The following is a 461,373-nucleotide window of genomic DNA, read 5'->3' as shown; positions in this document are numbered from 1 at the left end:
CTGGCTGGTCACCGATCCGGCCAGGCCCTACTGGATGTTCCTGGCCGCCGCGGCCACGGCCGGGCTCGGCGGCGGCAACTTCGCCTCCTCCATGGCCAACGTCTCCTACTTCTACCCGGAGCGGCGCAAGGGGTTCGCGCTCGGCGTGAACGCGGCCGGCGGGAACCTGGGCGTGGCGGTCGTGCAACTGCTGATCCCGCTGGTGGCGGCGGGTGGCCTGGCGTACGCCGGGCTGGTGTGGATGCCGCTGGTCGTGGCCGCCGCGCTGTGCGCGTACCTGTTCATGGACAACCTGGCCGTCGCCAGGACCGGCTTCGGCACCCAGGGCAGGGCGTTCCTGCGTCCGCACACCTGGGTCATGTCCTTCCTGTACATCGGCACCTTCGGCTCGTTCATCGGTTACTCGGCGGCGTTCCCGCTGGTCGCCCGGTCGGCGTTCGCCGAGTCCGCCTCGCCGTACCTGGCCTTCCTCGGGCCGCTGGCCGGGTCGCTGGCGCGGCCGGTCGGCGGCTGGCTGGCCGACCGGCACGGCGGCGCCAGGGTCACCTCGTGGTCGTTCGTCGCCATGGCCGCCGGGGCGGTGGCCGCGCTGGCCGCGCTCGGACGGCACAGCTTCCCGCTCTTCCTGGGCGCGTTCCTGCTGCTGTTCGTCGCCTCGGGGGCGGGGAACGGGTCCACGTACCGGATGATCCCGGCCATCTTCACCGCGCAGGCCCGGCACGGGTCGCCGGACGCGCGGCTGCGGGCCAGGCGCGAGGCCGCGGCGGCCATCGGCATCGCCTCCGCGGTCGGCGCGTTCGGCGGGTTCCTCATCCCCCGGGGCTTCGCCGTCTCGCTGGCCGGGTCGGGTTCCGTCGCGCCCGCCCTCCAAGTGTTCATCGGCGCCTACGCCGTCTTCCTGGCCACCAACTGGTGGTTCTACCGCCGCCGGGTGCTGGCGCGGGTCCCGAGCCTCGCTCACAGCCGGATCTGAGCATCGACGACCAAGGAGTGACCCATGCCCGCCAAATCCCTGCGTGACCTGATCGACTTCGCTCGGCGGCACTCGCCGTTCTACGCCGAGCTCTACCGCGACCTGCCCGACGGCGTGGACGACCTCACCGCGCTGCCGATCATCGACCAGAACGCCTTCTGGGCCGCCAACACCTATCCGGACAACAGGCTGCTGACCGGCCCCCTGACCGACGCCGGCGTCTACGCCTCCGGCGGCACCACCGGAGCGCCCAAGTTCTCCCCCTGGACGCGCGCCGAGCACGCCGACTCGGTGACCGCGTTCGGCGCCGGCATGGTGCGGGCGGGCCTGCGGCCCGGCCACCGGGTGGCGAACCTGTTCTCCGCCGGCGAGATGTACGGCGGCTTCCTCTACATCGAGCACGCCCTGCACAACGCCCCCGTGGAGAACGTGCGCCTGCCCATCGCCTGCCACGCCGAGGACGGCTACATCGCCGACCTGATCGAGCTGTTCGGCGTGCACGTGCTGGCGGGGCCGCCGATGAAGCTCGGCAAGGTGGCCGAGGCGGTGATCGCGCGCGGGCGCAGCGCGGACACCGTGGAGCTGCTGCTGTTCGCCGGCGACCTGCTCTTCGACGACCTGCGTCCGCAGCTGGCCAAGGCCTTCCCCGGCGCGGCGATCGCCTCGCTCGGCTACGCCTCCGTGGACGCCGGGCTGATCGGCGGCCCCGTGGCGGGCGCGGACGTGCGGGTGCACGAGGCGTTCCCCGACCGCACCCTGGTGGAGCTGATCGACGAGGTGACCGGCGACCCGGTCACCACGCCCGGCGTGCGCGGGCGGGTGGTCGTCACCAACCTGTTCAGGACGCTGATGCCGGTCATCCGCTACCCGGTCGGCGACCTCGGCGAGTGGACCGACGCAGAATGCCGGGCCTTCCGGCTGGTCGGCAGGACGTCCGAGGGGGCCAGGGTGGAGACGGTGGCGATGTCCAGCGAGGCCGTCCGGGCCGTGCTGGTCGCCGCCGACCCGGACCGGGCGATGTCGGCGATGCAGATGGTCCAGCGCCGCTGGGACGGCAAGGACGGCCTGCTGCTCCGGCTGGCCTGCGCGCAGGAGCCGCCGCCCGGCCTGACCCAGCGCCTCGTGGACGCCGTGTACGCGGCCAAGCCGCTCTACCCGAAGTCCGTCGCCGAGGGCCTGGTGCACCCGCTGACCGTCGAATGGGTGCGGCCGTCGGAGCTGGTGACGCACCCGCGTACCGGGAAGGTGCTGCAGGTGGTGGACGAGCGCCCGCACCCCTGACCCGGGCCGGAGCCTCCGGCCAAGGCCGGAGGCTCCGGATTCCTCCGGATTTTTCCGCGTCGTCCGATGTTTCGTTTCTATGATGGAAACGAGCGTCCGCGGGGCGATGCTCACTCGGGCACGCACCAGCTGACGACGACCCGGCAGGTTGCTGCGATGGCGGATTCGTTCAACGACGCTCACCTTCGCCTGGTGACGAAGGAGTGCCTCCCGCTCGGGAGCGGCGACCGGCTCCCGGTCATCGTGCTGCTCGGCCCCGACGGCACCGACCGCGAGGTGTGCCTCACCCGCGTCTGGAGGAGCGTCACCAGGCCCGAGTCGCCCCGGGTGCGGGTGGACTTCCGGCTGCCGGGGCTGCGCGACGCGCCAGTGGTCAAGACCGTCGAGCGCATCGCCCACGACCTGATGGAGACCTCCAGCGTCCGGCTGCCCCGGGTGGTCTTCGCGCTGCACGTGCTGGCCCTGGACCCGCGGGACCGCTCCGACAACGAGCTGGCCGGCGAACTGGACGACCTCGTGGACGGCGGCGACCCCGAGCGGCTGTCCGACGCCCTGTCCCTGCTGCGCGACCTGCTCGGCCGCATCCCGGGTGCCGAGCCGCTGGCCGCGCTCACCTCGGTGCTCCAGTACGCCGCGCGGGGCCAGCGCCGCCGCGTGGTCAGGCTGCTCAACGACAAGGGCAGGACCTGGCTGGCCGCCCAGATGGCCAACGGCAACGTGATCGACCTGGCCAGGCGGCGGGACGGCCACGGCGGCGACCCGTCCGGGTCCGCCGGGGCGATCCTGTGCCGGGCCCTCGTGGCCGACCTCACCGACTCCTGGTCCAAGAGCCACCGCCACGCCCGCAGCTGCCTGCTGCTGCTGGAGGGGGCCGAGACCGCGGCGGGCCGCGCGCTGCTCAGGGCGCTCGGCCCGGCCAAGGGCGCCGATCCGCTGCTGGTGGTGGCGGAGTCGAAGGAATGGCTGCCGATGGGCGGGTCGTGGGCGCGTCCCGGCACGGTCGTGCCCGGCGCGGCCCACCCGCCCACGCTGGCGGAGGCGAGCTACCGCGACTGGCGGGCCGGCTACGACACCCGGGAGCAGCCGTGGTGGTACCCCGTGCTGATGCCGCCGCTGGAGGCCGACCGGTCGCGCGCCTACGCCTCGGCCGTCCGGGAGCTGACCGGCGGCCATCCGGCCGTGACCCGGCGCCTGGGCAGGCTCGCCGCCGCCGCCCAGGACGACGACGCCTTCCGCGCCGTCGTGTGCCGCGAGGACCTGCTGCGCTGGCCCGACCGGCTGCACCTGGCCCACCTGGACGAGCTGACCGACTGGGCGGCGGCCAGGAACGTGGACGACGCGGAGAGCGCCCTGCTCAAACGGGCCGGCCGGACGCCGAACCTGCGCAACGAGCTGGCCGACCAGCTCTGGCTCGACCGCCGTCCGGAGGAACGGGACCCGCACGGCCGCTACGAGGGGGCGCGCGGCCACCAGGTCACCGTGATCCATCCATGGCTGCGGCGGCTGCTGCTGCACCGGCTCGCCGTCACCGGCCGCTGGGACGACGTGCACCGGGACCTGGAACGTTTCCACCTCGGCCCCGGAGGCGAGGAGACCCCGCGCAGCCTGCACCACCGCCTGGCCCGCGTCCGCCGGGACGACCCCGAGGGCCGTCTGACCCACGTGGCCGAGCACCTGCACCGGCTCTTCGACCGGCTCGACGTGCGCGAGGACGGCCGCAGCCGGTTGCCGGAATGGCTGGCCGGCTTCAACGAGGTGACCACCGCCCCCAACCGGCTGCCGCTGGTCACGCCCCTGGACGAGCTGTACGACTCCTTGGTGGCGACCGCCGCCCCGCACGAGCGCGGGGACTGGCTCACCGTGGTCAGGGCCCTGGTCGTGGACCGCTGGTTCTGGCTCGACCCGCTGCTCGACCCGTCCGGGAGCCGGGCCGAGCAGGTCGCGCGCGGGCTGCGGGACCTGGCCAGGCGGTCGACCACCAGTCCGGCGATCTTGTTACGGGAGGCCGACAGGTATGAGCGAAGACGCTGACGACCTCGGCACGGCCGGTGCGGGCGATCCGGCGCCGGCGGAGGTCGGTGCGAACTGGGCGGCGGGCCGCCGCAACCGCCTCCTCCTGCGCAGGGCGCTGGCGGGGGTGCTCGTCGTGGCGGCCGTCGTCGTCCTCGGGCTCTACGTCAGGACGTCGCGGCTCACCGACGACGGCGACGCCTTCGGCCCCGACCTGGCCCCGGTCATGAGCCTCATCGCCGCCGAGAACGCCGCGGTGGAGAAGGAGCACCCGGACGACTACGTGACCGTCGTCGCGATGTTCCCGATGACCGGCTCACTCACCGACATCGCCCTGAACCGGGAGAGCATCAGGCACGGCCTGGAGGGCGTCCATCTGGCGCAGGTGTGGCGCAACCGGCAGCCGTCCTCGCCGCCGTACGTGCGGGTGCTGGTCGCCAGCGACGGGCCGCAGGACTGGGAGCCGACGGTCGAGGCCGTCCGGGACCGGACCGCGGAGGAGCACATCGTGGCGGTGACCGGGCTGGGCGCCAGCACCGGCGCGACCCGCGGCACGGTCGCGAGCCTGAGCGCGAGCCGGTACGCGATGGTCTCGGCGGTCATCACCTCCGACGAGCTCACCGGCTTCCCCGGGCTGGCCCGCGTCGCGGCCCTGAACAGCGAGCAGGCCCAGGCCGGGGTGGTGCACGCCAGGAAGGTCAACCCCGGGCTCAAGGCGGTCGTGATCAAGGACCTCAACCCGGCCGACAGCTACGTCAAGACGCTCGCCCGGTTCTACGCCGGCTCGCTGGCCGGCCGGGAACGCGTGATGGAGCTGTCGTTCGACTCCTCGACCAGGTTCTCCGGCACCGTGCTCGACGTCATCGCCGAGCGCGTGTGCAACTCCGGCGCGAACACCGTCCTGTACGCCGGGCGCAGCGAGCAGCTGCCCGCGCTGATGCAGGCGCTCAGCCAGCGCGAGCGGTGCGTCCGGCCCGGCGTCACCGTGATCACCGGCGACGACGCCAGCGAGATGAACCGCAAGGTCGACCTCGGCATGTGGGGGGACACCCGGATCCGGCTCTTCTACACGGCCCTGGCCCACCCGGCGAGCCTCACGCTGCCCGGCGGCGGGGTGCTCACGGCGATCCGGGCCAGGTTCGAGGGCGACGACCCCGACAGCTTCCGGCGCATGTTCCCGCACGAGAGCCTCGACGACGGCATGGCCATCATGCACCACGACGCCATGTTCGTGGCCCTGGAGACGGCCAAGGCGTTCGCCCGGGAGCCGGACGTGCCCTCGCCGCAGGACATGGCGAACATGCTGACCAGCGGCACGGTGACGGTCGAGGGCGCCAGCGGCCCGATCAGGATCGTCGAGGGCGGCGCCCGCCAGACCAAGGAGATCCCGATCCTCCAGCTCAACCCGGACGGCACCTCGGCGTACTCGGGCCGGGTCACGGTGACGGACGGCGGCCCTGGCCGGAGCTGACCGTCTTTCATGTATTACCTATTGCTTTTGTGGGAAATTTCGCGCAGGATCAGAGGCGTGAAGAGCCTTCTGGTGGCCCGCCTCCACGTCGACCTCCGGCGGCAGGCGAGCGCGCTCTGTGCCGTGCGGTGACCTCCGGGTCCCCGCTCTCCTCGGACGCCCGAGCGTCCTTCCCCCAGATCTTCCCCGAAGCTCAGAGGAGTGGCCGAACCATGTCGACCCCCACCAGCGTGCTCACCGTCCGGCGCGTCGCCGGGCACATCGGCGCCGAGATCACCGGCGTCGATCTGGCCCACCCGCTCGACCCGTCCGTGGTCGAGGAGATCCGCCAGGCGCTGCTCGCGTACAAAGTCGTGTTCTTCCGCGGGCAGGAGCTCGACCACGCCGCGCAGATCGCCTTCGCCCGCCAGTTCGGCGAGCTGACCCACGCCCACCCGCACGAGGACGCGCCGCCCGAGGAGTTCCCGCAGATCCTGACCATCGACCCCCGCCGGTACGAGAAGCGTTACGGCGTCAACTACCGCGAGCTCTACCAGAGGAGGCGCTACTCCTACTTCTCCGGCTGGCACACCGACGTCACCGCCGCCGTCAACCCGCCCGCCGCCTCGATCCTGCGGGCCGAGACCGTGCCGGAGTTCGGCGGCGACACGCAGTGGACGAACCTGGTGGCCGCGTACGAGGGCCTGTCCGCGCCGCTGCGCGACCTGGTGGACGGCCTGCGCGCCGAGCACCGCTTCCTGGCCGGCTACCAGGCCGCCGACGAGGACGGCAAGCTGGTCAAGCGCATCAACGACAACCTGCTGATCTCCGTGCACCCGGTGGTGCGGGTGCATCCGGAGACCGGTGAGCGGGCGTTGTTCGTCAATCCCGGCTTCACCGACCACATCGTGGGCCTGTCGGCCGTGGAGAGCCGCCGCATCCTCGACCTGCTGTACGAGCAGCTCACCCGGCCCGAGTACACCGTGCGGTTCCGCTGGCAGCCCGGCAGCGTCGCCTTCTGGGACAACCGCGCCACCGCCCACCTCGCCCCGTCCGACCTCGACCACCTCGACGTGCCGCGCAGGCTGCACCGGGTCACGCTGATCGGCGACCGTCCCGTCGGACCCGACGGGTTCGTCTCCGAGATCGTGGCCGGAAGGGAGTTCAGGGCGCAGTCACTCGTGGTCGCCTGACGGCGGCGGCCACCTCCGCGAGCGGGACCCGCTCGCGGCACCGGACGCGCGGGCGGGGGCTGGGGGGTGCCCGCCCGCGGCGTCGGTCCCTACTTCCGGACGGGGGCGCGCGACCCGCTCAGCCGGCGGCCGAGCCGCTGGGCCGGGGCCTCGATGACGTGGTACGTCACCAGGCACAGCGGGATCAGGACCAGGTAGTACAGCACCAGGTTCGGCAGCAGGCGCAGCAGCAGGGGATGCAGCAGGTAGACGGAGAAGCTGATCACGCCGAGCCGGGTCAGCACGCGCGGGAACGCCCTGTGGCGCATCGCCAGCCCCACCCCGAACACGGCGAACGCGAGCACGAGCGCGGGCGCCCATCCCGGGTCGTCCTTGGCGGGGACGCCGCAGGCCACCACCGCCAGGCAGGCGAGCCCGGCGGTCCGCCAGGAGATCACGCCCTGCTCGGCGCGGTGCACCGCGGTCCCGGCGAACATGGCGGCCAGGATGATCACGCCCTGCCAGGTGCCGGCCCGGCTGCCCAGGACCACCAGCGCCAGCCCGAGCAGCCCGCCCGCCGCGGCGGCCGCCGTACGGGCCCGGCCGTCCCCGAGGACGGTGACCGCGATCGCCGCCACGACCGCGAGGGCGAGCAGCGCGGCGGTCAGGTCGGCCCCGCCGTTGATCGACGCGCCCGGCAGCAGCAGCCCCGCCGGCACGGCCAGCGCCGCCAGGGCGACGGCGATCCCCGCCGACCTGCGGGACTGGCCGGTCGCGAACAGCGCCACGCTGATCAGGTAGAAGGCCATCTCGTACGACAGCGTCCAGGTCACGCCGATGACGGGCGGCAGGTTGAGCAGCTCCTGCAACATCGTCAGGTTGCCGAGCGCGACCAGGGGCGCGGGACGTTCGCCGAGGCCCGGATCCAGCGGGAACAGGCCCGCGAGGGCGAGCAGGAACGCCAGGCCGAGGGCGGCGAGCAGCAGCGGCAGCAGGCGGAAGGCCCGCCCGGTCCAGAAGGCGCGCAGGTCGCCGCGCCGTTCCAGGGAGGCCGGGATGATGTAGCCGCTGACCAGGAAGAAGACGAAGACGCCCCACGTGCCGAGGTCGATCCTGCGGTCCACGACCGCCCACGCGGCGGGGACGAACGACCAGCCCGCGTGGTGCGCGGTGACGGCCAGCGCGGCGGGCCCCCGCAGGGCGTCCAGCCAGGCCAGCCGGGCGGAGGCGGGGGACATCTGTCGGATTCTAGGCCATTTGCGACAGAACCCTCCGTGATCGCCGCCGCGCTCAGCGGGACGGCGAACGCCGCAGGCGCAGGCCGATCACCACGACGGCGACGCCCACCAGCAGGACCACCGGCCCGATGACCGCCCAGGTGGTGTCGCCGGTCATCACGCTGCCGCCCACCACGCCCAGTCCCTGGAGCGCCCAGAGCCCACCGACCAGGGCCAGCAGTACGCCGACGACGATGAGGATCCAAGAGGTCATCGTTCTTCCCGTCTCTCGTCCCGCCGCTCTCGTTCCGCCGCGGGGGCTCCGTGTGCGTGTTGATCGCGTGGCTCCCGCAGAGTAGCCGAGCCTTTGTCACGATATGCGGATTTTTCTGGTCACCTCTTGGCGGCGGCTTCCCGCCGTCCTAGTGTTCAGTGCAATGCCACACATTACTGAGCCCTATGGAAGGAGTGATCATCCGTGCGTGACGGCAGGCCCCCGAAACTGTCCGAGATCCCCGCTTTCGCCGCGTACATGAACACCGGCTGGGGCGCCGCCGACCGCACGCCGCGCGTCGTGCCCGGCGCGGCCGAGGCCGCCGCAGCCCACCGGGCCCGGCTGGCCGAGACGCTGCCCGGCCGGACCGTCGTGCTGGCCGCGGGGCAGGCCCCGATCCGCAGCAACGACATGGCCTACGACTTCCGCGCCGGCAGCGACTTCGTCTGGCTGACCGGCTGCCAGATCGAGAACGCCGTCGTCGTGCTGGAGGGCGCCGAGGCCACCCTCTACGTGCCGCCGCCCGCCGGCCCCGGCGACCCGGCGTTCTTCACCGACTCCAGGTACGGCGAGCTGTGGGTGGGCGCCGTCCCCGGCCTGGACGACTGGGCGAAGGCACTGGGCGTGCGGGTCCGGCCGCTGGCCGAACTGACCACGGAGGTGACCGAGGACCAGGAGGCCGCCCGGGTCCTGGCCGAGCTGCGCATGTACAAGGACGACTGGGAGGTCGGGCAGCTGCGCGAGGCGGTGGACCGCACCGTCGAGGGGTTCGCCGCCGTCGTCCGCGAGATCCCCGCCGCCGTGGCCGGGCGCGGCGAGCGGTGGCTCCAGGGCACCTTCGACCGGTACGCCCGCGCCTACGGCAACGGCCCCGGCTACCCCTCCATCGTCGGCGGCGGCCCGCACGCGCCCACCCTGCACTGGGTGCGCTGCGACGGCCCGGTGACCCCCGGCGAGCTGCTCCTGCTCGACCTCGGCGTCGAGGCGGAGAGCTGCTACACCGCCGACGTCACCCGCACCTTCCCCGTCTCCGGCCGCTTCACCCCGGCGCAACGGCAGGTGCACGACCTGGTCGAACGGGCCCACCGGGCCGCGCTCGCCGCGGTCGCCCCCGGCCGCCGCTTCAGCGACTTCCACCACGCCGCCATGGAGGTGGTCGCGCACGGCCTGGCCGACTGGGGCCTGCTGCCGGTCTCGGTGGACGAGGCGCTGTCCGACGCCGGCCAGCACCACCGCCGCTACCTGGTCTGCGGCGTCGGCCACCACCTCGGCCTGGACGTGCACGACTGCGGCCGGGCGAGCCAGGAGTCCTACCAGGACGCCGTCATGGCCCCCGGCATGGCGCTCACGGTGGAGCCCGGCCTGTACTTCCATCCGCACGACCTCACCGTCCCGCCGGAGCTGCGCGGGATCGGCGTCCGGATCGAGGACGACCTGGTGGTCACCGAGCAGGGCGCCGACGTGTTGTCGGCCGCGCTGCCTCTCGACGCCGACGGGCTGGAGAAGTGGATGGCCGCCGGGTAGGTAGTGGCTGTGACATTGCACCGCATAATCTCTCGAATATCCCCATGTGAGGAGACCTCAGCATGACCACCTCCGCCACGCCGTGGCGCGGCATCCACGTCGCGACGGCCCTGCCCTTCGCCGACGACCTCTCCGTGGACTACGACGGGTTCGCCGAGCACGTGCGATTCCTGGCCGAAGGCGGCTGTGACGGTGTGACGCCCAACGGCTCGCTGGGCGAGTACCAGACGCTCACGCCGGAGGAGCGGGCCCGCGTCGTCGAGACGGCCGTCCAGGCCGCGCCGGACGGGTTCGGCGTCATGCCGGGCGTGGCCGCGTACGGCGCCATGGAGGCCCGCCGCTGGGCCGAGCAGGCGGCCGAGGCGGGGGCCACGTCCGTGCTGCTGCTGCCGCCGAACGCCTACCGGGCCCCGCGCGAGGCCGTCGTCGCCCACTACCGGGAGGTCGCCAAGGCCGGGCTGCCGGTCGTGGCCTACAACAACCCGTTCGACACCAAGGTCGACCTGACCCCCGCCCTGCTGGCCGAGCTGTACCACGAGGGCCTGATCGTCGGCGTCAAGGAGTTCACCGGCGACGTGCGCAGGGCGTACGAGATCGCCGAGCTGGCGCCGGAGCTGGACCTGCTCATCGGGGCCGACGACGTGCTGCTGGAGCTGGGCCTGGCCGGGGCCGTCGGCTGGATCGCCGGGTACCCGAACATGATCCCGGAGTCCACGACCCGCCTGTACCGGCTGGCCACCTCGGGCGACCCGGCCGACCTGCCCGAGGCGCTGCGCGTCTACCGCGACCTGCACCCGCTGCTGCGCTGGGACTCCAAGCCCGAGTTCGTGCAGTCGATCAAGCTGTCCATGGACCTGGCCGGGCGCAGGGGCGGCGCCTGCCGTCCGCCGCGCCTGCCGCTCGCGCCCGAGCTGGTCGCCCGCATCACCGCCGACACCGAGGCCGTCCTGGAGAAGGGCTACAAGTGAGATCACGTCGCACCTTCCACGCCGTCGACTCCCACACCGAGGGCATGCCCACCCGCGTGATCGTCGGCGGCGTCGGCACCCTCCCGGGGGCGACCATGGCCGAGCGCCGGCTGTGGTTCATGGAGAACAGCGACGACGTGCGCACGCTGCTCATGTACGAGCCGCGCGGCCACGCCGCGATGAGCGGGGCGATCCTCCAGCCGCCCACCCGGCCCGACGCCGACTACGGCGTGCTGTTCATCGAGGTCTCCGGGCTGCTGCCGATGTGCGGCCACGGCACGATCGGCGTGGCGACCGTCCTGGTGGAGACCGGGATGGTGCCCGTGGTCGAGCCGGTCACCACGATCCGGCTCGACACGCCGGCCGGGCTCGTGGTGGCGTCCGTGGCGGTCGAGGACGGCGCGGCGACCTCGGTGACCATCCAGAACGTGCCCTCCTTCGCGTACGCGCTGGACCGCAAGGTCGAGGTGCCCGGCTTCGGGGAGATCGGCTACGACCTGGCCTTCGGCGGCAACTTCTACGCCTTCGTCGAGCTGGCCGAGCTGGGGCTGCCCTTCGACCGGGCCCGCGCCGGCGACCTGCTGTCGGCCGGGCTCGCGATCATGGACGCCGTCAACGAGCACGACCGCCCGGTCCACCCCGAGCGGCCCGACATCAACGGCTGCCACCACGTCTACCTGGCCGCTCCCGGCTCGACGGCGCAACTGTCCAGGCACGCCATGGCCATCCACCCCGGCTGGTTCGACCGCTCGCCGTGCGGCACCGGCACCAGCGCCCGCATGGCCCAGTTCCACGCCAGGGGCGAGCTGGCACTCGGCGACGACTTCGTCAACGAGTCGTTCATCGGGACCCGCTTCACCGGACGGCTGCTCGGCGAGACCACGGTCGGCCCGCTGCCCGCCGTGCTGCCCTCGATCACCGGCCGCGCCTGGGTCACCGGCACCTCGCAGTTCCACCTCGACCCGACCGATCCCTTCCCGGCGGGGTTCCTGCTGTGAGCCGTCCCGCCCAGGCACCCGGCCCGCGGGCGGGCGGCGCGAAGGGCACGCCGTGAGCGCCGACCTCGTCGTGGTCGGCGCCGGCGTGGTGGGCGCGGCCGGCGCGTACTTCGCCGCGCTGGCCGGGCTGCGCGTGGTGGTCGTCGAGCGCGGAGCCATCGCCGGGGGCACCTCCAGCGCGGGCGAGGGCAACCTGCTCGTGTCCGACAAGGAGGCCGGGCCCGAGCTCGACCTCGCGCTCTACTCCCAGCGGGTGTGGCGCGAGGACCTGGCCGAGCACGCCGGGCTGTGGGAGTTCGAGGCCAAGGGCGGGCTGGTCGTCGCGGCGTCCGGGCCCGGTCTGGCCTCGCTGCGCGAGCTGGGCGAGCACCAGCGCCGCCACGGCGTCGAGGTGCGCGACGTGGCGGAGGAGGAGCTGCGCGACTATGAGCCGCACCTCGCGCCCGGACTCGCCGGAGCCGCCTTCTACCCCCAGGACGCGCAGGTCCAGCCCATGCTGGTGGTCGCCCACCTGCTGCGCCTGGCCCGCGCGCACGGCGCCGAGGTGCGCACCCGCACCGGCGTCATCGGCTTCCTGCGCGACGGGAGCCGCGTGACCGGCGTGCGCACCACGGCCGGCGACCTGCCCGCGGGGGCGGTGCTCAACGCGACCGGCACGTGGGCCGGTGACGTCGCCGCCCTGGCCGGGGTGCACGTGCCCGTCCTGCCCCGGCGTGGGTTCGTGCTGGTCACCCAGCCCATGCCGCCCCGGACGATCCGCCACAAGGTCTACGCCGCCGAGTACGTCGGGGACGTGGCCAGCTCCGACGCCGCCCTGCAGACCTCGCCCGTCGTGGAGGGCACCGGCAGCGGCACGATCCTCATCGGCGCCTCCCGGGAGCGCGTCGGCTTCGACCGCACGTTCTCCCCGCAAGCGGCCGGCGCGCTGGCGGCCAAGGCGATCGCGCTGTTCCCGATGCTGCGGGACGTCCGGGCCATGCGCACGTACCTGGGCTTCCGGCCGTACTGCCCGGACCATCTGCCGGTGATCGGGCCCGACCCGCGCGCGCCCGGGCTGTGGCACGCCTGCGGGCACGAGGGCGCCGGCATCGGACTGTCCGCGGGCACCGGCAAGCTCGTCGCCCAGGCGCTCACCGGCCGCACCCCGGACCTCGACCTCAAGCCGTTCGCCCCCGACCGCTTTCCCACCCCCGACCACATTCCCGGCACCGAGTTTCCCGGCACCGGGTCCGCCGCGACCGGGGAGGGGCCCCGATGACCCACCAGATGACCTTCCGCGGCGCGAGCGTCCCCGCCGAGCCCGGCCAGAGCGTCGGGGCCGCCCTGGTCGCGGCCGGCATCCTCGACTGGCGCACCACCCGCGAGGCCGGCCGGCCGCGCGGCCTGTTCTGCGGCATCGGCATCTGCTTCGACTGCCTCATCACCGTCGACGGTGTCCCCGACCTGCGCGCCTGCCTGGTCCCGGCGCGCGACGGCATGCGCCTCGGCGACGAGGCCCCCGCAGACGGCGAGCCGGGAGGTCCACATGCGTGAGACGCACGACGTCGCCGTGGTCGGCGCGGGCCCGGCGGGGCTGGCCGCCGCCGTCGAGGCCGCCGAGGCCGGGCTGGACGTGGCCCTCGTGGACGGCGCCCGCCAGCCGGGCGGCCAGTTCTGGCGGCACTACGACGAACGCCACGCCCGCCCCGAGGACGCCGCCGGGCACCACGACTGGCCGGTCTTCACCCGGCTGCGCGACCGGCTGCGCGCCCTGACCGCCGCCGGACGGGTCCGCTACCTGCCCGGCCACCAGGTCTGGCTGGCGACCCGCGACGGCGCGGGCACGTTCACGCTGCGCACCACGCCCACAGTCCCCGAGGAGGGGGCCGCCGGCACGACGGTGACCGCCCGCGCGCTGATCCTGTGCCCCGGCGGCTACGACAGGCAGCTGCCCGTCCCCGGCTGGGACCTGCCCGGCGTGATGGCCGCCGGGGGAGTGCAGGCCCTGCTCAAGGGGCAGCGCACGCTCGCGGGCCGCCGCGCGGTCGTCGCCGGGACCGGGCCGTTCCTGCTGCCGGTCGCCACCGGCCTGGCCGCGGCCGGGGCGCGGGTGGCGGCGGTCGCCGAGGCCAACGCCACGCTCGGCTGGCTGCGCGACCTGCGCGGCGCCGCGTCCGTGCCGGCCAAGGGGCTGGAGGCGCTGCAGTACGCCGCGCTGATGGCCCGTCACCGCGTCCCGTACCGCACCGGGACCGTGGTCACCGAGATCCTGGGGGAGAACCGGGTCGAGGCGGTCCGGCTCGCGCGGCTCGGCCGCGACGGCCGCCCGGCCGGGCCGGCCCGCGAGATCCCCGCCGACCTCGTCGCGCTCGGCTGGGGCTTCACGCCGTCCCTCGAACTGCCGCTCATGCTCGGCGCGGACACCAGGAAGGACGTCGACGGCTCGCTCGTCGTGACCGTGGACGCCTTCCAGCGCACCGGCGTCCCCGGCCTGTACGTCGCGGGCGAGGCGACCGGCGTCGGCGGCGCCGTGCTGGCCCGGCAGGAGGGCCGGCTGAGCGCCCTGGCCCTGGTCCGTACGCTGGGCCGCCGGGCCGACCCGGCGCTCATGGGCCGGTTGCGCCGGTCGATCGCCCGCGGGCGGCGCTTCGCCGCGGCCATGCACCGGACCTACCCCGTGCCGCGCGCCTGGACGTCCTGGCTGCGGGACGAGACGCTGGTCTGCCGCTGCGAGGAGGTCTCCTACGGCGACCTCCGCCGCGCCCACGACGACCTGGGCGCCGACGACCCGCGCACGCTGAAGATGCTGGCCAGGCCGGGCATGGGCTGGTGCCAGGGACGGGTGTGCGGGTTCGCCACCGCCGGCGTCGCGGCCTGCCTGAGCCGCCGCGAGAGCACGGCCGGCGACCTGCGCCCGCTGTCCACCCGGAGCCTGGCGGCCCCGGTGTCCCTGGGCGAGCTGGCCGCGCTCGCCGACGAAACCCCTGACGAGAACGACGAAAGAGGACGAGACCGTGAGTGACGTGCTGAGCGTCGACCCGCGTACCGGACAGGCCCGCGAGCGCGTCGCGGCGGAGTCGACGCCGCAGGACGTGGACCGCGCCGTGCGCGCCGCTGCCGCCGCCGCCCCCGCGCTGGCCGACCGGTCCGTACGCGCCGACCTGCTGCGTACCGCAGCCGCGCTGCTGGAGGAGGGCGGCGAGGAGATCATCGCGACCGCCGACGCGGAGACGGCGCTCGGCCGGGTCCGCCTCACCGGCGAGCTGGCCCGCACCTGCTACCAGCTGCGGGCCTTCGCCGACGTGGCCGAGTCGGGCGCCTTCCTGGACGTGATCATCGACCACGCCGACCCGGCCGCCCGCCCGGCCCCCGCCCCGACCTGCGGCGCTACAAGGTGCCGCTGGGCGTGGTCGCGGTGTTCGCGGCGAGCAACTTCCCGCTGGCCTTCAGCGTGCCGGGCGGCGACACCGCCAGCGCGCTGGCCGCCGGCTGCCCGGTCGTCGTCAAGGCGCATCCGGACCATCCGGCGACCAGCGTCCTGACCGCCCGCGCGCTGCGCGCCGCCGCGGCGAAGGCCGGTCTGCCGGCCGACGTCGTGGGCCTGGTCCACGGCTTCGCGGCGGGCCCGGAGCTGGTCCGGCACCCGCTGACCGCCGCCGTCGGCTTCACCGGCTCGGTACGCGGCGGGCGGGCGCTGCACGACCTGGCCGCCGCGCGTCCGCGGCCGATCCCGTTCCACGGCGAGCTGGGCAGCCTCAACCCGGTCGTGGTGACCGAGCGGGCCGCCGCGACCAGGGCGGCCGAGATCGGCGCCGGCCTGGCCGCCTCCTACACCCAGGGCCTCGGCCAGTTCTGCGTCAAGCCGGGCCTGGTCCTGCTGCCCGCCGGCCCGGCGGGCGACGCGGTGCTCGACGCCGTGGTCACGGCCACGGTGCCCGCCGGACCGCTGCTCGACCCGCGCATGCGGGCGGCCTTCCTGGACGGCGTGCGCTCCCGCGCCCAGCTGCCCGGCGTCACGCAGGCGCTGGCCGCGGGCGAGGACGACGCCGCGCCGCTGGCCGTCCGGCCGGGCGTGCTGACCGTGGCGGCCGAGCGGCTCGCGGACGGGGACGTCCACGCCGAGCTGCTGGAGGAGTGCTTCGGACCGGTCACCGTGGTGGCCCGGTACGGCTCGGAGTCCGAGCGGGACGCCGTGCTCGGCGCGCTGCCCGGCAACCTCACCGCGACCGCGCACCTGGGGGCCGACGAGCGCGAGGGCGCGGCGGCCGGCCTGGTGGCCAGGCTCGCCGGGCTGGCCGGGCGGGTCGTCGTGGACGGCTGGCCCACGGGCGTGTCGGTCGCGCCCGCGATGCAGCACGGCGGGCCGTACCCGGCCTCGACCAGCACCTCGACCTCGGTCGGCGGCACCGCGATCGAGCGCTGGCTGCGCCCGGTGTGCTTCCAGGACACCCCCGACCCCCTCCTGCCGCCGGAGCTGCGCGAGGCCAACCCGCTCGGCGTCCCCCGGACGGTGGACGGAGTCGCCTGACCTTTTATCTACACTTGTAGACGATCTGGGGCTATATTGCTCGTGTGTCCACCACCGATGCCACGGTCGTGGCCGTCACCGGCGAGGTCCCCGCGGCCTCGCTGGGCGCGGTCCTGCCGCACGAGCACCTGCTGAGCGACTTCGCCCCGCCCGACGACACGCCCGAGTCCTGGGCGCGCACCGGCCGTACCCGTCCCACGGCGGCCGGCGCCCTGTGGCTCTACCGCGCGCCGCTGACGATGGACCTGCTCGGCGAGGTCGGCATGGGCGCCGTCAACCGGGACGACCTGCTGCTCGGCGACGCGGGCCTGGCCGCCGCCGAGCTGGCCGCGTTCCGGGAGGCCGGTGGCGGCACGGTGGTGGACCTCACGACCGACGCGCTCGGCCGCGACCCGGCCGGGCTGCGCAGGCTCGCCGAGGAGACGGGCGTGACCGTCGTCATGGGCTGCGGCCGGGCCGCCGCCGGGCCGGCCGAGGAGCTGACCGAGGAGCTGGTCCGCGACCTCACCGAGGGAGTGGACGGCGTGCGGGCCGGCATCATCGGCGAGCTGGCCGCGCTCGACCCCGGCGTGCCCGCCGAGCGCGCGCTCCTGGTCGCCGCGGCCCGCGCGGCGGCGGCCACCGGCGCCGCCGTCTCGCTGGCCCGCAACGAGGACGCGGCCGTCCAGCAGCGCGTGCTCGACCTGCTCGCCGAGGAGGGGGCGGACCTCGCGCGGGTGGCCGTCGGGCACTGCGACGCGCTCTCCCCGCGGCCCGACGACCTCGAACCGCTGCTCGAACGCGGCGTCTTCGTGCAGTTCGACCGGCTCGGCAGGCTGCCCACCGCGCTCAGCGTCTCCGACGACCAGGACGTCGCCGCGGCCGTGCTCGAACTCGCCCGCCGCGGCCACGCCGGACGCCTCCTGCTCTCGCAGGGCGTACGGGCCAAGTCGCAGCTCCTCGCCTACGGCGGCGGCGGTTACGCCTTCGTCCTGCGGCAGTTCGTGCCGTACCTGAGGATGCTCGGCGCCGACGACCAGCTGATCGAGACCGTCACCGTGCGCAACCCGCGGCGGCTGCTCACGCTCCGGACCGAGGAGGCGGGCTCGTGAGCCGCTACCCCTTCCCCATCCCCGACCTGGCCGGGCAGGCGCTCACCGTCGCCGGCCCGGTGGACCCGGCGCTGCTCGGGCAGACGTCCATGCACGAGCACATCTTCATCGACCTGCGCAGGCCCGCCCGGTCCCGCCGGCCCGGCGAGGACGCCCCGGCGGCGGCCGAGCCGCTCACCCTGGCCAACCTCGCCCGTACCCGCCACGGCGGGCCGAACGCCGACAACGACCTGCTGGGCGACTTCGACGAGATGCTCGCCGAGACCCTCGCCTTCGCCCACGGCGGCGGGCGCACCATGGTCGAGGTCTCGCCCATCGGCCTCGGCCGCGACCCCGAGGCGCTGCTGCGGCTGTCCCGGGCCAGCGGGATGCACATCGTCATGGGCGGCGGCTGGTACACCCCGGCCTTCCATCCGGCCGACATGGACGAGCGCACCGTCGACGAGCTGGCCGACGTCATCGTGCGCGACGTCGTGCTCGGGGCCGACGGCACCGGGGTGCGCACGGGCATCATCGGCGAGGTCGGCGCGGAGTCGGTGCCGCTGACCGGCGGCGAGCTCAAGAGCGTACGGGCCGCCGGGCGGGCTGCCCGCGTCACCGGCGCGCCGGTCACCTTCCACGTCGGTGGCGTCGGCGAGGAGAAGTTCCGGGTGCTCGACATCCTCCAGGAGGAGGGCGTCGCGCCCGGCAACGTCGTCCTGGGCCACTGCATGGACGTCCTGTCCGGGCCCGAGTTCGCCGAGCGGCTGCTGGCCCGCGGCGTCTTCGTCGAGTTCGACTTCCTGGCCGCGCCGGGCAGCCCGTGGGGGCACCTCGTCCTGGGCAGCGACCACAAGGTCCTGCGCGGCATCGCCGACCTGGTCGAACGGGGCTACGCGGGCCAGATCGTGCTCGGCCACGACGTGTGCCAGAAGATCCAGCTCAAGAGGTACGGCGGCAAGGGCTACGACTACATCCCGCGGCACTTCCTGCCCGCCCTGCGCCGCCTCGGCGTCAGCCCCGAGGCCATCCACATGATCATGGTCGAGAACCCGGCACGGGCGCTCGCCTTCGCAGAACCGCAGTGACCAGGAGAACCATGCCCCCCACCCCTGTGCCCCCCACTCCTGTGCCGTTCGACCCGGCGCTGGCCTTGGTCCTGGACGGCATGCCCCGGCCGGACGGCCCCGCCCCCACCCTTGAGACCATCCCCCTGATGCGCGCCGCCGGCGCGGCCATGCCCATGCCGCCGGTCGCCGAGGTGATCGGCGGCCGCGAGATCGACGCCGAGGAGCTGCTCGTCCCCGGCCCGGCCGGCGCGCCGGACCTGGAGGTCACGGTGCTGCGCCCGCGCCGCCTGCGGGCCCCGGTCCCCGGGCTGTACAACATCCACGGCGGCGGCATGATCAGCGGCCACCGGACCATGGACACGCCGCGTCTGGTCGCGCTCGTCGAGGAGCTGGGCGTCGTCGCCGTCAACGTCGAGTACCGCCTGGCCCCCGAGCACCCCCACCCGGCGCCGGTCGAGGACTGCTACGCCGGGCTGGCCTGGATGTCGCGGCACGCCGCCGAGCTCGGCGTGGACCCCGGGCGCGTGGTGGTCATGGGCGGCAGCGCCGGCGGCGGCCTGGCGGCCGGGGTCGCCCTGCTGGCCCGCGACCGCGGCGGCCCGCGCCTGGCCGGGCAGCTCCTGCTGTGCCCGATGCTGGACGACCTCAACACCACCGTCTCCAGCCACCAGTACGACGGCCGCGGCACCTGGCCGCGCGCCCTGAACCTGCTGGGCTGGCGGGCCCTGCTCGGCGAGCGGGCCGGCGACCCGGACGCCGACGTGCCCGGTCACGCGGCCCCGGCACGGGCGGCCGACCTGTCGGGGCTGCCGCCCGCGTTCATCGAGGCGGGGGCCGCCGAGCTGTTCCGCGACGAGGACGTCGCGTACGCCACGCGGATCTGGGCGGCCGGCGGGCAGGCCGAGCTGCACATCTGGAACGGCGCCTTCCACGGGTTCGACATCTTCGCGCCGGACCACGAGATCACCCGCGCCGCCCTCGCCACCCGCCTCTCCTGGCTCCACCGCACCCTGACCCCCTGACCCCACCACCCCCACCCACCGGCCACCCGCGTCATGCGGCGGAGGGGTCAGATGGCCAGGATGCGTTGTAGCCAGGAGTGTTTGGTTTCCAGGGCGGCGCGGGAGACGCGGGCGCCGGGGGTGCCCGCGAAGCCGTGGTGGCCCCCGGCCCACACGTGCAGTTCGGCCTGCCCGCCGGTCGCCCAGATGCGGCCGGCGAACTCGACCGCCTCGTCCCGGAACACCTCGGCCGCACCGACCTCGATGAAGACCGGCGGCAGCCCCGACAGGTCGGCCGCCCGCGCCGGGACCTCGTGCGGCAGCACGTCCGGGCCGCCCCGACGGTCGCCGAGCAGGGCGGTCCAGGCGGTGTCGTTGTTGTTGCGGTCCCAGGCGCCGATGCCGTCGTACTGGAGGCTCGACACGGTCGAGTTCCGGTCGTCGATCATGGGCGCGCCGACGTAGAGCCCGGCGGCGGCCGGGCCGTTCCGGTCGCGGGCCATGATGCCGACGGACGCGGTGAGCCCGCCCCCGCGCTGAAGCCGGACACGAGCAGCCGCCCCGGATCGAACCCCAGCTCCTCGGCGTGCCCGGCGGTCCAGACGAAGCCCGCGTAGCAGTCCTCGGCCGCCGCCGGGGCCGGGTGCTCCGGGGCGAGCCGGTACTCGACCGTCACCCCGACCATGCCGTGCTCCAGGGCCGCCTGGATCAGGCCCTCGATGCCGAAGAAGCGGGTGCCGAGGATCATGCCGCCGCCGTGGATCTCGTACACGGCGGCCGCGCCGGGCGCGGGCCCGCCCTTGGGACGTACGACCGTGAGGGTGACGTCGGGGGCGCCCTCGGGGCCGGGCACGTCCACGTCCCACCACTCGACGGGACGGCCGGCGACGATCGCCTCCATGGGCGGGATGAGATCGGCGAAGATCTCGCGGTTGCGCTGGATGGTGTCCGCGCGCAGCGGAACGCTCTCGACCGCCGCCAGGAACGCCGCGAGACCTTCCGCCAGCTCAGGGTCGTAGGGAACGGGGACGTAGCTCATCGTGCCGCCTCTCGGAGCCGAACGGACGGCTTAAAGTCTACGAGCGTAGAAGCGGTCTGTCCTGATATACACGGGTACGCGATCAGTCTGACCATGTCCCCAAGGAGAAGACCATGGTGAAGAGACTTCTCGAAGCGACCCCGTTACGCGCGGGGGTCGTCGCCGCCGTCGCACTGACCGGCACGCTGCTGACCTCCGCCCCGGCCGGCGCCGCCACGGCGGGTCTCCAGGCCGCCGCCGCCCAGACCTCCTCGGCCGTCCAGGAGGCCGCCTCCCGCCCGGCCAACGGCCGGATCGTCTACGACCGTCTCAGCGGCGGCCGCGGCATACTCAAGATCAAGAACGGCACGTCGAAGGACGGCGTCGTCACCATCGTCAAGGGCCGGACCAAGGCGGTCAGCGTCTACGTCCGCGCGCGCTCCACGGCCCGCATCCGGGACGTCCGGGACGGCACATACCGCATCTTCTTCACCACCGGCTACCGGTTCAGCACGTCGAAGGGCCGCTTCACCAGGGGCGCGACGTACCAGAAGTTCAACGACCGGCTGCGCTTCCGCACGACCTCGACGCAGTACACCATCTGGACCCTGACCCTGAACCCGATCAGGGGCGGCAACGCCCGCACCAGCCCCGTGAACCCGAAGGACTTCCCCTGATCCGGGCCTGAGCGGGCGCGCCTCCCGGTCAGTCCTTGCCGGAACCGGCGAATCCACCGAAAAAGCTGAGAACGCGGTCGACCTGGACGTACACCCGGGGCGGCAGGTGCGGCAGCACCCGGGAGTGCCGCTGGCCGAGCAGCGCGATGAACTCGACCGGCGAGAGGTCGATGTAGCGCGTCAGGTTCTCGTACCACTGGGCGCTGAGCCGGGCCGACTTCTGGTGCGGACGGATCGCCTTGCGGCGTTCGCGGTCGTAGCGGGCCAGGGCGGCCGGGAGCTCCGGCTCCTGGTTCAGCGCGTTGACCAGGAAGGCGGCGTCCCCGAAGGCAAGGGCGGTGCCCGCGCCGATGGAGTAGTGGGTGGTGTGCGCGGCGTCCCCGAGCAGGACGAGGTCGTCGTGATACCACGTGCGGTTGGTCAGCGTGCGGAAGTTCAGCCAGTACGCGCTGCCGTCGGTGTGCGCCCGTCCGATCAGCGGATGGCCGTCCAGGACGTCGGCGAAGATCTTCTCCAGCAGCGCCAGGCCGTCGGCCTCGGCGGCCTGGTCGAGGCCGAGCCCCTTCCAGGTCTCGGGAGAGCACTCGACGACGCACGTGCTGTGGTCCCCGCTGTAGACGTAGCAGTAGCACCAGATCCAGCCGTGCGGGGTCTCGGTGAAGGCGAAGGTGAAGGCGTCGAAGACCTTCGTGGTGCCGAGCCAGATGTAGTGGTTGCGGCCGACCGCGATCTCGGTGCCGAAATGGTCGGCGTGCGGCTCGCGCAGCGTGCTGTTGATGCCGTCGCCGGCCACGACCAGGTCGGCGTCGAGCTCTTCGCGGGAGGCGATCTCGCGGCCGTGCTCGACGCACACGCCCAGGGAGCGGGCGCGGTCGGCGAGGATGTCGAGCAGGCGGTGGCGGCAGATGCCGAAGCCCTCGTCCGACTCCGTGAGCGTCACCGTCGCGCGGTCCTGGACGTGGGTGACCCAGCTGTCCCAGCGGATCGAGTTCTCCCGGATGGCGTCCGCCGACTCGGGGTCGGCGGCGCGCAGGTTCTTGAGCAGGTCGTCCCAGTAGGTCACGCCCCAGCCGTAGGTGGTGCCGGCCGGGTTGCGCTCGTAGACGGTGACCTCGTGGGACGGGTCGACCCGCTTCATCAGGATCGAGAAGTACAGATTGGCGGGCCCACCGCCGACGCAGGCGACCTTCACACTAGCTCCCCTAGCGACAGAAAGTAATCAATTCAGCACAGAGAGTATCAGAGGGTCTGTGCGAGGGGAGAAGGCACGCCCGCCGGACGGTCAGGCCGCCGCCCGCGCCGTACCGCGCAGGCCGAGGGTGAGGCTGCCGGCCAGCAGCACGACGCCGGACAGCACCCCGCTGACGACCGGCACCCACGCCACCGCGGGCGTGGCGGCCAGGACGAGCCCGCCGACGCCGAGCAGCGTGAGCGCGACGCCCGGCACGGCGATGCTCCAGTCCTTCCAGATGGGCGCCAGCGCGACGAAGTGCACGCCCACCACGAACGCCACCCACGCCACGTTCCCCTCCTCGGGACGCCCGAGCGCGGCCAGCACCCGCAGCCCGCCGAACAGCAGGACCGCCTCGACCACGACCACGGCCAGGTAGCCGGGCCCGAACATGCCCCGCCGGCCGGCCGGGGCGGGACGTTCCGCGCGCACGGCACGGAACCACATCGCCAGCACGGCCGCCGCCGCCAGGCACGCGACGGCCCGCAGCAGGTTCGCGGTCACGGGGCCGAGGGGGCCGTGCGCGTTGACGACGACGAACACCGCGCCGAACACCGCGCCGACCAGCAATCCAGTCATTTTCTGCATGACGTCCATAGAAGCGCCCGCCGCGGCCCGCCCGCACGGGTGCTGGGACGAGGACGGGGTAGCCCTGGCCCTACCTCACCACGCCGCGCAGGTAGGCCAGCACCGCCAGCACCCGCCGGTTGTCGTCGTCGGTCGCGGGCAGGTCGAGCTTGGCGAACACGGAGGCCACGTGCTTGCCGACGGCCGCCTCCGTGATCGACAGGGCACGGGCCACGGCGCTGTTGGAACGGCCCTCGGCGATCAGCGCCAGCACCTCCCGCTCCCGGGGCGAGAGCCGGTAGGCCGGCTCGGTGACCTCCCTGGCCCGCGCCCACGACAGCTCGAACAGGTCGATGAGGGTGGCGATCAACCCCTGCTGCCTGATCATCAAGGCGCCCGGCGTGTAGGCGATCGGGGTGATCCGGATGAACGCCACGGAGCGGTCGAAGATGAGCAGCTGCTGGATGGGCTCGTCGATGACCCGGTGCAGGTCGCCGGCGGCGTGCAGCTCTTTGATGCGGGCGGCCTTGCGCGGGTCGTCCAGCACGCTCGAATGGACGATCGTGCGCATCGCCAGGCCCTCGCGCAGGGCGTCCAGCACGGTACGCCTGCTGCGCTGCTCGTCCCGGCCCTGCTCGCGCGAGCCCACCGGGTGCATGGCCCGCAGCTCGGCCGACGACCGGGTGGCGCGCAGGATCTGCCGGCGGACGAGCTCGGGGTCCTCCAGCCGCTCGACGTCGACGGGGATGCCGCGCAGCTCGCCGACCACCTCTTCCAGGCGGCGGGCGAGGTGGTCAAGCGACTGGCTCTCGGTCACCGCTCCTCCTCCGCACGCGCAGCCCATTCTCCCCGCCCTGCGAAGGGATGCCCAAATCGGCGAAGGGGCGCCGTCCGGCTGGACGGCGCCCCGGTTCGCGGGACCGCTGGGCGGCGCTGATCAGTCGCGCGGGTCCCAGCCGTCGGTGTCCACGTCCAGGTCCAGCTCGTCGGCGATGTCGCCCCAGTCGGCGAACTTGAAGTTGGTGTTCTCCCGGTCCGCCGTGGCCGGCGTGTTCACGCCGTCGTGGGCGATGAACATGCCCTCGTCGAACTCGCCCAGCGGCACGTTGAGCACGGTAGAGCCGTCGCTCACCTCCGAGCCGTCGATGCCGTTCGCCTCACCGATCCGGAACTGGCCGAGGTAGGCGTTGGAGCCCTCCCTGCGGTAGACGGCGAAGGTGTTGTCGCCCTGGCTGGAGGCCAGCAGGTAGCCCTTGCCGTCCTCGCGGTAGTAGATGGTCAGGCCCTCGGCGTCCGCGGTGAGGTGCGTGCCGCCGTAGCCGGGGTCGGCGCCGGGGGTGCACTCCTCGGTCGCGGGGTCGTAGGTGCCCGGGACGCCGTACTCGCGGACCTTGTCCACCAGGACGGGCGTGCCGGTGAGGTCGGCGCGCATCCGCCAGATGCCGACGTCCTCCTGGGCGGCGTAGAGCACGTCCCGCTGCTGGTCCACGACCATGCCCTCGACCTGCGCCTGCTCGTCCGGCTCAAGGCAGGGGGACCAGGTCTGGCCGTTCGGCAGGGTGAAGGAGCCCGGCAGGGTCAGCGTCCGCACGAGCTGGTAGCCGATCTTGCCGCCCGGCTTGGCGAGCAGCTTGACCAGGCCGACCGAGGTCTTGTGCCGGCGGCTGACCAGCGCGTACGTGCCGGTGGAGTCCTTCCAGGCGGCCAGGCCGTAGGCCGTCTCGGCGTCGTTGACCTGCTGCTGCGTCGTGCTGAACACGAACGGCGCGGCCGGGTCGGTCACGTCGGTGAGGTGGCCGTGCGAGATGGCGTAGATGCGCAGCGTGTCCCGGCCGCGGTCGGAGACGATCGCCAGGTCCCTGCCGCCGAAGCCGTAGGCGACGTCGACGTTGTTGAAGCGGCCTGCCTCGTCGTCGGGCCCGGGGGCGGCGGGCGCCGGCAGATGCTGGAGCTGCTGCCCGTCGAGGTCGTAGACGTACAGGCCGCCCTTCTTGGCGGTGGCGATCACCACGCTGTCCTCGGAGTCGGACGGGTCGACCCAGATCGCGGGGTCGTCGCCGTTGGCGTCGCCGCCGGCCTCGTCGTCGTACAGGGAGGGGGTCTCGACTTCGGGGTACACGGTCGCCACGCCGGCACCGGCCGCGGGGACGGCGATCCCGCCCAACACGGTCAACATCAGGGCTGCCAGGGAGAGCCTGGACAGGGGACGCATTGCGCCTCCTCGTTCGGGGTGTTGATGTTGTCCCAAAAGGTAACGACCAGTTTACAAGAAATCAATAGGTCGTCCTTATGTCAGGACATTAGGTGTTGCACGGATGTCAGGGCATGCCGGAGCGCCCGGCCGGGGATCCTCCCGGCCGGGCTGTGCGACGGCCCGCGCTAGCTGCGGTTGACGCGCCAGAAGTCCGACATGGCCTGGCGGTTCTGCAGGTCGCCGAGCAGGCCCTTGGGGTCGGTGTGGAAGAGCTGGCCCTGCCAGTCCGACAGGCCCGGCGGGGTGACCATCGGCTTGACCGTGCTGTTGCCCGAGACGCCGCCCTCGCCGATCTCGTGCTTGACGCCCTCCTCGGTCATGATGAAGTGCACGAACAGCTTGGCCGCGTTGGGGTGCTTGCTCTTGGTGGCGATCGCCGCGTACTTGGGGTAGCTGAAGCCGGTGAAGGGGGTCATCCCCTCGCAGGCGGCCTGGTGGTAGCCCTTGTCCTCGTTGTTGCGGAACTTCGAGATCGACATGAAGCCGATCTTCTTGTCCGTGGCGGCCGGCGCGCCCACCGCGGCGGAGATGTCCTCGTCGGAGCCGGTCAGCACCGGCTTGTTGAGCGACAGGCGCTTGATCCACTCCTGCGCGGCGCTCTTCTCCTCGGTCTTCAGCGGCTTGCCGTACTTGGCCTGGTAGGCCTGTTCGAGCGCCTGGTTGCCGTACGCGTCGAGCTGGGTGAAGAACGACAGCACGGTCGGCTTGCCCAGCGGGTCCTGCATCACCAGCTTGCCGGACCACTCCGGATCGGTCAGGTCCCAGACGTTCTTCACCGGGCAGCCGCCGGGGGAGAGCTTGGTGTTGTAGCCGAAGACCGTCGCCTTGGAGAGCGCGAGCAGCGGGTTCTGGTTCTCGGCGGGGATCTGGTCCTTCAGGTCGCCGGGGATCCACGTCTGGGTGACGCCCTGCGGCGCCAGCTGGCCGACCAGGACGCCGCCGTCCTCGTACATGGCCGCGTCGATGGTGACGTTGTCGGCGGCGTGCTCCCTGGTCATCTTCTCGGCCGTCTGCGGGGTGTCCGACTTGACCCCCTCCATGGCGATGCCGTACTTCGCGGTGAACGCCTTGGCCACTTCCTCGATGTCGCCGCTGGAGTCGTAGACCAGGACGCTGCCTTCCTTCTTCGCCGCGGCGACCAGCGCCTCCAGGTCGAAGTTCGCATCGAGCGAGGGGCCGGGCAGCGCCTTGGCCGTCGCCGCCGCCGACGGTCCTCCGCCTGCGGTGGAGGGCGCGCACGCCACTGCGGCGGTCGCCAGCAACGCCATGGAGATGATCTTCCCGGTACGCCTCATGATGGCGTCACTCCTCTTGCCTCTCGGATTCGCAAGGCGCCGCGCCAGCCCCGACCGGCGCCATTGTGTGCTCACGATGAACGTCACGTGAATAATTTGTCAAGACATTCTTACGTGGATCTCCGGTCACGGACCCGCGTCCCAGCTACGACAGTTCATCCTTATGTCAGGACAAAGTCTTGACTGTTCATCTCCTGTTCATCTAGAACTGGAGGCCCCCCTGGATGAGGAGCGATCATGCGTGTGGGTCTGCTGGGCCTTGGACGTATAGGCATGTTCCATGCCACCACCCTGTCCGCCTTGGTTGACGAGCTCGTCGTGTCCGACGTGGACACGGCGAGGGCGGAGGAGGTGGCCCGGCGGCTCGGCGCCCGGACCGGCGATCCCTTCGACGCGGACGCGGTGGTGCTCGCGACGCCGACCTCCGCCCACGCCGAGGGCCTGCTGAGGGCGTGCGAGCGGGGAGTGCCGGCGTTCTGCGAGAAGCCGGCCGCGCCGACCGTCAAGGAGACGTTACGGGTGGCCGAGGCCGTCGAACGGGCCGGGATCGGCGTGCACATCGGCTTCCAGCGTCGCTTCGACGCCGGCTACCGAGCCGCCCGCGAGGCGCTGCTGGCGGGCGAGCTCGGCGAACTGCACCGCGTGCACATGCTGACCGGCGACCCCGCGCCGCCGCCCGCCGAGTACGTCGCCCAGTCCGGCGGCATCTTCCGCGACTGCCACATCCACGACTTCGACATCCTGCGCTGGGTCACCGGCCGCGAGGCGGACACGGTGCAGGCGGTCGGCGCCAACCGCGGCGAGCCGTACTTCGCCGCCGCCGGGGACGTCGACACCAGCGCCGCCCTGATCGTCATGGACGACGGCACGCTGGTCACCCTGCAGGGCTCCCGTTACAACGGCGCCGGCTACGACGTGCGCATGGAGCTGGCCGGCACCCTGGGCACCCGCGCCGTCGGGCTCGGCGACCGCGCCCCGTTGCGCTCGGCCGAGGGCCTGAGCCCGGACGGGCCGCCGTGGCCGGACTTCCAGACCAGGTTCGAGGACGCCTACGTCGCCGAGATGGGCGCGTTCCTGTCGATGGCCAGGGGCGAGAGCGAGAGCCCCTGCACCGTCCGCGACGCCCTGGCCGCCCTCTACCTGGCCGAGGCCGCCGACCTGGCGCGCCGCGAGGGCCGTCCGGTGCGCGTGCTGGAGGTGGCCAAGTGAGGATCGCCGCCGCACCCATCTCCTGGGGCGTGTGCGAGGTGCCCGGATGGGGACACCAGCTCACCGCCGACCGCGTGCTCGCCGAGATGGCCGAGCTGGGCCTGACCGCCACCGAGCTGGGCCCCGACGGCTTCCTGCCCGCCGACCAGGACCTGCTCGGCCGGTACGGGCTGCGCGCCGTGGGCGGATTCGTCCCCGCGGTCCTGCACGACCCCGCCCACGACCCGCTGCCCGCCCTCCGCGCCACCTGGGCCGCCTTCGACCCGGACGTGGTCGTCGTGCTGGCCGCCGCCACCGGCGCCGACGGCTACGACGCCCGTCCCGAGCTGGACGACACCGGCTGGCGCACCCTGCTCGGCAACCTCGACCGCGCCTTCCACGAGGCCAAGGGCGACGGCCGCGCGCTCACCCTGCACCCCCACGTCGGCACCATGGTCGAGACCGGCCAGGAGGTGGACCGGGTGCTCGGCGGCAGCGCCGTCCCGCTCTGCCTGGACACCGGCCACCTGCTCATCGGCGGCGGCGACCCGCTGGACCTGGTCACCCGCGTCCCCGAGCGGATCGCCCACGTGCACCTGAAGGACGTCGACGCCGCGCTCGCCGCCCGCGTCCGGGCCGGCGAGCTGACCTACACCGACGCCGTCCGCGCCGGGATCTACCGCCGGCTCGGCCGCGGCGACGTGGACGTCCGGGGCATCGTCGAACGCCTGACCGCCGCCGGCTACGACGGCTGGTACGTCATGGAGCAGGACGTCGTCCTCGACGCCGAGCCCCCGGCGGGCGCCGGCCCGGCCGACGACGTGCGGGCGGGCGTGGCGTTCCTGCGGGGCCTGGCGTGAGCGCCCTCGACGTGCTGACGATGGGCCGGGTCGGCGTGGACGTCTACCCGCTCCAGAGCGGCGTGTCGCTGCGGCACGTGGAGACGTTCGGCAAGTACCTGGGCGGCAGCCCCACCAACGTGGCCGTGGCCGCCGCCCGCCTGGGCCGCTCCAGCGCGGTGATCACGCGGACCGGCGACGACCCGTTCGGCGCGTTCGTCCGCGACGCGCTGCGCTCCTACGGCGTGGACGACCGCCTGGTCGGCGCCGTGCCCGGCCGGCCGACGCCGGTCACGTTCTGCGAGATCAGGCCGCCGGACGACTTCCCGCTCTACTTCTACCGCCAGGACGCGCCCGACCTGGAGATCGCGCCCGGCGACCTCGACCTGGCGGCCGTCACCGAGGCGCGGCTGTTCTGGGCCACCGTGACCGGCCTGTCGGCCGAGCCGTCCCACGCCGCCCACCTGGCCGCCTGGCAGGCCCGCGGGCGCGCCCGGCACACCGTGCTCGACCTGGACTACCGGCCCATGTTCTGGGCCGACGCGGCCACCGCCGGCAAGCGGGTGCGGGAGGCGCTCGCGCACGTCACCGTCGCGGCCGGCAACCTCGACGAGGTCGAGGTGGCCACCGGCACCCGCGACCCGCGCGCGGCCGGGGAGGCCCTGCTGGCCGCGGGCGTCGAGCTGGCCATCGTCAAACAGGGCCCGGACGGCGTGCTCGGCATGACCGCCACGGAGACCGTACGGGTGCCGCCCGTCCCGGTCGAGGTGGTCAACGGGCTCGGCGCCGGCGACGCCTTCGGCGGCGCGCTCTGCCACGGCCTGCTCGAAGGCTGGCCGCTGGAACGCACTCTGCGCTTCGCCAACGCCGCGGGCGCGATCGTCGCCGGACGCCTGGCCTGCGCGCCCGCGATGCCCACGGCGGACGAGGTCGAGGCCGTCCTGTCCGCCACCCTCTCGGAAGGAGCCGTCACGCATGCGTGAGCAGGACTACCGCCGGCTGCTCGACCAGCGCGCCTGGCAGCCGGAGCGCGTCGCCGAGGCGGCGGCCGCCCGCCGGCGCCGGCCCCTCAGGAACGGCAGGGAGCAGCTGCTCATCATCGCGGCCGACCATCCGGCCCGCGGCGCCCTCGGCGTGGCCGGCCACCCGATGGCCATGCGCAGCCGCGCCGACCTGCTCGACCGGCTCATGACCGCCCTGGCCAGGCCCGGCGTGGACGGCCTGCTGGCCACCCCCGACATCGTCGAGGACCTGCTGCTGCTCGGCGCGCTCGACGACAAGATCGTCATCGGCTCGATGAACCGCGGCGGCGTGCACGGCTCGGTGTTCGAGTTCGACGACCGCTTCACCGCCTACGACGCCCCCACCATCGCCGCGATGGGCCTGGACGGCGGCAAGATGTTGTGCCGGATCGCGCTGGAGGACAGCGCCACCGCCGCCACCCTGGCCAGCTGCGGCCAGGCCGTCACCGACCTGGCCAGGCACGGCCTGATGGCGATGGTCGAGCCGTTCTGGTCCAGGCGGCAGGACGGCGTGGTGCGGCACGACCTGTCGCCCGAGGCCGTGATCCACGCCATCAGCGTCGGCCAGGGGCTCGGCGCGACCTCCGCCCGCACCTGGCTGAAGATCCCGGTCGTGCCGGAGATGGAACGCGTCGTGGAGTCCACGACCCTGCCCGTGCTGCTGCTGGGCGGCGACTCCGGCCAGGACACCGGCGAGATGTACGACTCCTGGCGCAAGGCGCTGCGCCTGCCCGGCGTGCGCGGCCTGGTGGTCGGCCGGGCGCTGCTCTACCCGCCCGACGGGGACGTGGGCGCCGCCGTGGACACCGCGCTCGGCCTGCTGGAGGGCGGCGTGCCCGATCTCGTGCAAGGAGGTGCCTCATGAGGCTGACCACGGCCCAGGCGCTGACCCGCTTCCTGGCCGCCCAGTGGTCGGAGCGCGACGGCGTCGAGCAGCGGCTGATCGCCGGCGTGCTCGGGATCTTCGGCCACGGCAACGTCGCGGGCGTCGGCCAGGCGCTGGCCGAGCAGGGCGCGGGCACGGGCGACGCGCTGCCGTACTATCTGGCCCGCAACGAGCAGGCCATGGTGCACACGGCCGTCGGCTACGCCCGTACCCGCGCGCGGCTGTCCACCTTCGCCTGCACGACGTCCATCGGGCCCGGCGCCACCAACCTGGTCACCGGCGCGGCGCTGGCCACGATCAACCGGGTGCCGGTGCTGCTGCTGCCCGGCGACGTCTTCGCCACCCGCGCCCCCGGCACGGTGCTGCAGGAGCTGGAGGACCCCCGGTCCTACGACGTGTCGGTCAACGACTCGCTGCGCCCGGTGTCGCGCTTCTTCGACCGGATCAACCGCCCGGAACAGCTCCCGGCCGCGCTGCTGGCGGCGATGCGGGTGCTCACCGACCCCGCCGAGACGGGCGCGGTCACGCTCGCGCTGCCCCAGGACGTGCAGGCCGAGGCCCACGACTGGCCCGAGGAGCTGTTCGCCCGGCGGGTCTGGCACGTCCCCCGCCCGGTCCCCGAGCCGGCCGCGCTGGCCAGGGCGAAGGAGCTGCTGCGCGGCTCCCGCCGGCCGCTGATCGTGGCCGGCGGCGGCGTCCGGTACAGCGGGGCCTGGGCGGAGCTGACCCGCTTCGCCGAGAACCACGGCGTGCCGGTGGGCGAGACGCAGGCGGGCAAGGGCGCGCTGCCCTACGACCACCCCCGCGCGGCCGGCGCGATCGGCCACACCGGCACCGACGCGGCCAACACCCTGGCCCGCGAGGCCGACCTGGTCATCGGCGTCGGCACCCGCTACACCGACTTCACCACCGCCTCCAGGACGCTGTTCGGGCAGGCCGCCTTCCTCAACGTCAACGTCACCGCCTTCGACGCGGCCAAGAACGCGGGCGCCATGCTCGTCGCCGACGCCCGCGAGGCCCTGCGCGCCCTCGACGAGGTGGACTGGCGGGCCGACCCGGAATGGACCCACCGGGCCGCCGCCCTGGCCGCCGCCTGGCAGTCGGAGATCGGCCACACCTACGCGGGCGCCGAGCTCACCCAGCCCGTCATGCTCGGGATCCTCAACGAGGTCGCCGGAGGCGGCGTGGTGGTCAACGCGGCCGGCTCGATGCCGGGCGACCTGCACCGCCTCTGGCGGCCCGCCGACCCCGAGCAGTACCACGTCGAGTACGGCTACTCCTGCATGGGCTACGAGATCGCCGGCGGCCTCGGGGTGAAGCTGGCCGCGCCGGACCGCGAGGTGTTCGTGCTGGTCGGCGACGGGTCGTACCTGATGATGGCGCAGGAGATCGCGACCGCCGTGCAGGAGCGGATCAAGCTGGTGATCGTCCTGGTGGACAACCGGGGCTTCGCCTCCATCGGCAACCTCAGCGAGTCGGTGGGCGCCCGGCGGCTCGGCACCGCGTACCGCACCCGCGGGCCCGGCGGCGAGCTCGACGGCGAGCCCCTGCCGGTGGACCTGGCCGCCAACGCCGCCAGCCTGGGCGCCGACGTGCTGCGCGCCGACGGCCCCGAGTCGCTGCGGGCCGCCCTGGTCAAGGCCAAGGAGTCGGCCAGGACCACCGTCGTGCACGTCGAACCCGTCCCCGGCGGCGGCCCGGGCGCGCAGGCCTGGTGGGACGTGCCGGTCGCGCAGGTGTCCGGCCTGCCCGAGGTCCGGGCCGCGCGCGAGCGCTACGACGAGGCCAAGCGCGACCAGCGGCTCTACCTCTGATGGGCTGGACGCTGGCCTTCGCCGCGGTGGCCGTCCTGTTCGTGCTGATCAGCGGGGCCAACGACGGCGCCACGCTGATCGGCCTCGGCCTGCGGTTCCCGCGCACGCCCGGCTGGCTGGCCGCCGCGCTGCTCGTCGCGGTCCTGTTCGCCGGGCCGTACGTGCTGGGCGTCGCGGTCGCGCGGACCTTCACCGAGGGGCTCGCGGGGCTCGACTCAGGGAGCGGCGCGGCCGTGTTCCTGGCCGGCGTGGTGATCGCCGTCGTGGTGGTGGCGGCGCTGACCGGCAGAGGGCTGCCCACCAGCCTGACGCTGGCGGTGATCGGCGGCATCGCGGGCGCCGGGCTCGGCGCCGGCCTGCCGGTGGCCTGGCCGAGCCTGGTCACCGTCCTGGCGATCGGGGCGTGCGCGCCGCTGGTCGGGCTGGGGCTCGGCTACCTGCTGGGCACCGCGTCCCGGCGGGTGCCGTCCTCGCGCCGGATGCCGGGGCTGGTGCTGGCCGCCCACCTGGTGGCGTACGCGGCCCAGTGCCTGGCCTACGCCGTCAACGACGGCCAGAAGATGATCGCCGTGGTGAGCGTCGCCGTGGACGTGGGCCGCAACGGGCTCGGCCGGGTCGGGCCCGTCCAGCTCGCCCCCGGGTGGATGGCCGTGCTGGTGGCGCTGTTCCTCGCCGGGGCGCTGACCACGCTGCCCCGGGTGGGCGAGCGGGTCGGCCGCGGCCTGGTCATCACCCGGCCGCTGCACGTGCTGTCGGCCGAGACGGCGGCCACCGGAGCCGTCCTCGGCAGCTCGGCCCTGGGCAGCCCGGTGAGCATGACCCAGTCCGTGACCGCCGGGGTCGTCGGCGTGGTGGCAAGCGAAGGAAGCAGGAGGGTGCGATGGCAAGGAGTGCTGAACATGGGTACGGCGTGGCTGGTCACGCTGCCGTCGTCCATGGCCCTGGGCGTCCTGGCCGGGCTCGGCCTGAGGCTGCTGTGAGCGGCGGACGGCCCCGCCGGCTCGCCCGCGCCTGGGACGAGCTGCGCGGCCGGTCCGGGCGGCGGGTGATCGACCTGATCCGCGGCCAGGTCGCCGTGGCCAGGGAGGGCGCCGTGCTGGCCCGCTCGGCCGCCTCCGGCACGACCGGCCAGGCCGCCGCCCGCGCCCGCATGGCCGAGGTCGAGCACGAGGGCGACGCCGCCCGCGCCGAGCTCGTCCGGGCGCTGAGACGGGTGCTGGCCACCCCCATCGACAGGGAGGACCTGTTCCGGCTCTCCCGCTCGATCGACGACGTGCTGGACCAGCTACGCGACTTCGTCCGCGAGGCCGACCTGTTCGGGCCCGCCGACCTCACCTTCGCCGCCGAGCCGCTGCGCGCCGTCATCGACGGCCTGGACCAGCTCGAACGGGCCCTGCTGAAGATCACCGGCGATCCCGGCTCGGTCACCGTGGCCGTGCTCGCCACCCGCAAGTCCCGCAGCCGCGTCCGCCAGCTCTACCAGGCCCGGCTCACCGAGCTGTTCGCCGGCCCGCTGGACATGGACACCCTGCGCGAACGCGAGCTGCTCTCCCGCCTGGACGCCGTGGGCCGCCGGCTCGGCGAGGCCGCCGACGCCCTCGCCGACGCCATGCTCAAACGAAGCCACTGAAACCCCCGAAGGAAGACCATGGCTGTTCTGACCAAGACGGAACCGCCGCCTCGCCCGCCGAGACGGCGCCGACTCCGCTACCGCCTCCAGGTCCTGCGGCACGACCCGACCGCCGCGCTCGGCCTGATCCTCGTCGTCCTGCTCGCCTACCTCGTCGTCGCCCCCTGATCGCGGTCCTGTCGGACGCCTTCCGCCTCCAGTTCGGCGACGAGCTGCACGCCGGCCAGCAGCCGGGCGAGTGGACCGGCTACTACCTGTGGCGGGTCTTCCGCTCCCAGATCAGCGGCCTGCTGTTCTGGGGCCCGCTGGTCAACACGCTGGTCGTCGCGGTCGGCACCGTGCTGTTCGCGCTGCTGCTCGGCGGCGGGATGGCCTGGCTGGTGACCCGGACCAACGTGCCCGGCCGCAAGTGGCTGGCCGGGGCGCTGGTGGTGCCGTACATGCTGCCGTCGTGGACGTTCTCGCTGGCCTGGCTGACGCTGTTCAAGAACGAGCGGGCCGGGGGTCAGGTGGGCTTCCTGGAGTCGGCCGGCGTGCGCACCCCCGACTGGCTGGCCTACGGCCCGCTGCCGATCATCGTCACGCTCGGGCTGCACTACTACCCGTTCGTGCTGCTGCTGGTCGGCAACGCGCTGCGCAGGATCGACGTCCAGCTCGAGGACTCGGCCCGGATCCTCGGGGCGCCGCGGCGCGTCGTCGTGCGGCGGATCGTGGTGCCGCTGATGCTGCCCGCGCTCTCCTCGGCCGTGCTGCTCGTGGTCGGGCGGGTGCTCGGCACGTTCGGCACCCCGTACGTGCTCGGCCTGCCCGCCGACTACCAGGTGCTGTCCACCGGGCTGTTCCAGTCGATCAGGGACCGCAGCACCGGCGTGGCGTCCGTGCTCGCCACCGTCATCGTGATCATCGGCGTGCTGATCGTCTTCACCGACATGCGGCTGATGCGCGAGCAGCGCAGGTTCGTCACCGTCGGCGGCAAGGGCGCGATGGACCGGCTGGGCGACCTGCGCGGCTGGCGCTGGCCCGCCTTCGCGCTGGGCGCGGTGGTCTTCGTGGTCAGCGTGCTGATCCCGGTGCTCACGCTGCTGCTGTCCACGCTCACCCGAACGCCGCTGGACCTGTCGACCCTGACGCTCGACTACTGGATCGCCGACCGGCTCCCCGGCGCGGTCGGGTTCCCGCACGGCATCCTGCGCGGCTCCGAGCTGTGGCAGGCCGCCTGGAACTCGCTGCGCATCGTCGGCCTGGCCTCGCTGATCTGCGCGGTCGCCGGCCTGCTCATCGGGTACGTCGTGGTCCGCGGCACCGCGCCGCGCATCGCCGGGTTCCTGCGCCAGGTGTCGTTCCTGCCGTACCTCATCCCCGGCATCGCCTTCGCCGCCGCCTCGCTGTCGCTGTTCGCCGTCGCCCGCGGGCCCGTCCCGGCGCTGTACGGGACGACGTTCCTGCTGATCCTGGTCATGGCCGTGACGCACCTGCCGTACAGCTCGCGCTCGGGCATCGCGGCGATGATGCAGCTCGGCCGGGAGCCGGAGGAGGCCGCGCAGATCGCCGGGGCCTCCTGGTGGCACCGGATGCGGCGGATCATCTTCCCGATCCAGAAGGGCGCCCTGGTCACCGGGATCGTGTTGCCGTTCATCTCGGGGCTGAAGGAGCTCAGCATCGTCGTGATGCTGACCACCACCGGCACCCAGCTTCTCACGACGCTCTCCATCGGCCTGGTCGACTACGGATACACGCAGCTCGCCAACGGCGTCGTCCTCATGATCGCTTTGCTCTCCTTCACCATGACTTCCCTGACCCAGCGGCTGACCAAGAGCAGCCTGGCGTCCGGCCTAGGAGGATAGATGCCGAACATCACCTTGAGCGCAGTCTCCAAGAGCTACGGCGGCGGCGACTACGCGGTGAAGAACCTCGACCTCGTGGTCCCCGACGGCGCCTTCATGTGCCTGCTCGGCCCCTCCGGCTGCGGCAAGACCACCACGTTGCGCATGATCGCCGGCCTTGAGCAGCCCACCGCGGGCAGCATCGCCGTCGGCGAGCGCGTCCTGGACTCCGTCGAGCAGGGGGTCTACGTCCCGCCCGAGAAGCGGGCGATGGGGCTGGTGTTCCAGAACTACGCGCTCTGGCCGCACCTGTCCGTGCGCGACAACGTGGAGTTCGGGCTGCGCATGCGCAAGGTGCCGGCCCCCGAGCGGCGCTCGCGGGCCGAGGCGGCGCTGCGGATGGTGCACGTCGACGCCGCCATGGACCGTTACCCGTCCCAGCTGTCCGGCGGCCAGCAGCAGCGCGTCGCCCTGGCCAGGATGCTCGCGGTCAACCCGTCCGTGCTGCTGCTGGACGAGCCGCTGTCCAACCTCGACGCCCGGCTGCGCCTGGAGATGCGGGCCGAGCTCAAGCGCATCCACGAGGAGTCCGGCGCGACGATCGTCTTCGTCACCCACGACCAGCTCGAAGCCCTCACCATGGCCACCGACGTCGCCGTCATGAACGAGGGCGAGCTGCAGCAGCTCGCCGCGCCCATGGAGATGTACGAGCGGCCCGCCAACCGGTTCGTCGCCGAGTTCGTCGGCAGCCCGCCGATGGCCATCGTGGACACCGGCGCCGCGCCCGGCGGGCTGGCCGCGTCCCTGCTGCGGTTCGTCGAGGCGCGCGGCTCGGGGGTCACCCCGTCCGCCGTCGGCATCCGGCCCGAGGCGCTGCGGCTCGGCGCGCCGCCCGCCGCCGCCTGGAGCGAGGAGGCGCTGGTCGAGGCCGTGCTGCCGGCCGGCTCCTCCTGGACGGTACGGCTGCGCGTCCTGGACACCGAGCTGTTCGCCCTGTCGTACACGCCGGTGCGGGCCGCGCCCGGCGACGTGCTGCCCTGCTGGACCGAGCAGCTCCACCTGTTCGGCGCGGACGGCGCCCGCATCTCCTCCTGGGACCGGGCGGAGGTGACCGCGTGATCCGTCCCAAGGCGCTGCTCCTGGACTTCGGCGGCGTGATCGTCGAGACCGCCAAGCGGCCGTCCTGGGCGGCCGAGCTGGCCGCCGAGGTGCACACCATGCTGGCCAGGACCGGGTTCGACGGCCTGACCGCCGAGGACGTCGAGAGCGACATCCGGGCCGGGGCGCGGGCCGACAAGTACTGGAAGGACTCCACGTCCCGGCAGTTCGCGCCCGAGGAGATGACCCACCGCCGGTTCTGGGCCGAGTTCGTCGCCACCGACTGGCCCGAGCAGGCCCGCACGCTGGTCACCGTCGAGGCGACGCCCCTGTGCAAGCGCATGGGCGAGCTGCGCAGCGACAGGAAGCTGCGCACCGGCATGGCCGAGCTGCTGAACGCCTGCCTGCGCAACGGCGTCGTCCCCGCCGTCGTCAGCAACGCGCTGTGCGGGGCCGTGCACCGCGACTACCTCGCCGGGAGCGGGCTGGACCACCTGCTCGCCGCGCAGGTCTACAGCGACGAGGTCGGCGTGCGCAAGCCGAACCCCGAGATGATCCTGCTCGCCTGCCGCGCCCTCGGCGTGGACCCCGCCGACGCCTGGTACGTCGGCGACAACTACGACCGGGACGTGATCTGCGGCGCCCGGGCCGGGGCGGGGGCGACCGTCCTGATGGTCTCCGCGAGCACCGACAAGATCCCGTACCGGGTACGGCAGAGCCCTCAGGCCACGGTCGAGGACCCCCGCGCCCTGCTGACCCTCCTGGAGGAGACATGGACGTGAACACCTCGCGCGAGCTGGCCGCCATCGCGGCCGAGGCGGCCAGGGCGGTCGGCGACCGGCTGCGCGGCGCCTTCCGCTCCCGTCCCGAGATCCAGACCAAGCGCGACTTCCACGACCCGGTGACCGAGCACGACAAGGCGGCCGAGGAGGGCATCCGCGAGGTGCTCGACAGGCTCTGCCCCGACAGCGTCGTGGTGGGCGAGGAGGGCGGCACCAGGGGACAGGGCGCCATCAGCTGGTACGTCGACCCCATCGACGGCACCGCCAACTTCGCCGTCGGCCTGCCGTTCTTCTGCACCTCGATCGCCGCCGCCGTGGACGGCGAGGTGGTGGCCGGGGTGATCTACGACCCGGTGCGCGACGACGAGTTCACCGCCTGGCTCGGCGGCGCCGTCTGCAACGGCGAGCCGCTGCGCAGCGCGGGCGCCCGCGCCGACCGCGAGGCGGTGCTGCTGTCCAGCTATCCCACGCCGCGCGACCTGGCCGAGGACGAGGAGGGCGCGCTGCGCCGCTTCTCCAGGATGACCCAGTCGTTCGCGACCATCCGCCGGCCGGGCAGCGCCGCGCTCAAGCTCGCCCACGTCGCCGCCGGCTGGTCCGACGTCGCGTACGGCACCCGCGTCAACGCCTGGGACGTCGCGGCCGGATCCCTGCTGGTCCGGCAGGCCGGCGGCGTCTACATCCCGCTGTCGGGCAGCGTCTTCGAGCCGGGCGGCTACCTGGCCTGCGTCGGCGGGTTCGACCTGGCCTCCTCGGTGCTGGCCGACGTGGCCGCCGGGGCCGTCGGGGCTGCCGACGTCGCCGGGGCGGGGAGCGCGACGTGATCCGCTGGATCGTGACCGACCTCGACGGCACGCTCGTCGGGCGCGACCTGGCCATGGTGCCCGCCGCCCGGGACGCGCTGCGCCGCTACCGGGCCGCGGGCGGCGAGGTCGTCATCGCCACCGGCCGCATGGAACGCTCGGCCCGGCCCTACTACGACGAGCTGGGCCTGGACGGCCCGGCCATCCTCTACAACGGCGCCCGCACCGTGAACCTGGCGACCGGCGAGGTGCTGCGCTCCCGCCACCTGCCCGCCACCGCCTGGAAGACGCTGCTCGGCCTGTTCGGCGAGCTGCCCGCGGGCGTGTACCCGGTGGCCTTCTCCGGCGGGGCGGCGCTGGCCGTGGACGACGTCCCGGAGCTGCGGGACTACGCCCGGCGGGACGGCATCACGCTGCGCGACCCCGGCGACTGGGCGGCGCTGCCCCCGACGGGATCACCAAGTTCATGCTGATCGGCGACCGCCTGCCGGACCTGGACATCGCGGGCACGGTCACCGTCCGGTCGGAGGCGACGTACCTGGAGGTGCTGCCGGAGGGGGCGACCAAGGGCAGCGCCCTGCGCGAGCTGGCGAAGGCCAGGGGAGTGCCGCTCGACCAGGTCGCCGCCATCGGCGACAACCCCAACGACATCGACATGATCCAGGCCGCCGGCCTGGGCATCGCGGTCGGCGACGGCCACCCGGACGTCCTGTCGGCCGCGGACGTGGTCGCGCGTCCCTGCGCCGACGGCGCGCTCGTGGACGCGGTGGAACTGGCACTGGGAGAGGGAGAACGGTGAAGTCGGTCAAGCATTGGATCAACGGCGCCCTGACGGACGGCGGTGACCGGACGGCGGAGATCTTCAACCCGGCCACGGGTGAGGTCAGCGGTCACGTGGCGCTGGCGTCGGTGGCCGAGGTGGACGCGGCCGTGGCCGCCGCGGTGGCGGCCTTCCCGGCGTGGCGGGACTCCTCGCTGATCAAGCGCGGCCGGGTCCTGTTCCGGTTCCGTGAGCTGATGTACGCCCATCGGGACGAGCTGGCCGGGCTGATCTCGGCCGAGCACGGCAAGGTGCATTCGGATGCGTTGGGGGAGGTGGCGCGCGGACTGGAGGTGGTGGAGTTCGCGTGCGGGATCCCGCATCTGCTCAAGGGTGGTTTCTCCGAGGGTGTCTCGACCCGGGTGGATTCGTATTCGATGCGGCAGCCGTTGGGGGTGGTGGCGGGGATCACGCCGTTCAACTTCCCGGCGATGGTGCCGATGTGGATGTTCCCGGTGGCGATCGCGTGTGGGAACGCGTTCGTGCTGAAGCCGTCGGAGCGGGATCCGTCGGCGTCGTTGCTGATGGCGCGGTTGTGGCGGGAGGCGGGGCTGCCCGACGGGGTGTTCTCGGTGGTGCAGGGCGACAAGGTGGCGGTGGACCGGCTGCTGGAGCATCCGGACGTGGCGGCGGTGTCGTTCGTGGGTTCGACGCCGATCGCCCGGTACGTGTACGAGACGGGCAGTGCGCACGGCAAGCGGGTGCAGGCGCTGGGCGGGGCCAAGAACCACATGCTGGTGCTGCCGGACGCGGATCTGGATCTGGTGGCTGATGCGGCTGTGTCGGCGGGGTTCGGGTCGGCGGGTGAGCGGTGCATGGCGATCTCGGTCGTGCTGGCCGTGGACCCGGTGGGGGACGACCTGGTGCGCCGGATCGTCGACCGGGTGGACAAGCTGGTGCTGGGGCCGGGTGATGATCCGCGGTCGGAGATGGGGCCGCTGGTGACGGCGGCGCATCGGGACAAGGTGGCCTCCTACCTGGATCTGGGCGTCGAGGAGGGTGCCAAGCTCGTCGTGGACGGGCGGGAGAGCGAGGTGCTGGGGGGCCGGGGCGAGGGCTTCTGGCTCGGGCCGACGGTGCTGGATCATGTGCCGGTGGGGTCGCGGACGCACACCGAGGAGATCTTCGGTCCGGTGTTGTCGGTGGTGCGGGTGTCCTCGTACGAGGAGGGCCTGCGGGTGATCAACGAGGGTGTGTACGGCAACGGCACGGCGATCTTCACCAACGACGGCGGGGCGGCGCGGCGGTTCCAGAACGAGGTCGAGGTGGGGATGGTGGGGATCAACGTGCCGATCCCGGTGCCGATGGCGTTCTACAGTTTCGGCGGGTGGAAGTCGTCGTTGTTCGGTGACACGCATGTGCACGGCACCGAGGGGGTGCATTTCTACACGCGGGGCAAGGTCGTGACCTCGCGCTGGCTGGACCCGTCCCACGGCGGCGTGAACCTGGGCTTCCCCACGAACGGGTGACCCCGCGCCCGCCCTCCTCACAGGATCGACTCGAAGCCTGTGCGGCCGTTGCATGAGGGCGGGATGATCGGGTAGGCAGGGCGGCATGTCACTTTCGCACTGTGCGGGCTGGTTGCTGGCCGGACGCTACCGGCTGCTGTCCGAACTGGGCCGCGGTGGCATGGGCCGGGTCTGGCGGGCCCACGACGAGCTGCTCGACCGGCAGGTCGCGGTCAAGGAGGTCACCCTCGGGCACACGCTGGGGGCCGAGCGGGAGCGGCTGCTCGGGCGGACGATGCGGGAGGCGCGGCTGGCCGCCCGGCTGAGCCACCCGCACATCGCCGCCGTCTACGACGTGGTGGTGGCCGACGAGCGGCCGTGGATCGTGCTCCAGCTCGTGCCCTCGCGCAGCCTCGCCGACGTGATCGCCGAACGCGGGCCGCTGTCCCCGCCCGACGCCGCGCGCCTCGGGTTGCAGGTGCTGGAGGCGCTGAGCGCGGCGCACGCCGACGGCATCGTGCACCGCGACGTCAAGCCCGGCAACATCCTGCTGAACGGCGACCGGCACGCCCTGCTCACCGACTTCGGCCTGGCCACCACCCTCGACGACCAGGCCAACATCACCCAGTCGGGCATGGTGGTGGGCACGCCCGCCTACATCGCCCCGGAACGCCTGCGCGGCGGCCACGCGACCCCGCAGGCCGACCTGTGGTCCCTCGGCGCCACCCTGTACGCGGCCGTCGAAGGCCAGTCGCCCTTCCCGCACAGCGGCCACCTGGCGGCCCTGACGGCGGTACTCACCTCCGAGCCCGCGCCGTTCCACCTGGCCGGGCCGCTCGCGCCGGTCATCGCCGGTCTCCTGGCGAAGGACCCCGCCCGCCGGATCGACGGCGAGGAGGCCCGGCGGCGCCTGACCCGGGTGGCCGCGCTGCGCGACGAGGAACCCCACGACACCGCCGCCATCCCTTTGGCCGCCTCCCTGCCCAACACCGGCGACCTCCTTCCCCCCACCCTCTTCCCGCCCACCCCGGCCCCGGAGGTCTCCCTCCCCGCCCCGGCCCCCGTCCCCGCCGCGCGCGCCGACATCCCGTCGGAGGCCCCCGGCCCGCAAGCCGTTCCCGTGCCGCGCGCCCCCGCCCCGGACGCCAGGCGGCGGATCCCGGGGTGGGACCGCGTGGGACGCAGGACCAGCGAGCGGAACCACGCGGTGCGCCGGACCATGCCCGACGCCGCGCGAGGGCTGCGCGCGCACCGCGAGCTGCTGCCGTTCTCGGTGTCGATCCCGCAGCCGAGCAGGCCGCAGCGCTGGCGGCAGCTCACCGCCCTGGCCGCGCTCGTCACCAGCGTGCTGCTCACGACGTCCTGGAACGGCGACGGCGGCGGGCCCGCCACCCCCGCACCCCCCGCACCCCCTCCTACGCCGACCCGGCGCCGAACCAGGCCCCCGAGCACGCGGGCATCATGCACGCCGTCGCCGCCTCGCGCGACCGCACCCCGGAGGACGCTTCCGACCGCGCGGCCGAGCAGAGCGGCTCCCGCCGCCGTCCGCCCGCCCAGCCGCTGGCGCAGCCACCGGCCCAGCCGCCCGCCGTGACCGGCGCCAGGTCGGGCGCCACTTCCGCGGCCACTTCCGGCAAGGGCCGCAAGGTCGGCCATCAGGGCGCAAAGGCCAAACACGGCAAGGGCCGCGCCCGCGGCCACACCAAACACTAGGAACCCCGCGCCCCTGCTGCGGAGGGCGTCAGGCGAGGGGGAGGCGGAGGACGAAGCGGGCGCCCTTGGGGGAGTCCTCGATGGTCAGCGTGCCGTGGTGCGCCGTCGCGATCTCGCGGGCGATCGGCAGCCCGAGGCCGGTGCCGCCGGCGTCGCGGTTGCGGGAGTCGTCCAGGCGGGTGAAGCGCTGGAAGACGAGCTCGCGCTGGGCCGGTTCGATGCCTCCGCCGTCGTCCAGGACCTCCAGCACGGCCCTGCCGTCCTCCTCCCGGACCGTCACGGTGACCTGCGTCTCGGCGTGCCGCTCGGCGTTGTCCAGCAGGTTCGTCAGCAGACGGGTGAGCTGCAGCCGGTCGCCCATGACGACCACGCCCTCGTCAGGGCCGGTGACCACGCGCCTGGCCCGCGGCCTGGCGGTCTCGGCGGCGACCAGCTCGCCGAGGTTCACCGGCTCGCGGTCGCTCGGCGCCCCGGCGTCCAGCTTGGTCAGCGTGAGCAGGTCGGTGACGATGGCCTGCAGCCGGTCGAGGCTGGCCAGCACCTGGGTGCTGGTCTCCCGCCAGTCGGTCTCCTCCGGATGCAGCATGGCCTCCTCGATCTGCGCGCGCATGGCGGTGATCGGGCTGCGCAGGTCGTGCGAGGCGTCCCCGGCGAACCTGCGCTGCTGCTCCATCGCGGCCTCCAGGCGCGCCCGCGCGGTCTCCAGCCGTTCCAGCGTCTGGTTGGCGGTCTCGGCCAGGGCTCTGATCTCGTCGTCGGTGTCCGGGACGGGCACCCGCAGGCCGCCGCCGTCCGCGGTGATCTCGGCGAGCCGCTTGGTGATGCTGCTGACGGGGGCGAGCGTCCTGGCCACGACCCGCGACACCCCGAAGAAGGTCAGCCCGACCAGCAGCGCCGACACCACGATCTGGAACAGCACGACCTGCGGGCTGACGTACCAGGGGACCGCGGGGTCGAAGGCGTAGATGATCCAGGTGCCCTCGGGCTGGAAGGCGCGCAGGGCGACCACGAGCTCGCACCGGTCGGGAAAGGCCGGCAGGTCGCAGCTCCTGCTGACGTAGTTGGCCTGGTCGCGGGGGACATGGGCCGTCTGGCGGGGGGCGCCGGCCAGGTTGGGCGTCCAGGCGACGGCCTGTCCGGCCGGGTCGACGACCTGGATGCCGTCGAGGCCGAGGGGTTCCAGCACCTGGGGCAACTGGTTGCGCTTGACCATGAGGAGCACGCGCAGGGCTCGCCCGGACACGTCGCTGGCGCGCACGTCGGCGACGTCGTCGTGGATGCCGAACATGACGAAGCCGCTGACGACGACGTTCAGCAGCAACATGGCGATGCCGGCGAGCAGTGCCAGCCGCGTACGCAGCGACCGGCGCAACCGTGTTCTCACCCGTCTCCCCCGGGATCAGCAGAACACGGCTGGTGCGCCAGGCCCTAACTTAGGGAGATTCCTCGATAAATACGGTTACGCCGGGACGAGTCACCCCCGCTGCTACTCCTCCACCGCCTTCAGCACGGCGTCCGCGATCGACCGCGGGTCGACCCCGAAGTGCCTGCGCACGGCCTCCCGGGTGTCGGAGAGCCCGAACCCGTCGGTGCCGAGCGAGGTCCACGGCCGGTCGATCCACGGCCTGATCTGGTCGGGCACGGCCCGCATCCAGTCGCTGACCGCGATCACCGGCCCCTCGGTCCCGGCCAGCGCCTGCCGCAGGTACGGCACCCCGGTCGCCGACATGGCCTCGCGCCGCAGCTCGCTCCACGAGGTGACCGACCAGACGTCCACGCCCAGCCCGTACTCCTCGGCCAGCAGCCGCTGGGCCTCCAGCGCCCAGTGGATCGCGGTGCCGCTGGCCAGCAGGTGCGCGGCCCCGCCGCCGGCGGAGTAGCGGTAGATGCCCTTGACGATGCCCTCCTCGACGCCCTCGGGCATCGCGGGCTGGGGCAGCGGCTCGTTGTAGAGGGTCAGGTAGTAGAACACGTCCTCGGCGGCCTCGCCGTACATGCGCCTGAGCCCGTCGCGGACGATGACGCCGACCTCGTAGGCGAAGGCCGGGTCGTAGGCCAGGCAGGCGGGGTTGGCCGAGGCCAGGAGCTGGGAGTGGCCGTCGGCGTGCTGCAGGCCCTCGCCCGTCATGGTGGTGCGGCCGGCGGTCGCGCCGATCAGGAACCCGCGGCCGAGCTGGTCGGCCAGGGCCCACATCTGGTCGCCGGTCCGCTGCCAGCCGAACATCGAGTAGAAGATGTAGAACGGCACCATCGGCTCGCCGTGGGTGGCGTAGCTGGTGGCCGCCGCGGTGAAGGAGGCCATCGACCCGGCCTCGGTGATGCCCTCGATGAGGATCTGCCCGTCCACCGCCTCCTTGTACGCCAGCAGCAGCTCCCGGTCGACGGACTCGTACCGCTGGCCGAGCGGCGAGTAGATCTTCGCCGTGGGGAACAGCGACTCCATGCCGAACGTCCTGGCCTCGTCGGGCACGATCGGCACCCAGCGGCGCCCGGTCTCCGGCTCCTTCATCAGGTCCTTGACCAGCCGGACGAACGCCATCGTGGTGGCCACCTGCTGCGTCGAGCCCTTGGCCAGGGCCGCGAACGGCCGCTCGCCCGGCTGTGGCAGCGGCCGGCCGGCGACCGTGCGGTGGGGGATCGGGCCGCCCAGCTCCCGCCGGCGCTCGGCGACGTACCTGGCCTCGGCCGAGTCGGCCCCCGGGTGCAGGTACGGCGGCAGCTCCCCGGCCAGCGCCGAGTCGGGGACGGGCAGGCCGAGCCGGTCGCGCATGACGCGGAACTCGTCGAGGGTGAGCTTCTTCATCTGGTGGTTGGCGTTGCGCGCCTCGACGCCCGCGCCCAGCGTCCAGCCCTTGACCGTCTGGACGAGGACCACCGTGGGCGCGCCCCGGTTCTGGAGCGCCCGGTGGTAGGCGGCGTACACCTTGCGCGGCTCGTGCCCGGCCCGCGAGCCGCCGACGATGCGCCGCAGGTCGTCGTCGGAATGGGGCACGTCGAGCCCCTGGAACAGGTGCTGCCTGATGTAGGCGCCGTCGGCGGCGGCGAACGTCTGGAACTGGCCGTCCGGCACCTCGCCGAGTCTGGCCACGAGCTCGTCGGAGCCGAGCAGGCCGTCCCACTCGGCGCCCCACAGCGACTTGACGACGTGCCAGCCCGCGCCCCTGAAGACGCTCTCCAGCTCCTGCACGATCCGGGTGTTGCCGCGTACCGGGCCGTCGAGCCGCTGGAGGTTACAGTTGATCACGAAGGTGAGGTTGTCCAGCCCCTCCCTGGCGGCCAGCGTCAGCGCCGCCGTGGACTCCGGCTCGTCCATCTCGCCGTCGCCCAGGAAGGCCCAGACATGGCTGTGCGAGGTGTCCTTGATGCCGCGGTTGTGCAGGTAGCGGTTGAAGCGCGCCTGGTAGACCGCGTTGAGCGGGCCGATGCCCATCGACACGGTCGGGAACTGCCAGAAGCCCGACATCGCCCTGGGATGCGGGTACGACGGCAGCCCGCCCTGCGTCTCGCGCCGGAACAGGTCGAGCTGCTCCTCGCTCAGACGCCCTTCGAGGAACGCCCGCGCGTAGATGCCGGGGGAGGCGTGCCCCTGGAAGAAGACCTGGTCGTCCGTGCCGTGGAAGAAGTGGTTGAAGCCGACCTCGTACAGCCAGGCGGCCGAGGCGTAGGTGGCCAGGTGGCCGCCGAGGCCGAGCTTGCTGCCCCGGCTGACCATGACGGCGGCGTTCCACCGGTCGTAGGCCGCGACGCGTTCTTCGAGCTCCAGGTCGCCGGGGTAGGCGGGCTCCTCGGCGGTGGGCACCGTGTTGAGATAGCGCGTGCTCGTGGCGAGCCTGCGCAGCAGGTAATCGGCCCGATCAGGACCGGCCGCCCGCCGGACCGCCTCAAGCGATTCGAGCCATTCGGCGGTCTCCTGAGGATCCAGATCTTTCTCCATGCTTCCATTAAACACCATATGATCGATCATCCGATGAAAGGATTATCTGTGGAGCCCGTGGTGCGGCCGCCGTTGCGCGAGGAGATCAGGAAAGTGCTGCTCGACGGCCTGATCAGCGGCCGGTGGGAGCCCGGCGAGCGCATCGTCGAGCGGCGCCTGGCCGCCGAGCTCCAGGTCAGCCAGGCCCCCGTACGCGAGGCGCTGCGCGAGCTGGAGGCGCTCCGGCTGGTCGAGTCGGCGCCCAACCGCGGCGCCCGGGTCCGCGGCTTCACCCTCGACGACCTGCGCGAGGTCTACCAGGTCAGGGCCGGCCTGGAGGAGACCGCCACCCGCCTCGGCCGGCCTACGGCGGCGGCGCTGCGCGCCCACGTGGGCCGCCTGCACGCCGCCGCGGCCGCCGGCTCCCTCGACGACCAGGTGCGCCACGGCGTCGCCTTCCACCGGGAGATCGTGGCGGCCTCGGGCAACGCGCTGCTGGTGTCGGTGTGGGAGTCGCTCGGCGTCGAGGTCTGGACGCACGTGTCGATCCGGCTGTTCAGGATGCGGCCGCACGAGAACGCGGCCGACCACGAACCTCTGGTGGAGGCGTTCGAGCGGGACGACCCGCAGGTCGGCCGCCTGCTCCACGACCACGTCCTGGCCTACGCGCCCGACTGACCCGACAGCCCGTCCCCTGCAGCCGTACGCCGGTCAGGCGCGCCGCGCGGCGGGCTCGGCCCGCGGGGCGCGCAGGCCGGCGGCGGCGACGGCGACCAGCGCGCACAGGCCCAGCATCGTCAGCCACACCCCCTGGTACGCCCCGACCGCCCCGAGCCGGTCGCCCGACAGCACCAGCACCAGCGCCGAGACGCCGATGACGGCCCCGACGGCCCGCGAGGTCACCGACAGGGCGGTGCCGGTGGCCAGCCGCGCGGGCGGGATCTCGGCCACCGCCGCGCCGCTCAGCGACGTGATCAGCACGGCCACCGCGACCCCCGACAGCACCACGGCGGGCAGCACCACCGTCAGGTACGCCGGCCCGCCCCCCGTCGCGAACGCCAGGTACGCCGTGGACAGGGCCAGCAGCGCCACCCCGCACAGGGCGAGCAGGCGATGGCCGGTCCTGGCGGCCAGCCGCCCGGCGAGCGGCGCGGTCAGCACCTGGGCGAGCGCGCCCGGCGTGACGGCGAGCCCCGCGGCGGCCACGGAGTACCCCCAGATCCCGGTCAGGAACAGGATGTTGGCCAGCGGCAGCGCGAACATCACCAGCCCGACCAGGAACATCGCGAGGTTGGCCCGCTGCGTGCCGCGCGCCCGCAGCGCGCCCAGGTCCACGATCGGAGCGGGATGCGTGCGCGCCCGCCGGACGAACAGCACGGCCACGACGACGCCCGCGACCAGCGCCGCGATCGTGCCGGGGCTGCCCGGCCCCCACGCGTCGCTCTGCACGATCGCCAGCGAGGGCAGCCCGATGGCCCCCACCAGCAGCAGCAGCCCGGCGATGTCCGGCAGCCTGGACGTGGCCGCCTCGCCCGCCGCTCCGGGCACTATCCGCCAGGCGCCCGCCAGCACGGCCGCCCCGACCGGCAGGTGCAGGAAGAACACCGTCCGCCAGTCCCAGACGCCGACCAGCATGCCGCCGAGCGAGGGCCCCGACGCCGTCGCCACCGACTGCGCCGCGCTCCACAGCCCGATCGCCGTGCCCCGGCGTTCCGGCGGGTAGTACGGCAGGATCAGCGCGAGCGTCAGCGGCGTGATCACCCCGCCGCCCACGCCCTGCACGACCCGGGCGGCGATCAGCGCGCCCGCCGACGGCGCCACCGCGCACAGGGCGGCGCCGACCACGAACACCGCGAGGCCGGTCAGGAACACCCGCCGCGCGCCGAACCGGTCGGCCAGGCCGCCCGCCGGCAGCAGCGCCGCGGTGAACACGATCGCGTAGCCGTTGAACACCCACGACAGCTCGGGCAGGCTGCTGTCCGGGAAGCTGCGCAGGATGTCGGGGAAGGCGATGTTCGCGAGCTGCACGTCGATCGCGCCGAGGAAGGCGCTCCCGCACAGGACGGCGAGCGGGAGTGCCCGTGAACCGGCCACCTCAGTCCGACGCCGCGCCGAACCGCTCCCGCAGCTCGACCTTGCGGATCTTGCCGGTGACGGTCCGCGGCATCTCCTCGACGATCTCCAGGCGCTCGGGCCAGAACCAGTCGTTCACACCGGCCTCCTTGAGGTAGGCGCGCAGCTCCTCCAGCGTGGGCGGCTCGCCCGACGGCGTGACGACGGCGCACACCAGCTCGACCAGCGCCGGGTCCGGGATGCCGATGAGGGCGATGTCGCGGATCGCCGGATGCCGGCCGAGCAGCGCCTCGATGTCGCTGACCGGCAGCTTGAGGCACATGTTGGCGATGATGACGTCCTTGGTCCTGCCGGAGATGCGCACGCCGCCGTAGCCGTCGTCGCGGGCCAGGTCGCCGGTGTCGAACCAGCCGTCCGGGGTGATCGACTTGGCGTAGATCTCGTCGCGCAGGTAGTAGCCGAGGCACTGGGCCGCGCCGCGTACCTGGAGCGCGCCGATCTCGCCCTTCTCGACCGGCCTGTTCTCCTCGTCGACGATGCGCACCTCCATGCCGGAGATGACCGTGCCGTCGCTCTCGCCGGCCCGCTCGGGCGGGTCCTGCGGGCGGGTCATGGTGACGCCGCCGTTCTCGGTCATGCCCCACAGCGCGTACACGCGCACGCCGAGCGTCTCGGTGACCCGTTCCACCAGGTGCGGGGGGACGGGGGCCGAGCCGGAGACGAAGACGCTCAGGCTGGGCAGCTTGCGCGGCCGGGCCGCCTGCTCCTCGCTGATCTCCCGGGCGAACGGCGGCGAGCCGTAGTACATGGTGACGTCGTGGTCGGACATCAGGTCGAGGTAGACGCCTGGATCCCAGGCGTCGGCCGTGACCGCGGTGCCGCCCAGCGTCAGCGCCGTCAGGTACGCCATCACCAGGCCGACGTAGTGCATCGACGTCTGGGCCGTCATGATGACCAGGCTCGGGTCCAGCCCGAACGCCTCCCCGTAGCCCTTGATGTCGGCGTACAGGGTGTTCTGGCTGTGCAGCGCGCCCTTGGGCTCGCCGGTCGTGCCCGAGGTGAACAGGATGAGGAACGGGTCGTCGGGGCCCAGCTCGCGGCCCTCGATGTCGGCCGGGTCGCCCGGTTCCGGGGTGAGCAGCAGCTCGTCGAAGTCGAGCGAGCCGGGCGGGCCGCCGCCGCCGACGACGATCACGTGCTCCAGGCTCGGGATCTCCCGCGCCAGGGTCATCCCCGTCTCCGCCGTGTCCAGGTGGCCGATCCGGCTCGTGGTGACGAACAGCTTCGCCTCGGTCAGCCGGATCATGAAGTCCAGCTCGCGGTGCCGGTAGATGGGCATCTGCGGGGCGATGCGCGCGCCGATCCTCATGCACGCCAGCGCGAGGGGCAGCGTCTCCCTGCGGTTGGGGAGCTGGATGGCGACGAAGTCGCCCGGCCGCACGCCCAGCCGGACCAGGCCGTGCGCGATGCGGTCGGTCATCGCGCCCAGCTCGGCATACGTGACGACGTCGGTGACACCGTCGGCGACGCGCCGGCTGATCAGTGCTGCCTTGTCGGGAGACGCAGTCATGTTGCGGCGTAAGTCGTCCAGAAAGGTCTCGTCGCGCCACCAACCGTTGCGCCGGTATTCCTGGCTCGTGTCCGGCACGGTCACCGCCTTTCGTCGTTCTCGTTCTACTCGATTGCTAGGAAGTGGGAAATACTGTGTTTTCCCCGGCAGGGGTGACCAGGTAGAACAGTCCCGGCAGATGCACCGCGACGCCCTCGTACACCTCCGCGCAGACGGCCACGCCCGGCCGGGCGAACGTGCCGGGCGGCGGCTCGGCCACCCGGATCACCGAGCGGCGCGCGTCCAGCAGCCTGGCCGCCACGGAGATGTCGCCGACCAGGGCGTCCCCGGGGGCGACCCACCGGTTGCGGCTGACCTTCATGCCGTTGCCCTCGGCCAGCTCGGCCAGCAGCCCGCCCCGGCCGATCAGCCGGTGGTAGTAGTCGCGCGGGTTGACGATCATCGCGTGCGGGGTCGCGCCCGACTGCTCGATCTCGTCGCAGGCCGACAGCACGCCATGGACGTAGTCGTCGTACGGCAGGCGGGCGATCTCCGGATGGCCGAGCAGGGCGGTGGTCAGGGCCAGGTTCTCGGCCGTGGCCAGCCGTACCAGGAGGCGGTAGTCGAGGAAGGTGGCCAGGGCGTCCGGGTCCGCGGCCAGGCCGTCGGGGATCTGCACCCACGCCTGGATCGGATGCACCTTGGCCTCCGACATGCCGAACCTGAAGGCCGCCTCGCGCCGCACGTCCGAGTCGCGAACGGTCCGCCGCTCCTCCTCGCCGGGCGGCGACTCCGTCCAGAACCGGGCCCGGTCGCCCTCGACGGGGACGACCCTGAGCAGGTTGCGCACGGTCAGGCGGGGCCGGTCCTTGGTCGGCTCGTGCGCCTCGGTGATGGTGTAGTCGAAGGTCACTTCCGCGTGGGCGGGGTCCTCGGCGTAGGCCCGCGCGAACAGCCGGCCCGGTGACTCTGACATGGATACTCCCTATTCGTCCTGGACGAGGCGCTGGTAGAAGGGGAGATGGTGGTCGTAGAAGGCCCGCAGGGCGGGATGGTTGTCCACGGTCGCGGCGTAGACGTTGCCGCGGTCCTCGAACCCGGCGCTGCCGCTCGCGTCCAGGTGCCAGCGGCGGGTCCGTCCCCACTCCGGGCGGTCACCGGCGGCCCAGGTCAGCGAGCCGGGCAGGAAGGGCAGGCCGGTGTAGGCGCAGAACTCCTCGACGACCGCCGCCGGCTCGCGGATCAGCCGTTCGGTGCGGATCACCAGCGGCCGCCGGCCGGTGGCCTCCCGGACCAGCTCGTGCAGCAGGAACAGCCGCTCGTAGCCGATCTCGTCGCAGGTCACCGCCGGCTTGATCGCGTAGTGCGAGGCGATGGTCGGCCGCGGGTCGCGCACGATGAACGTGTGGACGATCCCCGCCAGGTCCTCCGGATGCTTGAACAGGTGCGGGTACTCGTAGTCGAGCACCTCCTTGACGAACACCGGCCGCGCCCGCGCCAGCTCGGCCAGCCGCACCAGCAGGTCCTTCTCCGAGCGGGCCGTCACCTGGCCGCCGTCCGGCGACGGCAGCGTCAGCGAGCCCTCCTCGGTCAGCGCCAGGAAGGGCTCGTGCAGCACGGCCACGTCGCCCCGCTCGATCATCATGCGCAGGAACGCGGTCGAGGCCGAGCGCGAGTGCGCCCACATGGCGACCAGCGGCCGGCTCACCCCGACCACCACGCCGGCACCCGGTCCCAGCGGTGCCGCCGCAGCTCGCTCAGCAGGCCGGGGTCGAGCGGCCGCCCGTCGGAGACGCCGAGGTTGGCCCGCACGTGCGCCGGCCTGCGCATCCCCGGGATCACCGTGCTGACCGCCGGGTGGTGCAGGACGAACCGCAGCGCGACCTCCGGCAGCGAGAGCCCCTCCGGGAGCGCCGCCTTGAGCCGTTCGGCCCGCTCGACGCTCGGCCCCAGGTTCTCCGGCCCGAAGTACGTGCTGCGCCAGTCCTCCGGCGGCCACGTGCTGTCCGCGGTCAGTGTGCCGGTGAGGGTGCCCTCGTCGAACGGCACGCGGGCGATGATGCCCACGCCCTCGCGCAGCGCCCGGTCGAACAGCTCGTCCTCGGGCGCCTGGTCGAAGATGTTGTAGATCACCTGGATGACGTCGATCAGGCCGGTGTCGAGCGCGGCGAGGCAGTTGGCCGGCTCCCACCGGTTGACGCTGATGCCGACCGCGTCGATCAGGCCCTCGCTCTTGAGGTCCCTGATCGCCTCCTGCCACCGCTCGTCACGGGCCCAGCGGTCCTCCCAGGTGTGGAACTGCATGAGGTCGATGCGCGAGACGCCCAGGTTGTCCAGGCTGCGGTGGGTGTACTCGCGGATGTGCTCGGCGGGGTAGGCGTCGTCGAGGGTGTCGTCCGGTCCAGGGGGCCATTCGCGGTTCTTCGGCGGGATCTTCGTGGCCACGTACAGCCGGTGGCCGGAGTGGCGGCGCAGCAGCGCGCCGAGCAGCTGCTCGCTGACGCCGCGGCCGTAGACCCAGGCGGTGTCGAAGAAGGTGCAGCCCAGTTCGACGGCCTCGTCGAGGCACCGGGGGGCGACGTCGTAGTCCCAGCCGGTGAAGCCGCCGGGGCCGCCGCCGATGCCCCACATGCCGTATCCGACCTCGCTGACCTCCCAGCCGAGGTTTCCCATCTTGCGGTAGCGCATTCCTGACCTTTCCTGATCAACCGGTGGGCACCCGCTGCCCGGCCGTGGCCGCCAGCCGGGCGTGATAGGCGGCGATCGGGCCGTCGAGGGTGCCCTCGCCGAGCCGCCATCGCTGTTCGAGCCTGTGGCACTCGTCCTTGCGGAACAGCGCGGGGTTGTCGGTGAGCAGCCCGCCGAACGCCCGGCGCAGCTCCTCCTCGTCCGCCGCGGCGGGCAGCAGGGAGGCGAGCGTGATCAGCTCGCGGTCCCCGCTCGCCCGGCCGGTCTCGCGGACGAGCCGCGCGAAGTCGCCGCACGGGATCGGCGTGACCGGCACGCCCGCCCGGGCCGGCACGTCGTCGATGCTGACGCTCTCGGCGCGGAAGACGTGCAGCGTACGGCCCCAGACCTCGGGGTCGGCCACGGCCGCCCCGACCCGCGCGGCGACGTAGTCGACCGGGGTGTAGTCGGTGCGCGTGGCGACGTCGGGACGCACGCCGAGCCGCAGGAACGCCGACAGCAGCAGGTGGGTGAAGGCGACCGGGTTCGGATAGCCGTTGTCGGCGCTCGGCATGATCTCGCCCAGCCGCAGCACGGTCACCAGCGCGCCCCGGCGCCGGGCCTCGGCCAGGTAGCGCTCGGCGATCCACTTGGACCGGCTGTAGCCGCCGCCCGGCGGCCTGGCCAGCGCCGGGTCGCAGTCCTCCGGGACGCGCTCGCCCCTGTGGAGCGCCTCCGTCTGCAAGGCGCCCAGCGTCGAGACGTAGTGCAGCGGCACCGGATGGTGGGCCATCGCCAGCCGCACCAGCTCGATCGTGCCGCGCACGTTGGCCTGACGGTGGGCGCGGTAGTCGAACAGGAAGTTCACCATCGCGCCGTTGTGCAGCACCAGGTCGCAGGCTCGGGCCAGATGCTCCCAGGTGGAGCCGTCCAGCCCGAGGCCGGGTAAGGCGAGGTCGCCCGCGTAGCCCTCCAGCCGGTCGGCGAAGCGCGGCTCCCACAACCCCCGCTCGGCGAGCGCCGCCACGACCCGGGCCGTGGCCGCCTCGTCGTCGGCCGCCCGCGCCAGGCAGCAGACCCGCAGCCCGCCGCGGCCCAGCAGCTCGTGCACCAGGCGGCTGCCGACGAACCCGGTGGCCCCGGTGACCAGCACCGTACGCAGCCGCTCCGGCCTGGACGCCCGCCGGATGGGCTCCCCGTCGGGCACCACGGAGTCGCGCGCCATCAGCACCGACTCCTCCTCGATCGCCTCGTGGTCCTGCCGCCGCCGCTCGATCAGCAGGGCCAGCGCGCCGGCCGTCGGGTGGTCGTACAGGTCCTTGACGTCCACGCGCACGCCGGTCTCGGCGGTGATCATGTGGACCACGGACAGGGCCTGGATGGAGTCGCCGCCCGACTCGGCGAAGTGCGTCTCGGCGGTCAGGCCCGGCCAGCCCAGCGCCGAGCGCATCGCCCGCAGCACCTGGTCGCCCAGGCACGCGGTCGGCGCGCTCTCGGCCAGCAGCGCGGTGTCCTCGGCCAGCCGGCCGTCGAGGATCTCCTGGAGCCGGCCGCGGTCCACCTTGCCGTTGTCGTGCAGCGGCATCTCGGCCAGCGGGAAGAAGTAGCGGGGGACGCTGGTCCGCGGCAGCGTGCGGCGCAGCTCGGCGGCCAGTGCGGCCTCGGTCAGGCCCCTGCCGGAGGCGAACAGCGCCAGCGCCTTGACGCCCGCCTGCTCGGCCACCAGGACCTCGGCCTGCAGCACGCCGGGGCAGCGCTGGGCCGCCGCGGCGATCTCGCCCAGCTCGATGCGCACGCCGTGGATCTTGACCTGGAAGTCCTTGCGGCCGGCGAAGAACAGGCGGCCGTCGTCGTCCAGGTGGCCGAGGTCGCCCGTGAGGTAGAGGCGCTCGCCCGGGATCTCGTCCGGGAACGGGTTGCCGACGAACGCCCTGGCCGTCCCGGCCGGGTCGCCCAGGTAGCCCGCGCCCAGGCAGACGCCGCCGATCGCGATCTCGCCGGTCGTGCCGGGCGGGACCGGGCGCAGGTCGTCGTCCACCACGACCGCGTAGCAGTTGTCGATCGGGCGGCCCAGCGGGACCGCGTCGCCGTCGGCCGCCGACACCCGGTGGAAGACCATCCCGATCGACGCCTCGGTCGGGCCGTAGCCGTTGGTCAGGTCGAGGCCGGGCAGCAGGGCCATCAGGCGGTGCACCGCGCGCGGGCTGACCGCCTCGCTGCCGACGACGAGCCGGCGCAGGGACGACAGCGCGGCCAGGGCGGCGGCGTCACCGTCCACGATGGCGACCAGGGCGTTGAAGACGCTGGAGACGAAGTCGGCGGTGGTGATGCCGTACCGGGCGATCAGGTCGATGGTGTGCCGGAGGTTGAGGAAGTCGCCCTGCACGGGCAGCACGGTGCGCCCGCCGGTGGTCAGCGGCCAGAACAGCTGCCACAGCGCGGAGTCGGAGGTGTGCCTGCTGTTCTGCAGCACGACGTCGTCGCCGGTCGCGGCGAAGTAGCGGGTCATGAAGCGCAGCCGGTTGGCCAGGCCGCCGTGCCGGTTCATCGCGCACTTGGGGGTGCCGGTGGTGCCGGAGGTGAAGTAGCCGTACGCCAGGTCGTCCGGGCCCAGGTCGACCGCCGGGCGTTCGGAGGTCGGGACGATCGTGTCGATCCCGACGGTGACCGCCCGATCGGCCGCGCCCGGCGGCAGCGGTTCGCCGCCCGCGCACAGGATCGGCCCGTCCGGCAGCACGTCCAGCGTGTCGCGCACGCGCTCGACCGGCCACGACGGGTCGAGCGGCACGAACGCCGCGCCCAGCTTCATCAGCGCCAGGTACGCGACCGGCAGTTCCAGCGAGTTGACCAGCAGGGCCGCGACCACGTCGCCCTTGCCCACGCCGTGCCCGGCCAGCGTCGCCGCCAGGCCGTTGACCAGGTCGTCCAGTTGCCTGTAGGTGAGGGTCCTGCCGTCGTAGGTGACCGCCGGCCGCTCGGGGCACCGGTCGGTCTGCTCCTCGATCAACGCCGGGACGGGACGGAACGGGCCGAAGTCGACCGCCCGGCCGGTGAAGCCGCGGGTGTTGCCGGTCATCTCCACCTCTCTGTCAGGAATGTACGAACGGCGACCGGCCCCCTTGCCCCACACGCCCCCGTCGCCTTCCTCATAGGCGTTCCAAGTCGTTCCAGAGCCGGCCCGGCGCGTACGCCGGGTCGGCGGCCCCGCCGATCGCCGCGGCGGCGGCGATCCGGCCCGCCTCGGGCGACGTCTGGACCCCGTAGCCGCCCAGGGCGGCCAGCCAGACGAACCCCGGGTCGTCGGGCGCCGGCCCGATCACCGGCGTCCCGTCGGCCACCTCGCTGCGCAGCCCGGCCCAGGCGTGCCGGACGCTGCGGATCTCCAGCGTCGTGGCCTCCTGGACGCGCCGCACGCCGACGGCGACGTCCAGGTCGTCGGGGCGGGCGTCGCAGGGCGGGACGGGCGTGGCGTCGGCGGGGGAGACCAGCAGCCGCCCGGACTCGGGCTTGAAGTAGAACGTGTCCGCCACGTCGGTGACCATCGGCCAGGACCGGGCGTCCGTCCCCTCGGGCAGGTCCACCAGGAAGGCGGTCCTGCGCAGCGGGCGCAGCCCCACCGGACGCACCCCGGCCAGCCCGGCGACCTCGTCGGCCCACGCCCCGGCCGCGTTGACCAGGGTCGGCGCGGCGTGCTCGCCCGCGTCGGTGACCGCCCGCCAGACGCCGGCCGTGCGCGACAGCGCCCGGACCCGGGCCGAGGTGACCACCTGCCCGCCCCGGGCCTTGATGCCGCGCAGGAAGCCCTGGTGGAGGGCGTCGACGTCGATGTCCATCGCGCCGGGCTTGAGCATCGCCCTGCTGAACCGGCCAGGACGCAGGATCGGGCAGTGCGCCGGGGCCTCGGCGGGGTCTATCTCCACGGCCGGTGCCGGGGCCCGCCGTCCTTCTGCCAGCACCTCGTCGAACAGCTTCTCGCCGCCGTGCGGGCACAGCGCGAGCACGCCGCGCGGGCTCAGCAGCGGGACGTCGGCGAAACCCGGCGGGGGCGCGGCGAGGAAGTGCCTGCTCGCCGCCGTGAGAGCCCGGACGGGCCGGTTGCCGAAGTACTCCGAGAAGAGCGCCGCCGACCGTCCGGTCGAGTGGTGGCCGGTGACCTGCTCGGCTTCGAGCAGGGTCACGGTGCCTGACCCGGCGAGGAAGAACCCCGCGCAGGCGCCCGCGACGCCGCCCCCGATAATGAGAAAATCTCTCACGTCCGTAAACTGATCACATTTCACCGTGTTTCGGCAAACAGTTTGTACGTCCTGACAGAAATGACTTGCCCGAAATAGGTAGTAAGTCAGGTCGTAAATGCTGTAATTCAAGCATTTATATAAACGATCTTGTGATTAGCGGCCTGTCACAGGCTCGGCGGCGGTGTCCGGGCGTCCCGGCGGCGTCAACCCCTATGTCAGAAACGGCGCAGGCGTGCGCTCCGAGTGTCAGATCCGGTCGCTGAGCGCGCGCAGCAGGCGTCCGAAACCGGGCGCCGCCAGGCGGGGCGGGACGGCGGCCATCAGCCGCATCAGGGGCTCGCTCTGCATGAGGGTCCTCGGGCCCGACACGGCGAGCAGGTTCGCGGCGACCGCCGAGGCGCGGGCCGCCCGCCGCCTGCGCCGCGCCGAGTACGCGTCCACGACCGCCGCCGGGTCCGGTGCGGCCCGCAGGCAGGCGGTCAGCGCGGCCACGTCCTCGAGTGCCTGGTTGGTGCCGTGCGCCCCGACCGGCGGCATCGCGTGCGCCGCGTCGCCGAGCAGCACGCACCGGCCCGCGCCCCAGCGGCGCGGGACCCGGTGCCGGGCGTGCGGGAACAGCTCGACGTCGCCGTCGGCCAGCGAGTCCAGCACCCGTGCGACCGGTGCGCCCCAGCCGGCGTACCGGCGGCGCAACATCTCCACCGGCTTGTCCGCCGGCGGGTCGGCCGGCGACCAGGACTGCTCGAAGAACCACTGCATGAGCCCGTCGCCCGCGCCCATGAAACCGAAGTCGCCCTGCCGCCCGATCATCAGCGTCGTGGTCGGGCCGGGGTCGAAGGGGGCGGGCGTCAGGCCCTGCCAGATCGCCGCGCCCGTCGGCGTCGCGGGGACGTCGCCCAGCACGAGCGCGCGGACCCGTGAGCGCACGCCGTCGGCGCCGACCAGGAGGTCGGCCTCGTGCTCGGCGCCCGCCGCGGTGCGCACGCGCACGCCGTCGCGGCCGGCCTCCACCTCCCGCACGCCCGCCCCGAACCGGACGGCGCCCTCCGGGAGGCCGGCGGCCAGGAGCCTGATCAGCGAGCCGCGCGGGATCACCCTGGGGGCCGAGCCGAAGCGGGCCGTCAGGGACTCCAGGTCCACCTCCATGATCCGGCGGCCCCGGGCCGTGCGCACGGATAACGTGGACAGCCGCCGGCCGGTGCCGGCCAGGTCCACGCCGAGGTCGCCGACGATCGCCGTCCCGTTGCACCACAGCGTGATCGCGCCGCCGCCGAGGCGCAGCCCGTCCGCCTCCTCCAGCACGACGACCTCGTGGCCGTCCGCGACCAGGCCGCGCGCGACCGCCAGCCCGCTGATCCCCGCCCCCGCCACCAGTACCCGCATGCGACAGCCCCCTCTACGAATCGTAGTACTACACGTTATAGAGGGATATGGCGGGTGTGAAGCGGCCCATCGGTGGTAGCCGAGCCTCGGGAAGCCGACGACTTTGGGGGCAACATGGCCGAGCGCCTGACCGATGAGGACATCGACACCGCCCTGGTGGCGCTGGAGGGCTGGCGGCGGGACGGCGACGCCCTGGTCAAGGACGTGCCGATCACGCCGGACAGCTACGGCTGGCTGAGCGAGGCGGTGCACAACGAGGGCGCCACGCTGGGGCACCAGGCCGAGATCGAGCGCACGGCGGAGGGCATCCGCTTCCGGCTCTCGACCGGCGAGGCCGGCGGGGTCACCGAGCGCGACGTCGAGCTCGCCGCCCACATCGACCAGGTCCTCGACGGCGGCGCCCGCGACCGCGGCTGACCTTCCGGCGGCCCGCGTCGCGACGGAGTTCGCCGCGCGGCCCCCTTTCCGCGACCGATCCGATGTGCAGGACGCACAGGTTGTGCAGGGAGCACATCCTGTGTAGGGTGCATTCGGACAATAGGGGGATAAATGGTGCATTCCGCGCCCGGCCCGCGCTCCGGCGGCGGGATCGTCAGCGTGCTCGCGGTGGCCGGCATCGTCGGCTCGCTCATGCAGACGCTGGTGGTGCCGCTCATCGGCGAGCTGCCGCGGCTGCTGCGGGCCAGTGCCGCCGACACGTCATGGGTGATCACCGTGACGCTGCTGGTCGGCGCGGTCGCCACCCCCGTGATCGGCAAGCTCGGCGACCTCTACGGCAAGCGCACCATGATGCTCGTCTGCTCGTTGCCGCTCATCGCCGGGTCGGTGGTGTGCGCGCTGTCCGGCTCCCTGATCCCCATGATCGCCGGACGCGGCCTCCAGGGGCTGGGCGTCGGCATGATCCCGCTCGGCGTCAGCGCGCTGCGCGACCTGCTGCCGCCCCAGCGGGTCGGCCCGGCCATCGCGCTGATGAGCTCGTCCATGGGCATCGGCGGCGCGCTCGGGCTGCCGATCTCGGCCGCGGTCGCCGAGTACGCCGACTGGCGGGTGCTGTTCTGGGGCTCGGCCGCGCTGAGCGCGCTGGTCGCGGTGCTGATCTGGCTGCTGGTCCCGGCCACGCCCACCGCCGCCGCCCGGGGCCGGCTCGACCTGGTCGGCGCGTTCGGCCTGGGCGCGGCGCTGGTCTGCCTGCTGCTCGGCGTGTCGAAGGGCGGCGACTGGGGCTGGTCGAGCGGCACCACCCTCGGGCTGCTCGGCGGCGCGGTGGTGCTCGCCCTGCTGTGGGCGCTGTGGGAGCTGCGCGTCCGCGACCCCCTCGTGGACCTGCGCACCACCGCCCGCCCCCAGGTGCTGCTCACCAACGTGGCCTCGATCCTCGTCGGCTTCGCCATGTACGCCCAGTCGCTGGTCCTCATGCAGATCCTGCAGCTGCCCGCGGCGCTCGGCCACGGCCTGGGCCAGTCGATGCTGGCCGCCGGGCTCTGGATGGCGCCGTCCGGGCTGATGATGATGGCGGTCTCCTCGCTCGGCGCCCGCCTGTCGGCCGCCCGCGGCCCCAAGACAAGCCTGTTCGTCGGCGCGCTGGTCATCGCCGCCGGCTACGGGGCCGCGCTCGGCCTGATGGGCTGGAGCTGGGGCCTGATGATCGCCGGTTGCGTCGGCAGCGCGGGGGTCGGCCTGGCGTACGGCGCGATGCCCGCCCTCATCATGGGCGCGGTCCCGAGGAGCGAGACCGCCTCCGCCAACAGCTTCAACACCCTGATGCGCTCCATCGGCACCTCGGTCTGCGCCGCCGTGGTCGGCGTCGTCCTGGCCCAGCTCACCGTGACGGTCGGCGGCCACACGCTGCCCTCGGAGACCGGCTTCCGCACCGCCCTGCTGATCGGCTGCGGCGTGGCGCTGGCCGCCGCGCTGGTCACCCTGACGCTGCCCAAGCCCACGCCCGCCGCCGCGCCGGCCCCGGCGCCCGCCGAGACCCCCGCGCCCGTCCCCATCCCTGAGCCGGTGGCCGGTCCGGTTCCGGCGGCCCTCGACGCCGCCCGGTCCGCCGCCCTCGGCCCCTGGGAGGACGCGTTCCGCTCGCCCGACCCCGCCCCGGAAGGCCGCCACCACCCGCGGCCGGCCCAGCCGGTGGAGACCGGCGTGCTCTCCCTGGCGGAGCGGGACGAGCTGCTCTGGCTGCGCCGCGAGAACGCCGAGCTCCGCCGTGAGCTGGACGTGCTCATGCGGGGCGCCGGCGTGTGGCTCAAGAACCTGGCCGACGACAAGGCGGGCTGACCTGCCGATCCACATGTCCGGCAAATAATGATTTGAACGAGCGAGTACTCACTCATTACGCTCGTCCGCATGACCAGAAGGCGACGGGTGCCCGCCATGGCGCCCGAAGACCGCCGTGCCGCCCTCATCGAGGCCACCATCCCCCTGCTGCGCGCGCACGGCACCGCCGTCAGCACCCGCCAGATCGCCGAGGCCGCGGGCGTGGCCGAGGGCACGATCTTCGGCGTCTTCCCCGACAAGGCCACGCTGCTGCGCGCGGCGCTGATGAGCGTGTTCGACGCCCGCCCGGCCGAGGACGCGCTCACCGCCATCGGCACGACGTCCGACCTGCGGGTCCGGCTGCGTGAGGCGGTGGCGCTGCTGCGGGCCGGCATGACCGCCAACGCCAACCTCTTCACCGCGCCCCGCGAGCTGATGGCCGAGGACACCGAGTTCCGCGAGCGCCTGATGGATCACCGCGCCCGCATCACCGCCGCTCTCGCCGCTCTCGTCGAGCCCGACCGCGACCGCCTGCGCCGCTCGCCCATGGCCACGGCGCACCTGCTGATCATGCTCGTCACGGTCAGCGTCCACCGCGGGTTCGGCCTGTCGGCCGACTTCGGCGACATGGACGACGAGGAGACCGTCTCGGTCCTGCTCGACGGGCTGCTGTTGCCCTCCGCCCGCACCCCCACCACAGAAAGCGTCCGTTGATGCTGCTACGCCTGCTGCGGGTCCAGCTCAGGCCGTACGGGAAGGAGATCACCCTCGTGGTCCTCTTCCAGTTCGTGCAGACACTGGCCACGCTCTATCTCCCCACACTCAACGCCGACATCATCGACCACGGCGTCATCACCGGTGACACCGGCTACATCATGCGCGTCGGGCTGGTGATGCTCGGCGTGACGTTCGTCCAGATCGTCTGCTCGATCGTGGCCGTCTACTACGGCGCCAGGACGTCGATGGCCCTGGGCCGCGACCTGCGCGCCGCGATCTTCCACCGCGTGCAGGGCTTCTCGGCGCAGGAGGTGAACAGGTTCGGGGCGCCGTCGCTGATCACCCGGACCACCAACGACGTGCAGCAGGTGCAGCTGCTCGTGCTGATGACGTTCACGATGATGGTGGCCGCGCCGATCATGTGCGTCGGCGGCATCGTGCTGGCGCTGCGCCAGGACACCACTCTGTCGTCGCTGCTGCTCGTCGTGCTGCCGGTGATGATCGTCATCGTCGGCCTGGTCGTCTGGCGGATGCGCCCGCTGTTCCGCACCATGCAGGAGCGCATCGACCGGATCAACCAGGTGCTGCGCGAGCAGATCACCGGCATCCGGGTCATCCGGGCGTTCGTCCGCGACCGGCACGAGCGCGAGCGCTTCGGCGTGGCCAACGACCGGCTCACCGACGTCTCGCTGCGGGTCGGCCGGCTGATGGCGCTGATGTTCCCCTCGGTCATGCTGGTCGTGAACGTCTCCAGCGTCGCCGTCATCTGGTTCGGCGGCCACCGCATCGCCGACGGCACCATGCAGGTCGGCGCGCTGACCGCGGTCATCTCCTACCTGATGCAGATCCTGATGTCGGTGATGATGGCCATGTTCATGTTCATGATGATCCCGCGCGCCGAGGTCTGCGCCGAGCGCATCGAGGACGTGCTGGGCACCGACCTGTCCGTCCACCCGCCCGCGGACCCCGTCACCCCCGACGGCCACCGGGGCGAGCTGGAGCTGCGGTCCGTCGACTTCCGTTACCCGGGCGCCGAGGACCCGGTGTTGTGCGGGGTGAGCTTCGCCGCGCGGCCGGGCCGGACCACCGCGATCATCGGCAGCACCGGCAGCGGCAAGACCACGCTGCTCAACCTCGTCCCGCGGCTGTTCGACGCGACCGCCGGCGACGTGCTGGTGGACGGCGTCAACGTGCGCGACCTCGACCCGGCGGCGCTGTCCCGCGCGGTCGGCCTGGTCCCGCAGTCGCCCTATTTGTTCTCCGGCACCGTGGCCTCCAACCTGCGCTACGGCCGCCCCGGCGCCACCGACGAGGAGCTGTGGCGGGCCCTGGAGATCGCCCAGGCCCGCGAGTTCGTCGAGGCGATGCCCGGCGGCCTGGACGAGCCGATCTCCCAGGGCGGCACGAACGTCTCCGGCGGCCAGCGCCAGCGCCTGGCCATCGCCAGGACCCTCGTGCACCGGCCCGAGATCTACCTGTTCGACGACTCCTTCTCCGCCCTCGACTACGTCACCGACGCCCGCCTGCGGGCCGCCCTGGCCGAGGAGATCACCGACGCCACGATCGTCATCGTCGCCCAGCGGGTGAACACGATCCGCGACGCCGACCTCATCCTCGTGCTCGACGAGGGACGGGTGGTGGGCAGCGGCGACCACGCCGAGCTCATGGAGTCCTGCCCGACCTACCGCGAGATCGTGCTGTCCCAGCTCACCGAACAGGAGGCCGCGGCATGACCGCCCAGGCTCCCGCGCGCCGCCCGCAGCCCGGCTTCGGACCGGCCAGGATGATGTCCGGGCCGGCCGAGAAGGCGCTCGACTTCGGCGGCACGCTGCGCAAGCTGCTGCGCCTGCTGCGGCCCGAACGCGCGATGCTCGGCGTCGTGCTGGCGCTCGGCACGGCCAGCGTCGCGCTCACCGTCACCGGGCCCAAGATCCTCGGCCACGCCACCGACCTGATCTTCTCCGGCATCATCGGCGCCCGGCTGCCCGCCGGGCTCACCAAGGAGCAGGCCGTGGCGGGCCTGCGCGCCAGGGGCGAGGACAACTTCGCCGACATGGTGGCCTCGATGACCGTCGTGCCCGGCCGGGGCATCGACTTCACCGGCCTGGCCCACGTCCTGGGCTGGGTGCTGGCCATCTACGTGGTGGCGGCGCTGCTCGGCATCGCGCAGTTCCGGCTCACGACGACCATCGTCCAGCGGGCGGCGTCGCGGCTGCGCGAGCGGATCGAGGCCAAGCTGGCGCGGCTGCCGCTCAGCTACTTCGACGGCCAGCCGCGCGGCGAGATCCTCAGCCGCGCCACCAACGACACCGACAACATCGCCCAGACCCTCCAGCAGACCATGAGCCAGCTCATCTCCTCGGTGCTGACCGTCGTGGGCGTGCTGGTGGTGATGTTCTGGATCTCGCCGATCCTGGCGCTCATCGCCCTGGTCACGGTGCCCGTGTCGGTCTACGTCACCACCGTCGTCGGCAAGCGGTCGCAGCCGCAGTTCGTCAAGCAGTGGTCGTCCACCGGCAAGCTCAACGGCCACATCGAGGAGATGTACGGCGGCCACACCCTGGTCAAGGTCTTCGGCCGCCAGCAGGAGGCCGCCGCCACCTTCGAGGAGCACAACCAGGCCCTGTACGCCTCCAGCTTCCGCGCCCAGTTCATCTCCGGCGTCATCCAGCCGGCGATGATGTTCATCGGCAACGTCAACTACGTGCTGGTCGCCGTCGTGGGCGGGTTCAAGGTGGCGTCGGGCTCGATCTCGCTGGGCGACGTGCAGGCGTTCATCCAGTACTCCCGGCAGTTCAGCCAGCCGCTGACCCAGGTGGCCGGCATGGCGAACCTCGTCCAGTCGGGCATCGCCTCGGCCGAGCGGGTCTTCGAGCTGCTGGAGGCGCCCGAGCAGTCGGCCGAGCCGGCCGAGCCCGCCCGTCCCGCCGAGCTGCGGGGGCGGGTGGCGTTCGAGAACGTCTCCTTCCGCTACGCCCCCGACCGGCCGCTGATCGAGGACCTGTCGCTGACCGTGGAGCCCGGCCAGACCGTGGCCATCGTCGGCCCCACGGGAGCGGGCAAGACGACCCTGGTCAACCTCATCATGCGCTTCTACGAGGTGACCGGCGGCCGCATCACCCTCGACGGCGTCGACACGGCCCAGATGTCCAGGGAGGAGCTGCGCGCCGACATCGGCATGGTGCTCCAGGACACCTGGCTGTTCGGCGGCACGATCGCCGAGAACATCGGCTACGGGGCCGAGGGCGCCACCCGTGAGCGCATCGAGGCCGCCGCCCGCGCCGCCCACGTCGACCGCATCGCCCACACGCTGCCCGACGGCTACGACACGGTGATCGACGAGGAGGGCGCCACGGTCAGCGCGGGTGAGAAGCAGCTCATCACGATCGCCCGCGCGTTCCTGTCCGAGCCGGCGATCCTCATCCTGGACGAGGCCACCAGCTCGGTCGACACCCGTACCGAGGTGCTCATCCAGCGGGCGATGAGCTCGCTGCGCGAGGGCCGGACCAGCTTCGTGATCGCCCACCGCCTGTCCACGATCCGCGACGCCAGCCTCATTCTGGTCATGGAGGAGGGCCGTATCGTCGAGCAGGGCACCCACGAAGCCCTCCTGGAGGCGGACGGCGCCTACGCCCGCCTCTACTCCGCCCAGTTCGCCCAGGCCGCCGTCGAGGTGGACTGACCGCCATTCTCCCGGGCCTTTGCTTTTGCCGTCATTGACGGCCGGACTATCTCCTGGTCAGCGGCGTTCTGACCAAAAAGCGAAGTGCCCGGGAGGCCATTCCCGGGCACGTGCTCTCGTTCGTTCTCCGCGTTTCACGGCCCGCCACGGTGAAGGGCGGACCTCTCAGGAACGTTCCGGCTCGTAGTGCAGGCCCACCACGCCGCAGTCGAACGCGCGCGCGCCGACCAGGCGCAGCCGGTGGTAGCCCTCGCCCGCCGGGAACAGCGGCAGCCCGGCCCCGATCGCGACCGGGTTGACGAACAGGTGCAGCTCGTCGATCAGCCCCCGCGAGATCAGCTGCCGGCCGATCGAGGCGCCGCCGGCCACCATCACGTCGCCGCCGGGCTTCGCCTTCAGCTCCTCGACGGTCTCGGCCGGGTCGCCGCCCGCCACGACGGCGTTCTTCCAGGGCGACTCGGCCAGGCTGCGGGAGATGACGACCTTCGGCGTGTTGATCATCTTGTCGATGCCCTCCTCGGTCTCGCCCGCCGGCCGCGACTCCCAGGCCGGGATGAAGCCCTCGGCCAGCTTGCGGCCCAGCACGATGGTGTCGACCGGCTCCCACAGCGCCGCGACGTGGGCGTTGATGTCGTCGGTCCAGGGGAACTTGACCCAGTCCATCTCGCCGTCGGGGCCGCCCACGAAGCCGTCCGTGGTGATCTGGAGCTGCAGCTTGACCTTGCGCATTTGATATGTCCTTCCGGTTCCGCTCTGTGTGGTTCCCAGCGTGCCGGAGCGTACTTACGGTCTGCTTCCGCCGGGCTTAAGGTCGCCCGACGGCTCGCCGCCTGGCCGACAACCAGGACGCCCCCCACAGGATCACGCCGATCACCAGCAGGATCCCGGCGATCTCGTACTGGCCCGCCGGACGCCCGGAGGACCACGGCAGCACCAGGTAGAGGCAGGTGACCGTGCCCAGCACGGGCAGCACGCGGCCCGCGTTGAAGTGCTCGGTGCCGGTGACGTCCCGGCGCAGGACGAGGACCGCCACGTTGACCGCCGCGAAGACGGCGAGCAGCAGCAGTGAGGTCGTGCCGCCCAGCAGCGCCACGACCGGGCTGTCGGGGACCAGCGAGACGAACGTGATGAGGCCGACGGCGATCACCGTGGTGAACAGGATCGCGGCGTGCGGCGTGCGCCGGGTGGCGTGCACCGCCGACAGGAACGGCGGCAGCACGCCCTGCTTGCTCATGCCGTACAGCAGCCGGCTGGCCATCAGCATGTTGATCAGCGCCGAGTTCGCGACCGCGAACATCGAGATGAACGGCAGCAGCGAGGCGATCGGCACGCCAGGAGCCGCCGTCTGCACCACCGTGACCAGCGGCGTCTCGCTGGCGGCGAGCTGCCCGACCGGGACCACGGCGACCGCGCAGATCGACACGAGCACGTAGATCACCCCGGTGATGCCGATGCCCGCGAACATCATGCGCGGGAAGATCCGGGTCGGGTCCTTGGTCTCCTCGGCCATGTTGACGGAGTCCTCGAAGCCGACCATGGCGAAGAAGGCCAGCGAGGTCGCGGCGCTGACGGCCAGGAACACGCCCTTGTCGGCGGGCGTCTCGAAGGCGACGACGCGGGAGAAGTCGGCGTGGCCGCCGGAGATGAAGTACCCGCTGAGCACGATGACCATCAGCAGCCCCGACAGCTCGACCGCGGTGAGCACGACGTTGAGCTTGACGCTCTCGCCGACGCCGCGCAGGTTGACGGCCAGGATCAGCAGCATGAACCCCACGGCGATCAACAGGATGACGCCGTTGCCCGCGTCGAGGCCGAACCCGGTGGCGAGGTTGGCGGCGAAGGCCCGCGAGGCCGCCGACGCCGACGTGATGCCCGAGCACATCACCGCGAAGCACACCAGGAACGTCAGCGCGTGCTTGCCGAACGCCTTGTGCACGTAGAGGGCGGCGCCCGCGGCCTCCGGATACTTGGTGACCAGCTCCAGGTAGGAGCAGGCGGTGATCAGCGCGACGACGAAGGCGATCGTGAAGGGCAGCCAGGCCGCGCCGCCCACCTCGCCGGCGACCTGGCCGGTCAGGGCGTAGATGCCGGTGCCGAGGATGTCGCCGACGATGAACAGCAGCAACAGGCCGGGGCCCATCACCCGCTTCAGGCTGGGTTGGCCGCTGCCGGCCTCGGGCGGGCTGGGGGGACTGATCTGAGCCATGGGGGTGGTCCTTCTCGTCCGTGAGGATGACGGCTACGTCATGTGCGCGACGGCGAGCCCCGGCCGGTCGCCGCGCGCCGCCGCGACCACGTGATCTCGACCGTCATCCTGACACTGTACGATCCCCGCTTGTCATCCGTGAACAGGTCGTCACGCTGAGCATCCGTCCCGGTACGCGAACGGCGCGACGGCCGTCCGGCCGCCGCGCCGTCAATGTGCGGGGGTAAGGGTTGCAAGTCCGGAGCAATCCCTGCGCAAGGGACAGGTCCTAGCGTCGGGGCGTGTCCAGACGACTGTTTCTCGGCGGCGCCGTCCTCGCGGCGGCCGCCACGCTGACGCTCGGCGTTCCCGCCGCCCCCGCGCTCGCCGCCGCCCCCGCGCCCGGCAAGGTGGCGGGCAAGCTGTTCCGCGCGTGGCTGGCCGGCGACCGCGCCGCCGCGGCCGGGGTCGCCACCCCCGCCGCGGTGCGCACGATCTTCGGCTACGCCTACCGCGCGCCCGACCGATTCGACGGCTGCTCGCGCGGCGTGTGCCGGTACGTGCACACCAGCGTGCGCGTGCCCGGCGGCCTCAACGGCATCGCGATGGCCGTGACCGGCTCCAAGGTCACCAAGGTCTACCTGTCCCGGCACGTCGTGCGGCCGTCCGCCGCGGCCGGGCACCTGTTCACCGCCTGGAAGCGCGGCGACCGGTACGCCGCCCTGGAGGTCGGCGCGCAGGACGCGGTGCGGACGCTGTTCCGGGTCAGGTACGACCCGCGCGGCGTCACCCACCACTTCCAGGGCTGCGCCAAGGAGCCGAAGGGCTACGCGTGCGCCTGGTCCTACGAGGGCGGCGCGATGTTCATGCACGTCCGCGGCTCCGAGGCGAAGGGCTACGACGTCCGGTCGATCAGCTACACGGCCGACTGACGGTCAGCCGCCGGCCAGGTCGTTCGCGGCCACGTAGCCGAAGGTCATGGCCGGTCCGATGGTCGAGCCCGAGCCCGCGTAGCTGTGGCCCATGACGGCGCCGCTGGCGTTGCCGGCGGCGTACAGGCCGGGGATCACCGAGCCGTCGGCGCGCAGGACGCGGGCGCGGGCATCGGTGCGCAGGCCGCCCTTGGTGCCCAGGTCGCCAGGGACGATCTTGAAGGCGTAGAACGGCGGCAGCCAGAGCGGCGCCAGGCACGGGTTCGGCCGGACGTACGGGTCGGCGTAGTAGTGGTCGTAGGCGCTGTCGCCGCGGTGGAAGTCGGCGTCCCGCCCGGCCAGGGCGAAGCCGTTGAAGCGGGTGACCGTGGCGCGCAGGGCGGCCTCCGGCACCCCGATCCTGCGGGCGAGCTGCTCGATCGTCGGGGCCTTGAACACGGCGCCGCTGTCGTACCAGGAGTCGGGGAAGGGCAGCAGCGGGGCGATGTCCTTGAACAGGTACTTGTTGCGGTACTGCTGGTCGATGATCAGCCAGGCGGGGATGTGCGGGTCGGACGGGGTGTTGCGGTCGTACATGACGTGCACGACGTCGCTGTAGGGCGCGGCCTCGTTGACGAAGCGCCGGCCGGCGCCGTTGACGATGACGCAGCCCGGCAGGGTCCGCTCGGCCAGGCAGAAGTACGGCTCGCCGGGCAGCGGGATCACCGGCCCCCACCAGGCGTCGTCCATCAGGTCCAGCGCGCCGCCGGCCTGCTCACCGGCCTCGATGCCGTCGCCGGTGTTCTCCTTGGCGCCGACCGTCCAGCTCGTCCCGATGGGCTGGCGCTGGAACTCGGCCCGCATCGCCGCGCTGTGCTCGAACCCGCCCGAGCCGACGATCACCCCGCGCCTGGCCCTGACCACCCCGGCCGGGGTGACGACGCCCGCGACCCGGCCGCCTTCGACGTGCAGGCCGAGCAGCGGGGTGTTCAGCCACACCGGCACCCCGGCGGCCAGCAGCCCGGCGCGCAGCCCGGCGGCCAGCGCCTGGCCCATCGTCAGCGGCTTCTCGCCGCGCAACGCCGCCTGCGTGCCCCGCAGCAGGCAGGCCGCCGACACCTCCGCGCCCTTCGGGTTGACCAGGGCGAGCGTCAGCCACTTGTAGTCGGCGCTGAAGACGACCATGCCCGCCGGGGTCGCCATGTACGGCGGGTTGAGCCGGGCCAGCTCCGGGCCGAGGAGGTTGCCGTCGAACTGGTCGGGCTCGATGGACCGCCCGCCCGGCATCCCGCCGGGGAACTCGGGGTAGTAGTCGGAGTACCCCTCCATGAACCGGAAGCGCAGCGGGCTGTTGCGCGTCACGAACGAGATCATCTGCGGCCCCGCGTTCAGGAACGCCTGCTGCCGCGCGGCCGGGACGGTGTCGCCCACCACGCGGGCCAGGTACGCGGCGGCCTTGGCGGGCGTGTCCGGCACCCCGGCGGCCAGGATCACCTCGTTGCACGGGATCCAGATGCCCGCCCCCGACCGCGCCGCCGACCCGCCGAACGTCGGCGCCTTCTCCAGCACGACGGTGCTCAGGCCGCGCTTGGCGGCGGTGAGGGCGGCGGTCATCCCGGCGGCCCCCGAGCCGACCACCACCACGTCGTAGTCGGCGTCGGCGTAGGCCGGGTCCTGGCCGAGCGCCGCGCCGGTGACCAGGATCCCGCCCGCGATGAGCAGGGTACGGCGGCTGCGCCCGCGGGGGGTGAGGGCGTCGGAGGCCGGTGAGGCTGGTCGCATCGATGATCCCTTCGACAGGGGAGAGCCGGTCGCCCCCCTCGCCGAAACGAGCATGCGCTTGGTTGGTTACCCTGTCAACGGGCCCGCCGCACGGCCAGATCCTTGACGTGGCCCGACGTGCCGGTCGCCGTCAGGGCGGTGGCGAACAGGATGAGCTGGTTGAGCACCTTCAGGAACAGCAGCATGCCCGCCGCGCCCGCGACCACCCGGTAGGCGGGGTTGGCGGCGGTGAGGTTGACGTAGACCTGGCCGATCGTCTTGAGGATCTCCAGCCCGGCGGTGATGACCAGCGCCGGCCCGATCACGCGGCGCAGCGGCACCCGCAACCGGGGCGGCGCGGTCAGCAGCGCCATGGCCAGCAGCGTGTTCACGCCGAGGCCGAGCACGATCCCGGCCGCGGTGAGCACCCACTGGGCCGGAAGGGCCGCCACGCCCACGGTGAGCACGGCCAGCCACGTCAGCAGCCGCTCGGCGGCGAAGGCGACGGCGAGCGACAGGGCGAGCAGCAGCCCGAGCCCGGCCATCACGCCCAGGTCGATGAGCTGGCGCAGGAAGAAGCGCCCCGGATACTCATCCAGCCCCCAGATCGCCCTGGTGGCCGAGCGCAGGGTGTCCATCCAGAACAGCCCGGTCATCGGCAGCGCGACGAAGGCCACCGCGCCGGCCGTGCCCCCGGCCTCCCGTAACGCCTGGACGTCGAGGCGCGGGAAGTTCTCGCTCAGGTAGTGCTGGACCGTGGCGAGGACCGTCGGGTCGTCCATGACGTGGCCGAGGATGCCGAACGCCAGCAGGGCCAGGGCGAAGGTGGCGAAGAAGGAGTAGTAGGTGAGGGCCGCCGACAACCGGCCGCCGTCGGCCTTGTCGTAGCGCAGCACGGCGCGGGACAGGTGGTCGAGCCAGCCGTGCCGGTCGCGGGCCCGCCGCCAGGCCGCCGCCGGGCCCTTGTCCGGTCCGGTGGCGTTCATGGTGCGGGGTTCCCTTCGCTGACGTCCCGGTGGCCGTACGCCGCCGGGTGCTCACCGTACCGCCCACCGGCCCGGCGGCGCGGTGGAGCCGGGGGAGACGGCGGCGGAGGCGGCCTGCCGGGAGGTCCGCGAGGAGACCGGGTCCGCGCTCGCCGCCGCGGACCTGGCCGGGCCGGTGGCCGTCAACTCGGGGGAGTGGTCGGTGCAGGGACACCGGTTCCACACCGTGCACACGTACTTCTTCGCCCGGGTCCCGGGCACGGAGCTGCCCGAGCCCGCTGACGACGGGCTCGGGCACCGGTGGTGGACGGCGGCCGAGCTCGGCCGCACCGCCGAGCGGGTCTTCCCGCCGGGAGGGTGTGGCTCCCGCCCGGCGGGCGGCCGCGGCCGACGCGGTCAGCGGAGGTTGAACGCGCGCAGGGTGGTCTGCCTGAGGCGGTTGCCCGCCGCGTCCCACGCCTCCACCTTCAGGCTCACCGCGCCCTTGGTGGCGCGGTAGGCCGGGTACTTCGCACCGGCGGTGTAGCCGCCGTCCCGGCCCCGCCTGAGGTCGGCGGGCTGCCAGGTGGCGCCGTCGTCGGTGCTGGTCCACAGCCGCACGCCCGCGATCGCCGGCATCTTCGCCGCCGACGGCCCGTGGTAGGCCTCCAGCTCGAACGTGTGCCTGCGCCCGGCCGCGACCGTGTTGCCGGCGGACAGGGTGTCACCGAGGTCGTAGCTGACGTAGACCGCGGGGGTGGTGCGGCACTGCTCGACCAGCCCGTCGACGAACCAGGCGTAGCAGTTGGCGCCCGGCCTGAGCTGGTCCTTGGACGGCGGGGCGGTGAACGTCCACTCGATGTCCGACAGGGCGTTCCTGGCCGTCAGCCGGTAGGTGCCCGGCTCCTTGGGCAGCGGGTAACGCGGCAGCGTGTCGAAGCCCGGCAGGGGGGCGTTCGGCAGCTCCTTGCCGTCGCGGTACAGGTGCAGCTCGTACTGGGGCACCAGGTCGCCGAACGAGACGCCGTCGTCACGCCGGTCCCCGACCCCGTTGACCATGGACGGCGTCACCCACAGGTTGCCGTCGTGCACGCAGATCGCGCACGGCACGCCGATCACGAGCTGCTTGAGCGGGGGCGCGTCCGCGGGGCCGCCGAGCGCGTACAGCTTGTCGGAGGCCGTCGAGGCGCCCGGCGTGCTCGGGGTGGCGAACCACTTCTGGACGGTGGTGCCCGGCCGGTCGAACACCTCGTGCCGGTAGCGGGTCTCCTGGACCTCCTCGCCGGGCGCGGAGGAGGCGAGCGCCGACAGGCCCGCCTCGCTCACGACCTCGGGGTCGAGCGGCCAGATCCACTGCGTCCTGCGCTCGGGCAGCGGGACCGACCACTGCAGGATGTTGGTGTTGGTCGTCGTGTAGGAGATGTCGTCGGTCCGCCACGAGGCCCGCCAGTTCATGTACTTCGTGTACGGCCCGGCGTGCACGTCGAGGTCGACCCGGTGGAGCTGGCGCTCGGTCACCTTGTACCGCATCGAGTCAGGGACGCGCCCGTCGGCGGACGGCCGGAACACGTACGAGTACGGCGTGTTCGGCGTGCCCTCGACCCGGACGGTCACCTTGCCCCGGCCGGCCTCCTCGCGGATCTTCAGGCCCTCGGCGTTGGAGACGTAGGCGACGGGGATGTTGACCGGCTGGAACGGGCCGCTGAACGGCTTCTGCGAGATGGGCAGCGGGATCGGGCAGGTGGCGGCCTTCTCGTTGAAGGCCAGGACGCCGGCGGCGCCCGCGTCCCTGATCGGGCCCACCCGCTCGATCTGCAGGCCGCACGCCACCCCGAAGATGCCCTCGGCGGGCTCGGCGTCGACCAGCACGAGCGCGCCGCGCAGGTCCTTGCCCGCGAGGTCCTCGGGACGGCCCTTGCCGGCGTCGACCACCCGCAGGTCCTTGGTGCCCTCGAACGGGACGTACCCGGGGTGGATCTCGCCGGAGTCGATCGTGCGGACCCGGGTGACCGGGTGCAGGGTCGTGCGCTTCGGCGTGCGCATGGTCATGGTGACCTCGGGCACGCCCAGCTCCCACTGGCCGGCGAAGCGGAAGCCGCCCTTGGTGACCTTCTTCGTCGGCAGCGCCCACACCTTCTCCCAGCCGCCGAGCGGGCGGCCGGACAGCAGCGTGCCGCCGAAGACCTTGCCGTTGGGCAGGGAGCGCTGGAAGAAGACGTCGTAGGTGTTGTTCAGCGGCTGCGCGGTCTTCGGCGCGCTGAAGCTGACCTCGGTGGCCTTGCGGGCGTCGAGGGTGATCTCCATGTCGCCGGTGACGGTCAGCTCGGGCTCGAACAGCCAGGCCCGGTTGGCGCGGTCGTCGGCGTCCACCCAGTCGAGCACCTGCAGCAGGCTGACGGTGCCGGCCGGGACGCGGCTCACGACCAGGCCCACGTCGTCGATGCGGTTGGGGCCGAGCTCGCCCTTGTTGCCGTCGACGTCCAGGACGCTCATGGCCGACGGGGTGCGCGGCTTGCCGTCCCGGTCGATGGTGTGGATGGTCAGGTCGTACTTGGGGACGTCCCGCACCGCGCCGAGCGGCGTGCTGAGCCGGACGCCGTCCGCCTCGGCCGTCACGGCCCCGCTGTAGGTGCCGACGGGCAGCTCGGCCGGGTCGAGGGTGACGGTGGTGGCGGCGGTGCCGCCGGCGGGGACGGTCAGCGTCGCGTCGGCGAGTACCGGCTTCGCGGCGCCCATCGCCGCCTTCAGCGTGAGCGTGACGGGCTGGTCGCCCAGGTTGCGGTAGGAGATCTCGCCGGTCTTCGGCGCGCTGCCGGTCTCCAGCAGGCCGAAGTCCACGCCGCCGCTCGTCGCGAACACCTGCTGCCTGGTCGCGCGGTCCAGGTCCACCCGGCCGGCGCCCTGCTCGTAGACGGTGAAGCCGTCGTCCTTGGAGGTGGACATCAGGGCGGCCTTGAGCTGCTGGGCCGTCCAGTCCGGGTGCTGCTGCGCCATGATCGCGACCGCGCCGGCCACGTGCGGCGTGGCCATGGAGGTGCCGGAGGCGCCGGTGTAGTGGTCGTCCACGGGGGAGCCCATGGCGGTGCCGGCCGCCCGCGCGGCCACGATGTCCACGCCGGGCGCGGCGATGTCGGGCTTGAGCCCGCCGCCGGGGCGCGGCCCGCGGCTGGAGAACGCGGCGAGCTTGTCGCTCTTGTCCACCGCGGCCACGGTCAGCGCGGCGTCGGCAGCGCCGGGCATGCTGATCGTCTCGGCCTCGTACAGGTTGCCCGCGGCGACCACGAACAGCGTGCCGGTCTCGGCGGTCAGGTCGTTCACGGCCTGGCTGAGCGGGTCGGTGCCGTCGCTGGGCGGGCCGCCGAGGCTCATGCTGACGGCCTTCGCGCCGCTGCGCGCGGCCCACTCCATGCCCTCGATGATCCACGACTCCTGGCCGGAGCCGGTGTTGTCGAGCACCTTGCCGACGACGAGCTGCGCGCCCGGGGCGACGCCCTTGAGCTTGCCGCCCGAGGCCGCGCCGGTGCCGGCGATGGTCGAGGCGACGTGGGTGCCGTGCCCGTGCCCGTCCTGGACGGGCTGGTCGGGGACGAACGACTTGCTGTCGGCGATCCTCCCGGCCAGGTCGGGGTGGCCGGTGTCGGCGCCGGTGTCCAGGACGGCGATCTTCACGCCGGTCCCGTCCTGGCCGCGTTCCCACGCCTTGGGGGCGCCGATCTGCGGGACGCTCACGTCCAGGTCGGCCTTGACCTTGGCGTCCAGCCACAGCTTGGCGATGCCGCCGCGCAGCGTGCCGGGTGACTTGGCCAGGCCCTCGCCGGCGGGCCGCCCGCCGCGCACCGCGTCCCAGAACGCGCCCGCCTCGGCCTTGGTGACGTCGAGGGCGGAGGCGTGGATGCTCTCCAGCGTCCGGGTGGGCTCGCTGGCGGGGACGGCGGCGGCCGAGCGCTTGACCGCGGCCTCGGCCTGGTCGCCCGGGTACTGCACGATGACCGGCAGCCGCTTGGCCACGTCGTCGGAGTAGCCGTTCTCGGCCAGGTACTTGACGTCGAACAGCCGCCTGTCCACCAGCCCCGCCTGGACGGCGGAGATCGCGTCGTCCGGCAGCACGAAGACGCCGTCCGGGGTGAACTGGGTGAACAGGTTGATCCGGCGGCCGTCCTGGCGCGTGCCGGGGGCCGGCTCCACGCGGTACCGGCCGGCGGCGGACCGGGTGAGCTGGACCTTGTCACCCGTGATCAGCGTGACGACGACCTTCTGGGCGCGCACCCCGGACAGGGTGACGTCCTTGGCGGCCTGCGTGGGGGCGGCGGGTGCCGTGGGAGCGGCGGGGGTGCCGGGGGCGCCGGGGGCGGGGGTGTCCGGTGTCGCGGCGGTCGCCGGTCCGGCGGTCAGCACGCCGGCGAGCGCGGTGACCGCGGTCAGCAGGACGCCTGTCCGGCGCGCCAGCGGGGGGCGGGGCAGTGCCATGGTGGCCTTTCTGGCGGGGAGGGATTCGGACGGCGGCGGTGGGCTCGTGGCCCGGAAGGGAGGGAACCGTCCGTGAGGGTGCGGACGGGCTCGTTGCCGTCCTGAAGGGGTCAGACGGGTTCGAAGCCGTCCGGCGGGCGGGGGGGCTCCGGGGTCTCCTCGTGCGGGGAGGGGACGTCGGGGGCCGGGTCGTCCGGGTCCGGCCGGTCGGGGTCTTGGATGGTGTCGGACATGCCGAAAGTGTCGCGGCAGACGTATGGGGAGGGGTATGGGGTGCCCTATGGGGAAAAATCCCCATTTTGGGGGTCAGTCGCTGGGGAGGAGGTGGCGGGCCAGCTCCGTCCGCGACCGCGCCCCCACCTTGCGCATGGCCGCGCTCACGTGCTTGTCCACCGTCTTCGGCGACAGGAACAGCTCCCTGGCGATCTCCTGGTTGGTCAGCCCCTCGGCCGCCAGCCGGGCCACCTGCTCCTGCCGGGCCGACAGGGCGTGGTCGTTCCCCGCCTGCGCGGGCGCGCTCTGCGCCGCCGGGCGGACGCCCCACCTGCGCCCCAGCCCGGTCGCCCGGTCGAGGTCCCAGCGCGCCCCGAGATCGGCGTACACCGTGACGGCCCGGCCGAGCCGGACGGCGGCCTCGGGGTCGTCGAGGGCGAACAGGCAGGCGGCGGCCTGCTCGCTCGCCTGGGCGGCCTCGTACCGTGCCGGGACCGTCTCGAAGGCGTCGGCGGCGGCGGTGAACTCGGCCGCGGCCCGCGCCCACTGCTCGCCGGCGGCCGCCAGCAGGCCACGGGCCTGCGCGAGCGCGGGCCCGGCCAGCGGCGCGTCGCGCCCGGCCAGCCGGGCGGCGTGCCCCGCGACGACGTCGGCGGCCTCCTCGGGACGGCCCGCGACGAGCAGCGCCTCGGTCAGCGCGGGCAGCGCGCGGACCGCCACGGGCCACAACTCGCTCGCCTCCCAGTGGCGGCCCGCCTCGACGGCCGCCTCGATCGCCGGCTCCGGCTCGCCCCGCGCGGCGCTCAGCCTGAGCGACATCGCCAGCGGCAGCACGAGGTCGTCGTACTGACCCCGGGTACGGGCCTCGGCGGCGGCGTCGAGCAGCGACGGCAGCGCGGCCTCCTGACGGCCCTGCACCGCGGCCAGGCAGGCGGTCACGATGTCGAGGAGGATGCGCTCGTGCGGCTCGTCGCCGAAGTGGTCGCGCAGCTCCTGGAGCCTGGCCGGCAGCCCCTGCCAGGAGCCCTCGAAGTAGTCGGCCGCGGCCAGGTTCACCAGGCAGCGCAGTTCCAGCCGCTCGCGCAGGTCGGGCTCGGCGCCGTCCTCGACCGCCGCGGTCAGCAGGCGGCGGCCCCTCTGGTGGTGCCCGCTGAACAGGGCGGCGCCCCCGATGGAGCGGTAGGCGTTGACCTCGCGGCGCAGCAGCCGCCGTCCGCCGGTCTCCCGCAGCAGGTCGTCGGCGAGCGCGGCCCAGCGTGGGTCGCCCATCACCACGAAGATCATCGCGATCTTGCCGAGCACCAGCATCCGCATGGCCGGATCGGCGACCGCGGGCAGGGTCGCGAGCGCCCGCTCCAGCCACGACCTGCTCTCCTCCGGCGGCAGGCCGCTGGGCGGGCGGCCGACCCCGGCCATGGCCCACGCCGCCAGGCCCGGCTCGCCGGCCAGGTCGTCGGCGGCCCGCGCGAAGGCCTCGCCGATGCGGGCGCCGTCGGTGCGGGTGCGCTCCAGGTGCAGCGCGAGCAGCAGGCGCAGGTGGCCGCGGAACGGCGGCGGCACGTCCTGCTCCAGCGCGCCGGTGACCAGGTCGGCGACCGGCGGCGGGCGCAGCAGCTCCAGCGCGGCCCAGCCCAGCTTCACCGTCAGCTCGGCCCGCCGGGCGGCGGGCAGGTCGGTGCCGCGCAGGACGTCCTCCAGCAGGCGGGCGGCCTCGGCGTCGTCACCCAGCCGGGACGCCTGCTCGGCCGCCTCGATCGCGGCCTGCACCCACTGCCCGGCCCGGCCGGCCTGGCGCAGGTGGTGGGCCAGGCGGCCCAGCGGCACCGGGCGCAGCTCGCGTACGGTGTCCGCGGCGGCGGCGTGCAGGGCCTGCCGGCGGCCGAGCGGGATCGCCTCGTAGACCGCCTGCGCCGCCAGCACGTGCCGGAACCCGACCAGGCCGCCGGTGTCGGCGAACAGCCCGGAGCCGAGCACCTCGTCGATCGCCCCGACGTCGGGGCCCGACAGCAGGGCGACGGGCACCGGGAGCTGCAGCACGGCGGCGCGCTCGGCCACCTCCTTGGCGCCGGGGGAGAGCCGGGCCACCCGTTCCTGCACCGAGGCGCGCACGCCGCTCGGCACGTCGAGCTCCTCCAGCGCCCGCCGCGCCCAGCCGCCCTCCCACCGGATCAGCGTGCCGCGGTCGCGCAGCAGCGCCAGCAGCTCCTGCACGGCCAGCGGCAGCCCGGACGCCCGCCCGCACAGGTGCTCGGCGAACTCGGCCGTCACCTCCTCGGCCCCGAGGATCGCCGAGGCCATCACCCGGGTCTGGGCGGCGTCGAGCGGCGGCAGCACCAGGTGCTCGGCCGTGATCGTGTCGGGGGCGCGGGCGGTGATCGCCCGTACCGCCCCGGACGCCTCCTCGCTCCGGTACGTCAGCACCACCCGCAACGTGCCGGGCAGCACGGACATCAGGTACGTCAGGAACTCGACCGTCTGCCCGTCGGCCCAGTGGAGGTCCTCCACGGCCAGGACGGCGGGGCCGAGCGCGGTCAGCACCTCGGCGAGCCCCCGGAAGACCCGGTGCCGCTCGGCCGCCCGGTCGTCGAGCGGCGGCGGCGTCTCCGGCAGCACCCCGGCCAGCTCGGGCAGCAGCTCGCGCAGCGCCCCCGCGACCGGCGACAGCGCCGCGCCGGCCAGCTCGGACGCCCGCCCGCGTAACGCCTCGACGACGGGCCCCAGCGGGAACGGCTCCCTGATCTGCACGCAGGCCCCGCTCAGCACCCGCAGGCCCGCCACCGCGGGACCGCCGAGCAGCTCGGCCGTCAGCCTGGACTTGCCGATGCCGGCCTCGCCCTCGACGACGGCCACGGCGGGCGCCCCGGCGACCAGCGCGACGAGCCGGGCGAGCTCCTTCTCCCGCCCAACCAGAACAGGAGACACCACCCGCCCAGCACGCACCCGCTCATTCAACTGCACACGAAGTCACAGATCAACGTCACACCCCCGCGGCACGTTCGTACCGGGAAGGGGAGGAGGTGGCGGCGGGCCCTGTTCTCCCGGTCCCAGGAGGGAGGAGGGGGCGGCGGGCCCTGAACTTCTGGTCCCGGGGGGAGAGGTGGGGGGCCTTGGGTTTCGGGCTTGGTGGGGCGCCGGGTGTGGTCAGGCGGGGGTGATGGCGTCGTAGTCGATCAGGAGGTGGCGGGGGCCGCGGAGCACCGGGCTGGGGCGGTACGGCGGCGGGTCGGCGACCAGCCGCGGATTGCGCACCCGGCGCACCAGCTCACCCAGCACGACCTGTGCCTCCAGCCGGGCCAGCGGCGCGCCGAAGCAGTAGTGGACGCCGCCGCCGAACCCCAGGTGCTCGTTGGGCCGGCGGCACGGGTCGAACCGGTCGGGCTCGCGCACGTGGGCCGGGTCGCGGCTGCCCGCCGCCAGCGCCAGCACGACGGGCGAGCCGGCAGGGATGGTCACGCCGCCGACGACCACGTCGTCGAGGGTGACCCGCGAGGAGACGAGCTGCACGGGCGGCTCGAAGCGCAGCAGCTCCTCGACCGTGGTGATGACGAGGTCGGGGTCGGCGCGCAGGCGTTCCAGCAGGATGGGGTCGCGCAGCAGGGTGAGCATGCCGTTGGCGATGAGGTTGATGGTGGTCTCGTGTCCGGCGATGAGCAGCAGCAGGGACGTGGCGACGACCTCCTCCGGCGTCATGCGGCCGTCCGGGCCCTCGTAGGTGACGAACCCGGACAACATGTCGTCGCCCGGCTCCCGCCGCCGCGCCTCGGCCAGCCCGGCGAGGTAGCGTTCCAGGTTCTGCGACACCGCCTGGCGCTCGCGGGCCCGCTCGGCGCGGTCCTCCTCGCCCGGCCCGAGCGTCTCGACGATCTGGTCCGCCCAGGCGTGGAACTGCTGCTCGTCCTCGGCCGGCACGCCGAGCAGCCGGCAGATGACGGCGATCGGCAGCGGGTAGGCGACCTCGTCCACGACGTCGGCCCGGTTCTTGCCGGCCAGGGCGTCGATCAGCTCGGTGGTGGTGGCCAGCATCATCGGGCGCAGCCCGTCCACCACGCCCGGCGAGTGCGGCGGGCCGAAGTGGCGCATGGTCAGGCGGCGCAGCCGGTCGTGCTCCGGCGGGTCGAGCCTGATGAAGGCGGGCGCGTGCTCGGGCTCCTCCGGCGCGTTCGCCAGGTTGCGCCGGTCGGAGCTGAGCCGCGGGTCGTGCAGCAGCTCGACGATCTCCCGGTACGTGCTGACGACGTACGAGCCGTCCGCCAGCCGCGTCACCGGGTTGCGGCGCAGCTCCCCGAGGAACGGGTAGGGGTCGGCGCGGCCGGCCGGGTCGAGGATGCGCTGCATGGCGGCGTCCGAGGTCATGTCCTGCACTCCTGTCTGGGTTCTTCCCGGGTCAGCTCTGCGGCGCGTGCAGCAGCGAGGCGCGCCGCTCGGCCGGGTCGTGGCCGGTCACCACGACCGTCGCCCCCTCGGCCGCGACCAGCCGCTCGGGCACCCGGGCCGGTACGGGCCGCGCCTCCCCCGCATGTCCATGTGCCGGAAGGCGGGCGGGAAGGGCGTGGCCCGCTCGATCAGCCGCTGGTAGAACTCCAGCCACATGCCCTGGTCGAAGGTGACCGCGGCGGTGATCCGGCCCTTGTAGCCGTAGACGGCGACGAAGCGGCGCTCGTCCGTCGAGCCCTGGGTGACGACGAGCTCGTCGGCGAAGGTGGGCACGCCCACCGACTTGATGTTGACCCCGAACTGGCTGGACCAGAACACCGGCACCGACAGGTGCGGCCAGCGGTGGGTCTGGTCGCTGACCATGTTGTGGGCCGCGATCTCGGCCTGGGTGACGGCGTTCCCCCAGTGCTCCAGCGTCATGAACTGGTACTGGTACAGCGGGTGCGGGAAGCGGGCGATGTCGCCGGCGACGAAGACGTCGTCGGTCACCAGGCCGTTGGTGTCCACGGCGCGGCAGCCGGCGTCGCAGGCCACGCCCCACACGCCGGCGGCCAGCCCCGAGTCGAGCAGCCATTCGACGTTGCGCACCGAGCCGAGCGCGACGACGGCGACCTCGGCCTCGACCGTGCTGCCGTCCGACAGACGGGCGCCGCGCAGCCGCCCGTGCCCGTCGCCCTCCAGCGAGGTGACCGTGGTGTCGCACCGCAGGTCCACGCCGTGCTCGCGGTGGAGCTGGGCGGCGACGTCGCCGATCACGCCGCCGAGGGCGTTGACCAGCGGGGCCGGACCGCGTTCGACGACCGTCACGGGCAGGTCCAGCTCGCGGCAGACCGAGGCGATCTCGCTGCCGGTGAACCCGGCGCCCAGGATGAGCACCCGGTTGGGGCGGGCGGCCAGCGCCTTCCGCAGGCCGGCGGCGTCCCGCATCGAGCGCAGCGTGTGGACGCCCGCCAGCCGGGCCTCCTCCTCGTGCGGCCAGGGCCGGGCGCGGGTGCCGGTGGCCAGCAGCACCCGGTCGAAGCCCACCTCGCGGCCGTCGGCCAGCAGGACGCGCTTGCCGGCCACGTCCAGGCCGGTCGCCCGGGTGCCCCACAACCATTCGGCCTCGACCTCGCGCAGGTGGGGCAGCATGACGTGGTCGGGCGCCACCTGCCCCATGAGCACCTGCTTGGACAGCGGCGGCCGGTCGTACGGCTCGGCGGGCTCGTCGCCGATCACCGTCAGCGATCCGGTGAAGCCCTCCCGCCTGAGCACGCCGGCGGCCCGCGCCCCGGCCAGGGACGCGCCGACGATGACGATGCGCCCGTCGGTCATCCCGCGCGCCGGCGGGCCGGGCGGCTCGGGCGTGAGCCGGGTGGCCGTCCAGTCGAGGTGGATGGCCTGGACGGGGCAGGCCGCCGCCGCGCGCAGCACGTGCTCGCGCCGCTCGTCGCCGGGATCGAGGTCGTACAGGAGGGACTCCTCGCGCATGGTGAAGACGTCGGGCGCGAGGAAGGCACACTGCCCGTACCCCTGGCAACGCGTCAGATCGACGACGACTTTCACCGGCCATCCCCCCGTCGAGCGAGCCGCGCGCCCGCTCCCCGGTCGGCGCGCCCGGCCCGGACTGGCCTACCCCGCCGTCCGCGCCCGTAGCCTGCGCGCGGCGATCCTGCCCTGCTCTTTAGGCGGTACCGACCGCCTGAAGACCGTCCGTCCCGGACGGCCCCGCTCGCCGAGGGGACCCGGTGCCGTAACCGGGCCGTCGAGCAGTCGGTAGGCATTTGTCAGTGATCGCCGATAACGTTCCGCGCAACGTGGCGGCGGGAGATCCGCGCCGCGACACATTCCCATGGCTTGACGGCATGGCTTCATGCCATGGCTGCACGAGAGGCGGCGGCAATTGGGTTGGCTGGCGGCGGGCGACGCGTACGAGGTCGCCCTGATAGAAGGCCGGGTCACGGCCAGGGCCACGGCCGGCCGCTCGGCCGGGCGGCAGCTGAAGACGCTGCCGAAGGCGGTGCGCGAGCACCCCGAGGCGGACCGGCTGCGCCGCTTCGCCGAATGGCTCGACCGGCACGCCGCGTCCTGCGTGGCGCACGTGGACGCCTGGATGGTGTCCTCGCTGCCGGTGCCGACCGAGCTGATCGCCCGGGTGTGGCCGGACGAGGCGTGGCGGACGGCGCTGCGTGACGTGGCGGTCGTCGGCGACGACCCCGACGAGGTGGGCTTCCTGCGCGACGCGACCTCCTCCGGCGAGCTGCGCATGGTCAACCTCGACGGCGAGACCGTCAGGCTCGCCCCGCGCACGGTGACGCTGCCGCACCCGGTGCTCCTGCCCGACCTCGACGACCTGCGCGAGTTCGCCGCCGAGCTGGGCATCACGCAGAAGGTCGAGCAGATCCACCGGGCCATCTGGCGCAAGCCCGCCGACCAGGGCGAAGGGGTGCGCCAGGTGAAGGACTTCGCGGGCGGCACGTACGCCTCCAGGTTCGGCGTGGCGGCCCGCGCCACCCAGCTCGGCTACCGCGTCTCCGGCGGCTTCGCCACCTGTCAGGTGCGCGACGCCGGCCGGCTCACCGAGGCCGCCGTCTGGATCGGCGAGCCCTACTGGGACAGCGAGACGTCCACGGGCGATCTCACCTGGCGCGACCAGGACGGCCGGACGCTCACGCTGCGCGAGGTCGGCCCGGTCGCCTGGTCGGAAGGCATGAGGATGGCCGCCGCGCTGCACGCCGGCCGGCAGGTCGAAGAGGGGAAGAGCGCATGACCGGCAACATCTCGCAGAACGCCGAGGCGCGGGAGCTGCTCGACGCCGGCGCGGTGCTGCCGGCCGGCACCGAGGGCGCGGGGGAGCGGGCCGTGCCGCTGGTCGCCCGCGCCTACCGGCACCCCGGCCTCGACGACCGGGTGATCGTGCGCCTGGTCACCGAGGAGCTGAGCGCCGCCGAGGACGCGGTGGGCGGCTTCCTCGGCCTGGTGCCCGAGGGCGAGGCCGCGGTGGTCGGCCTGGGTCTGCGTCGCTCGCTCGGCTTCCCCGAATGGGTGCTGGTCCACCACCCGCGGGACGGGCACCACGCCCTGGCCGTCGTTCCCGAGCTGGAGCGCGTCGCCCGGCAGGCCAGGACCAAGCCCAAGATGGCGCTCGACGCCTACCAGCGCCTGGCCGGGCAGCTCGCCGCGTCCGTCCCGCACTTCCTGCCGACCTTCTACGAGCAGGCCGCCCGCGTGTTCGCCGCGGCCGACAACGCCCAGTACGCCGGGCAGCTCTTCGCCGCCGCCCGCCGGGCCGAGGCCCAGCACGGCCTCGCCGTGGACGACGACCGGCTCGACGCGGTGTTCCTGGAGTTCGCGCTGGCCGGGGCGCTGCCGGTCAAGGTGCTGTCCGGGTACGCCAAGGAGCTGACCGCCCGCCTGCCCGCCGGTGAGGCGCTGACCAGGTACGCGCGGCTGTGCGTGCGCAGGACCGCCGGCGGCCTGGCCCCCTCGGCGCAGATGGCCGCCGACATCCGCAGGCTCGCCAGGGCCGCCGGCGTGGACGCCGAGGCGGCCGAGCAGGACTACCTGGCCGAGGTGCTGGCGCTGCCGGCCGCCATGCAGGCCCCGACCGGCTGGTGGAAGTCCCACGCCCCGGCCGTCGCGGCGCTGGCCAGGCAGCGGCCCGAGCTGCGGGGCACGCTGCTGAACGTCATCCCCGACAGCCACGACCGGGAGCTGCCGGGCATCTGGCTCGACATCCTGGAGAGCGCGGGCGCGACCGCCGGCCTGCACACCGACGTGCCCGAGGCGGAACGCTCGGCCGACGGCGCCGCCGGCTGGCTGCGCAGGTTCCTCGCCGCGCGGCAACGGGCCTGGGGCGTCGCGCCGCACCTGCCCGCGCTGCACGCCCTGATCGAGCGCATGGCCGACCGTCTGCGCGCCGAGCTGGCCGCGACCGGCGCGACGATCGCGGTCGACGACGAGGCCGACCTGATCGACCTGCTGCTGGCCCGCGGCATCCCCGTGGCCGACCCCGGCGACGGCGCCCGGCTCCGGCTGGCGCACTGGGCGGGGCACGACGACCGGCGCGACCTGCTCGCCCTGGCCGCCGACGGCCGCTTCCACACCGCCTTCCGGCGCGGCGCCGACCACCTCGACGCCGACGACGAGGGCAGGGCCACCGTCCGGGCCCTGGCCGCCTCCCCGGGCGGGCGTCCGCTGCTGGCCGAGTGGGTACGCCTGGTCGCCCGCCGTTCGGCCGTCGCCGGCCTGCCCAACCTGCCCGACGCCCTGCGCCGCCTGTCCTGGCTGCCCGGCGAGGCCCTGGCCCTGGCCGAGGACGAGGTGCGCCGGGCGGTGACCGACGCCGACGTGGCCGGGGTGCTGGCCCGCGCCCTGCGGTCCGGCATCATCGACGAGCTGGGCTGGCCCGCCTTCGAGCAGGCCGCCACCCAGCTCGTGCCGGAGAAGGACATCGACGACCTCGTCGTCTGCGACGCCTGGCCCAACCTGGTCGTCGCGGGCACCGCGCAGGCCCGGGTGCTCTCGGCCGACGGCGTCCTGCTCACCCACGACCTGCGCGTCCCCAGGGACGACACCTGGAGCGATCCCGGCTTCCACTACGTGGACGGCGAGCTGCTCGTCTACTGGGACTCCCGCGACCGCGCCAACGGCCTGCGCGGCTACTGGCACACCTCCGCCGACCGGGTGCGCGACCTGGACGGGACCGACCGGAGCCGGGGCACGCGGCTGGACTACTACCAGGGCGACGACCCGGTCAGCCTGGCCGTGCCCGGCGGCGGCCGCACCACCGGGTACGGCGTGCTGCACGCCGGTGACACGGCCGTCCCCGACGAGCGGCACCTGCTCACCGACGGCACGTCGTTCTGGACGTGGATCTGGTCGGAGCACGACAGCGGCTGGTACGAGTTCGACCCCGCCGGCGGCGGCGTCGGCAGGAAGTCGCTGCCCGGCTTCCTCAGCGGCACCCCGGACGTCCGGCCCGGCGAGGGCTGGTTGCTGCCCGCCCCCTCCACCGAGCCCACCCCGGTCGGCGCCCCCGTGGCCGGCCTGTACGGCCTGCGCGTGGCCAGGCTGCCCGACGGCTCCCACCGCGCCGAGGACCTGTCCGGGATCTCGGTGACGCTGCCGCCGGACGCCGGCGTGCCGGTGCGCGTGCTGACGTTCCCGGGCGCGGAGCGGGCCTGCGCCGTCGTGCGCACCAGCTACCGGATCAGCCTCGTGGACGGCGACGGCGTCGTCCTGGCCGAGTACCGGACCGACTTCAAGCCGGGCGCCTTCGGCGCGGGCACGCCCATCCTGCCGCCCGAGCGCTACTGGTACTGCCTGCGCCCCCGCGACCTCGAAGGCTCCGCGGCGCTGCGCCGCGCGGACCGCGAGACCGCCGCGGCCCTGCTCGAAGCGGCCGCGCCGCACGGCGCCGACCTGGCGGCGGCCGTCCGCGCGCTGCTGCCGGGCATCACCCACGAGGCGCTGGTGAAGGGCGTGGCCGGGATCGTCGGCTTCGCCGCCACCCAGCAGGACGCGGTGCGCACCGTCGTGGCCAACCTCAACCGCGCGCTGGCCGGCGACCCGGCCGCGGAGCGGGGCCCATCCGGGCCGACCGACGCGCTGCTGGACGAGGCGCTCAACGGCATCGGCGACGGCCGCGGCTACCACCGCCACAACGCCGACGCCGCCTTCCAGCAGATCCGCGCAGTGGGCCGGGCCGTGACCGACGGGCAGGACCGCCCGCAGGTGGCCAACCACCTCCGCCTGCCCGGACTGCCGGCCTCCGGCCTGCGGTGGGAGCGCCTGCTCGACCGCTGCGCCGCCGTGGCGTACCGGTGCGCGGCGCCGACCACCCCGGCCGAGCACCGGGACGCGCTGGGCGTGCTGCTGGGCGAGCTGCGCGACGGCGGCCTGCCGGTCGCGGCCGGCTCGTCCCGCTGGCGCCGCATGACGGTGACGCTCAGGCGCGAGCACCTGACAGGCGCGGACGGCGCTCCGGCGGAGGGCTCGCTCTCGGGCGTGCTGCCGCTGGGCGGCGGCGCGTTCGTCGCCTTCCTCGACCTGCGGGAGACGGACGTCGACGGGCTCGAATGGACGGCGCTGTGCCACGACCCCGCCGGGGCGTTCGAGGTGCCCGCGCCCTACACGGTCCGCGACACCTCGCCTGTCGGCGGGGACCGGGAGACGGGCTGGCTCGCGGCGTTCCTCACCGAGCTGGCCGCGCGCGGCCCGGCCCCCTGGCACGACGCCGCCGCCGAGGAGTTCGCCCGGCTCACCGGGGTCTCCCGGACCGCCGCGCGGCTCGTCGTGGCCGGGTTCCCGCAGGTGGACACCTACGAGCGGACCTTCCTCGACAAGGAGGCCCGCGCGACCGTCGGCGTGAAGGTGGCCGAGGCCGCCGTCGCCAAGGACGAGCTGCGCGCCCTCGGCCCCGGCGTGCGGCAGGCCGTCACCGCGGCGCTGCTGCCCGCCGACCCGGCCCGCCTGTGGACCGACGGCCCCGACGCGGCCACCGCCGCGCGGGTCTGGAACGAGCATGTCGGGCAGCGGCTCGCGCTGCCCGAATGGCTGCTCGGCGAGGCCGCCCGCACGCTGCGCACCGTCGAGGGCGACCCGGCGCACGCGCTGCGCACGATGCTCGACCCCGCCGCCGCTCCCGAGCTGAGCGTGGACCTGGAGTGGGAGGTGCGCGGCGACCGCGTCCACCCCGTCGGCCAGGGCACCGGGTTCGGCGGGCGGTCGCTGGTGGCGGCCGTCACCACGGCCGCCTGGCTGGCCCACCGGCTGCCGGCCGGGCATCCGCTGCGCGCCGGCCTGCCCGCCGCGCTGTCGGCGGTCCGCGACCGGCTCGCCAATCCCGGGCTGCTGATCGACCTCGACGAGTACGTCGGCCTGCCCGCGTTCAAGAAGGTCGCGGGCACGCCGACCGAGGTCGGCGACGGCTACGAGCGGTACGGCGCCGTCGTCATGGCCACCTACGACAGCCAGCCCTCGCCCGCCATCCGCCCCCACCTGCTCGACGCGGCCGGCGACGACCCCTATCTGCGGGCCCTGATCGGGCTCAACGGCTCGTTCCCCGCCGTGTCCGCGCTGCGCACCGCCCTCGACCCGCGCTTCGCGGCGCTGCTGGCCGACCCCGGCGACCCCGCCCAGGGCGACCGGGACGCCGACGGCACCTGGTGGCCGCAGGACCCCACCCGCTCGGTGCCCGACCTGGTGGTGGACGCCGCCAAGGCGCACGGGCTCGGCGAGGACGCCGCCGCCGTCTACCTGATGCTGCTGGCCATGCCCGACCCCACCGACCGCAACACCGCCCGGTGGACCGGCTGGAAGCCGGCCCGGCTCAAGGCCGCGCGGGCCGAGCTGGCCCGCACCGACCTGGTCGTCCAGGCCGTGCGCGCCCGCGCGGGACGCTCGTTGTTCCTGACCGGCGGCTGGTCGGAGGAGCGCACGCCGCGGCTCCCGCTGGAGCAGTGGAAGCTCCCCATGTTCCAGCCGAACGCGGGCCTCGACGGCCTCCTCGTGCCCGGCGAGCCCGCGGCCGACCTGTACGCCAGGGCCTGGCGGCGCGTCCAGGACGGCGACGTGCCCCGGTTCGAGCAGCTCGACGTCAAACGCGGCCGCCGCCGCTGACCCTGTCATCACCACACGAAGGACACGAAACCCCATGACCCTCACCGACGAGGCGACCCCCGCCACGCAGGTGGTCTCCGCCGAGCAGCGGTACGCCACCGAACTGGCCTTCCTCGCCGCCCACGACGACGGCCCCCGCCCGCCCGGCTGGCTGCTGACGCCGCGCGCCGTCGTGACCTTCATCTGCGGCAGCGGCGAGGAGACGCTCTCCCTGCCCGCCCGCGACGGCCTGCCGTCCAGGCTCAAGGTGGCGGCCAAGTTCGTCGGCGAACGCGCGCTGGTCGAGCGCTGCGTCGTGACGCTCGCCGGCGAGCGCGGCCTGCTGCTGGTCGGCGAGCCCGGCACGGCCAAGTCGATGTTGTCGGAGCTGCTGGCCGCGGCGGTCTGCGGCACCAGCGCGCTCACCGTCCAGGGCACCGCCGGCACCACCGAGGACGCCTTCCGCTACGGCTGGAACTACGCGCTGCTGCTGGCCCAGGGGCCGAGCCGGGGCGCGCTGGTGGACTCCCCGGTGCTGACCGCCATGCGATCGGGGCGGGTGGCCAGGGTCGAGGAGATCACCCGCTGCCTGCCCGAGGTGCAGGACGCGCTGGTGTCCATCCTGTCCGACCGGCGGGTCAGCGTCCCCGAGCTGGCCGGCACCGGCGACGCGCAGGTGGCCGCCGTCCCCGGGTTCACGGTGATCGCCACGGCCAACCTTCGCGACCGCGGCGTGTCGGAGATGTCGGCCGCGCTCAAGCGGCGCTTCAACTTCGAGACCGTCGATCCCATCTCCGACGCCGCGGCCGAGACGTCCCTGGTGCGGCGGCAGGCCACGGCGGTCGTCCAGCGCGCCGGCGCCGGGTTCGCCGTGGACGACGCGGTGCTGGAGGCGCTGGTCACGGTCTTCCGCGACCTGCGTACCGGACGGTCCGGCGAGGGCTGGGACGTGGAGCGGCCGGGCACCGTGATGTCCACCGCCGAGGCGGTGCAGGTGGCGGCCTCGCTCGGCGTCGCGGCCGCGTACCTGCCGGGCGGGGACGTCCTCGACCTGGTGCCGGGCCACCTGCTGGGCGTCGTGCGCAAGGACGACCCCGCCGACCACGGACGGCTGCTCGGCTACTGGGACGGGCCGGTGCGGCGGCGCGCCGAGGACGGCTCGGCCATGTGGCGCCGCCTCTGGGACCTGCGGGAGAACCTCCGTTGATCCTCCATACGCCGGGCCCGATCGACCCGGCCGATTCGGCCGATCCGCGGGTGGCGGTGGCCGGGCTGGCCGCCGCGACCCGGCCGTACCTGGTGGGGGTGCGGCACCACAGCCCGGCCCTGGCCGTGGTGCTGCCCGAGCTGCTGGAGGCGGCCGACCCGGAGACGGTGTGCGTCGAGCTGCCCGCCGACTTCCAGCAGTGGCTGCCCCACCTGGCCGACCCGGCCACCGTCGCCCCGGTCGCCCTGGCCGGGAACGGCGCGGACGGGCTCGGCTTCTACCCGTTCGCCGACTTCTCCCCTGAGCTGGTGGCGATCCGGTGGGCGGTCAAGCGTGGCGTGGAGGTGCTGTGCTGCGACCTCCCGCTGTCGGACCCGGGCCGGCTGGCCGCCGGGCCCGAGGCCGAGGCCGACGGCGCGCCCCGCTTCGCCGACGCGCTGGCCGCCTCGGGCACCGGGCGGGCGGGCGACGACATGTGGGACCGGGCCGTCGAGGTCCTGGCGCCGGGTTGCGAGCCGGAGGCCGTCCGCCGGGCCGCGCTCGGCGTCGGCTGGGCGCTGCGGCGCGACGCGGCGGCGGGCGGCGGCGTCCAGGCCAGGGACCTGGCACGGGAGGCGCACATGCGGCGCGTGGTGTCCGCCGCCGCGGCCGGTGGACGCCGGGTCGCCGCGGTCGTGGGCGCCTTCCACGCCCCCGCCCTGCTCGTCGCCGCCGAGTCCATCGAGCCCGCCGCCGCCGCGGCCCCCTCCGCCGGGCCGCCGGCCGTCACCTCCCTGGTGCCGTACGCCTTCGACCTGCTCGACTCCCGGTCCGGCTACCCGGCCGGGATCCGCGACCCGCGCTGGCAGCAGGCGGTGTTCGAGGCGGACGGCGTACCGGACCGGGTCAGGGACGGCGCCGCCCGCGCGATCACCGACCTGTGCAGGGAGCTGCGGGCCGCCGGGCACACGGCGGGCACCGGCGAGGCCGTCGAGACGCTGCGCCTGGCGTGCGACCTCGCCCGCCTGCGCGGCCTGCCCGCCCCCGGCCGTGGCGAGCTGCTGGAGGCGGTGACGACCGTCCTCGGCCAGGGCGAACCCCTGGGCCGCGGACGCGCGCTGGCCAAGGCGCTCGACACGGTGTTCGTCGGGACGGCCAGGGGCCGCACCGCCCCCGGCACCCCCGCTCGGGCCTCGGCCCGGCCGTCGAGGAGGAGCTGGCCGCGCTCAGGCTGCCCTGCCCGGACGACGCCGAGCCGCGCGAGGTACGCCTCGACCCGCTCCGCTCCGACCTGGACGCGCGCCGGGAGGTGCTGCTGCGGCGGCTGCACGTCTGCGGCGTCGGCTACGGCGAGCCGATCCAGGTCGCGGGCACCGGCGACGCCACCGCGCTCAGCACCAAATGGCGCCTGTCCTGGACGCCCGCCGTCCCCGCGCTGCTGGACCTGGCCGGCGTCCGGGGCGTGACCGCGGCCCAGGCGGCGGCGGGCACGCTGCGCGAGACCTACCGGCGCGAGTCCGCGGACGGCGGGCCCACCTGCCGCACCATCCTCGACGGGCTGCGCGCCGCCGCCCGCTGCGACCTGCCGGAGCTGGTCGGGCAGCGGCTGGCCGACGCCGCCGGCACGCTGCCCGCCACGGCCACCCTCCCCGAGCTGCTCGACGCCCTCGACCTGCTGGAGGCGCTGCGCCGCGAGCACCTTCCCGGCACCACGCCGGAGGGGCGGGAGCAGGCGGGCGAGCTGGCCGTCACGCTGCTGGAGGCCGCGGTCCGGTCGTTGCCCGGACTCGCGGGCAGCGACCGGCCCGAGGACGCGGTCGCGCTGGTCGCGCTCGCCACGCGGGCCGGGGAGGACCGGCTGGGCCTGCGGCTGGACGACGCGCTGGGCGCGCTGGCGAGCACCGGGGCGCCGCTCGTCCAGGGGGCCGCGCTGGCCGCCCGCCTGCTGCTCGACCTGGACGGCCCCGAGCTCCTCGGGCGCGCGGGCGGCCGGCTGGATCGACACCGCCACCACCCCCGACGGCCGCCGCCGGCTGAGCCTGCTGCTGACCGGCGTGCTCACGGCCGCCGGGCCGCTGCTCCAGGCGGCGCCCGCCGCGCTCGGCCCGCTGATGGACCGGGTGGACGAGCTGGCGGACAAGGAGTTCCTCGACCGGCTGCCCGCCCTGCGCGGAGGGTTCGACACGCTCGCCCCGGCGGCGCGCGGCCGGCTGCTGGCGGCGGTGTCCGAGCGGCTCGGGGACCGTCCGGACCTCACGCTCGACGCGCCGCCCGACCTGCTGGCCGCCTGGACCGCCGCCGACCTGGCCGGCCTGACGGCCCTGCGCACCCTCGGCCTCCTCACCCCGCACGACGCCCCGGCCTCGTATGACGGTCCGGTCCCGCCGGTGCCGTCGGTGTCCGGGCGCCGGGAGGAGGGCGGGCGCCGGGCGGAGGGCGGGCCGCGGATCGGCCCCGCCGACCGGTGGCGGCTGCTGCTCGGACGGGAACGCGAACGGCTTCCCGCCGACGCCCGCCCGTACGCCCGCGCCCTGGACGAGCTCTACGGCGCCGGCCGCGGCGAGGGCGCCGACGACTTCGAGCTGCAGGGCGACACCGGAGGCCAGGGCGACCCGTTCCCCACGGCCCGCGAATGGGCCGACGAGCTGGAGTCCCTGTTCGGCGGCGACGTACGCGAGGAAGTGCTGGCCAGGGCCGCCCACGCCGGACGGCACGACGTGCTGGCCGAGCTGGACCCCGCCGCGGTGCGGCCGTCCGTCGAGCTGCTGACGTCCGTGCTGTCCCTGGCCGGCGGGCTGCCCGAGCAGCAGGTCGCCAAGCTCAGGCCGCTCGTCCGCCGCCTGGTCGCCGAGCTGACCCGCGAGCTGGCGACCCGGCTGAGACCCGCGCTGACCGGCCTGGCCAACCCGCGCCCGACCAGAAGGCCCGGCGGCCGGCTCGACCTGCCGCGCACACTGCGCGCCAACCTGGCCCACACCCGCCGCCTCGACGACGGGCGGCTCGTGGTGGTGCCGGAACGGCCGGTGTTCAGCACGCGGGCCAGGAAGGAGGCCGACTGGCGGCTGATCCTCGTGGTCGACGTGTCGGGGTCGATGGAGGCCTCGGTCGTGTGGTCCGCGCTGACCGCCGCCGTCCTCGCGGGCGTGCCGACGCTCTCGACGCACTTCCTGACGTTCTCCACCCAGGTGATCGACCTGACCGACCGGGTGGAGGACCCGCTGTCCCTGCTGCTCGAAGTGCGGGTCGGCGGCGGCACGCACATCGCCGCCGGGCTCGCGCACGCCCGGACCCTGGTCACCGTGCCGAGCCGTACGCTCGTGGTCGTCGTCAGCGACTTCGAGGAGGGCTACCCGGTGGGCGGCCTGCTCGCGGAGGTGCGCTCGCTGGCCGGGTCCGGCGTCCACCTGATGGGCTGCGCGGCGCTCGACGACCAGGGCGTGCCCCGATACTCGCTGCCCATCGCCCAGCAGCTCGTCGCGGCCGGCATGCCGGTCGCCGCGCTCAGCCCGCTCGCCCTCGCCCGCTGGGTGGGGGACCGCCTCCGGGGAGAAGTCCGGTGAACACCTCTGCAACGCTCCCGCCCGCCGCGCCGCACCTGGTGGCCGCCGCCGTCGACGGCCTGACCAGCAGGTTGCGCAAGAAGCTGGACGCGGCCGTCGGCCAGTACGCCGCCCTCGACCGGGTGGCCGACGGCACCGACGTGGTGGTCACGTGCGGCGAGGACGCGGTGGTCACACTGTCGCCGGGGCCGTCGGGGGTGATCGCGGAGGAGGGGCAGGCCCGCTGCTCCTGCCTCCTCGCGCCCCGCTGCCTCCACCGCGCCGCCCTCCTCACCGCCTGCCCCCTGGCCGACCCGGCCGACACCCTGCCCCCGGACGACGAGACGGACACGCCCCCGTCACCGCCCGGCCGACCGGACACGCCCTCCGCTGACGGACATCCCACCCAGGGAACCGCGGAACCCGACCGGAGACCGGACGCCGGCCAGGCGGGTGCCGGGTCCGGCTCAGGGGCCGGACATGTGGGCGCCGGATCTGGACGGGACTCGGGGGAGGCGGTCGTTCCGGGCGCGGCGCAGGTGGCGGCGGCCGCGGGGTTGTGGCGGGCGGCGGCCGCCGTGCTGTCGGCGGGTGTGCCGGGCGCGGGCGCGGTGCCGCAGGCGGAGCTGCTCAGAGCCGCCCACACCGCCCGCCTGGCCGGGCTGCCCAAGGCCGAGGCCGCCACGCTGCGGGTGGTGCGCGGGCTGCGCGCCGCCCGCGCCCGGTACGACGGCCACCGGCTCGCCGACCTGGTCTCCGCCCTGCGGGAGCTGCTGCTCACCGCGGGCCGGCTGGCCGCGTCCGATCCCGACCCGGCGCTGGTCGGCACCGTACGGCGCGGCTACCGTCCGAACGGCGGCCTGAAGGTGTACGGCGTCTTCCGCGAGCCCGTGATCAGCAGCACCGGCTACGGCGGGGTGGTCACCCACCTCGTCACCGACGACGGACGCTGGTTCTCGGTGGCCGACGTCAAGCCCGGCGGCCCCGCCCGTGCCCGTGGCGCGGCCACCGCGACCGTCGCCATCGGGGCGGCCATGATGAGCCACGCGCAACTGGCCCGCGGCGGACTGCTGATCGCCGGGGCCACCGTCTCCCCGGACGGCCGCCTCGGCGCCGGCAAGGGCATACGGGCCACCCCGGTCACCGGCCTGGCCTGGACGGACGGGCCGCTCGGCGCGCTGTTCGCCAGGCCGCTGTCCGAAGCGGTGGGGGACCGGCTGGCGGCGGGGGCGTGGAGCGAGGAGGAGTCGGCCGAGCAGGTACGGGAGCCGGTCGGCTGCGACCTGGTGATCGTCGGCGCGGCGGGCGACCACGTCCTGGCCCGCCACCTCCCGCCCACCGGCCCGCCGCAACCGGCGGAAGCCGGGGGAGCGGTGGAGGCCGGGGGAGAGGCGATGGGCGGTGAGGGGCCGGTGGTCCGGCTGGTTCCGGCGAACCGTCATCCCGATCTCGGGTACGTCGAGAACCTGCGACGGCTCGCCTCGCGGCCCGGCCTGCGGGTGCGCGTGGTGGCCAGGGTCGAGCCCGGCCGGGCGGCGACGCTCGTCCCGCTCGCCGTGGGGCCGGTCGCGGGGGAGGAGGCGACGCTGAGGCTGCCCGCCGAGTGGCAGGGGCGGGCCGACCTCGGTTACGACCGCCTCCAGGGCTCGCACCTGCCGCCCGCCGACGCCTGCCCCCCGCCCGGCCAGGACGCGTACGCCGAGGGGGACCCGCTGGACGGCGCGCCGCTCTGGCGGGTGCGCCGGCTGGTCGAGCTGGCCGTGTCCGGCGGACGCCGGGCGGTCGCCGAGTCCGCGCGCGGCGGCGACGCACGGGGGCAGGCCGCGTCCCTGCGCCGCGCCGGGTTCCGCACGGCCGCCGACCTGGCCGTCGCGCTCGCCGACGAGGCCGACCGGCGTGAACGTGACGTGTTCGGCAGGCTGTCCGAGGCCGAACCGGACGGGTACGCACGGGCCTGGCTCGCGGCGGCGACACACCTGGCCGCCACCGAACGCGCCCTCGTCCGCACCTCCTGGCAGGCCACCCCCTGAAGAACCGGCGACCGGCCCGCTCCCTCAGGGCGCGGGCCGGTCGGTCAGCCGGGGTGGCGGGTCACCGGGAGGGGGATGCCGGTCGCCGCCTCCCGGGCCGTGACGGTGAAGGTCAGGTGGGCGTCCACGCCGAACGTCACCTCGATCCGCGGCTCCCCGCGCCGGGCGGCGGGGATGCCGCCCACCATGTACGTCCCCAGCACCGCGTTGAGCGCGGCCGTGGCCTGCTCGCCCTCGTAGACCTCGACCCGCAGGGACGACTGGTCGTCGGCGGTCGTGGTGAACGTGACCATCCGCTCGACCGGGACCGGGCTGTCGCGCTCGATGACCTTCCGCAGCACGCCGCCCTTGCCCCGCAGGCCGAGCGTCACCGGGGTCAGGTCGGCCTTGAGGACGCCCGCCTGCCGCGCCGCGCCGATGGAGGCGACCTCCTCGGGGCTCAGCCCCATGAGCGGGGTCATGCCGCCGGACAGCTCGGTGACCAGCGCCGTCACCGCGGGCATTCGGCTCGCGCCCCCGGCCAGCACCACGTGCGCGAGGTCGGTCACCTTGAGCCCGGAGTCCTGGAGCGCCCCCGGAACGGCCCGCGCAGCCGGGCGAGCAGGTCGGCGGTCAGGCTCTGGAACTCCCGCCGGGTCAGCGTCGTGTCCAGGTGGAGCGGGCCCTGCCGGCCCGCGGTGAGGTAGGGCAGGTTGACGTGCGCCTGCTGCGCGGCGGTCAGCTCGATCTTCACCCCTTCCGCGGCCTCGTGCAGCCGCTGGAGCGCCATCCTGTCGCCGGTCAGGTCGACGCCATGGGTCTCCCTGAACCGTCTGACCAGCTCGTCCACGATCCGCTGGTCCCAGTCGTCGCCGCCGAGCCGGTTGTCGCCGTGGGTGGCCAGCACCTCGACGTAGCCGTCCCCGATGTGCAGCACGGACACGTCGTAGGTGCGCCCGCCGAGGTCGAAGACCAGGACCGAGCGGTTCTCCTCCACGTCGAGCCCGTACGCCAGCGCCGCCGCGGTCGGCTCGTTGATCAGGCGCAGCACGTTGAGCCCGGCCAGCGTGCCGGCCTCGGTGACGGCCTGGCGCCGGGCGTCGTCGAAGTAGGCCGGGACGGTGATCACCGCGTCGGTGACCCGCTCGCCCAGGTACGCCTCGGCGTCCTGCTTCAGCCTGCCCAGCACGAGCGCGCCGACCCGGGGCGCGGAGTACCTGGAGCCGTCGATGGCCACCGACCACTCGGTGCCCATCTCCAGGACGATCGAGCGCACGGTCCGTTCCGGACGGGTGACGGCCTGCCGCTTGGCGACCTGCCCGACGACGACCTCGCCGTCGTCGGCGAAGGCCACCACGGACGGTGTGGCCCGCGCGCCCTCGGAGCCGGGGATGACGACGGGCTCGCCGCCCTCGACGACGGTGATGACGGAGTTGGCCGCGCCGAAGCAGATGCCGACCGCCCGGCCCGTCCGGCGGGCGGCCCCGGCAAGGCGGATCCCCGGCGGCGGGGCGGGGGCGGCCCGGGGGCTCCGGGGCGGCGTCCGGGGCGGCGTGCGGGGCGGCTCCGGCCTGTTCCGCACGAGCGGCAGCTCGTCGGCCGCGCCGGCCTGGCTGTACTCGGGCAGCGGCAGCCGCCGGTCGAGCAGCCGGTAGCGCAGCGCGCGGGTGACGTCCCCGATGGACAGGTCGGCGGGCCCGGCGGGGACGCCGTCCTGGAGGATCTTGAGCAGCTCGCCGGTGAAGGCGGTGTGGCGCTCGCCGGGCGGCGCGAGCGACAGGGTGTCCCTGGCCGAGGAGGTCAGGACGTACGCGCTGGTCGTGTCGATCAGCCCGCGCAGGGCCGGCCCGCTCATCCCGTGCGCCATGCCGCTGTAGCAGCAGTCGAGCACGACCACGGCGCGGGGCGCGCGGCGCTCGCGGATGATCTCCCGGATGACCGAGAACCGCACGCCGCCGATCCGCAGCCGGTCGGGCCGGGTGGTGGCGATCGGCAGCAGCAGGTCGTTCTCGGTCTTCTCGCCGTGGCCGGAGTAGTAGATGAAGACGGTGTCGGCGGCCTCGGTCGCCGCGTCGTGGATGAGGTCGAGGACGTGGTCGGAGCTGGCCGGGTCGATGAGCTGCGCGCAGTGGTCGCTTCGCAGGCCCCACGAGCGCGGGCCGGTGAGCACCTCGGCCAGGTCCGTGACGTTGGCCCGCACCGCCGGCAGGGCCGGCCACATGACCTGGTCGGTGTACGTCGTCGTGCCGACGAGGACGGCCCGGCAGCGGGCCGGGTCGGGCCAGGCGCTCATGGGGCGGGAGGCTCCAGCATCTCGGCCAGTTGCCGGGCCACCTTCATCACCTTGGCCGGGTCCTTGGCCGCCTCCACGGTCAGCTCCAGCGTGCGCTCGCCGTGGCTGACCTTGATCGTGAAGCTGTGGCGCCGCGTCCTGAGCCACCCGGCCAGCGCCTGGACGATCGAGACGCCCAGCCCGCCGGACGCGGCCGAGACCGCCAGCAGGAGGGCGTCGGCGGTGCCGTTCATCGCCCCGGGCTCGGGCGGGCCGGGCAGCGGCCGGATCTCCATGCCCCGGAAGGCGCTGTCGCCGCGGAGCTGGCGCTCCAGGGAGGAGAGGGCGGGGGCGGTCGGCGTCTCGCCGTCGAGGCGCACGATTACCTGCATGGCAGAAGTGTGGCCCGCACTCCGGTCCGGCACAACCGTCCGGCCGCTGATCCGCCGGTGGGCGCCCCTACTCGGGGGCGTGGGCGGTGAAGCGGGGACGCAGGCGGTTCTCGTACAGGGTGAGGGCGGCGGCAATGGCCATGTGCATGTCGAGGTACTGGTAGGTGCCCAGGCGCCCGCCGAACCAGACGTCCCGCTCGCCCTTGGTCAGGTCGCGGTACCGGCGCAGCCGGGCACGGTCCTGCGGCGTGTTGATCGGGTAGTACGGCTCGTCGGCCCGGCCGGCGAACCGCGAGTACTCACGCATGATCACTGTGGCGTCGGACGGGTACCAGGTACGTTCGGGATGCAGGTGGCGGAACTCGTGGACGCGCGTCCACGGCAGGTCCTCGTCGGCGTAGTTGATCACCGACGTGCCCTGGAAGTCGCCGGTCGGCAGCACGGACGTCTCGAAGTCGAGCGTCCGCCAGCCCAGCTCGCCCTCGGCGTAGCCGAAGTAGCGGTCCAGCGGCCCGGTGTAGACGACGGGCACCGCACCGGCCAGGCTCTCCCGCAGGTCGAAGAAGTCGGCGCCGAGCCGGATCTCGATGTTGGGATGGTCGGCCATGCGTTCCAGCCAGGCGGCGTACCCGTCGGTGGGCAGGCCCTGGTAGAGGTCGTCGAAGTAGCGCCCGTCGAAGGTGTACCGCACCGGCAGCCGGCCGATGATCTCGGCGGGCAGCTCGGCCGGGGCCGTCTGCCACTGCTTGGCGGTGTAGCCCCGGATGAACGCCTCGTACAGCGGCCGGCCGATCAGCGAGATCGCCTTCTCCTCCAGGTTGCCGGCGCTGGTCACCTCGGCGGCCTGCCGGGCGACCAGGTCGCGGGCCTCGTCGGGGCTGAGGTGGCGGCCGAAGAAGGCGCAGATCGTGCCCAGGTTGATGGGCATCGGGTAGACCTGCCCCTTGTGCACCGAGTAGACCCGGTGCTCGTACGGTGTGAACGACGTGAACCTCTGGGCGTACTCCCACACGCGCGCGTTGGACGTGTGGAACAGGTGCGACCCGTACCGGTGGACCTCGATGCCGGTCTGCGGCTCGCGCTCGCTGTAGGAGTTGCCGCCGACGTGGTCCCTGCGCTCCAGCACCAGCACGCGCAGCCCCAGCTCGGTCGCGCACCGCTCGGCCACGGTCAGCCCGAACAGGCCGGAGCCGACGACGACCAAGTCGGCGTTCATGCGGCCGCGGGGACGAGCCGGTCGAGCCATCGCCGCACGGGCAGCGCCAGCACGACCCCGGCCAGGGCGAGGTGGACGAGGAAGAAGATCACCGCCACGGCGACGCTGGGCGGCCCGCCGACGAACACCGCGATGTGGGAGGCCCACGTCAGCGTGCCGGGCCGGCCCTGCGGCCAGTCACCGAGCAGCCACATCGACAGGTCGTTCAGCCCGGAGATCACGATCAGCACACTGGCGAGCCCGACCTTCACCACGCGGTCGGAGCGCGCCCCGCCCAGCCGGTAGGCGAACAGCACGGCCAGCACGGTGAAGGAGTTCATGAAGAGCATGAACTGGTAGAGCTCCGGGAAGGCGGCCTTCTGGTCGGCGGACTCGGCGTACGAGAAGATGTGCAGCACGTTGACCGTGTCCAGCACGCCCATGTACCCCACGACCAGCGCGCACATCAGCGCCATCCCCAGCCCCGGACGCCGGGGGAACCCGGCCACGGCCAGCACCGCGAACACCAGCGGGCTGACCTTCCACAGGGCTTCGAGCGGGTTGTCCAGAGTACGGTCGGGCGGCAGGATCACCATGATCAGGGTGGCCGCCCCGGCGCCCAGAACCGCGGGCGCCAGCCACAACCAACGCCTCAATGAACGACCTTCTCCGTGAAGAACGGTCCCAGGGCCAGGGCGTCCATGTCGGTCTTGAGGTAGCAGCGCACGGCGTCCTCAGGGGTGCACACGATGGGCTCCTCGTTGTCGTTGAACGAGGTGTTGACCACCATGGGCACGCCGGTCAGCTCGGCGAAGCGGGAGATCATCGCGTGGTAGCGCGGGTTGTCGGCCGCCGAGACCGTCTGGACGCGGGCGGTGCCGTCCTCGTGCGTGATCGCCGGCACCTTGTCCCGCTGGTGCTCCAGCACGTCGAACACGAGCAGCATGACGGGCGAGGGGTAGCCGCTGGCGAAGTACTCGCCGGCGTGCTCGGCCAGGCAGGAGGGCGCGAAGGGACGGAACGGCTCGCGGTGCTTGACCTTCTCGTTGAGCCGGTCCTTGGCGTCGGCGCGGCGCGGGTCGGCCAGGATCGAGCGGTTGCCGAGCGCGCGCGGCCCGCACTCCATGCGACCCTGGAACCAGCCGACGATCTTGCCGTCGGCCAGCGCCTGCGCCGTCGTGTCGTTGATGTCCTCGGTACGCCGGTAGTCGAGGCCGGCGTCCTGGAGCGCCCGCTCCATCTCCTCCTCGCCGAACTGCGGGCCGAGGAAGATGTACTCCTCGTCGCGCGGGCGGCGCATGCCGTACTTCTCCACGCCCAGCAGCAGCGCCGCACCCAGTGCCGAGCCGTCGTCGGCGGCGGCGGGCTGGGCGAAGAAGTCCTCGAACGGCGTCTCCAACAGGATGCGGCCGTTCATGACGCTGTTCAGCGCGACGCCGCCGGCGGTGACCAGGCGGGTCTGCCCGGTCTTGGCCTGCAGCCAGCGCGCCACGTGCAGGCCGGTGCGCTCCAGCGTGGCCTGCAGCGCGTACGCGACGTCGGCGTAGTGCTGGTTGGGGATGGCGCGCTCGCGCGGCCTGGCCGGGCCGAAGCGCGCCAGGAACTTCGACGACATCTGGTGCTTGCCGGTGGCGTGGTGCCGGAACCAGCTCAGGTCCAGCTCGAAGTGGCCGTCGGGGCCCAGTCGGACCAGGTCGGCGAAGTCGTCCACGTAGCGGTCGGTGCCGTACGCGGCCAGGCCCATGACCTTGCCCTCGTCCCGGGTGGGGTTGAAGCCGAGGTAGCCGGTGACGCCGGCGTACATGGCGCCCAGCGAGTGCGGGAACTTGATCCGGCGGATGTCGTGGATCCGGCCGCCCTTGCCCAGCCCGAGGTAGGTGGAGGTGCCGTCGCTGCCGATGCCGTCCCAGGTGATGATCGCCGACTCCTGGTACGGCGAGATGAAGAAGGCGCTGGCGGCGTGGGCGCGGTGGTGGTCCATCAGGTGGACCTTGAACTTGGTCCGGCCCCGGAAGTTCTGCGACTCGCGCAGGATCTTCTCCAGCGTGAACCCGCGCCGCAGGTGCAGCAGCAGCGCGCCGCCCACGTTGTAGTCGTCCGGGTGGGCCTGGCCCTTCTGGTCGGACAGCGTCTCCAGCAGGCCGCTGGCCTTGTCGCCGTAGTCGCCGGCGTCGTTGCGGAAGACGGCCAGGGTCTGAGGCAGGTGCCGGGCGAAGTGGGTGAGCGCGTGCAACGTCTCACGGGGCGCCTGCCAGTAGTAGGCGACGTGGTCGACGTCGGCCAGCGTGATGCCGGCCTCCTCCAGGCAGTAGCGCACGGCCTGCGCGGGAAACCGGCCGTCGTGCTTGACCCTGGTGAACCGCTCCTCCTCGGCGAAGGCCACGATCTTCCCGTCGGCCACCAGGGCCGCCGCCGAGTCGTGGACCTGGCTGATGCCGAGCACAAACATGAATGCCCCCTGACAATGCGCATGACCCAGCGGCCCCGCGTCGGAGAACTTCCTAACAAACCGGCCGGAAAGAAATCAATACCTATCTTTTTTCTGACACGTGCCGATATATTCCGCAACCGGGGTCGTAGCCGGGTGGGAATGCCCGGGCCCTGTCACGGGGTGAACCGGGGTTGATACACGTGGTGAAGACCGTTCCATGAATGAACATCCGCTTCCGGTTCCGCCGGACGGCCTGGCACTCACCGTGGTCGTTCCGTGCCTGAACGAGGCCGACAACATCCCTGACACCTATCGCGAAATCGCAGACGCGCTGGGTGACCAGGGCGAACTCGAAATACTCTTCGTCGACGACGGCAGTACGGACGACACGCTCGCGCGCATTCGCGTGATCGCCGAGAGTGACAATCGGGTGTCGTTCATATCGTTGTCCAGGAATTTCGGCGTCGAGGCCGCCTTCTCGGCCGGTTATCGGTATGCCCGCAACCCGTGGGTGCTGCATCTGGACGCCGACCTGCAGTTCCCGCCCACCGAGGCCAAGCGGCTGATCGAGCGGGCGGCCGACGGGTACGACGCGGTGTTCGGCATCCGCGTGGACCGCAAGGACCCCTGGCCGCGGCGGACCGCGTCGATCGTGCACGACTGGCTGGCGCGGCGGCTGCTGGGCATCGAGATCCCGCCGCGCGCCACGACGTTCCGCCTGGTCCGTACGGAGATCGCGCGCCGGATCGTGGACCTGCGGCTCGGCACGCCGTACTTCCTGGCCACGCTGCCGCGCCTGACGCGCGCCTGGACGACCGTGCCGACCGCGCACCGGCCGCGGGTGCACGGCTCGTCCAAGGTGACCGTGCGCGGGCTGGCCAGGCACTCGCTGGACCTCTTCTTCGGCTTCTCGTCGCGGCCCATCTCGGCCGCGGTGTGGGCGGGCCTGATCGGCCTGCCCGTGGCGCTGCTGGCCGGGATCACCGGCAGCGCGCTGCTGTTCGGGCTGGCGCTGGCCGCCGCCCTGTTCGGGCTGACCATGATGGCCCGCACGCTTCTGCACATCTCTCGCGGTCAGGCCCGTCCGCCGCTGTTCCTCGTACGGGAGGCCAACGTGCCGGTCGATTCCGCTGACCTGCTCGCCGGGAGGCTCACGTGACCGGCGCCCGCCGCACCATCGCGGTCCTCGGCGGCGCGGACGGCGCCATCAGCACCATCCGCGCCGCGGCCCGCCTCGGCGTGCGCACGATCTGCGTGGACATGCGGGCCGACGCCCCCGGCGTCGCGCACGCCGACGAGTTCCTCGACCTCAGCACCCGCGACGTGCCGCGGGTCGCGCGGGCCCTGGCCGAGCGCGACGACCTGGCCGGCGTGGTCTCCCCGGCCAGCGACGTCAACCTGCCCTCGCAGCTCGCCCTGGCCGCCCGGCTCGGCCTGCCGTGCGGGCTGTCGGAGGGCGCGGTGCGCGGCTCGGTCGACAAGGGCTGGTTCCGCGCGATGTGCGCCCGGCTCGGCCTGCCCGGCCCCCGCCACGTGAGCGGCGCCGCGGAGGACGTGCTGCGCGACGCCCCTGACCTGGGCTTCCCGCTCATGGTCAAGCCGGTGGACTCCTCCGGCAGCCGCGGCGTGTCGCTGTGCCGCGCGCCGGACGAGCTGCCCGAGGCCGTGGGGCTGGCCAGGGAGTGGTCGCTGTCCGGCCGCGTCGTGGCCGAGGAGTTCCTGGAGGGCGCCCACTACACGGCCGAGGCGTTCGTGATCGGCGGCAAGGTGGCGCTGATCGGCCTGGCCGAGCGGGAGCTGACCCCGCCGCCGCTGTTCATCACCGTCCAGCACACCATGCCGGGCCCGGACCACGTCACCGACGCCGTGCGCCCGATGCTCGACGCGGTCTGCGCCGAGACCGGTCTGCGCGAAGGGCCGCTCAGCGCCGACGTGCTGGTCACCGGGACGGGCGAGGTCGTGCTCGTCGAGATGGGCGCCCGCCTGGGCGGCAACGGCCTGGCCGAGCTGCTGGGCCTGGTCCACGGCGTGGACGTGGTCGAGCAGTACGTGTTGTCGGCCATGGGCGAGACGCCGTCCCTGACCCCGGCGGCGACCCGGTACGGCGCGGTCCGCGTGCTCGGCGCGGAACGCGACGGGAAGCTGGTCCGGGTGCACGGCGAGGAGCAGGTCAGGGCGCTGCCCGGCGTCGTCGACCTGGTGCTGGCCGCCGCCCCCGGCGACCACGTGGAGCGCTACACGCGGGCGGGCGCCAAGCTCGGCTACCTGACCGCCGCCGCCTCCGGCCGGGACGCCCTGGCCGGCGTGCTGGCCGAGGCCACCGGGCTGCTCCGCTTCGAGATCGGGGACGGCCTGTGAGCCATGGACTGGGCGTCGCCGTGCGGGAGGTGCGGCACGTCGTGGACGCCTTCCGCGCCATCCGCCGCCCGCGCGCCGAGATCGACCGGCTCACCCTCGACGGCCTGCGCGACCTGCTGGCCTTCGCCCGCGCGCACGTGCCGCACTACGCCGACCCGCGCTACGACGTGCCCCTGCGCAGCCTGGCCGACCTGGCCGAGCTGCCGATCCTGGACAAGGCCACCGTGCTGGACGGCGACCTGTCCCGCTTCCACACGCCCGGCCTGGGCGCCAAGGACTACCGGCTGGACCGTACGAGCGGGACCACGGGCCGCGTCCTGGAGGTCCGGCACGACGTGGCCGCCTACGGCTACCACGGCGCGACCATCTTCCGCCGCTTCCTGCTGTCGGGTTACCGGCCGTGGTGGCGGATCGCGCACATCAAGCCGTTCCCCCGCCCGCTGCGCTGGTTCCAGCGGCTCGGCCTGTTCCCGCGCACGGTCATCGGCGCCGGGCAGGGCGACGCGAAGATCCTGGCCGACGTGCTGAAGGTGCGCCCGCACCTGATCATGGGCTATCCGGTGGTGCTGCGCGGGCTGCTGCGCGCCGCCTCCCCCGCCGACGTGGCCCGGCTGCGGCGCACGCTGCGCATGGTCATGACCGACTCCGAACTGCTCACCGACGAGGTGCGCGAGCTGCTGACGAACGGCTTCGGCGTCCCGGTGTACGACGAGTACTCGGCCTACGAGGTGCTGACCGTCTCCACCCAGTGCGACCGGGGCGCGATGCACGTGGACGAGGACCGCGTCCGCCTGGAGATCGTGGACGACGACGGCGCGCCCGTGCCCGACGGCCAGGACGGCGCGGTCGTGGTGACCCACTTCAGGGAACGGGCGATGCCGCTGATCCGCTACCGCCTGGGCGACCGCGGCATGATCGTGCCGGGGGAGTGCGGCTGCGGCAACCGGTTCGTGCGCATGCGGGTGACCGGCGGCCGGTCCGACGACTACATCACCTTCCCCGGCGGCCACCGCGTCTACACGGCCACGTTCCTGTCGCTGGCCATGTGGACGCCCGGCGTGGCCGAGAGCATGGTCCGCCAGGACGCCGACGGCAACGTCACCGTCCACCTGGTCCCCGAGGCGGGCCGGGACTTCGACGAGGTGGCCGCGGCCTACCGGAACGGCCTGGCCAAGCAGGTGGGCGGCCCGGTCGAGGTGCGCTTCGAGCAGGCCGAACGGGTCACGCTCACCCCCGGCGGCAAGGGCAGGTTCGTCGAGTCGGCCCAGGCCGGCCCGTGACCGTGAGCCTGCGCCGCAGGCCGCCGCCACGCCTCGTGGCGGTGACGGCGGCCCTGTTCGCCGGGCGCGGCGCGTTCCGCGCCGCCCTGTGGACCGCCAACCTGGTGCTGCTCGGCCTCTGGGGCGCCGACGAGTTCGCCCTGTACGCCACCGCCAACGGCGTGTCGGGCTGGCTGCTGGCGCTGACGTCCAGCGGCATCGAGAAGGCGGCGCTCGCGCTGGTGCCGCGGCGCGGCGGGCAGACGCTGCGGCCGCTGTTCATGCTGCTGGCGGCCACGCCGTTCGCGCTGGCCGTGCCCGTGTGGCTGGCCCTGGCGGCGGCCGACCCCGGCGGCGCGCCCGCCCGGTACGCGGCGGCCGCCGCCTACGCCTGCGGGCTGGGCTGCTGCGCGGTCATGGCGGCGCTGAACCGGCTGCGCGGGCGGGCGCGGGCCGACGTGTTCGCCTACCTGACGCTCGCCGTCGCGCAGGCGTCCGGCGTCGGGCTGGTGGCCCTGACCGGGATGCGGGCCAACGCGCTGCTGGCCCTGCACGTCGGCGTGCTGGTCGTGCTGAACGCCGTGCTGGCGGCCGGGCTGATCCGCGGGCGCTCCGGCAAGGCGGACAAGGGCGCCTACCGGCCGGCCGTACGCGCGGCGGCGCTGCTCAGCGTCGGCGAGGTGACCGCCGTCGCGGCCACCTCGGTGACGTTCGCGTACTTCGCGCACCTGGACGACGCGCAGAAGACCAGCGTCTTCTACGTGTGGTCGGTGGCGCTGTCCGTGGTCGTGATGGGCGTGTCCTACCTGCTGCGCATCCTCCAGCCGCGGGTGGCGGTCTGGATCGAGGGCACGGGCGAGGCCGGCGCCCGCCGGATGGCGCGGCGCATCCTCGCGCCCGCCGTGCCGGCCGGCGCCCTGGCGGTGGTCGTGCTCGGGGTGGTGCTGGCGGGCGGCCAGCGGGGCATGGTGGCGACCGGCGCCGTGCTGCTGGCCGAGGCGGCGCTGACGGTGGCCGTGCTGCCCGCGTTCCTGCTGGTGGAGAACACCGACGACCGGGGACGGCGGCTGGCCGCGGTGGCCGCGTGCCTGCAGTTCGTGGTGGTCGCCGCCGCCGGTTGGTTCCTGGTGCCCGCCGCCGCGGCGTTCGGCGCGCTGCTGGCGTACTGCGCGGGCGAGGTGGTCAAGGGCGGCGTCATGCTGGCCACGCTGAAGAAGGAGACCTCATGAAGGGCTTGCCCAGCACGATCCCGGTGGTGCCGGTGGTGCGGAACCTGTACCTGGCGCGCTCGCGGGACCGGATGGACCCGGCCCGGCTCCAGGTCGTGCAGGACCGGCTGCTGACGGGGCTCGTCCGCCACGCGCACGCCAACGTGCCGTACTACCGCCGCGTGCTCCCGGCCGACGCCGTGGCGGCGCTGTCCACCGCCGCCGACCTGGCCGCCCTGCCGATGCTGGACCGGACGACGCTCCGGGACCTGCCGCCCGCCGAGCTGATGGCCGCCGGGTTCACCCCCGACAACACCCGCGAGGCGCCCACCAGCGGGTCCTCGGGCGTGCCCATCCGCCCCTTCTACTCCGAGGGCGACCTCGGCTACCTGCGTGCCACCTACCTCCAGGACCTGCTGGCCTCGGGCCTGCGTCCCTGGGACCGGATCGGCTACTTCCGGGTGGGCGAGTTCCGGCCGCACCGACTGCAGCGGCTCGGCCTGGCCCGTACGGTCCACGTCAACACCAGCCGGAGCCTGGACGAGCAGGTCGAGGCGTTCCTGCGCGGACGGCCGACGTTCCTGTGGGGCTTCCCCGGCTGCATCGTCACCCTCGTCGACGAGCTGCGCCGCAGGAAGATCGCCTACCGTGGCGTGCACACCGTCATCTTCGCCGGTGAGACGCTCACCCCCGAGGCCCGCGAGCACGTGCTGAACTACTTCGGGGCGCGCGGCCACGAAGTGTACGCCTCGGTGGAGGCGTACACGATCGGCCGCACCTGCCCCGAGGGCGCGATGCACCTGCGCTCGGCCGACGTGGTGGTGGAGGTGCTGCACGACGACGGCAGCGTGTCGCTGGCCGACGGCGAGGGCGAGGTCCTGGTGACCCGGCTGCACGCCGAGGCGATGCCGCTGATCCGCTACCGGCTCGGCGACCGCGTGCTCATCGAGCCGGACGACTGCCCGTGCCGCGCCTTCCACACCCCGATCATCCGCCGGATCCAGGGACGGACCGAGGACCGCGTGGTGGCCGCCGACGGGCGCACGGTGCACGCCAACTTCCTCACCAACCCGGCCGTGATGCCGACGGCGGGCGTGCGCGGCGTGCAGGTGCTCCAGTACCGGCCGGGCGCGGTGGAGATCCTGCTGGTGCCCTCGCCGTCGGCCCCCGCCGACCTGGCCGGGCGGATCCGCGACGCCGTGGCCGCCGTCGCCACGGACTTCGAGGTGACCGCGCGCACGGTGGACAGCATCACCCCGGAGCCCAACGGCAAGGTGCGGATGGTCAAGATCATGCACAACACCCCCGCCTCCTGACGGCGGCCGTTCGCCGCGGGTCTTCCGCCGTCAGCTCGGTCCGAGCCATTCGCGCAGGTCGGCGAGGTGGCCGAGTTCGGACTCGACGCGCCGCCTGTCGTCGGGGGTGAGCTCGATGCCGCGCAGGTCGGCCAGCCACGGCTCGGCCGGCTCGCCGAGCGCCGTGGCGAGATCGGCCAGGTGGCACAGGGCGATGGCCCGCTCGGCCGCCGGAGCCTGCGGGCCGTGCCTGCGCACGGCCGACTTGAGCGCCCGGTAGGCCTGCAGGTCGTCGTTCTTGAACTCGCGCAGGATCCGGGCGTTGTCGAGCGCCTTGGCCAGCCCCGTCAGCTTCGTGGAGCCGCCGTACTCCAGCTCGGCCGGCTCGTCCCGCTGGATGAACATGATCGAGTTCCCGGACGGGTCCATCAGCGTGAACCTGGACGCGCCGGGCCGGTAGCGGGTGATCCGCGGCAGGCCCGAGCTCAGCACCTTGCCGTAGGCCCGGCGCATGGCCGCGACCAGCGCGGCGTGGTACGGCGCCACGGCGTCGACCAGGACCAGGCACGCCCCGGTCGCCTCCCGGGCGGGGTCGAGCCCCTTCGGCGCGGGGCCGAAATGCAGGTCGAATCCGCTCCAGCGCATCGCCAGGTAGACGTAAGGACGGGTCTGCCGGTGGGTGACGGTGAACCCGAGCGCCTCGAAGAACTCCAGGGTCTGCTCGGGAGCGGGGCAGGGCAGCACCGGAACCGTCGTCTCGTTGGGACGGATCGCGGGCTCGGACATGGATTCCACCTTTCGGGTCATCCGACGATGCTGGCATCCATGACGGCCTCTCGCATGTGGATCGTTCCACGACGGTTCCGCGACCCCACCCGCCTGAATGCCGGTGCGGAATTGACCGAACAATGCGCTTTTCCCGACTTATTCGAATAGCGGCCGGGCGGAGGTGAATTTCCGGCGGTCCGCCCGCCCCGAATTCGCCGAGGAATTGTTTCCCTTGGTTCATGCGCGGGACAAATAATAAGCGGGTCCGCTCCGGGAAAAGAAGCGCCGATCACGTTTCGGTGACTCCGGCGGGTGGAGGCGCGCATCGAGCCTGGTGGAGTCCCGTTCGCGGATGTCCCGGCGAATCGCCGCCGGAGCGTGGGGGGCGGACCTTCCTTGACACCGCCTCCGACGGCCTTCTCCGCATGGAGGCCACTTTATCGGCCGACCGAAATTCCGGCCGGACGCATCCTTGAAGATCAAAAAGGACGGCGTCGCCTGATCAGGTCCGCCCCCCACGACCGGCCGGTCAGACGGGCAGGGCCGGGTAGTCGGTGTAGCCCGCGGCGTCGCCGCCGTAGAAGGTGGCCGCGTCCGGGGCGTTGAGCGGCGCGCCGGTCGCCAGACGGCGGGGCAGGTCGGGGTTGGCGAGGAAGAGCCGGCCGAAGGCGATCAGGTCCGCGGTGCCGTCCTCGATCAGCGCGAGGTCCTCCGGGCCGGTCGGGCGGTCGCCGGTGTGCGGGTTGAGGACGAGCGGGCCGGGGAAGAGCCGCCGCAGGGCGCGCGTCAGCTCCCGGTCGGCGGCCTCCATGACGTGCAGGTACGCCAGCCCCAGCCCGGATGTCCGGCCCAGCAGCTCCTCGTAGACCGGCCGCGGGTCGGGCTCGTGCATGTCGTTGTTCGGCATCCCGGGCGAGATCCGCAACGCGGTGCGGTCGCCGCCGATCGCGCCGGCCACGGCGGAGACGACCGCCACGGCGAACCGGGCGTGCCCGGCCGCCGAGCCACCCCAGCCGTCGGTGCGCCGGTTGGTGCCGGGGGCGAGGAACTGGTGGATCAGGTAGCCGTTGGCGCCGTGCACCTCCACGCCGTCGAAGCCGGCCTCGACGGCGTTGCGGGCGGCGTCCGCGAAGTCGGCGACGGTCCGCTCGATCTCGGGCTCCGTCAGCTCGCGCGGGGTGACGAACTCCTTGACGCCGTCGGGGGTGAAGAGCTGCCCGCGCGCGGCCACCGGCGACGGCGCGACGGGGACCGCCCCCTCGGGCAGCAGCACCGGATGGCCGATCCGGCCGGTGTGCAGGAGCTGGGCGAAGATCTTCCCGCCCGCCGCGTGCACCGCGCCGGTGACCTCGCGCCAGGCGGCGACCTGCGCGGCGCTGTGCAGGCCGGGCGTGAAGGGATAGCCCTGGCCGATCACCGACGGCTGGACGCCCTCCGTGACGATCAGCCCGGCGGAGGCGCGCTGGGCGTAGTACTGCGCGGTCAGGCTCGTCACCAGCCCGTCGCGGGCGCGGCTGCGGGTCATCGGGGCCATGACGACCCGGTTGGCCAGCTTCGTGCCGCCCACGGCGATCGGATCGAAGGCGATGGACATGGAGGTCTCCTTGCTGGAAGGGGTGGGGGTGCGGGTGGATCAGGCGCGGCGCGGCAGCAGGAAGCCGCCCGCCGCGAGGGCCAGGCCGAGCCCGGCCGCGATGAGGAAGACCAGGCCGTACCCGTCGGCGAGGGCTTCAGGAGACCCGGCGGCGCCCGCGGCCGTGGCGAGGACCGCCAGGCCGATCGACGAGCCCACCTGGCTGGTGGTGTTGGCCAGGCCCCCGACGACGCCCGCCGCGCCTTCGGGCGCCTCGGCGGTCGCCGCGGACATGAGGGTGGGGAAGGTCAGCCCGATGCCGGCCGCGACGAGCAGCGTGGGCCCGAGGACGGCGGGAAGGTAACCGCTGCCGGCCTCGGCCAGGGACAGCCAGCCGAACCCGGCCACGAAGAGCGCGCCGCCGCCGAGCACCAGCGGACGCGCCCCGGCCCGCGGCAGCAGGGCCGCGGACACCCGGGCGACCAGCATGAACGTCACCGCCGCCGGCGTCTGCCCGAGCCCGGCGAGCAGCGCGCTGAAGCCCAGGACGTTCTGCAGGAACAGCGACGTGAAGTACCACATCGCGATGGTGATCCCGCCGAACAGCAGCAGCATGCCGTTCCCGACGGCCACCCCCGGATCAGGAGCAGCCGCAGGGGCAGCATGGGCCGGCCGGCGAAGCGCGCCTCGACCACGACGAAGACGGCGAGCAGCAGCAGCCCGGCGAGCACCGGCACGAGCACCCGTCCGGACGACCAGGCGTGGTCGGCGCTCTGCATGACCCCGTAGACCAGCGCCGCCAGGCCGGCCGTGCCGGTGACCGCGCCGGCCAGGTCGAGCGGCTCGCGCCGCGCGCTCCGCACGGTGACCAGCGCCGAGAGGGCCACGGCGATCAGCAGCGCGCCGACCGGCACGTTGATCAGGAAGACCCAGCGCCACGACAGGCCGGTGGTGATGGCGCCGCCGGCCACCGCGCCGATCATCCCGCCGACGCCGCCCGCGGAGGACCAGGCGCCGAACGCCCTGGCGCGCGCACCCGGCTCGGTGAAGTACGTGTTGATCACGGCCAGCGTGGCCGGGGCCATCATGGCGGCCCCGGCGCCCTGCGCCACGCGGGCCGCGACCAGGACCTCCGCCGCGGTCGCCAGGCCGGCGGCCAGGCTGGCGGCGGAGAACAGCAGCAGTCCGGCGACCAGCGTCCGGCGCGGGCCGAACAGGTCGGCGGCCCGGCCGCCCAGCAGCATGAAGCCGGCGAAGGCGAGCAGGTAGCCGTTCACCACCCAGGCGAGCCCGGTGGGGGTGAAGCCGAGCTCCGCGCGGATCGCGGGGAGGGCGACGTTGACGATGGAGGCGTCCAGGATGACCATGAACTGGCCGGCGCAGGCCAGCGCCAGGACCAGCCAGGACGGGATGGTCCGTGGGGTGGCCCGCCGGGCGGCGGTGCCGATGCTCGTCATGAGTGGTTCCGTTCTTGTCTGATTCGCGTCGCGGACGTGCGGCGTGCGGGCGCCGCGTCAGGGGGCCCTCTTCGCGATCCCGGCTTCGGCGGGCGCTGCCCGGCCGTGTAGGATTTGGTTACGCGGATAACTATTATGCAGATAACTAATTTTCGTCAAGGAGCGATCATGGACTTCGCGCAAGCCGACGCCGTCAACCAGGCGATCCGCCTGCTGAGCCTGCGCCACCGCGCCAGGGCCGCCGCCCTGCTCGCCCCGCTTGGCCTGCATCCCGGGCAGGAGGCGCTGCTGCTCGAACTCGCCCGCACCGGGCCGAGGATCCAGGCGCAGCTCAGCGAGGCGCTGGGATGCGAGCCGCCCAGCGTGACGCTCATGAGCCGCAAGCTGGAGGCCTCCGGCCACATCCGCCGCACGCCGGCGCCGTCCGACAAGCGGGCCAGCGTGGTCGAGCTCACCGACAGCGGCCGGGCGCTGGCCGAGCAGGTCAAGCGGCTCTGGGTCGACCTGGCCGAGGAGACCGTGGCCGGCCTGCCGGCCGAGACGGTGGCCGGGCTGCCCGCCCTGATCAACACCCTCACCGACAACGTGGACAGGCGCCCCGGCCGGCGGCACGGCCCGGCGGAGGCGGCCCGGCGGGCCGGGCAGGCCCCGACCGGCGAGTACGAGCCCAGCGCGTCGGACTGGGTCCGCGAGCACGTCGAGCAGATCATGCGCACCGGCACGACCGACGGCGTCACGATCAAGGACCTGCCCGTCGTGCTGATGACCTACCGGGGCGCGAAGACCGGCAAACTGCGCAGGACGCCGGTCATGCGGGTCGAGCACGAGGGGCGCTACGCGGCCGTCGCGTCCCTGGGCGGCGCCCCGGTCAACCCCCAGTGGTACGCCAGCGTGCTCGCCGAGCCCGTCGTCGAGCTCCAGGACGGCACGGCCACCGGCGTGTACCGGGCGCGCGAGGTGTCGGGGGAGGAGAAGGACGTCTGGTGGCGGCGGGCGGTGGCGGCCTACCCCGACTACGCCGACTACCAGACCAGGACCGAGCGCCGGATCCCGGTCTTCGTCCTCGAACCGCTCACCGGCGAGAGGTGACGACGGCGGCCTGTGGGTAGACGCAGGGGCACGCGCCGGCCCAGGAGGAGGGACACTCGATGATCGAGACGCTCGTCCCGGACAACGTCGCCGTCTCCACCGCGTACGGCGACCCGCCCGGCGTGCGGCTCTTCCCCGAGGAGCGGCACGCCGTCAGGAAGGCGGTCGCCAAACGCCGGCGCGAGTTCGCCACCGTCCGCCACTGCGCTCGCGAGGCGCTGGCGGCCCTCGGCATCCCGCCCGCGCCCATCGTCCCCGGCCGGCGCGGCGCGCCCCGCTGGCCGGCGGGCGCGGTGGGCAGCATGACGCACTGCGCCGGGTTCCGCGCGGCGGCCGTGGCCGACGCCGGCGACGTGCGCAGCATCGGCATCGACGCCGAACCGCACGAACCCCTCCCCGAAGGCGTCTTCCGCATGGTGGCCCGGCCCGAGGAGGCCGCGATGGTGCGCGAGCTGCACGACCTGCGCCCCGGCACCTGCTGGGACCGGCTGCTGTTCAGCGCCAAGGAGTCGGTCTACAAGGCGTGGTTCCCGCTGACCGGCGAGTGGCTGGGGTTCCACGACGGTTCCCTCGCCTTCTCCCTCGACGGCCGCTTCCGCGCCAGGCTGCTGCCGCCGGACGCGCCCCTGGCGGAGTTCGCGGGCCGCTGGACGGCCGCCCCCGGGCTGCTGGCCACGGCGATCGTCGTCCCCCGATAGGGTCAGCCGCGCCGGCCGGGCTCGACGAGCTGCTCGTGCTCGGCCCGGCGCAGGCGTTCCTCGGCGGTGAGCTCGACGCGTCTCATCGCGACGCGCAGGATCGGCGGCGCCATGAGCGAGGTGACGATCGCGACGACGATCACGATCGTGTACATCGCCGTGTCGATGATGCCGATGCGCAGGCCGACCATCGCCACGATCACCTCGATGACGCCGCGCGCGTTCATGCCGGCCCCCAGCGCGAACGCCTCCCACGCGCTCAACCGGCTCAGCAGCGCCCCCAGGTAGGCGCCCAGGAACTTGCCGACGATCGCCACCCCCAGCACGGCCCCGGCCGCCGCCAGCACCTCCGGCCTGGCCAGCAGCGTGAGGTCCATGCGCAGGCCGGCCGTCGCGAAGAACAGGGGAGCGAGCACGCTGAGGACGATCGTGCGCAACGGGGCCAGCCACGCGGCGTCGGCGTGGCCGGACCGCCCGATCAGCGCGCCGCAGACGAACGCGCCCAGGATGGCCTCCAGGCCGAGCGCGTGCGTGCCGGCGGCGGCCAGCAGCACCAGCACCACGGCGACGGCAACGGCCGGGCCCGGCTCGTCCGAGCGGGTGGCGGCCCGCATCGTCCAGCGGACCAGCGGCCGGCCCACCCAGAGCGCGAACGGCACCAGCGCGGCCAGGTAGACCAGCGACAACACGATCTGCCCGGTGCGCACGCCCGTGGTCGCCATGGCCGAGACGACCGAGAGCATGAACCAGCCGAACGCGTCGTCCACCATCCCCGCCGTCAGGCAGAGCTGGCCGACGTCGCGGTGCAGCAGCTTCATGTCCGTCAGCGTCTTGGCGATCACCGGGATGGCGCTGACGCACGTGGCCACGCCCAGGAACAGCGCGAAGACGGTCACGCTGGTGCCCTCGACGAGCAGGGAGGCGGGCAGCAGGAAACCGGCGGCCACGCCGAGCCCCAGCGGCACGACCAGACCGGCGACGCTCACCTTGACGGCCGTCGCGCCGCGCCGGCGGACCAGGCCGAAGTCGAGCTGGATGCCGGTGATGGCGACCAGCAGCAGCACGCCGACCTGGCCCACCGCGTCCAGCAGGTGGAGCTGGGTGAACTTCAGGGCGGGGGCGAGGTGGTTCAGCAGCGACGGGCCGAGCAGCACGCCCACGGTCAGCTCGCCGACGATGGCGGGCATGCGCAGGCGCACGGCCAGCCGGCCGAGCAGGACGGCGAGACCGAGGAGCAGGCCCAGCTGCAGCATGAAGACCAGCAGTTCGTGGGCTCCCAGAGGCATGTCAGGCACATGAGAGGCTAGGCCGATCGGGCCGTCGTCCTGCTGCTCAATATTGAGCCCGCCGGCGACGGGCACCCCGGGGGCCTGCTCAATATTGAGCGGAGGTTCCCGCGCCCGTGGGCGACATTCGGGGCATGACGAAGCCGGCGCAGTATCAGACCACCCTGCCCCCCGACCAGTTGCTGCACTCGGGCAACGCGGGCCTGATCATCCACCGTGTGGGGATGCTGGAGTACGGCATGGCCCGCGAGGGCCGCGACTTCAGCGTGGACCTGCTCGACTACATGAACCGCGCCCAGGCCGGCGTCGCCACGACCTTCTGCTACGAGGAGGTCTTCGGCGTCCGCGAGCGGCTGCACTGGTTCGTGCACATGAAGTCCCCCGAGAAGTACAGCAAGCTCATCGAGATGGTGGACCACGACGAGGCGTTCCAGCAGATCTCGCTCAAGGACCGGCTGCCCAAGAAGGGCGGCGGCAACTGGGAGAAGATGTTCGTCCACGGCAGTCTCCAGGAGACCGTCATGTGCCCGCAGCACGGGTTCACCGACGACGTGCACGACGTGCCCGGCACGTTCGTGCCGCCCGCGACGCACCAGACCACGCAGCGGGAGCAGCTCAACTCGGCGACCGCCGGGGCGATCGTGCTGCGCACCGCCGACGCGCGCTACGAGCTGCGCGAGGAGGGACGGCAGTTCCTCTACGACTGGTCCCGCTACCTCAACGCCAACCTCGAGGGCCGCGCCACCGCCTTCATCTACGAGCAGACGTGGGGCCGGCAGGACCGCCTGCACGCCCTCATCCACCTGCGCGAGCTGGACGACTACCAGGCCGTGCGGGAGCTGGACCGCGGCGAGGGCATGCGCAAGGAGGTCTACGACGTGGAACGGGTCCCGGAACGGCACGGCGGCGGGCAGTGGGACCGGCTGTTCGTGCCGACCAGCATCCACGACGTCCTGATGGTGCCCTAGGCCATGGCTCTCGGGATCGAGGCGATCAACGCTTACGTCGGCAGGGCGTACACGGACGTCCGCGCGCTGTTCGACGCGCGCGGCCTGGACGTCAACCGCTTCGGCAACCTGATGATGGAGCAGCGCTCGGTCAACCTGCCCTGCGAGGACCCGGTCACCAACGCGGTCAACGCCGCCCGGCCGCTGCTGGACGCGCTCACCCCGGAGGAGAAGGACCGGATCGAGCTGCTGGTCGTGGGCACGGAGTCGGGGCTCGACTTCGGCAAGCCGATCAGCACCTACATCCACCACCACCTCGGGCTGAACCCGGCGTGCCGCTCGTTCGAGGTCAAGCACGCCTGCTACGGCGGGACGGCCGCGCTGCAGTGCGCCGCCGCCGTCGTCGGCGCGAGCCCGATCCCCGGCGTGAAGGCGCTGGCCATCGCCACGGACGCGGCCAGCGGCACCGCCAAGTCCACCTACTGGGAGCCCTCCGAGGGCGCCGGTGCGGTGGCGATGCTGGTCGGCGAGGACGCGCGGGTGCTGCGGCTCGACCCGGGCGCCAGCGGCTACCACACCTTCGAGGTGATGGACACGGCCCGGCCGCGCCACGACACCGACGCGGTCGATCCCGACCTGTCGCTGCTGGCCTACATGCGCTGCGCCGAGGAGTGCTTCGCGGCCTACGGGCGGCGGGTGGCCGGCGCCGACATCGTGGACACCTTCGACTACCTGGCGCTGCACACGCCGTTCGCCGGGATGGTGAAGGGCGCGCACCGGATGTTGCTGCGCAAGCTCAAGGGCATGGGGGCGGCGGAGATCGAGGCCGACTTCGCGGCGCGGGTCGCGCCGTCCCTGGCCTACGGCGTGCGGGTGGGCAACACCTACTCGGCCGCGCTCTACCTGGCGCTGTGCTCGCTCATCGACCACGGCGCGTTCGACGCGCCGAGGCGGGCGGGGCTGTTCTCGTACGGGTCGGGCTGCGCGTCGGAGTTCTACAGCGGCGTGATCCCGGCACAGGGGCGCAGCGGCATCGGCCGGGCGCTGGACGAGCGGCGCGAGATCGGCGTCGCGGAGCTGGACGCGCTGACCGAGCTGAGCGCCGACCGCGCCTTCGGCGTGCGGGACGCGGTGCTGGACCCCAAACCGTACGGCGACCTGTACGAGGACGCCTTCGGCGGTCGCGGCCTGCTGGTGCTGGACCGCATCGCGGACTTCCACCGGGAGTACAGATGGAGCTGACCTCGGCGACCCTGCGGCACCGGCTGCGCAGCCGCACGATCGACGACCGCGCCATCGACGAGCTGGGCGCCGCCCTGGACGAGGCCGAGCGCGCGCCCGGCTGCCGCATCCTGCTGCTGGAGGGCGGCGACGGCGTCTTCTGCACCGGCATGGACCTGGAGGAGGCGGCCGGCAGTGACGTCGCCGACGGCGGCCGGGCGTTCTACGGCCTGCTGCGCCGCTTCACCGAGACGCCCGTGACGGTGGTGGCCCGGGTGGACGGCCGGGTGGCCGGCGGCGGCGTCGGCCTGGCCGCGGCCAGCGACTTCGTCTTCGCCAGCGAGCGCAGCACCTTCAGCCTGCCCGAGGCGCTGTGGGGGCTGCTGCCGTGCTGCGTGCTGCCGTTCCTGATCCGGCGCACGGGCTTCCAGAAGGCGTACGCGATGACGCTGAGCACCCAGCCGGTGAGCGCCGCGGAGGCCGCCGCCTTCCACCTGGTGGACGAGGTGTCGGACGACCCGGAGGCGCTCGTGCGGCGGCTGGCCTACCGGCTCACCAAGCTGGACCGGTCGATCGTCACGGACATGAAGCGCTACTTCCGCGAGCTGTGGATCCTGTCGGACGAGACCGAGCAGGTGGCGGTCAAGGAGTTCGGCCGGCTCATGTCCAGCCCCGAGGTGCGCCGCAGGCTCGTCGACTACGCGACCGAGAAGAGATTCCCCTGGGAACGCTAGAGAGGAACGCGCCTGATGTCCGTCGTGTGGGTTTTCCCCGGGCAGGGGTCGCAGCGCAAGGGCATGGGCGCGGGCGTCCTGGAGCGGTACCCCGACCTGTGCGCCCGCGCCGACGAGATCCTCGGCTACTCCGTCGCCGAGCTGTGCGACGACCCCAAGCGGCTGCGTGAGACCCGCTACGTGCAGCCCGCCCTGTTCACGGTCAACGCGCTGAGCTTCCTCGCCCGGCAGGACGAGGGCGGCCGGCCCGACTACCTGGCCGGGCACAGCCTGGGCGAGTACGCGGCGCTGTTCGCGGCCGGCTGCTTCGACTTCGAGACCGCGCTCGGCCTGGTCAAGCGGCGCGGCGAGCTGATGTCCGAGGCGGGCGGCGGCGCCATGGCGGCGGTGCTCGGCGCCGACCCGGAACGGCTGGAGGAGCTGCTGGCGGGCACCGGCGTCGACATCGCCAACTACAACTCCCCGGAACAGGTCGTCCTGGCCGGGCCCAAGGACGAGCTGGACGCGCTCAGCCGCGGCGGCCCCGGCAAGTGGGTGCCGCTGAGCGTGAGCGTGCCCTCGCACTCGCGCTACATGGAACCGGCCGCCGACGCCTTCGCCGAGGTGCTGGACGGCGTCCGCATCGAGGAGCCGCGGGTGCCCGTCATCTCCAACGTGACCGGACGCCCGTACCGGGCCGGCGAGGCGGCCGAGCTGCTGCGCCGCCAGATCTGCAACCCGGTGCGGTGGGTGGACGGCCTGCGCTACCTGATGGACCAGGGCGTGTCCGAGCTGGCGGAGATCGGCCCCGGCGACGTGCTCACCAAGCTGTGGACGGTCACCCGCCGCCACCCGCCCGAGCCCCCTGCCGTCCGGGAACCGGCCGAGACGCCCGCCGTCCGGGAGCCGGTCGAGGCGCCCGCTGTCCGGGAGGCCGGGATCGTGCTCGGCTCGGCCGAGTTCCGCGCCGACTACCGCGTCCGCCACGCCTACCTGGCCGGGTCGATGTTCAAGGGCATCGCCTCGCCCGAGCTCGTGATCAGGATGGGCCGGGCCGGGCTGATGGGCTTCCTCGGCGCCGGCGGCCTCACCCTGGACCAGATCGCCGACGCGCTGGACACCGTCCAGTCCGCCCTCGGCCCGGACGGCGCCTACGGCGTGAACCTGCTCTACGGCTTCGACGAGGAGGGCCTGGAGCGCGAGACGGTCGACCTGCTGCTCCGCCGCGACGTGCGGTACGTCGAGGCCGCCGCCTACCCGCACATCACCGCGCCCCTCGTCCGCTACCGCTGCAGCGGCGCGCACCGCGACCCGGCCGGGCGGCCGGTCGCCGTCCGGCACGTGGTGGCCAAGGTCTCCAGGCCCGAGGTCGCCGCCGCCTTCATGCGGCCCGCCCCGCAGGCCGTCCTGGACCGGCTCGTCCGGGAGGGGGCGCTGACCGCGGCCGAGGCGGAGGTCGCCGCGGAGCTGCCGGTCAGCGCGGACGTCTGCGTCGAGGCCGACTCGGCCGGGCACACCGACGGGCGCTCGCCGTACGCGCTGATGCCGGCGATCCTGCGGCTGCGCGACGAGGAGATGGCCGCCCACGGCTACGCCCGGCGCATCAGGGTCGGCGCGTCCGGCGGCATCGGCGCCCCGGAGGCGGCCGCCGCCGCGTTCGTGCTCGGCGCCGACTTCATCGTCACCGGCAGCGTCAACCAGTGCACTCCTGAGGCCGGGACGTCCGACGCCGTCAAGGACCTGCTCGCCGGGCTCGACGTGCAGGACACCGCCTACGCCCCGGCCGGCGACATGTTCGAGATGGGAGCGCAGGTGCAGGTCGCCAGGAAGGGCACGCTGTTCCCGGCCCGCGCCAACAAGCTCTACCAGCTCTACCGCCAGTACGGCTCGCTGGAGGAGATCGACGAGCGGACCAGGCGGACGATCCAGGACAAGTTCTTCCGCCGCTCCTTCGAGGAGGTGTGGGAGGAGACGCGGGCGTTCCTGGCCGCGCGCCGGCCGGCCGAGCTGGCCCGCGCCGAGCGCGACCCCAAGCACCGGATGGCGCTCGTCTTCCGCTGGTACTTCGTGCACACGATCAGGCTGGCGCTGCGCGGCGAGGCCGGGCGGCAGGTGGACTACCAGGTCCACTGCGGGCCGGCGATGGGCGCGTTCAACCGGTGGGTGGCGGGCACGGAGCTGGCCGACTGGCGGGCCAGGCACGTGGACGTCATCGCCGACCGGCTGATGGAGGCCGCCGCCGGGCTGCTCGAAGCCCGGCTGCGCGACCTGTCCAAGGACGGTTAGACGTTGAGCAGATGGCGGTTCAGGTCCTCCTGGACCGCCGTCAGCACCTCGGGCCGCGGGCCCTTGAGGTAGAAGTGGTCGCCGCCGAACACGCGCAGCGTGAAACCGCCGCCGGTGGCGTCGGCCCAGGCGCTGATCTCGTCCGGGTCGACCTCCGGGTCGGCGTCGCCGGTCAGCGCCGAGATCGGGCAGTCAGGACGCGGGCCGGGCAGCGGCGTGTACGACTCGTTCAGCTCGAAGTCGGCGCGCAGGCCCGGCAGGAACACCTCCAGCAGGCTGCGCTGGTCCATCACCTCCGACGGCGTGCCGTTCAGCTTGCCCATCTCGCTCAGCAGCTCGTCCTCCGACAGGTCGCTGAAGCGGCGGCGGCGGGTCGGCAGGTGCGGCGCGCGGCGTCCGGACACGAACAGCACCGCGGGCGGGAAGCGGCGGGCCGTCTCCCAGGCCACCACGGCCCCCATGCTGTGTCCGAACAGCGCGAACGGCCGGTCGGTGTACGGCTCGATGGCCTCCGACAGCGGCCCCACGAGCTGCTCCATGCGGTTGTAGGGCCGCTCGCGCAGGCGTGACTCGCGCCCCGGCAGCACCACCGGGCAGACGTCGACGTCCGGCGACAAGTGGTCGTCCCATTTGCGGAACAGCGCCGACCCGCCTCCCGCGTGCGCGAAGCAGAACAGTCTGATGCGGGCGTCGGGTCTGGGCTCGCCGCCCGCTATCCAGGAACCAGGCATGGTCAGAAAGCTACGGCCGATCGCCTTGCGCTGCCTGCTCAGTCTTGAGCAGGCAGCGCGCGCCGTCCTCACTAGCGTCGCAGTGAGGGAGGAGGCCCATGGAGCACGACGAGCGCGTGACGGAGACGGTCATCCGCCTGCTGGCCGAGGTGCTGCCCGGCGGTGCGGAGCTGACCCCCGACGCTTCACTCAAGGACAGCGGACTCGACTCGATCTCCGCGGTACGGGTGTGGTTCGAGATCCAGCGGGAGTTCTCGCTGGACTTCCCCGTCGAGCGGCTGGGCGGCTGCGCCACGCCGGCCGAGCTGGCCGCGCGGATCGCCGAGCTGGCCGGGACGGCGGAGCACGACACCCCCGCGACCGGGGCGGCGATCAGCCCGGCCCCCGGCGAGCGGCACGAGCCGTTCCCCCTGACGCCCCTGCAACAGGCGTACGTCATGGGCGCGGACGAGGACGCCACCCCCGACCCGGTCGGCTGCCAGGTGTACCGCGAGTTCGAGGTGCCCGGCGTGGACCCCGCCCGCCTGCGCGCGGCCTGGCAACGCGTCGTCGACCACCACGACGCCCTGCGCCCGGAGCTGGGCGAGGACGGCACCCAGCGGATCCTGGAGCGGGCCCCCTCCTGGGACCTGCCGGTGGACGAGCCCGGCGCCCGCGAACGCCTCGCGCACCGGCGTTACGAGCCCGGCGTCTGGCCGCCGTTCGCCGTCGAGGTCACCACGCCCGGGACCGTGCACTTCGGCATCGACGCGAGCGTGACCGACGGCCGCGGGCTCGACGTGCTGCTGCGCGACTGGTGGCGCTGTTACCGCGACCCCGGCCACGTGCTGGAGGACAGCGACCTGTCCGTCCGCGACTGCCTGCTGGCGCTGGACGCCCAGCGGCGCGGCCCCCGCCACCAGGAGGACCTGGACTACTGGCGGGAACGCCTGGCCGACCTGCCGCCCGGCCCCGCCGCCGGCGTGCCGGACGGGTCGCCGCGCTCCGCGCTGACCGGTTCGCTGACCGCCGCCCAGTGGGGCGCCCTGCGCACCAGGGCCGCCGAGCTGGACGTCTCGCCGACCGCCCTGGTGCTGACCCTGTTCGCCGAGACGGTCGGCAGGGGGGAGGACTGCTCCCTGGCCGTGACCACGACCGGCCGGGCCTGGCTGCCGCGTGAGGTGGACGAGGTGGTCGGGCCGTTCACCGGCACCGCCGTGTTCGCCGCCGAGAGCACGCTCGGCGAGCCGCTCCCGGAGGCGGTCCAGGAGGTGCACCGGCGGCTGTGGCGAGACCTCGGCCACGCGGGCGTCCCCGGCGTGACCGTCATGCGGGAGCTGCGCGAGCGCACGGCGCTGCCCGTCGTCTTCACCAGCCTGCTGGACGCCCGGCCCGACGAGGCCGTGCCGCCGGTGACGTACGCGCTGAGCCAGACCTCCGGCGTCGCGCTCGACCACCAGATGTGGGAGCACGACGGCGAGCTGCGGGTGCGCTGGGACCTGGTGCCCGGGTGCTTCGAGCCCGGCGAGCCGGAGACCCTGTTCGCCCGCTTCACCAACGCGCTGCGCGCCCTGGCCGCCGACACCGGCGAGGAGGAGATCCGGCCGCTCAACGAGCTGCAGAAGGCGTACTACGTGGCCCGCGCGGGCGGCGCGCACCCGTACGACGGCTGCCAGGTCCACCACAGCTTCCACGTCCGCGACCTGGACCGGGACCGGCTCGAACGGGCCTGGCTGCGCCTGGTGGCCGCGCACGACGCGCTGCGCTCGGAGGTCACCCACGACGGGACGCTGCGGGTCAGGCCGCACGCGCCGGAGAACTGGAGCATCCCCGAGACCCCCGGCGTCGAGGCCGGGGAGATGGCCGGGCGGGCGTTCCCGCTGGGCCGCTGGCCGCACTGGGAGCTGCGGGTCAGCGGCGAGACGGTGCACGCGGCCGTCGACCTCGCCGTGCTGGACGGCCGGAGCATCCACATCGTGCTGCGCGAGCTGTTCAGGCTGTACGCCGACCCGTCCGCCGAGCCGCGGCCGGCCGCCGAGGCCCCGGGCGCCCTTGAGCGCCCGCACGAAGGGGGCTACTGGGACGAGCGGTTCCGCGACCTGCCGCCGGGGCCCGAAGTGGCCACCACGCCGGCGCGCCGCGTCCGGCTGAGCGGCAGCGTCGCCGCGGTGTCCGACGAGACCGTCTTCGCCGCCCTGGCCGGCGCGCTGCGCGCGCGCTTCGCCGATCCGTTCAGCGTGTCCGTGGTGCGCTGGACCGCCGAGTCCGAGCCGCGGCGCCCCGGCGAGCACACCGCCCTGAGCTGGGTCACCGACGAGGAGTCCTACCCGGACCGGATCGCCGCCGACGCCGCCAACGGCGCCCTGACCGGCCTGGCCACGCTGCGCGGCCACGTCATGAAGGAACGCCGCCGCCGCGCCTACGCCTTCCCCGTCGTCTACACCAGCACCCTCGACCTGACCGAGCACCCCCTGCCGGACGGCGTCGAGGCCGGGCCCTGGATGACCTACACCCCGGACGTCGCGCTCGACTGCATCGTCATCAGGGAGGGCGACCGGCTGCACTACCACTGGGACGCGCTGGAGCCGGAGTTCCCCGACCTCGCCGAGCTGTTCGCGGCCTTCGAGGACCGGCTGCGCCCCGCGCACCGGCTGTTCGAGCGGCAGGCCGCCGCCGATCCCGACGCGGTCGCGCTGCGGCACGCCGGCGGCACCATGACCTACGGGGAGCTGAACCGGCGCGCCAACGCCGTCGCCTGGCGGCTGAAGGAGCTGGACGTGGGGCCGGGGACGGTGGTCGCCGTGCGCCTGTGCCGCGGTCCCGACATGGTGGCCGCCGTCCTCGGGATACACAAGGCGGGCGGCGCCTACCTGCCGGTGGAGCCGTCCCTGCCCGACGAGCGGGCCGCCGTCATGCTGGACGACGCCGCAGCCGGGATCGTGCTCACCTGCGCCGAGACGCCCGGCTGGGCCGTGCCCGAGGGCGTGCGCGCCGTCGAGCTGGACGCCGGCGGCGACGACCGCGGCGACCCGCCCCTCGCCGGCACCGTGGACGACCTCGCGTACGTGATCTTCACCTCGGGCAGCACCGGCAAGCCCAAGGGCGTCGAGGTCAGCCACCGGCCGCTGCTCAACCTGCTCGACTGGTGCTACCGCACCTTCGACTTCGACGCCTCCGACGTCGGGCTCTGCGTCACCTCGCTCGGCTTCGACCTGTCGGTGTTCGACATCTTCGGCCTGCTCGGCCGGGGCGCCTCGCTCTACATCGCCGACGAGGGCCAGCAGCGCGACCCCGAGCTGCTGCTGGACGTGCTCATCGACGAGCCGATCACGTTCTGGAACTCCGCGCCCACCACGCTCAACCAGCTCGCCCCGCTGCTCGCCGAGCGGCAGGGCGAGGAGGGCACCGGCGACCTGCGGCTGGTCTTCCTCAGCGGCGACTACACGCCGCTGCCGCTGCCGGACGCCGTGCGCGCGACCTTCCCGCGGGCGCGGGTGGTCAGCCTGGGCGGCGCCACCGAGGCCACCGTCTGGTCGAACTGGTTCGAGGTGGGCGAGGTCGACCCGTCGTGGCGGAGCATCCCGTACGGGCGGCCGATCGACGACGCCGTCTACTACATCCTCGACGAGGACCGGCGGCCCTGCCCGGAAGGCGAGGAGGGCGACCTGTTCATCGGCGGCAGGTGCCTGAGCCTCGGCTACCGCAACCAGCCCGAGCTGACCGCCGAGCGGTTCGTGCCGGACCCGTTCGCGGGCGGGCGCATGTACCTGACCGGCGACCGGGCCGCGCTGCTGCCCGACGGGAACATCACGTTCCTCGGGCGGGCCGACAACCAGGTGAAGATCCGCGGGTTCCGGGTGGAGCTGGGCGAGATCGAGCACCGGCTGCGGCAGCATCCGGGTGTGCGGGACGTCGTCGTCCTGGCCCGCGACGACCGGTCGGGGGAGCGGAAGCTGGTCGCGTACGTGATGGCCGAGGGCGCGGAGCCGGACGTCGGGGAACTGCGGGCGCACGCGGCCGGGACGTTGCCGGCGTACATGGTGCCCAACCACGTGGCGTTCGTCAGCACGTTCCCGGCCACCTCCAACGGCAAGCTGGACCGGGACGCCCTCCCGTGGCCGCTCGCCGACCGCGCCCCCGAGCCCGAGCCGGAGCCGGAGCCCGAGCCCGAGGTGGCGGGACAGACGGTGACGGAGATCGCCGAGCTGTTCGCCGAGCTGATCGGGGTCGAGGAGGTCGATCCCGGCCAGGACCTCTGGGACCAGGGCGTCACCTCCTTCACCATGGTCCAGGTCTCCAAGGCGCTGCGGAAGCGGTACGGCAGGCGCGTGCCGGTGGCGCTGCTGCTGGAGAACCCGACCGTCACCGGCATCGCCACCGTCGTCGGCGCCCCCACCGACAAGCCCGCGACGAACAAGCCCGCGACGAAGAAGCCCTCCACGGACAAACCCGCCGCGGAGAAGCCCACCGCGGAGAAGCCTTCCGCGGACCAGCCCGTCGAGCAGCCCGCGCGGGCCGACGTCGAGGCGGACGGGCCGGGGGAGGTCGACTTCTTCTCGCCCGAGGACCGGGAGGCGTTCAAGGCGGGCCAGTGGAACCTGCGTCCGCTGGAGCCGGACGCCAGCCTCATCCGCCTCGACCGCCTGGACGTGCCCGAGGAGCACTTCGCCTGGCGGGCCAGCGTGCGCGACTTCGCGCCCGGCTCGCTGCCGTACCGGTCGCTGTGCCGGCTGCTCGGGCTGCTGCGCGAACGGCGGCTCGGCGACCGCGCGCGCCACCTGTACCCGTCGGCCGGGGACACCTACGCCGTGCAGGCGTACCTGCACGTCACCAAGGGCGCGATCGGCGGCGTCGCCGAGGGGATCTACTACTACAACCCGGTCGAGCACGCCCTCCAGCTCGTGAACGGCCGCCCCGAGCTCGACCGTACGGCCCACTTCGTCTACAACCGCGACCTGTACGACCGCGCCGGCTTCAGCCTCTACCTCATCGGCCAGACCAAGGGCATCGAACCCCTGTACGGCGAGCAGAGCCTGCGCTACCTGACCCTGGAGGCGGGCTACCTCGGCCAGCTCCTGATGACCGGCCAGGCGGCCTGCGGCATCGGGCTCTGTCCCATCGGCGAGGTCGCCTTCGACCAGGTGCGCGACCAGTTCGACCTGGACGACGGCCACCGCTTCCTCCAGGCGTTCCTGGGCGGCCCCGCCGAGTACGCGACCGGCGACGCCGCCCCCGTGTTCGCCACTCCCGTGCTCTCCACACCCGAGACGGAACCGGCCCTCCGCACCGAGCCCGTCCGGCGCGAGGAGCCGACGCCCGAGGAGCGGCCGGCCGGGCTCGCCGTGATCGGCATGGCCGGCCGCTACCCCGGCGCCGACGACCTGGACGGCTTCTGGCGCAACCTCAGCACCGGCACCCGCAGCCTGGGCCCGAGCCCCAGGGGCGAGCGTCCCGGCGGCTACCTGGAGCACATCGACCGCTTCGACAGCCTGCTCTTCCACATCTCGCCGAAGGAGGCCGCGACGCTCGACCCGCAGCTCCGGCTCCTGCTGCACAGCGTCTGGGAGTGCCTGGAGCACGCCGGTCACACCCCCGGCTCGCTGCACGCGACCGCCCCCAGGGTGGGCGTCTTCGTCGGCTCGATGTGGCACGACTACCAGCACGCGGGGGCCGCCGCCTGGCGCGCGGGCGGCCCGGCCGTGGTCTCGGCGACCGCGTCCGACATGGTCAACCGCGTCTCGTACTTCTTCGGCTTCACCGGGCCGAGCATCGCCGTGGACACGTCGTGCTCGTCCACGCTGACCGCCCTGCACCTGGCCGCCCAGGCCATTCGTACGGGCGACTGCGACGCGGCCGTGGTCGCGGGCGTCAACCTGCTCGCCGACCCCTACCACGCCGGGCTGCTGGCCGGGCTGGGCCTGCTGGCCGAGGAGGCCGGCGCCGCCGCCTTCGACGCCGACCGGCCCGGCTGGACGGTCGGCGAGGGTGTCGGCTCCTTCCTGCTGCGGCCCGTCGCGGACGCCGTCCGGGCGGGGGACGCCGTCCACGGCGTGGTCGAGGCCACCTGGGTCGCGCACACCGGGCGTACCGGGCGGTTCACCGCGCCGAGCGCCGGCGCCATGGCGGCGTCCATGCGCCGTGCCCTTGAGCGGGCCGGCGCCGGGCCCGGCGACGTCTCCTACGTCGAGTGCGCGGCGGCCGGGGCGGCCCTGGCCGACGCGGCCGAGGCCGAGGCGCTGGCCGAGGTCTTCGGCGAGCGGTCCGAGCCCGTCGCGGCGGGCACGCTCAAGCCGAACATCGGCCATCTCGAAGCCGCGTCCGGCGCCTCCCAGCTCGCCAAGGTGCTGCTGCAGCTGCGGCACGGACGGCTGGCGCCCACTCTCCTCGCCGAGCCGCCCACCGACGCGGTCGCCGTGCCGGAGCAGCCGGAGCCGTGGACCGGCGAGCGGCGGGCGCTGATCAACGCCTTCGGGGCGACCGGCACGCACGCCCACGCCGTCGTCCGGGCGCCCCGTCCCGAGGAGACCCCGGGCAGCGCGGCCGAGGACGGCCGGGAACACGCCGTCCTGGTCTCCGCCGCGACCCGGGAGCGGCTGGTGACCGCCGCCCGCCGCCTGGCCGAGACCGGGGAGCGGGACGTGCGCCGGATCGCCTACACCACCCAGACCGGGCGTGCCGCCCTCGCGCACCGGCTCGCCGTCGTCTGCCGTGACGCGGCCGGGCTGCGGGAGGGGCTGGAGGCGTTCGCGGCGGGCAGGACGCACCCGTCCGTGCTCGCCGGGCGCTCCGGCGGGGGCGCCGGCCCAGCGGGCACGGAGGCCGAGGCGGCGGCCGCCTGGGTGGCCGGGCAGGACGTCGACTGGGCACGGTTCTGGCCGGAGCCGCCCGGACGCGTCGCGCTGCCCGCCTACCCGTTCGAGGCCGAGCCGTACTGGATCGAACGGGCGGAGCCGGTCGCGGCCCAGGCCGCCGCCGGGGACATGGAGGACTACCTCAAGGGCGTCTACGCCGAGGTCTCTGGCATCGACGCCGACCGGCTGGGGACGCGGGTGCCGCTGGAGCAGTACGGGCTGACGTCGTCCCAGATCGTCGAGCTCAACGCGCGGCTGGAGCGGGACCTGGGCGAGCGGTCGCGCACGCTCTTCTTCGAGCACAAGGACCTGGCCGGGGTCGCCGCCGCGCTGTCCGCCAGAACCCCCGCCCCGCCCCCGACGGACCGGCCGGATCGGACCGATCGGACCGAACCGCGGACCGAACCGCGGACCGACGGGCCGGACGGTTCCGGCGACGGTGCCGACGACGGCGCGATCGCCGTCATCGGGATCGCCGGGCGCTACCCCGACGCCCCCGACCTGGGCACGTTCTGGGAGAACCTGGCCGCCGGGCGGCACTCGCTCTCCCGCGTCCCCGCCGACAGGACCCGCGACGGCTGGCCCGTGGACCTCATGTGGGGCGGCTTCCTCGACGGCGTCACCGACTTCGACCCGCTGCTGTTCGGCATCACCCCGCGCGACGCGGCCCTCATGGACCCGCAGGAGCGCGTCTTCCTGGAGGTCGCCTGGGAGGCCCTGGAGGACGCGGGCTACCCGCGCACCCGCCTGCGCGACCGGCACGGCTCGAACGTCGCCGTCTACGCGGGCGTGATGTACAACGAGTACCCCTTCTTCGGCGTCGAGCAGAGCCTGCGCGGCACGCCCCAGGACACCGGCGCGACCCTCGGCGGCGTGGCCAACCGCGTCTCCTACCACCTGGACCTCAAGGGGCCCAGCATGTCGGTCGACACGATGTGCTCGTCGTCGCTGGCCGCGCTGCACCTCGCGGTCCGGTCGCTGCGCCAGGGGGAGTGCGAGCTGGCGATCGCCGGCGGCGTCAACCTCAACCTGCACCCGAACAAGTTCGTCCAGCACGCCCGCATGCGGCTCACCGCCGGCGACCGGCGCTGCCACAGCTTCGGGGCGGGCGGCGACGGCTTCGTGCCCGCCGAGGGCGCCGGGGTCGTCCTGCTCAAGCCGCTGTCCAGGGCCGAGGCGGACGGCGACCGCATCCACGCCGTGATCAGGGGCACCGCCGTCGTGCACTCGGGCCGGACGAACGGCTGGGTGGTGCCGAGCCCCGTCGAGGAGGGCGAGCTCGTCGCCCGCGCGCTCGCCGACGCGGGCGTGGACCCCGCCGGCATCGGCTACCTGGAGTGCCACGGCGCGGGCACCGCGCTCGGCGACCCCATCGAGATCAACGCCCTCATGCGGGTGTTCGGGCCGGCGGGGGCCGCGCCGGGCAGCATCCCGATCGGGTCGGTCAAGTCCAACCTCGGGCACGTCGAGTCGGGCGCCGGCATCGCCGGGCTCACCAAGATCGTGCTCCAGCTCCGGCACCGGCGGCTCGTGCCCTCCCTGCACGCCGACGAACTCAACCCGGACATCGCCTGGGACGAGATCCCCTTCCGGGTGCAGCGCGAGGCGGCCGACTGGCCCGAGGGGCCCGGCGGCGCGCCCCGGCGGGCGGGCCTCAGCTCGTTCGGCGCCGGCGGGACGATCGCGCACGCGGTGATCGAGGAGGCCCCGCCCGCCACTCCCGCCACTCCCGACGCCGGACCGCAGCTGATCGTGCTGTCGGCCCACGACGAGCGGCGGCTGCGCGCCATGGCGGGCCGGCTGGCCGGTCACCTGCGCGCGACGCCCGAGAACCTCGCCGACGTCGCCCACACCCTCCGGACCGGACGCGAACCGCTGCGCGAACGGCTCGCCCTGGTCGTCGCGGACGTGGCGGAGCTGTGCGAACGGCTGGAGCGGTTCGCCCGGTCGGAGCCCGCCGACGTGCTGCGCGGCCGGACACGTCCCGGCGCCCCGCCATCCGGGCGGCCCGGCGACCAGCTGTCCGGACGTCCCGGCGACCTGCTGGAGCTGGGACGGCACTGGGTGGACGGCGGCCACGTGGACCGGACGCCGCCGCCGGGCGCGCGGCTGGTGGGGCTGCCGTCGTACCCGTTCGACCGGATGCGGTGCTGGCCGTTCGAACCCGCCTCCGGCGACCGGGAACCGGCCGCCCCCGAGACGCCGCTCTTCGAACGGACCTGGGCGCCGTCCGGGCAGCCCGCCCACGACCCCGGGACGCTCGGCGACGGGACCGTGGTGTGCCTGTTCGACGCCGCCTCCGAGGAGCTGGCGCGCTCGCTCGGCGACCAGGTCGTGCCCGTACGAGTGGGCGACCCCGTCCCCGAGGAGTTCACCGGCTGGATCGACCTGCGCGACCTGGGCGAGGCCGACCCGGGGGGCGAGCTGGACCGGCTCGCCGTCCTGCGGGACGCCCTGGCCCGGCGCCGCCCGCTCCGGATCCTGCACGTCACCAGCGGCCTGCTGGACCTCGACGGCGCCTCGCCGAGCCTGGCGGGGGCGCGGCTGGCGGGGTTCGTGCGGATGCTCGCCGCCGAGTACCCGGCGGTCACGGCCACGGTGCTGGACAGCGACCGGCCCACGGCCGCGCAGATCCGCGCCGAGTGGGCGGCCGCGGAGCCGTACGGGGAGGTCTGCTACCGCGACGGCGAGCGGTTCCGTCCTGATCTGCGGGAGTTGTCCGCGCCGTACGCCGAGCCGGAGCTCGATCCCACGGCCGTCTACGTCGTGAGCGGCGGCACCAGAGGGCTGGGCGCGCTGGTGGCCCGCCACCTGGCCGATCGCGGCGCGCGCCGGCTCGCCCTGCTCGGCGTGCGCCCGCTGCCGCCGCGCGAGCAGTGGGACGGCTCCGGCGAGGAGGCCGTCGCCACCGTCCTCGACCTGGAACGCGCGGGCGCCCGGGTGGTCGTGCACACCGGGCCGCCGTCCGGGGTGGCCGCCTTCCTGGACGGCGTGCGGCGCGAGCTGGGCCCGATCGGCGGCGTCGTCCACTGCGCGGGACGCTCCAGCCAGGGCCGTCCGTCGCTGGCCCACAAGTCCGAGGACGACCTGCGGGCCGTGCTCGCGCCCAAGGCCGACCTGCTGGAGGCGCTGGACGAGGCGTGCGCCGGGGACCGTCCGGCCTTCTTCGTCACCTTCTCCTCCGTGTGCGCCGCCGTGCCCGCGCTGGCCGCCGGGGTGGCCGACTACGCGGCCGCCAACGCCTTCCTCGACTACTGCACCGGGGTCAGGCGGCGGTCCGGGCGGACCGAGTTCCGGTCGGTCGACTGGCCGCAGTGGCGGGAGTCCGGCGGGGCGCGCGGGAAGCCCAACGTCGGCGAGGCCGTCGGTCTGGCGTCCCTCGGCGACCGGGACGGGCTGCGGGTGCTGGACCGGGTGATCGGGCTGCCGCGCGGCGCGACCGTGCTGCCGTGCCCGCCGTCCGGCGCGTCCGTGGACGTCCCGGCGCTGATCCGGCTCCCCGAACGGGCGGACCACCAGCCGGCCCCCGCCGGCCCGGCCCCCACCAGTCCGGCCCCCGCCCGCCCGGCTCCCGAGCAGGCGCGGGCCGACGGGCCCGACTGGCTGGCCGTGCTGTTCTCCGAGACGATCGGCATCCCCGTGGACGCGCTGGACCCGACGGCGGAGTTCGGGGACCTCGGCGTCGAGTCGGTGATGCTGGCCGAGCTGGTGCAGCGCATCGAGGAACGACTCGGGGAGAGCCTGGAACCGTCGCTGCTGCTGGACTACCCCACGCTGGAGCAACTCCGCGACCGCCTGGGCCACCCCGAACCGGCCACCGACCATGTGGCCGCCCCCGAGCAGACCGCCGGTCATCCGGCCGTCCCCGAGCCGGGCGCGCGGGGGGAGGGCCGGGAGACCGCGCAGGTCGGCGCCCCCGAGCCCGCCCTCCCGGGGGCCACCGAGGATCGCAGGATCGCGATCATCGGCATGGCCTGCCGGTTCCCCGGCGCACCCGACGTGGCCGCGTTCTGGCGGAACCTCACCGAGGGCCGGTGCGACGTGCGCGAGGTGCCCGCCTCCCGCTGGGACCACCGCGAGCTGTACTCGCCCGAACCCGCGCTCGGCCGCAGCATCAGCAAGTGGGGCGGCTTCGTCGACGGCATCGAGGACTTCGACAACGACTACTTCGACCTGGGCGAGGACGAGGCCCGCGCCCTCGACCCGGCCATCCGCATGTTCCTGGAGTGCTGCGCGGCCTGCCTGGCCGACGCCGGATACGACCCCGCCGAGCTGCGCGGACGCCGGGCCGGCGTGTTCGCGGGGGCCCGCATGTCCGACTACGGGCGCCGGGTCGGCGTCCGGCCGGGCGGGCTGGCCTCCGACCAGAACTTCATCGCGGCCAGGGTCGCCCACCACTTCGACCTGCGCGGCCCCAACCTCGTCGTGGACAGCGCCTGCTCCTCCTCGCTGGTCGGCGTGCAGCTCGCCGCGCAGAGCCTGCTCGCCGGGGAGGCCGAGGTCGCCCTGGCGGGCGGGGTGGAGGTGCTCCTGGACGAGAACGACTACCTCCAGCTCAGCGCGGCCAAGGCGCTGTCGCCCACTGGACGGTGTCACACGTTCGACGAGCGCGCCGACGGGTTCGTGCCGGGGGAGGGGTGCGGGGTCGTCCTGCTCAAGCCGCTGCGCGCGGCGCTGGCCGACGGCGACCGGGTGCACGCGGTCATCGAGGCGGTCGCGGTGAACAACGACGGCCGCACCATGGGCGTCACCACGCCCAACCCCGAGGCCCAGGCGGACGTGGTCCGCCGGGCCCTGGCGGCGGCCGGCCGCACGCCTGCGGAGATCGGCCTGATCGAGGCGCACGGCACCGGCACGCTCATCGGCGACCCCATCGAGCTGCGCGCCCTGACGCGGGTGTTCGCCGAGGGCGGCGGCGACCCGGGGACGTGCGCGATCGGCAGCGTGAAGAGCAACATCGGCCACACGCTCAGCGCGGCCGGGATCGCCGGGTTGATCAAGGCGGCGCTGGCCGTCGAGCACGGGCGGATCCCGCCGACGTTGTCCTGCGAGCGGCCCAACCCGCGCTTCGACTTCGCCGCCTCGCCCTTCGAACCCGCCACCGAGCCGCGGGACTGGCCCTCGCCCAGGGTCGCGGGCGTGAGCTCGTTCGGGCTCGGCGGCACCAACGCGCACCTCGTGCTGAGCGAGCCGGACCCGCGGACGCGCGTGCGTCCGGAACGCGAGCCCGCCCCCGCGCCGGTCTTCCGGCGCAGGCGACTGTGGCTGGAGCGCGACCCTGCCCCGGCCCGCGACCCGGCTCCGGCCGGCGCCTCCGGCCCCGGTCCCGATCCCGGCCCGCCGGACGACGCCAGCTCGCTGCTCGACCTGAACATCACCACGGGGAGGCGCTGACTCCATGCCCGCGATCGAGTGTCACACCACGCTGAAGCACACCGACTTCATCATGCGGAACCACCGCGTGCACGACGTGTCCGTCATGCCCGGGGTGACGTTCCTCGATCTGGTGTTCCGCACGCTGATGGCGACCGGGCGGGACCCCGGGGACATCGTCCTGCGCGAGGTGCTGTTCACCGAGGCGATCGTCACCAAGCCGGAGGCCGACCGGGAGATCCGCGTCACCGTCGACGGCGCCGACGTGCGGGCGGAGAGCCGCTGGAGCAGGGACGGGACGCCGCTGTCCGGCTGGCGGCGGAACTTCACCGGCAAGGTGGGCACGCCGAGCGGCCCCGAGCCCGGCCCGATCGACCTGGACGCCCTCCGCCGGGGCGCCCGGCGGCACGGCGACATGGAGGACCTGTACGCCCGCGCCAGGGCCGAGGACATCAGCCACGGCGCCCCGATGAAGTGCGCCGGACGGCTGCACCACGGCGACGGCTACCTGCTCGCCGAGCTGCGGCAGGACGCGCCCGCCCCCGGCCACGAGGGCTTCCATCTGCACCCCGCCCGGCTGGACGCGGCCACGCTGGCCGGGCTGGGGCAGACCGAGGCGTCGGGGCGGGAGCCGTTCATCCCGGTCTACATCGCCGAGTTCCGCGCGCCCCGGCGGCTCGGCGCGGCCTTCCACGTGTACGCGCCGCGTCCGGAGAGCATCGCGCCGTCCGGCGACGTGATCACCAACGACTTCGGCCTCTACGACGAGCGGGGGCGCTTCGTCGCCGGGTTCGGCGGGCTGTCGTGCAAGCGCATCAGGTCGCCGCGGCTGATCGAGCGGCTGCTCGACGACCCGGCGCGTCCTGAGCAGCCGTCCGCCACCGGCCACAACGGCTCCGGCGACCTGGTCGGCCGCCTGCGCGAGCTCGTCGCCGGGCCGCTCGGCCGCCCGCCCGGCGAGGTGCCCACCGGGACCGGCTTCTACGACCTCGGCCTGGACTCGGTCACGCTCGTGGACATCAGCGAACGACTGGAGAAGATCGTCGGGCGGCGGCTCTACCCGACCCTGCTGTTCGAGTACGGCGACATCGACAGCCTCGCCGCCCACCTCTCCTCCGCCTACGACCTCACCCCGGGAGAGCCGGAGCCCGAGCCGGGCGAGACGCACTGCTTCCGCGACGTGTGGGTGCCGCAACCCCAGGACGGCGACGACCCCGGCGAGTACCGCGAGATCACCCCCGGCGCCCGGTACGACGGTTCCCGGCACCTGGTGATCCGGGCCACGCCAGGGCAGCCCGCCGACCCGTGCCTGGCCGTCTGGGAGACCGCGAAGGCCGTCCTCGCCGCGAAGCCGGAGCGACCGGTCACCCTCACCTACGCCCACACCGGCGACGACCCCGCCCACGAGGCCGTCGGCGCGCTGGCCAGGACGATCACTGCCGAGACCCCGCTGATCCGCTGCCGCAGCATCAGGCTGGACACCACCGCCCCCGCCGGCTCCGACGTGCTGCGGGACGCCTCCGCCGAGCCCGAGATCCGCTACGAGCGCGGCGAACGCCTGGTGCGCCGCTGGCTCCCGGCCGAGCCGGCCGGGCAGCCCGAGCCCGGCGGGCCCGTCCCGATCAGGAAGGGCGGCGTGTACGTGATCGCCGGCGGGACGGGCGGCATCGGCCGCCTCCTCGCCGAGCACCTGGAACGCCGACACCAGGCCACGGCCGTGCCCGTCAGCAGGAACGCGGAGATCTCCGCCGACCTGACCGACCCGGACCAGGTCGAGCGCGCCCTTGCCACGGTCCGGCAGCGCCACGGCCGGATCGACGGCGTCGTCCACTGCGCGGGCGTCAACCGCGACGGGCTCTACCCGGGCAAGCGGGCCGCCGACATCGAGGCCGTGGTGGCGGCCAAGGCCCTGAGCGTGCGCCACCTGGACGCCGCGACCAGGGACGACGACCTGGACTGTTTCGTGGTGTTCTCGTCGGTGTCGGCGTCGCTGGCCAACCCGGGGCAGGCCGACTACGCCTTCGCGAACGCGTACCTGGAGGAGTTCGCCCGGCGACGGGCGGCACGGGGGGACCGGCCGGGCCGGACCCTGGTGATCGCGTGGCCGTACTGGGCCGAGGGCGGGATGCGGGTCGGGCCGGAGACGGTCGAGCGCGCCCGCACGGCCACCGGGATGGTCCCGCTGCCCACCGAGGCCGCCCTCGACGTGTTCGACCGCGCCCTGAGCGGGACCGAGGACGTCCTGACGGTGCTGCACGGCGACGCGGACCGCATCCCCGCGCTGCTGCCGGCCGCCCCACCGCAACCCTCGCCCCGCCCGGCCTCCCGGCCCGCGGCGGTCGTGCCGCGCGCGGCGGAGCGGGTGGCGGGTGGCGAGCCCGGCGGGGTGCGCGTCGAGGAGCCCATCGCGGTCGTCGGGCTGGCCGGGCGCTACCCGCAGGCCCCCGACCTGCGCGCCTTCTGGCGCAACCTGGCCGAGGGACGCGACTGCATCGAGGAGGTCCCGGACGGCCGCTGGAACCACGACGAGATCTACGACCCCGAGAAGGGCGCCCGTGGCAGGACGTACGGCAAGTGGGGCGGCTTCCTCGACGGCGTCGACCGCTTCGACCCGGCCTTCTTCGGCATCTCCCGCCGCGACGCCGAACGCATGGACCCGCAGGAACGGCTGTTCCTCCAGACCTGCTGGCACGCGCTGGAGGACGCCGGCCACCCGCCGGAGTCGCTGTCGGCGCAGAACGTCGGCGTGTTCGCGGGCGTCATGTGGAACCACTACCAGCTCGTCGAGGGCGGGGAGGGCGGCGTCGCCCCCACGGCCATGCACGCCTCCATCGCCAACCGCGTCTCCTACACCCTCGACCTGCACGGCCCGAGCATCGCGCTGGACACCGCCTGCTCCTCCTCGCTGACCGCCGTGCACCTGGCCGTCGAGAGCCTGCGGCGCGGCGAGTGCGACCTCGCCCTGGCCGGCGGCGTGAACGCGACCGTCCACCCGCAGAAGTACCTGCAACTCGCCCAGGGACACTGGCTGTCGGAGGACGGCCGGTGCCGCGCCTTCGGCGCCGGCGGCAGCGGGTACGTGCCCGGCGAGGGCGTCGGGGCCGTCCTGCTCAGGCCGCTCTCGCAGGCCAGGGCCGACGGCGACCACGTCTACGGCGTCATCGCCGCCACCGCCGTCAACCACACCGGCCGGACCAGCGGCGCCACGGTCCCGAGCCCGCGCTCGCAGGCCCAGCTCATCGGCACGGCGATCCGCCGGTCCGGCTGGGACCCGGCGAGCATCGGCTACATCGAGGCGCACGGCACCGGCACCTCGCTCGGCGACCCGATCGAGGTCGAGGGCATGCGCCAGGCCCTGCCGGAGGGCGCGGACTGCGCGATCGGCTCGGTGAAGTCCAACATCGGCCACCTGGAGGGCGCGGCCGGGATCGCCGGGCTCACCAAGGTGCTGCTCCAGCTCCAGCACGGGCAACTGGTGCCGTCCCTGCACGCCGACGAGCTCAACCCGAAGATCGACTTCGCCGCCACGCCCTTCCACGTGCAGCGCGCGCTCGAACCCTGGACCCGCGCGGACGGCACACCCCGGCGGGCCGGGGTCAGCGCGTTCGGCGCGGGCGGCACGAACGCGCACGTCCTGGTCGAGGAGGCGCCGGAGCCCGCTCCCGGGCCGGGCGCGGACGGGCCCTGCCTGGTCGTGCTCTCCGCCCGTACGCCCGAGGCGCTGCGCGACTACGCCCGCGCCTGGACCCGCTTCCTGGCGGACACCGCCGCCACGGGCTCCGCGACGGCGAGCGGCTCCCCGGGCGGCTCCCCGGGCGGCGTCGAACGGGTGGCCGCGCTGCTCGGCATCCCCGCCGACCAGCTCGACCCGGCCGACTCGCTGGGCGACCTCGGCCTCGACCCGGCCGCGCTGATCCAGCTCGGTCAGGGCCTCTCGCTGGACGACACCGTCGCCTCCCTGGCCGGGCCCGGCACCGCCCTGGCCGACCTCGCCTACACCTCGCAGGTCGGCCGGACCGGCATGGCGGAGCGGCTGGCGCTCGTCGTGAACGACGTGGCCGAGCTGCGGGACGGCCTGGAGGCGTACGCGGCGGGCGCGAACCCCGGCCCCGGCGTCTTCACCGGCTCCGGTGGCGGCGAGGAAGGGACGCCGTCGGCGGCGGAATGCGTCCGGCTGTTCCGGGCCGGACGGCTGGCGGAGGTGGCGGCCGCCTGGGCCGGGGGAGCCGAGGTGCCGTGGCGCGAGTGCCACGACGGCGGGCGGCTGGTGTCGCTGCCGGTCTACCCGTTCCAGGAGGAGAGCTGCTGGCTCGGCCGCTGGCAGCGCGCCACCACGACCCCCGAGCCCCCTGCCGAGTCACCCGTCGAGCCGCCCACCGAGCCGTCCGCCGCGCAGACGCCGGAGGAGCAGGTCGTGGAGCTCGTGCCGGACGGGGAAGGGGTGCGGTTCGAGGTGCTGCCCGAAGGGGTGGCGCTGGTGGTGATGGGGTCCGGGGCGTCCATGTTCACCAGGGAGCTGATCGACGACCTCCAGGCCGCGTTCGCCGAGATCGCCGGGCGCGAGGACGTCAAGGCGGTCGTGCTCACCGGCAGCGGCAACGTCTTCAGCATGGGCGCCACCCCGGAGGCCCTGCGCACCCTCGCTGGCGGCGAGGGACGCTTCACGGACGTGCCCTTCCTGTACGAGGGGCTGCTGCGGTGCGACCGGCCGGTCATCGCCGCCGTCCAGGGGCACGCGTCGGGCGGCGGGCTGGCCTTCGGGCTGTTCGCCGACCTCGTCATCATGGCGGCCGAAGGGGTCTACAGCGCCAACTTCATGAAGTTCGGCTTCACGCCCGGGATGGGCGCGACGTACATCCTGGAGGAGCGGCTCGGCCGGTCGGCGGCGCACGAGATGCTCTACACCGGCCGGTCCGTCACGGGTGAGGAGCTGGCCCGGCGAGGGGCCGGGGTGACCGTCCTGCCGCAGGGCGCCGTGCTGAAGGCGGCGCTCAGGCACGCCCGCTCGATCGCCGCGCTGCCGCTGCCGGCCCTGCGGGCGCTCAAGTCCGAGCTGGCCGGACGGGTGCTCGACCGGCTGACCGGCGTCATCGCGGGAGAGTCGGGGATGCACGAGCGCGTGCTGGGGGAGGAGTCGCTGGCCCGCGTCGACGACTACTTCGCCAAGGTGGACACCTTCAGAGGCGCCGCCCCGAAGGCGGACACCGGCGGAAGCGACGCCTCGAAAGCGGACACCGGCGGAAGCGCGTCACCGAAGGCCGGCGCCTCCGAAGGCGGCTCCTCCGAGGAAGGGGCCTCCGAGCCCGGTCGTTCCCGAGGCGGTGCGGAGGGCCGTCCAGCGGAGGGCCGGCCCGTGGAAGGGCGTACCGCAGGGGCCGGGCCTGAGCCGGGGGAGGTGCGGCGGGTCATCGAGGGCACGCTCATGAGCCACCTCTACCTCCAGCCCCACGAGGTGGACGACTCGCTGAGCTTCAGCGAGATGGGGCTGGACTCGATCGGGGCCGTGGAGATCGTCCGGGACCTGAACCGGAGCTTCGGGCTCGACCTGGACTCCGTCGCCGTCTACGACCACCCGACCGTCCCCGCGCTGGTGGAGGCCGTACGGGAGGCCGTGGCCGCCGACGGGCTGACCGTGCCCCCGCCCCGTCCCGCTCCCGAGCAGCCGATCCGGCAGGAGAGCCCTTCCACACCGAGTCCCGCCCCTGAGCAGCCGGTCCGGGAGGAGAGCCCTTCCGCACCGCGTCCCGCCCCCGAGCAGCCGGTCCGGGAGGAGCGACCTTTCGTGCCCGAACAACCCACCCCCGCCGAGCGGGACGGGACGCCCGGACCGGGCGGCCCGGAGGAGCGGGCGGGCCAGGTCCGGCTGCCCTCGCTCGACGGCGACCGCGCCGAGCCGGACACCACGGCCGCCCGGCCTCCCGCGAACACCGGCACGGTCACCCTGGAGACGGTGCGCTCCCCCGAGGAGCCCCCCGCCCGGAACGAGCCCTCCGCCCATGAGGAGTCGGCCGTCCGTGAGGAGCAGGCCGTCCGTGAGGGGGACATCGCCGTCATCGGCATGGCCGGGCGTTTCCCGGACGCGCCCGACCTCGAGGCGTTCTGGCGGAACCTGGCGGACGGCCGGTGCAGCATCCGCGAGGTGCCCCCGGAGCGGTTCGACGTGTCGCGGGTGTACGACGCCGACCGCATGGCGCCGGGCCGGACGTACAGCAAGTGGGCCGCCATGCTCACCGACGTCGACGCCTTCGACGCGGCCTTCTTCAACATCTCGCCCCTCGAGGCCGAGACGATGGACCCGCAGCAGCGGCTGTTCCTCCAGGAGGCGTGGCACGCCCTGGAGGACGCCGGCTACGCCGCCAGGTCCGGCCGCAGGCCGTGGGGATGCTTCGTCGGCTGCGGCGCGGGCGACTACGCCGGCCTGCTCGCGGCGGCCGGACGCGACGACACCGGGCACGCCTTCCTCGGCAACGCCTCCTCGGTGCTGCCCGCGCGGATCGCGTACCTGCTGGACTTCGGCGGGCCGACCATGGCCGTGGACACCGCGTGCTCGTCCTCGCTGGTGGCCGTGCACCTGGCCTGCGAGAGCATCCGGCGCGGCGAGTGCGAGGCGGCGGTCGCGGGTGGGGTGGCGGTGATGAACACCCCGAGGATGCACATCTGGTGCAGCAAGGCCGGGATGCTCTCGCCCACGGGCACCTGCGCGCCCTTCGACGAGTCGGCCGACGGCATCGTGCTGGGCGAGGGCGTCGGCGTGGTCGTGCTGAAGCGGCTGGACCGGGCGCTGGCGGACGGCGACCACGTCCACGGCGTGATCCGGGCCAGCGGCGTCAACGGCGACGGCGCGAGCAACGGCATCACCGCGCCCAGCGCCTCCTCCCAGGCGGAACTGCTGGCCGAGGTGCACCGGCGGGCCGGGATCCGTCCCGGCGCGGTGGACTACGTCGAGACGCACGGCACCGGGACCGAGCTGGGCGACCCGATCGAGGTCAAGGCGCTGGCGAAGGTGTTCGGCACGGACCGCGAACGCCCGTGCCGCATCGGGTCGCTCAAGGCGAACGTCGGCCACACCACCATGGCGGCCGGGATCGGCGGGCTGCTCAAGACCCTGCTGGCGTTACGGCATGGGCAGCTGCCGCCGTCGCCGGGGTTCGTCCGGGCCAACCCGAAGATCGACTTCGCGGACGGCGCGCTCGAAGTGGTCACGGAGCTGTCGCCCTGGACGCCCGGCCGCTCGGGCGAGCGCGTCGCGGCGGTGAGCAGCTTCGGCTTCAGCGGGACGAACTGCCACGTCGTGGTCGCCGAGCCGCCCTCCCGCGAACCGCGGGCCGGCGGGCGCGAGGACGTCGTCGTGCCCCTGTCGGCCTCGGACGAGCAGGCCCTGGCACGGCTGCGCACCGGCCTGGCCGGCCACCTCGGCGCCCACCCGGAGCTGGACGTGCGCGACGTCGCCCGCACGCTCGCCGTCGGCAGGCCGCACCTGGCCGGGGCCCGGTGCGCGTACGTGGCCGGGGACCTCGCCGACCTGCGCGGCCAGCTGCGCGACGGCGCCCGCCCGGCACGCGGTGAGGCGGGACGCCTCGCCGAGCGGTACACGAGCGGCGAAGACCTCCCCTGGGACGACCTGACGGCGGGCGGGCGGCGGGTGCCGCTGCCCGGATACCCGTTCGCGGACGACCGGCGCCACTGGATCGACGGCGCCGGCCACCCCGCCGGGCCCGCCCCCGGGACGTGGATCCGCCCCGACGACCCGCTGGTCGCCGACCACCGGATCGGCGGCACCCCCGTGCTGCCCGGCGTGGCCTTCCTGACGATCGCCGCCGAGCGCGGCGGGCTGTCCGGTCCGGTGCGCTTCGAGCGGGTACGGTGGCTGCGGCCGTTCGAGGTGCGCGAGGCCCGTGCCCTGGACGTGGTCGTGCGCGACGACGGCGGCCTCGAACTGGACGGGCACGCCCGCGGCACCCTGCGGACCGGCGACGGCGCACTCCGGCGGCTGGACGTCGCGCAGGTCGAGGCCCGGTGCTCGGGCGGCCGTCCGGGCGACGACCTCTACCGCGCCTTCGACCGCGCCGGGCTGCACTACGGGCCCGGGTTCCGGGTGTTGCGCGAGGTCCGCGTCGGCGACGGCGAGGCGCTCGGCGTCCTGCGCGACGGCGCGCGCTGGGAGGCGCTGCTGGACGGCGCGCTCCAGACCGTCGCGGCGCTGCGTCCCGAGGACGGCGAGCCCGCGATGCCGTTCAGCGTGGAGTCGGCCGAGCTGGACGGCCCGATCACCGGCCCCGCCCACGCCCACGTGATCGACGAGGGCCGGGACGGGTACACGGTCCGCCTCGCCGACGCCGCCGGGCAGGTCAGGGCCGAGTTCCGGGGGTCGTCCTGCGGACCCGACCGGCCCGGCCCGCGGACGGCATGATCTTCGCCCCCGTCTGGCGCCGGACCGAGCCCGCCACCGAGCCCGCCACCGAGCCCGCCACCGAGCCCGCCACCGGGTCCGGTGCGGGCGGCGGGCGGGCGCTCGTGCTGCACACCCCCGCCGCCGAGCCGCTGGCCCGCGCCCTCCTGGACATCCACGAGGACGGCCGCCTGGCGCCGCTGGCCTCGCCCGCCCCGCCCGAGGGACGGCCGGAGGGGCGGTACGACACCGTGTACGTCCTCGCCCTGCCCGACCGGAGCGGCCCGCCGGCCGGCGACCCCACCACCCGCGACGTGTTCCGCCTGGTCAAGCGGCTTTCCGAGCAGGGGCGCGACTGGAGGCCCACGGTGAAGGTGGTCGTCGCCGGAGCCGTGCGGGTCGGGGACGAGGAGATCGTCCCGCACGCGGCCGGCGTGATCGGCCTGACCAGGGCGGTGGCCGCCGAGCACCCGCACTGGACCGTCGCAGTCATCGACGCCGGCGCCGAGCCGCCGCCGCCCGCCGACCTCGCCCGCCTGGTACGCGCCGAGAGCTGCGCCGACGAGCTGGTCGCCCTCCGCGACGGCCACCGCCACCTCCGCACCCTGGAACCCCTGCCCCTGACCTCCGGCCGCAGCCCGTACCGGGACGGCGGGGCCTACCTGATCGTGGGCGGGACCGGCGGCCTCGGACGTACCCTGAGCAGGCATCTGGCCGCCACCGCAGGGGCGCGGCTGGCCCTGGTCGGACGGCGGGAGATCAGCCCCGAGATCCGCGAGCAGCTGGCCGAGATCGAGTCGCTCGGCGGCCAGGCCGTGTACCTGCGGGCCGACGTGGCCGACCGGGCCGCGTTCGGCAGGGCCGTCGAGGCGGCCCGGCAGCGGTTCGGCGAGCTCCACGGCGCCTTCCACGCCGCTCTGGTGCTGCGCGACATGACGCTCGCCAACATGGACGACGACGCGTTCGCCCAGGTGCTCGCGCCCAAGGTCGCCGGTGCCGCCGTCTTCGCCGAGGCGCTGGCGGGACTGCCGCTCGACTTCCTGGCCTACTTCTCCTCGGCGGCCTCGTTCGTCGAGGTGGGCGGCCAGGCGAACTACGCGGCCGCCAGCACGTTCGAGGACGCCTACGCGCTGAGCCTGCCCGACCGGCCGGTCAGCGTGATCAACTGGGGCTACTGGGGCAGCGTCGGCGCGGTCTCCGGCGGCGGTTACGACGGCCGGTTCGCCGAGCTGGGCATCGGCTCGATCGAGCCCGAGGAGGGCATGGCGGCGCTGGCCGCCGTCCTGGGCTCGGGCGCGCGGCAGGCACTCGTCGTCAAGGCGGAGCCGAAGGGCCCGGCCCACATCGGCGTCCGCACCCCGGACGCCGCCACCGAGCCCGGCCGGACCGGCGAGCTCGCAGAGCTGGAACGGGCGCGGACGGCGTTCGCCGCGCTGGACGACCTGGCCCGCGGGCTGCTGCACCGGTCGGCCGACCGGGTGAGGGCGGTCGAGAACGTGCGCGCGGACCGCGGACGGCTGCGCGCCGCCGTGCTCGACCTGCTGGACGGGCCCGCGCCGGAGACGTCGCCGGCGGACGTGCTGGCCCGCTTCCCCGACCTGGAGCCGCACGTCAAGCTGCTGACCGCCTGCGTCGAGGCGCTGCCCGGCGTGCTGGCGGGCGACCGCGACCCCATGGAGGTGCTGTTCCCCGGCGGCTCGATGAGCCTGGTCGAGCAGGTCTACAAGGGACAGGCGGTCTCGGACCACTTCAACCGGCTGCTGGCCGGGGAGGTCGCCCGCGGCGGCCCCCGCCGCGTCCTGGAGATCGGCGCCGGTACGGGCGCGAGCACCGGCTTCGTGCTGGACGCCCTGGAAGGCCAGGACGTCGAGTACACCTACACCGACGTCTCACCCGGCTTCCTGCGCCACGGCGAGCGGGAGTTCGGCGCGCGCCGCCCGGACCTCGTCCTCGCCCTCTTCGACGTGGAACGCGACCCGGCCGAGCAGGGCTTCGAGACCGGCGCCTACGACGTCGTGCTGGCCACGAACGTCCTGCACGCCACCGCCGACGTCGGCCGGACGCTGCGCAACGCCGCCGCGCTGCTGCGTCCCGGCGGCCGGTTGCTGGTCAACGAGGTGACCAGGGCGGCCGACTTCCTGACCCTCACGTTCGGGCTGACCCCGGGCTGGTGGCGCTTCACCGACGAGGAGCTGCGCCTGCCGCACAGTCCGCTGCTCGGCGCGCCGCAGTGGCAGCGGGCGTTCCGGGAAGCCGGTCTCACCCCCGCCCGCACCCTGGGCATCCCCGGCACGCCCGTCGCGGAGCTCGACCAGTGCGTCCTGGTGGGCGAGACGACGCCCGCCACCGCCACCGGCACCGATGCCCGCGGCTACGTCAAGCGGGTGTTCGCCGAGGTGCTCAAGTACGGGACGACCGACCTGGACGAGCGCGCCACGTTCGAGACGTTCGGCATCGACTCGCTGGTGAGCCAGAACGTCATCCACCGGTTCGAGCAGGACCTCGGGCCGCTGCCGTCCACCCTGCTGTTCGAGAACCTGACGATCGAGGAGCTGGCCGCGTACCTGGAGAACGAGCACGGCGAGCGCCTGCGCGCGGCCCTGGGACAGGAACCCGCGCGGGCGGAGCCGGCGCGGCCCGCGCCGCGCCGCGAGCCCGCCGCGCAGGCGCTCGACATCGCCGTGGTCGCGGTGACCGGCCGCTACCCGGCCTCCCCCGACCTGGACGCCTTCTGGAACAACCTGGCGAAGGGCGCGAACTGCATCACCGAGGCGGACCGCTTCGACCTGGACGCCCTGTACGACCCCAAACGCGGACGCAAGCAGCGCACCTACAGCAAGTGGGGCGGCTTCATCGAGGGCGTGGAGCAGTTCGACGCGCCGTTCTTCGGCATCCTGCCCCGCGACGCCGAGATCACCGACCCGCAGGAACGCCTGTTCCTGGAGACCGCCTGGACCCTGCTCGAAGACGCCGGCTACCTGAGCGAGCACACCAGGCAGCCGAGCACCGGCGTCTTCGTCGGCACCATGTACGGCTCCTACGGGCGCATGGCGGCGGCCGAGGGCTGGCCGGAGGGCAGGTTCGCGGGAGCGCACTCGGCGTACTGGTCGATCGCCAACCGGGTGTCGTACTTCTTCGACCTGCGCGGGCCGAGCCTCGCCGTCGACTCGGCCTGCTCGTCGTCGCTGACCGCGGTCCAGCTCGCCTGCGAGAGCCTGCGGCGCGGCGAGTGCGCGCAGGCCATCGCGGGCGGCGTGAACCTGATCCTGCACCCCGCCCACTTCGTGGCGCTCTGCTCGCTGAACATGCTCGCCGCCGACGGCGCCTGCAAGGTGTTCGACGAGGCGGCCGACGGGTTCGTGCCGGGGGAGGGCGTCGGGGCGGTGCTGCTCAAGCCCCTGGCCGACGCCGAGCGGGACGGCGACCGGATCTACGGCGTCATCAAGGGCGCCTTCGCCAACGCCGGAGGGAAGACCGCCGGGTACACCGTGCCCAATCCGAGCGCCCAGGCCGACCTGGTCTCCGAGGCGGTCCGGCGGGCCGGACTGGACCCGCGGACCATCTCGTACGTCGAGGCCCACGGCACCGGCACCGCGCTCGGCGACCCCATCGAGATCGCCAGCCTGACCCGGGCCTTCGCCTCCCAGGGTGCCGCGGACGCGGACCGCGTGGACCGGATGGTCGGCTCCGTCAAGGCCAACATCGGGCACCTGGAGGGGGCGGCGGGCATCGCCGGGCTCACCAAGGTGCTGCTGCAGTTCCAGCACGGCCAGGTGGCTCCCTGCGCGAACCTGGAGACGCCCAACTCGAAGATCGACTTCACCGCGTCCCCCTTCCGGCCGCCGGACCGGCTGACCGACTGGCAGCGGCCCTTCCTGGACGGCGAGGCGTTCCCGCGCCGGGCGGGGGTCAGCTCGTTCGGCGCCGGCGGGGCCAACGTGCACGTCGTCCTGGAGGAGTACGTGCCCACCGCCGGGCCGCCGCCGGAGCCCGTCGACGCGGGCGAGCAGGTGATCCTGCTCTCGGCGCGTACCCGTGACCAGTTGCGCGCCATGGCGGGCGGGGTCGCGGACGTCGCGGCGAGCGGGCGGGCGGGGCTGGCGGAGCTCGCCTACACCACCCAGGTGGGCCGCGCCGAGCTGCCCGAACGGCTCGCCGTCCGGGCAGCCACCCTGGACGAGCTCGCCGCCCGGCTGCGTTCGTTCGCGGACGACGGCCAGGCCGAAGGCGTCCTCGTGGGGACGGCGGATCCCGGCGCCGGCCAGGCTCCGCCGGAGGGCGGCGCGGAGGGGCTCGGGGCCGGTTGGGTCGCGGGCGCCCGGGTGGACTGGGCCGCCAACTGGCCCACCCCCCACCCGCGTCGCGTGACCCTCCCGCCCTACCCCTTCGACCGCCGCCCCTACTGGCTCCCCACCCCCGCACCCACCCACCCCATTGGTGACCCCGTGGGCAAGCCCCAACCCAGCACCGCGCCCCGACCTCCCGACCTCCAGCCGACGCCCGCCGACGCGGCCGCCCTTCAGGCGGGCTCGGAGCTCGCCGCCGAGCCGGCGTCCGAGCCGACCTCGGGGCAGGCCCCCGAGGCCGCCCCCGCTCAGGGAGAGGGGGAGCCAGCGGACGGGCGTTGCACCTACCTGCGGCCCCGCTGGACGCCCGCCGCACTCCCCGAAGGCCCCCGGGAACCGGAAGCCCTCCTGGTGATCACCGACGACGACCGGCTGGCCGCAGCGCTCGGCGGCACCCGGCTCCGCCCCGGCGACGCCTTCCCATCGGACGGCACCCCCGACCAGGCCGCCCGACAGCTCGACGGCCTGGACGATCCCTCCGAGCAGGCCGCCGGACAGTTCGGCGGCCTGGGCCGGACCCCGGACGCCATCGTGATCGCACCCTCGGACCCGTTCCCCGGGACCGCCGCCTTCGACGTCCTGCTGCGCACGGCCACCGCCGTCCTGCGCGACGGGGGCCCGCTCAGGGTGGTGGTGTCCGCCGCGACCGGCGAGCCGCACCACACCGCCCTGGCCGCCGCCCTGAGGACGCTGGCCCTGGAGCACACGGCGTTCAGCGGCGTCTGCGTCACCGGCGCCACCCCGGCGCAGGTCGCGGCCGAGCTGCGGGCGCCCGCCGCCGGAACCGCTCCCGAGCAGCGGGTCTCCGAGGTCGCCTACCGCGACGGCGCCCGCCTGCTGAAGAGCATGGAGCCGTACGAGCCGCCGCCACCCGGGCTGGACGTCCGGCCGGACGGCACGTACCTGATCACCGGCGGCGCCGGGGCCATCGGGCTGGCGTTCGCCCGCTTCCTCGCCGGGCGCGGGGCGGCGAAGCTGGTCCTGATCGGACGGTCCGAGCCCGGCGACGACATCGGGCGCCGGATCGCCGGGCTGCCCGCCGTCTACGTGCGCGCCGACGTGTGCTCGGCCGCCGACCTGCGTGACCTGCGCGACCGGTACGGCCCCTTCCACGGCGTCATCCACGCCGCCGGGATCCACCGGGACGCGCGGGCCGTGCGCAAACGTCCCGAGGACACGCGGGCCGTGCAGGAGCCCAAGGTTCTCGGCACCGTCCTGCTGGACGAGGCCCTGCGCGGGCAGCCGCTGGACTTCCTGGCGCTGTTCTCGTCGGTGGCCGCCGAGACCGGCAACATCGGGCAGATCGACTACGCCTACGCCAACGCCTTCCTCAACCACTTCGCCGAGCGGCGCGCGCGGCTCGGGCACGGCAGGACGCTCGCCGTCGGCTGGCCGCTGTGGGAGGAGGGCGGCATGAAGGTGGACGACGCCACCCGCCGGCTGTTCGAACGCCGCTGGGGCAGCGTCCCGATGAGCACCGCCGCCGGTCTCGCCGCCTTCGCCCGAGGACTGGCCGGAGCCGAGACGAGCTTCGCCGTGGTCGAAGGCCCATCCGGGCCCGCCCCCGAACGGCCCCAGCCGCCCGCGAACCCCGAATCCGAGGTTATGGAGATGAGTGAGCCCATGTCCGCGACGGAGACGACCGGGTCCGACGACGATCTGATCGAGGCGGTCCGGGCGGAGCTGCGTCGCGCGGCGGCCGGATTCCTGCTGGTGGGCGAGGAGCACGTGGACCTCGACGCCGAGCTGATGGACATGGGGTTCGACTCGATCTCCATGGCCGAGCTGGTGGACCAGGTCAACGAGCGGTACAAGCTGGATCTGCTGCCGACCGTGCTCTTCGAGGCCACCGACCTGGCCACCTTCTGCGACCACCTGCTCGCCGAGCACCCGGCCGAGATCGCCGCCGCCCACACCCCACCCGCCGCCACCACCGCATCCGCTCCCACCACCACCCCACCCGCCCCGGCCACCACCAACCCCCCGCCCCCGCCGCAGAACCTCTCGCCGCCCCCGCCGGGCGGCAGGAGGACGCCGAGCCAGGCCCGGCGCCGGAGACCGTGACCTCGCCCCCACGGCCCGGCGCCGGGACCTCCCCACCCGCCCCTGACAACCCGACGACCGGAACGACGGCTGGGACCGCGACGGGCGACCTGGCAACGGGGGGCATCGCGATCGTCGGCATGGCGGGCATGCTGCCCGGCTCCGCCGACCTGGACGACTTCTGGCGCCACCTGGCCGAGGGCCGCGACCTCACCCGGCCGGTCCCCGAGGACCGGCGCGAGCTGCGCGAGAACCCCGAGACGGCGAACGTCCGCGCCGGTTTCCTGGACGACGTACGTTCCTTCGACGCCGCGCTGTTCGGCATCTCGCCCAAGGAGGCGGCGATGATGGACCCGCAGCAGCGGCTGTTCCTGCAGACCGTCTGGCGGGCCGTCGAGGACGCCGGTTACCGCCCCGCCGACCTGGCCGGCACCAGGACGGGCCTGTTCGCGGGCGTGTCCGCGTGCGACTACGACGACCTGCTGCGCGAACACGGCGTGCCGGTCGAGGCCCACACGGCCAGTGGCGTGGCCGACTGCATCCTGGCCAACCGCGTCTCCCACCTGCTGGACCTGCGCGGCCCGAGCGAGGCGGTCGACACCGCCTGCTCCAGCTCCCTCGTCGCCCTGCACCACGCGGTACGCGCCATCGAGGACGGCGAGTGCGACGCGGCCATCGCCGGCGGCGTCAACCTGACGCTCAGCCCGGGGCTCTACATCGCCTTCGCCAAGTCCGGCATGATCAGCGAGGACGGCGTCTGCAAGACGTTCGACGAACGCGCCGACGGCTACGGCCGGGGCGAGGGCTGCGGAGCCGTCCTGCTCAAGCCGCTGCGGACGGCGCAGGCGGACGGCGACCAGATCCTCGCCGTGATCAGGGGCAGCGCGGTCAACCACGGGGGCCGGGCCAGCTCGCTCACCGCGCCCAACCCCGAGGCGCAGGCGCGCGTACTGGTCGACGCCTACCGCAAGGCGGACGTCGATCCCGCCCGTGTCACCTACATCGAGGCGCACGGCACCGGCACCAGGCTCGGCGACCCGATCGAGATCGAGGGCATGAAGAAGGCGTTCGCCCGGCTGTACGCCGACCGGGGGCGGCCCGCGCCGGACGTCCCGCACGTCGCGCTCGCCACCGTGAAGACCAACATCGGTCATCTGGAGGCGGCGGCCGGCATCGCCGGGCTGCTCAAGGTGCTGCTGTGCATGCGCCACGGGGCGCTGCCGCCGACGATCCACTACGAGCGCCCCAACCCGTACGTGCGGCTGGAGGGCAGCCCGTTCACCATCAACACGCGGCTCACGCCGTGGGACGGGCCGGACCGGGTCGCCGGGGTCAGCTCGTTCGGCTTCGGCGGCACGAACGCGCACGTGGTGCTGGAGGCGTACCGGCAACAGGTCCCGCCGGAGAAGGCGGGGGAGCCGCGGGTGCTGGTCCTGTCGGCGGCCCGCCGGGAAGCCCTGGAGGAGTACGCCCAGAACGTCGCCCGGTACATCCGGGAACATCCGGAGATCGGCCTCGACCGCATCGCCTGGACCCTCCAGAACGGACGCCGCCACCTGTCCGAACGGCTCGCCGTGGTGGTCAGCGATCGCGATCAGGCGGTCCGGGCGCTGAGCGGCGAACCGGCGGGCGTGCACAGGGGCACCGCCCGCAGGGACGCCCCGGCGCCGTGGGGCACCGGGCCGCAGGACCTCGCCGAGGCGTGGGTCTCCGGCAGCGAGGTGGACTGGCAGGGGTTGTGGCAGGGGCCGCGCCCGGTGCGGGTCTCGCTGCCCGGCCCGCCCTTCGCCCGCGTCGAGCACTGGTTCACCGCGCCCGAGCCGTCCCGGGCCGCCGCCCCGGCCGCCGTGTCGTCCGCCGCGCCTTCGGACGGCGGGGTCGTACGGCGGACCAGCGACGGGAAGGTGCGCCTGCGCGCCGCCAAGGGCGGCCGGACGCCGGACGCGCCCGCCCCCGCCGAGCGGGCGGAGGCCGCACGGCTGGACGAGACCCCGGTCGCCCCCACCGGAAGCGCCGGCGGGCCCGCCGGGGTGGAGGAGATGCTGCGCGAACGGCTCTCCACGATCCTGGACGCCGACCCCGCCGGCGTGGACGTGGACACCCCCTTCGAGGAACTGGGACTCGACTCCATCTTCCGGATGGAACTGGTCAAGGCGATCAACACCGCCTTCTCCCTCGACCTCCAGGCAGCCGAGCTGTACGAGTACGACACGGTGGACCGGCTCGCCCGCGCCGTCGAATCAGCCATCACCGACTCCGCCCCCACCCGGAAACCGCAACAGGAACCCACCCCGAAGCGCACCCCCGAACCGGCCCCGAAGCCCGCGCAAAAGGGCGCCGAACCGGCCCCGAAGCGCACCCGCACGCCCGAGCAGGCGAAGGCGCCCGGCCCCGCACGGGCCAAGGCCCCGGAGCCCGCGCAAGGGAAGGCAGGCGCCCTGGAGGACCAGCTCGCGGACCTGGTCGGCGCGATCATCGAACGCCCGCTCGACCCCACCCGCAGCTTCGCCGACAACGGCCTGACCTCCTTCGAGATGCTGCGCGTGGTGAGCGTCCTGGAGAAGCAGGTCGGCGCGCTGCGCAAGACCCTCCTGTTCGACCACCCCACGCCCGCCGAACTGGCCGCGCACCTGCGCGACGAGCGCGGCGCCGAGTCCGTACGCCCCCTGGAGGAGCCGGACGGACCGGCCCCGTTCGAGACGCGGGCGCGTGACGGCGAGCCGGCCGTGCTGCTGAAGCGGGACCTGCACCGGCACCCGGACCTGCGGGACCTGGTGGCCGGCATCGACCGCCGCCACGCCAAGGAGGGCGGCCTGGCCGGACGCGACATCGCGCCGCTGGCCTTCATCGGCTCGGCGCGGGAGGGCTACCTGCACGTCTCCGAGAACGGCGGCAACCTGCTGGCCTGGAGCTACGCCGGCTCCGAGGAGTACTTCCAGGAGCTGGTCGAGGAGTACACCGCCTACGCGAGGGCGCGCGGCCTGCGGCCCAACTTCCTGTCCCTCCTCCCGGTGCGCGAGGTGGCCGGGGAGCCGTACAGCGCGACGCCGTTCGGGGCCGTGCAGCGGCTCGACGACCTGGGCTCCTTCACGCTGAAGGGCGGCCGGATGGAACGCCTGCGCTACATGGTGCGGCGCTTCTGCAAGGCGGGCGAGTGCCGGACGGCCGAGTACCGCTCGGGCGAGGACCCCGCGATGGACCGCAGGCTGGCCGGGCTGGTGGACGAGTGGGCCGGCCGCAAGCAGATGGTCAACCCGTACGTGTCGGTCGTCCGGCGGGAGATCGAGGAGGGCCGCCTGGACGGCAGGCACCGCGTCTTCGTCACCTACCTGGACGACGAGGTGGCCAACGCCGTCGTCATCACGAAGATCCCGTCGGAGAACGGCTACCTGCTGGACGTCGAGTTCTACCCGAAGGGCATGCCGCTCGGCGGGCTGGAGTTCGCGATCGTGCAGATCATCGAGCAGCTCGTGGACGAGGGGTGCACGATGTTCAGCTTCGGCGCCAGCTTCGGCGTGGAGACGGAGGAGTCGGCCAACGCCGCCCCGGACGTGCGGCAGGCGCTGGACGAGCTGCGTTCCGCGGGCATCTTCGGCGAGGGGAACTTCCAGTTCAAGAACAAGTTCCGGCCGGTGAACGTGCCCATCTACCTGTGCCAGCCGGAGGGGGAGGACCGCACGCCGGTCTCGGAGATCATCCTCATGATCGCCGACCCGGACCTGCGCCCCGCCACCACCGACACCCCCACCGCCGACGAACCGGCCGCGGACAAGCCGCCAGAGGACAAACCAGCGAAAGTCAAGCCGCCAGAAGACAAACCGGACATGGCCGAGCTGCTGGCCCGGTACGGCGGCGAGCCGGCCCGCGTCCCCGCCCACCACGTCACCACCGACCTGATCACCGACTCCTGGGCCGAGCTGGACGCCCCCTGGATCGCCGAGCGGCTGCGGCGGCTGACGGAACGGTCAGCCGCCCGCCCGGACACCGAGATCGAGGGCCTGCCGTTCCCCTTCGTCGTCCCGACGGGCTCCGGCCGGGCGGCCGAGGCGCTGCTGTGCCGGTCGTGGCCGGGCCGGCGCGGGCGGGTGCTGCACAACGGCCTGTTCCCGACCTGGTTCCTGAGCCTGGCCGACAACGGCTTCAAGCCGGTCGAGCTCCCCGGCGGCCCGGAGATCGACGTCGAGGCGCTGGAGGCGGAGCTGGCCGGGGACGAGCCGGTCTCGTTCGTCTGCGTGGAGGTGGCCAACAACGCGGCCGGCGGCGCGCCGACCTCGCTGGCGAGCCTGCGCGCCGTCAAGGAGGCCGCGGCGCGGCACGGCGTCCCGCTGGTGGTCGACGGCGCCCGCGTGGTGGACAACGCCGTGGCGGTCGCGGACGGCCGGGACGTGTGGGAGGTCGTCGGCGAGCTGCTCGAACTGGCCGACAGCGCCACGATCAGCCTGTCCAAGGACTTCGGGGTGCCGTTCGGCGGCCTGCTCGCCACCCGCGACGACGCCCTGCGCGAGCGGGTCGCCGAGCGGCTGGAGACCTGGGGCAGGGACGTCGGCCTGGCCAACCGCCGGATCATGGCGGCCGCTCTGGAGGACCGCGAGACGGTGGCCGAGCAGGTGCGGGCCCGGACGGACGCGGTCGCGGCGCTCCGGCAGGGCCTGTCGGAGGCCGGCGTGCCGCTGGAGGGCCCGCCCGGCGGTCACTGCGTGCTGCTGAAGGACGCCGACCACGTGCGCATCTTCCGCGAGACGGGCATCAGGGGCGCTCCGCACTTCGGCCGCGAGGGCGTGGTGCGCCTGGCGGTGCCGGTCGGCCTGAGCGTCGAGGAGGCCAAGGACGCCGCCGCCCGCCTGGGCGCCCTCCTCGGCACCGACGCCCCGCAAGCCGCCCGCCGGAAGGCCGACGCCCCGCGAGCCGCCCGTCCCAACCGCCGGAAGAACGAGACCCGGAGGAGCCCCGACAACCCCAACCTGGCGATCCTGCGCGAGCACAACCCCGACGTCGAACACGAGATCGTCACCACCGCGGACGGCGACGTCGAGCTGTTCAGCGCCGGCTCAGGACCGGCCCTGCTGCTCATGCACCCGTTCAACATCGGCGCCGGCGTCTACGCCCGCCAGTTCGAGGGCCTGGCCCACCGCTACCGGGTGACGAGCGTGCACCATCCGGGCGTCGGCGCGACCACGGCCGCCGCCGACCTGTCGCTCGGCGGCCTGGCCCGGCTCTGCCACGACGTGGCGGGCGGCCCGGCGCACGTGGCCGGGGCGTCGTTCGGCGGGCTGGTCGCCCTGGCGTACGCGCTCGACCACCCGGACGACACCGAGTCGCTGATCCTGATCGGCAGCTCCTGCCGCATCGGCAACCGGGTCGGCGACATCGACAAGCTGGAGGTGGTGGCCACCCAGGACTTCGACCGGGTCATCGAGGGCAGCAGGTCCAAGCGGCTGCGCAAGCGGCGGGACGCCCTGATGCGGCTGCTGCTGCGCGCCGAGAGCATGGCCCCGCAGGTCGGCCTGCGCTACCTGGACGTGTTCGCCGAACGCCCGGACCTGGGCGACCGGCTGCCGGAGATCCGGGCGCGCACGCTGATCGTCCAGGGCCGGTACGACACCGTCATCCCGGCCAAGACCGCGCACCTGCTGCACGCCCTGATCCCCGACTCCCGATACGAGGAGATCCCCGACGCGGGTCACTTCCCGCAGCTCACCAGCCCCGACCACGTCAACCGGCTGATCTGCGAGTTCCATGATGAACAGAATTGACGACAGCACCGTGACCAGGACCGAGCTGGTCAAGCCAGGGATGTGCGGGCCCAGCTCGCTGTTCATGGGCGAGGTCGGCGACTGGACCTGGGACACGGTCAGCGCGCTGTGCGGCACGAACGCCTTCGACGCGCGCAACGCCGCCGGCGACCCGACGTACCTGTCGTTCTACTACTTCCACGTCAGGGGCAGCCGCGACCTGCACGTCAACGCGCTGACGTTCGGAGACGAGCTGGCGGTCACCTCCCGGCTGTTCGGCTTCGGCAGCGAGTCGGTGCTGGCCCTGCACCGGATCGGCCGCGGCGGCGGCGGGACGGACGAGCTCGACCCCGACCGCTTCTACGCCTTCGACGACCCCGGCTGCATCTACGTCGAGACCTTCAACCGCTGGATCTCGCGCAGCGCCCCCGGCAGCAACGAGGGGCTGGTCAAGTCGTCGCCGGTGGACTTCAGGCACGAGCACCTGCCGACGCTGCCCGGCGCGTACTCGCCGAGGAAGATCTACGGCCACGCGCGGAGCACCGGTACGTTCCTGGCCCGCAAACCGGACGATCCGGTCACGTTCACCGCCGACTACCCGGTGGAGCCGTCCAGGGACCTGAACGGCGTGGGCCTGCTCTACTTCGCCTCCTACTTCGCGATCGTCGACTGGGTGCTGCTGCGCTTCTGGCGGAGCCGGGGGATCGGCGTCGCCGACTTCCTCCGGCGGGTCGTGCTCGACCAGCGGCTGTGCTACCTGGGCAACGCGAACGCCGACTCGGTGCTGCGGGTGAGCCTGGAGTGCTGGCCGGCGCCGGAGGACGAGAACGAGGAGATCGTCAACCTCGTCATGGAGGACCGGGGCCGCACGATCGCGGTCAGCACCCTGCGAGTTCTCCGGAGGGGAGACACCGATGACGACGCGTGAACACGTCGAGGGCGTCGTACACAAGACGATCGACGAGATCCTGCCCGGCGTCGAGATCGACGGCCGGGCGCACCTGAAGGACCTGGGCGCGGACTCCGTGGACCGGGTCGAGATCATCCTGGCCGTGCTCGACCGGCTCGGCGTGCGCGAGCCGCTGTCCTCCTTCGGCGGCGTGCCCAGCATCGACGCCCTGGTCGACTTCCTGTGGGAGCGTGTGAGGTGAACGTCGGAATCGAGGCACTCAACGTCTACTGCGGCCTGGCCCAGATCCCGGTGCCGGAGCTGTTCGAGGGGCGCGGGCTCGACGCCGAGCGCCTGGGCAACCTGATGATGCGCAACCGCTCGGTCGGCCTGCCCTTCGAGGACCCGGTGACCAACGCGGTCAACGCCGCCCGGCCGATCGCCGGCGACGACCGGATCGAGATCCTGATCACCTCCACCGAGTCCGGCCTTGACTACAGCAAGTCGGTGGCCTCCTACGTGCACGAGTACCTGGGGCTGCCGCGGAGTTGCCGGGTCGTGGAGGTCAAGCAGGCGTGCTACGCGGCCACGGCGGCCGTCCAGCTCGCCGCCGCGTACGTCGCCTCGGGCGTGTCGCCCGGCGCGAAGGCGCTGGTGATCGCGACGGACGTGGCGCTGGTGGACGAGCGCGCCGCCTACGCCGAGCCCGCCATGGGCGCCGGGGCGGCGGCCGTGCTGATCAGCGACCGGCCGCGCGTCCTGGACCTGGATCTGGGGGCGTTCGGCAACCACAGTTACGAGACGATGGACTCGGCGCGGCCGGGGCCGACGTTCGACATCGCCGACTCCGACCGCTCGCTGTTCGCCTACCTCGACTGCCTGACCAGCTGCCTGGCCGGCTACCGGTCCAGGGTCGAGGACGCAGACTTCGCCACCACCTTCGACCACCTGGCCATGCACACCCCGTTCGCCGGGATGGTCAAGGCCGCGCACCGCAAGCTGATGCGCGAGTCGGGCGGCGGCACGGCGTCGGTCGAGGAGGACTTCGAGCGGCGGGTGCTGCCCTCGCTCGCCTACCCCAGACGGGTGGGCAACCTCTGCTCCGGCTCGGTCTACCTGGCGCTGGCCAGCCTGATCGACCACGCCACCCTGGACGGCCCGGCCCGGGTCGGCCTCTACTCCTACGGCTCCGGCTGCTCCTCGGAGTTCTTCAGCGGCCTGGTCGACGAGGAGTCGGCGAGCACGCTGGCCGCGATGCGGATCGGCGAGCACCTGGACGGCCGCTGCGAGCTCGCCTTCGACGAGTACGCGGCGCTGCTGCCCGAGACCCTGACCTGCCTCGTGCCGGAGCGGGACAGGCAGGTCGACGTGGGCGCGTACGAGCACCTGCTCAGCCGCGCCCGCTTCGACCGGGACCTCCTGGTGAACACCGGGACGAAGGACTACCACCGAACCTACGAATGGCTGGCACCATGACCGACACAGAGATTTTCGAGACCGTCAAGCAGAACGTCCTGAAGGTGCTGCCGGACCTGCGGCCCGGCGACGTGACGACCGAGGGCACCCTGACCGACCTGGGCGCGAACAGCGTCGACCGGGCCGACGTGGTCACCATGAGCATGGAGGACCTCGGGCTGACCGTGCCGGTGTCGGAGTTCCAGGAGGTGCACGACATCCGGTCCCTGGTCGACCTGCTGGCGAGGCATTCATGAAGGTCGTCGTCACCGGCATGGGCATCGTCTGCTCGATCGCCTCCACCGTCCCGTCGTTCACCAGGGCGTTGCGGGCCGGACGGTGCGGGATCGGGCCGGTGCCCGACCCCGGCGACGGCGGGCCGCGCCTGGCCGCCCTGGTCAAGGGCTTCCGCTTCCGGGAGGCGGTGGCGGCCCGGCGCCGCCTGCCCGAGGAGATCGTGCGCAGCGCGCTGAGGGCGGCCAACCGCTCACCGGAGCCGCTGCAGATGGACCTGGTCGCCGCCATGCAGGCGTACGAGCAGGCGGGGCTGCACGAGGCGCGGGCCGACCCCGAGCGGATGGGCCTGGTCGTGGCCGGGCACAACCTCAGCTCCGGCTACGCCCACGACCTGCACCCCAAGTACGAGGACAACCCCGCCCACCTGCCGGCCAGGTTCGCGCTGCACTTCATGGACACCGACCGGGTGGGCACGCTCAGCCAGGTGTTCGGCATCAGGGGCGAGGGCTACACCGTGGGCGGCGCCTCGGCCAGCGGGAACGTCGGGATCATCAACGGCAGCCGGCTGGTGGAGTCGGGCGCGGTGGACGTCTGCCTGGTGGTGGGCGCCATGACCGACCTGTCGCCGATGGAGAAGCGCGGCCTGGCCACGCTCGGGGCGGTCGCCGGCGTCGAGGAGCCGCAGCAGGCCAGGTGCCGGCCGTTCGACGAGGACCACGAGGGGTTCGTGCCCGGCCAGGGCGCCGGCTGCGTCGTGCTGGAGAGCGCCCGCTCGGCCGCCGCCCGCGGCGCGACGGCGCTGGCCGAGCTGTGCGGCTACGACCTGAAGCTGGACGCCAACAGCCTGCCCGACCCGCGCGAGGAGGGCGAGGCCAAGGTGATGGTCAACGCCATGGCCAACGCGGGCGTCGGGCCGCGCGACATCGACTACGTCAACGCCCACGCCACGGCGACGCCCAGCGGCGACGTGGCCGAGCTGGCCGCGCTGCGCAGGGCGCTGGGCGACAGCTTCGGCCGGCCGTGGGTCAACTCCACCAAGGGGCTGATCGGCCACTGCATGTGCGCGGCCGGCGTGGTGGAGGCGATCGCGACCGTGGTGCAGATGCGCCGCGGCTTCGTCCATCCCAACCTGAACCTGCGCCATCCGATCAACCGCGACTGCCGGCTCGCACCCGGCAGGCTGCGGGCCGCCGACATCCGCTACGCGCTGTCCAACAGCTTCGGGTTCGGCGGCTTCAACACCTGCATCGTCCTCGGACGCGAGCGTTGACCGACGGCCGACGCATAGCGCCCAGGGTCAGGGGTAGCGAAAAAGAGAGCAAAAAGGGAGCTGACATGACGACCCAAGGTAAGGGCTCGTACCAGATCACCGGTTGGGACGAGAAGCCCTACGAGGAGAAGAAGGGCCAGCCCAAGCTCACTCAGGCCCACGTCACCAACGCCTGGACCGGCGACATCGAAGGCGAGGGGCAGGCCGAGTACCTGATGGCCTACGCCAGCGACACCGAGGCCAGCTTCGTCGGCCTGCAGAAGGTCGTCGGGAGCGTCCGCGGCAAGAAGGGCTCCTTCGTGCTGCAGGCGACGGGCACCTTCGACGGCGGCGTGGCCAAGGCCGACTGGTCCGTCGTGCCGAACTCCGGCACGGAGGAGCTGAAGGGGCTGAGCGGCAAGGGAGGGTACGTCTCCAAGACGGACGGTTCGGCGGAGGTCACCCTCAACTTCAACCTCAAGTAGGCGCTGCACGCAGTCGGGTACGCGGGGCCGGGGGCTCCGCGTACTCGCATGTCAGGAACTGCTCAGTGTTGAGCAGACCGCCTCGCGCCCGCGCGCGACGATGGCCGCATGGACACTGAAGTGATCGTCGTCGGTGGCGGCCAGAGCGGGCTCGTCGCGGGCTACTACCTGAAACAGGCCGGCATCCCCTTCGTCATCCTCGACGAGGAAGCCCGGCTCGGCGAGGCGTGGCGGCAGCGCTGGGACTCCCTGGAGCTGTTCACGATCGCCGAGTACTGTGCCCTGCCCGGCCTGCGCTTCCCCGGCGGGAAGAACCGCTTCCCCACCAAGGAGGAGATGGCCGACTACGTCGAGGCGTACGGCAAGGAGTTCGACCTGCCGGTCAGGCTCGGCACCCGCGTCACCTCCCTGGAGCCGATCGAGGGCGGCTACCGGCTGGAGACCACGAAGGGCACGTACGAGGCGCCGCAGGTGATCATCGCGACCGGCGCCTACCGGGTGCCGAAGCTGCCGGAGCTCGCGGGCAGGCTGGACCCCGAGGTCCACCAGGTGCACACCGGCCGCTACCGCAACCCGTCCCAGGTGCCGGGCGGGACCGTCGTCGTGGTCGGCGCCGCGAACTCCGGCGCGCAGATCGCGCCCGAGCTGGCCGCCGCCGGCCGCCGCGTGCTGCTGTCGCAGGGCTCGCCGCTGCCGCACTTCGGCCGCCGGTTCCTGGGCAAGGGCCTGCACTGGTGGGGCGACAAGTTCGGGCTGATCGCCAAGCCGCTGATGGGCGAGCGCGACCGGCTGCACAAGAAGACGATCCTGGTCGGGCCGAGCCTGAAGAAGCTGGCCAAGCGGCACCGCTTCGAGCTCGTGGGCCGTACGGTCGACGCCGAGGGCCGCACGATGCGCTTCGAGGACGGCCGCTCGGCCGACGTCGACGCCGTCGTCTGGGCGACCGGCTTCCGCTACGACTACTCCTGGGTGCACGCCCCCATCCAGGACGACGGCGGCGGCATCACGCAGGACCGCGGCGTGACCGCGGCCCCCGGCCTCTACGTCCTCGGCATGCAGTGCCAGCACTCCTACGGTTCGGCGCTCATCTGGTGGGTAAAGGACGACGCGGCGTATCTGGTCGAGCGCATCAGGCAGTTCCGTCCCCAGGCGGTGGCGGGCAGAAGGGGTTGAGCGACATGTCCAGGCAGGTGGCGCTGCTGCGCGGAGTGAACGTCGGCGGCCGGAACATGGTGAGCATGGCCGAGCTCCGCGAACTGCTGGCGGGCCTCGGCTTCGAGGACGTCAAGACGCACCTGCAGAGCGGCAACGTCGTCTACACCAGCGGGAAGAGCCCCGACAAGGCGGCGGCCGAGATCGAGGCCGCGCTCGCCCGCGACCTCGGCGTCCCGGTGCCCGTCCTGGCCAGGACGGGCACCGAGCTGGGCGAGATCCTCAAGGCCAACCCGCTCGGGGACGTCGCCGCCGACGACGCCCTGCACCTCGTCACGTTCCTGTCGGAGAAGCCCGACGCCGGGCCGATCAAGGCGCTCGACCCCGACGCCTTCAAGCCCGACGTGTTCAAGCACGTCGGCAAGGAGATCTACGTCTGGTGCCCCGACGGGGTGCGCAACACCAAACTGTCCTACTCCTTCTGGGAGAAGAAGCTCGGCGTCACCGCCACCGCCCGCAACTGGAAGACCGTCTGCAAGCTGCACGAGCTGGCCACCGCCGGTTAGCCCGCCAGCTCGCGCTTGAGCGTCTTGCCGATCGGCCCGCGCGGCAGCGACTTCGCGACCACGTACCGCGCCGGCCGCTCGGCCGGGTCCAGCCGGTCGGCGGCGAAGGCGCGCAGCTCGTCCTCGGGCACGGGCGAGCGGAGCACGACGGTCGCCGTGACGCCCCGCGGCCCCTGGACCGCGGCGGCCTCGACCACCTCGGGATGCCAGTGCAGGGCGTGCTCGACCCGCAGCGAGGAGATCCGGCGCCCGCCGGCGGTGATGACGTCGGCGGCGCGGTCGAAGAAGCGCAGCCGGCCCTCCCCGTCCAGCTCGCCCAGGTCGCCCATGTGGGTCCAGCCGTCGCGGAAGGTGCGCTCGTCGGCGGCGGCGTCGGTCAGGTAGTAGCGGCGCGGGGCGGCCGAGCGCAGGCAGATCTCGCCCGCGTCGGTGACCTTCACCTCGGTGCCCGCGCTCGGGCTGCCCAGCAGCCCCTCGTCCTCCTGCGTGGGCGGCGTCTCCACCGGGCGGTGCACGAAGGCGGGGGCCGACTCCGTCGAGCCGTAGCCGATGACGATCCGCACGCCCGGCAGCGCCTCCATGAGCCGGGCCACCGTGGCCATCGGCACCGGCGCCGAGCCCAGCATGAGCGCCCGCAGGCCGGACAGGTCGTACCGCTCGTGCCACCCGTGCGCCACCATCCGGGTCGCGGTGGACGGCGGGACGATCGCCATCGGCACCCGCAGCTTCTCCAGCATGCGGGCCACGTTCTCCGGCCCGAGATCGGTCAGCACGTGCGTGGTCGCCGGGGCGGTCATCGCCGTCATCAGCGCGCTGTGCCCGGCGTTCGTGCCCAGCGGGACGGCGGCCAGCACCCCGTCCACGCCGGTGAACAGCTTCCCGCGGCCCTCGTGGCCGTAGGTGAGGTTGGCGACCGGGACGGCCACGGCCTTGGGACGGCCGGTCGTGCCCGAGGTGTAGAGGATCTCGGCGACGTCGTCGTCCCGGGTGCCCGCCGCGTCGCCCAAGGGGCCGGGCAGCACCTGGCCCACCCCGCACTCGGCCATGCGGGCGCGGGCCTCCTCCTCCGGCAGCGCGGGCGGCAGCCCGAGCACGGTGCCGCCGGCCAGGTGCACGGCGACGGCGGCGACGGCGTGCCCGATCCAGTCGTCGTGCCGCAGCGCCGTCCTGACCGGGGCCAGCCGCGCGGCCAGCTCCTCCGACCGGGCGGTCCAGTCGGCCACCCGCAGCTCGCGCTCGCCGTCCACGACGAGTGCCACATGATCGCCCGCTCGGGCGCTGACCAGTTCTGCCGGGTTCGTCGTCATGCGGCCGATGGTAGGAAGCCGAGCGCTCCCCGGATGCTCAGTGTTGAGCAGACCGGCAGGGCGCTTTCGTGTGGGCTGGAGTCGGCATGGGTCCGCGAAGAAGTGGGACGGCTGCCAAGAACAAGGGAGGCGATGACATGAACCAAACCGGTTCGAGTACGCGCGGCCAGCTGTTCGCCACCATCGGCGCACTCCTGGCCCTCGCGCTGGCGTCGATCGACGTCTCGGTGGTGGGGGCGGCGATGCCCCGGATCGCCGCCGACCTGCACGGCCTGTCGCTGTACGCGTGGGTGGGGGTCTCCTACGCCGTAGCGGCCGCCGTCGTCGTGCCGATCGCCGGCAAGCTCGGCGACATGTTCGGCCGCAAACCGGTGCTGCTCGTCGGCCTGGCGGGCTTCCTGGTGGCGTCGTGGTTGTGCGGCGCGGCCCAGACGATGCCCCAGCTCGTCGGCGCGCGAGGGCTGGCGGGGCTGTTCGGCGGCGTGCTGATGGCCAACGTCTTCACGCTGCTCGCCGACATCTACACGCCGGAGCGCCGCACCCAGATGCAGGGCGTCTTCTTCGGCTTCTCCGGCCTCAGCATGGTGATCGGGCCGCCGCTCGGCGGGTTCATCACCGACAGCTGGAGCTGGCGCTGGGTCTTCTACGTCAACGTGCCCATCGGGCTGCTCGCGATCGCCGCCGTGCTCATCGGCGTCCCGTTCGTGCGCAGCGGCGCGAGCTGGCGCGACATCGACTTCGCCGGCGTCGTCACGCTCGTGGCCGGGCTCGTCCCGATCCTGATCGGGCTCACGCTCACCGGCGACCGGCACGCCTGGACCTCGCCCGAGGTGCTCGCGCTGCTGATCGGCGGCGCCGTGCTGCTGGTGGCGTTCTACTTCGTCGAGACGCGGGTGGCCAAGAACCCGCTGGTGCCGTTCGCGCTGTTCCGGAGCAACCAGGTGTCCGTCATGGCCGTGGTGGCCTTCTTCTCCGCGTTCGCCATGATGGGCACGGCCTTCTACGTGCCGCTGCTCTACCAGGGCGTGCTCGGCGTGAGCGCGACCCACTCCGGCACGTTGCTGATCCCGATGATGCTCGGCCTGATGCTCATGGCCCCGATCGCCGGCAAGGCCATGACGGCCATGCCGCGCTACCGGCTGCTCGGCGTGTTCGCCATGGCCGCCATCGTCGCCGGGCTGCTGATCCTGTCGGCCGTCGGGCCGGACAGCGGCCAGGGCCTGCCGATCGTCGCCATGGTGCTCATCGGCATCGGCATCGGCATCGCGTTCCCGATGGCCACGGCCGTCACGCAGAGCGCGATCCCGATGGAGCAGGTGGGCGTCGGCACCAGCCAGATCCAGTTCTGGCGGATGATCGCCGGGCCGGTCTCGCTGGCGATCCTCGGCTCGATCATGTCGTCCCGGCTCGGCGTCGCCGGCCAGGGCGGCGAGGGCGTCGCGCCGGCGGTGCTCGCCGACGCGCTGGGCGACCTGTTCCTCGCCTGCGCGATCGCGGTCGGCATCGGCCTGGTGGCCAGCCTCTTCCTGAAGGAGGTCCCGCTGCGCGACATGTCCATGGGCCGGTCTAAGGCGGGCAAGGCCGACCAGCAGGCCGCGCCCAACCAGGGGCGTGCCGCCAGGGCGTGACCCCGGTGCACCGGGTGGCGGGGCCGTGCGCGGCCCCGCCATCGCCATGCCCGCTCGCCATGCCAGCTCGGCATGCCCGCTCGCACCGGCCTGGTCGCGCGGGCCTGCTCACAGTTGAGCAGACGCGGACGGGCGGGCGGGCGAGGCTGCTGGCATGGACTCCTACCCCATCCCCAGGACGTGCCCGTTGGATCCGCCGTCCGAATACCGGGACCTGCAGGCGGGGCGGCCCATCACGCGCGTCCGGCTGGACTTCGACGGGAGCGATGTCTGGCTGGTGACGCGGTACGAGGACGCCCGCGCCGTGCTCGGCGACGCCCGGTTCAGCTCCGACTTCGCCACCCCCGGCTTCCCGGCCCGGCTCACCTCGCAGCCTCCGGGGCCGGGCACCTTCATCAGGATGGACCCGCCCGACCACTCGCGGCTGCGCCGCCTGCTGCTGCCGGAGTTCAACCGCAGGCGGGTCGAGGCGCTGCGCCCGGCCATCCAGCGCATCACCGGGTCGCTCGTCGACGAGATGGCCGCCCAGGGCCCGCCGGCCGACCTGGTCCAGACGCTGGCCCTGCCGCTGCCGTCCCAGGTCATCACCGAGTTGCTCGGGGTGCCGTACGAGGACCGCGACTACTTCCACGAGACCACCAAGGTCATCGGCGACCGCAACGTGGAGCCCGAGCAGCGCATGAAGGTCCGCGAGGACCTGCGCCACTACCTGGAGCGGCTGGTCGCCGAACGCGAGCAGCGGCCCGCCGACGACCTGCTCAGCCGGCTCGGCGCCCACCGCGAGGCGGCCAAGGTCAGCCGGGAGGAGGTCGTCGGCATCGCCACGCTGCTGATGGTGGCCGGCTACGAGACCATCGCCAACCAGATCGGCGTGGGCACCGTTGGCGCTGCTGGAGAACCCCGAACGCCTGGCCGAGCTGCGCGAACGTCCCGAGGCGCTGCCCGCCGCCATCGAGGAGATCATCCGGCACCAGACCGTCATCGACTACGGCGCCCGCCGCGCGGCCACCGACGACGTCGAGGTCGGCGGCCGGCTGATCAGGAAGGGCGAGGGCGTGGTCGTCGTGCTGGCCGCGGCCAACCGCGACGAGGAGGTGTGGGCCGACCCCGACCGGCTGGACTTCGGCCGCTTCGGCGACCTCGCCGAGCGGCAGGAGCACCTGTCCTTCGGCTTCGGCATCCACCAGTGCATGGGCCAGCTCCTGGCCCGCGCCCAGCTGGAGATCGCCTGGTCCACGCTGTTCGCCCGGCTCCCGGGGCTGCGCCTCGCGGTGCCGCTGGAGGAGGTGCCCTTCCGCTCCGACATGTTCGTGTACGGCGTGCACGCCCTCCCGGTGACCTGGGGATGAACCGCGACCCGCGGGACCGGGTCCGCGCGCTCTTCGACCCGGGGACCGTCCGGCCGCTGCCCGGCGACGACGGCTGCGGCGTGCTCGCCGCCCGGGGTGGCATCGGCGGCGTACCGGCCGTCGCCTACGCCACCGACCCCGGCCGGATGGGCGGCGCGATGGGCGCCGAGGGCTGCGCCTGCATCGTCCGGGCCATCGACCTCGGCGTCCGGGAGCGGGCGCCGGTCGTCGGCCTCTGGCACTCCGGCGGCGCCCGGCTGGGGGAGGGCGTCACCGCGCTCGACGGCGTCGGCCAGGTGTTCGCCGCGATGGTCCGGGCCTCCGGCGCCGTCCCGCAGATCTCCGTCGTGCTCGGCCCGGCCGCCGGCGGCGCGGCCTACGGCCCGGCGCTCACCGACGTGGTGATCATGAGCGAGAGCGGGCGCGTCTTCGTCACCGGCCCGGACGTCGTCCGCAAGGTCACCGGCGAGGACGTCGACATGGAGCGGCTCGGCGGCCCCGACCCGCACAGCAGGCGCAGCGGCCTGGCCCACCTCACCGCCCCGGACGACGAGGGCGCCGTCGGCGCCGCCCGCCGGATCACCACCCTGCTCGGCGGCCAGGGCGAGCTGCGCCCCTGGGAGGCCCGCGACGACCCCGAGCTCGGCGGCCTGCTCCCCGAACGCGCCAAGCGCGCCTACGACGTGCATCCCGTCGTCGCCCGGCTGCTCGACGGCCCCGGCGAGGAGCTGCACCCGAAGTGGGCGCCCAACCTCGTCACCACGCTCGGCCGGCTGACCGGCAGGACCGTCGGCGTCATCGCCAACAACCCCCTGCGCAAGGGGGGCTGCCTCGACGCGGCGGCGGCCGAGAAGGCCGCGCGGTTCGTCCGCATGTGCGACTCGCTCGGCGTGCCGCTCGTCGTGCTCGTGGACGTGCCCGGCTACCTGCCCGGCGTCCGGCAGGAGTGGGACGGCGTGGTCCGGCGCGGCGCCAAGCTGCTGCACGCCTTCGCCGAGGCCGTCGTGCCCCGGGTGACGCTCGTGCTGCGCAAGTCCTACGGCGGCGCGTACGTCGCCATGAACTCCCGCGCCCTGGGCGCCTCGGCGGTCTATGCCTGGCCCACCGCCGAGGTGGCCGTCATGGGCGCCGAGGCCGCCGTGGACATCCTGCACCGCAGGAAGCTGCGCGACGGCCCGCAGGACGGGCGCGAGGAGCTGCGCCGCCGGCTCGTCGCCGAGCACGAGCGCGAGGCCGGCGGCGTCGGCAAGGCCGTGGAGATCGGCGTCGTGGACGAGGTGATCGAGCCCGCCGGCACCCGGCGGCGGCTCGCCGAGGCCCTGCTCAAGGCCGTGCCGCTGCGCGGCGACCACACCAACATCCCGCTGTGAAGCCCCTGCTCACTATTGAGCAGGCAGCACGGCGGGCCCTCATTAGCGTGACGAACAAGCCGACAGACGGAGTGGAACGATGACCAACCCGAATCCCGTCATCCCGCCGGCCGAGCAGCAGACCTCGGTGCCCGCGGCGGATCTGATCAACTCGGCCACGGCCGGCGTGATCGTCGAGCGGACCGCGCAGGTCAGGAACGGCTCCCACGCCAAGGGGCGCAAGTTCGCCCGCATGATGGCCGAGATGGTGACCGCCAAGCAGGTGGGAGTCGCCAGCGTCTTTCTGTACGAGGAGACGTTCGGGACCAAGGACCGGCTGCACTGGCTGATCCACCTCAGCTCGCTGCACGCCTACGAGCAGATGGTGCACATGGGCACCTCCGACGGCGAGTACCGCGACAACACCGCCGACAGCGGCTGGGACGAGATCTTCGTCGACGGCAGCATGACCGAGACCGTGCTGCTCCCGCAGTTCTGGGGCATGTACGGGACCGCGGTCGACGGCGAGCGCGAGAAGCAGTCCACGGTCTACCTGCAGCAGGGCGAGATCACCGGGCTGCCCGGCGCCCGCGAGCAGGTGCCGCAGCCCTACGAGCAGCTCGTCCACTCGGGCAACTGCGGCCTGCTGCTGCACCGGACCGCCCAGCTCGACTACGACTTCCGGTCCGAGGGGCGCACGTTCGCCCGCGAGGCCGCCGAGTCCATCAACGAGAACCTGCCCGGCGAGGCCACCGTCTTCGTCTACGAGGAGGCCTTCGGCGCGGCCGACCGCATCCACTGGCTGATCCACATGAAGTCGCTGAGCACCTACTACAAGGTCCTGGCGCTGCACGTGAAGGACGAGAAGGTGCGGGACCTGTACTTCCAGCAGCGCATCGCGCCCGAGCGCGGCGGCGGCACCTGGGCCAGGATGTTCGTGCCCGGCAGCATGACCGACACCGGGCTCACCCCGCACCACTGGGGGATGTACGCGACATGACCGGCCGCTGCCTGCACGAGATCTTCGCCGAGCGCGCCGCGAAGGCCCCCGACCGGATCGCCGTGACCTGCGGCGCCGAGGAGATCACCTACGGAGACCTGGACGCCCGGGCCGACCGGCTGGCCTGCCTGTTGCAGGCCGCGGGGACCGGCCCCGGCGTGCTGGTGGGGCTGTGCGCGGACCGCGGCATCGACCTGGTGGCCGGGCTGCTCGCGATACTCAAGGCGGGCGGCGCGTACGTGCCGATCGACCCCGGCTACCCGGCGGGGCGGATCGCGTACCTGCTGGAGGACAGCGGGGTCCGCACGGTCGTCACGACGTCCGGGGTGGCCGGCCGGCTCGGCGGCGTCCTGCCCGGCGAGGTCGTGCTCGCCGACGCCGAACCGCCCGAGGGACGCCCCGCGGCCACGGCCCGCGACGACGACCTGGCCTACGTCATCTACACCTCGGGCTCGACCGGCGCGCCCAAGGGGGTGCTGGTCGAGCACCGCAACGTCGTGCGCCTGCTGGAGCGGACCGAGCAGTGGTTCGGCTTCGGCGACGACGACGTCTGGACGCTCTTCCACTCCGTCAGCTTCGACTTCTCGGTGTGGGAGCTGTGGGGCGCGCTGTTGTACGGCGGCCGGCTGGTGATCGTCCCGGCCGAGGTGGCCAGGTCGCCCGAGTCGCTGCGCCGGCTGCTGGTGGCGGAGGGCGTCACCGTGCTGAACCAGACGCCGTCCGCGTTCCGCCACCTGGTGGCGGCCGACGCCCGGCAGGAGGAGCCCTCGCCGTACCGGCTGCGCCGGATCGTCTTCGGCGGCGAGCGGCTGGACGTCGACCTGCTGGCCCCGTGGATCGACCGCTACGGCGACGACAGCCCCCAGCTCGTCAACATGTACGGCATCACCGAGACCACCGTCCACGTGACCTACCGCCGCGTCCGCGCGGCCGACCTCGACCACCCCGAGCTGAGCCCGATCGGCGTGCCCATCCCGGACCTGCGCCTCGACGTGCTCGACGAGCACGGACGCCCGGCCGCCACCGGGAACCTGCACGTCTCGGGCCCCGGGCTCGCCCGCGGCTACCTCGACCGGCCCGAGCTGACCGCCGAGCGGTTCACGGTCGCGCCGGACGGCGGCCGCCGCTACGACTCCGGCGACGTCGTCACCCGCCTGCCCGGCGGCGAGTACGCCTACCTCGGGCGGTCCGACGACCAGATCAAGGTCCGCGGGTTCCGCCTGGAGCCCAGGGAGATCGAGCTGTGCCTCCTGGACCATCCGCGGGTCGCTCACGCGGTGGTGGCCCACCGTGACTACGGCGAGGGCGACGTCCGGCTGCTGGCCTTCGTCGTGCCGGACGGCGATCCGGGCCCGGACCTGATCGACCAGCTCACCGAGCGGGCCGCGAGCCGGTTGCCGGCGCACGCCCGCCCGTCCACCTACCACATCGTGTCGGAGATCCCCATGACGCCGCAGGGAAAGGCGGACCGCGCCGCTCTGGCCAGGTCCGCGCAGGCATCGTCGGCCGCCAAGGTCGTGCAGCGCATCGCCGAGGACGTGCTCGAACGCGACGAGGTGCCACCCCAGGTGGACCTGTTCGACCTGGGGGCGACCTCGCTGGCGATGACCCGCATCATCGCCCAGGTGAACGAGCGCTTCGGGCTGGAGCTGACGGGACGCGAGCTGGAGGAGGAGGCGTCGGTCGCCTCCCTGGCCTCCTGCGTCGAGGAACGACTGACCGTGAGGGGATAGACCATGCACGAGACCACCGTCCGGGGCGAGCACTCGATGACCCCCGAGGAGCTGAGGAGCTTCCACACCCAGGGCTACTTCGGCCCGTTCAAGGTCTACGAGATCGACGAGATGCGCCAGAACTGGCGGCGCGAGCGCATGCGTCTCATGGACCGCAGCAACGCCGTCTACCGCGACGACGCCGCCTCCTCGGGCAACACCAACATCTCCAACTACGACCGGCACCTGGACTCGGCCTTCCTGGCCGACCACATCAGCCGGCCGCAGATCGTGGACCGCGTGGTCAGCGTGCTCGGCCCGGACGTGCTCTGCTGGCGCACCGAGTTCTTCCCCAAGTACCCCGGGGACGAGGGCACCGACTGGCACCAGGCCGACACCTTCGCCAACGCCTCCGGCAAGCCGCAGATCGTCTGGCCGCAGGCGGAGGAGTTCGGCGGCACGATCACCGTCTGGACCGCCTTCACCGAGGCGAACGAGGACACCGGGTGCCTGCAGTTCATCCCCGGCACCCACGAGACGATGTTCTACGACGAGACCAAGCGCATGCACTACGACCCCAACAAGATCAACCAGGAGGACAAGGACGGCGTCCGGCGCGGCTTCTTCGGCTACGACTACCGCGACCTGCAGATCGACCCCGACTGGAAGCCCGACGAGTCCCAGGCCGTCTCCATGGTGATGAGGCCGGGGGAGGCCATCCTGTTCTGGTCGACGCTCATGCACGCCTCGCTGCCGCACCGGGGCCTGACCGACGAGATGCGCCTGGGGTTCGCGGCCCGGTACGTCCCGACCAAGGTGGACGTCTACCCGGACACCGACGAGATCGAGGAGTACGGCGGCCGGGTCAGCCTCGACCGGTACGGCGCCGTCCTGGTCACCGGCCAGAACACCAACCCCAACAACCGGATCGCCACGGCCACCACCACCGGCCATCCCTTCACCACCCGATGAGGCCCGCCGTGACCTCTCCGATCCCACGGCGCGCGGCGACCCGCGGGTCCTCCCGCCACCCGGCCTCTCCCCGCCCATGGCGCGCGGCGACCCGCGCGCCCTCCCGCCACCCACGGAATGCGGTGATCATCTCGTGGCCGCCGAACTGAGACGTCTGACCCGGGCCGTGCAGGACACGCGGCCGCTGGTGGACGTCCTGCGGCATCCGGTGCGCCTGGCCGGCCCGCCCGGCCTCGCCTCCCTCCTGGGCCGTGTGACCCGACGGCTGGGCGCACCGGAGTTCGCACTGACCGACCACTCCTCGCTCGACACCTTCGAACGCCTGGTCAGCGACCATCTCGCGCTCCGCGACGGCATGGGCGAGGACCTGCCGCCGGCCGTCGTCGACGAGGTCGTGGACGGCGCGGCGCGGGACGGCTTCGAAGGGTTGTGCGTGCGCGAGGAGGTCGCGCCGGCGGACGGAGGCCCGCCGCTGCCCGCCTACGCGGCCGGCGACCCGCAGGCCCCGGCCGTCGTGATCGTGGCCGCCTGCGGCATGCCGGCCCGCCTGTGCGAGCAGTGGATGCGCTTCCTGTCCCGCACCCATCACGTCCTCACCTGGGAGACCCGCGCGCTGTTCGGGCAGGACCCCTCGGCGCAGCCGCCGGACGTGGGGGTGACGGCGCAGGCCGGTGACCTTTTCGCGGTCATGGACCATTTCGGGGTCCGGCGCGCGCATCTGATGTGCCTGTGCGGCGGAGCCGTCATCGGCCTGGCCGCCGCGCACCTCGACCCGGACCGCGTCGATTCCCTCAGCCTCTGGCACGGCGACTTCGCCGCCGTGAAGGGCGCCGACCGGACCCACCACCAGCAGAACCTGGTGGCGCTCATGGAGATGGCCGCGACCGGCCCCGACCGGGCCGCCGCCATCCATCCCGTGCTCTGCCAGACGATGCTCTCCTCGGTGCCACCCGACCTGGCGCACCTGGTGGTCTACCCGTACGCGACGCCCGAGCTGCTGCACCGCTACTGCCGCCTGAACGGCGAGATCATGACGACGGACGTGAGCCCCTGGCTGGCCGGGATCGACCGGCCCGTCCTGGTGGTGTCCAGTCATGACGACGAGACCGCCCACCCGGCGGGGTCGAAGGCGGTGGCGGCGGCGCTGCCGGACGCCGTCCTGCATCTGCGGGCGCACGGCGACCACATATCGCTGTTCAAGGGTGACCCGGAGTTGATGGATATGGCCCGGGACTTTATTGACTCAGCAGCGGCCCGATAAGAGCCGAAATCCGCTTCCAGGCAATTCTCCGGACATATCAGAGAATTATGGGGCGGCTTGTTAATCAGTCGATTGATGGGTAGGGGCAACGACAACATGAAATGAATTCCGAGGGGCGGGGTAAATGAAGCCATCCGACGCTGCGCAACTGAGAGCCGGGCTCCGCTCCTTCATCTCGCAGGAAACGTCGGGCGCCTGCTCGATCAGGGTGCCGAGACGCGCCAACATCTACAACTGCGGCCAGCGCGACAGCAACATCTACGTGATCGAGAGCGGCCAGATCAAGACCCAGATGTACGCGCGCTGCGGCAAGGAATGCCTGCTCTCGATCTTCACCGCCGGCGACATCTTCGGCGAGTCCTCCCTGCTCGGGGCCGAGCGCAGCGAGACGGCCACCGCCATGCGGACCACCTGGGTCCGCCGCATCCCGGCCGCCCGCTTCCGCGCCGCCATGGCCGAGAACGAACTCATGGACGGATTCATCGACTATCTCGCACTACGCCTGCGGGAACAGCAGGAAGTGATCGCGACAATGGTCACGATGGACAGCGAACAGCGCCTGGCCTCCGTTCTGCTGCGCTTATCCAGAAAGATCGGTAAGCGCCGTGCCCCGAATGTGCGGGCCATTGAGGAACGCATCACCCAGGAAGAACTCTCCGGCATGGTCGGCACCACGCGGTCGCGCGTCGGCTTCTTCCTCAAACGATTCAAGGACGCCGGCCTGGTCCTGCCCACCTCGGACCCGTACCTGGTCGTGGACGAGGAACGCCTGGCCGAGTACGTCGACGAGGTCAACTGACGGCGGACGAGCCGCCCCCGGCCCGGTCCGCGCGCGGCGGGCCGGGCCGGGCGGCGTTCAGCAGGAGATCAGCTCGAACGGCACCGCCGGACGGCCGCCGAACCGCTGCCCCGCGGCGTTCACGAACCCCTCCAGCGGCACCCGGGCCCCGCCCGGCGGCACCCCCAGCGCCGACAGGTACGCCGCGTGCGCCTCGACCGAGGCCAGCGCCGCGTCCAGGTACCCGGTCACGTCCACCGCGTGCGTCGGCCGGACGGAACCGGCGATCGCCACGTACTTGACGCCGCCCCACGGCTCGGCGCCGGCGTCGGGCAGGATCCAGCGGTTGCCCGCGTCGAGGACCGCGTCCAGCACGGCCCGGCCGGTGACGCGGTGGTCGGGGCTGTTCCACTTCCCGGTGAAGGTGAAGTCGTGGTGGTTGAAGGTGATCACCAGCTCGGGCCGGTGCCGGCGCAACGCCGCCACCAGGTCGTGCCGGAGCCGGGGGGAGTGCTCGATCCCGCCGTCGGGATGGTCGAGGAACTCGACCGACGAGACGCCGACGATGGCGGCGCTCGCCTGCTGCTCCTCCTCCCGAACCTTCCGCGCCTGGTCCGGCGGCATCGAGTCGATGCCCGCCTCGCCGCGGGTGAGCAGGAGGTAGCCGACCTCCTTGCCGGCTCCGGTCCAGGCGGCCACGGCGCCGGCGCTGCCGAACTCCATGTCGTCGGGATGGGCCACGACGGCCAGTGCTCTCGTCCAGTCATCGGGCATGGGCTGTAAGTCGTCCGTCATGTCCTTCCCCCTGACATGCACGAAGATCGCTAAACCTGTTGGTCCGGCCCGTAGCGCCGGGCGACGTCCTGGGAGGAGGGCCAGCCGCTGTAGGCCGGCGAGCGCGGCCAGCCGTCGGGGGAGTCCTGCCACTCCTCCTGCCGCCCGTACGGCAGCAGGTCGATCAGCGCGAAGGTGTGCGTGAGCTGCTCGGTGCCCCGGCCGTCGGTGTGCCAGGTGCGGTACACCGCGTCGCCGTCGCGCAGGAACACGTTCACGGCGAAGCCCGCGCCGGGCGGCGCGCCGACGTCGGCCCCGAACGGGCTGCCGGCCGTCGAGTACCAGGTCATCCGGTTGCCGACCCGCCGCCTGTAGGCCAGGGCCTCCTCGATCGGGCCCTGGGTGACGACGACGAACCGCGCGTCGTAGCCGTCCAGGAACTCCAGGCGGGTGAACTGCGCGGTGAACCCCGTGCATCCCGGGCACTGCCACTCCTTGCCCGGGGACCACATGTGGTTGTAGACGATCAGCTGCCGCCTGCCCTCGAAGACGTCCGCCAGCCGGACCGGCCCGTCCTCGCCCTCCAGGACGTAGTCGGGCATCCGCACCATCGGCAGGCGACGGCGCTGGGCGGCGATGGCGTCGAGCTCGCGGGTGGCGGCCTTCTCCCTGGCCCGCAGCTCGTCGAGCCGGAGCCGCCAGGTCTCGGCGTCGACGACGGGCGGTAGTGCGTTCGCGCTCATGGTCCCTCACTGATCGGTCGTAAGCCTGCGATGCACAGGGACAGACCCGCCGCGGTCGCGAAACTCATCGGCGGCCCCGCATCCCGCCGAGACCGCCCGGACGGACTCCTGACCGCGTCCGCGGTAGCCTTCTACCTCCGGTAGAACTCGGGAGGAGGCGCGGATGCAACTCGGCAATCTCGAGCGATCGATCATGGAAGCCCTGTGGCGGCATCCTCAGGGCATGTTCGCGCACGACCTCGCGGCCGGCCTGCCCTCCCAGCCCGCCGTCACGACGGTGCTGACCGTGCTGATGCGGCTGGCGAACAAGGGCATGGTCGCCCGCGAGCGCGTCGGCCGGGCCCACCTCTACAAGGCCACCGCGGGCAAGGACGCCTTCGTCGCCGAGGCCATGCGCGCGGCGCTGGCGGAGGCCGGCGACGTGGTGGCGGCCGTGCAGCGGTTCGTCGGCACGGTGACGCCCGAGGTGGCCGCGGCGCTGCGCGACGCGCTGGAGGAGCAGGACGGACCGGCGCGGTGATCGCCTGGTTCGTCGCCGCCGGGGTGGCGCTGCTGCCGGTGACGCTGGGCGGCCGCGTCGCCCGCGCTCTGGCCGGCGCCGCCTGGTCATATCGTTGCCCGCGGGCGGCTCTGGCGCTGTGGCAGGCCATCGGGCTGGGGGCGGGCCTGGGCGCGGTCGGCCTCGGCCTGGTGGCCGCGGTCGCGCCGCTGGCGGCGGTGTTCCCGCACGGCATGCACACGCTGCTGCGGCAGATCGCCGGCGGCCACGGGCTCGACGGTCTCGGCCCGCTGCACCTGCTGGCCCTGGCCTGGTCGGCGGGCCTGCTGAGCTGGCTGGCCGTGCACACGGCGCGGGCCACGGCCAAGACCCTTCGCGAGCGGCGGCGGCAGCGCCTGCTGGTCGACGTGGTGGCCGATCACCATCCGGCCTACGACGCCTACGTGCTGCCGGTGGCCGGGCAGGTGGCCTACTGCGTGCCGGGCAGACGCCGGCGCATCGTGCTGAGCCAGGGCACCCTCGACGCGCTGACGCCGGCCGAGCTGCGAGCCGTCCTGGAGCACGAGCGGGCGCACGCGCGCGGCCGTCACCACCTGGCCCTGCTGCCGTTCGTGGCGTTGTCGCACGCGTTCTCGTGGCTGCCCGCCGCGCGCACGGCACGCGAGGCGGTGGCCGTGCTGCTGGAGATGATCGCCGACGACCACGCCCGCCGCGTGCACGGAGAGCTGCCTCTGGCGCGTGCCCTGGTCCGCATGGCGGGCGGTGGCGCCGAGCCGGGGGCGGCCACGTTCGCCCTGGCCGACGCCGGTGTGGTGGAACGGCTGGAGCGCCTGCTCGACGGGCGCGGCCGGCCCCGCTGGGTGTCGGCGGCGGCCTACTCGGCGGCCGTCCTGCAGCTGAGCGGGCCGCTGGCGGTGCTGATCGCGCCGCTGGTCTGCCTCGTCGTCTAGGCCGCCCACGCTCAGGGCGGCCGTCCCCGGGCTTGGCTTCCCATCCGACGTGCGGTAAAAGTTCTACGTGGTGTAGAAGTTTTCGCTCCGAGGTCGGGCGGGCGCTGTCCGGGGAGGCGGAAGATGTCGACCGATTCGAGGATCGTCCTCGCCGTCAGCGTGGTGGCGGTCCTGGTCCTGGCCCTGATCGTGGCCGCGGTCGTCCTGGCGGGCGGGTGAGCGGCGCCACCAAGACGTAGGCGTTCTCCATATCCTGGGCAACCAGCCCGGAAAGAGGTGTCCCTGTGTACGAGATCGTGGCCGCTCTCGCGCCCCCTGTCGTGGTCGGCGGAGCCTTCATCGCCGGCGTCGTCCACCTGGTACGCGCCGAGGGGCGGGCCAAGGCCGCCGAAGCCCGGGCCGCGCGGGAGCGGGCGGCGGCCCCGCCCGACCCGGGACGGCAGCCGGAGCCGCGCGCGGACGGCTGACACCGCTACCGGCCGGGCTCGTCGCAACCGGGCCGCATGTGCTCGGGATGCTCGGCGCCCGCCTTGGCCGCGTAGCGCAGCAGGTGGCGGGCGGACGCCTCCAGGTCGGCGGCGGCGGTCACGCACGCCGCCAGATGGGCGGTCAACGCCGCGCGCAACCAGGCAGGCGTCCCGTCGCCCGCCTTCAGACCTGCCTCGACGGCGCGCAGACGCTCGGCACAGGCGGCGAGGGCGCGGGCGTCCGCGCGCAGGACTTCGGCGTGCGCGACGATCGCGGCGATCCGGGCGGCCATGGCTCCTCCGTCAGCCCGTCGGCACCGGGACGGCGGCGTCCCGGAGCGTCCGGCGGGTGGTGGCCGACAGGCACAGCAGCGGGCGGGCGCCGTCGAGGCCGAGCTCGCGCAGCCGATCGGCCAGCGGGTGGGCCGACCGCGGCTCGACGGCCAGCCGCAGCGACGGTGCCGCGTGCAGCCGGGCCCGCCCGCGCGCGCGGACGCGGGACCGCAGCACCGCGCCGCCCTCACGGGCATAGCCGACCAGGCCGGGATCGTTCAGCGGCAGGCCGGGACCGAGCCGCCCGCGCAGGGTGAGGATCCGGTCGGCGGCGAGGTGCGCGGACCGCGCGCCGAGCCGCAGCTCCAGGGCCGTCAGGTACGTCTCGCCGCCCCACAACCGCGCGCCCAGGGTCTGGACGACCGCGCTGTCGACCGCCGAGCCGACGAGGAAGCCGCCGCAGCGGCGCGCGTCCGCGTCCCGCAGCAGGCCGGGCAGGCGGGAGCCCCACCACGGCAGGCCGGACTCCGGCGACCGGAACGGCCCCGGCACCACGACGCCCACCTGCAGCTCCGCGTAATCGCCCACGCCGGTGCGCCGGTTCCGGGCGGCGTGCACGACGACCAGCGCCCGCCCCGCCACCCGTACGACGGGACCTAGCCCCGTGCCCGCCAGCAGCCCGGCCACCGCCGCCGGGCAGACGGCGAAGCAGGCCGTGAGCGCCTCGCCGTCGCGGCACCGGATCGGCAGCTCGACGGCCCCCTCGGGCCCGTCGACCGCATGGACGGGCTCGGCCGGGAAGGGCGACCGCTCCGGCGCGGGCGGACGGTCGAACAGCAGGTACGCCTGGGAACGCACGACCCGCCCCCGGTACGGGCCGAGCCGCTGCTCGATGAGGTCGCGGGCCTCGGGCAGGTCGTCGGTGAGGTTGGCGAGGTAGCGCTCGATGCTGTGGCATTGCGGGAACATGTGGGTGGAATCGCTGTAGTCCACCACGTACCAGTCGGGGTGCAGGTCGAAGCAGGTGCCGGCGCCCTGCCCGTCGAGGGTGGGGATGATGTCGTGCTGGTTGGTGACGCTGGCCACCCAGGTGCGCGGGTCGGCGGGGCGTTTGAAGTCGACGGGCGAGCCGACGGCGACGGCGTGCGTGACCGTGTGCCGGGCGCAGAAGGCGGGGTCCTGGGCCAGGTTCATGATCGCCGCCCCGCCCGCGCTGTGCCCGACCAGCGCCAGCTCGGCGCCCTGCGGCGGCCCGTAGTCGGCGACGGCCTGGGCCAGGGCGCGGCTGTAGGGGCTGGCGGCCAGGACGGCGCTGCTGAACGCGCCGAGCAGGTCCTGGGGCGACTCGCCGTCGGGACGCCCGACGCGCATGCCCGGCGCGTGCAGGACGTGGCGGATCACGCCATCCGGCCCCTCGATGCTCTGGAGGAGGGCCCGTCCGGTGGTGCCGATCGTGCTGATGTTGGACAGGAAGCCGAGCAGCGACCCGCGCGCGCACAGCCGGGCCGACTCGGCCGCGGTCAGCTCGACCCGGCGCGCGGCGCCGTCCCCGACGTCGAGGACGGCGATCGCCCTGTTGCTCACGCCGAAGAGCGGATCGGCGGTGGCGAAGCCCCGTCCCGTCGCGATGAGCCAGGCGGCGGCGTCGTTGAGCGGGTTCTCGTCCAGCAGCGCGCGCAGCGCCGAGGACCTCGCCGAAGACCGGCGCGAGCTGGCTGAGCGCGCGCACCGCGCCACGGTCCTTGAGCAGGGCGCGCAGGGCCCGCACGGCCTCCACGTCGCGGTCGGCGGCGGCCGCCTCGATGAGCCGGACGAGCATGGGATCCTCGGTCAGCTCGGGATGGGCGACCGCCACCGCCGCCACGCGCAACCGCAACGACGTGGCCAGCACCCGGACGGCCAGGCTCTCGGCCCCCAGCACGGCGCCGGCCTTGGCGGCCGCGGTCGCCAGCCGGCCCCCGGTGAACGAGTAACCGAGGCCCCGGCCGTTCGTCGTGACCCTCAGCAGCGCGCGGTAGGCGGGCCCGGCCGCCGTGGGAGCGCGTGGCACGGCGCGCAGCAGCGCGTCGTCGGACAGCGCGGCCGTGGCGTGCGACGCGGCGTCGTGGATGGTGACCGCGATGTCCACCAGCTCCCGGGCCAGGGCGCGCAGGGGCCCGGCGGCCGGATCGTGGTCGCCGGTCATGGCCGGGCCCGCCGGGACATGCTGACGAAGCGGGGGCCGGGTCCTCGGGCGTGTTGCGGCGCAGCACGTCCGACAGCGTGCGCGTGGCCGCGATGATACGCAGGCCCTGGGGGGAGAACGTGGCGGCGTTGAAGATCCGCGGCGCCAGCAGCGGGTTGGTGAGCGCCTGGGAGAAGGCGTCGATGGCGATGATCTTGGTCAGCAGTGGCGGCAGGATCGCGTCGGGGGAGCCGGGCTCCTCGGCGAACAGCCCGACGTACAGGTCGACGTCGTCCACGTCGCGGTAGAGGTCGCGCAGCGCGCCGCTGACCCGCCGGTCGCCGGTGATCTGCTCGAAGGCGCGCACCCGGGGGAAGCGGCAGTGCTCGCGGTAGCCGTTGTACGGGGCCAGGCCGAGCACCCGGGAGTCGGCGAGGCTGGCCACGTCGATCTCGCGCAGCACGGGGTCGGTGTTGAACAGGCCGATGCGGCCGGCGCGCTGGCGGGAGGCGTCCTCGAACAGCCGCCCGAGACCGGGGCCGGGGATCAGCGAGCCGGCGAAGAAGGTCTCGGCCATCGGCAGCTCCCGCCCGGCCACCGACAGGCGGGACGGGACCAGGCTGTGCCACCGGTAGACGAGGTTGAACTCCACGGAGGCCCAGTTCTGCCGGTGCCAGGCCGCGTGGTCGAGCCGCGTGGACAACCACGGGTCGAGGGCGAACCGGAAGTGGTAGGGGGTGATGTGGTTGATGTACTCCTCGACGACCAGTTTGATCAGCAGCACGATGAGGATGTTGCGGGCGGTCTGGAACAGCCGTTCGTCGTCCCAGCGCGGATTCTCCCGGGCCAGCAGCCGCGCCACCCTGTTGTGCTCACGCAGGAACAGCACCGTGAGCATGGTGAAGCCGATCTGGCCGTTGCCCCGGTCGCTGCCGGTGGCGAACAGCGTGTCGCGCTGGGCGTCGGAGAGCTGGTCGAAGCGGATGACGCGCAGCGGGGCGAACTCCGGCTTGATCTTGCCGTTCGCGCACAGGTAGGGCGGGAACTCGCCGCCCTCGACCGACTGGCTCTTGAGCAGCCCGCCGTCGAACGCGCGCAGCGCGGCCGTCGCCGCCTCGTCGAGGCCGTACACCTGGTTGAGGTCGATGTGGTGGTTGGAGCTGTTCTTGCGCGGGTCGCGCGGGACGTTGACGTCGCCGCGCAGGAAGCCGTCGGTGAACCACTGGGCGAAGTACGCGAAGAGCACCGTGGAGCGCGGGCACGGGATCATGGACTCGCCGCGGGCGAACAGGTCGGCGGCCCTGTCCGGCGTGGGCAGCCGCTCTTCGGCGACGGCGACCGGAGGCAGGTGCCTGCCGCTGTAGGTGCGGTCGGTCAGCGAGGCCCACGAGGTGTAGTCGGCCATGGTGCTCAGCGGCTCGGGGCGCGGCGGCATCTCGCGGATCGCGTGGTCGATCAGCGAGGCGTTGATCCGGCGCCGCACCGGGCGGCTGCTCTGCAGCAGGTCCCAGAGGGGCCGGCCGTGGGTCAGGGCCAGGAACCTGAGCCGGTTGGACAGGCCGTCCGTGGCGATGCTGCGTGCTCGGCTCGCCGCCATCGTCAGCCTTCCCGCGCGCCGGTGCCGAGCCCGAGGGCGAAGGTGTCGGGGAAGATCCCGAGTGACCGCTCCACCCGGCCCTCCGGCGGCGGCAGCAGCCGTACGCCCGGACGCAGCAGCAGGCGGCGTACGGTCTCGGCGATCACCACCTCGGCCACGTGCACGCCGAGGCAGGCGTGATGACCGGAGCCGAAGAACAGCTGATGGTGACGGGGACGGTCGAGGCGGAACTCGCCGGGCTCCGGCACCACGGCCGCGTCGAACATGGCGGAGGCCGGCGCCGCGAGCACGAACGTGCCCGCCGGGATCACCGTGCTGCGCGGCGTGCCGGCGGCCAGCACGTGGTCGCGCTCGCACAGCCGGGGAAGCAGCTTGAAGAACGGGCTGAACCGCAGGGCCTCCCAGACGTACGGGTCGAACCGCCCGGGGTCCCCGGCGACGGCCGTCGCCTCCGCCAGCACCCGCGGGCGCAGCAGGAGCTGCTCGACCGCCTCGACCATGGCCCCCGGCGCGCTCTCCACGAAACCCAGCGGCAGCCCGGCCATGTTGATCACGATGCGGTCGTCGGCCACGGCGGGCGGGGACGTGCGGACCAGACGGGCGAAGACGTCGTCGGGGAGGTCCCGGCCGGCGCGCAGCGTGGCCCGGTGCTCGGTGAGCAGGTCACGCAGGTGCCCGACCAGCTCGGCGCCCGCCTTGACGGACGCCGCCTGGAGCTCGGGGTCGCCGAGGAAGTTGGCGAAGCCGTCGGCGACGATCGCCCGCGTCCAGCGGCCCAGGGTCACCGGGTCGGGGCCGGGAACGCCGAAATAGCGCGCGCACACGCCGAGGGCGACAGGGCGGAACAGCCCTTCGACCGCCTCCAGGCGCCCGCCGGGCCCGGCGGCGTCGAGCAGCTCGTCGGCCAGGCGGCCGGTCAGCTCGCGCACGCCGGCCGCGTCCTCCGGGGCGAGCATGAGCTGCATCAGGCCCTTCTCCCGCCAGTTCATCGGCGTGGCGTCCCGGCCCAGCATGAACGGGCCGCCCAGCGCGGCGTCGAGGCGGGGACCGAAGGCGCGGACGGAGAAGACCTGCTCGTGGGCGAGCACCTCGGTCACGTCGGCGAAGCGGGTCACGACCGTGAAGGCGGGGGTGACGAAGACCGGACGCCGCTCGCGCAGCTCGGCGAACAGGCTCCGCCACTCGGTCCGCATCCACTCCCGGACCAGGCCGAACGCCGATATCGGGTCTTTGGCCAGCGCCTGGTCGTACCTCTCCAGATAGCCGCCCGTGGTCGCCTGATCGACAGCACCCATTCCGTGGACCTTCCGCCTGATATCGGAGCGCACAGGGATGATCACTTTGCGCAATCACAATCTAGGGAGGCGCCACAGCCTTTCTTCATGACAACCGAGTGCATTGTTTTGGTGCCTCACGGTAATGACTCCGTCACTGTCAGGACATTGCCGCAGTCCATGGGCCTGGTCATTGAATAAGGAGCCTGATCGACCTGTACCGCTCATGGGAGGAAACGTGACGTCACCCCTGCCGCAGCCGGGCACGGCGGAGACGGTGACGGTCACCACCGGCCGCCGCACCGCCTATCTGGTCGTCCTGGTCGTCCTGCCCGTGGTGCTGCTGGCCCTCGCGGTTCCGGCGGCCTGGGGGTGGGGCATCGGCCCGCGCGACCTGGCCATCGCAGTCGTGATGTACCTGGTGAGCATCTTCGGCATCGCCATCGGCTACCACCGCCTGTTCACCCACCGCGCCTTCAGGGCCAACCGGGCGCTGCGCATCGCGCTCATGCTGGCCGGCGGCGTGGCCGTCGAGGGCCCCCTCACCCTGTGGGCCGCCGAGCACCGCCGCCACCACAAGTACGCCGACCGCGAGGGCGACCCGCACTCGCCATGGCGCTACGGCGACAGCGGCCCGGCCCTGCTGCGCGGCATGCTGCACGCCCACATCGGCTGGTTCTACACGGCCCGTCAGCGCTCCAGCCGCCGGCACTGGGTGCCCGACCTGCTGGCCGACCCGGACGTGCGCCGCTTCGACGCCGCCTACCCGGCGGTCGTGCTGCTGTCGTTCGTGCTGCCGGCCGCCGCCGGCGGGCTCTGGTCGATGTCGTGGGCGGGCGCGTGGAGCGGGCTCCTGTGGGGCGGCCTGGTCCGCTACGCCGTCGTGCACCACGTCACGTGGTCGGTGAACTCGATCGCCCACACCTTCGGCGACCGCCCGTTCCGCACCAGGGACCGTTCGTCCAACGTGTGGTGGGTGGCGATGCTGACGCTCGGCGAAGGCTGGCACAACTGGCACCACGTCGACCCCACCTGCGCCCGGCACGGCGTGCTGAAGGGCCAGCTCGACCCCAGCGCGCGGCTGATCCGCTGGTTCGAGCGGGCGGGCTGGGCCCACGCCGTGCGCTGGCCGGCCCCCGACCGCCTCACGGCCCGCCGCGCCGAGCGCGTCCCCGGCTCCTCGCACTGACACGGGCGGCCGGGATACCGCGACGCGCCACCCCCGTATGGGACGATGGCGTCAGTCGGGTCGCTTCAGCCTTCCTCCCACGAGCACGACGTCGGAGAGGACGGTCATGGAGATCACGCCGCAGGCGGTCGTCATCCCGAAGGAGACCGGCCACCTGGAACAGGGCAAGTACGGGCCCGTCTTCCCGCGCGGCCCCGCGTGTTACGGCTTCACCATCATCGCCGGGGTCAAGCCCGGCCGGGCCGACGCCATCCGGGGCTACGGCGACACGCTCGCCGAGGCGCTGCGGGACGACCCCGGCCTGCTGGCCCCCCTGAAGCTGCACTACCTGCGCTGGGTGCTGTTCGACGACGACACCCGCTTCATGTACCAGGGGATCTTCGACACCGACTTCGACAAGTACACCGAAGACGCCATCGCGCTGTTCACCCGGGCGGGGGTGAACACGGTGTTCGAGAACCTCGAAGGTTTCCCCGAGGACTGGAAGACCAACCCCGAGGCGTTCGTCCGGTTCGTCCGCGCGCATCACTGCCCCAGCTTCATCGAGTACGGCGAGTACCCGTACGTCACCGCCGACGAGATCAAGAAGGCTCTGCGGATCAAGAGCGCCCTGTCGGACATGCTCGACCAGCTGCAGTGACGGCCCCGGACGGCGCAGGAGATCAGATGAGTGAGCCGAAGACGGCACGCACCTACAACCAGGACCACGTGCCGCGCCCGTACGCCCCCGGCCGGCGGCGGGTGAGCATCTACGTCGCCTGGAGCTATCCGGCCGAGGCGGGCCAGGACGTGGCCGGTCTGGACAACCGGTTCTCCACGATGACCGAGGTGCGCCGCGTCCAGTGGCCGGCCTACGAGGATCCGCAGTGGTCCGACCCGCTGCGCTTCCAGCAGGGCATCGCGGGCGGCCTGGAGCTGTTCTTCTGGGGCTGGCTGCCCTTCCAGCGGTTCGTCCACGAGGTCACCGGGTACCCGGTGCCGGTGTACCAGCGGGTCGACCAGGCCGGCTTCCACACCCCGCTGGACGAGCGGGTGCTGGCCGACACCGACACCCTGTTCGTGTGGGGGCTGGACCACATGATCACCGGGCAGGAGGCCACGGCCGCGGAGATCGAGGCGGTGCGCGCGTTCCTCACCCGCGAGGGGACCTGCCTGGCCCTGGGGCCGCATCATGACGTCGGCGCGACCGGCGACATGGCCGTCCGCGACGTGGAGTACCACCATCACGGCGACGCGCTCGTGCCCCGCCAGCAGCGGTTCGGCAGGTACACCCGGTCACTCATGGCGGGCCTGGGGGTGCCGGTGGAGAACCGGTACGGGCTGCGTCCCGCGGTGACGGACGCGGGCACGAACGCCCCGCTGACCGTCGCCAGGGACCTGGACACCAGGGGATGGCTGGCCGGGGTGTCCCACTTCAACTTCCACATGCACCTTCCCCACTACGCCGTGACCACCGACGACCCGGACGCCGTCCGGGTGCTGGGCCGGCAGCCGATCGACCTGACCAGGCCGCCGCACCCGTTCGTCGAGGCGGGGAACACCGAGTTCAACATGTTCCTGTGGCTGCCACCGCGCGGCGACCGGGCCGGGGACGTGATCCTCGCCGACTCCACGATCTTCAGCTCGCTGTTCGGCGTCGACGACAGCCTGCGCGCCTTCTGGAACAACCTCGTCAGAGCCACGTGAGCGAGATCCGGTGAACGAACACGCTCCGGCCATGCTCGGCCTGGACGACATCCAACGCGGGGTGCTCAGCGCGCGGCCGACCCCGTACGCGGCGACGTACCTGCTGTTCCGCATCGACGACCGCGCGCAGGGCCGGGAACTGATGCGGCGGGTGAGCGCCGTGGTGACCTCCGCCGCCGGCCCGGTGAGCCCGCTGGGGGAGACGTGGGTCAGCGTCGCGCTCACCTACCAGGGGCTGAAGGCCCTCGGCGTGCCCCGGCGGTCGCTGGAGACGTTCGCGTGGGAGTTCCGGCAGGGCATGGCCGCACGCGCCGCCGCCCTGGGGGACACCGGGGACAGCGGCCCCGACCGCTGGGAGCGCCCGCTCGGCACACCGGACGTGCACGTGGTGCTGGCGGCGCTCGCGCCCGACAACGCGCGCCTGCAGGCCGCGATCGAACGCGCCCGCCCCGCCTACGACGCACTGCCGGGCGTGACGGCGATCTGGCGGCAGAACTGCCACGCCCTGCCCACCGAGACCGAACCCTTCGGCTACCGCGACGGCGTCAGCCATCCCGCCGTCGAGGGCAGCGGCATCGCCGGGTCCAACCCCCTGGAGACGCCGCTCAAGGCGGGGGAGTTCGTGCTCGGCCACCCCGACGAGCTGGGCGGCGTCCAGATCCCCCAGCCCGACGAGCTGGGACGCAACGGCACCTACGTGGCGATCCGCAAGCTGCACCAGCGGGTCGCGCTGTTCCGGCGCTACCTCAGGGACAACTCCACCGATCCGCAGGACGAGGAGCTGCTGGCCGCGAAGATCATGGGTCGCTGGCGCAGCGGCGCGCCGCTGGCGCTCAGCCCGCTGCACGACGACCCCGGCCTCGGCGCCGACGCCGCCCGCCGCAACGCCTTCCTGTACCAGCGGGACGACCCCGCCGGCTTCACCACGCCCGGCGGCTGCCACATCCGCCGGGCCAACCCCCGGGACGCGGCGGTGGCCGGCGTCCCGAGGCTGCACCGCATGATCAGGCGCGGCACCGTCTACGGGCCGCCGCTGCCCGACGGCGTCCTGGACGACGACGGCGCCGACCGGGGGCTGATGTTCGCCTTCGTCGGCGCCCATCTCGGGCGGCAGTTCGAGTTCGTCCAGACCGAATGGCTGAACGACGGCGTCTTCTTCGGCGCGGGCCCGGCCAGGGATCCCCTGACCGGCTCCGCCGACGGCTCCGGCGAGTTCACCGTCCCCCGGCGTCCCGTACGGCGGCGTCTGGAGTCCCTGCCCCGGTTCGTCGTCACGCGCGGCGGCGAATACGGCTTCATGCCGAGCCTGACCGCCCTGCGCTGGCTCGGCGACCTCGCCGATTGACGTTCACCGGCCCAGGTCGTCCCACTCCTGGAGCAGGTGGGACGTGGCGGCGGCGGGGGCGGTGAACGACCAGCGGCCCGGCGGCAGGTCGAGGGCGCAGCCGCCGTCGGCCAGCCTGGTGGTCGGCAGCTGCTCGTTCAGGCCCATGAGGAAGGTGCCGTTGACGGTCATCCCGTCCCAGGCGCCGCGTACGGGCAGCACCGCGCGGGCGGTCACGCCCTCCGGGACGGCGAAGGTGAACTGCACCCCGTCGGGCCCGGCCCGCCAGCCCGACTCGACGGCCCCCGACGCGCTCGCGTACCGGGCGTGCGCCTGGCGCAGCAGCGGGACGGGACCCGGACGCAGCAGCAGCTCGCCGAACCCGCCGCCCGTACCGCGCGGGTCGTCGCCCAGGCCGGCCACGTGCCGGAACAGCCAGTCGCCCACGCAGCCGTAGGCGTAGTGGTTGAAGGAGTTCATGGCCGGCGTCTGCAGGCCGTGCCGGTGGTGCCAGGCGTCCCAGCGTTCCCACATGGTGGTCGCCCCGGCGCGGAGCTGGTAGCGCCAGGACGGGTAGCCCTCCTGGTTGAAGATCCGGCACGCCAGGTCGTGGTGGCCGGTCTCCGACAACACCGGCAGCAGCAGGGGGTGCCGACGAAGCCCGTCATGAGCCGGTGCCCGTCGGCGCGGACCAGGTCGGCCAGCGCCCGCGCCGCCGCGGCGCGGTCCTCCGGACGGACGAGATCCCAGGCCAGGGCGACGGCGTAGCCGGTCTGCGTCTCGGTGCGCAGCCTCGGGCCGTCGAGGAAGGCCCGCCGGAAGGCGTCCGACACGCGGGCGGCGGCCTCGTCGTACTCGGGGGCGTGCGGCTCGCCGAGCACGGCGGCCGTGTGCGCGATCAGGCGGAGGCTGCGGGCCAGGGCGGCGGTGGCGATGAGGCTCCTGGGCGTCTCCACCGTGCCGGGGGCCAGCCAGTCGCCCAGCGCCCGGCCCGGCCTGAGGCCGTCGTCGGACTGCGCCAGGCAGTAGCCGGCCCACCGCCGCATCGGGTCGTACGCGCGGCGCAACGTGCGGTCGTCGCCGTAGCGCCGCCACAGCAGCCACGGCACCTCGACCAGCGCGTCGGACCAGACGGGGGAGTCGTAGCCGTACTCGGGCAGCACCGGCGCGACGTGCGGGACCGCGCCGTCGGCCCGCTGCCCGTCGATCAGCGTCGTCACCCAGCCGGACAGGAACGCCTGCGTGTGCCGCAGGAAGCTGAGCGTCGAGCCGAACACCGAGATGTCGGCCGTCCAGCCGGTCCGCTCGTCGCGCTGGGGGCAGTCGGTCGGCACGCTCACCAGGTTGCCGTCCGCCGACGCGCCGATGTTGGCGACGAGCTGCCGTACGGCGGGATCGCTCACGGTCAGCGAGCCGGTGACGGCGAGCGCGGAGGACAGCAGCACCGCCTCCAGGTCGTCCGGCGTCAGCGCGCCCGGCCAGCCGGTGACCTCCGCGTAGCGGAACCCGTGCAGGGTGAACGCGGGCTCCACGACGTGTGATCCGGGGCCGAGGACGAACTCGTCACGCTGGTCCGCGGTGCGCAGGTTGTCGGTGTAGAGCCGCCCGGTCGCGGTCAGCTCCTCCCCGTGCCGTACGACGATCCGCACGGGCCCCGGCGCGTCCACGTGCAGCCGGACGCGCCCGACGACGTTCCGCCCGAAGTCGGCCACCTGGACGCCCGGCGCGGGCTCGGTCACCGACACGGCGGGCACCGTGCCGATCACCCGGACCGGGGGAGCGGGGTCGGCCTCCACCAGGATCTCCGGCGCGGCGGTCGTCCCGGCCGGTCCGGTCCCCTCGGAAGGAGCCTGGACGGTCTCGCCCATCACCAGGTCGGCGCGCGGGCGGCCGAGGTCCCGCCGGGTCCAGGCCGCGTCCGTGGCGAACACGCGGCGCGGGCCGTCGTCGTCCCGCACGAGCACCTGGGCGCTGGCCGCGGGCCGGTCACCGTAGCGGCGCGGGCCGCCGCCGGCGACGTGACCGGCGTACCAGCCGGGAGCCAGCCACAACTCCAGCTCGTTCTCGCCGGGCACCAGGAGTTCCGTGAGCTCCAGCAGCCGGTAGCGCGTCCGGTGGCCGTAGTCGGTCCAGCCGGGGGCCAGCTCCTCCTCGCCCAGCCGCGCGCCGTTGAGCAGCGCCCGGTAGACGCCGAGCGCGGTGGCGGCCAGCCAGGCGCGTGCCGGAGCGGGACGCCAGCTGAACGACCCGCGCAGGCTCACCGCCGCCTCGGGATCGCCCGGCAGCCAGGGCGCGTCCCATGCGCCGCGCGCCCGCAGGCCCGTGGTGAACGCGCCCGCCGCCTGCCCCGCCACCTCCCACGTGTACGGGGTCAGCGGCGCCAGCAGCTCGTCCGGCACGTCCACGCCGTGCGAACCGGCGGGCACGGAGGACCGCCACACCTCGCGCCCGTCCGCGGACAGCACCACGGTGGATTCCGCGGTCGTCCGGGCGTCCCACGACAGGCGGGGCGACGGCTCGTCCACGCCCACCGGATCCGCCAGACCGCACGTCAGGCCCGCCCGCGCACCGGCCGGGGCCGGCCGGATGTAGGGCGTCTGCGCACCCGAGACCTGCACGTCGAGCACCCCCGAGTCCCGGTTCACGCATCGAGCCCGGTGGTGAAGGCGTTGTGCAGGCCGTCGACGTCGACGCCGGACAGGCTCGGCGCCATCACGTTGATCAGCAGCACGAAGCACGCGTCCTGCTCCGGGTACATCCACCACTGGCAGCCCGAGGCGCCGCCGTGCCCGTACAGCCGGCGTTCCAGCAGCCCGGGGGCCGAGTGGCGCAGGTTCCAGGTGAGCCCCCAATCCTGCCCGGCGTTGACCGGGTCGGGCTGCAGCTTGACCAGGCCGGTCGTCTGCGGGGTCGTCATGGCGGCCAGGGTGGTCGGGTGGACCAGCGCGCGGTCGCCGCGCAGCAGCGCCCCGCCCAGCGCCAGCAGGTCCTCGGCGCGGGAGAACAGCGCGCCCGCCGGGTGGCGGAGCCGGACGAACGCGTCGAAGTCGAAGCCGGGCCCGAGCAGTTCGAGGCCGTGCACCTCGGCCGCCTCGCACGCCGGGTCGAACGTGATCCGCCCGCCGCCCGGCACCAGCGTGTTCAGGTCGGAGTCGACCAGCTCGGCCACGTCGCGGCCGGTGACGTCGCGGACCATCTCCGCGATCCCGGCGAAGGCCAGGTTGGAGTAGTGGCTGAGGGTGCCCGCCTCGAACAACGACGGCGCGGTGACGAGGTGCTCCACCAGGTCGTCGGGCGTCAGCGTCTGCTCGGCGATGCCGCCGGTGTGGGTCAGCAGGTGCCAGAGCGTCACGTCGGGCCGGGCGAAGTTCGGCAGCACGTCCCGCAGCGGGCGGCGCAGCGACAACAATCCGCGTTCGACCTGGCGCAGGGCCAGCAGGCCCATCAGCGGCTTGGTCACCGAGAACAGCGCGAAGTGGTCGTCGGTCCTGGTCCCGCGGCCGTCGTGGGTGCCGAACGCCTCCAGCACCTGGATCCCGTCGGAGGTCGCGGCGCCGAACACCGCGCACGGCAGCCGCCCCTCCTTGATCTCGCGCCTGACCCAGTCGAGCGCGATGTCGTGCGTGGTCATCCCTTCAGTGCACCTTCCGTGAGGCCGGCCAGGACGCGCTTCTGCGCGACGGCGTACACCGCCACCAGGGGCAGCGTGGTGAGCAGGACGTGGGCGAAGACGAGGTTCCAGTTCAGGCTCTGCAGGGTGCCGGAGGCGAACTGGAACAGGCTCAGCGGCAGCGTGGCGTTCGCGCTGCCCTGGAGCAGGAAGAGGGCGAAGAAGAAGTCGTTCCAGACGTTGATGATCAGGATCACGCCGCCGACGAACAGCACCGGCCGCAGCAGCGGCAGCAGGATGCGCACGAACACCTGCGGACGCGAGGCGCCGTCGATGGCGGCGGCCTGCTCCAGGTCGGGCGGGAACGCCCGGACGAACCCGGTGGCCAGGAAGATCACGACGCCCAGGCGGCAGCCGGTCATCGTCAGCACGTAGCCGAGCGAGCCGCCGTCCAGCGACAGGGCGCGCAGCAGGTAGACGGTCGGGATGATGGACGGCGGCAGCAGGATCGACAGCCCCATCACGAAGTAGGCCGCCTGCAGCCACCGCGACCGGCTGCGCCCGAACGCCCACGCCGCCGCCGCGCCGAGCAGCACCACCGCGATGACGATCGGCACGGTCACCTTGAGGCTGTTGAGCAGCCCGGTCAGGTAGCCGCCCCGGTCGAGCACGATGCCGTAGTTCTCGGCGATCGCCCACGTCCTGGGCAGGCCGAGGCCCAGCTCGGCGGCCTCGCCCGCGGGCTTGAAGGAGTTGACGACCACGAGCCAGACGGGCACGAGCACCCACGGGACCGCGAAGAGCGTCAGCGCCGCGTACTTGAGCGCCGCTCTCATCCCGCCACCTCCCTGCGCCGCAGCCACCACACCAGGGGCACGGCGGTCGCGATCACCAGCAGCGTCACGGTGAACCCCAGCGCGCTGGCCGAGCCGAAGAAGCCCTGTCCCCATTGCTGGCGCATCACCACGTTCAGGGCGCGCGTGTGGTCGCCGGGGCCGCCGCCGGTGGTGGCGGCGATCACGTCGTACGCGCTGAGCGCGCCCACCAGCGTGACCGCCACGTTGAAGGTCAGCGCCGGGGCGAGCATCGGGAACACCACCCGGCGCAGCCGGGTCCACGGGCCGGCGCCGTCCACGGTCGCCGACTCCAGCAGCGACTTGGGGATGGAGTTGAGGCCCGCGATGTAGACCAGGGTGATCAGCCCGCTCCACTTCCACGCGTCGATGAACGCGACCACCACCAGCGCGGTGGCCGGTTCGCCCAGCCACGCCCACTCGATGCCGAGGAAGGAGTTGATCGCCCCGTCTGGGGCCAGCAGCCCGCGCCAGATGTAGCCGGCGGCCAGCGGCGAGATGAGCGTCGGCAGGAAGAACGCCGAGCGGAAGACGGTGTTGATCCCGCTGGTCCGCTGGAGGGCCAGGGCCAGCGAGAGGCTGACCGTGTTCTGGATCGCCATGCACAGGATCGCGTACAGCACGGTCACGGTGACCGCGTTGGCCAGCAGGTCCTGGTCGATCAGCGTGCGGACGTTCTCCAGCCCGTTCCAGGTGATCTCGGCCCGGAAGCTCGTCCAAGAGGAGAACGCGAACCGCACGTTGAGCAGGAACGGGGCGACGAAGAAGACCGTGACCAGCACGATCGCGGGCAGCGCCCACGGCAGCCAGGCCGCCCTGTTCCGCATCACCATCCGGGCAGCCCTGCCGCCTTGGCCGCCTGCTCGACCTGGCCCTGGAGCTGGGTCGCCGCCTTCTGCGGGTCCTTCTGCCCGGCGATCAGCTCGGACATGAGCTGGGCCAGCCCGCCCATGCCGGGGATGTCGGAGTTGAAGGCGATGACGGCGCCGGTGTCGTACGCCTTCTTGACGTCCTGCAGCACGGAGGAGACGCCCTGCGGATCGGGCACGTCCTTGAGCACCGGGAAGGTCTTGGACGCGGCGATGTACTCGGCGTAGGCCGGGCCGGTCATGAAGCGCACGAAGTCGAGCGCGGCCTTCTCGCGCGCCGTGTCGCCGGTCTTGGGCAGGTAGAACGTGCCGATGGGGCCGGGCGCGTAGGTCACCACCGGCTTGTCGCTGGACAGGCCGACGAAGCCGACGGACTCGTCCACGGCCTTCTGGTCGCCGCCGGCGGCCGCGAGCAGCGCCGGGAGCATGTCGGAGTGCTGGGCGACCATGGCGGCCTCGCCGGTCACCAGGGCCTTCATCGAGTCCTCGAACTTGGCGGTGACGATGTCCTTGTTGAAGCAGCCGTCGGCCTTCAGCTTGGCGTAGGCGGTCAGGCCGGCGACGAAGGGCGAGCCGGGGTCGGCCAGCGTGCTGCTGTGGCCGGCGATGGCCTTGCCGTAGGCGTTGGCCTGGTTGGCGCCGGCCAGGTAGAGGATGGGCAGGATCTGCACGGGCCAGATCGAGCCGCCCGACTCGAAGACCGGCGTGACTCCGGCGGCCTTGAGCTTGGGGCAGGCGGCGGCCAGCTCGGTGAAGTTGGCGGGCGGGGTCAGCCCGGCCTTGGTGAAGACCTTCTTGTTGTAGTAGAGGCCGAAGACCTGGGGGAAGCCGGTGATGGCGGCGTAGACCTTGCCGCCCACGGCCCCGGCGGCCTGGTAGAGGTCGCCGGACCTGGCGATGTACGCCTCGCCGGTCAGGTCGCGCAGGTTCTCGGTCGGGTTGAGGGCGAGCAGGCCGCTCACCGTCGCGTGGTACTCCAGGACGTCCGGACGCTCGCCGGTGGCCCACTTGGTCTGGGTGGTGTCCTCGAAACCGTCGGACGGGATGGACACGAGCTCGATCTTGTGGCCGGACTGCTTCTCGAACTTCTTGTACATCTCCAGCAGCGGCGCCGGGTCCGCGCTGTTGTGCCAGAGGGTCAGCTTCACCTGACCGGTCCCCTCGGGGGCGGTGGACCCGCAGCCGGAGAGGGACAGGGCGAGGACGGCGCCTATCGCCGCGCCGAGCGGACGAGTTGGTGCTCTCACGCTCGTGCTCCTGTTCATGTGGGGGAGAATGTGTAGAACGTTCTACGGCAAGATCGAAACCTCCGTCAAGGGGTGGACCTGAGGAGTGGTAGAGGGCTAGCCTCTGCTTCCAGCAAAGTGTGTAGTTCGTTCTACGAGAACCCAAAAGGACGGCGTGTGACGAGCGGACGGGTGACGATCGCCGATGTGGCCAGGCGGGCCGGGGTGTCCACGGCCGCCGTGTCGAAGGTGGTGCGTGGGGCGTACGGCGTGAGCGCGGAGATGCAGGCCAAGGTGCGGCAGGCCATCGACGAGCTGGGCTACCGCCCGCACGCCGCGGCCCGCGCCCTGCGCGGACGCACCTACACCCTCGGCGTCATGCTCTCCGACACCCGCAACCCGTTCTTCCCCGACATCATCGAGGGCATCACCGGCCGGCTGGGCGACACCGAGTACCAGGTGCTGCTCGGGCCCGGCGGCATCGAGCCCAAGACGCAGGCCAGGATGACCGACGCCATGATCGACCGGAGCATGGACGGGCTCATCCTGATCTCGCCGGTCATGACGGACGCCGAACTCGCCGCCATCGCGGCGGCCGTCCCGGTCGTCGTGGTGGGCCGGCACGGCGGCGCCGCGGACCACGACGCGGTCGTCGACGACGACGTGATGGGGGCCCGGCTCGTGGTCGACCACCTGGTCGGGCTCGGGCACACCCGCATCGCGCACATCACCCACCTGGAGCGGGCCCGCGCCCAGGGACTGCCGCACATGGTGCGCGCCGAAGGCTACCGCCAGGCGATGCGCGCCCACGGGCTCGCCGACGACGTGCTGGCCACCTCCTTCACCGAGGAGGGCGGCTTCGAGGGCGCGCGGGAACTGCTCGCCCGCGACGAACGGCCCACCGCGATCTTCGCCGGGGCCGACATCGCGGCGCTCGGCGTCCTGCGCGCCGCCGACGAGGCCGGCCTGTCGGTGCCGGAGGACCTCTCCGTCGCCGGGTACGACAACATCGGCATCGCCTCGCTCAAGCGCATCTCGCTCACCAGCGTCGACCAGGACGGACGGGTGATCGGGGCGACCGCCGCGCGCCTGCTCGTCGAGCGCATCGAGGGACGCACGCGGTCGGTGGCGTCGTCGGTGTCGCCCACGCTGATCGTCCGCGGAACCACCGGACCGCCCCGACTCTGAGAACCGTCCCGCGCCTCGGGGGACTGTCGCGGGCCATGCATTAAAACGATTCGATGGAAGGACCCCCCACGTGAGACGACTCGCTCTCCTCGCCCTTCTCCTCCCGCTGGTCGCGCCCGCGCAACCGGCCCTGGCCCAGGCGTCCGCCACGGCCTGCCCGGTCCGGGTGGACCCGGCCGCGTTCGCCTCCGAGGCCCGCCTGAGCGCCCTGGCCACGCGGCAGGGAACGTTCGGGCCCAGGCCGACCGGCTCGGCCGCGCACGCCGGCTACGTCGACTGGCTGGAGCAGGAGATGGCGGCCATCCCCGGCCTGCAGCTCTCCTCCCTGCCCTACACCATCGACCGCTGGGACGACCTCGGCACCGGGCTCACCGTCGGCGGCACGTCCGTGCAGGTCGCCGCGCCCGTGCCGTTCTCCTCCTCCACCGGCGCGGGCGGCGTCTCGGCGCCGCTCGTCCACCTGGCCGCGGGGACGAACATCACCGCCGCCAACGCCGCCGGGAAGATCGTCGTCCGGGACCTGCCCTGGACCAGCGTGCCCAACCTACTGTTCTATCCGCCCACCCTCGGCTACTCCATGTACGACCCGGGCATGACGATCAACCTGCTCGGCTCGGAGTCGATGGAGGCCCCGGCCGCGGCCGACGCCGACCTCAAGGCGGCCGCCGCCGCGGGCGCGCTGGGCGTGATCGAGGTCAGCCAGCTGCCGCACGCCCAGATCAAGGACATGTACGCGCCCTACGAGGGCCTGCCGTACGGCGTGCCCGGCGCGTACGTCGGCGCCGACCAGGGCAAGCAGATCAAGGACGCGCTGGCCGCGGGGCAGCCGGTCCAGGCGTCGCTGAAGGTGAACGCGGCCTGGACGCCGACGACGACCCGCACCCTGCTCGCCACGCTTCCCGGCGGGAGCGCCCAGAAGATCGTGGTGGAGAGCCACACCGACGGCATGAGCCCGGTGTGGGACAACGGCCCGCTCACCATGATCGAGATGGCCCGTTACCTGTCGTCGCTGCCGGTGGAGTGCCGTCCGCGGACCGTGCAGTTCGCGTTCGTGACCGGCCACCTCTACCAGCACCTGACCGGTCCCGACGTCCGCGAGGGCGGCGCCGGCCAGCTCGCCGCCCAGCTCGACGCCGAGTACGACCAGGGCAAGGTCTCCTCCGTCGTCGTGCTCGAACACCTCGGCGCCAGGCGCTACGACGCGGTCGCCAGGCCGAACGGCCTGCCGGGCAAGCAGCTCGTCGCCAGCCCCACCCTCACCGAGCTGCTGTGGGTCCCCGTCAGCGAGAGCACGCCGCTGCGCGAGCTGGTCAAGGGCCACATCGAGTACTGGGACGTGCGGCGCACCGCGATCCTCAAGGGCCTGTCGGCGGCCGACCTCGCCACCGTGCCGCGCCACTGCAGCTTCGGCGGCGAGGGCACGCCGTACAACCAGCACCTGCTGCCCGTCATCGCGCCCATCGCCGCGCCCAAGACGTTGTTCTCGCCGCAGTTCGGCGCCGAGGCGATCGACCTGCCGGTGATGCGCAAGGCGTCGCTCGCCTTCACCGACGTCGTGCTCGACCTCGGCCCGATGGCCCAGTCGGCCGTCGCGGGCGACGTGACGACCATGCGCCAGCAGCGCGCCGCCGGCACGCCGGGGTGTGCGTGAGCATGGACAGAAGGGCACTCGTGCGCCGGCACAACGTCGCCGACGCCGGGTGCCCGCTGACCGTCGGCAACGGCGAGTTCGCCTTCACCGCCGACGCCACCGGGCTCCAGACGTTCGCGCCGCTCGGCACGCAGGCGCAGTGGGGCTGGCACACGATGCCCAACCCCAAGGGCCACGTGCTGGCGGACGCGCTCACCGACTACGACGGCGTCGGCTATCCCGACCTCTATCCGGCCACCGAGGCGGGCGGCTGGCTGCACGTGAACCCGCACCGCCTGCATCTCGGCCGGATCGGCCTGGACGCCGGCGAGGCCGATGCGATCGGCAGGTCGGCGCAGACCCTCGACCTGTGGACCGGCACGCTGTCCAGCTCCTTCGAGCTGGGCGGCCGGCCGCACGAGGTGGAGACGGTCTGTCATCCCGAGCGCGACCTGCTGGCCGTACGCGTCGTGGGCGGCACGGGCATCAGGATCGCCTTCCCCTACGCCAGCGACGGCTGGCACACCACCGCCGACTGGGACAGCCCCGACCGGCACACCACCACGTGCGCGCGGCGCGGCTCGCGCTGCGACTTCACCCGCGTCCTGGACCAGGACGGTTACCACGTGGCCGCCGAGTGGACGGGACCGGCGCGGTTCACCTCGCCCGCCCCCCACGTGTACCTGATCCAGGGCGAGGAACTGGAGCTGGTCGTCGAGTTCGCCCGGCACCCCGTCGGCACGGCTCTGCCGTCCTTCTCCCAGGTCCGTACGGCCGCCGCCGCCCACTGGGAGCGGTTCTGGACGCGCGGCGGCGCGGTCAGCTTCGAGGGCAGCGCCGACCCGCGGGCGCCCGAGCTCGAACGCCGGGTCGTGCTCTCGCAGTACCTCACCGCGGTCAACTGCGCCGGCACCACCCCGCCGCAGGAGACCGGGCTGGCCGTCAACTCCTGGAGCGGCAAGTTCCACCTGGAGATGCACTGGTGGCACGCCGCCCACTTCGCCCTGTGGGGCCGGCCGGAGCTGCTGGAGCGGAGCCTGCCGTGGTACCGCTCGATCCTGCCGCGGGCCAGGGCCACGGCCGCGCGGCAGGGGTTCCGCGGCGCCCGCTGGCCCAAGCAGGTGGGGCCGGAGGGCAGGGAGAGCCCGAGCGAGATCGGCGCCTTCATCGTCTGGCAGCAGCCGCACCTGATCCACTTCGCCGAGCTGCTCCGCCGGATCCGCCCGGGGGCGCTGGAGGAGTACCGGGACCTGGTGTTCGAGACGGCCGAGTTCATGGCCTCCTTCGCGGCCGGCGGGCACCTGGGGCCGCCGCTGGTACCGGCGCAGGAGTCCTACCACGAGTCCAGGAGGTCGGTGCGGGATCCCGCGTTCGAGCTGGCCTACTGGTGGTGGGGGCTGGCGACGGCCCAGCGGTGGCGGGGCCTGCTCGGCCTCGATCCCGACCCGGAGTGGGCGCGGGTGCTGGACGGCCTGGCCCGTCCGCTGGTGCGCGACGGCGTGTACGCGGCCATCGGCGTGGAGCCGTACACGGTCAGGACCGACCATCCCTCGATGACCGGCGCGCTCGGGTTCGTGCCGCCCACCCCGCTGATCGACCCCGAGACCATGCGGGCCACCCTGCACGACGTGCTCGCCGACTGGGACTGGGACAGCGCCTGGGGCTGGGACTTCCCGATGCTCGCCATGTGCGCGGCCCGGCTCGGCGAGCCCGGCACCGCCGTGGACGCGCTGCTGATGGACGCCCCGAAGAACACCTACCTGCCCAGCGGCCACAACCACCAGTGGCCCGGCCTGCTGCCCCTCTACCTGCCGGGCAACGGCGGCCTGCTGGCCGCCGTCGCCCACATGGCGGCGTCGGGCTGCTTCCCCGAGGGCTGGCGGGTTCAGGCGGAAGGGGTGGTCCCGATGCCGTGATCGGGGCCGGCGAGCAGGGCGACCGTGTAGTGGTAGAGGTCGTCCGCCGACGACGTCAGCGTGGCGGCGCGGCCCGCGCGCACCTCCGAGGCGATGAACTCGGTGGTGCCGTAGACGATCAGCCGGGGGATCGCGGCGCGCAGCGGCGGCAGCGAGGGGTCCTCCAGCCTGGCCCGCGCGGCCAGCGCCGCCAGCATGTCCAGGAAGGGCCGGTAGGCGCTGTCACGCTGCTCGACGGCCCGCTCGCCCGCCCTGGGCAACTCCACGAAGTACGCCTGCGCGTACTCCGGGCGCTCCTGCCACCACCGCAGGTAGGCGGCCAGGCCCAGCCGCAGCGCCACGCGCCAGCGGTCGCCCGCCCCCGACGCGGCCGCGCGGATCGAGTCGATCATCTCGGGCAGGTCGCGCTCGCAGCCGGCGAGGAAGCACGCCTCCTTGTCGGTGAACTGGGCGTAGAAGGCGTTGCGCGAGACCCGCGCGGCGGCGATCACGTCGGGCACGCTCGTGGCGGCGTAGCCGCGCCTGGCGACGAGCCGCAACATGGCCTCCACGAGGCGGTCGCGCTGCGACTCGCGCACCGTGTCGGGGGAGAGCCCGTGCCGCCCCCGGGGAAGCGGCCGGGCCGCCGGAACTTCCTTCTGTTCGTCTCTTGACATCGCTCACCGATCGTACTTCCCTCTCTTAGGAGACGTTCACGTCTCCAAATATCCCACGAGGTGACCATGGAGAACTTCACTCGTCGGCAGGCGTTGCGGGCAGGGGCGCTCGGCCTCGTGTCGGCCGGATTCCTGTCCTGGACCACCGCGGCCGACGCCGCCTCCACCATCGAGACCATCTACAAGGCGACGGGTCCGTGGCCGGTCGCCACCGGCACCTCGGGCGGCCACCGGCTCTACTACCCCTCGAACCTCGGCGCGGGCGGCGTCACCCACCCGATCGTCACGTGGGGCAACGGCTCGTGGGCCACCCCCGACAACTATCCGGGGCTGCTCAACCACCTGGCCTCCTGGGGCTTCGCGGTGGTCGCCTCCACCGACACCACCACGGGCACCGGCGCCGAGATCCTCGCCGCCGCCCAGCACCTCGCCGGCCTGGACGCCGACCCCGCCAGCGTCTTCCACGGCAAGCTGAACACCGCCCAGATCGGCGCCGTCGGCCACTCCCAGGGCGCGGGCGGGGTCGTCAACGCGGCCAACCACTCCGCCGGGCTGATCAAGACCGTCGTGCCGATCGCCGTGCCCGCGCAGTGGATGGCCAGCCCGGGGGACGAGTTCTCCGTCGCCGCCCTGACCTGCCCGGTGCTCTTCCTCAGCGGCGCGGACGACTGGCTGATCTCCTCGGCCGCGACCGTGCAGGGCTACTACGACCAGGCCACCGCCGGGGCGGGCCGGGCGCTGCTCAAGGGCGCGGGACACAACGACATCCAGAACACCGGCGGGGCCTTCCTCGGCTACGTGACCGCCTGGCTGAGGTACCGGCTCCAGGCCGACGCCCAGGCCCGCGGGGCGTTCGCGGGCAGCGCCCCCGAGCTCCCCACCAACACCGCCTGGCAGAACCAGGCGCTCAAGAACCTCACCTAGGAGAACCACCATGGCGGATCTGACGCGGCGCGGGCTCCTCGCCGCCGGCGCGCTCACCCTGCTCGCCGGATGCGGCAAGGACCAGCCCCGGCAGCAGGCCGCGGCCGCCGGGCCGCACGGCGAGGTCACCGTCTGGCTGCACGGCTCGCAGGACACCGGCCAGCAGTTCCAGGAGCTCGTGCACCGCTACATCGCCGAGTTCAAGGTCGACGTCAAGCTGCTCTACCTGCCCGTGGGCCAGCTCGACGCCAAACTGCTGACCGCCTTCAGCGGCGGCGCCCCGCCCGACGTCTTCAAGATCGGCCACTGGAGTTTCCCCGCCCACGCCAAGAAGCAGCGACTCGCCCCCGTCGACACCAAGGCCCTCCCCTTGGGGAACTACGAGCCGGGCACGACCACCCCGCTCACCTACCAGGACGTGCCCTACGGCGTGCCCATCGACTTCAACCCCTGCCTGCTCTACTACCGCAAGGACCGGTTCGAGCAGGCCGGGCTCGACCCCGACAAGCCCCCGGCGACCTGGGAGGAGGTCGCCGAGTACAGCGCCAAGCTGACCTCGGCCGACCGGGCGCGGGTCGGCCTGCAGTGGCTCTACGGCGATCCGCAGTGGGCCCTCATGACGCTGACCGCCCTCGTCCGCGGCAAGGGCGGCGAGCTCGTCGCGGCGGGCGGCGGCAAGGCGTCGCTGGCCACCGAGCAGGGCATCGCCGCCCTGACGTACATGTCGGGTCTCGGCAATCCCAAGCTCTCCAACCCGCTGGGCGCGCTCGGCCTGTTCTACTCCGGTCAGGCCGCCATGGTCGTCAGCGGCGCCTTCCTCGGCCCCGCGCTGGAGAAGCTGGGCAAGGACAAACTCACCTTCGGCAAGCAGTACGGCGTCGCGCCCATGCCCACCTGGGCCGGTGGGCCGTCCGTCGTCCCCGCCTACACGTGGGGCTGGGGCGTGGCCAAGGACTCGCCCAACCAGTTCACCGCCTGGCACCTGGTCAACTACCTCCAGGGCGCCCCGTCGGTGGCCGCCAACCTCGACAACGGCATCATCATCCCGACCAAGGGCTGGCGCGAGGCCGGGCCGCGCGGCAAGTCCGAGATCATGGAGATCGTCGCCGACAGCCTGCCGCACGTCGACTTCGGCCCGATCATCCCCGGCGCGCTCGAACTGGCCAAGGCCGCGTCCGGCGCCGTCGACTCCGTCGCCCACGGCAAGGCGACCCCGGCCCAGGCCGCGGCGACCTTCGACGCCACCGTGCGACCGGTCCTGTGAGCGTGCTCGGCGCCCGGCCCGGCGGGGTGTCCGGCGGGCTGCTCGGCGGAGTGCTCGGCGGGGTCAGGGCCCGGCCGCAGGCCACGGCGGGCGTGGCGCTGACCCTTCCGGTGGCCGTCTTCTTCGTGGTGTTCTGGCTGGTCCCGTTCCTGTCCGCGATCTATCTCAGCTTCACCGACTACGAGATGGCCGGGACGCCCAACTGGATCGGCCTGGCCAACTACGAGCGCATGTTCGCCGACCCCGGCTTCCTCAACTCGGCGTGGATCACCGTCGTCTACACGGTCTGCACGGTCGTCCCGACGATCGTGCTGGCCCTGCTGGTGGCCGTGCCGCTGAGCAGGCCGGGACGGCTCAACCGCTGGCTCAGGGCGCTCGTCATGATCCCGGCCGTGATGCCGCTCGCCGCCACGTCCATGGTCTGGGTGATCATCTACTCCGACCGCGGCCTGGCCAACACCCTCCTCGGCCTGGCCGGGATCCCCCCGCAGTCCTGGCTGACCAGCTCCGGCCTGGCCATCTGGGCCCTGGTCGTGATGGTCGTCTGGAAGAGCATGGGGCTGTTCGTGATCATCCTGACCGCCGGCCTGCAGGCGCTGCCCGGCGAGGTGTACGAGGCCGCCGCCATCGACGGCTCGGGGCCGGTGACCACGTTCACCCGCATCACGCTCCCGCTGCTGCGCAGGACGCTGCTGTTCGTCCTGGTCATCTCGGTCGCCGGATCGATGCAGGCGTTCGTGCCCGCCTTCCTGCTCACCGGCGGCGGGCCCGCCGACGCCACCCAGGTGCTGCCGTACTACATCTGGGCCAACGCCTTCCCCTACGAGCACATGGGCTACGCCGCGGCCATGGGCATGGTGCTGCTGGTCGCCATGGTGATCGTCTCGGCGCTGCAGTTCGCGTTCCTGAAGGGCGGCGACGAATGAGGGTGTTGCGCGCCGTCTGGCTGATCGTCGCGGTCGGGTTCATGCTGCTGCCGGTCTACGCCATGCTCGTCGTCGCCTCGGCGCCCGACGACACCGACCTGCGCGGGCTGGTCTTCAACGGCTTCCACCTGCCCGAGAACATCGGGGCGCTGTTCGGCGCGGGCAACCTGCCCACGTACCTGCGCAACAGCCTGATCCTGTGCGTCGGCACCGGCGTCCTGGACGTGATCTTCTCGGCCGCCGCCGGGCACGCCATGGCCCACCTGTCCTTCCCCGGCCGCCGCGTCCTGTTCGCGCTGGTGGTCGGCACGCTCGCGCTCACCCCGATGGTCATGGTCATCCCGGTCTTCCTCATCGTGAAGGAGCTCGGCTGGGTCAACACGTTCCAGGGCATGATGGTGCCGGGCATGATCAGCGCGTTCGGCGTCTTCCTGGTGCGCCAGTTCGCCCTCGGCATCCCGAAGGAGCTGCTGCTGGCCGCGCGGGTCGACGGCGCGGGGGAGTTCCGCATCTTCGCGCGCATCGCCGTGCCGCTGCTGCGGCCCGCGCTCATCACCCTGTTCCTGGTGCACTTCCTGGCGCAGTGGGACAACCTGCTGTGGCCGCTGATCGTGGCCAACGAGCAGGAGCTGTGGCCGCTGCCGGTGGGGCTGGCCAACTTCCAGAGCGAGGTCGGCGTCACCTACCACCTGACCACCACCGCGGCGCTGGTCACCGCCGTGCCGCCGTTCGTCCTCATGGTCGCGCTGCAGCGCTACTACGTGGCGGGGCTCACCTTCGGAGGGCTGAAACGATGATCCAGGACCTGATCCCCGGCGCCGCGCGGATGATGGAGTGGATCGAGACGGTCACCGCGCGCGGCGTCCGGCGTCCCGGCTACCCGGCCGACGACTGGACCGCCGCGTGGGCCGCCGGGCGTCTCACCGAGTTCGGGCTGCGCGACGTCCGGCTCGCGCCGGTCGAGCTGCCCGTCTGGCGGCCGGTGACGGCGTCCCTGGTGGTGTGCCTGGATGCCGACCCGTCGCGGGTCGTGCGGGTGGCGGCGTCCGCGCTGCCGTACACCACGCCGAAGGCGACCGTGACCGCGCCGGTCAGCCGCGAGGTCGTGCCGGGCGCGATCGTCGTGCCCGAGTACGCCTTCACCGAGTTGCCGCAGTCCTACGTCAGGGACCTGGCGACGGCCGTGCACGACCCGGAGGGCGTCTTCGACGACCTGGTCCAGACGCTGCCGTTCCAGCTCGACTACCTCGACGTGCTCCAGGGCGTGATCGACGGCGGCGCCGCCGCGTTCGCGGGCGCGCTGACCGGGGTGCCGTGGGAGACCCGCGACTACTACGTGCCCTACGACGCCGTGCACCGCGACCTGCCGGCCGTCTGGTTGTCGGGCGGCGACTCGCGGCGGGTGCTCGACCTGGTCGACGCGGGCCCCTGCACGGGCACGCTCACCGTCGAGTCGGAGACCGGCCCGGCCGTCTCGCACAACGTGATCGGCACGCTTCCCGGCCGCTCCGACCAGTGGGTGATCATCGGCTCGCACCACGACGCGCCCTGGGCCTCGGCGGTCGAGGACGCCTCGGGGATCGCGCTGGTGCTGGCCGCCGCCCGGTACTGGGCGGCCGTGCCTGAGCGGGACCGGCCGCACAACCTGCTCTTCCTGCTGACCGCGGGGCACATGGCGCACGCCGCCGGCACCCGGGCCTTCATCGAGCAGCACCGCGGCCTGCTCGGCGACGTCGTGCTCCAGCTCCACCTGGAGCACGCCGCCCGGCGGTGCGTGGTCGTGGACGGCGAGCTGGTCCCCACCGGCGACCCCGAACCCGGCTGGTGGTTCACCACCCGGCAGCCGGAGCTGGAGAGCCTGGTGGCGGCGGCCCTCGTCGCGGAGGACCTGAGACGCTCGTTCGTGCTGCCGCCGGACGCCTTCTCCCCGATGCCGCCCACCGACGGAGCCTTCTTCCACCCCGAAGGGGTGCCGCTGGTGCACTTCCTGTCGGCTCCCATGTACCTGTTCGACTCGGCCGACACCCTCGACAAGGTGTACGAGGACGGACTCGAACCGCTCACCCGGGCGGCCGTCAGAATCGTCGAAGGGACGGCCGGATGGCGTCGCGCATGATCGTCCGTACCACGTCCGGGCTGGTCGAGGGCAGGGCGGAGGAGGGAGGCCTGGCCTTCCTCGGCGTGCCGTACGCCGCCCCGCCCTTCGGCGAGCACCGCTTCGGCGCGCCCGTCCCGCCACCGCCGTGGGACGGCGTGCGGCCCGCCGTCACGCGCGGCCCCGCCGCCCCGCAGGCAGCCGGTGCGGACATCGGCCTGTACGCGCCCGACGTCTTCGAGACCGGCGAGGACTGCCTCAACCTCGACGTGCGCACCCCCGGCAACGGCGAGGCGGGGCTGCCCGTCCTGGTCTGGATCCACGGCGGCGCGTTCTCCATCGGCGGCAACGGGGCGGCCTGGCACCAGGGCCACCGCTTCGCCCGCGACGGCGTGGTGTGCGTGGCCGTCAACTACCGGCTCGGCTTCGAGGGCTTCCTGGCCCTGGAGGACGCCCCGCTCAACCGGGGCGTGCTCGACTGGCTGGCCGCGCTGGAGTGGGTGCGCGACAACATCGCGGCCTTCGGCGGTGACCCCGGCAACGTGACGATCGCCGGGCAGTCGGCGGGCGCCGCGGCCGTCGCGACGCTGCTCACCATGCCCCGCGCCGAAGGGCTGTTCCGGCGCGCGATCGTGATGAGCGGCTCGGCCACCCTGGTCGCCGGCGAGCAGGAGGCCCGCGACCACGCCAGGGCGCTCGCCGCCCGCCTGGGGATCGCCCCGACCAGGGCGTCCTTCGCCGCGCTGCCCCCCGAGGCGCTCGTCGCCGCACAGCCGCCGCCGCTGACCGGCGGCTCCGGCGGGCTGAACGATTCGGTGCCGGTCAAGCCGGTCGTCGACGGCGACCTGATCCCGGCCGTCCCGCTGGACGCCCTGCGCGCGGGCGCGAGCGGGCACCTTCCGCTGCTGGTCGGCTGCACGTCCCAGGAGACCGACGTGTTCGTCCGCGGCCTGGCCGCCGGGCTCGACGAGGCCGCCGCGCGGGCGGCGCTCGACCACCTCGGCGTCCAGGTGGACGAACCCGGCCTCACCCCGGCCGAGCGGGTCGGACGCGCCGTCACCCGGCACCTGTTCACCCGCGAGACGCACTGGATCCGCGAGGCCAGGCCCGCCTACGCCTACGAGTTCCGATGGGAGTCGCCCGTCGAGAGCCCGGCCGGCGGCGGACGCGTGGGCGCGGTGCACAACCTCGACCTGCCCTTCGTCTTCGACGTGCTGGACGCGCCCGGCGTCGCCCGCACGGCCGGACCGGGCGCGCCGCAGGCGCTGGCCGACGCGATGCACGCCGCCTGGGTGCGCTTCGCCCGCACCGGCGACCCCGGCTGGCCGCTCGGCGACACCATGATCTTCGACGAACCCCTCGCCCGGAGGCCGTGACCTGCCCGGCGGTGGCGGGTCCTCGCCGGCGTCAACCGGCCGTGAAGTCCGCGCGGTGGTCGGCGACCCATTCCGCGAGCGTGCGGCCCGGCCGTCCGGTCACCGCGGTGACCGGACGCGGGACGTCGGGGACGGTGAGGGTGTCCTGCCAGTAGTCGAGCAGCATCTTCATGACGGGCTCGGGGATGAACCGCCCGGTCTCGGCACGGAACTCCGCCGGCATGATCTCCACCAGCGGGATCTCCCGTCCCAGGGTCTCGCCGATGATCGCCACCTGTTCGGCGCGGGTCAGGGCCCGCGGGCCGGTGAGCGGGATCGCCGCCCCCACGTGATCGTCGGAGAGCAGGGTCTCGGCGGCGGCCTCGGCGATGTCGTACTCGTGGATCGGGGCCTGCGCCGAGGCGAGGTAGGGCGCCCGGATCGGTGCGCCGGAGCGGATCTGCCCGGCCCAGGAGAGCAGGTTGCCGGCGAACGTGCCGGGACGCAGGATCGTCCAGGCGTCGGCGCGCGAGGTCACGGCGGACTCGACCGCCGTGTGATGGAGCTGGCTCGCCGAGCCGTGGTCGCGCCGGAACTCCTGCGCGGCGGCGAGCGAGGACAACACGGTGAAGCGGTGGACGCCGCGGGCGGTGGCCGCGGCGACGAACGCCTCCACCCCCTCGGCGGGGAAGACGAAGGCGCGATCGACGCCGGCGAACACCTCCGGCCCGAGCGTGGTGGCGTCGGCCAGGTCGCCGGCCACCACCTCGACCGCGGCCGGCAGGCCAGCGTCGTCGGGCTTGCGGGTCAGCGCGCGTACGGCGGCGCCGCGGGCGAGCAGGGTCGTGACAAGGTGACGGCCGACGGCGCCGGTCGCGCCGGTGACAAGGATGCTCAAGGTGACTCACCTCAGGGAAGTGGTGCCGGTCCGTCCGGCCCGAACTCCAACCTAGGGAGCATTTAGGGCAATATCTGTCCACTTCCTACTAGGCTCGGTGAGTATGCCGGAACAGACCACGACCGGGCGGGCGCTGCGCCTGCTGGAGCTGCTGCAGGCCCGCCGGTCCTGGAGCGGCGGCGAGCTCGCCGGCCGCCTCGGCGTCGACGGCCGCACGCTCCGGCGGGACGTCGAGCGGCTGCGGCGCCTCGGCTACCACGTCGAGGCGCGTCGCGGCCCCGACGGCGGCTACCGGCTGTCCACGGGCAGCGACCTGCCGCCGCTGGTGTTCACCCCGGACGAGGCGCTCGCCGTGGCCGCCGCCCTGGCCTCGTCGGCCGCCAACGGCGCCGCCGGCGGCGGCGAGGTCGCGCTCACCGCCCTGGCCAAGATGGAGCAGGTCATGCCCCCGCGGTGCGCCGGCGGGTGCGGGCGCTGCGCTCCTCGGTCGCGTTCGGCGGCACGCCGAACGCCGTGGCCGGCGCCTATCCGGCGCCGCTGAACGCCGGCGTGCTGGCGGTCCTGGCGCTGGCGTGCCGGGACGCCGAGCGGGTCCGGCTGCGCGTGATGAGCACGGAGGGGGCCGACACCGGACGGGAGTCCCCGTGCCACGTCGAGCCCGTCGCCCTGGTGCCCCGGCAGACCCGCTGGTTCCTCGTCTGCCGCGACCTCGACCGCGGCTGGCGGGTGTTGCGCGTCGACCGGATCACGGGGGCGTCGGCGACGGGCGTGCGCTTCGAGCCGGAGGAGGTCCCCGGGGGCGACCCGGTCGCGTTCGTCACCAGCCGGCTCGGCGCTCCGCCCCGCCGGCACACGGCGACGATCCTGATCCACGCCCCGATCGAGCAGGTGCAGGCGTACATGGGCGGCTTCGCCACGGACTTCGCCCCGACGACCACCGCCACCGGGCAGGCGGCGACACACTGGCGCATCGCCGACGTACGCCTCGAGGTCCTCGCCGGCGGCCTGCTCTGGGTGCGATGGCCCTTCGAGGTGGTCGACTCTCCCGAGCTCGCCGCCCTCCTCCGGGACCGGTCCGCGGCCTTCACCCACGCCGCCGGTCTCCTGGCGACGTGCGACGAACCCGCCTTCACCGGCGAGGCCCGGCTTCGGCCAGCTCCGCCGCCAGCCTGAGTCCTTCGCCGGCGAAGAGCGGTCCTCCCTCTCCATCGACTCGCCGCTCCAGCAGGACCAGCTGGGAGGAGCCGTCGCGCCGGGGCACGACGCGGATCTGCCGCACCTCGCTGGAGCCGATCTCCTGCAGGTCGGGATGGACCGTGTTCGGTCCCCAAACGATCTTCCAGGCGCGGTCGAAGTCGATGATCTCCAGTTGTCCTTCGTACCTGTAGGGAACCGGGCCGTCGAGGAGGACGGAGAACGTGGCGAAGTAGGTGGCGCTCTCTCCGAAGTTCAGATGGGCCTTGGGGCGAAGGCGGATCTCCTCGACGGTGATCCGCCTGGCCCGGGAGCCGCGGGTGAAGGCGTCGTAGACGTCCTCGAAGTCCCGGGGTGGCTCCACCACCTGGGCTCTCATCGCCGGGAGGTCGCCGCGTCGCCAGGCCGTCAGGAACGCGGTCGCCGTCTGCTCAGGCGATCCTTCGGTGCGTACCGCCAGGTAGACGGCTGTGCCCAGCCCGGCGAGGACGGCCAAGGACAGGGCGATGGTGACCCTTGCCCGTCCGCAGCGGGAAGGAAATACCGACATATCGGGTGATCCTATGGGTCGAGGCCCCACCCGCGGCCATTCGTGCTCGGGTCATGCCGGAGGCGTCCAGATGCGGCTGCGTAGGTCGGTGCCGCGGATCACCTGGACGCGCCAGGGTTCCAGGCGGAGGACGTGCAGCGCGGGGTCGGCGGGCGACCGCCAGAACGCCCCGAGGTCGTAACCGGCCCCGTGCGGGCTGGTCGCCCGGTAGAGGTCCCAGACGTGGCGCTTGGTCGCCAGGTCGTCGTCCCAGGAGGCCGTGGCCTCGATGGCGACCGAGCTGTTGCCGGGCTTCCAGTACGAGAAGGAGGTGTGCGGATTGCCCGCCAGGTGGGCCGCCTTGACCGGGGTCCGGTAGGTGGCCAGCCAGCCGCGCGGCTGCCCGTCCACGTTCTCCCAGACGGGGATGAGGATGCGGGTGCGGGGACGGTTCCTGGCGTCGACGGTGACCATCGTGGCGTACCGGATGGCACCGATGTAGGCGTTGAACTCGCTCTCGATCTCGGCGAAGGACGTGGTCATCGACGGCACTCCTGACGACTTCTTCCATGGTTCTCTTCGGTCACCAAGGATCTTGCGTCACCTGCGAAGACCGCGGAAGACGGCACTTCGAAGGCACTGGGTTACCGCCGGGGAACCGCTCCTGACCAGGCCCGCAGATCCGTCACGAGGTGCCTGGTCGCCCGAACGGCCCGGCGCTCGGCGGGATGATCCCCCACTTGTCGCGCTCACGCAGACGGCGATCGTACTCGTCCATCTCGATGACGCCCGCCACCACATAACCTCGATGGCCCCGCCCGCGGACGATCAGAAGGTTGTCCAGGTCACCCCTCGGCGGGTGGGAGGTTCACTTCTTACCTTGCAGGTCGTGCGGACTTCATGCAGGTCGCCGTTTCCGTACACCTTGGTGCTCCAGGTTCAAGTCGTTCACTTTTAAAGCACGTGTCGCGGCGCCCAGCGCGCCGCGACAAGATCGGGGAGCACCACATGCGACATGCCGACTTCACCGTTCGCCGAGAACCGGCTGTCTGGCGCAACATCGCAGCAGTCTCGGTCGGCATCGGTCTGGGGCTGTTCCCGCCGGCACACAGCGCGTCGGCCGTCCCGAACGGGACGCCGCAGGCCCCGGCGTTCAGTGTCGACGGCGGTCGGTACGAGCAGGCGGTCTCCGTCGAGCTGCGGGCCAGGCAGGGCGAGACGATCCGCTACACCACCGACGGCAGCATTCCCACGAAGAGCAGCCCGACCTTCGCCGGCAAGCCGATCCGCATCACCGAGGACACGAATCTGACGGCACGCGCCTTCAAGGGCAACCTGGCCGGCGCCGTCAAGTCCGAGGGGTACCTCATTCGCGAGGGAGAGCAGCCGATCGCCCGCATGATGATCGTCTCGGACGTTCACATCGGCGACTACGAGGCCGACCGCCACCGCTGGTCGTCCTACTTCGACACCATCGCGGCGGTCACGGGCACCCCGGACGCCATCCTCTCCAACGGCGACATGATCAACGACAACTGGGACGGCCGCGGCAAGGACCACCAGCTGACCGCGCGCATCTTCAAGGAGAATCTCGCGCGCAAGGGCATGAACGCCACCCAGGTCTTCATGTCGTACGGAAACCACGACGCGACCCTGGCCGAGCTCCGTGCGGGCTACCCCAAGGAGTGGTTCCCCGACTCCGGCGACGGGTACTACCGCACGGACGTCAAGGGCGTCCCGATGATCACGGTCAACACCGAGAACTACTCCCCGGCCCAGGCCACCTGGCTGCGTGAACAACTCGGCCAGATCTCCGCGGACCCCGCCTACCGCGACCTGCCGATCATCGTCCAGGGACACCGGCCGGCTCCGGGAACCGTGATGGACGGCCAGCAGACCAGCAACCCGCGCCTGACCGAGGATCTGTCGAAGTTCCCGCGCGCCGTCTACTTCTCGGGCCACTCGCACCTGAACGTGAACGACCCGCGCTCGATCCACCAGAAGAACTTCACCGCGGTCAACGACGGCAGCTCGTCGTACATCGAGATCGACCACGGCTACCAGATGCTCGACGCGGAGGGGCAGCTGGCCAATCGCTTCGAGACCCCCACCGCCCAGGGGCTGGCCGTCGAGGTCTACCGGGGCCGCACCGTCGTCAACCGCATCAACCTCAACGCCGACCTCCACGACATCTACACCGGCGGGAAGTGGTCGGCGAACTGGAAGCCCCCGTTCCAGAGCGACGGGACGCTGGCCGGCAAGTCCTGGGAGATCAGGACGGCCGGCGCCGACGCCCAGGTCGTGCAGAACTTCACCTACACCGACGCCAACCGCAACCGCACGGCCCCGGCCTGGACGTCCCAGCACCCGCTGACGGCCCAGACCGGCAAGGACGGCCGGCTCGCGCTGCGCGTCGAACAGGCCGAGGACGACGAGTTGGTGTACCACTACAAGGTACGCGTCACCCGCGCCGACAACGGTGCCGAGGTGCTCAACACCAAGGTCGCGAACCGCTTCGACGTGGTGCCCGCCGCCGCCACCATGGACATTCCGGTCCCGGTCCAGCGTGACGGCGCGAAGTACCGCGCGGAGGTCGTCGCGGTCGACGCGCAGGGCAACCAGTCGCCTGTCGCCGTGGGCGTGCTGAAGTAGTACTTTGACCCCGTTATCGACCGGCCACGGTCGATAACGGGGCCTTCTTGGAAAGCGCTGCTCCAGGCGGACGTCTCCAGCGCCCGGCGCGGGTAACGGGGACCCGGGGCCGGGGGATTCCCCATCGTGGGTTTCTATGTGCGTACCAGCCTCAGGGTTGGACCGTTCCGTTTCACCCTCAGCCAGGCCGGATTGGGGGTCTCGACCGGAATTCCGGGCCTTCGGGCGGGGATGAGCCCCCGTGGCAACGTCGTCCGTATGGGACGCGGCGCGATCTCCTACCGCACCACCGCGCCCGAGCGTGACGTGGTCATGCACGACGTGGTCAGCCTGGTCCCGGCCCGGCCGAGCGACGTCGTCCAGCAGTTGCAGAAGGCAGCAGGACGCCGGGCGTACTGGCCGTTCGCCCTGGCCGCGCTGCTCCTCGCGGGGCTGGTGACGGGACGCTTCGGCCTGGTCGTCATCGCCGTCGGGCTGCCCGGCGTGCTGTGGGTGGCGCTGCGCGACCGGGCGGCTCGCGCGGTGGTCGTCATGTACGACGTGACCGACGAGGCCGCCCGGCGCTTCGATCACCTCGTCGGCTCGATCACCGGCCTCCAGCGGGCCCACGGGTTCTGGCTGATCACCGCGTCCGGCGCGATCACCAGCACCTACCAGTTCAAGGTGAACGCCGGCGCCTCCAGCCTGCTGCGCAGGCTGAACGCCTCGGCCCGGTTGGCGGGACCGCGGATCCTGATCACCAACGTCGCCGTCCCGACCCTGACCGCGGGCAGCCTGTCGGTGCACTTCCTCCCCGACCGTGTCCTGTTCCGTGACGGACGCCACGTCGCCGACCTGGCCTACCAGCACCTCCAGGTCGCCATGGAACACGCGCGCTTCATCGAAGGAGGCCCGGTGCCACGCGACGGCACGGTCGTGGACTCCACCTGGCGCTACGTCAACGTCAACGGCGGCCCCGACCGCCGTTTCAAGAACAACGCCCGCCTGCCCGTCCTGCGGTACGGCAGGCTCACGCTCCGCAGCCACAGCGGTCTCAACCTCGTCTGGGACGTCTCCCAGGCGCCGCTCGTCCACGCGGTGGCGAACGCCCTCCACCAGTGCACCGCCGCCCGCCCGCCCATGATCCACCCCTGAGATGCTCGGCCGAGGTCGTTGCGGAAGAGCGCCTGAGCTGGAGTGAATAGACTTGTCGTCATGTTCGACGACAAAACGCAGGAGACCCTGCGGCGCCTGCTGGACCTCGCCGAACACCCCTCCACCTCGGACGCCGAGCGGGCGCTGGCATTCGTACGGATTCGCGCCCTGGTCGCCGTGCCGGCCGACGACAGCCGCCGCAGGGCGCCCGTGGCCGGCATGGACGCCCAACTGCTCACCAAGCTCAGACCGCTGCTGCGGCACGTGGACGAGGACCTGGTCGACGAGGTGCACGGCGACCTGCACTCCTTCGGCATCCGCTACCGGCTGGTCTCGGAGGTCGCCGGCCAGCTGGCCCACATCCTCGACCTGCGCTCCCGCCTCGCCCCCGACAAACGACACCGCCACGACGACGGCGTACGCCAGACGGCGGCCAGGCTGACCTACCTCCTGGAGCGCTCCGACGGCTTCCGCACCTCCCGCTGGCGCACCAGACGAAGTTGACCCCGAGAGGCGGACCGCCGGCCGGACGAACCCCGCGGCGCGGTGCTGATCGCGTTCCTCAAGGAGTTTCCGCATGTCAGCAGCAACACCCTCTGAGGACCGGATGAGCAGCGTGAGTCGCGCCGCCGGGGTTCTGACGCCCTGGGCCGCCAGGTTCTCCGGTCTGCGGGGCGACGTCGCGGTCGCGGCGGTCACCACCGTGGCCACCCTCGGTCCGCTGCTGGTGCCCGGTCCGAAGGCGTGGTGGATCGTCGCCCTGGGCGCGCTCGCCTCCGCGCCCGTCTACTGGCGCAGGCGCGCGCCCATGGCCGTGGCGCTGTTCGTCGGCGCCGCGATGACCGTCATGGTCTTCTGGGAGAAGCCGTTCCTCCCGTTCGGCCCGCTGGTCGCCGTCTACACCATCGCCGACGTCAGTCCCACGTGGAAGCGCCTGGCCGCGATCCCGGCGATCGCCGTCATCGTCGGTGTCTCCCTGGCGCTGCCGGGGAGGACAGCGAGATCTTCCGCCTGATCGGCACCGCCTTCGTGGCCGCCTACGCGCTGGGCACCAGCGCCCGGGCGAACCGGTCACGCACCGCGGAGCTGGCCGAACGGGCCCGTCGCCGTGAACAGGAGCACATCGCCGCGGTGGCGGAGGAACGGGCGCGGATCGCTCGTGACATGCACGACATCATCACGCACGCCGTCGGGCTGATGGTCGTTCAGGCCGAGGCCGGGCCCGTGGTCGTACGGAGCGACGCGCCCCGGGCCGAGGCGGTCTTCGACGCGATCGCCGACACCGGCAGGGGAGCGCTCACCGAGCTGCGCGGCCTGCTCACGGCGCTGCGGGCGTCGGACGTTCCGGCCGGGGAGGACCTCGGGCCCGCCCAGCCGAGCCTGGACGGACTCGCCTCACTGGCCGAACGCAGCGGCCTGGACGTGGCCATGACCGTGGAAGGCGAGCGGCGGCGGATATCGGGCAGCCTGGAGGCCGCCGTCTACCGGATCGTCCAGGAAGCCCTCACCAACGTGCGCAAACACGCCGGGGTGCGCAACGTACGGCTGCGACTGCGCTGGACCGCGCGGGAACTGCTCGTCGAGATCGCCGACGAGGGCGGCGGGTCACGTCGCGACGGCGGCGGCTACGGCCTGATCGGCATGCGGGAACGGGCGACCGCGTACGGCGGGACACTCACCGCGGGACCGGGACAGGACGGCGGATTCCTTGTCAGAGCCGTCTTTCCGCTTGAATAGCGCGCATGCTGCGCGTGCTCATCGCCGACGACCAGGATCTCTTCCGCGCCGGGTTCGGCCTGATCCTCGGTGCTCAGCCGGACATGCTGGTGGTGGGCGAGGCGGCGGACGGTGACGAGGCGATCGCCCTGGCCGAGCGGCTGCGTCCGGACGTGGTCCTGATGGACGTGCGGATGCCGGGCAGGAACGGCATCGAGGCCACCAGGGAGATCTGCGCGACCACCGCCGCCAAGGTGCTCGTCCTGACCATGTTCGACCTGGACGAGTACGTCTACGACGCCGTCCGCGCGGGGGCCAGCGGCTTCCTGCTCAAGGACATCCGCCGCGACGAGCTGGCGCACGCGGTGCGCACCGTGGCCGCCGGCGAGGCGTTGCTGGCGCCCGCCGCCACCCGCAGGCTGCTGGAGAGCCTGGTCAGACGGCCGGCTCACGGCCCGATGCCGCGGCTGGCGGGACGCCTGGAGGCGCTCACCGAGCGGGAGCGCGAAACGCTCAGGCTGGTCGCCCGCGGACTGTCCAACGCCGAGATCGCCGCCGCGCTCGTGGTCACCGAGCACACGGTCAAGACGCACGTCAGCCGCATCCTGACCAAGCTGGACCTGCGGGATCGGGTGCAGGCGGCGGTGTTCGCCTACGAATGCGGCCTCGTGGTCGCCGGTGAGAGTGACATCGGAGATCACACTCACGACTGACGCGCCACCGGGGTGGCCGCGAGCAGCATCGTGGCCATGAAACGTGTCCTGACCGCGCTCGCCGCGGCCCTCGCCTCGGCTGTCCTGCTGCACTTCGGCACGGGCCTGCACCCCGTGGCCTGGCTGACGTGGCTCGCCCCCTTGCCCGTGCTGCTCGCCGCGCCCCGGGTGGGGGGAGGGTCGGCCTTCGCCGCGGGCGCCCTCGCCTGGCTCGGCGGGCAGCTGCAGTGGTGGCCGTACTTCACCGGATCGCTCGAGACGCCCGTCCCGGTGGCGGCCGGCCTGCTCGCCGGGCCGGCGCTGCTGTACGGCCTCGGCGTGCTGCTGCACCGTTCGCTGCTGGCCAGGCGGCGGCCGCTGTCGGCCGTGCTCGCCGTACCGGCGCTGTGGGTCGGCGTCGAGTACCTGATGGCGCTGGCCGGACCGCACGGCGCCTGGTGGAGCCTGGCCTATACGCAGGCCGACGTGCTGCCCGTCCTGCAGACGGCCTCCGTCGCCGGCGTCTGGGGGATCACCTTCCTGCTCCTGCTCGTGCCAGCCGCCGTGGCCGCGCTTCTCGCGCCGGGCGCGACCCGCCGGCTCCCCGTCGCGGTGACCGCGGGCGCGATGGTGGCGCTCGCTCTCGCGTACGGCTTCGCGCGGCTCGGCACCGGCCACGACGGCGGGCAGCGCCGCGAGATCGCGCTGATCTCCACCGACAACCCGCGCGACACCGCCGAACTGGACTCCCCACAGGGACGCGACCTGCTCCGGCGCTACCGCCGGGCCGTCGACGCGGCCGCCGCCCGCGGTGCCGAGATCGCGGTGCTGCCGGAGAAGACGTTCGGGACGGCCACCGCCCGCCTGCCGCTGGCCAGGCCGGGAGTGGCGGTCGTCGCCGGCGTCGCGCTCGGGACCGGTGCGACGCGGACCAACAGCGCGCTGGCCCACCCGTCCGGGGCCCGCTACGACAAACAGCACATGATTCCCGGGCTGGAGTCGGAGTTCACGCCCGGCAGCACGCTGACCATGCTCGGCCCGACCACGACGGGCCTGATCGTCTGCAAGGACCTCGACTTCCCCTGGCTGGTACGGCAGTACCGCCAGGCCGGCGCGACAGCGCTGCTCGCCCCCGCCTGGGACTTCGACGACGACGCCTGGCTGCACAGCCGCATGGCGATGGTCCGCGGGGTGGAGAGCGGGTTGTCGGTGGCACGCGCGGCCCGCCAGGGCTTCCTCACGGTGAGCGACACCCGGGGACGGGTGCTGGCCGAAGGCCGCAGCGGCATGCCCGGCGTGAACACGGTGTTCGCGGCGCTGCCGCAGCAGGGCGCCTCGACCCTTTACACCGGCCTGGGCGACTGGGCCGCCTGGTCCTCGGTCGCGCTGCTGCTCATCGGACTCGCCAGGCTCCGCGTCCGCCGCCCCGCACAGGATGCCCGTACGGTCCAGCTGTCTACGGGTGGGCCGGCCGGCGGTGCGCCAGTCCGGGCGGCCACGGATATCTGACCTTGAAGATGGACAGGAAGATCAGGATCTCGACGCCGCGCACGCCCGGGATCGTGCGGATCCGGGCGGTCACCAGCCGGTGGAGGTGCTCCTCGTCCATGTAGCCGACCTCCGCCATCAGGTCGAATCCGCCTGCGGTGGCCATGAGCCACTCGACCTCGTCCACCCGCGTGATCGCCGCTGCGATCGCGTCCAGGTCACCCTCGCAGTGCAGGCCGATGGCGGCGCGGCGCAGAGGCCCCGCCGAGCTCGGATTGACGATGGCCGCGACCTTGATGACGCCCGTGTCGATGAGGCGGGCCACCCGCTGCCTGGCCGGCGCGAGAGTGAGCCCGACCGCCTCGGCGATGCGGCCATAGGTCCGCCGGCCGTCCTGCTGCAGCTCGGCGATGATCCGCCGGTCGATCTCGTCGAGCGGAACCTCCTCCCCGTTGTCGGTCAGCACCGGCAGGACCGGGGGCACCGCCGGGCGCCGGTCGTCTCGTCCGGAATCCGCCTGCCTGAGCCGGGTGGCCAGGAGTACGCGGCCTTGAACAGGTTGAGGTAGAGGAGGGTCTCGACGTCGCGGACCCCGGGGATCACCCGGATCCGGTCGGTGAGCAGGCTGTACAGGTGCTGCTCGTCCACGCACCGCAGCTCGGCGATCAGGTCGTAGCGGCCCGCGGTGGCGACCAGCCAGTCGACCTCGTCCACCCGTGCGATCGCCGCGGCGATCGCGTCCAGGTCGCCCGCGCAGCGCAGCCCGACCGCGACCCGCAGCCGGCATCCGAAGGCGCCCGGGTTGGTGATGGCCACGATCTCGATCAGGTTGGACCTGGTCAGACGGGCGACACGTTGCCGGGTCGGCGCCTCGGTGAGCCCGACCGCCTCGGCGATGCGGCCATAGGTCCGCCGGCCGTCCTGTTGCAGCTCGGCGATGATCCGCCGGTCGATCTCGTCCAGCACGGGCCGATCTCGTGGTTCGCGGCTGTCGGGTGGTGCATCGGTCATTCGGCAATCGAAGCACGGAGGCGACTCACGCACCACATCGCTGGCACGGGTAGGTCCTTCAGCGAAAAAACTGTTCCTTCAGGGTAGTTCTGTTGAGAATCAGTTGCTTGTTCGATGTGTGCCAACTATTTTCACCAGCATGAGCGAATCCTACGACGATGAGGCGGTGGCGCTGTCGGACGGCATGCTCCGCCGGGAGTCCGGCCGTCTGCTGATCGAGGAGGTGCCGGTGGACGTCCTGGTCGAGAGGTTCCCCGCGCCGCTGTTCGTGGTTTCCGAGTCCGCCCTGCGCCGGCGGGTCCGCCGCATCCGCGCCGCCTTCGAGCGGGTCTGGCCTCATGGCGCGGTGCTGGTGCTTCCGGCGGTCAAGGCCAACCCTGTGCTCGCGCTGCAACGGGTGCTCGCGCAGGAGGGATGCGGCGCCGACCTGGTCGGAGCCGGCGAGCTGGAGGTCGCGGTCAGGGCCGGCATCGACCCCGGCCGGATCTCACTCAACGGCACCGCCAAGGACCGCACCACGATCGAGCGGGCCGTGGCGCTCGGCGTCCGCGTCACCGTCGACGACGTACGGGAGATCGAACTCGCGGTGATGGCGGCCCGCGCCCTCGGCAAGCAGGCCGACCTGCGGGTGCGCCTGCGGCCCCACTTCGAGACCGACGCCCGCATGGACTCCTTCGGCGTGTCGATCAACGACATCTACGGCACGTACAAGTCGGGCCTGCCCTATGACGACCTGGCCGAGGCCGGCCGCGCATTGACCGCCCCCGAGCTACGGGTGAGCGGCGTGATGATGCACATGGGCCGCTACACCACCGACCTGTCCGTCATCGGCGGGTACAGCAGGCGGTTCGGTGAGCTGACCGCGGAGGTGTCGGAACTGTGGGGCGGCTGGACGCCTCGCACCATAGACATCGGCGGCGGATTCGCGCCGCCGGTCGACGGGTTCGGCCGGGCGAATCCGGACTTCGTGCCACCGGACCCGCCCTCGATCGAACGCCATGCCGAGGTCGTCTGCGAGAACCTGGGCAAGGGCCTGGCGTCGGGCGGCCTTGACCTCGAAGAGTGCGTCCTGGAGGTCGAGCCCGGCCGCTCGCTGTTCGGCCCCTGCGGCATCCACGTTTCGACCCTGCTCAACGTGAAGCGGCAGACTCGGCCCTTCCCGTTCACCTGGTACGAGACGGACACCACGCAACTGTTCCTGTCGGAGATCCCCGACGAGGCCGGTCGTCCGCCGGTGATCCCCGTGCGCCTTCCCGAGACGGGCGACCGCGCCGAGGTCCGCGTCGTCGGCCGCTCCTGCATGTCGGACGTGCTCGCCCGCACCGCCACGCTGCCCGCCATGAGCCCCGGCGACCTGCTGGCCTTCTGCTTCACCGGCGCCTACAACGACGCGAACGCCAGCAACCTCAACCTGCTGCCCAGGCCGGCCACGGTGCTGGTGAACGGCACAAACGCCCACCTGGTACGGCGGGCCGAGAGCATCGACGACCTGCTCGCCCGCGACACCGTCCCCGACCACCTCCACCACCCCGCGACCGGAGCCGCCCGATGAACGCCACACCCACCCTCGACCACGCCGGACTCACCTGCGCCGACCTGTCCGCCTCCCTCACCTTCTACCGCGACCTGCTCGGCATGCCCCTGCTCGAGACGGGCGAGGCGCAGGGCCGCGCCGCGGGCATCGAGGGCGCCTGGCTCGCCTACGCCATGCTCGACGCCGGCCGTGGCCAGATGATCGAGCTGCTGGAGTACCGCGAGGCCGGCACCGCCTCGACCGCGCCGCCGGTCAACAGCCCTGGGGGCGGGCACGTCGCCCTGGGCGTTCAGGACCTCGACCTGGTGCTCGCCCGCCTCGCCGAGGCCGGCTTCCATCCGCTCACCGCGACGCCGGTCACCATGTCCGCCCCCGAACTGGGCCGCTGGGACGGCGCGAGGCTGGTGTACGTGCTCGACCCCGACCGCCATGTGATCGAACTGGTCCAGTTCGCCGCCTAAGTGCTCCGCCAGGTCTGCCGCGGCCTGCGGTTGGACCGGGTGAGCGTCCGGGCTGCCCTGGAGGCCGACTACGAACCGCTCGGCACGCCGTGGTTCGGCCGGCTGCGATCGGGACGGCTGCGAAACCGGTTCGGGCGGGAGGAAGTGCCGCACCAGCCCTGCGAGGTGTTTCTGACCGCCGAGCCCGGCAGCCCGTCCCGGCAGCCCGTCCCGGACGAGCCCGCGCGATCTGGCCTGCGACGTGGCCGTCCTGGATCCGGTCGTGCTTGTCGACAGAGCAGCCGAGCCTCCCGAACCGCTCGGCCACCCGCACGCCCTGCAAAGCGCCCCGACCACGACATGCGCCAGGACCCGCGACATCGACGAGGTCGGCCGCCGCCCAGAGCCGTCCGGGCGATGTACGCCTGCGCGATCGCCGACCAGGCCGCAGCGGAGGCCAGTCCAAGCTCATCCAGTGCGGGCTTTCGTGGCCGACCGACTATTGGATCTCACGAGCGCTGGCATGGATGATCGCTGACGAAGTCGGGCTCTTCGCCGGGCTGCTCAGGGAGATCGCCGCGCCGCCCAGATGCAACCACCAGCCTGCAGTGACCGGTGTCCTGGCACCACGAGGATGCGCTGCCCTCGGAGCTCGCTCCCAGCGCTGGTGGCCGGCTCCATCTGAGCGCCCGTGATCAGGAGCCTGAAGCCATCCCGACGCCGAAGTTCGAGTGCCTCCCCGGGACACCAATTCCCCGAACGCCAGTGACCGATGATCCTCACGCTGTGGTCCGGCCCTGCCTCCATGGTCATCGTCCGGAAGTGAAACGGCCCTCCTTCCCCGCGCGAGGCGACACGGTACCGTTCCCCACACTCGCACACCCGTTCAGCCGGAAAAGAAGCGGCGTGGACCGCTGGGGCAGCTTCGTGCTGGGTCACGCCCATACTGTAGGTCGCTCCCAACGCAGTGTCCTGCGCGCGTCAGGCTCGCCTGAGTTGACCCGTGGCCCTGGTCTGCTCGGCTTGTCCCAGGTCGATGGTGGATCAGGCCTCGACCTCAGCCACCTACGACCCCGACACCTCGGAGCCGGCCAGTATGTCCGGTGCCGGGGCGCAGGGGCCGACGGAGTAGGTTCTCGCCTGTGACTGATATTCGACTTCTTGGTCCAGCTGAACTGCCTCTGTGCCAGCGGCTTGAGAGCGATCGTGAGTGGTCCACCGACGAGGCCAAATGGCGGCTGATGTTCGAGGCGGGCGAGGTGTACGCCATCGACGCGGCCGACGGCGACGGCCTGGCCGGGTGCGTGGTGGTGACCCGCCACGGTGACTCGCTGGCCGGTGTCGGCATGATGCTGGTCGCCGGCAGGTATGGCAGGCAGGGGCTCGGTACGCGGCTGATGGAGCACGCCCTGCAAGTCGCCGGCGACCGCGTCGTGGAGCTGACCGCGACCCGGTTCGGGCGCCCCGTTTACGAGCGGCTGGGCTTCCGGCCCACCGGCAGCCTGACGATCACCATGGGTCCGATGGAAGGGGCGGTGTGGTCGTCCGGAGTTCGCGCGGCGACACCGGAGGACCACGCCGCGCTCCTCGAACTGGACGCCGAGGTCACCGGCGCCGACCGGAGCAAGGCGCTGACCGCGCTGCTGGCCACGGCCGAGCGCACGGTCGTCACCGACGGCGGCTTCGCCGTGGCCTGGAACGCCGGCCCCCACCGCGTCATCGGCCCCGTCGTCGCCCCCTCGGAGGAAGCGGCCCGGGAGCTGATCCTGGCCGCCGCGCACGGCTCCGACCGCGAGGTGCGGATCGACCTGCTGGACGCCTACCCGGGCCTGCGCCCATGGCTCACCAAGCTGGGGCCCACGGAAGGGCCCGCGGCTCTGCCGACGATGGTCCACGGCGCCCGCCGCCACCCGGGCGACCGCGGGCGCTACGTCGCACCCATCCTCATCTCGATGGGCTGACCGGGCTTCGGACCGGCCGCCGCGTTCCCGCGGGCCGCCGTGTTCCGGCGCCCGCAGCGGGAGAGGAGTCGGCACGTTCGTACAAGTGCTGCCGTGATCCACCGGAGCATCCTGGAGACGGACGACGCGTTCCCACGAGAGGGGCACGATGCTCAATCTGTCGATCGTTCTGGAGGACAGCGCCCGCAACGCGCCGGACCGTACCGCCCTGGTCCTCGGTGACTTGCGCCTGTCGTACGCCGTGGTGGACTCCGTCGCGAACCAGGTGGCCAACCTGCTGGTGGCGCGGGGGATCGGCAGGGGCGACAAGGTGGCGCTGCTCTGCCCGAACCTCCCCTACTTCCCGTTCGTCTACTTCGGCATCCTCAAGGCCGGGGCGACCGTGGTCCCGCTCAGCGTGCTGCTGCAGCCGCGCGAGATCACCTACCACCTGACCGACAGCGACGCCAAGGCACTCTTCTGCTTCGAGGGCACCGATGAGCTGCCGATGGGGGCGCGCGGGCGGGAGGGGTTCGACGGCACGCAGGGGTGTGAGCACTTCTTCGTCCTGCCCGCCACGCCGCTGGCCACGGAGTCGGAGTACGGCGAGTCGTTCTGGGCGGCGCTGGACGGCATGCCCGGGGAGTTCGAGACGGCCCGAACCGGGCCGGAGGACGTCGCGGCCGTCCTCTACACCTCCGGCACCACCGGCCGGCCCAAGGGCGCCGAGCTCACCCACGCGAACCTGCTGATCAACGCCATCGTCAGCGACCAGATGTTCCCCGCCGATCCCGAGGGGGACGTCGCGCTCGCCGTACTGCCGCTGTTCCACTCCTTCGGCCAGACCTCGGTGATGAACGTGAGCCTGCGCCGCCGCGCCACCCTGGTGCTCCTGCCGCGCTTCGAGCCCGGCCAGGCGCTGGAGCTCATGCGCAGGGAGAGGGTGACCATGTTCGCCGGGGTGCCCACCATGTACTGGGCGATGCTGTCGAAGGTTCACGCGGAGGGTGCCGAGGTGCCCCCGACGCTGCAGGTGGCGGTGTCGGGGGCGGCCGCCTGCCCGGTCGAGGTGCTCAAGGATTTCGAGGCCACGTTCGGCATCCCGATCCTGGAGGGTTACGGCCTGTCGGAGACGTCGCCCGCGGCCTGCTTCAACCAGCTCAGCCGGCCCACCAAGCCCGGCACCATCGGCTTCCCTCTCTGGGGTGTGGAGATGCGGCTGGTGGACGGCGACTGGAACACCGTCCAGGGGGAGGGGCCCGGCGAGATCGCCATCCGCGGTCACAACGTCATGAAGGGCTATCACGGGCGGCCCGAGGAGACCGCGGAGGTCCTGCGGGACGGCTGGTTCCGCACCGGCGACATCGCCACCCGCGACCAGGACGGCTACTACGCCATCGTCGACCGCACCAAGGACATGATCATCCGGGGTGGGTTCAACGTCTACCCGCGCGAGGTGGAGGAGGTGCTGATGACGCACCCGGCGGTCTCGCTGGTGGCGGTGGTCGGCGTGCCGCACGGCTCGTACGGGGAGGAGGTCAAGGCGTACGTCGTCCCGTCGGCCGGTGCGACGGCGAGTGAGAGCGAGCTCGTCGCCTGGTGCCGGGAGAACATGGCGGCCTACAAGTACCCGCGGACCATCGAGTTCCGTGAGAGCCTGCCGATGACCGCGACCGGCAAGATCCTCAAGCGCGAGTTGCGCTAGGCACTGGCCGCAGTCAGGGCAACCAGTCGATCGCGGCGGCGAGCTCGGAGGGCGCGTTGCCGAAGGTACGCCGGAAGGCCCGGGTGAAGTGCGGGCCGTCGGTGAACCCGGCCGCGTGCGCGGCCGCCGTCAACGTCTCCCCGGCGGCCACCCGGTCGATGGCCCGCCGCAGGCGCAGCCACCGTACGTACGGCCGTAGCGGGATCCCCACGTGCGCGCTGAACAGGTGCGCGAGCCGGCTCGGCGACAGGTGGACCGCGTCCGCGACCGCCCGCAGCCTTACCGGTCCTCCCGCCAGGAGCGCGGGAATGACGGCGATCGCCGCCTCCACCGCCGGGTGCGGCGGGACGCCGCCGGGGCCGGCGAGGCCGCTCCACGCCTCGACGGCGCGCAGCGCGCTCGCCGCCTCGGCCGAGCGCGCGTGACCGACCGGCGGCTCGGTGAACATGAGCGGCCGCGTTCCCGCGCGGCTCGCCGGCTGCGAGCCCACGGGGTCGATCGGCGGAGGGCCGTGTCCGGTCCGGGCGGCGGACAGCGACCAGGACGAAGCCCCCGGCCCGGTGCCGGCGCGCGCGAGCAGGGACCTGCCCGGCGAACTACGCGGATCCAGGTGGACGAGCAGGGCGTCGCGAGCCCCGGTAAGCACCGTGTGGCCGGTGTCGGGCGGGATGACGGCGACGCGCGTGGTCAGCTGTTCGCCGTGGGCGTCGGCCATGGTGAACGGCTCGGTGGCGATGACGAGCTGGACCGCGTGGTGCGCGTGCAGGTCGTTGCCGCCGATCGCGCCGCCGTACAGCATGAGGCCGGGCCGCAGGAGACACCAGCCGCGCCAGCCACGCGACATCACTCCGCCCTCCTTCCCAGGGGGTCGGCCCGCCGCGCCCGGCCGGCCTCCACTTGGCCGGCTCCATCATCTCCCCGACGAGCTCCACAGTCGGTTGTCGTGGATTCGGCCGGGATCCCGTCGGGAGGCGGCCCGGCGGCGTGGGGAGGCCGCCGGGCTGCTCTGGGTGGACGTCGATCTGGAGTGCTCACCATCGTCCATCAGCTGGTGCACACCGACGAGGGGCTGGTCTGGTGCGAGCCGAAGAGCGCGGCCGGCCGGCGGACGTTGGCACCCGATCCGGAGACCGTGCGGCTGCTGCGCCGGCGCGGCGGGCGCGGAGTTGAAGGTGGTGCGGGGCACGCTGGGGCATGCCGGCATCGTGCCTCACGACGCAGGTGGTCGTTGTAGTGATCGACGTACTCGTTCGGAGGACGCCTCGCAGCCGCCAACTCGCCACCGGGAATCGGCCGGTCCACCGGAGATGCCCATGAGACGTGGTGACGGTTGTCCATCCCGTCGATGCTCGTGGTATTCATACGGCAGCGGATCTCTCCCGTCGAAAGGCCGAACATGCTGGATGAGGGGACTCTCCTCGACAACGAGCACCTGGTACGCGTGCGGGCGGGCGACAGCGTCGTCTACCTGCACGCCGTACGGGCCCCCGGGGAGGCGGGCACGGAAGTGGCGATCAGCGGACTGAGGCCCACCCTGGAGCAGGCGCTCGCGGGCCTGTCCGAGGTGACCGAGCGGGTGTCCGAGAAGCTGCGGACGACCGACGCCTCCAAGGTCGCCATCGAGTTCGGCTGCGAATTCGCGCTGGAGTCCGGCAAGCTGGTCGCGGTGATCGGCAAGGGCTCGGCGAAGTCGACCTTCAAGGTGACGATGGAGTGGAGCAACTCGGCTCCGTGACGGGATGGGAGCCCCTCCTCAAATCCGCTACGGTCGCGCTGACCGGCGGTACGGGGGGCAGGACGGGCACCGGATTCTTCGTCGCGCCCGGCCTCGTGGTCACTTGTGCCCACGTCCTGGCCGACCAGGGTGAGGCATTGCCCGAGGAGATCGTGGGGCAGGTCGTGTCCGAGGGCGCGGCCATACGCCTGCGTACCAGGCCCGAATGGTACTTCCGCGACGATGCCACCGGCCTTGACGTGGCCTTTCTCGCCGATGCCGAGCAGCACGAGAGACGACCCGTGCTGCTGTCGCCGGAGCTGGAGGTCGGCGACCGGCTGTGGGCCTACGGCCATCCCGACGGGCTGTTCCGGGCGGGCCAGCCCGCCACGTTCGTCTACGAGGGATCCTCCCGGCGCTCGCCCGGCTCCCGGCTGGAGCTGCCGAGATTACGCGGGACCCCGGTGACCGGAGGATTCAGCGGCGGGCCCGTGGTGAACCTCCGTACTGGTGCGATCTGCGGCATGCTGTCCACCTCGGACCACCGGGGCAGCGCCCACATGATCGACGTGGCGGACATCATGGCGCGTGGAGGGCTGAACGCCCTCCCACGGCCCGACTGGCTGGCGGAGCTCACCGACGAGCAACTGCGGCACGGCGGCTGGTCGTACCCGGGCCGCGCCGTCCGCGCCTACCTGCGTGCCGCCGAGCAGGCCGCAAAGACACACCCGTACCCCGGGGTGTTGCCGGACGTGGTCGCCCCGCCACTCGCCGCCATCTATGTCCAGCAGAACGCCGGCGCGTTGTCCGCCGAGTACGACGACGACATACCGCTCAGTGCCGACTTCCTGCTGGGGCAGGACACCGACGCGTTGGTCGTCGGCGGGCCGGGTGCCGGGAAGTCTTGCCTGCTGCGCATGTTCGTGACCACGCTCGCGGAGCGCCAGCGGAACGACGCGGCCGTCACAGAGGTACCGGTCCTGGTCCAGGCCGCCGACCTCGCCGGTTCCGCGTCGCTGCCACAGGCCATCGCCGCCGGTGTGCACGGCGACCTGGCCCAGGCCGGTCTGCTGGACGAATTGCCTGCCGACTTCTTCAGGAACGCGCCCGTGCCGGGCGGCCGCTGGCTGGTTCTCGTGGACGGCCTGGACGAGATCCTCGATCTCGGAGAGCGCCGGCGGGTGATCGGCAGGACGTTCGGCGTCCGCGACATTCCCCAAGACGCCCCGTACCGCTTCATCGTGGCCACCCGGCCCCTGGCTTGGGCCGAGAGGCCCCAAGGGGCCGCGAGCTACGCGCTGATGCCGCTGTCGGAGTACCAGCTCGCACTGCTCGCCGAGCGCTGGTTCAGCGAGCTGGAACTCCCGCTGCCCGTGCAGGCCGCTTCCCGGCTGGTCGACGCCATCAAGGAGGCCCGGCTGTCGGAATTGGCCAGAACGCCGCTCATGGCCACGATCTTGTGCCAGCTGTTCGCCGCCAACCCCAGACGCGAGCTGCCGCGCAGCCGGGTCGAGGCGTACGAGGCGTTCCTCGCTCTGCTGCGCGAACGCTCGTTCAGCGCCACGTCCGGCGGCCTGTTCCCCCAGACACGCACGACGATCTCCCGGTACGGCCCCCAGGCCGTCTCTGCTGCCGAGCAGGTGCCGCCCCGGATCGTCGAGGCCCTGTGCGCGGCGGCGTTCGACATGTTCGAGCGTGAGGGGAGAGCCATCAAGCCAGATGTGGTGTACGCGCCATTCGACAAGACACGGCCGGGACATGTCCCCGAGCCCGTCTGGCAGAGCCTGGTCAGGGAGATCGCCCGGCGCAGCGGGCTGGTGTTGCAGCGGGCCGGCGGCGAGTTCGTCTTCGTGCATCAGACGATCGCGGAGTTCCTCGCCGCGCGCCACATCCGCGAGGTTCCTGGCCTGCACGCGTGGGCGGTCAAGAAGCTGAAGAACCTGCTGACGAACCTGGCCGTGTCGAAGGCACCGATCAGGCTGGCCGACCAGTTCGTGCTTTCGGAGCTGCGCGACGTCCGCGCCCTGCGCTCCGTGCTGACCGAGTTGGCGAAGGACGGGAACGGCAGTCGGCTGATCGCCCGGCTGGCTCGGGAGGGGGTGGTGCTGCCCGAGAACGTCCGCAAGGTCGCCGCGGATCGCCTCGTGCGGAACGCCGACAGGTTCGGGACCGCCCTGTTCGAGACTGGGTTGCTCCTGGACTCGTTGGACGATCCGCGCGCGTCCGACCTGCTGTTGCGGCAGGCGGAGGCGGAGGAGCGGCGCCAGGGCATCGCCTGGCGCGCGCTCGACCACCTCCTCCGCCTCGGCGACCAGCGCGCGCACCCGCTGCTGGCCAGGATCGTCAACGATCCGTGCCGCAGCCGAGCGGAGCAGGGCCGTGCCGCCATCGCGCTGGCCCGAACGTCTGACCACGCCGAGCTGCGCCACGACTGGTACACGCGCGTCGCGGCGGAGCTGCCCAGAAACTTCCCCGCCGACTGGCTGCGGAGTGTTCTGGAGGGCACGGCCACATCGGCCTCCGTGCAGCTCTGCCTGGACCTGCTCGAACAGGTGAACCTCGACGTGAGCAGGAAGCCCTTGCTGATGCGCGGACTGTGCGCCAGCAACCCGCACGGCGTTCAGGACTTCCTGCACGCGGTCGCCTGCGACCGGCGGGTCGACCCTGGACAGCAGCTCGGCCAGATCACCCAGACCTATCCCCGTGACATGCCCAAGGCCTTTGCCCTTCGACTTGCCGTCTCGCCGTCGGTGTCGCCCCGGATACGCGTCTGGGCCGTGGGCTGTCTCCGCACGCTTCCCAGGATGCGGGAGCGTGCGATCACCGTGCTCAAGGAGGTGGTGGGCGATCCCGCCGTCCCTGCAGGCGTACGCAGCAGCGCCGCCGTCAGGCTCATGTACTGGCGCGCCTCAGGCCCGGAAATCCTCGAAGGGCTCGCCCGAGACAGGAGCACCGGCTGGGCGGTCCGCCACGGCATCGCGCACACCCTGATCAGCTTCGGCGAGAAACGCGGCCTGAGCCTGCTCGCCGAGCTCGCCGCCGACCCCGCCTGCCACGTCATCGACCGCTGCTCTGCCGCTCTCGCCCTGCTCACGCGCGAAGCCCAAGCTCTGGTCACTTCGAACCCACAGGGCTCGGCGGCTCAGCCTGACGTGGGCGACGAGGTGGCCCGTCTCCTGGCGGACGTCTTCACCGACGAGAGCCTGGACCGCACCGCACGCCGTATAGCGCTCGGTGGATGCGCCCGGCGCCCACACCCGTCCATCACAGCCGCGCTCTCGGCCGTGGTCGCGCATCCCGCGCTCGATCCCGGGACGCGCCGCCTGGCGTTCGCGCACCTTTCCCACCGCGACCCGGAAGCGGCGGTCGGCGCCTGGCTCGTCCTGCCGCCCACGCTGTCCGGCAACCCCGCCCTGTTACGCGTCCTCCTGGAGGTGGCGGATCCGTTGCACGCGGAGTGCCTGGACAGGCTGCTCACCGCTCCCGGCCTCCTGCCCGAGCATGTCCTGATTCTGGCCCGTCAGATCGTCCACACCGATCCACAACGGGCCTCGGACCTGCTGGCGTCTTTGCTGAACCCCCAGATCCCGCCCTCGCCGCGGATCCGTGCCGCCTACGCACTGGCCTGCCTGGACGACCCGCGCGGCCCTGCCTTCCTGTCCGCCACCGTCGGCGCCACAGACGAGTCGCTGCCCCTGCGCGCTGCGGCCACCGAGTACCTCACCCGCCTCACGAACCCCGTCGGCAACTGAGTCAGCTGGTCGGGGCTCCGCTCTGCCGACGGGGCAATCTGACGGATCGTCCGGTGTCCTGGGGCGTCAGGAATAGAAGCCCTTCCAGTACTCGTGATGGCTCTCGGTGAAGTCGTCGGGACGCGTCTGGCGCAGCCGGCGATACCGGTCCACGTACAAGTCGAGGGCTTCGTGAAGGCTGCATTCAAAGGTGTCCTTGATGAGCTTGATGCCTCTGATCGTTTGGCCCTGAACGACGAGGTCGTCCAGTCCGGCCGGTTCATCGCTCATGCCGTCATCCTGGAGGCGGACCATTCCTCCGGCAAACCGTCTCCGGCAAGGCAGTCGGACGCTCTCGCACACCCTCGCCTTCCTCTCCCAGCCCGTCAGCCATCGGCTGTTCGCGCTCCACCGGTTGACCGCCCTGCGCGGGCTACGCCGAGGCGAGGCCGTCGGACTGCGGTGAAGGACATCGACCTGACCGCCGGAACGCCGGCGCGACAGATCACCCAGCTGGGCCCGGAGCCGGTGCAGAGCAGGCCGAAGGATCATTGGCGAGCCGCTAGCCCCAGCTCGCCCCCTCACCGAGCCGTCGCTGTCCAGCCATGGGATGAACGGGCAGCCCACGCTCTGGCCCACCTGGTACGAGCCGGGCAGGAGCCGCCGTTTCCGCTGGGGTCGCAGTGGGCTGGGCTCGGGCTGGTGACGCCCCCAGTCGCGCTGGCCGCGTACGAGGGCGAAGTCGAGTTCGCCCAGGGACCACGTGAACGACCGGGCGACATCAGCGATGGCGTCGGCGCACCCGAGCCCGGGCTTCGCTCCACACAGGATGTGTCGCGCAGCGACTTCGTCAGGGATCCTGTCACTGCCGCTGGGGCGGCCTGGACGGTGATGCTCGCGGTCCGCGATGCACGGCCCGTGTGCAAGGGCGACGACCGAGCGACCGACCATGATCAAAGACAGGATCCGAGGGTGGCGGGAATCGACAAACCCCAGGTCGGACGCGGCATTGAAGAGTAGGGCAGGCGGGACTTGAACCCACGACCCACGGATTATGAGTGGAGTTGATCTTAGTTGGCAGATGGTGCTCTGAGCTGCGCCTCGGCGGGACGTTGCTCCGGTCGCTCTGATGGCGTTCCGCGTATGTGCCGGATCTTGAAAAGCACGTCCGTGTACGCCTCGCCCGCCTGATCGTCCGTATGCCCTGGTCCACACCGAAGCGGCTGAGGGCTGGCCATGGGCTCGCGGATCAAATCCAGTTCGAGCCATTCCAGATAGTTCAATGCAGGTCAGTGGACATGCCTGTTCCAGCCTGAACGACCTAGCATGGACTTGAACTGCAACGTGGACTGCAACTGATGGTCCATTGGCTTACGGCGTTGTGGACAGCACGCATGCGCGCTGTGTTCAGATCTCTGAGGGCTGACACCTTCTCAATCAACAGTATTGGACCTCAACCTGTTGGCACACTGACCGAATGCGGTCATCGAGATTCTCGATCCTTCCTTCGAGTCGGTCGATCTCCCTGGAGCGCAGTGAGGCAGACGCGAATACAAGCAGAACACAAATGGGCGCAAGCGCCACTCCAGTGATTGCCAGACTGAGTCCGATTGCTTGTCGCTTCCGTCGCGTCGCCAAAATGCCAGCCAAACTGACGAGAAAGCCCATGGCTGCGGTCAACAGGCCCCCTTCTCGGGGGACTGCGGGGGACAACAAGACCAGAGCGAGTCCGACGACTGCTAAGGCCGAAAACTTCGGCTTCTCTGCAGGGTGTCCGGGACACGCGGCATCATGGGGACACGGAGCAAGTGGAGGATTGCTGGGGCCTATTCTGCGCTGCATCGTATTGATCTATCCACTCTTCATGCCGCTGTCAAGCCGTGGGCCACTCGTATGAGTTGTGATAGGAACGGGTCGCTGTGGGGCCAAGTTCGCGGTGGGCCTGTAGGTTCAGGTAAGGCACCTGAACCTCGCGGCTTATGGCACGGCGCCCAACCGCTACTGGGTTTTGTCGCGGCGCACAGCCGCCCTGTCTGACGGGCCGCCCGATCAAGGGGGCCTTCCGCTTGCGGAGGATCAAGGATTTGCACCCCGGATGGGTGGGAACCCAAACCGCATTAGCAGCTCGGATCTTGTGTGTCCCCATCGGTTCCACCTGGACCACCTGGCCACGCTGGTCTCCATGGGACGGCTATGTACGAGACGGTATTGCAACCAGAACTGCAACTACTGTAGTTGCCACCGGTGCGGCTGCATGACCTCCGCCACGGCGCCGCGTCGATCATGCTCGCTGCCGGAGTGGATCTGAAGGTCGTGCAGGAGGTGCTCGGGCATGTGTCATCCACCTTCACCTGAGACACCTACACCAGCGTTTACCCAGGGGTGGCCCGCGCCGCCGCGGAATCAACCGCGGCCCTCATCAACACCGCAGCCGCAGGTGCCCAGAGCGCCCGGCTGATCACACTCCCGAACCGCACCGGCGACACCGTCACTTGAACCACCGGACGCAGCAGGCCCGCCGACTCTTCGGCGGGCCTGCTTTTCAATTCAGCGCCGTGCAGGGATATGCAGCTGATCAATCCCCTGGCTCATCCTGCAAGCGCGCCGAGACGATCGCCTGAGGGAGTAGCAGATCTTTTATCTGCTGGTTGGAAATGCCTGTCGAGCCCGACGGGGCGGCTTGGGTGAGACTTGACCCCGCAACAGGTCATCGCTGACGGGCGGGGCCGTGCGGGCCTTCTGGCTTGGTCTTCTGTTGGTCGTCGCCGGGGTCTGAACTGACGACGGTGGCCAAATGATCTACCGGCGTACACGGTGCGTACACAAGAGCAACCATGGAGCAACCAACCATGATCAACGGCGAGATCCGAGGGTGGCGGGAGCCGAGAAACCCCAGGTCGGACGCGGTGTTGAAGAGTAGGGCGGGTGGGACTTGAACCCACGACCCACGGATTATGAGAATCCTTGGTTGATGTCGCTCGGTGTCACGGAGTGCTGTTTGTATTGTCGTGGCCGGAATTATCCCCGTCGTCGTGTCGGTCTGTGCCGACGCGTGCCGTGCTGTATCGCGTACACGCGAGCAACCACCGAGCAACCATGCGTTCTTGACCATCGGCACTATGCGCCATTTGTCCCCCATCTCGGCGCGGCTGTCTGGGGCCAGGCTTGCGTGGTGAACTCGAATTTTGCGGCGGACCGAGCTGTGCGAGCAACCACCGAACAGTCATCGCGTGGTCATTTGCGTTCACAGGCAGGATGGCTCGCAGCGGACCTCGGATGCGATGCATGGTCTGCCTGACGTGCATGGACGTGATTTTCGGCAGGCGCACAGTTGGTGGCCGGTGCCCGGGACGGGCGGGCCCTGGGGCCAGTTGCCGCCCACGCGCAGCTCCCACCACTGGTGCGGCTCCCAGTCGCAATCGTGCACGCTGAGCCGCCTGAGTATCCCGTCCGCCTAGAAGCATTTGCCGCGACTCTTGATGCGGTACCAGCCCGGGCCGCCGTACTCGGCGACCGGCTGGTTCTCGACCAGGTGGGCGACCCGATGTGTCACTGGAGTATTAGCCGATCCTCGACCGGCGAGCGGCCCGGTGCCGCCGAGTACCTCGCCGACCTGCTGGTCTGCTCGGTCGTACAGGCAGGGCGCGCTGGCCGGGACGCCTGCGGGGCCCGGAACCGTAAGCCTTTCCCAGCCTGAATGGCGGTCTCTTTGATGAGCTGCAGGACGAGGAGATTGCCTGGCCGATCGGGATGGCGCGGTGCGGGCAACAGCGCAGTTGAACCTGGAACTTGCAGGTCAAGGCGGCGATGGCGCGCGGATGAGGTCGGCGTCGGCGGGGGCATGCGCAGCACGCCGGCACATGTGCTAGATTGAGATCAGTTGCAGTTGTGGTACCCATAAAGACTTGTGTGCACCTGACGGTATGTAGCCTCAGGTGCATTTTTTGTTCTCCGGTCATTTCCGGGTGTGTGGTCCTATCGCGGCGACGCGGAATCCGTTCGATGCGGATTTCGGCTTTGCACCCATCGAAGGAGATCAACATGGCTTCTGGCACCGTGAAGTGGTTCAACGCGGAAAAGGGCTTCGGCTTCATCGAGCAGGACGGCGGCGGCGCCGACGTCTTCGCGCACTACTCCAACATCGTCGCCAACGGCGGCTACCGTGAGCTGCGCGAGGGCCAGAAGGTGGCCTTCGACGTCACGCAGGGCCAGAAGGGCCCGCAGGCCGAGAACATCGTTCCCGCCTGACACTGCGCACCACGTAGCCGGGGCCCGCGCCGCAGGGTGCGGTCCCCGGCGCGTTGCTTTTGTGGCATCCATCGTGCCGTGATGACCTCACAACCCGAGAAGCACAGCATGTCTGTTCTTCCGCCGCACACCGGATGCACCACCGATGGCTCCGGTTCGGGCATAGGCCCGCTCCAGTTCTACGGCGCGGCATCACAGCCGCGTTCTTCCGGCGAAAGCCGACCATTTCGACGTACGAGCCCAGGCTGTTTCCGCCGGCTCGACTCGTCTCTCTTCGGCTCGTGCTAGCCGTTCTTGTGCCGCTCATCGCGCCGAGGATCCTGACACGTGCCGCATCGAGGAAGGTTCTGCATGAACCACGCAACTCGCGCGCACGATCGCAACTCTTCGCCCCGTACGGGCGGCTCCGCCCGAAGCAGGGGCGGCCGATTCAGCTCTCCGGCTCAGGGCCGTTCAGGCGCCTCCAGCCGGTCCGGCAACGGGCGGCGTCCCGCCGCGCTCCAGAGAGAGTTCGCGCTGCCGGTCACCGTAACCCCGGCCCTGCCGGCAGCCGCGACATTCGCTGAGCTGAGCATGCCGCCCGCACTGCTCAAGGTGCTCACCGGCCTGGGCGTGAACGAACCGTTCCCCATCCAGGCGGCCACGCTGCCGAACTCCCTGGCCGGCCGGGACGTCCTGGGACGGGGGCGCACCGGGTCGGGCAAGACACTCGCCTTCGGCCTGGCCCTGCTCGTCCGCACCTCCGGACAGCGCGCACAATCGCGGCGACCGCTCGCCCTGATCCTCGTCCCCACCAGGGAACTGGCCCAGCAGGTCACCGATGCGCTCACGCCGTACGCCCAAGCACTGAAGCTGCGGCTGGCCACGGTCGTCGGCGGCATGTCGATCAGCCGCCAGGCCCATGCGCTGCGCAACGGTGCCGAGGTCGTCATCGCGACCCCGGGACGGCTCAGGGATCTCATCGAGCGCGGCGACTGCAGCCTGGACCAGGTCGGCATCACCGTGCTGGACGAAGCCGACCAGATGGCCGACATGGGCTTCATGCCGCAGATCACCCACCTGCTCGACCAGGTGCGCCCAGCTGGCCAGCGGATGCTGTTCTCCGCCACTTTGGACCGCAACGTCGATCTGCTGGTCCGCCGCTATCTGAGCGACCCGGTGGTCCATTCGGTCGACCCCTCGGCGGGCGCGGTCACCACGATGGAGCACCACGTGCTGCACATCCAGGGTGCCGACAAGCAGGCCACCACTGTGGAGATCGCTGCTCGCGACGGTCGGGTGATCATGTTCCTGGACACCAAGCACGCTGTGGACCGGCTCACCGAACAGTTGCTGAACAGCGGAGTGCGCGCCGCCGCGCTGCACGGAGGCAAGTCCCAGCCCCAGCGCACCCGCACCCTCGCCGAGTTCAAGAGCGGCCACGTCACGGCGCTGGTGGCGACCAACGTCGCGGCCCGCGGCATCCACGTCGACGACCTGGACCTCGTCGTCAACGTCGACCCGCCGAGCGACCACAAGGACTACCTGCACCGCGGCGGCCGCACCGCCCGCGCCGGCGAGTCCGGCAGCGTCGTCACCCTGGTACTGCCCAATCAGCGCCGTGACATGACCCGCTTGATGGCCGACGCCGGTATCGTCCCGCAGACCAGCGAGGTCCGTTCGGGCGAGGCCGAGCTGAGGCGTATCACGGGCGCCCAGGCTCCCTCAGGCATCCCCGTGACCATCACCGCACCGGTTGCCAGTCGCCGGTCGGGACGGAACGGCAGACGATTCCGGTAGCAGCGGATGGGGACTCGCCCAAGGCCAGGCAGTCAAGGCTTTTGGGCTGTTGGCAAGAGTGCTGAAGAGATCGGCCGGGCGGTGTGGATACCCGGCCGATCTTGCGGATGAGTTGGCTGCCGGCCCAGCGAGACAGTTGCCGCTACATGGTGTTGAGGGTGACATCGCGGAGGTGGCGGGCGATGTCCCAGGCTGGTCAGGGGCGGTTGGGGTCTTGGTGGAGCAGGGCCAGGACCTGTTGTTGTCTGCGGTGCTCGGCCGGGGCGATGGACGACCGGCTCAAGGTCGAGAAAGATCGAGGCTAGGAGATCTACCTGATCTTCGTTGGACGTAGTTGTCGCCGTCATCTCTGCGCTTGCCGAAAATTACATCGGCCGAGGTCATGACCATGTGAGGCCTTCGCATGGCGGCGCGAACTCAGGGCCACCCGGGGGACAGAAACGCGTGCGGCAGGATGATCAGTCGTGCTCCTTCGCCTGGCCTACATCACCGTCACGAACACGTTCGCCGCGCTGCGGTTGCTGCCCCTGAGCGACCGGGACAAGGACGTGGAGGTACTCGCCCTGCGCCACCAGATCACCGTCCTCCAACGCCATATCGGCGCCGACACCAGAGTGAATTCGCACCCGAGGACCGGGCCTTTCTCGCCGCGCTCCTGACCTCACTGCCGCGTGAGGTTCTGCGCCGGCTGCGGCTTTTCGTCCGTCCGGACGCCGTCCTGCACCGGCACCGCGATGCGACGGCGTCACGCCCGTTCCTGCCAGCCGGGCCGACGTGGGCGCCGCCCCACGATCCGGTCCATCCGCGCCCTCATCCTGCGCCTGGTTCGGGAGAACCCCGGCTGGGGCTATCGGCGGGTACATGGTGAGCTCGCCACACTCGGCATCAAGGTCGCGCCGTCCGCAGTCTGGGAGATCTTCAAGCAAGAAGGCATTGATCCAGCACCCCAGCGGGCATCCACCACTTGGGCCGACTTCCTGCGCTCCCAAGCCCACGCTCTGCTCGCCTGCGATTTCATCGAGACCGTCACCTTGAACGGGCAACGCCAGTACATCCTGGCCGTCATCGAGCACGCCAGCAGGCGCGTTCGCGTACTGGGCACCACCGCCACCCGACCGCCGACTTCCTGATCCAGACGATCAGGAACCTAGTGATGGAACTGGAAGACGCAGGCTGCCGAGCACGCTTTCTGATCCGAGACAGGGATGGGAAGTTCCCCACCCTCATGGACGGAATCCTCGCCGACGCGGGCATCCAGACCGTACTCACCGGCATTCGGATGCCGCGGATGAACTCCATCATGGAACGGTGGGTACAAACCTGCCGTCACGAACTCCTAGACCGCTGCCTGCTCTGGAATGAACACCACCTCCGCCACGCCCTCGGCGAGTACGAGAAGTTCTACAACCAGCACCGCGCCCATCAAGCCCTCGACCAGGCAGCACCACTCCGCGCTCTCCCAGACCCGATCACCGAACCGGCGCGTGTCATTGACCTGACCATCCGCCGACACGACCGGCTCGGAGGCATCATCCACGCATACTCACATGCTGCTTGAGCTGCACGGACGTAATTTTCGGCAGGCGCAAAGACGAGAGAGCCGACCGGCGAGACGAGTCGAACGTGGCCGAGGCTTGACCATGCCTGGAGCCTGGCCCTGGTGGGCGAGGCTGAGCGGGCGTTCTGGCTTGATCTTCTGGTGGTCGTCTTTGGGGTCTGAGGTGATGCTGGACGTCTAAACGATCTACCGCGGTACACGGTCCGTACGCAAGAGCAACCAGCGAGCGACCAGCCGTGATCAAAAAAGAAGATCCGAGGGCTGGCGAAAACCGAGAAACCCCAGGTCAGACGCAGTTTTGAAGAGTAGGGCGGGTGGGACTTGAACCCACGACCCACGGATTATGAGAATCATTGGTTGATGTCGCTGGGTGCCGCGAAGTGCCGCTTTGTATCGTTCTGGTCGGGATTATCGTCCGCGTCGTGCCGGGTAGTGACCCTGCGTGCCAGGTCGTATCGTGTACGCGCGAGCAACCGCCGAGCAATCCTGCATCCTTTACCGTCGGCGTTATGCGGGCATGTGTCCATTCCTATGGGGTGGATCACCTCGCCGATCGAACGTACACGAGCAACCATTGAGCATTCATGGGCCATCAAATCGGCGAAGTTTGGCGCGGATCTGGTCAGCGTCAGGGTAGCCGGCCCCGATGCCCGTGCGGACGAGGCCGAGATCATCGAGGATATCTAGGGCTTGCAGCCAGGTCTCACGCGCCTCCTTTTCGTTGTCGGTCGCATAGTAGGTATCGCCGAGGCGATCAAGGGCCCAGGCATGACCGTAGAAATCGCCGAGTTCCTCCTCTACGAGGAGAGCCTGCTCGAAGTAGGCGATGGCTTGCTGGTAGTGGCCGAGTTGATGATGGGCATAGCCGAGATCGTCTAATATATGGGCCTCTGTTCGGCGATCACCAGATTCTCGGCTGAACACGAGGGCCTGCTCGAATAAGATGATGCCCTGCTGCGGATCCCCCAGCAGGATATGACTCCAGCCGATGCTGTTGAGGGCTCTTGCCTGTCCTGCATGATGGTCGGCGGCGTCGGAAAGATGGAGCGCCTGCTGGGCGTGCGGAAGTGCGTCTGCGGGGCACCCCTGTTGCTCGAACACTATGGCAACCATGTTGTGGGAGTCAGCCCGGCCGACCAGATCGCCGAGATTCTCGAATAAGCCGATGGCCTGCCGCAGATGGCTGTGCGCCTCATCGAAGCGACCGAACCAGGACAGGGCACGGCCTAGGGCGCGGTGCGCGCAGGCCTGCCCTCGCTGGTTACCAGCGTCGTGTGCCACGGACAGTGCCATGCGCTGGGTGGCGACCCAGTCATGCCAATGCCCACGCCGGGTGAAGAACTCATTGAGCGTCTCAGGTAGTAGCCAGGCGTGGGTTTGCTGCCCGCTGACAGCAGCGACCTCGATGGCGCCCACCAGCACCGGATATTCTGCTTCGAACCAGGTCAGAGTGCGGTTCGCGAGTCTATGCCTGTGATGTCGTAGTGTGATCGCATGGATTTGTAGCGTTACTGCCGGTTGGCGGTTCCGGTCGTGCTGTGATGGTCGAGTGACTGAGCGCAGGCCCTACCCCAGCGACTTAACCGACGCGCAGTGGGCATTAATCGAGCCGGTACTCACCGCGAGGAAGGCCGCGCACCCGTCCGTCAGCGGCCACGAGGGCGGCTACGAGTTACGGGAGATCGTCAACGCCATCCGCTACCAGGGACGGACCGGCGTCCAATGGGACTACTTGCCGCACGATCTGCCGCCCAAGAGCGCGACGTACTACTACTTCGGCAAGTGGCGCGACGACGGCACCGACAAGACGATCCACGACCTGCTGCGCTGGCATCTGCGGGAGAAGAAGAAGCGATTAGCCGACCCGAGCCTGGTGGTGCTGGACACCCAGAGCGTCCGCGTCGCGGCCGGTGTCCCCGCCTCCACCACCGGAAAAGACGCCGCCAAGCGCGTGCCGGGCAGGAAACGAGGCCTGGCGGTAGACGTGCTGGGGCTGGTCATCGCCGTGGTCATGCTGGCCGCCTCGGCTCACGAGAACGCCGCCGGGATCGCCCTGCTGGACCGGGTCGCCGCCACCACCGAGGGCACGGTGACCAAAGCGCTGGCCGACCAAGGGTTCAAGAACGCCGTCGTCGCGCATGGCGCCGGCCTGGGGATCGACGTGGAGATCGTCGAACGTAACCCCGCCGACAAGGGGTTCGTCCCCCAGCCCAAGCGATGGGTCGTCGAGCAGATGTACGGCATCTTGATGTTCCACCGGCGTCTGGTCCGCGACTTCGAACTCCTGCAGGCCAGTTCCGAATCACGGGTGTATTGGGCGATGACGGATGTGATGTCCCGCCGTCTGACCCGTGGCACAGCCCCGCCTGAGCGGTGGACATGACCGGGCCCGACGTGCGCCAGTCCGACCCCGGCACCTGGCTTCTGGACCGGATCGACGCCCGCGAGCACTCCCTGACCTGCCAGATCGAGCAGACCCAGGCGGAGATCGACACTCTCACCGCGCGCCTGGGTGAACTCAGCGAGCAGGTCGAGCACCTGCGAATCAGCCGCAAGACCCTCCTCTCTCTCGCCGAAGAAGATCCTGCCCCGGCCGAGCTGCCGCCGATGGTCCCCGATCACCCCGCCTATCAGCAGATTCTCGCCGCCTTCGGCGAGGCCGACGGCTCCCTGCGCGCCCGTGACGTGGCCCTGGCCATGGACCTGCCCCTGAGTCAGAACAACATCCAGAACGTCCGCGCCAAGCTCAAACGCTTGGCCAGCCGCGGCATCCTCGTCGAGACCGAGCCAGGATTGTTCACCCAGCCTCGCCCATAGCTCCAGCGACGAGCCTCCGACTGGCCGATCTATCCCAACCCCACCGGCGAAAGGGACATCAACTCGCGGAACACACTCTCAGAACCGCTGCGTAAGTCGTCAGTCCTTCCGAGGTCACGCCGGCGTCGGGTGGGGTGAGGGTGAGGAGTTCCCACCGCGGGTGCATGAGTAAGGCGGCGCCATGCGCTGTATGCAGATAGTGATCCAACATCCTGCGCAGCGTCGCCTCCCGCTCTGCCGGGGAATCATCGACCCAGACCAGCTCGGTCGCATAGGCCCGCAGGAGATCGTGGAACGCGAACCGGCCCGGGACGTGCTCGATGATCAGATGGGCGCTGGCCAGTTCAGCTAGCTGCGGTCGGACTCTTGCCACGGTGACACCAGTCAAGCTTGCCGCAGCGGGCGCTGTGATATCCGGGCCGGGATGCAACCCCAACAGCCGGAACAACCGCGCCGCGTCGCGGCTGAGCCGCCGGTAAGACCAGGAGAACAGCGCCCGTATATCCGCGGCGCCCTCTCCGCCGTCAAAAGCGGCGAGTCCGCTCCGCGCCTCGCGCAGCTCACTAGCCAATGCCGCCAGGGAGAAGCGGGGGTGGCTGGAAGCGCGGGCAGCCACGATGCTCAACGCCAACGGTAGCCGAGCACACAACGCGATGATTTCTTGGACTGACTCCGGTTCGGCCGCCACCCGCTCCGCGCCGATACGGCGCATCAGCAATTCGCGGGCCTCGGCGGCGGTAAGCAGGTCCAGCGGCAGCGGTCGCGCGCCTTCCGCGGTGATCAAGCTGGACAGCCGATTGCGGCTAGTCACCACCACCATGCATTCCGGCGAGCCGGGTAATAGCGGCCGGACCTGATCGGCGTCATTGGCGTTGTCCAAGATCAGCAAGACCCGTCGCCCAGCCAACACGCTACGGTACAAGGCCGCTTGCGTCTCCAGGTTGACAGGAATCCGCTCCGACCGTACCCCGAATGCGTCGAGCAAACCCCGCAGCGCCTCAGCCGGCGTCATCGGCTGTCCGGCTGGGTCGAACCCTCGCAGTTTTATATACAGCTGGCCATCGGGAACCGGTCGGCTACCCGATGCGCCCAGCACACCGCCAGAGCAGTCTTGCCGATCCCGGCCGTCCCGCCTATGGCGGAGATCACCACCGTACGACCCGCCATCGCGGTCTGCTCCAAGCTCTGTTCCAGTAAGCAGGTCAGTGCATCGAGTTCCGCCGTGCGACCAGCGAATCCCGCTACCGCAGCGGGCAACTGCCGCGGCGGCTCGGCCAGTGGACCAAGCGACTCGCGCTGGACCTGCGCCTCCTTCCGTTCCAGCTCAGTCCCGCCAACGGAAACCTCGTCAGTGCGGGCCGCGCGCCACGCCTCCACACCGACCCAGCCAGCCGCGAACACCACCAACCCGACTCCCGTGGACCAGTTCCAGCCCGACGTCACCACGTTGGTGAGCACCCCGGCCCCCAGCGCCAGGACCGTCGACAGCCCCGCCCCCACGCCACGCCCGGGAAACCGCCGCCTTACACCGCCCTCCTTGCTGGTCTTCGCCAAATCTCTGCACCAGCCTTCAACGTCCGCAAGCCAGGCCCAAACGGTAGCTACTGCGACCACCCTGGAGGAATCTCGTTACCAGCAATATTCATCTACCGAGGCGGAGCGGTGACCACATCGCTGCGCCGTGGTCCAAGAAGTCGGACTGCTTCAAGCGCAGACCTCCGTCCAATGAAACGGAAGGATGAGCAGTGCCGAGCGGCTGGTATGGGCCGCCCATGATCGTCCTAGTGATCTTGTACACGGTGTACGCCGTGACCCGGTGCTTGCTGTCGTTGCCCGACCTGCTGTTACGGAGTGCCGTCTCCGAAGAAGCGGCATTGCTGGTGCTCGGCGTTGAAGTGGTCCTTCGCCGTGAGTTCAGCGGTTGCACTACGCAACACTCGACCGCTAGTGGTTCGCGGCACTGCACCGTCTGAGTGACAGTCTTCTCACTATCTGCTGTCATCAAGCGACCTGCTCGATAGTGTCGGCGTTTCACGGCTTTGAAGATCGAGGGAGACCTTGATGCACTTGGCGCAGGGCCCCGACTGGAGCACCAGAGGGCTCGACGTCGCCGCGGGCAAGTACCCGCTGTCGATCGAGCGGCACGTGATGCGGATGGCCGACCTGCTGGTGCCAGGTGTGACGACGGTGACACCGCACGCTCGCTACTACAGCCTGCACGCCCTGATCGCAATCGAGGCCGAAAGCCGCGGACTGTCCCTGCAGGCAGCGCAAGACCTACTGCGTCGTTGCGAAGTCGTCATGGCAGCGGTTTCGTACGTACACGACCACAGCAGGACCGGGCTGCCCCGGGCCCACGGCCTCGACGCCCTCGCCGGCCGGCTGCAGGGCGGCGAGATCGTTATGACCGAGGCGGCACAGCCGGTGAAGGGCGGCTACGTACGTAACGTGTGGGGCTTTTGGAGTCCGTACGCGGCATCGGAGGTCGCTCTCGGCATCCTCGCGCCTGCGAGCATGCCGACCCCGGGCCCGGCCTGTGCGGCCGAGCACGTAACCGCGGGTCTCGACGGCATCCTGGAACTGGCGGCCCGCCCGAGCCTGGCCGTGGACGAACTACGCGGCCACCCACATCTGTGCGTGTGCGCCGGTGGCGGAGCGGCCGACGGGACGTGGCTGGCGAAACTGCTCTGCCTGCCCGGCGAGCAGTCCACCGAAGCCGCCGGGCTCAGCAGACGGGACACGATCCAGCTGCTCGCCCGGGTGATGCGGACCCACGAGATCGGTGACGTCACCAACGACGTCAGACCATTGATCGCGTACGGCGACTTCCTGACGAGCGACCCCGTCACCGCCCCCTTGGAGACGGCTCCAGTCTGGCGCGGGGTGATGTTACGCAACTACGCGGTCAGCGCCTGGCGACGCCTCTGGTCATGGCTCGTGTCCCAGGTCGACGGCCTAATGCCCACCGACGACCTGGCTGAGCGGTTCGCCGACAACATGCCGGACGGAACCCTGGCCGCGTTCATGGATGGGCTGCCCACCACTGTCACCCCGACCGGCGCCCCCGCCCCAGCCGAAGAGCAATTGCGGACGAGTGACCTGCCCATTCCGGTACGCGAGCTGGCGACTCTGATCGTGAACGCCCGGCGGGTGGGAGAACTGTCCGGCCGGGTACGCGACGCCTTCCTCGGGCAACGCGGCGTTGAGCTCGGCCCCGAGTGGATGGCGTGGCGGCTGGCCGAATCGCGACTTGAGTCCTCACGTGACTTCGCGCGGCGGCTGACTCACGACCTGCTGACCCGCAGCAGACGCGTGGCGCTCTCAAAGGCCCGCCGACGCCCGGACGGGACCTTGTGGCTGCCCACCCGTCTGCACGAGCGCGATGGGCTGCTCTTTCGGACCAGCCAGGAAGGGCGCGGCGACGTTGGCCTGAGGCTGGCGCAGCTCACCTCCGTGCTGGCCGGCGCCGGGGTGCTCGAACTGGCCGACGGAACCTGGCGTGTGACCGATGCCGGGCAGGTGCTCCTTGACTGAGTCATTGGTGGATCTAGAACTCGCCTCCCCGCTGACGCTCCTGATGGAGGAGGAACGGTACGGAGACAGGCAGGCCGAGGAGGCTCTGTTCCTGAGCTTCACCACCGATCTCGGCTTCTTCGAGACGGTCGCGCTGGGTGTCGCCCAGGCGTCCGGGGCGCGGGTGAGCCTGGTCGGCGACGCCGCGATGTGCACGATCGACCCAAGAGCCGTACGCCGTGCCGGACGTGCCTACCTGCCCGGCCAGGCTGTATGCGGCGGAGCCTTCCACCCCAAGCTGATGGCGCTGGTGGGCCCCCACCGGGCCACTGTCGCCATCGGCTCCGGGAACGCCACACTCGCCGGCTGGCAGGCCAACGCGGAGTTGTGGACCGTGCTGCGGGCAGACCGGCACCACGTCCCAGGCCTGTTCAGTGAGCTCGCGTCGTGGCTGTCAGGGCTGCCGGATCGGGTTCGGTTCTCCCGGGGCGTGCCGGAGGCGCTGCGCCGGGTCGCCGCCGGTCTCGCGGCGCTGCGCGAGCGGGCCGAGGTCCTGCATCCCCAGCTCCGACTGGTGTCGTCCAGCGAACGGCCCATCACGGACCAGCTCCCCGCAGGACCGGTCGACGAGCTCGCAGTGTGCGCGCCGTTCCACGATCCCGGTGCCGTGACCCTGCGCCGCCTGGTCGAGCGAATGCGGCCGCGGCGGCTGATCGTCAGCTTTCAGCCCGGTTTCACCGAGCTCGACGGCCAGGCGCTCGCCGATCTGGTCACCGAAGTCGATGCCGATGTCCGCCTCGACGATGAACCCCGCTACCGGCACGGCAAGCTCATCGAATGGGTGGTCGAAGGCCGCCGGTACGCACTGACTGGGAGTCCTAACCTGTCGGCCGCTGCGCTGTCCAGGTCCCTGGAAAGCGGAGGCAACTGCGAACTTGGCCTCATCGCGCCGATCCATGCCTCCCGCATGCCCAAAGGCGCGACCGTGCCCGCCGCCGATCTACGGCCGCTGAAGTTCTCGATCCGCCCGAGCAGAGAACGGAAAGGCGCGCTCCTGCTCGGTGCCACCCGGGTCGAGCAGGGGCTGCACGTCATGTTCGCGAGCACGCTCCGCACCGCCGGATATTTGGAGCTGTCCGCCGCCGCGTCCCCGCCCGAGACGTGGGAGCGCGTCGGCGAGGTGCCCCCTGGCGTCGCCGAGGTCCTGCTGACACAGGCCGCCGACGGCGGCAGTCGGCTTCGCCTCGTCACCATCCTGGACGGCCAGTCACGTCTCAGCAACGTCGTCTTCGTCGTCGACCCCCTCCGCGCGCAGAACCGGCATGGTCTACGCGATACTCCCACGCCAACGACCAGGCCCGGCCAGCTGTTCGCCAATGAGCAACTGGCCAGTAAGTTCCTCGCCGACCTCAGCACACTCGCCACCACGCTGACCCGGCCTCCTGCTTCGACCGCCGCGCTCTCGGCTGCACCGCCCGCCGAGACCGCGCGTGCAGGGGTCGTCCCCGATCGATCCGGTGGCGGATGGGCTGCCTACCTTGACGAATGCGCCGGACGTTTCGGAACGCCTCTGCTGCGTTTCGCCCTCGGACTGCCCGCCCTCCCGGCCGAACAAGAAACTGCTTACGAGGAACTGCTGCCGGTGTCCTGGGACGAGCAGTTCGCTGACGACGCCGACGCTGGACTCGACAACGACGACCCCGAGACCGTGGCCGACCCGCCGACCGCCGTCACGCGGCCTCCCGACCTGCGCACAGCCGGCGCCGCAGTACGCCTTCGCTACCAGCGGTGGGCCGACCGCCTTACCCAGGTCGCGCCGACACTGGAGCTGCCGGAGCGGATGCTCGTCACCAGGCTCCTGCTCTGGACCGCCGCGGCGGGCGCATGGGACCGCGACGACCACGCCTGGCTCGGCCTCCTGGCAGGCGCCGTACGTGAACTGGGTGCCGGCACGCCTCCCGCCGAGGTGGAACCGCAGGTAGGCAGCCTGGCGGCGATCGGTCTCGCAGTGCTCCGCGCCCACGCGCCCCGCCACGTCAGCACCGCCACCACGGTCGCCTTCAACCGATCCGCCGCTGTCGTGGACCACCTCCTTCCCGCCGCTGAACCCGAATACGTCGAGCAGTACTGCGAACTGCTGCGGGAGGCGTTCGGTCCGACGTTGAGCCCGGAGGCGGTGCTAAAGCTCGCCGCCGAGATCGTCCAGGCCGACCCTCACGATGAGGCTGTGCGCACGCTCGCAGAGCAGGGTCGCGACGTGCACCGGCACGGTGAACGCCTGCTGCACGTCACCGGCGCCTTCGGCAACGCACGGCTCGTTGCCCTCCAAGCTGTCGCGGCAGCCCAGGCATCTGACCTCGTCGGCGCCTGGGCCACCACATCCGGCGGCAGTTGGGCGCTCGTTGTCTGGCGTCGGCCGGATCTCTTCACCATCGAGGCCGGGCCACGCACCTTGTGGCGTCACTACCGGCTCACCGGTCTTCGCGATCCACGCAGCCTAGCCGCTCAGCGCAGCTTCGACGGCGCCCCGACGGTGTCACACGGCCCGCTGCGGGGGCCGTTCCCCGAGGCACTCGCTGTGCTGGCGGATCTGAACCTACCTCCTGATCCCCGACCTCCACATGACTGCACTTGGGGCTGAGCGCCGTGCGCCAACGACGTCCTTCCTGGTAGGCAGTTCACTGTCGACATATGCCGATCCCTGCACGACTTAGATTGTTCTCACGGGGAAATTGCGGATGCCTGACATGTGGCGGTTTGTGGTAGTTGGACACTATTTGTAGCTGTTAGGATCGGTTGTCCTTTAGTGGATGTCCGGCAGCTTCGCACGCAAAGCAGGTACATCCTGTTCGCTTTGCAGGGCTGTTCAGAAAAGCGCGCTTACAAGCTCAATCGCGAGACATCTTGTTTGTTCCTATGCCTAAACTTGGACGCCGCGCCGCGCCGCGCCCCGCGTCGGCGCCGAGCGCAATGAGGTCCGTGCATGGCCGGAGACAGGAGCGATCGCGTTGACCGACCCGCCAGAGCTGACCTTGGACAATCTCGCCGGTGAGGCAGCGGTGCTGCGGGTCTACCGCCAGATCTTCGCGGTGCTCGCTCGTGAGGCCGGAGCGATGATCGTGGACTCGAGCACGATCGGTGTTGATGAAGCAATCTTGGAAGCCTTCGCCGAGGCGGGCAGCGAAGGCCTGACCGCGGAACAGGCGGTCGCCGCCTGCCGACAATGGGGCGCTCAGATAGCAGGGCGGCGGTTCGAGGTTCTACGTGAGTACGGCGCGATCAACAAAGTCGTTGACCGGCTGAATGAGCGGTACCACAGGGCAGCGTTTGCGCCTTATGTGATGCTGCTGTTCTTGCGGCGTATGGCAGAACAGGGCGGCCAGTCGGAACTACACCAGCTCCTGACGCTGGAGCAATTGAACGTCAAGAGCACCAACGCCACATCCGCCGACGGCGCAGCCTCGGTGCGCCGGTTGACCAAGGTGTTCCGGTTACTGGGTAATGAACTTGCCATCCTGGCAGCGGGCAGCACAGCCGAGACACTCGGCGACAACGCCCAACTCCTGTGGGGTAACGAGTCGCTTATTGGCCAGGCCAAGGACGTCCATGCTGTCGTGCTGGGTAGATGGCCCGAACTCGATCGCAATTGCGCGGAACTCCGGGTCGCGCTCGCCGCCTACGCGGATGCGATCGACGCGGCGGCGGGCCGTCTGCTCGCGCAAGCAGGCACCACTCGCGCGTTGGGCCTGCTTCCGGTGGAAGCATGGCGTACCTTCGGCCGCGATTCGAGCCCCAAGGCGCTAGCCGCGGTGCTCGACCGGTTCGTCTTCGATGCGCCCGCGCCCTGGTTCTCACCACAAGCGCTGATCGAGGCAGTGGAAACGGGACGCCAGATCAGCACGGCGCGGGTTCCGCCTCCCCGCTCGGACGACACCGAGCTGGAACCTGAGGCCGATGCTGGTATCGCTGATGACGTGGAGGAACTCAAGGCCATCGCGGAGCGACTGCTAACGCACTCGGACTCGGTGAGCGTTGTCGATGTGCTGGATGACGCTGGTGACTGGATGTCCGCACGTCGCGTGCTCGCCGAGGTCACCGCCATTCATCACCACCCTGACCTCGACTACGAACTCGTGTGGCGGGACGGCGTACGGATCGAGGTGGCGGCCAGCCCGTCCTGGACGTCGCATGGGCGCTTCCGGCGCAGTAACCGGGCGTGAGGAGGCGCGGGGTGAACGAGGCGGAAACGGCACTGTGGTGGGCGCGCGTCCGCGCCGCCGGCCCGCAGCGCGTAGCACCGAGCAGTGCCTTCCCGGCGGGAACGCAGCGCCTAGTCGAGCCGGATGCCACGGCGGTGTGGCTGCTGGCCGTGCTTCCCGAGGGGGCGAGACCGAGCGTGTCGGAAGAGTTGGGACTGCCTGTGCTTGCCGTCGAACAACCCAACGACACGGCGCGCGTGCTCGCCGCGTGCCTGCGCTGCTGCTGGGCGGAACCGACCGGACCGATTTGGCCAGGGACGCCCGCGTCTAAGGATGAGGTGGCAGCGGTGTTCGTGGAGATCACCAACCGGGACGAGGCCGCCTCCAACCGAGCCTTGCTCGCGGCGCTCCGCCGCCTGGCTGGCGCCGCCTGGATCCTGTGGAACGAGCCCGGTCAGACGGTGCGGCTCGGTCCGCGTGTCGCGGTGTGGGGATCAGCGGATCTCAGCGCCCTGCGCGAGCTAAGGCGGATGTTGCCCTCCCCCGCCGACACCGGCCGCAGCGACGCGGGAGGGCTGCGATGACCGGCGCGAACGCGGCGCATCCGGTATTCGAGCCGATCCTCGCCGACCTGAGCGAACAGCACCGCGACGAAGTCCTGGCCGCATTTGCGGCGGTGGAACACAGCGCCCACCCGGTGCCTGAGGTACAGATGCTGGCGTTGCGGGTTGCTACCCTACGCCGGGACCTTCAGCGGCTGTTGCATCGAGTAGGACGGACGCTGGTGCCGGTGGGAGACGCGCAGTGGACGTCGGGGTACCGCGACGACATCGCCGCCGAACTGACCGCCGCAGGCTGGAACGCCCTCCCGGTCATCGATCGGGCCGTGCTCGTGCTGGTGTTAATTCACTCGGTCGCGATTCCCCGTAGCCAGGGCATACTGTCCGGCGACTCCTGGGTCTCCGCGCAACCGACGCCGGCCGATGAATTGCTTCGCTACGCACAGCTGGGAAAGGGCGACGTTCGTGCCGCTCTGCAGAGGTTGCGTGCCGCTGGACTCGTGCAGCTCGCGCCTACTCGTGGACAAGGTTCCGTCGGCGGGTCTGCCTACTTGCCCGGTCCCCAACTTCACCGGCTGACACCTGTGGCACGTCGAGCGTTGCAGCAAGAGCTGATACTGGCCGCCGCACCGCACAGCCCGCTGGCTGCCGCGATACGAGCACGCCGCGCACATCCCCGAGGAGAACGGTGAGCACAGCCGGAACCTGGTCTGCGGCGGGCGGCGATTCAGGCCCGTTTGACGTAGTCGGCGAGCGGGTGTTGGTCGGCGTCCAAGTGGTCAACATCTCCCGGCTGTCCACACACCCCGTACCGATGGTCAGCCAGGGCCTGGTCACGGTCGCGGGCCAAGGCCCGAAGGACTCCAACGGCGCCGGGAAGTCCTCACTGATCGCCGCGGTGAGCCTGCTGCACGCTGATGAGCAATGGCGGCTGGCCAGTGGCGCTGCCGGGGCCGCGGAGCTGTTGTTCACCGCCGAACTTGCCGCGCAGGAAGGCCGCTGGTCCAACGTCGACTGGGGATATGTGATCGGCGTGTTCGCCGACCCCCGCGCTGACACGGCCGACGAGCTGTCGGCCAGCGCCCTGACCGTGTGGCTGCGGATCAATCGCAAAGCATCGCACGTACACCTGCGCTGGCAGGACGGCCTCTATGTCCCCTACGGGGCGACTGAGTCAGAACGTGCCGCAGGAGCTGACGCATTGTGGGATGCGCTCCCGACCAGTAACGGACGCACCGACTTTCACGCGAACCGGCTCGCGCCTGTCCTGTACGGCAGACACGTGCGGTGCGTGTCCTTCCTGTCGACCTCGGTGCGTTCCAGTCCAGCGGCCAACCTGCTCGCCCAACCTCTCAACGACCTGGACCCACGCAGGATCTTCGACGCCATCGCCACGCTGACCGGGTTGGATCGCGAACTCGAACAAGAGCAGGCCCTCAGGTCGGCTGAGCACACTCACCGCACCGACGTTCACGACGCGGTAAGAGATCTCGATAGCTGGGAAGACGAAATGGCGGTCGTTGAGGCCGGCATCGCCCTGCGCGGCGAAGCTCGTCACCTATTGGGCAATGCGAGCGCGTCGTGGCAAGCCCGCTGCGCCCGGCGCTTCCTCGACGGGGTCACACGCATCGACGAGATTCGTTTCGAACTCAGCGCGCTGGACGTCCGTGCCGCAGAACTGCAGACACAGTTGTCCACCGTGGATGGCGACCTTTCAGGGCTGACCGACGACGAGGAGTTCAATCGGAACTTCCGCGAAGTCGAAGGGCGCTGGAAAGAACTCAGTGGGCGTGACCAGCGCCTGGACACCGAACATCAGGTCGCCGCCCAGAAGTTGGAAGACCTGGACACGAAACATCGGAAGCTCTGGGATGAGGCCCGCGCTGCTGACGGACGCAGCGTTGAGATCGCGCAGGCTGAGGAGGCCGACGCTCACACGGCCGTCGAACAAGCGCTCGGGGCCAGGGGAGTCGCCGAAGATGCCGAGAAACGAGCGAGCGCACTGCTGGCCGCCGCCGAATCCGGTGAGGACGTCGCCGCGGACGAACTACAGGTGCTACGCAAGGAGGGTATCCCCGCCGCCGCGCTGTTGGACGTCGTCCAACTTAACCCCGACCAGCGACGTAGTTGGGAGCCCCGCCTCGTGCCCTATCGCGGTGCCGTCGTGGTCCCACGCGGGCTCGCTGACAAAGCCCAGGAGAAACTCACGGGGCGGCCAGGGGCGGCGACGCTGGTTATCGCCGACCCGCCTCGCCCGCACGCGCCCACCCACAGCACCAGCCTGCCCGCGAGCGCAGATAAGAGGTTCGACCTCACCACGTTCTTGACCGCGATCGTTGACCGGGCGGGCACCCAACCCGCGGAGGTCGACGTGGCCGCCGGGGTAATCGTGGTGGGCGAGTTCGCAGAACCACTCACTGGCCGAGCCGCGCGTATCGCCTCGGCCCGCGCTGAACATCGCGCGAAGGCCGATCTTCTCTCCGAAGCCAACAAGCTCCTCGCCACGGCCCGGCACACGCTGTCCCGAGCCACAATCCGTACCGAAGCAGCCGTGGCCGGTGAAGAAGCGGACGCGACCGCGCTGGAGATGTCCGAACTGCGGAAGGCCAACCGGAAGAGAGAGGAACGACGAGATGCGCTGAAGCCCGTGCTGGACGCCGCCCACCTGGCCTATGCCGACGCGCTGGGCGCGGGGAAAGCACGCAAGGAACGGATCGAGAACCTGCGCGGCGCCAGACGCCGTTTTGAGGGTGAGCTTACCGAGCAGGACAAAAGCAAGACGAAGCTCATCGATGAGCGGCTGGCTCTGGACCTGCCTGGCCGCGAGGCTGCCTGGGGAGACTCACCCGAGTCCGCGCACCGGTTTCTGCTGGCCCTGGACACCGAGCAGCAGGCCCGTACCACCGCAGCGTGGAACGAGGAGACCTGCTATCAAGTCAACGAGGTTGTGCGACGGTGCTTCCCCGAGGGCACACCACACGACGAGATGCCCGCCGAGATCCGGGAACTGCTCATCGAACAACGCTGGCAACACGGCGGACTGGACACTCGAGTCGGACTGGTTCCCGCGCTCATCCGCGCGCTACGTACCCACCTGACCCAAACCGAACAGCACGACCTTTACCAGCAGCAGCAAATCGCCATCCAGCGTACACAACGCACCGGTGACCTGGAGGCGGCTCGGCGAGGCTTGAGCGAAGCTGAGCAGACCTCCCGTGCGCACCGGGCTTCGCTTGCCCTGGGAATCAAGGCCAGGCTCAAAAAAGTTAGCGAAGAATTCGATCGCCTTGACCAGCGATACGGCGGCTACGGGGCGAGCCTGGACTACCCGGAACCCGAGCCGCCCGCAGAGCCTGATCGGCCGTGGCGATGGACCGTTACACCAAAGTGGCGGCGCGCTGAGGGACAACGGATGTCGGGCTACAACCTTCGCAGCAACACCGCCCAAATGGACGAGAAGGCCGTCAAACTGGTGTGCGCCGCCGCGCTTGCTGGAGGAGGCAGTCGCCCCTTGCTGCTCGTCCTCGACGAACTCGGCCGCAACCTCGGCAAGGAGCATCGCCGTGAGGCGGTCGCGCTGTTCGAGCAAATCGGGAAGGACCGCAACATTACCGTGATCGGTGCACTACAGGATGACATGGAGCGCTACGCCATCGAGGCAACTGGGCTCTACATCAAACTCCGTCGCCGCTCCGACAGCATGGCCTACAACGAAGCACCTGTCATCGTTGGAGACGAAACTAACCGCGCCCGCGTCGAACTACTCCGGGAATGGTTGACCTCCTACCGCCCTGCCGCGGACATCGCCGACGATGAGTCCGACGAGAACAACTCGAATGAGGGCGCGGCATGACCGATTCTTCTTACCCAACAGGGGAATTCCCCATGCCTGGCCACCCCGGCGTGCCCGAGGGACTCCGCGCCTACGCGCAGCCAACACACCCCGATGGGACCTTCGACCATGACCGAGCCGGCCGGCCCAAAGTCCGGCGAGTACACCTACGCGCGCACCCGCCCACGCCACCAAAGCGGCCAGACGGACTCGTCAACAACGCCGACTGGAACTGGGCCACCAGCGCGCCTCGCCGATGGAACACCGTCACGACCAGACTCGATGATCGTGCCGATGACGTGGCGCTCGCCTTGGCCCGAGCAGGATGCGTTGGCCTCGAACACGACTACCGATCAGGCACAATCTGTCATCCACCCCGAGGCTGGGCCCCTAATCCTGACCTGCGGGCGGCCCGGCAAGAGCAAAACAGTCAGCGCGCTGCCCGCCGGGCCGCTCAGGACGACGAGGCATGCCGTCTCGCTGCAGAGCTCACCCACTATCCCGCCGCCGCGCCACTGGTAGCCCTGCTCAGAGCACAACGGGACGGGCCGTACCGTGACCATGTCATCGAGGCAGCCCGTGCCTTCCCTACCGACGACGCCACGACCGACACACTCGGGGCAGCGCCGTGGGCCGCTGTGCACTGGCTCAAGCGCGGAACGAAGGCGGACTACAACAGGGACCACGAGCCGCTCGCTGAAGGTGGTCAGGGCGCTGTCTACAGCGGTTCGCATAAACACACTTACATTCCCATTGCGCTGAAGCAACTCCGCTACAGCGATGAAGACGCCCTACACCGCATGCGCCGCGAGATCTCCATCGGGCACCTCTATGGAGAGCACTCAAACGTCATGCCGGTCCTGGACTCCGACCCAGACGGGCGGTGGTTCGTCATGCCGCTCGCGAACGGCAGTGCCACCAGTCACGCGGAACGCCTACGGCGCGAAACAGGTGCCCTCCGGGAGCTCGTCATAGCGGTCTGCAAAGGACTGCGCCTCCCACACGCCGACGGCAGGATCCACCGCGATATTAAGCCAGCCAACGTCCTGCTCCTCAACGGCAAGTGGGTTGTAGCGGACTGGGGGCTAGGCAGACAGCCCCGAGGGGAAACTAGCATTCCGCGCCGAACTCGGACCGGCACCGGCTTCGGCTCCGAGGGATTCGCCGCACCGGAGCTGTCGTCCGGAAACCCCCACAACGTTACGGCCGCTGCCGACATCTACAGCATCGGGCGGCTCATCGCAGCCATCCTGACTGGGGAACGACCGGAGCAGAATCTCCCGTTGCTGCCCGCCAGGGGACCATGGGTAGCCGCAGTGACGGAGGCTACTCACCACAGGCCAACCGACCGGCCACAAGACGTGGACGAATTCCTCCGCTTGCTCAAGGACATCCCGTGACCGTTCCCTCGCCCGTCCCAGCACTGCCAGGCACAGAAAATTTTGGTCCACCTCAGCTGAAAGGATCATGTTGTCGATGGTGCGCATTGCGCTCGAGCCATACTTCCTGCACCAGGACCAGGTCCAGTCCCTCCTCGGTAAGCAGCGGACGGAGTCCGCACGGGCGCGGGCGGCCCGCAGGAGCGATCCCGAGGCAGCGCTGCCCTACGTGCTCGCCGCAGAACTCGCTGAGGCGCTCTCCTCGCTAGGAGTCGGCGAACTGGCGAGGCATGTATTGGAGCAGGACCTACGTGTGGGGCAAGTCGTCGGCACCGAACTGGAGTTTGCGTTCCAGCGAGACCGGGGCCGCGACGCCCCAGGCTTCAAACCCGCGAGCTTCGCAGCGGTGCTCGACGCGGGCGACCCGGTGCACGTCATCGGGACTTTTAACGCGGCAAGAATCGCCAGTTCCTCCGCGCCCGGTAGCCTCAGCGGGAACAGGCAGGTCTACCTGATCGGGACGGTCACCAATCTAGGTGCAGAGCGAATCGAGCTCAGGCCGGTCTTCATCGGAATCAGATCATTCGTCGATGACGACCTTGCCGCCGGAGGCCCAGCGCCGGGAGCGCGGGTTTACCCCAGCGAGATCAGCCAGTTCAGCGGGATCGACTTCGCCTCTCCCTTCACTGAGGCCGAGGGCAAAGCGGTCCTCCGTGTGCCGGAGAACACAGTGAAACGCGCCTTTGCCGGGCTGGTCGGCGAGTCGTACGTTCCGAAGGACTGGGGTGGCGAGCGCTCCGACCTCTATACGTCACGAGTGTTCGCCCGCGGGCGCCAAGTGTCGGCTGCGTGGTTGTTCAAAGGACCGGGCTTCCCTCGCGCGATGGACGTCAAGGCCCTGGGCAAGAACGGTGACCAGATCGACCGGCTGTTCACCGAGCCCGCGGAGCTACTCGCTCTGCAGCACTGTCATCAGATCAAGCCGAGCGTGGTTGGCATGATGGACGCCTACGCCCACGACGTCCGGCACCCCCGTTTCTACATGATCATTGACGGAGCCGATACCGGACGCATACTGAGGTCTCTGGGCCTGCTCCCGGTAACCCCGGCACGTCCGCCTTTGTAGAACCAAAGGAACAGGAGCCTGGCCTTCCCCTCGGCCTTCCTGGGAACCGTGCAATTCCTGATCGGAGCCGTGGTGCTCCCTCTGATCTCCGGTGACGGTGCCACCGCCATCACACGGCCCTGCGCCTGCCGATAATGTCATCCGGCCAGTTCATGGCCTTGCTGGAGATTACCTGATGCATGTGATCTCCAGCCGCTCGGAGTGCGGCATGATGATCGTCTGTGCTCTTTCGTCTGGCCTATCTCGCCGTCACCAACACCTTCGCCGCGCTGCGGCTGCTGCCGATGGGCGATCGGAACAAGGACGTCGAGATCCTCGCTCTCCGCCATCAGATCGCCGTTCTCGAACGGCAGCTCGGCGTCGGCACCAGGGTGAGATTCGCTCGCGAGGACCGTGCCTTCCTCGCCGCTCTGCTGACATCACTGCCCCGCGAGGTGCTGCGCCGGCTGCGGCTCATCGTCCGCCCGGACACTGTCCTGCGTTGGCACCGCGATCTCGTCAGGCGGCGGCACGCCCGTATCAGTAAGCCCAAGCGACCCGGGCGCCCGCCCACGGTCCGCTCCATCCGTGCTCTCATCCTGCGCCTGGTCCGGGAGAACCCGTCTTGGGGATATCGGCGGGTGCACGGTGAGCTGGCCACGCTCGGTATCACGGTCGCGCCCTCCACTATGTGGGAGATCCTCAAGCAGGAAGGCGTTGATCCTGCTCCTGAGCGGGCGTCGGCCACCTGGGCCGACTTCCTGCGTTCCCAAGCTGATGCGCTGCTGGCCTGCGACTTCATCGAGACCGTCACTCTCACCGGGCAGCGCCAGTACATCCTGGCCGTCATCGAGCATGCCAGCAGGCGCGTCCGCGTGCTGGGCACCACTGCCCGCCCGACCGCGGTCTGGGTCGTCCAGACGATGAAGAACCTCGTGATGGACCTGGAAGATGCCGGCTGCCGGGCCCGCTATCTGATCCGCGACCGAGACGGGAAGTTCCCCGCGCTCATGGACGAGATTCTCGCCGAGGCCGGCATCCGGAGCGTGCTCACCGGGATCCGGGTGCCGCGGATGAACGCGGTCATGGAGCGGTGGGTGCAGTCGTGCCGCCGCGAACTGCTCGACCGCTGCCTGCTGTGGAACGAGCACCACCTGCGGCACGCCCTGCGTGAGTACGAGCGGTTCTACAACGAGCACCGCGCTCACCAAGCCCTGGACCAGGCAGCCCCGCTGCGCACCCTCCCGGACCCGATCATGGATCCGACGCGAATCACTGAGCTGAGCGTACGCAGACGGGACCGACTCGGCGGGGTCCTCCACGAGTACTCACATGCCGCTTGAACTGCATGGATGGAATTATCGGCAGGCGCAAGCACGGTAGAACAGCATCTGAGGCCCCTGGTGGTGGCGGACGTGATTGTGGTGATCAACCCGTCTACCTGAATCGCCCCGACTTTGATGGAGACCTCAACGGTTGATTCCGGCGGGTTCGCTGGGTTGGTGTTGAGCGTAGTAGAGAGCCTCGTACTCCTCTGGTGGCAGGTGTCCGATCGCTGAGTGCAGGCGGGTGGCGTTGAACCAGTCGACCCATTCGGCGGTGGCCAGCTCGACGTCGGCCAGGCTTCGCCAGGGCCCTCGGGGCTTGATCAGCTCGGTCTTGTAGAGGCCGATCTGTGATTCCATCAGGGCATTGTCGAGCGCGTCGCCGACGGTGCCGATGGAGGCGTCGATCCCGGCTGCCAGCAGATGCGTGGTGAACCGGAAAGACGTGTATTGACTACCGGCATCGCTGTGGTGGATCAGCCCCGGCTCGACCGGCCGACCGATGCGCTCGCGCCGCCACAGGGCCATGTCCAGGGCGTCGAGTACGAGCGTGGTGTGCTTGGTCAGCGAGGCGGCCCACCCGACGACGGCCCGGGAGTAGACGTCGACGACGAAGGCGACGTAGACGACGCCGCACCAGGCGGCCACGTGCGTGAAGTCGGCCACCCAGGCGGCGTTCGGCCGAGTCGCGGTGAAGTCGCGCTGGAGCCGGTCGGCCGCTCGCTCGTGGCCGGGGTCGGCGATGGTGGTGCGCACCTTTTTGCCGCGCCGGGCGCCATGCAGGCCGAGGGCGCGCATGCGCCGTTCGACGGTGCAGCGGGCCACCTGGTGCCCTTCGCGCTGGAGTTGATGCCAGATCTTGCGGGCGCCGTAGACGCCGTAGTTGGCGGCGTGGATGCGCTGAATGTGGGCGTCCAGTTCGGCGTCGCGCAGGGCGCGGGCCGAGGGTGGGCGGTTCTTGGCGGCGTAGTAGGTGCTGGTGGAGATGGGGCAGCCGTGTTCGGTCAGGACACGGCAGATCGGCTCGACACCGAACACATCGGCGTGCTGGTCGATGAAGGTCACGAGTGCGTGTGTGGCCGGTCGAGCTCGGCCGCGAAGAAAGCCGACGCGGCCTTCAGGATCTCGTTGGCGCGGCGGAGTTCGGCGTTCTCGCGGCGAAGCCGCTTCAGCTCGGCCGTCTCGTCGGTGGTGCGGCCGGGCCGGCTGCCCTCGTCGATCTGGGCCTGGCGGACCCAGGTGCGCAGTGTCTCCGCGGTGCCGATGCCGAGCTTGGTCGCCACCGCGTTGATCGTGGCCCACTCGGTCGGGTAATCCGGTCGCAACTCGGCGACCATCCGAACCGCTCGACGGCGCAGCTCGGCGGGGTAGGGAGACTTACCTGGCATGGACTCGATCCTCTCAAGAGATCAAGTCTCCACCGAAACCGGGGCGATTCAACCAGGGGTTTCGCCATGTCATCAGGCGAACGTCAACCTCGCGATCATGCTGTGATCAGCAACCCACCGCACGGGGATGAAAACGGCTCACTGCCTTCTGCCTCGAGTCTCACCCGCCGGCTGTCTCCTGTACCGTGCAAGCTGGTCGAATTGGTCCCGACGTTCATCGGCCGGCAGGCTATCTAAGAAGCGCCTCAGAGCCTCGTACAGTTCCATGGCCTCACGGCGCTTGCCCTGGCTATTTGCGCGTTTAATCATGTCGGCGAGGATGGATGCCTGGTTCTCGTGGACATCCACCGCGTTCGCCTTCTTCGATGGGCGAGTTTGGCTGCTGCTGGTTCCCTGGGCTTTCTTTGTCGGCTTCGGGGCCACTCTAGGCCCGCGGGTCTTTTGGCCCTTGCTCATTTGCTTGCGGGCCTGTATCTGCTGGCGTCGGGTGAGCTGGGGGATGAGTTCCTCCAACTCCGCTCGAAGGCTGCCCGATGTCGCGTCGTCGGAGGAGAGTTGCGCCTGCTTCACTTCTGCGAGCAGGGCGATCGCCTTATTCCAGAGAGAGTCTTGGGAAATCTGCTTCTCGACGACTTTCACTTCGGGTTCATCGTAGAACAGGGGTGATAAGTCTTGGGCGTGGATCGTCCAGGTGAGGCTGCGCTCGTCCGGTTGGCTGTCGGCGACGCAGAGCGCTGGGCCCACAATCTGATAAGGGCGTCCGATGCTCAAGCTGTTCGCCGCTCTGGGAAGCCTCACCTGAACGATCTCGACCGGAAGGGTGGCGACTGGGCAAGAGATTTCAGCATCGATGGTCTGACCATTCGAAGTTCGAGGCAGAACCGTCAGGAGGTTGGTACTCAACGGGAAGCCTGTGAGCTGCATCTTCGACCGGTACTGTTCCTGCGTGACCGGAGACGGTGACTTCACGTCTGTGCTGGGGCTTGGGGAGGTTGCTCGGCGGCGCATTTCGGCCAGCCGAGGGGTCCACAGGTGTCCCTTCTCATCGATCTTGCAGTCGGCGAGATCGACCCAGAGTGGAATTTTGCCGCCCTCCTTGAGTCCGATCTGGACGGTGCGATGAAGCCCTTCGTTCCGGCAGGTCACGGTGACCGCGTAGCCTGTTCGTTTGATCATCTGCCTGGCGAGGGTGATGTGTGGGGCAAACAGCCACTCGACCCTCTTTCGGCGCCGGTGGAGCTCCTGGTCGCGTTGCAGCCAGTAAGTTCTCGGATCCCTCCGCAGATCGTCGCGGAGAGCGACCGCGATCAGCAGGCCCGCGGTGGTCTCGATGGTCATGCCTGCACAGGTCCCGCCCTGGCGGGGCACAGTTCCTTCCAGTGTCACCGCCTTGACTCGATGACCGTGCCGTCTCAGCCATTCCATGAGTGCGCGCCTGATGTAAAGATGATCCGCACTCGCGTCGTCGTTGCTAGAGCGCCTGCAGTTGACGGGACCGTCTGAGCCTTCTGGATGATGAGCGAAGTGGGGCACCCGCGTGGACCCGATCCGGGTGTACAGCTCTCTTCCGCAACCTCCTAGCCATTCGCCGCAGAAGAACCGGCGTGTGCTGTAGTTCGACCGGAGAAGGATCGCGTCAGCCCGTTCGAAGGGCATCAGGATAGGCTCATGCGAATCGGGCGAGCCGAGCACTGCGGTTTGGACCTTGCGTTTATCCGTCATCAACACCAGCCCGGAGGACGCCCTGACAGTGCGGAAATACTACAAGATCAGGACAGCAGGGAACAGATCGCCTCACTTGTATTTGAGTGGTCGGTCCGACTCATGTCGATACCCCGCACATAATCCGCCCGGTGATGAGCTCTTCCTGCGACGCCCGGCGGCAGCCCGTTATCCTATATGCGGAGGCGATGTGATGTCTTTGTACGGTCGTGACGACGAGACCTGGGAGCAGCTCACAGAAGCCGGGCTGAAGTTTCTGATCGAACGCGCTCGGCTTGGCAAGACGACGTCGTACACGGAGTTGAACACCGTACTTGAGCGTCGAACCGGACTTTCTGGGTTCGACTTCGGCCGGCAGGACGACCGAGCGGCTATGGGGCATCTGCTCGGGCGAATCGTGGAGCAGAACCGTCCCGCGAGTGGTCTGATGATCTCGGCGCTGGTGATGTACCTGGGCGCGAACGACGCGGGCAGTGGCTTCTACGGCCTCGCCGCCGACCTCGGTCTCCTTCCGCGCAAACCGTCGACGCGGCAGAAGGAGGAGTTCTGGGTGAGCCAGCTGAACGGACTCTACGCCCATTACGCGCCCGCAGCGGGCGCCACCGGCTCTGTCTGAGCGGCATGCTGAGTGCGGATGGCGCTTGCCGTGGCAAGGACCGCTGGTGACGATGACGACGTGCTTGCAGTTCGCGCATCTGACTCGGTGCACGGCGTGTGAGACGAACTCGTACATGATCGGCTACGTGTTGGTTAGCGCGTGACCGCTCGTGGGGGGAGGGGATAGTGGCGATCAAGGACTCTGCTTTGAGGGGCTACCTCCTCGAAGAGTCGCTGGCCTGGCTGCTGCGCTCAAGCGGATACCGGCTGCTCGTCCACGAGAACCAGGACCCCGTTGAGCTGGTCACGGAAGGGGAGACGCTTCGGGTACGTGGACGGGGTGCGCTCCATCAAGTAGACGTCCTCGGGGAGTTCACGTTCACCCCGGCGTTCTCCATGCCCGTCCGGTTGTTCCTCGAGGCCAAGTACTACCAGGACCGATGCGGCCTGGAGATCGTACGAAATGCCCACGGCGTGGTGCACGACGTGAACGAAAACTTCATGACCGACCAGGGAAGAGGGCCGCGCCAGCGGTACAAGTACTCGTACGCCCTGTTCTCCGCGAGTGGCTTCACCGCGGACGCTCAGAAATACGCGCTCGCCCACCAGATCTCCCTGGTAGACCTCTCCGGCGCATCCTTCGCCTGGCTGCTCGGTCATATCGGAGCCACGGCGTCGACCTTGTGTGCGGCCCAAAAGCACCTGCCGAAGCCGTCGCGGTTTCCGGTGACCTGGATGCGTGCGGAACTGCGGCGCGCTCTGGGGACCTCGCCGCTGGAACTGTTGCCTCCCGCCGTTGTGGCAGGCGGAATGTTCAAGCGGGCGGCCAGTGCAGCGGTCACTGAGTTCGCCACTGTGCTGCGGCGGCGTAGCGAAGCCGAGTTGCTGCTGGGCTTTCCGTCCGCACCGTTCATTCTGCCGCTGGCTTCCGAGGATCATCGGCGGTTCCTGAAGTACGCCGAGGAGCGGCCGGACCATACGGTGCGGATCAGGCGGCGTGGCATGGGGGCTGCGGCGGAGTGGACCCTGTCACCTGTCGATGCCGTGGGCGCCTACGAGTTGACCTTCAAGCTGCCGGAGCACATTGAGGAGTGGATCAGCAGCATCGGGGAGAAGGAACGCCGTCGTACGGTACAGGTCAAGGAGAAGTTCCTGTCCGCGATCACGCTCTACCGGGTGAACGGCGGGGGAGTCCGCACCTACCAATTGCGGTATGAGTCCGGCTCGTTGTCCCGGTCCGGAATCGTCACGTAGACCAGGTTGCTCGGCTCCGGCGACGCATGCGTACGACGCCGGAGCCCATGGTGGATTCAGATGGGGAGGTACGGGCTGGGCTTGCCGTGCCAGCTGATGGTCAGGGCGTCCCGGGCACGGGTGGCGGCGACGAAGAGCAGTGAGCGGGCCTTGCGGTGTTCGCGCTCGTATCGGACCGGGTCTTCGATGCGGTGGCGTTCGATGACGCTGGTGCGCGGGACAATACCATCGCTGGCGCCGATAACGGCGAGCCGCTGGTACTCCAGGCCTTTGAATCGGTGCATGGTGCCGACGTGGATTTCGCCGTCCCCCTTGGGGCCGTCCTTGGTGAGCTCAGCGCAGGTGATGTCCCCCTTGGTGGCCAGGTAGTACATGGCCTGGTTGACCAAGTCTCGGTCGGCGACGCAAACAGCGATGCGTCCGCTGGGGTCGAGGGGTGCACCGTTGTCGTCGGTGGACAAGTCCTCTCGCCAGGCTTTCAGAGTGGCGGCGAGACCGGCGAGTTCCTCTTCCCAGGTGTCATAGCCGACGAAGTCGGGCTTGGGACCGTGAAGGATGGAGCGGTATCCATCCAAGGTGTCGCTGCCCTCGTCAAGGTCGTCGTAGGAGACCTTGTCGTTTTTAGTCTTGGGCTGTACGACGTGGAGAGCCTCGGTGAGGATCTCCTTGGTCGTGCGGTAGCTCAAGGTCAAGCGGGAGGCCCGGCCACGGATATGGATGCCGAGGGCGCCGAGCGCGACTTGATGATCGTAGATGCGCTGGTGGGTGTCGCCGGCGATGAACAGGTCGTTGGGCTGGTCAGGGCCGACCATGGCGCGCAGCATCTTCCAGTGAGCGGGGCGAAGGTCCTGGGCCTCGTCGACGACGATGTGCCGGTAGCGGTGGTCGAGGTACCGCATGCCGGAGTTGTTGTCTTGGTGGATGGTCTCCTTGCCGTCTCTCTCCTCTATCTCCTTGCGGCGGTTGTTGACCCTCAACGCGCGTTCGATTTCGAAGCGGGCGGCACGCTCGGCGGCCTGGCCCCAGGTTTCGACTTCGAGCTGGTCGAGGCGGGCGGTGAACTGCTCGATGAGCTTCCAGATGTGGTTGCGTTCCGGGCGGGTCAGTGCCTGGCCGCGGCCGGCTCTGCGAGCCTTGAAGTACTCGGAGCGGGTGGAGATCGATTGGCCGAGGATGACCTGTTCCCACTCTTCGAAAAGAAAATCGGCCTCCCAGCGCCGATCTCCCAGCTCGGCCAGGAGCTGGCGCATCTCGTTCAGCGCCACATGGTCGTAGACACGCTGCTTGGCGCGTCCCTGGGCGGTGTTCTCGCCCAGGACGCGTGCCGCGAGCTGGTCGATGTGGGCGATGTCGACGCGGGCGAGAAGCGCGGGTTCGATGAGGGAGGCGAGCCGCTGGCGCAGGTCGGTGGTGAGATTCTTGGTGAAGGTGGTCAGCAGGATCGGCTTGCTCTGACCAGCAGGCAACTGTTCGACAAGATGCTTGACGCGGTGCAGTGCGACGATGGTCTTGCCCGTGCCGGGGCCGCCGGAGACTCGGGCGGGGCCGTTGTAGTGGCGGTCGACCAGGCGTTCTTGCGTGGGGTGGAGGAAGACTTTCCAGGCGCGGAAGTCGCCTTCTTCGATGATGTCTTGCAGGTCCTTGTCGACCGTGGTCACCTTGGTCCGGCTGAGGGCGGTGGCGAAGTCGTCGAGATCGGGCCGCTGGTCGAGCTCAACCGGTGCGGTGATCTCCTTGCGTACTTCCTCGATGTCCATGCCGGCGGCCAGGCCGTAGAGGACGTCTTTGGAAAGCAGGGGGAGCGCCTTCGACCAGTTGGTCGAGCTCGGCACTCGTGGTCACGCTGAGCGCAAGCTCGATCAGCTGGTCAGCGACGCCGAGTTCGCGTAGTTGCTCGGCGTCGTACGTGGCCAGCAGCGCCGGCGCTTCAGGCTCCGGTTCGGGCTCCGGCGCGGGAACAAGCTCAGTGGCCGGCTTCTCCGGCTCTGAGGGAGTGAGGGTGATGTTGGCCCTGCGCAGCGCACTGTCGCCGACGACGGCGAGGTCGACGAATTCAATTTCGCCGGTTACGCGGTTGACCGCGACCTGGAGCTCTTCGTAGACATGCTTACGGTGCCGGACGGCGATGATCAGCCAGCTCTCGGTTCCGTCCGCGTCCACGCCGATGGGAGTGAGCAGGGCCCGGTGGTCGTGATCGACCCGGGCTGACCAGATGCGGGAATCGCCCTTGAGTTTCTTCTTTTTGAGTCCTGGCTGGTCGGGGTTCTCTCGGAAGTGGTGACAGAAGTTGTAGAACTGGCCCTTGACCGAGCGGTCGAGCTTGTACAACTCCTGTTCGGCTTTGCGGTACAGGCTGAGCCGGGCAGTCATCGAGCAGCGCCTTCTTTCACGTCGGGAAGTTTCTCCAGCAGTTCATCGAGGTGGGCGAGCCATTCGGCGGCTGTGCGCACGATCCAGCCTTCCTCGATGTACGCGGCATCACGCCGCTGTGCCTCGTCGTCGTCATCGCCCTGATGAGCGGAGACCACGGCCACCTTGACGCCATGGGAGATGCGCCAGGCGAACTCAGCCAGCCAGCGGCCGGCGCCCAGCTCATAGCCAAAGACGGGGGCCTGCTTCCCGCGGTCGGCAAGCGTCTCGGCAAGGCGGATCAGATCCGGTGCCTCGTTGGGCTCTTCCCGCAAGATCTCCAGAATGTCCTCGTCCCAGACGGCATCGCGGATTGCCTGGGCCGCAGCGGCTTCGGCGGCGGAGCCGAGGTCTCGGCCAGTCGGCTCGGTTGCGACGGCGGGCGTTCCGGTGAGCGAGTCAAGTTCGCCGAGCCCGCCGCATATCGCGAGCACCTCCACCTCGAAGTGGGCGGCCTGGCTGGACGCGAGTTGGACGCCGTCACCGCCGGCCAGGGACAGGAACTGAGTGAGGTTGGTCCAATACAGCCAAGCCCGCCAGCGTTCCTTGTGCTCGTCCGTGTCCAATACCGTGTCGTTGTCGTCGAGGATCGTCAGGGCGGTCCACTTCAGAGCCTCCGGATCGGCGGCGTCCACGGCGAACACGATGGGCAGCCCCGTGTCGTCCTGCGCGCGGAAGACGTGAACGGGTCCGATACCAGTCTCATCCGGTTTGTCGTGATGTGCTCCCGCTGGGGAAGCCGACAGCTGGCCGCGCAGAGCCGCGACAAGTTCGCTGCGCCGGCCGGCCGCGGCGACCGTGGTGGTGCCCGGCTGTCGCGTGAGTCCGGTGACCAGGGCCGACGCCAGGCGGGCCCAGCGGGTCGGGTCCGGGTTGCGTAGGTAGGCGATCAGAGTGGCGATCGGGTTGGTGAAGATGGAGCCGGCGACGTGCGCGCGCTGCCCGCCGTACTGCTCGTATGCCGACTTGGCCTGGTCCTGCGCACCAGCCGCGTACGGCGGCCAGACCGGCCTCGTGCGCGTCGGCAGCTGCTCGAACAGGTCGATGTCAGCCCAGGTGATCTGAAAAACGATGTTCCCGTCGGCGCGCAGGAGCGTGCGTTTCGCGGCGTCGGTGGCGATCCGGTTGTGCTCGCGGCTGGCATGGAACCGGAAACCCTCGAGATACACCTTGACGCTCTGCACCGGGCCGTCGACCCGGGTGAACGTGAAGTCGCTGACGCTGCCTTGGACCCGCTGCTGTGCGGTCAACCGCCAGTGCGTCACACCGGAACTGCCGGTGAAGCGCAGATGCCCGCTGGAGTGGCCATCCTCGTCCAAGGATGCATCTCCGGTGATCTTCACCCAGTCGCGCAGGGCGGCCAGAAAACGGGCCTCAAGATCGGACTCCACCTGCGCGTCCAAACCGACCAGCCCCGTGTGATCAACTTCGCTGGTCTCCCAGCCAGGCCCGCCATCTTTAGCGAACAGCAAGGACTCCAGCATCGTCAGCGCCGACTGGCGCGAGACGATGTCCTGGAAGGGCTCTGGGGTGTATCGGTGCAAACAGCGGTGACAGGCCCGGCGCTGCTCCTCCGCGCACGGGCAGTCCTTCAGCATCTCGTACGCCGCCGTCAGGGTGTCGCGGAAGGCGTCACTGTCACGGAGCCGGTCCAGGTAGCCGGTTCCGCCGGGCAGGGAGTCGAAGAGCACCAGGAACCAGCGACGTTCTCCGGTTTCGAGGTCGGGCATGGAGGCCACCGTGGTCGCGAGGTGCTGCGGATCCCCGCCGAAATGCAGGTCCACACCGAGCCGCAGGGCGGCCCTGAAGGAGTGGACCTTGGAATCCACGTCCGCGGTGGCCGCGGGGAGCAGCACGCGCAGGGCCTCGGTCTGCAATTGGTGAGCGAGGAGTACTCGTTCCTCCCGGGCGTCGCTCTTCTTACCGCGCCGTAGCGGGCACCACGGACGGTGATGCTTGAGCCGCCCACTGCGGGCTGCCAGAGAGTCCAGCTCGTCGTTGTGGCGATTGAAGACCGGCCGCCCATCCGCACTGGCCGCCCCGCACGCCGTGCACACGTGGAACGGATTGAGCCGCACATGATGCCCGGCGAAGTCGTCGCGCGCCAGCGCGTCGTAGCGTACGGGGCCGACGTTGATCCGCCGAATCATGGTCCGCCGGCAGTAGTCGATGCCGAACGTCTGGTGATCGTGCCGCCACGAGCCATCCTCGATGTCTTCCACCGGCATATCCACGGCGTCCACAACCGTGTAGAAGCGGCGGTCCCGGTCGTCCTTGTCGTCGCGGATCCGAGCGTCCTCCCGCTTGTCGCGCGAGGTGACGGTGGCGGGTTCGATGATCTGGAACAGGCAAGATCCGTCATCAGCGATGTTGTCGCCCTTGCAGCGCGGGCAGGCCGAGCGGTCGTCTTTGGCGTTCTCGGTCCGTACGTAACCGCAGGCCGGGCAGACCCGCCAGGTCCGCCACTCCTGCCGACCACCGGTGGAGATCTCCAGGCCGCTGATCTCGTGCTTGTAGCCGTTGACGTAGAAGGTGTTGCCGGGCGCCAGTTCCTGCAGGGCGATGCGCCGGGGGCGCTCGTACGTGTAGGTGTCGGAGGTGTAGATCGGCCTGCCGTTCGCGGGATCCGTTCCCTCTTCGCCGTACAGGGTCGCTGACAGGGTGGTCGTGGAGTCAATCAGCGCGTAGTTCGGCAGCAGGCCCAGATCACACAGCGCGGTCTGGGCCGGGGTCTCGCCCAGGTTCATCAGGTGCCGTCCGACGCCACGCCGCTCGGCGTCCAGTTCGGCTTTCTGACGTGCCTGGTCCGGGTCGGAGTCGTGAAGTTCGTCGTGGGCCTCGTCGATCTCGTGCAGCCGGGCGCGTAGCGCTTGCTCGCCGCGGAACCACTCCCGCTCGGCCTCCTCGACTGCGGCTCGCAGGCCATGGGTGGCGTAGGCGCGCAGGTCGGCCTTGGCAGAGTCGTTGACCCCGGTGGGGAACAGCTCCAGAAACCCCTCTGCCAGCTCAGCGCCATGCGCGAGTGCCACCTCCACCAGGTCGACCAGATAACCGGACGGGCCGAACAAATGAGGCGCCCTGCGTGGAAGCGCGCGAAGCACGATGCCATCGGGACGTACCAGTCGCCCAGCGGCGGCCAAGTCGAGCAGATGCGCGAGATATTGACGGCGCAGGATCTCGATGGCGGACAGGTAGCAGCCCGGCGGCACGATGGTGCCGGCAATCAGATCCTTGGGACGCTCCAGGAAGTACAGGTCACGACGCCTCCGGTCGGGAATCGTCAGCAAGAACGCGTTACCCGTACGACGTCCCGCCCGTCCGATCTGCTGAGCGTACGAGGCGGGGCGGCGTGGCAGCGCGGCCAGCACGACCGCGGACAGTTCGCCGATGTCGATGCCCAGTTCCAGGGTCGGAGTGCAGGACAGCACATTGGGGTCCTTGAAACCTCCACCCTGTTTAAATGCCTGCTCCACCCTCTCGCGCTGCGGGCGCGTCAGCATGCCGGTGTGCTCGGCGGTGACGACCTGGTAGGTGCCTGCCTTCCGGTACAGGCGCCGGTAGTAGTCGCGGGTGTAGTCGCGGTCGCGGTGGTGTTTCCCCAGTGCCTCGGGCCGGTCGCCCGCGACCAGACGGCCCCTCCCACAACGATAAGAGGGGCACGGCTGCTCACGCCACTGATCCAGCAGCGACGGGTGAACGGTCTGCTCCCAGAAGCACACGGGACAGCGCACGTACGCCTGCCGCACTTGGTCGTCGTCGAGCAGTTGGGCTTCGATATTGCCGGGTTTGAGGCCGTAGACGCGCAGCGAGGTGTCGCGCGGCGTCCGCACCGCAAGCAGACCGAGTGCGGACAGTTCGGGCAGAAGTTTGGACCAGAACTCCGGCGCCATCTCTCGCGGCAGGTCCAGGCAGCGTCCGGCCCACCGCTCGTACCAGGACAGCCGCCCGGTGGCGAAGTCGAACTCGCTGCCTGCTTTCGTCTGGTTCAGCAGGAACAGCGGCGCCGCGACCCGCGTAGGGAATGCCTTCATCCCTGGCTCACGCTTGCCCCAGATGAAGTAGCGGCTGGTGCCGGCTTCGTCCACGTACTTGCTGAGCCACTTGTGAGCGACCGCGCCTCGTGTCCGGAGACGCTCCAGGAAAATGCGTACGAGTGCCAGGTACCGCTCGTCGTCCTGGGCGACCAACGGCACCTTGTCCTGTACGGACTCCTCGTGGATGCGCCTGGTCAGAGCCACCACGGTCGTCGGATCGTCGATTCGCACGTGTGCGGCGGCGGTCCGGGTCAACTCGAGAGTGCGGCCGTTGCGGGAGCGGAATCCGAACTCCATCAGAGTCTCGAAGGCGAGGCGCTGCCCGATCAGCCGCCACGTCGCAAGGGTGCCGCCGCGTCCCTGACCTGACAGCAGCCGTTCAACTCCCTTGTAGACGTGCAGATCCGGCGGCACCACCGCTGCGAGAGTGGTCTGGTCCGTGGTGGCTTCCACCACGTTCGCGATGAGGTCGTTGAGCGCCGTCGGCTCGTCGTGGCTCAGGTGGTCGGCCAGCAACGCACGCAGCGAGAACGTGTACGAGCGGTTGGCCACGAAGCCGGCTCGGTGCGCGGCGTCTTGCACCGAGTCGTTGAACATCAGAGTTCTGTCCTCGCGCAGCTTCTTGTCGAGCTCCCCGCCCGTGAACAACTGCGTGATCGAGGCCGCCGCCATCGCGGCCGAACCGGTGCCCAGGTAGCGAATCGCGTTGCGCGCTCCACAGGCCGGGCACCAGTCTTGCTGGGCCGCGGTGTTCGCCACCGTGCCGCCGAAGTGAACCAGCACGAACGCGGAGTCGCGCGCTGTCAGCCGCGGTTCCTTGGTATCCGCGGAGTAGTCGTTGAGGGGGTCCGGCAGCCGCAGGCGTTTGCGTGCGCCGTCCAGGACCATCAGCACACCACCCCCTTGAGTCGATGTGCTGGCGTTGACCTTCCTGGCATCGGCGGAGATCGGGCCTTTCCAGGCGCCTTCCCCCGCCTCTCGGTCGGTAGCCGCGATCAGGTTCCGTACCCGGGCTTTGTCCTGCCCGAGCGAAGCACGCCGGATCTTGAAGGTGTTGAACTGCACATCGTGGTCGTCGCTCTCCGGTGAGAACACCGCCCAGCCCGACCGTCCGCAGTCCCGGCAGTACACGGCAGGCAAGAAGAGATTGGCACTCTGACCTGAGGTGGCCGTGGTCACCGGTGCCATACGCTCGTTGTCCGTCGCGCTGGCGTCGGCCATGCCCGCCACATCCCAGCGGAACTCCGCCTTCGGCCACGGAAGCACGCCGCGCAGGAGCCGCGACACCGACCGGGCCCACTGATGCACTTCGACATGAACCAGAGGACGTTCCTCGTCGGGCTGCGACTTAGGGTCACGTGCGTACGACAGCAGTGCCACGAACCGGGCCAGAGCCTCTGCGGCCTTCTCCGGCTGCAGGGCCACCGCCTCCGCCCAACCAGCCGCACCCGCACGCCACATCATGTCCAGCACCTCGGCGCTGGTCTTCAGCTCGCCGTCCAGAGCCTGCATCGCCGCCCGAGTGAACAGGTGCTGCTTCAGGTTGCCGCCCAGCCGGATCGGGTCGCCGTCGCGGACGCCGGTCACGGCCTCAATGAGATCGAGTAGCGCTTCCTCGCTGAGGGTGGGGTCGGGTAGTGCGAGCAGTTCGTCCGGCGTCGGCAGCCGCTGCATCTTCACGCCGGTGAGCGGAATAAACTCCTCAACCGGCAGCCGATTCTCCTTGATGATCGACTCTGCCGTGAACTCCGTGCCGAAGACGTCGGTTGCCACCTCCAAGAGGCGTTTGACTCCGTCATCGTCCGTTCCTGACGCGAGAGTCGCCGATGTCGCCACCGGGCAGATGCGTCCCAGCGGACGTCCTTTCTCAGACATCCCCACCGCGGACGCGAGCCGACGCAGCAGCATCGCTACGTCGCTGCCCTGAGCGCCGTCGTAGGTGTGGAACTCGTCCACCACGACGTATTGGATGTTCGCCTCCCGCCACAGCGGGGCGTCGTCCTCGCGCTGCAGCAGTAGGTCGAGCATCTTGTAGTTGGTGATCAGAATGTCGGGCGGTGACAACTGCATGTCGTGGCGTCGCGTACGTACCTTCTCGTACTGCGTCCCCGCCCGGTCCCCGATGTAGAGGCCGGCCCACAGCTTGCGCAGCTCGCCGTACTGCGTCAGTAAGTCGTTGATGCGGCCGGCTTGGTCGGTCGCGAGCGCGTTCATCGGGTACAGGAACACAGCCTTGACGCTGGCCTTTCCTGCCTCTCGCTCCCGGCGGCAGTGGTCGAGCACCGGGTAGAGGAACGACTCCGTCTTACCCGAGCCTGTGCCCGTGGTGATCAGGGTCGGCTGAGGGGTGTGCCCGTTCGCGGAGGTTAGCCGGGTGAACGCCTCCGCCTGGTGCGCGTACGGCGTGAAGCCCTCACGTTGCCACTCCAGGTGCTCGCGCCACTCTTCGCCGCCGACCGTGAAGGGCGTGCGGATCCGCAGGTACGGCCCGCGAAACATCCCGGACGTCTCATCCCCGAGGAACCGGTGCAGCGCCTCGCGCGCGCCCTCGTCGCTGAGGGCGTACGTCGTCGACAGGTACTGCAGCAGGCTCTCCTTGAGCGCCCGCGCTTGCAGCGTCGGTCTCACGGCTTCGGCACCTCCTGCTTGACGGGGTCCCACTCACCACGGCTGATCGCGTCATCCAGTCGCCTCTTGAAGACGGCGTGCGCCTCTCGCATCTCCGTCTCCCGATTCGCCTTGTAGAACGGAGATGTGTAGCCCTCCGGGATGAGACGCTCGTCCTTGGTTGCGTCATAAGCCTGGAACTGCGCCCATGTCTCCTTGGTCTGCCGTTGACCGATGGTGCGTGCATTGCCGGCGAGCTTCCAGCCGTTGGCATCGAACCAGGTCACGGCCTCGTATTTCTGCAGTACGGGGAAACGACCTTGGTATGCGGCGATCAACGCATCGGCGTCCATGCCCAACCAGACCGCCACCAAGGCGTCGATCTCCACTAAGGCCGACCGACGAGCCCGCTCGGTTCGAAGGGGCGTCTCATGGCGCCAGTCCGGGGTTACGTCGTCCAAGGATTGGAGGCCGCGCCATCCAACGGCCCAGTGCTCCTGATCGAACCAGTGGGGGTTGTAGAGCTCGGCCCAAAGATCGGCGTAGGCACTGGTGAGGCAGTTCAGGCGGAGAGTGCGGAGGAGTAGGGCTGATGCCAGGGGGTGAGCTGAAGAAGGAGCGGGCATAGCTTTGGCGGCCCCTACGTGCAAATCACCGCGGCCAGTGGCGCGCAGATAATAATCCAGCGGGAGCGATGCGAAGAAGCCTGCTGTCAAGCTCGTGGCTTTGTTATCTGATAGAGAGGCGCTGCGGATGCCGTCAATGTGGGTCGCGCCTGGTGGGATTAGAGCACAATACAAGCTTCTTTCTGTATTTGGCGCAATCATTTTGCGCCAGGCAAGGCGGTAGAAAGTGGAGTAGCGCCGCAGTGCCCTTTGTGCTAGGAAGGCATCTATCTTCTCTTGTTTGACATGATCTTCGGTGATTCCCTCAGCATGGGCGATCTGTCGTCGCGCACTTGTGACCGCTCTTTCGCTACCTTTCAACCATGCAAGAGCCTGGTGATCGATCCACCGTTCCTGCTCGTTGAGATAAGACTGGTTTCTGATATCTGCGCGCACATATGCCGTGTCGGGCACGAAGTCCGGCGAGAGTGCAACGAGATCCGCACCATACGGATCGTTGCTATTGGCGTCGTGACGTTTGAAAACTGGCGTGGCAACACTTAACTGAGTGCCCTTCAAAATGACCTTGCGCCAACAGGTTGGGACGTATTCGCGGCCTGTGAGAGGGTCAGGGCGATTGTAATCAATCAGGTTCAGCTTCTTGGCGCCGCTCTCATCGTACCCGCGCGCGATCTGTGGGGCCAGGGCACCAAGCCGCAGAGGGTGGTCAGCCAGAGCCTTTATCGCGGACGCTTCCATTGTGCTGACGGGAAAGAGCAGACGTGCTTGTTCAACAGGTTGGTCGATCTCGTCCAGCAGGCGCTGCCAGATGGAGAGCTGCTGCGTATTCACACGGATCATGCGGGCACGATGTGGACGCTCGTCGAATTCGCCATTCCGGTAGCGGACGCCTGGCGCATCTCCCGAGCCATCGTGCTGCGCGGAATACCGTAGGGCATCCACGGAGACCAACCATGAGAGGTGATCGAATCCTATTTCGGTAGGATGGCCGTAGATATGTACCCCGAAGTGCGCAGTGTCGCCGACCGGACGCGGAAAGAACCGCTGTCCAGCATTGACAAAATCTCCGTGAACGCGCAAGCGTCGGTATGCAGCTTCCCGCAGTCTCCCTTCCTTATCCCCTGCGAAGTGTGTATCTGGATGCACCATCCCGGCAGTTCCACCCGCTGAGGTGTGTGCCCAGATTTGTGACATGAATGCTCGATAAAGATCCGGCTGTGTGCCCGCCAGCAACGGGTACATCTGTGGAGAGCCGAACACCGCGACCTGCCCGCTTATGTTCGTTAGTTCGCCAAGCATATATCGCCGAGCCGCTGGCGAATCCAGGATCTTCCGACGCCGACGGTCCTTCTCGGCTGTGGATGCCTTGTCCTCCAGCTCGAACCACGGTTCGTACTCCGCGAGTACGGAGGACTCGTTCCAGCGAGGCCGTACCCAGGGCGGGTTACCGACCTGGAGGGCGAAGCCGCCGTCGCGCGCGAAGATGAGGGCGAACTCCAGCTCCCAGTGCAGAAAGCCCTGCTCCTCCGCGATGTTGCGGACCGTCCTCAGCCATGGGAACCGGTCCTCCGGGTCGCCGAAGTCCATGCCCAGGAAGTGCGGGATCGTCTCTTCGAATTCCTTCAGCTCGTCGAGGCTCTTGAAGGAGTCGAGCAGGGTTCCTGGCGGAACATCGGCCCGTCCCAGCATGGCCTCCAGGAACTCCAACCAGTCTTCGAGGTCCTTCAGCGGGACCTTCTTCCGCCTTTCCGGTGCCCTTGGCTTGGCTGCTTTCTTCTTTCCTGTCGATCCGACCTTCTTCAGTTCGACGACCACTTCGTCGTCCGCGGATGGTTCGATGTCCCAGATGGTGGCCTGTTCGGGCCCCATGGCAAACAAGGCCACCGCTTCCACGAAGCGCGGCTCGGACTTGGGCGCTGGAGCAGTCGGCGGTGGGGGTGTGTTCTGGACAACGCGCTTCTCGCCGAGCACTTCACGGAGATCGTCGGCATCTTCGACCACGACGTGTGCCGCGTACTCGCCGTCGGTCCCATCCAGCAGCCCGGCCTTGTCAGTCGGCCAGAACCACAGGGCACACCAGGCGTCCATGACCGTCTTGAGTCGCCAGTACGGGGTGTCGACGGCGTTGAAGAGGTCCTCCAGCACCTTCTCCTTCGGCACCGCCTGGTCGGGGTTCTGAAGGAAGGCATACTCGGGATCCTTCGGATCGGCCTTCCAAAGCTCGATGCGGCGCGCGATCTCCCTCTCGGAGAGTTCCATACGCTTGATGACGGCCGACCAGAGGAACTCAACTCTCAGGGCGGCGTCCCGCAGTCGCGTGAACTGCGAGGCCGCCTCCCTCTTCGGCTGCTTGGTCTTGGAGTCGAGCTTGGGGCTACCGTCCTTGTTGAGGTGCGCGGTGCTGCGCTGGGGACGCTGGAGGAGGCCCTTCTTCCAGGTGGCGAGCCGTCCGACGTCCTCCTTGGCGAGTTCTTTGGCTTCTGCCCAGCCTGCGACCGCGGCCCAGCCGGGGTTCGGCAGCAGGAACTGGTGGACGGCGTTGTGGGGCAGAGTCGGCGGCTCGCCGTCCTTGGGGAAGGGTAACGGCGTCGGTGCGAGGCCGCCCTTGACCTTCAGCCATGGCTTGTCCTTGTCCGTGACGTCGTCGCCCGCGTACACCGCGCGGCGAGCGCCGATAAGTGAGTTGCCGCGGCGCAGGTGCAGGCCGAACCATGGGGCCTGCATGCCTGGGTGCATGGTGTTGAGCCACAACGACACCTCGGCCAACTCGACACCGGTGGCGTTGAGGTCAACCCCATAGGCGTTGTGCAGAGCGATGTACGCCTTGACCTTCTGCTTCTCGGTGATGGCATCGGCCGTCGGGATGGTGATGCCGAGTTCTTTCTGGCGGCGGCGCAGGTATTCGTCGGCGACCTGATTGATGGCCTCGTTGAGGAACGCCCCCGAGCCGAGCGCCGGTTCGCAGATCTTGTACTTCAGCAGCTCCGACGCCCGCGTTTCGATGACCTCGCCGTTCTCGTCTAGCTCCTGGTCGAGGCGATGCTTGAGGGTGAGTTCGACCGTGACCTTGGTCAGGGATTCTGGGGTGTAATACGAGGCTGATGTCTCCCGTGCGCGGCCGGCCAGTCGGTAGACGAAGGAGCCCTTGTCGTACTTCTTGGGGCCGCGCAGGCCCTTGCGTGCGTCCGCCTCGTCGTAGTGGACGAGGGTTTTGTCGGGGTACTGGTCCTGCTTGTGCAAGGGGACGAGCCAGGAGCCTTGATCAGGATCGCCGCCCCTGGCCACTTCGCATAGCTCTTCGTCCGCGATGATGCCGGTGTAGGACATCAAGCCCTCGTAGACGGCGCCGAGTTGGTTGATGCCGAGGTTCCGATAGGAGATGAAGCCGCCGCGCTCGCCGCGTTTGCCCTTCTTCATGGTGAGCAGCCGGAGCACTTCGTGGAGAGCCTCGTTCCGGAGGCGTAGGTCGAGCCAGCGCGGTTCGTTGTCCTCATCGGAGCGCGGGTCCAGGAGGCCGGTGCCGATCAGCCGGATGGCGGTCGGCTCGAAGAGCTCACTGCGGAGCGGTTCGAAGCGCAGACCACGGTCCTCGCTTCGGAGGGCGGCTTTGGTCCGGCGGGTCTCCTCGTCGTCCCCCGGCTGATCGTCGTCGGGTTCCGTGCCGTACGGACGGTGGCCGAAGTTGACCTTGTTGAACAGAACGTCGAGGGACGCGTACAGGTGGAAGCCGGTCTTGGCTTCCTCTTCGACGAGTTCCTCCTCGCGTGCTACGAGCTCTCGCAGGCGGGCCATGGAGTAGCCGGCCTCGTACGATCCATCGTCAGCGGGGAGAATGCCCAGTTCGGAACGAGCTTCCGCGTACAGCAGGAACAGGATGCGGTACAGGTAGCGCAGCGCTTCGCGGGTGAGTTCCTTGGCGAAGGGAATCTTGGGGCTTTCGAGGTCGGCGGGGGTGACGTTGTTTCCCGGCTCTGCCATCCGCCGCAGGACTTCATTGGCGATGATCTCAACTGAGCGCTGCAGGCCATGGCGCAGTTCGCCGGAGACGCCGACCGCGTTGTCGCCGGAAGCCTTGAGCAGGGCATCGATCCCGCGGCTTTGGTCGTTCTCGCCAGGGCGCAGCATGTCGAGGCTGAACAGGGCGGCGATGGTGGAAAGCTCGCCGAGTTGGCTGCGGTCGTTGCGTTCCAGCGCGCCGTCGAGGTTGACGGCGAGATAGCGGCCTTCGTTCCAGGCATGGCGGTCGGCGAGTAGGATCACTCCGCCGCACAGCAGCAGGATGAATCGCGGGTGCGGACCGCCTTCTTCCCCGAGCTCGCTCTGGAACAGCCACGAGGTCAGAGCCGCACCAGCTGTGTACGAGTCGCCGGCGGAGACGTGCAGGGGTGACAGCAGGCGCCCGGCGCCGTCAGCGTCAAGGGCGGCATCGTTGTCAGCGGACCAGCCGCAGTCAAGGGCGATGATGCCGTGACCGTGATAGGCGGCGGTGAGGGTGTGCTTGCGGCCGGCACGGTGAACGGTGAGCTCGGTCGGCGTGGTGTCGTATCCGAGGGCTTGCAGGACCGTTTGGTGCCACTCGGCCAGCCGCTTTGACCACTCGGGGTTGTTGTAGGTGGCAGCGCGGGTTTCGTCTTCGGCATCGGCCTCGCTGGCCTCGGCGAAGTAGCTTCGGAGCTTCTCCGTGAGATAGGGGGTACGCAAAGTGCGCAGCAGCTCGCGCGGAGTCTTGTACGGGTAATTCTTGTCACCCTCGCGCGATGCCCACGTGGCGAACAAGCCCTTCTTCAGGTCGGCACCGAGCTGCTCGGCGAAGTAGTGCGCGGAGAAGTACTCGCCGCGGTTGGTGAAGGAGTTGAAGTCTGTGCTCATCGTGCGGCGTCTCCTTCAGCGACGGTGTGGGGTTCGAGGACGGCGATTAGGCGCAGCATCGGTTCGCCTGCCGTCTCCAGTGACTTGACCAGCTTCAGCCTCCGTTCGGCTGTCTGGTCGAGTTCCGCTTTCTTCGGGCGGTTGCTGGCGAATAGCGCCTCCTGTCGCCACTGGGAAACCCGCTTGCGGTAGGGGGCGAGTGTGTCGGCGATTTGCCGGTCGTAGGTGTCTTTGAGGGAGATGAGATACCGCTGCGCGGCATCGATCGCCTCGGGCACGAGCGCATTGAGGCCGGGGAGATTTCGGGGCGTGGCGCGGCCGGGCATGTTCGGGCCGACGCCGTAGCGTTGCAGTACGTCGGCGGTCAGCGTCTCCACGATGGCGGCATCAGGGAGGTGGGAGACGGCCATCCATTCGACGATGGTGGGCTTGCCCAGCGCGTTGGAGTAGATGCCCTGCACGAGGTATGTCGGGTCGTCCACGTTGGCGGCGAGCACGGGGGCCTGGTGCCGGCCGATCTCGACCAGGACCTTGTCGGTGAGCCAGTCCAGGACAGGGTGCACGTCGGTGACATAGGAAACGTTCGGCCATTGGGAAGCGGTGGTCTCACGTGCCGCCTTCAAACGTTTGCCGGCCAGTTCCTTGGAGAAGGTGATGCGCATCCGTCCAGGGATGTCGGGCTTGGGAGGCATGATCTGCTGCTCGTCCAGGTAGGACTTGGGGAGCGCCTTGAGTCGATACAGCAGGTCCGATGGTGGCTGGAAGGCGATGGTTCCGTCGTCGTCGCGTCGCAGCTTCAGCACGTCCTCGGGATTGGGACGGAAGACCTGTCGTAGCGCCTCCTCGAAGTAGTCCTCGGTGGACCGGAAGAGCTTGGGCACCACGGCATGGGCCACTTCAGGATGCTCGTGAGTCGCGCCCACTTGGCCCAGTACCCCTGCCAGGAAGGCCGTCCCGCCTTGCCTGGACTCCTTGATGGACTGCTCGACCGTACGGCCCGCGATCAGGTCCAAGGTGAGGCGGGTCTCTTCCTCCTTGGCCCGATATAGCCCGGTGACCGCCTCGGCAGAACCCTCGATCTTGTGAGCCTCCTCCTCCCGCTTGAGAAGCTTTTCGCCCACCAGACGGTCATCTAGAGTGCGCGGCTGCTCGGTCTGCTCGTCCGTGCGCCATGGGATGTCACTCGTGAGGATCAGCGCACGGAACTCAGGTGGCTGCTCCTGCCCGTAGCGGTCGATACGGCCATTGCGCTGCTCAATACGGATCAGGGACCACGGCAGGTCGTAATGGATCAGCAGGTGACACTGCTGATGTAGGTTGACGCCCTCGGAGGCGACGTCGCCGGTGAACAGAATCCGTACGGGATCGTCGCGGAGCCCGAACTTTTCGACGATGGCCTGCTGCTCCTGATCGGTGGACAGCTCGCCGTGCATGACCAGCACCGCTCCACCGAATCCCAGCCAGGGCTTCTTCTCGTCAGGACTGGCGGTCCGGGGGAACCCGAGGGCGGCGGGTACGGTCTCAGCCAGCCACTTCGAGGTGGGGATGCTCTCCGAGAACACCACCACCCGGATGTCGGCCCCAGGCCCGACCCCCATGCGGCGGAGTTCCTCCACCAGTGCTGCCAGCTTCGCCGAATCTTGGTCTTCGATCTGCTCAGCGAGGTGCTGCAACTCAACCAGTGCGGTCCGCTCTGCCTTTCGTGCCGCTTCACGTGTCGCGTCGTACCGGACTTGCCGCCTCTCACCGCTCAGTGTCTTGCCGGGCGGGGAATCGAGAGTCCCGATGCGGGTCTTGATCGTCTCGAGCAGGGCCTTGTGCGAGGACAGGAACGACTTCAATAACCGGTACGGAACGAGTCGACTCTCACTCACCGACGGGGTCAGCACATCAGCGGGTATCCAGCGCGTGGCCAGCTGCTCGAAGACCGCCTTCTCCTTCTCGGTGGCCGCCGCATAGATGGGCTTCGATGGACCACGATCAGCCCAGGCTCCATGGAGCGATTCCCGGACCTCGGACGAAGTCTTCGTACGACGGATGTAGAGATGGCTGAGGTCTTCAACTTCGTACTGGCGTGGATCCGCGATGGCCGCCTCGTCCAGCATCCTGATCAGTTCTGCGAAGGAGGGCGCGTCGCCGTTGTGCGGGGTTGCCGAAGCCAGCACGAGCGCGTCCGTCTTGCGTGCCAGCAGGCGGGCCAGCGCGTTGTTCTTCGTGCCCCGGTTGACGAGGTTGTGGGACTCGTCGATGACCACGGCGTCCCACTCGGTGTGCTCCAAGTGGTGCGCGTACACGTCCCCCTTCAGCGTGTCCATGGAAATGATCACGCGCTTGAAATACGCGAACGGATTGCGCCCCGCGGGGATCTCCTGCTGCACCCGTTGAATACCGGTGGAGTCCAGGCGCACCAGCGGGATCCCGAACCTGGTCCACAGCTCACGCTGGAACTGCTCCAGCACATGCTGCGGAGTCACCACCAAGATTCGCTCGCCACGTCCCCGTCGGATGAGCTCCGCCAGGAGTACCCCGATCTCCAGGGTCTTGCCGAGGCCCACCACGTCGGCGATCAGGACGCGCGGCTGCGGGTTCTTCATCGAGAGCGCCAACTCCGCCGGCCGCAGCTGGTGCACCTGGTGGTCCATCAGGAAGTTGTCCGTTAGCGCCAGCCCGTGCTCGGTCTGTGGGAGGAACGTCTTCCTGATGATCGCTTCGAGGAAGAGCCGGGACCGGCGGTGATTCGGCGAGTCGTCAGGCATCAGCTTGGTCTCGCGAGGATCAAGCTCCTGGACGGCGTCCAGCCGATCGTAGAAGACCGCGTCCATACCGCGGACGAACGGTGAGATTCCCGAAACCTCGACCATCCACCCGTCGTGATCAGTGCCGGTGCATTGACGCACCAGCCATAACTCGTCACGAATCTGCACTTGAGTCCCCGGAGCGTATCCGCCCGTGGCAGGCAGCTTCGTCTCCGACGAGATTCCGTCAGGCTCCTCAGCATCACCTGCCGTGCTTCGCCCGTCTACGGTTCCCGCCTCAATGCTCAACGCCTGCTCCGAATCCTTACCCACAGGGTTACGACACGCCGTCCGATGTCACCTGGCACACGGACCGCTCCAAGCCCGTTTGATGCACTTTGTCTGTTAAATGCCCTATTTGGAACTGCCGACGGCCGTCATAGTTCGGCATCCACCGCGTACTCCGCCCGCAATTCGCTCGCCACCCGCTTTGATGCTGGTAGACGCTTATTTGTTGAGCCGGGTTTCGCGTTCGCTTTCGTGGAGACAGACGGCTCCGTGGTCATGGGCGTCTGTTCGCTTTGCGCCACGTTCACCGCTTCCGGCTCATCAGCCTCAGTGGCTAGGCGAAGGCCATCGAGGGGCGAGTCGGGACCGGATCCTAAGGTCTTGCCCTGGTTTACGAGGAGTTTCTCGAAAGATGATGACAACGGCTCTCGCGCCGCGTCGGGCACTTCGCCGGCTGTCGTACGCGCGATGAGGGCGAGCCGTGCATCGGCTGGTCTCAATCCGGCTGACTGCAGCAACGCCTGGCATTCGGTGGCCACGGTGGCAAGCGGAGGTCGATGCTCCGGGGCATGGGCCAGCATGGAGGAAATCAACGGTTTGAGATCCTCTGGCACATCGTTCAGGTTGGGCCGGATGTCGGGATTCGTCACCTGCATGGCGATCGCTTCCCAAGCCGTGCCGTCATACGGATAGTGGCAGGTTGCCGCGTACAGCAGGACAGTGCCGAGCGCGTACACATCCGCTGCGGCCGTTACCTTCGGGTTGCCGCCCGCCTGCTCCGGCGGCATGCAGCGCACGGTTCCGATGATCATGCCGCTGTGCGACAGGGACTCGTGTGCGGCGTCCATGAAGGCACTGAGGCCGAAGTCGATGATCATGGGGCCTTCTTTGCCCATGATGATGTTCTGGGGTTTGAGATCCCGATGCAGCAGCCCGGCGGCATGCACTGCGTCCAGTCCTTCCGTGAGCAGCACGCCAAGGCTGGCCACGAGCGGAGAGGGGAGCACACCGTCCTGGTTCACGCACGCCAGGAGCGTGCGACCGGCTACATACTCCATGGCCAGCCACGGCCTTTCGGCGAACGGTTCGGCGTCCAGGAAGCGCGCCACTCTGTTCGTGCCGATCACGGTACGTGCGATCAAGGCTTCCTTCTCGAAGCGAGCCCTCGTGTGGGGATCGAGCTTGTCGCTCCGGATGAGTTTCACTGCCACCGGATCGCCGCCGGGGGTGTATGCGAGGTAGACCTCTCCCATGCCGCCCGAGCCCAGTTCCTTGGCGACGGTGTATCGACCGATCCGCTCAGGTATCCCCGTCATTCGCGACTCCGCGCTCCTCCTATGCCTGCGTGATCATGGTGCGGGCAACCCGGCAAGCTTAATGGCTTTGATAAGTAGTTCATAGACTTCAGCGCCTTTTCTCAGCTGGGAGCCATCGGCCATGAACATGCCGCTTACGTTGAGTGGTGCGACATCATTCACATCGCACATCTCGTTGCTCAGCGTTACATGGCATAGCATCTGGAGTTACGTTCCTATTAGTCCGGTTTAATGCTTGCCATGCAGACGTATCCGAACGCGTGCTCTAAGTTTTGTTCGCTGTGCGGGCCTTCAGGCCGTATTCGCGAGCGATGGGGTTCCACATCTTGACGAAGGCCTTCTTGTGGCGCGTCGCCTCGTCGGAGTGGGCCAGGGCCGACCTGTAGGACGGTTCGGAGTCGTTGGTCTCCTGGCAGCCGGCATGGATGAGCCACCGCGCCCAGAGGGTGTAGTGGACGCTGGCCGTGAAGGAGGCATCAAGTGCCTCGTGGAGGCGGAGGCGGAGCTTTTCGCCACGCACCGCATGGCGTAGACGCCTGGCGTCAGCCCTTGTGCCGGCGGGCGACGGGGTCGTGCTCGGCGCTGATGCGGGCCGAGGTTTCCTCGCCCAGGTCTTCATTTCTCCGGCCCTGGAAGGGGCCGCGCATCCACCGCCTGGCCAGGCAGTCCAGGGCCGACAAGATGCTGTTCCTGGTCGCGTCAATGGCCGCCTAGATGGAACGCGACCAGATCTCCGAGCGCACCATGGATGGCCTGGACGCCGCTCGCGCCGCCGGCCGGGTCGGGTGGCCGGGTCGGCGGCCGCCCGGCCACGGTGACCGACTGGCCGCCACGCGGGCCCGACGCGGACGTGGCCAGTCGGTCACCCAGATCGCCCGCGAGCTCGGCGTTGGCCGCTCGACGCTGTACGGGGCGCTGGAGAACGATGATTCGGGCAGCGCGTGTTGAGGATCGGCGGGCATCCGAGGTTGTCGATCCCGGATCAATCACCCAGAGTGCTGGCGGCGGCGTCCAGCGCTGAACCGGCTTGATCGGCCAAGGTGACAGCGACGAGGCGAGCCTGTAGCGGCGGGATGTTCCCGGGGTGGGGCTGAGCATGTACCGCCCGTAGTAGCGGCCGTTGCCGATGACGCGCAGTTCGACCTCCGGGGTCGGCAGTCCGAGCCGCTCGACGTCCCAGCGTCTGCGGCCGGACACCACCGTGCCGTCCTGGCGGAGTTGTGGCGGGTGGCCGATCAGGCTGCCGTACTTGAAGCGGCAGCTCCGCAGGCCGAGGATCTCGACGAGCTGGTCGCGGACGTGCTCGACCACCGCGTGAGCTCCCGCGGAGGTCTGGGCGAGTTCGGCGGTCTCGTAGATGTGCTTGAGGTAGTCGGCGCTGGTGATGTGACCACCCGCATGCGGCGGGCGTAGGCGGCCAGCTGGGAGACCGCCACGCCCACGATGAGCAGCAGAATCGCGGTCTGGACGTCCGCCGCCTTGGCGATGGCGAACTCCTGGTAGGGCCGGGTGAAGAAGAAGTCGAACCACACCGCCGCCGACAATGCCGCCACCGCCCCCGCCAGACGATTGCCGACCGCTGCCACGCCGACCACGACCACGACCAGGACAAGGGCCACACTCGTGTTCGGCAGGCTTTCACGCCACGGCAGCAGTACCACCGCGACGATCAGCGGCGCCACTAGCGCGGCCACCGACGCGATGAGATCCCTGCTCGGAAATCGGCGCACTCCTCCACCCCCTTAGAGCATCTCCCCAGGTCAACCTCCTACCCGGGGCCGATCCGAAGGAATCGGGCGAGCCTGATCGCCACGATAGAGGTCACCTCAACGATCGACGGCGGGGGCGCGCAACCGCGATCTCATGGCATGCGATCTCATGGCAAGGGGCCGGCACCGGCCGGGTCGTGCAGGATGAGCACGGTCAGCAGAACGATCCAGGCGATGACGGCGGCCACCAGGAGCCTGGGCGTGGAGTAGCGGCGGCGCGGTTTGTCGAAGGGGTTCACAGCCAGCCGCTCCTGCGTAGCAGCCGGTGCACGATGATCACCGCGATGACCATGACGGTCAGGCTTAACGGGTAGCCCAGCAGCCAGTGCAGCTCGGGCATGTAGTCGAAGTTCATGCCGTAGATCCCGGCGATCATCGTGGGCACCGCGATGAGGGCCGCCCACGAGGAGATCTTGCGCATGTCGGCGTTCTGCTGCATCGCCGCCTGGCTCTGCTCCCGCCCCACCAAGGCGAGGTGCGCGCTCAGCACGCTGGTCAGCAGCTCGTTACGCTCATCCACCTGAGCGTCTACCCGCAGCAGATGATCCAGCACGTCGCGGAAGCGCTCCCGGTTGGCCGAGCACAGCTCCACCCGGCCCTTGACGATCTCCTCCAGCACCGGCACCAGCGGATCCTGGGCGGTGCGGAACTCCAGCACCTCCCGCTTGAGCCGGTAGATGTCCTCAGTGACGTCGGCGGTGACGTCGGCAGTGACATCTGCGGCGACGCCGGTGCGCCCACCGCTGAACACCTGGTGCTCCAGTGCGATCAGGTCGCTCTCGATCTCGTGGCTGATGCGGCCGTAGTCGTCGACGACCTCATCGCAGATCGCGTACAGCACGCCGGCGGGCCCGGAGGCCAGCAGCTCGGGATCGGCTTCCAGCCGGCGGCGCACCGAGGCCAGCGGGGCCGCCTGCCCGTGCCGGACACTGATCACGAAATCCGTGCCCAGGAACAGATTGATCTCGCCGACCTCGACATCGGAGCGGTCCTTGTCGTACAGCAGCGGCTTGAGCACCACGAACAGCGTGTCGTCGTAGCGTTCCAGCTTGGCCCGCTGATGAGCGTGGATGGCGTCCTCGACCGCCAGCGGATGCAGCTGCACCTCGCTGGTGATCAGGTCGAACTCCTCCTGCGTCGGCTCGTGCAACCCGATCCACAAGAAGCAGCCGCCCCGGGCCCGCGCGGCACCGAACGCGTCGCTGATGTCGCCGGTGATCGTCTCACGTACACCGTTGCAGTAGATCGCCTGGTCCACAATCACAGGCCGTATTGTCGCGTACCCGGACAATCGACCGCCTCCGGTCTTCGGAATTCCACCGGCCTACTGTGCCGCTTCCCTTCTTCTTTCAACGGAGCACGGCGCAGCCGCTCAGGGCGTCAGCCCCAGCTCGCGTAACCGGGTGGGCCGCAGGGCCCCCATCTCGCTCCGAAGACCGCGCCACCCTAGCGATCAGTTGCCAGCCCGCGGTGTGTTTCTGCCGTACTCCGCACCCGGGGTGTGTCCAGTCAGTGGTGTATCTCGATCTTGCGTGATTAACGGGTGGTCGGGGTGAGACGGCCTTCGAAGGTGATGGCGAAGGCGTTCAGGGCGGCCTTCCAGCGGGTGATCCAGCGTTTGCGGCCCTTGCCGGTCGGGTCCAGACTCATGATCGCCATGTAGACGCACTTGAGCGCGGCCTGCTCGTTCGGGAAGTGGCCGCGGGCCTTGACCGCCCGCCGGATCCGGGCGTTGACCGACTCGATGGCGTTGGTCGAGCAGATCACCCGGCGAATCTCGGTGTCGAAGTTGAGGAAGGGCACGAACTCGGCCCAGGCGTCCTCCCACAACTTCACGATCGCCGGGTACCTGCCGCCCCAGACCTCGGCGAACTCGCAGAACCGCTCCAGCGCGGCGGCCTCGGTCGGGGCGGTGTAGACCGGCTTGAGCGCCTTGGCGATGGCATCCCAGTGCTGACGGGCCGCGTACCGGAACGAGGCACGCAGCAGATGCACCACACATGTCTGGACGACAGCTTGCGGCCAGACGCTCTCGATGGCCTGGGGCAGCCCCTTCAGACCGTCGCAGACCACCATCAGCGCATCACCCACGCCGCGGTTCTTGATCTCGGTCAGCACGTGCAGCCAGAACTTGGCGCCCTCACCGCCGTCGCCAGCCCACAAGCCGAGGATGTCGCGCTCGCCATCGACGGTGACCGCCATCGCCACGTAGATCGGCCGGTTGGCGACCTGCCCCTCACGCAGCTTCACATGGATCGCATCGACGAAGATCACCGGGTAGACGGGGTCGAGCGGCCGGTTCTGCCACTCGGCCATCCCCTCCAGCACCTTGTCAGTGATGGTCGAGATGGTCTGCTTGGACACCTCGGCGCCGTACACCTCGGCCAGGTGCGCGGAGATCTCACCGGTCGTCAGGCCCTTGGCGGCCAGCGAGATGACCATCTCATCGACGCCGGACAGGCGCCGCTGCCGCTTGCGCACGATCTTCGGCTCGAAGCTGCCGTCCCGATCGCGCGGCACGGTGATCTCGACCGGCCCGACGTCGGTGATGACCGTCTTGGAGCGGGCGCCGTTGCGGCTGTTGGTCGTCTCGCCGCCGGAGCGCTGGTGCTTGTCGTAACCGAGATGGTCGGTGATCTCGCCTTCCAGCGCGGATTCCAGCACCAGCTTGGTCAGCCGGCCCAGCAGCCCGTTCTCGCCGACCAGTTCCACGCCCTCGGCCCGGGCCTGGTCGACCAGCCGGGCCACCAGCTCCCGATCCGAATCCTTGGCGTTGCTGCCCTTGCTTGCGCGCCACGTCGGTGTCCTCCAGCTCGATCTCCGTCGATGCCTGGATCACAGTACTCATCAGGTGCGTTCTCCTTGATCAGGAGTTACACCAGTGACCGGGCTCTGGCCCGTAATCGGTGGTGGCGGTAAGTGCCCGTCATGGCAGCAGGATGCGGTGGCGCAACAGATCGAACCCGGCGCGGCCGTGCATCTGGCGCATGATCCTCTTCGTGCGGGTGTTGACGCCCTCGGTGCGGCCGTTGTGATGCGGGAGGGTGAGGGCGGCGTTCACGGAGGCGCGGTCAAGCTCGATGCCGTTGGCGAAGCCGTGCAGGTGAGGCAGGTCGGTGGCGCGGATGGTGGTGATCCAGGTGGTGAGCTTGTCGTCGTTGCCTTCAGCCGGGGTGAGGAGCGCGGCGAAGTCGCGGACATGGTAGGCGAGTTCGGTCAGCTCGGGACAGGCAGCGGTGAGCTCTTGCACCAGCCGGGTGTCGCTATCACGGAGTCGGTCGGGGTGAGTGAGCAGCAGACGTGCCAGGCGGCGCGGGGTGGTGACGGGCCGTTCCCCTTCGGCTCGGCTTTGGGTGATGTAGCGGTAGAGCAGGTTGAGGCTGCCGGTGTAGCCGAGTTCCTTGATCTCCCGGAACAACTGCTGCACGGGCACGGCTGGGTCGGTGGCGCGTCGGTCGCGCAGGTGATCGCGGTAGGGGTCGACGAGCGTGGGACGGTAGCGCGGTGCGCGACGTAAAGCCTCGGGCTTGTGGGTGCGGGCGTAGCGCTTGACGGTGTTGAGCGACAGGTTCAGGCGGCGGGCGCATTCCAGCAGGCCGACACCCTTGCCCAGCAGCTGGTGAATCTGCTCCCAGCGCTCGCGGGTAGTCCGTTCGTGGACGCCAGCGGGGCGGGGCGGGTTGACCGTGGCCCAGCAGGCGCTGTGGGAGCGAACCTCGGCGAGGGTCTTGTCGCAGAAATTCGCCCACAGATGCCACCGGTCGCCGACCTGCACCGCATCCGGCAGAGCCACGTCGAATCGCCTCCCCGTAGGCACCTGACCCGTCCCGGCAGACGATCTCGACGCCAGGGTGCGATCGCAGCCATGCCTCCAGCGGATCGGCACCGCGGCCGGGCAGGACATCGATCCGCTCGCCGGTCTCGGCGTTAGTGAGGACGGTGGCATACCGATGCCGTCGCTTGAGAGCGAAGTCATCGACACCCAGCACGCGCGGGACCCGCAGCGGTGGCAGCGACAGTCGCATCAGCAGGCGCAGCCCGGTGGACCTGGAGATCGTGACCGCCAGGACCTCCGACAGCCGAGCACTGGCCCGGCCGGCCAGTTCCTGGACTACCGCACCCAACTGGCCGGTGAGCCTGTTCGTCCGACGCTGGTAGCGCTCAAGCAGCCCAGGAACCTGCTCACGGAATGTCTGCCGAGGGCATCCCCGCGCTGGGCAGACCAGACGCCGAACCTGTAGCGACACCATCACCGGCCGCCCGTCGACCGGCACATCCCTGACCGTCCGACCGGCGTAGCTGTGCACTCGACCGGTCGGCACCCCGCACGCCGGGCACGGCATCGGTTCGTCGCGCGTACGGGCCATCACCTGGATGTGGTTGCCCTCGTCCTCTACGCCCTCGATGACCAGGGCAGACAGCCCCGCGAACACGACACCCGTAAGATCGTCGATCTTCAGCACGGCACAGCCTGGCAGGGATCACCCAGCGCCACCACCGACTACGGGTCAGAGCCAGTGACCGTACAGTCCCGTAGTACCGGTGGCGATGGCATCGAACTGCTCGAACAAGTGCCGGAGCGGCTGATTGTCTACAGGTATTCCCGGGAGTTGGAAGGACACGTTGCAGTGGCTAACCATGCGGGAAGCATGATTGGCGATATCAGCGGCCAAGGTGTAGAAGCCTCCGCCTTGGCAGACATCGAAGTACGTCACCTGTTCTGTATGGTGGGCGTGTTGTAGGCCTTCGCAGCGCTCTCTCCACGCGCGGAGTGCGTTAAGGAATTCGCGGGCGCCTACGCCGTGCCAGTTCAAGGTGGCCTGCTGGATACTCCAACTCGGTCGGGAGGTCATCCAGCCCAAGGAGTTGAACGCGTGCAGAAGGTCGGCGAGGCCGTTCTCGTCGAGGGCCCTGATCGGCAGGTCTAAACTGACGCCGCTGCCGTCCGCAGGCACCCAGTCCACGTCGGGTAGGTCTTGAACGAAAACGAGTTCGGCGTAGCCGCCTCCCGACGTGACGTATGGCAGCGGGTTCAGGTCCGTGCTGAGTAGCGTGAGGTCGGAAGCTGACAAGTCAGTGGACGGCCGGCGCCGACGACGACCCCGGTTTCCCACAGGCAGGTGGACGCGACCGTGGGTGACTAGGGTCTCCCATTTAGTCCACAGAAGGTGGGCCAACGTCTCCGGCGCTTGCAGCACCTGCATCAGCTCTTCTTCGCCAAGCAGAAGGACAGGCTCCCTGCCTCGATATTGGGTAACCTGCTCACGGACGGTGGCGGTGAAGCCTGACACGCTGACGATCACGCCGATGACGGCGGCCGAGGCTGCACGCTCCAGCCGAGATCGCACTGCGTCGAAGACGTCCACGCCGGCAGGGGTGTTTTCCCACTTGGCCTCGATCAGGTACCACCGATCCCCGTAGCTGGCTACCAGGTCCGTCTGCCGCGGACGGGCGATGCCAGCGTTGCGGTGGACGCGAAAGTGTGCCTGCTGGAAGAGTCGCTCCAGAAGTTCTTCCAGTTGCTGCCCACGATGGTGCGCGTTCGGACTGGACCGTAGCCGCTGGAACTCCGCCGGAAGCAGCGACTCCCATCCCATTGCAGTCCATCCTTACTGGGCCGTGCGCCGAGGCCTCGATGGGCTCAGCTGGTGAGTTTGAACAAGAACAAAGCCATGCCTCCCAGTCCTTCGCCACCGACAGCAGCCAAGAGGCAAGGCACAGTGACATCATGGCGAGGATCTGGGCTCCTGGGGTCGGTTTATTGGAGGCCCGCCAGTCAGAGACCTAACCTCGGGAACACCGAGCAGGTGCGGAAAGAAGTTAGGCCCGTCTCACCCGACTCCAGGCAAAGGGTACGTTCGAGCGCCAGCGGGAGCGCATTTTGCCAGGCTAGGTGGCGTAGATGGCGGCAACGATTTCCCGGGCGAGGGCCAGGCTGGAAGCGGCCACGAACTTCTGTCGTGTGTCCATGGCCTTGTTGATATCGGCGATGCTACCGAACTGGTAGTCCAAGGGTCTGGGATCGCCTTCGAGGTCGAGAACTACGCCGCCCGCAGCATCGAGGATGTAGTGCCCGGGGGCCAAATCCCAGACGGCGAAACCTTTGGCGAACTCAATGGTGGCGTCGGTGAAGCCCGCCGCGACGTGGCACAGGCTGATGGACCCGAAGTCGACTCCGACGCGGCCGCGAACGGCGCCGTCCGCCGAAGGCTGGTTGAGCGCGTCGAGCAGGCGGGTCTGGCGTCCGAGCGGCTGGAGTCGTTCAGCAGGCTTCATCAGGTAGTTCGTGATCAGCGCCTCGCGCAGTTCTGCGAAGCGCCGCACCTTCAGCTGGTGTGCCTTGCCGTCTTGCGTGTAGACGAACGCCTGGTCGTTGCCGTCCTCGTCGCGGGCCGCGAGATACATCTGGAGATGGTGGAAGATGTCGCCCACCACCGCGGCGATGGGCCGGGCAAGGCTGCGGGAGTACACCATCACGTGTGTGTAGCCGTACAGGGCGCGGACGGCCAGCTCGCTGGTGTCGAGCGGATCGACCAGGACGCACAGATCCGGCTCTGGGTCGGCTCCGATGACTTGAGGGTCGGCCTCTTCGGAGGCGTAGATGTATGAGGAGATGATCGGGGTCAGGAGCTCTCGGTAGCGCTCATGCATCCACAGATCGTGTGCGGACAGGAAGTTGTCGGAGTGGCGCAGGTTGGCGGCCTCTGATCGTTCACCCGAGAGCGCGGCCTGGATCAGGCGTGGCCGGATTTCCCCGATCACCTGAGCGACCAGTTCGGCGAGGCTCTGGGCGAGGCCGGGGAGGGCGGGAGAGGTTGTCACGACGGGACCTCCGTACTGTTAGCGCAGCTCCAGCGGCGGTTCGATTCCTGGTGGGCTCATCGTCGCGGCGATGAACACCGCCTTGAAGCTTGCCGCTCGCATGATGCCAGCGCCGGTCAGATCATCGAAATCGCTGACTTCGAGCTTCCCCTTGGTCATGGCTCCGAACACCGCGAAATAGATCTGCGCTCCCGGATAGCGGTCACGGATCTCGCGTGAGATGAATCCGACCACATCGGCATGCTTCACCTCAAAGTCGCACAACACGATCTCTGGAGCGTCTGGCAACTCCGGGAAGATGGATGCTGTGTCGAGGCTGATGAATTCGCGGCTCTTGTTGCATTTGAGGTAGCCGATGGGGCAGCGTCCGAATTGGGCGGAGGCGAGGAAGGTGGCCATGACCAGGCCGGCCTCGTTGATTCCGAAACAGGCGTCTACATCGGTACGGCGCCCGAGGTTTTTGATCTGGTGGATGAGGCGCTCGATGCCGTAGCCGAAGGACGCCCAGGTGAGGTTGAGGAGCTGGCCGGGGGCAGGGTTGGGCAGGGAGTAGACAAGCCTGTCGGGAGTGCAGAATTCGACGGTAGGGGCCGCGATGATGAAGTCTTGGCCTACGGCGCTGGATTCGGCCGGTGTCGTTCTGGCGGTTGTGTTGCCTGTCCCTGCTGTTGCCGGCGCTGTGGCGGGTGGTGGGGGAGTGGAGTGGGTGGTGGCGTACCTTTTCAGGGCGAGTTGGTCTTCCACTGCCAACCGCTCGTACGCTTCGGCGACCAGATCGCTGGGAGAGATGTCCTCCTCGGCCACCCCGGTGGGGCCGCCTCCGTAGGCGGCGGCGAGGACCAGCAGGCTGGTGAAGCTGGGAGCCGATCCGGACCTGTTGCGTTCACGGGCCCAGGTTTCCCATGCGTTGATGGATGTACCGCCCAGGCTGGTCTGGTGGCCGGTCATCTGGTTGTACCGGACAGCGGCCTGATCCTGGGAAAGACCGCAGGCATACCGGTGTGCCTGAAGGCTGCAAATGAGCGGATAGCGCCGCATTAGTTCCGTTGCTGCCTTTTTGACCGATCTCGTCTCTAGCCACAACTCATTCCCGATTCGTGCCAATCTGCGGCCTCGTGCCTGTGGGCTCGAATCCTGGCCCTGTCTCGACATTTGACTTCCCTCCTCCCGGAAGCGCCATCAGATTACCCATCCGCATGGGCAATGGCTTGCGCTACCGGAAATGGGCAGGTGAGGGCCGCCCAGAGACCAGGGCGATTGCAGACTTACTTCGAGGTGTAAGGGATTCGCACCGCTGGCTACCGTCATTGTCGTCGGCAAGCAACCGCTCCGGAGATCCGCAATGACAAAGCATGACAGAGAAGCCTCGAACCCCAACCGCCTCGCCGTTCGCAGAGTAGCCCGGTCGACCACGGTCCAAATGTGCGATCTGATCGACCCTGAGGACATTGCGACGATGGGTCCCAGGTACTGGCTTGATCTCCTGCACCACATCCGGACCGACACGCTCCGCCCCAGGCTGGATGGTGAGAACCTGCTCATCGAGATCCACGACCCGGCAGCAGGTCAAAGCCCTCACCTGGTGTGCACCACGAAGCGTGCGTACACCGAGTTTCAGAAGGCGGCCGTCGATGGCCGGTTCGACGGGTTGAAGCCGGCACCGTTCGGCCTGGGGTTCGGTCCGTGGATCTGGGCCGCGGGTGTCGTGGAGGAGGCAGTGGTCAAGACTCTGGACGGCGTCGCATGAGCTCCCCCGGGCCAGGTATGGCAGGGGAACCGTCAGGTGCATTTGGGCTACTCGAGACAGCGAGTCTTTCGGCCGTGCTTGCCCCTCTGCGGAGAAGGCCCCGACTCTCCAGGTCGGTGGCCTGCCGCCAGGGGCTTCACGAGAAGACAACCTGAGCTGAGGCATCGGTGCGACTTGACTCGACAGGTCCGCACCAGAGTCGGAGTGGGTTCCCAGCGACTCTTCCAGAGGCTGGGGCGGGGCTCTGGCCGTCCCGCATGCCCATGCAGACCGGCCAGAGCTCCGTCGGGTTCAGCTTCGACTCGCGAGAGCGATGACGACCGAGGCCGCCTCTGAGGAGGCTGTTGCAGACAAGTCCGAGGCCAAAGGCGCCCTCAAGGCCCTCAGGCGCAGAGGGAGTTCGTGACCGAGGCCTGCGCTGAGATCTCGGTCAGGTTAGTCAGCAACTCACCAGCCAACGCCGAGCGAAGGGACACGAGCTCACCACCAAACCCGGACCTCTCATGCCTCGCGAGGCCAGACAAGGCCAGCTCGAGTGAGGAGGCCCGTAGAGGTACCGCTCAAAGCGCGGACAGTAGCGCCAGACCATCAGGAGGAGCAGCGAGGCCCCGGCCGGACCCCTTTCAGGGCTACCGCTGGAGCCGGCCGCCGCCCTTCCTCAGGAACACCAACACAGGACAGGAGCAGAAGCCAATGAGCACTCCAACCATCGAACAGAGCACCGAAGGAGCGGCCGAAGTCGCTGGCACGCACGCGCCGTTCGACCCGTTCGACCTCGACATCAGGCTCACGGAGAACACCCCGGCGGCCAACACCTCGTTGAGGTGCGGCACCGGCGACACGTGCGGCAGCTCCTGCCCGAGCGCCTGCACCACGTCGTAACCCCGCTGGCCCAGGTCCCTCTCGACCGGACCCGGGCTTCCCAACCCAGCCCGGATGGTGACAAGGAAAGGGAGTGATCAGGATGACGCGGACGCGGATCAGACGGTATCGGCGCACCGGCGTCGGGATGCTGCGCGCCACCGTGCATCTCGCCCCTTCGGCCCATCCGGGCTGGCCGAAGCCAGGATCCTCGGTCGAGCAATGGCGGTCATGGCTGGCCCAGGTATGGGCGGATAAGCCCTTCCAGCAGGCGGTCACCAACGCCAGCCCAGACTTGGCCCGACAGCTTCAGGCGATCTTCGATGGGCAGGTGAGTAACGTCCGCCGGGTGCGTCGCGCCGCGCTCTCCATCGCCCGATACGCCATCCGCTTTGCGCACCGCTCCACCCCGTTCGGCCTGTTCGCGGGTGTTGCCCTGGTCGAGTTCGGCAACACGCCGTTCGTACGCGTCGGGGATGCGCACGAGGCCGTCGACCGGCCCGACCCCACAGAACTGGGCTTGGCGATCACGACGTGGGAGGCAGACGAGAAGGGGATGGACGGCGTCGAGGTGTGTGTGAACAACCTCGCCCGCTTGCGCGACGGCCGCGTCCATGTTCCGGCCGAGGGCGCGGACGAATTCTCCCTGGCCTCGACGGCAGCGGTGGACCTGGTGCTGGAAGCGGCGGGCTCCCCGATCCCGCATGAGGCCTTGCTGGGGAAGCTCGCCGCCGAGTTCCCGCAGGTCGAGCCTTGCCGCCGGGCCGAACTGGTCGCTGAACTGCTACGCGCGCGGCTGCTGCGTTCCCGGTTGCGTGCGCCGGCCACTGTCACCAACCCGGCCAATGTCGTGTCGCCCGCGCTGCTGGCCGCCTGTGAGCGCACAGCGGTGGACTTGCGGTTGGACGCCGAGGTGCGCCTGCCTGAAGCGGTCGCGGCTGAGGTGGAGACCGCGGCGACCGTGCTGGCCCGGCTTGCGACCCATCCCGCTGGTACTCCGGCCTGGCGGCGATACGCCGAGCGATTCGTCGACCGGTTCGGTGAGGGGACCGAAGTCCCCGTCGAACAGCTCACCGACCCTGAGCGGGGGTTGGGCCTGCCGGACGGGTTCGGCCTGCTGTCGGAGCCGCCCAGGCCGATGTCACGCCGCGACCGGCTGCTGCTGGATCTGGCCGGGACCGCTGCCGTCGAGGGCCAGCACGCGGTCATCTTGTCCGAGGCGCTTGTCGAGGAGTTGGAGACCGCCGCGGCCGAGCCGTTCGGCAACATCGCGCCGGCGCCGCACTTCGAGGTGTGCGCACAGGTCCAAGCCCGGACGGTGGCCGCGCTCGACTCGGGCGACTTCCGGCTGCGCGTCCACACCGTCTCCCGCGCGGCCGGTTCCATGTCCGGGCGCTTTTGGCATCTCCTGCCGGGCCTGGCTGCCGGATACACTGCCCTGCCCACCGTCGCGCCCGACGCGACATCGGCGCAGTTGTCGTTCCACCCCACACGGGCCGAGGCAGACCTGCTCACCAGGGCACCGCGCGTTCTACCGAAGCTGGTCAGCGTCGGCGAATACCAGGGCGGCGAGGATGTGCTGTTCCCACGCGATCTGTCGGTCGGCTTCCGCGACGGTCATCTGTATCTGGCGGTGGCCGCGACCGGGGAACGCCTGGAGCTACTGGCCCCCACGGCGATCAATTTCCTGTGGAACAACTACACGCCGCCGCTGGTCCGATTCCTGGCCGAGATCAGCCGCGCCGCCACCACCCAGGTGACGTGGTTCGACTGGGGCGCCGCGTGGACGCTGCCATACACTCCGGCGCTGCACTACCGGCGCACCATCCTGGTCGCCGCCCGATGGCAGCTCCACGCCCGAAAGCTGCCCGGCCGTACGGCACACCTGGACGAATGGGCCGAGCACCTGCACGCGTGGCGCGTCCGGGCCAGGGTGCCCGACCGGATACTCCTGGCCCTTGATGACCAGCACCTGCCACTAGACCTCACGCGAGAGATGGACGTGGACCTGCTACGCGCGCACCTGAGCGGCAATCCGATCGCGATGCTCTTCGAGGCGCCGCCACCGGACGCAGACGGGTGGCTCGGCGGCCGAGCACACAGCATCGTCGTCTCAGTGGAGTCGACACTATGAACACCCTCGCGACGCAGGCCCTGGCCGAGGGCGCGCTCGGCCAGGCACTGCTGCACATCGAGCGCGCCGATCTCGCCGCCGCGCGTCCCCTGTTGCAGGAAGCGGTATGCGGCGGCGTCAGCATCGGCTCCAACGCGAGCTTGTATCACGGAGCTCCCGCGCTGGAATTCGTCCTCGGCCGCGCCGGGTGCGTCGACCGGGATGTGCAGGCGGGCGTTGACCGGGTCGTGGCCGCCCGTCTGGCCGCTGCCTGGCAGCGGCAGCAGGAGGGGCTGTTGCCGTCACTGGCGGAGTTCGACGTGATCAGGGGATTAACTGGGTTGGGGACGCTGCTGTTGGCCCGGCCGGGCGCTGCACCTCTGCTCGAAGAGGTCTTGACCTATCTGGTGTCGCTGGCGCGCCCGGTCACGGTCGATGGGCGGATGCTGCCGGGGTGGTGGTCGCCGGACAACCCCACATACGAGGCGCAGGTCTCCGGCGGTCATGGCAACAACGGCATCGCCCACGGCATCGCCGGGCCGCTGGCACTGCTGTCGCTGGCCGCCCGGCGGAGCTTCCAGGTCGACGGCCAGCGCGACGCCATCGGCGTGTTCGCGATCTGGTTGGAGGAGTTCGGCAACTCCTACTGGATCACTCTTGACCAGCTCACCGGCGGCAAGCCGCTGCGGGTACCGCCTCTGCGGCCGTCTTGGTGTTACGGGGACCTGGGGATCGCCCGCGCCCTGCAACTGGCTGCGCTCGCACTGGGCGACCCGGCCCGCAGGCAGAAGGCTGAGGATGTCGCGATGGCGGCGCTGCTCGACTCGGATCGGCTCGGCAGGGTAAGCGATGCGTCGCTGTGTCACGGCTGGGCCGGGATCTTGACGGTCGCCACCGCCATCGCCGCAGACAGTGCCTCCCCGGCTCGGTTCACCACAAGCATCCGGCGAGTGCACCAACGCCTGGCCGCCGGACTCGGCGACCTGACCAAACCCGGGTTTCTTGAGGGGCGTGCCGGGGCGCAATTGGCGCTGGAGGGCTCCAACCGCACCGGCTGGACCTGCGCCCTACTCCTTCACTGACCCTCACCGTCCCACCGACCCGAACACGGAGCGAGCAGGAGCGACTCGACACCATGAACAGCTATGAGGACAACCTCGCCCCGCCGGCCGGGCCGGAATGGTGGCAGGCCACGATCAGCTTCCCCGACCGCATCGGGGTGAGCCCCGAGGCGGCGCTCGCGCTGTCGGCCGCCCTGGTCGGGCGGCGCTTCCACTTCCTGCGCAAGGAGGGCGGGCTGCGGCTGCGCACGGATCAGCCTGTGGACGTCGTGCTCGACCGGCTCATCGCCGACCAGGTGGTGGCCAGGCGGGTCAGCGGCATGTACGAACCCGAAACCGAGGCGTTCGGCGGCCCGCAGGGCATGGCCATCGCCCACGAGGTGTTCAGCGCCGACAGCCCCGCCGCGCTGGCCGAGACCGGCAGCCCCGACGGCAGGGAGCGATGCATTCTGCTGCTGTCGACGATGTTCCGGGCGGCAGGGCTCGACCCGTTCGAGGTCGGCGACGTATGGGCGAAGATCGGCGAGCTGCGTCCTGCAATTGACCCGCCCGCCGAAGCGCGCCGGGCGGCGGCGATCAACGCGATGCGGCGCCTCATGAACGCCGATGCCGCCCAGCGGCCTCTACCTGAACCGGGGTGGGCCGAGCGCGTGGCCGCCTTTGAGGACGCAGGCCGCCGCCTCGCCCGGTGCGCGAAGGACGGGCACCTGAAGCGAGGGCTGCGCGCCGTCCTGGCTCACCACGCCATCTTCGCGTTCAATCGCGCCGGCACGTCCGTGGCCGAGCAAGCCGCGGCGGCCTGGCTCGGCTGGCAGGTCGCCTTCGGAGAGGACGGGCCGGCCGCCGTGTCCACCAGCCCCTCCTCGCCAGTAACACCTACCTTCACCAGGATGGAGACCACCATCACTACCGCCGTCGATCCCACCAAGCTGCGCGAGGCCATGGTGGCCAAGTACATCGACTCCGGCCACCTGCGCACGCCAGAGATCATCGAGGCCTTCCGTGCGGTCGAGCGCCACACGTTCGTCCCCGACGCTCCCATCGAGGCCGCCTACGTCGACGACGCCGTGGCGATCAAGCACGACCCAGGCGGAGAGATGATCTCGTGCATCTCCGCGCCGTCCATCGTGGCCACCCAACTGGAGCAGGTCGGCGCTCGCCCCGGGCACAAGATCATGGAGGCCGGGGCGGCCACCGGCTACAACGCCGCGCTGCTCGGCCACCTGGTCGGCCCCACTGGACGCGTGTGGACGATCGATGTCGACCAAGACCTCGTCGACACGGCCCAGATGCACCTGCAAGCGGCCGGGGTGCGCAACGTGACAGCTCTGCTCGGCGACGGCGCGGCCGGGCTGCCGCAGCACGCCCCCTTCGACCGCATCCAGTTCACCGTGGGCGCCGGCGACATCCCCACCCGGGTGCTCGACCAACTCGGCCCGGACGGTCGTCTGGTCATCCCGATGCGCATCCGTGGAAGCATTTCCCGATCCTTCGCCTTCGAGCGCGACGGCGACACCTGGAAGACGGCCTCCTGCGAGATGGCGACCTTCGTGCCGCTACGCAAGGGCATCGGCGATGACATCTACACCCGCGTCCCCATCGAGGGCGAAGGCGATGTCTACCTGGAGACCTTCAGCGAGCAACTCATCGACCGCGAGGCGATGCGCACGATCCTGGACACCCCAGCCCACCCGGCCTACACCGGGGTGCAGTTCCGGCAGGGCGACCCGTGGCAGTGGCTGTATCTGTGGCTGGCCTGCGTCCTGCCCAACGGGCTGTCCCGGATGCCCGGCAACCGACCGGGATTCACGCCGCACTTCGCGTGGGGCTCGATGGCCGCGCTCGACGCAGACACCCTGGCCTACCTGACCATCCGCGAAGGCGAGGACGGCGAAGGACGCTTCTGGCAGATCGGCGTCATCGGCCACGGCCCACGCGCCACAGCCCTGGCCGAGCAGGTCGCCACTGCGATCGAGGAATGGGACCGCGACTACGGCAACCGCGCCCCCGCCCCCGGCTTCCGCATGGCCACCAGCGACAACCGTGACCTGCTCAAGGCCGCCGATCCGCGCTTCAGCATCGACAAGCCGGCCAGCCGCCTCGTAGTCGACTGGCCGTAGGGAGGAGTCAGCGTCGTGATGAACCCGGCGATCGCCGCCCGTATCCCGCTGGTCTGCCGCACCAAACCGCCCGGCAAGCCGTTGGCGGAGCGCATCGCCGATCTCACCTCGCTGAGCATCGAACCCGCAGGCGCTGGCCGCCATGACCTGGTGGCCCGCGCCTGCGGGGTCCTCAACATCTCCGCGCTCGTCGCCTCCGACGCCGCCCTGCCCGAGATGGCTGCCGATCTGTGCTGGAGGCAGCACCGGGTATTCGCCGAGGCTGGGAATCTCGACCGGGAGATCGCCGTCATGTCGCTGATGCCGCTGATCAACCTCGGCCGGCTACTGATTCGCGAAGGCGACGGCGAAGGCGCCTACGAGCTGCTCGATCAGCTCTACCGTGCGGCCCAGCAGCGCGCCGCTACTGTGATCCATGGACATGACGTCGACCTGTCGCCCCTGACCCGCACCCACGACGACCACGGTGCGGTGTGCACGGAGCTGTGGGTCGCGCTGCTCATCGACGGGGCCCGCGCCCTGGCCCAACAGGGCCGCTGGAGTGAGGCTGCCGACGCTATGACATCCCACCGTGGGATCGGTGATCGGCTGCTCGACGGTCGTCAGCTCAAGATCATGGCGCTGCTGGAGCAGGGACGCCCGGTCGACGCGACCGCTCTGATCGACTCCACGGTGCCAGCCGAGCCATGGGAGACGGTCGTGGCGTCGCTCCTGCGCATCGCCATCTGCCCCGGCACCACAGCCACCTCGCAGGACGAGGTCGAGCACCTGCTCGCGCAGACGTACAGTCTGGTCGCCGCCCAGGAGCCGACCACAGCTGCGTTCCGGACCCGCCTTGCCTTGACCGCTCTCGACGTGGCCGCCAGCCAAGCCCAGCCGAGCGGCGCCCAGCTGGCCGCCGCCGTCATCGATGTCGCCTTCACCGATGCCTACGCCGCCCGGGATGTCCTCGCCCACCCGGCGATGCGCTCCCGCATGACAGACCAGCAGCGCGAGGACCTCCTCGCCGTGATCGCCGCCGCGGCGCTCGGTACCGGGAGCATCCCGGACGTCCATCTCAAAGCCCTGACCGAGGCGGTGGAGCACGCCGAGCAGCGCCTGCGGAACCTGCTCGCCACAACTGTGTACCCTCGCCCGACATCTTTGGAGGAGACGTGACGCGTCAGCCTTGGACCACCGCGCCGCTCGTAGCCCTCGACCTGGAAGGCACCGGCGGCCAGGATCGTGACCGCGAGCAGATCCTGGAGATCGCGATCGTCCCGCTGGACGGCGGCGTCCCGGACATGACCGCTGCCTGGGACACCACGGTCAACCCCGGCCGCATGGTCGCGCCCCGCCCGTGGATCGCCCGGGAACTCACTGGCGACATCCTGTTCACCGCGCCCGCCTTGAACGACATCCGTGCTGAGATCGTTGATCGTCTCGATGCGCGGATCATCGTCGGGCACAACATCGGCGTGGACTGGCGGCTGCTGCGCCGTCTCGTGCCCGAAGCCCAGCCCTCGGCCTTGATCGATACCGCCCAGCTCTACCGTCACGGTCACCCTGCGAGCCGACGCTGGAATCTGGTCCGGCTGCTGGAGAAGTACGCCCTCAACGCCCAAGTCCACCAGCTCGTCCCCGCCAGCCGCCCGCACCGCGCCCTCTGGGACGCGGTCGGGGCAGCCCTGCTGCTGCTCTCACTGATCGAGGACCTGCCCAGCACGACTTTCCCCACGATGGAGGAACTGACCTACCTCGCCGGCGTACCCCTACAGGGCAAGGCATCCCGCATGGCTGAGGTCGATCAGGTCGCGCTCGATGTCTGACGCCGCCCTGCCCCGAAGGAGGTTCGCATGAACGTTGCGCTCCGCGACGAGCTGCTGCGGCGCATGGAACGCGATCAAGCCGTCCGTACGGCCACTCCCCTCGGGCAGCCGATGACCGAACAAGCCGGGCGGGAATGGGAGCAGGTCGACCACGACAACACTCGCTTCCTGCAGGAGGTCATCGCTGAACATGGCTGGCCGGGCCGCGACCTCGTCGGCGATGACGCCAGCAAGGCTGCATGGTTACTCGCGCAGCACGCTGACCACGACGTCGTCTTCCAACGTTGTTGCCTGGAGCTGCTGCATGTTGCTGCCGCAGCCGGGCAGGCCGCGCTCCCCGATGTCGCGTATCTGACCGACCGGGTCTACGTCGCCGAGGGGCGCCCGCAGCTGTACGGCACGCAGTACCACGAACTCGACGGACGACTGCAGCCGCGTCCCATTGATGACCCCGAGCATCTGGACCAGCGCCGGGCTCAGATGCGGCTTGGCCCGCACGCCGAGTACGACCAGCACATGCACGAGCAGTACGACCTGCCTCAAGAACAGCCCCGCGAACTGCCATGACCGCCTGCCGTACTCGCCAGCCGCCTGACCCCGTCGATGAGCGAAAGTAGCGTTGTCCGATAACCGCCGACGCCGCCTGCCTACAGCAGTCTCCGGATCACCCGCGGTCCGCCATGGTCGCCAGACTCATCGAGCGAGGCACGACTCAAATTGCCACAGGTAGAAGCGGCCTTCGCGAAGGTTCGCCGTGGCTACGTCGGTGAGTTTGGGAGCCACGTGTCAACCAATTCGAGAGCCACGCTCGGCTCCCCGATCTCCCGTGATGTCGGTGAGACGAGAGCCACCCCGGCCCGTCCTCGTCGCCGAGTATGACCGTCGCTCGCCGCACCTCCAGGTCGTACGTCCTCGCCTCGCTGCGGGCGCTCCACCTGGACCTGCGGCTTCCCAGATGGCCTTCGGGGAGGATCGGACCGGATTTGGCGCTACGCCGCACAGCGGGTACGGCCGGAGTACGCAGCAATGAGTCAGTTGCGGGATGCCGCGACTGCTGCGCTGATGATGGCCGGATGAGGCCATGAGAGGGCGATGTTTACGGCTGTCCTATTTCAAGGCTGATGGGACCGGGGTAACAGGGCCGATGATCCACCCCCTTGGCGGCCAGGCGGCATGGACCTGCGGCTTCGCGCCGAGACAGAGGAACGGGTGCGGGTGCTGCCGATCGTGACGCGACGGGACGCCAGGGCGAGGGCGAGGGGTAAGAGGTGATCCGTAATGGAAAGGTGAGTCCTGCTCCGATTGTTTCGGTCCAACCTGACAGGTTGTGATCCTTTTTTGATCATTGTGGGCATCAATGCGCTCTTTTAGCGTCATCGGCGTGGGCCCGCAGGGCCTGGCCGGGAGGCGTGCGATGGGATTTTTGCGCAGTAGGACCACAGGATTCTCCGCGGTCGTCACGACGACGCTGAACTATCCGTGGAATATGTGGTTCCTGCGCGGTGATGAGGCCGCGCTGGTCGACACGAAGGCTCTGCAGTGGCGCAAGCCGCTGGCCCAGGCGTTCGACGGGGCGTTCGCCACTCTGCCCGAGCCGTTCGCCAGCTGCAGCGACGGCCTCATACGCGTGAACCAGGGTTCCACGCTCTTCCTGGCCGGCGACCAGTGCCTGGAGCAGGACTGGAACAAGAAAGTCCTCTACCAGGGGCCGATCACCGGCTACCCGGGCCTGGGGGCTCACATCCCGGCCGCGTTCCGCAGCGACCTCGACGTCGCCGTGCAGTTACCCGCCCTCTACGACACACGCCGCACCATGTTGATCAAGGGCGATCAGTGCGCGGTCATCATGTGGGGCCAGGGCGTGGGCTATCAGGGCCCGCTGTCGGGCATGGAGGGCGCCGGGTGGAAGAAGCTGCCCGAGGACATGAGCGGCGACTTCGATCACGCCGTCATGTGCTTTCCGGGCGGGGGGTATCGGACCTTGTTCATCAAGAGCGACAAGGTGATGGACCTCGACTGGGGCAAGGGCCCCGTAGCCGTGGGCACCTGGGCGGAGGTCCTGCCCGGCCTCGGCGCCCTGCCCGCCCCCTACCGAACTCCCCGGCTGCCGGCCGCGGGGCGTTTCGACGGGACGGCCGACGACGAGCGGGTCGATCTGCGCATCGACCTGACGGGCCCGGTACCGGTGATCTCCGGTGACACGTTCAGCGTCCCCGACGGCGCGTACATCAACTCCTTCGTCCTGCAGGGCGGCCAGGCCGTCACGCTGCCCGCCACCGTCTCCGGCACCGCGACCTTCGCCCACCCCACCCAGATGCCGAAGATCTCGGTGCAGGTGGACAAGCTCGCTCCCGGTGGCACCGCCGTCCTGACCCGCAGCACGGCCGACGACACCAGTTCCATCACCACCTACACCTGCACGTACGTCTCCCGGTTCCTGCGCACCATCGACTGGGAGGTCGACGCCATGGCCGGCACCAAACCGGCCGCCCAGTACGCCACCACCACCCACCCCCGCCCGGCCGGCCTGGCCAAGAAGATCATCACCGTCCAGTCGGCCTTCGCCGAGGCCGGGATCGAACTGCGCACGGCCGGCACCGTCGTCAACGAGGTCGCCGTTCAGGAGGCGGGCGCGGACCTGAGGTGGTCCGATGCCGAGCTGCACGCCGCGATGGAAAACAACTTCAGCGGCCACAAGAACACCGAGCAGTGGAAGCTGTGGAGCTTCATCGCCACCCGCCACGTCGACGACGACGGCACCCAGGGCGTCATGTTCGACCGCGAAGGATCGCCACGCCAAGGCATGGCCGTGTTCCACACCGAGATGGTCATGCAGCAGCTGGCCGGAACACGCACGGAGCTCCACACCTGGGTGCATGAGCTCGGCCACGCCTTCAACCTGGTGCACAGCTGGGACAAGACCATCGCCAAGCCGCCGCAGCCGCTCGGGCCGCGGGGCGGCTACGGCGACCTGTCGTGGATGAACTACGAGCATAAGTACCAGGGTCCGAACGGAGAACAGGGCGAGGACGCCTTCTGGGCGGCCTTCGCCTACCAGTTCACCGACAATGAACTGCGGCATCTGCGCCACGGCTTCTACCGCAACGTCGTCATGGGCGGTCTGGGCTTGGAGGTCGGTGTCGGTGGCGCCTACCGTCTCCCTCTGAAGGAGTTCGCCCTGCCCCCGGCCGGCCGGTCCGGGCTGCGGCTGGAGCTGTACGGCCGCGAGTCCTTCTCCCACGGCGAGCCCGTCGTCACCGAGATCAAGCTGTCCCTGGACGGCAGCACCGGCCAGGCCGACGCCTTCCCCAACCTCAGCCCCCGCGGCGAGAACCTGACCATCCTGGTCACCGACCCGGCCGGAGACATCCACCCCTTCCGGCCCATCGCCCGCCACTGTGGCAGCCCCGGCCGCCGCGTCACCCTCGACGCCCAGAGCCCCGCCCTCTACGACAGCGCCTACATCGGCTACGGCGCCGACGGCCTCACCTTCCCCACGCCCGGCACCTACCGGCTGCGCGCCCTGTGCAAGGTCCCCGACGGCTCCACCGTCGTCTCAGCAGAGCGCACCATCCAGATCAGCTCCCCGCACAACGAACAGGACCGGCAGGCCGGCGACCTGCTGATGGGCTCCCAGCAGGGCACCCTGCTGGCCCTGCTCGGCTCTGATGCCCCGCAGCTGGCCGAAGGCAATGCCGCCCTGGATGAGCTCATCACCGCCCACCCCGACCACCCGCTGGCCGTCTACGCGCACATGGTCAAGGGCACCAACGCCGGCCGTCACTTCCTGACCCTCGGCAAGGACGGCATCGGCGTCCGGCCCGCCGACACCGCCACCAGTATCGAAGAACTCGGCGCGGTCGTGCAGACCACCCTTGACCCCGGTACCGACGCCGGGGTCGACAACATCACCCTCAACGAAGCCATGCGCCGCCTGGCCCGCGCGCACGCCCGCGCCGGCGACCTCAAACAGGCCGATGTCGTTCTGGACCAGATGGTGGAGACGTTCCGCGAGAAGCATGTCCCGCCGCCGGTCCTGGCCACCATCGCCGAACAGGCCGAAACCGCCCGCACCGAACTCCACGACCAGGCCTGACACCACGCCCCCGGCCACCGCGCCGCCCGCATGACCGCTACCGCTGATGGTGACTGACCATCAGCGGTAGCGGTGGAGACGCATGCCGGACGTCTCACCGACGCGTCCGACACCTACCAGGTGGCGCTGGTGCTCCTGCGCGAAGCCGGCCACCACATCGGCTGTGCCGTGACCGCCTGGTGGTCCGGTCAGACCCTGCACACCCTCGGACGGCACGCCGAAGCCCGGAGGGACGGTGCTGCAGATCCTCTCTCGCCCCGCCAACCGCACCAAGCCCGCCGTCACCGAACCGTCGTCAACCCCGCCGGACTACCGCCAAAACCCGGTCCGAGGTTGCGACCAGCTCGCCAAGGTGGCTCTCAAACTCACCAACACGGCCCTACGGTCGTTTCGATCATGAGAGCCATCCGCCGACAAACGGCTCTCGTTTTCACCGACATAGCCATTCGCCGCCACCTGTTCGCTCCCGAGGCACCCCTGGCCGACGCCCACTCAGCCCAGAACACCGTCACGACCAAGCACGACACCTCAGGCGTGCCGACCAGCTCGATCAGCGCCCGCTGGCTCCAGGCCGAGATGCTGCAGGCCGTCCAGCTCTTCCGCGGGGCGAAGGTCGCCGAGATGAGTCTGCAAGATCGGCCCCAGCCTGCTGACGACGTAAGCTGAACGCGGCGGTGCCGTTGCGCACGCCTCACCGCGGTCCCGGCATGCTGACAGCCGCCTCGGCTGCCGCATCGCCGGACCGTCGTTGCTGGCCGACCCGCCCCACCCGCCTCAGGCCTGGCGCGTGCTGCTTGGCACCGTGCGCTCATGGGATAGAGGAACGATTACTGCTGTGAGGCGATCAAGCGGAATGTCCTCGGTGAATCAGTTGAAGACGTGGTGGCATGCGATATTGCGTAGCCGGTACTCGCGTGCGCGAGGTGGGAACAACTCGTCGCATTTCGTGCCGATCATCGATGGGCTGATACCCCAACTGGACAGGTCCCATGAGGGTGGGCGTGGGTCGTCCGCTACGCGTTTTGCCTGGCTGCTCGGCTTCGATGGGTGGCGGTCGGCTGCGGGACCGGCTGTCGCTGTTGAGTGCGGAAGCCCGTGGCGACGGTGCGGCTCAGGCAAGTGTGCACGGGTTCTGGCCGTGCTCCTCTCCTTGGCGCTGCTCGTCCTCTCGTCTCGGTCGGAAGCTTTGCGGGGGAGGGCGAGTGACACCGGTGCGGGGAGAGCGGATGAGACGCTGGCCTTGTGCTCTAGCGGAGCTGGCCTGGAGGCATCGTGGCCGGCGACGGCTGGCCGAGCGTCCACGGCTTGAGCTGCAGAGCCTCGCTGGTCGTTGGGGTGGGCCGTTCCGGCGCCGCTCAGCGCTATCGCGGCGGTTATGACGGCAGCAGCTCCGCCTCCTAGAAGCAGAGTCCGGATGCGAACACCACGCATTCGCGGGCCGATGTCAGGCATGTCCTTGACCTCCGATGCTCTTGATCGTTACGGAGCGTAGCGTAGCTGCGACGCCGCGGACATCCACTCGGCTTTGGCCGCACCTTGAAGACTCGTGACGCTGCCATCTCATGTACGTCGCTGTGTCTCTGTCGGATTGGGTCGCTTCGCCGGTGATCGTCAAGGCTGATCTTGGGCGTGTTGGCGAGCGGCCGCGTCTCGCCAGGGCTCTCCCTGGGTGATGGATGCGGGGAGGGGTGGGGTGGATGGTTCGGCTTCGCGGAAGCCGCTCCTCGAAGGAGAAGCGATTCAGTCTCGTGAGGCTTACTTGGTAGATACCAGACTTGAGGCAAGCACTTAATGTAGCGTTGTAACTACTTTATGTCGCCAAAAGTTTGGAGCGTCGATGCGCCTGCCTCTGCTGGCCGCTAATGCCGGTCTTTGTGCTGGTCTCGTCCTCGCAGCCATCCCGGCCTACGGTGCTGCCCGGCCGAACGCGGTCTTCCTCTCCATTACGGCCCATGGAGGCACCACGATGAGGGCCGTCTACGTGCAATGTCCGAATCCGACGCAGGGGCACCCGTACGGCGAGGCTGCATGTGCCTCCATCGATGCCGTCGACGGAGACTTCGACCGTCTCCCCAGTCGTCCACCCCGTCGGTGCCCCGAGGGGCAAGGCTCGGTCACGGCGACGATGAATGGCATGTGGCAGAATCGGTCAATTAGCTGGCAGAAGACATTTCCCAATGTCTGTGAGCTTTACGCTAAGACGGGCGCAATCTTCCTCTTCTGATGGAGCTTGCACGCCTGGGCCGAGATGTTGAACGGTTGAGTTGGGATCGCGAGTGCGCTCACCGGCAACGGTCAATAGTGCCAGATGATACGGCGTTTTCCCGGTTTCTCCGCCTGCTGGCCAGAACGGGGAGAGGTTAGCCCCTGCAGGACGTCCAGACCGTGGTGGCCAGGTTGTGGAGTCCGAGACGGGCGACAGCCTGCGTACGTCGCTATCTTGATGGCGAGGGTGGGGGTTTCTAGCGTCCAGCTGCGCATGCGATGACGCGGTGCAGCCCTCAGGTGCTAAGGGTATTTGACGCCTCCGACTGCTCGATCGTTGAGGTGTCCTGTCCAGTGGCGCAGGCGGGGCCTTCAACTGGAGGAGCTGTTCCCTCCGTCATCGTGCATGGCGCAAATGCGCGCCCAGCGTTGTTTCCTCCTCCTGGTACGCGCTTGCCGAGCCCCTGCAAGCGGTGACCGAAAGCGTATGGTGCCCGGAGCTGGGTGCAGATTAGCGGCGCGATCACCTCACCTCTGGCGCGTTCAACGACTCTTATGTCCTGCCGTAGGGCTGAGCGCCGGGGTGCTGGAATGAGAGTCGATGGGCGCGGGGTTCGGTGCGATTTCAAGTCTTTGTGCTGCGCATTCCGTTTCCTTGTCGTCATGCGAGGGGTAGTGGTACATCCTTGACGTAGACAAACCCCTCTGGAGGAATCTGGTGATTCGGGAATGCCATACAAATGACCGGAAGATCGAAGCTTCCGAGCTTTTGGGTCGAATTATTATCGCGGGTGCATTGACGTTTGAGTTGCTGAGTGAACCAAGCGCGGCCTTGGCTTATGCAGACCCCGCTTGTCCGACCGAATATGTTTCCGAGCAGGCACGCCAGATGTTCGACGTCGAGAAGCTGTGCGTGTTGGTCCGCGGGGACCTGGCGGAGGGCCGGCCAATCGATCTCGGAAAGCGGATGGCCGAGACCCAACGGGTACCAGCATTGACGGCACCAGCACCGGGACCACAGGCGCAATCCATACCGAAGAGCTCGCCCTCCAGAACGAAGCGTCCCCGGCCAGCGTCTGTGCCCGTACCTGCGCCTGTGCCGAGCAGGCAACAAGGAGCAGACGAGCCAGGCAGAGACGAGCCGCGCAAGCGGCGGGAGACGGCCCCACGGCCAGATCGGCCATCGAAGCCTGTTCCGAGCCGAAGCGACACCATTAGGCGCGTCCATCGCAGGCACGATCAGGACAACAGCGTGCCTTCGCGTCGGCGTCACGCGCGAATGAAGCCAGCTACTCCGCCGCTGCCCTCCCTGAACCGCACCGACTTTCTTGGAGGCCCTGAAGCCAGCATGATCGTGCTGGCGGAAGGGAGAATCACACGCGATGCCAGCCCCCAGGAAGTACCCGCAGGAAGTACGTGAGCGCGCGGTGCGGATGGTGTTCGAGGTCCGCGAGCAGACCGGCAACGCGCCAGGCGCCATCGCCCGGGTCGCCCAGCAGCTCGGCGTCCACCGCGAAGCGTTGCGCAGCTGGGTCCGGCAGGCCGAGGTCGACGGAGGACAGCGGCCGGGCACCTCGACAGCCGATGCGCAGAGGATCGCCGAGCTCGAACGGGAGATCCGTGAACTGCGCCGGGCCAATGAGATCCTGAAGTCGGCGGCCGCTTTTTTCGCCCGGGAACTCGACCCCCGACCGCCCAGATAGTCGCCTTCATCGACGCCCACCGCGACGAATTCGGTGTCGAACCGATCTGCCAGGTGCTCGATCTCGCGCCGGCGACGTACTACGCGGCCCGCAACCGGCCGCCCTCGGCCCGGCAGCGACGCGACGAGCAGCTGTCGGCCGAGATCATCCGGCTGTGGAACGACAACTTCGAGGTGTACGGGGTGCGCAAGATGTGGAAGGCGCTCAACCGCCAGGGCGTGGCCGTGGCCCGCTGCACGGTCGCCCGGTTGATGCGCAGGTTAGGGCTGTCCGGCGCGGTCCGGGGCGATCACAAGCGCCGCACCACCATCGCTGAGCCGCTGTGTCCGCGGCCGGCCGACCTGGTCGAGCGGGACTTCGCCGCGCCGGCGCCGAACCGGCTGTGGGTGGCCGACCTGACCTACATCCACACCTGGGCCGGGTTCGTCTACGCCGCGTTCGTCATCGACGTCTACTCGCGGATGATCGTCGGCTGGCGGCTGACCGACCACCTGCGTACCGACCTGCCACTGGACGCGCTGGAGATGGCCCTGTGGCGCCGCGGCGGCCAGACCGACACGCTGAACGGGCTGGTGCACCACTCCGACCGCGGCTGCCAATATCTATCCATCCGCTACACCGACCGGCTCGCCGACGCCGGCGCGGTCAGCTCGGTCGGCTCGCGCGGGGACAGCTACGACAACGCCCTGGCCGAGAGCACCATCGGACTGTACAAGACCGAACTGATCCACCGCCGCGGCCCGTGGAAGGGCCTGGACGACGTCGAACTCGCCACCATGGAATGGGTCGACTGGTACAACAACCGCCGACTCCACAGCGCCTGCCAGGACCTTCCACCCGCCGAATACGAAGCCCTCTACCGCGCAGAGATCAACTCAGCTACTCTCACCCCAGCCACATAACCCGGTCTCCAACAAACCCGGCGCGGTTCATCCCCGACTAGGGCCTGTACGGAGTACGGATCTTCAGATGGGTTGAAGGCTTCTGATCCACAACATGGCTCCGCGTAGATGAAGGCCGGCAAGATAGCTGTCGGGAGTCTTGTCGAAGCGGAAGGCCAGCCCGCGCCACTCCTTGATCCGATTGATGCACCGTTCCGCTGTGTTGCGCTGCTTGTAGAGATCGGGATCGTGGCTGACCGGGCGGCCGCCACGGGAGCCGCGTTTCTTGCGGTTGGCCGCCTGGTCGGTCTTCTCCGGGATGACGGCCTTGATGCGGCGCCGGCGCAGATAGGAGCGGTTGCCGCGGGAGGAGTACGCCTTATGGGGGGCAGCCGGAATACGGGAGAAAGACACCGCGGGCTGCAGGTTGATCGTTAAGGTGGTCGTCATCGTGTTGGTGACGGTCTCGGGGGTTGTGCGTGACCTCGATCGATCGGACCGCGTATCCGCGGTTTGGGCGGGTGGTGTCGGCGCGCGAGCTGGCCGAGGTGTTCACGCCGACCGATGCAGAGGTGGAGTGGGCGCGAGGCCGTACTCAGGATGAGCATCATCTGCTGGCGCTGGCGGTGTGGCTGAAGTCCTACCAGCGGCTGGGGTACTTCCCGAAGATCGCGGACGTCCCGCCGATCGTGGTCGCACACATCCGGGGGGCGCTGAAGCTGACCGATGAGGTGGAGCTGCAGCGGGCCGCGCCTATGACGGCCAGCCGGCATCGCGGGTTCGTTCGCGATCGGTTGAAGGTGACCTACGAGCCGGCCCGGGTCCGGCAGATCGCCGAGAAAGCGATCCGCAAGGAGCGTAGCCGCGGTCGGCGAGGACCACGTCGGGGCGCTGACGCGGCCGGCCACGCTTGCCGCGGACCTTCGGGATGGCGTCCAGCAGCGGGCGCAGCTGAGTGACGTCATTGCGGTTGGCGCCAGTCAGGATCACCGCGAGCGGGATGCCGGTGGCTTCGGTGATCAGGTGGTGCTTGCTGCCGGCTCGTCCTCGGTCGACCGGGGACGGGCCGGTCTGCTCCCCCCTTTTAACGCTCTGATCTGCGAGGAGTCCACCGCGGCCCGGGAGAAGTCGAGCACGTCGGCGGCCCGCAGCCGATCCAGCAGGACCTCATGCAGCCGCTGCCACACGCCGGAGGCGTTCCACTCGGCCAGGCGTCGCCAGCACGTCATGCCCGAGCCGTAGCCGAGCTCCTGCGGCAGGTGCTCCCAGGCGATCCCGGTGTGCAGCACGAACAAGATGCCCTGCAGTGCCAGCCGGTCATCCAGCCGCTTACGCCCTGGATGCCGGAACCGCCGCTGACGCTGCGGTAACAGCGGCTCGATCACAGCCCAGAGATCATCGCTGACCTCCCATGGCTTCGGCTTGGCCACCTGCGCCCCTCTCGCTCGGCTACAGCGAGAGATCAAAGCACAACAGAGATCATTCTGTTAGGTGCTCTAAGCCAACGGCACGAACGGCGGCTACCGGGCATGGATGTCAAAAGTTGACAGACGTAAGGGTACAAGATCATGGAAGGCGGCGCTGCTTGCGCAACTTGGGGAAGGTGCGTAGTTGTTCGGTCTTGCCCGCCCGCTCCGCGCCGGGCAGCAGGTTGAAGGTGATGAGCAGGTCCAGCACGTCTAGGGCGTCGTCGACCGAGGATGTCTCCAGGTACCACACGGTGCCCACCCCGTGCCCCAGGGCCGCTGGAGCGATTCGCCGAGCATCTCTCGTCTGATCCCTTGACCGCCTGGGAGTGTAAGAACAGCTGGACACGCCCGGCCGGGAGTGTCGCGCTCAGTTTCCTTTCCATCCCGCCCTTTGCGCTCGATTCTGTGTGTGGGGCTTTATAGATGAAGGCGAGGCGACTCAATGCTGAGGGTGTACTGCCCCTGCTGTGACGGGTTGTCGATGTGCCGGGCCTGTGCCGAAGAGCACGTGACGAGCATGCACTCGGCCGCCTGCGCCTCTCAGGAGAGGGGCGAGAACCGAGAAAGCGCAGGTCGCAATGGGTATGGAGTGGTGGGGCGCCCGGGGCTCGAACCCGGAACCTACGGATTAAAAGTCCGAAGCTTTGTTCCTGCATGCCAGAGCGTGCCGCATTCTGTCGCACGGGTTGTGAAGGTGTCAACGCGAATGCGTCGAATCTGAACATTTAGCCACATAGCTATCGCGGTGATTTGTCCATGTATGTCGCGATCTGAATCGTGAGTTGCTGTTGGTTGCTCGAGCTGCTCGGTTCGGAATCCGATGTCGGTTTGACCAAGAGTTGGCCTATCGGGCTGTCCTAACTTGGCCTTTCTGGCCGGTATTTAGATAAGTGACAGGGGTGATTCGCCCACCAGATCGGGGCGTCTGACGGTGACCGTACAGTCCCGCCACTTCATCGAATCTCGATGCCTTCCGTGCCTTCCGTGCCGGTTGGAGCTGCTGTCCTGCGGTCAGCGCGGGGGCCCCGGTGTCTGGCCGCCGGCGTCCTACGACCGGGACAAGCAGCAGGACATCCCTACATCACACGTTCGGCCAGTGCGTGGGCCGGGATGTGTGACCAGCGGATATCGCTTGACGTGGGCGGTGAAGGTGGGCGTCGATACCGACCGCCCCGGCCAATCGGGTGGCCCCGACCGTCCCGCTGTGGCCCCCTACGGGCCTGTGCGGGCCGACAGGGGGTCGCCCACCGTCCTGGGGTGCGGCATACCCCACCCCGGGGTCGCTGGGCGGTGACCCGCGCGGGGATCGGCCCGATGCGCACGGCCGCCGGTGGCGTCCTACATGGGCGATACCGCATCGGCGGTGTTCGGCGGCGGGGCGGGGTGGGCCGCAGGAAGTGCGGCGTCGAGCAAGCGGCGACGCGAGGTCAGCGAACAAGCGGAAAGGCGCGACAGCGACGATGAACGGAACCACCTTCAAGACGTGTTCCTGCCGGGACGAAGCGACGGGGAAGCGGCTGGGCAAGGCCTGTCCGAAGCTGCGCCGTCCGGGCGGCGAGGAGTGGTGGAGCAGCACCCATGGCCGGTGGGCCTACCAGCTGGAGCTGCCCGCGCACGCCGACGGTCGGCGGCGTAATCCGCTGCGCCGCCGGGGCTTTGCCACGCTGGAGGAGGCGGAGGCCGAGCTGGAGCATGCCCGGGCGTTGCTGGCGCTGGATGAGGACCCGCACATCCAGCGGAAGATCACCGAGCTGATGCTGTCGGTGCTCAAGGACACCAAGGCCCTGCCGCCGGTCGAAGAAGTACGGCGCAAGGTCCGCACTCGGCAGGACCTTAATCCCACTGTGTCCGTGGCCGAGTGGATGCAGGAGTTCCTGCGGCGCAAGCGGAAGATCGACGCCACTACCCGCCGCTCCTACGAGGCGCACATCCGCTTGTACTTCACCCCCTACCTCGGCGATATCCGGCTGGATCGGCTGCGGGTGTCGGATGTGGCGGGGATGTTCGATGCGATCGAGGAGTTCAACGACGTCATCATCACCGCCCGCGCCAGCGGCGCTCCCGAGGAGCGGGCCCAGGTGCGGCATCGGCGGCCGGTCAGCCCGGCCACTATGCACCGCATCCGAGCCACCCTGCGGCACGCGCTGAACATCGCGATCAAGCAGGATCGGCTGATCGACTTCAACCCGGCCGCGGTGGTCGAACTCCCTGACGCCGAGCGGCCCAAGGCGCTGGTGTGGACCGATGAGCGGGTCGCCGCCTGGAACCGCGGCCTGCAGGCCCGGCTCGACGTCGAGCAGCGGCGGCGAGGCGCTCGGCTCAGCCGCGCGCTCATGATCAACATGTACGCGTCGGTGCCGCGTCCGTCGCCGGTGATGGTGTGGACGCCCTCGCACACCTTCGCCTTCCTCGCCCAGGCGGCCGGCCATCGGCTGTTCGCGCTGTACCGGTTGATCGCCCTGCGCGGGCTACGCCGGCGAGGCGGTCGGGCTGCGGTGGAAGGACGTCGACCTGGCCGCCGGGACTGCAGGGGTGCACTGGCAGATCACCCAGCTCGGCTGGGAACCAGTGCAGGGCAGACCGAAGACCGAAGCCAGCGACCGCACCATCGCGCTGGACGCCGACACCGTCACCGCGCTGCGCGCGCACCGCAAACGGCAGACGGCCGAGCGGCTGGCGGCGGGGGAGGCGTGGACGGACAGCGGATTCGTCTTCACCGACGAGCTCGGCAGGCCGCTGCATCCGCAGCAGGTCAGCGACCAGTTCTACCTGCTGTCCTTCCAGGCGGGGTTGCCGCCGGTGCGGCTGCATGATCTGCGGCATGGGGCCGCGTCGATCATGCCGGCCGCAGGGGTCGATCTGAAGGTCGTGCAGGAGACGCTCGGGCACGTGTCGTCCACCTTTACCCGCGACACCTACACCAGCGTCTACCCGGAGGTGGCCCGTGCCGCCGCCGAATCCGCTGCCGCCCTCATCAACACCGCAGCCGCTGGTGCCCAGAGCGTCCGGTTGATCACACTGCTGGACCACGCCGGCGACGCCACCATCTGATGCAGCGAGCCCTGCAGGCCCGCCCGATTCGTCGGCGGGCCTTGCTTGTCTGTCCTCCACGGCTGTCGCGCAGACGGTGCTGCAGCCCTCTGCGAGAAGCAGCGGATCATTTATCTGCTGGTCGCTAACGCCCGGTGGGCAAGACGAGAGAGCCGACCGGCGAGACGAGTCGACTTGGCCGAGGCTTGACCATGCCTGGAGCCGTCCCTGATGGGCGACGCTGAGCGGGCGTACTGGCTTGATCTTCTGGTGGTCGTCTTTGGGGTCTCAGTTGATGCTGGACGTCTAAACGATCTACCGCGATACACGGTCCGTGCACAAGAGCAACCACCGAGCAACCAACCATGATCAATAACGAGCTCGGAGGCTGGCAAAATCCGAGAAACCCCAGGTCGGATGCGGTGTTGAAGAGTAGGGCGGGTGGGACTTGAACCCACGACCCACGGATTATGAGTCCGATGCTCTGACCGGCTGAGCTACCGCCCCTGGATTCAGTTGTGACATGCGGTGTGCGGCAGGTGGATCTTGGTGAGGCTCGCGCATGTCAAGGCTAGAGCATCGGATCCGGGAGTGCCGCACGGCCGGATGGGGACGGGGTCCCGCGGACATCATTCCATGCCGGGCAAGGTTGGTGGAGTCGTGTCGATCATATTCGGGTCTCGGTTGGGGGTTGTGTTTGCTGTGGGCGGAATGGGAGGGCTTGGGAGGGGAGGTACGGTGCCGATATGGCGATCAAGGTGGTGTACGAGACCCACTCCATCACTGTGGACAACGAGATCGGTGTCGCCACGGGATGGCTGCCCGGGGAGTTGTCCGAGCGGGGGCGGGAGCTGGCCGCCGAGCTCGGGGTGCGGAGGCGGGGGGTGGACGTCGTCTACTGCTCGGATCTGCGCAGGGCGGTCGAGACGGTGGAGGTGGCGTTCGGGGGTGGGAAGGAGGTCCGGCTCGACGCGCGGCTCAGGGAGTGCGACTACGGCAGTTACAACGGACGGCCGGTGAGCGAGGTCGCGGCCCTGCGCAGGCGGCACATCGACACTCCGTGGCCGGGCGGGCAGAGCTATCGGCAGGTCGTGGCGGGGACGGTCGAGTTCCTTGAGGATCTGCGAGAGGAGTGGCAGGGGGCCACGGTGCTGGTGGTGTCCCATTCGGCCAATCGGTGGGCGTTGCAGCACCTGCTGGACGGCACTCCGATCGAGGATCTGGTGGACGCGCCGTTCGAGTGGCGCCCCGGGTGGGAGTACGAGGTGGCGTAGCACCTTGCCTGGAGGTGGGTGCGGGGTCAGGGTGGGGTGGGGCCCGGATGGTCCTGGCGGTCCCGGGGTCCTCGCGGTCCTCGCGGTTCCGGCGGTCGTGGTGGCGGGTGGCGGGCCGCGGACATGGCTGATGCGCCGATCGCGTCCGCGATCAGCGCCGGCGGGTGGAGCTGGGTTGTCTCCTGCCGCTGGGGGTGCCGTCACGGTAACGGCGGGCCCACGGGGCGAGGAGTTACTACTTCACTCCTATCAGGGTGTTATGGCGCGGTGCCGTACACCGGGTTGCGTACGAGCCAATCGGAGTAGACCGGACTGCGGCGTACGGCCTCGGTGTGCGCCTGTTTGGCCTGGGCGACCACCCAGGTGGCGTCGGGGGCGGTGGGGTGGCGGCCGAGGAGCTGCCGCCAGCGCAGCGGCGCGCCGGAGAGCGGGACCATGGCCAGCCCCGGCAGGGCCTGGTGGGTCGCCTGGCAGAGCACCACGGCGCGGCCCACCTGGGCGAGGTGGGTGCAGGTCGGGACGTCCGTCTCGTAGATCGTTCCGGGGGTGAAGCCGGCTCGGGCGCACGCCATGGCGAAGCAGTCGGCGAAGCAGCCGTCGCCGGGTGTGACGGCCCATTGTTCGCCGGCCAGGTCGGCCAGCTCCACCTCCTTCTCCTTGGCGAGCGGATGGTCCTCGCCGACGAGGGCGAAGACCGGGTCGACACTGATCGTCTCCCACAGGAGCGTTCCCGTGGGGGTGCCGGAGTCGCCGCAGGCGCCGGTCAGCACGTAGTCGAGGCGGCCGAGCTCGACCATGTTGATCAGCTCGTGCGTTGACCACGACGTGAACGTGGTGACCGTGCGCTCCGCGGCCAGCCGGTCGACCAGGCCGCCGAGTATCGGGCCGTTGGTGGCGCCGATGCGGAAGCCGGGGGAGGGGGTGTGGGCGAATCGTACGGCCTCGTCCTGCAATTCCTTGGCCGCGGGGAGCAGCACGCGCGCCCGGGCGAGCACCAGCTCGCCGAGCCGCGTGGGGCGCGCCCCGTGCCGGTCACGTTCGAACAGGGCGCCGCCGAGCACCCTCTCGATCCGTTTGAGCTGGGCGGTGAGGGCCGGCTGTGCCAGCCCGAGCAGGGACGCGGCCTTGCTCACACTTCCCGCGTCCGCTACCGCGCGGACGATCCTGAGGTGCCTGAGCTCGAGGTCCATACCGGGAAGGTAAGGCGACGAATCGCTCCCAAACAATGGCTATATGTCAGGAATTGTGACAGATATTGTCGGGGGTGTCTGGGGTAGGGGGAACCCATGACGACGATGGGAATAGATCCGGCCCAGCTCAGCGACGAGGATGTGGTACGCGAGCTGCGGCAACTCCATGCCACTCGTAGTGACACATTCTTCCATGGATCAGACGATGCTCTGGCACGTCACACTTCCCGTACCAATGAGCTAGAGGCGGAATACCTTCGCAGGTTCCCCGACCGCGAGGTCGATCCGGCCAGGCTGAGGGAGGGGGCGAGGCAACGTTGATGTCCGAGGGGCATGACGTGCAGGAGCTGTCGGACGTCGACATCCACGTCTACGAGGCGGTGGCCTCGCAGGCGGTGTCCGGCGGCGTGGCCGGCCTGGAGGCGGTGATCCGGGCGACCGGCCTGGAGGATGACGAGGTGCGCGACAGCCTGGCCGTCCTCGCGAACCAGGGGTACGTCGTCCCGCGGGGCGACGGGTACGGCCTCGGTCCCCACACCTTCGAGGTCGAGTACTGAACGGGCGCGGGCGGCTCCGCGCCGCCGCCGCAGCGGTGCCGGCGCGGAGCCCACAGGACGGACGCGGAGCCCACAGGACTGATGGGGAGCCCGCAGGCTGGGCGTACGGCCTGCGGGCTGTGGGGTGGATCGAGGGCGGCGCGGTCAGGGCTTGAGGGGCCGGAGGCGGGCCCACAGGACGAAGGCGGCGCCGAAGACGGCCATCGGCAGGCCCGTCCACAGGTTCACCGCGTCCCCCAGCAGGCCGGCCACGACGAGGATCACGCCGTACAGCAGGAACAGCCCGCCGATCACCATCCGGATGTCGCTCACAGGATCACTCCGTACAACAGGGCGGCCAGGATCACGGCGCCGGTGCCGAGCAGCACCGGCGAGCGGTACCAGCGTTTGTCGCCGGCGAGGGCGTCGTCCTCCAGGTCCGCGGCGCTCAGGCCGTGGACCAGGCCGCGCAGTTCCTGCTCCGGCTTGGGCGTGGTGACCAGCGTGACGATCACCGACACCAGCACGTCCACGGCGAAGGCGACGCCCGCGCCCCAGAAGCTGGCGTTCAGCTCGGTGCCGAAGTCCACCAGGCCGGCCTTGTAGGCGAAGTACGACGCGAAGGCGCTCAGCGTCCCCGCCAGCAGCCCCCAGAACCCGGCCCACGGCGTCATCCGCCGCCAGAACAGCCCGACGACGAACGTCGCGAACAGCGGCGCGTTGAAGAAGCTGAACAACGCCTGCAGGTAGTTCATGATGTTGGAGTAGCCGGCCGCGATGAACGCCGTGCCCACGCCGAGCGCCACACCGGCGACGGTGGCGATGCGTCCGACCTTCAGGTAGTAGCCGTCCGGCCGGTCGGGCCGTACGTGCGACTGCCAGATGTCGTTGGTGAACACCGTGTTGAACCCGCTGATGTTGGCCGCCATCCCCGCCATGAACGAGGCCAGCAGCCCGGTCACCGCGACGCCGAGCACGCCGTTCGGCAGCAGGTCGCGCATGAGCAGCGGGATCGCGTCGTTGTAGTCCCGGCCCTTGCCCAGGTCGCCGAAGAGCACCAGCGCGATCATCCCCGGCAGCACCGTGACCAGCGGGATCAGCAGCTTGGGAAAGGCCGCGATGATCGGCGTCATCCGGGCCGCGTTGGTGTTCCTGGCCGACAGGGCGCGCTGCACCTCGGCGAAGTTCGTCGTCCAGTAGCCGAAGGAGAGCACGAACCCCAGCCCGAAGACGATCCCGATCCAGTGGGCCTGCATCGGGTTGGAGCCGGCGGTCCCGGCCCAGGTGTGCAGGCCGCCCTCGCCGAGCGCGCTCTGCCGTACCTTGTCGAACAGCCCGGCCACGCCGCCGACCTTGGCCAGGCCGAGCACGGTCAGCGGGATCAGCCCGGCGAGGATCACGAAGAACTGCAGCACCTCGTTGTAGATGGCCGAGGACAGGCCGCCGAGCGTGATGTAGGAGAGCACGATCAGCGCCGAGACCACCACCGACACCGGCAGCGGCCAGCCCAGCAGGGCCTCCATGACCAGGGCGAGCGCGTACAGGTTCACCCCGGCGATGAGGATCTGCGCGACCGCGAACATGAGGGCGTTCAGCAGCTGGGTGGCGCCGTTGAAGCGCCTGCGCAGGAACTCCGGGACGCTGCGCACCTTCGAGCGGTAGTAGAAGGGCATCATCACGATGCCGAGGAACACCATCGCGGGGACGGCGCCGACCCAGTAGTAGTGCACGGTCATCGCGCCGTACTGGGCGCCGTTGGCCGCCATGCCGAGGATCTCGATCGCGCCCAGGTTGGCCGACACGAACGCCAGCCCGGTGATCCAGGCGGGCAGTCCGCGGCCCGCGAGGAAGAAGTCGAGGCTGGAGCTGATCCGGCGGCGGGCGGCGAACCCGATGGCGAGCACGGTGGCGAAGTAGACCGCGATGAGCAGGTAGTCGAGGAGGTTGACGTCTAATCGCACAACCGGCCCGCTACCCGGAAAACACCGCGATAGCCCCACGGCCGGCTGCCGTGGTGAAGTGCGTTGTGGACCGTGCGGGCCGGTCGCCATAGTGTCGAGAGGTGGACGTCGCCACCTTGACCCCCGCGCAGGCGCGGGCCCGCTTCCGCGTCGGCGAACGGGTGCCCACCGCGGGCTGGTGCCGCGGCTGGACGCAGGCCAACCTGATCGCCGTGCCCGCCGCGCTGCGGTACGAGCTGCTGCTGTTCGCCCACCGCAACCCCAAGGCCTGCCCCGTCCTGGACGTGGGCGAGCCGGGCGCCTGGTCGACCGCCCTGTTCCGCGGCGACCTGCGCACCGACCTGCCCGGTTACCGCCTCTACCGCGACGGCGAGCCCGTGGCCGACCTGGACGAGGTGACCGGGCAGTGGCGGGGCGACCTCGTGCCGTTCCTCATCGGCTGCAGCTTCACCTTCGAGGCGGCGCTGCTGGCCGCCGGCGTCCCGGTGCGGCACCTGGAGCAGGGCAGGAACGTGCCGATGTTCCGCACGAACGTGCCGTGCGAGTCCACCGCCTCGCTGTCGGGGCCACTGGTCGTCTCGATGCGACCGGTCCCGGAGGAGCTGGTGCGCAGGGCCGTCGAGGTGAGCGGCAGGTATCCGCGGGTGCACGGCGCGCCGGTGCACGTGGGGGATCCGGCCGCGATCGGCGTGCTCGACCTGGGGCGTCCCGACTTCGGTGACCCGGTGGAGCTGCGGCCGGGCGACGTGCCGCTGTTCTGGGCCTGCGGGGTGACGCCGCAGGCGGCGGTCATGGCGAGCGGCGTGGAGTACGCGATCGGTCATCTGCCGGGTCACATGGCCGTGCTGGACGTCCGGGACGACGACTATCGAGTGACTTGACCAGATATTTCGCGGTATAGGTGGACGCTTCGGTCAGTTCGGCCGGGGTGCCTTCGAAGATCACCTCGCCGCCGTGCCGGCCCGCCTCGGGGCCGAGGTCGATGACCCAGTCGGCGTGCTTGACCACGTCGAGGTCGTGCTCGACGACGATGACCGTGTCGCCGCCGTCCACCAGCCGGTCGAGCAGGGCCAGCAGCGTGTCCACGTCGGCCATGTGCAGCCCGGTCGTCGGCTCGTCGAAGACGTACACCTGGCCGCGCTCGCGCATCCGGTGCGCCAGCTTGAGCCGCTGCCGCTCCCCGCCGGACAGCGTGCTGAGCGGCTGCCCGAGGGTCAGGTAGCCGAGCCCGAGCGCGCCGAGCCCGCCGATGCCCGGCAGGTCGAACAGGCCCGCGGCCTCCTCGGCCGTCATCGCCAGCACGTCCGCGATCGTGCGGCCCTCCACCGTGTACGACAGCGCCTCCGCGCTGTACCGGCTGCCCCCGCAGGCGTCGCACACCCGGGTCACCGGGTCCATGAACGCCAGGTCCGTCCTGATCTCGCCGCGCCCCTTGCACACCGGGCAGGCCCCCGTCGAGTTGAAGCTGAACAGGCCCGGCCGCACCCCGTTCGCCCCGGCGAACAGCCTGCGCAGGGGGTCCATGGCGTCGAGGTAGGTCGCCGGGGTCGAGCGCGGCGAGCCGCCGATGGCCGACTGGTCGATGAGCACGACGTGCGGATGCCGGGCGACCAGCTCCTGGCGCATCAGCGTGCTCTTGCCCGACCCGGCCACGCCGGTGACCGCGGTGAGCACGCCGAGCGGCACGCGTACGGTGACGTCCTTGAGGTTGTGGGCGTTCGCGCCCTCGACGGTCAGCCAGCCGGCCGGGGCGCGCACGGCGTCCTTGAGCCCGGTGACCCGCCGCAGCATGCGGCCGGTCAGCGTGCCGCCGGACGTCAGCGCCGCCACCGTGCCCTCGAACACGACCCGGCCGCCCCGCGTGCCCGCGCCCGGCCCCATGTCCACCACGTGGTCGGCCAGCTCGATCAGGTCGCGGTCGTGCTCGACGACCAGCACCGTGTTGCCCTTGTCGCGCAGCTCGACCAGCAGGTCGCCGAGCCGGTGGACGTCGCGCGGGTGCAGCCCCACGCTGGGCTCGTCGAAGATGTACGTCATGCCGGTGAGGCTGCTGCCCAGGTTCCGCACGGTCTTGAGCCGCTGCGCCTCGCCGCCCGACAAGGTCGGCGTCCCGCGGTCGAGGCTGAGGTAGCCGAGGCCGATGGCGTCGATCCGGCGCAACGACTCCACCGCCGCCTCCGCCACCGGGTCGCCCAGGCCCTCCAGCAGGCCGATGAGGTCGGTCACCTCCGTCGCGCAGTGGTCGGCGATGGACAGGCCGTCGATGCGCGAGGCCAGCGCGGCCGCGTTGAGCCGCCGGCCGCCGCACTCCGGGCACGTCGCCTGCCGCACGTACGGCGCCGCGGCCTTGTCGAGCTGGTCGAGGTCGCGTTTGAGGTAGACACGCTCGAACCGGGCGACCAGCCCCTCGTAGGTGTTGGTGTACTCGCCCCGGTTGACCTTGAAGCCGCCGCCGTACAGCAGCAGGTCGCGCTCCTGCGGCGTGAAGGCGCGCAGCGGCTTGCCGGGGTCGAACAGCCCGGACCTGGCGTAGAGCTGCCACACGTACGAACCCGGCGGGGCCATCCGGATCGCGCCCTCGTCCAGCGACAGGTCCTCGTCGAGCAGCTTGCCGACGTCGGCCTCCACCTTCTTCCCCAGGCCGTCGCAGACCGGGCACATGCCCTGCGGGTCGTTGAACGAGTACGCCGTCGCGGGCCCCGCCGACGGCTCGCCACGCCGCGAGAACAGCACCCGCAGGATCGCGTGCACCTCGGTCATCGTGCCCACGGTCGAGCGGGCGCCGCCGCCGACCGGCTTCTGGTCCACGATCACGGCGGCGGTCAGGCCGGACATGCGCTCGGCGCGCGGCCGCTCGTGCTTGGGCAGCCGGTTCCTGACGAACGCGCTGAAGGTCTCGTTGAGCTGCCGCTGCGACTCCGTGGCGATGGTGCCGAACACGATCGAGGACTTGCCCGACCCCGATACGCCGGTGAACACCGTCAGCCGCTCCTTGGGCAGCCGCAGCGAGACGTCCTTGAGATTGTTCTGCCGCAGGCCGATCAGCTCGATGTCGCGCGACACGTGCCACACCCCCAATAGCTTTGGCTACTACCTATAGCTTAAGCTAATTCATGTGGCTGACATTCCCGACCGGCGAGCACGACGGCGAGCCGAGACACAGGCCGAGATCCTCGGCATCGCCCTCGACGTGATGGCGGAGGAGGGCGTCGCGGGGCTGAGCCTGGCGACCGTGGCCAGGCGGCTCGGCATCCAGCCGCCGTCGCTGTACAAGTACTTCCCGTCCCGGCACGCGGTCTACGACGCCCTGTTCAGGCGCGGGCAGGAGGGCTACCTGGAGGCCGTGCGGCGGGGGGCCGAGCCGCATGAGCCGGGGCTGGCGGCCATGGGGCCGTCCCTGGAGGCCGGAGCGCGGTGGATCATGGAGAACCAGGTGCTGGCCCAGTTGATGTTCTGGCGGCCGGTGCCGGGGTTCGCGCCCTCGCCCGAGGCGTACGCGCCCGCGCTGGCCGTCCACGAGCACTTCGCCGAGCTGATCAGGGCCGCCGTCGAGCGCGGCGAGCTGCATCCCGACGCCGCGGGCGAGGAGGGGCTCGCCCTGGCCGCCAGCCTGATCGCCGGGCCCGTCTCCCAGCAGCTCAGCAACGAGCCGGGCGCCTCCTACGAGGAGGGGCGGTTCACCCGGCTCGTCCCCCGGCTGCCGGCCGTGTTCGCGGCGGTGTACCCGCCGCCGTGAGCTGGTCGCCGACCGGCGGCGCGCCCCGCCGGTTGTCGATCTCCAGGTGCGGCACGACGGGCGGCTCGTCCACCCGGATGTTCCTCAGGTAGTCGGCGAAGGCCGCCAGCTTGCCGGCGTCCCTGGCCAGGCCGCGCGCCTCCAGCCGGGCGCGCAGCGTCGGCCCGTCCGAACGCACCCACAGCAGGCGTACGGGCGGGCCGCCCAGCTCCGCCACCCACCGCGCCCACCGGGCCGCGTCGTGCACCTGCGTGGTGAACGGGCCGTCGAGCAGCACCGGGCAGCCGTGGCCGCGGATCTGCGCGGCGATCCTGGTCAGGCCGGTGTACTCGTGCCGCTTGACGTGCCGGTCGTACCAGGGGCCCTCGCGCTCGCCCTGGTCGCGGCCGTGGGCCCGCAGGACCTCCGCGACAAGGTCGCCGTAGACGGTGTCCTTGTCGAGCAGGGCGGGCACCGGCGACAGGCGGGCCAGCAGCTCGGCCGCCACCGTGGACTTGCCCGCCCCCGGCGGCCCGCTGATCACCCACACGGTCGTCATGCGCCCAAGCTACGCGGATCTGCGTACACGGGTGCCTCGCCTGGGCGGACGACGCGAGGCGCGCCCGCGGACAGACTTCCTGCTCATGCTGACCGTCTTCGCCAGAGCGTTCCGGGTGCCGGAGCTGCGCAGGAAACTGCTGTTCACCTTGGGGCTGATCGTGCTGTTCCGCCTCGGCCAGATCATGCCCGCGCCCGGCGTGGACGTCGTGGCCGTGCGGCAGTGCGTGGGCTCGGCGAGCGGCGGCGTCTTCGACATGATGCAGATGCTCAGCGGCGGCGCGATGCTCCAGCTGTCGGTGTTCGCGCTGGGCGTCATGCCCTACATCACGGCCAGCATCATCCTGCAGCTGTCCGCCGTCGTGGTGCCGCGGCTCGACGCCCTCAGGAAGGAGGGGTCCAACGGGCAGGCGCGGATCACCCAGTACACCCGTTACCTGACCGTCGGCCTCGCCGTCCTGAACGCCACCACCGTCGTCACCCTGGCCCGCTCGGGGAACCTGCTGCCCGGCTGTGCCCGTCCGCTGCTGCGCGACCAGGGGCTGCTCGCGGTGTCGGTGATCGTGGTGACGATGGTCGCGGGCACCTGCGTGGTCATGTGGATGGGCGAGCTGATCACCGACCGGGGGATCGGGAACGGCATGTCGATCCTGATGTTCACGCAGGTCGTGGCGGTGTTCCCGGGGTACATGGCGAAGATCTTCGTGCTCACGCCGTTCGGGTTCGCGGTGATGCTGGCGTCCGGGCTGTGCCTGGTGGCGGCGGTGGTGTTCGTCGAGCAGGCCCAGCGGCGGGTGCCCGTCCAGTACGCCAAGCGCATGGTGGGGCGGCGCATGTACGGCGGGAGCAGCACGTACATCCCGCTCAAGGTCAACCAGGCGGGGATCGTGCCGGTGATCTTCACCTCGTCGCTGCTCTACGTGCCGACGCTGGCCGCGCCGCTGCTCGGCGCGGAGGCGGGCGCCTGGGTCTCGCGCAACCTGACCGCCGGCACCCATCCGCTCTACATGAGCGTGTACGTGCTGCTGATCGTCTCCTTCGCCTACTTCTACGTCGCGATCACCTTCAATCCCGTCGAGGTGGCCGACAACATGCGGCGGTTCGGCGGGTTCGTACCGGGGATCCGGCCGGGCGCGCCGACGGCCCGCTACCTGGCGTACGTGTTGTCGCGGCTGACCGCGCCCGGAGCCGTCTACCTCGGCGTGCTGGCGCTGCTGCCGCTGGTGGCGTTCGCGATCCTGCGCGACCCCGGCACGCAGCAGAACTTCCCGTTCGGCGGGACCAGCGTGCTCATCATGGTGGGCGTCGGGCTGGACACGGTCAAGCAGATCGAGGCCCAGCTCCAGCAGCGCAACTACGAGGGCTTCCTGCGGTAGGCCGGGGGCCCGGCTCGGACCGGCGGCACGAGGACTGTCTCAGGTGGGCCGCGAGCCCGGCTCAGACCGGCGGCGCGAGCCCGGCCCGCATGGCGAACACCACGAGCTGGGCCCGGTCGCGGGCGCGCAGCTTGACCATGGCCCGGCTGACGTGCGTGCGCACGGTGTCGGGGCTGATCACCAGCTCCCTGGCGATCTCGTCGTTGGACCGGCCCGTCGCCACCCACGCCACCAGCTCGCGCTCGCGCGGGGTGAGCGTGCCCAGGCCCTCGACGGGCTCGGCGCCGCCGCGGCCGAACAGGCCGATGACCTTCCTGGTGATGGACGGCGACAGCAGCGCCTCGCCCGCCGCCACCACGCGCACGGCGTTGACCAGCTCGTCGGGAGCGCTGTCCTTCAGCACGAAGCCGCTCGCCCCGGCCTGGAGGGCGGCGAAGACGTACTCGTCGACGGCGAACGTGGTCACCACGACGATCCGGGTGCCGGCCAGCGTGGGATCGGCGGCCACGGCGCGCAACGCGGACAGGCCGTCGGTGCCGGGCATGCGGATGTCGAGCAGCAGCACGTCGGGACGGGTACGGCGGATCAGGTCGAGCGCCGCCGCGCCGTCGGCCGCCTCGCCCACGCACTCCATCCCGGGCTCCCGCTCCAGCAGCGCCCGCAGCCCCATCCGCACGACCGCCTGATCGTCGGCGATCGCCACCCTGATCGCCCGGCCCTCGGCATTGTTCCCGGCCAGGTCCGCGGGGGCGTGCGCGTCCGGGCCCGGGTGGGGGCCGGGGTCGGTCATGCCTCGGACCGGGGGAAGCGGGCGGTCACCTGGAAGCCGCCGCCCTCGCGGGGCCCGGCGGTGAGCCGGCCGCCCGCCTCGGTGACGTGGGCGCGCATCCCGGCCAGCCCGCGGCCCTCGGCGGCGCCGTTCCAGCCCGCGCCGCGGTCGGCCACCTCCAGGACGAAGGCGCACGGGCCGTCCGCCAGGCGCACCGACGCCCTGGTCGGGCCGGCGTGCCGGAGCACGTTCGTGAGTGACTCGCGGACCACCCGGTAGACGGCGGCCCTGAGGTGGGCGGGCACGGCGGGATCGGCGGGCTCGACGTCGACCGGCAGGCCCGCGGCGCGTACGCCCGCGATGAGACCGGGCAGGTCGGCGGCCGGCGGGTCGATGCCGTCGAGCGCGGCGCGCAACTGGGCCAGGGCGGTGGTGCTGGTCTCCCTGATCGCCCGGAGCGAGGCCCGCGCCTGCTCGGGGTCGTCGTCGAGGGCGACGAGCGCGAGCCCGGCCTGCATGGCGATGGCGGCGAGCCCGTGACCGGCGGCGTCGTGCACCTCCCCGGCGATCCGCGCCCGCTCGGCCGCCACCACCTCGCCCCCACCGAGGGCCGCCTCCGGCCACCCGAGCACGGTGTCCACCTGCCCGAGCACGGCCTCCGTCTGCCCGAGCACGGCCTCCGTCCGCTCGTGCACGGCCTCCGCCGTGTGCGGGACGGCCTCGGCGGTGTGCGGGACGGCCTCCGCTGTGTGCGGGGCGGCCTCGGTGGTGTGCGGGACGGCCTCCGCTGTGTGCGGGGCGGCGGTCGCTGCGTGTGGGGCCGAGGTCGCGAAGGCGTCGGCGGTGGCGACGGGGCGGGCGGGACGAACGGTGGCGGCGGGGCGGGCGGCCGCGGGCGCCGGGATCCCCCAGGCCGCACCCGCCGGCCAGCCCCCGAACCCCGGAGCCGCACCCCCGGCCACCAGGCCGCACAGCGCCCCACCCTCAGCAACGGGCGCGGCCGAGCCGAACGCGGACGGCGGCGTGCTGTGCGAGGCGAGCGCGGACGAAGGCGTGCCGTGGGAGGCGAGCCCTGACGGTGGTGGGGCGGTGTCGGAGGCGTGGGACGAGGGCGGGGGCTCGGCGTCGGCGGCGGCCGCCGCTGCCGCGGCCCTGGCCTGCGCGAGACCGTTGAACGACCACGGGACGGCCAGCCACCCGGCCCAGGCCAGCATGACCACGACCGGGATGTCACCCACCCGGCTCAGGCGCGACAGCGCCGCGAACGGCCTGCGCAGGCGCCCGCCGCGTTGCGTGTGCTCGCTCACCATCCCCCACCCGGCCAGGCTCGTGTCGCCCCTGATCCTAGCGAGTTCTGGGCGGCACGGTCCGGTCACCGCCCGCCCGTCCGCCCCGAGACGATCTTGACGGCAGGGCCCGGATCAGAGCCCCGGGCATGCGCATGCCGCTCGACGGCGAAGCGCATGCCGGCCAGGAGCAGCACATCCCGTTGGCCAGCCGGCGCAGGGATGCCGGCCGGAGTCAGGACATCCCGTCGGTCAGCGGGCGCGGGCCGGGGTCAGCGCATGCCGTCGGTCAGCCAGCGCAGGGGGTTGTCGTGGGTGATCTGGCGGATGACGTCCTCGCCGGTGCCGGCCTCGCGCAGGCGGGGGAGCAGGCTGTGGAACAGGTGGGCGTAGCCGCAGCCGCCGTAGCGCTGGACCTGGGCCACGCGGCTCAGCCCGGTGCTGAGGAGCAGGCGGTCGGCGTGGCCGTCCTCGATGAGGCCGAGCGCGATCCTGGCCGCCTGGTCGGGGCCGAGCGTCAGGACGCTGAGGCTGACGTACGCGCCCGCCTCGGCGATCTTGCGTGCGCCGCCCAGGTCGCCGGAGTAGCCGGCGGCCACGCGGGAGCCGGGCAGGTTCTCGCCGAGCAGGATCTCCAGCAGCGCGGGGGCGTTCTGGCCGTGGGTGGCGACGGGCAGGCGCGACTGCCGGGAGGCGCGGGCGGCGGCGCGCAGGCAGCGCTCCTCGCGGGCGGTGGGCTCGGGGCCCCAGCTGCCGACCTCGCCGATCACGCCGGGGAAGACGCCGGTGCCGTCCACGCCGCTGGAGATCTCGGTCATCAGGCGCCGGGTGAGCTGCTCGACGTCCTCGTCGCCGACGTCGGTGAACGGCTGGGCGAAGAAGCCGGTCGAGGCGATCACCGGCACCCGGCTGCCCGCCGCGATGCGGGCCAGGGCGGCGGCGTCGCGGCCCATGCCGAGACAGGTCAGCTCGACCACCAGGTTGAGCTCGTCGGACTGGCGCAGCTCGCGGAGCTCCGCGGTGACAGTGGTCTCCTCGTCGAGCCAGCGGTGGGGGTCGGAGTCGATGCCGACCGCCCAGCGCATGTCGTTGCGCAGGTGCTCGTGGGGGAGTACGGCGCCGTTCACCGCGGCCGCGCGAATCGGGCCGGTGACGGTGCGAAGGATGACCTCGGGCATAGCAGACATTAACCGATAGTTGCCGGAATCCCCTTCCTTCTGGCGGGAAATTTTACTCTTCGTCCTGTTTGGCGAACTGCTAGTGGTCTGCAAGTGTTCCTGCCGATGTGAGCCGTATCCTGAAAGGCAGCCGACGACACGGGGGAGACGTGCCGATCCAGAACTCCGAGACGGGCGACGCCGACGTGATGAAGGACGAGGCCGCCGACCGCTCCGCCATGCCCGCCCGCCGCAGCGGCCTGAGAGGCCGGCTCGACGGCATACGGTCCACCCGCGCGGGCGCGCTGACACTGAAGATCGTGGTCGGCGTCATCGGCGCGGTGATGGTGGTCGGCGGCCTGATCATGGTGCCGTTCCCCGGGCCCGGCTGGCTCGTGGTGTTCGCCGGGCTGGCGGTGCTGGCCACCGAGTTCCACTGGGCCCATCGGGTGCTGGAGTTCGGCAAGCAGACGCTGCACGCCTGGACGCAGTGGTACAAGCGGCAGGGCTGGACGGTGCGCATCCTCGTGCTGCTGGTGACCGTGGCCGCCGCCGCGGTGATCGTCTACTTCGGCATGCTGACGCTCGGCATCGACCTGCTGGAGATCGCGCAGCGTTTCGTCTAGTCCGGGAGGGGCTTTCAGACCGGGTCGTTATCGTTCCCGGAATCGCCGCCTTTCCCTGCCTATTCTGCGGGCGTGCTCGCTCACCTCGCCGTCGCGCTGTCGCTGACGTTCCTCGCCCCGGCCGCCGCTCGGGCCGACCTGGTGTTGCCGGAAACCGGTGGCATGAAATATCAGGAGAAATCGGGAGACCCGGTACGGCTCAGCGCGTACGGCCTCGGCACCGGCCGCACGTACCTGCGCGCCGCCACCGGCGACGCCTTCACCCGGCAGAAGGGCCTGTCGGAGGTGGCGGTCTCGCCCGACGGCCGCCTGACGGCCGGGGTGCCGTCCTCGTACCGGGCGGGCCACGACTCCGTGGTCGTCACCGACCGGGCCACCGGCAAGACCGCGCGGATCCGTACCGTCAAGAAGCCCATGACGGCCGCCTACGCCTCCTGGTCCAGGGACGGCAGGAAGGTCGCGCTCACCGTCGAGCAGAAGAGCGGCGGGACGTGGCGGGTGCTCGGCTTCACGGTGGTGGACGTGCGCGCGGGCACCGCGAGCACGGTCCGCGTCGCGGGCCTCGCCCGGCGGGCCGGCTTCTGGTGGAGCCCCGACGGCAACCTCGTCAGCATGTACGGCACCGGCCTGCGCGTCTACCGCCCCACGGACGGTGCGGTGCTGCGCACGTACGCGGACGTGGGCCTGCCGACCGGCCCCGAGGACTCCTACGCGCCCTCGGGCAAACGGCTGACGACGTGGTGCCCCTCGCGGTTCAAGGAGCAGGTGTGCCTGGTCGACCTGGCCACCGGCACGATCGCCCAGCGCGTGGCCGTCAAGCCGGCGGCCCTGTTCGGCTGGTGGGACGACACCCATCTGATCGCCGTCACGACGGCCGGGAAGGGCCGCCGCCTGTCGGTGCTCGACCTGACCGGCCGGACGACGCGGGTGCTCGCGGACGTGCCCGCCGCCACCTGGGCCGCCGAGCTGTGGGTCAACTTCGCCAGGACCCGCGTGTCATAGGTACAGGCCCGTGCCGTGGTCGGTCTCCTGGGTGGCCACCGCGTGCAGGTCGCGCTCGCGCATGACGAGGTAGACCCGGGCGTGCACCTCGACCTCGAACTGGTCTTCCGGGTTGAACAGCACCTTGTCGCCCACCTTGACCGCACGCACGTTCGTGCCGACGCCGCAGACCTCGCCCCACGACAGCCGGTTGGCCATCTTGACCGTCGCGGGGATGACGATCCCGGAGCCGCTGCGCCGCTCCTCGGCCTCCTGCTCCAGCCGGATCATCACTCGGTCGTGCAGCATCTGAATCTCGAACTTGGGCGCTTCCACGGGTCACAGTTTACGAGCCGCCGCAGCTCCGCAATCCCGCGATCGTCCCAGGTCCCGCCTTCCCCCGGCGCCGGGTCACGAGAGCGGGGTCACGGGAGCAGGAGCTCGGCGTACACCGGACGGTGGTCGCTGCCGACCGGCGCGAGCACCCGGAAGTCCCGCACCTCCATGCGGTCGCCGGCCAGCACGTGGTCGATCGCCACGCCGGGCAGCGGCCCCCAGCCGCCCCACGTCGTCGACAGGCCCCGGCCCATGGCGTCGGCCGCGTCGCGGTAGCCGGCGGCCAGCAGCTCGCGGAGCGGAAGGTGGTCGAGGGTGGCGTTGAAGTCGCCGGCCAGCACGCGCAGCCGTCCGCCGCCGCGCGGCAGGCGGTCCAGCCCCGCCAGCCAGCACGGCAGCCTGCCCATCCGCTTGGGGGCGCACGGATGCACCGAGACGATCTCCACCCGGGCCCCGCCGGGGTGCTTCAACACGGCCGTGGCCTGGCCGAAACCGCCCGACTCGATCAGCTCACCGGCGGCGAGGGGATGGCGGGCGTACACGGCCGAGCCGCCCGCGCCCTCGGCGGGCCGGGTCACCGCGTACGGCAGCAGCTCGCGCAGCCCCGCCGCCTCCAGCCGCCGCTCGGCGAGGGGCGTGAACTCCTGCAACGTCAGCACGTCCGGCCGCAGCGACCTGACCAGCCCCGCCAGGTCCGTCGCGTCGGCCCTGCCCACCAGCAGGTTGGCGGCCAGCACGCGCAGCGGCGCGCCGCGGCCGGCCGGCGCGGGATCGGGCAGCGCGCGGGGCAGCACCGCGAAGCCCAGCGCCAGCACCGTGACCAGCGCGACCGCCCCCGCCGCCCACCGCCGCAGCAGCCCGGCGAGTGCCAGGGCCAGCGCCGCCCCCACCGCCGCGTGCGGCGTGAACGCGACCACCGGCACCCACGGCCAGTCCGGCTCGAACCCGCTCAGGCGCACCGCCGCCCAGACGGCGAACGGCGTCACCGCGATCCAGCTCATCCAGCTCATCCAGCTACGCACGTCTTGTATCGCCATATGTCGTGAAAGGCGTTCACGGCGTGAGAAAGTGTGCTGCATGCGCGACGTGGAAGCCCGGGTCCTGGACGCCATCGACGAGGCGGAGACCGTCGGCCTGCTGGCCGAGACGGTACGCGTCCCGAGCGTCACGGGGACCGACGCCGAGTCCGATCTCCAGCACCGCTTCGCCCGCCTGCTCACTGAGGCTGGCCTGAACGTGGACGTCTGGAAACTCGACCTCGCCGACCTCACCGCGCGCGCCGGTTTCCCCGGCACCGAGGCCCCCAGGCAGGAGGGCTACGGCGTCGTCGCCGTGACCGAGGGCGAGGGCGTGCCGGCGCTGGCCCTCCAGGGCCACGTGGACGTCGTCCCGACCGGTGACCTGGCCAAATGGGAGGGCAGCGACCCGTTCGCCGCCCGGATCACCGGGGACGTGCTGCACGGCAGGGGCGCCTGCGACATGAAGGCCGGCCTGGTGGCCAACCTGGCCGTCGTGCGGGCGCTGAAGCGGGCGGGGGTGCGCCTGGCCAGGCCCCTCGCGGTGCACTGCGTGATCAGCGAGGAGGACGGCGGCCTCGGCGCGTTCGCCACCCTGGCCAGGGGGCACACGGCGGAGGCCGCGGTGATCACCGAGCCCACCAGCGGCGCGGTCATCACCGCCAACGCCGGCGCGCAGACCTTCCGGCTGGAGGTCGCCGGCCGCGCCGCGCACGGCGCCACGCGGTACGAGGGCGTCAACGCGATCGAGGTCTTCTGGCCGGTGTTCGAGGCGATCAGGCGCCTGGAGGCCGAACGCAACCGGGACGTGCCCGAGCTCTTCGGCGGCAACCCGATGCCGTACCCCATCGAGGTCGGCACCGTGCGGGCGGGCGACTGGGCGAGCACCGTGCCCGACCTGCTGGTCGCCGAAGGGCGCCTCGGCGTGCGGCTGGAGGAGGACCCGGCCGCGGCGCGGGCGGCCTTCGAGGAGGCCGTCGCCTCGACCGGCCATCCGTGGCTGCGGGCCAACCCGCCCACGGTGACCTGGCCCGGCGGCCAGTTCGCCAGCGGCCGGCTGCCCGCCGGGCACGAGCTGCTCGGCGCGGTCAACGAGGCCGTCGCCGACGTCGCGGGCCGCCGTCCGGCCGAGGCGGCCGCGCCGTACGGGAGCGACCTGCGCCTGTACGCGGCGGGTGGCGTCCCGACCCTGCACTACGGCCCGGGAGACGTGCGGTTCGCACACGCCCCCAGGGAGCAGGTCGAGCTGGCCGAGCTGCGCGAGGTCACCCGCGCGCTGGCGCTGCTCGCGGTGCGCCGCTGCGGCACTCTCTGAGGGACCCCCAAAGGACGGTCACAGGGACGACTCGACCGGCAGGCCGGCCCCGACCCAGTCCTCGATGCCCTCGGCGTACCGGCGCACGTCGGTGTAGCCGAGCGCGGTCAGCCGGTTGGCCACGGCCTTGCTGTTGCCGCAGGCGGGGTTGGAGCAGTAGGTGACGATGGTGGCGTCCTTGTCGGGCAGCAGCTCGGCGGCGCGCTCGGCGACCTCGCTCTCGACCAGGGCGATCGCCCCGGGCAGGTGCTGCTGGGCGTAGTAGGAGCCGCCGAGCGTGTCGAGCACGGTCACGCTGCCCAGACGGGCGTGCAGCTCCTCGCGGGTGATGGTCATTGTGGCCTCCAAGCGAAATGGACTAAAGTCCGGATGTGTGGATGGCCAGGAAACTAACGGACCACAGTCCGGTTCGTCAAGCGAGCCGCTGGAGCTGCTGACCGGCAAACCGGTCAGGGAACGCGCGGACGCGGCGCGCAACAGGGAGAAGGTGCTCGCGGCCGCCGCGCGGCTGTTCGCCGAGAAGGGCGTGGAGGCCGTGTCGATGGACGCGGTCGCCGCCGAGGCGGGCGTCGGCAAGGGCACGCTGTTCCGCAGGTTCGGCGACAAGTCGGGGCTGGCGGTGGCGCTGCTGGACGCCCGCGAACGCGACCTGCAACAGCGCGTGCTGTCCGGGCCGCCACCCGTCGGCCCCGGCGCGCCGGCCGCCGAGCGCCTGACCGCCTTCACGGCCGCCTACCTCGACTACCTCTACGCCCACCTCGACCTGGTGCGGATGTCCGAGACGGCCAGCCCGGGGGCCCGCTACCGCATCGGCGCCTACCGCTTCTGGCACCGTCACGTGGCGATCCTGCTGGCGCAGGCCCGGCCCGGCGCCGACGCCGACGTGCTCGCCCACACCCTGCTGGCCGCGATGGGCGCGGAGGCGGCCGGGGTGCTGCGCGAGGAGTACGGCCGCGAGCGCGCCGCCGCGGGCGTCACCGCCCTGGCCGCCGCCCTCGCCCGGCCCGTCTAGCGCAGGCGGTCCGGCTCAGGCGGGGGCGGCCACCCGGCGCCGCGCCTCGGGCACGATCATCGGCGTGCCCGACTGCGGGTCCTGGATGATCTCGCACCGCAGGTCGAACACCCGGTGGACCAGCTCGGGCGTGACGACCTCGGCCGGCACGCCCTCGGCCACGACCTCGCCGGCCCGCATGACGATCAGGTGGGTGGCGTACCGGCACGCCTGGTTGAGGTCGTGCAGCACGGCGACCATGGTCCGGCCGGCCTCGTGCAGGTCGGCGCAGAGGTCGAGCACCTCGATCTGATGGGAGATGTCCAGGAACGTGGTGGGCTCGTCCAGCAGCAGGATCGGCGTCTCCTGGGCCAGCGCCATGGCCAGCCACACCCGCTGCCGCTGCCCGCCGGACAGCTCGTCCACGATCCGGTCGGCCAGCCCGGCGACGTCGGTCGCGCGCATGGCCTCGGCCACGGCCGCCTCGTCGGCCCTCGACCACTGGCGCATGAGCCGCTGGTGCGGGTAGCGGCCGCGGGCCACCAGGTCGGCCACGCTGATCCCGTCGGGCACGATCGAGCTCTGCGGCAGCAGGCCCAGCCGCCGGGCCACCTCCTTCGACGGCAGCGCGGTGATCACGCTGCCGTCCAGGTGCACGGCGCCCTTCCTGGGCTTGAGCATCCTGGCCAGCGCGCGCAGCAGGGTGGACTTGCCGCACGCGTTCGGGCCGATGATCACGGTGAAGGACTCGTCCGGGATCGCCACGCTGAGCTCGGTGGCCACGACGCGCTGGTCGTAGGCGAGGGTGAGGCCGGTGCCCGACAGGCGGTGGTCAACCATCAGTGACGGTCCTTTCGCAGGAGCAGGGCGAGGTACGTGCCGCCGACGGCGGCGGTGACCACGCCGACGGGAAGCTGGGTCGGGGCGAGCAGCCGCTGGGCGACCAGGTCGGAGGCGGTCAGCAGCACCGCGCCCATGAGCGCCGAGGCGCCCATGGTGACGCCGGGGGAGCGGGTCAGCCGGCGGGCGATCTGCGGCGCGGCCAGCGCGACGAAGACGACGGGCCCGGCCGCCGCGGTGGCCACGCCGGTCAGCAGCACCCCGGCGGTGATGGCCGCGGCCCGTACGGCCTCGACCTTGACGCCCATGGCCCTGGCCGCGTCGTCGCCCATCTCGATCATCCGCATCGGCCGTGCCACCAGCGCGCACACCGGCAGCAGGACGGCCAGCGCCACCGCGACCGGGATCGCGTGGTCCCATCCGCGCCCGCCGAGGCTGCCGGTCAGCCACGCGCCCGCGGTGGCCGCGTCGTTGATGTTGGCCCTGGTCAGCAGGTAGTTGTTGACCGCCAGCAGCAGCGTGTTGGCGCCGATGCCGACCAGCACCAGCCGGTAGCCCTGCACGCCGCGCCGGAAGGCCAGCGCGTAGACCAGGACGGCGGTGACCACGCAGCCGGCCAGCGCGCCGCCCGCGATCGTCATGGCCGAGCCGCCCGCGACGACGGCGAGGATGCCGCCCGTCGAGGCGCCGGCGGTGAAGCCGATGAAGTCGGGGCTGCCCAGCGGGTTCTTGGTCAGGCTCTGGAAGATCGCGCCGCCCGCCCCGAACGCCGCCCCCACCAGCAGCCCGGTGACCACGCGCGGGGCCCGCAACTTGCTCACGATCAGCTCGGCGACCGGCGTGCCCTGGCCGAACAGGGCGTCCAGGATGTCGGGGACGGAGACGGTGAACTCGCCGGTGGCGATCGCCGCCACGCCCACCCCGCAGCCGATGGCCACGAGGGCGGCGCAGACGAGCAGGGACCGGGGCGCGAGCCGTACGGACCAGGGGCCGAGACGTACGGTCACAGCGCCGCCACCCGCCTGCGCCGGGCCAGCAGGATGAAGATCGGCGCGCCGATCACCGCCCACACGATGCCCACCTGCACCTCGCCCGGCCGCGCGATCAGCCGCCCGACGACGTCGGCGCCCAGCAGCAGCACCGGCGCGGCCAGCGCCGAGTACGGCAGCACCCACCGCTGGTCGCCGCCCACCAGGGCGCGCACGGCGTGCGGCACGACCAGCCCGACGAACCACAGCGGCCCGGCGGCGGCGGTCGCGGCCCCGCACAGCAGCGTGACGGCCACGCCGGTGAGGGCGCGCGTCCTGCCGACCGCGACGCCCAGCGAGCGCCCGGCGTCGTCGCCGAGCGAGAGCATGTTGAGCGGCCTGGCCAGCGTCAGCCCGAGCGCCAGCCCCGCCACCATGAACGGCGCCAGCCGCACCAGCGTGTCCGCGTCCTGCCCGGCCAGCGAGCCGGTCAGCCAGAACCGCATCCGGTCGAAGGTCTGCGCGTCCATGCGCAGGATCGCCGAGGCGACGGCCGTGAACACCATGCCGAGCGCGACCCCGGCCAGCGCCAGGCGTACCGGGCCGGCGCCGGAGCGGCCGGCCGCGGCCAGCGCGTAGACGACGACGGAGGCCACCGCGGCGCCGCCGAAGGCGAACCAGACGTACACGGCGGGGTCGGAGAGGCCGAACAGGCCGAGCGCGAGCGTGACGCCGAGCGCGGCGCCCTCGTTGATGCCGAGCAGCCCCGGGTCGGCCAGCGGGTTGCGGGTCAGGCTCTGGATGAGCGCCCCCGCCAGGCCCAGCGTCGCGCCGACGCCGATGCCGAGCAGCGTGCGCGGGATGCGCAGCTCGCGGATGACGACGTGGTCGCTGGAGCCGTCCGGGGCGAGCAGCGCGTCGATCACCGTCGAGAACGGCACCGACCGCGCCCCGAGCGCCACGCTCGCCATCGCCACCAACGCCAGCACCCCCGCGGTCACGACCAGCCCGGTCACCAGCACGGACGCGGACCGGCGCGGTCGCGGGCCCTCCCCGGCCGCCGGCGCGGAACCGGACCGGCGTGGTCGCGGCCCCTCCACGGTCACCGGCGGACGCCCGCCGGCGGGCTCAGCCGTGTCCTCAGGCGGGCGCACCCGACCCCCTCTCGTCGCGGTCAAACTTAGGCAAGGCTAATCTAATGTCTCCGTAAGAAGGCAAGCCTAACCTTAGGAGATGGACATGTCGGGACCGGTATTCGCGCGCAGAGGCTTCCTGGCCGCCACGGCAGGGCTCGCGGCGGCCCTGACACTGTCGGCCTGCGGCGGCGGCACCCCGGCGGCGGGCGGGGGCGGCGCGACCGCCTCCGCCGTGCCCGCCTCCACCGCCGCGCAGGGCTGGACGTTCACCGACGACCGCGACAAGAAGCTGGACCTGCCCGGGCGCCCGTCCCGGGTGGTGGCCCAGGTGGGCGCCGCCGCCGCGCTGTGGGACTTCGGCGTGCGCCCGGTCGCCGTCTTCGGCCCGCACAAGCTCGCCGACGGATCCAGGGACCCGCAGGTCGGCAACGTCGACATCGCCGAGGTCGAGGGCCTGGGCAACGTCTGGGACGAGTTCAACGTCGAGAAGTACATCTCCCTCCAGCCCGACCTGCTGGTCAGCAGCATGTACGTCAAGGGCGACCTGTGGTACGTGCCGGCGAAGTCGAAGGAGACCATCGAGCAGGTCGCCCCCACCGCCGGCGTCATGCTCACCGGCCGCAGCGCCACCCAGGTGATCGGCAAGTACGAGGAACTGGCCAGGTCGCTGGGCGCCGACCTCCAGGGCGTGCCCGAGGCCAAGGCCCGCATGGAGGCCGCCACCAAGGAACTGGCCGCCTTCAAGGACCTCAAGATCCTCATGATGTCCGGCGGCGCCGACGCCATGTGGGTCGTCAACCCGCCCGAGTACCCCGACATCGTGCATCTCACCGAGAACGGCCTGAACATCGTCAAGCCCGCGAAGGTCGACGACGGCGGCTTCTTCCAGACCCTGAGCTGGGAGAACGCCGACACCTACGACGCCGACGTGATCCTCTACGACACCCGCACCCAGTCGCTCAAGCCCGAGGAGATGCTGAAGAAGCCCACCTTCGCCAAGCTCCCGGCGGTCAAGGCGGGCCAGTTCTACCCGTGGCGCGCCGAGGCCCCCTTCAGCTACCAGGGCTACGCCACGTTCCTGGAGGAGCTGGTGTCGAACCTGAAGAAGGCCAAGAAGCTTCAGTAGGCCCCGCGCACCTCGACGATCTCGGCGAGCGGGAACTCCAGGTAGTCGCCCGCCTCCTCGCACCAGGCGTCGAGCGCCCCGGCGCGCAGCTCGCCGTGGCTGATCGTGGCCGTCAGGCCGTCGGCCAGGGTGATGCCGGCCCGCACCCCCGGTCGACGACGAAGCCGAGCAACGACTGCTGGGCGGTCGGCAGCCTGGTCGCCATCCTGCCGATGACCGCCCAGGTGCGGCCGTGCTTGCCGGAGTCGTCCCGGCCGGCCGCTACCAGGCGGCGGGCGTGCTCGTGCGGGTCGGGGGCCGGCTCGGCGATCACGTACTGCGCGTGCGGCTCGGAGCCGGGCGTGAACTCCGACAGCTCGGCCACCTGCCCGCCGGGCAGCAGGATCAGCTTGCCGTGGTGCGGCTCCTCGGCCCTGGCCCGGTGGATGGTGATCTCGCCGGTGTCGGAGACGGGCACGGGGGAGTAGCCGTTCTCGCGCAGGGCGGCCAGCATGCGGTCGGCCGGCGCCGCGCTGATCAGCACCGTGGGGGCCAGCAGCCGCAGGCCCAGCCGGGCCAGCCGGCGGTGCCCGGCGATCTCGGCGAGCAGCGCGGTGTCGCCGGCCTGCACCACGCAGCCGACCGTGGAGACCGTCACCTCGCCGTGCCGGCGCGCGGTGTCGCGGACCAGGTACTCAAGGGGCTGCGGGATCGTGCCGACCGTGGCCAGCTCGTCGAGCAACTCGTCGGCGTCGTAGCCGTGGTCGAGCGCGCCGCGCACGCTCTCGGTGGTGAAGCGCCACACCGAGGCCGCGCCGCGCGACTCGCGCTCGGCCACCCGGTCGAGCAGCGCCGCCAGCTCGGCCGACGGCGGCCCGGTCACCACCGCGGTGAGGTCGGGGCCGAACAGCGCGCTCCTGCGCACGCTGGCCAGCGCCCTGGTGGACGCCTCGGCCAGCACCGGATCGTGCTCGACCTGCGGGACGGCGTCGTCGTTCTCGTCGCCGGGGTCGGCGGTCAGCCCGGCCAGGGCGCGGCCGAGGTCGGTGAGCGCGCCGTTGGCCAGCAGGCCGAGCAGCGTGGCCTCCTCCAGCACGGCCGGCGCGCACTCGGCCAGCAGCGCCTGGTCGAGCAGCGGGGCGTGCCAGTGGACGTTGCGCACGAGGCTGTCGCGGTCGGCGAAGGCGGTGCCGGCGGGCAGATGGGCCAGCGCCGCCAGCACGGCCCTGCGCACCCTGGCCACCGCGCTGCCCGAGGGGTCGTCGCCGAGCACGGTGGCGTACTTGCCGTCGACCTTGCGCAGGGACGAACGCTCCATCCGCCACCACGCCGACAGCAGCACCCGCAGCCGGGCCGAGCCCTCGTCGAGCCGCCAGCGGTCGAACCGCTCGGTGGGGATCATGCCGCCCGACTGCTCGTCCCAGGCCAGCAGCCTGGCCACCGCGCAGACCTCCAGCAGCAGGCGGGTCTCGTCCTCGTCGCAGCCGGTCTCCTTGGCGACCCTGCGGACCTCGCGCACGCCCACGCCACCGGTCTTGAGCAGCGGCAGCGGGGTCTTGGAGGTGTTGTCGAGCAGGGCCGCGCAGCGCTCCACCACGTGCGGGGCGGCCAGCGTCATCAGGTGGTCGACCTCCTCGGGGTCGACCGGGATCGAGGCCATCTCGGGCGCCTCGGGCTGGAACGGCGGATGGTAGCCGGGGCCGCGCAGGCACAGCGCCACCTCGCGGGGGATCTCGGCGACGTGCCAGCTCGGGCGGAACAGCAGGCCGTGGTCGGCACACCACTTCTCCGGCGTGCCGGGGGTGACGAACCGGCCGCCGTCGACGTCGCGGGCGGGGCCGTCCCAGGCGAGGCGGCCGAGCAGCGCGAGCGTGCCGTCAGGGGCGGTGGCCGTCAGCCGGTCGAGGCGGCCGGGATCGGACAGCAGCTCGATGACGCGGGCGATCGTGCGTCGCTTGTTGCCGTGGGCGGGCAGGCCGAGCACGCGGGCCAGGGCGCGCAGGGCGTCGTTGCTGATCGTCCAGGAGTTGAGGTAGTGCTCCAGCGGCTCGCCCAGGCCGAGCGGCGCCGCCCACCAGCGCGCCACGCCCTCGGCCAGATGGATCACGCCGTCGGCGTCGGGCCAGGCCAGCGCGTGGTCGTACAGATGGTCGAGCCAGGGGGCCACCGTCTCGCCCGGGACGCCGAGGAAGGCGGCCAGCCCCTCGGGCGTCGGCCGGCTCATGGTCAGGCCCGCCTCGGCCAGTTGCAGGGCCGGCAGCGGCAGCCCCCGCATGGCCTCCATGACGGCGAAGCCGTTGCCCAGGCGCTGGGCCAGCGTGTCGAGCCTGCGGGGCCAGGGCGGCGCGATGGCGTCGGGCCTGTTGGCCAGGATGCGGGCAAGCCGGTTTTCGTCTAGTGTGCGCAGCCAGCCGAGCAGGTGATCTTCCATCTGTCAGCACTCTCATGGGGTCGCGTGGGACTCACCGTGAGCCATGACCATCCACGGTAGTGCAGAGCACCCCTCCGTCAGGAGAGGACTGCCCAGACGATCTTGCCGTGGGGCGCGAGTGCCGACCACCCCCAGCGGAGGCTGAGTGATTCGACGATGTGGAGACCCAGGCCGCCGGTGTCAAGGGGGCCAGGGTATCGCAGCACGGGCACCGAGGTGCCGGGATCGGTGAACGCGCTGGTGACGAGCGAGCCGCGGCGCACCAGGGACATGTGGACCGGGCGCTGGCAGCGGGGCTCGTCGAGGCGCAGGCCGTGGCGCAGGGCGTTGGTGGCGAGCTCGGAGACCACCAGTTCCATGTTCTCGACCAGCTCGCCGAGCCCCCAGCCGGCCAGGGTGCCCGTGGTGAAGCTGCGTGCGGAGTGGACCGAGGAGGCAGTGGGCGGGAGCACGTACGTGGCGCTCGCGGACGGGCCGGTCACCAGGAGATCGCGAGCCGCCTCCGGCCACCAGCCGACGGGCGGCCACCAGTCGAACGTGGTCCACTGGCCGGGCGCCGTGGTGGATTGCACGTGATCATTCTGCGGCAATCTCTCGTGCAGGTGCAAGAGCGAATGCACGTGCAGACAACTCGTGCAACCGCTACGGTTCTCCTCAAGTGGTCAATATGGGGGAAAGGGGATCTTGTCCGCGGCCCATGATCTTTCGGCCGCCAAGTGACAGACTGTGTCTTCAAGGAAACGACACAAGGAGCAGCACGTGTCCATTGATCCGCCCGGCTCCGGCTCGACAGTTCGGCGCATCATGCTGGGTGCGAGCCTCAGGCGCCTGCGCGAGGCCTCTGGGCTCGACCGCGGCCAGGCCGGGTTCCACATCCGGGCGTCCGAGTCCAAGATCAGCCGCATGGAGCTCGGGCGTGTCGGATTCAAGACACGTGACGTGGAAGACCTGCTCACCCTGTACGGCGTCGTCGACGATGCCGAACGCCGTGCCCTGCTGGAGATGGTCCGCGAGGCCAACACCCCCGGGTGGTGGCACAAGTACTCCGCCGAGCTGCCCTCGTGGTTCACGACGTACGTGGGCCTGGAGGAGGCCGCGAGCGTGATCCGTACCTATGAGGTGCAGTTCGTGCCCGGCCTGCTGCAGACGGCCTCGTACGCGCGATCGGTCTTCCAGCTCGGCAACCCCGACGCGAGTCCGGACAAGATCGAGCGCCGCGTGCACATGCGCATGCAGCGCCAGGAGCGCTTCACCCAGAAGGACGGCCCCAAACTGTGGGCCGTCATCGACGAGGCGGCGCTCAAGCGGACCATCGGCGGGCGAGAGGTCATGTCCGAGCAGCTCCAGCATCTGCTGGAAGTCGCCGCCCTGCCCAACATCACCCTCCAGGTGATGCCGTTCAGGTTCGGCAAGCACGCCGCCGAGGGGGGCGCGTTCAGCATCTTGCGGTTTCCCGAATCCGACTTGTCGGACGTTGTCTACGTCGAGCAGCTCTGGGGTGCCCTGTACCTGGACAAGCGTGAGGACATCGACCCGTACCTCACCGCCATGGAGCAACTGTGCGTGGAAAGCACCACGCCAGGGGGCACCGTCGAGCTCATCGGCGGTCTTCTCAGAAAGATGTAGATGAACCACACCTATAACGGCATGCCCGCGGCCGACCTCACCCAGGTCGCCTGGCGCAAGAGCCGCTACAGCAACTCGCAGGGCAACTGCGTGGAGCTCGCGAAGCTTCCCGACGGAGGGATCGCGGTCCGCAACTCGCGCTTCCCCGACGGTCCTGCTCTCATCTATACCCGCGACGAGATCCGGGCCCTGGTGCTCGGCGCGAAGGACGGCGAGTTCGACGGCCTTCTCGTGTAACAGCCTGTTCACCTCCGGCGCGCTCCCTTAACGGGGGCGCGCCGGTGGCGTAACCGGCGGGGACTTTCCGCCGGTCAGGATGTCGGACATGCTCGACCGGATGAATCTGTACCCGATCGCCGACGACGTGCTGCTCGCGCCGGGCGGCAAGGTCGTGGTCCGCACGTACGGCGTGGCGCCCGCGGGCGCCGCCATCTCCTACCGCACCTGGGTGACCGGCCTGCGCGACCAGCCGCGCTACTGGCACTGGGGCCACTTCGAGGACGCCGCCTCCGGGCACCGCCGGGTGCTGGAGTGGCTGACCGGCAGGGGGCCGCGGCCTTCCCAGGCGCTGACCTGATCGCTATCCTCGTGCCAAGCAAATGCTTGGTAGAGGAGGCGTGGTGCGGCGCGCGATCCACCTGCTCGAAGAGGTCGACTTCCGGCCGATGAACTCCAGGCGTCCGCTGGAGTACCTGACCTGGCTGACCCGCTACAAACGCGAGGACGAGAGCCGCGCCGAGCCCGCCCTGACCGCCGGCATGTCCATCAGGTCGCGCGAGATCGACCTCGTCGGCGCCTTCTACGCCGTGGGCATCACCGGCCACCCCCAGTTCAAGGCCGTCACGCTGTGGGACTGCCACGGCGGGTGGGACGGCGGCTGGCGCCAGATGATGGGCATCTACCAGGGCGTGGACGAGCGCCTGTTCCTGTCCGACATCGACGACCTGCGCTTCTCCGCCTTCTCCAGGCCGCTCGGCGCCGCGCCGGGCTGCCCGCCGCTCGCCGAGGCGCCCGCCGCCGAGTTCTACCTGTTCGAGAGCGCCCGCGTCCGACCCGGGGCCGCGCTGGACTACCTGGAGGCCGTCCGCACCGAGCGCGCCCCGCTGCTGGCCGAGCACGGCCACACCCTGACCGGCCTGTACGAGGTGCTGTTCTGCGACACCGAGGCCGTCACCATGTGGGCCGTCTCGCTGGAGGACCACCTGGCCACCCAGCGGGCCCGCGACGCCGCCCTCGGGCTCGACGACGAGGTCCCGCCCGATTCCCGGCTGCTCGACTGGGGCAGGCGGGCCCGCGGCTATCTCGAAGGCCCCTGGCGCGAGACCCTGCTCGCGCCGTTTCCCGGCAGCCGTCTGGCGCGGGAACCGCGGCCGGGTTAGCGTCGGCTGCGGAGGCAGCCATGACGGACCCGTACCTCTATGGCGAGGATGAGGGCGACCTCCTCGCCGCACACCCGGAACACGGCACCGCCGTCGCGCCCGTGGGGCCGCCGCCGGGGCTGCGCGCGGCCGTGCTGTCGGGAGCCCGCCGCCGGCGCGCGCCCGCCGCCGGGGGCGTGGCGTCCGTGACCGTGCCGTACGCCGAGCAGGTGGCGCTCATGGACGACCTGCTCGCCGAGCTGAGCCCGCCCCAATGGGACGCCCCGATCGCCCGGCACGGCACGGTCCGTGACCTGGTCGGGCACCTGGCCGCCAACGACGCCACCGTGGCGTCCTTCATGGGCCTGCCCGGCGCGGGCGCGGCCCGGGAGCACCGGCGCTGGCGGGAGCAGGCCGGGGCGTTGCTGGAACGGCTCTCCAGGGCCGGGGAGGTGCTGCTCGGGGTCGAGGTGGCGCTGGCGGGGGTGCGTCCGGCCCGCGCGCCGCTGCGCCAGGCCCTGGTCCAGCGCACGTTCGAGACCTGGACGCACGCCGACGACATCAGGGCCGCGACCGGCCGCCCGCCCGCGCCGCCGCGTGCCGGGCACGTGCGCCTGATCGCCGAGTTCGGCCTGGCGCTGCTGCCCCGGGCGCTGCGGGGGCCGCGCCGCGACGTCTCGGTCACCGTCGTGCTGACCGGGCCCGGAGGCGGCACGTGGGCGGTCCCGCTCTCGCGCACCCCGGGCCGGGACGCCGGGCTGATCTCGGCCGGCGCGGTGGACTTCTGCCGCCTGGTGGCCGGCCGGTGGCCCCCGGACGCCTTCCCGCACGCGTCGGAGGGCGACCGCGACCTGGTCCGCGACCTGATCCGCGCCGCCGCCACCCTCGGCTGCGACTGACGAGCCCTTCTCAGGCCACCGGCGAGTTCCAGCTCAGCAGCACCGGTTCGGCGTGCTCGAAGCCGAGCCGGGAGTAGGTGCCGGTGTCGAGCCTCAGCAGCCGGCCGTCCGCCGGGTCGAGGCCGAGCCAGCGGGCGGCCAGCACGCGCAGGAAATGGCCGTGCGCCACCAGCACGACCCGCCCCTCGGCCCCGCGGGCCCGCTCGATCACCCGGTCGGCGCGCGCGGCCACCTCGGCGGCGCTCTCGCCGGGATGCTCGGCGTCGCCGGGGATCACGCCGTCACGCCACAGGTACCAGCCGGGCCGGGTCTTCCTGATGTCCGGCGTGGTGATGCCCTCGTAGCTGCCGTAGTCCCACTCCCACAGGTCGGGGTCGACCTCGTAGTCCGTCAAACCGGCCAGCTCCGCCGTACGGCGGGCCCGCTGCGCGGGGGAGACCAGCGCCAGCCCGAACGCGGACTCCTTGACCAGCGGCGCCAGCGCCCTGGCCTGGTCCTCCCCGTCGGGTGTCAAGGGCAGGTCGGTACGGCCGGTGTGCCGGCCGGCCGTGCTCCATTCGGTGGCTCCGTGCCTCAGCAACAACATCTCATCCATGAGGTCCATCATCCGGCAGAGCCGCCAGCTCCTCGACGACAGGGGTGAAGGCGGCCAGGTCGCGCTCGTGGTGCAGCACGAAGTAGGAGACGCCGTGCGCGTCGCGCCAGTGGCGCAGCTGGTCCGCGATGTCGCGGCGGGTGCCGAGCAGCACCTGCGGCGTGTCGCCGAGCCCCGAGCTGTCGGCGGCGCTCCACGACTCCTCCGGCTTGCGCTCGCCCACCTGCATCACGCTGGTGCCGATCTCCAGCAGGTGGTGGCGGGGGCTCCGCCGCAGCAGCGCCAGCTTGGCGAGGAACGCCTCCGGCCCGGCGTCGCGCGGGTCGGGGCCGGTGCCGTCCGGTTTGACGCGGGTGCCGAGGTTGACGATGTCGGCGTGCTCGGCGGCCAGGGCCAGCATGCGGGGGCCGCCGCCGCCCAGCAGGATCGGCGGGTGCGGGCGCTGCACCGGCCGGGGCTCCTGTTCCAGCCCGGCCAGGCGGTAGTGCGCGCCCTCGTAGGTCAGCGGGCCGTCGCCCCACAGGCCCCTGATCACCTCCAGGGCCTCGCGCAGCCGGTCGATGCGCACGCCGGGCGGGTCCAGCCGCAGCCCGGCCCGTTCGTACTCGTCGGCCATCCAACCGGTGCCGAGGCCCAGCTCCAGGCGTCCGCCGGAGAGCAGGTCCAGGGTGGCGGCCTCCTTGGCCAGCACGGCAGGGTGCCGGAAGTCGTTGGCGAACACCAGCGTGCCGACGCGCAGCCGGGTGGTGGCGCAGGCCGCCGCCGTCAGCGCCGCGACGGGCGCGAAGCGCGGGCCGACCAGGTGGTCGGGCACCAGCAGCACGTCGAAGCCGGACGCCTCCAGCCGCCTGGCCCGCTCGGCCCACTCCTTGCCGGACCGCGCCTCGCGCAGCACCGCACCGAACCTGAACCGTCGCACGGCAGCCTCCTCGTCCAGGATCTTACCAAGCGCTTGCTTGGAGTGGCACACTGGTGGCCATGGAGATCCCGGTACGCCAGGCGACGGACGACGAGGTGGCGTTCTTCGGCGAGCACGGCTGGGTCCGCCTGGACCGGCTGGTCGCCCCGGACACGGTCGGCGAGCTGCGCGAACGGGCCCGCGAGCGCCTGCGGTCGCGCAGCCGGGCCGGGAACACGCCGGTCGACCGGGCCTTCGGGCAGTCCCGCGACGTCGCCGCCGAGGACGAGCTGTTCGGCGCGCTGAGCACCAGCCCGGCCATGGGCCGCAACGCCGTACGGCTGCTGGGCGGGGTGCGGGCCGTGCGCGTGCAGGTCACCAACCTGCTGGTCAAGGAGCCGGGCGAGCACGGCGCCACCGAGTTCCACCAGGACTTCCCGTGGATGCCCATGGACCGCTCGGCCATGCTGACCGTGTGGCTGGCGCTGGCCGACGTGCCCGCCGACATGGGGTCGCTGCGCTTCTACAGCGGCTCCCACCGCTGCGGCCTGCTCGGGCGCAGCTTCACCCGCGCCGGGGACGACCAGCTCAGCCAGCATCCCTGGATCGCGCAGCTGGAGCTGTCGCCGCCGCTCGACCTCAAAGCCGGGGACGCCACCGTGCACCACGCGCTCACCGTGCACGGCGCGCCCGCCAACAGGCGCGACGCCGCCCGCCTGTCGTTCACCGTCACCTACTTCGACGCCGACGCCCTCTACACCGGGCTGCCGTACCGGCAGACCGACGGGCTCGGCCTGGAGGTCAACCGGCCCTTCGAGCACGAGAGGTTCCCGTGCCTGAGACCGTGACGGGGCCGGTCGCCGACCTCGGGGCGACGCTGATGCACGAGCACGTGTTCGGGCTCAGCCCGGAGATCCTGTGGAACTGGCCGGACGTCCCCGAGGGCTGGGACCTGGAGCGGCGGGCGCGGGAGGCGGCGGCCAAGCTCGACGCGCTCAAGGCCGAGGGGATCGACACCATCGTCGACCTGACCGTCGTCGGGCTCGGCCGGTACGTCCCGGCCGTCCAGCGGGTGGCCGAGCTGACGTCCGTGAACATCGTGGCCGCCACCGGGCTCTACACCTACGACGCGCTGCCGCCGTACTTCGGGAACCGGGGGCCGGGGTCGCTGTTCGGCGGGCCGGACCGGCTGGCCGAGTTCTTCGTCCGTGACATCGCCGAGGGGATCGGGCGGACCGGGGTGAAGGCGGCCATGCTGAAGTGCGCCTCCGACCACCTCGGCATGACCAAGGGGTGCGAGCGGGTGTTCCGGGCCGTGGCCGAGGCCCACCTGGCCACCGGCGCGCCGATCACCACGCACTCCCACAGCGCCTCCAGGGGCGGGCTGGAGCAGCAGCGGCTGCTCGGCTCGCTCGGCGTGGACCTGGAACGGGTGGTGATCGGGCACGCGGGCGACTCGACGGACCTGGCGTACCTGGAGGAACTGGTGGCGGGCGGCTCCTACCTGGGCATGGACCGGTTCGGCATCGAGACGATCAGCTCGTTCGAGGACCGGGTGGCGGTGGTGGCGGCGATGTGCGAACGCGGCCACGCCGGAAAAATGGTGCTAGGTCACGATTCGTACTGTTTCAACGACCGGTTCGACCCCGACGTCGTACGGCGTCGCCACCCGAACTACCACCTCCTGCACATCTCCCGCGACGTCGTGCCCGAACTGCGCAGCCGCGGCGTCACCGGCGACCAGCTCCACCAGATGCTCGTCGACAACCCCAGGAGGATCCTGCGATGACCCCCGCGACGACCCCCGCGCCGGCCGAGGACTTCGACGTCGCCGCCGACTGGCACGTCGCCGCGCCGTACGACTTCCTGCGCCGCCTGCGCGCCGGACAGCCGGTGTTCCGCAGCGAGCGCCTGGGCGCGTACGTGCTGACCCGCCACGCCGACGTGCGCGCCGCGTACGGCGACCCGGCCCGCTTCTCCTCCGAGGGGTCGCTGACGATCTCCCGCAGCCTCACCCCCCAGACCCGCGCCAAGCTGGGCGAGCACGGCTCGTTCCTGTCCAGCTTCGTGGCCAACGTGGACCCGCCCGACCACACCCGGCTGCGCCGCTCGGTCTCCCGCGCCTTCACGCCGCGGGCCGTCGCCGCCATGGAGGAGCGTTTCCGGCGGCTGAACGAGGACGTCCTCGACCGGATCGCCCCGAGGGGCCGGGCCGACTTCGTCGCCGAGATCGGGCACGAGCCGTCGGTCAAGCTGACCGCCCGCTTCATCGGCGTGCCCGAGGCCGACGAGGCGTTCGTCCAGGCGCACGTCAAGGACTGGTTCATGCTGTTCCTGTCGCCGCAGCCGCCCGCCCGCCAGCTGGAGCTGGCCGACAGCTTCCTGGCCTACCTCGACTACGTCGACCGCCTGGTGGCCGCCCGCGCCAAGGACCCGCGGGACGACTTCACGTCCCTGATGACCTCGCTGATCGGCGACGAGCTGAGCCATCGGGAGGTCGTCGAGCTGATCTCCACGATCCTGCTCGGCGGCAACGACACCGTCCCGAACCAGCTCGGCAACAGCGTCCTGCGGCTGCTGCGCGAGGACGCCTGGCCGGTGGCCCCTGCGTCGATCCCGGGGGCGGTCGAGGAGTGCATGCGGATCGACGGCGCCTCGCTGGGCTCCTTCCGCCACGCCGTCCAGGACGTCGTCCTGCACGGCGTGACGATCCCGGCGGGCTCGCTCGTCCTGCTGTCCACCGACTCCGCCGGGCACGACGAGACCGTCTTCCCCGACCCGGAACGGTTCCTGATCGACCGTCCCAACGCCGCCGACCACCTGGTCTTCGGGTACGGCATCCACTTCTGCGTCGGCGCGGCGCTCGGCCGCCTGCAACTGCGCACCGCGCTCGACGTCCTCGGGCGCCGCCTGCCCGGCCTGCGGCTCGCCCCGGACGCGCCCGTCGCCTACCGCAGGTCGCTGGTGGGCCGCGGGCTGAGCGCGCTGGAGGTGGAGTGGTGACAGCGGGTACCCCCGACGGGCGGTTCGGCGGGCGGGTGGCGCTGGTGACGGGGGCGGGGTCCGGCATCGGCGCGGCGTGCGCGGCCCGGCTGGCCGCCGAGGGCGCCCGGGTGGGCGTGCTCGACCTGCGCGCGGCCCCGGCCCGGGCCACCGCCGCCGCCGTACGCGCCCGGGGCGGCGCCGCCATGGCGCTGACCTGCGACGTGTCGGACGAGAAGCAGGTGGAGGAGTCGGTGGCCGCGCTGGTGGCCGCCTTCGGCCGGGTGGACGTGCTGCACTCCAACGCCGCCTGCCTCGACCGCGACGTCTACGGCCGCGACGGCGACCTGACCGCCATGGACGCCGCCGTCTGGGACCGCACGATGGAGGTCAACCTGCGTGGCGCGATGCTGCTGGTCAAGCACGTCGTGCCGGTGATGCGCGACGGCGGCGCGATCGTCCTGACGTCCTCGGTGTCGGGCCTGACCGGCGACGTGGACCACGCCGCGTACGGCACCTCGAAGGCGGCCCTGGTCGGCTTCACCCGCTACGTCGCCACCATGTACGGCGCTCGCGGCATCCGCTGCAACGCCGTCGCCCCCGCGCTGGTCATGACCGCCGCCGCCGAGCGGGCCCTCACCCCGGAGCAGCTGGCCGACAAGGCCGCCGAACGCCTCCTGCCCTGGCCCTGCGCCCCCGACGACGTGGCGGACCTGGTCGGCTTCCTGGCCTCGGCCGAGTCCCGCTGCATCACCGGCCAGACCATCGCCCTCGACGGCGGCACCCTCGTCCACCGCCCGGAACACGCCATCCACCGCTCCCGCGCCTGACCGGAGGGGGCGGTGGACGGGAGCCCGGACGAGGGATCTAAGGTCTGGAGAAAAGCGGACTAAGGGGGACGGATGGAGCCGGTCGCGGTCGGGCTGATCGGGGCAGGGCCCTGGGCGGAGATGGCGCACGCGCCGATGCTGGCCAGAGGTCCCCACACCCGGCTCGCCGGCGTCTGGGCCCGCCGCCCCGAGCAGGCCGCCAGGCTCGGCGCCCCCGTGTACGAGCGGGTCGAGGAGCTGTTCGACGCCTGCGAGGCCGTGGCGTTCTGCGTGCCGCCCGGTGTGCAGGCCGAGCTGGCCGTCCGCGCCGCCCACGCGGGCAAGGCGTTGCTGCTGGAGAAGCCGCTCGCCGACTCCGTCGAGGGGGCCATGCGCGTGGCCGAGGCCGTGGCGGAGACGGGCGTGCCCTCGCAGATGATGCTCACCCTGCGCTACGCCACCCCGACCCGCACGTTCCTGGCCCGCTGCGCCGAGATCCAGCCGTTCGGCGGGCACGCCGCCAACATCTCCGGCGCCCTGCTCGGCGGCAACCCGTTCGCCACCCCGTGGCGGCTGGAGCGCGGCGCCCTGCTGGACGTCGGCCCGCACGTGATCGACCTGCTCGACGCCGCGCTCGGCCGGATCGTCGGCGTGCGCGCGCACGGCAACCCGCTCGGCTGGACCGGCCTGCTGCTGGAGCACGAGGGCGGCGCGGTCAGCGAGGCGTCCCTGTGCATGGCGGCCGTCGGCGACCTGCCGCCCTCGACCTTCGAGGTGTACGGCAGGACCGGCAACGCCGTCCTGCTGCCCGGCGACGAGGACCCCTTGGAGGTCGTGGCCGAGGAGTTCGCCCAGACCGTCCGGCGCGGCGGCGGCCACCCGCTGGACGCGGCGCACGGCCTGCGCCTCCAGGAGGTCATCGCCGCCGCGGAGGCGCAGCTCGCCGCCTGACCCACAGCTTCGACGCGGGGGCCCGCGCCCCCTTGACGTCGAGGACTTCTGGGGCATTGATAACGTTTGTCCGACGCGCAGTGCTGCAGCGAAGTCCGGTGCGAATCCGGCGCTGTCCCGCAACTGTCATAGCCAGGTCGCCTGCCTCTGCGCCGACGTCATCAACCCTCGTGGAAAAGGGTGATCCGTCGCTCAACGCGGGTCTCTCGGTTCCGACAGTGTGAAAGGACTACTCGTGAGGCCCGTACGCACGGCCTTCGCGGGCGCGCTGCTGGGAACGCTCGTCCTGGCCGGATGTGGCCAGACCGGCGCCAACGTCGCCCCCTCCAACCCCCCCGCCAGCCCCCCGCCACCACCGCGGCGAGCACCGGGGACTTCCCGGTCACCGTCGAGGCGGGCAACGGCAAGGTCACCCTCGCCAAGAAGCCCGAGCGCATCGTCTCGCTCTCGGCCACCCACACCGAGACGCTGTTCGCGGTCGGCGCCGGCCCGCAGGTCGTCGCGGTGGACGACCAGTCGAACTACCCGCCGGAGGCGCCCAAGAGCGACCTGTCCGGCTTCAAGCCGAACGTCGAGGCGATCATCGCCAAGAAGCCCGACCTGGTCATCCTCTCCAACGACCAGGACAAGATCGTCGCCGAGCTGGCCAAGGTGAACGTCCCCGTCCTGCTCGAACCGGCCGCGACCGGGCTGGAGGAGGCGTACGAGGAGATCAGCGAGATCGGCGCGGCCACCGGCAACAAGGCCAAGGCCGACGAGGTCGTCTCCGGCATGAAGGCGGCCATGGCCAAGCTGGCCGCCGACGCCCCCAAGGACAAGAAGCTCACCTACTACCACGAGCTCGACCAGACGCCGTACGCCGCCACGTCCAAGACGTTCATCGGCCAGGTCTACGCCATGTTCGGGCTGACCAACATCGCCGACCAGGCCCCGGACGCGGCGGGCGGCTACCCCAAGCTGTCGGCCGAGTTCGTCGCCCAGGCCGACCCCGCGCTGATCTTCCTGGCCGACGTCAAGTGCTGCCAGCAGAGCAAGGAGACGCTGGTCAAGCGGCCCGGCTGGAAGAACCTCTCGGCCGTCAAGAACGACCAGGTGGTCCAGCTCGACGACGACCTCGCCTCCCGCTGGGGCCCGCGCGTCGTGGACCTGGCCCAGGCGATCGGCGCGGCCGTGGCCAAGGCCGGCGGCGCGGGCTGAGCGTGACAGGCAAGGCGCAGCCGTCGAGGGCGCGTCCCGTCTGGGTGGCGGGCGCCCTCGCCGTGCTGGCCCTCACGATGGTCGCCGGGCTGCTCGGCGGCGCGGCGGACATCTCGCCGTGGCAGGTGGTCCTCCAGGTGGCGGACTGGTTGCCGTTCGTCTCGGCCGACTCGGGCCTCGCGCCGGTCGAGCAGGGCCTGCTGTACGAGCTGCGCCTGCCGAGGGTGCTCGTCGCCGCGGTCGTGGGCGGCCTGCTGGCCATGGCCGGCGCCGGGTACCAGGGCGTGTTCCGCAACCCGCTGGCCGACCCGTACCTGCTGGGGGCCGCCTCCGGCGCCGGGCTGGCCACGACGCTGGCCATCGTGCTGCTGCCCGGCGCGAGCGCCAGCATCCCCGTCGCCGCCTTCGCCGGGGCGGTGGGCGGGGTGTTCCTGGCGTACACGCTGGGCAACGCGGCCGGCCGCTCCGGCGGCACCGGCGGCGGCACCGCGACCCTGGTGCTGGCCGGGGTGGCGGTCACGTCGTTCCTGACCGCGATCCAGACGTTCGTCCAGCAGCTCAAGGTCGAGGAGCTGGAGCGCATCTACTCCTGGATCCTCGGCGACGTCGGCGGCGGATGGGACCAGCTCCTGCTGGTGCTGCCGTACGCCGCGGTCTCCTCCGTCCTGCTCCTGCTGCACGGCCGGATGCTGGACGTGCTCAGCGTCGGCGACGAGGAGGCCGGCAGCCTCGGCGTACGGGCCGGCCGGGTACGCCTGACCGTCCTCGTGGCCGCCTCCCTGGCCACCGCGTCGGCCGTCGCGGTCAGCGGGCTCATCGGGTTCGTCGGCGTGGTCGTGCCGCACGTCGTCCGGCGGCTGGCGGGCGGCTCGTACCGGATCGTGCTGCCGCTGTCGCTGATCGGCGGCGCGGCCTTCCTGGTGGCGGCCGACCTCATCGCCCGTACCGTGATCGCACCGGCCGAGCTGCCCATCGGGGTCGTCACGATGTTCGTCGGGGCGCCGTTCTTCGTCGGCGTCCTGCGCATGACCAGGCGGGTGGCCACGTGATCGGCGTACGGGGCCTGTCGGTGCGCCTGGGCGAGCGCGACGTGCTGACCGGCGTCGACGCGCACGTGCGGCGCGGCGAGTGGCTGGCGATCATCGGGCCCAACGGCGCGGGCAAGTCCACGCTGCTCAAGACCGTCATGGGCGCGATCGTCCCGCAGCGGGGCGAGGTCGTGCTCGACGAGCGCCCGCTCGCCGCGCTCAAGCCCCGCGAGCGCGCCAGGCTGCTGGCCTACGCCCCGCAGACGCCCGCCCTGCCGCCCGACATGACGGTCTTCGACTACGCCCTGCTGGGGCGCACGCCGTACATCCCCTACCTGGGACGGGAGAGCCGGCACGACCGCGAGGTGACCGCGTCCGTGCTGGACCGGCTGGACCTGACCTCCTTCGCCGGACGCCGCGTCGGCGAGCTGTCCGGCGGCGAGCGCCAGCGCGTCGTGCTGGCCAGGGCGCTGGCCCAGCAGGCCCCCGTGCTGCTGCTCGACGAGCCCACCACCGCGCTCGACCTCGGCCACCAGCAGCAGGTGCTGGAACTGGTCGACCGCCTGCGGCGCGCCGACGGCCTGACCGTCGTCACCACGCTGCACGACCTGACCGTCGCCGGCCTGTACGCCGACTCCCTGATGCTGCTGGCCGACGGCCACGCCGCCGCCACGGGCCGCCCCGAACAGGTGCTCACCGAGGCGCTGATCGGACGGCACTTCGACGCCCGTGTCAAGATCGAGCCGGGCCCCGACGGGCGGCCCGTGGTGCACCTGGTGCGAGGTGGGACGTGCAGCTGACCTATCGCGTGGAGGAGGGGACCCGGCTGGGGTCCCTGCTGTGGGAGTTCGGCCCCGGCTTCCGCATGATCTCCTCGGCCATGCTCGGCGGCGGCATCGGCCCCCGCGAATGGGTGCTGAACGCCCAGGTCGTGGCCGGTTACGCGCGGATGGACCCGGTGGACCACCTGGTCGAGCTGGGCCCGCCCGGCCCCGGCGTCGGCATGCTGACCGCCGCCTCCGTCGACCGGTACGTGCGGGCCGCCGACGGGGGAGCGGAGGCCGTGGCCACCGTCGGGCTGCGCGTCCCCACCTGGGCCGCCGCCCCTGATGGCGCCGCCGACCCCGAGCTCGCCCCCATGCGGGCGGGCACCGTCAACATCGTGACCGTCCTGCCCGTCGCCATGACGGACGCCGCCCTGGTGAACCTGGTCATGACGGTCACCGAGGCCAAGAGCCAGGCGCTGATCGAGGCCGGCTACCCCTGCACGGGCACCGCCTCGGACGCCGTCTGCGTGGTCGTCCCGCAGGACGGCCCCGAACAGCTCTTCGGCGGCCCCCGCTCGGAGTGGGGCGCCCGCGCGGCCCGCGCCGTCCACACCGCCGTCCGCCGCGGCGCCGAGGCGTGGCGGCCTGGTGACTACAGGTGACCATTTTGGGGGAAGTAGCATGTGGACAAGGGCGTGACTCCCGATACTGAATGGGTGACCGCATTGGCGATCGAACCGACGACGAGGCGCACCGTTCTTCCCGGCGCGCCGCCGTTCACAGTCGACGACCTGCTCAGGTTCCCCGACGACGGGAACCGCTACGAGCTCTTCAACGGGAGCCTAGTAGTGAGCCCTGCCCCCACCCCCCTGCACCAGCGAGTGATCTCTCGGCTACTGGTGATCCTCGACGACGCGGCCCCCCTCGGGCTGGAGGCGTTGACGACTGTCAACGTGCGTCCCGGCGAGAAGGACTTCTACATCCCCGACCTCGCCGTCGTGCCGGAGAAGGCGTGCGAGTCGGTGTCGCTCATGTTCGCCCCCAGCGACCTGCTGCTGGCAGTGGAGGTGGTCAGCCCCGGCACCCGGGCCTTCGACAGGACCACCAAGGCGGCGGCCTACGCGGCAGCCGGAATCCCCGTCTACTGGCGCGTTGAGCCTGATGAGGGGCCGACGCTTTACGTCTACGAGCTCGACGAAGACTCCTACAAGGGCCCGGTCGCGTATGAGGCGGGCACCACGGTCAGTCTCTCGGCGCCCTATCCGGTGAGCTTCGACCCGGCCGTCCTGGTCGCCCCGCGAGGGTCGAAGCCGTAGTCGGTCGCGGCACCTTCGGCGGTGATGTGGCCGGACTCCAGGTCGGCCAGGATCGCCGCCGGGTCCCTTTCCGACGGGGGGCCGAGGCCGCCGCCGCCCGTGGTCTCCACGATGAACGCCTCGCCCGCCGCGAACCGCACGTTGTTGACCTTCGAGGCCAGGCGTTCCACCCGCCCGTCCAGGTGGCGCCTGTGGAAGCCGCCCACCCTGCCCGGCAGGCCGCCGTCCCGGCCCGGGGGCGGGAGGCGGAGGCGGTCGCCGCGGGTGGTGACGTGGCAGTCGGCCAGGAAGCGGTAGACGGTACGCGAGCCGAGCCCGCCCCGGAAGCGGCCGGGCCCACCGGAGTCGGCGATCGTCTCGACCGACTCCACGATCAGCGGGCAGCGGCTCTCCACCGGCTCGGCCTGCGGCACCGAGTTGCGGCCGATGCCGAAGTGCACGCCCGTCGCGTCCGGCCCGTCCAGCCCCTGCCGGGCGCCCACCCCGCCGAAGTCGTAGGACAGGTGGATCCAGTACGGCGCCCCCACCGCGGCGATCGAGAACGGCTGGAGGATCCCGCTGGCCGCGATCGCACGGTCCGGCATCGCGTCCGACATCGCCTGGAACACCGCTTCCATGGCGGCGTAGATGGGGACGTACCGGCCGCCGCACGGATAGGGGGAACGGGCGTTCAGCAGGGAGCCCTCCGGCAGGACGACCTCGATCGCGCGCAGGCAGCCGTCGTTCATCGGGATCGTCGGGTCCAGGAAGCAGCGCACCGCGAAGACGGCCGCCGCCAGCGACTGCGACGCCGAGGCGTTGATCGCGGCGGGCACCTGCGGCCCGGTGCCGGTGAAGTCGAGGACGGCCGCGTCCCCGCCGAGCGTGACGGCGACCCGTACGTGGTGCGCCACCCCCGGCCGCACCCCGTCGTCGTCGATCGGGTACGACGCCTCGAACCGCCCCCGGGGCAGCTCCGCCAGCGCCGCGCGGGTCCTGGTCTCGGTGTGGTCCAGGTAGCCCTCGACGCCCGCGGCCAGGCCCGCCACGCCGTACTCGGCCATCAGGGCCTCCACGCGGGCGGCGGCCACCGCCGTCCCGGCCACCAGTGCCCGTACGTCGCCCATGACCTTGTCGGGCGTGCGGCTGTTGGCCCGCAGGACGGCCTCCACGGCCGGTTCCAGGCCGTCCCGGGTGGCCAGGCGGACCGGCGGGAGCTGGAGCCCTTCGAGGAAGATGTCGGTGGCCAGCGGCGCCATCCCGCCGGCCGACAGCCCGCCCAGGTCGGAGACGTGGATCATGGTGGCGGTGAAGTACGCCGGGACCCCGCCGGCGAACACCGGCCGGTAGACCAGCAGGTCGTTGGTGTGCACGCCGCCCCGGTAGGCGTCGTTGAGCGCGTACGCCTCGCCGGGCCGCATGGTGTGCGGCGGGACGTCCTTCAGCAGTTCGGGCAGCGCGGCCTTCAGGGCCATGCTGTTCATCAGCGTGGTCGCCATGGACTGCGCGACCAGGCGGCCCCCGGCGTCCAGGATCGCCGCCGAGGCGTCGGAGCCCTCCACGATGAACGTCGAGTACGCCGACCGCACCACCACGATGCTGGCCTCCTCGGCGGCCACGACCAGCGCGTTCCTCAGCACCTCGGCGGTCAGCGCGTCGTTCACCGCGCACCCTCCAGGGTCAGGCGCACGGCGCCCAACGGGCCGGCCGCGGCCCGCCAGCCGGGCGGGACGACGATCGTGGACTCGGCGTCCTCGACGATCGCCGGGCCGCGCACCCGGTCGAGCGTCCGCCGGGTGTGCACGGGGACGTCGAGCCACCCCCCGGCCTCGGGGAAGTACGCCCTCCTGCGGCCCTCCGCACCGCCGCCTGGCGAGTCAGGCCCGGCTGGCGCGGCGGCGGGGGCGGGCGCGGCGGCGTCGGTGACGCGGACGCGGACGCGGTAGCTGACCAGCTCGATCTCTCCTTGCTGGACAATCCCATACACCTGGGCATATTTCGCGAAGAATCGTGACGCCAGCTCCTCCCGCGACTCCGCCCAGTCCACGGTCAGGTCGTGCGACTGCCCCTTGAAGCGCACGTCCACCGACCGGGCCACCCGCACCCGGGCGACGCCCAGATCGGCGGCGGCCTCGGCGACCAGCGCGGCGAAGACCTCCTCCGGGTCGGCCGCGTCCAGCCGCGACAACACCCGGTCCGTCGAGAGCGCCCCCGCCAGCAGCCCGGCCGCCGAGGCCACCCCGCAGTACGCGGGCACCACCACCGTCGCGATCCCGAACCGCCGCGCCACCCCGGCCGCGTGCATCGGCCCCGCGCCGCCGAACGCCACCAGCGCGAACCCCCGCGGGTCGATCCCGCGCTGGACCGTCACCACGTGCACGGCCGCGGCCATCGAGGCGTTGACGATCTCGTGCACGGCGTGCGCCGCCTCCTCCCGCGACACTCCGAGCGGCCCGGCCAGCCGGTCCACGGCCTTGGCCGCGAGCGGCGCCGACAGCGGCATCGAGGCCGAGGAGAGGTAGCCGAGCACGAGGTCGGCGTCGGTGACCGTCGGCTCGCCGCCGCCGAGCCCGTAGCAGGCGGGACCGGGGGAGGAGCCCGCCGACCGGGGCCCGACGCGCAGCGCGCCCGCCGGGTCCAGCCACGCGACGCTGCCCCCGCCCGCGCCGACCTCGGCCAGGTCGATGGCCGGCGTCTTGATCGGCACGCCGGTGCCCGCGCGCCGCCCGCCGAAGCTGCCCTTGCCGCCCACGTGGAACTCGTGGGTGATCTCCGGGCGTCCCCCGCGCACCACGCACGCCTTGGCCGTCGTGCCGCCCATGTCGAACGAGATCACGTCCGGCAGCCCGGTCCCCGCCGCCGCCAGCACCCCGGCGGCCGGGCCCGACTCGATGGTGGACACCGCGCGCCGGGCCGCCAGCTCGGCCGAGACGACCCCGCCGCCGGACTCCATGACGTGCACGGGCGCGTCGATCCCGATCGCGGCCAGGCGCTCGCGCAGGCGCGACAGGTAGGAGGTCATCAGGGGGCCGATGTAGGCGGACATGATGGTGGTGGTGGCGCGCTCGTACTCGCGGATCTCGGGCCAGATCTCGCAGGAGGCCACCACGTGCGGCACGTGCTCGCGCAGGATCGCCGCGGCCCGCCGTTCGTGGGCGGGCTCGGCGTAGGAGTGCAGCAGGCAGACGGCCGCCGAGGTGATGCCGCGCCGGGCGATCTCCGCCGCGGCCCGCCGTACCGAGCCGGGGTCCAGCGGGGTGAGCACGGCGCCGCGGGCCGAGACGCGCTCGTCCACCTCGAAGCAGTCGCCGGGCGCGACCGGGGGAGGGGGCGGCGTGAAGCGCAGGTCGTACCGGTCCTCCTCCACGCGGGCGTAGCGGCCGAGCGGGACGGCGGCGCGGAAGCCGCGGGTGGTCACGAACGCCACCCGCGCGCCGGTGCGTTCGAGCACTGCGTTGGTCGCCAGCGTGGTGGCGTGCACGACCCGGGTGACCCGGGCGGGGTCCACGGATCCGAGCGCGCGAGTAACGCCGGTGAGTATGCCCGCGATGGGGTCGTCGTGGGTGCTCAGACACTTGGCCACGGCGGTGACCCCGCCGGGGCCGCTCAGGACCACGTCGGTGAAGGTGCCGCCGACGTCGACGCCGATCGCGAACGCCATCCCGGTACGGTAAGTCCCCGAGCAAGCGCTTGTCTATGTATCGATCTATTGACTTACGGCATCTGATTGGGAACCTGGACCTATTCAGTGTTTGGAGCCAAGATGGCGCGCATCACAGCTCTGGCGGGCAGCGTGGCGGCGGCGCTCGTGCTGCTCGCGATCCCCGCGGCTCTCCCCGCCGCGGCCCACAACCATCCCAGCGGCATCACCGACCTGGTGACGCCGGCCGTGGTGCGGGTGGAGGCGGTGTCCCATGTGGAGATCACCCTGCTCGACCACATCGGCGAGCTGAAACACGTGGAGCGCTCCTACGACATCCCGTTCGCGTCGGGCACGGGGACCGTGGTCAACCCCGAGGGCGACGTCGTCACGCTCAGGCGCAACGCCGTCAACCCGAACGACGTCGCCGTCTACGCCGCCAACAAGATCTTCGCCGAGCACCACAAGGTGAAGATCCCGCTCGACTACCAGAAGCACAAGCTCAAGGACGACCTGCTCGACCACCACCTGCAGGAGTGCTACCCGCCCAAGACCAGCACCGCCACCTGCATCATCGACGTGACCACCGACATCACGGTGTTCACCAACGTCTCGCCGCCCGGCCAGGGCCTGAAGTACAAGTGCATCAAGGCCGGCAAGACCCCCGACACCCCCGCCGTGCTGATCCCGCTCACGCCCGCCGCCGGCAGCGTCGGCATGCCGACCGCGCCGCTCGCCGACAAGGTGCCCGAGCAGGAGGGCTCGCCGACCAACGTGGCCGGCTTCCTCGGCCGGCCGGGGCCCGGCGTCCAGGAGACCGTGCAGATCGCCCACCTGGCCAAGGGCGGCCAGGCCGGCGTGTCCGGCAGGCCGTTCGCCGACCCGGAGAAGAAGGTGGACGAGCCGGTCAAGCTGGGCGCGCTGGCCGACCAGGGCCTGGCCGGGGCGCCGGTGATCGGCGACAAGGACGGGCACATCATCGGCATGCTCATCGGCGGCGGCAAGTCGGCCACCATGCTGGGCGTCAGGGAGATCACCGCCACCCTGGCCGCGGCCAAGGTCGCGCCGCGCAGGGGCGCGATCGACACCGCCTTCGAGGCCGCGCTGACCCGCTACCACACCAAGTACTACACCGAGGCGGCGCCGGGCTTCCAGCGCGTGCTGGAGCTCTATCCCGGCAACGTGGTGGCCGCCACCCTGCTCAAGACGTCGCTGGCCAAGCGCGGCGGGCCCGAGGACCAGGGCACCAAGCAGGCGGCGGCGCCGCCGTCGCGCTCCACGCCGCTGTGGCCGTTCCTGGTGGCGGCCGGGCTGCTGCTCATCGCCGGCGCGGGCCTGGTGTTCCTGCTGTGGCGGCGGCGGGCGCCGGAGAGACCGATCGAGCTGCCGGAGACCCTGCCGGTGCCCTCGCCCTTCGACGAGGGCGCCAGCCAGACCGTCGTCGTGCGCCGCTCGCAGCCGTTCCAGGCGGTCCCGCAGCAGCAGCAGGTGATGACCGCCCCCGACTCGCCACCGGTCAAGTACTGCACCTCGTGCGGCATGAGGCTCGGCCCGGCCCATCGTTTCTGCGGCTACTGCGGCCATCCCATCGAGACGTGATGCAATTGAACGACAGATCGCTCATCGGCCAGGAGGTGGCCGGGTACTACATCGAGGACATCGTCGGCAAGGGCGGCATGGCCGTCGTCTACCTGGCGCTCGACCCCCGGCTCAGCCGCCGCGTGGCGCTGAAGATCCTCAACCCGGTGCTCTCGGTGGACGACAGGTTCCGCCAGCGCTTCATCCTGGAGTCCAGGACGGTCGCCAGCATCGAGCACCCCAACATCATCCCCATCTACGAGGCCAACGCCGACGCCGACGGCGTGCTGTACATCGCCATGCGCTACGTGGACGGCCTCGACCTGCGCAGGCTCATCTACGACCGGGGCCCGCTGCCGATCGCCCAGGCCAACCAGATCTTCGCCCAGACGGCCGCCGCGCTCGACGCCGCGCACGCCCACGACCTGATCCACCGCGACGTGAAACCGGCCAACATCCTGCTGGCCGGCGACCACGTCTACCTGACCGACTTCGGCATCACCAAGCACCGCTCGTCGATCTCCGGCCTGACCCAGACCGACCAGTTCATCGGCACGCCCCGGTACATGTCGCCCGAGCAGATCAACAAGGAGCACATCGACGGCCGGTGCGACCAGTACGCCCTGGCCTGCGTGGTCTACGAGGCGCTGAGCGCGCGGCTGCCGTTCCAGCGGGAGAACGACATCGCGCTGCTGTGGGCGCACCTGGCCGAGGAGCCCGTGCCGCTGTCGCAGCTCCGTCCCGAGCTGCCGCCGCAGGTGGACGTCGTGATGGCGCGCGCGCTGGCCAAGGCGCCCGAGCAGCGTTACGCCACCTGCGCCGAGTTCGTGACCGCGCTGCGCGACGCGATCAGCGGCCAGGAGGCCGAGCCGGGCGGCCGGCATCCCTCGGGGCCCCATCCCGTCCCGCACGCCGTCCCGCACGCCGTCCCCCGCACCGGCCCGCACGCGGCGCCGGTCCCGGGAGCGGCGGCCGGCCCGCTGACCGGGCCCCGTACGGGGCCTCAGGCCGCCCCTCGGACCGGTCCGCAGCAGAGCCCGTACGCGGTGCCCGGGACGGGCCCGCACGGTCTGGGACAGCTCTCGGGGCCGCAGGAGGCCCATTCGCGGCGCGCGGCCCCCACCCATCCGACGGCCCCGGCCAGGCGCCCGGGGCGGCTGCCGATCGTGGCGGTCACGCTGGTGGCCGCCGTGGCCGCGCTGGCGCTGGTCGCGATGATCATCTTCAACCACCGCGGCGACACCTGGTCCCGCTACGCCGCCAGCGCCGCCGCGCCGCTGGCCTTCGAGTACCCCGGCGACTGGACCGCGCGCACCCACCAGGACCTGTTCGCCGTGGCCTCGCCGCACGCCACCGAGTTCGAGTCGCTGTTCGTGGCCGGTCCGGGCGCCGACTGGTCGGCGATCTCCCAGATCGTCGCCGACGACCCCGACAGCGCCGTGGGCGTGTACGTCCAGGTCTCCGACACCCTCGACGCGGGCGGCGACTCCGAGCAGATGAAGAGCAAGATGGACAACCTGCTGCCCGGTCAGGTGGACCTGGGCAAGCCCGTGCAGGACCAGGCCGGCAGCAGCCCGGCCACCCGCTTCGACGGCGTGCTGCACGACCCGGCCGGCGGCACCCGGCTCGGATTCGTCAGCTACGTCATCGACCGCCGGCCCAAGACCATGCTCGTGATGTACTTCTGCGCCAAGAACACCTGCGACGACGCCGTCCAGACGCGCATCAGGCAGAGCGTGCGCCCCTCGTAGACTTGTAACTGACTTGTGCCCGGCTTGACCTGGGTGTCCAAGCCGGGCATCGGCCGTCTACCCTCCGCCTGTGGGCATACGAATCGTCATCGCCGACGACCAGGCGATGGTCAGGGCCGGGTTGCGCATGGTCGTCGAGAGCGACCCCGGCATGGAGGTCGTCGGCGAGGCCGGCGACGGACGCGAGGCCATCGCGGTGGCCCGCCGCACGAGACCCGACATCGTCCTCATGGACATCTCCATGCCCCGGCTCGACGGGCTCGCCGCGGCCAAGGAGCTGCTGGACACGCCCTCGCCGCCCAAGGTCATCACGCTGACGACGTTCGACACCGACGAGAACCTCTACGCCGCGTTGCGCGCCGGCACCAGCGGGTTCCTGCTCAAGGTGTCGCCGCCCGAGCAGCTGCTGGAGGCGATCAGGGTGGTGCACGCCGGCGACGCGCTGCTCGACCCGGCCGTGACCAGCCGGGTCATCGCCACGTTCGCCGGGCGCGCCGACCCGACGCCCTCGCCGATGCTGGCCGAGCTGACGCCGCGCGAGCTGGAGGTGCTGCGGCTGCTGGCCAGGGGGCTGACGAACGCCGAGATCGCCAGAGACCTGTACGTCGGCGAGGCCACGGTCAAGACGCACGTGGCCAGGGTGCTGATGAAGCTGTGCCTGCGGGACCGGGCCCAGGCGGTCGTGTTCGCCTACGAATCCGGCGTCGTGCGCCCTGGTGCGGCCTGAGGTTTGACGGACAGGGGGGTACGTATGTGTATATTTTCCGTGAGAAGGCGGTAGTAACAGGAGATATTTCATGCCATCGTTCCCCCGAGTGCTGTTCGACGAGGCCCACAGCGAGTCGTGGACCATCCGCCGCGACGTCGCCGAGACCATCAACCCCGCCCATCCCGACGACAACAGCTACGCGCGCGCGGCCGCCGCGCTGCGCCATCTGGGGCACGACGTGCTCGCTCACACCGAGGGCGCCCTCACGGCCGAGGACCTGGCCGGCCAGGACGTCCTGGTGATCGCCCACCCGTCCGGCGACCGGTGGGAGCGCACCACCGGCCACGGCAGCCCCGTCTTCGCCGCCGGCGAGCTGGACGCCGTCGAGTCGTTCGTGGCCGAGGGCGGCGGTCTCGTGGTGCTGGCCGAGGAGGAGCAGGACAAGTACGGCAACAACGTCGCCGAACTGCTCGCCCGCTTCGGTGTCGGCGTCGGTCACACGACCGTCCGCGACCCGAGGAACGCCCACCGCGAGGTCGCCACCTGGGTGCTCGCCGAGCGCGCCACGGGCGACGGCGTGCTGGCCGGCGTCCAGCGGGCCTGCTTCTACCGGTCCGGCGTCCTGACCGCCCCGAAGGAGGCGACGGTCCTGTTCGCCACCTCGGCCACCGCCGACCCGGCGGGCGCGCCGCTGGCCGTCGCCCTGCGGCACGGCAAGGGCCGGGTCGTCGTGTTCGCCGACTCCGACCTGTTCGGCGACGACTCGATCGAGGACTACGACCACCGCAGGCTCTGGGGCAACGTGATCACCTGGGCCGCCCGCGTCCCCGGCGGCGACGAGGCCGCCGGATCCCGGGACGAGGCCAAGGCCGCCCTGTTCGCCCGGCTCAAGGAGGCCGTGGAGGAGCTGCGCCCGCTGCAGGTCAAGGACGGCTCGGTGCCGGAGGAGAAGGAGCGGGCCAAGGCGCTGGTCGCCGAGATCGGCCGCCGCGTGGGCGAGATCTCGCCGTACTTCCCTCATGACGCCGCCTACCTCCAGGCCGTCCAGGACGACCTGGCCGCCTGGGCCGAGCAGGACCTCGGCGTGCCCGACTTCCTCGGCGCCCTCGACCTCTTCCACCCCGACACCCAGCGCGTGGACGGCCTGGAGCACGTCGTGGTGTTCCCCATGTACACCCAGAACGGCAACCTCAACCGCAACCTCGAAGCCGTCTGGATCCGGACCATCTGGCCCGACTGGCTGGCCGCGCTGGAGGCGGGCGGCTACGACAACCCGATGTTCGTGCCGATCGCGTTCGAGGACTTCACCTCCGGCTACGACACCCACTCGGCCGTGCTGTTCCCCGAGACGGTCGCGGTGCGCCAGGCGCCGGCCCGCTTCACCTGGGGCGGCATCTTCGCCGACCGCGAGGCCGCCCGGTTCCGCCGGGTCTCGGCGGCGGCCGCCGCCACGCTCCGGCTCGACCTGCCGCCGGACGCCGCCCGCCTGCTGGACTCCCAGCAGCTCGCCCAGGACACGTTCGTGTTGTGGGACCTGATCCACGACCGCACGCACAGCCACGGCGACCTGCCGTTCGACCCGTTCATGATCAAGCAGCGGATGCCGTACTGGCTGTACTCCCTGGAGGAGCTGCGCTGCGACCTTACGGCGTTCGGCGAGGCCGTGGAGCTGGAGGGCAAGGGCGTGCCGCACGCCCGGTACGTGCAGCTCGCGATCCTGTTCGACCGGCTGTTCAGGTTCCCGGTCACCGGTGACCGGGTGCGCAACTACGATGGGCTCGGCGGCCAGCTGCTCTTCGCGTACCTGCACCGCAACGACATCATCCGCTGGACCGACAACCGGCTCACGATCGACTGGGAGCGGGTCGCGGGCGGCGTGGCCGACCTGCGGGGCGAGGTCGAGAAGTTGTACCGCGACAGCATCGACCGGTCCAAGCTGGCGCACTGGCTGGCCGCGCACGAGCTGGTCGGCGCGTACGTGCCGTCGGCCCCCGGCTCGGTGTGGGCCAAGGGCGTCCAGGCCCTGCCCGAGGAGCAGAAGGCCAAGGTGGACGCGGTGCTGCCGGACGAGTTCCCGCTCAGCATGTTCTACGAGGCCCTGCGCCGTAAGCTGACAGACGTGGTCGAGTCGACTAAGGGGATCCGCGCATGATCATCCTGGTGACCGGGGCCGGCGGCCCCACGGGTGAAGCCGTTTCCGAGCACTTCCGCAAGCAGGGACACACCGTGATCGGGGTCGACAAGGACGACGTCGACCTGCTCGACCGCGCGGCCGTCCAGGACCTCGCGGCCCGGATCGACGCCGAGCACGGCCGGGTCGACGGCGTGGTCCACCTGGTCGGCGGCTGGCGCGGCTCGCGCACGTTCGCCGACACCCGCCTGGAGGACTGGGACGCCCTGCACGACCTGCTGATCCGCACACTCCAGCACGTGTCGCTGGCCTTCGAGCCGCTGCTGCGCAAGAGCGACAACGGCCGGTTCGTGATCATCTCGGCCAAGGCCGCCCAGCGCCCCACGGCGGGCGGCGCGGCCTACGCAGCGGCCAAGGCGGCCTCGGAGGCGTGGACGCTGTCCCTGGCCGACGCGCTGTCCGGCACCAATGCGGCAGCGGTCATACTGGTGGTGAAGGCCCTGGTCAACGACGCGATGAGGGCCGCGAAGCCGGAGGCCAAGTTCCCCGGCTTCACCGACGTCGGCGACCTGGCGGAGGCGATCGCCGGCCTCTACGACCGCCCCGCCGCAGACATCAACGGCACCCGATTGGACCTCACTTCTTGATCCCCCGGCACGACCCCCAGCTCAAGGCGTTCGCCAGCGACAACTACGCCGGCGTGCACCCGGAGATCCTCCAGGCCATCGTCCAGGCCAACGGCGGTCACCAGATCGCCTACGGCGACGACGTCTACACCGAGGCGCTGCAGCAGGTCTTCCAGCGGCACTTCGGCGACGGGGCGCGGGCCTGGCCGGTCTTCAACGGCACGGCGGCCAACGTGGTCTCGCTGCGCGCGATGACCGCCCACTGGGAGGCGGTCATCTGCGCCGAGAGCGCCCACATCCACACCGACGAGGGCGGCGCCCCCGAGGTGGCGGGCGGCATCAAGCTGCTCACCGTGCCCACGCCCGACGGCAAGCTCACCCCCGAGCTGATCGACCGCCAGGCGTGGGGCTTCGGCGACGTGCACCGGGCCCAGCCCAAGGTGGTGTCCATCTCCAACACCACCGAGTGGGGCACCGTCTACACGCCCGAGGAGATCGCCGCGATCTGCGCCCACGCGCACGAGCTCGGCCTGCTCGTCCACCTCGACGGCTCGCGGCTGACCAACGCCGCCGCCGCGCTCGACGTGCCGATGCGGGCCCTGACCACCGACGCGGGCGTGGACGTGCTCTCCTTCGGCGGCACCAAGATCGGCCTGCTGTACGGCGAGGCCGTCGTGGTGCTCAACCCGTCGGCGGCCACCGGCGTCGACTACATCCGCAAGACGTTCATGCAGCTGTCGTCCAAGATGCGGTTCGTCTCGGCGCAGTTCGAGGCGCTGCTCTCGGGCGACCTGTGGCTGCGCAACGCGCGGCAGGCCAACGCCATGGGGCGGCGGCTGGCCGAGGCCGTGGGGCGCATCCCGGGCGTCACGCTGCCCCGGCCCGTGGAGGCCAACGCGGTCTTCGCGATCCTGCCGGCGGACGTGACCGAGCGGCTGCAGAAGCGCTTCCGCTTCTACACCTGGAACGAGGCGACCGGCGAGGTGCGCTGGATGTGCGCCTTCGACACCACCGAGGCGGACGTCGACGCGTTCGCGGCGGCGGTCGCCGAGGAGATGCGGGCCTGACCGGCGGTCAGGAGGCGTGCCGCTCCGCCTGCGTGGCCAGGCGGGCGGCCTGCCAGCCGCCCATCCCGTGCACGCCGGGCCCCGGCGGCGTCGAGGACGAGCAGAGGAACACCCCCGGCAGCGGGGTGCGCCACGGCGCAGGCGACCAGACCGGCCGCCGCACCAGCTGGACGAGGTCGTTGAGCCCCCCGCCGATGTCGCCGCCGACCAGGTTGGGGTTGACCGCCTCCAGGGCGGCGGGGCCGGTCGCGCGCCTGGCCAGCACCCGGTCGCGGAAGCCGGGCGCGTACCGCTCGATCTGGGCCTCGACGGCGTCCGTCATGTCCGCCGCCGAGCCGTTGGGGACGTGGCAGTAGGCCCACAACGTGTGCCCGCCCCTGGTCGGATCGGCCGCGTACGGCTGCACGACCAGCACGTACGGGCGGGGCGAGTGCCGTCCGGCGGCGACCTCCGCCTCGGCGAGCGCGATCTCCTCCAGCGTCCCGCCGAGGTGCACGGTCCCGGCCCGCGCGACCTCCGGATCACGCCAGGGCACCGGGCCGTCGAGCGCCCAGTCCAGCTTGAAGACGCCGGGCCCGTACCGGTAGCGGCGCAGGCCGCGGCGGTAACCGGCGGGCAGGTCGGCCATCGCGAGGAACTGCCGGGGCGTCACGTCGAGCACCACCGTACGGGCGTCGAGCTCGTCGAGCCGTTCGACCCGGTGGCCGGTCACCGCCTCGCCGCCCAGCGACCGCAGCTCGGCCACCAGCGCGTCGGCCAGCACCTGCGAACCGCCGCGCACCACCGGCCAGCCCACCAGGTGGGCCAGCGCCCCGAGCACCAGCCCGTAACCGGCGCTGACGGGGGAGCGCAGGTCGAGCATGGAGTGCGCGGCCAGCCCGGCCAGCAGCGCCCGCCCCTCCACGGTGCGCAGCGCCCCACGGCCGAACGTCGTGGCCGGCAACACGGCCGCCGCCCCGAACCCGGCCGCCCGCGCGAGTGTGCGCGGCCCGGCCCGCCACGGACCGAGCGGGCTGAGCAGCAGCTCCACGAGCGGGAACCCGGCCCGCGCCGCCGCGCCCGCGGTCGCCTGCCAGACCCGGCCGTCCCCGCCGAGCCCTTCGGCCGTACGGGCCGCGTCGCGGTGCAGCAGCACGGCCGGACGGTCGTCGAGCGGATGGGCCGCGGCCACCGGGGGATGGGCGAACTCGACACCCTTGAGATCGAGCGCCCGGAACGCCGGCGAGGCCAGCGCCATCGCCATCACGGTGGCGCCCAGGTCGTGCACCCGGCCGGGCAGCGTCAGCTCGCCGGAGCGCAGCCCGCCGCCGAACCGGCCGGCCGCCTCCAGCAGCAGCACCTCGCGCCCGGCGCGGGCCAGCATGACGGCGGCGATCAGCCCGTTGGGGCCCGACCCCACGACGACCGTCTCAGCCCTTGCGCTGATCATGGCGCCCGCCCTTCCGCACTCCGCGGTGCCAGCCTCTCACGCCGCCCCGCGCGGGGGCTCAGGAGGCCAGGATCGACGGGTACGGCTGCGCGCCCCGCTGCCTGAGCAGGTCGGTCATCAGCTTGATCTCACCGCTCTGCCCCTGGACGATCTTCTGGGCCATGCTGGCCACCTCGTCCCGCTGGGACAGCTTGAGCAGCCCCTCGGCCATCTCCACGCCGCCCTCGTGGTGGCGGATCATGAGCTGCAGGAACAGCACCTCGGCCTGGACGCCCTGCAGCTCCTTGAGCTTGGCCAGCTCCTGCGGCGAGGCCATGCCCGGCATCGCCCCCGGAGCCGTGCCCGGCGCCGCGGGCGTGGCCCCGTGGCCGTGGCCCGCCATCCAGGCCATCGGGCGCTGGTCGGTCGCCTGGTCGAGACCCCACTGCTGCAACCAGCCCTGGAACATGCCGCGCTGGTTGGACTGCGTGGTGATGATGTCGAAGGCGAGGTTCCTGATCTCCTTGGCCGGGCCCTTGTCCCGGATGACGAACGCCATCTCCACGGCCTGCGCGTGGTGCGTGGCCATGTCGCGGGCGAACCCGGCTTCGGGCGAGGAGTCGCCGGGCGTGCCGTCCCTGCCGAACAGCAGGAACGCCGCGGCGAGGAGCACCAGCACGGCGCAGACGATCAGGACGGGTTTTCTGGCGGGCTTTTCCATGGCCCGTCCAGCGTACCCATCCCTGCGCAAGCTGTGATCCGACGCTTATGCGCCTCTTATTCTCCGCATACGCCGGTAGGGCATAGGGTGACCGGAGTCAGGCACGCCGATGGAGGGACGATGACGAAGGAGAAGGCGCAGGCGAGGCGCGAGCATCTGCAGAAGATGCGGGCCGAGCAGCAGCGCAAACAACGCCGCGCCGCACTGCTCATGTGGGGGACGGGCGGTCTCATCATCGTGCTCCTCGTCGGCGTGGTCGGCTTCTACCTGGTCAACCAGGCGCGCGCGACCTCGCTCGACGCGGTGGCCAACTACAAGTACGAGGCCGGCCAGCACGTCGCCAAGACGGTCACCTACAAGGAGACCCCGCCCGTGGGCGGCGAGCACAACAACTACTGGCAGCAGTGCGCGGTCTACGACAAGCCGATCCACAACGAGCACGCGGTGCACTCGCTGGAGCACGGCGCGGTCTGGATCACCTACCGCCCCGACCTGCCCAAGGCGCAGATCGACGCGCTGAAGGAAGTGGCGACCTCCACGGGTCAGCAGGACTACATGCTGGTCAGCCCCTACCCGGGCCTGCCGGCGCCGGTCGTCGCCTCGACGTGGGGCCACCAGCTCAAGCTCCAGGACCCGTCCGACCCCAAGCTCACGGCCTTCATCAAGAAGTACCAGAACGGCCGGGACACCCCCGAGCCGGGCGCCGTGTGCGGCGGCTCGGACGCCATCACCACCACGTCCGACCAGGCCCCGCTGCCGCCCGCGCCGACGGGCAACACCCCGATGGAGACGCTGGCGCCTTCGCCCAGCCAGTCCAAGTAACACCCCTTCGCGACACGTCGAGGGCCCGGCTCCGGCCGGGCCCTCGACGTCTGTCCGGGGGTTTCGCTAGAGGTCGCCGACGAGCAGGCCGCGGCGCAGGCGCGCGTACTCCTCGAAGGAGATGCGGCCGTCGCCGTCGGCGTCGGCCCGCTGGAAGGCGGCCGAGAGCCCGTCGTCGCGGTTCCACAACGTGCGGAACTCCGCGGCGGTGAGCTCGCCGTCGCCGTCGTGGTCGGCGAGGTCGAAGGTGGCGCGGAACATGGGGGTCAGCACGCCGTCGAGCGCGCCCGTGCGCACCAGCGCCTGGAAGGACTCGACGTACTCCTCCCTGCTGATCCGGCCGTCGTGGTCGGCGTCGAGGGCGTGGACGTGGACGTCCCAGGTCTCGAGGAACGCCGCCACGACCTTCTTTCCCTCGGGGGTGTCCGGCCGCCCGCCGGCCCGCCGGATGCGGTGGTGGGCCAGCGCGGTGTAGTCGTCCTTGGTCAGGAAGCCGTCGCCGTCGGTGTCGAGGTCGTCGAAGTTGCGTTCCGCGCTGCCGCGCAGGAGCACCGGATCCATCCAAGCCTCCGTTGTCACGGATCGTCATGGTCTCGTGACTCACGGTAACGTGTGGATCGGTGACGGCCAAGGCCCGGTCCCGTTTCGCGCGACCGGGCCCCGTTCGGGTCCGCTCAGGCCAGTGCCTCCTCCAGCGGCGACCACTCCAGGCCGTGTGCCTCGGCCACCGGCCGGCTGGTCAGGCGTCCCTCGTGGGTGCTCACGCCCGCGGCCAGAGCGGCGTCCGTGCGGACCGCCTCGCGCCACCCCTTGCCCGCGACGGCCAGCGCGTACGGCAGCGTCACGTTGGTCAGCGCGAACGTCGAGGTGTGCGGCACCGCCCCCGGCATGTTGGCCACGCAGTAGAAGACCGACTCGTGCACCCGGTACGTCGGCTCGGCGTGCGTGGTCGGCCGCGAGCCCTCGAAGCAGCCGCCCTGGTCGATCGAGATGTCCACCAGCACCGAGCCCGGCTTCATCCGGCTCACCAGGTCGTCGGTGACCAGCATGGGCGCCTTGGCCCCCGGCACCAGCACCGCGCCGATGACCAGGTCGGCCTCCAGCACGGCCTTCTCGATCTCCAGGGTGTTCGACGCGACCGTCTGGCAGTGACCCTGGTAGATCATGTCCGCCTGGCGGAGCTTGTCGATGTTGCGGTCGAGGAGCAGCACCTCGGCCTGCATGCCGAGCGCGATGGCGGCGGCGTTCATGCCGGACACCCCGGCGCCGATCACCACGACGTTCGCCGCCCGCACGCCGGACACGCCGCCCATGAGCACGCCCCTGCCGCCCTGCGAGCGCATCAGGTGGTACGCGCCGACCTGCGGCGCCAGCCGTCCGGCCACCTCCGACATCGGGGCGAGCAGGGGCAGCGAGCCGTCCCTGTTCTGCACGGTCTCGTAGGCGATGGACGTGACGCCCGAGTCGAGCAGGGCCCTGGTCAGGGGGCCCGAGGCGGCCAGGTGGAGATAGGTGAACAGGATCTGGCCCTTGCGCATCCGGTGGTACTCCTCGGCCACCGGTTCCTTCACCTTCATGATCAGGTCGCACGTGGCCCACACCTCGTCGGCGTGCGGCGCGATGACGGCGCCCGCCGCGGCGTAGTCCTCGTCCGGGATGGCCGAGCCGAGGCCCGCCTGCCGCTCGACGTGGACCTGGTGCCCGTGGCGTACCAGTTCGTGGACGCCCGCGGGGGTGAGTGCGACGCGGTATTCGCTGTTCTTGACCTCGCGGGGAACTCCGACCTTCATGGGGTCATCCCTCGTTCGCGTGGAAAGTTGCCGACAACCTGCGTTCTCATTTCCATTTTTCCTCCGATCTCACGGATAGGTGAGGATTTTTCGGCTGATTACCCCGCTGCTGCCCGTCCTCGATAAGCTCACCGGCAGCCCGAACGTCAGGATGGGGTCGTCAACGATGGACAGACCGGTAGAGGCGCCACCCGCGGAGCCGGAAGAGCCGGAGGAGCCGAAGGCCAGCCGCCTCACCACCATCGTGCTGACCGTCTCGCTGGTGCTCGTCGTCGTCGTGGCGGGCGTGCTCGGCACGGTCGCCGTCCTGATGACCAGGAGCCCCGACAGCCCGCTGCTCGGCGGCGCGCCGCCGCAGCGCCTGGCCACGCCCCTGCACTTCGCGCCGGTCAAGGAGACCAAGACCGCGCCCTGCCCGGGCGACCCGGCCGTGCTCGACGAGCAGCAGACCACCTGTTACCTCCTGGAGGACGGTGTCACGGTCGGCGCCGTGCAGCGGATCGAGGCCGTTCGGGGGACCGACAACTCCTACTCGGTGCGCGTCGCGGTCGCGCCCGTCTTCAAGGACCGGCTGGTGCGGCTCATCGACGAGCTCCAGCCCACGCAGCGGCAGGTCGCGATCGTGCTGGCGCCCGAGGGCGAGCAGACGCCGAAGACGGTCCTGGCCGCGCCGGTCGTCACGCAGAGCATGGACGGCGACAGCCTGAGCATCGCGGGCTTCACCAAGGAGGAGGCCGACGCGCTGGTGGTCCGGATGCTCGGCACGCCGCCGTCCCAGCCCTCCCAGCCGGACCCGTCGCAGCCCGCGCAGCCGCAGTCGTCCCAGCCGGGCACCGACCAGCAGCCGACCAACCAGCAGCCCACCAATCAGCAGCCCACCGACCAGCAGCCCGCGGACACCGGCCAGAGCACCGCGACCACCGGCACGACCGCCCCCGCGGGCGTCGCCCGGGTCCCCGACAAGCGGTACGCCAGCTGCAAGGAGGCCCAGGCCGCCGGCGACGGCCCCTACACGCGCGGACGGCATGAGGAGTACTCCTGGTATCCCGACCTCGACCAGAACGGCGTGGCCTGCAACAGCGCTGACATCCGCTAACCGAACAGGGCCCGGAGGGCGTCGATGCCGAAGTAGGCCAGGAAGACCAGCGAGACGGCCCACAACAACCACGGGATCTCCGCGAACCGGCCCCGGGCCGCCTTGATCAGCGTGTAGGAGATCACCCCGGCCCCCACCCCGTTCGTGATCGAGTACGTGAACGGCATCAGCGCGATCGTCAGGAACGCCGGCACGGCCAGCTCGATGTCGGTCCAGGGCACGTTCTTGGACTGCGTCATCATCAGCGCCCCGACCAGCACGAGCGCGGGCGCCGCCGCGGCCGCCGGCACCACCGCGGCGATCGGCGTGAACAGCAGCGTCAGCCCGAGCAGCGCCCCGGTCACGACGCTGGCCAGACCGGTGCGCGCCCCCTCGCCCACACCCGCGGCCGACTCGACGAAGACGGTGTTGGCCGAGGCGCTGACCGAACCGCCGATCATGCCCGCGACGCCGTCCACGGTCAGGATGCGGCCCAGCCGCGGCACCCGTCCCAGCCGGTCCACGAGCCCGGCCTCGTCGCTGACGCCGATGATCGTGCCCATCGCGTCGAAGAAGCCCGACAGCACCAGCGTGAACAGCACCACGGTCGCGGTCAGCGCGCCCGCCCTGGCGAACCCGCCGAACAGGTCGAACTGCCACACCAGCCCGAAACTGGGCGCCGCGACCAGGGACTCGGGCATGTGCGGCACCACCACGCCCCACTCCTTGGGCGGGACCGGCACCAGCGAGTTGACCAGGACGGCCAGGACCGCGGTGACCGCGATGCTGATGAGGATGGCGGCCGGGGTCCTGCGCACGTACAGGACGATCATCAGCAGCAGGCCGAAGCAGAAGAGCGTGACCGGCCAGCCCGTGAGGTGGCCGGTCGCGCCGAGCTGCACGGGGGTGCCGGTGCCCCGGGCGACGAAACCCGCGTCCACCAGGCCGATCAGGGCGATGAACAGGCCGATCCCGACGCTGATCGCGTGCTTGAGCGCCAGCGGGATCGCGTTCATGATCAGGGTGCGCAGGCCGGTGACGGCCAGGACGATGATGACCGCGCCCTCCAGCACGACCAGGCCCATCGCCTGCGGCCAGGTCATGTGCGGCGCGGCCTGGTAGGCGACCACCGCGTTCAGCCCGAGCCCGGCGGCCAGCGCGAACGGCGCGTTGCCGACGAACGCCATGAGCAGGGTGGAGAGCGCGGCCGCCAGCGCGGTCGAGGTGGTCAGCTCGGCGATGGACAGCCGGGCGCCGGTGACGTCCTGCGCGCCGGCCAGGATGATCGGGTTGAGCAGGATGATGTAGGCCATCGCCATGAACGTGGTCAGGCCGCCGCGGACCTCGCGTCCGACGGTCGTCCCCCGCCCGGTCAGCTCGAAGAGTCTGTCGAGCACCACACGTCCCCCTCGTCATGACCGAGGGGAGTGCGGGTCACCTACCCGGCGGGGGACATGATCACGCCTTCTCGTGCCGCCCGTGGCCGACCAGGCCGACGAACTCCTCCAGGCCGATCCGGCCGTCGCCGTCGGTGTCGGCGGCCTTGATGAACGCCTCGATCTCCTCCTCGGAGGCGCCGTGGACCCCCAGCGCCTCGTTGGCCTGCCTGATCTCGGCCGCGGTCAGCAGACCGTCGCCGTCGGTGTCGAAGCGACTGAACTCCGCCTCGGCGGCTTCACGACCGCTCGCCATCGGATACCTCCCCGTGATTGGACAAGGCGATATCTTCCGGCCTGATCGGAACGCGAGTCAACCGGAGCCCGGTCGCGGCGCGTACGGCGGCGGCGACGGCCGGGGTGGCGGAGAGCGTGGGCGGCTCACCTGCGCCGCGGAGGCCGTACGGCGCGGACGGGTCCGGATTTTCCAGGATCTTCAGCTGCATGGGCGGCATGTCGAGCATGGTGGGGATCAGGTAGTCGGTGAACGACGGGTTCAGCACGCGGCCGTCGCGTACCTGGATCTCCTCCATGAGCGCCAGGCCGAGGCCCTGGGCCGTGCCGCCGTGGATCTGGCCCTCCAGCGCCTGCGGGTTCATGATCTTGCCCACGTCCTGCACCGCGGCCAGCTCCACCACCTTGACCAGCCCCAGCTCGACGTCCACGTCCACCACCGCGCGATGCACGCACAGCGCGAGCTGCGTGTGCGAGTCGCCCTGCCCGGTCACCGGGTCCATCGGCTTCGTGGGCCGGTGCCGGTACTCGCGGGTCTCCTCGATCGGCCCGAACCTGGCCAGCGCCTCCCGCGGCGGCAGCCCCCGAACCGCTCGCGCACCGCCTCGCAGGCCGCCTTGACCGCGCCGCCCGTCACGTAGGACTGCCGCGAGGCCGACGACGAGCCCGCCGAGCCCACGGCGGTGTCGGCGGTCGCCACGGTCACCTCCTCGATGCCCAGCTCGGTGCGCGCGATCTGGGCCTGGACCGTGACCAGGCCCTGGCCCACCTCGGCGGCGGCGGTGTGCACGGTGACCCGCGGCTCGCCGCCGACCAGCTCGGCCCGCACCCGGGCCGTGGAGTAGTCGTCGAAGCCCTCGGAGAAACAGATGTTCTTGATGCCGACGCCGTAGCCGATCCCGCGCCGCACCGACTCGCCGTGCGTGGTCTGGGAGACGCCGCCCGGCAGCACGCGCAGGTCCGCCCCCGTCCGCGGGGCGGGCAGCGGCATGGACTCCAGCTCGCGCAACATGCCGGCCAGCGGCGCGGGGGAGTCGATCACCTGGCCGGTCGCCAGCGCCGAGCCCTGGGAGACGGCGTTGCGCGCCCTGATCTCGACCGGCGACAGGCCGCACGCCTCGGCCAGCCGGTCCATCTGCGACTCGTAGGCGTAACACGCCTGCACCGCGCCGAACCCGCGCATCGCCCCGCACGGCGGGTTGTTGGTGTAGACGCCCGCGGCGTCGATCCACACGTTCGGCACCTCGTACGGCCCGGCCCCCAGTGAGGCGGCGTTGCCGACGACGGCGGGGGAGGAGGAGCAGTACGCGCCGCCGTCCAGCAGGATGTCGGCCTTGACGTAGACGAGCCGGCCGTCGCGCGTCGCGCCGTGCTCGTAGCGCATCCGGGCCGGATGGCGGTGCACGTGGCCGAAGAACGACTCCTCGCGACCGTAGACGATCTTGACGGGGCGGTTCAGGCGCAGGGCCAGCATGCACGCGTGCACCTGCATCGACAGGTCCTCGCGGGCGCCGAACGCGCCGCCCACGCCCGACAGCGTCAGCCGCACCTTCTCCGGCGGCAGGCCCAGGCAGGGGGCGAGCTGGTCGCGGTCCACGTGCAGCCATTGGGTGGCGATGTACAGGTCCACGCCGCCGTCCTCGGCCGGGACCGCGAGACCCGACTCCGGGCCGAGGAACGCCTGGTCCTGCATGCCGACCTCGTACTCGCCGGTGACGACGACCTCCGCCTCGAACGTGTCGCCCTTGCGCACCGGCTGGCGCCTGACGTACTCCCGCGACTCGCGCGGATCGGTCACCGCCGGGCGCGGCTCGTAGCCGACCACGATGGCCCGCGCGGCCCTGCGCGCGGTCTCCGGATGGTCGGCGGCCACCAGCGCCACCGGCTCGCCCTGGTGGCGGACCTGGTCGATGGCCAGCACGGGCTGGTCCTTGTGGTCGAGGCCGTAGAACTTCTCGCCGGGCACGTCCTCGTGCGTCAGGACGGCCAGCACGCCCGGCATCCGCAGCGCCGGGCCCACGTCGATCGACCGGATCCAGGCCGACGGGTGCGGGCTGCGCAGCGTGACGCCCCACACCATGCCGTCCAGCCACAGGTCGGAGGCGTAGGCGAACTCGCCGGTCACCTTCAGCCTCGCGTCCGGCCGCCGCGCGCTCGTGCCGACCCCCGCAGACCCGCCGACGCCTTCGGACCTGGTGGAGTGGACCGTCTCCGTCATCCTCCGAGTAGAGCACCGGCCCGGCCCGGCCTCCTATGCCCGCGACGTGAAATCCCGGTCATCGCTTGACAGAGCGGGCTTGTATATTCCTCCAAGTGCGCATCAGTGACCTGCTGGCGATCGACGAGCTGGGTCTCAGGCTGCTGGCCGGCGACCCGGAGCGCGAGTTCGGCACGGTCCACATCACCGACCTGCCCGAGCCGGGGCGCTACCTGTCCGGCGGCGAGCTGGTGCTGACCGGGCTGATGTGGCGCCACACCGCCGCCGACTCCGCCCGTTTCGTCACCGCCCTGGTCGAGGGCGGGGTGTCCGCCCTCGGCGCGGGTGCGGCCCGCCTCGGGCACGTGCCCGCCGACCTGGTCTCGGCCTGCGAGCAGGCCGGGCTGCCGCTGGTCGAGGTGCCGGTCGAGGTCTCCTTCCGCACGCTGGCCGAGCTGGTCGCGCCCCGGCTGTCCGGCGACGTGCGCGACGCGCTCGGGCGTCACCGCAGGCTCGTGGCGGCCCTGGCCGAGGGCGCCGACCTGCGCGGGCTGTTCGAGCTGACCGCCGCCGAGCTGGGCGTCACGGGCGCCGTCCTGTCCGCGTCCGGTGAGGTGATCGTCGGTACCGCCGCCGATCCGGCGGAGCTGGCCAGGGCGTACCTGACCGCGCCCCGGCTGCCCGCCCTGGCCGGCGGCGCGACGCTCTTCGCCGTCGGACGCGGCCACCGGGCGGCCGGCTGGGTCCTGGCCTGCGACGGCGACCTGCTGGGCCGCGCCGACCTCGGCTACGAGCTGGCCGCCTGCGTGGCACTCGAACGCGGCCGCCTGGAGGAGGGCCGCCGGGTCGAGCGCCGCCTGGCCGGGCAGCTCGTGGCGGCCGCCCTGGCCGAGTCCGACGTGGCCGAGCTCAACGCCCGGCTGCGCACGTGCGGCATCGACGCGGACGAGCCGTACGCCGTGGCCAGCGCCACCGCGTCACGCCCCGGCGCCGCCGGCGGAGCCGATCCGGGCTCGACGACCCTTCCCGGCCCGGCCCCCGCCGCCCCCGCCGCCCCCGCCGTCCTCGGTGGCCGGATCCTGGAGGAACTGCTCACCCGCGAGGTCGTCGCCGCCCCCGTCTCCGCCGAACCACCTCAGGGAAGCGGTGGCGGTGGGGCGGTGGCGGTGGTCGCGTTGCGGGGGAGGAGCGCCGGGGAGCTGGCCGCCCGGTTGCGGGCCGGGGCCGCCGTGCTGGCCGCGCTGCCCGGCGTCCGCCTGAGCGTCGGCCTGAGCGGCGAGCTGACCGGCGCCGCCGCGCTCAAGGGCGGCGTGGAGGAGGCCGGGCACGCCAGGCGGCTGGCCGAGGCCCGCGGCGGCGGCGTGGCCACCAGCGACGAGATCTACACCCACGCGCTGCTGCTGGCCACCGTGCCGGGCGACGTGCGCCGCTCCTTCGCCGACCGGCTGCTGTCCCCGCTGCTCGCCTACGACCGCCGCCACCAGTCGGGCCTCGTGCGCACGCTCGGCGTCTTCCTCGACTGCTCGGGCTCGTGGCACGCCTGCGCCGAACGGCTCCACGTGCACGTCAACACGGTCCGCTACCGCATCCGCAGGATCGAGGAGCTGACCGGCAGAGACCTGTCGGCGATGTCCGACCGCGTCGACTTCTTCCTGGCACTCCGCGACACCACCCCACCCGCCTGACCAGCGGCTCAGCGGCCCTCCTCCGCTTCGAGGGCCTGCCGCTCCCCGGCGGCGCGCTCCAGCCAGGACGCGCTGTCCAGGGCGTGCCCGAGCGACTCGGCCTCACCCAGGCGTTCCCGCGCCGCCGCCCGACGGCCCATCAGCCGGTTGGCACGGGCGAGCAGGATCAGACATTGCAGCTCCAGGAGTCTGGTGCCGGCGGCGACGGCGAGGTCGAGCGCCAGTCCGAGCTGGGCGAGCCCGGCCTCCAGGTCACCGCGGTCGAGCTGGAGGCCGCCGAGTGCGCGACGCATGTGCCCTTCGAGCGCGGCGTCCCCGGCCCGGCCGGCCATGGCCGCCGCCTCCTCCAGAACCGGCGCCGCCTCCTCCAGACGTCCCAGGTGCTGGTAGGCGTTGCCGATCTGCAACAGGGCGTACCGCTCGCCGACCGCCGAGGAGATCTCCCTGGCGATCTCCCGCTGGGCCAGCCCGTGCAGAAGGCTCTGGTCGTACCTCTCGGCCTTCGCGTACGTGGCGGCCAGGCTGCCGTGGGCCCGCTGCTCGTTGAAGCGGTCCCGCAAGCGTCTGGCCAGGGTCAGGTGCCGGTCGAGGTGCTCCAGCGCGGCGGTGAGGTCGCCCTTGAAGTACTCGCCGGCTCCGGCCTGGCTGTGGGCGTGCATGGCGGTCTCGTCGTCGGCGAGGCGTGCGGCCACCGACAGCGCCTGGTTGCCGACGGAGATCAGATCGGCCACGCGGTAGGCCTTCTGCTGGGGCCACAACATGGCCAGGCCGATGGCGGCACCCGTACGGGCGATGTCGTCGTCCGGATCTGCCATGGCCTGGGCCGCGGCGGCCAGCAAGGTGGACTCCTCCTGCTCGATCCAGGCGTTCGCCTCACCGGCGTCCTGGAAGGTGCGGCCGGGACCGGCCACCGGCAGGTGCACCGAGTGGACCCGGTTGGGGTCCCCGATACGGCAGGCCGACCGCAGGCCGGCGGCGTAGTAATGGAAGATCCGCAGCAGCGGCGCCTTGCGCCCCTCAGCGGGGGCCAGCTCGCCGGCGAAGACCCGTACGAGGTCGTGCAGGTGGTAGCGGCCGCGCGCGTCCCGTTCGAGCAGGTTCGCGTCGCCGAGGCGGTCCAGCGCCTGCCCGGCCTCGCGCTCTGTGACGCCGGCCAGCCTCGCGGCCGCGTCCGCCGGGAGGTCGGGCAGGTGCACGAGCCCGAGCACGGCCAGCATGCGCGCGGCCGCCCGGTCGAGGGCGCGGTCGCTGCGCGTGAGATGGTTCCAGCTCGCCACCAGCCCGGACCGGACCGCGAGATCGCCCGCCTCCAGCTCCTGCAGCCTGGTCCGGGCGTCGGCGAGCCTGCCGGCCAGCTCGCCGACGCTCCAGTCCGGGCAGTCGGAAAGGCGCGCTCCGGCGATGCGCAGCGCCAGCGGCAGCCCGTCGCACAGGCGGATCAGCGACGCGGTACCGGTGGGGTCGGCGCCGACCCGGTCCTCCCCGGCCAGCCTGGCCAGCATCGTTCTCGCCTCGGCGGACGAGAGCCGGCCCAGACGGAGCCGGGCGAGATCGTCCTCCGCCTGCAACGTGTCCCTGCTGGTCACGAGGACGGAGACGCCGGCCGGCGCCGGCAGCAGCCAGCGGATCTGCTCCAGGTCGGCGGCGTCGTCCAGGAGCACGAGGAGCCTCTTGGACGCGGCCCTGGCCTGCCACAGGGCCGCCGCCTCGTCCAGGCCGGGCGGCACTTCCTCGTTGGGTGTGCCGATCGCGCGCAGGAGCCGGGCGACGATCTCCTGCGGGGTCAGCCGTGGCATGTTCGGAGTCCCGCCGCGGAGGTTGACGAACACCTGCCCGTCCGGGAAGCGGTGCCGTACGCCGTGCGCGACGTGCACGGCCAGCGCGGACTTGCCGGAGCCGGGCGCTCCCGAGATCACGGCCGGCGGCTGCGGCGGATCGACGTCACCGGGCGCGAGCAGGGCCCGCAGCCGGGCGATCTCGTGGGGCCTGCCGACGAAGCCGCCGAGGTCGCGCGGCAACTGCCTGGGGACCGGTCCCTCTGCCCCCGTGAGTTCGGCTTCTGCGCCCACCAGCGCGTACGCCTTCCGCAGATCCTCGCCGGGCCCGACACCCAGCTCGTCGGCCAGGATCCGGCGCGCCTCCTCATAGGCGCGCCGCGCCTCTTGCCGCCGCCCGCACGCGTCGAGCGCCAGCACGAGCAGCTCGTACGGATGCTCGCGCAGCGGATGCCGGGCGACCAGGGCCCTCAGCTCGGGGATGGCCTCGTCTGCGGCGCCGAGCCGGATCCGGGCCGCGGCCCGCCCTTCGACGGCGGTCACGTACAGCTCCTCCAGCCGGGCCCGCTCGGTCTCGGCGAACGGCCCCGGCACGTCGCCGAGCGCCGCCCCCCGCCACAGCCCCAGCGCCCGGTCGTAGCCGCGCAACGCCTCGGCCTGGGCGCCGGCCCCGGCCGATCCGCGGGCCGCCTCCGCCAGCCGGGCGAAGGCGATCGCGTCCACCCGGTCCGGCTCGATGAGTAACCGGTAGCCGCCCGCGGCACCCACGAGCAGGGCCGGCCGCGCGCCGGGGCCCCGGGCCGGTTCGATCGCGCGCCTGAGCCCCGCGATGTAGGTGTAGACGCTCTGCCGGGCGCTCATCGGCGGCTGTCCGCCCCACAGCCCCTCGATGAGCTGGTCCTTGGTGACCACCAGGCCGGGGGAGGCCGCGAGCATCACCAGGACCGCCTGTTGTCGCGGCGGCCCCGGATCGACCTGCTCGCCGTCGAGCACGCACGAGACCGGCCCGAGCAGACGCAGACCGAGCTCCGGCGCGCTCACGAGCCGCCCGCCGCGATCCTCGTCGCCGCCCGCACGGCGGCCTGCTCCTTCTCGGCCCGCTTCTCCCACAGGACGTAACCGAACTCCTTCGTCAGCCGCAGGGCCTGGTCGGCGTAGGACCCGGCGTCGTCGAGCCGGCCGAGGTCGCGGGAGGCCCGTGACATCGAGATGAGGGTGTCCACCTTGAACCGGTGGCCCATCGAGACGAGCACCGACAACGTGGCCCGTAGGTGCTCCAGGGCGAGCTCGGGTTCACCCAGCTCGATCAGGACCTCGCCGAGCACCAGGCGGGCCTGCGCCTGCTGGGTCTCGTCGCCCGCCTCGACGGCCAGATCAAGGGCCTCGCGCAGCGGCTCGTACGCCTCCTGGGGCCGTCCCAGGCCGAGCTGGCCCCTGCCCGTCATGAGGAGGGCGAACCGGATCCCGACCTGGACCCCGGCCTTCCGCGCCACGGCGAGCTGGCGCTCGGCGTAGGCCAGCGCCGGCTCGAACCGCTGTCGGGAGATGCAGAGGTTCGCGAGATTGCCGAGCGCGCGCAGCTCGCCGAAGGAGTCGCCGATCCGCACCGCGATCTCCAGCGCCGCCTCCAGGTGAGGCCCCGCCTGTTCCAGCCGGCCCGTCAGACGCAGGCCGTTGGCGATCTGGTCGTGCGCGGCGAGCGCTGCCCTCTCGTCGCCGAGCCGCTCGCACACTCCGAGTGCCAGGGTGTTGAGGTCGACCATCTCCTGGCCGGCATGCTCCCGCTGCTGTTGCCAGATGAGCGCGAAGGTCAGCGTCACGCCCAGCTCGGCGAGGTCGTCGTCCGGCGATTTCAGGGCCTGGACGGCCGCGGCGTTCAGGACCTGCCGCTCCTCCTCCAGCCAGTCCCGGGCCTGTACGGCGTCGGCGAACCGGCGCGCGGGCCCCTCGACGTGCCGGGCGAGCTGCACCCGGTGCGGGTCGACGGTGACGCTCGCCGACCGCGCCGACGCGGCCAGGTAGGCCAGCGCCCGCGTCAGCGGGCCCTTCGAGTCCGCGGGACGCAGTTCGCCGGCGAAGAGCCTGACGAGGTCGTGCACCTGGTAGCGCCCGCCGTCGGCCGGGTCGAGCAGGTGGGCGTCGGCCAGCCGGTGCAGGGCCCGCTCCGCCTCGTCCGTGGAGGTGCCGAGCAGCATGGCCATCAGGTCGGCCGTCATGTCGGGCACGTGCAGCAGCCCCACGAGCGGCAGGGTCCGCGCGGCCAGCCGGTCGAGCGGGCGGGAGCCGGTGGCCAGGCCGTGGTGGCTGCCCACGAGGCTGGAGCGCACGGCCAGGTCTCCGGCGGCCAGCTCGTGCAGCCGCCCGCGCTCGTCGATGAGCCGGTCGGCGAGCGCACCCACGCTCCACTCGGGATGGTCGGCCAGGCGCGCGCCGGCGATCCGCAGCGCGAGCGGCAGACCCTCGCACAGACTCACCAGGGTGGCGGTGTGCTCGGCGTCGGCCCCCACCCGCTGGGCGCCGGCCAGCCTGGTCAGCATGGCCGCGGCGTCAGAGGAGGACAGGCGGCGGAGCCGGAGCTGCACGCAGTCGTCCCCGGCGCTGAAGGACTCCCTGCTGGTCACGAGCACGGTGACACCCAGCGGCGTGCCCAGGAACGGCCTGATCTGCGCCAGACCGGCCGCGTTGTCCAGGAACACCAGCAGCCTCCTGCCGTGCAGCCTGCTGCGCCACATCGCCGCCGCCTCGTCCAGGTCGGCGGGGATGTCCCTGTTCGACACGCCGATGCCGCGCAGCAGCCGCCCGGCGATCTCGTGGGGCGGCAGCGGGGAGACGCCCGGCGTGCCGCCGCGCAGGCCGACGGCGAGCTGGCCGTCGGCGAACCGCTCCTCGACCCGGTGCGCCACGTGGACGGCCAGCGCCGACTTGCCCACACCGGGTGGCCCCGAGATCACCACGAACGGGTGCGGAGGGCCGTTCTCCGGCGCCAGCAAGGACCTCAGCCAGGCCGCCTCCTCGGATCTGCCGACGAACCCGATGAGATCGCGCGGCAATTGCCGGGGGACGACGGGACGGGCCGGCTCGACCTCGTCCGCGCCGCCGGACAGGACCTGCTTGTGGGCCGCGCTAAGGCCTTCGCCGGGCAGGACGCCGAGCTCCTCGTCCAGGATCCGCCTGGCGTCCTCGAACGCCTGCAGCGCCTCCGCCTGGCGGCCGTCGCCGTGCAGGGCCAGGACGAGCAGTTCGTGCAGGCGCTCGCGCAGCGGGTGGCGGCCGGCCAGCTCCCGCAGCGGGGCCACGGTCTCGCGGGCGCGGCCGAGCCGGACGAGGATCTCCGCGCGGGCCTCGGAGGCGGTAAGAAACAGCTCGTCCAGGCGGTTGCGCTCGGTCTCGGCGAACGGGCCCGTCAGGCCGCTCAGCGCCACCCCGTGCCACAGGGCCAGCGCCCGGTCGAGCAGGCGCAGCGCGTCGCCGTCGCCTTCGGGCCCGTGGGCGCCGGCCGCCTCCACCAGCTCGGCGAAGACGCAGGAGTCCACCCGGGCCGGATCGACCAGCAGCCGGTACCCGCCCGCCTCGCCGATCAGCACCGTGGACCGCTGGCCGGGTCTGCGGCCGGGGTCGAGCGCGCGCCGCAGCCCGGCAACGTACGTGTAGAGGCTCTGCTCGGCGCTGGGGGGCGGGCCCTCCCCCCACAGCCCCTCCACGAGCTGCCCCATGGTCACGACGCGGTTCGGGGGAGAGGCCAGCATCGCGATGACCGCCCGCTGTCGCGCGGGCCCCAGGTCGATCTCCGCACCGCCGAGCACCCCGGTCACCGGGCCGAGCAGGCGGATGCCGATGCCGTCGATCATGCGAGCCTCGCGCGGGCCTCGTGCACGGCGGCCTGCTCTTCCCTGGCCTCCGTCTCCCACTCCGCCAGCCCGTCCGCGCCGGCCACCGCCTCGGTGACGTGGGCGAGCGCCAGGTCGAGCTTGCCCATGGCCCGGTACGTGCGAGACAGCCCGACCAGGTCGCGCAGCCGTCCCACCCGGTAACCGGCCCGCTCGATCAGCTCCAGGGCGATGAGGTAGTGGGGCAGGGCGTGTTCCGGCTCGCCCAGATCCAGGTGCACCCGGCCGAGCACCGCGCGCACCTGCGCCTGGTGCGTCTTGTCGCCCACCTGCTCGGCCTCGGTCAGGGCCAGGGCCAGGATCTTGCGGGCCTCCTGCGCCCGGCCGAGGGCCAGGTGGGCCTCGCCGATGATGAGCATGGCGTACCGGGCGCCGACCCGGGCGCCGATCAGGTCGGCGATCGCGAGCTGCTGTTCGGCGAAGACGATCGCCTGCTCGTACTGGTCGCCGTTGAAGTACGCGTTGGCGAGGTTGCCCAGCGCGCGCTGCTCGGAGAAGGTGTCGCCGAGCCGCCTGGCGATGGCCAGCTCGGCGCGCAGGTGCTCGACGGCCTCCTCGATACGTCCCCGCATGCGCAGGGCGTTGGCGAGCAGGCCGTGGGCGTGCATGGTGTTCTCCACGTCGCCGAGCCGTTCGCACACCCTCAGGGCCATCGAGCTGAGCTCGGCCATCTCCAGCGTCCGATAGCTGCGCTGGTAGGGCCATTCCAGGGCGAGTGTGAGCGCCACGCCCATCGCCGCGACGTCGTTGTCCCCGGCGGCGAGCGCCTGGCGGGCCGCCGCCGTCAGGACGCCCTCCTCCTCCAGCAGCCAGGCCGTCGCCTCCTCCCGGTCGGTCACCACGTGAGCGGCCGTCCCGGGAGCGGTGCCGCGCTGGACGCGGTGCGGGTCGATGACGCCGCTGGCCAGCCGCGTGGAGGCCGCGTAGTACGCGAGCGCGCGCAGCACCGGTTTCTTGGCGTCGCGCGGCCGCAGCTCGCCCGCGAACAGCCGGACGAGGTCGTGGAGCTGGTAGTGGCCGGTCCGGGAGCGGTCGAGCAGGTGCGCGTCGGTCAGCCGTTCCAGGGCCAGGTCGGCTTCGACGGGGTCGGCGCCGAGCAGCGCCGCGGCGGCCTCGGCGGTGATCTCGGGCACGTGCAGCAGGCCCAGCAGGGACAGCGTGCGGGCGGCCACCCGGTCGAGGGGACGGGGGCTGCGTTCGAGCGCCGTGAAGCTGGCTGCCAGGCTGGAGCGCACGGCCAGGTCCCCGGCCACGAGCTCGTGCAGCCGTCGCCGCTCGTCGCCCAGGCGGCCGGCCATCGCGGCGACGCTCCAGTCGGGGCGGCTGGCCAGGCGGGCCCCTGCGATGCGCAGTGCCAGGGGCAGGCCCTCGCAGAGCCGTACGAGCTCGGCCGTGTCACCGGCGCCGGCCCGCACGCGCTCCTCCCCGGCCAGCCCGGCCAGCATCGCGGCCGACTCGTCGGGGGACATCCGGCCGAGTTCGAGCTGGTAGGAGTCCTCGCCCCAGGGCATGCTCTCGCGGCTGGTGACCAGCAGCGCGGTGCCGAAGGGGGTGGACAGCAGCGGGCGGATCTGCGCCAGGTCAGCGGCGTCGTCCAGCAGGACGAGGACCTTGCGGCCGTGCAGGAGGCTGCGCCACATCGCCGCCGCCTCGTCCGGGTCGGCGGGCACGGCGGCGGCCGCCACGCCCAACCCGCGCAGGAACCGGCCGAGCACGTCGAGCGCGGTCAGCGCGGGCAGCTCCGGTGTCGCGCCGCGGCAGTTCACGAAGAGCTGACCGTCGGGGAAACGGTCCTGGACCAGGTGGGCGACCTGGGCGGCGAGCGTGGACTTCCCGACGCCCGGCGGCCCGGAGACGATCACCAGCGGGGTCGGCGGACGCCCGCCGCCGGGGGACAGCCGCCTCTCCAGCTCGCCCAGCTCGCGCGACCTGCCCACGAACCCCGCCAGGTGGCGCGGGAGCTGGTGCGGCACCTCGGCGCCCCGCCAGGGAGCGGGCCCCCGCGCAGCACCAGCTCGTGGCACGTGCGCAGCCCCTCGCCCGGCGTCAGGCCGAGCTCCTCCAGGAGCAGCAGCCGGCCCTCCTCGTAGACCTCCAGCGCCTCGGCCTGGCGGCCCGACTGGTAGAGGGCCAGCATGAGCAGCTCGCGGGTGCGTTCGCGCAGCGGGTGGCGGGCGGTCAGGTCGCGCAGGTCCTCGGTGATCTCGTGGTGACGGCCCAGACGCAGCAGGCTCTCCGAGCGCTGCTCCAGGGCCGTCAGCCGTAACAGCTCAAGACGGGAACGTTCCCGCTCGGCGAACGGGCCGGTCAGGCCGCTCAGCGCGGGGCCGCGCCACAGCGCCAGGGCCTCGTCCAGCAGGCGTACGGCCCGGCGGTCGTCGCCGTCGCCCTGGCACGCCCGGGCTTCGTCGAGCCGCGTGGCGAAGCAGAGCGAGTCGACCTGCGCGGGGCCGACGTGTAAGACGTATCCGGCGCCCGTGCCCGATAACAGCCGCGACGGGGCGCGCCGCCCGCGGTCGGGCTCGAAGGCGCGGCGCAGGCCGGCGACGTAGGTGTAGACGCTCTGCTCGGCGTTGCGCGGCGGCTCGTCGCCCCACATGCCGTCGACGAGCTGGCGCACGGAGACGGGCCGGGCGGCGGCCGAGGCGAGGATGGCGAGGGTGGCCCGCTGCCGGGCCGGGCCGGAATCGAGGGGCCGGCTGCCGCGTTCGGCGTGAACGGCGCCGAGAAGGCGAATGTAGATGTCGTCGCTCACGCGTCCTCCCCGGTACGGCCCCGCTTCCCCCTCATCAAGGCAGCGTAGTCAGAATCCGGTGGCGGCGAAGCGGTCCGACGACTGTAGATCGAATGTAGACGGCGGCAGGTACGCTCTGGGCCAGATGTCGGAAGAGGGGGCACATCGACGGGGTTGGGACGCCGTTGTCCCATGCAGTTGGCTTGTGCCTGAAAGGCTTGGGTGCGGTGCAAGTCTCAGAGGCGCGTCATGCACCCCCTCTTGATGAAGTCAGCCGGCTAGCAGCAGTGCGCTTGGTCCTGGCCTGAGTAGATTGCAGACGTTTCGGCACTTGCGGCCGTAACATGGCCTCCAACAGCCACCGCCGCGATGAGCACGGTGGCTAGCGCAGACAGGGCAATACGCATACGCATGGGGGGTTCTCCCTCGCCTATGTGGGGTTGCTCGGACTTCATCATCTCAGGGAGCAACGACTGTGACCACATCTGACCTGGTCGGACTCCGCATCAAGACCGTTCGGCGACAGCGCGGCCTGTCACAGGCACAGCTGGCGCACCCAGAGTTGTCGGACAGCTACGTCTCCTTGATCGAGAGTGGCAAGCGTACCCCTACCCCTGCGGTCTTGGAGCTGCTGGCGCAGAAACTTGACTGTTCGCTGTCCTACCTGATCAACGGCGTGACCGCCGAGCAGATGGAGGACATCGAGCTGGCGCTCGGCTACGCGCGCCTGGCGCTCGAGAACGGTGAAGTCGCCGAGGCCCGCACGCGCTACACCGAGCTGCTGGCGAACAACAACCTGACAGGGTTGACGGCGCTTCGTCAAGACACCGAGTTCGGGCTCGCGCTCGCCACACAGGCCAGCGGCGACCTCGACGGCGCCATCGCCATCCTGCTGCGGCTCCGCGAGGAGGAGCTGTCGACCGAGCGCCGGATCGAGATCGCCATCAACCTGTGCCGCAGCTACCGCGAGAGCGAGCGGCTCACCGAGGCGGTCGAGGTCGCAGAACGGATTCTCAACGCCTCCGTGCGGCCCGTCTGGAACGATCTGCTGGTGGAGCTGGGCGGCAGCCTGCTGGCGGCGTACATGGAGCGCGGCGACCTGCTGCGGGCCCGCCAGTTCGCCGCCGAGCTGCTGAACGCCGCCGACGCCCTCGGCACGCCGCGCTCGATCGTGGCCGCCAACTGGATGGCCTCCAACACCGCGGCGGCCACCGGCCACACCGAGGAGGCGCTGTCCTTCTCCGAGCGGGCCATGGCCGTGCAGCTCGAGCACGGGCAGCCGCGCAGCATCGCGATCATGCGCCTCGCGCTCACGCAGAAGCGGCTCAAGGCCCGCCCGCACGAGGCGGCCGCCGCGCGTGACGTGCTGCGCCAGGCCGTCGTCGAGCACGAGCAGACCTCGACCAGCCCCATCGAGCGCGCCCGCGTCCGGATCGAGCTCGGCGTCGCCGAGGCCATGACCGGCAACCTCGACGAGGCCGTCGAGCAGGCCAAGGCGGGCAAGGACCTGCTGCCGTACGCGGGGTCGGCGCTCGGCGCCGAGGCCGACCTGCTGCTCAGCAGGGTCTACGGCGGGGTCGGCCGGACAGAGGAGGCCCGTGCTCACGTGGTCCCCGTGCGCGACTGGCTGACGCCGCTGCCCGACTCGCGGCGCTCGGCGTCCACCTGGTACGCCACCGCCGAGACGATGGAGCAGCTGGGCGACTCCGAGGGCGCCGTGGACGCCTACCAGCGGGCTCTCGCCTGCGCGGGGCTGTAGCGAGGTCAGGACCGGGCGGTGGCGTCGGTAGCCTTGGTGATGCCATGAAGAGTTCCCCGCTCGCGGCACTCACCGCGATTCTCGCCGCCCTGTTCGTGCTCGGCTCCGCCACGCCGGCGCTGGCCCACGACTCACTCAAGAGCAGCGACCCGGCCAAGGGCGCCGAGGTCGAGGCCCTCGACGAGGTCAGGCTGGAGTTCACCGCCAAGGTGCGCATGCCGTTCGTCATCGTCCGGGGCGCGGGCGAGGCCGTCTTCCAGGAGGGCAAGCCCGAGGTCGACGGCGCGGTGGTGCGGCAGGCGGTCAAGGGGCCGCTGCCGGGCGGGAAGTACACCCTCGCCTACCGGGTCGTCTCCTCCGACGGCCATCCGATCGAGGGCGAGATCCCCTTCACGGTCAAGGCCGCGCCGGCGCCCTCCCCGAGCGCGACGGCCACCGACGCGGCGACGGCCGCGCCCTCCACCGCCGCCCCCGCTCCCTCCACCGCTCCGGCAGCTCCCGCGGCCGAGCAGGTCGCGGCCGAGCAGGGGACCGGCTTCCCGACCTGGCTGGTCATCGTGATCGGCGCGCTGGTCGGCATCGGCATCGGGTTCCTGTTCAGCGCGCGGAAGAAGAAGCCATGAGCAGAACGGCGCGTCTCGCGCTCGCGGGTGCGGTGGCGGCGGTCGCCGCCCTGGTGATCGGCATGATCGCCGGTGGCAGGGCCTTCCCCAGGATCATCCCCGGGCTGCCCGACGCCGGGGCGGTGGTCAGGTGGGGCCTGCCGGTGTCCAAGCTGCTGATGGACGTCACCGGCGTGCTCACCGTCGGCCTGCTGCTCACGGCGGCCCTGCTGCTGCCCAACGACAAGGGCATGCTCGGCAAGCCGGGCCTGCTCTACGTGCGGGCCTCGTCCTGGACGGCGCTCGGGTGGGCCGGCTCGGCGTTCCTGGCCATCGTGTTCACCACGGCCGACTCCTGGGGCCGTACGGTCCCGCAGATCCTCAACAGGGAATACCTGACCAGCACCGCCACCCAGACCACCCAGGGCGTGGCGCTCACGCTGGTGGTGCTGTTCGGGGTGGCCATCGCGCTGTTCTCGCGCGGCGCGATCACCGCCGGAGCCGCGGCCGGCCTGCTGGTGTTCGCGCTGGTGACGATGTTGCCGCCGCCGCTGACCGGCCACACCTCCTCCTCGCCCAACCACGACCTGGCCACCTCGGCGGTCTCGCTGCACCTGCTCGCGCTCGCCCTGTGGGTGGGCGGCCTGGTCGTGCTGGCAGCGCACGCGATGCGCGGGCAGCCGCAGCTCACCGTGGCCGCCGCCCGGTTCTCCGCGATGGCGCTGTGGTGCTTCGTCGCGGTCGGCCTGTCCGGCGTGTTCAGCCTGGTCGCCCGGCTCGGCGCGCTGTCCGACCTGTGGACCACCCAGTACGGCCTGCTGGCCCTGGCCAAGATCGTCGCCTTCGTGCTGCTCGGCTACGTCGGCTACTGGCACCGGCAGCGCACGCTCGTCGACCTGGAGGCGGGCCGGCCCAGGGCGTTCACCCGGCTGGCCGGCGGCGAGACGCTGCTCATGCTGGCCACCGTCGGGCTGGCCGTCGCGCTGTCGCGCACGCCGCCCCCGAGTTCAGCGTGCCCGCCGACCGGGCCTTCGAGCTGCTCGGCTTCCCCGTCCCGCCGGAGATCACGCTCGCGAACGTGTTCTCGCTGTGGTGGTTCGACCTGTTCTTCGCCGCGGTGGCCGCCATGCTCGCCGGGCTCTACGGCGCCGGCGTCCACCGGCTGATGCGGCGCGGCGACTCCTGGCCGTGGGGGCGCACCGCCGCCTGGTTCATCGGCATCGCGCTGCTGGTGTTCGCCACCCAGAGCGGCCTGGCCCGCTACGCCAAGGTCCTGTTCGACGTGCACATGATCGAGCACATGACGCTGTCCATGATCGTGCCGATCTTCCTGGTCCTCGGCGGCCCGGTCACGCTGGCGCTGCGGGCGCTCAAGCCGGCGGCCAGGCGGGGCGACAGGGGCCCCCGGGAGTGGATCACCACGATCCTGCACAGCCGGGTGGTCAAGGTCATGTCCCATCCGGTCGTGGCGACGGCCATCTTCATCGGCTCCACGTACGCCCTCTACTTCACGCCGCTGTTCGAGTCGGCCATGCAGGAGCATCTGGGGCACATCTGGATGACGCTCCACTTCCTGCTCAGCGGCTCGCTGTTCTTCTGGGTGATCATCGGCGTCGACCCGGGCCCGAGCCGGCTGCCGTACGTCGGCAGGCTGCTGATGCTCTTCGTCACCATGCCCTTCCACGCCTTCTTCGGCATCGCGCTGATGATGACCGGCTCGGTGATCGCCGCCGGCTGGTACGAGCCGCTCGGCCGTACGTGGGGCGACAACCTCCTGCAGACCCAGCAGGACGGCGGGGCCATCGCGTGGGGCTTCGGCGAGATCCCGACGCTGCTCGTGCTGCTGGCCATCGCGGCCCAGTGGTACCGCGACGACGAACGGCAGGCCCGCCGCGCCGACCGCAAGGCCGACCGGGGCGGCGCACGCGACACCGAACTCGACTCCTACAACGACTACCTCGCCCGTCTCAACCGTGCTGACAAGGGCGAGTAGCGGTTCGGCCATGGCACCCTATCCTCCGCTCACAGGTCTCAGGAGCGCCGGGTAGCCTGTCTCACAGGGGAGAAGGGCATAACCTCATCAGCTAGCGTGCGCAGACCTTGAGGGGGGATTGCGCGACGCGTGCGGGGCGCCGGAGTGGGGACCGGCGCGAGCCCGGGGTGCCGAGGAAGGCGAGACCATTGGCGGAAGAGACACGCATGCGCGGGGGGCAGAGCCTGGCCGAGGCGCTCGAAGGCCTCCTGGCGCAATGGTCCGAGCGGACGGGGATCGCCGTCGAGACCTGGGCGCTGCCCGGCACCGACGTGCCCTCGCGGGTGTCGGGCGGTGTCATGGAGACGATGCGCGAGGCGCTGTCCAACGTCGAGCGCCACAGCCGGGCCCGTACGGTCGCGGTGGCGGTGACCACGGGCCCGAGCGGCCTGCGCCTGACGGTCAGCGACGACGGTCACGGTTTCCCCGATGGCGAGACCGGCGGCGGGATCGCGCGGATGCGGGCCGCGTTCGCCGAGCTCGGCGGCAGCCTGTCGGTCAACAGCGTGCCCGGCGAGGGCACGACGGTGAGCGGGGCGATCCCCAGGCGACGCTGACGGCCGGGGCCGGTCAGGGGAGGGTCAGGATCTCGCTGCCCGTCTCGGTGACCACGATGGTGTGCTCGAACTGGGCCGTGCGCTTGCGGTCCTTGGTCACCGCGGTCCACTTGTCGGGCCAGATGTCGTAGTCGATCGTGCCCAGCGTGAGCATCGGCTCGATGGTGAACGTCATGCCCGGCACCAGCTCCACCCGCAGCGACGGGTCGTCGTAGTGGGGGACCATGAGGCCGGAGTGGAAGCTCGTGCCGATGCCGTGGCCGGTGAAGTCGCGCACGACGCCGTAGCCGAAGCGCTTGGCGTACGCCTCGATGACGCGGCCGACCACGTTGAGCTGGCGGCCGGGGGCGACCGCCCTGATGGCCCGCATCATGGCCTCGCGGGTGCGCTCGACCAGCAGTCGCGACTCCTCGTCGACCTCGCCCACCAGGTAGGTGGCGTCGGTGTCGCCGTGGACGCCGCCGATGTAGGCGGTGATGTCGATGTTGACGATGTCGCCGTCGCGCAGCACGGTGTCGTCGGGGATGCCGTGGCAGATGACCTCGTTGATCGAGGTGCACAGCGACTTGGGATAGCCCTTGTAACCCAGCGTGCTGGGGTAGGCGCCGTGGTCGATGAGGAACTCGTGGCCGATGCGGTCGAGCTCGTCGGTGGTGACGCCCGGGGCGATGTGCCGGCCGACCTCCTCAAGGGCCTGCGCGGCGATGCGGCCGGCCACGCGCATGCGCTCGATGATCTCGGGGGTCTTCACGTCGGACTCGCCGGTCGTGGGGCGCTTCTTGCCGACGTACTCCGGCCGCTCGATGTGGGCGGGGACCTTCCGGACGGGCGAGACTCGCCCGGGCTGGAGCAGTGTCGTCATGAAACACGAGTCTACGGGGCAGAATTGACCATGTGAGCGAAGGCCAGTGGTGGTTCTGTCTCAAGCACATGCGGGTCGAGCCCGAACAAGGCTGCCCCAACAAGGACCGGATGGGTCCCTACGCCTCGGAGCAGGAGGCGGCGGGCGCGTTGCAGCGCGCCGCCGACCGCAACAAGGCGTGGGACGAGGCCGAGCAGGAGGACGAGTAGCGCCCGCCTACGGCACCACGGCGTAGGCCCGTACGGGAAAGGTGCCCATGCCCGCGATCATCGGGGGCGCGGCATGGAACCTGAACCCCTCCCCGGGCAGCGCCGACAACCCCGTCAGGTGCTCGACGATCGGGATCCCCGCCCTCAGCAGGATCGTGTGGGCGGGGCGTTCGCCGTGCGGCGGGGTGTCGTCGATGTTGAGCGAGTCGATGCCGACCAGTGCCGCGCCCTGCTCGGCCAGCCACGCCGCCGACTCCGGCGCCAGGTACGGGTGGTCGCGGAAGTAGGCGTCGGTGCCGAAGTGGCGGTCGAAGCCCGTGTGGATCAGCACGGCCCGGCCGCGTACGTCGAGCGCGGTGTCGAGCACCACCTCGCGGCCGTCCGCCGAGGCCGGCACGACCAGGCCGGGCAGGTCGGCCAGCCTGCTCAGCGGCACCTGCGCCAGGTCCCGGCCGCCGGCGTAGCGGTGGTGCGGGGTGTCCAGGTAGGTGCCGGTGTTGGCGGCCAGCGTGATCACGCCGATCTCGAACTCGGTGCCCGGGGCGTAGACCTCGCGTGAGTCCGCCCTGCTCAGGTGGGTGCCCAGCGTCGGCCCCGGGACGCCCGGATAGGTGGTCATGCCCTCGGTGATGCGGTGGCTGAGTTCGACGATCATTTGGCTGCTCCCACCCGGACGAGTCTGACGAGGGCCACCGTGCCGATGGCGGCCCACACGAGGTTCAGCCCGGTCGAGGGCCAGGCGGCGTTGTAGGCGCTGTTGACCATGAGTCCGAGCGCGCCGAACAGGTTGACGAGCTGGTACGCCGCGCCGTCGCCGGACAGCCGCGCGGACGAGACCAGGGCGTACCCGGCCAGCAGCAGGGCGGCTCCGGCCCAGCCGACGGCGTCGAGGAGGAGATCCATGGCCGATATTCTCTGGATTTTTGGCCTTAAAGCACAAATAAAGAAAGCTAAAGGTAGACGTAAGCTGACCTGCATGGATATTGATCCTCGACGCCTGCGCGTCCTGCACGAGGTCGCCCGCCGCGGCGGCGTGATGCGCGCGGCCGAGGCGCTGTTCCTCACCCCCTCCGCGGTCTCCCAGCAGCTCGCCCAGCTCGAACGAGAGGTCGGGCTGGCGCTCATCGACCGTTCGCAGCGCCGCGTCTCGCTCACCCCGGCGGGACGCGTGCTCGCCGGGTACGCCGAGCGGGTCGAGGAGGAGCTGAGCGAGGCCAGGAAGGAGCTGACCAGGTTCACCGAACGCCTGGCCGGGCCGGTGCGGATCGCCGCCTTCCCCACGGCCATCAAGCACATGCTGGTGCCCGCGATGCGCGCACTGGCCGAGCGCCACCCCCGCATCACCCCGGTCATCCACGAGGTCTACGGCCAGCCCGCCCTCCAGGAGCTGCGCCTGGGCGCCGTCGACCTGCTCATCACCGAGCAGGACATGAGCCTGCCGGTCCCGGCGCAGCCGTCGCTGACCGTCCGGCCGCTGCACGTGGACGAGTTCCGGGTCGTGCTGCCGCCGGACTGGCCCGAGCCGGCGTCGACGGCCGACCTGATGCGCCTGCCCTGGGTGGCCGCCGAGCCGGACCAGGCGTGCGGGCAGGCGCTCGACCGGCTCGCCGGGATCCACGGCGTCGAGCCGCGCAGGACGCACGTCGTCACCGACTTCTCGCCGGTGCTCGCGCTGGTGGCCGCCGGGCACGGGGTGGCGATCGTGCCCGCGCTGGCCCTGCTCGACGTGCCGGAGGGCGAGGTGCGGGTGAGCGAGGTGCGGGAGGTGGGGGCGCGCCGGCTGGACGCGGTCACCCGGGTGAGCAGGACGCGGTCGGGCGAGCCGGACCCCGTGCAGGCGGTGGTGATCGGCGCCATCGAGGAGGCCACCGAGAGCCTGCGGGCCGCACTCGGCCCCCGCCTCGCCGCCCAGCCCTGACCCGCGGCCGCACTCGGCTCCCGCCTCGCCGCCCAGCCCTGACCCGCGGCCGCGCCCTACTCCGACAGGCGGGGGCCGCTGACCTTCTCCAGCAGGCGGGCCAGGCGCTCGCGCAGCCCCGCCCGCCGCTCGGCCTCGCCGGCCGCCGCGCTGACGAGGTGCTGGGCGCCGTCGAAGGTGATCAGCCCGGTGGCCGGCACGGCGATGGCGTCGTGGGCCAGCCCGCTCAGCTCGGAGTCGGCGCCCTCGATCGCCAGGATGGTCGCCCCGGTGCGGCGGGCGTCGTCGACGCGTTCCAGCAGCGGGACGGGCGCCGCCTGCTCCGACAGCACGAACAGGGTCTCGCCGCGGCCCGCCCTTTGCAGGCGGTCGAGCCCGACGCGCAGGTGGGCGGGGGCGTCGGCGGGCGGCGACCAGCGGATCAGGGTGGGGGCGAGCTGCGGCAGGCCGGAGAACTTCGCCTCGTCGCTGAGGTGGGCGGTGACGTGCCAGGGTTCGTCGTCGGGAGGGCCGACGAGCAGCAGGCCGCCGGGCGAGCGGGTGGTCCGCAGGGCCAGGCCCAGCTCGCGGGTGCGTTCGAGCCAGCCGGTCGTGGCCAGGAGCTCGCGCAGGAATGCCACCGAACCTGAGTCCATGCCTCCATGGTGCACGAGGAGCGTGGCGGAGGTGGCCCGTTCGGGGCCGGGTGCCCGCCCCCGGCCTGCGTCCCGGGCGGCCGGGGCTGGCATGATCGGAGCCATGACAGATGTGAACGGGCTTTCCATCGCGATCCTCGGCGGCACCGGCGACCAGGGGAAGGGGCTGGCGCGGCGGTTCGCGCTGGCCGGGCACACGGTGCTGATCGGCTCGCGCAGCGCCGAGCGGGCCCAGGAGGCGGCCGGGTCGATCGGCTCGGGCGCGCGGGGCGGGGCCAACGCCGACGTGGCGGCCGAGGCCGACGTCGTGATCGTGGCGGTGCCGTACGAGGGGCACAAGGCGCTGCTGGAGTCGTTGCGCGCCGAGCTGGCCGGGAAGATCGTGGTCGACTGCGTCAACCCGCTCGGCTTCGACAAGCAGGGCGCCTACGCGCTGCCGGTGGCGGAGGGCAGCGCCGCCCAGCAGGCCGCCGCGGTGCTCACCGAGAGCCGGGTCGTGGCCGCCTTCCACCACGTGTCGGCCGTGCTGCTGATGGACCCGGCCGTGGAGAAGGTCGACCTCGACGTGCTGGTGCTCGGCGACGACCGCGAGGCCACCGACACCGTGCAGGCGCTGGCCGAGCTGATCCCGGGGGTGCGCGGCGTCTACGGCGGCCGGCTGCGCAACGCCCACCAGGTCGAGGCGCTGACCGCCAACCTCATCTCGATCAACCGGCGCTACAAGGCCCACGCCGGGCTGCGCGTCACCGACGTCTAGAGCCAGCCCGCGTCCTCGGCGACGCGGACGGCGTCGATCTTGTTGCGGGCGCCCGTCTTGGTGATCGCGGCCGTGAGGTAGTTGCGCACCGTGCCCGGCGACAGGTGCAGGCGGGCGGCGATCTCCTCGGCGGTCGCGCCCCTGGCGGACTGCCGGAGCACGGTCGTCTCGCGGGGGGTGAGCGGGCTCTCGCCGTACTCCATGGCCGAGGAGACCAGCTCGCTCTCCAGCACGCGCAGGCCGGCCGCGGTGCGCCTGATGGCCTCGGCCAGGCGGTCGCCCGGCGCGTCCTTGACCAGGAACGCCTCGATGCCCGCGGCCAGCGCCCGGCGCAGGTGGCCGGGCTGCCCCATGGCCGTGAGCACCAGGATCCGGCAGGACGGGAGCCGTTCGCGCAGTTCGGCGGCGGCGGTGATGCCGTCGGTCACCGGCAGGTCGATGTCCACGACCGCCACGTCGGGCCGGACGTCGAGGGCCACCGGCACGATCTCGTCGCCGCGGACGACCTCCGCCACCACCTCGATGTCCGGCTCCAGCCGGAGCAGGGCGGTGAGCGCGGCGCGGATCATGTGCATGTCCTCGGCCAGCAGCACCCGGATCACGCCGGGACCTCCATGGTCAGCAGGAAGCCGCCGCCGTCCGTGGGGGCGGCGGCGCACGTGCCGCCCGCCTGGGAGGCCCGTTCGGCGAGCCCCGTCAGGCCACCGCTGTGCTCGCCGCCGTACTCACCGCCGGCCGCGCCGTCGTTGGCCACCTCCAGGCGGACCCGGCCGTCCCGCAGCGACGTGGTGATCGTGCAGGTGGTGGCCCTGCTGTGGCGCAGGACGTTGGTGACCGCCTCGCGCACCCCCCACGCCAGCGCCTCCTCGGCCCGCCTGGGCAGCGGCACGTCGGCCAGGTGCGCCTGGCAGCTCACCCCCGACGACTCCAGCAGCGCGGCCGCGCGGTCGGTCTCGCCGCTCAGCGACATCGCGCGGTAGCCGCGGGCCACGTGGCGGACGTCCTGGGCGGCCTCGCGGGCGACGCGTACCAGCTCGCCCACCTCGCCGCGGGCGGAGGCGGGGTCGAGGTCCATCAGGCGGGCGGCCAGGTCGCCCTTGAGCGCGATGGCGGTGAGGCTGCGGCCCAGGCCGTCGTGCAGGTCGCGGGAGATGCGCAGGCGTTCCTTGAGCACGGCCGCGTCGGCCAGCTCGGCCTTGGCCTCCTCCAGCTCGGCGGCGACGCGGACGAGCCGGACCAGGACGTAGATCATCGAGCCGGTGATGGGGATGGCGATCACGTAGAACAGGGTGACCACGGCGTACTGGGCGCCGATCCACATGGTGGCGCCCTCGTACAGCATCATGAGGACGACCAGCGGCACGGCCCAGCGCAGCGCCAGGAACACCAGCAGGGTCCCGGCCAGCAGCGGGGCGGCGATCGACGACCAGCCGCTCGGCAGCATGTAGTCGCCCGCGTAGGTGACGACGGCCTGCAGCGGCAGCGTGGCCGGGAACAGCGGCGGGCGCCCGCCGCGCAGGGCGGCCCGCATGTTGACGTAGTGGATGGAGACGACGGCGACCGTCACGGCCGCCGCCAGCAGCCCGATCGCCGGGCCGCCCATGAAGTAGAGCAGCCCGATGAGCGAATAGACGACCGAGACGCCCGTGATGAGCACGCGCGCGAGCCTCTGCGCCGAGGACGAGACCATCACAGCAGCGATTATGTCCGACTCAGGACCGGCGCGGCTCCCAGCGGAACCACAACCCGATCGCCACCACGCCCACCACCGCCCAACCGGCCAGGACGAGCGCCGGCACGAGCGCCTCCCCGGTCTTCACCGCGTGCACCACGGCCGACGTGGGCAGCAGGTCCAGCACCGGACGCAGCCACGAAGGCAGCGGGATCGGCCCCATCGCGCCCGCCGACACCGCGGCGACCAGGAACACCGGCATGGCGAACGCCCCGGCCAGCTCGCTGCGCGGGATCACCGCCGTGTACGCGGCCCCCAGCAGCGCCATGACGGCCGAGCCCGCGGCCGTCATGGCGGCGAACAGCAGCGGGTCGTCCGGCAGCGGCACCCCGGCGGCGAACCGCACGGCCACCGCGCACAGCACGATCACCAGGAAGGTCTGCGTGGCCGTGCCGGCGACCTGGCCGGCCAGGATCTGCGCGTCGGTCAGCAGCCCGGCCCGCAGCCGCTTGAGCACGAGCTGGTCGCGCCGGTTGGTCAGGGCGACCGCGATGTTCATGAACGCGGTCAGCGCCAGCACGATCGCCAGCGAGCTCTGGAACGCCGCGGTGGCGAGGGCCACCCCGCCCGAGGTGACCTGGCGCGTCAGCGCGGGCATGCCCACGGTCAGCCCGACCGGGGTGATCACCGAGGCGGCCAGCATGGCCCTGTCGCGCCAGAACAGGCGGGTGCCGAGACGGTAGGTGGCGGTCAGGCTCATCGGGCGCTCCTGGGCAGGTCGAGGAAGAGGTCTTCGAGGGTGGCCGCGCGGACCTCCAGGCCGGTCAGCCGCAGCCCGCGGCCGGCCGCCCAGGTCAGCAGCGTCTGCGCGGCCAGGTCGGGGTCCCCGGCCCGGCAGACGGCGGTGCCGCCGTCCACGGTGACCGGCAGCGGCAGGTCGTCCGCGGCGACCCCGGCGGGCAGCCGGAACGTCACCCGTCCGCCCCGCGCGGCCAGCGTCTCGGCCATGCCGCCCGCCGCGACGATCTCGCCCCTGTCCATGATCGCCATGGACGAGGCCAGGCGCTGGGCCTCCTCCAGGTAGTGGGTGGTGAGCAGGATCGTGGTGCCGCGCGCGGCCAGGCCGGCGACGACCTCCCACGTGTTCGCGCGGGCCTCGGGGTCCATGCCGGTCGTGGGCTCGTCCAGGAACAGCACGTCGGGGCGGCCGAGCAGGGCGAGCGCCAGGTCGAGCCGGCGCTTCTCGCCGCCGGACAGCTGGCGCACCCTGGTCCCGGCCTTGTCCGTCAGGCCGGCCAGGTCGAGCGCCTCCCCGGCCGGACGCGGCGCGGGGGTGAAGTCGCGCCAGACCGCGACCGTCTGGGCGACCGTCAGGTCGGGGAAGAACCCGGCCTCCTGGAGCATGATGCCGACGCGCTGCCGTACGGCCGCGCGGTCGGACCAGGGGTCGAGGCCGGCGACCCGTACGGTGCCGCCGTCCGGCCGCTGGAAGCCGGCCAGCACCTCGACCGTGGTGGTCTTGCCCGCGCCGTTGCGGCCGAGGAGGGCGAAGATCTCGCCCTCGCCCACCCGGAACGTCACGCCTCTCACCGCCGCGAATGTCCCGTGGTTCTTCCTGAGCTCGTTCACCTCGATCATGTGTCCGACTATGGCCGGACGGGTCAGGGGGCCGACAGTGAAGAATTCACGACTTCCTGGACAGCTTCAGCAGCGCGTCCGTGACCCCCTCCGGATCGATCACCTGGTGCAGGTGGAGGCCGGGCAGCCGGGTCACCGGCCAGCCGCGCCCGGCCGCGTCGCGGGCCACCTCCTCGTACGGCGGCCCGAACCACAGGCACGAGCACCTGACCGCGTCCCAGCCCGCGGGCACGGGGACGGGCTGCGTGTAGTAGTCGAGGGGCAGCCGCGGCTGCTCGCCCGTCACCAGCACCCGCTGGGCGGGGTCGGGGAGCATGGCCACGATGTCCTCCTCGTCCCACCAGTCGGTCCAGCGCGGCAGCACGCCGTCGGGGCCCGCCAGGCCGCGCAGGAACGGCAGGAAGCCCTCCTCGGCGGTCCTGACCAGCCCCTGGGACGGCGGCACGTGCGCGTCGGCGAACACGCAGGCCACCACCCGGTCGCCCAGCCCCTCCTTGATCACCGGCACGAAGAACCCGGCGTTGCTGTGCGCCACCAGCACGAGCGGCCCGTCGGAGGGGACGGCCGCGCGCACCGCGGCGACCACGCGCGGCCAGTACGGCGCCCCGCCGGCGGACACGCCGGTCAGGTCGGGGACGACGGCCGCCCGGCCGCGCCGCCCCAGCGACTCGGCCACCGGAGCCCACGTCGCGGGCCCGACGGAAGGGCTGTGCACCAGCACGAAGGTCGTTTCCATGGCCCCCACCCTGTCAGACGACGAGGGCGTGCCGGGAGACGGGTTTCCCGGCGCCGTCGTAGGCCGCCCAGGCGGCCGCGAGATCGGACACCGCCCGCGACAGCTCCTCCTCGGGGAACAGGAAGTGCAGGCGCAGATGGCCGGCGTGGCCGCCCAGCGGGTCGAAGGAGCCGCCCGGCGGCACCGCGCGGCAGGCGCACCCAGACGGTCTGGCCGCCCTGGGCCGGCTCGAACGTCCAGGACGGCAGGCGTGCCCGCAGCTCGGCGCACAGGTGGTCGTGCCGCCGGCGCAGGGCGCGTACGCGGGCCTCGCGCACCTCGTCCAGGCGGCGCAGCAGCGCGACGGCGGCGAGCTGGCTGAAGACCTCGCCGCCGAGGTCGTGCACGGCCCGCAGCCTGGACAGCCGCGAGACCAGCGGCGCCGCCGCGCGGATCCAGCCCACCCGCAGCCCGCCCCACACCAGCTTGCTCAGCGAGCCGACGGTGACGACCCGCTCGCCGCCGCCGAAGGCCGCCACCGGCGCCGGCGTCCCGCCCGAGAAGCACAGCTCGGCGCAGACCTCGTCGTCGACCAGCGGCACGTCGTGCCCCGCGGCCAGGGCGGCCAGCCGCCTGCGGCCCGCGTCGTCCATGACCGCGCCGTCGGGGTTGCGCGCGGTGGGCACGCTGTAGACCAGCGCCGGCCGCTCGCGCACCGCCCGCCGCGCCTGGTCGTCGCCCAGGTCGCCGCTGAGATCCACGGGCTTGACGACGGCCGCCGCGTGCCGGAACACCTCCAGCGCCCCCGGGTACGTCGGCGACTCGGTCAGCACGGTGTCGCCCGGCGCCACCAGCAGCCCGGCCAGCAGCGTGAGCGCCTGCTGCGCGCCCGTCGTCACCATGATCTGGTCCGCCGTGGTGGGCAGGCCGCGCGCGCCGTAGTAGCCCGCCAGCGCCTCCCGGAGGGCGGGGTCGCCCGCCGGGTGGTAGCCCAGGTCGCGCAGGCCGGCCAGCCGCGCCCCCGCCTCCTGGTACGCCTCGAACAGCGCCGGCGGCGGGTCGTCCGGCGCCGCGCAGGTCAGCAGCCGCACGCCGTCGGGGTTGTGCAGGAGGTTCAGCATCAGCGGGTTGGCCGCCACGCCGTCGGCCGTCCTGGTGGCCGGCGGGTCGCCCGGCGCGACGCGGGTGCCGCTGCCCTGGCGGCGGGTCACCCGGCCCTCCTGCTGGAGCAGCTCGTAGGCGGCGACCACCGTGCCGCGGCCGACCGCGAGCCGGCCGGCCAGCACCCGGTCGGGCGGCAGTCGTTCGCCGGGCGGCAGCACGCCGTCGTCGACGAGCGCCCGCAGCCGGGCGGCGAGCAGCAGGTAGAGCGGCCCGCGGCCGGAGGCCCACCGGCCCAGCAGGTGGACGAGGTCATCGGGATTGGCCCTATTCATGGACCAATTCTCCGGTATTGGCTCTGCACTCGGGCCCTAATGCAGGGGATATTCGATGACATGAGTGATTTTCGCCCTGAGACGCGTGCCGTACACCTGCCGCAGCCCCCGGTCGAGGGCAGCCGGCCGATCGGCATGCCCATCTACCAGAGCGCCGGGTTCGCCTTCGACGACCCCGAGCTGATGGGCGTGGCGATGACCCGCCCCGACGACGCCTTCGTCTACGGCCGTGACACCAACCCCACCGTGCGCGCCCTGGAGCTGGCGGTGTCCGGCCTGGAGGGCGGCGCCGCCGCGCTGGCCGCCGCCTCCGGCATGGGCGCGATCAACACCGTGCTGCTCACCCTGCTCAAGCCCGGCGACCACCTGATCGCCCAGCGCTCCCTGTACGGCGGCACCGCCACGATGCTCAACGACCTGGCCGGCAGGTTCGGCATCGCCGTCACCCACGTGCCCGAGAACGACCCCGCCGCGCTGCGCGCCGCCGTCCGGCCCGAGACGCGGCTGGTCTACCTGGAGACCATCAGCAACCCGATGGGGCTGGTCGCCGACCTGCCCGCGATGTGCGCCATGGCCCGCGAGCTGGGCGTCCTGTCGGTGGTGGACAACACCTTCGCCACGCCCGTGCTCTGCCGCCCCCTTGAGCACGGCGCCGACGTCGTCGTGCACTCCGCCACCAAGTACCTGTCCGGCCACGGTGACGTGATCGGCGGCATCGCCGTCTTCGCCGACCCCGACCTGTACGGCAGGGTCTGGCACTTCGCCACCGAGCTGGGGGCCGCGGCCGCGCCCTTCACGGCCTGGCTGACGCTGCGCGGGATCCAGACGCTGCCGCTGCGCATGGAACGCCACTGCGCCAACGCCGACCTGCTGGCCCGCCGGATCGCCGAGCACCCCGCCGTGTCGGCCGTCCACTGGCCGGGGCTGCCCGCGCATCCGTCGTACGAGCTGGCCGCCAAGCTGCTGCCCGCCTTCGGCGGCGTCTTCTCCTTCGAGCTGGCCGGCGGCCGGGCGGCGGGGGAGGCGTTCATGCGGTCCGTACGGCTGGCGCGCATCGCCCCCTCGCTCGGCGGCGTCGAGACCCGCGTCATGCAGCCCGCCACCACCTCCCACCGCTTCCTCGGCCCCGAGGACCTGGCCAGGCACGGCGTGAGCGAGGGCATGGTGCGCGTGGCCGTGGGCATCGAGCATCCCGAGGACCTGTGGGCAGACGTGGCGCAGGCGCTCGGATAGCGTCGTCCCATGCCCGCCGATCGCGGGCGCACGACCGAAGGAGAGCCGTGACCACCGTCACTCACCAGGACGTCCTCGACGCGGCCGGCCGGATCGAAGGGCACGTGCTGCGCACGCCCGTCCTGGAGATCTCGCCGGGCCTGTTACTGAAGCTGGAGTTGCTGCAGCACTCGGGCTCCTTCAAGGTGCGGGGGGCGTTCAACCGCATCCTGTCGGCCGGCCCGTTGCCCGCCTCCGGGGTCATCGCGGCCAGCGGCGGCAACCACGGGCTGGCCGTCGCCTACGCCGCCAGGGCGCTCGGCGTGCAGGCCGAGATCTTCGTGCCGGAGGTGACGAGCCCGGTGAAGGTGGCGGGGCTCAAGGCACTCGGCGCGCACACCACCCAGACCGGGGCGATCTACTCCGAGGCGGCGGAAGCCGCCGCCAAGCGCGCCGCCGAGACGGGCGCGCTGGCCGTGCACGCCTACGACCAGGCCGAGGTGCTGGCCGGGCAGGGGACGGCCGGGCTGGAGATCATGGAGCAGACCGGGGGCGTGGACACGGTGGTGGTGGCCGTGGGCGGCGGCGGGCTCGCCGGCGGGATCACCCTGGGGGCCCGTGCCGGAGGCGAGGCGCCGCGGATCGTGGCGGCGGAGCCGTACGCCATCCCCACGCTGCACGAGGCGCTGCGCGCGGGCCGTCCGGTGCCGGTGCCGGTGGGCGGCGTGGCGGCCGACGCGCTCGGCGCCACGCAGCTCGGCCGGCTGGCGTTCGAGGTGTTGTCGGGGGCGGGGGTGGACAGCGTCCTGGTGGACGACGACGCGATCGTCGCGGCCCGGCGGACGTTGTGGGAGCGGCACCGGCTGGTGGCCGAGCCCGCGGGCGCGGCGGCGTACGCGGCCCTGCTGTCGGGGGCCTACCGGCCCGTGGAGGGGGAGCGGGTGGCCGTCGTGGTCTGCGGCTCCAACACCGACCCCGCCACGCTCTCCGGCGCGGCGGGGTGAGCGCGCCCCGGCTGTGCGGGGCGCGCGGTCAGCTGTAGGTGTGCTCGGGGGCCGGGAAGGCCCCCGACGTCACCTCGTCGGCGAAGGCCCGCACCGCGCGGTCCATCTCCGAGGCGAGGTCGAAGTAGCGCTTGACGAACTTGGCCGGGCGCGGCGTCAGCCCCATCATGTCCTGCCACACCAGGACCTGCGCGTCCGTCGACGGCCCTGCCCCGATGCCGACCGTGGGGATCGACAGCGACGTGGTCACCCGGTGGGCCAGATCGGCCGGCACGCACTCCAGCACCACCGCGAACGCCCCGGCCCGCTCCAGGTCCTTGGCGTCGGCCATCAGCTCGTCGCCCGACTGGCCGCGCCCCTGCACCCGGTAGCCGCCGAGCGCGTTGACCGACTGCGGCGTGAGCCCGAGGTGGGCCATGACCGGCACGCCCGCCGAGACCAGCGCCTCGACCTGCGACAGCACCCGCCGGCCGCCCTCCAGCTTGACCGCGTGCGCCCCCGCCTCCTTCATGAACCTGGCCGCCGACTCCAGCGCCTGCTGCGGCGACCCCTGGTACGACCCGAACGGCAGGTCGGCCACCACGAGCGCCCGCGAGGACCCCCGCACCACGGCAGCGGTGAGCGGGACGAGGTGGTCGAGGGTGACCGGGAGAGTGGAGTCGAAGCCGTAGACGACCATGGCCGCGGAGTCGCCGACCAGCAGCACGGGCACGCCCGCCTGGTCGAACACCCTGGCCGTCATCGCGTCGTAGGCGGTGACCATGGGCCACCGCTCCCCGCGCTCCTTGGCCGCCGCGAGGTCGCGGACGGTGACCCGGCGCCCGGACGCGCCGCCGTACAGCGTGGTGGAAGACATGGATACCTCCAGAAACGTCTCGAGGCGTCCCAGTGACGTCCCCGGACTCCTTCGATGATGTCATGACGGGAAAACCGGTGGCGAAACTGTCGGTGCCTCTTGACACAATCGACGCGGAGGTAAACGACACACCATGGCTCTCGACCAATACCGCAGGCTCTTCCGGCTTCCCGGCGTCCGCACTCTGCTCCTGGTGGGGATGCTCGCGCGCGTCCCGGCCACCGCCATGGGAATGGCGCTCACCCTCCACGTGGTCTTCGGGCTGCGCCTCGGCTACGTCGAGGCCGGCGTGGTGACGATGGCCAGCACGGTCGGCATGGCCGTCGGCTCGCCGCTGTCGGGCCGGTTCGTCGACCGCCACGGGGTGCGTCCCGTGCTCGTCGTCACCACCCTGGCCCAGGCGGTGTTCTGGTCGTGCGCGTGGGCGCTGCCGCTGCCCGTCCTCGCCGTCGCGGCGGCCCTTGCGGGCCTGCTCAACCTGCCGGTGTTCAGCGTGACCAGGCAGTCGCTGGCCGCGCTGGTGCCGCCGGAGCAGCGGCGCACCGGGTTCACGCTCGACTCGATGCTGGTCGAGCTGTCGTACATGACCGGTCCCGCGCTCGCCGCGGCCGGCATCACCACGCTGGGCAGCACCACGACGCTGGTCCTCATCGGCGTCGGCATCACGGCCGCGGGCCTCGGCCTGATCGTGTTCAACCCGCCCACCCGGTCGGCCGTCGAGCTGGAGGAGCCGGTGGTGAAGGTGCCGCGGCGGCAGTGGCTCACGCCGGGCTTCGTCGCGCTGCTCGGCACGACGGCGGCGGCCACGTTCATCCTCACCGCGACCGAGCTCGGGCTGGTGGCCACCATCAACACCGCGGGCGAGACGGGGTGGGTGGGCGTCGCCGTGGCCATCTGGTGCCTCTACTCGCTGGTCGGGGGCTTCGTCTACGGCGGGTTGTCGCGCGGCTTCTCGCCCCTGGTGCTCATCGCGGGCATGGGCCTGCTGACCATCCCCGTGGGCCTGGCCGGCGGCGACTGGCGGTGGCTGATCCTGGCGATGCTGCCCGCCGGTCTGCTGTGCGCCCCGGCCCTGTCCTCCACCGTCGACGTGCTCAGCCGCTGGGTGCCCGCCGCGGCCAGGGGCGAGGCGATGGGCCTGCACGGCACGGCCCTGCTCATCGGCGGGGCCGCGTCCTCGCCCATCGCCGGGGCGATCATCGACGGCAGCGGGCCGACGTGGGCGTTCGTGGTGGCAGGGCTGGTCGGGGTGGTCATGGTGGCGGTCGCGCTGCCGCTGTGGCGGCGGCGTCCACCGGTCGCCGGCCCGCCGGTCGAGGTCAAGGAGCACGTGCTGCCTCCGGCGGCGGCCAAGAGCTGATCCGGGGGCGGTTCCAGCCTGCCGGCCGTTCGGGCCGGGGGCCTGTCAGCGGTGTCCGCAGGGCTTTGTGACGGCCTGTGCGGGGGTGAACGGGGTTTCCCGTTTGTTGCCCCGTGCGCACTCCGTCCGTCAGGCGAAAGTTACGAAACGGGACCGTTGCGTATCGGAATGTCGTGCGATACGGTTGCGTTGCGAAACTGGGCCGTATCGAAATTAAGGGACGTTCTCATGGATCAGAACACGGGGCATCCACGCAGGTGGGGCATCCTGGGAGTGCTGGTGTTCAGCCTCCTCGCGGTCGTGCTGGACAACACGATCCTCAACGTGGCGATGAAGACCATCGCCGACCCCCATGCCGGATTGGGCGCCACGCAGGGCCAGCTGGAGTGGGCGATCAACTCCTACACGCTGGTGTTCGCCGGGCTGCTGTTCACCTTCGGCGTGATCGGCGACCGCACCGGCCGCAAGCGCATGTTGTTCATCGGCATGGCGCTGTTCGGCCTGGCCTCGCTGGCCAGCGCCTACTCCCAGGATCCGATGCAGCTGATCCTCGCCAGGGCGGCGATGGGCATCGGCGGCGCGGCGATCATGCCGGCCACGCTGGCGATCATCTCCAACGTGTTCCCGCCCGGCGAGCGTGGCAAGGCGATCGGCATCTGGGCCGGCGGCGTGGGGCTCGCGGTGGCGATCGGCCCGATCACCGGCGGCCTGCTCATCGAGCACTTCTGGTGGGGCTCGGTCTTCCTGATCAACGTGCCGATCGTGGTGATCAGCATGTTCCTCATCGGCGCGTTCGTGCCCGAGTCGCGTGACCCGAAGCCGTCCAGGCTCGACCCGGTGGGCGTGCTGCTGTCGATCATCGGTCTGGTCGCGCTGGTCTACGGCATCATCCGCGGCGGCGACATGGGCACCCTGGCGAGCGCCGAGGTGATCGTCCCGACGGTGTTCGGCCTGCTCGTGCTGGGCGTGTTCGTGTGGTGGGAGCGTCGCATCGACAACCCGGTGTTCGACGTGCGCAACTTCAGCAACGTACGGTTCAGCTCGGCCATCGGCATGATGGGCCTCGTCTTCTTCGCGATGATGGGCGGGATGTTCTTCCTGACCTTCTACCTGCAGATCGTGCTGGGCTTCAGCCCGATCCAGGCGGGAGCCCTGATGATCCCGTTCGCCGCCGCGCAGCTCATCTTCGCGCCGCTCAGCCAGCGGGTGAACCAGCTCTTCGGCGCCAAGCTGTCGGCCACGGTCAGCATGCTCGTGGTGACCGCGGCGCTGGGCAGCTACGCGCTGATGGACGTGGACACGCCCGTGGTGCTGATCGAGATCATCTTCTTCGTCCAGGGCGCGGCGATGGCGAACATCATGCCGCCCGCGACCACCGCCATCATGGAGGCGCTGCCCAGGGAGAAGGCCGGTGTGGGCTCGGCCATGAGCAACACCGTCCGCCAGGTCGCCGGCGCGCTCGGCGTGGCCGTGCTCGGCTCGGTCCTGTCCAGCAGCTACCGCGGCGAGATCGCCTCGGCGCTCCCGGCCGGCGCCCCGCACGCCGCCGGTGAGTCGATCATGGCGACGATGGAGTTCGCCGGGACGCTCGGCGAGCGCGGCCAGGCGCTGATCAAGCCCGCCTTCACCGCCTTCGTCGACGGCATGCACGTCACGGCGATGGTGTCGGCCGTGATCGGCCTGGTGGGCGTCGCGGTGGTGGCCAAGTGGATGCCGGGCAAGGCGCGCCCGGTCCAGCAGGCGGAACAGAAGGAACCAGCGGTAGTGTGAGGCCGCGATGACGATCCAGGATTCAGGGACTGCCCGCCCGGCGGGCCGTCCGCGCAGCGAGAAGGCCGAGAAGGCGATCATCGAGGCGACCCTCGACCTGATCGGCGAGGGCATGGGGGTGTCGGAGCTGTCGATCGAGGCCATCGCGTCGCGGGCGGGTGTCGGCAAGACCACGATCTACCGGCGCTGGTCCAACAAGGAGGACCTGGTCGTCGACGCCCTCTCCACGCTGAAGGCGCCGCTCCCGCCGCTGTCCGGCACCTCCGTGCGCGACGACCTGATCTCCCTGCTCGACGCGATGCGCCGGGAGGCGGGCCAGGCCCGCACCCGGTGCGTGATGAACATCGCGATGGGCGAGGCCGATCGTTATCCGCGGCTGATGGAGCGCTTCGTGAAGCGGGCCGTCGAGCCGCGCAGGGAGGCGCTGCGCTCGGTGGTCGAGCGCGGCGTCGCCACCGGCGAGCTCCGCGCCGACCTCGACGTCGACCTGGCGATGGCCCTGTTCTCCGGCACGATGATGTGGCATTCCAAGTGGGGGCCGGCCGGCGACCTCCCGGCCGACCTGGCCGAACGGGTGGTCGACATGGTCCTGCTCGGGCTGGCCGGAGACCGCGCCGAGCCCTGAGCCCGCCCTCACCCGCTGCGGAGGCGCCTCCGGGGGCCTCCGTGCGTCGTTCCGGGGTGGCCTGTTCAGAAGGTGAGCGCTGTTCTACTGTCGCGCCATGCCCCCCATGCGAAGAATCGCGATCCTCGGCGTGCTCACGCTCGGCCTGCTGTTACCCGCCGGCGCCGCGCGGGCCCACGAGGAACGTCCGGTGACGCTGCCGGACGGCACCGGTTCGGTCCCGGTGCTGCGGGCGGGCGAACCCGACCTGCTGGTCTGCAAGACCGACAAAGCCGACTTCGAGCGTCGAATCGCGAAATTTCCGGCGGAGCTGCGACAGCGCAATCTCGACCTTTTCGCGAAATGTCAGCAACAAGGGGTAAGAAACCTGCAAGAGGCGGTCGATCGGGTTCAGCGACCGGGGATGACGATCGCCCTCCTGCCCGGCCTCTACCACGAGGAGCCCAGCCAGGCCGCCCCCACCGGCGCCTGCGCGAACCTGCCCGCCCGCTGGTCGACCTGGGGCTACCAGATCCTCACCTTCGAGCAGCAACAGCAGTGCCCGCACAACCAGAACCTGGTCGCCATCCTCGGCAAGAAGGACCTGCAGATCGAGGGCACCGGCGCCGGCCCCCTGGACGTCGTCATCGACGCCGAGTACCGCAAGCTCAACGCCGTCCGCGCCGACCGCACCGACGGCGTCTACTTCAGGAACTTCACGGCCCAGCGCACCACCTTCAACTCCCTGTACGTGCTGGAGACCGACGGCTTCGTCATCGACCGCGTCCTCACCCGCTGGAACGACGAGTACGGCTTCCTCACCTTCGCCGGTGACCACGGCCTCTACACCGACTGCGAGGCGTACGGGAACGGCGACGGCGGCCTGTACCCCGGCAGCGCCTCCAACCTCAACGACGGCCGCGGCCACGACGTGCCGCGCTACGCCATCGAGATCCGCCGCTGCCGGAGCCATGACAACGCGCTCGGCTACTCGGGCACCGCGGGCGACTCGATGTGGGTGCACGACAACGAGTTCTACGACAACATGGTCGGCGCCACGATGGACAGCCTCTGGCCCGGCCACCCCGGCCTGCCGCAGAACCACGCCAGGTTCGAGAACAACCAGATCCACGACAACAACCGCGACTACTACCGCTACACCCGGGACGGCACCTGCGCCCGCCCGCCCGCCGAGCGCGGTTACGAGCGTGGTGTGGTCTGCTCCCAGGTCGGCGTGCCGCCGGGCACCGGGGTCCTGGTCGCGGGCGGCAACTACAACGTCTTCAGGAACAACCGCGTCTGGGGGCACCGGCGGGCGGCGTTCCAGCTGTTCGGCGTGCCGGCGTTCATCAGGGGCGAGAACGACCTGGCCAAGCAGGCCGACACCGCGAACCACAACCGCTACGAGGGCAACGTCTTCGGCGTCGGCCCGGCGGGGGAGCGGCGGCCCAACGGCCTGGACGTGTGGTGGGACGGCCAGGGCACCGGCAACTGCTGGCAGGGCGACGCGGGCCGGTCCACGCCCGCCGCGCTGCCCGTCTGCGCCGCCCGCGCGCCGGAGTTGTCCGGCGGGACGAGCCGCGTCCTGGCCGAGCCCGTCAAGCTCGCCAAGCTGTACCTGTGCGCCGACTTCAGCGCGGCCCAGGCGCGGCTGCCCGCCGGCTGCGACTGGTTCGGCGCGTCCGGGCTCGGCAAGGTCGAGGCCCAGCTCGCCCTGGGCGGGTCGGTGGTGCTCGCGCTGTTCGCGGTGCTGTTCTGGCGGCGCTCGGGCGCCGGCGCCCGGCTGCACAGGGGGAGGGCGGGGGGCCGGCCCCTCGGCCAACGGGGTGGCCCCCGCGGTGGCCGCGATCAGCACCCGCAGGCACGCGCTCATCGTGGCCGGGACCCTCGGCGGGCTCGCCGGCCTGACCCTGGACGTGGTGGGCGCGGCCGTGGACAGCACCCTGCTGGCCGCCGTCGCGCTGCTGCTCATGGCGGACTGGTGGTTGTGCCTGGGCGTGGCGCTGCGGCCGAGGCGGCCGGCGTTCGGCGGGCTCACGATCGTGCTCGGGGTGCTGGCCTGCGTGGACGCCTTCGACCGGGTGATCCATCCGGTGCCGTTCGTGCCGCTGGGGCCGGGGTGGGGGCGGGGGCTGCTCACCGGGGTGTGGGTGTTGTGCGCGGTGGTCGTGCTGGCGCCGCGGCGCGGCCGTACCGAGGACAGGGCGGTGGCCGGGACGGAGGTGCGCGCGTGAGCAGGGGGGCGGCGCTCCTGACGGTTCTCACGGTCGCGCTCACGGCGGGCTGCGGGCCGCTGTCGGCGACCCACCACGCGCCGGGCAACAGCCACCAGGTGGCCACGGGCGCGCCGGACGGGCGGGCCGACGCCGTGATCACGATCGCGGGCGGCCGGGTGAGCCCGCCGTCCGGCTGGCTGGAGGTCGCGAAGGGGCGGCAGGTGAGCATCACGGTCACCGGCGACGTCGCCGACGAGCTGCACGTGCACGGCTACGACATCGAGGCCGAGCTGCGCCCGGGCGTGCCGGTGACCGTGCGGTTCACGGCGGACCTGACGGGCGTGTTCGAGGTGGAGACCCACCGCGGGCACCTCGTGCTGACCCAGCTGGCGGTGAGATGAAGCACCTGCTCGCCCACGGGGTCGGCGGCCGGGGTGACCTGCCGATCCCGCTGTTCTACGCCTACGCGGGGGCGTTCGCGGCGCTCGTGGTGTCGTTCCTGGCGCTCGGCCTGCTCTGGGCGGACTCGCGCTTCCGCGGGGACCGGGCCGGGGTGGTGATCGCGCTGCGCCTGCCCGCGCGGCCCCCGCGGGTGCTCGCGCTGCTGGGCGCGGCGTACACGGTGGGCCGGCTCGCGGTCGGCCCGGAGGAGGGGAACGCCGGGCCGTACCTGGTCTACGTGCTGTTCTGGGTGGGGCTGGTGCCCGCCTCGCTGCTGTTCGGGCCGGTGTGGCGGGGGCTGAACCCGTTCCGGCTGCTGCCCGACCGGCCGCGCCGCCCGCTCCCGGTGCGGCTCGGCTACCGGCCCGCCGCGGCGGGCCTGCTCGCCTTCACCTGGATGGAGCTGGTCGCCCCCGAGCCCGCCGCCCCCGCCACCCTGCTGGTCTTCCTCGGCCTGTACGCCGCCGTCCAGCTCGCGGGCACCGCCGTGTACGGCCACGCCTGGCTGGAACGCGGCGACCCGTTCGAGGTGTACTCGACCCTGATCGGCCACCTGTCGCCGCTCGGCCGGCGCGCCGACGGCACCCGCGTGCTGCGCAACCCCTTCGACGGCCTGGACGCGGTGGCCCCCGCCCCCGGCCTGGTCGCCACCGTGTGCGTGTTGCTGGGCAGCACCGGCTACGACGGCTTCTCCTCGGCGCCCGCCTGGGTGGAGGCCCTCCAGTCGGGCCCGCTGGGCCGCACCGGCCTGGGCACGATCGGCCTGCTGGCCGCCGTCGCCGGGGTGGCGCTGCTCTACGCCGCCTGCCTCGGCGCCGCCGGGCTGATCGGCGGCGCCCGCGGGCTGGCCCCGCGCTTCGCCCACTCGCTGGTGCCGATCGCGATCGGCTACCTGGTCGCCCACTACTTCTCGCTGCTGGTGGTCGAGGGTCAGCGCACGTTCGTCCTGGCGCTGGGCCTGGACGCGCGGGTGGACCAGAACGCCGTCTCACCGGCGGCCGTCGCCGCCGTGCAGGTGCTGGCCATCGTGATCGGGCACGTCGGCGGGGTGGTGGCCGCCCACGACCGCTCGGTACGGCTGCTGCCGCCCGCGCGGGCGGTGGCCGGCCAGCTCCCGCTCTTCGTGCTGATGATCTGCTACACGATCGGCGGGCTGACGCTGCTGTTCGCCGCCTGACCGGCCTGACCTGCCGGGCCGGGGGCGCCGATCAGGGTGAAGGGCACGGTGGCCGCCACGCGGCCGTTGACGATGACGTCGAGCTCGCGCGGGCCGGGCGGCTCGTTGCGGGTGGTGACCGGGCGGAAGGAATGGCTCTTGCGCAGCGTGAACGTCGCCCCCTCGGCGGTGGCCGAGCGTTCGCCCAGGTGGAAGACGCGGCGCGAGCCCGCCCGGCGGACGGCGTACTTGACCACCAGCGGGCCGGGCGCGCCCGCGGTGACCGTGACGGTGAAGGTCAGGCTGCCGCCGACGGCGACCGTGCCGGACTCCAGGGTGAGCGCCCGCGCCGAGCCGCTGCCCGGCGTGGCGCCCAGCAGCGCGAGCGCCTCGGGATGCCCGGAACGCAGCAGCCCGCGCACCGCGTGCCGGACGACCCGCTCGACGTGCGAGCCGCCGCCCGCCCGCCAGCGGGCCAGCACGGCGAGCGCCGCGTCGGGGTGGTCCTTGGCCAGGTCGTTGGCGTGGTTGGCGACCGAGCGGCGGACGTATTCGCTCGGGTCGTCGTGCAGCAGGTCGAGCAGGGGCAGGGTGGGGCCGGGCGCCATCAGCCAGCCGACCCGCGGCGCCCACGGCAGGCGCGGCCGGGAGCCTTCGGAGGCCAGGCGGCGCAGGTGCTCGTCGGGGGACTCGGCCCAGCCGTACATGATCTTGAGGGCGTCGTCGCGGTGGCGGTCGAGGTAGGGGCGCACGGCGAACTCGCCCGTCGAGTACGGCGTGAGCGCCGCCAGCGTGGCCATCGCCGCCTCCAGGTGGCCGAGCCCGTGGACGGCGGTGTGGTCGGTGAGCGGCCAGCCGCTCCACAGGTCGAGCTCCCCGCGCGCGGCGCAGGCCCGCACCAGCTCGGCGGCCCGCGGGTAGGGCAGCGGGAGGGCGTCGTGGAGGGCGGCCGAGACGTGCCGGACGCGGCCCTTCAGCTCCAGCGGGCCGAGCCCGGCCAGGGCCTGCTCGGTGAACCGGGCGCGCGGGAACGACGGCCACACGGCGGCCATGCCGCCGGCCAGCACCGAGACGGACCGGGCGTTGATCAGGTCTTTGAGTGGTTGTGCCACGGGCCCACCCTGCCAGCCGCCACCGACAATCCGGCTCCATCCTGATGGCCGCCCCCTCGTGAAGAGGGCGACCGGCCGCGTCAGCCCGTCGTCTCGCGCCACCGGTTGGTGATGGGCAGACGGCGGTCGCGCCCGAAGTTCTTCGGCGTGATCTTGGGGCCCGGCGGGTACTGGCGGCGTTTGTACTCCGCCAGGTCCACCAGCCTGATCACCCGCGTGACCAGCGCCGGGTCGTGCCCGGCCGCGATGAGCTCCTGCGAGCCCATGTCCTTCTCCACGTAGTCGTCCAGCAGCCGGTCCAGCACCTCGTACGGCGGCAGCGAGTCGGTGTCGCGCTGGTCGGGACGGAGTTCGGCGCTGGGCTCCTTGGTGATCGAGTTCTCCGGGATCGGCTGCTCGACGGCCATGAGGAAGCCCTCGCAGGTGTGCGCGTTGCGCCACTTGGCCAGCTCCCACACCATCGTCTTCGGCACGTCCTTGATCGGGGCGAAGCCGCCGGCCGAGTCGCCGTAGAGGGTGGAGTAGCCGGTCGCCAGCTCGCTCTTGTTGCCGGTGGTGAGCACCAGGTGGCCGTGCTGGTTCGACAGGCCCATGAGGATCATGCCGCGCACCCTGGCCTGGAGGTTCTCCGCGGCCAGGCCGGACAGCTCGACCTCCTTCTCGAAGGCCGTGACGATCTCGGCGATCGGCGCGATCCTGGAGTTGATGCCCTGCCTGGCCACCAGGTCCTCGGCGTCGGCCAGCGAGTGGTCGGAGGAGTAGCGCGAGGGCATGAGCACGACGTTCACCCGGGACGGGCCGATCGCGTCGGAGGCGATGGCCGCCGTCAGGGCCGAGTCGATGCCGCCCGACAGGCCCAGGATGACCGACTGGAAGCCGTTCTTGGCCACGTAGTCGCGTACCGCGAGCACCAGGGCCGCGTACACCTCGGCGTGCAGGTCGAGCCGTTCGGCGACGCGGGCGGGCGCCGCCGGGTAGGGCGCCACGGGGTCCTGGGAGAGCACCCGGCGCTCCACGGTGATCGTGGTGCCGTCGAGGGCGTCGTAGGGGAACGTGCCGGGCTCGGCGTCGGCGACCGGCAGGTCGAGGTCCACGACCAGCAGCTCCTCGCGGAACTGGCCGGCCCGCGCGACCAGCTCGCCCGAGCCGTCCACGACGATCGAGTCGCCGTCGAAGACCAGCTCGTCCTGCCCGCCGACCTGGTTGACGTAGGCGAGCGCGCAGCCGGCCTCGCGCGCCCTGCGGGCGCACAGCTCCAGCCGTACGTCGTCCTTCTCCTTCTCGTACGGCGAGGCGTTCGGCACCACCAGCAGCCCGGCGCCCGCCTGGCCGACGACGGACACCGGCCCCCCCTCCTGCCAGAGGTCCTCGCAGACCGCGATCGCCACGTCCACGCCGTGCAGCCGGAAGATCGGCAGCCGGTCGCCGCGCACGAAGTAGCGGTACTCGTCGAACACGCCGTAGTTGGGCAGGTGGTGCTTGGCCGTGCGGGTGACGACCTCGCCCTTGTGCAGCAGCGCGGCCGCGTCCAGCGGCGCGCCCTTGGGCTGGCCCACGCGGGGCGCCAGGCCGGCGCGGTCGACGTAGCCGACGACCACGGGGAGGTCGCCCAGTCCCTCGCGGTCGAGCCTGCGCGCCACCTCCTCCAGGGTCCTGACGCTGGCGTCCACGAAGGACGTGCGCAGCACCAGGTCCTCGACGGGATAGCCGGTGAGGAACATCTCGGTGAAGACGACGAGGTGAGCGCCTCGCTCGGCGGCGTCACGGGTCCACGCGACCAGCCGCTCGCTGTTGGCGGCCAGGTCGCCGACGGTCGGGTTCGTCTGTGCCAGGGCTATGCGCAGTTGTGCCACGTCATTAGCCTAGTACTACCCGATTTTTATCGTCAAAGCGACGAAAAGTGTCCCATGTCGCCAGGGGTGACCAATCCGGACTCGTAGGCCGCCATCACCAGCTGCGCCCGGTCGAACAGCCCGAGGTGGTCCAGCAGCGACTTCACCAGCACCGACACCTCCTCCTCGGGCAGCGCGAGCGTCTGGCCGATCTGCCGGTTCGTCAGCCCGCGCGCGACGAGTTTGAGCACGTCGAGCCGGGCGTCGGAGAGCCCGGCCAGCGCCGGCGGCGAGGCCGGGTCGGTGCGGCCGGCGAACGCCGAGATCAGCCGGGTGGTGACCGCCGGGTCGATGAGCGCGTCCCCGACGGCGGCCGCCCTGATGGCGGCCAGGAACTGCTCGGGGGCCGAGGTCTTCAGCACGAAGCCGCTCACGCCCGCGCGCAGCGCCGCGTACAGGTTCTCGTCGCTGCCGAACGTCGTCATCATGACGACCTTGGGCGGGCGTTCCCCGGCCAGGATCCGGCGGGCGGCGGCCAGGCCGTCCAGGTGCGGCATCTGGATGTCGAGCAGCACGACGTCGGGCCGGTGCGCGCGCACGCCCGTGATGGCCTCCTCGCCGTTGGCGGCCTCGCCGGCCAGCGCGACGCCGTCCTCGCTGTCGAGCATGGCGCGCAGCCCCGCCCGTACGAGCGCCTGGTCGTCGGCCACCAGCACGCGCAGCACCCGCTCATCGGCGGCGGCCGGAGCCGGCGCGGCGGACGGCGCGGCGGACGGCAGTGGGGGCGGCTCCTCCAGCCGCTGGGCCAGCATGTCGGCCTCCAGCCGGCGCAGCCCGGCCGACAGGTCGAGCCCCAGCTCGTCCCGCCACACCGCGCGCGCCCGGCGCAGCGCGGCCAGCGCGTCACCCTGGCGGCCCATCCGGTACAGCGCGAGGGCCAGCAGCCGCCACGCCTCCTCGCGCAGCGGATGGGCCGAGGCGTGCGCCTCCAGGTCCGCCACCAGGGAGGTGGCCCGGCCGAGCGCGAGACCGGCGTCGGCGCGCCGCTCGACCGCGATCAGCCGCAGCTCCTCCAGCCTGCCCGCCTCGGTCGCCGCCCAGGTCAGCTCGGCGAACTCGGCCAGCGCCGGCCCGCGCCACAACCCGAGCGCGCTCTCCATGGCCGCCCACACCTGCGGCGGCGGCCCCTCGGTCTTCACCAGGCTCTCGAACCGCCACGAGTCCACCTGGTCGGGCGCGGCGCGCAGCGCGTAGCCGGGCGCGGCCGAGACCAGCACCTCGGCCTCCTCGCGCGGCGCGCGGCCGGGTTCGAGCGCGCGCCGCAACCGGGAGACGTAGCCCTGGATGGTGGACAGGGCCTGCGCGGGCGGATCGCCCGGCCACAACTCGTCGATGAGGGTGTGCACGGGCACGGCCCGGCCGCCCGCCACGAGCAGACGGGCGAGCACCGCCCGCTGCCGCTGGCCGCCGAGGTCGAGGGGGACGCCGTCGCTCCAGGCGTGGAACGGTCCCAGTGCGGTGAATGTCAGCATGTCAGGGGTAAGCGTAGAGGGAGAACACGTCCGGGGATATGGCGAATTGTCACAGGGGGAGTTCGGCGTGGACAACCGTGCCGCCTCCCGGTCCCGCTCGCACGGCGCAGGTGCCCCCGAGCTCGGCGGCCCGTTCGCGCATCGAGCCCAGCCCGACGCCGGGCCGCGCGTCCGGCGGCAGGCCTATCCCGTCGTCGCCGACCGTGACGCGCAGCCGGTCGTCGCGGCGCAGCGCCACCGTGATCCGCGAGGCGCAGGCGTGCTTGCGGGCGTTGGTGAGCGCCTCCTGGACGATGCGGTAGGCCGCGACCTCGACCGCGGCGGGCAGGCCGGTCAGCTCGCCCGACGTCTCGATCGGCGTCCCGGCCAGCTCCTCGATCGCGCCGGCCAGGCCCAGCTCGTCCAGGGCGGGCGGACGCAGGCCGTAGACGAGCTGCCGGATGTCGCCGGTCACGGCGTCCATGCCGGCGCGCAGCCCGGCCAGCAGCCGGTCGGCCTGCTCGGGGGCGCTGTGCATGGTGAGCCGGGCGGCGTTGATCGACATGGCCATGCCGGTGAGCGACTGGCCGAGCCCGTCGTGCAGGTCGCGGCGCAGCCGCCGCCGTTCCTCCTCCCGCGCGGTCAGGATGCGCTCGCGCGAGCGCTGCAACGCCGCCGTCAGCCGTACGGCGTGCGCCGCGTCGGCGATGTACGGCGTGATCGTGGCGATCACCCGCTCGTCGTGGGCCGCGGGGAACCTGCGACGGTCCGTCGGCCCGATCAGCAGCAGCCCGACCGGCTCCCCATGCCACACCAGCGGGACCGTCCTGGCCGCCGCGCCCACCACGCCGGACGTGGTCACCGCGCCGTCGGCCTCGACCGCCACGCCGGTCACCGACAGGCCCTCGCGCAGCACGTCGAGCGTGGCCAGCAGGCCGTGCACCGGGTCGGTGTGCTGGAGCCGGTGCCGCAGCCGCCGGGCCAGCGTGCCGGGGACGCCGGTGCTGCCGTACAGCAGGCGGTCCACGCCGCGTTGCAGGCCGCGGCGCATCGGCTGGAAGAACGCCCCGGCGAACAGGGCCGCCGGGATCCCGGCGATCCGGTCCACCTCGGACAGGAACAGGCTGAGCGCCGCGCTGACCGCCACGTACACGAGCGTGATCACGATGGCCAGGCCGGTGCCCACCAGCGCCCTGCTGATCAGCGTGTCGATGCCGAACAGCCGGTAGCGCAGCACCGCCACGGCGATGGCCGCCGGGATCAGCGGGATGGCCAGCGAGGCCACCCACCAGACGTCCGCGCCGAGCATCCAGGGCACCAGCAGGCCGGGCAGGGCCACCAGCAGCCACAGGAGCTGCCGCCGCTCGACCGCGTCGCCGCGCCGGAAGCGCACGACCAGCGAGGCGAAGGCCAGCACCATGCTCGCCGAGAGCGTGCCGTGCCCGGCCTCGCGCAGCTCCGGCCGGCCGGTCAGCAGCCCGGCCCAGTCCAGCGCCTGCCCGGCCACGGCCAGCGCGACCACCGGCCGCCAGCGCCGCGACAGCAGCCTGCCCACCGGGTACAGCAGCGGCAGCAGGACGCCGAGGGTCAGCTCGCAGACGTTCCAGGTCAGGTTGACGACCGGCCAGCGCGGCCCCGGCCGGCCGTCGAGCAACTGGTAGAGGTTGGCCGACAGGATGTTGGCCGCCGCGCTCGCCCCGCCCAGGCACAGCAGCCAGCCGATGACCAGCCGCGGCCTGCTGTGCACGAGGATCGCGCCGAAGACCGGGAAGGCCGTGCCCGCCATGTCCTCCGGCGCGAACGGCAGCGGCGTGTACGGCGACGGCGGCAACTGGGCGGTCACCCAGATGTCGGCCAGCTCCAGCACGACGGCGAACGTGGCGATCCCGATCGCGACACGGGGAGTGGCCAGCCTCGTCACCGCCCGGCGCGCCCAGACTGCGTGGCGCATCCCACCATTTCCTTCCGTGATCGGCAGGAAATTATCGGGAAGAAGCCAACATCCGATCAAAATTCTCTCAACGGCGGCGGATTCCGTGGAGCGCCGCCCATGACCTCAGGCCGGGTCAGCGCCGCCGGATCGCCGGGCCGAGGGCCAGCATGCCCGCCGCCGACACCAGCGCGACGCCGCCCACGGCGAACCACAGCGCCTTCGGCCCGGCCGCGAGCAGCGGGCCGCCCATCAGCGGTGCCAGCACCGAGGCCAGCGACCAGGCGAAGCCGAACAGCCCCGAGTACCGCCCCCGCAGGTGCTCGGGGGCCAGCGCGGCCACGATCGTCCCGGAGATGCCCGCGGTGATGATCTCGCCCACGGTCCACACCGCGATCGTGACGGCCAGCCAGAACGTCGTGGTGACGAAGGCCGTCAGCGCGAACCCGGCCCCCATGACGGCCAGCCCGAGCGCGAACGTGCGGGAGGGGTCCCTGCGCCCGAGCCAGCCGGAGACCAGCGGCTGCACGACGACGATCAGCACCCCGTTCAGCGCCATGGCCAGGCCGAACTGCCCCGTGGTCAGCTTCACCACCGACGTCATCGCGACCGGCAGCATGGTCACGGTCTGCAGGTAGACCAGCGCGTTGCCGAGCACGACCAGCGTGAAGGCCACCATCAGCCGGTCGCGCAGCACGACGCCGAACCCGCCGCCCGACCCGCGCGCCGGCGGCCGGGTCTCGGGCACCGCCCGCCACACCAGCGCGGCGAAGAGCAGGCACGAGGCCGCGTCGATCCAGAACAACCAGGCGAACCCGACGCTCGCCAGCCAGCCGCCGGCCGTCATGCCGACCGCGTAACCCAGGTTGATCGCCCAGAACAGCAGCCCGTACGCGCGGGCCCGCTCCGACGGCGACACCAGGTCGGCCACCAGGGCGCTGGACGCCGGCCGGTAGATGTCGATCACCAGCCCGAGCACGAACATGGAGGCGACGATCGCCGGCAGCGAGGTGCTGTAACCGAGCGCCAGCATGGTGGCGGCGGTGGCCAGCATGCCGCCCGACAACGTGACCCGGCGCCCGATCCGGTCGGTGAGTACGCCGGCGAGGATCTGCGACAGCAGCGAGCCCGCGCCGTAGACGCCCATGACCAGGCCCACGGCGGTCACCGACATGCCGCGCGAGTGGGTCAGGTACACGCCGGTGAACGGCATGACCAGGGTGCCCAGGCGGTTGACGAGGGTGCCGCTCCACAGGGCCCAGAAGGGCCGCGGCAGTCCGCCGATCTGGGAGCGGAGGAAGGAAGGCTTTTCGACAGCGGTGCTAGACACGGATAAAGGGTCAGGTCTGGGTGGCCGAGGTGCCATCGATTTAGTGCACACTAAAACCATGGCCGTCACCTGGGACCTCAAGCCGGAGGACGTCGCGCGCATCCGGTTCGCGTTCTCGCCCATGTGGGAGCTGGTCGCGAGCCTGCGCACCCTCCAGGACCCCTCCAGGCAGTCGATCCACCTGCCCTGGATCAAGGCCGTGCGCCCCCGGCTGGCCGGGCTCGACCTCGACGAGTTGTTCGCGCTGGTCCCGCCGTCCGGCTACCTGGCCGACTTCATCACCCCGCCCCCGCAGACGCCGCTGCCCGACTTCGCCGCCGAGCTGGCGCAGGTCCGCGGCACGCCGCCGGAACGCGCCCGCACGGAGGCCGCGACCATCGCGGGCACCGACCGGGGGCTGCTCGACCGGTTCATGGCGGACCCGGCGGCCGGCGTCGCCCGGGTGGCCGGGGCGCTGGAGACCTACTGGCGGGCCTGCTTCGAGGAGTTCTGGCCGCGCGTCTACGGGCTGCTCGAACGCGACGTGCTGCGCCGCTCCCGCCAGCTCACCCAGGGCGGGGCCAGGGAGCTGTTCGCCGGGCTCGGCCCCGCCGTGGAGTGGACGGGGGAGCAGCTGCTCATCGACCGGCCCTGGTGCCACGCGGGCGGCCTGCACGGCGACGGGCTGCTGCTGGTGCCGAGCGCGTTCTACTGGCCGTCGGTGGCCGTGATGTCGGCTCCGTACCAGTCGATGCTCGTCTATCCGGTGCTCGGCGTCGGCACGCTGTGGGAGCAGGGCCCGCCCCCGCCCCCGGCGCGCTGGCCGCGCTCATCGGCCGCAGCCGGGCGCAGATCCTGCTCGCGCTGGCCGAGCCGAGCACCACCTCGGCGCTGGCCGCCCGGATGTCGCTCACCCCGGGCGCGGTCAGCCAGCACCTCGGGGTGCTCAGCGACGGCGGGCTGGCGGTGGGCCTGCGCCTCGGCAAGCAGGTCGTCTACCGCCGGACGGCGGCCGGCGACATGCTCGCCGGCGCCTCCCTCTGACCGGCTCCCGCTGACCGGCCTCAGGCGTACCGGGACGACTCCAGCAGCCAGTCCAGGTGGGCGCGCGGCGCGGCCAGGTAGGCGCAGGCGACCTTGCTGACGTCCCTGGCCGCCTTGGGCGGCAGGTCGTCGAGCGGCAGCCGCCTGGCTGCCCGGTTCATGTCCTGGCAGCGCCCGGCGATCCGGTCGAGCACCCACGCGACGGCCTCGCGCTCGCCCAGCCCGAGCTGCCGGACCGCCAGCACGACCAGGTTGTGCACGTCGCCGCGCTCCTTGGGCCGCGAGGCGACGTCGTTGCACCAGGCCGTGACGTCGCTGCAGGCGTCCACCAGCTCCCGCCAGGGCTCGCACTGGACCATCCAGGCCGGCACCTCGACCCGCAGGCACGGCTCCACCAGGTCGTACAGGTAGGGGCCCACGGTGCCCCTGCGCAGGGCCGGGTACTCCTCCAGCGTCGGCATGCGCCCGGCGGCCCGGTTGTCGGCCTCGGTGCGGCACGCGTCGGCCTGGCGGCGCAGGTTGACCGCGAAGCGGGCGCGCCACTGGTCGCTCATCCGCGCGCTGGTCACCCGCCACAGGTCGGCGAAGGCCGCCTCCAGCGGATGCCGGGCCGCGCCCTTGAGCATGCCGCCGAAGATGTCCAGCGGGCACGACCCCTCGTCCAGCTCGTCGTCGAGGTGGAACAGCCAGGTCAGCCACTGGGCGAACAGCGCCGCCGCGGCCGCGTCGAACTCGGCGAACGCGCGCCCGGCCATCCGGTGGAAGCCCACCCCGGCGTCGGCGCGCAGGCCCGTCCGCCTGGCCCAGTCGATGACCGCGGCCTCGATGGCGTACACGGCCGGGTGCATCCGGCAGGGCGCCCCCATCGCCGGCACCCGCTCGACGAGCGGCAGCAGCGCCAGCGCGGGCGAGCCGCCCTTGCGCGGCAGCGGCAACATCGGCTTCCAGTGCAGGACCGAGCGGAGCGCGGTGCGCACCGTGGCGAACACGGTGGTGCTCACGGCCGTGTTCACAGCGGACCGTAAAGCCAGTTGCCCGCGGCGTTCGGGTCTGAGCTGCGGTAGTAGTCCTCGGCCGCGCGGATCAGCTCCTCGACGGTGAGTGCGCCTCTGCCCTCGCGGTCGAGCCGGTCGAACGCCTCGTCCACGTCGTCGTAGGCGGTGCCGAACGCGCTCAGCATCGTACGGAACTCGCCCGGCCGGATCAGGCCGTCGCCGTCGCCGTCGCAGAGCTGGGCCACCGCCACCGTCGCCGGCCGGAACACCGGCCCGTACCGGTCGCCGGTGACGAACGCCGCCGTCATCCCGCCGCGGAAGTCCGTACGCGCGATGCCGGATTCGCCGTCGCGGTCGAGCGCCCGCGACAACGTCGACCAGATGCCGTCGAAGCTGCCGACGAGCCGGTTGCCGGTGACCGAGGTGGGGGACTCCCCGAAACCCACCAGCAGGCGCGCGCCCAGCCCCAGCAGGTCCTCCCGCTCGACGACGCCGTTGCCGTTCGCGTCGATGTGGTCGAACGCCCGATCGAGCTTGTGATTGAGCAGGTCGATAGCCACCAATGCCTCCCCCGAGACTAACTGCGTGATCACAGTAGATCTGGGCGGCCCCTTTGTCAGTGAGGCTCGCACCGGCGCCCCCCGTAACGTGTGCGAAACACGGGCACGGCATGCTGATACAAGACCCGCACTGTCTTCAACGAGGGGACGCCTTGGACCGCCAGCAGGAGTTCGTGCTCCGCACGCTAGAGGAACGCGACATCCGGTTCATCCGGCTCTGGTTCACCGACGTCCTCGGCTTCCTCAAGTCCGTCGCGATCGCGCCCGCCGAGCTGGAAGGCGCCTTCTCCGAGGGCATCGGCTTCGACGGCTCGGCGATCGAGGGCTTCGCCCGCGTCTACGAGTCCGACATGCTGGCCAAGCCCGACCCCTCGACGTTCCAGATCCTGCCCTGGCGCAGCGAGACGCCGGGCGCGGCGCGCATCTTCTGCGACATCCTGATGCCCGACGGCACCCCGTCGCACGCCGACCCGCGCTGGGTGCTCAAGCGCACGCTCGCCAAGTGCGCCGACATGGGGTTCACCTTCTACACCCACCCCGAGATCGAGTTCTTCCTGCTGAAGAACCGTCCCGAGGCCGGGCAGCGGCCCGAGCCGATCGACTCCGGCGGCTACTTCGACCACACGCCCCACAGCTCCGGCCACGACTTCCGGCGCCAGGCGATCATGATGCTGGAGTCGATGGGCATCTCCGTCGAGTTCAGCCACCACGAGGGCGCCCCCGGCCAGCAGGAGATCGACCTGCGCTACGCCGACGCGCTCACCACGGCCGACAACATCATGACGTTCCGGCTGATCATGAAGGAGGTCGCCCTGGAGCAGGGCATCTGGGCCTCGTTCATGCCCAAGCCGTTCACCGAGCACCCGGGCTCGGGCATGCACACGCACATGTCGCTGTTCGAGGGCGACCGCAACGCCTTCCACGAGGCGGGCACCGACTACCGGCTGTCGAAGATCGGGCGCTCGTTCATCGCGGGCCTGCTGCGGCACGCCGCCGAGATCACCGCCATCACCAACCAGTGGGTCAACTCCTACAAGCGGCTGTGGGGCGGCGCCGAGGCCATCGCGGGGCAGGGCGGCGAGGCCCCCTCCTACGTGTGCTGGGGGCACAACAACCGCTCGGCGCTGGTCCGGGTGCCCATGTACAAGCCGCACAAGGGCGGCTCGACCCGCATCGAGTTCCGCTCACTCGACTCGGCGTGCAACCCGTACCTGGCCTTCGCGCTGGTGCTGGCCGCCGGGCTCAAGGGCATCGAGGAGGGCTACGAGCTGCCGCCGGCCGCCGAGGACAACGTCTGGACCCTGACCAGCGCCGAGCGCCGGGCCCTGGGCATCCAGCCGCTGCCCGGCTCGCTCGACGAGGCCATCGCCGTCATGGAGCGCAGCGAGCTGGTGGCCGAGACGCTGGGCGAGCACGTCTTCGACTTCTTCCTGCGCAACAAGCGGGCCGAGTGGCGCGAGTACCGCCGTACGGTCACCGAGTTCGAGCTGGGCCGCTACCTGCCGGTGTTGTGAGGCCGGGCGGGGAGACCCGCCCGGTTCAGCCCTTGAACTCGCGCACCTCGACCGGCAGCACGCCCACGGCGCGCGCGAGCCGGCGCCCCCACTCCAGCGCGCCGTCCAGGTCGGGGGCCCGGATGACGGTGAACCCGCCGACGTGCTCCTTGCCCTCGGTGTAGGGGTCGTCGGTGGTGAACGTCTCGTCCGCGCGCATCCGGATCACCGACGCCTGCTCGGCCGGGGCCAGGCCGCCGGAGAAGACCCACACGCCGGCCGCGCGCATCTCCGCCTCGACCGCGCCGATGTCACGCATGATCGGCTCCAGGACCGCGGGCTCGGGCGGCGGGCCGTCGGGCTCGAACAGGGTGAGCAGGTACTGCTTCATGGCGGGGTCCTTCCTCGTGCGTCCATGTCCCCCTCGGGACGCCGTCAGTCGGCGGGGGCGCGGTCGGCGCTGTCGAAGACGATGTGCGTCAGCAGGTCGGCCTCGGCGCGGGTGAGCACGTGCGCGCTGACGGCCGGGGCCGGGTCGCCGCCGGTCACCCGTGCCAGCAGGCTCTCCCAGCGGCGGCGGTGGCGGGCGAACGTGCGGGGCGCCACCACCCGGCCCCTGGCGTGCTGCCCGGCGACCGCCGCCTCCGGCGGCGCGTCGAGCAGCAGCAGGTGGAAGCTCGCCCGCTGCCTGCGGGCCAGCCAGGCGAACCCCTTCAGCACGTACGTGGCGCAGCCCCGGTTGTGCGCGAGGACCGCCCGCCCGCCGGCCAGCGCCCGGCTGATGCGGCTCAGGTGGGTGGCGAACACCACGGCGCGGCGCACCGGACGGGGGCCCAGGGAATGCGGCCGTCCCAGCGCAGGCGGGACTGCCCCGAGTCGATCACCACGACCGCGTCGGCGGCGACGGGCGCGCTCTCGGCGCCGTGGAGGCCGTAGAGGCGGCGCAGCAGCGTGGTCTTGCCGGCGCCGGGCAGCCCGGTCAGGATGACCAGCGACCCGGGCGGAAAGCGTAACGTCGCCCGCTGCACAGACCCACCCCGCCCGATCGGATTCGCTTCGACCCCTGTGCGCGCCAGCATAGGGCGCGGCGGCACACGGCGGGCGGGCCCGGCCGCCGGAACGGTCCGACGGGATTCACCGGGAATGGGCCCGGGGCGGGGAAATCACGGGATAAGGTACTGCCGACGCCTTGATCGGTCTCACCCCGGATACAGATACGGCTCCGGGTTGGGGCCGATTTTCGTTGTTCCTCACCCCCGAGTCACATCCGTGCCATGGACGGCGCCGACCCTGGGAGGGGACGGCAGGGGGCGGCCGGGGAAGTTTCGGCCACGCCTGTGGCGTTATGGCATGAGTCGGCCGTCGTTCAGGGACCCCCAGCATCGTGGTAATCCGGGAGTCCAGTAAAATCGGCCTACTCTTTACGATATTTCCGGACTTCTCGCCTTGTGGGGCGATATTGGAGGGTGTGGCATGACGACGGCTGCCCTGCAGACCGTGTTGACCGTTCCCGAGCGTTTCCGGGGCCCGGTGGGAGTCGCCAACGGCGGCTGGATCGCGGGCACCATGGCAGAGGCGCTGAACGGCGGCCGATCAGCGGTCGAGGTCACGCTGCACGCGCCCACGCCCCTGGAGACCGAGCTGCGCCTGGAGCACGTCGCCAACAGCGTCTCGCTGTCCGACGGCGACAAGGTCCTGGTCGAGGCCATCCCCGTCGCCGAGACCCTGGCCGGGCCCGGGTTCGTGCCGTTCACCGACGCCGCCCGCGCCGAGGCCGGGTTCGTCGGCCTGCAGGCTCACCCGTTCGCCGAGTGCTTCGCCTGCGGCCTGCGCGAGCCGGGCGACGGCCTGCGCATCTTCCCCGGCCCGGTGGAGGGCTCCGACCTGGTCGCCGCCGGGTGGCGGGTGCCGTTCACGGTGAGCGGTGAGGACGGCGTGCCCGCCTCGATCGTGGGCGCGGTGCTCGACTGCATCACCGGCTGGGCGCACTTCGGCCCCGGTGAGTCGGCCCTGCTCGGCCGCCTGGTCGTGCAGATCAACGGCCCGGTGCTGCCGGGTGGCCGCTACTCCGTGGTGGCCCGTCCGACCGGCCGCGACGGCCGCAAGATGTACGGCGAGAGCGGCATCTACGAGGACGACGGGACCCTGGTGGCCGCCGCCCGCGCCACGTGGATCGCTCCACGCTGACCTGCTCAGAACAACGGCCCCCGAGCTCGGCTCGGGGGCCGTTGTCATGTCCAGGGTCAGGGCCCGGTGATCCGTTCCAGGACGGTCGTCACCGGCTGCTCGTCGAACAGGATCGTGTAGTGGTTGCAGTCGGGCACGACCTCGTCGCGCAGGCCGGGCACGCGGGCCGTCCAGGTCCGGGCGACCTCGTCGGGGAGCATGCCGGTGTCCTGGTTCAGCAGGCCGCGCGGGGCCCGGAGCAGGTAGGTCGGCGCCTTGATCTCGGCCAGCGCGGCGCCGATCCCGGCGGTCTCGGTACGCATCCAGCGCCCGTCCGCCATCACGGCCTCACCGACCGCTCGTGAGCGCATCGCGCCCTCGGGGCCGGCCAGGTCGTAACGCACGTACGCCTCCACGTCGGGGCTCCAGTGGCCGACGAAGGCCGGATGGGCCTTGAAGAAGTCCACGTACTCCTCCGGGGAGGCGAACGTCTGACGCAACCGGGCGAGCGCGGGGCCGAGCGTGGCCGCCAGCGCGGCGTCGGGGTCCTCGCCCTCGGGCAGGGGGAGCGGGAGGCCGCCGTCCACCAGGACGACCCGTTCGAAGGCGCGCTCGGCCCCGGCCAGCACGGCCACGTACGCGCCCATCGAATGGCCGGCCAGCACCGCGTCCGGGCCCGCGCCGACGTGCTCGGCGACGCGCAGGACGTCCTCGGCGTGCCGGGGCAGCCCGTACGGGCCGGGCAGGGAGGCGCTGTGACCGCGGCCGCGCAGGTCCATCGCGATCAGCGACCACTCCTCGGGCAGCCGCCGCCCGACCGCGCCCCAGGCCATCAGCGAGGCGCTGATGCCGTGGACCGCGATGACCTTGCGGGGGCCGGTGCCGAACGTGGCGACGCGGAGCCCGCCCACTTCGTCGAATCTCATAGCCGGATCCTAGGGATGCCGTCCGGGGCCGGGCGTCACCGCCCGTGCGCGGGCACTTCGCATGACGGACGTAAGGGCGCTTTCACCAAAAAATGCGGATAAATTACCCGCTATGCGCATCACCGTGATCGAGCACGAGGCCGGCGCCGGGCTCGGCTACCTGGCGGACTGGCTGGGCCTGACCTGCGACGTCGTCCGGCCGTACCGGGGCGAGCCGGTGCCGGGACGGGCCGCCGACGGCCTGATCGTGCTCGGCGGCGCCGCGGCCGCCTGGGAGGACGAGCGCAGCCCCTGGCAGCCCGCCACCCGCGCCCTGCTGCGCCGTGCGGTGGAGGAGGGCACGCCCACGCTCGGCATCTGCCTCGGTGCCCAGCTTCTCACCCTGGCACTCGGCGGCACGGTCGAGCGCGGCGGGAACGGCCTGGAGGTGGGGGCGTGCGAGGTGGTCGCGCTGCCCGCCGCCGCCTCCGACCGGCTGCTGTCCGGCGTCCCGGCCAGGGCCACCGCCGTCCAGTACCACCAGGACGCCATGACGCGGCTGCCGGCGGGCGCGGTGCCGCTGATGACCGGCGTCCAGTACCCGAACCAGGCCTACCGGGTCGGCGAGCGCGCCTGGGCGGTGCAGTTCCACCCCGAGGCCACCCCGGAGATCTTCACCTCCTGGACGGAGGAGTCGGACCTGGAGTCGGCCGAGGACCTGAACGCCGCCGTCAGGGCCGCCGAGCCCGCCCTGGTCGCGACCTGGCGCCCGGTCGCCGAGGCGTTCGCCCGGGTGGTCGAAGCCTCCCACCCGGCCTGACGCCCGCCCCCGAACCTCCCGCCCGGCCTGACCGCTCAGCTCGGCTCGGGGGCCGGGGGTGAGATGTCGGTGCGGGTCAGAACCAGCGGTCGCGGCCGAGGCCGTCCGTGGCCGAGGACTCGGCGGCCCGCTCGTGGCGGCGGGTGAGCAGGTGGGCGGCCGCGTGCACGCCCCCCACCGTCAGCGGCAGCGCCGCGAGCCCGAACGCGGTCGACCGCCCCGGCGCCGCCACCACCCCCGCCCGCCGCAACCGCCGCCACGCCCACGCCGAGAACGGGATCACCACCAGCGGCGCCGTCACCACCCCCGGCGTGTACCCCCGCGTGGCGACCGCCTGCGCCAGGTGGACGACCCCGTGCAGCCCGAACCCGGCCAGCACCGCCTGGAACACCGGGCTGCGCCCGCCGCTGCGCGCCCCCAGCGCCGCGGCCCCCGCCACCACGCCGCCCATCAGCCCGATCGCCACGTTCACCCGCGCCTGCGACACCTCCAGCCGCTCCCACGGCACCCCCGGGTACATCCGCTCCAGCCGGGGACGGGCCCGCCGCGCCCATCCCGCCATGGTCGCCAGCTCCTCGGCGTCGTGCACGGCCCAGGCCGCCAGCAATCCCCAGGTCACCGCCGCGGGCATCCGGCTCATGTCGTCCCCTCCTCAGCAAAACGCAACGCTACGTTGCGTTGTACTCTACGGCTTTCCGGACGTCACCTGTCAAGATGAGCAGGTGCCCAGGATCGAATCGACCGCCGCACGCCTCGCCAAGCTCGGCTTCGCCGACGGTGCCAGAGCCGCGCAGCTGCTCGACCGCACCCCGGCCGATCTCGACGACCTCCTGGAGTTCCTGGTCGCCGTGGCCGATCCCGACCTGGCCCTGGTCTCGCTGATCCGCCTGGCCGAGCGTGAGCCGGCCGTCCTGGCCGCGGTGCGCGCGGACGAGCGGCTCAGGGCGCGCCTGTTCGCCGTGCTCGGCGTCAGCGCCGCGCTCGGCGAGCACCTGGTCCGCCACCCCGGTCAGGCGGCCCTGCTGGCCGAGCCCGAGCTGGGCGAGGCGCGCGCCGCGCTGCTGCACGCCGTCGGCGCCGAGCCCGGCGAGCCCGAGCCGCGCGCCGGCGCCCCCGACCCGCTGGTGGCGCTGCGGGTGGCCTACCGGGGCCGGCTCATGCACCTGGCCGCCCGCGACCTCACCGGGCAGGCCACGCTCCCGGAGGTCATGGCCGAGCTGTCCGACCTGGCCGGCGCGGCGCTGGAGGCCGCCCTCGCCATCGCCCGCGCCGAGGTCGACGACTCCGAGGCGCGCCTGGCGGTCATCGGCATGGGCAAGTGCGGCGCGCGTGAGCTCAACTACATCAGCGACGTCGACGTGATCTTCGTCGCCGAGCCGCGCGAGGGCGCCGACGAGACCAAGGCGCTGCGTTCGGCGACCAGGCTGGCCCAGGCCATGATGCGGGCCTGCACGGCGGCCACCCAGGAGGGCTCGCTGTGGGAGGTCGACGCCGGCCTGCGCCCCGAGGGGCGGTCCGGCCCGCTGGTCCGCACGCTGGCCAGCCACCTGGCCTACTACCGCCGCTGGGCCAAGACCTGGGAGTTCCAGGCGCTGCTCAAGGCCCGGCCGGTGGCGGGCGACCAGGAGCTCGGCGAGTCCTACGTCCAGGCGGTCAACGACCTGGTCTGGACGGCCGCCACCCGCGAGCACTTCGTGGAGGACGTGCAGGCCATGCGCCGCCGCGTCGAGTCGCACGTGCGCGCCGAGGGGGAGCGGCAGCTCAAGCTGGGGCCAGGCGGGCTGCGCGACATCGAGTTCGCCGTCCAGCTCCTGCAGCTCGTGCACGGCAGGCTCGACCCGCTGCTGCGCCGCCGGGGCACCCTCCCGGCCCTGGCCGCCCTCTCGCGCGGCGGCTACGTCGGCCGCGACGACTCGCGCGGGCTCGCCGAGGCGTACGCGTTCCTGCGCCAGGTCGAGCACCTGTTGCAGCTCCACCGACTGCGGCGGACGCACCTGCTGCCCACCGACGAGGCCGACCTGCGCAGACTCGGCCGCGCCCTCGGCATGCAGGCCGACCCGGTGGGGGAGTTCACCGCCCGGTGGCGGCGGCACGCCATGGAGGCGCGCCGGCTGCACGAGAAGCTGTTCTACCGGCCGCTGCTCCAGGCGGTGGCCCGGCTGCCGGAGTCGGAGGCGCGGCTGTCCACGGCCGCGGCGGCGGCCCGGCTGGAGGCGCTCGGCTACGTCGATCCCAACGGCGCGCTGCGGCACATCGCGGCGCTGTCCACGGGCGTGTCCAGGCGCGCGGCCATCCAGCGCACGCTGCTGCCCGTCATGCTCGGCTGGTTCGCCGACACGCCCGACCCCGACGCGGCGCTGCTCGGCTTCCGCCAGGTCAGCGACAAGCTCGGCAGCACCCCCTGGTACCTGCGGCTGCTGCGCGACGAGACGGCGGTGGCCGCCCGGATGGCGCGGGTGCTCGGCACCGGCCGCTACGCCACCGGCCTGCTCATGCACGCCCCCGACGCGGTCGCGATGCTCGGCTCCGACGCGGAGCTGGCCGTGCGCCCGCCCGAGTCGCTGCGCGGCGAGGCGTCGGCCGCGGTGTCCCGGCACGCCGGCGACCCGGAGACCGCGGTGGCGGCCGTGCGGGGGCTGCGCCGCAGGGAGCTGTTCCGCACGGCCGTCGCCGACATCTCGGGGCTCCTCGACATCGAGACCGTCGGCACGGCCCTGTCGTCGCTCACCGACGTGACCCTCCAGGCCGCGCTCGACGCCGCGCTGGCCAAGGCCCCGGACGTGACCAGGTTCGCGGTCATCGCCATGGGCCGGCTCGGCGGCATGGAGTGCTCGTACGCCAGCGACGCCGACGTGATGTTCGTGCACTCGCCGCTGCCCGGCGTCGAGGAGCGGGAGGCCGCCGACGCCGCCTTCGCCGTGGCCAACGAGCTGCGCCGGCTGCTGTCGCTGCCCGCGCCCGACCCGCCGCTGCTCATCGACCCCGACCTGCGCCCCGAGGGCCGCCAGGGGCCGCTGGTGCGCACGCTGGCCTCCTACCGCGCCTACTACGCCCGCTGGTCGTCGCCGTGGGAGTCGCAGGCGCTGCTGCGCGCCCGCTTCTCGGCCGGCGACACCGCCCTCGGCGACGCGTTCATTTCGATGATCGACGAGCTGCGCCACCCGGCCGGCGGGCTGGGCGAGGACGCGATCAGGGAGATCAGGCGGCTCAAGGCGCGCATGGAGGCCGAGCGGCTGCCGCGCGGCGCCGACCCCGCCCTGCACACCAAGCTCGGCCCCGGCGGGCTGTCGGACGTGGAGTGGGTGGCCCAGCTGCTCCAGCTCTGCCACGCGGGCGAAGTGCCGGCCCTGCGCACCACCCGTACCATCGCGGCGCTGCGCGCGGCGGCGGCCGAGGGGCTGCTCGATCCGGACGACGAGCGCGTGCTGGCCGAGGCGTGGCGGTTCGCCTCCAGGGTCCGTGACGCGATCATGCTGGTCCGGGGCAGGCCGGGGGACAGCGTGCCGGCCGAGGCGGGGGAGCGCAGGCTCATCGCCCGTACGCTCGGCTACCCGCCGGACGGCTCGGAGGACTTCCTCGACGACTACCGCCGTGTCACCCGCCGCGCCCGCCAGGTCGTCGAGCGCGTCTTCTACGGGGGTTGATCCCGGTCCACGCGGGGGTGTATCAAGGCGCAGGTGTTATCCGTTTACGTGGACCTGGCCCTCGGCCTGGTCGTGTCGTTCCTGCTGCTCTCACTGCTGGTGAGCGGGGTCAACGAGGCGTTCGTGCGCCTGCTCGCCATCCGCAGCAAGTTCCTGTGGGCGTACCTCAGGGACACCCTCGACGGCGCCGACGCGCAGGGCAGGTCGTGGCTGCCCGCCAAGGTGCGCGACGTGTTCGCCGCGCTGCCGTTCTCCCGCGATCCCCGGCCCGCCCACAGCGACCAGCCCGCGCCCGCCGAGCCCGGCACGCTGCCGGTCGCCGAGCCCAAGGCGCAGGACGCCATGGTCCGGCTGCTGTACGAACGCGTCCAGGAGATCGACCACCCGACGAAGGGCCGGACGAGCATCGCCAACATCCCGCCGGGGCGCTTCGCCGTCGCCCTGATGGAGATGGCGGCCGCCGAGCCCGGGGGCGTCGAGGGCTTCCTGGCCAAGCTCAAGGAGATGGGCAGCCCCCTGTACGGCCACCTGCGCGGCGTCTGGGAGACCGCGCAGCGCGACCTCGACCGGTTCAGGCAGGGCGTCGAGACCTGGTTCGACGGCGAGATGGAACGCCTGTCGATGTTGTACAAGCGCTACGTCAAATGGGTGGTGGCCGTCCTCGGCCTCCTGGTCACGCTGCTGTTCACCATGGACGGCCTGGAGTACGGCAAGACGCTGCTGCGCGACAACGCCTTCCGCGCCTCGGTGACCGCCGTGGCCGAGGCGGGCCCGGCGGCCTACGACGAGCTCAAGGCCCGGTGCGGCCAGTCCGACCCCGTGCCGTGCATCACCGAGACGCTCAGCGAGCCCGCGATGGTCCAGATGCTCCAGCACGCGCTGGTCAGCATCGCCATCCCGGCCGAGGGCGACCCCACGCTCCACTGGAACGGCGCCACCTGGTGGAGCCGGCTCACCACCCCCAGCCACTGGCCCGGCTACCTGCTGACGTACGTGGCCCTGCTGTTCGGCGCCCCCTTCTGGTGGGACGTGTTCCGCCGCATCACCGGCATCAAGGCCCGGCGCAAGGACCAGTGAACGGGCCGCCGGGTCAGGCGCTCATGGCGTACAGCACGTCCCGCAGCGACTCCTCGCGCCCGCGCAGCCAGACCAGGCGCAGGGCCAGCGCGGGCGCCCGGCAGTCGAGCGCGACCAGCGCGCCGGAGTCGAGGTCGGCGCCCAGCGCGAAGTCCGGCAGCAGGGCCTGCCCGAAGCCCTGCCTGGCCCACTCGCGGGCGGTGGCGATGCTGGTCAGCTCCCTGCGCGGCACGTCCGGGCCGAACGTCTGGTCGGCCGCGAGCCGGATCGAGCAGCCGGGCGGGCTCACCAGCAGCGGCTCCCGCTCGCCGTCGGGCGCGGCGACCAGCGACAGCACGACCTCGCCGACGTCGAGGAAGTCCATGCCGGGCGGCGGGGTGAACCCGAGGCCGCCGATCCGCGGGCCGAGGTCGAGCAGGAGTGCCGCGTCCAGGTCGCCGGCGGCCACCTGGGCCAGCAGGTCCTGCCGCATCAGGGAGCGTACGTCCACGTCCAGGTCGGGGCGGCGGTCGGACAGGCGGCGCAGCACGGCGGGCAGCCGGGCGGCGGCCAGCATCTCCAGCGCGCCGACGCGCACCCGGCGGCGCCGGCCGGTGACCGCGCGGCGCACCTCCTCGGCGTGGTCGAGCAGGCCCTGCGCGCGGCCGAGCAGCGCGGCGCCGGCCTCGGTCAGCCGCATGCCCTGGGGCGTGCGCTCGAACAGCGGCACGCCGAGGCTGTCCTCCAGCCTGCGCACCTGCTCCGACACCGACGCCGGGGCCAGGCCGAGCACGTTCGCCGCGCCGGTGACGGTGCCCGCCCCCGCGACGGCGACGAAGCCCCTCAACTGCCGCAAGTCCATATACAGCAGCATAAGGTTTTCCCGAATGCCCCGTACGGCGACGCCTGTTGAGGGGAAAAGCGGCGTTTGAGCAGGCTGTGGGCATGCGAATGTTCGGTTTCTCCCTCGCCTACTTCCTGGTGATCCTCGACACGACCGTGCTGACGATCGCGCTGCCGGACCTGCGTGCCTCCCTCGGCGGCTCGCTGGCCGGGCAGCAGTGGGCGGTCAACGCCTACACCGTCGCCTTCGCCGCGTCGCTGCTCACCGCCGGCGCCGTGGCCGACCGGTTCGGCGCGGCCCGCGTCTTCAAGGCCGGGGTGGCGTTGTTCGGCGCGCTGTCGCTGCTCAGCGCGGCGGCGCCGGACCTCGGCGCGCTGGTCGCGCTGCGCGCGCTGCTCGGCGTGGCCGCGGCGCTGTGCACGGGCGGCTCGCTCGGGCTGCTCGCCGAGATGTTCCCGGCGCCCGTGGCCCGCGCCCGCGCCACCGGCCTGTGGGCGGCGCTCACCGGCTCGGCGCTGGCCGCCGGCCCCCTGCTCGGCGGCCTCCTGGTCGGCCTGTCCGGCTGGCGCGCCGTCTTCCTGGTCAACGTGCCCTTCGCCGTGGCCAGCCTGCTGATCATGCGGAACGTCGCCTCCCCGCGCGGCTCGCGGCGCATCGACTGGCAGGTCCAGGCCCTGGCCTGCGTGCTGCTCGGCCTGGTCGCCGAGGCCCTGATCGACACCTCCGCGCTCGCCGCCGCGCTGGCCGTGGCCGCCCTGGTGGCGCTGGTGCTGGTGGAGCGCCGCAGCCACGCCCCCGCCCTGCCCGGCGGCCTGCTCGCCGCCACCTGGCCGGAGCTGCTGGCCGGGACGGTCGCCAACTTCGCCTTCTCCGGCGCGCTGTTCGTGCTCACCCTCCTTCTCCAGGACACCCGCCACCTGTCCCCGGCCGCCGCCGGGCTCGCCTTCCTGCCGCTCACGCTGCCCATGACGGTGAACCCGCTGCTCACCGGCCGCCTGGTGGCCCGCTACGGCCCCCGTCCGCCGATCCTGGGGGGTCTCGCCCTCCTCGCGACCGGGCTGGCGGGGGTGGCGTTCACCGACGTGCTGGCCCCCTGGCTGGTGGTCATGGGGTTCGGGCTGTCGTTCGTGTTCCCGGCGCTGATGGCGGGCATGGTGAACGCCGCCCCCGCGGGCACGGCGGGCACCGCGGGCGGCGTGCTGAACGCCTCCCGCCAGGTCGGTGCCACCCTCGGCGTGGCGGTGCTGGGCGTCGTCGGGCGGCCCCTGCTCGCCGCGGCCGTCCTGACGGCGGTGATGTTCGGCTGTTACGCCCTGGTCGCCGCCCGCGCCCGGCAGGCCGCGCGGGGACGACAGGAGGCCGCCGCAGTATCGTGAGGCGCACGAGAGAGACGACCGGCGAGGTGACAGTGCGTTTCCAGCATTCCGCGGACATCTGGCGGGACTTCCCCGACCTGGTGCCCTTCGCGCTCCACGTGGCGGGCGTCGACGCCGCCGCCCGCGTCGACGACCAGGTGGCCCGCTACTGCGACCTGGCCGCCCGGCGGGCCGCCCCCGAGAGCGAGCTGCCCGAGATCCAGGCGTGGCGGCGGGCGTTCACCCGGATGGGGCTCAAGCCGACGCAGTACCGGTGCGCGTCGGAGTCGTTGCTGCGCCGATTCAGGAAGGAGGGCGCACTGCCGCGCCTGCATCCCCTGATCGACCTGTGCAACGCGGTCTCGATCGCCTTCGCCGTGCCGGTGGCGGTGTTCGACGTCTCCCGCGTCTCCGGCTTCGTCGAGGTGCGGTACGCCTCGGGCGAGGAGACGTACCTGACCTTCTCCGGTGAGACGGAGCACCCGGCCGCCGGAGAAGTGATCTTCGCCGACGCGGACGGCCGGGCGCACGCGCGCCGCTGGACCAACCGGCAGAGCGGCCTGTCGGCGGTCCGCGACACCACCACCGACGTGCTCATCGTGGCCGAGGCCCTGCACGAGACGGCCCGCGCGGACGTCGAACGCCTGGCCACGGCCCTCTACGACGAGCTGACCGCCCTGTGGCCGGTGTCGCCGAAGTCGGAGATCCTCACCGCGTCGGCGCCCCGCTTCGACTTCTGACCACGGGACGGTCCCCGCTCATGGCTCAGCAGGGCGTGAAGTAGACCTTCTGGGTGCCCGACAGGATGCCCCACTCGCCGGCGGGCTGGCCGCAGCCGAACCACCGCTGGCCGACGAGCTGGTCGCCGTTGAAGTAGGCGAAGACGACGAGGAGGTCGCCGCCGGGGGGCGGCGGCGGGATGGCGTGAGCCGGGGTCGAACCGAGACAGAGCGCGCCGGCGGCCAGCACCGCGGCTAACAGCCCTCGTCTGATCCTCATGACGGTCCTCCAGATCCTTCGGGCGCGTTCGGCCGATGGCCGGTTGCGTGATCTGGGATCAAGGTAACCGCGTTCGGCGAAGCCCGCCAGATCCCTCGGAACCGGCCGTTGCGGGGGAGCGGAACGGGTGCCACGCTCTCCCCATGAGCCGGCTGCTTGCCCAGTTGCCCGCGCTGCTGGGCGTCGTCGTCGGCGCCCTGGCGACGCTGGCCACGACCCGAGCGGCCGACAGGGCTCAATGGAACCGGGAGATGCGCACACGATGGGACGCCCAGCGTCTCGACGCCTACATGCAGTACGCCGGCACGCTCAAGGACCTGTCGGTCCTGGCGCAGAGGGCGACCGCGAGGAAGCGGCCGGGCGCGCGCAGCGAGCCGATCGACGCCGAGGAGGTCGGCCGGCTCTACGCGGCGGCTCCGTCCCGCAGGAGTGAGCGAAAAGGGGCCCGGTGCCGCCATCGGCGCCGGGCCCCCTCCGTTCCGCGTTCTCCCGTGGAAGAACCGCGGGCTCACACGTCGTAGTACAGCTCGAACTCGTGCGGGTGCGGCCGCAGGCGGATCGGGTCGACCTCGTTCTCCCGCTTGTACGACACCCACGTCTCGATCAGGTCGGGCGTGAACACGCCGCCTTCGAGCAGGTAGTCGTGGTCGGCCTCCAGCGCGTCGAGCACCTCCGGCAGCGAGCCCGGCACCTGCGGCACCTGGCGGGCCTCCTCCGGCGGCAGCTCGTAGAGGTCCTTGTCGACCGGCTCCGGCGGCTCGATCTTGTTGCGGATGCCGTCGAGCCCCGCCATCAGCATCGCCGAGAAGGCGAAGTACGGGTTGCACGACGGGTCGGGCACGCGGAACTCGATGCGCTTGGCCTTCGGGTTGGAGCCCGTGATCGGGATGCGCACGCAGGCCGAGCGGTTGCGCTGCGAGTAGACCAGGTTGACCGGGGCCTCGTAGCCCGGCACCAGGCGGTGGTAGGAGTTGACCGTCGGGTTGGTGAAGGCCAGCAGCGACGGCGCGTGCCGCAGCAGGCCGCCGATGTAGTAGCGGGCGGTGTCGGACAGGCCCGCGTAGCCGACCTCGTCGTAGAACAGCGGCGAGCCGTCCTTCCACAGCGACTGGTGGCAGTGCATGCCGGAGCCGTTGTCACCGAAGATCGGCTTGGGCATGAACGTGACGGTGTGGCCGTACTCCAGGGCGGTGCTCTTGATGACGTACTTGTAGAGCATCAGGTTGTCGGCCGTCTTGAGCAGCGTGCCGAACCTGAAGTCGATCTCCGCCTGGCCTGCCGTGCCGACCTCGTGGTGCTGCATCTCGACGTCGATGCCGCACTCGATGAGGTTGCGCACCATCTCCGAGCGCAGGTCGGTGAAGTGGTCCATCGGCGGGACCGGGAAGTAGCCGCCCTTGTAGCGCGGCTTGTAGCCCAGGTTGCCGCCCTCGGCCCGCTTGCCGGTGTTCCAGGCGCCCTCGATGGAGTCGATGTAGTAGTAGCCGGCGTTCGCCTTCGTCTCGAAGCGCACGTCGTCGAAGATGTAGAACTCGGCCTCGGGGCCGAAGTAGGCGGTGTCGGCGATGCCGGTGCCCTTGAGGTACTCCTCGGCCTTGCGCGCCACGTTGCGCGGGTCGCGGCTGTAGGCCTCGCCGGTCAGCGGGTCGTGCACGAAGAAGTTGAGGTTGAGCGTCTTGTGCTGGCGGAACGGGTCGAGCACCGCGCTGGACGGGTCGGGCAGCAGCAGCATGTCCGACTCGTGGATCGCCTGGAAGCCGCGGATGGACGAGCCGTCGAACATGAGCCCGTCGGTGAAGACGTTCGCGCCGAAGTTCTCGACCGGGAAGGTGAAGTGGTGCGTCGTCCCCGGCAGGTCGGTGAACCTGACATCGACGAACTGCACCCCTTCGTCACTGATGAACTTCAGGACGTCGTCGGCGGAGTTGAACACTCTCGAACCTCCCTGAGGGACTGGCCATCATGCCGACGCTAGGTCGCGGCCGTTTCCGTACGGTGTCTCGATTGTTTCGCATGTGTTACGCAGGGTCACGTCCCCTGGGACGTGTCGCAGCCTCCGTCGAAAACCGGCCGGTCGTCCAGGTCGTAGGGGTCGTGGGCCGGGCCTGTCGGCGAGACCGTACCGGGCGCGTCGTCCTCGTAGACGGGGTGGACGAACCCGTCGTCGATGTCGCAATCGGCCGGGGTGCTGCTCATGCCCCAGTCCACGTACATGGCCGGCTTGCCTTCCGAGCGGTAGAGCTGCACCTCGCCGGTGAGCTGCGAGACCAGCCGCATGGTGGTGGCCGGCACGCCGGGGCGGCGCACGGCGTAGACGGCCAGGTAGTTCACCTCGACCTTGACGCCGTGCAGCCCGTCCTCCCGGAAGGTGCCGAGGCGGGCGGTGCCGTTGATCTTGACCACGTCGCTGGCGAGCTCGGCGCTGCCGGGGGCGAAGCTGTTGACCATCTGGCGGCTGTCGTACTTCTTGCCGCCCAGCTCCTTGGAGAACTCCTCGCGCTGGTCGTCGTCGAGCAGCCCGGCGAAGGCCTTGGGCCTGCCGCCCAGCAGCGTCTCGCGGTCGAGCAGGGCGGCCGCCAGCAGGGCGCGGGTGCGCTCCAGGCCCTTGGCCACGTCCGCCTTCGACAGGCCGCCCAGCGCCTTCGCCGCCGGCATCACGAGGCCCGCGGCGCCGTCGGCGTAGTGCTCGGCGGGCGAGCCGGCGAAGGGGTCGTCCGCGGCCACGGGGTTCGCGGGCACGGACAGGGCCTCCAGGCCCGGGTTCGCGCCCAGCAGGTCGGGACGGTAGGTGATCACGACCCCCGCGGCGCCCACGATCGCGCACAACGCGATCAGCGCGACCGACATGCGCCCGAGCCGGCGCGGACGATGGTCGACCGGCATGTGGCCGGCGGGTAAGCGGTCCCGCCGCGGCGGGCGTGGCGCGCGTTGCCGCGGCACACCTTCCCTGGCCCCCTTGGCGGCGGACGAGCGCATCCTGCGGCGCTCGCTCTCGTCGATCTGCGCGACCACCTCGTTGAAGCGCGCGTCAAGGTCATCCCCGTGTGGCATGGCGACCATGATGGCGAGGGCAGAGCGCGGTTGGGTCACGATGCCGACCGGCCCGGGGGCCGGATACCGTTGACGGCATGAGCAGCAACGAGCCTCGGTGGACGCAGACCTGGCTGGGCGGCATCCGGTCCGCCGGGATCGACCTCGGATACCCGGGTGAGCGTCTCGGGCTGCCCGAGGAGGGCAGCGGATCGGTCGCCGGGTGGGGGCGCAGGATCGCCGCGCTCGTGATCGACTGGATGATCTGCACCTGGGTCGTCGTGCAGCTGCTGCTCAGGATGAACCCGGCCGAGTCGCCGTGGGCGCCCGTGGCGGTGTTCGCGCTCCAGTACCTGCTGCTCGTCGGCTTCATGGGCCAGACGTTCGGCCACCGGCTCGCCGGCATCCGCGTCGCCGCCATGGACGGCGGCGCCCCGCGCCTGCTGCCCGTGCTGGTGCGCACCGTCCTGCTCGGCCTGGCCCTGCCGGCCCTGATCTGGGACCGTGACCACCGCGGGGTGCACGACCGGGTGTCCAACACCATGGTCGTCCGGATGTGACGACCGGCCGGGCCGGGGAGGGCCGCTGGTTCGGCCCGCTCATGGTGGCGGCGGTGTGCGTGCAGGCGGCGACGTTCGCGGCCCGTCCGATGGTCAGCTACCGGGCCATCGAGATCGGCGCGGGCAACCTCGGCATCGGGCTCATCACCGCCGGGTTCTCGGTGCTCCCGCTCTTCGCGGCCGTCTCGGTGGGCCGCTGGGTGGACGCCTCCGGCGAGCGCGGCGCGGCCCTGCTGGGCGCCGCGCTGATCACCGGCAGCGCCCTGGCCCTGGCCGAGGCCCGCTCGTTGTGGGCGCTGGTGCTGCTCAACGCGCTGTTCGGGCTCGGGCATCTGCTGTCCGTCGTCGCCCAGCAGGCCGTCATCGCCAACCGGGTGGCCGCCGGGGGCCACGACCGCGCCTACGCGCGCTTCACCGTGTTCACCTCGCTCGGCCAGCTCGCCGGGCCGTCCGCAGCGGCCCTGGTGGCGGGCGGCACGCTCGCCACCAGCGGCAACGCAGGCGGTGCTGCCGGCGTCGGGCCCGCCCTCGTCGTGGCGGCCGGGTTCGGGCTGGTGGCGGGGCTGGCGAGCCTGTGGACCGACGGGCCGGGCCCGGCGCGTGCGCGGGCCGCCGTGCGGCGTTTCCCGCTGCGGGGCACGCTCGGCCAGGAGGGCATGTGGCAGGCCCTGGTCACGAGCCTGGCCACCGTGTCCACGATCGACCTGGTGCTGGCGTACCTGCCGGCCTGGGGGCAGAGCCGCGGCGCCGGGGTGGTCGCGGTCGGCGCGCTGCTGGCGCTGCGGGCCGCCACCACCATGGCGAGCAGGCTCGCCATGGAACGCCTGGTCCTGCGGTACGGCCGCCGCGCCGTCCTGGTGACCAGCACCGTCGTCGCCGCGGTCACCGTCGCCGCGCTGCCGCTGTGCGGTACGGCCGCCGCGGTGCCGGTCGTCGCGCTGATGGGGTTCGCGCTGGGGCTGGGCCAGCCGCTGACGCTGTCGTGGGTGGCCGGTCGCGCGCGGGCGGGCGAGCGCGGCACGGCGCTCGCGCTGCGCCTGACCGGCAACCGGCTGGGACAGGTGCTGGTGCCCGCCGTGGCGGGCGTGGTGGCGGGGGCGACCGGCGTGCTCGGCGTCTTCGCGCTCAGCGCCGCCATGCTCGCCGCCACCGCCGGTCTGGCCGCCCGCGCGCCGATGAGCACCGCGGAATAATTTCCGTACCGGGTTTGAATTCTTACCCGGTACGGTTATCGTGGAGTCATGATGGCGGGGCTCAGGGAGCGCAAGAAGGAGCAGACCCGGCGGCGCATCGCGGAGACGGCCCTGCGGCTGTTCGCCGAGCGCGGCTACGACGCGGTGACGGTCAACGAGATCGCCGAGGCGGCCGGGGTCGCGAAGGTCACGCTGTTCGCGTACTTCCCCAGCAAGGAGTGCCTGGCCCTCGACGGCGTCGCGGAGGACACCGCCGCCATCGTGGCGGGCCGCGCGCCGGGCGCCTCGCCGCTCGGCGCGCTGCGCGAGCACTACCGGTCGATGGCCGCCCGGGGCGCGCGGGAGGTGGACGTGGAGGGGCTGCTGACCCGCGTCCGGGTGATCGCGGCCGCCCCGGCGCTGCTGGCGGCCGTCCAGCAGACCCACGCGGGGGAGCGGCACGCGCTGGCCGCGGCGCTGGCCGAGGCCGTGGGCGCGCCCGCGGGCGACCTGACCGCCCAGCTCATGGCGGCCCAGATCACCGCCGCGATCACCACGCTGCAGGAGACGTTCTTCCACCGGCTCGCCTCGGGGGGCTCGCTGGAGGAGGCGGGCCGGCTGCTGGCGGACGACGTCGAGACGGCCTTCGATCTTCTCGAAAACGGCTTCTCATCCATAAAGGGGGAAAACGGTGAAAAAAGGGATTAACTACGACACTGGGTTTCTGAACGGCCCGCAGCTCACCCGCCGGACCTTCGACCCCGACGTCGTCGCCCGCGAGATGCGGGTGATCGCCGACGAGCTCCACTGCACGGCCGTCCGCGTCTCCGGCGGCGATCCCGACCGGCTCTCCGTCGCGGCCGAGCGGGCGGCCGCGGCCGGTCTGGAGGTGTGGTTCGCGCCCTTCCCCGTGGACGCCACCGCCGAGCAGGCCGTCGCCCTCTACGCCGACTGCGCCGCCCGCGCCGAGTCCCTGCGCCGCGCCGGCGCCGAGGTGGTGCTGGTCGCCGGGTGCGAGTCCAGCGCGTTCTGCCACGGCTTCATCCCCGGCGCCACGTACGGCGAGCGCCTGGCGGCCATGACGACGGCCGACCTCGCCTGGTGGCAGTCGACGGCCGCCGACGTCGCGCCCCGCTTCAACGCCTTCCTGGCCGAGGCCGCCGCGGCGGTCAGGGCCCGGTTCGGCGGCCGGCTCACGTACGCGTCGGGCCCCTGGGAGCTGATCGACTGGACGCCCTTCGACATCGTCGGCGTCGACGCCTACCGCGCCGCCTACAACGCCGCGGACTTCCCGGCGGAACTGCGGGCCCACCTCACCCACGGCAAGCCGGTGGCCGTCACCGAGTTCGGCACCTGCGCTTACAAGGGCGCGGGGGAGCGGGGCGGCTCGGCGTACGTGGTGCCCGAGGGGGCCGTGCCCGACGAGGGGGAGCAGGTCCGCTACCTGGAGGAGCTGCTCGACGTCTTCGAGGCCGAGAGCCTGGAGGCCGCGTTCTGGTTCACCTTCGCCGCCTACAACCGGCGCGGCGCCGACGACCTCGGCTCCTACGGCGTGGTCAGGATGCTCGACGAGACCCGCTGGGAGCCCAAGGAGGTCTTCGCCGCGCTGGCGGCTAGGTATTCGCGCAGGTGAAGATGGCCGTGCCGGGGATGTGCCGGCCGCGCAGCGGGCTCCAGCCGCCCCACGCCCGCTCGTGCCCCTGCGGCCACTCCGGCTCCAGCAGGCCGGTGAGGGTCAGCCCCGAGGCGGCCAGCAGGCCGATCCAGTCGCCCATCGTGCGATGGTGCTCGACGTAGGAGGGGGCGCCGTCGTCGTCCCGCTCGACGTAGGGCGAGCGGTCGAAGTAGGAGCGGTCGGAGGTGAGCCCGCGCGGGCCGGGATCGTCGGGGAAGGCCCACCGGATCGGGTGGCTCACCGAGAACACGAATCGGCCGCCCGGCCGCAGCACCCTGCGCACCTCGCGGAAGACCGCCAGCGGGTCGGCCACGAACGGCAGCGCCCCGTACGCCGAGCACGCCAGGTCGAAGGCGCCGGACGCGTACGGCAGCGACTCGGCGTCGGCCTGCGCCACGGGAACGCGCAGGCCGGTGTCGAGGTCGATGCGCTGGGAGTGGCGCAACTGCCGGTGGGAGATGTCGAAGGCGGCCACCTGGGCCCCCTGCGTCACCAGCCACCGCGCGCACTGCGCCGCGCCGCAGCCGATCTCCAGCACCCGCCGGTCGCGCACCTCGCCCAGCAGGTGCGCCTCGGCCTCGTCGACGCCCTCGGGGCACCAGACGAACCCGGTGTCCCGCAGGAAGCCGCCGTGCTCGACCTGGTAGTCGTCGGCGTTGCCGTCCCACCAGTGGCGGTTGGCCCGCGAGGAGACCGACAGCACTAGCGCATCTTCGGGCCGCGCGGCATGCGGGCCCCCTTGGGCATCGGGCCCTTCGGCATCGGCAGGTTCTTCGGCAGCGAGCGCAGCCGGTCCTTGACCTCGTTGACCGAGGGCTTCTTCAGGTTGCGCGGCAGCTTCATGATGTGCCGCTGGAGCTTGGCGATCGGCACCTGGCCCTCGCCGTCGCCGCACTGGATGTCGTAGATCTCGACGCCCAGCACCACGCGCGCGACGCGCTTCTTCTCGGCCGCGAGCATCTTGGCCACCCGGTTGCCCGGCCCCTCGGAGACCAGCACGACCCCCGGGAAGCCGACGACGAGGTGGACCAGGTCCTGGTCGCGGTTGACGGCGATGGCCGGGGTGACCTGCCAGTTGCCCCGCATGCCCTGCAGGACCGCGGCGGCGGCGCCGGTCTGGCCGTGCAGGATCGAGTACTGGGCCTTCTGGGCGAGCTGGCCGAAGACGACCAGCCCGACGGTGAGCGCGGCCAGGACGCCGATGAACACCGAATACCACAGGTAGTCCGTGACCAGGCCGATCACGACGACCACAGCCAGCGTGCCCACCGCCGAGAGGAAGACGATCGGCATCCCCTTGGGATTGGCCTGCTTGATGATCTGCGCGATCATGCGGAGCTGCTTGATGCGCCCCGGCTTCTCTGGATCCTCGGACTTTGCCATGCTCAGAAGGATACAAACCAACTGGTGCACTATGGAAAACGCGACCGGCCTTTGTCGCTAGATCTTCACCGTGATCGACAGCCTCGGGTCCGCGACATGGTGCGACGCCTGGAGCGTGTACTCGCCCTCGACCGTGCGCCAGCCGTCCTCCCACACCTGGAAGGCGCTGTCGGGCAGGAAGACGGTCGTGATCACGGTCTCTCCCGGCTCGGCCTCGACCACGTCGAACCCGGCCAGGCGGCGCTCGGCGCCCTGACAGAGGTAGATCTGCACGACCTCGCGGCCGAAGCGGTCGCCGGTGTTGGTCAGCGCGACGGTCACGGTGGCGCCCTCGGCGGCGATGGAGTCGTAGCTCCACGTCGTGTAGCCGAGGCCGTGGCCGAACCAGAAGGCCGGAACCCGCCCCGACCGCTCCCAGGCCCGGTACCCGATGGACGTGCCCTCGTCGTAGGCCACAGCGCCGTCCACGGGGGTGACGTCCGTGACCGGGGCGTCCGCGAGCGTCGCGGGCCACGTGGTGGGCAGGCGGCCGCCGGGCTCGGCGCGGCCCGACAGCACGTCGGCCAGCGCGGCCCCGGCCTCCTGCCCGGGGAACCAGGTCAGCAGCACGGCCGCGACCTCTCCCGCCCACGGCATCTCCACCGGCGAGCCCGCGTTGACCACGACCACCGTGCGCGGGTTGGCCGCGGCCACGGCGCGGATCAGCTCGTCCTGGCGGCCGGGGAGCGCCAGGGTCTCGCGGTCGAAGCCCTCGCTCTCGACCTCCGGCGTGGTCGAGGCCACGACCACCGCCACGTCGCTGTCCGCCGCGACCCGCACGGCCTCGGCGATCAGCTCGTCCGGCCCCGGCGCCGGGTCGGCGTGGCCCAGCGTGTACGCCACGAACGCCATGCCCCCGAAGGCCCCCGCCGGATGCGTCACGGTCAGCTCGTACGGCCGGCCCGCGGTCATCTCGGCGGCGAAGCGCCGCTCCGGCGGCGACAGGAACGCGGCCGCCGGGTCGCCGCCTTCCGGCTCGATCGCCGCGTCGAAGACGGTCTCGCCGTTCACCGTGACGGTGAAGGCGCCCACGCCCGCCACCGACAGCTCGTGCCGGCCCGACCTGACCGGCGTGTACGCCGCCCGCAGCCGCACGGCCCCGAGCCGCTCGCCGTCCACGTCCGGCGGCAACTGGCCGACCCACCGCGCCTCGGCCGCCGCCAGCGGATGCTCGGCCAGCAGGCCGCCGCCCGCGTCGAGGAACTGCGCCACGACCGGGCAGGCCAGCGGCGCCAGGCGGATCCGCGGATCGGTCCCGACGGCGTGGCGGACCTCGACGCCCTCCAGCGCGCTCAGCCCGGCCAGCGGGGAGACGATCCGGTCGGGGAAGACCTGGGCGCTGCCGCCGCCCATGACCCGGGCCTCGCCGGCGGCCGAGCCGATGAGCGCGAGCGTGCGCACGTCCCGCAGCGGCAGCACGCCGTCGTTGGTGAGCAGGGTGAACCCGCGCGCGGCCACCTCGCGGGCCAGCGCGACGCCGTCGACGGGAGCGGGGGCGGGACGGTCCCCGCCGCCGCCGAGCGCGCCCGTGCGCCGGGCCAGGCGCAGGACGCGCCGGACCTTGTCGTCGACGACCGACTCGGGCACCCGCCCCTCCCTGACGGCGGCCTCCAGCTTGTCCCCCCACGGGCCGAACGGGCCGGGCATGGCCACGTCGGTGCCGCCCAGGGCGGCGGCCTCCGTGCTGCGCACAGCCGTCCAGTCGGACACGACGAGCCCGTCGAACCCCCACTCGTCCTTCAGCACGCCGTTGACCAGCGCGGAGTGCTCGGTCATGGTGGTGCCGCCGACCGAGTTGTAGGCCGTCATCAGCCCCCACGCGCCGGCCCGCACCACCCGCTCGAACGGCCGCAGGTAGACCTCGCGCAGCGTCTTCTCATCGACCCGCACGTCCACGGTGAAGCGGTCGGTCTCGAAGTCGTTGGCCACGAAGTGCTTGGGCGTGGTGGCCACGCCGCCCTCCTGCACGCCCTCGACGTAGGCCGCGCCGATCTCGCCGGTCAGGTACGGGTCCTCCGAGAAGCACTCGAAGTGCCGGCCGCCGAGGGGGAGCGGTGCAGGTTGATCGTGGGCGCGAGCAGCACGTGCACGCCCTTGCGCCGGGCCTCCTGGGCCAGCAGCGCGCCGGCCCGCCGGACGAGCTCCACGTCCCAGGTGGCCGCGAGCGCGGTCGGGCTGGGCAGCGCGATCGACGGGTCCGCGGAGGTCCACTGCTCGCCGCGGACGCCGATCGGGCCGTCGCTCATCACGAGCCGGTCGAGCCCGATCTCGGGGATCGGCGGAAGGGACCACATGCCGGCCCCGGTGAGCAGGCGGATCTTGGTGGCGAGGTCGAGCCGGGCGATCAGTTCGTCGAGTTCCACGGCATCAGTGTTCACCAGAAAACCGAGCACTCGATAGGTTTGTGACCTTTACGTTACGCAAAGCCTGTCATCGGGCGAAGAACTCCAGCAACTCGGGCACCAGCGCCTCCGGCGTCACGGCGTGGGACTGCTCCTCCAGCACCCGGTGCCGCGCCCCCGGTACGCCCGCCGCGACCGCCAGCGCCGCGGCCGCCATCCACCGGGGGCTCCGCTCCCCGCTCAGCACCAGCAGCGGTTGTGCGATCGCGGCCAGCGTGGCGGCCGGCAGCCGGCTGCCCGGCCCGAGGACGGCCGCCTCGTAGGCCAGCGTGCGGGCCACGCCCTTGAGATGCGCCCACGACGCGTCGGCCCGCATCGCGGCCACGGCCTCGGCCGGCACCTCGGCCGCCTCCACCATGAACCGCTCGACCGCCTCCTCCCAGCGGCCCGCGTCGACCAGCGCGTCGAGCTGCGCGGCGAAGTCGTCCGGCAGCGGGGGAGCGTCGTCGTCCACGTGGTACGGCGGCTCCCACACCGCCACCCTGGTGATGCCGAGGCCCCGGGCGGCGGCCTCCAGCACGAGCGCCGCGCCGGACGAGCCCCCGAACACCATTGCCGTCCCGCCCGCCGCGCCGATCACCGCCGCCAGATCCTCGATCTCCCGCTCGACCGCGTACGGCCGGGTGTCGCCGCTGCCGCCCCGGCCCCTGCGGTCGTAGTTGACGACCGTGAACCAGGGCGCCAGCGCGGCGGCCACGCCCGCCAGCGTGGGGTGCGCCCGGTCGCCGAACGCGCCGTTGACCAGCACGACCGCGGGCCCGGCGCCGTAGCTGTCGAAGGCCAGCACGGTGCCGTCCGCCGAGGTGGCCCGGCCGTTCACGCGGGCTGGACCAGGCAGAGGGCCTCCCAGTGGTGCCCGTCGAGGTCGGCGAAGCCGCGCTGGTAGCGGAACCCGGCCTCCTGCGGCACGCCGGCCGGGGTGGCGCCGAGCGCGAGCGCCTTGTCCACCAGCTCGTCGACCTGGGCCGGGTTCTCCATGCCCAGCACCAGGATGGCCTCGGTGCTGGTGGCGGCGTTGGCGATCTCCTTGGTGACGTACGTGGAGAACGTCGGCTCGGTGAGCAGCATGACCTGCGTCTGCTCGTTGACGAGCATCGAGGCCATGCCCTCGGCCATGCCGTACATCGTGAAGCCGAGCTCGGTGAAGAACTTCTGCGACCGGTCCAGGTCCTTGACCGGGAGGTTGAGGAAGAGCTGCATGTCGTGCTCCTTGGCATCTGAGGTGTTTTGCGACACCTTCAGTCTGCTCACCACGACCCCGCGCGTCTTGGATCCCCGTGCCAGGACGGTTGACGATCAGCGCACGGGGTTGGCGCGCCGGAACTCGGCCGGCGGCAGCCCGTACGCCCGCTTGAACAGCCTGCTGAAGTGCGCCGAGTCGGGCAGCCCCCACCGTGCCCCGACCTCGCCGACCGGCAGGTGGCGGGCGCCCAGCAGGTCGGCGCGGCAGCGCTCCAGCCGCCGGTGCCTGATCCAGGCGGCCACCGTCGTGTTCTCGGACTCGAACAGCCGGTGCAGGTAACGCACCGAGACGTGGTGCGCCTCGGCCACCATCGCCGGGTCGAGGTCGGACCAGCCGAGGCGCTGGTCGATGAAGGCGCGCACGCGCAGCAGCAGGGCGCGGCGGCGGGCGTCCTCGGGCACCGCGGCGGCCTGCTCGGCCCGCTCGGCCAGGGCCGTGGTGACCAGGTCCATCACCACCGTCGCCAGCCTGGCCGCGCTGGCCGGGGTGTAGTCGTCGTAGTCCTGGGTGACCCGGCGCAGCAGCGGCGCGGCCAGCGCGCCGGTGCCCTCGCGCGCCGAGACGGGCACCGCGGTCAGCCGCGCCACGTCGTCGTAGGGCAGCGGCAGCAGCTCGTGCGGGAAGCTGAACACCGCCAGCTGCACGGCCGAGTCGTAGGCCACCTCGTAGGGCCGGGTGAAGTCGTAGATGGCGAACTCGCCCTGGCCGAGGCGGATCTCGCGGCCGTCCTGGCGCAGCACCGGGTTGCCCGAGACGGCCAGCACGGCCCGGTAGAGCTCGGGGTTGTCGCGGTGGATCAACTTCGCCGTGCGGTGGACGCTGTGCGGCGTGGACGTGCGCACCCGGCCCACGCCCACGGGGCCTAATTGCCCCAGCTCGATCTCGCCCCGCAGCGGCGCGCCGGAATCGATGCGCAGGTCGAGCGGCCCGAGCGTGTCGCAGACGATGCCGCGCCAGGCCTCGTGACGGCTGCGCGCGGGCAGGTCGCTGGTGCGGATCACGGTCGCCATCGCCTCGCCCCTCACTCGGCAGCCCTGCCATGCTAAGGACGCGAAAAGCCCCGGGCAAACGGCCCGGGGCTCCGCTCAAGCGGGATCAAGCGGGAACAAGCAGGATCAGGCGGGATCAGGTGGTCTGGCGGGCCGCGATGGCCTGCTGGTAGAGCCTGCCCGCGCGGTAGGAGGAGCGCACCAGCGGCCCCGACAGCACCCCGGCGAACCCGATCGCCTCGGCCTCGGCCTGCAGCTCGACGAACTCCTCCGGCTTGACCCAGCGCTCCACCGGGTGGTGGCGCGGCGTCGGCCGCAGGTATTGGGTGATCGTCAGCAGGTCGGTGCCGGCGGAGTGGAGGTCGCGCATCGCCTCGACGACCTCTTCGCGGGTCTCGCCCATGCCCAGGATCAGGTTGGACTTGGTGACCAGCCCGGCCTCGCGGGCCGTCGTGATCACCCCGAGCGAACGCTCGTAGCGGAAGGCGGGGCGGATGCGCTTGAAGATGCGCGGCACCGTCTCGACGTTGTGGGCGAACACCTCGGGCTTGCTGGAGAAGACCTCCTCCAGCTGGTTGCGGTTGCCGTTGAAGTCGGGCACCAGCAGCTCGACGCCGCAGCCCGGCAGCAGGGCGTGGATCTGCCGCGCGGTCTCGGCGTAGAGCCAGGCGCCGCCGTCGGGCAGGTCGTCGCGGGCCACGCCGGTCACGGTCGCGTAGCGCAGGCCCATCTGCTGGACGGACTCGGCGACCCGGCGCGGCTCGTCGCGGTCGTATTCCTTGGGCTTGCCCGTGTCGATCTGGCAGAAGTCGCACCGGCGGGTGCACTGGTCGCCGCCGATGAGGAAGGTCGCCTCGCGGTCTTCCCAGCACTCGTAGATGTTGGGACAGCCCGCCTCTTCACAGACCGTGTGCAGGCCCTCCCGGCGCACGAGCGATTTCAGCTCGGTGTATTCGGGGCCCGTCTTCAGCTTGGTCTTGATCCACGGGGGCTTGCGCTCGATAGGGGTCTCGGCGTTGCGCACCTCCAGGCGGAGGAGCTTTCGGCCATCAGGAGCAACGGTCACCCGTCCAGCTTACGTCCGCCGCCGAACCGGACCGGTCGAGGGTCAGGTGATGAGCCCGAAGCTGCGGATCGCCCTGGTGTAGTGGCGCAGCAGCTCCTCGTCGATCAGCGCGGACCCGGCGGTGCCCAGCAGCTCCGAGTGCGGCGCCGAGGTCAGCACGCCGTCGTCGGTGAGCCGGTGGCGGGCCAGCGCGCCCTGCCTGATCGCCGTGACGCTCTCGCCGCGCAGCGCCGCGGCCTGCATGGGCGCCAGGTAGCCGCCGGCGGCCGGGCCGCGCAGCTCGTCCAGCTCGGACTCGGACACCACCCGTCGCGCGATCGCCTCCCGCCGCTCCTCGGTACGGGCGTGCCCGGCGCGGGCCAGCGCCGTCAGCGCGTACTCGGCCAGCAGCACCGGCCCGCCCAGCACCCGTCCGATCAGCCGGCCGATGGCCCCCGCCGCCTCGTACGTCGTGCCGGTCTGGTCGATCGGGCCCAGCGAGGACCGGGCGATCGCGGCCTGGGCCTCCTCCCTGATCTTCAGCGGAGCGCTCGACCCGAGCAGCGCGTCGTGCCAGGCGGCCAGCGTGAACAGGGCGCCGTCCACGATCAGCTCCTCGCCGGCCGGGATCCGCGCGTACGCGGTGGCCAGCAGCGCCACCCGCTGCCGCGGCGTCAGGGCCAGCCACAACGGCAGCCCGATGACCAGCACCGGCGTGCGCAGCACGCCCACATGGTCGTAGACGGTCTCGGTGGCCAGGTCCATGACCGCGACCCTGCGCGGCCTCTTGACGCGGGCCCGGTCGGCCACGCGGTCGGCCAGCGCGTACAGCTCGCCGGCCGCGGCGCGGTCGAGCACCTCGGCGTCGGCCGGCAGGCGGGGGAGGCGGGGCCGCAATGCCCATCCCACGGCCAGGCTCACGCCGCCGACCAGCCACGCGACGAGGGAGTCGAGATGCGCCAGCACGGCCCACGCGCCCAGCGCGAGGAAGGCCAGCGTGAGCAGGTGGACCAGCAGCGCGAGGACGAGAGCGGCAGAACGCTTCACACCGGCGATGGTAGGCCGGAAAGATCCGGATTCAACCGCTGTTCGATGCCGATTCGGTCACCTGCGCAGCAGATCCTCCTCGTGCAGGTCGAACGGCTCCTTGCCGAGCGCCTCGGCCAGCCGCTTCTCGGCGATCGGGATGACCTCCTCGACCACGATCCGGCGGCCGGTCTCCGCCGACAACGAGGAGACCCCCGCGTCGGGCAGCCCGCACGGCGTGATCCGGTTGAACCACCTGGGGTCGTTGGCGCAGTTGAGCGCGAACCCGTGCATCGTCACGCCGCGCGCGACGCGGATGCCGACCGCGCCGAGCTGCCGGTCGGGCAGCCCCAGGGCGACGTCGCCGGCCGCCCACACCCCCGGACGCCCCGGCACCCGCCGGCCGGTGACGCCGAAGTCGGCGCACACCTGGATCATCGTCTCCTCCAGGGCGCAGACGTAACGGGTCACGTCGGCGACGGCGACGACGGGGTAGGCGACGAGCTGGCCGGGGCCGTGCCAGGTGACCCGGCCGCCCCGGTCGGCGTCGATGACGGGGGTGCCGTCGGAGGGACGGTCGCCGGGCAGGGTGCGCCTGCCCGCGGTGTAGACGGGCGCGTGCTCCAGGATCAGGACCGCGTCGCCCAGCTCGCCGGCGACCCGCTTGCCGTGCATCCAGCGCTGCAACGACCAGGCTTGCTCGTAGGGGACGTCCACACCAAGGCGGACGACGGCCAGCGCGTGGGGATCGTCCCCGTGGATGGGGCGCATGAGCCTATTGTGCCGTTCCCTCACCCTGTCCGGGTAATCAGGGGGTCAACAGGCGTGGCTCGATCCTGAACTCCTTGACGCCGTTGGAGCCGTCGTACTCCAGCCGGTACGCGTAGGCGCGCGGGTCGACGGTGACCGCCTGGATGAACTCGGTGCCCACGTAGTGCAGGGCGACGCCCTCGTCGGCGGCGTACCCGCCGGGCAGCTCGCCGGAGGCGACCGACTCCTGCAGCAGCGGGCGGCGCTGCGGCTCGGCGTTGTAGTGGACCCCGCACGAGTACGGCAGCAGCGCGAGCCCGTCGGCCCACGGACGCAGCGCCGGGCCGAAGGAGTCGGTGTTGCCGCCCACGTGCCAGCACAGGGCGCCCGCGCTCTGCCCGGACAGCACCACGCCGGCCCGCCAGGCCTCCTCGAAGACCTCGTCGAGGCCGTGCAGCCGCCACAACGCCATCAGGTTGGCCACGCTGCCGCCGCTGACGTAGATCATGTCCTGTTCGAGCGCCCAGGCCCGCGCGTCCTCGACGTTGGGCATGGGGAAGACGGTCAGGTGGCTCAGCTCGACGTCCCAGCCTGAGAAGGCGCCGTACATCTTCAGCAGCCAGTCGGAGGAGTCGCCGAGGGCGGTGGCGACCAGGCCGAGCTTGGGGCGGTCCTGGCCGGTCAGGTCGAGGCCGTAGCGCAGCAACCCGCTCGCCTCGATGAAATTGTGGCGCTCGCTCTGACGGAACGACCCGCCCCCGATGGCCAGAATGTGCGACTGCCCGGACCTGCTCATGTCGGATCTCCTGCGTGCTGAAGGACGAACGGCACCCTACAGTACGGCGCGCAGCGCCTCGTCGAGACGGGTATGCGTGAAGCCGTAGCCGCTGTCAAGCAGTTTCCGCGGGATCATGCGATGGCTCGGCAGCAGCCCCGCGCGGGCGAATTCGCCCACCCCGATGGACAGCGCAAACGCCGGTACGGGCATGGGAACCGTGCCTTTACGCAGGCATTTACCCAGAGTGCGGGTGAATTCTTCGTTGGTGACCGGAGAAGGGGATCCCAGATTAACCGGCCCCTCGATATCCCGATTTTTCAGGATATGCAGTGCGGCGGCCACCCAATCGTCCAAGGAGATCCACGACCAGTACTGCCGGCCCGTCCCCAGCGGCGCGCCCAGCCCGACGCGGAAGATCGGCAACATGCGCCCGAGCGCCCCGCCGTGCCGGCTCAGCACCATCGCCGTGCGCAGCCGCGCGACCCGGCAGCCGGCCTCGGCGGCCCGTTCGGCCTCCCGCTCCCAGCGCTCGCACAGCTCGGCCAGGAACCCTCGGCCCCTGCCCTGGCTCTCGTCGATCTCCCGGCTGCCCGTGTCGCCGTAGAAGTCGACCCCGGACGCCGACAGCAGCACCTCGGGCGGCCTGCCGAGCGCACGCAGGGCGTCGACCAGCAGCCGGGTGCCCTCGACGCGGCTGCGCACCAGCTCGCGCTTGTAGGCGGTGGTCCAGCGCCGGTCGCCGACCGAGGCCCCGGCCAGGTGCACCACGCCCTCGGCCCCTTCGAGCGCGGCCCGGTCGATCACCCCCGCGGACGGGTCCCAGAAGGCCTCTCCCGGCCCCGCGGGCTCCCGCCGGACCAGGCGGACGACCTCCCGCCCCTCGTCGCGCAGCGCCCCGACCAGCGCCGTACCGATCAGGCCGGACGCCCCGGTCACGATGATCGCCATGGTCCCCACAGTACGCCAAAGGCCGGGCGGCCCCCGAAGGAGCCACCCGGCCTTTCACGGGTAATGACTACGCGAGCCCGAGCTGGGCCTCGAAGCGGCCCTCCTCCAGGCGACGCTTGATCGTCGTCAGGAAGCGGGCGGCGTCGGCGCCGTCGACCAGGCGGTGGTCGTAGGTCAGCGCCAGGTAGACCATCGAACGCACCGCGATGACCTCGCCCTCGGGCGTGTCGAGCACGACGGGCCGCTTGACGACCGCGCCGGTGCCGAGCATGCCCACCTGCGGCTGGTTGAGGATCGGCGTGTCGAACAGCGCGCCACGGCTGCCGGTGTTGGTCAGCGTGAACGTGCCGCCGGTGACCTCGTCGGGCGTCACCTGGTTGTTGCGGGTGCGCTCGGCCAGGTCGGTGACCTTGCGGGCGAGGCCGGCGAGGTTGAGGTCGCCGGCGTTCTTGACGACCGCCGCGAGCAGGCCGCGCTCGGTGTCGACCGCGACGCCCAGGTTCTCCACGTCGAAGTACGTGACCTCGTTGGTCTCGTTGTTGATCGTGGCGTTGAGCTTCGGGTGCTGCTTGAGCGCCTCGACGGTGGCCATCGCGAAGAACGGGGTGAAGGTCAGCTTCACGCCCTCGCGGCGGAAGAAGTCGTCCTTCGCCCGCGCCCGGAGCTGGGCGATCTTCGTGACGTCGACCTCGACGACCGACGTGAGCTGCGCCGCGGTCTGCAGCGACTCGACCATGCGCTTGGCGATGGTCTGACGCAGCCGCGTCATCTTCTCCGTACGGCCGCGCAGCGTGGTGTCGACCTCGACCGGCTCGGGCGCCGCGGCGGCCGGGGCCGGCGCGGCGGCGGCCGGCTGGGCGGCCGGAGCCGCGGCCGGGGCGGCGGCCTGCTCGCGCTGGGACTTGGCGGCCTCCAGCACGTCCTGCTTGCGGATGCGGCCGCCGACGCCGGTGCCGTTGATCGAGTCGAGGTCGACGCCGTGCTCGTTGGCGAGCTTGCGCACCAGCGGCGTCACGTAGGGGCTGTCGCCCGAGGACGGCAGCGGCGTGGGCTCGGCGGCGGGCTGCTGCGGAGCCGGAGCCTGCGGGGCCGGAGCCGGAGCGGCCTGCTGCGGGGCCGGGGCCTGCGGGGCCGGAGCCGGGGCGGCCTGCTGCGGAGCGGGCTGGGCCGGGGCCGGCTGCGGGATGGAGGAGGCCGGGGGAGCCGGGGCGGGCTCGGGCTCCGGCTCGGGCTCGGGAGCGGCCTGCGGGGCCGGGGCGGCGGCGCCCGGCTGGGCGTTCTCGTCGATGATGGCGAGCTCGGCGCCGACCTCGACCGTCTCGTCCTCAGCCACGACGATCTTGGTGAGGACACCCGCGGAAGGCGACGGGATCTCGGTGTCGACCTTGTCGGTCGAGACCTCGAGGAGCGGCTCGTCGGCCTCGACGCGCTCGCCCTCCTTCTTCAGCCAACGGGTTACCGTGCCCTCGGTCACGCTCTCGCCGAGCTGGGGCATCTGTACGGAGACCGGCATCGTTATTCTTCTCTCGCGTTCTGATCTCGAGGGCTGGACTAGTTGTGTACGTGCAACGGCTTGCCGGCCAGGGCCAGCATCGCCTCACCGACTGCCTCGGACTGGGTCGGATGTGCGTGGATGAGCTGGGCGACCTCTGCGGGCAGCGCCTCCCAGTTGTAGATCAGCTGGCCTTCCGTGACGAGCTCGCCGATGCGCCGGCCCACCATGTGGACGCCGACGACCGGGCCGTCCTTCTGGGCGATGACCTTCACCGCTCCGGAGGTGCCGAGGATCTGGCTCTTGGGGTTGCCGGCCAGGTCGTAGACCTGCTCGACGATCTCGATGCCGCGCTCGGCGGCCTGCGCCGACGTGATGCCGACCGAGGCGACCTCGGGGTCGGAGTAGGTGATGCGGGGCACGCCCGCGTAGTCGATCGGCGGCGGGTTGAGGCCGGCGATGTGCTCGGCCACCAGGATGCCCTCGGCGAACCCGGCGTGGGCCAGCTGCAGCGTGGGGATCAGGTCGCCGATGGCGTAGACGCCGGGGACCGAGGTCTGGCAGTGCTCGTCGACCACGACGGCGCCGCGCTCGACCGTGACGCCCTGCTCCTCGAAGCCCATGCCGGACGACACCGCGCCGCGGCCGACCGCGACGAGCAGGAGCTCGGCGTCGAGGGTCTTGCCGTTGGCCAGGGTGACGACGACGCCCGTCTCGGTGGTCTTGGCGGAGTCGAAGAAGACGCCCAGCTCGTACTTGATGCCGCGGCGGCGGAAGGCCCGCTCCAGCAGCTTGGAGCTGGACTCCTCCTCGGTCGGCAGCAGGTGCGGCAGCGCCTCGACGATGGTGACCTCGGCGCCGAAGGAGCGGTAGACGCTGGCCAGCTCGACGCCGATCACGCCGCCGCCCAGGACGATCACCGACGACGGCACGCGGTCCATCTTCAGGGTGTGCTCGCTGGTGATGATCCGCTCGCCGTCGATCTCCAGGCCGGGCAGCGTGCGGGGGGCCGAGCCGGTGGCCAGCACGAGGTTGGCGCCCTCGTAGACCTCCGAGCCCACCTGCACGCTGCGCGGGCCCACCAGACGGCCCTCGCCCTCGACCACCGTCACGCCCGCGCCCTTGAGCAGGCCCTGGACGCCCTTCCAGGCACGCGTGACGATCTTGTCCTTGAACGCGTGCACGCCCTGGACGTCGATGCCCTCGAAGCTCGCCTTGACGCCGAAGGACGCGCTCTCGCGGGTCTCGTCGGCGACCTCGGCCGAGTGCAGCAGGGCCTTCGTGGGGATGCATCCCCTGTGGAGGCAGGTGCCGCCGATCTTGTCCTTTTCGATGAGGACGACCGACTTGCCCAGCTCGGCCGCCCGAAGCGCGCAGGCGTAACCGCCGCTGCCGCCACCTAGGACGACGATGTCATAGGCCACAGGAAGGCTCCTTGTCGGGGTGTTCGTGATGCCGTCATCTTTTCATTTGTTTCAGATGCTCGCGTGCCGCTCTGCGAGTCCGATGAGGGTGCGGGTGATGGCGCCGGTGCCGCCCTTGGGGGTGTAGCCGTACGGCTCGCCCTTGTTGTAGGCCGGTCCGGCCATGTCGATGTGCGCCCAGCGCACCCCGTCGGGCACGAACTCCTTGAGGAAGATGGCGGCGGTGAGCATGCCGCCGAAGCGCTCGGGGTGGAGGTTGGCGATGTCGGCGACCGGCGAGTCGAGGCCCTTGCGCAGCTCCTCCGGCAGCGGCATGCCCCAGGCGCCCTCGCCCGCGGCGGTGGCGGCCTCGACGACCAGCTCACGGACGGCGTCGTCGTTGGCCATGACGCCCGCGGTGCGCCAGCCGAGCGCGACGATCTGCGCGCCGGTCAGCGTGGCGATGTCGACGATCAGGTCGGGGTCGTCCTCGGCGGCGCGCGCGATGCCGTCCATGAGCACCAGGCGGCCCTCGGCGTCGGTGTCGAGCACCTCGACGGTCTTGCCGCTGTAGCTGTGGATGACGTCGGAGGGGCGCTGGGCGGTGCCGCTCGGCAGGTTCTCGGCCAGGCAGAGGTAGCCGACGACGTTGACCGGCAGGCCGAGCCTGGCGATGCCGACCAGCGCGCCGAGCACGGCGCCCGCGCCGCCCATGTCGGACTTCATCCAGTCCATGGCGGCAGCCGGCTTGAGCGACAGGCCGCCGGAGTCGAACGTGATGCCCTTGCCCACGAACGCCAGCGTCTTGGCCGCGTCGGGGTGGCTGTAGGCGACGCGGACCAGGCGCGGCGGGTTGACCGAGCCCTGGCCGACGCCGACCAGGCCGCCGTAGCCGCCGTCCTTGAGCTGCTTCTCGTCGAGCACCTCGACGGTCAGCCCGTGCTTGGCGCCCTCCTGCTCGGCGATCTCGGCGAACTTGGCCGGCCACAGGTCGGACGGCGGCGTGTTGACCAGGTCGCGGACGAGCGAGACCGACTCGGCCAGCACGCCGGCCCGCTCGGCGGCGGACTCGCCCCGGCCGGACAGGACGGTGATCTCGGAGACGGGCGCCTTCGGGGCCTCGCCCGTGCGGTAGCGGTCGAAGCCGTACGCGCCGAGCAGCGCGCCCAGGGCGACGGCCTCGGCCTGGGCGTCGTCGTCGGAGGGCAGGGCCAGCGCGGCGCGCGCGGTGCCGGCCAGCGACCGCACGGCGGCGCCGGCGGCGCGGCGAAGGGACTCGTGGTCGGAGGAGTCGCCCAGGCCGACGGCGACGAGCACCGGGGCCTGGACGGCGCCGAACGTGGGCAGCTTGGCCAGCTCTCCGGGTTTGCCGGAGAAGCCGAGCGAGCTGAGGGAGGTGGCGAGGTTGCCGCCGAAAGCCGCGTCGAGGGACTCAGCGCCCGTGGCCGGGCGGGGGCCGTCCTGGCCGGGCCGGAAGCCGACGATCAGGGCGTCGGTGTCGACAGAGACTGGGTCTGCTGAGTTCAGCCGCACAGTGGTCACGTAAACCGATGCTATCCACGGTTTCTGCGTACTCACAAACAGGGGTTCATCCTACAAATGCTGGTCGGGCGCATTACGTTTCATGGTGCTAGTGTCATTAGCATCATGTTGCTCGCGCTCGATCTCAACGACGCACGGCCCCTCCACGAACAGGTGGCCGGCGCCATCCGCCGCGCCATCGGCGAGGGCTCCTACACGCCCGGTGACCGCCTTCCGCCGGCCCGCGACCTCGCCAGGGCGCTCGGCATCAACCCCAACACCGTGCTGCGCGCACTGCGCGACCTGCGCGACGAGGGGCTGCTGGAGTTCAGGCGGGGGCGCGGGGTCAGCGTCGCGGGCCAGGCCGACGGGCGCGCGCTGCTCGTGCAACGCGCCCGGGAGCTGCTGGAGGAGGCCGAGAGGCACGGCTACCGCCGTGAGGACCTCATCACCATCCTGGAGGATCTGCCATGAACCCCCGAATCCCCGCGGCGGCGTGGGGCGCGGCCGTCACGGCGGCCCTGGTCCTGGCCCCCATGGGCCTGCGCGACCGGCTGCCCGACCCGCTGGCCACCCACTGGGGCGCGGCGGGCGTCGACGGCTCGGCGTCCTTCCAGGCCCACGTGCTGACGGTGGCGGCGGTGTGGACCGTGGTGTGGGTCGCGTTCCTGGCCGTCGCCGTGCGGGGCTGGGCGCTGCGGCACCGCAACGGGCGGGCGCTGTGGTGGGGCGGCCTGTTCGGCGGCGGCGTCCTGGTGCTGGGCACGCAGGCCGCCACGTTGTCGGCCAACCTCGACGCGCCCGACTGGACGGCCGCGGGCCTTTCCGGCTGGCAGGTCCCGCTGGTCGTCGTCGGCTCACTCGGCGTGGGCGTGCTCGCGGGTTACCTCGGCAGGGGCGGGCCCGACCCGGTCGAGGCCGTGCAGCCGCCCCCGGCGCTGAAGCTGCGGCCCGGTCGCCGTACGGTCTGGGTCAGCCGGCTGGTCAACCCGTGGCTGGTCGGGCTGACGCTGGTGGCCGCGGCGGCGATCGTCGTGCTGTGCGGGCTGCGCCTGGCCGGCGTCCTGTCGCCGGCGACCATGGCCTCCGCCCTGCCCGGCGCCGTGATCGTGCTGGTCGCGGGGCTGGCGACGGCGTCGCTGTCCGTACGGGTCGGCGACGACGCGCTCGTCATCGGCTTCGGGCCGCTCGGCGTCCCGGCGCGCCGGATCCCGCTGTCGAGGATCGACCGGGCCTGGACGGAGGTCCGCAGGCCGAGCGAGGTCGGCGGCTGGGGCTTCCGCGGCCTGCCCGGCATGGCCACCATCATGCTGCGCGGCGGCGAGTGCCTGGTCGTCGGCTACCGCTCCGGGGGCGGCTGGCGATCAGCATCGACGACGCCGAGCGCGGCGCGTCCCTCATCAACGCCCTCGTCGCGGAGCGTGCCCGGTCATGAGAAAACAGCTTCCCGTCTTCCTCGTCCTCGCCTTCGGGCTGTCCTGGCTGGTGGCCCTGCCCATCTGGCTCGGCGCGGGCCTGAGCTCGCCCGCGGCCAAGGGGCTGGCCGCGGTCATGATGTTCACGCCGACCGCCGGGGTGCTCGGGGTGTGGGCGCTGTCGCGCGCGCCCTGGCGGCGCTGGGCCGCCGAGACCGGCCTGACGCTGGGGGAGAGCAAGGGCCGCACCGGCCGGTACGTGCTGGCCGCCTGGCTGGGCGTGCCGCTGCTGATCGCCGTCTGCGCCGGGCTCAGCACCGCCGTCGGGCTGTTCCCGCTCGACCTCGACCGGTTCAGCCTGTACCGGGCCCAGCTCACGGCCGCGGGCGTGCAGCCGCCGGCCGACCCGGGCCCGGCGCTCTACCTGCAGATCGCCATCGGCGTGCTGGCGGGCCCGGTGCTCAACGCGATCCCGGCGCTGGGCGAGGAGTGGGGCTGGCGGGGCTGGCTGCTGCCCCGGCTGTCCGCCACGTACGGCCCGCTCGGCGGCCTGGCGCTGTCCGGCGCGATCTGGGGGCTGTGGCACGCCCCGCTCACCCTGCTCGGCTACAACTACCCGAGCCTCGGGTCGTGGGCGGCGCTGCAGTTCATCGGCTTCTGCGTGCTGGCCGGGATCGCGATCGGCTGGCTGCGCCTGCGTACGGGCAGCGTGTGGCCCTGCGTGGTCGCGCACGGCTCGCTGAACGCGGTGCTGCCCGCCGTGCTGCTGCTCGGGGACGCCGCCGCGCCGCCCGACACCGCGGTGTCCGGGCTCACCGGGCTGGTCGGCTGGGTCCCGCTCGCCCTGCTCTGCGTGGTCCTCGTCCGCCGCCTGCCGGCCCGCGCCGAGCAGCCGGTCGCCTGACACCGCGTCCGCCGGGAGCCCGGCGCGGCGAGCGCGTCGCCGCTCAGCCCAGGACCGCGCACACCACCAGCGCGGCCGCCGTCCCGGTCTCCACCAGCGCGCCGAGCACATCCCCCGTGATGCCGCCGAGCCGCCGCCGGGCGTGCCGGAGCAGCAGCAGCGCCGCCCCGAGCCCGGCCGCCAGCGCGATCGGCGGCGCCCACGTCCCGGCCGCCAGCCCCAGCCCGGCGGTCACGGCAAGGGCGGCCGTCGTGGCCAGCCACGCCGCCGGATCGCTCACGGTGCCCGCCACCATCGCCCCGAGCCCGCCGGGCCGCGCGGCGGGCACGCTCGCCCGGCACGCCCAGGTGAGCGCCAGCCGCCCGGCCACGCAGGCGGTCACCAGGGCGGGGTAACCGGCCCCGGTCAGCGCCGCAGCCTGGACGAGCAGCGTGATGACCAGCGTCATCACCCCGAACGGCCCGATGTCAGACTTTTTCATGATGTCGAGGGCGTCGTTCGCGGGCCGGCCGCTGCCCAGGCCGTCGGCGAGGTCGGCCAGCCCGTCCAGATGCAGGCCGCGGGTGAGCACGGCCAGCAGCCCGAGCGCGAGCGCCGCGCCCAGCAGCGGCGGCCCCGGCAGCAGCAGCGCCAGGCCCGCCACCGCGCCGAGCCCCAGCCCGACCGCGGGGGCCGCCACCATGGCCGGCCCGGCGACCTCCCGATCGACCCTGTCGACCCGCACCGGAACGGCGCTGAGCATGCCGATCGCGAAGCGAAGCCCGTGGGTCAGCTCAGCAAGCGGCATAACGACCGATCCTAGGGCCGACTAATGTGGCGGGAATGCACGTGCTTGAACTCGAAGGTGTAGCTGTCCGGGTTGTCGGCAAAACGCTGCTCGACGGCATCGACTGGCAGGTGGCGTACGGCGACCACTGGGTGATCCTCGGCCCCAACGGCGCGGGCAAGACCACCCTGCTCTCCCTGGCCGGGGCGGTGCGCCACCCGAGCGAGGGCGCGGTCAGCGTGCTCGGCCACCGGCTCGGCCGGGTCGATCTTCGGGAGCTGCGCCGCCACATCGGCCTGGTCGCGGCCAGCCAGCGGCTGATCGACGAGGACCTGCTGGAGGAGGAGGGCGCCACCGCCCACACGGTGGTCCTGACCGGCCACACCGGCACGAGCGTCCCGCTGTGGGACAAGTACGGCGACAACGAGCGCGAGCGCGCCGCCCGCCTGCTGGCCGACCTGGGCTGCAAGGACCTGGTCGAGCGCCCGTTCCGGGTGTGCTCGCAAGGGGAGCGGGCCCGGATCAGGGTGGCCAGGGCGCTCATGGCCGAGCCCGCCGTGCTGCTGCTCGACGAGCCGTTCGCCGGGCTCGACCTGCCGGCGCGCGAGGACCTCATCACCGCGGTCGAGCAGCTGGCCGCCACCCGGCCGGTCCTGACCACCGTCACGGTGACCCACCACCTGGAGGAGGTGCCCGCGACCACCACGCACGCGCTGCTCATGCGCGACTCGCGGCTGCTGGCCGCCGGGCCGGTGTCGGAGGTGCTCACCCCCGACCTGCTGTCCGAGTGCTTCGGCCGCCCGCTGCACGTGGACCGCCTCGACGGCCGCTGGTACGCCAGAGCCGTGCGCCCGTAGCCCCGGCCCGCGACCCCGGGGTCCGTGGGGTCACAGTTCCAGAGGGCGTCCCGCGACCACCAGGGCGACGTACTCGGACTCGGCGGCGAGCCGTTCGTTGAGCTTGCCGAGCGCGTCCCTGAAGGCCCGGCCGGCGGACGTGGCGGGCACCACGCCCATCCCCACCTCGTCCGAGACCGCCACGAGCGGCACCGGCGTGCCGCGCCACGCCTCGACCAGCTCCGCGCAGCGCCGGACGACCGGCGTGCGGTCGCCGTCCCAGGCTCCGTGCTCGTCGAACACCGCCGCCAGCCACGTGCCCAGCCCGTCGATCAGCAGGGGCGTGCCCGCCGCCGCGATGACCGCCACCAGGTCCGTGGTCTCGGCCGTGTCCCAGTGAGCGGGCCGCCGTTCCCGGTGCGCCCGTACCCGCGCCGCCCATTCGCCGTCCGCCGCGCCGTCGCCGCCGGTGGCGACATAGGTGACGTACGGCTCGGCCGCCAGCCGCAGCTCGGCCTCGGCCGACTTGCCCGACCTGGACCCGCCGAGCAGCAACGCCCGCCGCGGCGGCGTCTCGCGTACCGTTCCGCCGCTCTCCAGGACCGTCCCGTCCGGCACGGCCACCGCCCCCCACAACCGCAGCCGCCTGGCCAGCTCCTCCTCCGACCTGATCCGGTGGTCCAGCCACGCGGCCACCACGGTCGTCCGGTCGTCGGCCAGCCCGGCGCGGCGCAGCTCGCCGAGCCGCTGCGGGCGCTCCAGCAGGTCCAGCACGACGACGTCGTAGCGGGCGGGACCGTCGGTGGGGGCCTCCCGGCCCGGCGGCAGGCACAACACCGCCTCGCCGTCGGCCGCCACCAGCCCGAGCCCGCCGCCGAACGCGCCGCCGCCGGTGAAGGGGAACCGCGCGGCGTCGTCCACGACCAGCTCGAAGGGGCGGTGACGGCCCTGGGGGAGCCGGGCGCACGAGGCGCACGGGCACCCGTCCGCCGGCCAGCCCGCGGCACCGCCGGTTCCGGAGAGAAGAAGCTTCACCGCCCAGAGGCTACCGACCGGAGCGACCGGGCCGATCGGGCCGACCGGGGCGACCGGGGCGGCGGCGGGCGGCCAGGGCCGCGCCCCCGCCGATCAGCAACAGCGCCCCTGCGCCGCCCGTGATCAGCAGCGCCGGAGACCCGCCGGGCGCGCTCGCGGGCGCGGCGGCCCGCCCGGCGGCGTCCGTCTCCTGGGACGGGACGGTCCCCGCGCCCTGGGACGGGTAGCCGCTGACCGACACGACCTCGCCGCGCCCGTTCACGCCGACCCTGGCCGCGGAGGCCGGGAGCTGGGCGGCGGTCGCGTCCTCGGCGCCCGTCACGCAGCGCAGCAGCGGATGCGCCGGCGGCCGGTCGCCGGGCGGGACGTCGCCCTCCCCGTCCCCGAAGTCCACCGCGACCGCCACCCGCTTGTGCCCCGAGCCGGCCGCGTCCTGGACGCACACCGCCGGGAACGACGGCAGCTCACCGCCCGGCGGCTCGCCCGCCGACCCGTCGGCCGAGACCGTGAAGCGCCACCCGACGACGGAGCCGTCCGCCGGCTCGTACGCGGCCGTGGACGCCAGCCACGCCGTGCCGTCGCTCCGCCAGACCCCCCACAGCCGCACGGCCCCCGGCTCCGCGGCGGTTCCCGGCACGGGACCGCCGGGCCGCGAGGAGGGTGAGCCGAGCGCGGAGGAGGGGAGAAGAAGTACGGCGGCCGCCCCCAGGACGGCCGCCGCGGCAACACGGCCCGCGCGCAGCATCGATGGACCTCCGAGCTCGGGAGTAGGGTTCCAGTGCCGTCGGAGGGAAGGCGCCGGCGAACCCGCGGAGAAGGAGCGTATGGCATGACATGGCGGTGGCGTTATGAAGATGCAAATGGTGGTGAGGTGACGGACCGCCCTTTGCCGCGAGAGGTTTTCCCGAGTCAGGCCGATGCGGAGTCCTGGCTCGGGGAGAACTGGCGTGAGCTGCTCGAATCCGGCGTCGAGCAGGTGGCGCTGCTCGACGAGGACCGCGTCGAATACACGGGAATGTCATTGCGTCCGGAGTGATCCGCGAAAAAAGGAAAACCCCTTGAGCGCATTGTGGCTCAAGGGGTTTTTCGTTTTCCGGGTCACGGACGGATGGCGGGGCTCACCGTCTTTGCCGGGTCGCGCTCCACGACCGTGCCGAGCACGTCGTCGATGCGCTTGAGCACGTCGTCCTCCAGCTTGACGCCGGCCGCCTTGACGTTGTCGCGCACCTGCTCGGGGCGGGTGGCGCCGACGATGGCGCTGGAGACGTTCGGGTTCTGCAGCACCCAGGCCACGGCGAGCTGGGCCATGGTCAGGCCGAGGTCGTCGGCGATCGGCCGCAGCTCCTGCACGCGGGTGAGCACGTCGTCGTTCATGTACCGCGCGATCATGGCGCTGCCGCTCGCGTCGGTCGCCCGCGAGCCCTGCGGAGGCTGCCGGCCGGGCAGGTACTTGCCGGTGAGCACGCCCTGCGCGATCGGCGACCAGACGATCTGGCCGAGGCCCTCGCGCTCGCTCAGCGGCACGACCTCCTCCTCGATGACCCGCCACAACATCGAGTACTGCGGCTGGTTCGACACGATCCGGTCGAAGCCCATCTCGTCGGCGATCTTCAGCGCCCGGCCGATCTGCTCGGCCGTCCACTCGCTGACGCCGACGCAGAGCACCTTGCCCTGGCGGACGAGGTCGTCGAACGTCTTGAGGGTCTCCTCGAGGGGCGTCTCGTTGTCGAAACGGTGGGCCTGGTACAGGTCGACGTAGTCGGTCTGGAGGCGGCGCAGCGAGGCGTTGATCGACTCGGTGATGTGCTTGCGGGACAGCCCGCGGTCGTTCTTGCCGGGGCCGGTGGGCCAGTAGACCTTGGTGAAGATCTCCAGCGACTCCCTGCGGACGCCCTTGAGCGCCCGGCCGAGCACCTCCTCGGCTTTCGTCCCCGCGTAGACGTCGGCGGTGTCGAAGGTGGTGATGCCCTCGTCGAGCGCCGCCTGCACGCACAGCTTGGCGGCGTCCTCCTCGACCTGGGAGCCGTGGGTGAGCCAGTTGCCGTAGCTGATCTCGCTGACCATGAGACCGCTGCGGCCGAGGTGTCGGAATTCCATACGTTCGACCTTAGAGCGTCACATGAGCCGATTCGATTCGGGATAGGGTGCGCGACGTGCTCAAGCTCGTCCGCCAGGCTCTCACCGCGGCCGTCCTGATCGCCCTCGCGGTGCGGTTGCGCCGCCGGGCCCGCCTGCCGCGGGCCGAGCCGCCGCCGTCCGTACCGGCTGCCGCCCGGCGGCCGCGGGGCGCCCGGACGGCCCTGCTGTGGCTGGCCATCGGGGTCGTCGTGACCCTGACGCTGGCGTTCGCCCTGATGGGCACGTCGGCGCAGCGCGACGCCCAGGCCCTCATGCGCGCCGTCGCCGAGCAGCAGGCGCCCCCGGACGAGGCCGAGCCCCTGGAGCCCCCCGTCGGCGAGCCCCTGACGCCCGTGGAGCCGCCGGCCGACCCCGTGGCGACCGCGCTGCCCACGCCCGCCGTCTCCGCCGCCCAGGCGCCCAACTGCGCGCCCCGGCGCCGGCCGATCGACCCGCGCAGGGTCGCGCCCGACGTCAAGCGGGCCGTGGACGCCCAGTGGCGGCGTATCGAACGCTGGCTCAGGAGCAACGCCCCCGCACGTACCGCACGCTCGGCGGCCCGGTCAGGGCGCGCACGATCGCCGTGGCCGAGTCGCAGATGGGCGTGGACTTCCCCGACGCCCTGCGCGCCTCCCTGCTGCGCCACAACGGCGCGCGCGGTGCAGGTGTCCTGGGCTTCCGCCCCGGGGCCCGCGACCACCTCACCGTCCGCGGCATCAGGGACGCCTGGCGCGAGATGTGCGCCCGCCGCCCGGCCGGGTCATGGGACGGCCTGCTGATCCCGATCCTGTCCTACACCGCCGTCGACGGCGCCACGGCGTACGCCACCGTGAGCTCGGCCGGCGGGACGGTGGCCGGGGTCACGGGCAGGCGGCTGCGGTCGTCGTACACGCTGCTGCGGACCGTCGCCGACGCCCTCGAACGGGGCGGCGCGATCGACGGCCGCCGCCCCGTGGTCACCGGCGGCGTCCTGCGCTGGAAGCCGGCCCGCTGAGCGGGCGAGACGCGGGAAGGCAGGAAGCACGAGTGCCCACCACCGGACGGTGATGGGCACGCGGGCGTCGCCGATAAGCCGCTTTCCCGAAAAATCGGGAGAACGGGGCTACTTCTTGGGCGGCGCGGGCCGACCGCCCGGCAGCACCGTGGGCGGCGGGAAGCGTAGCTTGCGGATCTGCAAAGCGCGCATCGCCGCGTAGAAGCCGACGCCCTTCACGCTCTCGTTCGGGAGCTTGGCCGCGACCTCCTTCTTCACCTTCCATGCCACGTAGAGGGAGGTGGCCAGGACGCCGATCATCATGATCGGCCAGCCGACCGCGATCACGATGTTGAGCACCTTGGCGCGGATCTCGATCGGCCACGGGATCCAGGTCGCCAGCAGGATCAGTAGCGAGAACGGCAGGAAGTACTGGCTGGGCAGGCGCCGCGAGTCGACCCAGTCGCGCGCGAACTTGCGCGCCGGGCCCTTGTCGCGAACCGGAAGATAACGCTCGTCACCTGCGAGCATGCCCTTGCGGGCCCGGTCGCGCTCGGCGGCCTGCTTGGCGCGCATCTGCCGATAGGCCTCCTTGCGGTCCTTCGGCGCGGAGACCGGCTGGCGTCGTCTGCCCTCGGCATCCCGGCGCTTGGGTGTGGGACGACCTTTACCCTGGGGCTTAGGATCGTCAACGGGGACGGGGGTGTCGTCCACGGAGGTTTGGGATCGGCGTCGCAACACACGTCAACCCTACCTGGACTGCAACTTAGTGACGCCCCCGTGCGTTATGCGTAGGGTAATCCCAAGGCGGCTGCGCTGCATTGGGTGAACACCAGCACGACCTAGAAGGGGACGGCCGACGCGCATGAGCGTGATGAAGAGACTTTCGATGATCTTCAAGTCCAAGGCCAACAAGGCCCTGGACAAGATGGAGGATCCGCGCGAGACGCTTGACTACTCCTATCAGCGGCAGCTCGAGTTGCTGCAGAAGGTGCGTCGAGGGGTGGCCGACGTGGCGACCTCGCGCAAGCGGGTAGAACTGCAGATCAACGGCCTGGAGGCCCAGGCCAGGCGCTACGAGGAGCAGGGCCGCAAGGCGCTGTCCGTCGGGCGTGAGGACCTTGCGCGCGAGGCCCTGCAGCGGCGGTCCAATCTGCAGGGGCAGATGGCCGACCTCAAGGTCCAGCACGACAACCTGCAGGCCGAGGAGGAGAAGCTGACCACGGCTTCCCAGCGGCTGCAGGCCAAGGTCGACTCCTTCCGCACGAAGAAGGAGACGATCAAGGCGACCTACACCGCCGCCGAGGCCCAGACGCGCATCAACGAGGCGTTCTCCGGCATCTCCGAGGAGATGGGCGACGTCGGCCTGGCGATCCAGCGCGCCGAGGACAAGACGGCGCAGATGCAGGCCCGCGCGGGCGCGATCGACGAGCTGCTGGCCAGTGGCGCGCTCGACGACTTCAGCGGCACCCGCGGCGACGACATCCAGGCCGAGCTCGACCGCATGGGCGGCGGCATGGACGTCGAGCTTGAGCTGGCCCGGATGAAGGCCGAGCTGGGCCAGGGCCCGGCGCCGAAGAGCGCCATCGAGCAGGGCCAGCCGCAGCAGCAGCCCCAGCCGCAGCAGGGTCACACCCAGCAGCTGCGTCAGCCCGGGGAGGGCGCATGATCGTCAGAATCATGGGCGAGGGCCAGGTGGAGATCTCGCCGGACGACATCGCGGTGCTCAACGAGCTCGACAGCGAGCTGGAGGCCGCCATCGAGACCGGTGACGAAGGGGCCTTCCGCGTCAAGCTGCACGCGTTGCTCGACAAGGTGCGCCATGTGGGCAAGGCGCTTCCCGACGACAGCCTTGAGCCGTCAGAGCTGATCCTTCCCCCGCGGACGCCTCGATCGAGGAGGTCCGGGAGATGCTGGGCGACCAAGGCCTCATCCCGGGCTGAGCCCCGTGGGCACGCGGTTCGCGTCCGACAGCGGCCTGACCCGCCGCATGGTCGTGACGATGTTCCTGCTGGGGTTGCTCTACGTGGCGTTCGTCGGCGTGCTGATCGCCCTCGGCGTGCGCGCGCTGACCGTGCTGGTGCTCGCCGGGGGGCTGCTGCTGGTGCAGTACTTCCTGTCCGACCGCATCGCCCTGTTCGCGATGCACGGGCGGGAGGTCTCCCCACAGGAGGCCCCCGAGCTCCACGGCCTGATCGACCGGCTGTGCGCGCTGGCGGACATGCCCAAGCCGCGGGTGGCGATCGCCGACTCCGACGTCCCCAACGCCTTCGCCACCGGCCGTAACCAGAAGCGGGCCGTCGTCTGCGTGACGACGGGCATCCTGCGCCGCCTGGAGCCTCAGGAGCTCGAAGGCGTCCTGGCGCACGAGCTGTCGCACGTCGCCCATCGCGACGTCGCGGTCATGACGATCGCCTCGTTCCTCGGCATCGTCGCCGGGCTGATGACGAGGTTCGCCCTGTACGCCGGCTTCGGCGGGCGCCGGGACAACGGCCAGGGCGGCGTGCCGGTCGGGCTGATCATCATGTTCGTCTCGATCGTCGTGTACGCCGTCAGCTTCCTGCTCACCAGAGCCCTGTCGCGTTACCGCGAGCTGGCCGCCGACCGGGCCGGAGCCCTGCTCACGCAGCGTCCCTCGGCCCTGGCCAGCGCGCTGACCAAGGTCACCGGCGACATGGCCCGGATCCCGACCACCGACCTGCGCGAGGCGGCGCCGTTCAACGCCTTCTACTTCGCCCCGGCCCTGGCCAGGGGGAGACGCTGGCGAACCTGTTCTCCACGCATCCGCCGCTGGAGCGCCGGCTCGAACTCCTCGCGTCCGTCTCCAAGCAGCTCGGAAGGGGCTGAGGCCGTATGGGCTGGCTCGACTCGTTGCTGGGCCGGTCCAAGCCGGTCAAGCCCGATCTCGACGCGCTGTTCGCGCTGCCGTCCGCCGCCGTGACGCTCCAGGCCGCGACCGGTCTCGTCCCCACCGGTCTCGGCTCGGTGTCGTTCAGGGCCGCGGAGGGCGGCGCGTTCGCGACGGTGGAGAGCGACGTCAAGGCGCTGCTCGGTGGGCGCGTCGAGGAGTCCGACGACGGCTACGGCTACACCTGGCTGCTCGTCCGCCGCGCGCCGGACGACGTCGGCGACCTGGTCACCGAGCTGCACGCGGTCAACTCCTCGCTGGAGTCGGCCGGGTTCGGGCCCTCGCTGCTGTGCTCGCTGGTGTCGTTCGCCGATCCGGCGGGCAGACGGCTGGCGGTCGTCTATCTGTACAAGCGCGGGACGTTCTACCCGTTCGCGCCGCTGCCCGGGAACAGGCGCGACAACGCCCTCGAACTGCAGGCCAGAGGCGTCCTGGACGGCGAGCTGCCGCTGGAGGCCGACCTCGCCCGATGGTTCCCGGTATGGGGTGCTCCGGGCCTTTGACCACGGATGGTGTTCTAATCATCACGTGGAGCGAAGGTTGTTCGTCGCCGTGGCCTCGGCGCTCATCGTGGCGGCCGTGCTGTACAGCGCCTGGATCACGGGGCAGTTCACCACGCCCGCCGTCGACCGGACCGACGGCTATGTGAGCGAGCTGGCCGCCCGTGACCAGCCATGGACGCGCCTGTTCCGGGTCAGCGACGTGCTGTCCGGGCTGGCCTGCCTGGCCGCCGTGGCGACGCTGCCCAGGGTGGCGCGCGAGTGGGCCGGCTGGCTGGCGCTGGCCGCCTTCGGGCTGCTGACGGCCGTCTCCGGCCTGGTCCCGCTCGACTGCGCCGTGCTCAGCGACCCGACCTGCCGCGGCGAGGGTGTCTCGCACCGGCTCCACATGGTGGCCGGCGCGCTGGCCACGACGGCCGTGCTGACCGCCATGGTGGTGCTCTCCGCGCGCTGGCGCTCGTGGGTGTCGTGGTTGTTCACCGGCCTGAACATGGGGGCCACCGGGCTCATGCTGGCCGCCCTGGCCGCCGGGCGGCTGGCCGGCGTCGCCCACCGGATCCAGCTCACGATGGTCGCCGTCTGGGTCGTGTACGTGGCGCTCAGGCTGCTCGTCCACGATGACGACGAGGCCCCCTGCGGCCCTCCGCACGTCCTCGACCAGGGCGCGGGCCCCGGCGTGCTCATCACGGCGGGCCTCGGCGGCGCCTGGTTCCACTGGGACGCCGTGGCCGCCGGTCTGGCCGCCTGCCACCGGGTCGTCCGCTTCGACCGTCCGGGGCTCGGCCTCAGCCCGCCCGCGACCGACCGGCCCACCCTGTACGGCGAGGTGGCCCGGCTGGCCGCGCTGGCCCCCGCGCAACCGTCCCAGATCACCCTGGTCGCGCATGGCCTGTCCTGCTGGCACGCCGAGGCGTTCGCCCGGTTGCACCCGCTCTGCGTGGCCAAGCTCGTCCTGGTGGACCCCAGCCCGACGCCCGTGCGCCGGCCGCTCGCGCTCGCCACCGCCCTGGGCGAGTGGCTGCCCGCGCTCGGCGGCACGTGGGGCGCGAACGTGCTGGCCCGCCTGACCGGGCCGCCGGCGCACCGCCTGGTCACGGGCATGGGCGACCCCTTCGGGGTGTACCGGATGGGCAAGGTGCCCGCGGCGGTGGCGGGGGAGTGGCTGGCCCGCCGCGACATGGCCGCCGACCTCCGGGACATCCGGGCCGGTCATCCCTTTCCCGACATCCCGGTCACCGTGCTCGGCGCGGGCGTCCGGGACGCCCGCAGGCAGAGCCTGGCGGCCTGCCTCGACGCCAAGCTGGTCCTGCTGCCGGGCTCGGGGCACCAGGTCGAGCTGGACGATCCGGGCGCGATCGTCGACGCCGTGTGAACCGGCCGTGGGCGGGGGCAGGACACGCCCGTAGGATCGAGGCGAACCCAGTCTTAGGGGGCAGGCGTGGACATCTCCGTCGTCGGTGAGGGCAGCGTGCAGGCCGCGCCCGACGTCCTGCGGTTGCTGGCGGGCGTCGAGGTGCGCAGGGCGTCGGCGTCCGAGGCGTTCACGGCGGTCAGGGCCGCCGCGGCCCGGCTGGCCGACGCGCTGGCCGGGGCCGGCGTCGCGGCCCACGACGTGCGCACGGTCGAGCTCTCGCTCGGCCCCGAGTACGAGGTCTACCCGAAGGTCTCCGCCTACCGGGCGGCCCAGGGCGTCGAGGTGGTCGTCAGGGACCTGACGCGGGCCGACGCCGTCATCGACACGGTCGCCGGCGTGGGCGAGGAGGCCCGGCTCAACGGCGTGGCCTTCGAGCTGTCCGACCCGGCGTCGGTGCTCGGCGAGGCCAGGACGAGGGCGTTCAGGGACGCCGCGGCCAAGGCCGCCCACTACGCCGAGCTGGCCGGCCGCCCGCTCGGCCCGGTCGTGTCGATCTCCGAGGAGGTCAGGGGCGGCCCGCAGCCGCTGGTCACGATGGCCGCGGCGGCCGAGAGCGCGTCCTCGGTCAGCCCCGGCCGCCAGACGCTGACCGTCGGCGTCCGCGTCGGCTACGACTTCGCCTAGCAGCGCCGACACTGTGCCGGGCCCGCGGCGAGGGCGGGCGCTCCTCGCCGCGGGAGCCTTCTTACGGGAGCGCCAGCATGCGGTCCAGGGCGACCCTGGCCCAGTGGGCGGTGTCCTCGTCCACCGTGATGCGGTTGACGACGTCGCCCAGCACCAGCGACTCCAGCGCCCACACCAGGTGCGGCAGGTCGATCCGGTTCATCGTGGAGCAGTAGCAGACCGTCCGGTCCAGGAACGACACGTTCTTGTCGGGGAACATCGCGGCCAGCCGCTTGACCAGGTTCAGCTCGGTGCCGACGGCCCAGCTCGACCCGGCGGGAGCGGCCTGGAGGGTCTTGATGATGTGCTCGGTCGAGCCCACGTGGTCGGCCTTGAGCACCACCTCGTGCCGGCACTCGGGGTGGACCAGCACGTTCACGCCGGGGATGCGCGCGCGCACGTCGTCGACGGACTCGGCGGTGAAGCGGCCGTGCACCGAGCAGTGGCCCTTCCACAGGATCATCCGCGCCCGGTCGAGCTGCTCGCGGGTCAGCCCGCCGCCGGGGCGGTGGGGGTTCCAGACCACGCAGTCCTCCAGGGACATGCCCATCTCCAGCACCGCGGTGTTGCGCCCGAGGTGCTGGTCGGGCAGGAACAGCACCTTGCGGCCCTGCTCGAACGCCCAGTCGAGGGCCCTCCTGGCGTTGGAGGAGGTGCACACCACGCCGCCGTTGCGCCCGCAGAACGCCTTGATGTCGGCGCTGGAGTTCATGTACGTGACGGGGACCACCTCGCCGGCCAGACCGGCGTCCTCAAGGGCCTCCCAGCACTCCTCCACCTGGTCGAACGTGGCCATGTCGGCCATGGAGCACCCGGCGGCGAGGTCGGGCAGCACCACCTTCTGGGCCTCGCCGGTGAGGATGTCGGCGGACTCGGCCATGAAGTGCACGCCGCAGAAGACGATGAACTCCGCCTCGGGCCGCGCGGCGGCCTGCTGGGCGAGCTTGAAGGAGTCGCCGGTCACGTCGGCGAACTGGATGACCTCGTCGCGCTGGTAGTGGTGGCCCAGCACGAACAGGCGGTCGCCCAGCGCCTCCTTGGCCTTGCGGGCGCGT

The 461,373-nt window shown here is 71.9% G+C and carries 373 protein-coding genes, 1 tRNA gene, 12 pseudogenes and 1 other annotated feature (2 of these 387 running past the window's edge); of the genes and pseudogenes, 218 read left to right on the top strand and 168 right to left on the bottom strand.

Features of this window, described 5'->3' with window-relative positions:
• The 6 genes from ACNF49_RS45040 to ACNF49_RS45015 all read left to right on the top strand — a co-directional run.
• Positions 1 to 973, top strand: the 3' portion of a protein-coding gene (locus ACNF49_RS45040) for an MFS transporter (protein ID WP_357979840.1). Its footprint begins 341 nt before the window's first position; 973 of the gene's 1,314 nt are visible here — the last part of the coding sequence; its start codon lies off the left edge, out of view; its stop codon occupies positions 971 to 973.
• 24 nt (positions 974 to 997) lie between these two features.
• Positions 998 to 2,254: a phenylacetate--CoA ligase family protein gene (locus ACNF49_RS45035; protein ID WP_357979842.1), complete on the top strand. Its 1,257-nt coding sequence runs from the start codon at positions 998 to 1,000 to the stop codon at positions 2,252 to 2,254.
• A 156-nt stretch (positions 2,255 to 2,410) separates the two neighbouring features.
• A complete protein-coding gene (locus ACNF49_RS45030) occupies positions 2,411 to 4,285 on the top strand; it encodes a hypothetical protein (protein WP_482941556.1) in 1,875 nt (624 codons plus the stop codon).
• Positions 4,269 to 5,735, top strand: coding sequence for a type 1 periplasmic-binding domain-containing protein (locus tag ACNF49_RS45025; RefSeq protein WP_482941555.1), 1,467 nt, complete (start codon positions 4,269 to 4,271; stop codon positions 5,733 to 5,735). Before ACNF49_RS45030 ends, ACNF49_RS45025 begins: the two co-directional genes overlap by 17 nt.
• A gap of 9 nt (positions 5,736 to 5,744) precedes the next feature.
• Positions 5,745 to 5,867, top strand: coding sequence for a putative leader peptide (locus ACNF49_RS45020; RefSeq protein ID WP_352324370.1), 123 nt, complete (start codon positions 5,745 to 5,747; stop codon positions 5,865 to 5,867).
• An 80-nt stretch (positions 5,868 to 5,947) separates the two neighbouring features.
• On the top strand, positions 5,948 to 6,907 hold the full coding sequence (locus ACNF49_RS45015; protein ID WP_357979848.1) for a TauD/TfdA dioxygenase family protein: 960 nt from the start codon (positions 5,948 to 5,950) through the stop codon (positions 6,905 to 6,907).
• 89 nt (positions 6,908 to 6,996) lie between these two features.
• Here the strand turns inward: ACNF49_RS45015 and ACNF49_RS45010 are convergent, their stop codons facing one another.
• On the bottom strand, positions 6,997 to 8,124 hold the full coding sequence (locus tag ACNF49_RS45010) for an acyltransferase family protein (protein WP_482941554.1): 1,128 nt from the start codon (positions 8,122 to 8,124) through the stop codon (positions 6,997 to 6,999).
• A 52-nt stretch (positions 8,125 to 8,176) separates the two neighbouring features.
• Positions 8,177 to 8,377 (bottom strand): hypothetical protein, encoded by a 201-nt coding sequence (locus ACNF49_RS45005; RefSeq protein WP_358006536.1) that lies wholly within the window; start codon positions 8,375 to 8,377, stop codon positions 8,177 to 8,179.
• 204 nt (positions 8,378 to 8,581) lie between these two features.
• On the opposite strand from ACNF49_RS45005, the gene ACNF49_RS45000 reads away from it, so the two are divergent.
• From ACNF49_RS45000 to ACNF49_RS44950, 11 genes are all read left to right on the top strand, one after another.
• Entirely contained in the window at positions 8,582 to 9,901 is a 1,320-nt protein-coding gene (locus ACNF49_RS45000; protein WP_357979854.1) for an aminopeptidase P family protein, read from the top strand.
• Positions 9,902 to 9,963: 62 nt separating this feature from the next.
• Positions 9,964 to 10,869 carry a dihydrodipicolinate synthase family protein gene (locus ACNF49_RS44995; RefSeq protein WP_357979856.1) on the top strand — a complete coding sequence of 302 codons (906 nt, stop codon included), beginning with the start codon at positions 9,964 to 9,966 and terminating at the stop codon, positions 10,867 to 10,869.
• A gap of 44 nt (positions 10,870 to 10,913) precedes the next feature.
• Positions 10,914 to 11,867, top strand: a complete 954-nt coding sequence (locus ACNF49_RS44990; RefSeq protein WP_482945671.1) for a proline racemase family protein — start codon at positions 10,914 to 10,916, stop codon at positions 11,865 to 11,867.
• Between the two features lie 52 nt (positions 11,868 to 11,919).
• A complete protein-coding gene (locus ACNF49_RS44985; protein ID WP_482941553.1) occupies positions 11,920 to 13,125 on the top strand; it encodes an NAD(P)/FAD-dependent oxidoreductase in 1,206 nt (401 codons plus the stop codon).
• The gene (locus ACNF49_RS44980) at positions 13,122 to 13,400 is read left to right on the top strand and encodes a (2Fe-2S)-binding protein (RefSeq protein ID WP_482941552.1); all 279 of its coding nucleotides are present in this window, start codon (positions 13,122 to 13,124) and stop codon (positions 13,398 to 13,400) included. Before ACNF49_RS44985 ends, ACNF49_RS44980 begins: the two co-directional genes overlap by 4 nt.
• Positions 13,393 to 14,868 (top strand): FAD/NAD(P)-dependent oxidoreductase, encoded by a 1,476-nt coding sequence (locus ACNF49_RS44975; protein ID WP_357979864.1) that lies wholly within the window; start codon positions 13,393 to 13,395, stop codon positions 14,866 to 14,868. The genes ACNF49_RS44980 and ACNF49_RS44975 overlap by 8 nt, the downstream gene beginning before the upstream one ends.
• Complete coding sequence (locus ACNF49_RS44970) at positions 14,861 to 15,388, top strand: aldehyde dehydrogenase family protein (RefSeq protein WP_482941551.1); 528 nt, start codon at positions 14,861 to 14,863, stop codon at positions 15,386 to 15,388. Before ACNF49_RS44975 ends, ACNF49_RS44970 begins: the two co-directional genes overlap by 8 nt.
• A complete protein-coding gene (locus tag ACNF49_RS44965; protein WP_482945670.1) occupies positions 15,286 to 16,374 on the top strand; it encodes an aldehyde dehydrogenase family protein in 1,089 nt (362 codons plus the stop codon). Before ACNF49_RS44970 ends, ACNF49_RS44965 begins: the two co-directional genes overlap by 103 nt.
• A gap of 44 nt (positions 16,375 to 16,418) precedes the next feature.
• On the top strand, positions 16,419 to 17,465 hold the full coding sequence (locus ACNF49_RS44960; RefSeq protein ID WP_482941550.1) for a phosphotriesterase family protein: 1,047 nt from the start codon (positions 16,419 to 16,421) through the stop codon (positions 17,463 to 17,465).
• Positions 17,462 to 18,532 carry a phosphotriesterase family protein gene (locus ACNF49_RS44955; protein ID WP_357979872.1) on the top strand — a complete coding sequence of 357 codons (1,071 nt, stop codon included), beginning with the start codon at positions 17,462 to 17,464 and terminating at the stop codon, positions 18,530 to 18,532. Before ACNF49_RS44960 ends, ACNF49_RS44955 begins: the two co-directional genes overlap by 4 nt.
• An 11-nt stretch (positions 18,533 to 18,543) precedes the next feature.
• On the top strand, positions 18,544 to 19,536 hold the full coding sequence (locus ACNF49_RS44950) for an alpha/beta hydrolase (protein WP_482941549.1): 993 nt from the start codon (positions 18,544 to 18,546) through the stop codon (positions 19,534 to 19,536).
• A gap of 47 nt (positions 19,537 to 19,583) precedes the next feature.
• Here the strand turns inward: ACNF49_RS44950 and ACNF49_RS44945 are convergent.
• Positions 19,584 to 20,263: pseudogene (locus tag ACNF49_RS44945) on the bottom strand (alpha/beta hydrolase).
• A 404-nt stretch (positions 20,264 to 20,667) separates the two neighbouring features.
• On the opposite strand from ACNF49_RS44945, the gene ACNF49_RS44940 reads away from it, so the two are divergent.
• On the top strand, positions 20,668 to 21,210 hold the full coding sequence (locus tag ACNF49_RS44940; protein ID WP_357979881.1) for a hypothetical protein: 543 nt from the start codon (positions 20,668 to 20,670) through the stop codon (positions 21,208 to 21,210).
• Positions 21,211 to 21,238: 28 nt separating this feature from the next.
• Here ACNF49_RS44940 and ACNF49_RS44935 read toward each other — a convergent pair whose 3' ends face one another.
• The 5 genes from ACNF49_RS44935 to ACNF49_RS44915 form a co-directional block, all read right to left on the bottom strand.
• Positions 21,239 to 22,402, bottom strand: coding sequence for an FAD-dependent monooxygenase (locus ACNF49_RS44935; protein ID WP_482941548.1), 1,164 nt, complete (start codon positions 22,400 to 22,402; stop codon positions 21,239 to 21,241).
• Between the two features lie 90 nt (positions 22,403 to 22,492).
• Complete coding sequence (locus ACNF49_RS44930; protein WP_498703482.1) at positions 22,493 to 23,029, bottom strand: hypothetical protein; 537 nt, start codon at positions 23,027 to 23,029, stop codon at positions 22,493 to 22,495.
• A 70-nt stretch (positions 23,030 to 23,099) separates the two neighbouring features.
• On the bottom strand, positions 23,100 to 23,825 hold the full coding sequence (locus tag ACNF49_RS44925; protein ID WP_482941546.1) for a helix-turn-helix transcriptional regulator: 726 nt from the start codon (positions 23,823 to 23,825) through the stop codon (positions 23,100 to 23,102).
• Between the two features lie 120 nt (positions 23,826 to 23,945).
• Entirely contained in the window at positions 23,946 to 25,220 is a 1,275-nt protein-coding gene (locus ACNF49_RS44920; RefSeq protein WP_482941545.1) for a phytase, read from the bottom strand.
• 167 nt (positions 25,221 to 25,387) lie between these two features.
• Complete coding sequence (locus ACNF49_RS44915) at positions 25,388 to 26,557, bottom strand: ABC transporter substrate-binding protein (protein WP_357979896.1); 1,170 nt, start codon at positions 26,555 to 26,557, stop codon at positions 25,388 to 25,390.
• Between the two features lie 237 nt (positions 26,558 to 26,794).
• Between ACNF49_RS44915 and ACNF49_RS44910 the strand changes: the two genes are divergently transcribed.
• From ACNF49_RS44910 to ACNF49_RS44835, 16 genes are all read left to right on the top strand, one after another.
• Entirely contained in the window at positions 26,795 to 27,766 is a 972-nt protein-coding gene (locus tag ACNF49_RS44910) for a Gfo/Idh/MocA family protein (RefSeq protein WP_482941544.1), read from the top strand.
• Entirely contained in the window at positions 27,763 to 28,605 is an 843-nt protein-coding gene (locus ACNF49_RS44905) for a TIM barrel protein (RefSeq protein WP_482941543.1), read from the top strand. Before ACNF49_RS44910 ends, ACNF49_RS44905 begins: the two co-directional genes overlap by 4 nt.
• Before the next feature lie 20 nt (positions 28,606 to 28,625).
• Positions 28,626 to 29,567 carry a 5-dehydro-2-deoxygluconokinase gene (gene iolC, locus ACNF49_RS44900; protein ID WP_482945669.1) on the top strand — a complete coding sequence of 314 codons (942 nt, stop codon included), beginning with the start codon at positions 28,626 to 28,628 and terminating at the stop codon, positions 29,565 to 29,567.
• Positions 29,560 to 30,471, top strand: coding sequence for a class I fructose-bisphosphate aldolase (locus tag ACNF49_RS44895; protein ID WP_357979907.1), 912 nt, complete (start codon positions 29,560 to 29,562; stop codon positions 30,469 to 30,471). The genes iolC and ACNF49_RS44895 overlap by 8 nt, the downstream gene beginning before the upstream one ends.
• Positions 30,468 to 32,306, top strand: a complete 1,839-nt coding sequence (iolD, locus tag ACNF49_RS44890) for a 3D-(3,5/4)-trihydroxycyclohexane-1,2-dione acylhydrolase (decyclizing) (protein ID WP_482941542.1) — start codon at positions 30,468 to 30,470, stop codon at positions 32,304 to 32,306. Before ACNF49_RS44895 ends, iolD begins: the two co-directional genes overlap by 4 nt.
• Entirely contained in the window at positions 32,306 to 33,286 is a 981-nt protein-coding gene (locus ACNF49_RS44885) for an inorganic phosphate transporter (RefSeq protein ID WP_357979913.1), read from the top strand. The genes iolD and ACNF49_RS44885 overlap by 1 nt, the downstream gene beginning before the upstream one ends.
• Positions 33,283 to 33,936, top strand: coding sequence for a DUF47 domain-containing protein (locus tag ACNF49_RS44880; RefSeq protein WP_357979916.1), 654 nt, complete (start codon positions 33,283 to 33,285; stop codon positions 33,934 to 33,936). Before ACNF49_RS44885 ends, ACNF49_RS44880 begins: the two co-directional genes overlap by 4 nt.
• 18 nt (positions 33,937 to 33,954) lie before the next feature.
• Complete coding sequence (locus ACNF49_RS44875) at positions 33,955 to 34,104, top strand: hypothetical protein (protein WP_482941541.1); 150 nt, start codon at positions 33,955 to 33,957, stop codon at positions 34,102 to 34,104.
• Positions 34,105 to 34,274: 170 nt separating this feature from the next.
• Positions 34,275 to 35,780: an ABC transporter permease gene (locus ACNF49_RS44870; RefSeq protein WP_482941540.1), complete on the top strand. Its 1,506-nt coding sequence runs from the start codon at positions 34,275 to 34,277 to the stop codon at positions 35,778 to 35,780.
• Positions 35,781 to 36,878 carry an ABC transporter ATP-binding protein gene (locus ACNF49_RS44865; RefSeq protein ID WP_357979919.1) on the top strand — a complete coding sequence of 366 codons (1,098 nt, stop codon included), beginning with the start codon at positions 35,781 to 35,783 and terminating at the stop codon, positions 36,876 to 36,878.
• Complete coding sequence (locus ACNF49_RS44860) at positions 36,875 to 37,639, top strand: HAD family hydrolase (RefSeq protein ID WP_482941539.1); 765 nt, start codon at positions 36,875 to 36,877, stop codon at positions 37,637 to 37,639. The genes ACNF49_RS44865 and ACNF49_RS44860 overlap by 4 nt, the downstream gene beginning before the upstream one ends.
• Positions 37,630 to 38,463 carry an inositol monophosphatase family protein gene (locus ACNF49_RS44855; RefSeq protein ID WP_449918000.1) on the top strand — a complete coding sequence of 278 codons (834 nt, stop codon included), beginning with the start codon at positions 37,630 to 37,632 and terminating at the stop codon, positions 38,461 to 38,463. Before ACNF49_RS44860 ends, ACNF49_RS44855 begins: the two co-directional genes overlap by 10 nt.
• Entirely contained in the window at positions 38,460 to 38,915 is a 456-nt protein-coding gene (locus ACNF49_RS44850; protein WP_482941538.1) for an HAD family hydrolase, read from the top strand. The genes ACNF49_RS44855 and ACNF49_RS44850 overlap by 4 nt, the downstream gene beginning before the upstream one ends.
• Positions 38,909 to 39,241, top strand: a complete 333-nt coding sequence (locus ACNF49_RS44845; RefSeq protein WP_482941537.1) for an HAD family hydrolase — start codon at positions 38,909 to 38,911, stop codon at positions 39,239 to 39,241. Before ACNF49_RS44850 ends, ACNF49_RS44845 begins: the two co-directional genes overlap by 7 nt.
• Complete coding sequence (locus tag ACNF49_RS44840; RefSeq protein ID WP_482941536.1) at positions 39,238 to 40,731, top strand: CoA-acylating methylmalonate-semialdehyde dehydrogenase; 1,494 nt, start codon at positions 39,238 to 39,240, stop codon at positions 40,729 to 40,731. The genes ACNF49_RS44845 and ACNF49_RS44840 overlap by 4 nt, the downstream gene beginning before the upstream one ends.
• 85 nt (positions 40,732 to 40,816) lie before the next feature.
• Positions 40,817 to 42,304, top strand: a complete 1,488-nt coding sequence (locus ACNF49_RS44835; RefSeq protein WP_482941535.1) for a serine/threonine-protein kinase — start codon at positions 40,817 to 40,819, stop codon at positions 42,302 to 42,304.
• Between the two features lie 147 nt (positions 42,305 to 42,451).
• On the opposite strand, the gene ACNF49_RS44830 is transcribed toward ACNF49_RS44835, so the two are convergent.
• A complete protein-coding gene (locus ACNF49_RS44830; protein ID WP_482941534.1) occupies positions 42,452 to 43,807 on the bottom strand; it encodes a sensor histidine kinase in 1,356 nt (451 codons plus the stop codon).
• Positions 43,808 to 43,909: 102 nt separating this feature from the next.
• Positions 43,910 to 46,357, bottom strand: a complete 2,448-nt coding sequence (gene aceE, locus ACNF49_RS44825; RefSeq protein WP_482941533.1) for a pyruvate dehydrogenase (acetyl-transferring), homodimeric type — start codon at positions 46,355 to 46,357, stop codon at positions 43,910 to 43,912.
• Between the two features lie 18 nt (positions 46,358 to 46,375).
• Here aceE and ACNF49_RS44820 point away from each other — a divergent pair, with 18 nt between their 5' ends.
• Positions 46,376 to 47,014: a GntR family transcriptional regulator gene (locus ACNF49_RS44820; RefSeq protein WP_482941532.1), complete on the top strand. Its 639-nt coding sequence runs from the start codon at positions 46,376 to 46,378 to the stop codon at positions 47,012 to 47,014.
• 33 nt (positions 47,015 to 47,047) lie between these two features.
• Here ACNF49_RS44820 and ACNF49_RS44815 read toward each other — a convergent pair whose 3' ends face one another.
• The 8 genes from ACNF49_RS44815 to ACNF49_RS44780 form a co-directional block, all read right to left on the bottom strand.
• On the bottom strand, positions 47,048 to 48,430 hold the full coding sequence (locus tag ACNF49_RS44815; RefSeq protein ID WP_482941531.1) for a DHA2 family efflux MFS transporter permease subunit: 1,383 nt from the start codon (positions 48,428 to 48,430) through the stop codon (positions 47,048 to 47,050).
• A 1-nt stretch (position 48,431) separates the two neighbouring features.
• A complete protein-coding gene (locus ACNF49_RS44810) occupies positions 48,432 to 49,979 on the bottom strand; it encodes an AMP-binding protein (protein WP_357978911.1) in 1,548 nt (515 codons plus the stop codon).
• Between the two features lie 115 nt (positions 49,980 to 50,094).
• A complete protein-coding gene (locus ACNF49_RS44805; protein WP_482941530.1) occupies positions 50,095 to 50,934 on the bottom strand; it encodes a family 3 encapsulin nanocompartment shell protein in 840 nt (279 codons plus the stop codon).
• Between the two features lie 9 nt (positions 50,935 to 50,943).
• Positions 50,944 to 51,666 (bottom strand): sulfotransferase-like domain-containing protein, encoded by a 723-nt coding sequence (locus ACNF49_RS44800; RefSeq protein WP_357978906.1) that lies wholly within the window; start codon positions 51,664 to 51,666, stop codon positions 50,944 to 50,946.
• Positions 51,663 to 52,646: an aldo/keto reductase gene (locus ACNF49_RS44795; protein ID WP_357978904.1), complete on the bottom strand. Its 984-nt coding sequence runs from the start codon at positions 52,644 to 52,646 to the stop codon at positions 51,663 to 51,665. Before ACNF49_RS44795 ends, ACNF49_RS44800 begins: the two co-directional genes overlap by 4 nt.
• Before the next feature lie 16 nt (positions 52,647 to 52,662).
• Positions 52,663 to 55,701: a non-ribosomal peptide synthetase gene (locus ACNF49_RS44790; RefSeq protein WP_482941529.1), complete on the bottom strand. Its 3,039-nt coding sequence runs from the start codon at positions 55,699 to 55,701 to the stop codon at positions 52,663 to 52,665.
• Positions 55,702 to 55,771: 70 nt separating this feature from the next.
• Entirely contained in the window at positions 55,772 to 56,878 is a 1,107-nt protein-coding gene (locus ACNF49_RS44785; protein ID WP_357978900.1) for an NAD(P)/FAD-dependent oxidoreductase, read from the bottom strand.
• Positions 56,879 to 57,106: 228 nt separating this feature from the next.
• The gene (locus ACNF49_RS44780) at positions 57,107 to 58,243 is read right to left on the bottom strand and encodes an FAD-dependent oxidoreductase (protein WP_482941528.1); all 1,137 of its coding nucleotides are present in this window, start codon (positions 58,241 to 58,243) and stop codon (positions 57,107 to 57,109) included.
• Between the two features lie 114 nt (positions 58,244 to 58,357).
• Here ACNF49_RS44780 and ACNF49_RS44775 point away from each other — a divergent pair, with 114 nt between their 5' ends.
• The 5 genes from ACNF49_RS44775 to ACNF49_RS44755 all read left to right on the top strand — a co-directional run bounded on the left by ACNF49_RS44775 (position 58,358) and on the right by ACNF49_RS44755 (position 64,898).
• Positions 58,358 to 58,660: a 4a-hydroxytetrahydrobiopterin dehydratase gene (locus tag ACNF49_RS44775; protein ID WP_357978896.1), complete on the top strand. Its 303-nt coding sequence runs from the start codon at positions 58,358 to 58,360 to the stop codon at positions 58,658 to 58,660.
• A gap of 132 nt (positions 58,661 to 58,792) precedes the next feature.
• Positions 58,793 to 60,520, top strand: a complete 1,728-nt coding sequence (locus tag ACNF49_RS44770; RefSeq protein ID WP_482941527.1) for an MFS transporter — start codon at positions 58,793 to 58,795, stop codon at positions 60,518 to 60,520.
• Positions 60,521 to 60,589: 69 nt separating this feature from the next.
• Positions 60,590 to 61,213, top strand: coding sequence for a TetR/AcrR family transcriptional regulator (locus tag ACNF49_RS44765; RefSeq protein WP_357978893.1), 624 nt, complete (start codon positions 60,590 to 60,592; stop codon positions 61,211 to 61,213).
• Complete coding sequence (locus ACNF49_RS44760) at positions 61,213 to 62,949, top strand: ABC transporter ATP-binding protein (protein WP_482941526.1); 1,737 nt, start codon at positions 61,213 to 61,215, stop codon at positions 62,947 to 62,949. The genes ACNF49_RS44765 and ACNF49_RS44760 overlap by 1 nt, the downstream gene beginning before the upstream one ends.
• A complete protein-coding gene (locus ACNF49_RS44755; RefSeq protein ID WP_357978889.1) occupies positions 62,946 to 64,898 on the top strand; it encodes an ABC transporter ATP-binding protein in 1,953 nt (650 codons plus the stop codon). The genes ACNF49_RS44760 and ACNF49_RS44755 overlap by 4 nt, the downstream gene beginning before the upstream one ends.
• 165 nt (positions 64,899 to 65,063) lie before the next feature.
• Here the strand turns inward: ACNF49_RS44755 and ACNF49_RS44750 are convergent, their stop codons facing one another.
• Positions 65,064 to 65,627 carry a dihydrofolate reductase family protein gene (locus ACNF49_RS44750; protein WP_357978887.1) on the bottom strand — a complete coding sequence of 188 codons (564 nt, stop codon included), beginning with the start codon at positions 65,625 to 65,627 and terminating at the stop codon, positions 65,064 to 65,066.
• A 76-nt stretch (positions 65,628 to 65,703) separates the two neighbouring features.
• The gene (locus ACNF49_RS44745; protein WP_357978885.1) at positions 65,704 to 67,104 is read right to left on the bottom strand and encodes an APC family permease; all 1,401 of its coding nucleotides are present in this window, start codon (positions 67,102 to 67,104) and stop codon (positions 65,704 to 65,706) included.
• 281 nt (positions 67,105 to 67,385) lie between these two features.
• On the opposite strand from ACNF49_RS44745, the gene ACNF49_RS44740 reads away from it, so the two are divergent.
• Positions 67,386 to 68,015, top strand: coding sequence for a hypothetical protein (locus tag ACNF49_RS44740; protein ID WP_482941525.1), 630 nt, complete (start codon positions 67,386 to 67,388; stop codon positions 68,013 to 68,015).
• Positions 68,016 to 68,018: 3 nt separating this feature from the next.
• On the opposite strand, the gene kstD is transcribed toward ACNF49_RS44740, so the two are convergent.
• Complete coding sequence (gene kstD / locus ACNF49_RS44735) at positions 68,019 to 69,776, bottom strand: 3-oxosteroid 1-dehydrogenase (protein ID WP_357978882.1); 1,758 nt, start codon at positions 69,774 to 69,776, stop codon at positions 68,019 to 68,021.
• 74 nt (positions 69,777 to 69,850) lie between these two features.
• Positions 69,851 to 70,741 (bottom strand): YihY/virulence factor BrkB family protein, encoded by an 891-nt coding sequence (locus ACNF49_RS44730; protein WP_482941524.1) that lies wholly within the window; start codon positions 70,739 to 70,741, stop codon positions 69,851 to 69,853.
• Positions 70,742 to 70,823: 82 nt separating this feature from the next.
• Between ACNF49_RS44730 and ACNF49_RS44725 the strand changes: the two genes are divergently transcribed.
• Entirely contained in the window at positions 70,824 to 71,240 is a 417-nt protein-coding gene (locus tag ACNF49_RS44725; RefSeq protein WP_482941523.1) for an NUDIX domain-containing protein, read from the top strand.
• Here the strand turns inward: ACNF49_RS44725 and ACNF49_RS44720 are convergent.
• From ACNF49_RS44720 to ACNF49_RS44700, 5 genes are all read right to left on the bottom strand, one after another.
• Positions 71,138 to 75,187 (bottom strand): S8 family peptidase, encoded by a 4,050-nt coding sequence (locus tag ACNF49_RS44720; protein WP_482941522.1) that lies wholly within the window; start codon positions 75,185 to 75,187, stop codon positions 71,138 to 71,140. The genes ACNF49_RS44725 and ACNF49_RS44720 overlap by 103 nt on opposite strands.
• A gap of 110 nt (positions 75,188 to 75,297) precedes the next feature.
• Positions 75,298 to 75,420: a hypothetical protein gene (locus tag ACNF49_RS44715; protein WP_357978876.1), complete on the bottom strand. Its 123-nt coding sequence runs from the start codon at positions 75,418 to 75,420 to the stop codon at positions 75,298 to 75,300.
• 73 nt (positions 75,421 to 75,493) lie between these two features.
• The gene (locus tag ACNF49_RS44710) at positions 75,494 to 78,325 is read right to left on the bottom strand and encodes an ATP-binding protein (RefSeq protein WP_482941521.1); all 2,832 of its coding nucleotides are present in this window, start codon (positions 78,323 to 78,325) and stop codon (positions 75,494 to 75,496) included.
• A 216-nt stretch (positions 78,326 to 78,541) separates the two neighbouring features.
• The gene (locus ACNF49_RS44705; protein ID WP_357978872.1) at positions 78,542 to 79,753 is read right to left on the bottom strand and encodes a cytochrome P450; all 1,212 of its coding nucleotides are present in this window, start codon (positions 79,751 to 79,753) and stop codon (positions 78,542 to 78,544) included.
• An 87-nt stretch (positions 79,754 to 79,840) separates the two neighbouring features.
• Positions 79,841 to 81,379 carry an FAD-dependent oxidoreductase gene (locus ACNF49_RS44700; RefSeq protein ID WP_482941520.1) on the bottom strand — a complete coding sequence of 513 codons (1,539 nt, stop codon included), beginning with the start codon at positions 81,377 to 81,379 and terminating at the stop codon, positions 79,841 to 79,843.
• Between the two features lie 307 nt (positions 81,380 to 81,686).
• On the opposite strand from ACNF49_RS44700, the gene ACNF49_RS44695 reads away from it, so the two are divergent.
• The 6 genes and pseudogenes from ACNF49_RS44695 (at position 81,687) to ACNF49_RS44670 (ending at position 94,170) form a co-directional block, all read left to right on the top strand.
• On the top strand, positions 81,687 to 82,583 hold the full coding sequence (locus ACNF49_RS44695) for a DUF4132 domain-containing protein (RefSeq protein WP_357978868.1): 897 nt from the start codon (positions 81,687 to 81,689) through the stop codon (positions 82,581 to 82,583).
• On the top strand, positions 82,580 to 87,436 hold the full coding sequence (locus ACNF49_RS44690; protein ID WP_482941519.1) for a DNA-binding protein: 4,857 nt from the start codon (positions 82,580 to 82,582) through the stop codon (positions 87,434 to 87,436). The genes ACNF49_RS44695 and ACNF49_RS44690 overlap by 4 nt, the downstream gene beginning before the upstream one ends.
• A 34-nt stretch (positions 87,437 to 87,470) precedes the next feature.
• Positions 87,471 to 88,622 (top strand): ATP-binding protein, encoded by a 1,152-nt coding sequence (locus tag ACNF49_RS44685; RefSeq protein ID WP_357994926.1) that lies wholly within the window; start codon positions 87,471 to 87,473, stop codon positions 88,620 to 88,622.
• Positions 88,583 to 90,564 (top strand): annotated as a pseudogene (locus tag ACNF49_RS44680) (DUF5682 family protein); the annotation flags it as partial. The gene ACNF49_RS44685 and the pseudogene ACNF49_RS44680, both read left to right, overlap by 40 nt.
• 91 nt (positions 90,565 to 90,655) lie before the next feature.
• Complete coding sequence (locus ACNF49_RS44675) at positions 90,656 to 92,161, top strand: vWA domain-containing protein (RefSeq protein WP_482941518.1); 1,506 nt, start codon at positions 90,656 to 90,658, stop codon at positions 92,159 to 92,161.
• A complete protein-coding gene (locus ACNF49_RS44670) occupies positions 92,158 to 94,170 on the top strand; it encodes a hypothetical protein (protein WP_482941517.1) in 2,013 nt (670 codons plus the stop codon). Before ACNF49_RS44675 ends, ACNF49_RS44670 begins: the two co-directional genes overlap by 4 nt.
• Before the next feature lie 44 nt (positions 94,171 to 94,214).
• Here the strand turns inward: ACNF49_RS44670 and ACNF49_RS44665 are convergent.
• The 5 genes and pseudogenes from ACNF49_RS44665 to ACNF49_RS44645 all read right to left on the bottom strand — a co-directional run bounded on the left by ACNF49_RS44665 (position 94,215) and on the right by ACNF49_RS44645 (position 100,457).
• Positions 94,215 to 96,442, bottom strand: a pseudogene (locus ACNF49_RS44665) (caspase, EACC1-associated type).
• Positions 96,439 to 96,813: an effector-associated constant component EACC1 gene (locus tag ACNF49_RS44660; protein ID WP_482941516.1), complete on the bottom strand. Its 375-nt coding sequence runs from the start codon at positions 96,811 to 96,813 to the stop codon at positions 96,439 to 96,441. The pseudogene ACNF49_RS44665 and the gene ACNF49_RS44660 overlap by 4 nt, the downstream one beginning before the upstream one ends.
• 67 nt (positions 96,814 to 96,880) lie before the next feature.
• Positions 96,881 to 98,029, bottom strand: a complete 1,149-nt coding sequence (gene glf, locus ACNF49_RS44655; RefSeq protein WP_482941515.1) for a UDP-galactopyranose mutase — start codon at positions 98,027 to 98,029, stop codon at positions 96,881 to 96,883.
• Positions 98,026 to 98,664 (bottom strand): hypothetical protein, encoded by a 639-nt coding sequence (locus tag ACNF49_RS44650; RefSeq protein WP_357978852.1) that lies wholly within the window; start codon positions 98,662 to 98,664, stop codon positions 98,026 to 98,028. The genes glf and ACNF49_RS44650 overlap by 4 nt, the downstream gene beginning before the upstream one ends.
• The gene (locus ACNF49_RS44645) at positions 98,661 to 100,457 is read right to left on the bottom strand and encodes a carbamoyltransferase family protein (protein ID WP_357978850.1); all 1,797 of its coding nucleotides are present in this window, start codon (positions 100,455 to 100,457) and stop codon (positions 98,661 to 98,663) included. The genes ACNF49_RS44650 and ACNF49_RS44645 overlap by 4 nt, the downstream gene beginning before the upstream one ends.
• 199 nt (positions 100,458 to 100,656) lie before the next feature.
• Here ACNF49_RS44645 and ACNF49_RS44640 point away from each other — a divergent pair, with 199 nt between their 5' ends.
• Genes ACNF49_RS44640 through ACNF49_RS44620 form a run of 5 tightly spaced genes read left to right on the top strand, consistent with a single transcriptional unit; the run spans position 100,657 to position 106,580 of the window.
• Entirely contained in the window at positions 100,657 to 101,598 is a 942-nt protein-coding gene (locus ACNF49_RS44640; RefSeq protein ID WP_357978848.1) for a glycosyltransferase family 2 protein, read from the top strand.
• On the top strand, positions 101,595 to 102,797 hold the full coding sequence (locus tag ACNF49_RS44635; RefSeq protein ID WP_482941514.1) for an ATP-grasp domain-containing protein: 1,203 nt from the start codon (positions 101,595 to 101,597) through the stop codon (positions 102,795 to 102,797). Before ACNF49_RS44640 ends, ACNF49_RS44635 begins: the two co-directional genes overlap by 4 nt.
• A complete protein-coding gene (locus ACNF49_RS44630) occupies positions 102,794 to 104,077 on the top strand; it encodes a phenylacetate--CoA ligase family protein (protein ID WP_482941513.1) in 1,284 nt (427 codons plus the stop codon). The genes ACNF49_RS44635 and ACNF49_RS44630 overlap by 4 nt, the downstream gene beginning before the upstream one ends.
• Positions 104,074 to 105,285 carry a hypothetical protein gene (locus ACNF49_RS44625; RefSeq protein WP_357978842.1) on the top strand — a complete coding sequence of 404 codons (1,212 nt, stop codon included), beginning with the start codon at positions 104,074 to 104,076 and terminating at the stop codon, positions 105,283 to 105,285. The genes ACNF49_RS44630 and ACNF49_RS44625 overlap by 4 nt, the downstream gene beginning before the upstream one ends.
• Entirely contained in the window at positions 105,282 to 106,580 is a 1,299-nt protein-coding gene (locus ACNF49_RS44620) for a phenylacetate--CoA ligase family protein (RefSeq protein WP_357978840.1), read from the top strand. The genes ACNF49_RS44625 and ACNF49_RS44620 overlap by 4 nt, the downstream gene beginning before the upstream one ends.
• A gap of 30 nt (positions 106,581 to 106,610) precedes the next feature.
• Here ACNF49_RS44620 and ACNF49_RS44615 read toward each other — a convergent pair whose 3' ends face one another.
• The 4 genes from ACNF49_RS44615 to ACNF49_RS44600 all read right to left on the bottom strand — a co-directional run bounded on the left by ACNF49_RS44615 (position 106,611) and on the right by ACNF49_RS44600 (position 110,357).
• Positions 106,611 to 107,345, bottom strand: a complete 735-nt coding sequence (locus ACNF49_RS44615; RefSeq protein ID WP_482941512.1) for a DUF8817 family protein — start codon at positions 107,343 to 107,345, stop codon at positions 106,611 to 106,613.
• A gap of 511 nt (positions 107,346 to 107,856) precedes the next feature.
• Positions 107,857 to 108,921: an alkene reductase gene (locus ACNF49_RS44610; RefSeq protein WP_482941511.1), complete on the bottom strand. Its 1,065-nt coding sequence runs from the start codon at positions 108,919 to 108,921 to the stop codon at positions 107,857 to 107,859.
• Between the two features lie 39 nt (positions 108,922 to 108,960).
• Positions 108,961 to 109,482, bottom strand: a complete 522-nt coding sequence (locus ACNF49_RS44605) for an MFS transporter (protein WP_482941510.1) — start codon at positions 109,480 to 109,482, stop codon at positions 108,961 to 108,963.
• On the bottom strand, positions 109,395 to 110,357 hold the full coding sequence (locus ACNF49_RS44600) for an MFS transporter (RefSeq protein ID WP_482941509.1): 963 nt from the start codon (positions 110,355 to 110,357) through the stop codon (positions 109,395 to 109,397). The genes ACNF49_RS44605 and ACNF49_RS44600 overlap by 88 nt, the downstream gene beginning before the upstream one ends.
• 168 nt (positions 110,358 to 110,525) lie before the next feature.
• On the opposite strand from ACNF49_RS44600, the gene ACNF49_RS44595 reads away from it, so the two are divergent.
• Positions 110,526 to 111,446, top strand: coding sequence for a nitroreductase/quinone reductase family protein (locus ACNF49_RS44595; protein ID WP_482941508.1), 921 nt, complete (start codon positions 110,526 to 110,528; stop codon positions 111,444 to 111,446).
• A gap of 59 nt (positions 111,447 to 111,505) precedes the next feature.
• Positions 111,506 to 112,144, top strand: a complete 639-nt coding sequence (locus ACNF49_RS44590; RefSeq protein WP_482941507.1) for a 4'-phosphopantetheinyl transferase family protein — start codon at positions 111,506 to 111,508, stop codon at positions 112,142 to 112,144.
• A 2-nt stretch (positions 112,145 to 112,146) separates the two neighbouring features.
• Here ACNF49_RS44590 and ACNF49_RS44585 read toward each other — a convergent pair whose 3' ends face one another.
• Positions 112,147 to 113,430, bottom strand: a complete 1,284-nt coding sequence (locus ACNF49_RS44585) for a cation:proton antiporter (protein ID WP_482941506.1) — start codon at positions 113,428 to 113,430, stop codon at positions 112,147 to 112,149.
• A 134-nt stretch (positions 113,431 to 113,564) separates the two neighbouring features.
• On the opposite strand from ACNF49_RS44585, the gene ACNF49_RS44580 reads away from it, so the two are divergent.
• Genes ACNF49_RS44580 through fabD form a run of 4 tightly spaced genes read left to right on the top strand, consistent with a single transcriptional unit; the run spans position 113,565 to position 118,597 of the window.
• The gene (locus tag ACNF49_RS44580; protein ID WP_482941505.1) at positions 113,565 to 114,398 is read left to right on the top strand and encodes a DUF6039 family protein; all 834 of its coding nucleotides are present in this window, start codon (positions 113,565 to 113,567) and stop codon (positions 114,396 to 114,398) included.
• 3 nt (positions 114,399 to 114,401) lie between these two features.
• Complete coding sequence (locus ACNF49_RS44575) at positions 114,402 to 115,619, top strand: hydroxymethylglutaryl-CoA synthase family protein (RefSeq protein WP_357978824.1); 1,218 nt, start codon at positions 114,402 to 114,404, stop codon at positions 115,617 to 115,619.
• Entirely contained in the window at positions 115,610 to 116,332 is a 723-nt protein-coding gene (locus ACNF49_RS44570; RefSeq protein ID WP_358298259.1) for an enoyl-CoA hydratase-related protein, read from the top strand. Before ACNF49_RS44575 ends, ACNF49_RS44570 begins: the two co-directional genes overlap by 10 nt.
• Positions 116,333 to 116,347: 15 nt before the next feature.
• Entirely contained in the window at positions 116,348 to 118,597 is a 2,250-nt protein-coding gene (gene fabD, locus ACNF49_RS44565) for an ACP S-malonyltransferase (RefSeq protein WP_482941504.1), read from the top strand.
• On the opposite strand, the gene ACNF49_RS44560 is transcribed toward fabD, so the two are convergent.
• Positions 118,594 to 119,328, bottom strand: coding sequence for a thioesterase II family protein (locus ACNF49_RS44560; protein ID WP_357994903.1), 735 nt, complete (start codon positions 119,326 to 119,328; stop codon positions 118,594 to 118,596). The two genes, fabD and ACNF49_RS44560, sit on opposite strands and share 4 nt — an antisense overlap.
• A 98-nt stretch (positions 119,329 to 119,426) precedes the next feature.
• Here ACNF49_RS44560 and ACNF49_RS44555 point away from each other — a divergent pair, with 98 nt between their 5' ends.
• The 12 genes from ACNF49_RS44555 (at position 119,427) to ACNF49_RS44500 (ending at position 158,074) form a co-directional block, all read left to right on the top strand.
• Positions 119,427 to 131,552, top strand: a complete 12,126-nt coding sequence (locus ACNF49_RS44555) for an amino acid adenylation domain-containing protein (protein ID WP_482941503.1) — start codon at positions 119,427 to 119,429, stop codon at positions 131,550 to 131,552.
• 4 nt (positions 131,553 to 131,556) lie between these two features.
• Positions 131,557 to 139,941 (top strand): SDR family oxidoreductase, encoded by an 8,385-nt coding sequence (locus ACNF49_RS44550; protein WP_482941502.1) that lies wholly within the window; start codon positions 131,557 to 131,559, stop codon positions 139,939 to 139,941.
• Positions 139,938 to 146,330 carry an SDR family NAD(P)-dependent oxidoreductase gene (locus ACNF49_RS44545; RefSeq protein ID WP_482941501.1) on the top strand — a complete coding sequence of 2,131 codons (6,393 nt, stop codon included), beginning with the start codon at positions 139,938 to 139,940 and terminating at the stop codon, positions 146,328 to 146,330. Before ACNF49_RS44550 ends, ACNF49_RS44545 begins: the two co-directional genes overlap by 4 nt.
• Complete coding sequence (locus ACNF49_RS44540; RefSeq protein WP_498703469.1) at positions 146,327 to 152,062, top strand: alpha/beta fold hydrolase; 5,736 nt, start codon at positions 146,327 to 146,329, stop codon at positions 152,060 to 152,062. The genes ACNF49_RS44545 and ACNF49_RS44540 overlap by 4 nt, the downstream gene beginning before the upstream one ends.
• Positions 152,049 to 152,969 (top strand): LnmK family bifunctional acyltransferase/decarboxylase, encoded by a 921-nt coding sequence (locus tag ACNF49_RS44535; RefSeq protein WP_498703468.1) that lies wholly within the window; start codon positions 152,049 to 152,051, stop codon positions 152,967 to 152,969. Before ACNF49_RS44540 ends, ACNF49_RS44535 begins: the two co-directional genes overlap by 14 nt.
• Entirely contained in the window at positions 152,956 to 153,192 is a 237-nt protein-coding gene (locus ACNF49_RS44530; RefSeq protein WP_352327369.1) for a phosphopantetheine-binding protein, read from the top strand. The genes ACNF49_RS44535 and ACNF49_RS44530 overlap by 14 nt, the downstream gene beginning before the upstream one ends.
• Positions 153,189 to 154,406: a hydroxymethylglutaryl-CoA synthase family protein gene (locus ACNF49_RS44525; RefSeq protein WP_357978810.1), complete on the top strand. Its 1,218-nt coding sequence runs from the start codon at positions 153,189 to 153,191 to the stop codon at positions 154,404 to 154,406. Before ACNF49_RS44530 ends, ACNF49_RS44525 begins: the two co-directional genes overlap by 4 nt.
• Positions 154,403 to 154,642 (top strand): phosphopantetheine-binding protein, encoded by a 240-nt coding sequence (locus tag ACNF49_RS44520; RefSeq protein ID WP_357978808.1) that lies wholly within the window; start codon positions 154,403 to 154,405, stop codon positions 154,640 to 154,642. Before ACNF49_RS44525 ends, ACNF49_RS44520 begins: the two co-directional genes overlap by 4 nt.
• Positions 154,639 to 155,892: a beta-ketoacyl synthase N-terminal-like domain-containing protein gene (locus ACNF49_RS44515; RefSeq protein ID WP_357978806.1), complete on the top strand. Its 1,254-nt coding sequence runs from the start codon at positions 154,639 to 154,641 to the stop codon at positions 155,890 to 155,892. Before ACNF49_RS44520 ends, ACNF49_RS44515 begins: the two co-directional genes overlap by 4 nt.
• 65 nt (positions 155,893 to 155,957) lie before the next feature.
• Positions 155,958 to 156,356 carry a DUF3224 domain-containing protein gene (locus ACNF49_RS44510; protein WP_352327373.1) on the top strand — a complete coding sequence of 133 codons (399 nt, stop codon included), beginning with the start codon at positions 155,958 to 155,960 and terminating at the stop codon, positions 156,354 to 156,356.
• A 108-nt stretch (positions 156,357 to 156,464) separates the two neighbouring features.
• On the top strand, positions 156,465 to 157,529 hold the full coding sequence (locus tag ACNF49_RS44505) for a flavin-containing monooxygenase (protein WP_482941499.1): 1,065 nt from the start codon (positions 156,465 to 156,467) through the stop codon (positions 157,527 to 157,529).
• Positions 157,530 to 157,534: 5 nt separating this feature from the next.
• Positions 157,535 to 158,074, top strand: a complete 540-nt coding sequence (locus ACNF49_RS44500) for a DUF1697 domain-containing protein (RefSeq protein ID WP_357978802.1) — start codon at positions 157,535 to 157,537, stop codon at positions 158,072 to 158,074.
• On the opposite strand, the gene ACNF49_RS44495 is transcribed toward ACNF49_RS44500, so the two are convergent.
• Positions 158,071 to 159,381: a class I adenylate-forming enzyme family protein gene (locus tag ACNF49_RS44495; protein WP_357978800.1), complete on the bottom strand. Its 1,311-nt coding sequence runs from the start codon at positions 159,379 to 159,381 to the stop codon at positions 158,071 to 158,073. The genes ACNF49_RS44500 and ACNF49_RS44495 overlap by 4 nt on opposite strands.
• 137 nt (positions 159,382 to 159,518) lie before the next feature.
• On the opposite strand from ACNF49_RS44495, the gene ACNF49_RS44490 reads away from it, so the two are divergent.
• Positions 159,519 to 161,009 (top strand): DHA2 family efflux MFS transporter permease subunit, encoded by a 1,491-nt coding sequence (locus tag ACNF49_RS44490; RefSeq protein WP_482941498.1) that lies wholly within the window; start codon positions 159,519 to 159,521, stop codon positions 161,007 to 161,009.
• A gap of 162 nt (positions 161,010 to 161,171) precedes the next feature.
• Here ACNF49_RS44490 and ACNF49_RS44485 read toward each other — a convergent pair whose 3' ends face one another.
• Positions 161,172 to 161,594 carry a hypothetical protein gene (locus ACNF49_RS44485; protein WP_482941497.1) on the bottom strand — a complete coding sequence of 141 codons (423 nt, stop codon included), beginning with the start codon at positions 161,592 to 161,594 and terminating at the stop codon, positions 161,172 to 161,174.
• Positions 161,595 to 161,890: 296 nt separating this feature from the next.
• Here ACNF49_RS44485 and ACNF49_RS44480 point away from each other — a divergent pair, with 296 nt between their 5' ends.
• The 7 genes from ACNF49_RS44480 to ACNF49_RS44450 all read left to right on the top strand — a co-directional run bounded on the left by ACNF49_RS44480 (position 161,891) and on the right by ACNF49_RS44450 (position 169,451).
• Positions 161,891 to 162,358 carry a cytochrome P450 gene (locus tag ACNF49_RS44480; RefSeq protein ID WP_482941496.1) on the top strand — a complete coding sequence of 156 codons (468 nt, stop codon included), beginning with the start codon at positions 161,891 to 161,893 and terminating at the stop codon, positions 162,356 to 162,358.
• Entirely contained in the window at positions 162,355 to 163,728 is a 1,374-nt protein-coding gene (locus ACNF49_RS44475) for an acyl-CoA carboxylase subunit beta (protein ID WP_357978794.1), read from the top strand. Before ACNF49_RS44480 ends, ACNF49_RS44475 begins: the two co-directional genes overlap by 4 nt.
• Before the next feature lie 79 nt (positions 163,729 to 163,807).
• Positions 163,808 to 164,707, top strand: coding sequence for a DUF6039 family protein (locus ACNF49_RS44470; protein ID WP_357978792.1), 900 nt, complete (start codon positions 163,808 to 163,810; stop codon positions 164,705 to 164,707).
• Positions 164,704 to 166,440, top strand: a complete 1,737-nt coding sequence (locus ACNF49_RS44465) for an amino acid adenylation domain-containing protein (RefSeq protein ID WP_482941495.1) — start codon at positions 164,704 to 164,706, stop codon at positions 166,438 to 166,440. The genes ACNF49_RS44470 and ACNF49_RS44465 overlap by 4 nt, the downstream gene beginning before the upstream one ends.
• Before the next feature lie 3 nt (positions 166,441 to 166,443).
• Positions 166,444 to 167,391: a chlorinating enzyme gene (locus ACNF49_RS44460; RefSeq protein ID WP_482941494.1), complete on the top strand. Its 948-nt coding sequence runs from the start codon at positions 166,444 to 166,446 to the stop codon at positions 167,389 to 167,391.
• A 133-nt stretch (positions 167,392 to 167,524) separates the two neighbouring features.
• Entirely contained in the window at positions 167,525 to 168,652 is a 1,128-nt protein-coding gene (locus ACNF49_RS44455; protein ID WP_357978786.1) for an alpha/beta fold hydrolase, read from the top strand.
• A gap of 124 nt (positions 168,653 to 168,776) precedes the next feature.
• Positions 168,777 to 169,451 carry a Crp/Fnr family transcriptional regulator gene (locus ACNF49_RS44450; protein ID WP_357978784.1) on the top strand — a complete coding sequence of 225 codons (675 nt, stop codon included), beginning with the start codon at positions 168,777 to 168,779 and terminating at the stop codon, positions 169,449 to 169,451.
• A 57-nt stretch (positions 169,452 to 169,508) separates the two neighbouring features.
• Here ACNF49_RS44450 and ACNF49_RS44445 read toward each other — a convergent pair whose 3' ends face one another.
• Together ACNF49_RS44445 and ACNF49_RS44440 are read right to left on the bottom strand one after the other, a co-directional pair.
• Positions 169,509 to 170,225: a PIG-L deacetylase family protein gene (locus ACNF49_RS44445; protein WP_357978782.1), complete on the bottom strand. Its 717-nt coding sequence runs from the start codon at positions 170,223 to 170,225 to the stop codon at positions 169,509 to 169,511.
• 29 nt (positions 170,226 to 170,254) lie between these two features.
• Positions 170,255 to 170,947, bottom strand: coding sequence for a DUF899 domain-containing protein (locus tag ACNF49_RS44440; RefSeq protein WP_482941493.1), 693 nt, complete (start codon positions 170,945 to 170,947; stop codon positions 170,255 to 170,257).
• Between the two features lie 163 nt (positions 170,948 to 171,110).
• Between ACNF49_RS44440 and ACNF49_RS44435 the strand changes: the two genes are divergently transcribed.
• The 3 genes from ACNF49_RS44435 (at position 171,111) to ACNF49_RS44425 (ending at position 172,863) form a co-directional block, all read left to right on the top strand.
• On the top strand, positions 171,111 to 171,467 hold the full coding sequence (locus tag ACNF49_RS44435; protein WP_357978778.1) for a BlaI/MecI/CopY family transcriptional regulator: 357 nt from the start codon (positions 171,111 to 171,113) through the stop codon (positions 171,465 to 171,467).
• The gene (locus ACNF49_RS44430; protein WP_482941492.1) at positions 171,464 to 172,396 is read left to right on the top strand and encodes a M56 family metallopeptidase; all 933 of its coding nucleotides are present in this window, start codon (positions 171,464 to 171,466) and stop codon (positions 172,394 to 172,396) included. The genes ACNF49_RS44435 and ACNF49_RS44430 overlap by 4 nt, the downstream gene beginning before the upstream one ends.
• Before the next feature lie 284 nt (positions 172,397 to 172,680).
• Positions 172,681 to 172,863 (top strand): hypothetical protein, encoded by a 183-nt coding sequence (locus tag ACNF49_RS44425; protein WP_357978774.1) that lies wholly within the window; start codon positions 172,681 to 172,683, stop codon positions 172,861 to 172,863.
• Between the two features lie 5 nt (positions 172,864 to 172,868).
• Here the strand turns inward: ACNF49_RS44425 and ACNF49_RS44420 are convergent, their stop codons facing one another.
• From ACNF49_RS44420 to ACNF49_RS44405, 4 genes are read right to left on the bottom strand one after another with little or no spacing between them, the layout of a single operon-like run.
• Complete coding sequence (locus tag ACNF49_RS44420) at positions 172,869 to 173,156, bottom strand: hypothetical protein (RefSeq protein ID WP_482941491.1); 288 nt, start codon at positions 173,154 to 173,156, stop codon at positions 172,869 to 172,871.
• Between the two features lie 10 nt (positions 173,157 to 173,166).
• Positions 173,167 to 174,720, bottom strand: a complete 1,554-nt coding sequence (locus ACNF49_RS44415; protein ID WP_482941490.1) for an alpha/beta hydrolase family protein — start codon at positions 174,718 to 174,720, stop codon at positions 173,167 to 173,169.
• Positions 174,717 to 176,897 (bottom strand): peroxidase family protein, encoded by a 2,181-nt coding sequence (locus ACNF49_RS44410; RefSeq protein WP_482941489.1) that lies wholly within the window; start codon positions 176,895 to 176,897, stop codon positions 174,717 to 174,719. Before ACNF49_RS44410 ends, ACNF49_RS44415 begins: the two co-directional genes overlap by 4 nt.
• Before the next feature lie 2 nt (positions 176,898 to 176,899).
• Complete coding sequence (locus ACNF49_RS44405; RefSeq protein WP_482941488.1) at positions 176,900 to 178,192, bottom strand: cytochrome P450; 1,293 nt, start codon at positions 178,190 to 178,192, stop codon at positions 176,900 to 176,902.
• A gap of 217 nt (positions 178,193 to 178,409) precedes the next feature.
• On the opposite strand from ACNF49_RS44405, the gene ACNF49_RS44400 reads away from it, so the two are divergent.
• From ACNF49_RS44400 to ACNF49_RS44385, 4 genes are all read left to right on the top strand, one after another.
• On the top strand, positions 178,410 to 179,360 hold the full coding sequence (locus tag ACNF49_RS44400) for an acyl-CoA desaturase (protein WP_482941487.1): 951 nt from the start codon (positions 178,410 to 178,412) through the stop codon (positions 179,358 to 179,360).
• A gap of 106 nt (positions 179,361 to 179,466) precedes the next feature.
• A complete protein-coding gene (locus ACNF49_RS44395) occupies positions 179,467 to 180,000 on the top strand; it encodes a hypothetical protein (RefSeq protein WP_357978762.1) in 534 nt (177 codons plus the stop codon).
• A gap of 26 nt (positions 180,001 to 180,026) precedes the next feature.
• On the top strand, positions 180,027 to 181,046 hold the full coding sequence (locus ACNF49_RS44390) for a hypothetical protein (RefSeq protein ID WP_357978760.1): 1,020 nt from the start codon (positions 180,027 to 180,029) through the stop codon (positions 181,044 to 181,046).
• Positions 181,047 to 181,056: 10 nt separating this feature from the next.
• The gene (locus ACNF49_RS44385) at positions 181,057 to 182,391 is read left to right on the top strand and encodes a Dyp-type peroxidase (protein ID WP_357978758.1); all 1,335 of its coding nucleotides are present in this window, start codon (positions 181,057 to 181,059) and stop codon (positions 182,389 to 182,391) included.
• 3 nt (positions 182,392 to 182,394) lie between these two features.
• On the opposite strand, the gene ACNF49_RS44380 is transcribed toward ACNF49_RS44385, so the two are convergent.
• The 6 genes and pseudogenes from ACNF49_RS44380 to ACNF49_RS44355 form a co-directional block, all read right to left on the bottom strand.
• A complete protein-coding gene (locus ACNF49_RS44380) occupies positions 182,395 to 182,850 on the bottom strand; it encodes an alpha-L-rhamnosidase C-terminal domain-containing protein (RefSeq protein ID WP_482945668.1) in 456 nt (151 codons plus the stop codon).
• A pseudogene (locus ACNF49_RS44375) lies at positions 182,851 to 184,631 on the bottom strand (family 78 glycoside hydrolase catalytic domain); the annotation flags it as partial.
• A 380-nt stretch (positions 184,632 to 185,011) separates the two neighbouring features.
• Positions 185,012 to 186,001 carry a serine hydrolase domain-containing protein gene (locus ACNF49_RS44370; protein WP_357978754.1) on the bottom strand — a complete coding sequence of 330 codons (990 nt, stop codon included), beginning with the start codon at positions 185,999 to 186,001 and terminating at the stop codon, positions 185,012 to 185,014.
• On the bottom strand, positions 185,998 to 186,816 hold the full coding sequence (locus ACNF49_RS44365) for a carbohydrate ABC transporter permease (protein ID WP_357978752.1): 819 nt from the start codon (positions 186,814 to 186,816) through the stop codon (positions 185,998 to 186,000). Before ACNF49_RS44365 ends, ACNF49_RS44370 begins: the two co-directional genes overlap by 4 nt.
• Complete coding sequence (locus ACNF49_RS44360; protein ID WP_482941486.1) at positions 186,813 to 187,667, bottom strand: carbohydrate ABC transporter permease; 855 nt, start codon at positions 187,665 to 187,667, stop codon at positions 186,813 to 186,815. The genes ACNF49_RS44365 and ACNF49_RS44360 overlap by 4 nt, the downstream gene beginning before the upstream one ends.
• Positions 187,661 to 188,950, bottom strand: coding sequence for an ABC transporter substrate-binding protein (locus ACNF49_RS44355; protein ID WP_482941485.1), 1,290 nt, complete (start codon positions 188,948 to 188,950; stop codon positions 187,661 to 187,663). Before ACNF49_RS44355 ends, ACNF49_RS44360 begins: the two co-directional genes overlap by 7 nt.
• Positions 188,951 to 189,121: 171 nt before the next feature.
• On the opposite strand from ACNF49_RS44355, the gene ACNF49_RS44350 reads away from it, so the two are divergent.
• From ACNF49_RS44350 to ACNF49_RS44340, 3 genes are all read left to right on the top strand, one after another.
• A complete protein-coding gene (locus ACNF49_RS44350) occupies positions 189,122 to 190,117 on the top strand; it encodes a LacI family DNA-binding transcriptional regulator (RefSeq protein WP_482941484.1) in 996 nt (331 codons plus the stop codon).
• Positions 190,118 to 190,187: 70 nt separating this feature from the next.
• Positions 190,188 to 191,768, top strand: a complete 1,581-nt coding sequence (locus ACNF49_RS44345; RefSeq protein ID WP_357978744.1) for a zinc-binding metallopeptidase family protein — start codon at positions 190,188 to 190,190, stop codon at positions 191,766 to 191,768.
• A gap of 2 nt (positions 191,769 to 191,770) precedes the next feature.
• Positions 191,771 to 193,663: a hypothetical protein gene (locus tag ACNF49_RS44340; protein WP_482941483.1), complete on the top strand. Its 1,893-nt coding sequence runs from the start codon at positions 191,771 to 191,773 to the stop codon at positions 193,661 to 193,663.
• On the opposite strand, the gene ACNF49_RS44335 is transcribed toward ACNF49_RS44340, so the two are convergent.
• On the bottom strand, positions 193,633 to 194,319 hold the full coding sequence (locus ACNF49_RS44335; RefSeq protein ID WP_482941482.1) for a TetR/AcrR family transcriptional regulator: 687 nt from the start codon (positions 194,317 to 194,319) through the stop codon (positions 193,633 to 193,635). The genes ACNF49_RS44340 and ACNF49_RS44335 overlap by 31 nt on opposite strands.
• 66 nt (positions 194,320 to 194,385) lie before the next feature.
• Between ACNF49_RS44335 and ACNF49_RS44330 the strand changes: the two genes are divergently transcribed.
• Genes ACNF49_RS44330 through ACNF49_RS44305 form a run of 6 tightly spaced genes read left to right on the top strand, consistent with a single transcriptional unit; the run spans position 194,386 to position 200,904 of the window.
• On the top strand, positions 194,386 to 195,243 hold the full coding sequence (locus tag ACNF49_RS44330; protein ID WP_482941481.1) for a poly(ethylene terephthalate) hydrolase family protein: 858 nt from the start codon (positions 194,386 to 194,388) through the stop codon (positions 195,241 to 195,243).
• A gap of 10 nt (positions 195,244 to 195,253) precedes the next feature.
• The gene (locus ACNF49_RS44325; protein ID WP_357978737.1) at positions 195,254 to 196,507 is read left to right on the top strand and encodes an ABC transporter substrate-binding protein; all 1,254 of its coding nucleotides are present in this window, start codon (positions 195,254 to 195,256) and stop codon (positions 196,505 to 196,507) included.
• Positions 196,504 to 197,433 carry a carbohydrate ABC transporter permease gene (locus ACNF49_RS44320; protein WP_357978735.1) on the top strand — a complete coding sequence of 310 codons (930 nt, stop codon included), beginning with the start codon at positions 196,504 to 196,506 and terminating at the stop codon, positions 197,431 to 197,433. The genes ACNF49_RS44325 and ACNF49_RS44320 overlap by 4 nt, the downstream gene beginning before the upstream one ends.
• Positions 197,430 to 198,230, top strand: coding sequence for a carbohydrate ABC transporter permease (locus ACNF49_RS44315; RefSeq protein WP_357978733.1), 801 nt, complete (start codon positions 197,430 to 197,432; stop codon positions 198,228 to 198,230). Before ACNF49_RS44320 ends, ACNF49_RS44315 begins: the two co-directional genes overlap by 4 nt.
• A complete protein-coding gene (locus tag ACNF49_RS44310) occupies positions 198,227 to 199,549 on the top strand; it encodes a M28 family metallopeptidase (RefSeq protein WP_482941480.1) in 1,323 nt (440 codons plus the stop codon). The genes ACNF49_RS44315 and ACNF49_RS44310 overlap by 4 nt, the downstream gene beginning before the upstream one ends.
• Positions 199,546 to 200,904, top strand: coding sequence for a carboxylesterase/lipase family protein (locus ACNF49_RS44305; protein ID WP_482941479.1), 1,359 nt, complete (start codon positions 199,546 to 199,548; stop codon positions 200,902 to 200,904). The genes ACNF49_RS44310 and ACNF49_RS44305 overlap by 4 nt, the downstream gene beginning before the upstream one ends.
• A gap of 31 nt (positions 200,905 to 200,935) precedes the next feature.
• On the opposite strand, the gene ACNF49_RS44300 is transcribed toward ACNF49_RS44305, so the two are convergent.
• Positions 200,936 to 201,781 (bottom strand): SDR family oxidoreductase, encoded by an 846-nt coding sequence (locus ACNF49_RS44300; protein WP_482941478.1) that lies wholly within the window; start codon positions 201,779 to 201,781, stop codon positions 200,936 to 200,938.
• Between the two features lie 103 nt (positions 201,782 to 201,884).
• On the opposite strand from ACNF49_RS44300, the gene ACNF49_RS44295 reads away from it, so the two are divergent.
• Both ACNF49_RS44295 and ACNF49_RS44290 read left to right on the top strand, forming a co-directional pair.
• Positions 201,885 to 202,322: a helix-turn-helix transcriptional regulator gene (locus tag ACNF49_RS44295; RefSeq protein ID WP_482941477.1), complete on the top strand. Its 438-nt coding sequence runs from the start codon at positions 201,885 to 201,887 to the stop codon at positions 202,320 to 202,322.
• The gene (locus ACNF49_RS44290; RefSeq protein WP_482941476.1) at positions 202,235 to 202,954 is read left to right on the top strand and encodes a helix-turn-helix transcriptional regulator; all 720 of its coding nucleotides are present in this window, start codon (positions 202,235 to 202,237) and stop codon (positions 202,952 to 202,954) included. The genes ACNF49_RS44295 and ACNF49_RS44290 overlap by 88 nt, the downstream gene beginning before the upstream one ends.
• On the opposite strand, the gene ACNF49_RS44285 is transcribed toward ACNF49_RS44290, so the two are convergent.
• Together ACNF49_RS44285 and ACNF49_RS44280 are read right to left on the bottom strand one after the other, a co-directional pair.
• The gene (locus ACNF49_RS44285) at positions 202,911 to 203,525 is read right to left on the bottom strand and encodes an NTF2-like N-terminal transpeptidase domain-containing protein (RefSeq protein ID WP_482941475.1); all 615 of its coding nucleotides are present in this window, start codon (positions 203,523 to 203,525) and stop codon (positions 202,911 to 202,913) included. The two genes, ACNF49_RS44290 and ACNF49_RS44285, sit on opposite strands and share 44 nt — an antisense overlap.
• Before the next feature lie 51 nt (positions 203,526 to 203,576).
• Positions 203,577 to 204,047, bottom strand: coding sequence for a pyridoxamine 5'-phosphate oxidase family protein (locus ACNF49_RS44280; protein ID WP_357978721.1), 471 nt, complete (start codon positions 204,045 to 204,047; stop codon positions 203,577 to 203,579).
• 465 nt (positions 204,048 to 204,512) lie between these two features.
• Between ACNF49_RS44280 and ACNF49_RS44275 the strand changes: the two genes are divergently transcribed.
• The 7 genes from ACNF49_RS44275 to ACNF49_RS44245 all read left to right on the top strand — a co-directional run bounded on the left by ACNF49_RS44275 (position 204,513) and on the right by ACNF49_RS44245 (position 211,207).
• The gene (locus ACNF49_RS44275) at positions 204,513 to 206,156 is read left to right on the top strand and encodes a chitobiase/beta-hexosaminidase C-terminal domain-containing protein (RefSeq protein ID WP_482941474.1); all 1,644 of its coding nucleotides are present in this window, start codon (positions 204,513 to 204,515) and stop codon (positions 206,154 to 206,156) included.
• A 126-nt stretch (positions 206,157 to 206,282) separates the two neighbouring features.
• Complete coding sequence (locus tag ACNF49_RS44270) at positions 206,283 to 207,290, top strand: DUF4236 domain-containing protein (RefSeq protein ID WP_498703462.1); 1,008 nt, start codon at positions 206,283 to 206,285, stop codon at positions 207,288 to 207,290.
• 60 nt (positions 207,291 to 207,350) lie between these two features.
• The gene (locus tag ACNF49_RS44265; protein ID WP_357978717.1) at positions 207,351 to 207,794 is read left to right on the top strand and encodes a hypothetical protein; all 444 of its coding nucleotides are present in this window, start codon (positions 207,351 to 207,353) and stop codon (positions 207,792 to 207,794) included.
• 103 nt (positions 207,795 to 207,897) lie between these two features.
• Positions 207,898 to 208,305, top strand: a complete 408-nt coding sequence (locus ACNF49_RS44260) for a DUF7134 domain-containing protein (protein ID WP_482941473.1) — start codon at positions 207,898 to 207,900, stop codon at positions 208,303 to 208,305.
• Between the two features lie 14 nt (positions 208,306 to 208,319).
• Positions 208,320 to 209,027 carry a sensor histidine kinase gene (locus ACNF49_RS44255; protein WP_482941472.1) on the top strand — a complete coding sequence of 236 codons (708 nt, stop codon included), beginning with the start codon at positions 208,320 to 208,322 and terminating at the stop codon, positions 209,025 to 209,027.
• 5 nt (positions 209,028 to 209,032) lie between these two features.
• Positions 209,033 to 209,719, top strand: coding sequence for a response regulator (locus tag ACNF49_RS44250; RefSeq protein WP_482941471.1), 687 nt, complete (start codon positions 209,033 to 209,035; stop codon positions 209,717 to 209,719).
• Positions 209,720 to 209,755: 36 nt separating this feature from the next.
• Positions 209,756 to 211,207, top strand: a complete 1,452-nt coding sequence (locus ACNF49_RS44245) for a hypothetical protein (protein WP_482941470.1) — start codon at positions 209,756 to 209,758, stop codon at positions 211,205 to 211,207.
• Here ACNF49_RS44245 and ACNF49_RS44240 read toward each other — a convergent pair.
• Both ACNF49_RS44240 and ACNF49_RS44235 read right to left on the bottom strand, forming a co-directional pair.
• The gene (locus tag ACNF49_RS44240) at positions 211,155 to 211,652 is read right to left on the bottom strand and encodes an Lrp/AsnC family transcriptional regulator (protein ID WP_482941469.1); all 498 of its coding nucleotides are present in this window, start codon (positions 211,650 to 211,652) and stop codon (positions 211,155 to 211,157) included. The genes ACNF49_RS44245 and ACNF49_RS44240 overlap by 53 nt on opposite strands.
• Positions 211,646 to 212,197, bottom strand: a complete 552-nt coding sequence (locus ACNF49_RS44235; protein WP_482941468.1) for an Lrp/AsnC family transcriptional regulator — start codon at positions 212,195 to 212,197, stop codon at positions 211,646 to 211,648. Before ACNF49_RS44235 ends, ACNF49_RS44240 begins: the two co-directional genes overlap by 7 nt.
• 139 nt (positions 212,198 to 212,336) lie before the next feature.
• Between ACNF49_RS44235 and ACNF49_RS44230 the strand changes: the two genes are divergently transcribed.
• The 4 genes from ACNF49_RS44230 (at position 212,337) to ACNF49_RS44215 (ending at position 217,816) form a co-directional block, all read left to right on the top strand.
• Positions 212,337 to 213,749, top strand: coding sequence for a diaminopimelate decarboxylase family protein (locus ACNF49_RS44230; protein WP_482941467.1), 1,413 nt, complete (start codon positions 212,337 to 212,339; stop codon positions 213,747 to 213,749).
• Positions 213,746 to 214,192, top strand: a complete 447-nt coding sequence (locus ACNF49_RS44225) for a VOC family protein (protein ID WP_357978706.1) — start codon at positions 213,746 to 213,748, stop codon at positions 214,190 to 214,192. The genes ACNF49_RS44230 and ACNF49_RS44225 overlap by 4 nt, the downstream gene beginning before the upstream one ends.
• 1,082 nt (positions 214,193 to 215,274) lie before the next feature.
• Positions 215,275 to 216,132: a GNAT family N-acetyltransferase gene (locus ACNF49_RS44220; RefSeq protein WP_498703460.1), complete on the top strand. Its 858-nt coding sequence runs from the start codon at positions 215,275 to 215,277 to the stop codon at positions 216,130 to 216,132.
• A gap of 148 nt (positions 216,133 to 216,280) precedes the next feature.
• Positions 216,281 to 217,816 carry a long-chain-fatty-acid--CoA ligase gene (locus tag ACNF49_RS44215; RefSeq protein ID WP_482941465.1) on the top strand — a complete coding sequence of 512 codons (1,536 nt, stop codon included), beginning with the start codon at positions 216,281 to 216,283 and terminating at the stop codon, positions 217,814 to 217,816.
• A 13-nt stretch (positions 217,817 to 217,829) separates the two neighbouring features.
• Here the strand turns inward: ACNF49_RS44215 and ACNF49_RS44210 are convergent, their stop codons facing one another.
• Positions 217,830 to 218,660: a helix-turn-helix transcriptional regulator gene (locus ACNF49_RS44210; protein WP_482941464.1), complete on the bottom strand. Its 831-nt coding sequence runs from the start codon at positions 218,658 to 218,660 to the stop codon at positions 217,830 to 217,832.
• Positions 218,661 to 219,212: 552 nt separating this feature from the next.
• On the opposite strand from ACNF49_RS44210, the gene ACNF49_RS44205 reads away from it, so the two are divergent.
• Both ACNF49_RS44205 and ACNF49_RS44200 read left to right on the top strand, forming a co-directional pair.
• Entirely contained in the window at positions 219,213 to 219,551 is a 339-nt protein-coding gene (locus ACNF49_RS44205; RefSeq protein ID WP_357978696.1) for a CU044_2847 family protein, read from the top strand.
• Positions 219,548 to 223,282: a trypsin-like peptidase domain-containing protein gene (locus tag ACNF49_RS44200; protein ID WP_498703459.1), complete on the top strand. Its 3,735-nt coding sequence runs from the start codon at positions 219,548 to 219,550 to the stop codon at positions 223,280 to 223,282. Before ACNF49_RS44205 ends, ACNF49_RS44200 begins: the two co-directional genes overlap by 4 nt.
• A 66-nt stretch (positions 223,283 to 223,348) precedes the next feature.
• On the opposite strand, the gene ACNF49_RS44195 is transcribed toward ACNF49_RS44200, so the two are convergent.
• A complete protein-coding gene (locus ACNF49_RS44195) occupies positions 223,349 to 223,552 on the bottom strand; it encodes a hypothetical protein (RefSeq protein WP_482941462.1) in 204 nt (67 codons plus the stop codon).
• Positions 223,553 to 225,505: 1,953 nt separating this feature from the next.
• On the opposite strand from ACNF49_RS44195, the gene ACNF49_RS44190 reads away from it, so the two are divergent.
• The 6 genes from ACNF49_RS44190 (at position 225,506) to ACNF49_RS44165 (ending at position 230,846) form a co-directional block, all read left to right on the top strand.
• A complete protein-coding gene (locus ACNF49_RS44190; RefSeq protein ID WP_482941460.1) occupies positions 225,506 to 225,616 on the top strand; it encodes a tyrosine-type recombinase/integrase in 111 nt (36 codons plus the stop codon).
• Between the two features lie 1,686 nt (positions 225,617 to 227,302).
• Positions 227,303 to 227,509 carry a cold-shock protein gene (locus tag ACNF49_RS44185; RefSeq protein WP_020545593.1) on the top strand — a complete coding sequence of 69 codons (207 nt, stop codon included), beginning with the start codon at positions 227,303 to 227,305 and terminating at the stop codon, positions 227,507 to 227,509.
• A 351-nt stretch (positions 227,510 to 227,860) separates the two neighbouring features.
• Complete coding sequence (locus tag ACNF49_RS44180) at positions 227,861 to 229,288, top strand: DEAD/DEAH box helicase (protein ID WP_482941459.1); 1,428 nt, start codon at positions 227,861 to 227,863, stop codon at positions 229,286 to 229,288.
• A 464-nt stretch (positions 229,289 to 229,752) separates the two neighbouring features.
• Positions 229,753 to 229,947 carry a hypothetical protein gene (locus ACNF49_RS44175; protein WP_482941458.1) on the top strand — a complete coding sequence of 65 codons (195 nt, stop codon included), beginning with the start codon at positions 229,753 to 229,755 and terminating at the stop codon, positions 229,945 to 229,947.
• A 75-nt stretch (positions 229,948 to 230,022) separates the two neighbouring features.
• On the top strand, positions 230,023 to 230,418 hold the full coding sequence (locus ACNF49_RS44170; protein ID WP_482941457.1) for a hypothetical protein: 396 nt from the start codon (positions 230,023 to 230,025) through the stop codon (positions 230,416 to 230,418).
• Positions 230,419 to 230,441: 23 nt separating this feature from the next.
• Positions 230,442 to 230,846 (top strand): integrase core domain-containing protein, encoded by a 405-nt coding sequence (locus ACNF49_RS44165; RefSeq protein ID WP_482941456.1) that lies wholly within the window; start codon positions 230,442 to 230,444, stop codon positions 230,844 to 230,846.
• A 582-nt stretch (positions 230,847 to 231,428) separates the two neighbouring features.
• Here ACNF49_RS44165 and ACNF49_RS44160 read toward each other — a convergent pair.
• Positions 231,429 to 232,262 carry a tetratricopeptide repeat protein gene (locus tag ACNF49_RS44160; protein ID WP_498703458.1) on the bottom strand — a complete coding sequence of 278 codons (834 nt, stop codon included), beginning with the start codon at positions 232,260 to 232,262 and terminating at the stop codon, positions 231,429 to 231,431.
• 133 nt (positions 232,263 to 232,395) lie between these two features.
• On the opposite strand from ACNF49_RS44160, the gene ACNF49_RS44155 reads away from it, so the two are divergent.
• Together ACNF49_RS44155 and ACNF49_RS44150 are read left to right on the top strand one after the other, a co-directional pair.
• Entirely contained in the window at positions 232,396 to 233,229 is an 834-nt protein-coding gene (locus ACNF49_RS44155) for an IS5 family transposase (RefSeq protein WP_482941454.1), read from the top strand.
• The gene (locus ACNF49_RS44150; protein WP_482941453.1) at positions 233,226 to 233,663 is read left to right on the top strand and encodes a hypothetical protein; all 438 of its coding nucleotides are present in this window, start codon (positions 233,226 to 233,228) and stop codon (positions 233,661 to 233,663) included. Before ACNF49_RS44155 ends, ACNF49_RS44150 begins: the two co-directional genes overlap by 4 nt.
• Positions 233,664 to 233,721: 58 nt before the next feature.
• Here ACNF49_RS44150 and ACNF49_RS44145 read toward each other — a convergent pair whose 3' ends face one another.
• Positions 233,722 to 234,675 (bottom strand): hypothetical protein, encoded by a 954-nt coding sequence (locus ACNF49_RS44145; RefSeq protein ID WP_482941452.1) that lies wholly within the window; start codon positions 234,673 to 234,675, stop codon positions 233,722 to 233,724.
• 32 nt (positions 234,676 to 234,707) lie between these two features.
• Entirely contained in the window at positions 234,708 to 235,217 is a 510-nt protein-coding gene (locus tag ACNF49_RS44140) for a hypothetical protein (protein WP_482941451.1), read from the bottom strand.
• A 507-nt stretch (positions 235,218 to 235,724) separates the two neighbouring features.
• Here ACNF49_RS44140 and ACNF49_RS44135 point away from each other — a divergent pair.
• The 9 genes from ACNF49_RS44135 (at position 235,725) to ACNF49_RS44095 (ending at position 249,594) form a co-directional block, all read left to right on the top strand.
• Positions 235,725 to 237,197: a hypothetical protein gene (locus tag ACNF49_RS44135; RefSeq protein WP_482941450.1), complete on the top strand. Its 1,473-nt coding sequence runs from the start codon at positions 235,725 to 235,727 to the stop codon at positions 237,195 to 237,197.
• 7 nt (positions 237,198 to 237,204) lie between these two features.
• The gene (locus tag ACNF49_RS44130; protein WP_482941449.1) at positions 237,205 to 239,817 is read left to right on the top strand and encodes a phospholipase D-like domain-containing protein; all 2,613 of its coding nucleotides are present in this window, start codon (positions 237,205 to 237,207) and stop codon (positions 239,815 to 239,817) included.
• Positions 239,818 to 240,184: 367 nt separating this feature from the next.
• On the top strand, positions 240,185 to 241,396 hold the full coding sequence (locus tag ACNF49_RS44125) for a hypothetical protein (RefSeq protein ID WP_482941448.1): 1,212 nt from the start codon (positions 240,185 to 240,187) through the stop codon (positions 241,394 to 241,396).
• 11 nt (positions 241,397 to 241,407) lie between these two features.
• A complete protein-coding gene (locus tag ACNF49_RS44120) occupies positions 241,408 to 241,959 on the top strand; it encodes a hypothetical protein (protein WP_482941447.1) in 552 nt (183 codons plus the stop codon).
• Positions 241,956 to 242,627 (top strand): hypothetical protein, encoded by a 672-nt coding sequence (locus tag ACNF49_RS44115; protein ID WP_482941446.1) that lies wholly within the window; start codon positions 241,956 to 241,958, stop codon positions 242,625 to 242,627. Before ACNF49_RS44120 ends, ACNF49_RS44115 begins: the two co-directional genes overlap by 4 nt.
• Complete coding sequence (locus tag ACNF49_RS44110; protein ID WP_482941445.1) at positions 242,624 to 245,788, top strand: coiled-coil domain-containing protein; 3,165 nt, start codon at positions 242,624 to 242,626, stop codon at positions 245,786 to 245,788. The genes ACNF49_RS44115 and ACNF49_RS44110 overlap by 4 nt, the downstream gene beginning before the upstream one ends.
• Before the next feature lie 617 nt (positions 245,789 to 246,405).
• Positions 246,406 to 247,167, top strand: coding sequence for a protein kinase domain-containing protein (locus tag ACNF49_RS44105; protein WP_482941444.1), 762 nt, complete (start codon positions 246,406 to 246,408; stop codon positions 247,165 to 247,167).
• A 76-nt stretch (positions 247,168 to 247,243) separates the two neighbouring features.
• A complete protein-coding gene (locus ACNF49_RS44100; RefSeq protein WP_482941443.1) occupies positions 247,244 to 248,272 on the top strand; it encodes a hypothetical protein in 1,029 nt (342 codons plus the stop codon).
• A gap of 221 nt (positions 248,273 to 248,493) precedes the next feature.
• On the top strand, positions 248,494 to 249,594 hold the full coding sequence (locus tag ACNF49_RS44095; protein WP_482941442.1) for an integrase core domain-containing protein: 1,101 nt from the start codon (positions 248,494 to 248,496) through the stop codon (positions 249,592 to 249,594).
• A gap of 126 nt (positions 249,595 to 249,720) precedes the next feature.
• On the opposite strand, the gene ACNF49_RS44090 is transcribed toward ACNF49_RS44095, so the two are convergent.
• Both ACNF49_RS44090 and ACNF49_RS44085 read right to left on the bottom strand, forming a co-directional pair.
• A protein-coding gene (locus tag ACNF49_RS44090) for an IS3 family transposase (protein ID WP_482939697.1) occupies positions 249,721 to 250,964 on the bottom strand; the annotation gives its coding sequence in 2 pieces (ribosomal slippage) (positions 249,721 to 250,682 and positions 250,682 to 250,964; 1,245 coding nt in all).
• Between the two features lie 138 nt (positions 250,965 to 251,102).
• A complete protein-coding gene (locus ACNF49_RS44085) occupies positions 251,103 to 252,302 on the bottom strand; it encodes a hypothetical protein (RefSeq protein ID WP_482941441.1) in 1,200 nt (399 codons plus the stop codon).
• Between the two features lie 577 nt (positions 252,303 to 252,879).
• Here ACNF49_RS44085 and ACNF49_RS44080 point away from each other — a divergent pair.
• The gene (locus tag ACNF49_RS44080) at positions 252,880 to 253,302 is read left to right on the top strand and encodes a hypothetical protein (protein WP_482941440.1); all 423 of its coding nucleotides are present in this window, start codon (positions 252,880 to 252,882) and stop codon (positions 253,300 to 253,302) included.
• Between the two features lie 167 nt (positions 253,303 to 253,469).
• Positions 253,470 to 254,537, top strand: a complete 1,068-nt coding sequence (locus ACNF49_RS44075) for a hypothetical protein (RefSeq protein WP_482941439.1) — start codon at positions 253,470 to 253,472, stop codon at positions 254,535 to 254,537.
• Positions 254,538 to 254,593: 56 nt separating this feature from the next.
• Here ACNF49_RS44075 and ACNF49_RS44070 read toward each other — a convergent pair whose 3' ends face one another.
• The 16 genes and pseudogenes from ACNF49_RS44070 to ACNF49_RS43995 form a co-directional block, all read right to left on the bottom strand.
• Positions 254,594 to 256,369: a UvrD-helicase domain-containing protein gene (locus tag ACNF49_RS44070; RefSeq protein ID WP_482941438.1), complete on the bottom strand. Its 1,776-nt coding sequence runs from the start codon at positions 256,367 to 256,369 to the stop codon at positions 254,594 to 254,596.
• A complete protein-coding gene (locus ACNF49_RS44065; protein ID WP_482941437.1) occupies positions 256,251 to 256,907 on the bottom strand; it encodes a type II toxin-antitoxin system RelE family toxin in 657 nt (218 codons plus the stop codon). The genes ACNF49_RS44070 and ACNF49_RS44065 overlap by 119 nt, the downstream gene beginning before the upstream one ends.
• Positions 256,904 to 263,608: a DEAD/DEAH box helicase gene (locus ACNF49_RS44060; protein ID WP_482941436.1), complete on the bottom strand. Its 6,705-nt coding sequence runs from the start codon at positions 263,606 to 263,608 to the stop codon at positions 256,904 to 256,906. The genes ACNF49_RS44065 and ACNF49_RS44060 overlap by 4 nt, the downstream gene beginning before the upstream one ends.
• The gene (locus ACNF49_RS44055; RefSeq protein ID WP_482941435.1) at positions 263,605 to 269,082 is read right to left on the bottom strand and encodes a class I SAM-dependent DNA methyltransferase; all 5,478 of its coding nucleotides are present in this window, start codon (positions 269,080 to 269,082) and stop codon (positions 263,605 to 263,607) included. Before ACNF49_RS44055 ends, ACNF49_RS44060 begins: the two co-directional genes overlap by 4 nt.
• Positions 269,079 to 272,006: an SNF2-related protein gene (locus ACNF49_RS44050; RefSeq protein WP_482941434.1), complete on the bottom strand. Its 2,928-nt coding sequence runs from the start codon at positions 272,004 to 272,006 to the stop codon at positions 269,079 to 269,081. The genes ACNF49_RS44055 and ACNF49_RS44050 overlap by 4 nt, the downstream gene beginning before the upstream one ends.
• Positions 272,007 to 272,254: 248 nt before the next feature.
• Positions 272,255 to 273,421, bottom strand: coding sequence for a serine/threonine-protein kinase (locus ACNF49_RS44045; protein WP_482941433.1), 1,167 nt, complete (start codon positions 273,419 to 273,421; stop codon positions 272,255 to 272,257).
• Between the two features lie 542 nt (positions 273,422 to 273,963).
• On the bottom strand, positions 273,964 to 274,101 hold the full coding sequence (locus tag ACNF49_RS44040; protein ID WP_482941432.1) for a hypothetical protein: 138 nt from the start codon (positions 274,099 to 274,101) through the stop codon (positions 273,964 to 273,966).
• Between the two features lie 19 nt (positions 274,102 to 274,120).
• Entirely contained in the window at positions 274,121 to 274,732 is a 612-nt protein-coding gene (locus ACNF49_RS44035) for a hypothetical protein (RefSeq protein ID WP_482941431.1), read from the bottom strand.
• Entirely contained in the window at positions 274,657 to 275,115 is a 459-nt protein-coding gene (locus ACNF49_RS44030) for a DUF4118 domain-containing protein (RefSeq protein WP_482941430.1), read from the bottom strand. Before ACNF49_RS44030 ends, ACNF49_RS44035 begins: the two co-directional genes overlap by 76 nt.
• A gap of 182 nt (positions 275,116 to 275,297) precedes the next feature.
• Positions 275,298 to 275,429 (bottom strand): hypothetical protein, encoded by a 132-nt coding sequence (locus tag ACNF49_RS44025; protein WP_482941429.1) that lies wholly within the window; start codon positions 275,427 to 275,429, stop codon positions 275,298 to 275,300.
• A complete protein-coding gene (locus ACNF49_RS44020; RefSeq protein ID WP_482941428.1) occupies positions 275,426 to 276,454 on the bottom strand; it encodes a magnesium and cobalt transport protein CorA in 1,029 nt (342 codons plus the stop codon). Before ACNF49_RS44020 ends, ACNF49_RS44025 begins: the two co-directional genes overlap by 4 nt.
• 272 nt (positions 276,455 to 276,726) lie before the next feature.
• The gene (locus ACNF49_RS44015; RefSeq protein WP_482945667.1) at positions 276,727 to 277,941 is read right to left on the bottom strand and encodes an IS256 family transposase; all 1,215 of its coding nucleotides are present in this window, start codon (positions 277,939 to 277,941) and stop codon (positions 276,727 to 276,729) included.
• A 175-nt stretch (positions 277,942 to 278,116) separates the two neighbouring features.
• Positions 278,117 to 279,668, bottom strand: a pseudogene (locus ACNF49_RS44010) (ISL3 family transposase).
• A gap of 30 nt (positions 279,669 to 279,698) precedes the next feature.
• Complete coding sequence (locus tag ACNF49_RS44005) at positions 279,699 to 280,787, bottom strand: restriction endonuclease (RefSeq protein ID WP_482941427.1); 1,089 nt, start codon at positions 280,785 to 280,787, stop codon at positions 279,699 to 279,701.
• Positions 280,788 to 281,079: 292 nt separating this feature from the next.
• Positions 281,080 to 282,012 (bottom strand): inositol monophosphatase family protein, encoded by a 933-nt coding sequence (locus tag ACNF49_RS44000; protein WP_482941426.1) that lies wholly within the window; start codon positions 282,010 to 282,012, stop codon positions 281,080 to 281,082.
• An 18-nt stretch (positions 282,013 to 282,030) separates the two neighbouring features.
• Positions 282,031 to 282,960 carry a hypothetical protein gene (locus ACNF49_RS43995; RefSeq protein WP_482941425.1) on the bottom strand — a complete coding sequence of 310 codons (930 nt, stop codon included), beginning with the start codon at positions 282,958 to 282,960 and terminating at the stop codon, positions 282,031 to 282,033.
• Positions 282,961 to 283,354: 394 nt separating this feature from the next.
• On the opposite strand from ACNF49_RS43995, the gene ACNF49_RS43990 reads away from it, so the two are divergent.
• From ACNF49_RS43990 to ACNF49_RS43935, 12 genes are all read left to right on the top strand, one after another.
• The gene (locus ACNF49_RS43990; protein WP_482941424.1) at positions 283,355 to 283,759 is read left to right on the top strand and encodes a hypothetical protein; all 405 of its coding nucleotides are present in this window, start codon (positions 283,355 to 283,357) and stop codon (positions 283,757 to 283,759) included.
• Positions 283,760 to 284,452: 693 nt separating this feature from the next.
• Entirely contained in the window at positions 284,453 to 284,641 is a 189-nt protein-coding gene (locus ACNF49_RS43985; protein WP_482941423.1) for an FxLD family lanthipeptide, read from the top strand.
• A gap of 82 nt (positions 284,642 to 284,723) precedes the next feature.
• The gene (locus ACNF49_RS43980; RefSeq protein ID WP_482945666.1) at positions 284,724 to 286,754 is read left to right on the top strand and encodes a lantibiotic dehydratase family protein; all 2,031 of its coding nucleotides are present in this window, start codon (positions 284,724 to 284,726) and stop codon (positions 286,752 to 286,754) included.
• Positions 286,751 to 287,815: a lanthionine synthetase C family protein gene (locus ACNF49_RS43975; protein ID WP_482941422.1), complete on the top strand. Its 1,065-nt coding sequence runs from the start codon at positions 286,751 to 286,753 to the stop codon at positions 287,813 to 287,815. The genes ACNF49_RS43980 and ACNF49_RS43975 overlap by 4 nt, the downstream gene beginning before the upstream one ends.
• 53 nt (positions 287,816 to 287,868) lie before the next feature.
• On the top strand, positions 287,869 to 289,914 hold the full coding sequence (fxlM, locus tag ACNF49_RS43970) for a methyltransferase, FxLD system (protein ID WP_482941421.1): 2,046 nt from the start codon (positions 287,869 to 287,871) through the stop codon (positions 289,912 to 289,914).
• Positions 289,915 to 289,932: 18 nt separating this feature from the next.
• Positions 289,933 to 291,072 carry a hypothetical protein gene (locus ACNF49_RS43965; RefSeq protein WP_482941420.1) on the top strand — a complete coding sequence of 380 codons (1,140 nt, stop codon included), beginning with the start codon at positions 289,933 to 289,935 and terminating at the stop codon, positions 291,070 to 291,072.
• Positions 291,069 to 291,722 carry a 3'-5' exonuclease gene (locus ACNF49_RS43960; RefSeq protein ID WP_482941419.1) on the top strand — a complete coding sequence of 218 codons (654 nt, stop codon included), beginning with the start codon at positions 291,069 to 291,071 and terminating at the stop codon, positions 291,720 to 291,722. Before ACNF49_RS43965 ends, ACNF49_RS43960 begins: the two co-directional genes overlap by 4 nt.
• A gap of 27 nt (positions 291,723 to 291,749) precedes the next feature.
• Positions 291,750 to 292,289: a DUF6624 domain-containing protein gene (locus ACNF49_RS43955; RefSeq protein ID WP_482941418.1), complete on the top strand. Its 540-nt coding sequence runs from the start codon at positions 291,750 to 291,752 to the stop codon at positions 292,287 to 292,289.
• A gap of 919 nt (positions 292,290 to 293,208) precedes the next feature.
• The gene (locus tag ACNF49_RS43950; protein WP_482941417.1) at positions 293,209 to 295,818 is read left to right on the top strand and encodes a hypothetical protein; all 2,610 of its coding nucleotides are present in this window, start codon (positions 293,209 to 293,211) and stop codon (positions 295,816 to 295,818) included.
• Between the two features lie 396 nt (positions 295,819 to 296,214).
• On the top strand, positions 296,215 to 296,484 hold the full coding sequence (locus tag ACNF49_RS43945; protein ID WP_482941416.1) for a hypothetical protein: 270 nt from the start codon (positions 296,215 to 296,217) through the stop codon (positions 296,482 to 296,484).
• 1,171 nt (positions 296,485 to 297,655) lie between these two features.
• The gene (locus ACNF49_RS43940; RefSeq protein WP_482941415.1) at positions 297,656 to 298,042 is read left to right on the top strand and encodes an SSI family serine proteinase inhibitor; all 387 of its coding nucleotides are present in this window, start codon (positions 297,656 to 297,658) and stop codon (positions 298,040 to 298,042) included.
• Positions 298,043 to 299,405: 1,363 nt separating this feature from the next.
• A protein-coding gene (locus ACNF49_RS43935) for an IS3 family transposase (RefSeq protein ID WP_482939532.1) occupies positions 299,406 to 300,628 on the top strand; the annotation gives its coding sequence in 2 pieces (ribosomal slippage) (positions 299,406 to 299,685 and positions 299,685 to 300,628; 1,224 coding nt in all).
• Positions 299,684 to 299,797, top strand: a sequence feature (AL1L pseudoknot). It overlaps the preceding gene by 114 nt.
• Positions 300,629 to 300,691: 63 nt before the next feature.
• Here ACNF49_RS43935 and ACNF49_RS43930 read toward each other — a convergent pair.
• Positions 300,692 to 300,997: pseudogene (locus tag ACNF49_RS43930) on the bottom strand (IS5/IS1182 family transposase); the annotation flags it as partial.
• Positions 300,998 to 301,086: 89 nt separating this feature from the next.
• Between ACNF49_RS43930 and ACNF49_RS43925 the strand changes: the two are divergent.
• Positions 301,087 to 301,566, top strand: a complete 480-nt coding sequence (locus ACNF49_RS43925) for a DUF4158 domain-containing protein (RefSeq protein WP_482941414.1) — start codon at positions 301,087 to 301,089, stop codon at positions 301,564 to 301,566.
• Here the strand turns inward: ACNF49_RS43925 and ACNF49_RS43920 are convergent.
• From ACNF49_RS43920 to ACNF49_RS43910, 3 genes and pseudogenes are all read right to left on the bottom strand, one after another.
• Positions 301,466 to 302,037 (bottom strand): annotated as a pseudogene (locus ACNF49_RS43920) (IS5 family transposase); the annotation flags it as partial. The gene ACNF49_RS43925 and the pseudogene ACNF49_RS43920 overlap by 101 nt on opposite strands.
• A 136-nt stretch (positions 302,038 to 302,173) precedes the next feature.
• Positions 302,174 to 302,335, bottom strand: a complete 162-nt coding sequence (locus tag ACNF49_RS43915) for a hypothetical protein (protein ID WP_482941413.1) — start codon at positions 302,333 to 302,335, stop codon at positions 302,174 to 302,176.
• 1,168 nt (positions 302,336 to 303,503) lie between these two features.
• Positions 303,504 to 304,505, bottom strand: a complete 1,002-nt coding sequence (locus tag ACNF49_RS43910; protein ID WP_482941412.1) for a hypothetical protein — start codon at positions 304,503 to 304,505, stop codon at positions 303,504 to 303,506.
• 103 nt (positions 304,506 to 304,608) lie between these two features.
• On the opposite strand from ACNF49_RS43910, the gene ACNF49_RS43905 reads away from it, so the two are divergent.
• Complete coding sequence (locus ACNF49_RS43905) at positions 304,609 to 305,127, top strand: tyrosine-type recombinase/integrase (RefSeq protein ID WP_482941411.1); 519 nt, start codon at positions 304,609 to 304,611, stop codon at positions 305,125 to 305,127.
• 412 nt (positions 305,128 to 305,539) lie between these two features.
• Here the strand turns inward: ACNF49_RS43905 and ACNF49_RS43900 are convergent.
• Positions 305,540 to 305,613: transfer RNA gene (locus ACNF49_RS43900), tRNA-Ile, on the bottom strand.
• A 239-nt stretch (positions 305,614 to 305,852) separates the two neighbouring features.
• Here ACNF49_RS43900 and ACNF49_RS43895 point away from each other — a divergent pair.
• The gene (locus tag ACNF49_RS43895) at positions 305,853 to 306,380 is read left to right on the top strand and encodes a histidine phosphatase family protein (RefSeq protein ID WP_357987075.1); all 528 of its coding nucleotides are present in this window, start codon (positions 305,853 to 305,855) and stop codon (positions 306,378 to 306,380) included.
• A gap of 257 nt (positions 306,381 to 306,637) precedes the next feature.
• Here the strand turns inward: ACNF49_RS43895 and ACNF49_RS43890 are convergent, their stop codons facing one another.
• The gene (locus ACNF49_RS43890) at positions 306,638 to 307,570 is read right to left on the bottom strand and encodes a LysR family transcriptional regulator (protein WP_357987072.1); all 933 of its coding nucleotides are present in this window, start codon (positions 307,568 to 307,570) and stop codon (positions 306,638 to 306,640) included.
• A 96-nt stretch (positions 307,571 to 307,666) separates the two neighbouring features.
• Between ACNF49_RS43890 and ACNF49_RS43885 the strand changes: the two genes are divergently transcribed.
• Positions 307,667 to 307,891 (top strand): DUF6158 family protein, encoded by a 225-nt coding sequence (locus tag ACNF49_RS43885; RefSeq protein WP_125631040.1) that lies wholly within the window; start codon positions 307,667 to 307,669, stop codon positions 307,889 to 307,891.
• Positions 307,891 to 308,127 (top strand): hypothetical protein, encoded by a 237-nt coding sequence (locus ACNF49_RS43880; protein WP_357987069.1) that lies wholly within the window; start codon positions 307,891 to 307,893, stop codon positions 308,125 to 308,127. Before ACNF49_RS43885 ends, ACNF49_RS43880 begins: the two co-directional genes overlap by 1 nt.
• Before the next feature lie 144 nt (positions 308,128 to 308,271).
• Here the strand turns inward: ACNF49_RS43880 and ACNF49_RS43875 are convergent, their stop codons facing one another.
• Together ACNF49_RS43875 and ACNF49_RS43870 are read right to left on the bottom strand one after the other, a co-directional pair.
• Entirely contained in the window at positions 308,272 to 308,439 is a 168-nt protein-coding gene (locus ACNF49_RS43875) for a hypothetical protein (protein ID WP_352353608.1), read from the bottom strand.
• Positions 308,436 to 310,067, bottom strand: coding sequence for a sodium:solute symporter family protein (locus ACNF49_RS43870; RefSeq protein WP_357987066.1), 1,632 nt, complete (start codon positions 310,065 to 310,067; stop codon positions 308,436 to 308,438). Before ACNF49_RS43870 ends, ACNF49_RS43875 begins: the two co-directional genes overlap by 4 nt.
• Before the next feature lie 101 nt (positions 310,068 to 310,168).
• Between ACNF49_RS43870 and ACNF49_RS43865 the strand changes: the two genes are divergently transcribed.
• Positions 310,169 to 310,948, top strand: coding sequence for a putative hydro-lyase (locus tag ACNF49_RS43865; RefSeq protein WP_482941410.1), 780 nt, complete (start codon positions 310,169 to 310,171; stop codon positions 310,946 to 310,948).
• On the opposite strand, the gene ACNF49_RS43860 is transcribed toward ACNF49_RS43865, so the two are convergent.
• The gene (locus ACNF49_RS43860; RefSeq protein ID WP_482941409.1) at positions 310,857 to 313,130 is read right to left on the bottom strand and encodes an excinuclease ABC subunit UvrA; all 2,274 of its coding nucleotides are present in this window, start codon (positions 313,128 to 313,130) and stop codon (positions 310,857 to 310,859) included. The two genes, ACNF49_RS43865 and ACNF49_RS43860, sit on opposite strands and share 92 nt — an antisense overlap.
• Before the next feature lie 52 nt (positions 313,131 to 313,182).
• On the opposite strand from ACNF49_RS43860, the gene ACNF49_RS43855 reads away from it, so the two are divergent.
• Positions 313,183 to 313,803 (top strand): TetR/AcrR family transcriptional regulator, encoded by a 621-nt coding sequence (locus tag ACNF49_RS43855; protein WP_357987058.1) that lies wholly within the window; start codon positions 313,183 to 313,185, stop codon positions 313,801 to 313,803.
• Here ACNF49_RS43855 and ACNF49_RS43850 read toward each other — a convergent pair.
• Positions 313,745 to 314,341, bottom strand: a complete 597-nt coding sequence (locus ACNF49_RS43850; RefSeq protein WP_357987055.1) for a P-loop nucleotide/nucleoside kinase family protein — start codon at positions 314,339 to 314,341, stop codon at positions 313,745 to 313,747. The genes ACNF49_RS43855 and ACNF49_RS43850 overlap by 59 nt on opposite strands.
• A gap of 85 nt (positions 314,342 to 314,426) precedes the next feature.
• Between ACNF49_RS43850 and secY the strand changes: the two genes are divergently transcribed.
• Positions 314,427 to 315,716, top strand: coding sequence for a preprotein translocase subunit SecY (gene secY / locus ACNF49_RS43845; RefSeq protein ID WP_482941408.1), 1,290 nt, complete (start codon positions 314,427 to 314,429; stop codon positions 315,714 to 315,716).
• 61 nt (positions 315,717 to 315,777) lie between these two features.
• Here the strand turns inward: secY and ACNF49_RS43840 are convergent, their stop codons facing one another.
• From ACNF49_RS43840 to ACNF49_RS43830, 3 genes are all read right to left on the bottom strand, one after another.
• Entirely contained in the window at positions 315,778 to 316,506 is a 729-nt protein-coding gene (locus tag ACNF49_RS43840; protein WP_498703449.1) for a response regulator transcription factor, read from the bottom strand.
• The gene (locus ACNF49_RS43835; protein ID WP_498703447.1) at positions 316,503 to 317,792 is read right to left on the bottom strand and encodes a sensor histidine kinase; all 1,290 of its coding nucleotides are present in this window, start codon (positions 317,790 to 317,792) and stop codon (positions 316,503 to 316,505) included. The genes ACNF49_RS43840 and ACNF49_RS43835 overlap by 4 nt, the downstream gene beginning before the upstream one ends.
• Positions 317,793 to 318,043: 251 nt before the next feature.
• On the bottom strand, positions 318,044 to 318,949 hold the full coding sequence (locus ACNF49_RS43830) for a phosphotriesterase family protein (RefSeq protein WP_357987043.1): 906 nt from the start codon (positions 318,947 to 318,949) through the stop codon (positions 318,044 to 318,046).
• 149 nt (positions 318,950 to 319,098) lie between these two features.
• On the opposite strand from ACNF49_RS43830, the gene ACNF49_RS43825 reads away from it, so the two are divergent.
• Positions 319,099 to 319,554, top strand: coding sequence for a TIGR02611 family protein (locus tag ACNF49_RS43825; RefSeq protein ID WP_357987040.1), 456 nt, complete (start codon positions 319,099 to 319,101; stop codon positions 319,552 to 319,554).
• Positions 319,555 to 319,626: 72 nt separating this feature from the next.
• Positions 319,627 to 320,556: a TolB-like translocation protein gene (locus ACNF49_RS43820; protein WP_482941406.1), complete on the top strand. Its 930-nt coding sequence runs from the start codon at positions 319,627 to 319,629 to the stop codon at positions 320,554 to 320,556.
• Here the strand turns inward: ACNF49_RS43820 and ACNF49_RS43815 are convergent.
• Entirely contained in the window at positions 320,551 to 320,871 is a 321-nt protein-coding gene (locus tag ACNF49_RS43815) for a GroES family chaperonin (protein ID WP_357700902.1), read from the bottom strand. The genes ACNF49_RS43820 and ACNF49_RS43815 overlap by 6 nt on opposite strands.
• Positions 320,872 to 320,960: 89 nt before the next feature.
• A complete protein-coding gene (locus ACNF49_RS43810; RefSeq protein ID WP_482941405.1) occupies positions 320,961 to 321,893 on the bottom strand; it encodes an endonuclease/exonuclease/phosphatase family protein in 933 nt (310 codons plus the stop codon).
• Between the two features lie 55 nt (positions 321,894 to 321,948).
• Here ACNF49_RS43810 and ACNF49_RS43805 point away from each other — a divergent pair, with 55 nt between their 5' ends.
• Positions 321,949 to 323,202: an ArgE/DapE family deacylase gene (locus ACNF49_RS43805; RefSeq protein ID WP_482941404.1), complete on the top strand. Its 1,254-nt coding sequence runs from the start codon at positions 321,949 to 321,951 to the stop codon at positions 323,200 to 323,202.
• A gap of 18 nt (positions 323,203 to 323,220) precedes the next feature.
• On the opposite strand, the gene ACNF49_RS43800 is transcribed toward ACNF49_RS43805, so the two are convergent.
• On the bottom strand, positions 323,221 to 323,538 hold the full coding sequence (locus ACNF49_RS43800) for a rhodanese-like domain-containing protein (protein ID WP_357987028.1): 318 nt from the start codon (positions 323,536 to 323,538) through the stop codon (positions 323,221 to 323,223).
• 37 nt (positions 323,539 to 323,575) lie between these two features.
• Here ACNF49_RS43800 and ACNF49_RS43795 point away from each other — a divergent pair, with 37 nt between their 5' ends.
• Positions 323,576 to 324,214, top strand: coding sequence for a TetR/AcrR family transcriptional regulator (locus ACNF49_RS43795; RefSeq protein WP_357987025.1), 639 nt, complete (start codon positions 323,576 to 323,578; stop codon positions 324,212 to 324,214).
• A 15-nt stretch (positions 324,215 to 324,229) separates the two neighbouring features.
• On the opposite strand, the gene ACNF49_RS43790 is transcribed toward ACNF49_RS43795, so the two are convergent.
• Genes ACNF49_RS43790 through ACNF49_RS43780 form a run of 3 tightly spaced genes read right to left on the bottom strand, consistent with a single transcriptional unit; the run spans position 324,230 to position 327,155 of the window.
• Positions 324,230 to 325,033 (bottom strand): ABC transporter ATP-binding protein, encoded by an 804-nt coding sequence (locus tag ACNF49_RS43790; RefSeq protein WP_357987022.1) that lies wholly within the window; start codon positions 325,031 to 325,033, stop codon positions 324,230 to 324,232.
• Positions 325,033 to 326,040, bottom strand: coding sequence for a FecCD family ABC transporter permease (locus ACNF49_RS43785; RefSeq protein WP_357987019.1), 1,008 nt, complete (start codon positions 326,038 to 326,040; stop codon positions 325,033 to 325,035). The genes ACNF49_RS43790 and ACNF49_RS43785 overlap by 1 nt, the downstream gene beginning before the upstream one ends.
• The gene (locus ACNF49_RS43780; RefSeq protein ID WP_482941403.1) at positions 326,037 to 327,155 is read right to left on the bottom strand and encodes a FecCD family ABC transporter permease; all 1,119 of its coding nucleotides are present in this window, start codon (positions 327,153 to 327,155) and stop codon (positions 326,037 to 326,039) included. The genes ACNF49_RS43785 and ACNF49_RS43780 overlap by 4 nt, the downstream gene beginning before the upstream one ends.
• A gap of 85 nt (positions 327,156 to 327,240) precedes the next feature.
• On the opposite strand from ACNF49_RS43780, the gene ACNF49_RS43775 reads away from it, so the two are divergent.
• A complete protein-coding gene (locus ACNF49_RS43775; RefSeq protein WP_482941402.1) occupies positions 327,241 to 328,263 on the top strand; it encodes an ABC transporter substrate-binding protein in 1,023 nt (340 codons plus the stop codon).
• Here ACNF49_RS43775 and ACNF49_RS43770 read toward each other — a convergent pair.
• From ACNF49_RS43770 to ACNF49_RS43760, 3 genes are all read right to left on the bottom strand, one after another.
• Positions 328,257 to 328,409: a hypothetical protein gene (locus ACNF49_RS43770; RefSeq protein ID WP_482941401.1), complete on the bottom strand. Its 153-nt coding sequence runs from the start codon at positions 328,407 to 328,409 to the stop codon at positions 328,257 to 328,259. The genes ACNF49_RS43775 and ACNF49_RS43770 overlap by 7 nt on opposite strands.
• Positions 328,376 to 330,673 carry a helicase-associated domain-containing protein gene (locus tag ACNF49_RS43765; protein ID WP_482941400.1) on the bottom strand — a complete coding sequence of 766 codons (2,298 nt, stop codon included), beginning with the start codon at positions 330,671 to 330,673 and terminating at the stop codon, positions 328,376 to 328,378. The genes ACNF49_RS43770 and ACNF49_RS43765 overlap by 34 nt, the downstream gene beginning before the upstream one ends.
• 77 nt (positions 330,674 to 330,750) lie before the next feature.
• Positions 330,751 to 331,245, bottom strand: a complete 495-nt coding sequence (locus tag ACNF49_RS43760) for an ATP-binding protein (protein ID WP_482941399.1) — start codon at positions 331,243 to 331,245, stop codon at positions 330,751 to 330,753.
• A gap of 187 nt (positions 331,246 to 331,432) precedes the next feature.
• Here ACNF49_RS43760 and ACNF49_RS43755 point away from each other — a divergent pair, with 187 nt between their 5' ends.
• The 5 genes from ACNF49_RS43755 (at position 331,433) to ACNF49_RS43735 (ending at position 334,556) form a co-directional block, all read left to right on the top strand.
• Positions 331,433 to 332,299 carry a Sco1979 family transcriptional regulator gene (locus ACNF49_RS43755; RefSeq protein ID WP_498703442.1) on the top strand — a complete coding sequence of 289 codons (867 nt, stop codon included), beginning with the start codon at positions 331,433 to 331,435 and terminating at the stop codon, positions 332,297 to 332,299.
• Entirely contained in the window at positions 332,300 to 332,536 is a 237-nt protein-coding gene (locus tag ACNF49_RS43750; protein ID WP_189648211.1) for a DUF397 domain-containing protein, read from the top strand. It begins immediately after the preceding gene.
• A gap of 100 nt (positions 332,537 to 332,636) precedes the next feature.
• A complete protein-coding gene (locus ACNF49_RS43745; RefSeq protein ID WP_352323674.1) occupies positions 332,637 to 332,876 on the top strand; it encodes a hypothetical protein in 240 nt (79 codons plus the stop codon).
• Positions 332,877 to 332,919: 43 nt separating this feature from the next.
• Complete coding sequence (locus ACNF49_RS43740) at positions 332,920 to 333,678, top strand: hypothetical protein (RefSeq protein WP_357987002.1); 759 nt, start codon at positions 332,920 to 332,922, stop codon at positions 333,676 to 333,678.
• Positions 333,679 to 333,698: 20 nt separating this feature from the next.
• Entirely contained in the window at positions 333,699 to 334,556 is an 858-nt protein-coding gene (locus ACNF49_RS43735; RefSeq protein ID WP_357986999.1) for a maleylpyruvate isomerase family mycothiol-dependent enzyme, read from the top strand.
• 10 nt (positions 334,557 to 334,566) lie between these two features.
• Here the strand turns inward: ACNF49_RS43735 and ACNF49_RS43730 are convergent, their stop codons facing one another.
• Together ACNF49_RS43730 and ACNF49_RS43725 are read right to left on the bottom strand one after the other, a co-directional pair.
• A complete protein-coding gene (locus ACNF49_RS43730; RefSeq protein WP_482941398.1) occupies positions 334,567 to 335,151 on the bottom strand; it encodes a histidine phosphatase family protein in 585 nt (194 codons plus the stop codon).
• Entirely contained in the window at positions 335,144 to 336,070 is a 927-nt protein-coding gene (locus ACNF49_RS43725; RefSeq protein WP_357986993.1) for a TIGR03621 family F420-dependent LLM class oxidoreductase, read from the bottom strand. The genes ACNF49_RS43730 and ACNF49_RS43725 overlap by 8 nt, the downstream gene beginning before the upstream one ends.
• Positions 336,071 to 336,129: 59 nt before the next feature.
• On the opposite strand from ACNF49_RS43725, the gene ACNF49_RS43720 reads away from it, so the two are divergent.
• The 10 genes from ACNF49_RS43720 to ACNF49_RS43675 all read left to right on the top strand — a co-directional run bounded on the left by ACNF49_RS43720 (position 336,130) and on the right by ACNF49_RS43675 (position 345,099).
• Positions 336,130 to 336,897, top strand: a complete 768-nt coding sequence (locus tag ACNF49_RS43720; protein ID WP_482941397.1) for a phytanoyl-CoA dioxygenase family protein — start codon at positions 336,130 to 336,132, stop codon at positions 336,895 to 336,897.
• The gene (locus ACNF49_RS43715) at positions 336,882 to 337,838 is read left to right on the top strand and encodes a phosphotriesterase family protein (protein ID WP_357986987.1); all 957 of its coding nucleotides are present in this window, start codon (positions 336,882 to 336,884) and stop codon (positions 337,836 to 337,838) included. Before ACNF49_RS43720 ends, ACNF49_RS43715 begins: the two co-directional genes overlap by 16 nt.
• On the top strand, positions 337,835 to 339,052 hold the full coding sequence (locus ACNF49_RS43710; RefSeq protein WP_482941396.1) for a cytochrome P450: 1,218 nt from the start codon (positions 337,835 to 337,837) through the stop codon (positions 339,050 to 339,052). The genes ACNF49_RS43715 and ACNF49_RS43710 overlap by 4 nt, the downstream gene beginning before the upstream one ends.
• On the top strand, positions 339,049 to 339,861 hold the full coding sequence (locus ACNF49_RS43705) for an SDR family NAD(P)-dependent oxidoreductase (RefSeq protein ID WP_482941395.1): 813 nt from the start codon (positions 339,049 to 339,051) through the stop codon (positions 339,859 to 339,861). Before ACNF49_RS43710 ends, ACNF49_RS43705 begins: the two co-directional genes overlap by 4 nt.
• A 72-nt stretch (positions 339,862 to 339,933) precedes the next feature.
• Positions 339,934 to 340,791 carry a Gfo/Idh/MocA family protein gene (locus tag ACNF49_RS43700; RefSeq protein WP_357986978.1) on the top strand — a complete coding sequence of 286 codons (858 nt, stop codon included), beginning with the start codon at positions 339,934 to 339,936 and terminating at the stop codon, positions 340,789 to 340,791.
• 294 nt (positions 340,792 to 341,085) lie between these two features.
• The gene (locus tag ACNF49_RS43695; RefSeq protein WP_482941394.1) at positions 341,086 to 341,988 is read left to right on the top strand and encodes an ABC transporter substrate-binding protein; all 903 of its coding nucleotides are present in this window, start codon (positions 341,086 to 341,088) and stop codon (positions 341,986 to 341,988) included.
• Positions 341,989 to 341,990: 2 nt separating this feature from the next.
• Positions 341,991 to 343,037, top strand: a complete 1,047-nt coding sequence (locus tag ACNF49_RS43690; protein WP_357986972.1) for a FecCD family ABC transporter permease — start codon at positions 341,991 to 341,993, stop codon at positions 343,035 to 343,037.
• Positions 343,034 to 343,816, top strand: coding sequence for an ABC transporter ATP-binding protein (locus ACNF49_RS43685; protein ID WP_357986969.1), 783 nt, complete (start codon positions 343,034 to 343,036; stop codon positions 343,814 to 343,816). Before ACNF49_RS43690 ends, ACNF49_RS43685 begins: the two co-directional genes overlap by 4 nt.
• The gene (locus ACNF49_RS43680; RefSeq protein WP_482941393.1) at positions 343,807 to 344,445 is read left to right on the top strand and encodes an adenosylcobinamide amidohydrolase; all 639 of its coding nucleotides are present in this window, start codon (positions 343,807 to 343,809) and stop codon (positions 344,443 to 344,445) included. The genes ACNF49_RS43685 and ACNF49_RS43680 overlap by 10 nt, the downstream gene beginning before the upstream one ends.
• 21 nt (positions 344,446 to 344,466) lie before the next feature.
• Complete coding sequence (locus ACNF49_RS43675) at positions 344,467 to 345,099, top strand: Uma2 family endonuclease (protein WP_482941392.1); 633 nt, start codon at positions 344,467 to 344,469, stop codon at positions 345,097 to 345,099.
• On the opposite strand, the gene ACNF49_RS43670 is transcribed toward ACNF49_RS43675, so the two are convergent.
• Together ACNF49_RS43670 and ACNF49_RS43665 are read right to left on the bottom strand one after the other, a co-directional pair.
• Positions 345,042 to 346,742 (bottom strand): hydantoinase B/oxoprolinase family protein, encoded by a 1,701-nt coding sequence (locus ACNF49_RS43670; protein ID WP_482941391.1) that lies wholly within the window; start codon positions 346,740 to 346,742, stop codon positions 345,042 to 345,044. The two genes, ACNF49_RS43675 and ACNF49_RS43670, sit on opposite strands and share 58 nt — an antisense overlap.
• Positions 346,739 to 348,739, bottom strand: coding sequence for a hydantoinase/oxoprolinase family protein (locus ACNF49_RS43665; protein ID WP_482941390.1), 2,001 nt, complete (start codon positions 348,737 to 348,739; stop codon positions 346,739 to 346,741). Before ACNF49_RS43665 ends, ACNF49_RS43670 begins: the two co-directional genes overlap by 4 nt.
• Before the next feature lie 102 nt (positions 348,740 to 348,841).
• On the opposite strand from ACNF49_RS43665, the gene ACNF49_RS43660 reads away from it, so the two are divergent.
• The 6 genes from ACNF49_RS43660 to ACNF49_RS43635 all read left to right on the top strand — a co-directional run bounded on the left by ACNF49_RS43660 (position 348,842) and on the right by ACNF49_RS43635 (position 356,580).
• Positions 348,842 to 350,317, top strand: a complete 1,476-nt coding sequence (locus ACNF49_RS43660) for a hypothetical protein (protein ID WP_357986954.1) — start codon at positions 348,842 to 348,844, stop codon at positions 350,315 to 350,317.
• On the top strand, positions 350,317 to 352,047 hold the full coding sequence (locus ACNF49_RS43655; protein WP_482945664.1) for a serine/threonine protein kinase: 1,731 nt from the start codon (positions 350,317 to 350,319) through the stop codon (positions 352,045 to 352,047). The genes ACNF49_RS43660 and ACNF49_RS43655 overlap by 1 nt, the downstream gene beginning before the upstream one ends.
• A gap of 70 nt (positions 352,048 to 352,117) precedes the next feature.
• Complete coding sequence (locus ACNF49_RS43650) at positions 352,118 to 352,774, top strand: response regulator (RefSeq protein ID WP_125630960.1); 657 nt, start codon at positions 352,118 to 352,120, stop codon at positions 352,772 to 352,774.
• Between the two features lie 70 nt (positions 352,775 to 352,844).
• Positions 352,845 to 354,908, top strand: coding sequence for a DUF6421 family protein (locus ACNF49_RS43645; protein WP_482941389.1), 2,064 nt, complete (start codon positions 352,845 to 352,847; stop codon positions 354,906 to 354,908).
• Positions 354,905 to 355,534, top strand: a complete 630-nt coding sequence (locus tag ACNF49_RS43640; RefSeq protein ID WP_357986948.1) for an SDR family NAD(P)-dependent oxidoreductase — start codon at positions 354,905 to 354,907, stop codon at positions 355,532 to 355,534. Before ACNF49_RS43645 ends, ACNF49_RS43640 begins: the two co-directional genes overlap by 4 nt.
• Entirely contained in the window at positions 355,531 to 356,580 is a 1,050-nt protein-coding gene (locus tag ACNF49_RS43635) for a threonine aldolase family protein (protein ID WP_352353523.1), read from the top strand. Before ACNF49_RS43640 ends, ACNF49_RS43635 begins: the two co-directional genes overlap by 4 nt.
• A gap of 7 nt (positions 356,581 to 356,587) precedes the next feature.
• Here the strand turns inward: ACNF49_RS43635 and ACNF49_RS43630 are convergent, their stop codons facing one another.
• Positions 356,588 to 358,009: a phytoene desaturase family protein gene (locus tag ACNF49_RS43630; RefSeq protein WP_482941388.1), complete on the bottom strand. Its 1,422-nt coding sequence runs from the start codon at positions 358,007 to 358,009 to the stop codon at positions 356,588 to 356,590.
• 58 nt (positions 358,010 to 358,067) lie between these two features.
• Entirely contained in the window at positions 358,068 to 358,709 is a 642-nt protein-coding gene (locus ACNF49_RS43625) for a DUF305 domain-containing protein (RefSeq protein WP_482941387.1), read from the bottom strand.
• A 120-nt stretch (positions 358,710 to 358,829) separates the two neighbouring features.
• Here ACNF49_RS43625 and ACNF49_RS43620 point away from each other — a divergent pair, with 120 nt between their 5' ends.
• On the top strand, positions 358,830 to 359,531 hold the full coding sequence (locus ACNF49_RS43620) for a thioredoxin-like domain-containing protein (RefSeq protein ID WP_357986939.1): 702 nt from the start codon (positions 358,830 to 358,832) through the stop codon (positions 359,529 to 359,531).
• 66 nt (positions 359,532 to 359,597) lie between these two features.
• Here ACNF49_RS43620 and ACNF49_RS43615 read toward each other — a convergent pair whose 3' ends face one another.
• Together ACNF49_RS43615 and ald are read right to left on the bottom strand one after the other, a co-directional pair.
• The gene (locus ACNF49_RS43615) at positions 359,598 to 360,092 is read right to left on the bottom strand and encodes an EF-hand domain-containing protein (RefSeq protein WP_357967469.1); all 495 of its coding nucleotides are present in this window, start codon (positions 360,090 to 360,092) and stop codon (positions 359,598 to 359,600) included.
• 113 nt (positions 360,093 to 360,205) lie between these two features.
• Entirely contained in the window at positions 360,206 to 361,321 is a 1,116-nt protein-coding gene (gene ald / locus ACNF49_RS43610) for an alanine dehydrogenase (protein ID WP_357967470.1), read from the bottom strand.
• A 166-nt stretch (positions 361,322 to 361,487) separates the two neighbouring features.
• On the opposite strand from ald, the gene ACNF49_RS43605 reads away from it, so the two are divergent.
• The gene (locus ACNF49_RS43605; RefSeq protein ID WP_482941386.1) at positions 361,488 to 362,417 is read left to right on the top strand and encodes an excalibur calcium-binding domain-containing protein; all 930 of its coding nucleotides are present in this window, start codon (positions 361,488 to 361,490) and stop codon (positions 362,415 to 362,417) included.
• Here the strand turns inward: ACNF49_RS43605 and ACNF49_RS43600 are convergent.
• The 3 genes and pseudogenes from ACNF49_RS43600 to ACNF49_RS43590 form a co-directional block, all read right to left on the bottom strand.
• Positions 362,414 to 363,793 (bottom strand): NCS2 family permease, encoded by a 1,380-nt coding sequence (locus tag ACNF49_RS43600; RefSeq protein ID WP_357967475.1) that lies wholly within the window; start codon positions 363,791 to 363,793, stop codon positions 362,414 to 362,416. The two genes, ACNF49_RS43605 and ACNF49_RS43600, sit on opposite strands and share 4 nt — an antisense overlap.
• A 61-nt stretch (positions 363,794 to 363,854) precedes the next feature.
• On the bottom strand, positions 363,855 to 364,088 hold the full coding sequence (locus ACNF49_RS43595; RefSeq protein ID WP_357700825.1) for an EF-hand domain-containing protein: 234 nt from the start codon (positions 364,086 to 364,088) through the stop codon (positions 363,855 to 363,857).
• Positions 364,072 to 366,284, bottom strand: a pseudogene (locus ACNF49_RS43590) (xanthine dehydrogenase family protein molybdopterin-binding subunit). The gene ACNF49_RS43595 and the pseudogene ACNF49_RS43590 overlap by 17 nt, the downstream one beginning before the upstream one ends.
• A 95-nt stretch (positions 366,285 to 366,379) precedes the next feature.
• Between ACNF49_RS43590 and ACNF49_RS43585 the strand changes: the two are divergent.
• Positions 366,380 to 367,948, top strand: coding sequence for a PucR family transcriptional regulator (locus ACNF49_RS43585; protein ID WP_482941385.1), 1,569 nt, complete (start codon positions 366,380 to 366,382; stop codon positions 367,946 to 367,948).
• 8 nt (positions 367,949 to 367,956) lie between these two features.
• Here the strand turns inward: ACNF49_RS43585 and ACNF49_RS43580 are convergent, their stop codons facing one another.
• Genes ACNF49_RS43580 through ACNF49_RS43565 form a run of 4 tightly spaced genes read right to left on the bottom strand, consistent with a single transcriptional unit; the run spans position 367,957 to position 376,365 of the window.
• Positions 367,957 to 370,764, bottom strand: a complete 2,808-nt coding sequence (locus ACNF49_RS43580) for an AfsR/SARP family transcriptional regulator (protein WP_482941384.1) — start codon at positions 370,762 to 370,764, stop codon at positions 367,957 to 367,959.
• Entirely contained in the window at positions 370,761 to 373,571 is a 2,811-nt protein-coding gene (locus ACNF49_RS43575; protein WP_482941383.1) for an AfsR/SARP family transcriptional regulator, read from the bottom strand. The genes ACNF49_RS43580 and ACNF49_RS43575 overlap by 4 nt, the downstream gene beginning before the upstream one ends.
• Positions 373,568 to 375,583, bottom strand: a complete 2,016-nt coding sequence (locus tag ACNF49_RS43570; RefSeq protein WP_482941382.1) for a tetratricopeptide repeat protein — start codon at positions 375,581 to 375,583, stop codon at positions 373,568 to 373,570. Before ACNF49_RS43570 ends, ACNF49_RS43575 begins: the two co-directional genes overlap by 4 nt.
• Complete coding sequence (locus tag ACNF49_RS43565) at positions 375,469 to 376,365, bottom strand: AfsR/SARP family transcriptional regulator (RefSeq protein ID WP_482941381.1); 897 nt, start codon at positions 376,363 to 376,365, stop codon at positions 375,469 to 375,471. Before ACNF49_RS43565 ends, ACNF49_RS43570 begins: the two co-directional genes overlap by 115 nt.
• A 454-nt stretch (positions 376,366 to 376,819) precedes the next feature.
• Between ACNF49_RS43565 and ACNF49_RS43560 the strand changes: the two genes are divergently transcribed.
• From ACNF49_RS43560 to ACNF49_RS43540, 5 genes are all read left to right on the top strand, one after another.
• Complete coding sequence (locus tag ACNF49_RS43560) at positions 376,820 to 378,103, top strand: helix-turn-helix domain-containing protein (protein WP_357967491.1); 1,284 nt, start codon at positions 376,820 to 376,822, stop codon at positions 378,101 to 378,103.
• A gap of 44 nt (positions 378,104 to 378,147) precedes the next feature.
• Positions 378,148 to 378,726 carry a copper resistance CopC family protein gene (locus ACNF49_RS43555; RefSeq protein ID WP_357967494.1) on the top strand — a complete coding sequence of 193 codons (579 nt, stop codon included), beginning with the start codon at positions 378,148 to 378,150 and terminating at the stop codon, positions 378,724 to 378,726.
• Positions 378,723 to 379,871 carry a CopD family protein gene (locus ACNF49_RS43550; protein WP_482941380.1) on the top strand — a complete coding sequence of 383 codons (1,149 nt, stop codon included), beginning with the start codon at positions 378,723 to 378,725 and terminating at the stop codon, positions 379,869 to 379,871. Before ACNF49_RS43555 ends, ACNF49_RS43550 begins: the two co-directional genes overlap by 4 nt.
• Positions 379,784 to 380,698 carry a cytochrome c oxidase assembly protein gene (locus tag ACNF49_RS43545; protein WP_482941379.1) on the top strand — a complete coding sequence of 305 codons (915 nt, stop codon included), beginning with the start codon at positions 379,784 to 379,786 and terminating at the stop codon, positions 380,696 to 380,698. Before ACNF49_RS43550 ends, ACNF49_RS43545 begins: the two co-directional genes overlap by 88 nt.
• 206 nt (positions 380,699 to 380,904) lie before the next feature.
• Entirely contained in the window at positions 380,905 to 381,294 is a 390-nt protein-coding gene (locus ACNF49_RS43540) for a sensor histidine kinase (RefSeq protein WP_357967499.1), read from the top strand.
• A 13-nt stretch (positions 381,295 to 381,307) separates the two neighbouring features.
• Here ACNF49_RS43540 and map read toward each other — a convergent pair whose 3' ends face one another.
• Positions 381,308 to 382,156 carry a type I methionyl aminopeptidase gene (gene map, locus ACNF49_RS43535; protein WP_352353489.1) on the bottom strand — a complete coding sequence of 283 codons (849 nt, stop codon included), beginning with the start codon at positions 382,154 to 382,156 and terminating at the stop codon, positions 381,308 to 381,310.
• Between the two features lie 32 nt (positions 382,157 to 382,188).
• Between map and ACNF49_RS43530 the strand changes: the two genes are divergently transcribed.
• A complete protein-coding gene (locus ACNF49_RS43530; protein WP_357700991.1) occupies positions 382,189 to 382,365 on the top strand; it encodes a hypothetical protein in 177 nt (58 codons plus the stop codon).
• Positions 382,366 to 382,372: 7 nt separating this feature from the next.
• Here ACNF49_RS43530 and ACNF49_RS43525 read toward each other — a convergent pair whose 3' ends face one another.
• Entirely contained in the window at positions 382,373 to 383,020 is a 648-nt protein-coding gene (locus ACNF49_RS43525; RefSeq protein ID WP_482941378.1) for a cyclase family protein, read from the bottom strand.
• Complete coding sequence (locus tag ACNF49_RS43520; protein ID WP_357967506.1) at positions 383,017 to 383,268, bottom strand: CBU_0592 family membrane protein; 252 nt, start codon at positions 383,266 to 383,268, stop codon at positions 383,017 to 383,019. Before ACNF49_RS43520 ends, ACNF49_RS43525 begins: the two co-directional genes overlap by 4 nt.
• 73 nt (positions 383,269 to 383,341) lie before the next feature.
• On the opposite strand from ACNF49_RS43520, the gene ACNF49_RS43515 reads away from it, so the two are divergent.
• On the top strand, positions 383,342 to 384,283 hold the full coding sequence (locus ACNF49_RS43515; RefSeq protein WP_357967508.1) for a LysR family transcriptional regulator: 942 nt from the start codon (positions 383,342 to 383,344) through the stop codon (positions 384,281 to 384,283).
• 56 nt (positions 384,284 to 384,339) lie between these two features.
• Here the strand turns inward: ACNF49_RS43515 and ACNF49_RS43510 are convergent, their stop codons facing one another.
• Positions 384,340 to 384,918: a hypothetical protein gene (locus ACNF49_RS43510; RefSeq protein WP_482941377.1), complete on the bottom strand. Its 579-nt coding sequence runs from the start codon at positions 384,916 to 384,918 to the stop codon at positions 384,340 to 384,342.
• A 103-nt stretch (positions 384,919 to 385,021) separates the two neighbouring features.
• Here ACNF49_RS43510 and npdG point away from each other — a divergent pair, with 103 nt between their 5' ends.
• Positions 385,022 to 385,675, top strand: coding sequence for an NADPH-dependent F420 reductase (gene npdG / locus ACNF49_RS43505; protein ID WP_357967513.1), 654 nt, complete (start codon positions 385,022 to 385,024; stop codon positions 385,673 to 385,675).
• Here npdG and ACNF49_RS43500 read toward each other — a convergent pair.
• The 6 genes from ACNF49_RS43500 to ACNF49_RS43475 are packed head-to-tail and all read right to left on the bottom strand — an operon-like array spanning position 385,672 to position 391,136.
• Positions 385,672 to 386,277, bottom strand: a complete 606-nt coding sequence (locus ACNF49_RS43500; protein WP_482941376.1) for a response regulator transcription factor — start codon at positions 386,275 to 386,277, stop codon at positions 385,672 to 385,674. The two genes, npdG and ACNF49_RS43500, sit on opposite strands and share 4 nt — an antisense overlap.
• Positions 386,274 to 387,365 carry a sensor histidine kinase gene (locus ACNF49_RS43495; RefSeq protein ID WP_482945663.1) on the bottom strand — a complete coding sequence of 364 codons (1,092 nt, stop codon included), beginning with the start codon at positions 387,363 to 387,365 and terminating at the stop codon, positions 386,274 to 386,276. Before ACNF49_RS43495 ends, ACNF49_RS43500 begins: the two co-directional genes overlap by 4 nt.
• A 22-nt stretch (positions 387,366 to 387,387) precedes the next feature.
• A complete protein-coding gene (locus tag ACNF49_RS43490; RefSeq protein ID WP_482941375.1) occupies positions 387,388 to 388,107 on the bottom strand; it encodes an ABC transporter permease in 720 nt (239 codons plus the stop codon).
• On the bottom strand, positions 388,104 to 388,985 hold the full coding sequence (locus ACNF49_RS43485; protein WP_482941374.1) for an ABC transporter ATP-binding protein: 882 nt from the start codon (positions 388,983 to 388,985) through the stop codon (positions 388,104 to 388,106). The genes ACNF49_RS43490 and ACNF49_RS43485 overlap by 4 nt, the downstream gene beginning before the upstream one ends.
• A 46-nt stretch (positions 388,986 to 389,031) precedes the next feature.
• Positions 389,032 to 389,661 carry an alpha/beta hydrolase gene (locus tag ACNF49_RS43480; protein ID WP_482941373.1) on the bottom strand — a complete coding sequence of 210 codons (630 nt, stop codon included), beginning with the start codon at positions 389,659 to 389,661 and terminating at the stop codon, positions 389,032 to 389,034.
• Positions 389,610 to 391,136, bottom strand: coding sequence for an aminotransferase-like domain-containing protein (locus tag ACNF49_RS43475; protein WP_482941372.1), 1,527 nt, complete (start codon positions 391,134 to 391,136; stop codon positions 389,610 to 389,612). The genes ACNF49_RS43480 and ACNF49_RS43475 overlap by 52 nt, the downstream gene beginning before the upstream one ends.
• A gap of 60 nt (positions 391,137 to 391,196) precedes the next feature.
• On the opposite strand from ACNF49_RS43475, the gene ACNF49_RS43470 reads away from it, so the two are divergent.
• Entirely contained in the window at positions 391,197 to 392,369 is a 1,173-nt protein-coding gene (locus tag ACNF49_RS43470; protein ID WP_482941371.1) for a trans-sulfuration enzyme family protein, read from the top strand.
• A 47-nt stretch (positions 392,370 to 392,416) separates the two neighbouring features.
• Entirely contained in the window at positions 392,417 to 393,352 is a 936-nt protein-coding gene (locus ACNF49_RS43465; RefSeq protein ID WP_482941370.1) for a serine/threonine dehydratase, read from the top strand.
• A gap of 28 nt (positions 393,353 to 393,380) precedes the next feature.
• Here ACNF49_RS43465 and panB read toward each other — a convergent pair whose 3' ends face one another.
• Complete coding sequence (panB, locus tag ACNF49_RS43460; RefSeq protein ID WP_482941369.1) at positions 393,381 to 394,208, bottom strand: 3-methyl-2-oxobutanoate hydroxymethyltransferase; 828 nt, start codon at positions 394,206 to 394,208, stop codon at positions 393,381 to 393,383.
• 133 nt (positions 394,209 to 394,341) lie between these two features.
• Between panB and ACNF49_RS43455 the strand changes: the two genes are divergently transcribed.
• The 5 genes from ACNF49_RS43455 to ACNF49_RS43435 all read left to right on the top strand — a co-directional run bounded on the left by ACNF49_RS43455 (position 394,342) and on the right by ACNF49_RS43435 (position 401,776).
• Entirely contained in the window at positions 394,342 to 395,568 is a 1,227-nt protein-coding gene (locus ACNF49_RS43455) for an MFS transporter (protein ID WP_357967539.1), read from the top strand.
• A 228-nt stretch (positions 395,569 to 395,796) separates the two neighbouring features.
• On the top strand, positions 395,797 to 397,338 hold the full coding sequence (locus tag ACNF49_RS43450) for an MFS transporter (protein WP_357967541.1): 1,542 nt from the start codon (positions 395,797 to 395,799) through the stop codon (positions 397,336 to 397,338).
• A gap of 7 nt (positions 397,339 to 397,345) precedes the next feature.
• Positions 397,346 to 397,963, top strand: a complete 618-nt coding sequence (locus tag ACNF49_RS43445) for a TetR/AcrR family transcriptional regulator (RefSeq protein ID WP_357967544.1) — start codon at positions 397,346 to 397,348, stop codon at positions 397,961 to 397,963.
• 106 nt (positions 397,964 to 398,069) lie between these two features.
• The gene (locus ACNF49_RS43440) at positions 398,070 to 400,559 is read left to right on the top strand and encodes a hypothetical protein (RefSeq protein ID WP_482941368.1); all 2,490 of its coding nucleotides are present in this window, start codon (positions 398,070 to 398,072) and stop codon (positions 400,557 to 400,559) included.
• Complete coding sequence (locus ACNF49_RS43435) at positions 400,556 to 401,776, top strand: hypothetical protein (RefSeq protein ID WP_357967551.1); 1,221 nt, start codon at positions 400,556 to 400,558, stop codon at positions 401,774 to 401,776. Before ACNF49_RS43440 ends, ACNF49_RS43435 begins: the two co-directional genes overlap by 4 nt.
• Here ACNF49_RS43435 and ACNF49_RS43430 read toward each other — a convergent pair.
• From ACNF49_RS43430 to ACNF49_RS43410, 5 genes are all read right to left on the bottom strand, one after another.
• A complete protein-coding gene (locus tag ACNF49_RS43430; protein WP_482941367.1) occupies positions 401,737 to 402,867 on the bottom strand; it encodes a YhaZ family DNA alkylation repair protein in 1,131 nt (376 codons plus the stop codon). The genes ACNF49_RS43435 and ACNF49_RS43430 overlap by 40 nt on opposite strands.
• A gap of 80 nt (positions 402,868 to 402,947) precedes the next feature.
• Positions 402,948 to 404,720, bottom strand: a complete 1,773-nt coding sequence (locus ACNF49_RS43425; protein ID WP_357967555.1) for an NAD+ synthase — start codon at positions 404,718 to 404,720, stop codon at positions 402,948 to 402,950.
• A 32-nt stretch (positions 404,721 to 404,752) separates the two neighbouring features.
• Positions 404,753 to 406,231: a BTAD domain-containing putative transcriptional regulator gene (locus ACNF49_RS43420; RefSeq protein ID WP_482941366.1), complete on the bottom strand. Its 1,479-nt coding sequence runs from the start codon at positions 406,229 to 406,231 to the stop codon at positions 404,753 to 404,755.
• Positions 406,232 to 406,280: 49 nt separating this feature from the next.
• Entirely contained in the window at positions 406,281 to 408,161 is a 1,881-nt protein-coding gene (locus tag ACNF49_RS43415; RefSeq protein ID WP_357967561.1) for a sensor histidine kinase, read from the bottom strand.
• A gap of 115 nt (positions 408,162 to 408,276) precedes the next feature.
• Positions 408,277 to 409,470: an MDR family MFS transporter gene (locus tag ACNF49_RS43410; RefSeq protein WP_482941365.1), complete on the bottom strand. Its 1,194-nt coding sequence runs from the start codon at positions 409,468 to 409,470 to the stop codon at positions 408,277 to 408,279.
• On the opposite strand from ACNF49_RS43410, the pseudogene ACNF49_RS43405 reads away from it, so the two are divergent.
• Positions 409,352 to 410,158, top strand: a pseudogene (locus ACNF49_RS43405) (DUF5937 family protein); the annotation flags it as partial. The gene ACNF49_RS43410 and the pseudogene ACNF49_RS43405 sit on opposite strands and share 119 nt — an antisense overlap.
• Positions 410,068 to 410,493: a winged helix-turn-helix domain-containing protein gene (locus tag ACNF49_RS43400; RefSeq protein WP_482945662.1), complete on the top strand. Its 426-nt coding sequence runs from the start codon at positions 410,068 to 410,070 to the stop codon at positions 410,491 to 410,493. The pseudogene ACNF49_RS43405 and the gene ACNF49_RS43400, both read left to right, overlap by 91 nt.
• Positions 410,494 to 410,513: 20 nt before the next feature.
• On the opposite strand, the gene ACNF49_RS43395 is transcribed toward ACNF49_RS43400, so the two are convergent.
• Positions 410,514 to 411,494, bottom strand: coding sequence for a terpene synthase family protein (locus ACNF49_RS43395; protein WP_357967567.1), 981 nt, complete (start codon positions 411,492 to 411,494; stop codon positions 410,514 to 410,516).
• A gap of 8 nt (positions 411,495 to 411,502) precedes the next feature.
• Positions 411,503 to 412,048, bottom strand: a complete 546-nt coding sequence (locus ACNF49_RS43390; RefSeq protein ID WP_357967570.1) for an EF-hand domain-containing protein — start codon at positions 412,046 to 412,048, stop codon at positions 411,503 to 411,505.
• Positions 412,049 to 412,200: 152 nt separating this feature from the next.
• On the opposite strand from ACNF49_RS43390, the gene glnA (ACNF49_RS43385) reads away from it, so the two are divergent.
• On the top strand, positions 412,201 to 413,562 hold the full coding sequence (gene glnA, locus ACNF49_RS43385; protein ID WP_357967573.1) for a type I glutamate--ammonia ligase: 1,362 nt from the start codon (positions 412,201 to 412,203) through the stop codon (positions 413,560 to 413,562).
• A 25-nt stretch (positions 413,563 to 413,587) separates the two neighbouring features.
• Here glnA (ACNF49_RS43385) and ACNF49_RS43380 read toward each other — a convergent pair whose 3' ends face one another.
• From ACNF49_RS43380 to ACNF49_RS43370, 3 genes are read right to left on the bottom strand one after another with little or no spacing between them, the layout of a single operon-like run.
• Positions 413,588 to 413,932, bottom strand: coding sequence for a YciI family protein (locus ACNF49_RS43380; protein ID WP_482941364.1), 345 nt, complete (start codon positions 413,930 to 413,932; stop codon positions 413,588 to 413,590).
• A gap of 44 nt (positions 413,933 to 413,976) precedes the next feature.
• The gene (locus tag ACNF49_RS43375; RefSeq protein WP_498703426.1) at positions 413,977 to 414,351 is read right to left on the bottom strand and encodes a hypothetical protein; all 375 of its coding nucleotides are present in this window, start codon (positions 414,349 to 414,351) and stop codon (positions 413,977 to 413,979) included.
• Positions 414,330 to 414,569 (bottom strand): ATP-binding cassette domain-containing protein, encoded by a 240-nt coding sequence (locus tag ACNF49_RS43370; RefSeq protein WP_482941362.1) that lies wholly within the window; start codon positions 414,567 to 414,569, stop codon positions 414,330 to 414,332. Before ACNF49_RS43370 ends, ACNF49_RS43375 begins: the two co-directional genes overlap by 22 nt.
• A gap of 445 nt (positions 414,570 to 415,014) precedes the next feature.
• Here ACNF49_RS43370 and ACNF49_RS43365 point away from each other — a divergent pair, with 445 nt between their 5' ends.
• Positions 415,015 to 415,728 carry a PaaI family thioesterase gene (locus tag ACNF49_RS43365; RefSeq protein WP_357967580.1) on the top strand — a complete coding sequence of 238 codons (714 nt, stop codon included), beginning with the start codon at positions 415,015 to 415,017 and terminating at the stop codon, positions 415,726 to 415,728.
• A gap of 56 nt (positions 415,729 to 415,784) precedes the next feature.
• On the opposite strand, the gene ACNF49_RS43360 is transcribed toward ACNF49_RS43365, so the two are convergent.
• Positions 415,785 to 416,633, bottom strand: coding sequence for an alpha/beta fold hydrolase (locus ACNF49_RS43360; protein ID WP_482941361.1), 849 nt, complete (start codon positions 416,631 to 416,633; stop codon positions 415,785 to 415,787).
• Positions 416,634 to 416,745: 112 nt separating this feature from the next.
• Between ACNF49_RS43360 and ACNF49_RS43355 the strand changes: the two genes are divergently transcribed.
• Positions 416,746 to 417,432, top strand: a complete 687-nt coding sequence (locus tag ACNF49_RS43355; RefSeq protein ID WP_482941360.1) for a type 1 glutamine amidotransferase — start codon at positions 416,746 to 416,748, stop codon at positions 417,430 to 417,432.
• A 76-nt stretch (positions 417,433 to 417,508) separates the two neighbouring features.
• Here ACNF49_RS43355 and ACNF49_RS43350 read toward each other — a convergent pair whose 3' ends face one another.
• The gene (locus ACNF49_RS43350) at positions 417,509 to 418,072 is read right to left on the bottom strand and encodes an HXXEE domain-containing protein (protein WP_357967587.1); all 564 of its coding nucleotides are present in this window, start codon (positions 418,070 to 418,072) and stop codon (positions 417,509 to 417,511) included.
• 82 nt (positions 418,073 to 418,154) lie between these two features.
• Here ACNF49_RS43350 and ACNF49_RS43345 point away from each other — a divergent pair, with 82 nt between their 5' ends.
• Both ACNF49_RS43345 and ACNF49_RS43340 read left to right on the top strand, forming a co-directional pair.
• The gene (locus tag ACNF49_RS43345) at positions 418,155 to 421,076 is read left to right on the top strand and encodes a bifunctional [glutamine synthetase] adenylyltransferase/[glutamine synthetase]-adenylyl-L-tyrosine phosphorylase (RefSeq protein WP_482941359.1); all 2,922 of its coding nucleotides are present in this window, start codon (positions 418,155 to 418,157) and stop codon (positions 421,074 to 421,076) included.
• A gap of 33 nt (positions 421,077 to 421,109) precedes the next feature.
• Positions 421,110 to 422,153, top strand: a complete 1,044-nt coding sequence (locus ACNF49_RS43340) for a hypothetical protein (RefSeq protein ID WP_357967592.1) — start codon at positions 421,110 to 421,112, stop codon at positions 422,151 to 422,153.
• A 13-nt stretch (positions 422,154 to 422,166) separates the two neighbouring features.
• On the opposite strand, the gene ACNF49_RS43335 is transcribed toward ACNF49_RS43340, so the two are convergent.
• Positions 422,167 to 422,994, bottom strand: coding sequence for a LysR family transcriptional regulator (locus ACNF49_RS43335; RefSeq protein WP_357967594.1), 828 nt, complete (start codon positions 422,992 to 422,994; stop codon positions 422,167 to 422,169).
• Positions 422,995 to 423,077: 83 nt separating this feature from the next.
• On the opposite strand from ACNF49_RS43335, the gene ACNF49_RS43330 reads away from it, so the two are divergent.
• Complete coding sequence (locus tag ACNF49_RS43330) at positions 423,078 to 424,352, top strand: MFS transporter (protein WP_482941358.1); 1,275 nt, start codon at positions 423,078 to 423,080, stop codon at positions 424,350 to 424,352.
• Positions 424,349 to 425,071, top strand: a complete 723-nt coding sequence (locus tag ACNF49_RS43325; protein ID WP_357967599.1) for a B3/B4 domain-containing protein — start codon at positions 424,349 to 424,351, stop codon at positions 425,069 to 425,071. Before ACNF49_RS43330 ends, ACNF49_RS43325 begins: the two co-directional genes overlap by 4 nt.
• 25 nt (positions 425,072 to 425,096) lie before the next feature.
• Here the strand turns inward: ACNF49_RS43325 and ACNF49_RS43320 are convergent, their stop codons facing one another.
• Entirely contained in the window at positions 425,097 to 425,330 is a 234-nt protein-coding gene (locus tag ACNF49_RS43320; protein WP_357967601.1) for a hypothetical protein, read from the bottom strand.
• Between the two features lie 143 nt (positions 425,331 to 425,473).
• Between ACNF49_RS43320 and ACNF49_RS43315 the strand changes: the two genes are divergently transcribed.
• The gene (locus ACNF49_RS43315) at positions 425,474 to 425,851 is read left to right on the top strand and encodes a hypothetical protein (RefSeq protein WP_482941357.1); all 378 of its coding nucleotides are present in this window, start codon (positions 425,474 to 425,476) and stop codon (positions 425,849 to 425,851) included.
• On the opposite strand, the gene glnA (ACNF49_RS43310) is transcribed toward ACNF49_RS43315, so the two are convergent.
• Both glnA (ACNF49_RS43310) and ACNF49_RS43305 read right to left on the bottom strand, forming a co-directional pair.
• Entirely contained in the window at positions 425,839 to 427,263 is a 1,425-nt protein-coding gene (gene glnA / locus ACNF49_RS43310; protein ID WP_357967604.1) for a type I glutamate--ammonia ligase, read from the bottom strand. The genes ACNF49_RS43315 and glnA (ACNF49_RS43310) overlap by 13 nt on opposite strands.
• Positions 427,264 to 427,358: 95 nt before the next feature.
• Positions 427,359 to 428,381 (bottom strand): hypothetical protein, encoded by a 1,023-nt coding sequence (locus ACNF49_RS43305; protein ID WP_482941356.1) that lies wholly within the window; start codon positions 428,379 to 428,381, stop codon positions 427,359 to 427,361.
• 77 nt (positions 428,382 to 428,458) lie between these two features.
• Between ACNF49_RS43305 and ACNF49_RS43300 the strand changes: the two genes are divergently transcribed.
• From ACNF49_RS43300 to ACNF49_RS43285, 4 genes are read left to right on the top strand one after another with little or no spacing between them, the layout of a single operon-like run.
• The gene (locus ACNF49_RS43300; protein WP_482941355.1) at positions 428,459 to 428,920 is read left to right on the top strand and encodes an RDD family protein; all 462 of its coding nucleotides are present in this window, start codon (positions 428,459 to 428,461) and stop codon (positions 428,918 to 428,920) included.
• The gene (locus ACNF49_RS43295; protein WP_482941354.1) at positions 428,917 to 430,113 is read left to right on the top strand and encodes an MFS transporter; all 1,197 of its coding nucleotides are present in this window, start codon (positions 428,917 to 428,919) and stop codon (positions 430,111 to 430,113) included. Before ACNF49_RS43300 ends, ACNF49_RS43295 begins: the two co-directional genes overlap by 4 nt.
• A gap of 48 nt (positions 430,114 to 430,161) precedes the next feature.
• Complete coding sequence (locus tag ACNF49_RS43290) at positions 430,162 to 430,800, top strand: TetR/AcrR family transcriptional regulator (protein WP_482941353.1); 639 nt, start codon at positions 430,162 to 430,164, stop codon at positions 430,798 to 430,800.
• On the top strand, positions 430,784 to 431,725 hold the full coding sequence (locus ACNF49_RS43285) for a glycoside hydrolase family 113 protein (protein WP_482941352.1): 942 nt from the start codon (positions 430,784 to 430,786) through the stop codon (positions 431,723 to 431,725). The genes ACNF49_RS43290 and ACNF49_RS43285 overlap by 17 nt, the downstream gene beginning before the upstream one ends.
• On the opposite strand, the gene ACNF49_RS43280 is transcribed toward ACNF49_RS43285, so the two are convergent.
• From ACNF49_RS43280 to ACNF49_RS43210, 15 genes and pseudogenes are all read right to left on the bottom strand, one after another.
• Positions 431,706 to 432,470, bottom strand: a complete 765-nt coding sequence (locus tag ACNF49_RS43280) for a class I SAM-dependent methyltransferase (RefSeq protein WP_482941351.1) — start codon at positions 432,468 to 432,470, stop codon at positions 431,706 to 431,708. The genes ACNF49_RS43285 and ACNF49_RS43280 overlap by 20 nt on opposite strands.
• Complete coding sequence (locus ACNF49_RS43275; protein ID WP_352323051.1) at positions 432,470 to 433,150, bottom strand: DUF4191 domain-containing protein; 681 nt, start codon at positions 433,148 to 433,150, stop codon at positions 432,470 to 432,472. Before ACNF49_RS43275 ends, ACNF49_RS43280 begins: the two co-directional genes overlap by 1 nt.
• A gap of 57 nt (positions 433,151 to 433,207) precedes the next feature.
• Positions 433,208 to 433,372 (bottom strand): hypothetical protein, encoded by a 165-nt coding sequence (locus ACNF49_RS43270; RefSeq protein ID WP_482945661.1) that lies wholly within the window; start codon positions 433,370 to 433,372, stop codon positions 433,208 to 433,210.
• Positions 433,373 to 433,633: 261 nt separating this feature from the next.
• A pseudogene (locus ACNF49_RS43265) lies at positions 433,634 to 435,435 on the bottom strand (glycoside hydrolase family 3 C-terminal domain-containing protein); the annotation flags it as partial.
• A gap of 184 nt (positions 435,436 to 435,619) precedes the next feature.
• The gene (locus tag ACNF49_RS43260; protein WP_482941350.1) at positions 435,620 to 436,411 is read right to left on the bottom strand and encodes an alpha/beta fold hydrolase; all 792 of its coding nucleotides are present in this window, start codon (positions 436,409 to 436,411) and stop codon (positions 435,620 to 435,622) included.
• Positions 436,408 to 436,791, bottom strand: a complete 384-nt coding sequence (locus tag ACNF49_RS43255; protein ID WP_482941349.1) for a VOC family protein — start codon at positions 436,789 to 436,791, stop codon at positions 436,408 to 436,410. Before ACNF49_RS43255 ends, ACNF49_RS43260 begins: the two co-directional genes overlap by 4 nt.
• A 96-nt stretch (positions 436,792 to 436,887) precedes the next feature.
• Entirely contained in the window at positions 436,888 to 437,844 is a 957-nt protein-coding gene (locus ACNF49_RS43250; RefSeq protein WP_482941348.1) for an AraC-like ligand-binding domain-containing protein, read from the bottom strand.
• Between the two features lie 115 nt (positions 437,845 to 437,959).
• Positions 437,960 to 438,889: a lipoyl synthase gene (lipA, locus tag ACNF49_RS43245; protein ID WP_482941347.1), complete on the bottom strand. Its 930-nt coding sequence runs from the start codon at positions 438,887 to 438,889 to the stop codon at positions 437,960 to 437,962.
• A 42-nt stretch (positions 438,890 to 438,931) separates the two neighbouring features.
• The gene (locus ACNF49_RS43240; RefSeq protein WP_482941346.1) at positions 438,932 to 439,915 is read right to left on the bottom strand and encodes a M48 family metallopeptidase; all 984 of its coding nucleotides are present in this window, start codon (positions 439,913 to 439,915) and stop codon (positions 438,932 to 438,934) included.
• Positions 439,916 to 439,972: 57 nt separating this feature from the next.
• Positions 439,973 to 440,665, bottom strand: a complete 693-nt coding sequence (gene lipB, locus ACNF49_RS43235; protein ID WP_357967633.1) for a lipoyl(octanoyl) transferase LipB — start codon at positions 440,663 to 440,665, stop codon at positions 439,973 to 439,975.
• A 37-nt stretch (positions 440,666 to 440,702) separates the two neighbouring features.
• Positions 440,703 to 441,440 carry a Type 1 glutamine amidotransferase-like domain-containing protein gene (locus tag ACNF49_RS43230; protein WP_357967634.1) on the bottom strand — a complete coding sequence of 246 codons (738 nt, stop codon included), beginning with the start codon at positions 441,438 to 441,440 and terminating at the stop codon, positions 440,703 to 440,705.
• A gap of 36 nt (positions 441,441 to 441,476) precedes the next feature.
• Positions 441,477 to 442,370 (bottom strand): TIGR01777 family oxidoreductase, encoded by an 894-nt coding sequence (locus ACNF49_RS43225; protein ID WP_357967636.1) that lies wholly within the window; start codon positions 442,368 to 442,370, stop codon positions 441,477 to 441,479.
• Positions 442,371 to 442,437: 67 nt separating this feature from the next.
• Positions 442,438 to 443,883 (bottom strand): 2-oxoglutarate dehydrogenase, E2 component, dihydrolipoamide succinyltransferase, encoded by a 1,446-nt coding sequence (gene sucB, locus ACNF49_RS43220; protein WP_482941345.1) that lies wholly within the window; start codon positions 443,881 to 443,883, stop codon positions 442,438 to 442,440.
• Positions 443,884 to 443,921: 38 nt separating this feature from the next.
• Positions 443,922 to 445,286, bottom strand: coding sequence for a dihydrolipoyl dehydrogenase (gene lpdA, locus ACNF49_RS43215; RefSeq protein WP_357700698.1), 1,365 nt, complete (start codon positions 445,284 to 445,286; stop codon positions 443,922 to 443,924).
• 51 nt (positions 445,287 to 445,337) lie between these two features.
• Positions 445,338 to 446,807: a leucyl aminopeptidase gene (locus tag ACNF49_RS43210; protein ID WP_357967641.1), complete on the bottom strand. Its 1,470-nt coding sequence runs from the start codon at positions 446,805 to 446,807 to the stop codon at positions 445,338 to 445,340.
• Between the two features lie 105 nt (positions 446,808 to 446,912).
• Between ACNF49_RS43210 and ACNF49_RS43205 the strand changes: the two genes are divergently transcribed.
• Positions 446,913 to 447,260: a GntR family transcriptional regulator gene (locus tag ACNF49_RS43205; protein ID WP_352353377.1), complete on the top strand. Its 348-nt coding sequence runs from the start codon at positions 446,913 to 446,915 to the stop codon at positions 447,258 to 447,260.
• On the opposite strand, the gene ACNF49_RS43200 is transcribed toward ACNF49_RS43205, so the two are convergent.
• Together ACNF49_RS43200 and ACNF49_RS43195 are read right to left on the bottom strand one after the other, a co-directional pair.
• Positions 447,235 to 447,552 (bottom strand): hypothetical protein, encoded by a 318-nt coding sequence (locus ACNF49_RS43200; protein WP_498703418.1) that lies wholly within the window; start codon positions 447,550 to 447,552, stop codon positions 447,235 to 447,237. The genes ACNF49_RS43205 and ACNF49_RS43200 overlap by 26 nt on opposite strands.
• A gap of 117 nt (positions 447,553 to 447,669) precedes the next feature.
• On the bottom strand, positions 447,670 to 448,083 hold the full coding sequence (locus ACNF49_RS43195; RefSeq protein ID WP_482941343.1) for a hypothetical protein: 414 nt from the start codon (positions 448,081 to 448,083) through the stop codon (positions 447,670 to 447,672).
• A 134-nt stretch (positions 448,084 to 448,217) separates the two neighbouring features.
• On the opposite strand from ACNF49_RS43195, the gene ACNF49_RS43190 reads away from it, so the two are divergent.
• The gene (locus tag ACNF49_RS43190) at positions 448,218 to 449,105 is read left to right on the top strand and encodes a CPBP family intramembrane glutamic endopeptidase (protein ID WP_482941342.1); all 888 of its coding nucleotides are present in this window, start codon (positions 448,218 to 448,220) and stop codon (positions 449,103 to 449,105) included.
• Between the two features lie 43 nt (positions 449,106 to 449,148).
• Here ACNF49_RS43190 and ACNF49_RS43185 read toward each other — a convergent pair whose 3' ends face one another.
• A complete protein-coding gene (locus tag ACNF49_RS43185; RefSeq protein ID WP_482941341.1) occupies positions 449,149 to 449,892 on the bottom strand; it encodes an adenosylcobinamide-GDP ribazoletransferase in 744 nt (247 codons plus the stop codon).
• A 35-nt stretch (positions 449,893 to 449,927) separates the two neighbouring features.
• On the opposite strand from ACNF49_RS43185, the gene ACNF49_RS43180 reads away from it, so the two are divergent.
• Positions 449,928 to 450,728: an ABC transporter ATP-binding protein gene (locus ACNF49_RS43180; RefSeq protein ID WP_357967650.1), complete on the top strand. Its 801-nt coding sequence runs from the start codon at positions 449,928 to 449,930 to the stop codon at positions 450,726 to 450,728.
• A 30-nt stretch (positions 450,729 to 450,758) separates the two neighbouring features.
• Here ACNF49_RS43180 and ACNF49_RS43175 read toward each other — a convergent pair whose 3' ends face one another.
• Positions 450,759 to 451,742, bottom strand: a complete 984-nt coding sequence (locus ACNF49_RS43175) for a bifunctional adenosylcobinamide kinase/adenosylcobinamide-phosphate guanylyltransferase (protein WP_482941340.1) — start codon at positions 451,740 to 451,742, stop codon at positions 450,759 to 450,761.
• Positions 451,743 to 451,752: 10 nt separating this feature from the next.
• The gene (locus ACNF49_RS43170) at positions 451,753 to 452,487 is read right to left on the bottom strand and encodes an SCO2322 family protein (RefSeq protein ID WP_482941339.1); all 735 of its coding nucleotides are present in this window, start codon (positions 452,485 to 452,487) and stop codon (positions 451,753 to 451,755) included.
• Positions 452,488 to 452,571: 84 nt separating this feature from the next.
• Here ACNF49_RS43170 and ACNF49_RS43165 point away from each other — a divergent pair, with 84 nt between their 5' ends.
• Positions 452,572 to 452,778 (top strand): hypothetical protein, encoded by a 207-nt coding sequence (locus ACNF49_RS43165; RefSeq protein WP_357967657.1) that lies wholly within the window; start codon positions 452,572 to 452,574, stop codon positions 452,776 to 452,778.
• A 62-nt stretch (positions 452,779 to 452,840) separates the two neighbouring features.
• On the opposite strand, the gene ACNF49_RS43160 is transcribed toward ACNF49_RS43165, so the two are convergent.
• Positions 452,841 to 453,839, bottom strand: coding sequence for an aldo/keto reductase family protein (locus tag ACNF49_RS43160; protein WP_482941338.1), 999 nt, complete (start codon positions 453,837 to 453,839; stop codon positions 452,841 to 452,843).
• Between the two features lie 517 nt (positions 453,840 to 454,356).
• Between ACNF49_RS43160 and ACNF49_RS43155 the strand changes: the two genes are divergently transcribed.
• Positions 454,357 to 454,854 carry an SMI1/KNR4 family protein gene (locus ACNF49_RS43155; protein WP_482941337.1) on the top strand — a complete coding sequence of 166 codons (498 nt, stop codon included), beginning with the start codon at positions 454,357 to 454,359 and terminating at the stop codon, positions 454,852 to 454,854.
• 108 nt (positions 454,855 to 454,962) lie between these two features.
• On the opposite strand, the gene ACNF49_RS43150 is transcribed toward ACNF49_RS43155, so the two are convergent.
• Positions 454,963 to 455,547 carry a DUF3043 domain-containing protein gene (locus ACNF49_RS43150; RefSeq protein ID WP_357967663.1) on the bottom strand — a complete coding sequence of 195 codons (585 nt, stop codon included), beginning with the start codon at positions 455,545 to 455,547 and terminating at the stop codon, positions 454,963 to 454,965.
• Between the two features lie 175 nt (positions 455,548 to 455,722).
• Here ACNF49_RS43150 and ACNF49_RS43145 point away from each other — a divergent pair, with 175 nt between their 5' ends.
• The 6 genes and pseudogenes from ACNF49_RS43145 to ACNF49_RS43120 all read left to right on the top strand — a co-directional run bounded on the left by ACNF49_RS43145 (position 455,723) and on the right by ACNF49_RS43120 (position 460,279).
• A complete protein-coding gene (locus ACNF49_RS43145) occupies positions 455,723 to 456,502 on the top strand; it encodes a PspA/IM30 family protein (RefSeq protein WP_482941336.1) in 780 nt (259 codons plus the stop codon).
• Positions 456,499 to 456,776, top strand: a pseudogene (pspAA, locus tag ACNF49_RS43140) (PspA-associated protein PspAA). Before ACNF49_RS43145 ends, pspAA begins: the two are co-directional and overlap by 4 nt.
• Before the next feature lie 47 nt (positions 456,777 to 456,823).
• Positions 456,824 to 457,680, top strand: a pseudogene (gene htpX, locus ACNF49_RS43135) (zinc metalloprotease HtpX).
• A gap of 6 nt (positions 457,681 to 457,686) precedes the next feature.
• Positions 457,687 to 458,244, top strand: a complete 558-nt coding sequence (gene pspAB / locus ACNF49_RS43130) for a PspA-associated protein PspAB (protein ID WP_482941335.1) — start codon at positions 457,687 to 457,689, stop codon at positions 458,242 to 458,244.
• A gap of 25 nt (positions 458,245 to 458,269) precedes the next feature.
• A complete protein-coding gene (locus tag ACNF49_RS43125; protein ID WP_482941334.1) occupies positions 458,270 to 459,613 on the top strand; it encodes an alpha/beta fold hydrolase in 1,344 nt (447 codons plus the stop codon).
• Between the two features lie 66 nt (positions 459,614 to 459,679).
• Complete coding sequence (locus tag ACNF49_RS43120) at positions 459,680 to 460,279, top strand: SIMPL domain-containing protein (protein WP_357967674.1); 600 nt, start codon at positions 459,680 to 459,682, stop codon at positions 460,277 to 460,279.
• A 61-nt stretch (positions 460,280 to 460,340) separates the two neighbouring features.
• On the opposite strand, the gene nadA is transcribed toward ACNF49_RS43120, so the two are convergent.
• Positions 460,341 to 461,373, bottom strand: the 3' portion of a protein-coding gene (gene nadA, locus ACNF49_RS43115) for a quinolinate synthase NadA (protein ID WP_357967676.1). The gene runs 125 nt beyond the window's last position; 1,033 of the gene's 1,158 nt are visible here — the last part of the coding sequence; the start codon falls outside the window, past its right edge; its stop codon occupies positions 460,341 to 460,343.

It is taken from the genome of Actinomadura sp. ATCC 39365 (assembly GCF_054392275.1).
The sequence above is the reverse complement of the archived record's forward strand: the minus strand, read 5'-3'. Positions and strand labels throughout refer to the sequence as shown.

What these genes read in the sequence shown, in the direction of transcription:
- ACNF49_RS45035 (WP_357979842.1), top strand. Translation starts at nt 998, where the DNA reads ATGCCCGCCAAATCCCTGCGTGACCTGATCGACTTCGCTCGGCGGCAC.
- ACNF49_RS45030 (WP_482941556.1), top strand. Translation starts at nt 2,411, where the DNA reads ATGGCGGATTCGTTCAACGACGCTCACCTTCGCCTGGTGACGAAGGAG.
- ACNF49_RS45025 (WP_482941555.1), top strand. Translation starts at nt 4,269, where the DNA reads ATGAGCGAAGACGCTGACGACCTCGGCACGGCCGGTGCGGGCGATCCG.
- ACNF49_RS45020 (WP_352324370.1), top strand. Translation starts at nt 5,745, where the DNA reads ATGTATTACCTATTGCTTTTGTGGGAAATTTCGCGCAGGATCAGAGGC.
- ACNF49_RS45015 (WP_357979848.1), top strand. Translation starts at nt 5,948, where the DNA reads ATGTCGACCCCCACCAGCGTGCTCACCGTCCGGCGCGTCGCCGGGCAC.
- ACNF49_RS45010 (WP_482941554.1), bottom strand. Translation starts at nt 8,124, where the DNA reads ATGTCCCCCGCCTCCGCCCGGCTGGCCTGGCTGGACGCCCTGCGGGGG.
- ACNF49_RS45005 (WP_358006536.1), bottom strand. Translation starts at nt 8,377, where the DNA reads ATGACCTCTTGGATCCTCATCGTCGTCGGCGTACTGCTGGCCCTGGTC.
- ACNF49_RS44995 (WP_357979856.1), top strand. Translation starts at nt 9,964, where the DNA reads ATGACCACCTCCGCCACGCCGTGGCGCGGCATCCACGTCGCGACGGCC.
- ACNF49_RS44990 (WP_482945671.1), top strand. Translation starts at nt 10,914, where the DNA reads ATGCCCACCCGCGTGATCGTCGGCGGCGTCGGCACCCTCCCGGGGGCG.
- ACNF49_RS44980 (WP_482941552.1), top strand. Translation starts at nt 13,122, where the DNA reads ATGACCCACCAGATGACCTTCCGCGGCGCGAGCGTCCCCGCCGAGCCC.
- ACNF49_RS44975 (WP_357979864.1), top strand. Translation starts at nt 13,393, where the DNA reads ATGCGTGAGACGCACGACGTCGCCGTGGTCGGCGCGGGCCCGGCGGGG.
- ACNF49_RS44950 (WP_482941549.1), top strand. Translation starts at nt 18,544, where the DNA reads ATGCCCCCCACCCCTGTGCCCCCCACTCCTGTGCCGTTCGACCCGGCG.
- ACNF49_RS44940 (WP_357979881.1), top strand. Translation starts at nt 20,668, where the DNA reads ATGGTGAAGAGACTTCTCGAAGCGACCCCGTTACGCGCGGGGGTCGTC.
- ACNF49_RS44930 (WP_498703482.1), bottom strand. Translation starts at nt 23,029, where the DNA reads ATGCAGAAAATGACTGGATTGCTGGTCGGCGCGGTGTTCGGCGCGGTG.
- ACNF49_RS44920 (WP_482941545.1), bottom strand. Translation starts at nt 25,220, where the DNA reads ATGCGTCCCCTGTCCAGGCTCTCCCTGGCAGCCCTGATGTTGACCGTG.
- ACNF49_RS44915 (WP_357979896.1), bottom strand. Translation starts at nt 26,557, where the DNA reads ATGAGGCGTACCGGGAAGATCATCTCCATGGCGTTGCTGGCGACCGCC.
- ACNF49_RS44910 (WP_482941544.1), top strand. Translation starts at nt 26,795, where the DNA reads ATGCGTGTGGGTCTGCTGGGCCTTGGACGTATAGGCATGTTCCATGCC.
- iolC (WP_482945669.1), top strand. Translation starts at nt 28,626, where the DNA reads ATGGGCCGGGTCGGCGTGGACGTCTACCCGCTCCAGAGCGGCGTGTCG.
- ACNF49_RS44895 (WP_357979907.1), top strand. Translation starts at nt 29,560, where the DNA reads ATGCGTGAGCAGGACTACCGCCGGCTGCTCGACCAGCGCGCCTGGCAG.
- iolD (WP_482941542.1), top strand. Translation starts at nt 30,468, where the DNA reads ATGAGGCTGACCACGGCCCAGGCGCTGACCCGCTTCCTGGCCGCCCAG.
- ACNF49_RS44885 (WP_357979913.1), top strand. Translation starts at nt 32,306, where the DNA reads ATGGGCTGGACGCTGGCCTTCGCCGCGGTGGCCGTCCTGTTCGTGCTG.
- ACNF49_RS44875 (WP_482941541.1), top strand. Translation starts at nt 33,955, where the DNA reads ATGGCTGTTCTGACCAAGACGGAACCGCCGCCTCGCCCGCCGAGACGG.
- ACNF49_RS44865 (WP_357979919.1), top strand. Translation starts at nt 35,781, where the DNA reads ATGCCGAACATCACCTTGAGCGCAGTCTCCAAGAGCTACGGCGGCGGC.
- ACNF49_RS44855 (WP_449918000.1), top strand. Translation starts at nt 37,630, where the DNA reads ATGGACGTGAACACCTCGCGCGAGCTGGCCGCCATCGCGGCCGAGGCG.
- ACNF49_RS44845 (WP_482941537.1), top strand. Translation starts at nt 38,909, where the DNA reads ATGCTGATCGGCGACCGCCTGCCGGACCTGGACATCGCGGGCACGGTC.
- ACNF49_RS44835 (WP_482941535.1), top strand. Translation starts at nt 40,817, where the DNA reads ATGTCACTTTCGCACTGTGCGGGCTGGTTGCTGGCCGGACGCTACCGG.
- aceE (WP_482941533.1), bottom strand. Translation starts at nt 46,357, where the DNA reads ATGGAGAAAGATCTGGATCCTCAGGAGACCGCCGAATGGCTCGAATCG.
- ACNF49_RS44820 (WP_482941532.1), top strand. Translation starts at nt 46,376, where the DNA reads ATGATCGATCATCCGATGAAAGGATTATCTGTGGAGCCCGTGGTGCGG.
- ACNF49_RS44810 (WP_357978911.1), bottom strand. Translation starts at nt 49,979, where the DNA reads ATGACTGCGTCTCCCGACAAGGCAGCACTGATCAGCCGGCGCGTCGCC.
- ACNF49_RS44805 (WP_482941530.1), bottom strand. Translation starts at nt 50,934, where the DNA reads ATGTCAGAGTCACCGGGCCGGCTGTTCGCGCGGGCCTACGCCGAGGAC.
- ACNF49_RS44795 (WP_357978904.1), bottom strand. Translation starts at nt 52,646, where the DNA reads ATGCGCTACCGCAAGATGGGAAACCTCGGCTGGGAGGTCAGCGAGGTC.
- ACNF49_RS44790 (WP_482941529.1), bottom strand. Translation starts at nt 55,701, where the DNA reads ATGACCGGCAACACCCGCGGCTTCACCGGCCGGGCGGTCGACTTCGGC.
- ACNF49_RS44780 (WP_482941528.1), bottom strand. Translation starts at nt 58,243, where the DNA reads ATGCGGGTACTGGTGGCGGGGGCGGGGATCAGCGGGCTGGCGGTCGCG.
- ACNF49_RS44775 (WP_357978896.1), top strand. Translation starts at nt 58,358, where the DNA reads ATGGCCGAGCGCCTGACCGATGAGGACATCGACACCGCCCTGGTGGCG.
- ACNF49_RS44770 (WP_482941527.1), top strand. Translation starts at nt 58,793, where the DNA reads ATGGTGCATTCCGCGCCCGGCCCGCGCTCCGGCGGCGGGATCGTCAGC.
- ACNF49_RS44765 (WP_357978893.1), top strand. Translation starts at nt 60,590, where the DNA reads ATGACCAGAAGGCGACGGGTGCCCGCCATGGCGCCCGAAGACCGCCGT.
- ACNF49_RS44760 (WP_482941526.1), top strand. Translation starts at nt 61,213, where the DNA reads ATGCTGCTACGCCTGCTGCGGGTCCAGCTCAGGCCGTACGGGAAGGAG.
- ACNF49_RS44755 (WP_357978889.1), top strand. Translation starts at nt 62,946, where the DNA reads ATGACCGCCCAGGCTCCCGCGCGCCGCCCGCAGCCCGGCTTCGGACCG.
- ACNF49_RS44750 (WP_357978887.1), bottom strand. Translation starts at nt 65,627, where the DNA reads ATGCGCAAGGTCAAGCTGCAGCTCCAGATCACCACGGACGGCTTCGTG.
- ACNF49_RS44745 (WP_357978885.1), bottom strand. Translation starts at nt 67,104, where the DNA reads ATGGCTCAGATCAGTCCCCCCAGCCCGCCCGAGGCCGGCAGCGGCCAA.
- kstD (WP_357978882.1), bottom strand. Translation starts at nt 69,776, where the DNA reads ATGCGACCAGCCTCACCGGCCTCCGACGCCCTCACCCCCCGCGGGCGC.
- ACNF49_RS44730 (WP_482941524.1), bottom strand. Translation starts at nt 70,741, where the DNA reads ATGAACGCCACCGGACCGGACAAGGGCCCGGCGGCGGCCTGGCGGCGG.
- ACNF49_RS44720 (WP_482941522.1), bottom strand. Translation starts at nt 75,187, where the DNA reads ATGGCACTGCCCCGCCCCCCGCTGGCGCGCCGGACAGGCGTCCTGCTG.
- ACNF49_RS44715 (WP_357978876.1), bottom strand. Translation starts at nt 75,420, where the DNA reads ATGTCCGACACCATCCAAGACCCCGACCGGCCGGACCCGGACGACCCG.
- ACNF49_RS44705 (WP_357978872.1), bottom strand. Translation starts at nt 79,753, where the DNA reads ATGACCTCGGACGCCGCCATGCAGCGCATCCTCGACCCGGCCGGCCGC.
- ACNF49_RS44695 (WP_357978868.1), top strand. Translation starts at nt 81,687, where the DNA reads ATGCCATGGCTGCACGAGAGGCGGCGGCAATTGGGTTGGCTGGCGGCG.
- ACNF49_RS44690 (WP_482941519.1), top strand. Translation starts at nt 82,580, where the DNA reads ATGACCGGCAACATCTCGCAGAACGCCGAGGCGCGGGAGCTGCTCGAC.
- ACNF49_RS44685 (WP_357994926.1), top strand. Translation starts at nt 87,471, where the DNA reads ATGACCCTCACCGACGAGGCGACCCCCGCCACGCAGGTGGTCTCCGCC.
- ACNF49_RS44660 (WP_482941516.1), bottom strand. Translation starts at nt 96,813, where the DNA reads ATGCAGGTAATCGTGCGCCTCGACGGCGAGACGCCGACCGCCCCCGCC.
- glf (WP_482941515.1), bottom strand. Translation starts at nt 98,029, where the DNA reads ATGAACGCCGACTTGGTCGTCGTCGGCTCCGGCCTGTTCGGGCTGACC.
- ACNF49_RS44645 (WP_357978850.1), bottom strand. Translation starts at nt 100,457, where the DNA reads ATGTTTGTGCTCGGCATCAGCCAGGTCCACGACTCGGCGGCGGCCCTG.
- ACNF49_RS44640 (WP_357978848.1), top strand. Translation starts at nt 100,657, where the DNA reads ATGAATGAACATCCGCTTCCGGTTCCGCCGGACGGCCTGGCACTCACC.
- ACNF49_RS44620 (WP_357978840.1), top strand. Translation starts at nt 105,282, where the DNA reads ATGAAGGGCTTGCCCAGCACGATCCCGGTGGTGCCGGTGGTGCGGAAC.
- ACNF49_RS44615 (WP_482941512.1), bottom strand. Translation starts at nt 107,345, where the DNA reads ATGTCCGAGCCCGCGATCCGTCCCAACGAGACGACGGTTCCGGTGCTG.
- ACNF49_RS44610 (WP_482941511.1), bottom strand. Translation starts at nt 108,921, where the DNA reads ATGTCCATCGCCTTCGATCCGATCGCCGTGGGCGGCACGAAGCTGGCC.
- ACNF49_RS44605 (WP_482941510.1), bottom strand. Translation starts at nt 109,482, where the DNA reads ATGTGGTACTTCACGTCGCTGTTCCTGCAGAACGTCCTGGGCTTCAGC.
- ACNF49_RS44600 (WP_482941509.1), bottom strand. Translation starts at nt 110,357, where the DNA reads ATGACGAGCATCGGCACCGCCGCCCGGCGGGCCACCCCACGGACCATC.
- ACNF49_RS44595 (WP_482941508.1), top strand. Translation starts at nt 110,526, where the DNA reads ATGGACTTCGCGCAAGCCGACGCCGTCAACCAGGCGATCCGCCTGCTG.
- ACNF49_RS44590 (WP_482941507.1), top strand. Translation starts at nt 111,506, where the DNA reads ATGATCGAGACGCTCGTCCCGGACAACGTCGCCGTCTCCACCGCGTAC.
- ACNF49_RS44585 (WP_482941506.1), bottom strand. Translation starts at nt 113,430, where the DNA reads ATGCCTCTGGGAGCCCACGAACTGCTGGTCTTCATGCTGCAGCTGGGC.
- ACNF49_RS44580 (WP_482941505.1), top strand. Translation starts at nt 113,565, where the DNA reads ATGACGAAGCCGGCGCAGTATCAGACCACCCTGCCCCCCGACCAGTTG.
- ACNF49_RS44575 (WP_357978824.1), top strand. Translation starts at nt 114,402, where the DNA reads ATGGCTCTCGGGATCGAGGCGATCAACGCTTACGTCGGCAGGGCGTAC.
- ACNF49_RS44570 (WP_358298259.1), top strand. Translation starts at nt 115,610, where the DNA reads ATGGAGCTGACCTCGGCGACCCTGCGGCACCGGCTGCGCAGCCGCACG.
- fabD (WP_482941504.1), top strand. Translation starts at nt 116,348, where the DNA reads ATGTCCGTCGTGTGGGTTTTCCCCGGGCAGGGGTCGCAGCGCAAGGGC.
- ACNF49_RS44560 (WP_357994903.1), bottom strand. Translation starts at nt 119,328, where the DNA reads ATGCCTGGTTCCTGGATAGCGGGCGGCGAGCCCAGACCCGACGCCCGC.
- ACNF49_RS44555 (WP_482941503.1), top strand. Translation starts at nt 119,427, where the DNA reads ATGGAGCACGACGAGCGCGTGACGGAGACGGTCATCCGCCTGCTGGCC.
- ACNF49_RS44550 (WP_482941502.1), top strand. Translation starts at nt 131,557, where the DNA reads ATGCCCGCGATCGAGTGTCACACCACGCTGAAGCACACCGACTTCATC.
- ACNF49_RS44545 (WP_482941501.1), top strand. Translation starts at nt 139,938, where the DNA reads ATGATCTTCGCCCCCGTCTGGCGCCGGACCGAGCCCGCCACCGAGCCC.
- ACNF49_RS44535 (WP_498703468.1), top strand. Translation starts at nt 152,049, where the DNA reads ATGAACAGAATTGACGACAGCACCGTGACCAGGACCGAGCTGGTCAAG.
- ACNF49_RS44530 (WP_352327369.1), top strand. Translation starts at nt 152,956, where the DNA reads ATGACGACGCGTGAACACGTCGAGGGCGTCGTACACAAGACGATCGAC.
- ACNF49_RS44520 (WP_357978808.1), top strand. Translation starts at nt 154,403, where the DNA reads ATGACCGACACAGAGATTTTCGAGACCGTCAAGCAGAACGTCCTGAAG.
- ACNF49_RS44515 (WP_357978806.1), top strand. Translation starts at nt 154,639, where the DNA reads ATGAAGGTCGTCGTCACCGGCATGGGCATCGTCTGCTCGATCGCCTCC.
- ACNF49_RS44510 (WP_352327373.1), top strand. Translation starts at nt 155,958, where the DNA reads ATGACGACCCAAGGTAAGGGCTCGTACCAGATCACCGGTTGGGACGAG.
- ACNF49_RS44505 (WP_482941499.1), top strand. Translation starts at nt 156,465, where the DNA reads ATGGACACTGAAGTGATCGTCGTCGGTGGCGGCCAGAGCGGGCTCGTC.
- ACNF49_RS44500 (WP_357978802.1), top strand. Translation starts at nt 157,535, where the DNA reads ATGTCCAGGCAGGTGGCGCTGCTGCGCGGAGTGAACGTCGGCGGCCGG.
- ACNF49_RS44495 (WP_357978800.1), bottom strand. Translation starts at nt 159,381, where the DNA reads ATGACGACGAACCCGGCAGAACTGGTCAGCGCCCGAGCGGGCGATCAT.
- ACNF49_RS44490 (WP_482941498.1), top strand. Translation starts at nt 159,519, where the DNA reads ATGAACCAAACCGGTTCGAGTACGCGCGGCCAGCTGTTCGCCACCATC.
- ACNF49_RS44485 (WP_482941497.1), bottom strand. Translation starts at nt 161,594, where the DNA reads ATGACCTGGGACGGCAGCGGCAGGGCCAGCGTCTGGACCAGGTCGGCC.
- ACNF49_RS44475 (WP_357978794.1), top strand. Translation starts at nt 162,355, where the DNA reads ATGAACCGCGACCCGCGGGACCGGGTCCGCGCGCTCTTCGACCCGGGG.
- ACNF49_RS44470 (WP_357978792.1), top strand. Translation starts at nt 163,808, where the DNA reads ATGACCAACCCGAATCCCGTCATCCCGCCGGCCGAGCAGCAGACCTCG.
- ACNF49_RS44465 (WP_482941495.1), top strand. Translation starts at nt 164,704, where the DNA reads ATGACCGGCCGCTGCCTGCACGAGATCTTCGCCGAGCGCGCCGCGAAG.
- ACNF49_RS44460 (WP_482941494.1), top strand. Translation starts at nt 166,444, where the DNA reads ATGCACGAGACCACCGTCCGGGGCGAGCACTCGATGACCCCCGAGGAG.
- ACNF49_RS44450 (WP_357978784.1), top strand. Translation starts at nt 168,777, where the DNA reads ATGAAGCCATCCGACGCTGCGCAACTGAGAGCCGGGCTCCGCTCCTTC.
- ACNF49_RS44445 (WP_357978782.1), bottom strand. Translation starts at nt 170,225, where the DNA reads ATGACGGACGACTTACAGCCCATGCCCGATGACTGGACGAGAGCACTG.
- ACNF49_RS44440 (WP_482941493.1), bottom strand. Translation starts at nt 170,947, where the DNA reads ATGAGCGCGAACGCACTACCGCCCGTCGTCGACGCCGAGACCTGGCGG.
- ACNF49_RS44435 (WP_357978778.1), top strand. Translation starts at nt 171,111, where the DNA reads ATGCAACTCGGCAATCTCGAGCGATCGATCATGGAAGCCCTGTGGCGG.
- ACNF49_RS44420 (WP_482941491.1), bottom strand. Translation starts at nt 173,156, where the DNA reads ATGGCCGCCCGGATCGCCGCGATCGTCGCGCACGCCGAAGTCCTGCGC.
- ACNF49_RS44410 (WP_482941489.1), bottom strand. Translation starts at nt 176,897, where the DNA reads ATGGCGGCGAGCCGAGCACGCAGCATCGCCACGGACGGCCTGTCCAAC.
- ACNF49_RS44405 (WP_482941488.1), bottom strand. Translation starts at nt 178,192, where the DNA reads ATGGGTGCTGTCGATCAGGCGACCACGGGCGGCTATCTGGAGAGGTAC.
- ACNF49_RS44395 (WP_357978762.1), top strand. Translation starts at nt 179,467, where the DNA reads ATGGAGATCACGCCGCAGGCGGTCGTCATCCCGAAGGAGACCGGCCAC.
- ACNF49_RS44390 (WP_357978760.1), top strand. Translation starts at nt 180,027, where the DNA reads ATGAGTGAGCCGAAGACGGCACGCACCTACAACCAGGACCACGTGCCG.
- ACNF49_RS44380 (WP_482945668.1), bottom strand. Translation starts at nt 182,850, where the DNA reads ATGAACTCCTTCAACCACTACGCCTACGGCTGCGTGGGCGACTGGCTG.
- ACNF49_RS44370 (WP_357978754.1), bottom strand. Translation starts at nt 186,001, where the DNA reads ATGACCACGCACGACATCGCGCTCGACTGGGTCAGGCGCGAGATCAAG.
- ACNF49_RS44365 (WP_357978752.1), bottom strand. Translation starts at nt 186,816, where the DNA reads ATGAGAGCGGCGCTCAAGTACGCGGCGCTGACGCTCTTCGCGGTCCCG.
- ACNF49_RS44360 (WP_482941486.1), bottom strand. Translation starts at nt 187,667, where the DNA reads ATGGTGATGCGGAACAGGGCGGCCTGGCTGCCGTGGGCGCTGCCCGCG.
- ACNF49_RS44340 (WP_482941483.1), top strand. Translation starts at nt 191,771, where the DNA reads ATGGACAGAAGGGCACTCGTGCGCCGGCACAACGTCGCCGACGCCGGG.
- ACNF49_RS44335 (WP_482941482.1), bottom strand. Translation starts at nt 194,319, where the DNA reads ATGTCAAGAGACGAACAGAAGGAAGTTCCGGCGGCCCGGCCGCTTCCC.
- ACNF49_RS44330 (WP_482941481.1), top strand. Translation starts at nt 194,386, where the DNA reads ATGGAGAACTTCACTCGTCGGCAGGCGTTGCGGGCAGGGGCGCTCGGC.
- ACNF49_RS44325 (WP_357978737.1), top strand. Translation starts at nt 195,254, where the DNA reads ATGGCGGATCTGACGCGGCGCGGGCTCCTCGCCGCCGGCGCGCTCACC.
- ACNF49_RS44315 (WP_357978733.1), top strand. Translation starts at nt 197,430, where the DNA reads ATGAGGGTGTTGCGCGCCGTCTGGCTGATCGTCGCGGTCGGGTTCATG.
- ACNF49_RS44310 (WP_482941480.1), top strand. Translation starts at nt 198,227, where the DNA reads ATGATCCAGGACCTGATCCCCGGCGCCGCGCGGATGATGGAGTGGATC.
- ACNF49_RS44305 (WP_482941479.1), top strand. Translation starts at nt 199,546, where the DNA reads ATGATCGTCCGTACCACGTCCGGGCTGGTCGAGGGCAGGGCGGAGGAG.
- ACNF49_RS44295 (WP_482941477.1), top strand. Translation starts at nt 201,885, where the DNA reads ATGCCGGAACAGACCACGACCGGGCGGGCGCTGCGCCTGCTGGAGCTG.
- ACNF49_RS44285 (WP_482941475.1), bottom strand. Translation starts at nt 203,525, where the DNA reads ATGTCGGTATTTCCTTCCCGCTGCGGACGGGCAAGGGTCACCATCGCC.
- ACNF49_RS44280 (WP_357978721.1), bottom strand. Translation starts at nt 204,047, where the DNA reads ATGACCACGTCCTTCGCCGAGATCGAGAGCGAGTTCAACGCCTACATC.
- ACNF49_RS44275 (WP_482941474.1), top strand. Translation starts at nt 204,513, where the DNA reads ATGCGACATGCCGACTTCACCGTTCGCCGAGAACCGGCTGTCTGGCGC.
- ACNF49_RS44265 (WP_357978717.1), top strand. Translation starts at nt 207,351, where the DNA reads ATGTTCGACGACAAAACGCAGGAGACCCTGCGGCGCCTGCTGGACCTC.
- ACNF49_RS44260 (WP_482941473.1), top strand. Translation starts at nt 207,898, where the DNA reads ATGAGCAGCGTGAGTCGCGCCGCCGGGGTTCTGACGCCCTGGGCCGCC.
- ACNF49_RS44250 (WP_482941471.1), top strand. Translation starts at nt 209,033, where the DNA reads ATGCTGCGCGTGCTCATCGCCGACGACCAGGATCTCTTCCGCGCCGGG.
- ACNF49_RS44245 (WP_482941470.1), top strand. Translation starts at nt 209,756, where the DNA reads ATGAAACGTGTCCTGACCGCGCTCGCCGCGGCCCTCGCCTCGGCTGTC.
- ACNF49_RS44235 (WP_482941468.1), bottom strand. Translation starts at nt 212,197, where the DNA reads ATGACCGATGCACCACCCGACAGCCGCGAACCACGAGATCGGCCCGTG.
- ACNF49_RS44230 (WP_482941467.1), top strand. Translation starts at nt 212,337, where the DNA reads ATGAGCGAATCCTACGACGATGAGGCGGTGGCGCTGTCGGACGGCATG.
- ACNF49_RS44225 (WP_357978706.1), top strand. Translation starts at nt 213,746, where the DNA reads ATGAACGCCACACCCACCCTCGACCACGCCGGACTCACCTGCGCCGAC.
- ACNF49_RS44215 (WP_482941465.1), top strand. Translation starts at nt 216,281, where the DNA reads ATGCTCAATCTGTCGATCGTTCTGGAGGACAGCGCCCGCAACGCGCCG.
- ACNF49_RS44210 (WP_482941464.1), bottom strand. Translation starts at nt 218,660, where the DNA reads ATGTCGCGTGGCTGGCGCGGCTGGTGTCTCCTGCGGCCCGGCCTCATG.
- ACNF49_RS44205 (WP_357978696.1), top strand. Translation starts at nt 219,213, where the DNA reads ATGCTGGATGAGGGGACTCTCCTCGACAACGAGCACCTGGTACGCGTG.
- ACNF49_RS44195 (WP_482941462.1), bottom strand. Translation starts at nt 223,552, where the DNA reads ATGAGCGATGAACCGGCCGGACTGGACGACCTCGTCGTTCAGGGCCAA.
- ACNF49_RS44185 (WP_020545593.1), top strand. Translation starts at nt 227,303, where the DNA reads ATGGCTTCTGGCACCGTGAAGTGGTTCAACGCGGAAAAGGGCTTCGGC.
- ACNF49_RS44180 (WP_482941459.1), top strand. Translation starts at nt 227,861, where the DNA reads ATGAACCACGCAACTCGCGCGCACGATCGCAACTCTTCGCCCCGTACG.
- ACNF49_RS44170 (WP_482941457.1), top strand. Translation starts at nt 230,023, where the DNA reads ATGCGACGGCGTCACGCCCGTTCCTGCCAGCCGGGCCGACGTGGGCGC.
- ACNF49_RS44165 (WP_482941456.1), top strand. Translation starts at nt 230,442, where the DNA reads ATGGAACTGGAAGACGCAGGCTGCCGAGCACGCTTTCTGATCCGAGAC.
- ACNF49_RS44150 (WP_482941453.1), top strand. Translation starts at nt 233,226, where the DNA reads ATGACCGGGCCCGACGTGCGCCAGTCCGACCCCGGCACCTGGCTTCTG.
- ACNF49_RS44145 (WP_482941452.1), bottom strand. Translation starts at nt 234,675, where the DNA reads ATGACGCCGGCTGAGGCGCTGCGGGGTTTGCTCGACGCATTCGGGGTA.
- ACNF49_RS44135 (WP_482941450.1), top strand. Translation starts at nt 235,725, where the DNA reads ATGCACTTGGCGCAGGGCCCCGACTGGAGCACCAGAGGGCTCGACGTC.
- ACNF49_RS44115 (WP_482941446.1), top strand. Translation starts at nt 241,956, where the DNA reads ATGACCGGCGCGAACGCGGCGCATCCGGTATTCGAGCCGATCCTCGCC.
- ACNF49_RS44100 (WP_482941443.1), top strand. Translation starts at nt 247,244, where the DNA reads ATGGTGCGCATTGCGCTCGAGCCATACTTCCTGCACCAGGACCAGGTC.
- ACNF49_RS44085 (WP_482941441.1), bottom strand. Translation starts at nt 252,302, where the DNA reads ATGACCATCGAGACCACCGCGGGCCTGCTGATCGCGGTCGCTCTCCGC.
- ACNF49_RS44080 (WP_482941440.1), top strand. Translation starts at nt 252,880, where the DNA reads ATGTCTTTGTACGGTCGTGACGACGAGACCTGGGAGCAGCTCACAGAA.
- ACNF49_RS44065 (WP_482941437.1), bottom strand. Translation starts at nt 256,907, where the DNA reads ATGACTGCCCGGCTCAGCCTGTACCGCAAAGCCGAACAGGAGTTGTAC.
- ACNF49_RS44055 (WP_482941435.1), bottom strand. Translation starts at nt 269,082, where the DNA reads ATGAGCACAGACTTCAACTCCTTCACCAACCGCGGCGAGTACTTCTCC.
- ACNF49_RS44045 (WP_482941433.1), bottom strand. Translation starts at nt 273,421, where the DNA reads ATGACGGGGATACCTGAGCGGATCGGTCGATACACCGTCGCCAAGGAA.
- ACNF49_RS44005 (WP_482941427.1), bottom strand. Translation starts at nt 280,787, where the DNA reads ATGGGATGGGAGTCGCTGCTTCCGGCGGAGTTCCAGCGGCTACGGTCC.
- ACNF49_RS43995 (WP_482941425.1), bottom strand. Translation starts at nt 282,960, where the DNA reads ATGACCGGCCACCAGACCAGCCTGGGCGGTACATCCATCAACGCATGG.
- ACNF49_RS43990 (WP_482941424.1), top strand. Translation starts at nt 283,355, where the DNA reads ATGACAAAGCATGACAGAGAAGCCTCGAACCCCAACCGCCTCGCCGTT.
- ACNF49_RS43985 (WP_482941423.1), top strand. Translation starts at nt 284,453, where the DNA reads ATGAGCACTCCAACCATCGAACAGAGCACCGAAGGAGCGGCCGAAGTC.
- ACNF49_RS43980 (WP_482945666.1), top strand. Translation starts at nt 284,724, where the DNA reads ATGACGCGGACGCGGATCAGACGGTATCGGCGCACCGGCGTCGGGATG.
- ACNF49_RS43975 (WP_482941422.1), top strand. Translation starts at nt 286,751, where the DNA reads ATGAACACCCTCGCGACGCAGGCCCTGGCCGAGGGCGCGCTCGGCCAG.
- fxlM (WP_482941421.1), top strand. Translation starts at nt 287,869, where the DNA reads ATGAACAGCTATGAGGACAACCTCGCCCCGCCGGCCGGGCCGGAATGG.
- ACNF49_RS43965 (WP_482941420.1), top strand. Translation starts at nt 289,933, where the DNA reads ATGAACCCGGCGATCGCCGCCCGTATCCCGCTGGTCTGCCGCACCAAA.
- ACNF49_RS43955 (WP_482941418.1), top strand. Translation starts at nt 291,750, where the DNA reads ATGAACGTTGCGCTCCGCGACGAGCTGCTGCGGCGCATGGAACGCGAT.
- ACNF49_RS43950 (WP_482941417.1), top strand. Translation starts at nt 293,209, where the DNA reads ATGTGGTTCCTGCGCGGTGATGAGGCCGCGCTGGTCGACACGAAGGCT.
- ACNF49_RS43945 (WP_482941416.1), top strand. Translation starts at nt 296,215, where the DNA reads ATGAGAGCCATCCGCCGACAAACGGCTCTCGTTTTCACCGACATAGCC.
- ACNF49_RS43940 (WP_482941415.1), top strand. Translation starts at nt 297,656, where the DNA reads ATGCGCCTGCCTCTGCTGGCCGCTAATGCCGGTCTTTGTGCTGGTCTC.
- ACNF49_RS43910 (WP_482941412.1), bottom strand. Translation starts at nt 304,505, where the DNA reads ATGGCCGGCCGCCTGGGCGAGGAAGGCGAAGGTGTGCGAGGGCGTCCA.
- ACNF49_RS43895 (WP_357987075.1), top strand. Translation starts at nt 305,853, where the DNA reads ATGGCGATCAAGGTGGTGTACGAGACCCACTCCATCACTGTGGACAAC.
- ACNF49_RS43890 (WP_357987072.1), bottom strand. Translation starts at nt 307,570, where the DNA reads ATGGACCTCGAGCTCAGGCACCTCAGGATCGTCCGCGCGGTAGCGGAC.
- ACNF49_RS43885 (WP_125631040.1), top strand. Translation starts at nt 307,667, where the DNA reads ATGACGACGATGGGAATAGATCCGGCCCAGCTCAGCGACGAGGATGTG.
- ACNF49_RS43880 (WP_357987069.1), top strand. Translation starts at nt 307,891, where the DNA reads ATGTCCGAGGGGCATGACGTGCAGGAGCTGTCGGACGTCGACATCCAC.
- ACNF49_RS43850 (WP_357987055.1), bottom strand. Translation starts at nt 314,341, where the DNA reads ATGACGACCGTGTGGGTGATCAGCGGGCCGCCGGGGGCGGGCAAGTCC.
- secY (WP_482941408.1), top strand. Translation starts at nt 314,427, where the DNA reads ATGCTGACCGTCTTCGCCAGAGCGTTCCGGGTGCCGGAGCTGCGCAGG.
- ACNF49_RS43840 (WP_498703449.1), bottom strand. Translation starts at nt 316,506, where the DNA reads ATGACCGACCCCGGCCCCCACCCGGGCCCGGACGCGCACGCCCCCGCG.
- ACNF49_RS43830 (WP_357987043.1), bottom strand. Translation starts at nt 318,949, where the DNA reads ATGCCCGAGGTCATCCTTCGCACCGTCACCGGCCCGATTCGCGCGGCC.
- ACNF49_RS43805 (WP_482941404.1), top strand. Translation starts at nt 321,949, where the DNA reads ATGCGCGACGTGGAAGCCCGGGTCCTGGACGCCATCGACGAGGCGGAG.
- ACNF49_RS43800 (WP_357987028.1), bottom strand. Translation starts at nt 323,538, where the DNA reads ATGACCATCACCCGCGAGGAGCTGCACGCCCGTCTGGGCAGCGTGACC.
- ACNF49_RS43790 (WP_357987022.1), bottom strand. Translation starts at nt 325,033, where the DNA reads ATGGTTGACCACCGCCTGTCGGGCACCGGCCTCACCCTCGCCTACGAC.
- ACNF49_RS43775 (WP_482941402.1), top strand. Translation starts at nt 327,241, where the DNA reads ATGTCGGGACCGGTATTCGCGCGCAGAGGCTTCCTGGCCGCCACGGCA.
- ACNF49_RS43765 (WP_482941400.1), bottom strand. Translation starts at nt 330,673, where the DNA reads ATGGAAGATCACCTGCTCGGCTGGCTGCGCACACTAGACGAAAACCGG.
- ACNF49_RS43750 (WP_189648211.1), top strand. Translation starts at nt 332,300, where the DNA reads ATGAACCACACCTATAACGGCATGCCCGCGGCCGACCTCACCCAGGTC.
- ACNF49_RS43745 (WP_352323674.1), top strand. Translation starts at nt 332,637, where the DNA reads ATGAATCTGTACCCGATCGCCGACGACGTGCTGCTCGCGCCGGGCGGC.
- ACNF49_RS43735 (WP_357986999.1), top strand. Translation starts at nt 333,699, where the DNA reads ATGACGGACCCGTACCTCTATGGCGAGGATGAGGGCGACCTCCTCGCC.
- ACNF49_RS43730 (WP_482941398.1), bottom strand. Translation starts at nt 335,151, where the DNA reads ATGGATGAGATGTTGTTGCTGAGGCACGGAGCCACCGAATGGAGCACG.
- ACNF49_RS43720 (WP_482941397.1), top strand. Translation starts at nt 336,130, where the DNA reads ATGGAGATCCCGGTACGCCAGGCGACGGACGACGAGGTGGCGTTCTTC.
- ACNF49_RS43710 (WP_482941396.1), top strand. Translation starts at nt 337,835, where the DNA reads ATGACCCCCGCGACGACCCCCGCGCCGGCCGAGGACTTCGACGTCGCC.
- ACNF49_RS43700 (WP_357986978.1), top strand. Translation starts at nt 339,934, where the DNA reads ATGGAGCCGGTCGCGGTCGGGCTGATCGGGGCAGGGCCCTGGGCGGAG.
- ACNF49_RS43695 (WP_482941394.1), top strand. Translation starts at nt 341,086, where the DNA reads ATGTGGCCAGACCGGCGCCAACGTCGCCCCCTCCAACCCCCCCGCCAG.
- ACNF49_RS43665 (WP_482941390.1), bottom strand. Translation starts at nt 348,739, where the DNA reads ATGGCGTTCGCGATCGGCGTCGACGTCGGCGGCACCTTCACCGACGTG.
- ACNF49_RS43660 (WP_357986954.1), top strand. Translation starts at nt 348,842, where the DNA reads ATGGCGCGCATCACAGCTCTGGCGGGCAGCGTGGCGGCGGCGCTCGTG.
- ACNF49_RS43655 (WP_482945664.1), top strand. Translation starts at nt 350,317, where the DNA reads ATGCAATTGAACGACAGATCGCTCATCGGCCAGGAGGTGGCCGGGTAC.
- ACNF49_RS43645 (WP_482941389.1), top strand. Translation starts at nt 352,845, where the DNA reads ATGCCATCGTTCCCCCGAGTGCTGTTCGACGAGGCCCACAGCGAGTCG.
- ACNF49_RS43640 (WP_357986948.1), top strand. Translation starts at nt 354,905, where the DNA reads ATGATCATCCTGGTGACCGGGGCCGGCGGCCCCACGGGTGAAGCCGTT.
- ACNF49_RS43630 (WP_482941388.1), bottom strand. Translation starts at nt 358,009, where the DNA reads ATGATCAGCGCAAGGGCTGAGACGGTCGTCGTGGGGTCGGGCCCCAAC.
- ACNF49_RS43625 (WP_482941387.1), bottom strand. Translation starts at nt 358,709, where the DNA reads ATGGAAAAGCCCGCCAGAAAACCCGTCCTGATCGTCTGCGCCGTGCTG.
- ACNF49_RS43620 (WP_357986939.1), top strand. Translation starts at nt 358,830, where the DNA reads ATGACGAAGGAGAAGGCGCAGGCGAGGCGCGAGCATCTGCAGAAGATG.
- ACNF49_RS43615 (WP_357967469.1), bottom strand. Translation starts at nt 360,092, where the DNA reads ATGGATCCGGTGCTCCTGCGCGGCAGCGCGGAACGCAACTTCGACGAC.
- ald (WP_357967470.1), bottom strand. Translation starts at nt 361,321, where the DNA reads ATGAAGGTCGGAGTTCCCCGCGAGGTCAAGAACAGCGAATACCGCGTC.
- ACNF49_RS43605 (WP_482941386.1), top strand. Translation starts at nt 361,488, where the DNA reads ATGGACAGACCGGTAGAGGCGCCACCCGCGGAGCCGGAAGAGCCGGAG.
- ACNF49_RS43595 (WP_357700825.1), bottom strand. Translation starts at nt 364,088, where the DNA reads ATGGCGAGCGGTCGTGAAGCCGCCGAGGCGGAGTTCAGTCGCTTCGAC.
- ACNF49_RS43575 (WP_482941383.1), bottom strand. Translation starts at nt 373,571, where the DNA reads ATGATCGACGGCATCGGCATCCGCCTGCTCGGCCCGGTGACCGGGGTG.
- ACNF49_RS43555 (WP_357967494.1), top strand. Translation starts at nt 378,148, where the DNA reads ATGAAGAGTTCCCCGCTCGCGGCACTCACCGCGATTCTCGCCGCCCTG.
- ACNF49_RS43550 (WP_482941380.1), top strand. Translation starts at nt 378,723, where the DNA reads ATGAGCAGAACGGCGCGTCTCGCGCTCGCGGGTGCGGTGGCGGCGGTC.
- ACNF49_RS43540 (WP_357967499.1), top strand. Translation starts at nt 380,905, where the DNA reads ATGCGCGGGGGGCAGAGCCTGGCCGAGGCGCTCGAAGGCCTCCTGGCG.
- map (WP_352353489.1), bottom strand. Translation starts at nt 382,156, where the DNA reads ATGACGACACTGCTCCAGCCCGGGCGAGTCTCGCCCGTCCGGAAGGTC.
- ACNF49_RS43525 (WP_482941378.1), bottom strand. Translation starts at nt 383,020, where the DNA reads ATGATCGTCGAACTCAGCCACCGCATCACCGAGGGCATGACCACCTAT.
- ACNF49_RS43520 (WP_357967506.1), bottom strand. Translation starts at nt 383,268, where the DNA reads ATGGATCTCCTCCTCGACGCCGTCGGCTGGGCCGGAGCCGCCCTGCTG.
- ACNF49_RS43515 (WP_357967508.1), top strand. Translation starts at nt 383,342, where the DNA reads ATGGATATTGATCCTCGACGCCTGCGCGTCCTGCACGAGGTCGCCCGC.
- ACNF49_RS43510 (WP_482941377.1), bottom strand. Translation starts at nt 384,918, where the DNA reads ATGGACTCAGGTTCGGTGGCATTCCTGCGCGAGCTCCTGGCCACGACC.
- npdG (WP_357967513.1), top strand. Translation starts at nt 385,022, where the DNA reads ATGACAGATGTGAACGGGCTTTCCATCGCGATCCTCGGCGGCACCGGC.
- ACNF49_RS43495 (WP_482945663.1), bottom strand. Translation starts at nt 387,365, where the DNA reads ATGGTCTCGTCCTCGGCGCAGAGGCTCGCGCGCGTGCTCATCACGGGC.
- ACNF49_RS43490 (WP_482941375.1), bottom strand. Translation starts at nt 388,107, where the DNA reads ATGAGCCTGACCGCCACCTACCGTCTCGGCACCCGCCTGTTCTGGCGC.
- ACNF49_RS43485 (WP_482941374.1), bottom strand. Translation starts at nt 388,985, where the DNA reads ATGATCGAGGTGAACGAGCTCAGGAAGAACCACGGGACATTCGCGGCG.
- ACNF49_RS43475 (WP_482941372.1), bottom strand. Translation starts at nt 391,136, where the DNA reads ATGAATAGGGCCAATCCCGATGACCTCGTCCACCTGCTGGGCCGGTGG.
- ACNF49_RS43470 (WP_482941371.1), top strand. Translation starts at nt 391,197, where the DNA reads ATGAGTGATTTTCGCCCTGAGACGCGTGCCGTACACCTGCCGCAGCCC.
- panB (WP_482941369.1), bottom strand. Translation starts at nt 394,208, where the DNA reads ATGTCTTCCACCACGCTGTACGGCGGCGCGTCCGGGCGCCGGGTCACC.
- ACNF49_RS43455 (WP_357967539.1), top strand. Translation starts at nt 394,342, where the DNA reads ATGGCTCTCGACCAATACCGCAGGCTCTTCCGGCTTCCCGGCGTCCGC.
- ACNF49_RS43450 (WP_357967541.1), top strand. Translation starts at nt 395,797, where the DNA reads ATGGATCAGAACACGGGGCATCCACGCAGGTGGGGCATCCTGGGAGTG.
- ACNF49_RS43445 (WP_357967544.1), top strand. Translation starts at nt 397,346, where the DNA reads ATGACGATCCAGGATTCAGGGACTGCCCGCCCGGCGGGCCGTCCGCGC.
- ACNF49_RS43440 (WP_482941368.1), top strand. Translation starts at nt 398,070, where the DNA reads ATGCGAAGAATCGCGATCCTCGGCGTGCTCACGCTCGGCCTGCTGTTA.
- ACNF49_RS43435 (WP_357967551.1), top strand. Translation starts at nt 400,556, where the DNA reads ATGAAGCACCTGCTCGCCCACGGGGTCGGCGGCCGGGGTGACCTGCCG.
- ACNF49_RS43420 (WP_482941366.1), bottom strand. Translation starts at nt 406,231, where the DNA reads ATGCTGACATTCACCGCACTGGGACCGTTCCACGCCTGGAGCGACGGC.
- ACNF49_RS43415 (WP_357967561.1), bottom strand. Translation starts at nt 408,161, where the DNA reads ATGCGCCACGCAGTCTGGGCGCGCCGGGCGGTGACGAGGCTGGCCACT.
- ACNF49_RS43380 (WP_482941364.1), bottom strand. Translation starts at nt 413,932, where the DNA reads ATGAAGCAGTACCTGCTCACCCTGTTCGAGCCCGACGGCCCGCCGCCC.
- ACNF49_RS43365 (WP_357967580.1), top strand. Translation starts at nt 415,015, where the DNA reads ATGACGACGGCTGCCCTGCAGACCGTGTTGACCGTTCCCGAGCGTTTC.
- ACNF49_RS43360 (WP_482941361.1), bottom strand. Translation starts at nt 416,633, where the DNA reads ATGAGATTCGACGAAGTGGGCGGGCTCCGCGTCGCCACGTTCGGCACC.
- ACNF49_RS43355 (WP_482941360.1), top strand. Translation starts at nt 416,746, where the DNA reads ATGCGCATCACCGTGATCGAGCACGAGGCCGGCGCCGGGCTCGGCTAC.
- ACNF49_RS43350 (WP_357967587.1), bottom strand. Translation starts at nt 418,072, where the DNA reads ATGAGCCGGATGCCCGCGGCGGTGACCTGGGGATTGCTGGCGGCCTGG.
- ACNF49_RS43335 (WP_357967594.1), bottom strand. Translation starts at nt 422,994, where the DNA reads ATGGACTTGCGGCAGTTGAGGGGCTTCGTCGCCGTCGCGGGGGCGGGC.
- ACNF49_RS43330 (WP_482941358.1), top strand. Translation starts at nt 423,078, where the DNA reads ATGCGAATGTTCGGTTTCTCCCTCGCCTACTTCCTGGTGATCCTCGAC.
- ACNF49_RS43320 (WP_357967601.1), bottom strand. Translation starts at nt 425,330, where the DNA reads ATGAGGATCAGACGAGGGCTGTTAGCCGCGGTGCTGGCCGCCGGCGCG.
- ACNF49_RS43315 (WP_482941357.1), top strand. Translation starts at nt 425,474, where the DNA reads ATGAGCCGGCTGCTTGCCCAGTTGCCCGCGCTGCTGGGCGTCGTCGTC.
- ACNF49_RS43305 (WP_482941356.1), bottom strand. Translation starts at nt 428,381, where the DNA reads ATGCCACACGGGGATGACCTTGACGCGCGCTTCAACGAGGTGGTCGCG.
- ACNF49_RS43300 (WP_482941355.1), top strand. Translation starts at nt 428,459, where the DNA reads ATGAGCAGCAACGAGCCTCGGTGGACGCAGACCTGGCTGGGCGGCATC.
- ACNF49_RS43290 (WP_482941353.1), top strand. Translation starts at nt 430,162, where the DNA reads ATGATGGCGGGGCTCAGGGAGCGCAAGAAGGAGCAGACCCGGCGGCGC.
- ACNF49_RS43275 (WP_352323051.1), bottom strand. Translation starts at nt 433,150, where the DNA reads ATGGCAAAGTCCGAGGATCCAGAGAAGCCGGGGCGCATCAAGCAGCTC.
- ACNF49_RS43255 (WP_482941349.1), bottom strand. Translation starts at nt 436,791, where the DNA reads ATGCAGCTCTTCCTCAACCTCCCGGTCAAGGACCTGGACCGGTCGCAG.
- ACNF49_RS43250 (WP_482941348.1), bottom strand. Translation starts at nt 437,844, where the DNA reads ATGGCGACCGTGATCCGCACCAGCGACCTGCCCGCGCGCAGCCGTCAC.
- lipB (WP_357967633.1), bottom strand. Translation starts at nt 440,665, where the DNA reads ATGCGCCCCATCCACGGGGACGATCCCCACGCGCTGGCCGTCGTCCGC.
- ACNF49_RS43230 (WP_357967634.1), bottom strand. Translation starts at nt 441,440, where the DNA reads ATGAGCAGGTCCGGGCAGTCGCACATTCTGGCCATCGGGGGCGGGTCG.
- ACNF49_RS43225 (WP_357967636.1), bottom strand. Translation starts at nt 442,370, where the DNA reads ATGGCGATCATCGTGACCGGGGCGTCCGGCCTGATCGGTACGGCGCTG.
- sucB (WP_482941345.1), bottom strand. Translation starts at nt 443,883, where the DNA reads ATGCCGGTCTCCGTACAGATGCCCCAGCTCGGCGAGAGCGTGACCGAG.
- ACNF49_RS43205 (WP_352353377.1), top strand. Translation starts at nt 446,913, where the DNA reads ATGTTGCTCGCGCTCGATCTCAACGACGCACGGCCCCTCCACGAACAG.
- ACNF49_RS43195 (WP_482941343.1), bottom strand. Translation starts at nt 448,083, where the DNA reads ATGCCGGGCAGGCCGCGGAAGCCCCAGCCGCCGACCTCGCTCGGCCTG.
- ACNF49_RS43190 (WP_482941342.1), top strand. Translation starts at nt 448,218, where the DNA reads ATGAGAAAACAGCTTCCCGTCTTCCTCGTCCTCGCCTTCGGGCTGTCC.
- ACNF49_RS43185 (WP_482941341.1), bottom strand. Translation starts at nt 449,892, where the DNA reads ATGCCGCTTGCTGAGCTGACCCACGGGCTTCGCTTCGCGATCGGCATG.
- ACNF49_RS43180 (WP_357967650.1), top strand. Translation starts at nt 449,928, where the DNA reads ATGCACGTGCTTGAACTCGAAGGTGTAGCTGTCCGGGTTGTCGGCAAA.
- ACNF49_RS43170 (WP_482941339.1), bottom strand. Translation starts at nt 452,487, where the DNA reads ATGCTGCGCGCGGGCCGTGTTGCCGCGGCGGCCGTCCTGGGGGCGGCC.
- ACNF49_RS43165 (WP_357967657.1), top strand. Translation starts at nt 452,572, where the DNA reads ATGACATGGCGGTGGCGTTATGAAGATGCAAATGGTGGTGAGGTGACG.
- ACNF49_RS43160 (WP_482941338.1), bottom strand. Translation starts at nt 453,839, where the DNA reads ATGGAATTCCGACACCTCGGCCGCAGCGGTCTCATGGTCAGCGAGATC.
- ACNF49_RS43145 (WP_482941336.1), top strand. Translation starts at nt 455,723, where the DNA reads ATGATCTTCAAGTCCAAGGCCAACAAGGCCCTGGACAAGATGGAGGAT.
- pspAB (WP_482941335.1), top strand. Translation starts at nt 457,687, where the DNA reads ATGGGCTGGCTCGACTCGTTGCTGGGCCGGTCCAAGCCGGTCAAGCCC.